The organism is Neobacillus sp. NPDC093127 (genome assembly GCF_044754175.1).
Lineage (GTDB): Bacteria > Bacillota > Bacilli > Bacillales > Cytobacillaceae > Neobacillus.
The window spans coordinates 286,702-661,939 of record NZ_JBIVOP010000001.1 but is presented as its reverse complement, the minus strand read 5'-3'; the positions used below and the strand labels follow the sequence as shown (position 1 = coordinate 661,939).

Annotated in this window: 366 protein-coding genes, 1 pseudogene, 2 riboswitches and 1 other annotated feature (1 of these 370 cut by a window edge); of the genes and pseudogenes, 322 read left to right on the top strand and 45 right to left on the bottom strand. The window is 40.1% G+C overall.

What is annotated here, in order from left to right:
* The first annotated feature begins 673 nt into the window (after window positions 1-673).
* From ppc to ACIQCO_RS03255, 6 genes are all read left to right on the top strand, one after another.
* Window positions 674-3,436 (top strand): phosphoenolpyruvate carboxylase, encoded by a 2,763-nt coding sequence (ppc, locus tag ACIQCO_RS03280; protein WP_400425874.1) that lies wholly within the window; start codon window positions 674-676, stop codon window positions 3,434-3,436.
* 242 nt (window positions 3,437-3,678) lie between these two features.
* Window positions 3,679-6,282, top strand: a complete 2,604-nt coding sequence (adhE, locus tag ACIQCO_RS03275; protein WP_400425872.1) for a bifunctional acetaldehyde-CoA/alcohol dehydrogenase — start codon at window positions 3,679-3,681, stop codon at window positions 6,280-6,282.
* 86 nt (window positions 6,283-6,368) lie between these two features.
* Entirely contained in the window at window positions 6,369-8,000 is a 1,632-nt protein-coding gene (locus ACIQCO_RS03270; RefSeq protein ID WP_400425870.1) for a long-chain-fatty-acid--CoA ligase, read from the top strand.
* A gap of 142 nt (window positions 8,001-8,142) precedes the next feature.
* Window positions 8,143-8,760: a hypothetical protein gene (locus ACIQCO_RS03265; RefSeq protein ID WP_400425868.1), complete on the top strand. Its 618-nt coding sequence runs from the start codon at window positions 8,143-8,145 to the stop codon at window positions 8,758-8,760.
* A 20-nt stretch (window positions 8,761-8,780) separates the two neighbouring features.
* Window positions 8,781-9,443, top strand: coding sequence for a polyhydroxyalkanoate biosynthesis repressor PhaR (locus tag ACIQCO_RS03260; RefSeq protein WP_400425866.1), 663 nt, complete (start codon window positions 8,781-8,783; stop codon window positions 9,441-9,443).
* Window positions 9,444-9,457: 14 nt separating this feature from the next.
* Window positions 9,458-10,519: an alpha/beta fold hydrolase gene (locus tag ACIQCO_RS03255; protein WP_400425864.1), complete on the top strand. Its 1,062-nt coding sequence runs from the start codon at window positions 9,458-9,460 to the stop codon at window positions 10,517-10,519.
* Between the two features lie 76 nt (window positions 10,520-10,595).
* Here ACIQCO_RS03255 and ACIQCO_RS03250 read toward each other — a convergent pair whose 3' ends face one another.
* Window positions 10,596-11,378 carry an alpha/beta fold hydrolase gene (locus ACIQCO_RS03250; RefSeq protein ID WP_400425862.1) on the bottom strand — a complete coding sequence of 261 codons (783 nt, stop codon included), beginning with the start codon at window positions 11,376-11,378 and terminating at the stop codon, window positions 10,596-10,598.
* A gap of 146 nt (window positions 11,379-11,524) precedes the next feature.
* Between ACIQCO_RS03250 and phaQ the strand changes: the two genes are divergently transcribed.
* From phaQ to ACIQCO_RS03235, 3 genes are all read left to right on the top strand, one after another.
* Entirely contained in the window at window positions 11,525-11,980 is a 456-nt protein-coding gene (phaQ, locus tag ACIQCO_RS03245) for a poly-beta-hydroxybutyrate-responsive repressor (protein WP_400425860.1), read from the top strand.
* The gene (locus ACIQCO_RS03240) at window positions 11,943-12,542 is read left to right on the top strand and encodes a hypothetical protein (RefSeq protein ID WP_400425858.1); all 600 of its coding nucleotides are present in this window, start codon (window positions 11,943-11,945) and stop codon (window positions 12,540-12,542) included. Before phaQ ends, ACIQCO_RS03240 begins: the two co-directional genes overlap by 38 nt.
* 337 nt (window positions 12,543-12,879) lie before the next feature.
* Window positions 12,880-14,073: a coiled-coil domain-containing protein gene (locus ACIQCO_RS03235; RefSeq protein ID WP_400425856.1), complete on the top strand. Its 1,194-nt coding sequence runs from the start codon at window positions 12,880-12,882 to the stop codon at window positions 14,071-14,073.
* A gap of 77 nt (window positions 14,074-14,150) precedes the next feature.
* Here ACIQCO_RS03235 and ACIQCO_RS03230 read toward each other — a convergent pair whose 3' ends face one another.
* The 3 genes from ACIQCO_RS03230 to ACIQCO_RS03220 are packed head-to-tail and all read right to left on the bottom strand — an operon-like array spanning window position 14,151 to window position 15,832.
* Window positions 14,151-14,723, bottom strand: coding sequence for a hypothetical protein (locus tag ACIQCO_RS03230; RefSeq protein ID WP_400425854.1), 573 nt, complete (start codon window positions 14,721-14,723; stop codon window positions 14,151-14,153).
* 27 nt (window positions 14,724-14,750) lie between these two features.
* Window positions 14,751-15,191 carry a DUF6114 domain-containing protein gene (locus ACIQCO_RS03225; RefSeq protein WP_400425852.1) on the bottom strand — a complete coding sequence of 147 codons (441 nt, stop codon included), beginning with the start codon at window positions 15,189-15,191 and terminating at the stop codon, window positions 14,751-14,753.
* Window positions 15,192-15,241: 50 nt separating this feature from the next.
* Window positions 15,242-15,832, bottom strand: a complete 591-nt coding sequence (locus ACIQCO_RS03220; RefSeq protein ID WP_400425850.1) for a DUF6230 family protein — start codon at window positions 15,830-15,832, stop codon at window positions 15,242-15,244.
* Window positions 15,833-16,116: 284 nt separating this feature from the next.
* Here ACIQCO_RS03220 and ACIQCO_RS03215 point away from each other — a divergent pair, with 284 nt between their 5' ends.
* The 3 genes from ACIQCO_RS03215 to ACIQCO_RS03205 all read left to right on the top strand — a co-directional run bounded on the left by ACIQCO_RS03215 (window position 16,117) and on the right by ACIQCO_RS03205 (window position 17,754).
* The gene (locus ACIQCO_RS03215; protein ID WP_400425848.1) at window positions 16,117-17,304 is read left to right on the top strand and encodes a response regulator transcription factor; all 1,188 of its coding nucleotides are present in this window, start codon (window positions 16,117-16,119) and stop codon (window positions 17,302-17,304) included.
* Window positions 17,305-17,483: 179 nt separating this feature from the next.
* Complete coding sequence (locus tag ACIQCO_RS03210) at window positions 17,484-17,579, top strand: YjcZ family sporulation protein (RefSeq protein ID WP_082804835.1); 96 nt, start codon at window positions 17,484-17,486, stop codon at window positions 17,577-17,579.
* 31 nt (window positions 17,580-17,610) lie between these two features.
* Entirely contained in the window at window positions 17,611-17,754 is a 144-nt protein-coding gene (locus tag ACIQCO_RS03205) for a YjcZ family sporulation protein (protein ID WP_082804834.1), read from the top strand.
* A gap of 39 nt (window positions 17,755-17,793) precedes the next feature.
* Here ACIQCO_RS03205 and ACIQCO_RS03200 read toward each other — a convergent pair whose 3' ends face one another.
* From ACIQCO_RS03200 to ACIQCO_RS03190, 3 genes are all read right to left on the bottom strand, one after another.
* Entirely contained in the window at window positions 17,794-18,195 is a 402-nt protein-coding gene (locus ACIQCO_RS03200) for a YkvA family protein (protein ID WP_400425845.1), read from the bottom strand.
* A gap of 108 nt (window positions 18,196-18,303) precedes the next feature.
* Window positions 18,304-20,043, bottom strand: a complete 1,740-nt coding sequence (locus tag ACIQCO_RS03195) for an AAA family ATPase (protein WP_400425843.1) — start codon at window positions 20,041-20,043, stop codon at window positions 18,304-18,306.
* A 326-nt stretch (window positions 20,044-20,369) separates the two neighbouring features.
* Window positions 20,370-20,630 carry a hypothetical protein gene (locus ACIQCO_RS03190; protein WP_400425841.1) on the bottom strand — a complete coding sequence of 87 codons (261 nt, stop codon included), beginning with the start codon at window positions 20,628-20,630 and terminating at the stop codon, window positions 20,370-20,372.
* A gap of 171 nt (window positions 20,631-20,801) precedes the next feature.
* On the opposite strand from ACIQCO_RS03190, the gene ACIQCO_RS03185 reads away from it, so the two are divergent.
* The 4 genes from ACIQCO_RS03185 (at window position 20,802) to ACIQCO_RS03170 (ending at window position 25,034) form a co-directional block, all read left to right on the top strand.
* Complete coding sequence (locus ACIQCO_RS03185; protein ID WP_400425839.1) at window positions 20,802-22,382, top strand: peptide chain release factor 3; 1,581 nt, start codon at window positions 20,802-20,804, stop codon at window positions 22,380-22,382.
* Window positions 22,383-22,535: 153 nt separating this feature from the next.
* Entirely contained in the window at window positions 22,536-23,003 is a 468-nt protein-coding gene (locus tag ACIQCO_RS03180; RefSeq protein WP_400425837.1) for a hypothetical protein, read from the top strand.
* Window positions 23,004-23,181: 178 nt separating this feature from the next.
* Window positions 23,182-23,928 carry an RNA polymerase sigma factor SigI gene (gene sigI / locus ACIQCO_RS03175; protein ID WP_400425835.1) on the top strand — a complete coding sequence of 249 codons (747 nt, stop codon included), beginning with the start codon at window positions 23,182-23,184 and terminating at the stop codon, window positions 23,926-23,928.
* Window positions 23,925-25,034, top strand: coding sequence for an anti-sigma factor domain-containing protein (locus ACIQCO_RS03170; protein WP_400425833.1), 1,110 nt, complete (start codon window positions 23,925-23,927; stop codon window positions 25,032-25,034). Before sigI ends, ACIQCO_RS03170 begins: the two co-directional genes overlap by 4 nt.
* Window positions 25,035-25,075: 41 nt before the next feature.
* Here ACIQCO_RS03170 and ACIQCO_RS03165 read toward each other — a convergent pair whose 3' ends face one another.
* Together ACIQCO_RS03165 and ACIQCO_RS03160 are read right to left on the bottom strand one after the other, a co-directional pair.
* A complete protein-coding gene (locus tag ACIQCO_RS03165) occupies window positions 25,076-25,279 on the bottom strand; it encodes an alpha/beta-type small acid-soluble spore protein (RefSeq protein WP_024030518.1) in 204 nt (67 codons plus the stop codon).
* 113 nt (window positions 25,280-25,392) lie between these two features.
* Window positions 25,393-25,746 carry a DUF3905 domain-containing protein gene (locus ACIQCO_RS03160; protein WP_400425831.1) on the bottom strand — a complete coding sequence of 118 codons (354 nt, stop codon included), beginning with the start codon at window positions 25,744-25,746 and terminating at the stop codon, window positions 25,393-25,395.
* Window positions 25,747-25,878: 132 nt separating this feature from the next.
* On the opposite strand from ACIQCO_RS03160, the gene ACIQCO_RS03155 reads away from it, so the two are divergent.
* On the top strand, window positions 25,879-26,043 hold the full coding sequence (locus ACIQCO_RS03155; protein ID WP_400425829.1) for a hypothetical protein: 165 nt from the start codon (window positions 25,879-25,881) through the stop codon (window positions 26,041-26,043).
* Window positions 26,044-26,067: 24 nt separating this feature from the next.
* On the opposite strand, the gene ACIQCO_RS03150 is transcribed toward ACIQCO_RS03155, so the two are convergent.
* Window positions 26,068-27,816 carry a B12-binding domain-containing radical SAM protein gene (locus tag ACIQCO_RS03150; protein ID WP_400425827.1) on the bottom strand — a complete coding sequence of 583 codons (1,749 nt, stop codon included), beginning with the start codon at window positions 27,814-27,816 and terminating at the stop codon, window positions 26,068-26,070.
* A 127-nt stretch (window positions 27,817-27,943) separates the two neighbouring features.
* On the opposite strand from ACIQCO_RS03150, the gene ACIQCO_RS03145 reads away from it, so the two are divergent.
* From ACIQCO_RS03145 to ACIQCO_RS03120, 6 genes are all read left to right on the top strand, one after another.
* Entirely contained in the window at window positions 27,944-28,660 is a 717-nt protein-coding gene (locus ACIQCO_RS03145; protein WP_400425825.1) for a (Fe-S)-binding protein, read from the top strand.
* Window positions 28,661-28,726: 66 nt separating this feature from the next.
* On the top strand, window positions 28,727-30,154 hold the full coding sequence (locus ACIQCO_RS03140; RefSeq protein WP_400425821.1) for a LutB/LldF family L-lactate oxidation iron-sulfur protein: 1,428 nt from the start codon (window positions 28,727-28,729) through the stop codon (window positions 30,152-30,154).
* Complete coding sequence (locus ACIQCO_RS03135; RefSeq protein WP_400425817.1) at window positions 30,154-30,873, top strand: LutC/YkgG family protein; 720 nt, start codon at window positions 30,154-30,156, stop codon at window positions 30,871-30,873. Before ACIQCO_RS03140 ends, ACIQCO_RS03135 begins: the two co-directional genes overlap by 1 nt.
* 288 nt (window positions 30,874-31,161) lie before the next feature.
* Window positions 31,162-32,175, top strand: coding sequence for a 2-oxoacid:acceptor oxidoreductase family protein (locus ACIQCO_RS03130; protein WP_400425815.1), 1,014 nt, complete (start codon window positions 31,162-31,164; stop codon window positions 32,173-32,175).
* Window positions 32,175-34,469: a thiamine pyrophosphate-dependent enzyme gene (locus ACIQCO_RS03125; protein ID WP_400425813.1), complete on the top strand. Its 2,295-nt coding sequence runs from the start codon at window positions 32,175-32,177 to the stop codon at window positions 34,467-34,469. Before ACIQCO_RS03130 ends, ACIQCO_RS03125 begins: the two co-directional genes overlap by 1 nt.
* 164 nt (window positions 34,470-34,633) lie before the next feature.
* On the top strand, window positions 34,634-35,761 hold the full coding sequence (locus ACIQCO_RS03120) for an ATP-binding protein (RefSeq protein ID WP_400425811.1): 1,128 nt from the start codon (window positions 34,634-34,636) through the stop codon (window positions 35,759-35,761).
* A gap of 36 nt (window positions 35,762-35,797) precedes the next feature.
* On the opposite strand, the gene mtnK is transcribed toward ACIQCO_RS03120, so the two are convergent.
* The gene (mtnK, locus tag ACIQCO_RS03115; protein ID WP_400425809.1) at window positions 35,798-36,982 is read right to left on the bottom strand and encodes an S-methyl-5-thioribose kinase; all 1,185 of its coding nucleotides are present in this window, start codon (window positions 36,980-36,982) and stop codon (window positions 35,798-35,800) included.
* A 105-nt stretch (window positions 36,983-37,087) separates the two neighbouring features.
* Window positions 37,088-37,243, bottom strand: a riboswitch (SAM riboswitch).
* A 240-nt stretch (window positions 37,244-37,483) separates the two neighbouring features.
* Between mtnK and ACIQCO_RS03110 the strand changes: the two genes are divergently transcribed.
* The 11 genes from ACIQCO_RS03110 (at window position 37,484) to ACIQCO_RS03060 (ending at window position 46,710) form a co-directional block, all read left to right on the top strand.
* Window positions 37,484-38,662, top strand: a complete 1,179-nt coding sequence (locus ACIQCO_RS03110; protein WP_400425807.1) for a pyridoxal phosphate-dependent aminotransferase — start codon at window positions 37,484-37,486, stop codon at window positions 38,660-38,662.
* Window positions 38,663-38,741: 79 nt separating this feature from the next.
* Window positions 38,742-38,852, top strand: a riboswitch (SAM riboswitch).
* Window positions 38,853-38,927: 75 nt separating this feature from the next.
* A complete protein-coding gene (mtnW, locus tag ACIQCO_RS03105; RefSeq protein ID WP_400425805.1) occupies window positions 38,928-40,139 on the top strand; it encodes a 2,3-diketo-5-methylthiopentyl-1-phosphate enolase in 1,212 nt (403 codons plus the stop codon).
* Window positions 40,140-40,814, top strand: coding sequence for a 2-hydroxy-3-keto-5-methylthiopentenyl-1-phosphate phosphatase (locus ACIQCO_RS03100; RefSeq protein ID WP_400425803.1), 675 nt, complete (start codon window positions 40,140-40,142; stop codon window positions 40,812-40,814).
* The gene (locus ACIQCO_RS03095) at window positions 40,808-41,437 is read left to right on the top strand and encodes a methylthioribulose 1-phosphate dehydratase (RefSeq protein ID WP_400425801.1); all 630 of its coding nucleotides are present in this window, start codon (window positions 40,808-40,810) and stop codon (window positions 41,435-41,437) included. The genes ACIQCO_RS03100 and ACIQCO_RS03095 overlap by 7 nt, the downstream gene beginning before the upstream one ends.
* 22 nt (window positions 41,438-41,459) lie before the next feature.
* Window positions 41,460-41,990 carry a 1,2-dihydroxy-3-keto-5-methylthiopentene dioxygenase gene (locus ACIQCO_RS03090; protein ID WP_400425799.1) on the top strand — a complete coding sequence of 177 codons (531 nt, stop codon included), beginning with the start codon at window positions 41,460-41,462 and terminating at the stop codon, window positions 41,988-41,990.
* A gap of 435 nt (window positions 41,991-42,425) precedes the next feature.
* Window positions 42,426-42,668, top strand: coding sequence for an aspartyl-phosphate phosphatase Spo0E family protein (locus ACIQCO_RS03085; RefSeq protein ID WP_400425797.1), 243 nt, complete (start codon window positions 42,426-42,428; stop codon window positions 42,666-42,668).
* 51 nt (window positions 42,669-42,719) lie between these two features.
* Window positions 42,720-42,923: a hypothetical protein gene (locus ACIQCO_RS03080; RefSeq protein ID WP_400425795.1), complete on the top strand. Its 204-nt coding sequence runs from the start codon at window positions 42,720-42,722 to the stop codon at window positions 42,921-42,923.
* A gap of 323 nt (window positions 42,924-43,246) precedes the next feature.
* Window positions 43,247-44,071, top strand: a complete 825-nt coding sequence (locus ACIQCO_RS03075; RefSeq protein WP_400425793.1) for an electron transfer flavoprotein subunit beta/FixA family protein — start codon at window positions 43,247-43,249, stop codon at window positions 44,069-44,071.
* A 35-nt stretch (window positions 44,072-44,106) separates the two neighbouring features.
* Window positions 44,107-45,138, top strand: coding sequence for an electron transfer flavoprotein subunit alpha/FixB family protein (locus ACIQCO_RS03070; RefSeq protein ID WP_400425791.1), 1,032 nt, complete (start codon window positions 44,107-44,109; stop codon window positions 45,136-45,138).
* Entirely contained in the window at window positions 45,131-46,426 is a 1,296-nt protein-coding gene (locus ACIQCO_RS03065; protein WP_400425789.1) for an FAD-dependent oxidoreductase, read from the top strand. The genes ACIQCO_RS03070 and ACIQCO_RS03065 overlap by 8 nt, the downstream gene beginning before the upstream one ends.
* Entirely contained in the window at window positions 46,426-46,710 is a 285-nt protein-coding gene (locus ACIQCO_RS03060) for a ferredoxin family protein (RefSeq protein ID WP_040204690.1), read from the top strand. The genes ACIQCO_RS03065 and ACIQCO_RS03060 overlap by 1 nt, the downstream gene beginning before the upstream one ends.
* Before the next feature lie 123 nt (window positions 46,711-46,833).
* Here ACIQCO_RS03060 and ACIQCO_RS03055 read toward each other — a convergent pair whose 3' ends face one another.
* The gene (locus ACIQCO_RS03055) at window positions 46,834-47,181 is read right to left on the bottom strand and encodes a hypothetical protein (RefSeq protein WP_400425786.1); all 348 of its coding nucleotides are present in this window, start codon (window positions 47,179-47,181) and stop codon (window positions 46,834-46,836) included.
* A 225-nt stretch (window positions 47,182-47,406) separates the two neighbouring features.
* Between ACIQCO_RS03055 and ACIQCO_RS03050 the strand changes: the two genes are divergently transcribed.
* Window positions 47,407-47,919, top strand: a complete 513-nt coding sequence (locus tag ACIQCO_RS03050) for a hemerythrin domain-containing protein (protein WP_400425784.1) — start codon at window positions 47,407-47,409, stop codon at window positions 47,917-47,919.
* 22 nt (window positions 47,920-47,941) lie between these two features.
* Here the strand turns inward: ACIQCO_RS03050 and ACIQCO_RS03045 are convergent, their stop codons facing one another.
* Window positions 47,942-49,180, bottom strand: a complete 1,239-nt coding sequence (locus tag ACIQCO_RS03045; RefSeq protein ID WP_400425782.1) for an MFS transporter — start codon at window positions 49,178-49,180, stop codon at window positions 47,942-47,944.
* A 261-nt stretch (window positions 49,181-49,441) separates the two neighbouring features.
* Here ACIQCO_RS03045 and ACIQCO_RS03040 point away from each other — a divergent pair, with 261 nt between their 5' ends.
* Both ACIQCO_RS03040 and ACIQCO_RS03035 read left to right on the top strand, forming a co-directional pair.
* A complete protein-coding gene (locus ACIQCO_RS03040; RefSeq protein WP_400425780.1) occupies window positions 49,442-49,882 on the top strand; it encodes a MarR family winged helix-turn-helix transcriptional regulator in 441 nt (146 codons plus the stop codon).
* A 103-nt stretch (window positions 49,883-49,985) separates the two neighbouring features.
* On the top strand, window positions 49,986-51,680 hold the full coding sequence (locus tag ACIQCO_RS03035) for a M3 family oligoendopeptidase (protein WP_400425778.1): 1,695 nt from the start codon (window positions 49,986-49,988) through the stop codon (window positions 51,678-51,680).
* 240 nt (window positions 51,681-51,920) lie between these two features.
* Here the strand turns inward: ACIQCO_RS03035 and ACIQCO_RS03030 are convergent, their stop codons facing one another.
* Complete coding sequence (locus tag ACIQCO_RS03030; protein ID WP_400425924.1) at window positions 51,921-54,080, bottom strand: ATP-dependent Clp protease ATP-binding subunit; 2,160 nt, start codon at window positions 54,078-54,080, stop codon at window positions 51,921-51,923.
* A 184-nt stretch (window positions 54,081-54,264) separates the two neighbouring features.
* On the opposite strand from ACIQCO_RS03030, the gene ACIQCO_RS03025 reads away from it, so the two are divergent.
* Window positions 54,265-55,314 (top strand): YkvI family membrane protein, encoded by a 1,050-nt coding sequence (locus ACIQCO_RS03025; protein WP_400425776.1) that lies wholly within the window; start codon window positions 54,265-54,267, stop codon window positions 55,312-55,314.
* 33 nt (window positions 55,315-55,347) lie between these two features.
* Here ACIQCO_RS03025 and ACIQCO_RS03020 read toward each other — a convergent pair whose 3' ends face one another.
* Entirely contained in the window at window positions 55,348-55,959 is a 612-nt protein-coding gene (locus ACIQCO_RS03020) for a CPBP family intramembrane glutamic endopeptidase (protein WP_400425774.1), read from the bottom strand.
* 145 nt (window positions 55,960-56,104) lie between these two features.
* Here ACIQCO_RS03020 and ACIQCO_RS03015 point away from each other — a divergent pair, with 145 nt between their 5' ends.
* Window positions 56,105-56,224, top strand: coding sequence for a DUF6254 family protein (locus ACIQCO_RS03015; RefSeq protein ID WP_235845458.1), 120 nt, complete (start codon window positions 56,105-56,107; stop codon window positions 56,222-56,224).
* A gap of 45 nt (window positions 56,225-56,269) precedes the next feature.
* Here the strand turns inward: ACIQCO_RS03015 and ACIQCO_RS03010 are convergent, their stop codons facing one another.
* The gene (locus ACIQCO_RS03010) at window positions 56,270-56,458 is read right to left on the bottom strand and encodes a YkvS family protein (RefSeq protein WP_066084800.1); all 189 of its coding nucleotides are present in this window, start codon (window positions 56,456-56,458) and stop codon (window positions 56,270-56,272) included.
* A 245-nt stretch (window positions 56,459-56,703) separates the two neighbouring features.
* Between ACIQCO_RS03010 and ACIQCO_RS03005 the strand changes: the two genes are divergently transcribed.
* From ACIQCO_RS03005 to ACIQCO_RS02960, 10 genes are all read left to right on the top strand, one after another.
* Window positions 56,704-56,895 carry a hypothetical protein gene (locus ACIQCO_RS03005; protein ID WP_024029035.1) on the top strand — a complete coding sequence of 64 codons (192 nt, stop codon included), beginning with the start codon at window positions 56,704-56,706 and terminating at the stop codon, window positions 56,893-56,895.
* Window positions 56,896-57,033: 138 nt separating this feature from the next.
* Window positions 57,034-57,984 carry an AAA family ATPase gene (locus tag ACIQCO_RS03000; RefSeq protein WP_400425771.1) on the top strand — a complete coding sequence of 317 codons (951 nt, stop codon included), beginning with the start codon at window positions 57,034-57,036 and terminating at the stop codon, window positions 57,982-57,984.
* Window positions 57,981-59,180 carry a DUF58 domain-containing protein gene (locus ACIQCO_RS02995; RefSeq protein WP_400425769.1) on the top strand — a complete coding sequence of 400 codons (1,200 nt, stop codon included), beginning with the start codon at window positions 57,981-57,983 and terminating at the stop codon, window positions 59,178-59,180. Before ACIQCO_RS03000 ends, ACIQCO_RS02995 begins: the two co-directional genes overlap by 4 nt.
* Entirely contained in the window at window positions 59,177-60,397 is a 1,221-nt protein-coding gene (locus tag ACIQCO_RS02990; protein ID WP_400425767.1) for a hypothetical protein, read from the top strand. The genes ACIQCO_RS02995 and ACIQCO_RS02990 overlap by 4 nt, the downstream gene beginning before the upstream one ends.
* A 233-nt stretch (window positions 60,398-60,630) precedes the next feature.
* Window positions 60,631-62,325, top strand: a complete 1,695-nt coding sequence (locus ACIQCO_RS02985) for a glycerol-3-phosphate dehydrogenase/oxidase (protein ID WP_400425765.1) — start codon at window positions 60,631-60,633, stop codon at window positions 62,323-62,325.
* A gap of 315 nt (window positions 62,326-62,640) precedes the next feature.
* The gene (locus ACIQCO_RS02980) at window positions 62,641-62,907 is read left to right on the top strand and encodes a phosphocarrier protein HPr (RefSeq protein ID WP_066084815.1); all 267 of its coding nucleotides are present in this window, start codon (window positions 62,641-62,643) and stop codon (window positions 62,905-62,907) included.
* Window positions 62,907-64,622 (top strand): phosphoenolpyruvate--protein phosphotransferase, encoded by a 1,716-nt coding sequence (ptsP, locus tag ACIQCO_RS02975; protein WP_400425763.1) that lies wholly within the window; start codon window positions 62,907-62,909, stop codon window positions 64,620-64,622. The genes ACIQCO_RS02980 and ptsP overlap by 1 nt, the downstream gene beginning before the upstream one ends.
* Window positions 64,623-64,824: 202 nt before the next feature.
* Window positions 64,825-65,298 carry a hypothetical protein gene (locus ACIQCO_RS02970; protein ID WP_400425761.1) on the top strand — a complete coding sequence of 158 codons (474 nt, stop codon included), beginning with the start codon at window positions 64,825-64,827 and terminating at the stop codon, window positions 65,296-65,298.
* A 164-nt stretch (window positions 65,299-65,462) separates the two neighbouring features.
* Window positions 65,463-66,341 carry an NAD(P)-dependent oxidoreductase gene (locus ACIQCO_RS02965; protein WP_400425759.1) on the top strand — a complete coding sequence of 293 codons (879 nt, stop codon included), beginning with the start codon at window positions 65,463-65,465 and terminating at the stop codon, window positions 66,339-66,341.
* 71 nt (window positions 66,342-66,412) lie between these two features.
* On the top strand, window positions 66,413-66,592 hold the full coding sequence (locus tag ACIQCO_RS02960) for a hypothetical protein (protein WP_400425757.1): 180 nt from the start codon (window positions 66,413-66,415) through the stop codon (window positions 66,590-66,592).
* Between the two features lie 16 nt (window positions 66,593-66,608).
* Here the strand turns inward: ACIQCO_RS02960 and ACIQCO_RS02955 are convergent, their stop codons facing one another.
* A complete protein-coding gene (locus tag ACIQCO_RS02955) occupies window positions 66,609-67,778 on the bottom strand; it encodes an aminotransferase A (protein ID WP_400425755.1) in 1,170 nt (389 codons plus the stop codon).
* Window positions 67,779-67,983: 205 nt separating this feature from the next.
* On the opposite strand from ACIQCO_RS02955, the gene ACIQCO_RS02950 reads away from it, so the two are divergent.
* Window positions 67,984-68,496, top strand: coding sequence for an RDD family protein (locus ACIQCO_RS02950; RefSeq protein ID WP_400425753.1), 513 nt, complete (start codon window positions 67,984-67,986; stop codon window positions 68,494-68,496).
* A 196-nt stretch (window positions 68,497-68,692) separates the two neighbouring features.
* Here the strand turns inward: ACIQCO_RS02950 and ACIQCO_RS02945 are convergent, their stop codons facing one another.
* A complete protein-coding gene (locus tag ACIQCO_RS02945; protein ID WP_400425751.1) occupies window positions 68,693-69,172 on the bottom strand; it encodes a YkyB family protein in 480 nt (159 codons plus the stop codon).
* A gap of 307 nt (window positions 69,173-69,479) precedes the next feature.
* On the opposite strand from ACIQCO_RS02945, the gene ACIQCO_RS02940 reads away from it, so the two are divergent.
* The gene (locus ACIQCO_RS02940) at window positions 69,480-71,588 is read left to right on the top strand and encodes a sensor domain-containing protein (protein WP_400425749.1); all 2,109 of its coding nucleotides are present in this window, start codon (window positions 69,480-69,482) and stop codon (window positions 71,586-71,588) included.
* 57 nt (window positions 71,589-71,645) lie between these two features.
* On the opposite strand, the gene ACIQCO_RS02935 is transcribed toward ACIQCO_RS02940, so the two are convergent.
* The gene (locus ACIQCO_RS02935; protein WP_400425747.1) at window positions 71,646-72,515 is read right to left on the bottom strand and encodes a metallophosphoesterase; all 870 of its coding nucleotides are present in this window, start codon (window positions 72,513-72,515) and stop codon (window positions 71,646-71,648) included.
* Window positions 72,516-72,781: 266 nt separating this feature from the next.
* Here ACIQCO_RS02935 and ACIQCO_RS02930 point away from each other — a divergent pair, with 266 nt between their 5' ends.
* The 12 genes from ACIQCO_RS02930 (at window position 72,782) to ACIQCO_RS02875 (ending at window position 85,056) form a co-directional block, all read left to right on the top strand.
* Window positions 72,782-73,993: an EAL domain-containing protein gene (locus ACIQCO_RS02930; RefSeq protein ID WP_400425745.1), complete on the top strand. Its 1,212-nt coding sequence runs from the start codon at window positions 72,782-72,784 to the stop codon at window positions 73,991-73,993.
* Between the two features lie 261 nt (window positions 73,994-74,254).
* Entirely contained in the window at window positions 74,255-74,491 is a 237-nt protein-coding gene (locus ACIQCO_RS02925) for a YkuJ family protein (RefSeq protein WP_024029051.1), read from the top strand.
* Between the two features lie 116 nt (window positions 74,492-74,607).
* A complete protein-coding gene (gene cbpB, locus ACIQCO_RS02920; protein ID WP_400425742.1) occupies window positions 74,608-75,051 on the top strand; it encodes a cyclic-di-AMP-binding protein CbpB in 444 nt (147 codons plus the stop codon).
* Window positions 75,052-75,322: 271 nt separating this feature from the next.
* Complete coding sequence (locus ACIQCO_RS02915) at window positions 75,323-76,210, top strand: transcriptional regulator CcpC (protein ID WP_400425740.1); 888 nt, start codon at window positions 75,323-75,325, stop codon at window positions 76,208-76,210.
* A 75-nt stretch (window positions 76,211-76,285) separates the two neighbouring features.
* Entirely contained in the window at window positions 76,286-76,996 is a 711-nt protein-coding gene (dapD, locus tag ACIQCO_RS02910) for a 2,3,4,5-tetrahydropyridine-2,6-dicarboxylate N-acetyltransferase (protein ID WP_400425738.1), read from the top strand.
* Window positions 76,997-77,055: 59 nt separating this feature from the next.
* Complete coding sequence (locus ACIQCO_RS02905; RefSeq protein ID WP_400425736.1) at window positions 77,056-78,177, top strand: N-acetyldiaminopimelate deacetylase; 1,122 nt, start codon at window positions 77,056-77,058, stop codon at window positions 78,175-78,177.
* Between the two features lie 278 nt (window positions 78,178-78,455).
* Window positions 78,456-79,004: a peroxiredoxin gene (locus ACIQCO_RS02900; RefSeq protein ID WP_066084862.1), complete on the top strand. Its 549-nt coding sequence runs from the start codon at window positions 78,456-78,458 to the stop codon at window positions 79,002-79,004.
* 71 nt (window positions 79,005-79,075) lie between these two features.
* On the top strand, window positions 79,076-79,531 hold the full coding sequence (locus ACIQCO_RS02895; protein ID WP_400425734.1) for a TlpA family protein disulfide reductase: 456 nt from the start codon (window positions 79,076-79,078) through the stop codon (window positions 79,529-79,531).
* Between the two features lie 154 nt (window positions 79,532-79,685).
* Window positions 79,686-81,440, top strand: coding sequence for an ABC transporter ATP-binding protein (locus ACIQCO_RS02890; RefSeq protein ID WP_400425732.1), 1,755 nt, complete (start codon window positions 79,686-79,688; stop codon window positions 81,438-81,440).
* A gap of 12 nt (window positions 81,441-81,452) precedes the next feature.
* Complete coding sequence (locus ACIQCO_RS02885; protein WP_400425730.1) at window positions 81,453-83,273, top strand: ABC transporter ATP-binding protein; 1,821 nt, start codon at window positions 81,453-81,455, stop codon at window positions 83,271-83,273.
* Window positions 83,274-83,402: 129 nt separating this feature from the next.
* Window positions 83,403-84,311 carry a DUF4349 domain-containing protein gene (locus ACIQCO_RS02880; RefSeq protein ID WP_400425728.1) on the top strand — a complete coding sequence of 303 codons (909 nt, stop codon included), beginning with the start codon at window positions 83,403-83,405 and terminating at the stop codon, window positions 84,309-84,311.
* Window positions 84,312-84,396: 85 nt separating this feature from the next.
* Complete coding sequence (locus tag ACIQCO_RS02875; protein ID WP_400425726.1) at window positions 84,397-85,056, top strand: potassium channel family protein; 660 nt, start codon at window positions 84,397-84,399, stop codon at window positions 85,054-85,056.
* Window positions 85,057-85,221: 165 nt separating this feature from the next.
* On the opposite strand, the gene rnjA is transcribed toward ACIQCO_RS02875, so the two are convergent.
* Both rnjA and ACIQCO_RS02865 read right to left on the bottom strand, forming a co-directional pair.
* Window positions 85,222-86,889 (bottom strand): ribonuclease J1, encoded by a 1,668-nt coding sequence (gene rnjA, locus ACIQCO_RS02870; protein WP_400425724.1) that lies wholly within the window; start codon window positions 86,887-86,889, stop codon window positions 85,222-85,224.
* Window positions 86,890-86,895: 6 nt separating this feature from the next.
* The gene (locus ACIQCO_RS02865) at window positions 86,896-87,105 is read right to left on the bottom strand and encodes a DNA-dependent RNA polymerase subunit epsilon (protein WP_400425722.1); all 210 of its coding nucleotides are present in this window, start codon (window positions 87,103-87,105) and stop codon (window positions 86,896-86,898) included.
* 498 nt (window positions 87,106-87,603) lie between these two features.
* Between ACIQCO_RS02865 and ACIQCO_RS02860 the strand changes: the two genes are divergently transcribed.
* Window positions 87,604-88,374, top strand: a complete 771-nt coding sequence (locus ACIQCO_RS02860) for a Cof-type HAD-IIB family hydrolase (RefSeq protein WP_400425720.1) — start codon at window positions 87,604-87,606, stop codon at window positions 88,372-88,374.
* Between the two features lie 31 nt (window positions 88,375-88,405).
* Here the strand turns inward: ACIQCO_RS02860 and def (ACIQCO_RS02855) are convergent, their stop codons facing one another.
* Window positions 88,406-88,960: a peptide deformylase gene (gene def, locus ACIQCO_RS02855; protein WP_400425717.1), complete on the bottom strand. Its 555-nt coding sequence runs from the start codon at window positions 88,958-88,960 to the stop codon at window positions 88,406-88,408.
* Between the two features lie 174 nt (window positions 88,961-89,134).
* On the opposite strand from def (ACIQCO_RS02855), the gene ACIQCO_RS02850 reads away from it, so the two are divergent.
* The 6 genes from ACIQCO_RS02850 to ACIQCO_RS02825 all read left to right on the top strand — a co-directional run bounded on the left by ACIQCO_RS02850 (window position 89,135) and on the right by ACIQCO_RS02825 (window position 95,550).
* Window positions 89,135-89,797 (top strand): YkyA family protein, encoded by a 663-nt coding sequence (locus ACIQCO_RS02850; protein WP_400425714.1) that lies wholly within the window; start codon window positions 89,135-89,137, stop codon window positions 89,795-89,797.
* Window positions 89,798-90,235: 438 nt separating this feature from the next.
* A complete protein-coding gene (gene pdhA, locus ACIQCO_RS02845) occupies window positions 90,236-91,351 on the top strand; it encodes a pyruvate dehydrogenase (acetyl-transferring) E1 component subunit alpha (RefSeq protein WP_400425711.1) in 1,116 nt (371 codons plus the stop codon).
* 3 nt (window positions 91,352-91,354) lie between these two features.
* Window positions 91,355-92,332 carry an alpha-ketoacid dehydrogenase subunit beta gene (locus ACIQCO_RS02840; RefSeq protein ID WP_400425708.1) on the top strand — a complete coding sequence of 326 codons (978 nt, stop codon included), beginning with the start codon at window positions 91,355-91,357 and terminating at the stop codon, window positions 92,330-92,332.
* Window positions 92,333-92,373: 41 nt separating this feature from the next.
* Window positions 92,374-93,717 carry a dihydrolipoamide acetyltransferase family protein gene (locus tag ACIQCO_RS02835; protein WP_400425706.1) on the top strand — a complete coding sequence of 448 codons (1,344 nt, stop codon included), beginning with the start codon at window positions 92,374-92,376 and terminating at the stop codon, window positions 93,715-93,717.
* A gap of 3 nt (window positions 93,718-93,720) precedes the next feature.
* Window positions 93,721-95,136, top strand: coding sequence for a dihydrolipoyl dehydrogenase (gene lpdA, locus ACIQCO_RS02830; protein WP_400425703.1), 1,416 nt, complete (start codon window positions 93,721-93,723; stop codon window positions 95,134-95,136).
* A 171-nt stretch (window positions 95,137-95,307) separates the two neighbouring features.
* Window positions 95,308-95,550 (top strand): hypothetical protein, encoded by a 243-nt coding sequence (locus ACIQCO_RS02825; RefSeq protein WP_400425700.1) that lies wholly within the window; start codon window positions 95,308-95,310, stop codon window positions 95,548-95,550.
* A gap of 22 nt (window positions 95,551-95,572) precedes the next feature.
* Here ACIQCO_RS02825 and ACIQCO_RS02820 read toward each other — a convergent pair whose 3' ends face one another.
* Complete coding sequence (locus ACIQCO_RS02820; protein WP_400425697.1) at window positions 95,573-96,007, bottom strand: DUF1885 family protein; 435 nt, start codon at window positions 96,005-96,007, stop codon at window positions 95,573-95,575.
* A 161-nt stretch (window positions 96,008-96,168) separates the two neighbouring features.
* On the opposite strand from ACIQCO_RS02820, the gene ACIQCO_RS02815 reads away from it, so the two are divergent.
* Window positions 96,169-96,468: a DUF3055 domain-containing protein gene (locus ACIQCO_RS02815; protein ID WP_400425694.1), complete on the top strand. Its 300-nt coding sequence runs from the start codon at window positions 96,169-96,171 to the stop codon at window positions 96,466-96,468.
* A 165-nt stretch (window positions 96,469-96,633) separates the two neighbouring features.
* Window positions 96,634-96,756 carry a GapA-binding peptide SR1P gene (locus tag ACIQCO_RS02810; RefSeq protein WP_400425691.1) on the top strand — a complete coding sequence of 41 codons (123 nt, stop codon included), beginning with the start codon at window positions 96,634-96,636 and terminating at the stop codon, window positions 96,754-96,756.
* Window positions 96,757-97,004: 248 nt separating this feature from the next.
* Here ACIQCO_RS02810 and ACIQCO_RS02805 read toward each other — a convergent pair whose 3' ends face one another.
* Window positions 97,005-98,477, bottom strand: coding sequence for an aminotransferase class I/II-fold pyridoxal phosphate-dependent enzyme (locus ACIQCO_RS02805; protein ID WP_400425688.1), 1,473 nt, complete (start codon window positions 98,475-98,477; stop codon window positions 97,005-97,007).
* A gap of 196 nt (window positions 98,478-98,673) precedes the next feature.
* On the opposite strand from ACIQCO_RS02805, the gene ACIQCO_RS02800 reads away from it, so the two are divergent.
* Both ACIQCO_RS02800 and ACIQCO_RS02795 read left to right on the top strand, forming a co-directional pair.
* Window positions 98,674-99,633, top strand: a complete 960-nt coding sequence (locus tag ACIQCO_RS02800) for an NAD(P)H-dependent flavin oxidoreductase (RefSeq protein WP_400425685.1) — start codon at window positions 98,674-98,676, stop codon at window positions 99,631-99,633.
* A gap of 36 nt (window positions 99,634-99,669) precedes the next feature.
* Complete coding sequence (locus tag ACIQCO_RS02795; RefSeq protein WP_400425683.1) at window positions 99,670-99,942, top strand: UPF0223 family protein; 273 nt, start codon at window positions 99,670-99,672, stop codon at window positions 99,940-99,942.
* A 39-nt stretch (window positions 99,943-99,981) separates the two neighbouring features.
* Here ACIQCO_RS02795 and ACIQCO_RS02790 read toward each other — a convergent pair whose 3' ends face one another.
* Window positions 99,982-100,635 (bottom strand): YktB family protein, encoded by a 654-nt coding sequence (locus tag ACIQCO_RS02790; protein WP_400425680.1) that lies wholly within the window; start codon window positions 100,633-100,635, stop codon window positions 99,982-99,984.
* A gap of 162 nt (window positions 100,636-100,797) precedes the next feature.
* Between ACIQCO_RS02790 and ACIQCO_RS02785 the strand changes: the two genes are divergently transcribed.
* A complete protein-coding gene (locus tag ACIQCO_RS02785; protein WP_400425678.1) occupies window positions 100,798-100,992 on the top strand; it encodes a hypothetical protein in 195 nt (64 codons plus the stop codon).
* A gap of 246 nt (window positions 100,993-101,238) precedes the next feature.
* Window positions 101,239-102,036: an inositol monophosphatase family protein gene (locus tag ACIQCO_RS02780; RefSeq protein ID WP_400425675.1), complete on the top strand. Its 798-nt coding sequence runs from the start codon at window positions 101,239-101,241 to the stop codon at window positions 102,034-102,036.
* Between the two features lie 26 nt (window positions 102,037-102,062).
* On the opposite strand, the gene ACIQCO_RS02775 is transcribed toward ACIQCO_RS02780, so the two are convergent.
* Window positions 102,063-102,248, bottom strand: a complete 186-nt coding sequence (locus tag ACIQCO_RS02775; RefSeq protein WP_400425672.1) for a YlaF family protein — start codon at window positions 102,246-102,248, stop codon at window positions 102,063-102,065.
* A gap of 146 nt (window positions 102,249-102,394) precedes the next feature.
* Between ACIQCO_RS02775 and typA the strand changes: the two genes are divergently transcribed.
* From typA to ACIQCO_RS02760, 3 genes are read left to right on the top strand one after another with little or no spacing between them, the layout of a single operon-like run.
* On the top strand, window positions 102,395-104,233 hold the full coding sequence (typA, locus tag ACIQCO_RS02770; RefSeq protein WP_400425670.1) for a translational GTPase TypA: 1,839 nt from the start codon (window positions 102,395-102,397) through the stop codon (window positions 104,231-104,233).
* A 23-nt stretch (window positions 104,234-104,256) separates the two neighbouring features.
* Entirely contained in the window at window positions 104,257-104,562 is a 306-nt protein-coding gene (locus tag ACIQCO_RS02765) for a YlaH-like family protein (RefSeq protein ID WP_400425667.1), read from the top strand.
* A 14-nt stretch (window positions 104,563-104,576) separates the two neighbouring features.
* Window positions 104,577-104,867 (top strand): hypothetical protein, encoded by a 291-nt coding sequence (locus ACIQCO_RS02760; RefSeq protein ID WP_400425664.1) that lies wholly within the window; start codon window positions 104,577-104,579, stop codon window positions 104,865-104,867.
* A 207-nt stretch (window positions 104,868-105,074) separates the two neighbouring features.
* On the opposite strand, the gene ACIQCO_RS02755 is transcribed toward ACIQCO_RS02760, so the two are convergent.
* Window positions 105,075-105,275 carry a YlaI family protein gene (locus ACIQCO_RS02755; protein WP_400425662.1) on the bottom strand — a complete coding sequence of 67 codons (201 nt, stop codon included), beginning with the start codon at window positions 105,273-105,275 and terminating at the stop codon, window positions 105,075-105,077.
* 165 nt (window positions 105,276-105,440) lie between these two features.
* On the opposite strand from ACIQCO_RS02755, the gene ACIQCO_RS02750 reads away from it, so the two are divergent.
* A complete protein-coding gene (locus tag ACIQCO_RS02750) occupies window positions 105,441-105,896 on the top strand; it encodes a pyridoxamine 5'-phosphate oxidase family protein (RefSeq protein WP_400425659.1) in 456 nt (151 codons plus the stop codon).
* A gap of 24 nt (window positions 105,897-105,920) precedes the next feature.
* Here the strand turns inward: ACIQCO_RS02750 and ACIQCO_RS02745 are convergent, their stop codons facing one another.
* A complete protein-coding gene (locus tag ACIQCO_RS02745) occupies window positions 105,921-106,511 on the bottom strand; it encodes a YhcN/YlaJ family sporulation lipoprotein (RefSeq protein ID WP_400425656.1) in 591 nt (196 codons plus the stop codon).
* A 209-nt stretch (window positions 106,512-106,720) separates the two neighbouring features.
* On the opposite strand from ACIQCO_RS02745, the gene ACIQCO_RS02740 reads away from it, so the two are divergent.
* Window positions 106,721-108,049: a PhoH family protein gene (locus tag ACIQCO_RS02740; protein WP_400425653.1), complete on the top strand. Its 1,329-nt coding sequence runs from the start codon at window positions 106,721-106,723 to the stop codon at window positions 108,047-108,049.
* 29 nt (window positions 108,050-108,078) lie between these two features.
* On the opposite strand, the gene ACIQCO_RS02735 is transcribed toward ACIQCO_RS02740, so the two are convergent.
* Window positions 108,079-108,576, bottom strand: a complete 498-nt coding sequence (locus tag ACIQCO_RS02735; RefSeq protein WP_400425650.1) for a molybdopterin-binding protein — start codon at window positions 108,574-108,576, stop codon at window positions 108,079-108,081.
* A gap of 169 nt (window positions 108,577-108,745) precedes the next feature.
* Between ACIQCO_RS02735 and ACIQCO_RS02730 the strand changes: the two genes are divergently transcribed.
* A complete protein-coding gene (locus ACIQCO_RS02730; protein ID WP_400425647.1) occupies window positions 108,746-109,027 on the top strand; it encodes an Fpa/YlaN family protein in 282 nt (93 codons plus the stop codon).
* Between the two features lie 175 nt (window positions 109,028-109,202).
* Window positions 109,203-110,411, top strand: a complete 1,209-nt coding sequence (locus ACIQCO_RS02725) for an FtsW/RodA/SpoVE family cell cycle protein (protein WP_400425644.1) — start codon at window positions 109,203-109,205, stop codon at window positions 110,409-110,411.
* Between the two features lie 46 nt (window positions 110,412-110,457).
* Here ACIQCO_RS02725 and ACIQCO_RS02720 read toward each other — a convergent pair whose 3' ends face one another.
* Window positions 110,458-111,366: a COX15/CtaA family protein gene (locus ACIQCO_RS02720; RefSeq protein WP_400425641.1), complete on the bottom strand. Its 909-nt coding sequence runs from the start codon at window positions 111,364-111,366 to the stop codon at window positions 110,458-110,460.
* 508 nt (window positions 111,367-111,874) lie between these two features.
* On the opposite strand from ACIQCO_RS02720, the gene cyoE reads away from it, so the two are divergent.
* The 7 genes from cyoE to ACIQCO_RS02685 all read left to right on the top strand — a co-directional run bounded on the left by cyoE (window position 111,875) and on the right by ACIQCO_RS02685 (window position 118,467).
* Window positions 111,875-112,813 (top strand): heme o synthase, encoded by a 939-nt coding sequence (cyoE, locus tag ACIQCO_RS02715; protein ID WP_400425637.1) that lies wholly within the window; start codon window positions 111,875-111,877, stop codon window positions 112,811-112,813.
* 108 nt (window positions 112,814-112,921) lie between these two features.
* Entirely contained in the window at window positions 112,922-113,992 is a 1,071-nt protein-coding gene (gene coxB / locus ACIQCO_RS02710; RefSeq protein WP_400425625.1) for a cytochrome c oxidase subunit II, read from the top strand.
* A gap of 31 nt (window positions 113,993-114,023) precedes the next feature.
* Complete coding sequence (ctaD, locus tag ACIQCO_RS02705; RefSeq protein ID WP_400425622.1) at window positions 114,024-115,892, top strand: cytochrome c oxidase subunit I; 1,869 nt, start codon at window positions 114,024-114,026, stop codon at window positions 115,890-115,892.
* Entirely contained in the window at window positions 115,892-116,521 is a 630-nt protein-coding gene (locus ACIQCO_RS02700) for a cytochrome (ubi)quinol oxidase subunit III (RefSeq protein WP_400425619.1), read from the top strand. The genes ctaD and ACIQCO_RS02700 overlap by 1 nt, the downstream gene beginning before the upstream one ends.
* Window positions 116,522-116,525: 4 nt before the next feature.
* Window positions 116,526-116,861 carry a cytochrome c oxidase subunit IVB gene (gene ctaF / locus ACIQCO_RS02695; RefSeq protein WP_066084992.1) on the top strand — a complete coding sequence of 112 codons (336 nt, stop codon included), beginning with the start codon at window positions 116,526-116,528 and terminating at the stop codon, window positions 116,859-116,861.
* Between the two features lie 129 nt (window positions 116,862-116,990).
* A complete protein-coding gene (ctaG, locus tag ACIQCO_RS02690; protein ID WP_400425615.1) occupies window positions 116,991-117,896 on the top strand; it encodes a cytochrome c oxidase assembly factor CtaG in 906 nt (301 codons plus the stop codon).
* A 106-nt stretch (window positions 117,897-118,002) separates the two neighbouring features.
* Window positions 118,003-118,467: a DUF420 domain-containing protein gene (locus ACIQCO_RS02685; RefSeq protein WP_400425612.1), complete on the top strand. Its 465-nt coding sequence runs from the start codon at window positions 118,003-118,005 to the stop codon at window positions 118,465-118,467.
* A 40-nt stretch (window positions 118,468-118,507) separates the two neighbouring features.
* Here the strand turns inward: ACIQCO_RS02685 and ACIQCO_RS02680 are convergent, their stop codons facing one another.
* Window positions 118,508-118,867, bottom strand: a complete 360-nt coding sequence (locus ACIQCO_RS02680; RefSeq protein WP_400425609.1) for a YugN family protein — start codon at window positions 118,865-118,867, stop codon at window positions 118,508-118,510.
* A gap of 188 nt (window positions 118,868-119,055) precedes the next feature.
* On the opposite strand from ACIQCO_RS02680, the gene ACIQCO_RS02675 reads away from it, so the two are divergent.
* Together ACIQCO_RS02675 and ACIQCO_RS02670 are read left to right on the top strand one after the other, a co-directional pair.
* Window positions 119,056-119,490, top strand: coding sequence for a CBS domain-containing protein (locus ACIQCO_RS02675; RefSeq protein ID WP_400425606.1), 435 nt, complete (start codon window positions 119,056-119,058; stop codon window positions 119,488-119,490).
* 468 nt (window positions 119,491-119,958) lie between these two features.
* Window positions 119,959-120,909, top strand: coding sequence for a CAP domain-containing protein (locus ACIQCO_RS02670; protein ID WP_400425603.1), 951 nt, complete (start codon window positions 119,959-119,961; stop codon window positions 120,907-120,909).
* 17 nt (window positions 120,910-120,926) lie between these two features.
* On the opposite strand, the gene ACIQCO_RS02665 is transcribed toward ACIQCO_RS02670, so the two are convergent.
* Both ACIQCO_RS02665 and ACIQCO_RS02660 read right to left on the bottom strand, forming a co-directional pair.
* Window positions 120,927-121,286, bottom strand: a complete 360-nt coding sequence (locus tag ACIQCO_RS02665) for a hypothetical protein (protein ID WP_400425600.1) — start codon at window positions 121,284-121,286, stop codon at window positions 120,927-120,929.
* A gap of 20 nt (window positions 121,287-121,306) precedes the next feature.
* Window positions 121,307-121,867 carry a PaaI family thioesterase gene (locus tag ACIQCO_RS02660; RefSeq protein ID WP_400425597.1) on the bottom strand — a complete coding sequence of 187 codons (561 nt, stop codon included), beginning with the start codon at window positions 121,865-121,867 and terminating at the stop codon, window positions 121,307-121,309.
* A gap of 71 nt (window positions 121,868-121,938) precedes the next feature.
* Between ACIQCO_RS02660 and ACIQCO_RS02655 the strand changes: the two genes are divergently transcribed.
* From ACIQCO_RS02655 to coaD, 7 genes are all read left to right on the top strand, one after another.
* Window positions 121,939-122,343: a YlbD family protein gene (locus ACIQCO_RS02655; RefSeq protein WP_400425594.1), complete on the top strand. Its 405-nt coding sequence runs from the start codon at window positions 121,939-121,941 to the stop codon at window positions 122,341-122,343.
* 19 nt (window positions 122,344-122,362) lie between these two features.
* Window positions 122,363-122,602, top strand: a complete 240-nt coding sequence (locus tag ACIQCO_RS02650; protein WP_400425591.1) for a YlbE-like family protein — start codon at window positions 122,363-122,365, stop codon at window positions 122,600-122,602.
* A 101-nt stretch (window positions 122,603-122,703) separates the two neighbouring features.
* Window positions 122,704-123,150, top strand: a complete 447-nt coding sequence (locus ACIQCO_RS02645; protein ID WP_400425588.1) for a hypothetical protein — start codon at window positions 122,704-122,706, stop codon at window positions 123,148-123,150.
* Window positions 123,151-123,209: 59 nt separating this feature from the next.
* Window positions 123,210-123,653, top strand: a complete 444-nt coding sequence (locus tag ACIQCO_RS02640; RefSeq protein ID WP_400425586.1) for a YlbF/YmcA family competence regulator — start codon at window positions 123,210-123,212, stop codon at window positions 123,651-123,653.
* 281 nt (window positions 123,654-123,934) lie between these two features.
* Window positions 123,935-124,210 (top strand): YlbG family protein, encoded by a 276-nt coding sequence (locus ACIQCO_RS02635; RefSeq protein ID WP_400425583.1) that lies wholly within the window; start codon window positions 123,935-123,937, stop codon window positions 124,208-124,210.
* A 345-nt stretch (window positions 124,211-124,555) separates the two neighbouring features.
* Window positions 124,556-125,116, top strand: a complete 561-nt coding sequence (gene rsmD, locus ACIQCO_RS02630) for a 16S rRNA (guanine(966)-N(2))-methyltransferase RsmD (protein WP_400425922.1) — start codon at window positions 124,556-124,558, stop codon at window positions 125,114-125,116.
* Between the two features lie 12 nt (window positions 125,117-125,128).
* Window positions 125,129-125,614, top strand: a complete 486-nt coding sequence (coaD, locus tag ACIQCO_RS02625; protein WP_400425580.1) for a pantetheine-phosphate adenylyltransferase — start codon at window positions 125,129-125,131, stop codon at window positions 125,612-125,614.
* A 27-nt stretch (window positions 125,615-125,641) separates the two neighbouring features.
* Here the strand turns inward: coaD and ylbJ are convergent, their stop codons facing one another.
* On the bottom strand, window positions 125,642-126,856 hold the full coding sequence (ylbJ, locus tag ACIQCO_RS02620) for a sporulation integral membrane protein YlbJ (RefSeq protein ID WP_400425578.1): 1,215 nt from the start codon (window positions 126,854-126,856) through the stop codon (window positions 125,642-125,644).
* A gap of 244 nt (window positions 126,857-127,100) precedes the next feature.
* Between ylbJ and ACIQCO_RS02615 the strand changes: the two genes are divergently transcribed.
* Window positions 127,101-127,880, top strand: a complete 780-nt coding sequence (locus ACIQCO_RS02615) for a patatin-like phospholipase family protein (protein ID WP_400425575.1) — start codon at window positions 127,101-127,103, stop codon at window positions 127,878-127,880.
* Window positions 127,881-127,887: 7 nt separating this feature from the next.
* The gene (locus tag ACIQCO_RS02610) at window positions 127,888-128,907 is read left to right on the top strand and encodes a SepM family pheromone-processing serine protease (RefSeq protein ID WP_400425572.1); all 1,020 of its coding nucleotides are present in this window, start codon (window positions 127,888-127,890) and stop codon (window positions 128,905-128,907) included.
* Between the two features lie 29 nt (window positions 128,908-128,936).
* On the opposite strand, the gene ACIQCO_RS02605 is transcribed toward ACIQCO_RS02610, so the two are convergent.
* Window positions 128,937-130,151 carry a nucleotidyltransferase gene (locus tag ACIQCO_RS02605; RefSeq protein WP_400425570.1) on the bottom strand — a complete coding sequence of 405 codons (1,215 nt, stop codon included), beginning with the start codon at window positions 130,149-130,151 and terminating at the stop codon, window positions 128,937-128,939.
* 236 nt (window positions 130,152-130,387) lie between these two features.
* Between ACIQCO_RS02605 and ACIQCO_RS02600 the strand changes: the two genes are divergently transcribed.
* The 4 genes from ACIQCO_RS02600 to ACIQCO_RS28195 all read left to right on the top strand — a co-directional run bounded on the left by ACIQCO_RS02600 (window position 130,388) and on the right by ACIQCO_RS28195 (window position 132,753).
* Entirely contained in the window at window positions 130,388-130,909 is a 522-nt protein-coding gene (locus ACIQCO_RS02600) for a YceD family protein (protein WP_400425567.1), read from the top strand.
* A 90-nt stretch (window positions 130,910-130,999) separates the two neighbouring features.
* The gene (rpmF, locus tag ACIQCO_RS02595) at window positions 131,000-131,173 is read left to right on the top strand and encodes a 50S ribosomal protein L32 (RefSeq protein ID WP_024029176.1); all 174 of its coding nucleotides are present in this window, start codon (window positions 131,000-131,002) and stop codon (window positions 131,171-131,173) included.
* 118 nt (window positions 131,174-131,291) lie between these two features.
* Window positions 131,292-132,047, top strand: coding sequence for an enoyl-CoA hydratase/isomerase family protein (locus ACIQCO_RS02590; RefSeq protein WP_400425564.1), 756 nt, complete (start codon window positions 131,292-131,294; stop codon window positions 132,045-132,047).
* Between the two features lie 76 nt (window positions 132,048-132,123).
* Window positions 132,124-132,753: an RsfA family transcriptional regulator gene (locus ACIQCO_RS28195; RefSeq protein ID WP_483873592.1), complete on the top strand. Its 630-nt coding sequence runs from the start codon at window positions 132,124-132,126 to the stop codon at window positions 132,751-132,753.
* A gap of 45 nt (window positions 132,754-132,798) precedes the next feature.
* Here ACIQCO_RS28195 and ACIQCO_RS02575 read toward each other — a convergent pair whose 3' ends face one another.
* Window positions 132,799-133,272 (bottom strand): N-acetyltransferase, encoded by a 474-nt coding sequence (locus ACIQCO_RS02575; RefSeq protein WP_400425561.1) that lies wholly within the window; start codon window positions 133,270-133,272, stop codon window positions 132,799-132,801.
* Window positions 133,273-133,507: 235 nt separating this feature from the next.
* Between ACIQCO_RS02575 and ACIQCO_RS02570 the strand changes: the two genes are divergently transcribed.
* From ACIQCO_RS02570 to pyrE, 48 genes are all read left to right on the top strand, one after another.
* On the top strand, window positions 133,508-134,845 hold the full coding sequence (locus ACIQCO_RS02570) for an acetyl-CoA carboxylase biotin carboxylase subunit (protein WP_400425559.1): 1,338 nt from the start codon (window positions 133,508-133,510) through the stop codon (window positions 134,843-134,845).
* A 14-nt stretch (window positions 134,846-134,859) separates the two neighbouring features.
* A complete protein-coding gene (locus tag ACIQCO_RS02565) occupies window positions 134,860-135,072 on the top strand; it encodes a biotin/lipoyl-containing protein (protein ID WP_400425556.1) in 213 nt (70 codons plus the stop codon).
* 22 nt (window positions 135,073-135,094) lie between these two features.
* Window positions 135,095-136,636 carry an acyl-CoA carboxylase subunit beta gene (locus tag ACIQCO_RS02560; RefSeq protein WP_400425553.1) on the top strand — a complete coding sequence of 514 codons (1,542 nt, stop codon included), beginning with the start codon at window positions 135,095-135,097 and terminating at the stop codon, window positions 136,634-136,636.
* A 117-nt stretch (window positions 136,637-136,753) separates the two neighbouring features.
* On the top strand, window positions 136,754-137,656 hold the full coding sequence (locus ACIQCO_RS02555) for a 2-dehydropantoate 2-reductase (protein WP_400425550.1): 903 nt from the start codon (window positions 136,754-136,756) through the stop codon (window positions 137,654-137,656).
* Window positions 137,656-138,048, top strand: coding sequence for a DUF3397 domain-containing protein (locus ACIQCO_RS02550; protein ID WP_400425920.1), 393 nt, complete (start codon window positions 137,656-137,658; stop codon window positions 138,046-138,048). The genes ACIQCO_RS02555 and ACIQCO_RS02550 overlap by 1 nt, the downstream gene beginning before the upstream one ends.
* Window positions 138,049-138,128: 80 nt before the next feature.
* Window positions 138,129-139,763: a bacillithiol biosynthesis cysteine-adding enzyme BshC gene (bshC, locus tag ACIQCO_RS02545; RefSeq protein WP_400425548.1), complete on the top strand. Its 1,635-nt coding sequence runs from the start codon at window positions 138,129-138,131 to the stop codon at window positions 139,761-139,763.
* 135 nt (window positions 139,764-139,898) lie between these two features.
* The gene (gene mraZ / locus ACIQCO_RS02540) at window positions 139,899-140,330 is read left to right on the top strand and encodes a division/cell wall cluster transcriptional repressor MraZ (RefSeq protein ID WP_400425918.1); all 432 of its coding nucleotides are present in this window, start codon (window positions 139,899-139,901) and stop codon (window positions 140,328-140,330) included.
* Window positions 140,331-140,394: 64 nt separating this feature from the next.
* Window positions 140,395-141,327 carry a 16S rRNA (cytosine(1402)-N(4))-methyltransferase RsmH gene (gene rsmH, locus ACIQCO_RS02535; RefSeq protein WP_400425545.1) on the top strand — a complete coding sequence of 311 codons (933 nt, stop codon included), beginning with the start codon at window positions 140,395-140,397 and terminating at the stop codon, window positions 141,325-141,327.
* A gap of 24 nt (window positions 141,328-141,351) precedes the next feature.
* Window positions 141,352-141,711, top strand: coding sequence for a cell division protein FtsL (ftsL, locus tag ACIQCO_RS02530; RefSeq protein ID WP_400425542.1), 360 nt, complete (start codon window positions 141,352-141,354; stop codon window positions 141,709-141,711).
* On the top strand, window positions 141,708-143,951 hold the full coding sequence (locus tag ACIQCO_RS02525; RefSeq protein ID WP_400425539.1) for a penicillin-binding protein: 2,244 nt from the start codon (window positions 141,708-141,710) through the stop codon (window positions 143,949-143,951). Before ftsL ends, ACIQCO_RS02525 begins: the two co-directional genes overlap by 4 nt.
* A gap of 908 nt (window positions 143,952-144,859) precedes the next feature.
* Window positions 144,860-146,779 (top strand): stage V sporulation protein D, encoded by a 1,920-nt coding sequence (locus ACIQCO_RS02520; RefSeq protein WP_400425536.1) that lies wholly within the window; start codon window positions 144,860-144,862, stop codon window positions 146,777-146,779.
* Window positions 146,780-146,972: 193 nt separating this feature from the next.
* Window positions 146,973-148,433, top strand: a complete 1,461-nt coding sequence (locus tag ACIQCO_RS02515; protein ID WP_400425533.1) for a UDP-N-acetylmuramoyl-L-alanyl-D-glutamate--2,6-diaminopimelate ligase — start codon at window positions 146,973-146,975, stop codon at window positions 148,431-148,433.
* A 2-nt stretch (window positions 148,434-148,435) separates the two neighbouring features.
* A complete protein-coding gene (locus tag ACIQCO_RS02510; RefSeq protein ID WP_400425530.1) occupies window positions 148,436-148,885 on the top strand; it encodes a hypothetical protein in 450 nt (149 codons plus the stop codon).
* Window position 148,886: 1 nt separating this feature from the next.
* Window positions 148,887-149,864 carry a phospho-N-acetylmuramoyl-pentapeptide-transferase gene (gene mraY, locus ACIQCO_RS02505; RefSeq protein ID WP_400425528.1) on the top strand — a complete coding sequence of 326 codons (978 nt, stop codon included), beginning with the start codon at window positions 148,887-148,889 and terminating at the stop codon, window positions 149,862-149,864.
* Complete coding sequence (gene murD, locus ACIQCO_RS02500) at window positions 149,865-151,217, top strand: UDP-N-acetylmuramoyl-L-alanine--D-glutamate ligase (RefSeq protein ID WP_400425525.1); 1,353 nt, start codon at window positions 149,865-149,867, stop codon at window positions 151,215-151,217.
* Between the two features lie 72 nt (window positions 151,218-151,289).
* Window positions 151,290-152,390 (top strand): stage V sporulation protein E, encoded by a 1,101-nt coding sequence (gene spoVE, locus ACIQCO_RS02495; RefSeq protein WP_400425522.1) that lies wholly within the window; start codon window positions 151,290-151,292, stop codon window positions 152,388-152,390.
* Between the two features lie 138 nt (window positions 152,391-152,528).
* The gene (gene murG, locus ACIQCO_RS02490; protein ID WP_400425519.1) at window positions 152,529-153,632 is read left to right on the top strand and encodes an undecaprenyldiphospho-muramoylpentapeptide beta-N-acetylglucosaminyltransferase; all 1,104 of its coding nucleotides are present in this window, start codon (window positions 152,529-152,531) and stop codon (window positions 153,630-153,632) included.
* A gap of 62 nt (window positions 153,633-153,694) precedes the next feature.
* Complete coding sequence (gene murB / locus ACIQCO_RS02485) at window positions 153,695-154,603, top strand: UDP-N-acetylmuramate dehydrogenase (RefSeq protein ID WP_400425516.1); 909 nt, start codon at window positions 153,695-153,697, stop codon at window positions 154,601-154,603.
* Window positions 154,604-154,812: 209 nt separating this feature from the next.
* On the top strand, window positions 154,813-155,604 hold the full coding sequence (locus tag ACIQCO_RS02480; RefSeq protein WP_400425513.1) for a cell division protein FtsQ/DivIB: 792 nt from the start codon (window positions 154,813-154,815) through the stop codon (window positions 155,602-155,604).
* Window positions 155,579-156,289, top strand: coding sequence for a DUF881 domain-containing protein (locus tag ACIQCO_RS02475; RefSeq protein WP_400425511.1), 711 nt, complete (start codon window positions 155,579-155,581; stop codon window positions 156,287-156,289). Before ACIQCO_RS02480 ends, ACIQCO_RS02475 begins: the two co-directional genes overlap by 26 nt.
* 44 nt (window positions 156,290-156,333) lie before the next feature.
* Entirely contained in the window at window positions 156,334-157,065 is a 732-nt protein-coding gene (locus ACIQCO_RS02470; protein ID WP_400425509.1) for a DUF881 domain-containing protein, read from the top strand.
* Entirely contained in the window at window positions 157,065-157,427 is a 363-nt protein-coding gene (locus tag ACIQCO_RS02465; protein ID WP_400425506.1) for a small basic family protein, read from the top strand. The genes ACIQCO_RS02470 and ACIQCO_RS02465 overlap by 1 nt, the downstream gene beginning before the upstream one ends.
* Window positions 157,428-157,551: 124 nt before the next feature.
* Window positions 157,552-158,847, top strand: coding sequence for a cell division protein FtsA (gene ftsA, locus ACIQCO_RS02460; protein WP_400425503.1), 1,296 nt, complete (start codon window positions 157,552-157,554; stop codon window positions 158,845-158,847).
* 40 nt (window positions 158,848-158,887) lie between these two features.
* Window positions 158,888-160,021 carry a cell division protein FtsZ gene (gene ftsZ, locus ACIQCO_RS02455; RefSeq protein WP_066085121.1) on the top strand — a complete coding sequence of 378 codons (1,134 nt, stop codon included), beginning with the start codon at window positions 158,888-158,890 and terminating at the stop codon, window positions 160,019-160,021.
* Between the two features lie 177 nt (window positions 160,022-160,198).
* Window positions 160,199-161,125 carry a sigma-E processing peptidase SpoIIGA gene (spoIIGA, locus tag ACIQCO_RS02450; RefSeq protein ID WP_400425500.1) on the top strand — a complete coding sequence of 309 codons (927 nt, stop codon included), beginning with the start codon at window positions 160,199-160,201 and terminating at the stop codon, window positions 161,123-161,125.
* 45 nt (window positions 161,126-161,170) lie between these two features.
* Window positions 161,171-161,890, top strand: a complete 720-nt coding sequence (sigE, locus tag ACIQCO_RS02445; protein WP_400425497.1) for an RNA polymerase sporulation sigma factor SigE — start codon at window positions 161,171-161,173, stop codon at window positions 161,888-161,890.
* Between the two features lie 172 nt (window positions 161,891-162,062).
* Window positions 162,063-162,842, top strand: a complete 780-nt coding sequence (sigG, locus tag ACIQCO_RS02440; RefSeq protein ID WP_400425494.1) for an RNA polymerase sporulation sigma factor SigG — start codon at window positions 162,063-162,065, stop codon at window positions 162,840-162,842.
* A gap of 281 nt (window positions 162,843-163,123) precedes the next feature.
* Window positions 163,124-163,393: a YlmC/YmxH family sporulation protein gene (locus ACIQCO_RS02435; protein ID WP_024026908.1), complete on the top strand. Its 270-nt coding sequence runs from the start codon at window positions 163,124-163,126 to the stop codon at window positions 163,391-163,393.
* 68 nt (window positions 163,394-163,461) lie between these two features.
* Window positions 163,462-164,292, top strand: coding sequence for a peptidoglycan editing factor PgeF (pgeF, locus tag ACIQCO_RS02430; RefSeq protein WP_400425490.1), 831 nt, complete (start codon window positions 163,462-163,464; stop codon window positions 164,290-164,292).
* Window positions 164,289-164,966, top strand: coding sequence for a YggS family pyridoxal phosphate-dependent enzyme (locus ACIQCO_RS02425; RefSeq protein WP_400425487.1), 678 nt, complete (start codon window positions 164,289-164,291; stop codon window positions 164,964-164,966). Before pgeF ends, ACIQCO_RS02425 begins: the two co-directional genes overlap by 4 nt.
* A gap of 11 nt (window positions 164,967-164,977) precedes the next feature.
* A complete protein-coding gene (locus ACIQCO_RS02420; protein ID WP_400425484.1) occupies window positions 164,978-165,451 on the top strand; it encodes a cell division protein SepF in 474 nt (157 codons plus the stop codon).
* Window positions 165,452-165,456: 5 nt separating this feature from the next.
* The gene (locus ACIQCO_RS02415; protein ID WP_400425482.1) at window positions 165,457-165,720 is read left to right on the top strand and encodes a YggT family protein; all 264 of its coding nucleotides are present in this window, start codon (window positions 165,457-165,459) and stop codon (window positions 165,718-165,720) included.
* A gap of 29 nt (window positions 165,721-165,749) precedes the next feature.
* Complete coding sequence (locus ACIQCO_RS02410) at window positions 165,750-166,523, top strand: YlmH family RNA-binding protein (protein ID WP_400425480.1); 774 nt, start codon at window positions 165,750-165,752, stop codon at window positions 166,521-166,523.
* 85 nt (window positions 166,524-166,608) lie between these two features.
* Window positions 166,609-167,124: a DivIVA domain-containing protein gene (locus tag ACIQCO_RS02405; protein WP_400425476.1), complete on the top strand. Its 516-nt coding sequence runs from the start codon at window positions 166,609-166,611 to the stop codon at window positions 167,122-167,124.
* Between the two features lie 42 nt (window positions 167,125-167,166).
* Window positions 167,167-167,409: a binding site (T-box leader), on the top strand.
* Between the two features lie 74 nt (window positions 167,410-167,483).
* Complete coding sequence (gene ileS, locus ACIQCO_RS02400) at window positions 167,484-170,255, top strand: isoleucine--tRNA ligase (RefSeq protein ID WP_400425473.1); 2,772 nt, start codon at window positions 167,484-167,486, stop codon at window positions 170,253-170,255.
* A 146-nt stretch (window positions 170,256-170,401) separates the two neighbouring features.
* A complete protein-coding gene (locus tag ACIQCO_RS02395) occupies window positions 170,402-170,686 on the top strand; it encodes a hypothetical protein (RefSeq protein WP_400425470.1) in 285 nt (94 codons plus the stop codon).
* A 72-nt stretch (window positions 170,687-170,758) separates the two neighbouring features.
* Window positions 170,759-171,271 carry a signal peptidase II gene (gene lspA / locus ACIQCO_RS02390; RefSeq protein ID WP_400425917.1) on the top strand — a complete coding sequence of 171 codons (513 nt, stop codon included), beginning with the start codon at window positions 170,759-170,761 and terminating at the stop codon, window positions 171,269-171,271.
* Window positions 171,243-172,154 (top strand): RluA family pseudouridine synthase, encoded by a 912-nt coding sequence (locus ACIQCO_RS02385; protein ID WP_400425468.1) that lies wholly within the window; start codon window positions 171,243-171,245, stop codon window positions 172,152-172,154. Before lspA ends, ACIQCO_RS02385 begins: the two co-directional genes overlap by 29 nt.
* 378 nt (window positions 172,155-172,532) lie before the next feature.
* Entirely contained in the window at window positions 172,533-173,072 is a 540-nt protein-coding gene (gene pyrR, locus ACIQCO_RS02380) for a bifunctional pyr operon transcriptional regulator/uracil phosphoribosyltransferase PyrR (protein ID WP_400425465.1), read from the top strand.
* A 158-nt stretch (window positions 173,073-173,230) separates the two neighbouring features.
* Window positions 173,231-174,541 (top strand): solute carrier family 23 protein, encoded by a 1,311-nt coding sequence (locus tag ACIQCO_RS02375; protein ID WP_400425462.1) that lies wholly within the window; start codon window positions 173,231-173,233, stop codon window positions 174,539-174,541.
* Window positions 174,542-174,681: 140 nt separating this feature from the next.
* A complete protein-coding gene (locus ACIQCO_RS02370; protein WP_400425916.1) occupies window positions 174,682-175,623 on the top strand; it encodes an aspartate carbamoyltransferase catalytic subunit in 942 nt (313 codons plus the stop codon).
* On the top strand, window positions 175,583-176,869 hold the full coding sequence (locus ACIQCO_RS02365; protein WP_400425459.1) for a dihydroorotase: 1,287 nt from the start codon (window positions 175,583-175,585) through the stop codon (window positions 176,867-176,869). The genes ACIQCO_RS02370 and ACIQCO_RS02365 overlap by 41 nt, the downstream gene beginning before the upstream one ends.
* Window positions 176,866-177,972, top strand: a complete 1,107-nt coding sequence (locus ACIQCO_RS02360) for a carbamoyl phosphate synthase small subunit (protein ID WP_400425456.1) — start codon at window positions 176,866-176,868, stop codon at window positions 177,970-177,972. The genes ACIQCO_RS02365 and ACIQCO_RS02360 overlap by 4 nt, the downstream gene beginning before the upstream one ends.
* Window positions 177,951-181,157, top strand: a complete 3,207-nt coding sequence (gene carB / locus ACIQCO_RS02355; protein ID WP_400425454.1) for a carbamoyl-phosphate synthase large subunit — start codon at window positions 177,951-177,953, stop codon at window positions 181,155-181,157. The genes ACIQCO_RS02360 and carB overlap by 22 nt, the downstream gene beginning before the upstream one ends.
* On the top strand, window positions 181,157-181,927 hold the full coding sequence (locus tag ACIQCO_RS02350; protein ID WP_400425914.1) for a dihydroorotate dehydrogenase electron transfer subunit: 771 nt from the start codon (window positions 181,157-181,159) through the stop codon (window positions 181,925-181,927). Before carB ends, ACIQCO_RS02350 begins: the two co-directional genes overlap by 1 nt.
* Window positions 181,924-182,865, top strand: a complete 942-nt coding sequence (locus ACIQCO_RS02345) for a dihydroorotate dehydrogenase (protein WP_400425451.1) — start codon at window positions 181,924-181,926, stop codon at window positions 182,863-182,865. Before ACIQCO_RS02350 ends, ACIQCO_RS02345 begins: the two co-directional genes overlap by 4 nt.
* Entirely contained in the window at window positions 182,837-183,553 is a 717-nt protein-coding gene (gene pyrF, locus ACIQCO_RS02340) for an orotidine-5'-phosphate decarboxylase (RefSeq protein ID WP_400425449.1), read from the top strand. The genes ACIQCO_RS02345 and pyrF overlap by 29 nt, the downstream gene beginning before the upstream one ends.
* Window positions 183,550-184,170, top strand: coding sequence for an orotate phosphoribosyltransferase (gene pyrE / locus ACIQCO_RS02335; RefSeq protein WP_400425446.1), 621 nt, complete (start codon window positions 183,550-183,552; stop codon window positions 184,168-184,170). The genes pyrF and pyrE overlap by 4 nt, the downstream gene beginning before the upstream one ends.
* A 281-nt stretch (window positions 184,171-184,451) precedes the next feature.
* Here pyrE and ACIQCO_RS02330 read toward each other — a convergent pair whose 3' ends face one another.
* Entirely contained in the window at window positions 184,452-185,435 is a 984-nt protein-coding gene (locus ACIQCO_RS02330) for a nuclease-related domain-containing protein (protein ID WP_400425443.1), read from the bottom strand.
* Window positions 185,436-185,548: 113 nt separating this feature from the next.
* On the bottom strand, window positions 185,549-187,261 hold the full coding sequence (locus ACIQCO_RS02325) for an Rqc2 family fibronectin-binding protein (protein WP_400425440.1): 1,713 nt from the start codon (window positions 187,259-187,261) through the stop codon (window positions 185,549-185,551).
* Window positions 187,262-187,430: 169 nt separating this feature from the next.
* On the opposite strand from ACIQCO_RS02325, the gene ACIQCO_RS02320 reads away from it, so the two are divergent.
* From ACIQCO_RS02320 to spoVM, 17 genes are all read left to right on the top strand, one after another.
* Window positions 187,431-190,109: a calcium-translocating P-type ATPase, SERCA-type gene (locus ACIQCO_RS02320; protein WP_400425437.1), complete on the top strand. Its 2,679-nt coding sequence runs from the start codon at window positions 187,431-187,433 to the stop codon at window positions 190,107-190,109.
* 104 nt (window positions 190,110-190,213) lie between these two features.
* The gene (locus ACIQCO_RS02315; RefSeq protein WP_400425435.1) at window positions 190,214-191,089 is read left to right on the top strand and encodes a YicC/YloC family endoribonuclease; all 876 of its coding nucleotides are present in this window, start codon (window positions 190,214-190,216) and stop codon (window positions 191,087-191,089) included.
* A gap of 59 nt (window positions 191,090-191,148) precedes the next feature.
* Entirely contained in the window at window positions 191,149-191,412 is a 264-nt protein-coding gene (remA, locus tag ACIQCO_RS02310; protein ID WP_024030186.1) for an extracellular matrix/biofilm regulator RemA, read from the top strand.
* Window positions 191,413-191,423: 11 nt separating this feature from the next.
* Window positions 191,424-192,038: a guanylate kinase gene (gene gmk / locus ACIQCO_RS02305; RefSeq protein ID WP_400425431.1), complete on the top strand. Its 615-nt coding sequence runs from the start codon at window positions 191,424-191,426 to the stop codon at window positions 192,036-192,038.
* A gap of 1 nt (window position 192,039) precedes the next feature.
* On the top strand, window positions 192,040-192,258 hold the full coding sequence (rpoZ, locus tag ACIQCO_RS02300; protein ID WP_066085206.1) for a DNA-directed RNA polymerase subunit omega: 219 nt from the start codon (window positions 192,040-192,042) through the stop codon (window positions 192,256-192,258).
* Between the two features lie 186 nt (window positions 192,259-192,444).
* Window positions 192,445-193,668, top strand: a complete 1,224-nt coding sequence (coaBC, locus tag ACIQCO_RS02295) for a bifunctional phosphopantothenoylcysteine decarboxylase/phosphopantothenate--cysteine ligase CoaBC (RefSeq protein WP_400425427.1) — start codon at window positions 192,445-192,447, stop codon at window positions 193,666-193,668.
* The gene (priA, locus tag ACIQCO_RS02290; RefSeq protein ID WP_400425424.1) at window positions 193,655-196,066 is read left to right on the top strand and encodes a primosomal protein N'; all 2,412 of its coding nucleotides are present in this window, start codon (window positions 193,655-193,657) and stop codon (window positions 196,064-196,066) included. Before coaBC ends, priA begins: the two co-directional genes overlap by 14 nt.
* Before the next feature lie 74 nt (window positions 196,067-196,140).
* Entirely contained in the window at window positions 196,141-196,626 is a 486-nt protein-coding gene (gene def, locus ACIQCO_RS02285) for a peptide deformylase (protein ID WP_400425421.1), read from the top strand.
* Complete coding sequence (fmt, locus tag ACIQCO_RS02280; RefSeq protein ID WP_400425417.1) at window positions 196,623-197,567, top strand: methionyl-tRNA formyltransferase; 945 nt, start codon at window positions 196,623-196,625, stop codon at window positions 197,565-197,567. The genes def (ACIQCO_RS02285) and fmt overlap by 4 nt, the downstream gene beginning before the upstream one ends.
* A 1-nt stretch (window position 197,568) precedes the next feature.
* The gene (gene rsmB, locus ACIQCO_RS02275; protein WP_400425414.1) at window positions 197,569-198,915 is read left to right on the top strand and encodes a 16S rRNA (cytosine(967)-C(5))-methyltransferase RsmB; all 1,347 of its coding nucleotides are present in this window, start codon (window positions 197,569-197,571) and stop codon (window positions 198,913-198,915) included.
* 130 nt (window positions 198,916-199,045) lie between these two features.
* Window positions 199,046-200,137, top strand: a complete 1,092-nt coding sequence (gene rlmN, locus ACIQCO_RS02270) for a dual-specificity RNA methyltransferase RlmN (RefSeq protein WP_400425411.1) — start codon at window positions 199,046-199,048, stop codon at window positions 200,135-200,137.
* Window positions 200,138-200,143: 6 nt separating this feature from the next.
* Window positions 200,144-200,893: a Stp1/IreP family PP2C-type Ser/Thr phosphatase gene (locus tag ACIQCO_RS02265; protein ID WP_400425408.1), complete on the top strand. Its 750-nt coding sequence runs from the start codon at window positions 200,144-200,146 to the stop codon at window positions 200,891-200,893.
* 6 nt (window positions 200,894-200,899) lie between these two features.
* Window positions 200,900-202,873: a Stk1 family PASTA domain-containing Ser/Thr kinase gene (gene pknB / locus ACIQCO_RS02260; RefSeq protein WP_400425405.1), complete on the top strand. Its 1,974-nt coding sequence runs from the start codon at window positions 200,900-200,902 to the stop codon at window positions 202,871-202,873.
* A gap of 83 nt (window positions 202,874-202,956) precedes the next feature.
* Window positions 202,957-203,838, top strand: coding sequence for a ribosome small subunit-dependent GTPase A (gene rsgA, locus ACIQCO_RS02255; RefSeq protein ID WP_400425402.1), 882 nt, complete (start codon window positions 202,957-202,959; stop codon window positions 203,836-203,838).
* A gap of 3 nt (window positions 203,839-203,841) precedes the next feature.
* The gene (gene rpe, locus ACIQCO_RS02250) at window positions 203,842-204,486 is read left to right on the top strand and encodes a ribulose-phosphate 3-epimerase (protein WP_400425399.1); all 645 of its coding nucleotides are present in this window, start codon (window positions 203,842-203,844) and stop codon (window positions 204,484-204,486) included.
* A 48-nt stretch (window positions 204,487-204,534) separates the two neighbouring features.
* The gene (locus ACIQCO_RS02245; RefSeq protein WP_400425396.1) at window positions 204,535-205,182 is read left to right on the top strand and encodes a thiamine diphosphokinase; all 648 of its coding nucleotides are present in this window, start codon (window positions 204,535-204,537) and stop codon (window positions 205,180-205,182) included.
* Between the two features lie 92 nt (window positions 205,183-205,274).
* Entirely contained in the window at window positions 205,275-205,358 is an 84-nt protein-coding gene (spoVM, locus tag ACIQCO_RS02240) for a stage V sporulation protein SpoVM (protein ID WP_024030200.1), read from the top strand.
* A 106-nt stretch (window positions 205,359-205,464) separates the two neighbouring features.
* On the opposite strand, the gene rpmB is transcribed toward spoVM, so the two are convergent.
* Window positions 205,465-205,653, bottom strand: coding sequence for a 50S ribosomal protein L28 (rpmB, locus tag ACIQCO_RS02235; RefSeq protein WP_066068532.1), 189 nt, complete (start codon window positions 205,651-205,653; stop codon window positions 205,465-205,467).
* A gap of 289 nt (window positions 205,654-205,942) precedes the next feature.
* Here rpmB and ACIQCO_RS02230 point away from each other — a divergent pair, with 289 nt between their 5' ends.
* The 94 genes and pseudogenes from ACIQCO_RS02230 (at window position 205,943) to recD2 (ending at window position 311,443) form a co-directional block, all read left to right on the top strand.
* Complete coding sequence (locus tag ACIQCO_RS02230; RefSeq protein ID WP_400425392.1) at window positions 205,943-206,305, top strand: Asp23/Gls24 family envelope stress response protein; 363 nt, start codon at window positions 205,943-205,945, stop codon at window positions 206,303-206,305.
* 18 nt (window positions 206,306-206,323) lie between these two features.
* Complete coding sequence (locus ACIQCO_RS02225) at window positions 206,324-208,003, top strand: DAK2 domain-containing protein (RefSeq protein ID WP_400425389.1); 1,680 nt, start codon at window positions 206,324-206,326, stop codon at window positions 208,001-208,003.
* Window positions 208,004-208,082: 79 nt separating this feature from the next.
* The gene (gene recG / locus ACIQCO_RS02220; protein ID WP_400425387.1) at window positions 208,083-210,131 is read left to right on the top strand and encodes an ATP-dependent DNA helicase RecG; all 2,049 of its coding nucleotides are present in this window, start codon (window positions 208,083-208,085) and stop codon (window positions 210,129-210,131) included.
* 106 nt (window positions 210,132-210,237) lie between these two features.
* The gene (gene fapR / locus ACIQCO_RS02215) at window positions 210,238-210,804 is read left to right on the top strand and encodes a transcription factor FapR (protein WP_400425384.1); all 567 of its coding nucleotides are present in this window, start codon (window positions 210,238-210,240) and stop codon (window positions 210,802-210,804) included.
* Window positions 210,805-210,817: 13 nt separating this feature from the next.
* A complete protein-coding gene (gene plsX / locus ACIQCO_RS02210; protein ID WP_400425381.1) occupies window positions 210,818-211,813 on the top strand; it encodes a phosphate acyltransferase PlsX in 996 nt (331 codons plus the stop codon).
* Window positions 211,814-211,832: 19 nt separating this feature from the next.
* Window positions 211,833-212,780, top strand: a complete 948-nt coding sequence (fabD, locus tag ACIQCO_RS02205; protein ID WP_400425378.1) for an ACP S-malonyltransferase — start codon at window positions 211,833-211,835, stop codon at window positions 212,778-212,780.
* Entirely contained in the window at window positions 212,777-213,520 is a 744-nt protein-coding gene (gene fabG, locus ACIQCO_RS02200) for a 3-oxoacyl-[acyl-carrier-protein] reductase (protein WP_400425375.1), read from the top strand. Before fabD ends, fabG begins: the two co-directional genes overlap by 4 nt.
* A 59-nt stretch (window positions 213,521-213,579) precedes the next feature.
* Window positions 213,580-213,813 carry an acyl carrier protein gene (acpP, locus tag ACIQCO_RS02195; protein WP_024030209.1) on the top strand — a complete coding sequence of 78 codons (234 nt, stop codon included), beginning with the start codon at window positions 213,580-213,582 and terminating at the stop codon, window positions 213,811-213,813.
* A gap of 352 nt (window positions 213,814-214,165) precedes the next feature.
* Entirely contained in the window at window positions 214,166-214,906 is a 741-nt protein-coding gene (gene rnc, locus ACIQCO_RS02190; protein ID WP_400425371.1) for a ribonuclease III, read from the top strand.
* A gap of 55 nt (window positions 214,907-214,961) precedes the next feature.
* Window positions 214,962-218,528: a chromosome segregation protein SMC gene (smc, locus tag ACIQCO_RS02185; RefSeq protein WP_400425368.1), complete on the top strand. Its 3,567-nt coding sequence runs from the start codon at window positions 214,962-214,964 to the stop codon at window positions 218,526-218,528.
* A gap of 17 nt (window positions 218,529-218,545) precedes the next feature.
* Window positions 218,546-219,532, top strand: a complete 987-nt coding sequence (ftsY, locus tag ACIQCO_RS02180; RefSeq protein WP_400425365.1) for a signal recognition particle-docking protein FtsY — start codon at window positions 218,546-218,548, stop codon at window positions 219,530-219,532.
* A gap of 204 nt (window positions 219,533-219,736) precedes the next feature.
* Entirely contained in the window at window positions 219,737-222,106 is a 2,370-nt protein-coding gene (locus ACIQCO_RS02175) for a hypothetical protein (protein ID WP_400425362.1), read from the top strand.
* Window positions 222,103-223,038 (top strand): ABC transporter ATP-binding protein, encoded by a 936-nt coding sequence (locus ACIQCO_RS02170; protein ID WP_400425359.1) that lies wholly within the window; start codon window positions 222,103-222,105, stop codon window positions 223,036-223,038. Before ACIQCO_RS02175 ends, ACIQCO_RS02170 begins: the two co-directional genes overlap by 4 nt.
* Complete coding sequence (locus ACIQCO_RS02165) at window positions 223,035-223,883, top strand: ABC transporter permease (RefSeq protein WP_400425356.1); 849 nt, start codon at window positions 223,035-223,037, stop codon at window positions 223,881-223,883. Before ACIQCO_RS02170 ends, ACIQCO_RS02165 begins: the two co-directional genes overlap by 4 nt.
* 11 nt (window positions 223,884-223,894) lie before the next feature.
* Window positions 223,895-225,466 carry a hypothetical protein gene (locus ACIQCO_RS02160; RefSeq protein ID WP_400425353.1) on the top strand — a complete coding sequence of 524 codons (1,572 nt, stop codon included), beginning with the start codon at window positions 223,895-223,897 and terminating at the stop codon, window positions 225,464-225,466.
* Between the two features lie 5 nt (window positions 225,467-225,471).
* Window positions 225,472-226,479: an AAA family ATPase gene (locus ACIQCO_RS02155; protein ID WP_400425351.1), complete on the top strand. Its 1,008-nt coding sequence runs from the start codon at window positions 225,472-225,474 to the stop codon at window positions 226,477-226,479.
* A complete protein-coding gene (locus ACIQCO_RS02150) occupies window positions 226,476-227,345 on the top strand; it encodes a DUF58 domain-containing protein (RefSeq protein ID WP_400425349.1) in 870 nt (289 codons plus the stop codon). The genes ACIQCO_RS02155 and ACIQCO_RS02150 overlap by 4 nt, the downstream gene beginning before the upstream one ends.
* Window positions 227,346-227,354: 9 nt before the next feature.
* Window positions 227,355-229,136 (top strand): vWA domain-containing protein, encoded by a 1,782-nt coding sequence (locus ACIQCO_RS02145; protein WP_400425346.1) that lies wholly within the window; start codon window positions 227,355-227,357, stop codon window positions 229,134-229,136.
* Window positions 229,127-231,922 carry a VWA domain-containing protein gene (locus ACIQCO_RS02140; protein WP_400425343.1) on the top strand — a complete coding sequence of 932 codons (2,796 nt, stop codon included), beginning with the start codon at window positions 229,127-229,129 and terminating at the stop codon, window positions 231,920-231,922. Before ACIQCO_RS02145 ends, ACIQCO_RS02140 begins: the two co-directional genes overlap by 10 nt.
* Before the next feature lie 143 nt (window positions 231,923-232,065).
* Entirely contained in the window at window positions 232,066-232,398 is a 333-nt protein-coding gene (locus tag ACIQCO_RS02135; protein ID WP_400425912.1) for a putative DNA-binding protein, read from the top strand.
* Between the two features lie 12 nt (window positions 232,399-232,410).
* Entirely contained in the window at window positions 232,411-233,763 is a 1,353-nt protein-coding gene (ffh, locus tag ACIQCO_RS02130) for a signal recognition particle protein (RefSeq protein WP_400425341.1), read from the top strand.
* A gap of 120 nt (window positions 233,764-233,883) precedes the next feature.
* Window positions 233,884-234,156, top strand: coding sequence for a 30S ribosomal protein S16 (gene rpsP, locus ACIQCO_RS02125; protein WP_024030223.1), 273 nt, complete (start codon window positions 233,884-233,886; stop codon window positions 234,154-234,156).
* Window positions 234,157-234,163: 7 nt separating this feature from the next.
* Window positions 234,164-234,394 carry a KH domain-containing protein gene (locus ACIQCO_RS02120; protein WP_400425338.1) on the top strand — a complete coding sequence of 77 codons (231 nt, stop codon included), beginning with the start codon at window positions 234,164-234,166 and terminating at the stop codon, window positions 234,392-234,394.
* A gap of 77 nt (window positions 234,395-234,471) precedes the next feature.
* Window positions 234,472-234,858 (top strand): YlqD family protein, encoded by a 387-nt coding sequence (locus tag ACIQCO_RS02115; protein WP_400425335.1) that lies wholly within the window; start codon window positions 234,472-234,474, stop codon window positions 234,856-234,858.
* Window positions 234,859-234,871: 13 nt separating this feature from the next.
* Complete coding sequence (gene rimM, locus ACIQCO_RS02110; RefSeq protein WP_400425332.1) at window positions 234,872-235,390, top strand: ribosome maturation factor RimM; 519 nt, start codon at window positions 234,872-234,874, stop codon at window positions 235,388-235,390.
* Window positions 235,390-236,130 (top strand): tRNA (guanosine(37)-N1)-methyltransferase TrmD, encoded by a 741-nt coding sequence (trmD, locus tag ACIQCO_RS02105; RefSeq protein ID WP_400425910.1) that lies wholly within the window; start codon window positions 235,390-235,392, stop codon window positions 236,128-236,130. Before rimM ends, trmD begins: the two co-directional genes overlap by 1 nt.
* 143 nt (window positions 236,131-236,273) lie before the next feature.
* Window positions 236,274-236,618, top strand: coding sequence for a 50S ribosomal protein L19 (gene rplS / locus ACIQCO_RS02100; RefSeq protein WP_066085305.1), 345 nt, complete (start codon window positions 236,274-236,276; stop codon window positions 236,616-236,618).
* 221 nt (window positions 236,619-236,839) lie between these two features.
* Window positions 236,840-237,400 carry a signal peptidase I gene (lepB, locus tag ACIQCO_RS02095; RefSeq protein ID WP_400425329.1) on the top strand — a complete coding sequence of 187 codons (561 nt, stop codon included), beginning with the start codon at window positions 236,840-236,842 and terminating at the stop codon, window positions 237,398-237,400.
* 144 nt (window positions 237,401-237,544) lie between these two features.
* Window positions 237,545-238,405, top strand: a complete 861-nt coding sequence (gene ylqF / locus ACIQCO_RS02090) for a ribosome biogenesis GTPase YlqF (protein ID WP_400425326.1) — start codon at window positions 237,545-237,547, stop codon at window positions 238,403-238,405.
* Window positions 238,406-238,594: 189 nt separating this feature from the next.
* Window positions 238,595-239,257, top strand: a complete 663-nt coding sequence (gene sdaAB, locus ACIQCO_RS02085; protein ID WP_400425324.1) for an L-serine ammonia-lyase, iron-sulfur-dependent subunit beta — start codon at window positions 238,595-238,597, stop codon at window positions 239,255-239,257.
* A gap of 26 nt (window positions 239,258-239,283) precedes the next feature.
* The gene (gene sdaAA / locus ACIQCO_RS02080; RefSeq protein WP_400425321.1) at window positions 239,284-240,189 is read left to right on the top strand and encodes an L-serine ammonia-lyase, iron-sulfur-dependent, subunit alpha; all 906 of its coding nucleotides are present in this window, start codon (window positions 239,284-239,286) and stop codon (window positions 240,187-240,189) included.
* 12 nt (window positions 240,190-240,201) lie between these two features.
* Window positions 240,202-240,975, top strand: a complete 774-nt coding sequence (locus tag ACIQCO_RS02075; RefSeq protein WP_400425318.1) for a ribonuclease HII — start codon at window positions 240,202-240,204, stop codon at window positions 240,973-240,975.
* Between the two features lie 92 nt (window positions 240,976-241,067).
* Window positions 241,068-242,228 carry an ADP-forming succinate--CoA ligase subunit beta gene (sucC, locus tag ACIQCO_RS02070; RefSeq protein ID WP_400425315.1) on the top strand — a complete coding sequence of 387 codons (1,161 nt, stop codon included), beginning with the start codon at window positions 241,068-241,070 and terminating at the stop codon, window positions 242,226-242,228.
* Between the two features lie 24 nt (window positions 242,229-242,252).
* Window positions 242,253-243,155: a succinate--CoA ligase subunit alpha gene (gene sucD, locus ACIQCO_RS02065; RefSeq protein ID WP_400425313.1), complete on the top strand. Its 903-nt coding sequence runs from the start codon at window positions 242,253-242,255 to the stop codon at window positions 243,153-243,155.
* A gap of 122 nt (window positions 243,156-243,277) precedes the next feature.
* Window positions 243,278-244,165: a DNA-processing protein DprA gene (dprA, locus tag ACIQCO_RS02060; protein WP_400425310.1), complete on the top strand. Its 888-nt coding sequence runs from the start codon at window positions 243,278-243,280 to the stop codon at window positions 244,163-244,165.
* A 338-nt stretch (window positions 244,166-244,503) separates the two neighbouring features.
* Window positions 244,504-246,582, top strand: a complete 2,079-nt coding sequence (gene topA / locus ACIQCO_RS02055; RefSeq protein ID WP_400425307.1) for a type I DNA topoisomerase — start codon at window positions 244,504-244,506, stop codon at window positions 246,580-246,582.
* Between the two features lie 174 nt (window positions 246,583-246,756).
* Complete coding sequence (gene trmFO / locus ACIQCO_RS02050; protein WP_400425304.1) at window positions 246,757-248,064, top strand: FADH(2)-oxidizing methylenetetrahydrofolate--tRNA-(uracil(54)-C(5))-methyltransferase TrmFO; 1,308 nt, start codon at window positions 246,757-246,759, stop codon at window positions 248,062-248,064.
* Between the two features lie 339 nt (window positions 248,065-248,403).
* Complete coding sequence (hslV, locus tag ACIQCO_RS02045) at window positions 248,404-248,946, top strand: ATP-dependent protease subunit HslV (RefSeq protein WP_387318856.1); 543 nt, start codon at window positions 248,404-248,406, stop codon at window positions 248,944-248,946.
* A gap of 20 nt (window positions 248,947-248,966) precedes the next feature.
* The gene (gene hslU / locus ACIQCO_RS02040) at window positions 248,967-250,370 is read left to right on the top strand and encodes an ATP-dependent protease ATPase subunit HslU (protein WP_400425300.1); all 1,404 of its coding nucleotides are present in this window, start codon (window positions 248,967-248,969) and stop codon (window positions 250,368-250,370) included.
* 122 nt (window positions 250,371-250,492) lie between these two features.
* The gene (gene codY, locus ACIQCO_RS02035; RefSeq protein ID WP_400425297.1) at window positions 250,493-251,272 is read left to right on the top strand and encodes a GTP-sensing pleiotropic transcriptional regulator CodY; all 780 of its coding nucleotides are present in this window, start codon (window positions 250,493-250,495) and stop codon (window positions 251,270-251,272) included.
* A 188-nt stretch (window positions 251,273-251,460) separates the two neighbouring features.
* Window positions 251,461-252,159, top strand: coding sequence for a 30S ribosomal protein S2 (rpsB, locus tag ACIQCO_RS02030; RefSeq protein ID WP_024026817.1), 699 nt, complete (start codon window positions 251,461-251,463; stop codon window positions 252,157-252,159).
* A 264-nt stretch (window positions 252,160-252,423) separates the two neighbouring features.
* A complete protein-coding gene (tsf, locus tag ACIQCO_RS02025; RefSeq protein ID WP_400425292.1) occupies window positions 252,424-253,308 on the top strand; it encodes a translation elongation factor Ts in 885 nt (294 codons plus the stop codon).
* 177 nt (window positions 253,309-253,485) lie between these two features.
* Entirely contained in the window at window positions 253,486-254,211 is a 726-nt protein-coding gene (gene pyrH / locus ACIQCO_RS02020; RefSeq protein WP_400425289.1) for a UMP kinase, read from the top strand.
* Complete coding sequence (gene frr / locus ACIQCO_RS02015) at window positions 254,211-254,768, top strand: ribosome recycling factor (protein ID WP_400425286.1); 558 nt, start codon at window positions 254,211-254,213, stop codon at window positions 254,766-254,768. The genes pyrH and frr overlap by 1 nt, the downstream gene beginning before the upstream one ends.
* A gap of 284 nt (window positions 254,769-255,052) precedes the next feature.
* Complete coding sequence (locus tag ACIQCO_RS02010) at window positions 255,053-255,829, top strand: undecaprenyl pyrophosphate synthase (protein WP_400425283.1); 777 nt, start codon at window positions 255,053-255,055, stop codon at window positions 255,827-255,829.
* 26 nt (window positions 255,830-255,855) lie between these two features.
* Complete coding sequence (locus tag ACIQCO_RS02005) at window positions 255,856-256,638, top strand: phosphatidate cytidylyltransferase (protein WP_400425280.1); 783 nt, start codon at window positions 255,856-255,858, stop codon at window positions 256,636-256,638.
* Window positions 256,639-256,675: 37 nt separating this feature from the next.
* Complete coding sequence (gene dxr, locus ACIQCO_RS02000; protein WP_400425277.1) at window positions 256,676-257,818, top strand: 1-deoxy-D-xylulose-5-phosphate reductoisomerase; 1,143 nt, start codon at window positions 256,676-256,678, stop codon at window positions 257,816-257,818.
* A 17-nt stretch (window positions 257,819-257,835) separates the two neighbouring features.
* Window positions 257,836-259,095, top strand: coding sequence for an RIP metalloprotease RseP (gene rseP, locus ACIQCO_RS01995; protein ID WP_400425274.1), 1,260 nt, complete (start codon window positions 257,836-257,838; stop codon window positions 259,093-259,095).
* A 165-nt stretch (window positions 259,096-259,260) separates the two neighbouring features.
* Window positions 259,261-263,586, top strand: a complete 4,326-nt coding sequence (locus ACIQCO_RS01990; RefSeq protein ID WP_400425272.1) for a PolC-type DNA polymerase III — start codon at window positions 259,261-259,263, stop codon at window positions 263,584-263,586.
* Window positions 263,587-263,818: 232 nt separating this feature from the next.
* On the top strand, window positions 263,819-264,289 hold the full coding sequence (gene rimP / locus ACIQCO_RS01985; protein WP_400425269.1) for a ribosome maturation factor RimP: 471 nt from the start codon (window positions 263,819-263,821) through the stop codon (window positions 264,287-264,289).
* Window positions 264,290-264,518: 229 nt separating this feature from the next.
* Window positions 264,519-265,640, top strand: coding sequence for a transcription termination factor NusA (nusA, locus tag ACIQCO_RS01980; RefSeq protein ID WP_400425266.1), 1,122 nt, complete (start codon window positions 264,519-264,521; stop codon window positions 265,638-265,640).
* 16 nt (window positions 265,641-265,656) lie between these two features.
* On the top strand, window positions 265,657-265,929 hold the full coding sequence (gene rnpM, locus ACIQCO_RS01975; protein WP_024026806.1) for an RNase P modulator RnpM: 273 nt from the start codon (window positions 265,657-265,659) through the stop codon (window positions 265,927-265,929).
* Between the two features lie 8 nt (window positions 265,930-265,937).
* Window positions 265,938-266,240, top strand: a complete 303-nt coding sequence (locus ACIQCO_RS01970; protein WP_400425261.1) for a YlxQ family RNA-binding protein — start codon at window positions 265,938-265,940, stop codon at window positions 266,238-266,240.
* Window positions 266,241-266,259: 19 nt separating this feature from the next.
* Entirely contained in the window at window positions 266,260-268,614 is a 2,355-nt protein-coding gene (gene infB, locus ACIQCO_RS01965) for a translation initiation factor IF-2 (RefSeq protein WP_400425258.1), read from the top strand.
* Window positions 268,611-268,892, top strand: coding sequence for a DUF503 domain-containing protein (locus tag ACIQCO_RS01960; protein WP_024026803.1), 282 nt, complete (start codon window positions 268,611-268,613; stop codon window positions 268,890-268,892). Before infB ends, ACIQCO_RS01960 begins: the two co-directional genes overlap by 4 nt.
* 17 nt (window positions 268,893-268,909) lie before the next feature.
* A complete protein-coding gene (gene rbfA / locus ACIQCO_RS01955) occupies window positions 268,910-269,281 on the top strand; it encodes a 30S ribosome-binding factor RbfA (RefSeq protein WP_400425254.1) in 372 nt (123 codons plus the stop codon).
* 70 nt (window positions 269,282-269,351) lie between these two features.
* Window positions 269,352-270,272: a tRNA pseudouridine(55) synthase TruB gene (gene truB, locus ACIQCO_RS01950; protein WP_400425251.1), complete on the top strand. Its 921-nt coding sequence runs from the start codon at window positions 269,352-269,354 to the stop codon at window positions 270,270-270,272.
* A gap of 32 nt (window positions 270,273-270,304) precedes the next feature.
* Window positions 270,305-271,255, top strand: a complete 951-nt coding sequence (gene ribF / locus ACIQCO_RS01945) for a bifunctional riboflavin kinase/FAD synthetase (RefSeq protein ID WP_400425248.1) — start codon at window positions 270,305-270,307, stop codon at window positions 271,253-271,255.
* Window positions 271,256-271,425: 170 nt separating this feature from the next.
* Window positions 271,426-271,695: a 30S ribosomal protein S15 gene (rpsO, locus tag ACIQCO_RS01940; RefSeq protein ID WP_024026799.1), complete on the top strand. Its 270-nt coding sequence runs from the start codon at window positions 271,426-271,428 to the stop codon at window positions 271,693-271,695.
* A 219-nt stretch (window positions 271,696-271,914) separates the two neighbouring features.
* Window positions 271,915-274,032 (top strand): polyribonucleotide nucleotidyltransferase, encoded by a 2,118-nt coding sequence (gene pnp / locus ACIQCO_RS01935; protein ID WP_400425245.1) that lies wholly within the window; start codon window positions 271,915-271,917, stop codon window positions 274,030-274,032.
* A gap of 144 nt (window positions 274,033-274,176) precedes the next feature.
* Entirely contained in the window at window positions 274,177-275,124 is a 948-nt protein-coding gene (locus ACIQCO_RS01930; protein WP_400425242.1) for a polysaccharide deacetylase family protein, read from the top strand.
* A gap of 100 nt (window positions 275,125-275,224) precedes the next feature.
* Complete coding sequence (locus ACIQCO_RS01925) at window positions 275,225-276,463, top strand: M16 family metallopeptidase (protein WP_400425239.1); 1,239 nt, start codon at window positions 275,225-275,227, stop codon at window positions 276,461-276,463.
* A 98-nt stretch (window positions 276,464-276,561) separates the two neighbouring features.
* Window positions 276,562-276,804, top strand: coding sequence for a YlmC/YmxH family sporulation protein (locus ACIQCO_RS01920; RefSeq protein WP_400425236.1), 243 nt, complete (start codon window positions 276,562-276,564; stop codon window positions 276,802-276,804).
* A 184-nt stretch (window positions 276,805-276,988) separates the two neighbouring features.
* Window positions 276,989-277,891 carry a dipicolinic acid synthetase subunit A gene (gene dpaA, locus ACIQCO_RS01915; RefSeq protein WP_400425233.1) on the top strand — a complete coding sequence of 301 codons (903 nt, stop codon included), beginning with the start codon at window positions 276,989-276,991 and terminating at the stop codon, window positions 277,889-277,891.
* Window positions 277,888-278,487 (top strand): dipicolinate synthase subunit B, encoded by a 600-nt coding sequence (gene dpaB / locus ACIQCO_RS01910; protein WP_066085387.1) that lies wholly within the window; start codon window positions 277,888-277,890, stop codon window positions 278,485-278,487. The genes dpaA and dpaB overlap by 4 nt, the downstream gene beginning before the upstream one ends.
* 156 nt (window positions 278,488-278,643) lie before the next feature.
* Entirely contained in the window at window positions 278,644-279,693 is a 1,050-nt protein-coding gene (gene asd, locus ACIQCO_RS01905) for an aspartate-semialdehyde dehydrogenase (protein ID WP_400425908.1), read from the top strand.
* A 34-nt stretch (window positions 279,694-279,727) separates the two neighbouring features.
* Window positions 279,728-280,972 (top strand): aspartate kinase, encoded by a 1,245-nt coding sequence (gene dapG / locus ACIQCO_RS01900; RefSeq protein ID WP_400425229.1) that lies wholly within the window; start codon window positions 279,728-279,730, stop codon window positions 280,970-280,972.
* Between the two features lie 94 nt (window positions 280,973-281,066).
* Window positions 281,067-281,939 carry a 4-hydroxy-tetrahydrodipicolinate synthase gene (gene dapA, locus ACIQCO_RS01895; protein WP_400425227.1) on the top strand — a complete coding sequence of 291 codons (873 nt, stop codon included), beginning with the start codon at window positions 281,067-281,069 and terminating at the stop codon, window positions 281,937-281,939.
* 135 nt (window positions 281,940-282,074) lie between these two features.
* Entirely contained in the window at window positions 282,075-283,742 is a 1,668-nt protein-coding gene (locus tag ACIQCO_RS01890) for a ribonuclease J (protein ID WP_400425224.1), read from the top strand.
* A 343-nt stretch (window positions 283,743-284,085) separates the two neighbouring features.
* The gene (locus ACIQCO_RS01885) at window positions 284,086-284,757 is read left to right on the top strand and encodes a ClpP family protease (RefSeq protein WP_400425906.1); all 672 of its coding nucleotides are present in this window, start codon (window positions 284,086-284,088) and stop codon (window positions 284,755-284,757) included.
* Complete coding sequence (locus ACIQCO_RS01880) at window positions 284,754-284,987, top strand: YlzJ-like family protein (protein WP_400425221.1); 234 nt, start codon at window positions 284,754-284,756, stop codon at window positions 284,985-284,987. Before ACIQCO_RS01885 ends, ACIQCO_RS01880 begins: the two co-directional genes overlap by 4 nt.
* Window positions 284,988-285,099: 112 nt before the next feature.
* A complete protein-coding gene (locus ACIQCO_RS01875) occupies window positions 285,100-287,448 on the top strand; it encodes a DNA translocase FtsK (protein ID WP_400425219.1) in 2,349 nt (782 codons plus the stop codon).
* Window positions 287,449-287,835: 387 nt separating this feature from the next.
* A complete protein-coding gene (locus ACIQCO_RS01870) occupies window positions 287,836-288,561 on the top strand; it encodes a GntR family transcriptional regulator (protein ID WP_400425216.1) in 726 nt (241 codons plus the stop codon).
* A gap of 85 nt (window positions 288,562-288,646) precedes the next feature.
* Window positions 288,647-289,732, top strand: a complete 1,086-nt coding sequence (locus ACIQCO_RS01865; protein WP_400425213.1) for a BMP family lipoprotein — start codon at window positions 288,647-288,649, stop codon at window positions 289,730-289,732.
* Between the two features lie 208 nt (window positions 289,733-289,940).
* Complete coding sequence (locus ACIQCO_RS01860; RefSeq protein WP_400425210.1) at window positions 289,941-291,476, top strand: ABC transporter ATP-binding protein; 1,536 nt, start codon at window positions 289,941-289,943, stop codon at window positions 291,474-291,476.
* Window positions 291,469-292,512 carry an ABC transporter permease gene (locus ACIQCO_RS01855; RefSeq protein WP_400425207.1) on the top strand — a complete coding sequence of 348 codons (1,044 nt, stop codon included), beginning with the start codon at window positions 291,469-291,471 and terminating at the stop codon, window positions 292,510-292,512. Before ACIQCO_RS01860 ends, ACIQCO_RS01855 begins: the two co-directional genes overlap by 8 nt.
* A gap of 76 nt (window positions 292,513-292,588) precedes the next feature.
* Window positions 292,589-293,539 carry an ABC transporter permease gene (locus ACIQCO_RS01850; RefSeq protein ID WP_400425904.1) on the top strand — a complete coding sequence of 317 codons (951 nt, stop codon included), beginning with the start codon at window positions 292,589-292,591 and terminating at the stop codon, window positions 293,537-293,539.
* Between the two features lie 178 nt (window positions 293,540-293,717).
* Complete coding sequence (gene yfmF / locus ACIQCO_RS01845; protein WP_400425205.1) at window positions 293,718-294,998, top strand: EF-P 5-aminopentanol modification-associated protein YfmF; 1,281 nt, start codon at window positions 293,718-293,720, stop codon at window positions 294,996-294,998.
* Window positions 294,998-296,287, top strand: coding sequence for an EF-P 5-aminopentanol modification-associated protein YfmH (gene yfmH / locus ACIQCO_RS01840; RefSeq protein WP_400425202.1), 1,290 nt, complete (start codon window positions 294,998-295,000; stop codon window positions 296,285-296,287). The genes yfmF and yfmH overlap by 1 nt, the downstream gene beginning before the upstream one ends.
* 70 nt (window positions 296,288-296,357) lie before the next feature.
* Window positions 296,358-297,080, top strand: a complete 723-nt coding sequence (ymfI, locus tag ACIQCO_RS01835) for an elongation factor P 5-aminopentanone reductase (protein ID WP_400425200.1) — start codon at window positions 296,358-296,360, stop codon at window positions 297,078-297,080.
* Window positions 297,081-297,159: 79 nt separating this feature from the next.
* Window positions 297,160-297,405, top strand: a complete 246-nt coding sequence (locus ACIQCO_RS01830) for a DUF3243 domain-containing protein (RefSeq protein ID WP_400425197.1) — start codon at window positions 297,160-297,162, stop codon at window positions 297,403-297,405.
* A gap of 132 nt (window positions 297,406-297,537) precedes the next feature.
* The gene (locus tag ACIQCO_RS01825; RefSeq protein WP_034723958.1) at window positions 297,538-298,329 is read left to right on the top strand and encodes a DUF3388 domain-containing protein; all 792 of its coding nucleotides are present in this window, start codon (window positions 297,538-297,540) and stop codon (window positions 298,327-298,329) included.
* 21 nt (window positions 298,330-298,350) lie between these two features.
* Complete coding sequence (locus ACIQCO_RS01820) at window positions 298,351-299,277, top strand: helix-turn-helix domain-containing protein (RefSeq protein ID WP_400425194.1); 927 nt, start codon at window positions 298,351-298,353, stop codon at window positions 299,275-299,277.
* Window positions 299,278-299,328: 51 nt separating this feature from the next.
* Complete coding sequence (gene pgsA / locus ACIQCO_RS01815; protein WP_400425191.1) at window positions 299,329-299,913, top strand: CDP-diacylglycerol--glycerol-3-phosphate 3-phosphatidyltransferase; 585 nt, start codon at window positions 299,329-299,331, stop codon at window positions 299,911-299,913.
* Between the two features lie 24 nt (window positions 299,914-299,937).
* A complete protein-coding gene (locus tag ACIQCO_RS01810; RefSeq protein WP_400425189.1) occupies window positions 299,938-301,191 on the top strand; it encodes a competence/damage-inducible protein A in 1,254 nt (417 codons plus the stop codon).
* Between the two features lie 278 nt (window positions 301,192-301,469).
* A pseudogene (locus ACIQCO_RS01805) lies at window positions 301,470-301,661 on the top strand (recombinase RecA); the annotation flags it as partial.
* A gap of 206 nt (window positions 301,662-301,867) precedes the next feature.
* Complete coding sequence (locus tag ACIQCO_RS01800; RefSeq protein WP_400425186.1) at window positions 301,868-302,473, top strand: GIY-YIG nuclease family protein; 606 nt, start codon at window positions 301,868-301,870, stop codon at window positions 302,471-302,473.
* Window positions 302,474-302,663: 190 nt separating this feature from the next.
* Window positions 302,664-303,533 carry a recombinase RecA gene (recA, locus tag ACIQCO_RS01795; protein ID WP_400425184.1) on the top strand — a complete coding sequence of 290 codons (870 nt, stop codon included), beginning with the start codon at window positions 302,664-302,666 and terminating at the stop codon, window positions 303,531-303,533.
* Between the two features lie 319 nt (window positions 303,534-303,852).
* Window positions 303,853-305,412 carry a ribonuclease Y gene (rny, locus tag ACIQCO_RS01790; RefSeq protein WP_400425182.1) on the top strand — a complete coding sequence of 520 codons (1,560 nt, stop codon included), beginning with the start codon at window positions 303,853-303,855 and terminating at the stop codon, window positions 305,410-305,412.
* Between the two features lie 168 nt (window positions 305,413-305,580).
* Window positions 305,581-306,729 carry a tyrosine-type recombinase/integrase gene (locus tag ACIQCO_RS01785; protein WP_400425179.1) on the top strand — a complete coding sequence of 383 codons (1,149 nt, stop codon included), beginning with the start codon at window positions 305,581-305,583 and terminating at the stop codon, window positions 306,727-306,729.
* A 162-nt stretch (window positions 306,730-306,891) separates the two neighbouring features.
* Window positions 306,892-308,544 (top strand): tyrosine-type recombinase/integrase, encoded by a 1,653-nt coding sequence (locus ACIQCO_RS01780; protein WP_400425176.1) that lies wholly within the window; start codon window positions 306,892-306,894, stop codon window positions 308,542-308,544.
* A 17-nt stretch (window positions 308,545-308,561) separates the two neighbouring features.
* A complete protein-coding gene (locus tag ACIQCO_RS01775; protein ID WP_400425173.1) occupies window positions 308,562-308,945 on the top strand; it encodes a DUF6262 family protein in 384 nt (127 codons plus the stop codon).
* A 12-nt stretch (window positions 308,946-308,957) separates the two neighbouring features.
* The gene (locus ACIQCO_RS01770) at window positions 308,958-309,353 is read left to right on the top strand and encodes a hypothetical protein (RefSeq protein WP_400425171.1); all 396 of its coding nucleotides are present in this window, start codon (window positions 308,958-308,960) and stop codon (window positions 309,351-309,353) included.
* Entirely contained in the window at window positions 309,350-311,443 is a 2,094-nt protein-coding gene (recD2, locus tag ACIQCO_RS01765; protein ID WP_400425168.1) for an SF1B family DNA helicase RecD2, read from the top strand. The genes ACIQCO_RS01770 and recD2 overlap by 4 nt, the downstream gene beginning before the upstream one ends.
* A gap of 174 nt (window positions 311,444-311,617) precedes the next feature.
* Here the strand turns inward: recD2 and ACIQCO_RS01760 are convergent, their stop codons facing one another.
* Window positions 311,618-311,974: a hypothetical protein gene (locus ACIQCO_RS01760; protein WP_400425165.1), complete on the bottom strand. Its 357-nt coding sequence runs from the start codon at window positions 311,972-311,974 to the stop codon at window positions 311,618-311,620.
* Window positions 311,975-312,024: 50 nt separating this feature from the next.
* Complete coding sequence (locus ACIQCO_RS01755) at window positions 312,025-312,624, bottom strand: hypothetical protein (RefSeq protein WP_400425162.1); 600 nt, start codon at window positions 312,622-312,624, stop codon at window positions 312,025-312,027.
* Window positions 312,625-313,055: 431 nt separating this feature from the next.
* On the opposite strand from ACIQCO_RS01755, the gene ACIQCO_RS01750 reads away from it, so the two are divergent.
* The 8 genes from ACIQCO_RS01750 (at window position 313,056) to ACIQCO_RS01715 (ending at window position 320,649) form a co-directional block, all read left to right on the top strand.
* Window positions 313,056-313,853 (top strand): TIGR00282 family metallophosphoesterase, encoded by a 798-nt coding sequence (locus ACIQCO_RS01750; protein ID WP_400425159.1) that lies wholly within the window; start codon window positions 313,056-313,058, stop codon window positions 313,851-313,853.
* A gap of 195 nt (window positions 313,854-314,048) precedes the next feature.
* A complete protein-coding gene (spoVS, locus tag ACIQCO_RS01745; protein ID WP_003211281.1) occupies window positions 314,049-314,309 on the top strand; it encodes a stage V sporulation protein SpoVS in 261 nt (86 codons plus the stop codon).
* 443 nt (window positions 314,310-314,752) lie between these two features.
* A complete protein-coding gene (locus ACIQCO_RS01740) occupies window positions 314,753-316,489 on the top strand; it encodes a 2-oxoacid:acceptor oxidoreductase subunit alpha (protein WP_400425141.1) in 1,737 nt (578 codons plus the stop codon).
* Window positions 316,490-317,356, top strand: coding sequence for a 2-oxoacid:ferredoxin oxidoreductase subunit beta (locus tag ACIQCO_RS01735; protein WP_400425138.1), 867 nt, complete (start codon window positions 316,490-316,492; stop codon window positions 317,354-317,356).
* Between the two features lie 193 nt (window positions 317,357-317,549).
* Window positions 317,550-319,094: a tRNA (N6-isopentenyl adenosine(37)-C2)-methylthiotransferase MiaB gene (miaB, locus tag ACIQCO_RS01730; RefSeq protein ID WP_400425135.1), complete on the top strand. Its 1,545-nt coding sequence runs from the start codon at window positions 317,550-317,552 to the stop codon at window positions 319,092-319,094.
* A gap of 1 nt (window position 319,095) precedes the next feature.
* The gene (locus ACIQCO_RS01725) at window positions 319,096-319,551 is read left to right on the top strand and encodes a YlbF/YmcA family competence regulator (RefSeq protein WP_400425132.1); all 456 of its coding nucleotides are present in this window, start codon (window positions 319,096-319,098) and stop codon (window positions 319,549-319,551) included.
* Between the two features lie 254 nt (window positions 319,552-319,805).
* Complete coding sequence (locus ACIQCO_RS01720; RefSeq protein WP_400425130.1) at window positions 319,806-320,351, top strand: outer spore coat protein CotE; 546 nt, start codon at window positions 319,806-319,808, stop codon at window positions 320,349-320,351.
* A gap of 97 nt (window positions 320,352-320,448) precedes the next feature.
* On the top strand, window positions 320,449-320,649 hold the full coding sequence (locus ACIQCO_RS01715) for a hypothetical protein (RefSeq protein WP_400425127.1): 201 nt from the start codon (window positions 320,449-320,451) through the stop codon (window positions 320,647-320,649).
* 279 nt (window positions 320,650-320,928) lie between these two features.
* Here ACIQCO_RS01715 and ACIQCO_RS01710 read toward each other — a convergent pair whose 3' ends face one another.
* Together ACIQCO_RS01710 and ACIQCO_RS01705 are read right to left on the bottom strand one after the other, a co-directional pair.
* Complete coding sequence (locus ACIQCO_RS01710) at window positions 320,929-321,483, bottom strand: GNAT family N-acetyltransferase (protein WP_400425124.1); 555 nt, start codon at window positions 321,481-321,483, stop codon at window positions 320,929-320,931.
* A gap of 204 nt (window positions 321,484-321,687) precedes the next feature.
* Complete coding sequence (locus ACIQCO_RS01705) at window positions 321,688-322,557, bottom strand: LysR family transcriptional regulator (protein WP_400425121.1); 870 nt, start codon at window positions 322,555-322,557, stop codon at window positions 321,688-321,690.
* 186 nt (window positions 322,558-322,743) lie between these two features.
* Between ACIQCO_RS01705 and hpaB (ACIQCO_RS01700) the strand changes: the two genes are divergently transcribed.
* The 45 genes from hpaB (ACIQCO_RS01700) to ACIQCO_RS01480 all read left to right on the top strand — a co-directional run bounded on the left by hpaB (ACIQCO_RS01700) (window position 322,744) and on the right by ACIQCO_RS01480 (window position 367,999).
* Window positions 322,744-324,225, top strand: coding sequence for a 4-hydroxyphenylacetate 3-monooxygenase, oxygenase component (gene hpaB, locus ACIQCO_RS01700; RefSeq protein WP_400425118.1), 1,482 nt, complete (start codon window positions 322,744-322,746; stop codon window positions 324,223-324,225).
* Between the two features lie 18 nt (window positions 324,226-324,243).
* On the top strand, window positions 324,244-324,705 hold the full coding sequence (locus ACIQCO_RS01695; protein ID WP_400425115.1) for a flavin reductase family protein: 462 nt from the start codon (window positions 324,244-324,246) through the stop codon (window positions 324,703-324,705).
* Between the two features lie 28 nt (window positions 324,706-324,733).
* On the top strand, window positions 324,734-325,630 hold the full coding sequence (gene ribF / locus ACIQCO_RS01690) for a riboflavin biosynthesis protein RibF (RefSeq protein WP_400425112.1): 897 nt from the start codon (window positions 324,734-324,736) through the stop codon (window positions 325,628-325,630).
* A gap of 305 nt (window positions 325,631-325,935) precedes the next feature.
* On the top strand, window positions 325,936-326,856 hold the full coding sequence (gene hpaI / locus ACIQCO_RS01685) for a 2,4-dihydroxyhept-2-ene-1,7-dioic acid aldolase (protein ID WP_400425110.1): 921 nt from the start codon (window positions 325,936-325,938) through the stop codon (window positions 326,854-326,856).
* An 80-nt stretch (window positions 326,857-326,936) separates the two neighbouring features.
* Complete coding sequence (hpaE, locus tag ACIQCO_RS01680; RefSeq protein WP_400425107.1) at window positions 326,937-328,463, top strand: 5-carboxymethyl-2-hydroxymuconate semialdehyde dehydrogenase; 1,527 nt, start codon at window positions 326,937-326,939, stop codon at window positions 328,461-328,463.
* Window positions 328,464-328,515: 52 nt separating this feature from the next.
* Window positions 328,516-329,499, top strand: coding sequence for a 3,4-dihydroxyphenylacetate 2,3-dioxygenase (hpaD, locus tag ACIQCO_RS01675; RefSeq protein WP_400425104.1), 984 nt, complete (start codon window positions 328,516-328,518; stop codon window positions 329,497-329,499).
* A gap of 108 nt (window positions 329,500-329,607) precedes the next feature.
* On the top strand, window positions 329,608-331,044 hold the full coding sequence (locus ACIQCO_RS01670) for an aldehyde dehydrogenase family protein (protein ID WP_400425101.1): 1,437 nt from the start codon (window positions 329,608-329,610) through the stop codon (window positions 331,042-331,044).
* Window positions 331,045-331,076: 32 nt separating this feature from the next.
* Window positions 331,077-331,868: a fumarylacetoacetate hydrolase family protein gene (locus ACIQCO_RS01665; RefSeq protein WP_400425098.1), complete on the top strand. Its 792-nt coding sequence runs from the start codon at window positions 331,077-331,079 to the stop codon at window positions 331,866-331,868.
* Window positions 331,868-332,656, top strand: coding sequence for a fumarylacetoacetate hydrolase family protein (locus tag ACIQCO_RS01660; RefSeq protein ID WP_400425095.1), 789 nt, complete (start codon window positions 331,868-331,870; stop codon window positions 332,654-332,656). The genes ACIQCO_RS01665 and ACIQCO_RS01660 overlap by 1 nt, the downstream gene beginning before the upstream one ends.
* Window positions 332,657-332,758: 102 nt before the next feature.
* Window positions 332,759-333,145 carry a 5-carboxymethyl-2-hydroxymuconate Delta-isomerase gene (locus tag ACIQCO_RS01655; protein WP_400425092.1) on the top strand — a complete coding sequence of 129 codons (387 nt, stop codon included), beginning with the start codon at window positions 332,759-332,761 and terminating at the stop codon, window positions 333,143-333,145.
* Between the two features lie 173 nt (window positions 333,146-333,318).
* Window positions 333,319-334,002, top strand: coding sequence for a GntR family transcriptional regulator (locus ACIQCO_RS01650; RefSeq protein ID WP_400425089.1), 684 nt, complete (start codon window positions 333,319-333,321; stop codon window positions 334,000-334,002).
* Window positions 334,003-334,188: 186 nt separating this feature from the next.
* Window positions 334,189-335,376 carry a cytochrome P450 gene (locus ACIQCO_RS01645; RefSeq protein WP_400425087.1) on the top strand — a complete coding sequence of 396 codons (1,188 nt, stop codon included), beginning with the start codon at window positions 334,189-334,191 and terminating at the stop codon, window positions 335,374-335,376.
* Window positions 335,377-335,420: 44 nt separating this feature from the next.
* Window positions 335,421-336,608 (top strand): ABC transporter substrate-binding protein, encoded by a 1,188-nt coding sequence (locus tag ACIQCO_RS01640; RefSeq protein WP_400425084.1) that lies wholly within the window; start codon window positions 335,421-335,423, stop codon window positions 336,606-336,608.
* Between the two features lie 41 nt (window positions 336,609-336,649).
* Entirely contained in the window at window positions 336,650-337,531 is an 882-nt protein-coding gene (locus ACIQCO_RS01635) for a branched-chain amino acid ABC transporter permease (protein ID WP_400425081.1), read from the top strand.
* Between the two features lie 18 nt (window positions 337,532-337,549).
* Window positions 337,550-338,608: a branched-chain amino acid ABC transporter permease gene (locus tag ACIQCO_RS01630; protein ID WP_400425078.1), complete on the top strand. Its 1,059-nt coding sequence runs from the start codon at window positions 337,550-337,552 to the stop codon at window positions 338,606-338,608.
* Window positions 338,605-339,396 carry an ABC transporter ATP-binding protein gene (locus tag ACIQCO_RS01625; protein WP_400425075.1) on the top strand — a complete coding sequence of 264 codons (792 nt, stop codon included), beginning with the start codon at window positions 338,605-338,607 and terminating at the stop codon, window positions 339,394-339,396. The genes ACIQCO_RS01630 and ACIQCO_RS01625 overlap by 4 nt, the downstream gene beginning before the upstream one ends.
* The gene (locus ACIQCO_RS01620) at window positions 339,389-340,135 is read left to right on the top strand and encodes an ABC transporter ATP-binding protein (protein ID WP_400425072.1); all 747 of its coding nucleotides are present in this window, start codon (window positions 339,389-339,391) and stop codon (window positions 340,133-340,135) included. Before ACIQCO_RS01625 ends, ACIQCO_RS01620 begins: the two co-directional genes overlap by 8 nt.
* 37 nt (window positions 340,136-340,172) lie before the next feature.
* A complete protein-coding gene (locus tag ACIQCO_RS01615) occupies window positions 340,173-340,481 on the top strand; it encodes a Rieske (2Fe-2S) protein (protein ID WP_400425069.1) in 309 nt (102 codons plus the stop codon).
* Window positions 340,482-340,573: 92 nt separating this feature from the next.
* Window positions 340,574-341,902, top strand: coding sequence for an aromatic ring-hydroxylating oxygenase subunit alpha (locus ACIQCO_RS01610; RefSeq protein ID WP_400425066.1), 1,329 nt, complete (start codon window positions 340,574-340,576; stop codon window positions 341,900-341,902).
* Window positions 341,902-342,402: a 3-phenylpropionate/cinnamic acid dioxygenase subunit beta gene (locus ACIQCO_RS01605; RefSeq protein ID WP_400425064.1), complete on the top strand. Its 501-nt coding sequence runs from the start codon at window positions 341,902-341,904 to the stop codon at window positions 342,400-342,402. The genes ACIQCO_RS01610 and ACIQCO_RS01605 overlap by 1 nt, the downstream gene beginning before the upstream one ends.
* Window positions 342,403-342,582: 180 nt before the next feature.
* On the top strand, window positions 342,583-343,326 hold the full coding sequence (locus ACIQCO_RS01600; RefSeq protein ID WP_400425061.1) for a prolipoprotein diacylglyceryl transferase: 744 nt from the start codon (window positions 342,583-342,585) through the stop codon (window positions 343,324-343,326).
* Complete coding sequence (locus ACIQCO_RS01595; protein ID WP_400425058.1) at window positions 343,319-344,740, top strand: radical SAM protein; 1,422 nt, start codon at window positions 343,319-343,321, stop codon at window positions 344,738-344,740. The genes ACIQCO_RS01600 and ACIQCO_RS01595 overlap by 8 nt, the downstream gene beginning before the upstream one ends.
* A gap of 84 nt (window positions 344,741-344,824) precedes the next feature.
* Complete coding sequence (locus tag ACIQCO_RS01590) at window positions 344,825-345,112, top strand: hypothetical protein (RefSeq protein ID WP_400425055.1); 288 nt, start codon at window positions 344,825-344,827, stop codon at window positions 345,110-345,112.
* Window positions 345,113-345,128: 16 nt separating this feature from the next.
* Window positions 345,129-345,596 carry a flavin reductase family protein gene (locus ACIQCO_RS01585; RefSeq protein WP_400425052.1) on the top strand — a complete coding sequence of 156 codons (468 nt, stop codon included), beginning with the start codon at window positions 345,129-345,131 and terminating at the stop codon, window positions 345,594-345,596.
* Between the two features lie 457 nt (window positions 345,597-346,053).
* On the top strand, window positions 346,054-347,262 hold the full coding sequence (locus tag ACIQCO_RS01580) for an MFS transporter (RefSeq protein WP_400425050.1): 1,209 nt from the start codon (window positions 346,054-346,056) through the stop codon (window positions 347,260-347,262).
* 158 nt (window positions 347,263-347,420) lie between these two features.
* Window positions 347,421-348,266 (top strand): alpha/beta fold hydrolase, encoded by an 846-nt coding sequence (locus ACIQCO_RS01575; protein WP_400425047.1) that lies wholly within the window; start codon window positions 347,421-347,423, stop codon window positions 348,264-348,266.
* Between the two features lie 155 nt (window positions 348,267-348,421).
* Complete coding sequence (locus ACIQCO_RS01570) at window positions 348,422-349,075, top strand: GntR family transcriptional regulator (RefSeq protein ID WP_400425044.1); 654 nt, start codon at window positions 348,422-348,424, stop codon at window positions 349,073-349,075.
* Between the two features lie 54 nt (window positions 349,076-349,129).
* On the top strand, window positions 349,130-350,323 hold the full coding sequence (locus tag ACIQCO_RS01565; protein WP_400425042.1) for an acyl-CoA dehydrogenase family protein: 1,194 nt from the start codon (window positions 349,130-349,132) through the stop codon (window positions 350,321-350,323).
* A gap of 67 nt (window positions 350,324-350,390) precedes the next feature.
* The gene (locus tag ACIQCO_RS01560) at window positions 350,391-351,344 is read left to right on the top strand and encodes a VOC family protein (RefSeq protein ID WP_400425039.1); all 954 of its coding nucleotides are present in this window, start codon (window positions 350,391-350,393) and stop codon (window positions 351,342-351,344) included.
* Between the two features lie 59 nt (window positions 351,345-351,403).
* Entirely contained in the window at window positions 351,404-351,883 is a 480-nt protein-coding gene (locus ACIQCO_RS01555) for a flavin reductase family protein (RefSeq protein ID WP_400425034.1), read from the top strand.
* Between the two features lie 30 nt (window positions 351,884-351,913).
* Complete coding sequence (locus ACIQCO_RS01550; protein ID WP_400425031.1) at window positions 351,914-352,696, top strand: 2-keto-4-pentenoate hydratase; 783 nt, start codon at window positions 351,914-351,916, stop codon at window positions 352,694-352,696.
* Between the two features lie 60 nt (window positions 352,697-352,756).
* Window positions 352,757-354,616 (top strand): V4R domain-containing protein, encoded by a 1,860-nt coding sequence (locus ACIQCO_RS01545; protein ID WP_400425028.1) that lies wholly within the window; start codon window positions 352,757-352,759, stop codon window positions 354,614-354,616.
* A gap of 208 nt (window positions 354,617-354,824) precedes the next feature.
* On the top strand, window positions 354,825-355,664 hold the full coding sequence (locus ACIQCO_RS01540) for an alpha/beta fold hydrolase (RefSeq protein ID WP_400425025.1): 840 nt from the start codon (window positions 354,825-354,827) through the stop codon (window positions 355,662-355,664).
* Between the two features lie 12 nt (window positions 355,665-355,676).
* On the top strand, window positions 355,677-356,630 hold the full coding sequence (locus ACIQCO_RS01535; RefSeq protein ID WP_400425022.1) for a VOC family protein: 954 nt from the start codon (window positions 355,677-355,679) through the stop codon (window positions 356,628-356,630).
* A gap of 64 nt (window positions 356,631-356,694) precedes the next feature.
* A complete protein-coding gene (tcuA, locus tag ACIQCO_RS01530) occupies window positions 356,695-358,200 on the top strand; it encodes an FAD-dependent tricarballylate dehydrogenase TcuA (RefSeq protein ID WP_400425019.1) in 1,506 nt (501 codons plus the stop codon).
* Window positions 358,201-358,214: 14 nt separating this feature from the next.
* Complete coding sequence (locus ACIQCO_RS01525) at window positions 358,215-359,387, top strand: acyl-CoA dehydrogenase family protein (RefSeq protein ID WP_400425017.1); 1,173 nt, start codon at window positions 358,215-358,217, stop codon at window positions 359,385-359,387.
* Window positions 359,388-359,449: 62 nt separating this feature from the next.
* Window positions 359,450-360,319, top strand: a complete 870-nt coding sequence (locus ACIQCO_RS01520) for a bifunctional riboflavin kinase/FMN adenylyltransferase (RefSeq protein ID WP_400425014.1) — start codon at window positions 359,450-359,452, stop codon at window positions 360,317-360,319.
* A 47-nt stretch (window positions 360,320-360,366) separates the two neighbouring features.
* Window positions 360,367-361,254, top strand: coding sequence for an isocitrate lyase/PEP mutase family protein (locus ACIQCO_RS01515; RefSeq protein WP_400425012.1), 888 nt, complete (start codon window positions 360,367-360,369; stop codon window positions 361,252-361,254).
* Window positions 361,255-361,278: 24 nt separating this feature from the next.
* Window positions 361,279-362,700, top strand: coding sequence for an FAD-binding protein (locus tag ACIQCO_RS01510; RefSeq protein ID WP_400425009.1), 1,422 nt, complete (start codon window positions 361,279-361,281; stop codon window positions 362,698-362,700).
* Between the two features lie 28 nt (window positions 362,701-362,728).
* Window positions 362,729-363,466, top strand: a complete 738-nt coding sequence (locus ACIQCO_RS01505) for an SDR family NAD(P)-dependent oxidoreductase (protein WP_400425902.1) — start codon at window positions 362,729-362,731, stop codon at window positions 363,464-363,466.
* 23 nt (window positions 363,467-363,489) lie between these two features.
* Window positions 363,490-363,927: a GlcG/HbpS family heme-binding protein gene (locus tag ACIQCO_RS01500; RefSeq protein ID WP_024028305.1), complete on the top strand. Its 438-nt coding sequence runs from the start codon at window positions 363,490-363,492 to the stop codon at window positions 363,925-363,927.
* A gap of 15 nt (window positions 363,928-363,942) precedes the next feature.
* Window positions 363,943-365,316, top strand: a complete 1,374-nt coding sequence (locus ACIQCO_RS01495; RefSeq protein ID WP_400425006.1) for an FAD-dependent oxidoreductase — start codon at window positions 363,943-363,945, stop codon at window positions 365,314-365,316.
* Between the two features lie 36 nt (window positions 365,317-365,352).
* Window positions 365,353-366,177, top strand: coding sequence for an aspartate/glutamate racemase family protein (locus ACIQCO_RS01490; protein ID WP_400425004.1), 825 nt, complete (start codon window positions 365,353-365,355; stop codon window positions 366,175-366,177).
* 34 nt (window positions 366,178-366,211) lie between these two features.
* Window positions 366,212-367,006 (top strand): electron transfer flavoprotein subunit beta/FixA family protein, encoded by a 795-nt coding sequence (locus tag ACIQCO_RS01485; RefSeq protein WP_400425002.1) that lies wholly within the window; start codon window positions 366,212-366,214, stop codon window positions 367,004-367,006.
* 12 nt (window positions 367,007-367,018) lie between these two features.
* Window positions 367,019-367,999, top strand: coding sequence for an electron transfer flavoprotein subunit alpha/FixB family protein (locus ACIQCO_RS01480; protein ID WP_400424999.1), 981 nt, complete (start codon window positions 367,019-367,021; stop codon window positions 367,997-367,999).
* 142 nt (window positions 368,000-368,141) lie between these two features.
* On the opposite strand, the gene hpaB (ACIQCO_RS01475) is transcribed toward ACIQCO_RS01480, so the two are convergent.
* Window positions 368,142-369,590, bottom strand: coding sequence for a 4-hydroxyphenylacetate 3-monooxygenase, oxygenase component (hpaB, locus tag ACIQCO_RS01475; RefSeq protein WP_400424996.1), 1,449 nt, complete (start codon window positions 369,588-369,590; stop codon window positions 368,142-368,144).
* Window positions 369,591-369,895: 305 nt separating this feature from the next.
* On the opposite strand from hpaB (ACIQCO_RS01475), the gene ACIQCO_RS01470 reads away from it, so the two are divergent.
* The 3 genes from ACIQCO_RS01470 (at window position 369,896) to ACIQCO_RS01460 (ending at window position 372,062) form a co-directional block, all read left to right on the top strand.
* Window positions 369,896-370,753: an SCO family protein gene (locus ACIQCO_RS01470; RefSeq protein WP_400424993.1), complete on the top strand. Its 858-nt coding sequence runs from the start codon at window positions 369,896-369,898 to the stop codon at window positions 370,751-370,753.
* Window positions 370,754-370,962: 209 nt separating this feature from the next.
* A complete protein-coding gene (locus tag ACIQCO_RS01465) occupies window positions 370,963-371,556 on the top strand; it encodes a YdeI/OmpD-associated family protein (RefSeq protein WP_400424991.1) in 594 nt (197 codons plus the stop codon).
* A 125-nt stretch (window positions 371,557-371,681) separates the two neighbouring features.
* On the top strand, window positions 371,682-372,062 hold the full coding sequence (locus tag ACIQCO_RS01460) for a VOC family protein (RefSeq protein WP_400424988.1): 381 nt from the start codon (window positions 371,682-371,684) through the stop codon (window positions 372,060-372,062).
* A gap of 72 nt (window positions 372,063-372,134) precedes the next feature.
* Here the strand turns inward: ACIQCO_RS01460 and ACIQCO_RS01455 are convergent, their stop codons facing one another.
* On the bottom strand, window positions 372,135-373,121 hold the full coding sequence (locus tag ACIQCO_RS01455) for an NADPH:quinone reductase (RefSeq protein WP_400424985.1): 987 nt from the start codon (window positions 373,119-373,121) through the stop codon (window positions 372,135-372,137).
* 358 nt (window positions 373,122-373,479) lie between these two features.
* Between ACIQCO_RS01455 and ACIQCO_RS01450 the strand changes: the two genes are divergently transcribed.
* Window positions 373,480-374,838: an amino acid permease gene (locus tag ACIQCO_RS01450; RefSeq protein ID WP_400424982.1), complete on the top strand. Its 1,359-nt coding sequence runs from the start codon at window positions 373,480-373,482 to the stop codon at window positions 374,836-374,838.
* A gap of 241 nt (window positions 374,839-375,079) precedes the next feature.
* Window positions 375,080-375,238, top strand: the start of a protein-coding gene (locus ACIQCO_RS01445) for a LysE family transporter (protein ID WP_400424979.1). The gene runs 477 nt beyond the window's last position; 159 of the gene's 636 nt are visible here — the first part of the coding sequence; its start codon is at window positions 375,080-375,082; its stop codon lies beyond the right edge, outside the window.

Below are 375,238 nucleotides of genomic sequence, written 5' to 3'. Positions count from 1 at the left end.
AAGCCCTTTTATCGTTTCAAAAAATGCGAGAATCGGGTAAAGGCCCCCGTCTGTCCAAATTAGGGAAATCAGGACAAATAGAAGGCCTTAGGAAGGGAAAATACATAAAAAACAATGAAGGTTTGTGAAAAAATCCAATAAAATTCACAAAGTATGTGAAATATGGCTTAGGAATGGAATAAACTCCAACTTAATCGACAGTCTCGGTTTTCCGATTAAGCAAAGAAAAATTACCCGTTTTCACGTTTTTAGAGTCAATAGTCGGAATCTCTCCGTCTATTTAAGCAATTTTCAGTGCCATTTCTTAATTAAGAGAAATTTCTCCGCTTATATATCAAACCATGTTGATTCCTCATTTGTGTCCGCTCTTTTATGGTTGGCGTGAGAAAAAATGGATATTAAATTGACTTAGTATCAATGAACTGAGCCATTTTATTTTTAAATGCAAAAACATATACAAAAGGCAGTACAAATTGGGATACATTTTCGATTGCATTTTCGGGTTTTGCGACAGTAAACGGAACCCGATACCGAATGCGCAGGTTTTTCCTTTTCTTTTTCTTTTTTGCATTAAAATGATAAAGTAAGTTAACTATTGAACATGTTTCAAAAGATATGTTATATTAATAGTTAAAAATTAAGCGAATCTTTTGATAAAGAGAAGGTGTAAGATATGGCAGCAGAATTGAAATTGAATGACAGCAGTCTTCCATTGCGTCGCGATGTAAAATTACTTGGAAAAATGCTCGGCGAAATACTTGTCAATCATGGAGGTCCTGAACTTTTTGATAAGGTCGAGAAAATACGACTGATGTGTAAAACACTAAGGACTGAATTTGATCAAGAAATTTATGATGCCTTAAAAGAAGAAATTTCTAACATAAGCTCTCCTATGAGGAAACAAGTCATTCGAGCGTTTTCAATGTATTTCCATTTAATTAATGCGGCAGAGCAGAACCACCGAATTCGGAGACGGAGACACTACCATCTACAAGACGATTCTATTGTGCAGCCAGCATCAATTGAGAGTGCGGTAGTTGCACTGAAGGAAAACGATATTAAAGAAGATAGGATTCAAAATATCCTTCATACATTATCTCTTGAATTAGTCATTACAGCTCATCCTACCGAGGCAACAAAGCGTTCCATTCTTGAAATACAGCAGCGAATTGCTGTTATTTTAAAAAATCTAGACCATCCGTTACTTACGAACAGAGAACAAAAAAAGCTAGAAGAGAGCTTGTTTAATGAAGTGACTATTCTTTGGCAGACGGATGAATTACGGCACCATAAGCCGACCGTTTTGGACGAGGTCCGTAACGGACTTTATTATTTTGACCAAACCCTTTTTGATGTTCTACCGGAAATTCATCAAGAAGTAGCCAATTGTCTTGAAAAAAATTATTCGCACTCTTCGTGGGATGTTCCTAATTTCCTTCGTTTTGGTTCATGGATTGGCGGCGATCGTGATGGGAATCCAAATGTAACCCATAATGTGACATGGGAAACATTAGAACGGCAAAGAAGGCTCGTTCTTAAAAAATATAAAAATGTTTTAGTTGATTTAATGAAACGATATAGCCATTCAACAACAAGGGTTGAGGTTAGTGAGGAGCTTCTTTTCTATCTTAATAGCCAAGAGGATTTATTTTTACCAGAAGAGAAAAAATGGCCAGTAAAAACAGAAGTTTATCGCCGTGCTTTTGCCATAATGATTGAGCGGGTAAAACAAGTAGGAAAATCAGACTTAGGCTATCAATCTGCTGAAGAATTATTAGAAGATTTATCCATCATTAATAGAAGCTTAAATCAACATCACCCAGCTGCCCATGAACTAAAAACGATTCAAAAGCTGATTCGTCAAGTCCAGCTATTTGGATTTCACTTAGCCACACTGGATATCCGCAACCATAGCGGTGAGCATGAGGCAGCAATCACAGAAATACTGCGTAAAGTCCGTATTTCTGAAAATTATGCCCTGCTTTCTGAAGAGGAAAAAATGGAGATTTTGCAAAAAATCCTCTTGGACCCTCGTCCTCTCCTATTGTTAGATGAGGATTACTCGGAAGAAACACAGGAAATGATTAAAGTGTTCCAAATGATAAAGAAGGCGCATGATGAATTCGGAAAACGGTCGATTTCTGTGTATCTTGTCAGTATGACAAAATCGCCAAGCGACCTGTTAGAGGTGCTCGTTTTAGCAAAAGAAGCCGGCCTCTATCGGCTCCATGCAAATGGAATATTGGAAAGTCATTTACATGTTGCGCCATTACTGGAAACAATTGATGATTTAAGCGCGGGTCCAAAAATCATGGAAACACTTTTCGAGATGCCGGTTTACCGCAATCATTTACAAATACTGGGCGACCAGCAGGAAATTATGCTTGGTTATTCGGACGGAAGTAAAGACGGCGGGACGTTAACTGCTAACTGGAAGTTGTACAAAGCGCAAATTGAAATTCACGAAATGGCGAATAGGTATCAGATTGGTCTGAAGTTCTTCCATGGCCGGGGCGGTTCATTGGGACGGGGCGGCGGTCCATTAAATAAAAGTATCTTATCCCAACCAGCGGAAACAATTGGAGATGGAGTCAAAATTACCGAACAGGGTGAAGTGTTATCCTCCCGTTACTTGCTTGAGGATATCGCTTATCGCAGCTTGGAGCAGGCGACATCAACCTTGCTCCTGGCGGCAGCACATGTCTCTAAAGAACCAGCACATGGGCAGCTGCGTGAACCGGATTGGGAAGAGGCAATTGAGGAAATTTCTAGTGCTGCGTTGGCTAAATACCAATCGCTTGTGTTTGGAGACCCGGATTTCCTTACCTACTTTACGGAAGCAACACCCTTAAGGGAATTAGGTGACTTAAACATTGGCTCACGACCGATGAGCCGGAAAAATCGCGGCCGATTTGAAGACTTAAGAGCAATTCCATGGGTATTTGCTTGGACACAAAGCCGCCAGCTGCTTCCAGCTTGGTATGCTGCTGGTACAGGCCTAGCAAGTTTTGCTTCGAAAGGGGAACAACATTTGCAGCTCCTGCAGCAAATGTATGTGAAGTGGCCGTTCTTTCAATCGACAATTGATAATCTTCAGATGGCATTAATGAAGGCAGATATAACAACGGCAAAAGAATATTTAACACTTGTTGAGGATGCCGCAATCGCTGAAAGGATATTTAATAATATTCTCGAAGAGTATGAAAAAACAAAAGCTATTTTACTTATGATTACAGGCGATAATGAATTACTTGATCATACCCCAAATATCCAAGAATCCGTGTATCGCCGAAATCCGTATGTTGACCCGTTAAATTTTTTGCAGGTAGAGCTAATTAAAGAATTGCGCAAACAAGATGTGCCAAATGATGAACTTCTTACCGAAGTATTGCTTACAATTAGCGGCATATCCGCGGGATTACGCAATACCGGCTGATAAAGCTTTTTAAACCCACAAACTCTTAATCAATAGAGGTTGTGGGTTTTTGTTGTTAATAAAAAGTATGAACATTCAATGAACTTTTCATAAATGAATGGTTATTCATTCATTTATGCGCAGAATTCGACAATTTCTGGAATAGTTTACATGATATATTTTACCCAGAATTAGAAAAGGAGTGAAGGAAAAAAGTGTAGTGGGCTTTTAATAAAAGATTGATGGTCCTGGAGGGATGTTCGATGGCAGTAAAGGAAAGAGTCTTACAAGAGAACCTAAATATCGCTGCAATGATTGATGTTTTAGCGAAAAACGGAGCAATGGCTTTAGGGGAATTCCGTTGCTACAACCAAGAAATGGTAGACGAAATTGTTAAGCAAGTCGCATTATCTGCTCTTGAAAATCATAGGGAGCTAGCAAAGCTTGCAGTTGAAGAAACCAAAAGAGGCGTATATGAGGATAAAGTTTTCAAAAATATGTTTGCTACAGAGTGTATTTATAACAACATCAGGGATATGAAAACGGTTGGAGTAATAAGTGAAAATGAGAGTGAGGGTATGGTTGAAATGGCCGAGCCAGTAGGTGTCATTGCCGGAGTCATCCCAATTACCAACCCGACTTCCACCGTCATCTTTAAATCTTTGATTTCACTTAAAACGAGAAATCCAATCATCTTTGCCTTTCCTAAATATGCTCAAAAATGCTGCGTGATTACTGCCAAGCTGCTTAGAGAAACTGCTGTAAAGGCTGGTGCTCCTGAGAACTGCATCCAATGGATTGAAATTCCATCCCATGAAGCATTTCAAGCCTTAATGAAACATCCGAAGATTTCGCTCATACTTGCAACTGGCGGGCCGAGCCTAGTAACGGCCGCTTACAGTTCCGGGAAACCTGCACTTGGCGTAGGCGCCGGAAACGTGCCTTGTTATTTTGAAAAAACGGCCGATATTAAACGCGCGGTCAACGACCTTATATTATCGAAAACATTTGATAACGGTATGATTTGTGCTTCGGAACAAGCTCTTATTATTGATAACGAAATTTATCAAGAAGTAAGAAATGAATTAGTAATGAACAACTGTTATTTCCTTAACGAAGAAGAGCGGAAAATGCTAGAGGGAATTGCGATAGACCCAAAAACGTCTTCCCTTAATCCTATGATTGTCGGCTTACCGGCGTTTGTAATTGCAAAAATGGCTGGGATAAATGTGCCTGTTAATACGAAGATTTTAATCGCAGAAATAGAAGGAGTAGGGCCGAAATACCCGTTATCGTGTGAAAAGTTAAGCCCAATTTTAGCGTGTTACAAGGTTAATAGTTTTGCTGAAGGTCTCCTCATTGCTGAAGGAACGTTGGAATATGGAGGTCTTGGTCATTCAGCCGCCATCCATACGACTGACCAGGATGTGATTGAAAGTTTCGCTGCACGGATGAAAGCGGGAAGAATTATTGTCAATACACCATCCACCCATGGAGCAATTGGGGATATATACAACACATCTTTACCGTCCTTAACAATTGGGTGCGGCACTTATGGAGGGAACTCAGTGTCACAGAATGTTGGAGCAGTAAATTTAATTAATATCAAAAAAGTAGCAAAACGCAGAACGATAACTCAGTGGTTTAAAGTCCCTTCACAAGTATTCTTTGAGAAAAACTCGATTCAGACTCTTGCTGCAATTCCTGAAATTTCAAGGGCGTTTATTGTTACAAGCGGAAGCTCGATGAAAAACGGCTACGTCGATAAAGTCCAATATTATTTAAAAAAGAATCCAAACCACATCCATTCGGAGGTTTTCTTTGATATTGAACCTGAACCTTGCATCGAAACCGTTATGAATGGGGCGGAACGGATGAGAAAGTTTCAGCCTGACTTTATCATTGCCCTTGGCGGGGGTTCGGTCATAGATGCCGCAAAAGCGATGTGGCTGTTTTACGAACACCCTGATACCGACTTTAAAAGCTTAACGCAAAAATTCTTTGACCCTAGTAAGAGAGTAGTAAAATTTCCTGCCCTGCGTAATAAGGCAAATTTCATTGCCATTCCGACGACTTCAGGAACAGGATCAGAGGTTACAGCCTTCTCGGTTATATCGGATAAAAAGGCAAGTAGGAAGTATCCGCTTGCTGACTTTCAACTGACACCAGATGTAGCAATCGTCGATCCGCAGTTTGTGATGACAGTCCCAAAATCTGTTACTGCTGACACTGGGATGGATGTTTTAACCCATGCAATTGAAGCGTACGTTTCCGTGTTGGCGAATGACTATACCGATGGTCTGGCTTTAAAAGCGATTCAGCTTGTATTTGAATTTTTGCCAAGGGCTTATCAGGATGGCAGCGATGAGCTTGCGCGTGAAAAGATGCACAACGCATCGACGATTGCGGGGATGGCATTTGCTAATTCCTTCTTAGGGATAAACCATAGCCTTGCCCATGTTCTAGGTGCTGAGTTTAATATTCCGCACGGACGTGCAAATGCAATCCTGCTGCCGCATGTTATTCGCTTTAACTCAATGAAACCAAATAAATTTATGACTTTCCCTAAATATGAGCACTTCATTGCTGACAAACGCTATGCAGAAATCGCCAAAATGCTTGGTTTGCCCGCAAGTACGACAGAGGAAGGAATAAATAGCCTAATAGATAAGATTATTGAACTTGCAAAGGAGCTAAATATTTCAATGAGCATCAAAGCGAATGGTGTCGATGAAATAGAATTCGAAAGCATGGTCGACACCCTTGCGGAACATGCCTTTGACGACCAAGATACGATTGCCAATCCGAAAATGCCGCTGGTAACTGAACTTGTGGAAATTTTCCGCCAAGCTTATAAAGGGGTTTAGAAAAAAATCTTTTTTAAATTTCCAACATAAAAAAGGTGACGCTTTCATTGTTTGGAATTTGAAGGAAAAATAAGGAGGGGAAAAATGTGGAATATCAGAAAAAACCATGGTTAAAATTTTATGATCCCAGAATTAGTAAAGAAGTTTCAATTGAGTATGATTCGTTATTTGATCTATTGAACCAGGCGGCCAATATTCATAATGAAAAGCCGGCACTGACCTTTTTCGGGAGGTCATGGAGCTATAAAGAAACCAGAATGATAGCTGAATGGCTCGCTGCTTCATTATATCGGGTTGGATTTAAAAAGGGTGACAGGATGGCGCTTATGCTGCCTAACTGTCCGCATTATATATTTAGTTTATTCGCCTCATTTCGCTTAGGCGGAATTGCTGTGCAAGTAAATCCAATGTATGTCGAACGAGAAATTGAATATGTCTTAAATGATTCTGAGGCTGAATACATGGTTGTTTTTGAAGCACTTTATCCTAGAGTGAAGCAAGTTCAACCTAGAACGTCATTGAAGAAGGTTATCGTCGTCGGTTTTGGCGGTAAAAGAGTTGAACTTGCCGATGGAGACCTGTATTTTGAAGATTTTCTAACACATGACAATTGTTTTCCTGAAATCCCGATAGATATTCATGAAGATGTAGCAATTTTACAATACACCGGCGGCACAACGGGGGTTTCAAAAGGAGTCATGCTGACACATCATAACCTTTTGGCCAATATTATTCAGGTATGTGACTTCACCTATAATGCTGTCGAAGAAAAACCGGAAAACTTTAAAATTGTCAGTGTCCTGCCAATGTTTCATGTGTACGGACTCTCTTGTAATGCTCTATCTGGAATAAGAATTGGCTGTAACCAGCTTATCTTGCCTCGCTTTGATGTTAATGAAGTACTAGAACTTATCAAACGGGAAAAGCCATTCCAAATGACGGCTGTTCCAACGATGATATTCGCTTTGAATAGCCACCCTGATTTAGAAGAGAGCAATATTGGTGATATTTATTATTTGAGCAGCGGTGGTGCACCACTTCCAGTCGAGCAGGTTAAATTCTTTGAGAAGCGAGTAGGGAAACGATTAGCAGACGGCTACGGACTTTCAGAGACGGCTCCATCCGCTATCTCCACACCTCCATTTCTACCGCGCAAATTAGGAAGTGTAGGGATTCCTTTACCTGGAACAGAAGCGAGAATTGTAACAGAAACGGCTGAAGGCTTTGTCGATGTTCCTGTCGGGGAAGCAGGTGAGTTAATCTTACGCGGACCTCAGGTTATGAAGGGGTATTGGAAACGCCCTGGGGATACCGAGATGGTGTTAAAAGATGGCTGGCTCTTTACCGGTGATATCGCCAAAATGGATGAAGATGGATATTTTTATATTTTGGATCGCAAGAAAGCTATGATCATTGCCAGCGGCTATAACGTTTACCCTCGCGAGATTGAAGAAGTATTGTACCAGCATGAAGGGGTTGAAGAGGCAATCGTTGTTGGCATTCCTGACACTTACCGCGGAGAAACCGTAAAAGCATTTGTGAAGATTAAGGCAGGTATCTCGATTGCACCAGACAAACTAATCGCTTTTGCGAAAATTAATCTTGCTCCATATAAAGTACCGAGAGAAATCGAAATTCTGGATGATCTCCCTAAATCCTCAGTTGGTAAATTGTTAAGGAGAATGCTCAGGAAAGAGGAAGAAAAAATTAAAGCTTAAATTCAGAATCTATTCCAACCACACACTAGAAGCAGCTCGAGAAGTTGTTTACACCCTCTACAGAAAAAACTTCATAGAAAATCACTAGATACCATCGAAGCGCACAATGAGACAATATTACCTTTGAAGGGATGCAAATAATATGGAAGACAAAAATGAAAAAGAAGTAGTTGAAAACATAGTAGTTGAAAATGAAGGGGAAGAACAGCTTACCAGCTTAGATATTCTATGGGGGCATGTTTTCGGCGAGTTAGACCAATGGGCAAAACACTCTGATTACCGCGATGAGATTTTTCTGAACGAAGCTAAGTACTTTGCTGAAAGTGTAAAGAGAAATCAGGGAAATATGAAAGAAATCGCTGAGCAATTTAATAAAGAATTTGCTGAATGGGAAAGAACAGCCAGAGAAGAATTTTTAATGTCAACTACCAGCCTTCAGCATTTCTTCCCGATTAAATCCTATGAGGAAATAAATGCCCAGATTGATCACTTCCAAAAGAAAACAATGTCGATTCTTACTGCACCATGTCAAACCATATCAAAAAACCTGACAATGGATAAGTACCTTGAAATCATCGATCAATATATTGCGCTTCGGAAAAAAAGCAGGTTGCAATATATTAAAACCGTTAAGCAGGCTGGAAATTTAGTCTATGAAAATCAAAAAGGATTCGTCAATCTGTTTGCAAGACAAATCAAAACCTTGATGTTCCCGCTTAATAAATATTTAGAAAAAGCTGAAGAACTTACAAAATCATAAAACCAAGGGGGGCTTACATCATGTCTACTGGAAAAACATTTGATCCATTCGAAGGCTTACAGCTTGTTAGTGAGATGTGGGAGAAACAATTAAATGGTCTATTATACAAGTTGACTGATAATAAGGAATTTGTTCAAACCGCCAATATCGGACTTGATGTCTATTCCCGTTATCTGGAGAGATTTAGGAAAAACCAAGAGATTATTGCGGCTTTAATGAATATTCCTACCAAAAAAGATATTTCAAATGCAGCAAAAATGTCGATACAGGCAGAAGAAAAAATCGACAATCTAGAAGAGCAAATTTGGAGTTTACAAGATGGTCTTAACTTGGCGAATAAAGGGAATTTAGAAATGTTTCAAGAAATGGTGCGAATTGTCAAGCAGCTGCAGACTGAATTTCAAACTATCGCACAAGAAGTTTCGGAAACCAAAATAATGAAAGCTGACCTTCAGGAAATACGCCAGGGTCTTGTCGATATGAAGATCATTCAAGTAAACCTCAAGGAATTACGCAAGGAAATAGACGGACTTAAAAGCCTTAAGGCAGATAGTCAGACAGAGCCTGCTGCCGCTATGAAGACCGTTATCGAAAAAGAGAAACCAAAACAGAAGAAAGAACAGGAAAAAAAGCAGAAGAAAGAACTAGTGCTCACCGGAGCTGACCCATCTAAAAAACATTGAAAGGAGTAAAGTAAATGAGCACTAATGCATTAGGAATTAACCTGAGTCCACAGTTAAAAAGAGAAGCTAAACGGTGGAATCAGCTTTATAAAATTATGACTGAACCAAAGCCCGATATCGTGCCCACACCAAGAGAGTGCGTTTGGAAAAGGAATAAAACAACCTTGTGGTTTCACCCTGCGAAAGAGAAAAGATATGAAACTCCAATATTTTTAGTCTATTCGCTATTGAATAAAGTCTACATTCTAGACGTAGGTGAAGGGAGTAGTGTGGTTGGGGGTCTTACAGAACTTGGCTACGATGTCTATCTTTTAGATTGGGGTTCACCTGGGCTTGAAGATAGGGAACTTACACTAGATAATTATATAGTTGATTATTTAGAAAATGCGGTTAAACGGGCATTAAGGCATTCCAAGGCACACGATATAACAATGGCCGGATATTGCTTAGGAGGTACGACTGCGGCCATTTTAACTTCAATTACTAAACTGCCTATAAAGAATTTAGTTCTTGCGGCTGTTCCAATCGATTTTAGTATCGGTATCGTGCCTGATAAGTGGCTGGAAGGAATTCAAAAGGGCCAGCTTAGTTTTGATCGGTTTGCTGACGCACATGAAACGATTCCATCAGAATTTCTGTATTTGATGTTTAGGATGCTCTCACCCGTTTACGGAAGCCCGAAAATCAATCTGTTTACCCGGGTACATGATGAAAAATATGTAGAAAAGTGGCGCAGGATGGACAAGTGGACAAAGGATACGGCCACGTTTGCAGGAGCTGCCTTTAAACAATTGTTTAATGACTTTTATAAAGATAACAAACTTCTAAAGGGAGAATTATTGATTGGCGGCAGGAAAGTAGAATTGAAAAATATTAAGTGTCCGCTTTTCGTCTTTTCTTGTTCGCGCGACAATCTTATTTTAGAGCAGCAAAGTCTTCCTGTCATGGAGCTGGTTTCAAGTGAAGATAAGACATATAAGGTTTTTGAAGGGGGCCATGTATCGCTGGCATTGACAGGAGCTTTCGCTGGAATTATGGACCCATGGCTATCCGCCCATTCAGAAGAAATTCTATGAAGTAGACTGATAAATGGAGTGTTTTTAGATAAAATTTTTAACGGGAAGGACCGCCATCCTTCCCATTAAAAATAAATTATGAAGCGAGTGTTTGCTGATTGAGGAATTTCCGCAGCAGCTGGTTAAACCGGTCTTTTGCTTCTAGTTTGGCAATATGGCCGGTATTCCTCAAAATTATAAATTCTGAGTGTGGAATCAGCTTGTGCATACGAGCTTGAATCCAGACAGGTAATACGGAGTCATACTGTGAACCGATAATTAGGGTTGGGATATTTACCATTGGTAATAATGTTAAATTATTGACCTCTAAACATGCTTCAAAGGATTTAATAAAAATTTGCTGCTTAGGTTTAAAAATGTCAGCAAACTTTTCAACGGTGTCTTTCTTCCAAGAAAATAGTGCCATCCTTGAAAGATAATCAATTTGTTTTCCTTTTACTGAAAGAGCTTCAAACTTTGCTTTATGTTTTTTTAATAATAATGCCTTAATAATATTTGGCAAATAGTGAAAAGAGCTGATCAACATAAGAGAACGGCATAAATCGGGAGCTTGTCGATAGATTTCCTGGGCAACGGCACCGCCCATTGAAAGACCAAGTATGTGAACGCTTCTAATTTCTAGCTCTTTCAACAAGCTAATCACATCAGCAGCAAAATTTTGAATAGAAATACCATCTGTTTTCGTACATGCACCATGACCCCGTAAATCAGGAATAATCAACTCATACTGATCAGCCAATTCATATTGATTTTGCCAACCTTCTTTTACCTCGCCCAAACCATGAATCAATACCACTGGTTCACCGGAACCAAAATGCAAATATGGGACTCCAGCCTTACTTATTTTAGCCTTTTCCATTTTACACCACCTTCTTATTTTTAATAGTTTATTACCAAGTTTCCTAAATTGTAAACTCTAAAGTCTTGTTAAAATGATATTTATTGAATATCTTGACAAAATATTACTTATAGATGTAAAATACATATAGGTGAGGTGATAAAGATATGGTAAACCAAGATAATCAATCAGTCAATCCATCCAAAAATTTTGTTCTGCCATTTATTTTATTGCTTCTTAGCAAAGTTTCTCTTCATGGGTACGAACTCAGCCAAAGATTAGAGGCATTCGGGTTTAAGACACTGGATCAGGGTAATTTGTACAGATTATTAAGACAGTTGGAAAAGGACGAACTGCTTTCATCAGAATGGGATACAACTGGAAGTGGTCCTGCGAAAAGAAGATATTCCATAACAAAAGCTGGTATTACATACTTAAAAGGCTATGCCAATCAACTAGAAACCTATCAATCACTATTAGATCAATTCTTCAAGATGTATACCAGTTTCTTTGAGCTCTATATTCCTTCATTTCAGAAGAAGGATCCAATAGAGAAAGTAAATAATAGTAGGAGGAGGAAAGACGATGGCACAGAAGAAAATGGAAACAGCTCCAGCCGCTGATGAAAAAGTGATTCCAGCAGCGGTGGATCCAATTGCTGCCGGTTCATTTGTCAACACATTTTGGGATCAGTTTGAGCAATCGCGTGAACGTGCACTCAAGCTTCGAGAGAATCGGGAGGAAGCCTATCTTAATGCATTAAGGGAGGTCATCAAGTTCAATAAGCAATACCGAAAGTCGATTGGTAAGTTATATGAGCAGGCCAAAAAGACAAATAAGGATATGGTTGCAGAACTGATGAATCAATTTAATGGCGGCAAAGAAGATTTGAAAGAAGAAGACGTTCCAGTTAATGACCGAGAGGAACTTAAACAACAATTGATAGAGGTTTCTGGTCAATTGGAAAAGTTAGCACTTACACCAATAAGATCTATTTTCCATATCGTCGATCAGTTAGAGGATAATGTGGAAAGAAATGCAGAATCTAGTGCAGCCTATGCGCGTGAACGAAGAAACGCATGGTTTCTGGTTAGAAAAAAATATGTTAAATTAGCGAGAAACACTCATTTAAATCTTGTTGACCGCGGTCGAAATAGTTTTAAAGAACTAGTAAAAATACAATAACGTTAATCTGAATAATAAGGAGAATTAACAACATTGATTGACAAAATAATCCTTGAAAAAAGTTAGAACCACAATTTTCTTTTAAATAAAAGAGATTGTGGTTTTTCTATTTTCTAGAATGAATGAAATCCAGCCGAAAAAACCTTTTGAAATGTAACTGTAATAAAAAAATAACTTATTTGACAAATTCAGATGATATACTTCTAATTGAGATAAAAGAGGATGATATTGGTAATTATTTGTGAAATTCATCATACATAGAATAAATGTATGGCTGACCAAAGGGCCATGATAAATAGAATATTGTCATTTTCTGTGAAGAAAGCAGGGGACTAGAATGAAAAAGAAGCTTACCGCACTTAGTATGACTATTATCCTGGGAATTGAAGGCGTATTCACATTTCCCGCTGTAAAGGCAGAGGCTACAAGCATCAAAAGCGTTCAGGAGCAGCGATTAGGTATTCAAACAGATATTTCAAAAGCGAATCAGGAAATTTCTGAGGTTCAAGATGAATTAGCTAAATTAACGGAACAGATTAATAGAGTTGAACAGGCTATTCATGACAATAATAACATGATTGTCCAGACAGAAGAAAAAGTAAAAGCTTCTCAGGCAGAAGTGGCAGGGCTTCAGCAGGAAGTGAATAAGATTCAAGATAGAATCGATAAACGGAATGAAATACTAAAAAAACGTGCTTTGTCTCTCCAAGAAAGTGGAGGAAAGGTGAACTATATAGATGTTCTCCTCGGAGCTTCAAGCTTTAGTGATTTTGTTGATAGATTCGGTGCGGTTGTAACAATGGTAGAAGCGGATCAAGATTTAGTGAAACAGCATCAAGAAGATCAGAGAGCAGTCGTAAAGAAACAAACTGCAGTTGAAAAAAAGCTTGATAATTTAAAAGACATGAAGACGGAGCTTGAAGGGATGCAGGCTCAGATTTTAGAACAAAAAGAGCAAAATGATGCCTTAAAAGAAGAACTTAAGTTAAAAGAACAAGCAAAACTTGCTGATATGGCTGAGTTACAAGAGAAAGATAGTACACTCGCAATAAAGGAAGTGGAGCTTAATACCGCGGCTCAAACTTCTGTTGACACGTATACAGCTGATCTGAATGTTTCGATACCAACAACAGCAAATGAAGCGATAAACATTGTAATCCATGCAGGAGAAAGGTATATTGGGAACTCCGTTTATGTTTTTGGCGGCGGCAGAAATGCCTACGATGTTGCCCATGGAAGATTTGACTGTTCTGGATTTGTTGCATGGGCATTCGCGCAGGCAGGCATTAATGTCGGTGCTCACACGGATATCTTGAAGAATACCGGAACGAGGGTGCCGATGAGCGAAGCACGTCCAGGGGACCTAGTATTCTTTGATACTTATAAAATCGACGGCCATGTGGGGATTTACCTTGGCGGCGGAAAATTCATTGGTTCACAAAGTTCAACTGGAATTGCCATTGCCGATATGACATCACGGTACTATGCAGAACATTTTAACGGTCGTGTCATGAGGATTATCAATAACTAGGAAAAGCGGAAGCGCCTTTGTCAGATGGTACTGTAGTAAGCATGAAAGAAGCGATGCTTCATTGGCATCGCTTCTTTTTATTGCTGTTGAATGCTATTAATTAACTTTTCTAAGACTGCTTTCATATAAAGGAGTTCTTCCTCGCTTTTCGGTTCCATTTCGACCTTACCGCCATCATTGAAACTTAAATTGAATTGAGGGAGACTTAAGTTATCAGCTGTTACTTGGTGGGCCAATAGTTTAACATTTTTCAAGCCGATATTACCAGCCGATGGTAAATAGTGTTCACTGAATTCAGCGTTGGTAATATGTAAGCTTAAATGATTAAAAAGAGCAGAATCCTTATGGGTGATTTCAATCGTAATAAGTCCCTTTGGAGTTTCGACTAATTTCTTAATAATCAAGTTCTTAGCTGAAAGATTATCAAACTTTAATTCCAGCATCGGCCGATCTTTTTGTTCTGATGTATCACCTGTAATCATAACAGGATTTCTCATCGTACCTTCCATTTGTTTAGCCTCAATAATAAATCCAATGATTGTCGGATTACTAGCAAAACTATCCTTGGTAAGTAAGAACAGCCCGCTAAAGGTAAGAACCAATACAATAATTATCTTAATAGTATTATTTCTGCGTATCAATACGATCACCATTTCTATGAATGCTATAGGTACTGATTATTCCGGTAAAACTTCCTTCCCCGAAGCAATTTCCTTTTCAGCAATACGATCGCTATTCGACTGTTTCTCCAAATCAAGAGCGGCAAGCTCCGGTTTCCAGGCAATTAGCATTGAACCTCCAACAATTCCAAGAAGTGTGCCGATTAGGAAACCGCCTAATGCCCCCATAATCGATAAAACAGATGAAAAAATTCCTAGAACTCCAAACAGGGTAGAAAGCTTAGGCATGATATATGCTAGGACGCCCATTATTAATGTAAGACCTCCTAAAAGGAAGCCAACAACAATAATGCTCCCGGGAGCAGCTGCAATTTCATATAGCTGTGCAGGAACCATTAAAATGATTAATCCTGATAAAATAGACAAGGTCGCCCCCCAAAAAGGGCGCCTTGCTCTCCAATTCTTAAACCTTTTACGTTTTGAATCATTAGAGCTCATTTTTATCATCCTTACTTGTTAGTCCTTTGATGTTCTAGATTATTTTAGTGTTATTGTTTTTCAAAAGAAACTTTCATGCCATTCAGAGATACTGTTTTTTGGAAAAGATACACTGTTTCAAGTATTCCATTCTTGATGGTAATGTTATTTGCCGTTTGTGTAAAATGTTCAGCTGCTGCCCCGGCAAGTACCTTAGGGTCGCTAAGGTCTCGATCCCCAACATATTTCTCTGCCATGGTTAGTTCGTTAAACGTAGCATCACCTGTTACTAAGGTTGCTTTTTGTTGTAGCCCAGTAATTGTAACTGGTTTTTCAGCAGTAATTACAGCATTAATCCCTAAAAACGGAATAGGTTTTGAGATTTTCAAATTTTTAATTGTCGCACTATCAATTTCGTTAACCGCAACGGGATTATTCTGTTTCATAGCACTATCAGCAAGGCTGCCATAAAGTTTAAATCCTGTACCTGTCATCTCATCGAAGCTGACGGTAAACCCGCCCACCAATGGTATTGCTGCGGCCATACCGGTTAGCCCAAAGGTACCTAGAAGTGCCCCTAAAAATAAAAACCCTCCTACTAATGCAATGATGAGTTTCTTCTTGATTGTTTGCCCTCCGATAATAATTGTTTCGGCTGTCATACACTCTTTCCTCCCTTTTTGTTTTAAAAAGTGAAAGCGCTTAAACAATAATTAATTGCTTACACCATTCGTCACAATTTTATGACAAGTAAATAAATTAAGAAATCCCTACATTTGTAGGAAGTTTTTCCTATACTTGAACAAGAAAGGACAAGCTACTACAAAATAACCAAAATGATTGATAAAAAGAAGGAATTTTGACAGTCTTAGCTGAATTATCTATAGAAATAAACGAATTAATAAATAAGATAAACAACAGCTTAGATTTTCCGGGAAGGAGAATGATGAAATTGTCGAAGTCATTAAATCACCATTTGGATCATCTTTTAAATGATGCTGTTAAAATGTTATCTTCTTATCAAGAGGACCTATTACAGGAATGGGGATTCATGCTCCAATCTCTTAAAAATACGAATAAGAAATCAGTGGTGGTTTTTGAATTTATAAGCGAATTTCTAGAAAGGTTTTTACGGTCAGTAAATGAAGGTACCGTTGATATATATCGGATGTTGAATGAACTTCAGGAGGGTTGGTTCACCTATTTCCAAAGGTGTCCGGAACCAGAGGCACTTATCTTTCATATCAATCTGTTGGAAAATGCTGCACATAAGGTTCTGAAATCGAGAAATGCTTATTCCTCGAAATTACATCCTTCAGTCCATTACTTATTTTCGAAAATTAGTGAAGTCATGCTTTTTCAATCGGAAAAAGAGAATCATAGTATTTGGAAGGATGCTGTTATCTTATTTAATGAATGGATTATCCGCTCGCAAAATTTTCAGGAGTCAATCGAAAATATTTGCTATGGATTTGGCTACTTTCTTCCCTTTGAACGATGTGCCCTTTTTAAGTTTGCCAATAAGGAAAGTGTAGGGGTTGGCTTATTTGGACATCATTTAAACAATGCAGAGGTCCAAGCAATTGCCGTAAAAATCGCCAATATCCCAGTGCTCAATCAAAGTCTCGTGAAGTTAAAATCACAGGGTCACGAGATGAAAAATTTTCAGCCAATTTACATTCCTTCGGCAGCAATCGACCTTCCAGAAAAGTATGTAGAAAAATTCGAACTTACTTCCTTAGTTATTGTACCGATTTATGTTCCAGAGGAGGGGAAAATAATAGGTGGGGTTGTTTTGGATCAAGGCCCGGGCAAGCAGTTTACTGTCGATACTAGTCTTTTTCCCGCATTGATGAAATTTGGCCAAAGTTCTGGAGAATTGCTATCAAAGTACATTGAAGCAGATATTAAAAAGGACAACCTGCCTAAAAAGGATTCCATCTCCTTATCACCAAGAGAAACAGAAATTATTAAGCTGTTGGCGGACGGTGCTTCAACAGCAGAGGCAGCATTAAAGCTCTATTTAAGTGAATTTACGGTTAGAGATTACATTTCAAATATTATGAAAAGACTGAACGCACAAAACAGGACAGAAGTTGCAGTAAAAGCCATACGAATGGGAATAATTGACTGAAATAAAGGAGAACAGAAATAAATGTGGCTGGGTTATTAGGCCGCATTTTTTTAATTTGTACATGATAAGAAATGGGCTTAGTCTTTTTTTGTAACCTACCCAATATGGATATGTGTCTATCGCACATTTTTATCTAGGTGAATAGGATATAAAGAAATCAAAAAAAGGAGGTAATGTAAATGTCAGGTGTAGCAGCTGGCTACGGCGGCGGATTTGCCCTACTAGTCGTTTTGTTCATTTTGTTAATCATTATCGGGGCAGCTTGGGTTTACTGAGTTTAATATAGAGAAAAAGGAGGTAAAAAATATGTATGGATATGGTGGCTTTGGCGGCTGCGGTTATGGCGGCTGTGGGTACGGGGGCGGAGTTGGCTTTGGCGGCGGCTTTGCTTTAATCGTGGTGTTGTTTATTCTTCTAATTATTGTAGGTGCAGCTTGCTTTAGATTTTAATCCATGAACCCGCTTGAAAACTCAAGCGGGTTTTTTGGATTAATGCCTCCCGGACATTTTCCAATCACTAAATGCGTCAATTTCCGTTGATATCTTTTTAAGAGCATAGGCAATTACGGCGGCATCATCGATGAAACCCATGCCGATGATAAAGTCGGGGATTAAATCAAGTGGTGAAACGAAATACAAAAGGGCCCCGATGACGGTAATAATGGTCTTGGTGGAGACATTTCGATATTCACCTTTTGAATATGCTTTTACTAAATCAATAAATAATTGCAGTTTATTCCAAGCATCCCCTAAGTTTCCCTTTTTTCGCTGTGCTTTTTTTCTTGCTTTATTTAACAGTTGTTGCGTTTTTTGCTGATTGGCAAGATAATCCTTCGCTTCGTCAGCATATTTATGCTGCTCTCTTTCAAGGATAACATTTTTCCTAAACAAACTGCTCACTTCCTTTTTATTAGTTTACCACGAAGGCGAAAATCCATTAGATTTTTGAATAATTTATACGAAAAATCCAGATGCCAATTACGACACCTGGATTTCATTTTACACGAGGACGAGATCATCGACATTCAGATTGGATTTTTCCGAGACAATTTCTTCAATTTCAGATCCTTCTAAGGTTTCGTTTTTTAATAAAGCCTTGACTAATTGTTGATACTGAGGTTGATGGCCTTTTATTAGAATTTCCGCTTTCTCTATCCCTTTTGCAAAGAGTTCTTGCATTTTCGTTTCTTGATCCTGCTTGTTAAAAGTAAGTGTAAAACCATCCTGAAGCATTCCTGTATCCACCATTTGCTCGATGATATGCTTTGCCTGCTGTACGTCGCCGCTAACCCCGATACTGTGTTCACCAAGAAACATTCTTTCTGCTACACCACCGGCAAGCACCATAGCGACACGATCTAGGAGGTCACTGGTAGTCGACAAATGGAGTTCTTTTGGGATTGGGGCTACATAGCCGAGTGCTTCTCCCCGTGGGATAATGGTTGCTTTTCGAACTGAACCAGGCTTGGTTAGCGATGCGACAATCGCATGACCGGCTTCATGAATAGCAACTCTGCGTTTTGTATCATAATCCTGCAAAGTCCGTGAAGTGCTCCCAAGGATTGTCCGATCAAGGGCATAATCAAGGTCATGTTTTTGAATCATGTCCTGTCCGCTTTGAACGGCGCGCCTGCTTGCTGTCTCAAAAAGGGATTGAAGTTCGGCGCCTGAAAATCCTGATGTGCTTTCCGCAAGCTCATCTAATGAAGCATAGACATCTTTAGCAAGTGATTTTCCTTTTGAATGAATATCAATGATTTCTCTTCTTCCTTTCGTATCAGGAAGTGGTACTTGGAAGGAGAAGTCGATTCTTCCTGGACGGAGGAAGGCTTCATCAAGCATGTCTTTTCTATTTGTTGCGGCGATAAATAAAATTCCGTCATTAGAATGACCGCCATCAAGCTGAACAAGCAGTTCAGTAAGGGTTTTTTCTGCTTCCTCGCCGCCATGTGCTTTCCGCTTTCCAGCTAATGCATCAACTTCATCGATGAAAATTACGGCAGGCCCTTGTTTTCTAGCAGCTTGGAATAAAGACCGGACACGACTTGCACCAACTCCAACAAAAAGTTCATTGAAAGCGGAACCGCTCGCAGAGAAGAATTCGGCATTTAATTCCCGCGCGATTGCCTGGGCTAACAAGGTTTTGCCTGTTCCAGGAGGTCCGAATAATAGAATTCCTTTGGGCGGTTTTATTCCTAATTTTGCTGCGCGTTCCGGTTCTTTTAAGGTTGAGAGTGTTTGTAGAATTTCTTCTTTCATTTCTTCCCCAAGTCCGCCTACATCCCTTAAGGTGATAGAAGGCAGCGGGCGCGGCTTGGCAACGCTGTTTTTCATTGAATTATGAAGGCCGAATCCGCCTTTCTTTTTTTGCAGGAGAAATCCAGCAGTTAAGAGGAGGAGAATAACTCCTGCCATAATCCATTTACCGTAACGGCTGTTGGTGGAATAGGAATAGTTGATATTGTACTTTTCTACCAGTTTGTCAATCATTTGACTGTTTGGTGGAACATGAGAAATGAATTCTGATTTTCCGGCTTTCAGATAAAGGCTGCCGTCAGATTCTTCCATAAGTGTGACTGTTTTCCCATTTTGCTCTTGAATGGTTTTTTCGACAGAAGAAAAGGGGATAACGATTTGATTATTGGTAGTTTGGATAAACCAAATGATTCCGGCAATCACTATTATAAATGCTGCGAACAGCGGAATAAATTTAGAAACTATTTTTTTACTTTGATTCATTCTATTCATCTCCTTAAAAAAGGTCATAATCTATTATACTGGAATTTCCAGAAAAATGGGCATGGGAATCGGTGGAAGAAAGAAATGCTGCAATGTATTCGGACACACCAGCCTTTACTAGGCAGGTGTGTCTTTTGAATAATAACAGAATTTATATCATTGTACTTTGAGAATTGTCCAGCGCAAGCGCCCTAGCGGCTAATGTCCTTCGCTCTCCGCCCTACGATAAGTCAACATCGGATCGCTCCGCTCTCCGTGTTTCCTTTATCTCAGTTGGAGAGCTCCAGGCCATACGCCGCTGACCAGGGCGCTTGCGCTTTTCTTATTTATGATAATAATCGAAGGTGCGGGATGATGGGCATTAACACACTTTGCGCTAGAACACCAAAACTTACTCCGACACTGGATGCTTTACTCCATTTGAAAACATGAATTTTTTCGTCACGATCTTCATACAAAAATAATAGCTGTTCTCCTTCTTCCGCAATCCCAATTTTATTAATAGTAACGTTGTTTTGCTTTAGGACAATTTCGAACGCTTTATGCAATAATGCAAGGGTTTGTTGATCAAAATGCTTAATTTCCATATTTCCTCCTAGGGGAATCATAATGTATATTATCATTATATTATTTTACCATAAGGGATAAAAGATAAATTATTGTCCATCTATTGAAATATTGCAAAGTTATCGTTCGCTCTGATATGATTGAAGGTATGATTAAAAATTTATTCATTCTCACAAAGAGAGGAAGACATGATGGGTAAGAACTTTAAAGAAGAAGTATTAACACGCCGAACATTCGCGATTATTTCCCATCCGGATGCCGGGAAAACAACGCTCACAGAAAAATTACTATTATTTGGCGGAGCTATTCGCGATGCTGGTACGGTAAAAGCGAAAAAAACAGGGAAATTTGCTACGAGTGACTGGATGGAAATTGAAAAGCAGCGGGGAATCTCCGTAACCTCCAGTGTGATGCAATTTGATTATGATGGATTCCGGGTCAATATTTTGGATACTCCTGGACACCAGGATTTCAGTGAAGATACGTACAGAACCTTAATGGCTGTAGATAGTGCGGTAATGATTATTGATTCGGCAAAAGGGATTGAGGAACAAACACTTAAACTTTTTAAAGTGTGCCGGATGCGCGGTATCCCGATTTTTACGTTTATAAATAAGCTGGACCGCCAAGGAAAATCACCGCTTGAGCTTTTGGCTGAATTAGAAGAAGTTCTCGGAATTGAATCTTATCCGATGAACTGGCCGATTGGGATGGGGAAAGAATTTCTTGGCATCTATGACCGTTTTAATAACCGGGTCGAGCAATTTCGTGTAAGTGATGCAGATCGATTTATTCCGGTAAACGATAATGGCGAAATTGCCGGTGATCATCCGTTAAAATTATCTGGTCTTTATGATCAAACACTGGATGAAATTTTGCTTCTAAATGAAGCAGGGAATGAGTTTTCTGCAGAAAAAGTGGCAGCAGGTTCCTTGACGCCTGTTTTCTTTGGTAGTGCATTAACAAATTTTGGAGTTCAGACATTTCTTGAGTCTTATCTGAAATTTGCACCTGCACCAATGGCCCGTAATTCATCGATTGGAGAAATTGACCCATTAGGGGATCAATTTTCAGGTTTTGTCTTTAAAATTCAAGCCAATATGAACCCAGCACACCGTGACCGGATTGCCTTTGTACGGATCTGTTCGGGGAAATTTGAACGTGGAATGACGGTTAATGTTCCTCGGTTGGCTAAACAAATCAAGCTTTCACAATCGACCTCGTTTATGGCTGAAGAACGGAATACGGTGGATGAGGCCGTCAGTGGGGACATAATTGGACTTTATGACACGGGCACCTATCAAATAGGGGATACTCTGACAACTGGTAAAGATAATTTTCAATATGAAAAATTGCCGCAGTTTACACCAGAATTATATGTCAGGGTATCCGCGAAAAACGTTATGAAACAAAAGTCCTTTTATAAAGGAATCCAGCAGCTTGTTCAAGAAGGAGCAATCCAGCTTTACAAAACGATTAAAACTGATGATTATTTATTGGGTGCAGTTGGGCAGCTGCAGTTTGAAGTATTTGAGCATCGAATGAGAAATGAGTATAATTCAGAGGTTATAATGGAGCGGATGGGTTCGAAGATAGCACGCTGGATTGAAGGAGATACGGTTGACGAGAATCTTTCTAGTTCCCGGAGCCTGCTTGTAAAGGACCGTTATGGCCATTATGTGTTTTTATTTGAGAACGACTTTGCCCTTAGATGGTTCCAAGAGAAAAATCCAAACGTTAAACTGTATAATCCAATGGATCAGCATGAATAACAATAAAGCAGCGGGGAAGAATCCCGCTGCTTTTATGTATTTTAAGCAAATTAGGTTGGGAAAATAATTGGTAAAGTGCTCGTTAATTTGGTAAAAATCTGGATAAACTAAAGCGAAAGAAATTAAATTGCCATATAGAAACGGGATAGTATTATGAAAAAGATGAGCAGATTGGAAGCGGTGTTATGGAATATTGCCTTTCCTGGTTTCAGTCAATTGTTAACAGGCCACTATCTCAAAGGTGTATTGTTAGTAGCCTTAGAGTTCCTTATGAATGTTAATAGCCATTTTAACCAAGCGATCATGTATAGTTTCCTAGGCGAAATTGAAAAAGCTGAAGCGGTTTTAAACTATCAGTGGCTCATGTTTTATCCATGTGTTTATTTGTTTTCCTTGTGGGATGGTTATCGAATGGCGATGCCAAAAGAAGAAAAATACTCCTTTTTGCCGTTTGTGTTTAGTGCATATTTTGTCACAGTGGGTTTAATGGTATCCCCGAAAGTTACCATTTTCCATATTCATCCTGGTCCGGTATTTTTGCCAATGATGTTTTTAATTCCTGGGTTACTAATTGGTTTTTTAATCAAATATACATTGTCACGAAAATTCCACAATGAATAATTCTCCAAAAATCTTCAATCTTTGTTCTCGGATTGAAGATTTTTTGTTGGGAAAATATTTTTTCTTAACCCCCACAAATTGTTTCAGGGTAAACGTAACTATGTAGTGAAAAAGTAACACCCTCTTAAAGTCCAAAATATCAATCATATGGTATAATTGGTCGAATAGAGGTGAGCAAATGCTGAGTTTATTGTTTATGGCTAAGAGGAAAAAAAGAACTTTGGAAGAAACGGTCCTGTTAATTCAGGAAGGGGACCGCAATTTACTTGATGAACTAATTGACGCCTATAAACCTTTTATTGCAAAAACTGTGTCATCCGTATGCAAACGGTACATTTATGAAACTGATGATGAATTTAGCATTGGTCTCATCGCGTTTAATGAAGCGATTGAAAAATATTCTCCAGAGCGGGGAAGTTCATTGTTGAGCTTTTCTGAAATCATTATTAAGCGAAGAGTGATCGACTATATCCGTAAACAGACTAAAAATCAACATATTAGTATTGATTTGACCGATGCATCGTCTGAGGAAGAATCAGCGGGGACGGTCATCGTAAATGAACTATCCCTTGATGATTATCATAAAAAAAGGGACGAACAATTAAGGAAAGATGAAATTCATCACTTTCAAGCATTATTAACAACCTTTGATTTATCCTTTAGCGACTTAGTTGAGAATTCGCCAAAGCATGCTGATGCACGGAAAAATGCCATTATAGCCGCGAAAATGTTAGTAGAAGACCAAGAATTGAAAAAAATATTATTTGAGAAAAAACGCCTTCCCATTAAGCAATTAGAAAAAATGGTAAATGTAAGTAGAAAGACAATTGAACGGAACCGAAAATATATTATTGCAATTGCACTTATTTTATCAAGCGATTATGTATTTATGAAAGATTATATAAAGGGGGTGCTAGACACATGAAAAAGGGAGTTATAATGGGAATTGATGATGCATTTTTAACACTTTTAACCCCCGAGGGTGAATTTTTGCGGGCAAACAAGCAAGACCAACCCTATACTATCGGTGAAGAAATCCACTTTTTTCCGATTGAAAGCATACATCATTATCAATCAAATCGTTTTTTAACAATTTTTAAACGTAAAACCGTTTGGGCTGTTATGGCTGCACTGATGATTTTTCTTGGCTCCTATATTCCGATGTATCAAAATAATAAAGCATACGCCTATATGTCGATTGATGTAAACCCAAGTATTGAGCTTGGTGTAAATAAAAAAATGCAGGTTGTCGAGTTAAATGGGTACAACCAAACCGGTAAGAAAATCATTTCTCAATTAAGTGATTGGAGAAAAATGGATGTATCGGAATTAACAGCGCTTATTTTTACTGAAATGAAAAAAGCCGGTTTGATTATCGATAATCAACAAGTGATTATTTCTACTGTCAGGACCAAACAACCAGAAGAAAGTGTAGAAAAAGAGTTCCAAAAGAATATGGATAAGATTAAAGCGACAGTAAACAATCAGCATTTAGCACTGACAGTGGTAACAGCTACAGAAAAAGACTTGAATAAAGCACATGAACTGGGAATTACTGCAGGAAAGTATCAAGAAAACAAAATTGAACCAGCTAATAGCGGGAAAAACAATGAGAAAGAAAAAACCATTGAAAAAAGGCAGGAAAAAAATGCTGTTTCATCCGAGCCTGGGAAAACAGTTCCACCGGGGCAATTGAAAAAACAGGTAGAAACCGAAAAAGGCTTCAATCAAAGCGAAAGAAATAAATCGCAGGGAGAACCTAATCGTTGGGGCGGAAAGTCAATTCCCCCTGGGCAGTTGAAGAAAATGGAAGAAGAGCAACTGAAACAAAACAATGGGCAGACAAAAAAACAATCTTTCCAAAAGGAAAAATCAAACGAGAATCAAAAATTCAAAAATAATGGAAAAGATAACGGCAGACACAACGGAAGAAATAACGAAAAACATAACGAAAAAAATAAAGAAAAACACAACGGAAGTAATAACGAAAAACACAACGGAAATAATCACGAAAAACATAGAAATAAGTAAAAGTCCGGTAAAATACCGGACTTTTTTCCATGTATATTAAATTATTGTTTGTTAAATTGTCCAGACATTTGGGCTTGAGCTTGCTGTACAAGTCTTTTGGTAATTTCGCCGCCTACAGATCCGTTGGCTCTAGAAACTGTATCTGAACCTAAGTGAACACCAAATTCTTGGGCAATTTCGTATTTTACTTGATCTAAATATTGTTCAATTCCTGGCACTAGTAATTTGTTGCTGCTATTAGCCATTAAGTTCCACTCCTTAAAATCATTACAGCGGTTTTAAACCCCTGTATAAATATTATTTAGCTGCAAACCTTTTTTCATAAGTGGTAATGTTTTTCGGAATTGGATATTTCATATCAATCCGTCCCTTTACCTGCATCTATTGTTGGGTGCATAAAGGGAGATGCTTGTGGTTTGCGCTTACTTTCAAGAAGCTCCCGGTTCTCGGTTGTGTTCCAGCCAATATCATTAGTAGGATGAACCCATTCATCACCTGCCATAATCTCAGGGTCAGTATCCTCAGTCCAGTTTTCTAAAGGGGAATTGTCAGAGGCATATAGACTGTCCCCGATAGTCACGCCATGTTTATTGACAAATGGATCGTTCATTTTAATGTTGGTACCCTTAAAGCTTGGAGCATTTATTTGATGTGGCATTGTTTCGTCGATGGTTACCTGCTCGCTAGTCTCTTTCTTAGTTTTCTTAGTCATACTGCTCACTCCTGTTTTTTCATTATTTTCCGCTTTTAGTGTAATTTTATTTATGAAAAATAAGGAAAGGAATGATTGCAGTCAATATGATTAAAACTATATATGTACGATTACATTTTAGGAGGATACTTTATGGCGAAGCGAAAAGCAGAATTTGATGCAGTGGAAAAATATACAAAAACACCTCACAAAAATATTCAGGAAAGTGAATTCTCAGCAGAATTTACCGATAATAACAATGCGATTAGGTTTGCAAACCGCAATTCAAAATTAGGGAAAAAAGGAAGAAGCGAATAAAAAAAATAAGCCGGAATATCCGGCTTATTTCAATTCCTTAAATGGAAAAATAAGAGTCTGATCGTTGGTCGGGTCAAAATAAGCTAATAAATAGCCAGGCTGCTGATCAATTTCTCCTGTTGCTAAAAACTTTGTTAAATCAAAGGAAAGTTCTTCAAGCATGGTATGCTTATATAAATCCTTTTCTTCTAGTTTAAGCTCTACGAATTCTTGACCGAGAAATTGTCGATTTTCAAGGATTTGTTTATAAAGCTGTGAACGCTCAGTTTTATCAAGTGTTGGACCCCACCAAGGCTTTCTCGGTTTGTATTTATGATTTTTTAAATAATCATACTTCATGAGTCCAAGGATGACTTCAAGATTACCTGCCGATTTCTGTTCAAGGAAGGAATATAAGCGCCGGAATAAGTCCTCAAGCTGATGACCGATTCGTGACCAGCCTTGCATGTCCCAATAAGAACCAAATTCCTGAAAGAAATCAAATGGGGAGCGGAAAATACTCGTTACCAAGTACTCTATTGCAGTATCCATTCTATGATCATTCCAATATTTTTCTAACACGTCTTCCACTTGTTTAATCCGAACAATATCATCGAAAGACAGAACATTGTTAGACAAGATTTCATATGGGGAATGATCCATATAGACATATTGTTGCTGCTCAGCCCGGAGTCGTAACCCTGTTCCCCGGAGCATTTTCAAAAATCCTAATTGCAATTCTTCAGGCCGCATTTCAAAAACATCATTGAATGTTTTGCGAAAAGAAGAATAATCTTCTTCCGGAAGTCCCGCAATCAAATCAAGGTGCTGATCAATTTTCCTGCCTTCTTTAACCATTGTGACAGTTCTAGTTAACTTTGAGAAATTTTGCTTACGCATCACGAGCTCATTCGTATAATCATTGGTTGATTGAACGCCTATTTCAAAACGGAAGAGCCCTTTTGGAGCCTCTTGATTAAGAAATTCAATAACCTCTGGGCGCATGATATCTGCGGTAATTTCAAATTGAAATACGCTCCCCGGAAGATGTTCATCTATCAGAAAGCGGAACATTTCCATCGCATAGCTTCGGCTGATATTAAATGTCCGGTCGACGAACTTAATTGTCTTTGCACCATTAGCCATTAAATAGCGAATATCTTCCTTAATTTTTTCCCGATCAAAATAACGAACCCCAACTTCTATCGAAGAGAGGCAGAATTGACAGCTAAACGGACAGCCTCTGCTTGTTTCAATATATGTGACTCGTTTTCCAAGACCCGCCATATCCTCAAGGAATCGATACGGTGATGGAAGTTCTTTAAGGTCAAGCTTATTCATTTGTAATGTTATCTTGATTTGACCTTCTTCACGATAGGCAATCCCATGGACATTCTGATAATTTTTGGCCGTTTCTATTTCGGTGAGCAGTTGTTTAAACGTTTGTTCACCCTCTCCGATGACAATAAAATCTACTTCAGGATGTGTTTCCATCCACTCAGTCGTATCGTAGGTTACTTCAGGACCACCTAAGACAATCAAGATGGACGGATCGATTTTCTTAAGCATATTTACAACTTTAAGGGTTTCTTCGATATTCCAGATATAGCAGCTAAATCCAATCACCGTTGGTTTCGCTTGATAAAGGTCGGAAACGATGTTCATGATTGGATCTTTAATCGTGTACTCTCTCATTTGTATATTATATTCGGGAGCGGCATATGCCTTTAAATAACGAATCGCAAGGTTTGTGTGGATATATTTGGCGTTCAAGGTAGAACAGATAACATTCATAAAAAAACTCCTTTTTAAAAATGAAACAATGAATAATTATAACTTATTCTAGTCTAAAAAGATAGAAGCCGTACAGTGTATAATTAGGATATGATCTTTAGCAATGGTTTAGGAGAGGAAGAGAAAAATGAAGGTTACGCTTTTTGCCACTTGTTTAGTAGATATGTTTCAAAGTAATGTAGGAAAATCTTCGGTTGAATTGCTTGAGAGGCTCGGTTGTGAAATTGAGTTTCCTGAATCACAAGTATGCTGCGGTCAGCCCGCCTACAATAGCGGTTATGTTAAAGATTCAAAAGAGGCAATGAAACGGATGATTAATACTTTTAGTGATGCAGAATATGTTGTTTCACCGTCGGGGTCATGTGCTTATATGTTTCAGGAATATCCACATATTTTTAAGGGAGATCCAATTTGGGAGCCGAAAGCTAAACAATTGGCTGAGAAAACATTTGAACTAACTCAATTTATTGTCGATGTTTTAAAAGTCGAGGATGTGGGTGCCAGGTTTGAGGGAAGTGTTACCTATCATACATCCTGCCATATGACAAGATTACTAGGGGTTAAAGAGGCTCCAATGATTCTCTTGAAAAATGTAAAGGGTCTTATATTCTCTGAATTACCAGGAAAGGAACAATGCTGTGGTTTTGGAGGAACCTTTTCCGTGAAAATGGCCCAAATTTCAGAGCAAATGGTGGACGAAAAAGTTCAGCACGTGGAAGAAACAGAAGCAGAATACCTTCTTGGAGCAGATGCAGCCTGCCTTATGAATATCGGCGGCCGGATTGAGAGAAAGGGTAAGCCAATTAAAGTTTTGCATATTGCTGAGGTTTTAAATAGCCTGTAATGAATTTAATGCATACAAGGAATTTCAATTCGTGAGACATATTTTTTTAGGGTGGGAGGAAGACGAATGGCAATGAAGATTGGTGCGGATCAATTTAAAGAACGTGTTGACAAAGGGATTCATGATTCCTTTATGCGCGGCGCAGTTGCCGGGGCGCAGGACGGAATGAGCACAAAAAGACGCATTGCTACTGAGGAGCTTGGCAACTGGGAGGATTGGCGTTCACATGGTGAAGAAATCCGCCAGCATGTCCTCGAAAACTTGGATTATTATTTGGAACAATTAAGTGATAATGTCGCGAAACGGGGCGGCCATGTCTTTTTCGCCCAAACGAAGGAAGAAGCAAATGAGTATATCAGGGGTATTGTTCAAAAGAAAAATGCTAAAAAAATTGTTAAATCAAAATCAATGGTTACTGAGGAAATCAGCCTAAATACTGTGTTAGAACAGGAAGGCTGTGAGGTCATTGAAACAGACCTTGGCGAGTATATTCTTCAAATTGATGATCATGACCCTCCATCACATATCGTTGTGCCTGCGTTACATAAAAATAAAGAGCAAATCCGTGACGTCTTTGCTGAAAAGCTTGGCTATGAAAAGACGTCCAAGCCCGAAGAATTGGCCTGGCATGCACGTGAGATGCTCCGTAAGGAATACCTGTCTGCGGACATCGGCATCACGGGCTGCAATTTTGCTGTTGCTGAAACGGGCTCATTCAGTTTAGTCACAAATGAAGGGAACGCAGACTTAGTAACGGCACTTCCAAAAACACAAATCACTGTCATGGGAATGGAACGTCTTGTACCTACATTTGAAGAAATGGAAGTCCTCGTCAGCCTGCTGACAAGAAGTGCCGTTGGGCAAAAATTAACAAGCTATATTACGATTCTAACAGGTCCAAAGGAAGAACTAGATGTTGATGGTCCGGAGGAATTTCATCTCGTTATTATTGATAATGGCCGCTCGAACATCCTGGGAGGGGAATTTCAATCGGTCTTGCAGTGTATCCGCTGCGCAGCCTGTATAAATGTCTGCCCTGTATATCGCCATGTCGGCGGTCATTCCTATGGATCAATTTATTCCGGTCCAATTGGAGCAGTCCTTTCTCCACTGCTTGGCGGTTATGACGAATACAAAGAACTTCCTTATGCATCCACACTTTGCGGGGCTTGTACAGAGGTTTGTCCAGTAAAAATCCCGTTACACAATCTCCTGCATAAACATCGCGAAATCATTGTTGAAAAAGAAGGAAAAGCACCTATTTCTGAAAAATTAGCCATGAAGGCATTTGGATTGGGAGCGGCTTCTCCGATCTTATATAAGATTGGTTCTAAAATTGCTCCAGCGGCAATGAATCCCTTCACGGTGGGAGATAAAATTTCTAAAGGACCGGGTCCGTTAAAAGCCTGGACGGATATTCGCGAGTTTCCGGCACCGAATAAAGAGAGATTTAGAGATTGGTTTAAAAACCGTGAAAAAGGAGACAAAAAATGATGACAGGAACCATACAAAATCGCGATAAGTTTCTAAATCAACTAGCTAACCGTCTTGACCGTCCCCGAAAATCCACATCGATTGTAAGACCAAAGTGGAAATTTCAGCCTCAATTAGAGGTATTGAAGGGGGCATCACAAGATGAATTGTTAGATGTTTTGCTCGAGCAATGTAAGGTCATCCATACAAGTATTACGGTTACAGACAGCCAGGATTTAAGCTCTAAGATTAATGAAGTGGTGTCTGGATATGGCGGCGGCCCTGTGGTTACCTGGAAGGATGAACGATTCTCACAGTGGGGACTCGATTCTTTGTTTAAACATGAGTGGCCGAAACAAAATATCGATTTGTTTGAATGGGACCCTGGCAAAGGGGAAGAAAATATCACAAAGGCCGAACAGGCGAATGTTGCAATCACCATTAGTGAAATAACACTTGCTGAATCAGGAACGGTGGTTTTATTCAGCGATAAAAACAAAGGGAGAACGGTTAGCTTTTTACCGGCTGCCTATATTGCTCTTGTACCGAAAAGCACGTTAGTTCCGAGAATCACACAAGCCGCACAGAAAATGCGGGAAATTCATCAAAAAACAGGACACGTTGCCTCGTGTATTAATTTTATCACCGGGCCAAGTAATTCAGCAGACATAGAGCTGAATCTTGTTGTTGGTGTCCACGGTCCCGTTAAAGCTTCCTATATTGTCATAAACGATCTTTAATTCAATAAAAAACAAAGACCTGGCACAGCGCATCATTTGTGGCAGGTTTTTGTTTTTTTGAATCTGTTATACTACAGGATAATTGTTGTTATATAATTGAATGGGTGCTCTAAAACCATATAAATTGGTGTATTTTTCACTCGAAAATATTGTGTTATAGAATTTTTTTTGCATTGTTTAACATTTGTCACAGCATAAACAGATTTAAAGTCCTACAATTACTTTGGGGAAGTTAATATTTTTGTTTGTTTTGCGTGAACTTTTGAACGAAAAAGTGGGAGGGACATTATGTCTATTTTACCGAAAAAAAATGAATTGGGTTTCTTTGAAATCCGTTTAGAATCAATCGGAGGGCTGGGAGCAAACCTAGCTGGAAAAATGTTGGCTGAAGCAGGTGTTTTCAGCCTTGGTTTAAAGGGGTCAAACTTTTCATCCTATGGATCCGAGAAAAAAGGATCTCCTGTAAAAAGCTTCGTCCGCTTTTGTGACCCAGATGTGGAAATTAGGGATCATAGCCCAATTGAACAGCCGCATATTGTCGGTGTTTTCCATGAAGCACTGTATAAGACAGTTAATGTTGTCAGCGGCCTTAATGCTGATGGGATTGTCTTGGTAAATACAGCAAGAGATTTTGATGATGTTAGACATGATTTACAGTTAGAATATGGCACACTTGCGATTGTCGATGCCTTAACCATTGCTGTTGAGGAAAAAACAAAAGTAAATACCGCGATGCTTGGTGCCTTATATCGTATTTGTGACTTCTTAGATCCGGAATCAATGAGAGATGTGATTCGAAAGACATTCACAAAGAAATATCCTCATTTGGTTGAACCGAATATTCGCACCTTTGACCGCGGATATAATGAAGTTCAATTTAAAACATATGACGTTCCAGAAGGTGCTGAAGGGAAAAAATTCACCAGGGGACTTCCACAGCTTGGCTATATGACGCAAGAAATTGGCGGGGTTATTGTTGCCCAGGCAAATAGTATTTTTAAAGATTTAGGCGGTTCCCGCCAAGGATTCCTGCCAGAGTTTCAACAAGATAAATGTATTCATTGTGCAGCATGTGATAATGTTTGTCCGGATTTTTGTTTTGTTTGGGAAGAGGGAGAAGATAAACGCGGCCGAAAACAAATGTTCCTCCAAGGAATTGATTACCAATATTGCAAAGGCTGTCTCAAATGTGTAGAAGCATGTCCAACCGATGCACTTGGCAATCTTCGTGAACTAATCGGTTATGCAGATGAACATCGCGTGAAGCAAAACTTTCCATATGTGTTAGGAGGCAGTTACTAATGGCAATGTTAGAAGATAAATTAACAACTCAGGGTATCGCTGAACAAGTATCTACCTTTGAGTCCGGAAATGAAATGGCTGCAATGGCAGCTGCGCAAATCAATTATCATATTATGGGCTATTTCCCAATTACACCATCAACAGAAGTAGCGCAATTTCTAGATCAAATGAAAACACGCGGGGAACACGATATTAAACTGATTCCGGCTGATGGTGAACATGGATCAGCAGGAATTTGTTATGGTGCAGCCGCGACTGGTGCACGGGTGATCAATGCTACAAGTGCCAATGGGTTCTTATATATGATTGAACAGATGCCAGTACAATCGGGAACTCGTTTTCCAATGGTCATGAACCTTGTAACTCGTTCAGTCAGCGGACCGCTTGATATTAGGGGAGATCACTCTGATCTTTATTATGCCTTGAACACGGGATGGGTTATTTTAACTGCGAAGACGCCGCAAGCTGTTTATGATATGAATATTATGGCATTGAAAATTGCCGAGCATTCCAAAGTAAGACTGCCAGTTATTGTTGCCTATGACGGTTTCTTTACCTCTCACCAAAAAAGGCGGGTGGAATACTTTAATGACCGCAGGGTGGTACAGCAATTTGTTGGCGAGTGCCCAACTGATTACAATTTTATCAGGGATCCGCAAAAACCAGTAACGATTGGTGCCCATATGAGCGGTGATGATTTCATCAACAATCATTTCCAACAGTCAGAAGCAATCTACAATGCCGGTGAGGTATTTAGAGAAGTTGCTGCCGAATATGCAAAGCTTTCCGGCCGAGAATATCCTGTTCTTGATTTATATAAAATGGAAGATGCTGATGTCGCTTTATTCTTATTAAACTCTGCCGCCGAATCGGCTAAGGATGTTGTGGATCAGCTTCGTGCAAAAGGGATAAAAGCAGGTGTTATCAGCCCGAATATCATCCGTCCATTCCCGTCGAAGAAAATTCGCGAGGCCCTGAAAAATGTGAAATCATTATTGGTGGGAGAACGTGCTGATTCTTACGGTGCCAATGGTCCTAACTTAACCCATGAAGTAAAATCAGCACTTCAAGATGATAAAGAAAACCAAACCATTGTTTTAAGCCGTGTCTTTGGCCTCGGCGGTAAGGATTTTTATGCAACCGATGCGCAAGCTTTCTTTGATATGGCCATTGACGCAATGGATAAAGGAAGAGCTGATAAGCCGTTTGATTACTATGGTCATGTTCAAGGTGATCCGGAGAAAATTCTGAAGCCAGTCATTATGCCGCAGCATGGAGATGCATTTAAAACAGGCTTAATTGATGTGAAAATGGATGAGGAAACAAATAAATTAAAAGTGAAAATCCCGCCGCTTCGGGCACTTACAGGCAAACCGAAACGGATTTCCTCCGGTCACGGGGCATGTCCTGGATGCGGCATATTCGCTGGTTTGGAATTATTCTTTAAAGGCATCGAAGGCGATGTCGTTACCCTATTCCAAACAGGCTGTGCCTATGTTACAACAACTGGTTATCCAAACACATCACATAAGCAAACGATGATTCACAATCTCTTCCAAAACGGTGCAGCCACATTATCCGGTACGCTTGAAGCATTTATGGAACTGAAGCGCCGCGGTGAAATCGAGGTAGCTGACGATGCTACGTTTGTTATGATTACTGGGGATGGCGGAATGGATATCGGGATGGGTTCGGCCATTGGTACGGCTCTTCGCGGACATAAATTAATTATGCTTGAATATGATAACGAAGGCTATATGAATACAGGTTCACAAATGTCTTATTCGACACCAATGGGGCATATGACAAGTACTTCTGGTGTGGGAAATACACAGCGAGGTAAAGCCTTCCACCATAAGGATACAGCGCAAATCATGGCTGCAACCAATATACCGTATGTATTTACAGGTTCAGAAGCCTTCCCGCAAGACTTGGTGAAAAAGGGTGCTAAAGCACAGTGGTATGCCCAAAATGTAGGGACTGTGTACGGGAAACTCTTAATCGCTTGTCCTTTAAACTGGAAATCGGACGACCGATTCGGTACAACAATTGTTGAAGCTGCGGTAAATTCCTGCTTCTTTCCGCTTTATGAAGTAGAACAAGGTGAAACAACGATTACCTACAATCCAGAGGAAAAGAACAAACGGATTCCACTTTCTGATTGGTTAAAATATATGGGTAAAACAAAACATCTTTTAAAAGATGAAAACAAACCTATTTTAGAAGAGTTTGAAGCAGAAGTAGAAAAAAGATGGCAGCGTCTAAAAGCGAAGCATGAAAATCCTATGTTATAGGTAATGCAAAAACGTAAAGCACACAAGTGCTTTGCGTTTTTTTACGGTCATGGTCATTAAAAATTTGCTTAACGTGCGAAAAGGATTTTTCTTGTTCGATGTAGAATATATGACTTATAATCCTATTTATTGGACGATTATTTATGTTCGCGGGGTGGCTATAAGTGGAGAAGCAGATCAAACAGGAAAACGCTTTACCTCTTAAAATTAGTGAAATGCGGAAGATGGAAACTGATTTGCAGAAGAGCGAACAAAGGTACAGACGGATTTTTGAAGATTCCATCGATGGCCTTATTTTATGGGATAATCAGCATCATATCGTTGATATTAATTTGGCTGGTGAAAAAATGCTTAGCCTCCCAAAGGAAAGATTAATCGGACTGCGGTTATACGACTTATATACCCATCATGAAAGCAATATACAGGAAATAATAAAACATTTTGAACAGGTTCTCAATGATGGGCATAGTACCTCTATAATCATGGTAGAAAAAGAAGGTGGAAAAAAAAGGTACTTTGAATATTCCTCAAAAGCGGAAATCGTTGAGGGGTTGAATTTTACCGTTTTTAAGGATATATCGGAAAAGATGGAAATGCAGGAGCATCTGCGAAAATCAGATACCTTAAATGTGATTGGCGAACTAGCGGCAGGAATTGCCCATGAAATTCGCAATCCGATGACAGCCTTAAAAGGTTTCATCCAATTACTTGAAGGCAGTATCATGAAAGAGCATTCGATGTATTATCAGGTTATTACCTCGGAGCTTCAGCGAATTGATTCGATTATCAATGAATTTTTGATTCTTGCTAAACCGCAAGCAACTAGGTATGAAGAGAAGGAAATAACTCAAATCATGAAGGAGACTGTCGACTTGCTCACTGCACAAGCGGTCCTTCACAATGTTCAATTTGTTACGAACTATAATGAACAGCTTCCACCTATTTTTTGCGAACCAAATCAGTTGAAAAAAGTCTTTATTAATTTAATTAAAAATGCCATTGAGGTTATGCCAGAAGGCGGGAATATAACCATTACTATTAAGAAACTTGCGGATCGAATGAGTATCTCGATTGAGGATGAAGGATGCGGAATACCGAAAGAAATCATAAATAAGCTTGGTGAACCATTTTATACAACTAAGGACTCAGGTACTGGCCTTGGATTAATGGTAAGCTTTCGCATTATTGCAGAACATAAAGGAACCATAATCGTTGAAAGTGAAGAAGGAAAAGGGACGATTTTTCGGATCACCCTTCCAATTGACGATAACAATGTTGCAATACCAAAGTAAAAAAGCAATCCGAATAACATCGGATTGCTTTTTCGATTAAAGGAATCCTTTAACCGTACCAATAAAAGCTCCAAAATTCTTGATTTCTTTCCTTTGTTTGATAAGGATTCCTCCAAGCTCCAACGTTTTACGTTTGGCAGCTAATCTGGTTTGCTCCTCATTAATACTATCTAAATCGGCAACATGTGCGAGTCCAATGGTTCTCCGAATTAGCTCACAGCCAGCAAAACCAAGAGCATCCTCGAAAAACTTAGCTAAATTGTAGTGTAAGAATACGGATGATAGTGCTAAATGTTCCTTATTTTCAGTGTTCCAAAGGCGTGTGAATTGTTCTTCAAATACATTCCACACTGTTTCAAGATGATTGATAAAGAGAGCTTGTTTTTGCTCGTTCACTAGGACTTGGAAAAGGAGATTCGCAAATATCTGGCCAATATCAAATCCGGCGGGACCATAAAACGCAAATTCGGGGTCAATAACTTTTGTTTCCGAATCATTGGCAAAAACACTTCCTGTATGCAAATCTCCGTGAAGGAGAACTTCTGCTTCTGTTAAAAAACTTTTCTTCAATACGTTCACATGAAATTTCAGTTCCTCATCTTTCCAAAGTGCCTCAACTGTACTACGCAAGCCAGCCTCGAAATCGTTGGTCTCTGCATCAAAGAATGGATCGGTGAAAATTAAATCCTCGGTGATTTTGCAAAGCTCAGGATTGATAAACTGCTGAACCTGTTCTTTTTTTACAGATGGACTTAATCCATAATCGGATGTGAAAAAGAGTGTTCTCGCCAGATATTCACCCAGATGCTGGGAAAGAAGCGGGTAGGTTTCCCCTTTAATAAATCCCTTTCTCGCAATCAAAAGATGGGAGAGGTCTTCCATGACAGTCACGGCCAGTACATCATTAGTATAGTAAACCTCTGGAACATAATTTGGAGCAATAGAACCGAATATTTTCAAGGCATCTGCTTCAATCTTTGCCCTTTTAAGTGTCAATGGCCAGCTTTCGCCTACAACTTTGGCATATGGAAGAGCTTGTTTGATGATTACGCCTTTTCCGTTCTTTTCGTCGACAATATGAAAAACTAAATTAAGATTCCCATCACCAATCTCCTTACAGGAAAGTTTAGTGTTATCAGAAAAAAGGTTTAATGCTAAGGCTATCTCTGTGGCGGTAGTTTCGGTTAATGGCTGATAAGTTGTTTGCTTTAATAGACTCATTTCTATAAATCCTCCTAATTAGTGGAGGCTTATCTGTGCTAATTTCTGCACTAAAAAAGCCTCTTTCTCATCTGAAAGAGGCTAGAAGACGGTTACTCTTCGCACCTCTTATCTCTCAGAAAGACAATCCTTCTGTTGGAATTAGCACCGTGCCTGTTAGGGGGTTTTCCCCGGCGCGAATAGGCGCCCCATTTCATAATGGTTTTCCGGTCGGTTGCTGGGCTTCAAAGGGCCAATCCCTCAGCCAGCTCATGATAAGAGTAAATAAAGTTTTCAGTTTTTTTCAATCTGATAAAAACTATACCAAGATTATGCAATTGGTGTCAATATTTTTTATTATAGCCACAAGCCAATCCGTCCAAAAGATAAGAACAGGGAATCTTTAATTTCATGAATCTTCACCTCTTTTGAAATTTTCTCTTTACAAGCTAGTATAAAAGTTATAACATTTGTCACTAGAAATTCAACAATAATTTGAAAATAAAAAAGCAGGTGAGAACGATGAAGCAATTTCAGTCATCGGAACTATTGAAAAGTCTACCAAAACAATTTTTTGCAGGTCTTGTTAAAAAAGTGGGAGAATATATAGCCGCGGGCCATGATGTGATTAACTTAGGACAAGGCAATCCAGATCAGCCAACACCGCCGCATATTGTCGCAAAGCTTCAGGAAGCCGCGGCCAATCCGCTCAACCATAAATATTCGCCCTTTCAAGGATTTGGTTACTTAAAACAAGCTGCTGCAGATTTTTATTTAAGAGAATATGGTGTGACCATTGATGCAAACAAAGAAGTGGCGATTTTATTTGGCGGTAAAGCGGGGCTGGTCGAGATTCCTCAGTGTTTATTAAACCCAGGCGATACCATCCTCGTTCCCGACCCGGGTTATCCTGATTATTGGTCAGGCATTGCCCTTGCACAGGCGGAAATGGTTACGATGCCTTTAAGAGCGGAAAATGGTTTCTTACCGAATTATCAAGAACTGGATTCGGCTGCTTTATCAAAAGCAAAATTAATGTTTCTCAATTACCCGAATAATCCTACCGGAGCAACCGCGAGTATGGAGTTTTTTACGGAGACTGTCAAATTGGCCAATGAAAATGATATTTGCGTCGTCCATGATTTTGCTTACGGTGCGATTGGCTTTGACGGTGTAAAACCGGTTAGCTTTTTACAAGCAGATGGAGCGAAGGAAGTGGGAATTGAAATCTACACGCTGTCGAAAACCTATAATATGGCGGGCTGGCGAGTTGGATTTGCAGTGGGGAATGAAACTGTCATTTCCGCAATTGAACTTTTGCAGGACCATCTATACGTCAGTTTATTTGGAGCGGTACAGGAGGCGGCTGCCGTTGCATTAACGGGTCCCCAGGATTGTGTAAACGAACTTAATGAACTGTATGAACGGAGGCGAAATGTGTTAATTACTGGCCTTCAATCGCTCGGTTGGAATGTCACCGCCCCAAAAGGCTCATTTTTTGCCTGGCTTAAGGTTCCGGATGGATATACATCTGAGGAATTTTCAACCATGCTTCTTGAACAAGCACATATCATGGTGGCACCGGGGATTGGCTTTGGAAACTTTGGCGAGGGCTATGTCCGTGTTGGTTTATTATCATCAGAAGAGCGATTAGCAGAGGCTGTCAGAAGAATAAGTGGATTAGAAATATTTAAAAAATAGGGTTGACATTTTATTCTTTTCTTGGGATAATCCAAAATAAAGTTAAACAACGTGAAAAAGTGAATAAATACGAATCGTTTTCTTATCAAGAGCAGGCGGAGGGAAAAGCCCGATGAAGCCCGGCAACCGACTTAATCTTTGTGGTTAAGCACGGTGCTAAATCTTGCAGCTTAATGCTGAAAGATGAGAAGATGGTTAGTTTATGATGCTAACCTCTTCTTTTTTGAAGGGGTTTTTTATGTTTTATCAAAGAGGAGTTTGAAAAATGTCTGAATTAATTGCTACTTATCTTTTACATGATGAAAAAAATCCCGAAAAAAAGGCCGAGGAAATTGCTCTTGGTTTAACGGTTGGTTCATGGACCAATCTGCCAGAATTAGAGCAAAGTCAATTGCGTAAGCATAAAGGCAGAGTAGTTTCGATTGAGGGATTACCTTCTGACAATGCGGATCAATCGCTTATTCGAATCGCCTATCCAACGATAAATTTTTCCAACGATCTTCCTGCTATCTTAACAACGGTATTCGGAAAGCTTTCTTTGGATGGAAAAATCAAATTGCTAGATTTGCAGTTTGATGATGGGTTAAAGAGGTTGTTCCCGGGGCCAAGGTTTGGTATGGAAGGCCTTCGTGAAAAAATAAACGTGTTTGATCGACCACTGTTAATGAGCATTTTTAAAGGAGTGCTCGGTAAAGACCTTACCTTTTTGGCTATGCAGCTCAAACAGCAAGCCCTTGGAGGAGTTGACTTAGTAAAGGATGATGAAATCCTTTTTGAAAATAAGCTGACGCCGTTTGTAAAAAGAATTACTGCCGGGAAACAAGTGTTGCGAGAAGTTCAAGAACAAACAGGACATCGTACCCTGTACGCGGTAAACCTATCCGGAAGAACATCACAGCTAAGAGATAAAGCAAGAAAGGCTGCAGAACTTGGAGCCGACCTCTTATTGTTTAATGTATTTGCCTATGGTCTCGATGTCCTGCAGGAATTACGAGAGGACAATGAAATAGCCTTACCTCTGATGGCACATCCTGCAGTAAGTGGTGCACTTACTTCCTCTCGTGAATATGGATTGTCACACTCCCTGCTTCTTGGCAAGCTGCTCCGTTACGCAGGTGCAGATTTATCATTGTTCCCATCACCTTATGGAACAGTAGCCTTGGAACAAACTTCGGCACTCTCAATCGCGAGTGAGTTGACGAAGGAAGACGTGTTTAAAAAGGCATTTCCTGTTCCTTCAGCGGGCATTCATCCGGGATTAGTACCGTTGTTAATCCGTGATTTCGGAATCGATTCTGTGATAAACGCAGGTGGAGGAGTCCATGGCCATCCAGACGGTGCCCGCGGCGGCGGCCTTGCATTCCGGCAGGCGATTAAAACCAATCTCCAAGGCAAGCTTCTAGTTGAGGGGGCTGAACAGTGCCCAGAGTTAAAAAAGGCGCTCCAGCTATGGGGAAATGCCGAGGTGACTGCTTAAATGACAAAGCCGGTAATTTATTGTGACTTTGACGGAACCGTAACCGAAAGTGATAACATCATTGCCATTATGAAAAATTTTGCCCCTTCAGAATGGGTGTCAATCAAAGATCAAATCCTCTCCCGTCAGATTTCGATTAATGAGGGCGTAGGAAAATTATTTTCGCTTTTGCCTAGTCACTTAAAGGAAGAAATTACTGCGTTTGCGATTGAGAATGCCAGGATTCGACCAGGCTTCAAAGAGTTTGTTGAATTTGCACGCCAGGAAGGAATCCCATTTTATATTGTTAGTGGCGGTATCGACTTTTTTGTGCAACCAATTTTAGCAGATTATTCACCGTTTGCTGGAATTTACTGTAATGAATCTGATTTTTCAGGTGAGACCATTAAGATTCTTTGGCCTTATGAATGCGATTCATTGTGTAAAAATGATTGCGGCTGCTGTAAACCGAGTATCATTCGTAAACTGAACCACAGTGAAGACAGCTTCAAAATTGTCATTGGCGATTCTGTTACCGATCTCGAGGCTGCTAAGCATGCTGACTTTGTGCTGGCCCGCGATTTTCTGCTGGAAAAATGCGGGGAATGGGGGATTAACCATAAAGGGTTTACTACATTCTTTGATTGTATCGATGAAATCAAAAAAAGAATTGGGGCGGGTGAGCTGACATGCTAAGGGAAAGATGGACTGAACTGGCTGATGTAAAGGATGAGCTGGCAAAGCGCGACTGGTTTATGGGAACAAGCGGAAACCTTGCGATTAAAGTAAGTGATCATCCGCTGCGATTTTTGGTGACGGCAAGTGGGAAGGACAAACGCAAGCGCACAACCGAGGATTTTCTCCTTGTGGACGAATTCGGTCGTGCAGTTGAAGAAACGCATCTTAAGCCATCAGCAGAAACGCTTCTTCATGTTGAGATTTACCGCAAGACGAATGCAGGCTGCAGTCTCCATGTCCATACGATTGATAATAACGTCATTTCGGAAGTTTATGGTGACAATGGTGAAGTAACATTTAAGGGTCAAGAGCTGATTAAGGCCTTTGATAAGTGGGAAGAAGAGGCTGTCTTGAAAATTCCAATCATTCGCAACTATGCTCATATTCCGACACTCGCGAATGCTTTTTCTGAACATGTTTCAGGAGATACTGGTGCCGTTTTGATTCGAAACCATGGAATTACCGTTTGGGGAAGAAACGCATTCGAAGCAAAAAAAATTCTTGAAGCATCGGAATTTTTATTTCGCTACCAATTACGTTTGCTAGAGCATAAACCATATCAATTATTTAAGGTTGTATAATTAAAAGGGAGAGTTGATAAACATGGCATATATTACATTTCGAAGTAATGGAGAGCAAATCCACGGACAAGAGGAAGTCGCAAGCTTCCTAGAATCACAGGAAGTTATTTATGAAAATTGGGATATTAGCAAACTTCCGGCATCGCTCGTTGAAAAGTATCTTCTGAGTGATGTAGAAAAGGAAGAAATTCTTAGTACCTTTGCGGAAGAAATTGCTGATGTTTCCGCTAGAAGAGGCTATAAGGCTCAAGACGTCATCTCGTTATCTGATAGTACGCCTAATTTAGACGTCCTGCTTACCAACTTTAAAAATGAGCATCATCACACAGATGATGAAGTTCGCTTTATTGTGAGCGGGCACGGTGTATTCGTCATCCAGGGGAAAGATAGTGAGTTTTTTGAAGTCCATCTAAATCCGGGAGATTTGATTTCGGTTCCAGAAAATACAAGGCATTACTTCACGCTTGAAGAGGACAGGAAAGTGGTTGCCGTTAGAATTTTTGTCACGACTGAAGGCTGGGTGCCGATTTACGAACAGGAAGAAGTATATTAATAAGAAAAAACTGGCTGCAGCTTCTGCGGCCAGTTTTTTAATTTTTGGCTGTGTTAAAGAATATTGTTGATTATGACCACAATGTTGATTGGAGTGGAAGGCGCGAGACTCCTGCGGGAGCAGCGGGACAGGTGAGACCCCGCAGGCGCTTTAGCGCCGAGGAGGCTCACCGCCCGTCCCGCGGAAAGCGAAGCGCCTGGAACGGAAATCAACATTCCCATTTAACACAGCTTAATTTTTAGTAAATAAACCGAATGGAATTTGTCGTAAATACAAGAAAAAACTAAAGGAATTTGTCGAAAAACGAAAGAAATAGAATGTTTTGTCTACTTTTGCGAAAGTGTTTACATTTGCCTAAATTCTTGGCATAATTCTTCAAGTAGTCTACTTTTCTATATGGTAGATAGTAAGAGTGTAATGGCTAGGAGGATCACATTGTATAAGTATAGTAAAAGTCAATCTGAAATGATTGAGGAAATAAAGGTCAAAAGGGAATTAATGATTAATAGCGCAACAACATTTGGCTATACGAGTGAAGAAACGATAAAATTCAGCCAAGAATTAGACGAATTAATCAATAAGTACCAAAGGTTTATGGGACAAGCTTCAAGACCCAATGAAGAAGTAAAAATTGCCTTTAAACAAATGATAATGGTGTGGCCTAAAGTATTAGTTTAAAGTTAAAGAAAAGGTTATAACAATGCACCTGTCCCTATTAAAGTTATGATCATGAAGGCCTTCAATTTTTCCGTTACTGAATTAAAATTAAACTATTATGAAGGCCTTCCGGCATCTTTAGAAAACAAATTATATTCGATTATGAAATATTCATTCTCAATCTCCTCAGAGGCAAGCAAACGCCATCAAATTATCCCGCAGCTAATCATGTATTTCTACAATATTAGTCAAACTGTGATTTTTATCATTGTTTAAATCTCAAGATTTCTTATATTTATATTAGTACTATTTTCCTGAAATTTAACATTGCGATGAACTTTATATTTTTTCACTTCAACGAATCATTGCATCCATTTCTTTTTATTTAATTAAATAGCTACATAGAAACGACACCATGTTTATTGAGCTTGTTTAACTTTTCTTAGTTAAAAGTTTTACGAGAAAAAAAGAAAACGATCACTGTTTGGTACTATGCTTATGTGACGATTCATATATCGTTAATAAAAGCATTTTTTATAACCAAAGCAAGCAAACGCTTTCAACAATCTAGAGAATAAATGGAGGAGGGAAAGTCCTACATGCACATTGTCGTATGTGTCAAACAAGTACCCGATACAAAAATCATTAAAATTAATCCTAAAACCAACACACTCGACCGCCGAAGTGCGCCAGCCATCTTGAACCCTTACGATGCCCATGCCGTTCAAGAGGCCGTGAAAATCAAGGAAAAGACAGGCGGCACGATTTCGGTTTTGTCAATGGGACCGCCGCAAGCAACTGCTGTTATTAAAAAGAGCATTGAAATAGGTGCGGACTTAGGCTATTTAATTTCTGACCGTGCTTTTGCTGGTGCGGATACACTAGCAACAAGTTATGCCCTATCTAAAGCACTGGAAAGAATCAGCAAAGATCTTCCTGTCGATATGGTTATTTGCGGGAAACATGCCATTGATGGAGATACAGGACAAGTTGGACCAGGTATCGCAAGGAGGATGGATATCCCCCCTGTTACCAATGTAATCGAAGTTTCGGAAGTTAATCAGCAGGAAAAAACCGTTTTAATTAAACGGAAATTAACCAGCGGCTATGAATTAATTCAGTCTGAACTGCCTTGTTTATTAACGGTTGAAAAAGAAATTAATGATATCGAATATTCACCAATGCCAAACATGATTAAAGCAGCAAGATATGAGCCGGTAATATGGGCAGTAAGCGATCTTGAAAATGTAGAACGCACGCAGCTTGGACTAAAGGGTTCACCAACCATCGTTGGTAAAATGTTTACACCTCCACGGCCAGAAGGCGGCATACGACTTGAGGGTTCTACTGATGAGCAAGTTAGCCAGCTTATGGAAGTCTTGATGGAGAAAAAGGACCTGTTAACAATCCAGTCATCTAAATAATAAAGATTAATCTTGTCTCGCAGGGAGGGGTTTACATGAATCTAGACGATTATCGTGGAGTCTGGATATTCATCGAACAAAACGATGGGAAAATCGAAGGTGTTTCCCTAGAATTGCTTGGAGCTGGCAGGAAGCTGGCCGATAAATTACAGGTTCCGCTATCGGGATTTTTATTAGGCAGTGAAATTAAATCGTTAGAAAATCAAGTGATTGCTTATGGTGCTGATCAAGTATACATGGTCGACCATCCAGTTTTAAAGAATTATCGGACAGAGTCCTATATGAAAGGCGTTATGCTCCTAGCGGAAAAATATAAACCAGAAATTATCCTTTACGGGGCGACACCAAACGGGAAAGACCTAGCAAGTGCGGTTGCAACCGATTTAAATACAGGTTTAACAGCAGATACAACGATGTTGGACGTGGATGTAGATAATCGATTACTAGAGGCAAGCCGTCCTGCTTTCGGCGGTAATATTATGGCAACTATTCTTTGTAAGAAGCACCGTCCGCAAATGGCCACTGTCAGACCAAAGGTCATGAAGGCATTAGAACCGGATACCTCAAGACTTGGCAAAATCATTGAAGAGAAAATATCACTGCAAGAAGAAGATATGCGCACAAAAGTGCTCCGAATTGTGAATGATGTAACAAAAAAGGCAAATTTGGCTGATGCCCATGTGATTGTCTGTGGCGGTAAGGGAATGGGGGACTTGCAAAACTTCCAGCTCATTCATGAATTAGCAGATACGATTGGAGCGAGTGTCGGCGGTACACGTGACGTTGTCGAAGCAGGCTGGCTGCCGCATGAGCAGCAAGTAGGTCAAACCGGTGAAACGGTAACACCAAAAATCTACTTTGCAATTGGAATATCAGGTGCAATCCAGCATGTCGTCGGCATGAAAAACTCTGAGTTTATTATCGCCATCAATAAAGATCCGAACGCACCCATCTTTGATGTCGCCACATATGGAATTGTAGGAGACGCAATGGAAATCATCCCTAAACTAATCGAGCAGTTTAAGCAGCTAATGACAGAAAAAGGCGGTGAAATGAGCTATGCCTGAAAAATTTGATGTGATTGTTGTTGGGGCGGGTCCAGCAGGTACGTCTTGTGCCTTAACTTGTGCAAAGAGCGGCCTAAACGTTTTGCTTATTGAAAGAGGAGAATATCCAGGGGCTAAAAACGTAATGGGCGGAGTATTATACCGTAAGCAAATGGAAGAATTAGTTCCTGAATTTTGGAAGGAAGCACCGCTTGAGAGACCGGTCATTGAGCAGCGCTTTTGGATGATGGACAAAGAATCTGTCGTTCAATTCGGTTACAAAGGTCTTGAATGGGCAACTGAACCATATAATAACTTTACCGTGCTGCGGGCGCAGTTTGACCAATGGTTTGCGAAAAAGGCAGTCGATGCTGGAGCCCTTTTGATTAACGAAACCGTTGTCACTGAATGTATTGTTGAAAACGGTAAGGTAGTGGGTGTTCGCACCGACCGCCCGGACGGAGAGGTTTATGCCGATGTTGTGGTCCTTGCTGACGGAGTTAACTCACTCCTCTCGAAACAATTAGGCTTTCATAAAGAATTCCGTCCAGATGAAGTAGCCTTAACGGTTATGGAAGTTATTAATCTGCCAAAAGAAAAAATTAATGACCGCTTTAACGTAGAAGATAATCAAGGTTGTACGATTGAGATTTTTGGTGATTCAACAAAAGGAAATCTTGGTACCGCCTTCCTGTACACGAATAAGGAAAGCTTGAATATCGGGGTAGGAACAACCCTTTCAAGTATGATTAAAGCGAAATTAAAGCCATATGAGCTCCTTGATTACTTGAAAAATCACCCAATGGTCAAACCGTTGATTGCGGGCGGGGAATCAGCAGAGTATCTTGCCCACTTGATTCCAGAAGGCGGTTACCGTTCGGTTCCGAAGGTGGCTGGCAATGGTGTTATTATTATTGGCGATGCTGCCCAGCTTGTTAACGCCATCCATCGTGAAGGTTCGAACATGGCGATGTACTCTGGCCTTTTAGCTGCCGAATCAATCCTTGAGGCTAAACATCGGGAAGACTTTAGCGAATCAAGTTTAAATATCTATCGTGAGAAGCTTTTTGATAGCTTTATAATGAAAGACTTAGAGAAGTATAAAGATGCAGCCCATACGTTTGAGAAGTATCCACAATACTTTAACGACTACGTGCCGATGATGAATAAAGCAATGAGTAAATTCTTTACCGTTGATGGAACGCCAAAACGCGAAAAGCAAAAACAAATCATGAAGAGTGTAACAGCAGAAAAAGGAACGCTTCGAGTATTGCAAGATTTATATCGTGCTTGGAAGGCGGTGAAATAATGTCAACGAAGAATATCGAGGAAAAACAGTATCTTCTCAGGTTTAAGTGTGATACAAAGTCCCATTTGACCGTGCTTGATCATGATGTTTGCATGACACAATGTCCCGATAAAATTTGTACAGTATTTTGCCCTGCCGAGGTTTATAAGTGGGAAGGAACACGGATGCAGGTAGGCTACGAAGGCTGCCACGAATGCGGCAGCTGCCGGATTGGCTGCCCGTATCAGAATATTAAATGGGAATATCCTAAAGGCGGACATGGGATTGTCTTCCGGTTAGCTTAATTAAAAAAGTGCTGCTTACCATGCGAGCAGCACTTTTTTTAAAAGAATAATACCACTATATGTAGGTTTTTTCACAAGTGAGGGTAAAAAGAAGGTGAAGCAGTGGGTAAGTATTTTAGGAGTTTAGCTTATTTTTTCTAATAGGGCTGCTGAGGTAAGTTCATCTTTTATGCTTGATGCTGCTAATGACGAAGCAAGTGTAATTGCATGATCGATTAATTTCATAGGTGCTGAACAATAATATGGCTTTTGCCAATTAAAATCGCCTTCACTGTTAGCGGGATAAACACTTACTTTCCAGTGATAATAAATTTTTGGCTGTGGGAGCTGCACCCCTTCAACAGCAATGAGCCAATGGGTAGAAGGTGAATATGGATTGTAAGTATCGGATTCTTTTAGTGTTATTAAATCATCTGCACCAATTGCAATTAATTCCTTCGGATAAAAGTCATGATAATTTGGGGTTTTCATGTTTTTGCCCTCCCTTAAATGGTTTATCTATATTATATGAAACTTTTAAACATTTTTGAGTGATAAATGTTAAAACTTTTCAAAAAAGTTTAAGCGCTTTCATAATTTGGACAAATTAGTAGCACACATTCGATGGATGTGACCTATGTCACTACATTAAATGATGGTTCCTTTTATACTTGAGGCATTAAATGATGTATGAGGTGAATGATGATGAGTGGCTGCATGAGTGGTTTTGGGGGTATGCCTCAAGCTGAATTAAGTGAAGGGCTAAAACAATTAAAAAGTGAACATCCTCCATTATTAGGACAATTAGAAGAATTATATGGCCTAACACAACAAATTGATCAAGAAATCGATGTGAAAAATAACTTTAAAGAATTAATTACCAAGGTCAAAGCATTTAAGGCAGCTCTTGACCCGCATTCCGAAAGAGAAGAGGGTGTTCTTTTCCCAATGATGGGTGTATATATCGGTACCACTTCTGGACCGATTGCGGTTATGGAATATGAACATGATCAAGCGAAAGCAAATATTGGAGCTTTCTTAGCAACAGCGGAAGTTGCCCAAGGGGCGGTTGATGAAAAAAAGAAATCAGCCGAATTAATACAAAATGCCTACTTTATCTTAACCGAGCATTTCTCCAAAGAGGAAAATGTGTTATTCCCTATGGCAGAAAGAATGCTAACAGATGAAGAAAAGGCGGAATTATTACGTAAAATCCAAGAAATAAAATAAGGATGGCCCCCGGGGGTCATCCTTATTTTATTTGATTCCACTCCCAAACCTTTTGATCAGAAGGAAGGAGGAAGGCGATTAGACCGAGCAGCGGCAGCACCCCGAGCCAGGTGATCATCGACTGTAAACCAATCCAGTCAGCAATATACCCGAGACCGACTGAGCCTATTGCTCCCATGCCAAACGCAAGCCCGACAGTCAACCCGGACATTGTTCCAATTTTCCCTGGCACTAATTCCTGGGCATACACAACCGTAACTGAAAAACTGGTCATTAAAATAAATCCAGTAAGGATAAGGAAGATAAAGGCCACGGTTGGTGAAACATAAGGGATTAGAATCGAAAAAGGGAGGGTCGCTAACATCGAAAAGGATATGATCTTTTTCTTTCCAAATCGGTCTGAAAGTGGACCGCCAAAGAATGTGCCAATTGCCCCAGAGACTAAAAATGCGAATAAGAAGGCCTGAGATTCTTTAATTGTAAGTGAATATTCTTTTATAGCAAAAAATGTATAAAAATTGGTCATTCCAGATGTGTACCAAGTTCTTGCAAAAATAAGTAAAAGAATTAAACCTAAGGTACTTTTTACCTCTCTGGACAAACCTTTTTTCTGTTCTAAGCTAGCATTCTTTTTCCTCGCTGGTTTTGGAAAAGCGATCAATCTCTGTTTATACCAATTAGCAATATAAATTAATAAAATGACCGCGAGTCCAGCAACTAACGTAAACCAGGATGCGCCAATTTGTCCTAGTGGGACCAATACGAGTGCGGTAATTACTGGGGCTAATGCCTGGCCGGTATTGCCTCCCACTTGATAAATGGATTGTGCAAGTCCCCTGCGGTTTCCAGCAGCCATGTAAGCCACCCTAGAACCTTCCGGATGAAATACCGCAGAACCGAGCCCAATGAAAAGGACTGACAAGACAATCATTCCGAAACTCGAAGCAAACCCTAATCCAAGGATCCCGAATAAAGTAAAAGTGAGCCCGATTGGCAGGGCATAGGGCATTGGTTTTTTGTCTGTTAACATCCCAACCATTGGCTGCATGACGGATGAAACCATATTTAAGGAAAAGGCAATGATTCCAAGCTGAGTGAAGCTTAAACCCATTGACTTTTCTAAAATTGGAAACATGGCGGGTATAACAGCTTGAATGGCATCATTCAATAAATGGCACAGTCCAATGATAAAAAGTATTTTAAACATAGTTGATTCAGAAGCTTTTGGGACTTTCGCAGGTATTACGGCTTGTTGAGTCATAAATAATCCCTTCTTTATTAAAATAGCTAAATATTTTTCTATCCATATCTTACTACTGAATGACTAAAATATGAAATATTTGTTTCTAATTTCGAAATATTTAAATTTCAACTGATTAGAATAAAACGTTAAAATAAAATATTCCTGTTTTTTTAAGATAAATTGACAATAATCCATATTTTTTTTATAATAAGTTTGAAATCGAGATAATTTAGCGTAAACTAGATTATGATTATTTAAACCTAAAAGGATGAGTTTTGTATGGAAAATGATGCAATTGCTAAATCATTGAAGCTATATATTGTCCTTTCAAGAGCTTATAAAGCCATTAATGAACACGTAAATAAGGTTATTCAGGGAAGTGGGTTAAATCCTACTGAATTTGCTGTTTTAGAACTGCTTTATCATAAAGGTGATCAGCCGATGCAGCAAATTGGCGGAAAAATATTGCTTGCGAGCGGAAGCATTACTTACGTGGTCGATAAGCTCGAACAAAAGGGATTGTTGAAAAGAGTCGCCTGTCCAAGCGACCGAAGGGTAACGTACGCTCAAATTACGGACGAGGGAAAAAAGTTTATTCAGGATATTTTTCCGGAGCATGCAGCGCAAATCGATAGGTTAATGTCGAGCCTCTCAGATTCGGAGAAAACGGAAGCAATTGACCTATTGAAAAAACTAGGTCTGCCTGCGGGGAAATTTTAATACGGCCAATGGTCGTATTTTTTTTTGTAATGAATAGTAGTCGATAGTGTATAATAAAAGGGGTTGGAATATTAAAAAAATTTTTACTATAGGAGAGAGATAAATGAAATTTGAAAATTATACATATGAACGGCCAAATCTTACTGACATCACAACAAAGTTTAACGCGGCAATTGAAGAATTCAAGAATTCTGCCACCGTTGAGGAACAAAGTAAGGCAATGAATTTGGTAAATGAGTTTAGAAATGACCTTGGCACTATGTTTAACCTTTGCTATATCCGTCATTCGATTGATACGAACGACGAGTTTTATAAAGCAGAACAAGATTATATGGATGAACTCCAGCCTGAGGTTGAAGGGTTAGTGACCAACTATTATCAAGCATTGGTTGATTCAAAATTCCGCAATGAGTTAGAAAAAAAGTGGGGAAAGCAGCTTTTCGCACTAGCCGAAGGACAGCTTAAGACGTTTAAACCGGAAATCGTTCCGTTATTGCAAAAGGAAAATCGGTTATCAACAGAATATACGAAGCTGATTGCTGCAGCGAAAATAGACTTTGAAGGAGAAGAACGAACACTTGCACAAATCGATCCGTTCATCGAATCGACTGACAGAGAAATGCGCAAGCGGGCAAGTGAGGCGAAATTTGGTTTCTTCGCTGAGCATGAAGCAGAGCTTGATCGAATTTATGATGAGCTTGTCAAAGTAAGAACGGAAATAGCCGAAAAATTAGGGTTTGAAAATTTTGTTGAACTTGGTTATTACCGAATGATGCGAACCGATTATAACGCAGAAATGGTCGCTAATTTCCGCCAGCAGGTGAAGGATTTTATTGTCCCAATTGCGACAAAACTTAAAACTCGTCAACGCGAACGATTAGGCCTTGACCAATTAAATTATTATGATGAAGGCTTCGTTTTTCAGACTGGTAATGCGACCCCAAAGGGAAGTCCAGAATGGATTATTGAAAACGGACAAAAAATGTATGAAGATCTTTCAAAGGAAACGGGAGACTTTTTCCGGTTTATGCAGGAAAATAACCTTATGGATCTCGTTGCCAAGAAAGGGAAAGCCGGCGGTGGATATTGTTCGTATATTGAGAACTATAAAGCGCCGTTTATCTTTTCCAACTTCAATGGAACTTCAGGGGATATCGATGTATTGACACATGAAGCGGGCCATGCCTTCCAGGTTTATTCCAGCCGTCATTTTGAAATTCCGGAATATTATTGGCCAACCTACGAAGCATGTGAAATCCATTCCATGAGTATGGAGTTTTTTACGTGGCCATGGATGGAGCTTTTCTTTCAAGAGGATACAGATAAATATAAGTTTTCACACTTAAGTGATGCGCTTCTTTTCTTGCCATATGGGGTTTCAGCTGATGAATTCCAGCACTGGGTTTATGAAAATCCAACAGCTTCTCCGGAAGAGCGCAAGCTTCAATGGCGTGAAATTGAGAAAAAATATATGCCGCATAAAGATTATGATGGCAATGAATATTTAGAAAATGGCGGCTTCTGGCAACGCCAGGGACATATATATAATTCGCCGTTTTATTATATTGATTACACGCTTGCGCAAATTTGCGCCTTCCAATTCTGGAAGCGTTCAAGAGAGAATCAAGAAGAAGCTTGGGCAGATTACGTCAAGCTGTGTAAGCTTGGCGGCAGCATGTCGTTTACCAAACTTGCTGCGGCTGCCAATTTAATTTCGCCATTTGAAGATGGCTGTGTCGAATCAGTGGTGGGTGAAATTGAGAATTGGCTAAATTCTGTGGATGATAAAAGGCTCTAATAAAAAATGGCTGTGTTAAAGAATATTGTTGATTTTGATCACAATGTTGATTGGAGTGGAAGGCGCGAGACTCCTGCGGGAGCAGCGGGACAGGCGAGACCCCGCAGGCGCTTTAGCGCCGAGGAGGCTCACCGCCCGCCCCGCGGAAAGCGAAGCGCCTGGAACGGAAATCAACATTCACTTTTAACACAGCCTTAAAAATAAAAGCGAAGCCGCTTCATTAGTGGCTTCGCTTTATTATCACTTAACAGTTACTGCAATTTCTGAAACAACTTTTAATTCCCCGTCTTCAACTATAGCGGCTAGTTTTTTTGTATCTGGCTGGTCTAAAATGAAGTCAGCAATTTTATCTTCAAGCTGTTCTTGGATTACTCTGCGAAGAGGACGTGCGCCAAAGGCAGGGTGGTAACCAAGCTCAGCTAGTTTTTCTTTTGCATCCGCTGTGATTGTTAATTCAATGTTTTGTTCTGCTAATGTTTCATATAAATCAGCTAACATTAAATCAACAATATATAAAATATGATCTTTAGCGAGTGAGTTAAATTCAATAATACTATCAAAACGATTTAAAAATTCTGGCTTAAAGAAGCTGCCGAGCGAATCGAGAATACTTGCTTCCTCAACTGCTTCGCTTATTCCAAAGCCAACGTGAACTGGTTTGTGGGCAATGCCGGCATTGCTGGTCATAATGATGACCGTATCCTTAAAGCTTACAATTCTTCCCTGACTATCCGTGAGACGACCGTCTTCGAGGATTTGCAGGAACATATGCTGGACGTCAGGATGAGCCTTTTCAATTTCGTCCAGTAAAATAATGCTATAAGGGTTCCGACGAACTTTTTCAGTAAGTTGACCTGCCTCATCATGTCCAATATAGCCGGGAGGAGAACCAATTAATTTAGCGACACTGTGCTTTTCCATGTATTCGCTCATATCAAGGCGAATCATCGAATCCTTTGTCCCAAATAATTCTTCCGCTAGTGTTTTCGATAACTCGGTTTTTCCGACACCTGTCGGGCCGACAAATAAGAATGAGCCGATTGGACGATTCTTTGCTTTTAAGCCGGCACGGCTGCGGCGGATCGCTTTTGAAATTTTTTGGACAGCTTTTTCTTGCCCGATGACCTTTTTGTTTAAGTTTTCTTCTAAATATTTCATTCTAAGCTGTTCGTCTTGCTGTAGTTTACCAACCGGAATTCCGGTTTTTTGTTCAATGATTTCTTGAATATGGTTAATCGTTACAATTGGTCTCTCCGAACTTGGAACATGATTTAAAGACTTCTCAAGTTTTGCTTCTTCATCACGCAGCTTTGCTGCCTTTTCATACTCTTCATTTTTTAGTACTTCTTCCTTAGCAGCTGCAATTTCTTTTAGGCGAGCTTCAATCTGCTCATTACTTTTGTTATCAGCAGTAAGATTCAATTTTGAACCTGCTTCATCAAGTAAGTCAATCGCTTTGTCCGGCAGGAAACGGTCTTGAATATAGCGCTGTGATAGGTTTACACAAGCCAGGATTGCTTCATCTGTATAAATGACATCGTGATAATCCTCGTATTTCTTCTGAATGCCTTTTAAGATTTCAATCGCAGCGCCAGCAGTTGGTTCTTGGACGTGTACTGGCTGGAAGCGGCGTTCTAAGGCGGCATCCTTTTCAATTTGCCTGTATTCCTTTAAGGTTGTGGCACCGACTAACTGCAATTCACCGCGGGCAAGTGCAGGCTTTAAGATGTTGCCGGCATCCATGGAACCTTCTGCGGAACCAGCTCCAACAAGCAGATGAATTTCATCAATGAACAGGATCACATTCTTACGCTCCTGTACCTCAGTAATTAATTGTTTCATGCGTTCCTCAAATTGCCCACGAATGCCGGTATTGGCAACAAGTGATGCAACATCTAATAAATAAACTTCTTTATTCCGCAGTTTGCCAGGGACATCTCCTTCAGCAATTTTTTGGGCAAGCCCTTCGGCAATAGCTGTTTTTCCGACACCTGGTTCACCGATTAGTACGGGATTATTTTTGTTTCGTCGATTTAGGATTTCAATGACGCGATTGACTTCCTCGTCACGTCCAATTACCGGGTCAATTAAGCCTGCATTAGCTAATTGAGTTAAGTTCCGGCCGAATTGGTCAATAAAACCTCCGTGTGCCGTTTTACGCTGATTTTGCGGAGCGAATTGATTAGCCAGGTTTTGACCCTCTGAATAGTTTTTATTCATTAAGAAATCTTCAAGTGGGAATCCTTGAAATGGGTTCAGTTTCATGCCAAAGCCTGCGCCTAATGCTTGCTTTTCTTTTGTATAACACTCATGGCAGAGTTTCATATCATTTCGCTTCCCGTTCACGTTCACGGTTAATTGAACATGAGCTTGATTTTGATTGCATCGTTGACAAAGCATCATAAAATAACCTCCTAGTTATTGATATTTGACTTTGACTATATTTGACCTTATGAACCATAGTATACTCTGACCTTTTTTGACTTTCAAGTTTTTTGACTATGGGAATGCTTACTAATTAAGGAAAAAAAGCTCGTCTTTGTTTGTCCCCATGGTCATATATTGATGATAAGGGGGAGATGGTGTGAACAGGAATTGGAATCAAGCCTTTCAAATTGCGGCAGTTTATGTAGGAACTGTTGTGGGAGCAGGATTCGCCACAGGAAAAGAAATCGTTGAATTTTTTTCGCGATTCGGTTTCTTTGGCTTTATTAGTATATTAATGAGCGGTTATCTCTTTGTAATGATTGGATCGAAAATGATGAGAATGGCGGCTCAAATCGAGGCAAAATCCTATCAAGACTTTAATGAGTACCTGTTTGGAAAATGGGCAGGCAGTGTCATTAATATATTTATGCTGTTAATGCTTCTTGGGGTTAGCGCAGTAATGCTTGCCGGAGCGGGAGCGGTGTTTGAGGAACAGTTAGGGCTGCCAAGAAATATTGGCGTTTTTCTAACGATTTTTCTTTCTTATCTTGTGATGCTTGTCGGAACAAAAGGTCTGTTTGCTGTTAATACATTTGTTGTTCCATTGATGATTACCTTCAGTTTAATCTTGATGTTTTTATCCGTGCAAATGCCGAACTTTTTAGAACAATTTTTGTATATTCCCCATGCTCCGGATGGCTGGAAGAGTGTGATTGCTCCTTTTTCTTATGCAGCATTGAATCTTGGCTTAGCCCAGGCAGTATTAGTACCGGTTGCCACAGAGGTTAAGGATGACTGGACAATCAAATGGGGGGGAATCCTTGGCGGACTGGCATTAACACTGATTTTAATCGGTAGTCATTTTACGTTAATAATGCTTCCGAATTTAGAATTGTATGATATTCCAATGGCCATTATTATGAAAAACCTGGCTCCATTCTTTTATTGGATTTTTGTTCTTGTTATTTATGGGGAGATTTTTACTTCTGTGATTGGAAATGTCTTTGGCCTTGATAGGCAGCTGCAGCAGCTTATTCCGGTTTCGACAATGGTATCGGTTACTGCTATTTTTGCCGTCTCTTACCTGATAAGCCTTGTGAATTATAGTACGCTCCTTTCCTACCTATATCCATTGTTCGGCTATATTTGTATGTCGTTTTTTATTTTATTGTGGATGAAACCATTTTCACCAAGTAAGAGAAATTAAGAAAGCAGCTGAAGAGTTATCAGCTGCTTTTTTCTATTTTAACGGTAAGAAGATAAAAATCATAATATCAAAGACGATATGTGAAACAATGACGAGCGGCATACTCTTTTTCCAATAATAAAGTAAACCCCAGAAAAAACCTGAAATTAAGGCAGCAGCGACTAGTAAAAATGAGCCTGAATAGATATGGACTGAGGCGAATAATAACGCGGCTATTCCAATGCTGACAATCGGTTTAAAGTGAGCTAATAGACTTTTTTGGATAAACCCCCGCCAAAAAAGTTCTTCTCCAGGCGCAGCAACCAAAACTAGTGCAATATACTGCCAAAACAGTTTTGGTTCATACCAGCGGTACAGTTTTTTTATGTCTTTTTCAAACGGAAGATGAAGATTGTGGATGGCTTGAAATCCCAGCCAAAAGACAAAATATATCAAGAGTCCGCTGATTGCTCCCAGGAAAATATATTGGAAAAAGGGTGCCTCATCATCAACATCACCTTGAAACATCGCAAATGCTATTAGTACGAGCAATGATCCAGTAAAGATATACCAAAAGATTGCTTTATCATGAAAGGAAAAGAATATCAGTGCATGTGCAATAATCAATCCGGCAATAAAGCGGATGTTTAGGAAGTGTTTTTTCATTTTAGCGAACCCCTTTAAGAATCAATAAAGTATACTTTAACAAAAAAAATGCCGGAAAGGAAATGATTACATTAAACATTTTAACCAAATACATTGATAAGATTATCAAAAGAAGAAAAAAATAATCGGGAAAGGAGTGAATGTGATGAGTAAATCGCAGAGTCAGCATGAAAGGGAATGGACTGTCAGGAAACAGGATCAAAATCCCCATGGTAAGGTAAAATCATTAAAGCAAATAGCAAAAGAAACTGGGCAAGGAAAGTAAGACATAAGGGAAAAGGCAGCCTGGGCTGCCTTTTCTACGATTCTATTAATAAGCGCTTTCTTTTACCACCTTATAGTTTTTATGGTTGACAACTGTACGCTGATCCAATTCTAAATCACGGTAATTATCCATAAATGTTAGGTCGACTATGACAGAATTTTCATTTACCTTTTCTACAATCCCCTGCAAGCCGCCGCGGAATTCGATGATATTACCTACTTCTGCTTTTTTCATTAGTCTCTCTCCTCTACATTACAAAACTATAAAATCCATTTAAATAACAGTTTGCACTACTTTTTAGCATTCGTAAAGGCTTTTATTTGACAATTTTGTTAATTTCTCTTGATTAATTGATTATATGTAACAAATCATGCAAAAAGAATAGAAAACGCTTACAAAGATAGAGTGTGATCTTTAATGAAAGTTGACTTTATGAAAGGTCAATAAGGTAAAATAAAGATGGTAAAGGTGGTGCAACAATGAAGGAAGAAATAACGGAAATTTTGGATCGACTGATGACAGGGGAGCTCTCAGAATATTACGTCAAGAATGAAGATTTTATGGAATTTCGCGAGGTTCTTGTAAAAAGAAACGATTTTAAGCATTTCCGCGGCATCGGTCAGCGGGGCGGAGATGTTTTGTATCAATATTTAAAAGAACCTAGAAGTTAATAGCTTTTTAAGAGGAGAACTCAGTAATTTGAGTTCTCTTCTTTTTCTTTATATTAGTTAAAGGTTTGGAAAAGTATAAAAATTTGCTAAAATATAAAAGGAAATAAACATGCAATTAGCGTCTAAGGGGATGAAACAATGGGATTTACAGAGAAAATCGATCAATTAAAGCAGGAGATCGGCAAGGTTATCGTAGGAAAGGATTTGGAAGTTGAGTTAATGGCCATTTCCGTTTTATTTAATGGACATATTCTATTAGAAAGTGTCCCAGGAACAGGAAAAACAATGCTCGCCAAAAGCTTTGCAGCCGCAGTCGGCGGAAAGTTTTCGAGAATCCAGTTTACCCCGGATGTTCTTCCTAGCGATGTAACCGGGATTCAGTTTTTTAATCCAAAGGTGCAGGAGTTTGTGCTTCGGCCGGGCCCAATTATGGCAAACATCGTTTTGGCGGATGAAATTAACCGGGCAACACCTAGAACCCAGTCCAGTCTATTGGAGGTAATGGAAGAAAGGCAAGTAACCATCGATGGCATAACTGTACCGTTAGAAGAGCCCTTTATGGTGATTGCTACCCAAAATCCAGTGGAATCCCAGCAAGGGACCTTTTCATTGCCTGTTGCGCAAATGGATCGATTTTTTATCAAAATAAAAGTGGGTTATCCAGATTACGAGGATGAAAAAAGAATTATGCAAATTCATCGCGGCAATCAAAAAATTGACCCTATTGTCCAAGTATTTTCGATTCAAGAAATAGAGCAATTAAAAACAGCAATAAATAGCACGCAAATTTCAGCGGATATCGAAGAATACCTTTTATCGATTGTAAGAAAGACACGCGAACACAATAGCATCGAGCTAGGTGTCAGCCCTCGAGGAACATTGGCGCTTATGAAAGCTGCACAAGGAAAAGCTTTTTTAAATGGACGTACATATGTTACACCAGATGATGTGAAAACAGTCGCCCCATTTGTGCTGGGACACCGAATTTTTCTTTCGATTGAAGGGTCACTGACGAAAACAGCAGAAACAATTATCGAAGAAATTCTTGATTCGATACCTGTCCCGGTAGAAGCAGGTACAAATGGATGAATTGGAAAAAATATTCGGTAGAAGATCGGAAAATTCCGGGTATTAGCAGCTTTGCCATCATCCTCATTATTGTAAGTCTTTATATTCAATCAAAATTAGTGCTGTTCCTTGCCGTTTTTTTCCTAATTGTCGCTTTCTGTAATCAGCTTTATTTAAAAAGGGCGGGAGAAAAGCTCTATTTTGATAATCTGTCTGAAAAAAATCATTTTTTTATTGGCGATAAAGGCGAATGGTTCTTAACGTTTCGGAACGAGGGGTTTCCGATTTTAAAAGCTGAGTTGAAGATTTATTTTGATTATTTTGTGTCGCCAGATGAAGAGCAGCAGGAAACAAGTCATTCTTCCATGTATGAGATGTCGATTCCTTTTTCGTTATTTACCAATCAAGCAAAACAGGTAAAAATTCCCTTTACAGCGGCACGGCGGGGAATTGCCAGGATTCGCTCCATCGAGTTTCGTGTTCCCAGTCTGTTAGGTTTTGGGGAAACCATTCTAGAATCCAAATATTTCGTGAAACAACAAGCAGTAGTCTATCCGCTGCCTATTCCTGTAAAAGGTTTAAAGGAACAAATCTCTGTCCTTCAAGGAATCCATGTTGTCCCGACTTCTGTTTATGAGGAATTGCTTGGTCCCGTTGGAACAAGGGACTATGTGCCCTCCGACAGCTTTAATCGAATTCATTGGAAAGCCAGTGCCAGAAAACAGGAGCTCCAAACAAAAGTATATGAACGAATCGCGGAAAAAGGCTGGAATATCGCGCTTAATGTTTCCGATGGACATTCGATTACAGGAAATCTTGAAAAATTACTTAGCAGCATCACGGAGTTTGCCTACTATGCTTTCCATAAGCAAATTCCCTACTCGCTTTGCATTAACGTTCGTACGGCTGGGAGCACTCCATTTCTTTATCTTCCATTAGGAGAAGGGAAAGAGCATTTACAAAAGGTATTAGAGACACTCGCTTCAGTTAGTACACAAAATACAAGTCTGCCGTATGATTATATGCTTTCCTTTTATAGCAGGCATTTAACCGCCCAGCCCTATTTCATCCATGCTGGGATTAAGACAGTCGACACCAAGAGGATGCTGCTTGGGATATCGAAAAAAGGAGCAAAATTATTTGAATTGAAAATTGAACAGGAGTTTGGCTTATTAAGTGAAATGGTCATTCACCAGGAAAGAAGGATGCTGCTATGATGAACCGTGTGGCGGCTGTTACCTATCAATTTATTTTAGAATTCATCTTAGGGATGCTTTTTCTATTTTTAATTTATATCAATAAAAACGAGTATCCACCTGTCCTGATATTGGCAGTATTGTGTATCAGCAGTATCATTCTTTTTTCGCTGCTGCTTGCAAAATTTCACAATAACGGAAAATGGCTTTATTTTGTAACCATTTTACCATTAATGTTATTGATCGGGTTTCAAACAGGACTGCCACTTTATGGCGGATTAGGACTCGGATTGCTTATTTATTGGCGGGGGCTTTCCTTGTTTGATGATGTTTCAGAACGTTCTGAAGCCCTTTTGCTTCTGCTTTCATTCATAATTGGTTTGGCTGCGATCATTTATTCAGCCATGAGTAAGTATCCTTTCCAAAGTGAAATCATTATATTGCTTATCACACAGCTAGTAATAGTGCTTCTTGGCGGATTTTTTAGAAAATGGAATTCGATTCAAACAGATAAAGCCAAGTTTGCCGTTTACTTTTTAAAAGTGATTGCAGCGGTTATGGCGATTGGGGTAATCCCGGCTGTTTTACTTAAATACATTCAAATGATTTTATTTGGAGTTTTACATTTCATTGTCATCCTTTTATCGGCAGTTTCGGAACCTCTTTTTGGGGTTCTGGACTATCTGTTACGTATAAACAGGAATGAAGGACGAAAAGCGAATATAAAAACCGGCACCGGTTTGCCTGATGAATACCAACCGCCATCCTACGAAAAGACAGAATATACTTTGTATATTCTACTAATCCTGGCGGCCGTTGCATTTATCATCTTTCTGTATAGAAAGAAATTCACGAAGAAGGATTTTTCCGTCGCTCATTCAGCTGTTGTTTCTGTTTCAGAAGGTACGTATGGGTCAATTCAATCAAACCTTTTCCGCCGTCGGACCAAGCCGCCGGAGGATAATATTAGACGAGAAATATTTGAATTAGAAAAATACGCTGTCAAGCTAAAGTTAGGCCGGCTTCCGTTTGAAACACTTGATGAATGGTGGCAGCGGGTCGGTTTATCAGCCTCGTCTAAAGCGATCGCCATCTATGAAAAGGTCCGTTACGGGGAGGGAACATCCTCAATTGAGGAACAAACCATGATGAAAACGGAAATTCACCAATTAAAACAGCAATTAAAAGAAATCTATAAAAGTTTAAATGATAAGAAGAAAAAATCCAAACCTAATTAAGTACTGATTAGAGATCAGGCACGAATCGTATATTGCTTTTTTAAATAAAAATTATTTGCAAATCGGTTTCCATATAGTAAAATAGGTTTTAAGTTAATAAATTGGCTGGAGATATGGAGAGACCACGAAAACGTTACCGATTGTAGGTAATGTCTTTGTGGTCTTTTTTTATTTCCGATTCTTTTATCTACGCATATTAAATATAAGGGCTTCATAATCGGGAGGAAAACACATTGAATTTTTCAAATTTAAATCGCAAAGAAATTGTTAATAAATTGAAAAGTGACACATATGACGTACTGGTTATTGGCGGTGGAATTACTGGGGCTGGCATTGCCCTGGATGCCCAGTCCAGAGGAATGAACACAGCACTTGTTGAGATGCAGGATTTTGCCGCTGGAACGTCCAGCAGATCAACGAAACTTGTCCATGGCGGGCTTCGTTATTTAAAACAATTGGAAGTAAAAATGGTTGCGGAGGTTGGGAAGGAAAGAGCAATCGTCTACGAAAACGGTCCGCACGTGACAACACCCGAATGGATGCTGCTTCCATTGCACCAGGGAGGGACCTTCGGTAAATTCAGTACTTCAATTGGCTTGCTCGTTTATGATTTCTTAGCCGGAGTAAAAAGGTCTGAACGGCGGAAGATGTTATCCATTGAGGAAACTTTGGCGAAGGAGCCGCTTGTAAAAAGGGCTGGTCTAAAGGGCGGAGGCTATTATGTTGAATACCGCACAGATGATGCCAGGCTGACGATGGAAGTAATCAAGGCTGCGGCTGCAAGAGGGACAATTGCCTGTAATTATACAAAGGTATTGAGGCTCATCTACGAAAATACAAAAGTGGCCGGTGTCCTTATCGAAGATCAGTTAACCGGTGAAAGATATGAGATACATGCGAAAAAGGTTGTCAATGCCGCTGGACCTTGGGTTGATTCCATTCGTGAACTGGATCAATCCAAGAAAGGAAAAACAATCCAATTATCTAAAGGTGTCCATCTTGTCATTGACCAGTCCCGTTTTCCCTTAAAACAAGCCATTTATTTTGATACACCAGATGGCAGAATGGTCTTTGCCATTCCTAGAGATGGAAAGGCGTATGTAGGTACAACTGACACATTTTATAATGAAGATGCGCTAAATCCTGGCATGACGATTAGTGACCGCAGCTATATCATCAATGCCATCAATTACATGTTCCCTGAAGTGAAAATCAGCGAAAAAGATATTGAATCAGGCTGGGCTGGAGTGCGTCCGCTTATTTATGAGGAAGGGAAAAAGGCATCTGAGATTTCGCGGAAGGATGAAATTTGGGAGTCCAATTCCGGGTTAATAACCATTGCAGGCGGTAAATTAACGGGTTATCGCAAAATGGCTGAAACGATCGTAAATTTAATAGCTGCCAAATTTCAGGCAGAGGAAGCAAGAAGCTTCTCATCATGCCAAACAAAGCATTTGTCGATTTCAGGCGGCAATGTCGGTGGATCAGCAAATTTTCATACCTATGTTGCCCAACAAATCAGTAGCGGTACAGAAGCCGGGTTAACTAAAGCGGAGGCTGAACGGTTAGCAGCCATCTACGGCTCAAATGTTGAGATTGTTTATGACCTAATTAAGCAGAATAAAGATGCCGCCGCTAAATCCCAGCTACCGCTCGATTTATTTGCACAGTTAGTTTATGGAATAGAGCACGAGATGATTGCCACACCAATTGACTTCTTCAATCGCCGGACCGGTGCAATTTTGTTCAATATTGATTTAGTTGAAAAGTGGAAGAAACAAGTGACGGCTTACATGGCGGAAAGACTGGATTGGACCGAACAGGAAATGAAAAGATATAGTATATCTTTAGAAGAAGCCCTACTCGCTACAATTATCCCTGTTGACCAAGAAAACGAATATCCTCATGTTCTGGACGGAAATGAATAAAGAAAGCTGTCGACTGCGACGGCTTTCTTTTCTTCTAAAGGGGAATAGCAGGAATGAAAATGAATGTTCTTGACGTTTTTGTGAACATTGGCGAATCCTGAGTATTTAAGTTGTTTGAAAATGATGAAAATGCTATTCTAGCATTTGGGTGAAAAATCGATACATGATTGTTTTCCTTTAGGTAAAAATACGAAATGGATTAACCTTTTACATCATTAACCTAGTATTGATTTAGTTGACTAAATGAGAAGAAATGTTTATTTTTAAATGAAGCAAGTAAAATTTTAGATAACTATTAAAGGAGTTTGATTTAACATGGCAGAAAAGCAATTTAAAGTAATCGCAGATACTGGAATTCACGCAAGACCGGCAACTTTATTGGTACAAACAGCAAGCAAATTCGATTCCGAAATTACTTTAGAATATAAAGGGAAAAAAGTGAATTTAAAATCGATTATGGGTGTTATGTCACTTGGGATTGGCCAGGGAGCGGACATTAAGATTGCTGCGGAAGGCAGTGATGCAGACCTTGCACTAAGCAGCCTTGAAGAAACATTGAAAAAAGAAGGTTTGGCTGAATAATGACTTTTTTATCAGGAATAGCCGCTTCAAATGGGATTGCGATTGCCAAAGCATACCGTTTAGTTGAACCGGACCTCTCTTTTGAACAAATAAAAATCGATGATGCTGCCGAAGAGGTTGAACGCTTCCGTCAAGCAATGAACAAATCCAAAGCAGAACTAGAAGCGATTCGTGACCGGGCCAAGATCGACCTCGGCGAGGACAAGGCTGCGATATTTGAAGCACATCTTCTTGTACTTAGTGATCCGGAATTAAACACACCGATTGAAGATAAGATCACATCTGAACATGTGAATGCAGAATCAGCCCTTAAAGAAACGGCTGACATGTTTGTCATGATGTTTGAACAAATGGATAATGAATATATGAAAGAACGGGCAGCGGATATCCGTGATGTGACCAAACGGATTCTTTCTCATTTATTAGGAGTTCAAGTAGTGAATCCAAGCATGATTGCCGAAGAAGTGATTATTGTCGCAGAAGATTTAACCCCTTCTGATACCGCTCAATTGAACCGGCAATTTGTTAAAGGCTTTACGACGAACATCGGCGGACGGACATCCCATTCAGCGATTATGGCGCGTTCTTTGGAAATTCCTGCTGTTGTCGGCACCAAGACGGCGACTGAAGCCATTAATAATGGGGATTTAGTGATTGTTGATGGTTTAAAAGGTGAAGTCCATATTAACCCTACACCTGAACTTGTTGAACAATATCGAAATATTCACGAAGAATACGAAGCTCAAAAAGCGGAATGGGCGAAACTCGTCAATGAACCTACTGTCTCAGCTGATAACCACCATGTTGAATTGGTCGCCAATATCGGTACACCGAATGACTTAAAAGGGGTTACCGCAAACGGCGGGGAAGGTGTCGGACTGTATAGAACTGAATTCCTTTACATGGGTCGAGACCAGCTTCCAACCGAGGAAGAACAGTTTGAAGCCTATAAAGCAGTCTTAGAAGGAATGGCAGGCAAACCAGTTGTGGTTCGGACCTTGGATATTGGCGGGGATAAAGAGCTGCCATACCTGGAATTACCAAAGGAAATGAATCCATTCCTAGGCTTCCGCGCGATTCGCTTGTGTTTAGAAGAGCAAGGGATTTTCCGTACCCAGCTTCGTGCCTTATTACGGGCAAGCTCTTATGGCAATCTAAAAATCATGTTCCCGATGATTGCAACGTTGGATGAATTCCGAGCAGCTAAAGCGATTCTTGAGGAAGAAAAGCAAAAGCTTCTTACTGAAGGGCAGAAGGTGGCCGACAAGATTGAACTAGGGATCATGGTGGAAATTCCATCAACCGCGGTTTTGGCTGACCAATTTGCAAAAGAGGTTGACTTCTTTAGTATCGGAACAAATGATTTAATCCAATATACAATGGCTGCAGACCGGATGAACCAGCGTGTCTCTTATCTATACCAGCCATATAGCCCATCAATTTTACGCTTAGTGAAAATGGTCATTGACGCATCACATGCGGAAGGAAAATGGACAGGTATGTGCGGGGAAATGGCCGGTGATGAAACAGCGATTCCGATTCTTCTTGGCCTTGGCCTTGACGAATTTTCGATGAGCGCCACTTCGATTCTAAAGGCTCGCTCCTTAATCCGGAACTTGAAAAAGTCTGACATGGAAAAACTTGCACAAGAAGTGCTAAATATGCAAACAACTTCACAGGTTATCGAAGCAGTTAATTTAGCAACGAAAAAATAAATTGTTAAAGGATCAACATTATGTAATGTTGGTCCTTTTTCTTTACCTATTTCCAAGTGTTTCCTTTCATAATCTTGTATAATATAGGTATGGACTAAAATGGAGGAATAGAAACTTGAATATTTTTTTCCTTCATCAACCTTTCTTTACGTTTATCACCAATATATTTTGGCTATGGTAAAATTATAAGGGAGTGTTATCAATGCGAATTAATATTCGAATCGTGAAGTTTTTAGTCTTAGGTATTTTTTGTTTCTCGTTTCTGAGCGGATGTGGAATGCTATTTTCTAATGAATTGATTGTTAATCGTTATGCAGATGCGCTGCTCACAAAAAATAATGAGCTACAATTCCGCTTTCGCATTAACAATGAAATCCTTGATGGGGATCAATTATATAAAGTGAAAGTCAGCATCCACGATGAAAGGCTTGCTGCGGCGATTGGTAAACGGGAAATTGTTTATGGCGAGGACCAAGTATTGAACGGTGAATATTTAGAAGTAAAAGGAAAAAGTGAGAAATATATTTTTATGGACCCCATTCCCTTAAAGAAAGATTTACATATTGATGAGCTCAAAAGCATGATTGAGCAAGATCAGGCCGTTTCTATCGAAGTGTTTAATAATGAGGAAGTATTTGGCCGTGTCTTTTTAACAAACTTTTCTTCCGAACTATAATAACGGTTTATCTTTGATTTTTTTGGGTAACATTAATATGTGCATAAATTTGGAGATGGAGCACGAAGACTTGGACGACTGGGACGTCCCGGTCTTTTTTTATTCTCAAAAAAAAATGATAGTGCTAAAATAAAAGAAAATATCCAATGAGGGGATGGATTCATTTGTTTACTCCAGAAACTACGGTAATTGGCTTTATTGGAATTGGTGTGATGGGGAAAAGTATGGCGGAGCATTTGCTAAATGCCGGCTATCCTTTGGTTGTTTATTCACGAACAAAAGAAAAAGCAGCAGAATTGTTGGAGAAAGGTGCCGAATGGGTAGAAACGACAAAGGAAGTGGCGGAAAAGGCTTCCGTTATTTTTACGATGGTCGGTTACCCGAAGGATGTTGAAGAAATCTATTTAGGTGAAAACGGGTTAATTCAAAATGGGAGAGAGGGGAGTTATTTAATTGATATGACCACCTCCGCACCATCACTCGCTGTAAAAATCTACGAACAGGCGAAGAAGAGAGGAATCGAGGCTATTGATGCGCCGGTTTCTGGGGGAGACGTGGGGGCGAGAGAAGCAAAGCTCTCCATCATGGCAGGCGGTGAAGAAGCTGCCTTTACAGCGGTTCACCGTCTACTTGAGTTGCTAGGAACAAATATCGTTTATCAAGGAGCGCCGGGAGCAGGGCAGCATACGAAAATGTCTAATCAAATCGCGATTGCCTCCAACATGATTGGTGTCTGTGAAGCCATCATTTATGCCGAAAAAGCAGGCCTAAATCCGGAAAATGTCTTGAAAAGTATTACAACGGGAGCAGCCGGAAGCTGGTCATTAAACAATCTCGCCCCAAGGATGCTCCATGGAAATTTTGAACCGGGCTTCTATATAAAGCATTTTATTAAGGATATGAAAATAGCCTTAGATGAGGCTGAACAAATGGATATGGAGGTTCCCGGGTTAGCATTGGCAAAGTCGCTTTATGATCAATTAGTTGAACGAGGGGAAGAAAATAGCGGTACCCAAGCCCTCTATAAATATTGGAAATACTAAATTGAGAATGAATAATTTCCTCCTGCCTTCAAGAAACTATGATGGAATCTTGAAAATAGGAGGAATGGTTAATGGCAAAACGGACAAAGAAGAATGATGCAAAACAAAAGAATAAAAAGGGTTTTGATTCTGCTGTTTTAAATGAAGAGTTTGCCCATGAAATGGGTTCGGCAGCGGCCAATCAACTTCATAAGGAAAAGGCTAAAAAGGAAAAGGCATCAAAGAATGATGGGGAATATAAAGGTCAATAAAGCTAACCCTCACTTTTTAAGTGAGGGTTAGCTTTTTCTCATCTTTTAAAAACTGCTCAATCCGATCTAGGCCAAGCTTTAACGTTTCCATGGAACAGGCAAAGGATAACCGGAAATAGCCTTCGCCATAATCGGAAAATGCACTGCCTGGAACAACCGCTACCTTTGATTTCTTCACAAGCAGAAGGGCAAAGTCAAAACTGTTTAATGGAATGAAATCTGGAATTTTAATAAAGAAATAAAACGCCCCATCAGGTTTGACGACTGTTAATCCCATTGAAATTAACCGTTGATAAACATATTCCCTTCTCGCCAGATATTCCTTTTTCATGGTAATAGCGTCATCCATTCCTGTCGTTAACGCCTCATATGCTGCCTTTTGAGCAATGGAATTGGCACAGGACACATTGTATTGGTGAACCTTTAAAATGTGCCTAGTAATGTTTTCCGGCGCAAATAAAAAACCAATTCTCCAGCCGGTCATGGAATGGGACTTGGATAACCCGTTAATTACAATCGTCTTTTCTTTAATAAAGCTCGCAATTGATTTGTGAGGCTGATCAAAGGTAAGCTCGCTGTAGATTTCGTCGGCTAAAATAAAAATATCCTTTTCCCTAAAAAACGCGGCCATTTCTCTCAGTTCTTCTTCAGAGAGACTTACTCCAGTCGGATTCGATGGGTATGGAAGGACAATACACCGAGTTTTATCTGTGATAAATGGTTTAATCAACTCTAAAGTAAAGCGAAAATGATTTTCGCTTGTATCAACATGGACTGGGATAGCGCCCATCATCCGGATAATCGGTTCATATCCAGGATAAATCGGTCCGGGCAGGATGACTTCTGCCCCCTCTGATAAAATCGTACGAAAGGCAATATCAATTGCTTCGCTTGCCCCCATGGTCACAATCACTTCTGATTCAGGTTTATAGTGTAAATTATATTTTTTTTCAACAAAATCACAGGCTGCCTTCCTTAATTCAATTGTACCGGCATTATGAGTATAGGAGGTAAAGTCCTCCTTAATTGCCTCAATTCCCGCCATTTTTACATGCTCCGGGGTTGGGAAATCAGGCTGCCCTATGGTAAAAGAAATCAAGTCATCCATATGGGAAACCAGATTAAAAAATTTCCGAATTCCTGAGATTTCGATATTTTTTACTCGCTGATTAATCAAGTGCTCCAATAGTGTTCATCCTTCCGTATCAGGAATAATCTAGATGTAGAATATATTGATTATAGACTATTTTTCACTAAAGGTTCTACATTTCTAGCAAAGGATTAACAAAAATTATCACATCATTTATAAAATATTTTAAAAAAAGAATAATTGAACCGCTTCTAATGATATACTTATATTCGAATTTTCAATATTATCTTGGAGGAATTCGATGGAACCCTATTCTTTAGAAAAACAGTCAGTAAAGCAAGTGAAGTACGGAGGATTTTGGATTCGTTTTGCCGCCTATTTGCTAGACTCTGTCATTATCTCAATCCCACTAACTATCCTTATGATTGTAATTATGGTTTTTGGGTTCGGCACAATGGATGTATTTACGGATCCGGCAGCGTTCGAAACCGGAGATATTACCGATCAGCAAGCAATCTCGTTACTATTATTGACCCTGCTGATGGTCCTGATAGGAGTGATTGCCAGCACCGCCTATTATGCGGGCATGCACGCATCAAAATGGCAGGCAACTGTTGGGAAAAAACTATTAAAGCTGAAAGTAACAGACCTGCAAGGGAACCGAATTTCTTTTTGGCGCGCATTTGGGCGGTTAATGGCAATGAGTTTTTTATCGGGAATATTTTATATTGGCTATATCATGGCCGCTTTTACCGAAAAGAAACAATCATTACATGATTTAATTGCCGGAACGGTTGTTGTAGAAGATAATTAAAATAGAAAAGCGCAAGCGCCCTGTTCAGCGGTGTATGGCCTGGAGCACTCCAACTGAGATAAAGGAAACACGGTGAGCGCTAGCGAACCGATGTTGACTTATCGTAGGGCGGAGTGCGAAGGACATTAGCCGCTAGGGCGCTGGAGCTGGACAATTCTAAACAAAAAGCCAGGTGCATCCTGGCTTTTTGCGATTATTAGGAATATCTTTCGCCTAATTTTTTGAAAATCGGTTTTTGGTAGGGTCGCTGGTTTTTTCGCGGATTTGAAGGCGGCTGATCGAAATCTGAGATACCAGTATAGGTTTGTAATAATGCTTTCGCTGTATTTAGTGAAAGGGTTGCTTTTGGGTTTCTTACATGGCCATCCAATTTACCAAGATGGGGGAGCTCATGAAAGTCCGTTTTAGTTGGAGGAATATGAAAGGTATATTTTCCACATTCAACGAGTACATCTGATTGCTGTTGACTATTTCTCGGATTTTCAGAAAAATGGAGACCTACCTTTTTTGCTTTACCTTCTTCAATCAATTTTTTTAATGATTCTTGTTTTAATTTGTACAAAAATTTGGGGTTCGGTGCTGTTTTTGCATGGCGATTCACAATAAAAACTGCTTGAGCGAGGTTTTCGATGGTTAGGTTTACACTTTTAAGGGGGTATTTCTGATCGGGATTCAAAATATGTTCTCCTTTCTATCTTTTAAAACAATTATATTATACCTTTATTTCAGGGAAATAGAAATACAACAAAGGATTTTATTTTCTGATAAGACTAGTTGATTTTTTTGGTATTGAAATATAATCAGGGCAGTATTAGGATTACTAAATCCATTCCATACTATGAAAGAATATAAAACTTTAGTGAAATAATCCTTATTTTCAATAAATTACTTTCTTTCAGTTAATTTCATTGTAAAATAGAAATACTAGAATGTAAAAACATTATTGTGAAAACAGGGAACTTTTTCTTTTGAAGGATGATGATATGGATTATTTAAATAGATTATTAGCCAACGAATTAGAATTAGAAAATACAAGTAATCTTATTCAGAAAATTATGTTTGATATTATTTTTCAACATGTTCAAGACATGGTTTTTGTTATGAAGGTGGAAAAGGGACCAAAATTTCGTTATTTGTTTGTCAATGAATCAGGGATGCAGAAAGCAAAACTCTCAATTGATGCACTGGGAAAAACTCTGCAAGAGGTTCTTTCGATGGAAATTGCCAAATCTCTACAGAAGAACTATGAGAAATTATTAAGGAAAAAAGAAATTTTCATGTTTGAAGATCAATTCTTTTTTGATGGAGGAAGGAAAATCCACGGGGAAACCATTTTAACCCCAGTTTATAACGATGAAAAATCGATTAGTTACATCGTTGCTGTTACGAGGGATATTACCCAATGGTCAATTGAAAAAAATAAAATCATAGAAAGCGAACAAAAATATCGTTCTATTGTTAATAACAACTTAGACGCGATATTTAGGATTAGCCCCGAAGGAAAAATTCTCGAAGCTAATCCTGCAGCTGCATTAATGACTGGATATTCGGAAAAACAAATGACCAATCGAAACATTTATGATTGGATTATTGACCAAGATTTGGAGAAATTTAAAACCTTATTAGAAAAGACTTGTTTCGGATATGCACTTGAGTCGCTGGATTGCAAAATCATGCATCGCAAGGGATCACAGCTAATCGTCCATATAAAGACTGTTCCCATCGTGGTCCATGAAGAAATTAACGGACTTTATGTCATATTAAAGGATTTATCGGACCAGGCTAAAAATATGGAAATGATTAAATTTATGGCTTTTCATGACCAGCTTACCGGGTTGCTTAATAGAAGAGCGCTGCATGAACATTTAAATGAATATATTTTTTCTCCATTTTCCAAAACAAACGAGTTTGCTTTAATTACCATCGATTTGGATCGGTTTAAATATTTAAATGATACACTGGGGCATTTAGCAGGCGACCAAATATTAAAACGGGTTGCAGAACGATTATTGCGGTTTCAAAATGATCAGTGCTTTGTTTATCGCGTTGGTGGAGACGAGTTCAATATTTTACTATTACATAGCGGACGCAAGAAGGCTGATTTATTTGTACGAAAGGTATTTTCTTCCTTCTCACAATCCTTTTATTTAAATTCTCAAGAATATTTTATTTCGCCAAGTATTGGGATTAGTATGTATCCAAACGATGGAAAGGATGCTGAAATGCTAATCAAGAATGCAGATGAGGCGCTTTATCGTGTAAAGGAAAGAGGGAAGGCGCATTATCAATTTTACCGGACAGAGATGAATTCTGTCATTACCAATGTTGTTACATTAGAGACACATTTACGAAAAGCAATTGATAAAGCTGAACTTAGCCTATATTATCAGCCCCAAGTAAACACCACAACCGGAGAGGTGAAGAACTTTGAAGTCCTCCTCCGCTGGAAAGATAGGGAGTTTGGCGATATTTCCCCAAGTACTTTCATTCCATTGGCTGAAGATACAGGACTGATCATTTCAATTGGGTATTGGGTTATTGAAAATGCCTGCAAGCAAATAAAATCCTGGAATGCCAAGGGGTATAATGATATTCATGTTGCTATTAATATTTCACCTAAGCAATTCCAGCATCCAAATCTTGTTCAGTTTATCCAGTCCATGATTAAAAAATATAATATCCAGGCATCTTCTATAGGAATTGAAATAACAGAAGGTGCCATGAATGATACGAAGGAAACGATTCCAATCCTAAAGAAAGTGAAAGAATTGGGGATTTCAATTTCTGTAGACGATTTTGGGACGGGATACTCATCATTAAATTATATTAAGCAGTTTCCAATAGACGTCTTAAAGATTGATCAGTCCTTTATTAGGGATATCCTTGTTGATGAAAAGGATGCGGCGATTACATCGACAATCATCCACTTGGGAAAAAGCCTTGGGCTTGAAGTAGTTGCTGAAGGCGTAGAGAATCTGAAACAAGTAGAGTTCCTTTCCAAGGCCAAGTGTCATAAAATACAGGGGTTTTATTATTCTAAACCGCTTCCGGCCGATGAAATTGAATTACAATTTTTAGCTAAAAAAAGCTAAAGCAATAATCTTTATCAAAAAGCAAAAAATCCTTATCAAATGCAGATAAGGGTTTTTTTAATCGGAATTTAAGGTGAAGATGGTTAACTCTGGTACTGCCATAAAGCGAAACGGAAGCCGTGTGGTCCCTATTCCCCTGTTTACATAGAGGTTTAACGGATTGTCCACCCCAATCGTATAAAGCCCTTCTGGATAATTTCTTGCAAATGGCGGCTTGACAAGTGCTCCGATAAATGGGATTTTTACCTGTCCGCCGTGACTATGTCCACTGATTTGCCAGTGAATTGGATAATTGGCAGCATCATCTGCAAGGTCAGGTGCATGTGACAATAATATGGTAAATCGATTATCAGGCACATTTTTCAGAGCCAAAGGCAAATCAGGTTTCCCTAACATCGCATCATCAATTCCAAGCAGATAGATGCTGCCGCCGTCCTTCCGTTTTATGGCTGTCGATTCATTCAGAAGAACGGTGAAATTTGTGGTTTCCATAATATTTCGGTAGATTTCGGAACCATAGCCTCCGTGGTCATGGTTGCCAAAAATGCAGAATTTCCCGAGTGGGGCATGTAATTGTTCTAACAATGGAACAAGTTGATTCATTTCCCTATATTTATTCGGCTCGTCCATTAAGTCACCGGTAAATAAAATAACATCAGGTTGAAGCTTATTAATTTTATTAATTAACTTTTTGAATTGGGTAAGATTGTATTGAAACCCTAGATGGGTATCGCTAAATTGAACTATTTTCATTCCATCAAAGCTTTTAGGGATTAATGGATGGTTGATTTGCTGCTGCTTGATATCAAGTAGTGTGGGCTCAATTCGATTGGCATAAAGGTAGCCCCCCGAACCCAATCCGAGAACAGTAAGAAAGGATCCAAATGTTCGTTTCAGAAACGTTCTTCTCGTCAGTTTATTTGCCATTATTTTCCCCAGCCTTATCTTTTTTCTATCTATAAAATAAAAGAGTCCATAAGTATTTTCGTTAAAAATAGACTATATTGCAAGAGAAAAGTTCACTAGTAGTTTATTATTCGAAAAAATTAAAAACATGCTAAAAAACAGCCCAATAATATTTGGGCTAGGATGTGATTGTATCCTTCAAGTAATAATGGTATCCTTTTGGAAAAGAACGAGAATCATCAGTGAAGCGTATTATATAGTGAGAAAAAATTTTTGGAGGTACTTGGATGGATGCATTGGAAATCCTATCGGATCTTGAAAATTGTTTTCCGTATTTTCAACCGATTTTTAGTGCCGATGAACAACGTGTAATTGCCTATGAGGTACTGGGAAGGTATCAATCAGAGGGCAATATTACAAGCTTAGGTCCCTTTTTTCAGGATGACCAAATTCCTGATGAATACAAGTTCGAAGTGGATTTACTGTTAGTTAATAAGGCTCTGAATAAAGCCCTTGAGCTCGATGAGGATGTTAATATATTTTTAAATCGAAATGCCGAGTTATTAATGTATCGGAACGGCGAACCATTTTTACAGGAGCTTTTAGCATTTGAAACAAAAGGATTAAATTTAAAGCGGATAGTACTCGAAATTTCCGACCGGAACTACCATGGGGATCTAGATCAATTTGATCATCTGCTGCAATATTACCGGACGTATGGTATTAAAATTGCCATAGCAGGTATTGATAACGAAAGTCTCTATTTTGAACGAATCGGACAGCTCGAACCTGATATTTTAAAAATTAATCTTCAGGCATTGAAATCTACGGCAACGGGGATGAATTTTAATGATGTCCTATTTTCTTTGTCACTTTTGGCAAGGAAAATCGGGGCAGCGCTATTGTTTGAAAATATTGAAATGAGTTATCAGCTTCAGTTTGCATGGAAAAACGGCGGCCGCTATTATCAGGGCTACTACTTACATCCTCCTTCAAGTGAGTTCGTTGATCGGGATCTATTAAGACATCGCTTAAAAGAAAAATTTCATGACTTTATTTCCTATGAAAAGAGAAAATTAGAAGCTGTCTTTACTACATCAGAATATTTTCATGCAAAGGTTCAGGAAATGGTCTTCAAAAATAAAAAGGGCGGCTACGAAGAATTATTTCTCGTGTTAATAAAGGAAATGGATCAAATTGCTTTTCGCATGTATATTTGCGACGGAGATGGATTTCAAAAGTCAGCCAATATTTTTAACGGAAAGAATGGCTGGATAACACAGTCCGAATATTTGAATAAAAATTGGAGCTGGCGTCCTTACTTTTTGGAAAATATCATCAAAATGCGTCACGAACAAAAGGGAATCCTGTCTGATTTGTATTGTGATATTGAAACGGGTGAGACAATCCGAACTTTTTCATTTCCAATGAACGGTAATGAATATTTATTTATCGATTTAAGCTATCAGTATTTATTCGAACATGACCAATTACTTTAAGTATGAACCAGTATAGAAATATTCACTTTATTATTTTAGGTCTCAAGCTGATGAGACCTATTTTTTATATACAAAATAGAAAAAAATAGCTAATTTTTTTATTTTTACTTGGACAAATGGGGAGCGTTATTTTATTCTTTTAATATTGGCATAAAAAATTCTAATGTAAAATTCTAAAAAAGAATCCATTAGGATAGAAACATGCCAAATGAGAAACATAAATGTAGATAGTTTGTTTGTGTTTAAAAGGAGGAAAAGTCTATGTCACAGCTTCAAGGCATATTAACAAGATTAAAAAACCTGCAGGAACAATCAAATAGTGGTGAGCCGGCACAGCGCTATTTCGAGGTAAATGGAGAAAGAAAGTGTCAAGTAACATTTCATCCAAAAACAGAAACATTTGAATTAGAAATATACAACGAGAAGGAAAAGCCTAAAAAATATCAATTTGATAATATTGATATGATTACCATCGAAATTTTTGACTTGATTCAATAGGAACCTTTATGGGTTCCTTTCTTTTTTATCAACTGTAATATGAAATTTAAACCAGAGCCCCGAATACTATGTTAGAATATGTCTGAAGGAAAACAAATATTAGGGAGTTTTCGGCGATGATCAGTCTTCCCAGTGGAGAATTTTTGGAATTAACGATAACAGATTTAATGATACCATCAGAGCGGGTTGCACATGTGCAAATCGGAAACAGTCTTGAGCATGCCTTATTGGTGCTGACGAAAAGCGGATATACAGCAATTCCCGTCTTAGATCCACAATACAAGCTGCATGGGTTAATTAGTACGCCTATTATTATGGATTCTATACTAGGTCTTGAAAGAATTGAATTTGAACAGCTTGAAAACAAGCGAGTGGAAGAGGTCATGAAAGGGTCGATTTCACGAATAAAAATTTCTGCGTCAATTACTACTTGTCTAGAATTACTTGTAAGCCAACCGTTCCTTTGTGTTGAAACTGAAGATGGATTTTTTGCAGGAATTTTGCCGAGGAGCACAGTATTAAATCAATTAAATAAAATTGTAAAAAGGTTTAAAAAATAGAAACATGACTTTAGCTCCCAAAAAGGGAGCTGTATTTATTTAAAAAGAGGGCTGTGTTAAAAGTGAATGTTGATTTCCGTTCCAGGCGCGAGCGGTTCGCGGGGCGGGCGGTGAGCCTCCTCGGCGCTAAAGCGCCTGCGGGGTCTCACCTGTCCCGCTGCTCCCGCAGGAGTCTCGCGCCTTCCACTCCAATCAACATTGTGGTCAAAATCACCAATATCCTTTAACACAGCCAAAAAGATAAGAAACGGCTTTTTGAAGGAGGGTCCCCTTGTCTTCGTTATCAGAATTTCAATTATTATCCGTTTTAGCCCAAGAAATGAATATGCGCAAAGCCTCAGAACGGCTGTTTGTCTCACAGCCAGCCCTGTCTCAGCGCTTACAGACTATCGAAAAAGAATGGGGTACAAAGCTATTTATCCGCTCGCAAAAAGGTCTGGCACTTACCCCTGCAGGTGAACAAGTAATTGATTTTGTAAACGACGTCCTAAAAAAACAGGAGAAGGTTCGTGAAACCATTTATTCCCTGCAATCCGGGGTGTCAGGCACCTTAAAAATTGCGGTAGCTTCTATTGTTGGTCAGAATTGGCTTCCACAGGTTCTCAAGAAGTTTATTGATAAATATCCACAGGCGAAAATTTCTCTTGTGACGGGGTGGAGCAGCGAAATCCTTAAATGCTTATACGATGACCAGGTCCATATCGGAATTATTCGTGGAACCCCTGACTGGAAAGGCGTAAAGGTTCATCTCTTTAATGACCCGCTTTATTTAGTTGACCGGGAAATCACCAAACCTGAAGAGGTATTGAATACTGACCGCCCCTTTATTCAATTTAAAAGTGATTCGACATATTACCAGGAGATTCAAGATTGGTGGATGCGGAACTTTAAAACATCACCGAAGAGAACTGTTGTAGTTGATCAAATTGAGACGTGTAAACAGATGGCCTTTAATGGAATTGGGTACGCTATTTTACCTGCGATTACTTTAACCAAAACGGAAAGGGATATTTTTAAAATACCGCTTTTGGATGAGAATAACGAACCGCTTAAACGTGATACATGGCTGCTGGGATATGAATCTGCCTTTCAATTAAAGCAGGTTCAGGCATTTGTGGAATTAATCAAGGAACATATCGCCGAATCTTCAGATAGCTAGTGCTGTTTTTCTTGTTTTCAGCTCTTTTGTTTGTTAAAGTATTTTCTAGTACATATTTATAGGGGGACAAATCTAATGAAAATGATGGATGCAAATGAAATTATTTCTTTTATTCAAAATAGTAAAAAGTCTACACCAGTGAAGGTTTATTTAAAAGGCGAGCTAGAAGGTATTGACTTTGGAAGCAGTGCCAAAGCCTTTATTAATGGAAATACGGGTGTTGTCTTTGGCGAATGGTCTGAAATTAATTCGGCGTTAGAAGCTAATAAGTCAAAGATTGAAGATTTGGTTGTTGAAAATGACCGCCGGAATTCAGCTATTCCATTATTAGATACAAAACATATTAATGCCAGGATTGAGCCAGGTGTGACTATCCGTGATCAAGTAGAAATCGGTGACAATGCTGTCATTATGATGGGTGCTGTGATTAATATTGGTGCAGTAATCGGTGAGAAAACAATGATTGATATGGGCGCTGTCCTTGGCGGCAGAGCAACAGTCGGTAAGAACTGCCATATCGGTGCAGGAACCGTTTTAGCAGGTGTAATTGAACCGCCATCAGCACAGCCAGTAATCATTGAAGATGACGTGCTAATTGGTGCCAACGCGGTTGTTCTTGAAGGAGTAAGGGTCGGAACCGGTTCTGTTGTTGCTGCAGGGGCAGTTGTAACAAAAGACGTAGAACCATATACTGTCGTTGCGGGAACTCCTGCTAGAAAAATTAAAGATATCGACGAAAAGACAAAGTCAAAAACAGAAATCATGCAAGAACTTAGACAATTATAAGCTAGTGAGCAAAGCGTGGAGGTATTTCCACGCTTCTTTTATAGAAAGGGAGGGTAAAGATGAACCCTTTGATCAAAATTCGCCGTGACCTTCACCAAATTCCCGAAATCGGATTTCAAGAATTTAAGACACAGGCCTACTTATTATCTTACCTAGAGTCATTACCTCAAGAGCGGGTTACCATTAAAAAATGGCAGACTGGCTTGCTTGTTAAGGTTCATGGTTTAAATCCAAGAAAAACAATTGGCTACAGGACAGATATAGATGGACTTCCAATTAGTGAACAAACAGGTTTGCCTTTTTCGTCTGTACATGAGGCTAGGATGCATGCCTGCGGCCATGATTTTCACATGAGCATTGCTCTTGGGGTTTTAACCTTTTTTGTAGAAAATCCTATCGTTGACGACGTTGTCTTTGTTTTCCAGCCTGCTGAGGAAGGACCAGGCGGGGCGGAAGCTATGTTGAAATCGGCTGAAATGCAGGAATGGATGCCGGATATGATTTTCGCCCTCCATATTGCCCCGGAGTATCCGGTGGGAACAATAGCTGTAAAAGAAGGTTTATTATTTGCTAACACCTCTGAATTGTTTATTGATTTGAAAGGTAAGGGAGGGCATGCAGCTTACCCGCACCAAACGAATGATATGGTGATTGCTGCCTGTTCGCTCGTTAATCAGCTCCAAACCGTTATTTCAAGGAATGTCGACCCATTAGATAGCGCGGTGATTACCATCGGGAAAATAACCGGGGGCACAGTCCAAAATATTATCGCTGAAAAAGCCAGGCTGGAAGGAACAATTCGGACATTATCACCCGAATCAATGGGTAAGGTTAAGCACCGGATTGAAGCGTTAGTGAAAGGGATAGAGACTGGCTATGAATGTGAAGCTTTCATCGATTATGGTTCGATGTACCACCAAGTATATAACACAGAGTCGATTACAAAAGAATTTATCAATTTTTTACATCGGGGAACGGATGTAGAGGTAATCGAATGCAGGGAAGCTATGACGGGAGAAGATTTTGGTTATATGCTCAAGGAAATTCCAGGATTGATGTTTTGGCTTGGTGTTGAATCACCATTCGGGCTGCATCATGCTAAATTAACTCCAAATGAAGCTGCAATCGATGTTGCTGTAAAAGTAATGACAAGCTATATTTCATTTAAAGGGAATCAATAGTAAGTAAGGCGTTTTATTTTGTTCTGTTGGTTAATTATGCTAAAATGATAGAGAATTAACCGAAGATTGTTACATATTGTCGTTTATTCTTAAGGAAAATAGGCAAAACTTATGAAGGGACAATGTAGGTTATAATTAATAATAAGTATTTATTTAAAATAATTATAATTTAACATTGATTATTAATAAGTATTGTCCTATAATAAGTATTGTGAAAACCTTAGTAAATAAGAATTGCTATCAAAACTCATTTAATTAATTATCTGGAGGGATTCGTAATGCCTGAACGTATGGTAGGTAAACAAGCACCGCGATTTGAAATGGATGCCGTTATGCCGAACAAAGAATTTAAAAAGGTTAGTCTTGAAGAAAATATGAAAAACGATAAATGGACAGTATTGTTCTTCTATCCAATGGACTTTACGTTTGTATGTCCAACTGAAATTACTGCCATGTCTGACCGTTTTGAAGAATTTGACGATTTAGATGCAGTTGTAATTGGTGCATCAACTGACACAATTCACACACATCTTGCTTGGATCAAAACAGACCGCAAAGAAAATGGACTTGGTGATTTAAACTACCCATTAGCAGCTGATACAAACCATGTTGTCGCTCGTGACTATGGCGTGCTAATTGAAGAAGAAGGCATTGCCCTGCGCGGTTTATTCATCATCAACCCAGAAGGTGAAATGATGTATTCTGTTGTTAACCACAATAATATTGGCCGTGACGTTGATGAAACTTTACGTGTGCTTCAAGCATTACAAACTGGCGGTCTATGCCCTGCAAACTGGAAGCCTGGACAAGCAACATTGAACGTATAATTTTTCATTAACAAGGAGATAGACCTAACCATAATAAGCGTTAGGTCTTTTTTAAAATAGGGGGTTAAATAATGAAATTACGTGAACCAATGCCCGAGTTAACTGGTGCAGTGGAATGGCTGAACGGCGAAGTGGCTAGAGAGGAGTTAATCGGCGACAAACCAACCCTGATTCATTTTTGGTCGATTAGCTGTCACTTATGTAAAGAGGCGATGCCTCAGGTCAATCAATTCCGTGATGATTTCAAGGATAAATTAAATGTTATTGCCGTTCATATGCCGCGCTCTGAAAATGATTTGAACTTGGAAGAAATTAAGCAATCAGCTGCTGAACATGGAATCAGTCAACCGATTTTTGTCGACAGCGATCATAAATTAACGGAAGCCTTTGAAAATCAATATGTGCCTGCCTACTATGTATTTGATCGTGAAGGCAAGCTCCGCCATTTCCAAGCCGGCGGAAGCGGGATGAAAATGCTCGAGAAACGGGTTAATCGAGTTTTAGATGAGGTAGAAAAAACAGAATAAGCATGACAAAAGATAGACTGCTCGTTGCTGCCAACGGGCAGTTTTTTTTTAATAAATAATGGAAAAAGGGTAGAAAAATATTTCGAAAACCGATATATTTAGTATTACGTGTTAATTCTAAAAATTTAAAATAGTAAGGAAAGGGGAGCGGGAAGTGGAGATATTCAAAAAGCTAAAGCCTTACTACTGGCCTTTTAAGAAATATTTTATTTGCTCGATGATGTTTTTATTATTGGTAACGGCGATAACGGTTGTCTACCCAATGATCCTGCAGCTCACCATTGATGAAGTGGTGCTGAAGGGAAAATATAATTGGATTCCATATTTGACATTCGGATTCATTGCGTTGATGGCTGTTAAGGGGGCGGCCACCTATATTAACCAGTATACTGGAGATCTATTTGGGATTACCTCTGTTTATAAAATGCGGAACTCTTTATATGAAAAACTGCAGTATTTACCCTTCAAATATTATGATAATGCGAAAACGGGCGACTTAATGTCGCGATTAACAGCGGATGTGGAAGGGTTTCGCTTTTTTCTATCCTTTGGTTTTTCGGAATTATTAAGGTTTTTGCTGCTAATTGCAATAAGTATTACTGTGATGGTTTATTATTCGGCACCATTAACAATTGTAACCCTCCTGACACTGCCATTCTTAGCGATTGTCGTTTACAAATTTGACCGTGCCGTCCATCCCGCCTTTAGAGGCATCCGTCAATCGTTTGGGCGCTTAAATACGAAGGTACAGGAGAGCATCAGCGGTATTAACACAGTGAAATCATTATCAAGGGAAAGCCATGAAATTGGTAAATTTAATTATTCAAATGGAGACTACAAGGAGCAAAATATTTTTACTTCCACTATATGGGCCAAGTACTTTCCTTTAATGGAGCTGTTAGGGAATATCAGTGTCGTGTTACTGTTGGCCTATGGCGGCAATCTGGTTATGAACGGTTCATTAAAGCCCGGGGAGCTTGTCGCCTTTTATAGCTTGGTTTGGTATATCATTTGGCCAATCGTAAACCTAGGCTTCGTCATTAACTTATTCTCACAGGCAAAGGCATCAGGTGAACGATTATTAGAGGTATTGGAAGCCGATAATGAAATCGAGGATTTACAGGCTTCTATTAAAACGGAGCGTCTTAACGGTGAAGTGGAATTTAAACAGGTTACGCTAAGATATGAAAAGGATTTACATGAGGCGCTCTTTGACATATCCTTTAAAGCCTTACCTGGGAAAGTCATCGGCTTAATCGGCTCTACTGGTTCAGGTAAAACAAGTATCACCCAATTAATGACGCGCTTCTATGAACCAAGTAATGGTGAAATCTTTATTGATGGGAAAGCGGTGAACCATTATTCACTCCGTTCTTTACGGAGCAGCATTGGCTTTGTGTTGCAAGAGTCTTTCTTATTTTCAACGACAATTAAAGAAAACATCTCATACGGACGGCCGGAGGCGACAATGGAACAAATCATAGCCGCTGCGAAACGTGCACAGGCACACGATTTTATCATGGAATTGCCGAAGGGATATGAAACGGTTCTTGGTGAACGGGGCATGGGCTTATCCGGTGGTCAGAAGCAAAGAATTGCTATTGCCAGGGCTATTTGCGTCGATCCCAGCATTTTAATATTGGATGATGCCACTAGTGCTGTTGATATGGAAACCGAATTAAACATCCAGAGGGCGTTAAAGGAGGTAATGAAAGGACGGACCACCTTTATTATCGCTCACCGTATTTCCTCACTAAAGCATGCGGATGAAATTCTGGTTCTTGAGGATGGCAGGATTGTCGAACGGGGAACCCACGATAAATTAATCAGAAACAGCGGTCCTTATCAACGAATCTATTCAATTCAATATCAAGACCAACAAGCAATTCTATCATCCCAGACTGGTTAAGGGGGGCTGTACATGAATGGAAAAAAGGCTCAAGCTAATGCGTTAAAACGATTCCACTATTCAACAGATCAAGTCATTGATAAGCCCTTTAACTGGGTACAAATGTCGAGACTGTTCAGTTATTTAAAACCTTATCAGAAAAGGTTGTTGCCGCTGTCCATCTTAATGGTTATCATCACAACCGCGGTAAGGCTGGTTATCCCGATTTTAATCGGGGTCTATACCCTTGATAAGGCAATCGTTAACAAGGATCAAAAGATGCTGATCATGCTGGTAACGATTATTGGCTTATTATATTTCATCTCCTATCTAGCAAATATTTATAGAATCCGCTGGATGAATGAACTTGGTCAAGGTGTGATTTACGATATCAGAAAGCACTTGTTCACCCATGTGCAAAATCTTTCTCATCGCTTTTTCGATCAACGTTCAGCTGGTTCAATCTTGGTAAGGATCATGAATGACATTAATTCGTTACAGGAATTATTCACGAATGGTGTTATCAATTCATTGATGGATTCTTTATTGCTTATTGGAGTTATGGCGGTATTATTCTCGTTAAGTCCATCGCTTACCGTAGCGATTATGATTATGCTCCCACTAATGTTCTTTATTTCAACTAGTTTAAGGCGCAATATTCGGCGCTCTTGGCAAATGGTGCGCTTAAAGCAATCAAAATTAAATTCGCATTTAAACGAAAGTATTCAAGGAATTCGCATCACACAATCCTTCACCCAAGAGCAAGAAAATATGGCCTACTTTGAAGGGGTTAACCACGAAAACTTTGAAAGCTGGAGAGTGGCGTCAAAAAAGAATGCTATGTTTAGACCGCTTGTAGAAATAACGAATGCAGTTGGTACCGCCGTGCTCATCTGGTATGGTGCCCATCTCATTCAAACAGACTCGATTACCATTGGGGTATTCGTCTCCTTCGCCTTTTATCTTGGGATGTTTTGGGAACCGATTTCAAGGCTGGGGCAGGTTTATAATCAACTTTTAATGGGCATGGCCTCCTCGGAACGAATATTTGAATTTTTAGATGAAAAACCGATTGTTTCTGAAAAGGAATCGGCAATTGATATCGGCGAGGTCAAGGGGCATATTCAGTTTGAAAAAGTGGTTTTCTCCTATGATGACAGTCGTGTCGCCTTAACAGGTATTGACCTTGAAATAAAAGCGGGGCAGACAGCGGCCCTTGTCGGTCATACAGGCTCAGGAAAAACGACGATTGCCAATCTTATTTCACGATTTTATGACCCGACTGCTGGAACGATAAAGGTTGATGGCTGCGATTTGCGGGATATTTCTTTAAAAAGCTTACGAGAGCAAATTAGTGTGGTCTTGCAGGAAACTTTTATTTTTTCGGGAACGATTATCGAAAATATTCGCTTTGGCAGACCAGATGCGACCGATGAGGAAGTGGTGCTGGCAGCAAAATCAGTGGGGGCACACCACTTTATCGAAGGATTACCGAATGGGTATCATACGGAAGTGGAAGAGCGCGGGAATATTTTATCTGTCGGTGAGAGACAGCTCCTTTCTTTTGCAAGGGCAATGCTTTCAAACCCAAGGATTTTGATTTTGGATGAAGCAACCGCAAGTATTGATACTGAAACAGAAATGCAAATCCAAACAGCGTTAAAAACATTATTAAAAGATCGGACGGCCATCATCATAGCCCATCGTCTTTCAACGATACGAGAGGCTAAACAAATCATCGTCCTAAAGTCTGGAGCCATCATGGAAAAAGGAAACCATCAAGAGTTAATGGATAGTAAAGGTGAATACTTCCAATTAGTGAAAACACAATTTCAAATGTTAAACGCCGAGTAAAAACAGCCTTCTGGCTGTTTTTTTTTTTCGGTGCTTTGTTTTCTTGTAACCTTGTGTCCGTTTAATCGTCGGTATTAGTAAAGATGAATGCTAGCACGGTTTACAATAGAGAAAAAGGGGTGTCGTGAGTTGAAAAAACTAAATAAATGGGTACCAATTTATCTTATTGCCTTGTTGTTTTTTTTGGCTGGGTGCAGTGCGAGTAGTGAAGATAAGAGCGGAAATATGAATGAAGCTGCTATGGATTCTGCCAAGTCCAGTTCAAGCGAGTATGACTCTGTTTCCGGAGGAGAGAAAGCCACAGAAAATAAAACCACAACGGAAACGGGAAAAATAACAGTATCGAACAAGATGGTGATCTATCAAGCAGATTTACAGCTGAGAGTGAAGAAATTTAATCAAACTGTTCGAAATTTGGAAGATAGTGCACTAAAATATGGCGGTTATATTGCCGAATCGAATGTTACAAAAGAAGGCAAAGAGCAGGTTAGCGGCAGCATCAAAATTAGAATACCGCAAAAGCACTTTCAGGACTTTTTGCATGAAGCAGAAGGGAAGGCTGCAGAGGTTCTCCAAAGGACCATTACTGGGCAGGATGTAACTGAGGAATATGTTGACCTTGAATCACGTTTAAAATCAAAGAGGGTTGTCGAGGAACGGCTTCTGACCTTTATGAAGGGGGCTGCCAAAACAGAGGACTTATTAAAAATTTCCGCGGATTTAGCTGCTGTTCAAGAGGAAATTGAGACCATCGAAGGAAAAATGAAATTTTTAGAGAATCAAACATCGCTTTCGACGGTAAATATTACCCTTTATGAGAATAAGGTTGTGGTTCCGAATATTGAGAAGGATAAATTAAATACATGGGAAAAAACGAAAAAACAATTTATGAAAAGTACAAACATGTTATTGGCCGGACTTTCTGGTTTAGTTGTTTTTCTTCTAGGAAATCTGCCTATTTTATTAATTATGGCAATTATTTGCTTCCTCGTCATTCTTTTGTATAAAAAAAGGAAAAACCAAAATAGGCGGGAGTAACTGTGATATCTCACTATATAAAAAATAGAACAAGGATGCTAAAATAATACCATATTAGATAATTATCTTCCTGGGGGAGTTATTTGTGAAAAAAAGTTTTGCTGTCATTGGGCTTGGCCGATTTGGCGGGAGTATCTGCCGTACGCTGACCGATGAAGGGATGGAAGTTCTTGGGATTGATGTGAATGAAGAACGTGTCAATGAATTTGCGATGATAGCTTCCCATGCTGTTGTAGGTGATACAACGGATGAGAATGTCCTAAAGAGTCTTGGAATTCGAAATTTTGACCATGTGATTGTAGCGATTGGCGATGATATTCAATCAAGTATCTTAACTACTCTCATTCTCAAAGAATTAGGGGTGAAACGTATTACGGCAAAGGCACAAAATGATTATCATGAAAAAGTGCTTCGTAAAATTGGTGCGGACCATGTCGTGCACCCGGAACGAGATATGGGTAAACGAATTGCCCATAACATGGCGTCGGGTAATGTGGTTGACTATTTAGAACTTTCTGATGAACATAGTATCGTAGAAATAGTTGCAAATGGAAAACTTAGCGGCCATACCATTATGGGGATGGATATTCGCAAAAAATATGGTTTAAATATTGTTGCGATTAAAAGGGGAGAAGAAATCATTGTTTCCCCGCAAGCAAAAGAAACGATTTACGTGAACGATGTATTAATAGTAATCGGAAACGATAATGATATAGCCCGATTCGAAAGAAAAGTCTTAGAATAAGAAAAGCGAAAGCGCCTTGGTCAGGGGCGACAAGCATAAGACGAGCCGGTGAGAAGGTTGCTTTTTAACCTTCTTGCCGGATTGGCTTATGACTCGAGCCCCTAGGCGCTGGAGCTAGACAATAGAAAAGCGGAAGCTCCTGGTTAGGCGCTTCCGCTTTATTTTTTACACTTCCATAATGATTGGTAAAATCATCGGTCTGCGTTTTGTTTTTTCGTAAAGGAATGGAGCCAATGTATCTGTAATTTCATTTTTAATTTCAGACCATTGACTTGTCTTACGCTCCATCACCTTATTTAAGTGTTTTGTAATCAGATTTTGGGCGTCATTGATTAAATCGCCTGATTCTCTCATATAGACAAATCCGCGGGAAATAAGGTCTGGACCTGAAGCAATTTTAAATTCCTTCATATTGATGCTGACAACCACAACGACTAAGCCCTCTTCAGAAAGGATTCTCCGGTCGCGTAAGACAATATTTCCAATGTCTCCTACACCGCTTCCATCGATATATACAGAACCGGATGGAATCTTTCCAGCCACTTGTGCCTTATCTTCCGAAAGTGCAAGCACTTCACCATTATCCATAATAAAGCAATTTTCGTTTTCGACACCGCAATCGACAGCAAGTTTAGCATGCATAATTTGCATCCTGTATTCACCGTGGATCGGCATAAAGAATTTCGGTTTAATTAACCGGAGCATTAGTTTTTGTTCTTCTTGTCCGCCGTGCCCGGATGTATGAACATTACTTAATTTCCCGTGAATAACTTCTGCACCAGCACGATAGAGCAAATTAATCGTTCTGCTGACACTTATTGTGTTCCCCGGAATAGGTGAAGATGAAAATACAACCGTATCTCCAGGGATGATTTGAATTTGTCTGTGTGTTCCGTTGGCAATTCTTGAAAGTGCCGCCATCGGTTCACCCTGGCTTCCTGTACAAAGAATAGTCACTTTATCGGCAGGAAGGCGATTAATTTGATTTGCTTCAATAAACGTTTCTTTTGGTGCATTAATATACCCTAAGTCCAGGCCAATATTAATAGCTGCTTCCATGCTTCTCCCAAAAACGGCTACTTTTCTTCCGTTGACCACGGCTGCCTCTACGACCTGCTGTAATCTGTGAATATTCGAAGCGAAAGTAGCAAAGATGATTCGGCCATCTACTTTACGGAATATATCGTGGATACTATCTCCAACTCGGCGTTCTGACATTGTAAAATCCGGAATTTCACTATTTGTACTATCAGAAAGTAAACACAATACACCTTCTTTTCCAATCTCTGCCATTTTTGTGATATTGGCAGGTTCACCTACAGGGGTAAAATCAAATTTAAAATCACCTGTATGAACGATTTGTCCGGGAGGGGTTTTCACAACAATTCCATATGAATCTGGAATGCTGTGGGTTGTTCGGAAGAACGTAACCGATGTCTTGCGGAATTTAATTACATCATCTTCTTTAATTTCAATTAGTTTTGTATTCCGTAATAGACCATGTTCTTCCAGTTTATTCTTAATTAGTCCAAGGGCAAGCTTTCCACCATAAATAGGAATATTGACTTCACGCAATAAATAAGGAATACCGCCAATGTGATCTTCATGTCCGTGGGTCACAAACAACCCTTTAATCTTATCTTCATTTTTAACAAGGTAGGTATAATCGGGTATTACATAATCAATGCCTAAAAGTTCATCTTCCGGAAACTTTATTCCGGCATCGATTAAAATGATTTCATCCTGGAACTGAACTGCATAAGTGTTCTTGCCGATTTCACCTAAACCGCCAAGCGCAAAAACTGCAGTTTGATCATTTTTTACAAATTTCATAAATTATCAAATCTCCAATACTTTATAGTCTTCATTTTGTTGTTCATATTCTAAATATGCTCCTTTAACTTCTTGTACAAATTCAACATTAAAGCCGCGGTCGGCAATTTTTGAGCGGACATCTCTTACCGATTCTCCTTCAATAAATAGAGATTTGGTGTTCTCTCTAACTGGAACTTCTTTAATGCTTTTTTGAAAATATACTTTAAATATCATGACAATTCGCTCCTAACTTTGGTCATAACTTTTTCTATTATATAAAACATTTTCATCTTTTTCATTTATTTTCTATAAAAGTCTTGGACTTAATATGAAAAGTATGTAAAAAGTGCCGCTGTTTTACAACAATAACGAAGGAGCCCTTCTTCATTTTGAAGGGCCCTTAAAAAATTAGGCAATGGATTTCTTTCTCAGTAAATCATTCCACTGTTTTAAGAGCTTCTTCCTTAGCTTCTTTAACATAGTGGATCATCTCCTTACTTCCTATTTTATACGATCCTTGTCCAATGTAAAGCAAGCAATGGCAGATAATTGAATTATTTTATAAAAGAACGTTTTTTTACTATTATTATATGATGAAATAGCTGATTATTTCGTGGATAATTATGGAATATCGATGACGGTTTTAGAAATTGACATTTACAATTCGAAGGTTTAGTCTTTTTAAAGAGAATGGAAAGGCAGCTGGTTTTGCGGAAAGGAGATTAATAAAGATTGAAAAAAATAGTGTTTTTTGATATAGACGGTACCCTGCTTGATCATGAAAAGAGTCTTCCGGCAAGCACGAAAAAGGCAATCGAATTATTAAAGGAGAACGGAACCTTTGTAGCTATTGCCACCGGCAGAGCTCCATTTATGTTTGAAAGCTTGCGTGAAGAACTTGGAATTGATTCCTATGTAAGCTTTAATGGCCAATTCGTTGTTTTTGAAAATGAAGTGGTATACGAAAATCCTTTGAATGAAGTTGAACTAAAAAGGCTTGTTCAATACGCTGAGATAAAAAATCATCCAATTGTTTTTATGAACGAAAAAACAATGAAGGCAAGCGTACAGATTCACCCTTTCATCGAAAAAAGCTTGGGAAGCCTCAATTTTTCACATCCAGAGAAAGATAATTCTTTTTATGTAAATCGAAAAATATATCAGTCCTTACTTTTCTGTGAAGAGAGTGAAGACGAAAAATATCTTGCTGACTTCCCGGATTTAAACTTCATTAGATGGCATTCTTATTCTGTTGATGTGCTGCCAAAAGGCGGCTCGAAAGCGGAAGGTATCAAAAAAATGATTGAACGGTTAGGTTTCGACTTAAAGGATGTCTATGCCTTTGGGGATGGCCTAAATGATTTAGAAATGCTGAAGGCTGTCGGAACTGGTGTTTCGATGGGAAATGGTGTCCCTGAGGCTAAGCAGCTTGCTGATTTGATTACAACTGATGTAGGTAACGATGGTATTTGGAACGGCTTAAAGGAATTACAACTAATATAAAGTAACACCGGCCAATTAATGGCCGGTGTTACTACCTTTCAATCGCTATTGCATCTTCTACTTGTTTAAATGGATTATGTTTATCAATGTAATCATAAAACATAATACCGTTTAAATGGTCAATTTCATGTTGAAAGCAGATAGCGGGCAGTCCTTTTAAGCGGAGCTTTACTTCCTCGCCCTCAAGATTATTCCCCTTGATAGTAACCCTAGCATGTCTATGAACATAACCCGGAAAGGGTTCATCAACCGAAAGACAGCCCTCACCTGATTGTAAATATGACTTTTCAACGGAATGACTGATAATTTTAGGGTTAAATAAAGCATAGCTATAAAGTTCTCCCTTATCGTCAGTGACATGAACGGCAATCATCCGTTTGGAAACATTAATTTGCGGGGCTGCAAGCCCGATTCCTGGACGCAATCCATATTTGGCAGCAATTTCGCTATTTTGGCTATTTATTACGTATTCTAAAAGGCTGGATAGTATTTGCTTATCCACATCTGATGGCGGCATGGCGACCTCTGCAGCCACTTTTCTTAGTGTGGGATGGCCATCTCTAATGATATCCTCCATCGTTATCATGAACCTTCACTCCTGTGTTCAAAAAAGTTATTAGCAACCATTAGTCTATCAAACAATGGGCAAAATGTTAATAATGAATGATGAATACCTCAAATATTTTGCACGTTTTTTCTTGAGGATATTGTCAAATAATCCAAGTATCGATATAGTTGGTATTAGTTAGGGGGTAGCAAATTGTATTTTAAAAATATAGGCGGATATTTATATTTTATGATAGCTATTTGTTTAATTTTATCAGGATGTATTAATAAAACGACACCAGTCGAAAAGATGTATGATGTTTTAGAGAAGGTTGTTTCCAAAGAAAAGGTATTTGAAGAGCAGCAAGATCCGCTGGTAACTTTGGAAAAGGAAGAAAAGGAAAAATATGACAAGATTATCGGGCTTGGAATGAAAGAATATGATCTGATAGTCAAGCTATCCGACGAAGCAATTGCTTTGACTGATAAAAGAAAAGAACATATGGATAAAGAAACAGATAGTCTAAAGGAATCCGAGCAGGAATTTAAGAAAGTTGCTGACATAAAGGATGATCTGGATAATCCAGAACTGAAGAAATTAACAACTGAATTATATGATATCATGATGCAAAGATACCGCGCGCATGAAGAATTGTATAGAGAGTATTCAGAAGTTTTAAAAAGCGATAAAGAATTGTATGGGATGTTTAAGGATAAAAGCCTCGCTATGGAGGACCTTGAGGCACAAGTATCTAAACTAAATGAAACGTATAAAAAGGTTCTTGAGGTAAATGAAAATTTTAATAAGCTTACTGAACAATACAATGATAAGAAACTGTTATTTTATAAGAAAGCGGGACTAAAATTGAATAAATAATTTTCTCACTATCGAAATCGGCTGAAAACGGCCGATTTTTGCTATATTATAACAAATGGCGAAATTGTGAAATTCTATATAACAGATTTAGAAGTAAAGTAATACAGATAGTAAGCTGATTTAAATTATTATTAATATGTTCATGTTGAAAAATTATGATACATAGTATTTGACGGGTAAAAATGAATGGTGTACACTCATTATGGAGTTAAAAAGTTGTATCAATGATGTTACATAAAATAGTAATACAGAATAAGATGTTAATAGAATGAAGCGAATCATAGTCCTATGTAATATCAGAAGCTTTTCCGAAAAGCAGTGGAAAAAATAAAAGGCTGCTTTCTAGATGCTTTTATTCAACTGTTTTTTGGGTAATCTAACATGGTGTATTTATATTTTTAAAATTATGCTCCGAATAGAAAGGAAGAGGTGACCAAAATGGCTTCTAAAACTCAAAACGCCCAGCTTGATGCGAAAAAAGTACTCCAAGCTGTAGAAGATCAATTTCAAACACTTCAAATTCTTAATGAAGAAGGCGAAGTTGTAAACGAGTCAGCAATGCCTGACCTAACAGATGAGCAACTGCAGGAATTAATGCGCCGCATGGTGTATACAAGAATTCTGGATCAACGCTCTATTTCATTAAACCGTCAAGGAAGATTAGGTTTCTATGCTCCGACTGCAGGTCAAGAAGCGTCTCAATTAGCTTCACAGTTTGCCCTTGAAAAAGAAGATTTCATATTACCGGGTTACCGTGATGTACCACAAATTATTTGGCATGGATTGCCTTTATACCAAGCGTTTTTATGGTCAAGAGGACATCTTCAAGGTGGCCAGATTCCTGAGGGGGTCAATATTGCTATCCCTCAAATCATTATTGGCGCTCAGTACGTTCAAACTGCTGGTGTGGCGCTTGGAATGAAGAAACGTGGAGCAAAAGCAGTTGCGATTACCTATACGGGAGACGGTGGAACATCACAAGGGGATTTCTATGAAGGAATCAACTTTGCAGGTGCATTTAATGCTCCAGCTATCTTTATTGTTCAAAACAACCGTTTTGCGATATCAACTCCTGTTGACAAACAATCTGCTGCCAAGACACTTGCGCAAAAAGCAGTTGCAGCGGGTATCCCTGGTATCCAAGTGGATGGTATGGATCCATTAGCAGTTTATGCAGCGACTCGCGAAGCACGCGTTCGTGCAATTAACGGTGAGGGACCAACATTGATTGAAACATTAACTTACCGTTATGGCCCGCATACAATGGCTGGTGATGACCCGACTCGTTATCGTACAGCTGACCTTGACAATGAGTGGGAAAAGAAAGATCCACTCGTTCGTTTCCGTAAATTCCTTGAAAACAAAGGGATTTGGAGCGAGGAAAAAGAAAATGAAGTAATTGAAAAAGCAAAAGAAGACATTAAAGAAGCGATTAAAAAAGCCGACGCGGCACCAAAACAAAAGGTAACTGATCTCATTTCCATCATGCATGAGGAAATGCCTTTTAACTTAAAAGAACAATATGAAATTTATAAAGAAAAGGAGTCGAAGTAAGCCATGGCTCAAATGACAATGATTCAAGCAATTACTGATGCATTGCGGACGGAATTACGTAATGACCCGAATGTATTGGTTTTCGGTGAAGACGTAGGCGTAAACGGCGGTGTATTCCGGGCAACAGAAGGATTGCAAAAAGAATTTGGCGAAGATCGTGTATTCGACACTCCATTAGCGGAATCAGGAATCGGCGGATTAGCGGTTGGTCTTAGTTTACAAGGCTTCCGTCCAGTCCCGGAAATCCAATTCTTTGGCTTTGTTTATGAAGTAATGGACTCTATTTCCGGTCAGGCTGCTCGGCTTCGTTATCGAACAGGAGGCAAATTTAATGCACCGGTAACCTTCCGTTCGCCATTTGGCGGCGGTGTTCATACTCCTGATATGCACGCTGACAGCTTAGAAGGTCTAATGGCACAGCAGCCTGGGGTAAAGGTGGTTATTCCATCAACGCCATATGATGCTAAAGGTCTTCTTATCTCATCCATCCGTGATAATGACCCGGTTATCTTCCTTGAGCATATGAAGTTATACCGTTCTTTCCGTCAAGAAGTTCCTGAGGGCGAATATACAATTCCACTAGGGAAAGCGGAAGTGAAACGTGAAGGAACAGATGTATCAATCATTACTTATGGTGCAATGGTTCACGAGTCATTAAAAGCTGCAGAAGAACTAGAGAAAGAGGGTCATTCAGCTGAAGTGATTGACCTGCGAACTGTAAGTCCGATTGATATTGAAACTATTATTGCATCTGTTGAAAAAACAGGTCGTGCCATTGTGGTTCAAGAAGCACAAAAACAAGCAGGTATCGCTGCCAATGTTGTCGCTGAAATTAACGATAGAGCGATTTTAAGTTTAGAAGCACCTGTATTGCGTGTTGCAGCACCAGACACTATTTTTGCATTCCCACAGGCAGAATCTGTTTGGCTGCCGAATTATAAAGATGTAATTGAAACAGCGAAAAAGGTATTATCGTTTTAATAAATATACTCAAATACACTTGTTATAGGAGATGAATCTCAGTGTCATTTCAATTTAAAATGCCTGACATCGGTGAAGGTATTCACGAAGGGGAAATTGTCAAATGGTTCATCAAGCCAGGCGATAAAGTCCAAGAAGATGATGTACTTTGTGAAATACAAAATGATAAAGCAGTCGTTGAAATTCCTTCCCCTGTTGAAGGAACTGTTATTGAAGTATTAATCGGAGAAGGAACGGTTGCAACAGTCGGACAGGTTCTTGTAACATTTGATGCGCCTGGGTATGAAGACTTGCAATTTAAGGGTGACCATGGTGATGAAGAGCCGAAACAAGAAGAAAAAGCAGCGGCACCAACACCATCACCAGCAGTTCAAGAGTCTAAGCCAGCAGCAGAGCCAGCAGCAGCTACACAGCAGGCAGCAGCTGTACAGCCGCAAGCAGAAGTTGATCCTAATCGCCGCGTCATTGCAATGCCATCTGTTCGTAAATATGCCCGTGATAAAGGGGTAGAAATTGCTTTAGTTGCCGGTTCAGGCAAAAACGGACGGATTATGAAAGCGGACATTGATACATTCTTAACTGGGGGAGCGCAATCAACAGCAGCACCACAGGCAGCAACAGAACCAGCTCCTGAAGCTGTTAACATTGCAGAACCTAAGGCAGCGCCAATTCCACAAGGCGAATATCCTGAAACACGTGAGAAAATGAGCGGTATTCGCAAAGCAATAGCAAAAGCGATGGTGAATTCGAAACATACAGCGCCACACGTAACACTCATGGATGAAATCGATGTAACCAAACTTGTTACCCATCGAAAAAAATTCAAAGAAGTGGCAGCAGCAAAAGGCATTAAGCTTACTTTCTTACCATATATCGTAAAAGCCTTAACAAGTGCATTGCGTGAATTCCCTGCACTTAATACATCGCTTGATGACGCAACGAGTGAGATTATCCATAAACATTACTATAATATTGGAATTGCAGCTGATACGGAAAAGGGCTTATTGGTTCCAGTCGTTAAAGATGCTGACCGTAAATCTGTTTTCTCGATTTCTAATGAAATTAATGAATTAGCAGGTAAAGCACGTGAAGGCAAACTTGCTCCTAACGAAATGAAGGGTGCATCATGCACGATTTCAAATATTGGTTCAGCAGGCGGGCAATGGTTTACTCCTGTAATTAACCACCCCGAAGTAGCTATTTTGGGTGTAGGCAGAATTGCCGAAAAACCAATTGTTAGAGATGGTGAGATTGTCGCTGCTCCTGTTTTAGCTCTTTCATTAAGCTTTGATCACCGCATGATTGACGGGGCGACAGCACAAAACGCATTGAATCACATCAAACGATTATTAAACGATCCAGAACTTTTGTTAATGGAGGCGTAAAAAATGGTAGTAGGAGATTTCCCTATTGAAACAGATACAATCGTCATCGGTGCAGGTCCTGGGGGTTATGTAGCGGCTATACGGGCTGCGCAGCTTGGGCAAAAAGTAACGATTGTTGAAAAGGAATATGTTGGCGGCGTATGTTTAAATGTTGGCTGTATTCCTTCAAAAGCATTAATTGCTGCTGGTCATCGTTACGAAACAGCGATGCATTCCGAGGCATTCGGGATTACAGCTGAAAATGTAAAGGTTGACTTTTCCAAGGTTCAAGAATTTAAAGCGAGTATCGTGAACAAATTAACCGGCGGTGTCGAAGGATTATTAAAAGGAAATAAGGTTAATATTGCCCGCGGTGAAGCATATTTTGTTGATGAAAATACACTTCGTGTAATGGATGAAAATTCAGCACAAACGTATACCTTTAAAAATGCCATCATTGCAACCGGGTCTCGTCCGATTGAACTTCCAGCCTTTAAATATTCAAAACGTGTGCTTAACTCTACTGGTGCACTTGACTTAGCGGAAATTCCAGAAAAAATCGTTGTTATCGGCGGCGGGGTAATCGGGATTGAACTAGGCGGCGCCTATGCAAACTTTGGTTCCCAAGTAACCGTCTTGGAGGGCGCTGATGAAATTTTAGGTCTTGGCGTTTTTGATAAGCAAATGGCAGCTCTTGTTAAGCGCAACATGAAGAAAAAAGGTGCGGAATTCTATACAAAAGCATTAGCAAAAGGTGTAGAAGAAACTGAAAACGGTGTGGTTGTAACCTTCGAATCAAAAGGCGAAGAGAAGAAAATCGAAGCCGATTACGTATTTGTTATGGTTGGACGCCGTCCTAACACTGATGAAATGGGACTTGAACAAGTTGGTGTGAAATTGAGTGACCGCGGTCTGATTGAAATCGACAAACAATGCCGTACCAATATTAAAAATATTTATGCCATTGGTGATGTTGTTAAAGGTCCTCAACTAGCACATAAGGCGTCATATGAAGCCAAAATTGCAGCCGAGGCTATTGCTGGTCATCCGTCTGTTATTGATTACTTAGGAATTCCAGCAGTTGTCTTCTCTGAACCTGAATTAGCTTCAGTTGGATATACTGAAACACAAGCGAAAGAAGAAGGTATCGCCGTGAATGCTGCTAAATTCCCATTTGCAGCAAATGGCCGTGCATTATCACTGGACAGCAGTGATGGCTTCTTAAAATTAATCACGCGTAAAGAAGACGGTCTTGTGATTGGAGCGCAGATTGCCGGCACTAGTGCATCGGATATGATTGCAGAATTGGGTCTTGCAATTGAAGCTGGAATGACAGCCGAAGATCTTGCGATGACGATTCATGCTCATCCAACACTTGGTGAAATAACAATGGAAGCCGCCGAAGTAGCCCTTGGCAGTCCGATTCATATTATGAAATAAAGAAAAAATAAAGTCCTTTTCGTAAAAACGGAAAGGACTTTATTTTTTTTCAGCGAATTGTATTAATTGATGGATTATAAAAAGAAACCTAATTATCCGGTATAATGCATATACTTACAACACGAAATGTCTTTGTTTTTTTAGAACAATGTATTTTGAGTGGTGAAAAATATGAGGATTTATATTGTTATAATAGTACAATTTATTATTTGGAGCGGCTATACCTTAATAGAATGGCTATCAAATCACGATCAACTCATTTATAAAGTCATCATGTTTTTTGTGTTTTTTTATTTAGCATTGTTAATCGGAAATCAAGCGACAAAATCAGTGCGGAAAACACTCTTTATCACGACATTAAGCCTTGTTATTTATACGTCGATACACTATACCTTAGCGTCTCTTATTCATTAAAAAAGCTCCCTTAAAGGAGCAATTACTTTCTTGGATAGTAATACATGATACGTTCGTTAAAAAGGTGAAGCTCCCCTTGCAGCTTTTTAGCAAGGAATTTACAAAATTCATTTGCCTTCCCTTTGTCACCAAAGGTGGACTGTTCAGGTAATGTGACCTGTATGTATGTTTGCTCGCTCGGAGTGCCATCTTCACTTCTGACCGTTTCCGTATCAACCCCTATTAATATCGCATTGTAGCGTTCGTGTTCAGATTGTAGGTAAAACCATTTTCCTTTTCCGTCTTCGGTTTCTTTTATTTCATATGGAAAAGCGGTTTCCCCGTATTGCCAATTCAATTGGTTTCCTGTTTTTGTGGTAATGTTTTTATAATAATGAAATAAATCCTTTACCTCTTCAATTGATACTGTTTGCTTTGCGGATGAAGGCACAAGTTTAATAAATGCGTTTTCAGCCATCATCATTTCCCCCCTATGGCTTATGATATATGCCCTTCTATTCTAGCATTGAATAAAAAGCAATGACAACTCTAATAGAAATAAAATCCCAAGTTTCTTGTTATTCAGCTAAAAATAAATTATAATAATATTCAAAATATTAAAGGAACTGGAGGAGCAATATGGAACTTTTCGATAAGCTCTATGATGAGCATGAAAACACAAAAGTGAGGTTTATTGGATTTACCACCGAAGATACCCGTTATGACTTTGGCATTGTTTATACCAATATGTTTTTCGGTAAACCGCTTGTAATCTGTATGCAAACTGGGCGTTCAACTCTCCTCGATCCAAATGAAATCGAAGACATAGATTACCTTCAAACTGTATTCCGTATCCCTGATAAACAACAAGCAGCCGATTTAGCTGAGTTTTTCCGCGAAACACTTCCGTCCATCCCTTTTGTCACGCAATATGAATAAAAGTTACCAGAAGGGCCAGAAAATGGCCTTTTTTTAACGGATTTTTTTAATTGTGACATACAATTTAGGCTTGATATTTCTAATGTGATATATTATTATTGCATTAAGGATATTTAAACGCTTTCAAAAATCATGATCATTCAATAAGAAAAGGGGATTGAACAGATGGGTACACTTGTATGCCAAACATGTAATTCTACTATTGATCATTTTGAAGATGAAAAAGTAACAGTACTTTACTCGAAATGTAACTGTTGTGATGACCATCATACTGCTGAAGAATTATAAAAAAGCTAATTAATAAATAAAAACAGGATTCCGCAGCCCGGAATCCTGTATTTTTTGTTTAGGCTTTGTTAAAAGTGAATGTTGATTTCCGTTCCAGGCGCTTCGCTTTCCGCGGGGCGGGCGGTGAGCCTCCTCGGCGCTAAAGCGCCTGCGGGGTCTCACCTGTCCCGCTGCTCCCGCAGGAGTCTCGCGCCTTCCACTCCAATCAACATTGTGAACAAAATCAACAATATTCTATAACGCAGCCTTTATTTAATAGCTTTATACTCTTTAATGACATGGATTGTTTTGATTTCATCGTCTTCTGGACCTTGGACAGGCAAGCCGGCTTCAAGGTTTTTGCGTATATAATGAAGATTTTCCTGTGTAATGATCTCACCAGGAATAAAAATTGGAATTCCAGGCGGGTAAACCATAATAAATTCAGCAATGATTCTACCTTCAGATTCTTCAAAAGGAATGACTTCTGTTTCGGCATAAAAAGCATCTCTAGGTGTTAAGGCAAGTATAGGAATCTCTGGAAGGAGAACTTCTACTGGTTCAAACTTTCCTGGACGATGTTGACATTCGTCTGCCAGTTCTTTTAAGGCAGTTACTAAAAGGTCTGCCTCTACTTCTGTGTCACCTAATGTGATAATACAAAGGATGTTATATAGGTCGGATAATTCCACTTCGATGTTATGTCTTTCTCTAAGCCATTTCTCTACATCATACCCGGTTAGGCCTAATTCTTTGACCGAAATAATTAGCTTAGTCGGGTCGTAATCAAAGGTTGCTTTAGACCCTAAAATTTCTTCGCCTATACAATGGAGTTGATCAATCTCATTGACTCTTTTGCGAATAGACTGGGCTAGTTGAATCGTCTTTTCAATTAAATCCTTGCCTTTTGTCGCAAGCTGCTTGCGGGCAACATCAAGAGAAGCGAGCAATAAATAGGAGGTCGAAGTTGTAGTCAGCATGCTTAATATCGATTGGACATGCTTAGCTGAAACAAGACCCTCTTTTACATTTAGAATGGAACTTTGGGTCATGGAACCGCCAAGTTTATGAACACTTGTTGCCGCCATATCTGCTCCGGCTTGCATCGCTGAAAGTGGCAGCTGATCATGAAAATGAATATGGACTCCGTGTGCTTCGTCGACAAGCACGGGAACATTATAGGAATGAGCGATTTCGACAATTTTCTTTAAATCGGCAGAAATACCAAAATAAGTGGGATTAATAACTAATACACCTTTGGCATCAGGGTGCTGCTGAAGAGCTCTTTCCACTGATTCAGTTGTAATCCCATGAGAAATTCCTAAATCGATGTCGATTTCCGGATGAATGAATACGGGTATCGAACCGGAAAAAACAATTGCCGACATAACCGATTTATGAACATTTCTTGGTACAATGATTTTCTCGCCTGGTCCACAAACGGCCATCACCATTGCAATAATGGCACCGCTTGTTCCTTGTACGGAAAAGAATGTTCGGTCGGCTCCAAAAGCTTCAGCGGCTAAATCCTGCGCTTGTTTTATGATTCCCTTCGGCTGGTGAAGGTCGTCAAGGGGCCCAATATTAATTAAGTCGATAGATAGGGCGTTATCACCTATAAATTCGCGGAATTCCGGGTCCATCCCAGCTCCTTTTTTGTGTCCGGGAATATGGAATTGAATCGGATTTCGTTTTGCATGCGCTAATAAGCCGCTAAATAACGGTGTTTGATTTTGTGACAAAGATAATTACACCTCTTTATAAAAAATACTCTAATTTAATCTGAAAAAAATAAAACAAATCGAATTATAGCACTATTCCTTTGGCTTGCAAAGAGTTAACAGAAAAAATGCAGCAGTTTGTAACTTCAAGTTAGTTTCTCAATAATAAAGGAAAAATAACCTTTTAAGCAGAATATAAAAAATAGGAGGGATTGCATTGAATTGGGAAACACGAGTTACTGAGATTCTTAATATCCAATATCCAATTATTCAGGGGGGCCTAGCATACCTAGCCTATTCTGACTTGGCAGCAGCTGTTTCTAACGCGGGTGGACTTGGTCAAATTACGGCCATGTCCTTAGCAGATCCGGATGAGCTTAGAGAAGAAATACGGAAAGTGAAACAACTGACAAATAAGCCGTTTGGCGTTAATTTTGCCATTGGGCAGCATGGTCGGCCATTTGCAGACTTTTTACAAGTTGCAATTGACGAAAGAGTTCCGGTTGTCTCGATGACCGGAGGGAATCCGGCACCGATTTTTGAGCAATTACAAGGAACTGGGATCAAAACACTTGTCCTTGTTGCGGCGAGAAGACAGGCTGTTAAGGCAGAAGAGCTCGGTGCTGATGCGGTAATGGTTGTCGGGCAGGAGGGCGGCGGACATCTCGGCAGGGATGATATTGGGACGATGGTGTTAATTCCACAAGTTGTTGATGCCGTTTCGATACCAGTGATTGCTTCCGGGGGTATCGGCGATGGCAGAGGCCTAATGGCAGCACTTAGTTTGGGTGCTGAAGGGATAGAAATGGGAACGAGATTTATTGCAACAAAGGAATGTGTTCATGCAAATGAACGATACAAAAAGCGGTTAGTGGAAGGAACGGAAACAGACACTGTTGTCATAAAGAGGACTTTGGGAACACCAGCTAGGGCACTCGCGAACAGTTGGACAGAAAAAATCCTGGAGATAGAGAAGAATAACGGGGATTACGAACAATTAAAAGATTTAATTAGCGGTATGGCGAACAAACGATACATATATGATGGTTCTGCAAGTGAAGGCTTTGCCTGGGCAGGTCAGGTGATGGGACTAATTAAAGATGTACCTACAGTTGCTGAACTGTTTGAAAGGATGATTAAAGAGGCAGGACATATTCGTGCAAAATGGGGGAAATAACGTTATCATTAGGTGAAAAAGTAAGAAGGTGAAATAATGGAGTATCAATATCCGATTGATTATAATTGGTCTACCGACGAAATTGTCGATGTGATTAAATTCTTTGAAGCGGTTGAAAAGGCATATGAAAAAGGAATTGACCGCGATGAAGTCATGAACGTTTATCGGCGTTTTAAAGAAATTGTTCCCAGTAAAGCGGAAGAAAAGACTATTTGCGGTGAATTTGAAGAAATGAGCGGCTATTCGTCTTACCGGACTGTCAAAAAAGCAAAAGAAGCTTCATCCGGGGACAAAATAAAAATGAAATAAACAAAAGCTCCCGAACAAATTTGTTTTGGGAGCTTTTGTCTATTTTATTTTCTGTGCGATTTTATAAAGCGGCGCTACTTTTTTAAAGACATCATCAATATGTTGTAATAACCCTTCAGCCCCTAATTGGACGGCTTTTTCCTTATCGATTGTATAGCCGCATAATAATTCTGCTTTTTTAACATTTTGCAAGCGTTCAAAATAGGTTCGTAAGTCGTCCTTAGAGAGTTGTCCATGTGCAATCGTTTCGGGCTTTGTATGATCTAGAGACCAAACGAAATCCTTGGGAATTTCCTTATATATTTTGGCTGTCTTTTTTAAAAATCTTGCTCCGATTTCCGCTTTTTGCGGCGCTTCATAAATCACAGCAAACCAAATAAATAAATGAGTGTTCCACAAGCCGATCTGAAAATGAGGCATCATTTTATAGCCACGGGAATTACCCGCAAATGCGACCCAGGTATCCTTTGGCGGATTTATCGTTCGCCTGGCATGCTTGGCTACATGGACAAATAATTCGTCCCCCGTAATAGCAGATAATGTTGGAGCAAAATATTGTCCGAGTCCTTCTAATTTTGGCCGAATTGTTTCTTTAAGGGCCTCCATTCTTGGCTCTAAACCATCAACTAAAAACACATCGAAATCTTCTTTTGTAAATCCAGTGAAATTCACATTAAAACCCCCAGCAAACATCTATTTTGCAATGATTGTAGCATATTGCCGAGTATACAAGAAGTATGTTGCATTTCTGGGTTAAAGCACATATTTGTTCCCACATCCTAAAATGCCTCATATTATACAGTAAAAAAACTTATCTGAAAAATTAGTATAATTCAAAGGAAGGGGAGGAAAAAAGTGAAACAATTAATGAATACATCACTAAAAAAAGCTGGAGAAAAGGAAAGAACAGCTGTATTAAGATTAGAAATGGACTATGAATTAGCGGTATTATTTGAGGCGATTGAGGAAAAGAACGAAAAAAAGACGAAAGAATGTAAACAAAAGTTAGAAAAAATCCGCCAAGAATTGTTACGATTAAAAGCACTTTGACTGCTAGTTTTGATTTTTATTAGCTAAGGGGAAGCCAAATAGAATGAATCGAAAAGGAATAATTCACGGACTTATCTAAAAACGAACTCCAAAATAGTGAGGGGAGTTCGTTTATTATTGTGTACAAGGCTAAAAGTTGATGTGTTCGGTTAATTTGTTTAAGCTATAGGTACATCAAAATATTTGTCATGCTTCATACTACATACATTGGAATTGAATTTTAAATATGTTGGCTGGAGGAGAAAAATGAATTGGGAAGACATTTATGCCCATGCACAGGAATGGGTAAAAGAAGCAGGAAATAGAATCCGTTCATCCTTTGATCAGACGCTAAATATTCAAACGAAATCAGACCCTAATGATCTTGTAACGAATATTGACAAAGAAATTGAACAATTTTTTATAAAAAAAATTAGAGGAGTTTATCCAAATCATCAAATAATGGGCGAAGAAGGTTTTGGTGACGAACTAAAGAGCCTTGAGGGAATTGTCTGGCTGATTGATCCCATTGATGGGACAATGAATTTTATTCATCAACAAAGGAACTTTGCGATCTCTCTAGCTGTTTATGAAGATGGAATAGGCAAAATCGGACTCATTTATGATGTCGTTCATGATGAATTGTACCACGCAATCCGTGGCAGTGGTGCCTATCTTAATCAAAAGGAAATTCCTGTTCTTAAAGACACAATTGTTAAGGAATCGATCATTGCCCTGAATGCAACATGGGTTATGGAGAATCATCGTATCGATCACAATTTAATGATTCCGCTTGTAAAGGACGCTAGGGGCACAAGGTCGTACGGAACAGCAGCACTAGAGCTGGTGTTCGTTGCCACTGGAAGGGTGGACGCTTATCTGTCGATGCGGCTATCGCCATGGGACTTTGGAGCAGGGGCTGTCATTATTGAAGAACTAGGTGGAGTGGTAACAAATTTACGGGGAGAAAAGCTGGATTTTCTTTCCCAAGATTCCTTATTTGCCGCAAATTCCGGCTTACATCATTCGATTCTAAAAGAATATTTAAAAGATGGAAAGTGGTAAAGAAAAGAAGCCCATTAGGCTTCTTTTTAAATTTCCCCATTCTCGCGCATTTTTCTTTTTGTCTTAAATCCCATTCCCATAACAATGACAACTGCCAGGATGGAGACAATTGCGCCGAAGATGCTCTTTGCACTTATGGCAATGCCTATCCCAATAATACTTGCTGCAGCTAAAATCGCATAAATGAGTAATGGCCATTTTACTTGATTCATTTATAAATCCCCTTAAATTTTTCTTTTATTTTAATAATACATTAAAATGCTTAGTGGTTTCCACTTTAAGTATGGTATAATATTTTAGTTGTATTTGGGAAACTAAAAATAGCTGTTATTTTTATAAAATAGGTAGGAGTGGAATTTTGAAACTAAGAGAAGATGTACGAAATATAGCGATCATTGCCCACGTAGATCACGGAAAAACAACTTTGGTGGACCAATTGTTAAAACAATCTGGAACATTTCGTTCTAATGAGCACGTGGAAGAACGTGCGATGGACTCAGGTGATATAGAAAGAGAACGCGGAATAACTATCCTTGCGAAGAATACCGCGATTCAATATAAAGATACAAGAATCAATATTTTAGATACACCAGGACACGCAGACTTTGGCGGTGAAGTAGAACGAATCATGAAAATGGTTGATGGTGTTCTGCTTGTGGTCGACGCTTATGAAGGCTGTATGCCGCAAACTCGTTTTGTGCTTAAGAAGGCTTTGGAGCAAAAAATCACTCCGATTGTCGTTGTCAATAAAATTGACCGTGATTTTGCCAGACCTGCCGAAGTAGTGGATGAAGTCATTGATTTATTTATTGAACTTGATGCATCGGAAGATCAGCTTGAATTTCCCGTAATCTACGCTTCAGGTATAAACGGTACAGCAAGTACAGATCCTGAAAAGCAAGATGAAAACATGCAGTGTTTATATGATGCAATCGTTGAATATATTCCTGCTCCTATTGATAATCACGAAGAACCATTGCAATTTCAAGTAGCTCTTCTTGATTATAATGATTATGTTGGCAGAATCGGGATTGGACGCGTTTTCCGCGGAACGATGCATGTTGGTCAACAAGTCGCATTAATGAAATTGGATGGCAGTGTAAAACAATTCCGTGTCACCAAAATCTTTGGTTTCTTTGGTCTAAAGCGGCAGGAAGTTCAAGAAGCAAAAGCAGGCGACCTAATTGCTGTTTCCGGTATGGAAGATATCAATGTCGGCGAAACAGTATGTCCGATAGAACATCAAGAAGCATTACCAGTTTTACGAATCGACGAACCAACATTACAAATGACTTTTGTCGTAAATAATAGTCCTTTTGCTGGCAGAGAGGGTAAATATTTAACTTCAAGAAAGATTGAAGAAAGACTGCGTTCCCAATTGCAAACCGATGTAAGCTTACGAGTCGATAACACTGATTCACCGGATGCCTGGATTGTTTCCGGCCGTGGCGAACTTCATTTATCGATTCTGATTGAAAATATGCGCCGTGAAGGCTATGAGCTTCAAGTTTCAAAACCTGAAGTAATTGTTAAAGTTATTGATGGCGTCCGTCACGAACCAGTTGAACGAGTACAAATTGATGTTCCAGAAGAACATACTGGTTCTGTAATGGAATCAATAGGCTCACGTAAAGGCGAAATGCTTGATATGATTAATAATGGAACTGGTCAAGTCCGCTTAATCTTTAATGTACCGGCACGCGGCTTAATTGGTTACACGACCGAATTTCTTACGATGACACGCGGTTATGGTATTATTAATCACACCTTTGACAGCTATCAGCCAATGCTGCCAGGTCAAGTTGGCGGAAGACACCAAGGTGTACTTGTCTCAATGGAATCAGGCAAAGCCTCCACTTATGGTATAATGCAGGTAGAAGATCGTGGAACGATTTTCGTTGAGCCGGGTACGGAAATTTACGAGGGGATGATTGTTGGCGAAAACACTCGTGAAAATGACATCACTGTTAATATTACCAAAATGAAGCAGGCAACGAATGTTCGGTCAGCCAACAAAGACCAAACATCGGTTATTAAAAAGCCGCGCATTATGACATTGGAAGAGTCATTAGAATATTTAAATGAAGACGAATATTGTGAGGTTACGCCGGAATCGATTCGTTTACGTAAGAAAATTCTTGATAAAAATGAACGTGAAAAATCAGCTAAAAAGAAAAAATATGCTGAATTGAGTTAAGTATAAAGGAGTGCACGAAGGATATGGAAGGATTTTCCCCTAGTCTTAGATTTTTCATTGAACTAACCGATGTAAAAACGGCTGTATGGTTACAGTATTTATATATTGTAATTTTATCGGCAATTGTATATAAGTTAGGCTTTGCAAAAAAACTGCCTCTTTTGAAAAACATAGTAATTTATTTCTGCCTCTTAATTGGCTGCTTTGTAATGCTGATTTTTTCTTATGCACTGCCAATTGCGGAAGGACTAGCGGGTGCTGCGCTTTTATTAATTATTTATAAAATCCGCTTACACCAAACGAAAAAGCAGCAGACAGAAGCAAAATAACGGGGGATACCTATATGAAATCCTTACAAGATGCACTTTATAATTGGCTTACGATAAAGGTTGTTTGTGATGCTCGTCCTGAGGATACAGCAGCAAAAGAAACACTTGAATTTTTTGATGATATGTTAACAAATCAACACCATGTTTCGAATCTCGAAACGACTACAGATGAATTGATGTATTATCTTTCATACCAGCAAGGCGAAGAAATTAAAAAAGCGCGCTATCCGCGTGAATTAATTGAAATCATGCTCGACCAAATTAATAATGAGCCTGAAAAGTATGAGAACTATCCAACAGAATAAGAAAAAAACCCGCTTGCAAATCCGTTAAGATTATTGCAAGCGGGTTTTCTTTACTTGTGTCCAGCTCCAGCGCCCTAGCGGCTATTGTCCTTCGCACTCCGCCCTACGATAAGTCAACATCGGTAAACGAAGTTCACCGTGTTTCCTTTATCTCAGTTGGAGTGCTCCAGGCCATACGCCGCTGAACAGGGCGCTTGCGCTTTTCTATTACCAATCATCTTTATCAGACTTAGCACGATATAACTTGAAATTACCTGTATCGATTCGAGCGTTTGTTTTTTCGGTTATTCTCGAGCTGCATTCATTGCACATATATGTATGGATTGGACGATTCCGCAGGCGCTTGGCTGCTAACGATTCATCTTCTATCGCTTCAATTTTATCGCAGATCACACACTTTACTCTCATTAAGGCACCTCTTTTAATTCTTTCTAAATCAGAATATTTATATTATAACATGGCAGCACATTGGCAAGTAAATCAATTGCGTTTATATTGATGAAAAAATGGGATAGTAGTAATATGAGAATATCTGTTTAAACAGAATGAAGCAAAATTAAAGGGGTTGTAAAGATGGCAAATCAAGTAGAGCCAAAGCTCATCAGTCCATTATATGAAGGGCTGCAAAAAGAACGGTTCGTAACCTTAGCAACAATTGACCATGAAACAGGAGGGCCAAACGTCAGTGCTATTTCATGGATATTAGCAAAAGATGACGGTACAATTTATTTTGCTGTCGATAATCGTTCCAGAATACTGGAAAATATTAATAAAAATGATAAAGTGGTTATCAATTTAATTGCTAACGAATCTACATATTCAATTCAAGGGGATGCCCTTGTTAAAGAAGAAAGACTACAAGATGTACCACTAAAGCTTGCCTTGGTTGAAGTTACAATTAGAGAAGTACGGGACGTTATGTTTTACGGTTCGAAAATTATCACAGAAGTTCAGTATGATAAAACATATGATAAAACTGCGGCAGAAAAGTTAGATAGACAAGTTATGGATGCAATGAAAAAAGCTTAGGATTCCTAAGCTTTTTCCATGCCCTTATTTATGATTATTTGATTGGTCTTTTTGTTCCTTTTTTAGCTTATCTTCTTCATTTGCTGGGAGCCTTTTGTCTGGTTTTTCAGTTGCATTTTTCGGGCTTGGGGTAATTAAATCCCCTGGTATTTCCGGCATTAATCGACCTGCAACATCTGCAAGCTCCTCCATAATACCTCTAATTGGCTTGCCTTTTTTAATATCCGCTTGGATTTCCTTTAACCGCTCAGTTGTGTCAGCATCTGCTACGACAACAGCATTGGCGCCATGAGGGTCTTTTTTTAAGCTTTCTGCCACAGAATACTTAATTGACCCGACTTGGGAACGGTCAAGTTTAGCATTTACGTCGATGCCGACAATCGCATATCTCCCTAATACCACTGCAGTTGCATCATTCACATCGGGAATGCTTGTTGCAAGATGAACCAGGCGCTTGGATATTTGTTGACCCGACTTGCGGTCAGCACTTTCAATATAACTGTTTTTTACATTCACTAACGAATGGTTTTCGCTTTTAGCAATTTCCTTATTTCTATTGGTATTGCATCCGCCTAAAAGCAAACATAGTGCAGCCATCATAAAGATCATCTTCATTTAAAACCCTCCAAGATGCATGATTAAAAGGTTAAATAATTACTAACGCTAGAATTTAACCATCCTTGAGTGCTTACTTACATTTATTGTGCGGAAATCCTTCTATCTTTATTCTGATTCACATATATTTTACCAAAGTCCTATAAGCGCAAATTGGTTGTTGAAACATTTTTACAATCTAGACAACAAGTGAAGCGGGAGGCGTCGCTTTGAGTAAAATATACGTGTTAGATACAAATGTCTTACTGCAGGACCCGTATTCCCTTTTTTCCTTTGAAGATAATGAAGTGGTTATTCCAGCAGTAGTTCTCGAAGAAGTGGATTCAAAGAAAAGATACATGGATGAAATCGGGAGAAATGCACGGCACGTATCGAGATTAATTGATGGTCTTAGAGCTTCAGGAAAGCTTCATGAAAAAATCCCTCTTGAGAACGGGGGAACCATTAGAATTGAATTAAATCATCGGGCTTTTCATGAGCTGCAGGAAATATTTGTTGAGAAAACAAACGATAATCGCATACTTGCGGTGGCTAAAAATTTATACTTAGAAGAACAAGCGAAGGAAAATGGCAAACCAGTAATTATAGTAAGTAAGGATGCCCTCGTGAGAGTAAAAGCAGATGCTATTGGTTTAACAGCCGAAGATTTTTTAAATGACCGAGTGGTTGAAATAGATCATATATATACAGGTTTTTTCGAGGTCCTCTTGCCAATTGAATTATTAGGCCGCTTCTATGAAAAGGGGGAATTATTCCTTTCTGAGTTTGCCAGCCATCCGTTTTATCCCAATCAATTTCTTCTGATGAAGGATGCCCTTGGCAGTTCTACATCAGCGATTGGGATGGTGGACAAAACAAGTAAGAAGGTAAAAAAATTAGCCTTAAATCAAGAGCATGTTTGGGGAATCCACTCCAGGAATGTGCAGCAGACGATGGCGATTGAATTATTGCTGCGAAAGGATATCCCGCTCGTTACCTTAACAGGAAAAGCTGGGACTGGGAAAACACTACTTGCGCTTGCTTCTGGATTAATGCAAACGGAGGATTTCAGAGAATATAAAAAGCTATTAGTGGCCAGGCCGATTGTACCCGTCGGAAAAGACTTAGGGTTCCTGCCAGGTGAAAAACAAGAAAAGCTTAGACCGTGGATGCAGCCAATTTTTGATAACCTAGAATATCTCTTTAATACAAAAAAGCCAGGCGAGCTGGATGCTATTTTAGCCGGCATGGGTTCGATTGAGGTGGAGGCATTAACATATATTCGCGGCAGAAGCTTACCTAAACAATTTATTATCATTGATGAAGCACAAAACTTAACGAAGCATGAAGTAAAAACAATCTTAACCAGGGTGGGAGAGGGCAGTAAGATTGTGTTGATGGGAGATCCGGAACAGATTGATCATCCATATCTCGATGCCTATAATAATGGTCTTACCTTTGTTGTTGAAAGGTTCAAGGACCAAGATATTTCAGGACATGTTAAACTATTAAAAGGAGAACGGTCAGGCTTGGCAAGGCTGGCGGCTGACTTGTTATAAAAAAGGCGGGTGCCGTAATGGCACCCGTCTTATTTTACTGTAAAGCCTCTTACATTTTTAATCGGATTCTGCTGATTGGTGCCATCACCGAAGTAGACATGAACCGGTCCATCAGCATTTAACGGTTTGCCTGTATCTGAGAAAGCCAAGATTAAATCACATGCACTTTCAAAAGGTACTTCGTATTCCCCATCTGTACTATGAATGACCAATGTATTTGCCTCATCAGCAGGCTCGGAATTTACTAAAAAAGGTTTGAAAGGAATTCCGAATGTCCCAGTTAATACTTTTTCCTTTTCAAATTTTTTTTCTGTTTTTAACGTCGGAGGATAAATGGCTCCCTCCATAATTTCGCGGTCCCAGTGTTTTGAAACAGTCTTCGTATAATCTTCCAATGAATCAGAGTTTCCTTTTTTTGTTGAAAAATAAGTAGTTAAATCGATGCGCCGGTCATCAAAAATCCAAACGCTTGGTTCAAGCGTAATCGTATACTTTACTTTCCCGGATATGATCAAAATAGTTTCCATCTTTCCTACCTCCTAAAGGCTAACATGAATAAGTATAACTTTTTTTAGAGTGAATGTCATAAAAGTAACTCCTGTATAGTAATATCTTCATTGTTCTTGCAATTTTCGCTTGTAAACGGTAAAATTTATAGATAAGTTGAATTATCGCTCTGAATTGGGGGGATTAATGTTGGCGTCTGAAATAATCGTGAATCACCAGGAAAAAGCCTATGCCTTATTGCAGGCTGACGCTGAAAAGATATTAAAGCTTATCAAAGTACAAATGGACAATCTCACGATGCCTCAATGCCCTCTTTATGAAGAGGTGTTGGATACACAAATGTTTGGCCTGTCGAGAGAAATAGATTTTGCTGTCCGTTTAGGCTTAATAGATGGTAAGGATGGAAAAGCGATTTTAGATCAATTAGAGAGTGAATTATCTGCGCTTCATGATGCATCCTTAAGAAAATAAGAAAAATGAACTCAAACAATAACGATGAATTGTTTGAGTTTTTTATTTTCTAACTTAGATATCAGAATATTCTTTATTAAATTTTTATAACAAATAAACTTTCCTCAAGTCATATCATTCGTTTTCTATTATAATAGAGTAGAGTTTATCAATTTTGAAAATGAGGACAACCTAAATGATTAAAAAAATAGTGAAGTCATATGATTATACGTTAATTATAGCTATTATCCTTTTATGTGCTTTTGGTTTAGTTATGATTTACAGTGCCAGCATGGCATGGACTGTTCAATATTATAAAAAGCCAAGTGATTTCTATTATCAAAGGCAAAAATTGTTTTTATTAGCTTCTTCTTTTGTCTTTATTTTTTGTGCAATTGTTCCATATAAAATGATGCAATTTACAAAATGGTTTCTCGCCCCAATGGTTTGTATATCTATTTTTGGTCTTTTAGGCTTGGATGTTTTTGGACATGTCGCCGGCGGTGCACAAAGCTGGTATCAAATTGGTCCGTTTAAAATCCAGCCATCTGAGTTTGTAAAGCTTATTGTCATCATCTATTTGGCTGCTGTTTACGCAAAAAAGCAGGCATATATTAATCAATTTAATAAAGGAGTCCTGCCTCCATTAGTATTTCTGTTTATCGTTTGCGGTTTAATTATATTACAGCCTGATTACGGTACTGCCTTTATTATCGCCGTAATTGCGGTCACCATTATTTTTGCATCCGGAATGAATTTTAAAAGTATTTCGAAATTAATCATCATGGCTCTTATTGTCCTCCTGCCGATTGTTTTTGTTGCTAAAGATAAAATACTTTCTGAGAAGCGTGCAAACCGATTTGCTGTCTTAGATAATCCTTTTGCTCCGGAACTCGTAAATGATGCAGGCTTTCACTTAGCCAACTCCTACATCGCTATTGGTTCAGGTGGTGTCAATGGTCTTGGTTTAGGAAAAAGCATCCAAAAGCTCGGTTATTTGCCTGAAGCACATACAGATTTCATTATGGCAATCATTGCCGAAGAATTAGGTATTTGGGGAGTAAGCTTCGTTATTATTCTTTTGGCTTATATCGTCTTAAGAGGAATTTATATTGGTTTACAATGTAAGGATCCTTTTGGGAGCCTGCTTGCGATAGGGATTTCTAGTATGCTTGGTATTCAATCATTTATCAATTTGGGGGGGATATCAGGAGTTATTCCGCTTACAGGTGTACCGCTGCCATTTATCAGCTACGGCGGTTCCTCGGTGTTAATGCTTGCTGCCGCGGCTGGAATTCTCGTAAATGTTTCGATGTTTACGAAATATGAAAAAACATACAAAACTAAACAGGTACAAGAGAACAAAAAGAAACAACAGCGAGACGGAAAGGTTTTCTATATTTAATGTTAAATGAAAAAAATTAGCTGCCGGGTGTAACCCGGCAGCCTTTTTATCGATGATTTCTTTTTGACCTTGAGTATAACAAGAGAAAATAACTTAATACACCAAACAAGCAAGTAATAAAGAAGGCGTGCATTAGTGCGATGTACAAATTTAATCTGCTGAAAATAATGAAAGCACCTGCAATAACCTGTAATGAAACGAGAATGAAAGAGATAATCCATCCCCAATATAAAACCTTTTGCTCTTTGTAACGGCGAATGGTCAAAATAAAAATGTAAGTTATCCAGATAAAGATTAAACCCGCTGCGGCCCGATGTCCCATTTGCACCCATTCATACATGTTAGCAGGTAAGGAGGGGGCGTCATTTAAGCATAAAGGCCAATCACGGCAAACGAGGCTTGCCTTTGTGTGACGGACCAATGCCCCCGTGTAAATGACCAGATAACTATAGATGGAAACACCGATAATATGAAAGCCCATTCTCTTATCAATATAAACTTTTTCTGCATCAAACTTCTTATCAATTTCAAATATAAGCAATGTCAGCAAAAATACTGATGCAAATGAAATCAGCGAAATGCCAAAATGCAGGGCAAGGACAAACCCTGATTGTCCCCATTTTACTGCTGCCGCCCCAATTAAACCTTGTAAAAGTAAAAAGAAAAACGAGAGAAAGGAAAGGAATTTGGTTTCTCTAATATGTCCAATCGCCTTCCAGGACCATATCGAAAGGATGAGAACCAAGACTCCTACTACCCCTGAAACTAGTCTGTGTGCAAGCTCAATGACTAACTCCGGGGATATTTCTAATGGAAGAAATTTACCATGGCATAAAGGCCAGGATCTCCCACAGCCCATCCCTGATCCAGTTTTTGTAACTAATGCCCCGCCAAGTAAAACTATTATCATTCCGATGGTGGTCGCAATCGCCAGCCACTTCAAAGAACGTCGCAAAAAACTCACCTCTTATAAAAGTTCGATAATTTGTCAAAAAAAAATCTTGACAGTATAATGGAGAAAAAAGTAGAAGGATAAAAAGTACCTACTCATCATAACGAATTCCCAAGGAAAAGAACAGAAATTCAGCTTAAATTTTGCAAGGTAAATTAAAGCCGAAGATAGACTACTCGATAACGTTTATTTTCCACTATTATTATAGTGGAAAACGTTGAAACTTCCATCATAGTCTGTTAGTAATATTAATAGAAGGATTATTATTTGTAGGATTGCTTATATTTTTCCAAATTAGCCGGTCTAAAATCCGATAATGAAAGATAAGAAATTTTCAGACACAATTTAGTCAAAAATTATTCAAAAAAAGTTCACAAAAATATCGGAAAGTGTGATTTAATATACAGAGAAAGTGTTTTATAAATCACTATATTTTTTTAAAACGGACAATTAAGTATCGATAACCCTCAAATGGTGAATATTTGTTAATAAGGATTAGGAGGAGAAATAAATGTCCAACTCTAAGGCTTATGGAGAAGCAGCCATAGAAAATGGTGCTGGAAGCCTGAACTCTACAATAGAAAAAACCTCTTTATTGAAAGACTTTACGGCCTTAATCAAAATTGGGATTGTTAATTCAAATCTAATAACCACTTTTACTGGATTATGGCTTGCACTTCATTTTACTGGTCAAAGCTTCCTAAATAATTTAGATATCGTGTTTTTTACGGTTGCAGGTTCTTCCCTAATCATTGCAGGGTCATGTGCTATAAATAATTATGTTGATCGAGATATTGATCATTTAATGGAAAGAACGAAAGCAAGACCAACAGTTACTGGAAAAGTGCTTCCTGTGAAAGTTCTCCTCTTAGGTATTATCTTGATTGGACTGGGAACACTGTTTTTATTCTTTACAACGATGACTGCAACAGTAATTGGACTGCTTGGAGTTTTTAGTTATGTTTTCTTGTACACGTTATGGTCTAAGCGGCAGTTGGTTTCTAACACCATTATTGGAAGCATCTCAGGCGCAGTGCCGCCGCTAATCGGCTGGGCTGCTGTAGATGCAAACCTTGATATCATGGCATGGGCATTGTTTGTCCTTATGTTTGTTTGGCAGCCTCCGCATTTTTACGCTCTCGCCATGAGGAGAGTAAAAGAATACAGAGCAGCTGGAGTGCCAATGCTGCCTGTAGTGAAGGGTTTTAAAACAACTAAAATCCACATCGTAGTTTGGGTTGCGGCACTATTGCCAATCCCATTTTTTCTAACCAACTTAGGAATCCCATTTCTAATTCTTGCAACCGTATTAAATATCGGCTGGCTTGCATTAGGGATTTATGGATATAAGATCAAAGATGACATTAAGTGGGCAAAACTAATGTTTGTTTATTCATTGCAATATTTAACTATTATTTTTGTGGCGATGGTCATTGTTACATTAATTTAGTTTTGTTTCACGATTCTTTTCTGTACTGGAAAAGAATAATCTACATACTTCTTTGATCAACCAGAAAAAATTTACAATTTAAAAGTGAAAGAGGGGTTTGATTTAGCTATGAAAAGGCTTGCAAAATGGCGCCTATTATCGTTATTTGCGGTTTTAGCGCTTGTGCTTTCCGGATGCCGCGGTGAAAATTTTGTTTCGGCGTTAAGGCCTGCCGGTGAAGTTGCAGATATGCAATTTGATTTAATGAAGCTAAGTACGTATGTTATGGTCGGGGTAATCCTTGTCGTAATGATTATTTTTGTGATCATCTTTTTCCGCTTTAGACGAAAAGATGATAACGATGAAACAATTCCTAAACAGGTGGAAGGAAGTCATAAACTAGAAATTCTATGGACCTCTATTCCGATTCTTTTACTCTTAATCCTGGCTGTTCCAACTGTTTCTGCTACATTTAACCTTGCAGATGTTTCACCAATGGAGAAGAAAAATTCAAAAGCTCTTGTTATTAATGTTCGTTCCCATTTATATTGGTGGGATTTTGAATATCCAGGTCAGAAGCTGGTAACAAGCCAGGAACTGGTTGTTCCAACGAATGAAAGAGTTTATTTTAACCTTAAATCATTAGATGTAAAACATTCTTTCTGGATTCCAGCCGCTGGTGGTAAATTAGATACCAATACGGATAATATCAATAAATTTTGGTTAGAGTTTGATGACAAGCGTTCAAATGAAGCTGGAAACCTTTTCTATGGAAAATGTGCTGAGCTTTGCGGTCCATCACACGCATTGATGGACTTTAAAGTAAAAGCAATCAGCCGTGATAAGTTCGATGCGTGGGTTACGGCAATGCAGGATATAAAAGAACCGCAAAAAGCACAAAGTGATTTGGCTGTTCAAGGTCAAGATATTTTTAATAAAAGCTGTATCGGCTGTCATGCTGTGACACCTGAAAACAAAATGCCTGATACTGCGCGACAAGCGCCAAACTTAACCAACTTTGGTGACCGCTCTCGGATTGCCGGTATTTTAAAACATGATAAAGAAAAATTAAAACAGTGGATCAGTAATCCTGAACCCTATAAACCAGGCAACTTGATGACTGGAAAATATGGTGAGATGTCTCCTCAAGAGCTCGACGCATTAGCAGAGTATTTAATGGGCTTGAAGGTTCAGGAATAATAGGGGAATTGGTTGAAAGGGAGGTAAAATTGTGAGTACCATTGCTCAAAAAAAGGGATTTGGCGGAACGTTATGGGACTTTTTAACAACAGTTGACCATAAAAAAATTGCCATCCTATATCTTATTGCAGGTGGATTTTTCTTCGTTGTCGGCGGACTTGAGGCTGTATTCATCCGAATTCAACTTGCAGTGCCAAACAATGATTTTGTAAGTGCTGGAGCATTTAATCAAATTATTACGATGCACGGAACAACGATGATTTTCTTAGCAGCCATGCCGCTTTTATTTGCCTTTATGAATGCGGTTATGCCGCTTCAGATTGGTGCTCGTGACGTAGCATTTCCGTTTGTAAATGCACTTGGATTTTGGTTATTCTTTTTCGGTGGAATATTCCTTAACCTTTCATGGTTTCTAGGCGGAGCACCAGATGCAGGCTGGACATCATATGCTTCCCTTGCGATTCATTCTAAAGGTCATGGCGTTGACTTCTATGTCCTCGGGTTGCAGATAGCCGGTCTTGGAACGCTGATAGGTGGAATAAACTTCCTGGTAACGATTATTAATATGCGTGCACCTGGTATGACGTATATGAGGATGCCGTTATTTACCTGGTCTACCTTTGTTGCTTCAGCGATGATTTTATTTGCTTTCCCGCCATTAACTGTCGGCTTGACATTAATGATGTTTGATCGTTTATTCGGCGCTAATTTCTTCGAAGTGGCAATGGGTGGTAACACTGTAATTTGGGAACATCTTTTCTGGATCTTCGGTCACCCTGAAGTTTACATTTTGATACTGCCGGCTTTCGGTATTTTCTCGGAAATTTTCGCTATCTTCTCCAGAAAACGTCTATTTGGTTATTCATCCATGGTCTTTGCAACCGTGTTAATTGGTTTCTTAGGGTTCATGGTATGGGCTCACCATATGTTCACAACTGGTTTAGGGCCGGTTGCTAATGCTATATTCGCAGTTGCTACAATGGCGATTGGTGTACCAACTGGTATTAAAATATTTAACTGGCTGTTTACGATGTGGGGCGGCAGTGTTAAGTTTACGACGCCAATGTATTATGCCTTCGGCTTTATCCCATCCTTTGTATGCGGCGGGGTAACAGGGGTTATGGTTGCGACGGCAGCTGCCGACTACCAGTATCATGATACGTATTTTGTTGTTGCTCACTTCCACTATGTTATTGTTGGTGGTGTTGTATTGGCGATTCTTGCAGCTACCCATCTATGGTGGCCGAAAATGTTTGGTACGATGTTAAATGAAACATTAGGAAAGATTACCTTCTGGTTCTTCTTTATTGGTTTCCATTTAACATTCTTTATCCAGCATTTCTTAGGTCTTTGGGGAATGCCGCGCCGAGTGTTTACTTACCTTCCTGGGCAGGGATTCAATGCCTCTAACATGGTAAGTTCAATTGGTGCCGCCTTTATGTCAATCGGTGTTCTTGTACTGCTCTATAACATCATAATGACACAAGTGAAAAATGTTAAAGTGGGTAACGATCCATGGGGAGATGGAAGAACACTTGAATGGGCAATTCCATCACCACCGCCATTTTACAACTTCAAGCAGCTGCCGCTTGTTCGCGGGTTAGATGCTTTATGGTTAGAGAAAATGGCTGGTAAAAAAGGCATGACACCGGCTGAACCGCTAGGCGATATTCATATGCCGAATGCGTCATTCATTCCGTTTATGATTTCGTTTGGATTATTTATTGCCGCTTTCGGAGCGATGTATCATAAAGATTATTCATGGGGACTCCCAGTCATCATTTTGGGCTTACTCGTGACCTTTGGATCAATGTTCTTACGTTCTATTAAAGATGATCATGGCTTCCATATCCACAAGGAAGACTTAGTAGAAGATACTGAGAAGGGGGTTAAGGCATAATGCACGCTGAAGAAAAAATGACGCATGAAAAATGGCCTGCTGCGCCGGAGAAAACAACCCTTGAGGCAAAAAATAAATTCATAGGATTTTGGTTATTCTTAGGGGGAGAGACAACCCTGTTTGCCTCTCTCTTCGCTACCTACCTTGCATTAAAGGATAAGGTTCCAAGCACCGAAGCGGCTTTAGCAAAGGATTTATTTGATTTACCATTAACATTTGTCGCGACAATGCTTCTTTTAACAAGTTCGTTAACAAGTGTTTATGCAATGTATCACATGAAAAACTTTGCGTTTAAAAAGATGATGGTTTGGCTAGGGCTAACGGTATTATTAGGTTTCGGTTTCCTTGGGACTGAGGTTTATGAGTTTAGCCATTATGTGCACACATATAAGCATACCTTTACAAGCAGTGCATTCGGGTCTGCCTTCTATACATTAGTTGGTTTTCACGGTGCACACGTAGCCTTTGGTTTATGCTGGATTTTATCATTAATGATCCGCAACTCTAAACGTGGCTTAAGTCTTTACAATGCACCAAAGTTTTATGTCGCAAGTCTTTACTGGCACTTTATCGACGTAGTCTGGGTGTTTATCTTTACAGTAGTTTATTTAATGGGAATGGTGGGATGAACTGATGACAAATCAACAGTTAAATTCAGGTAACCCAAGTGTTGACATTGAATATCGCCGCCGCAAGAATGCGGAGGAAATGAGATATCAAGTTGTTTCGTTTTCGTTAATGATTTTCCTAACCTTAATTGCGTTTGCTTCAGTGGCAATGAAGGGTTTTACCTCATGGTTTACCGTGCCGTTTATCTTGCTTTTAGCGGTCGTACAGGTAGTGTTTCAGTTGTTTTATTTCATGCATATGAGCCATAAAGGTCATGAAGCTCCACAATTGTTTTTGTTTTCTGGAGTGTTAGTTGCAATGCTTACTGTATTGACATTTGTTACCATCATTTGGTGGTAAGTCCAAAAGAAAATCGGCGTTTTGCCGATTTTCTTTGTTAAGAAGGTAAATACCATATCTTTGCTTACTGTTTTTTTAATGGGTATAATGAAGACAGGATTCTTTTACTATATTTCGAGGTGAGATTTGGTGCTTACATTAAATATTTTTGGTTTTAAAGCCCTTTGGAGCCCGTATTTTTTATTATTTATACTTGCAGTTATAGCTGCCTATTTTTTCATTACCGTTAAATTAAGAACAAGATTTCATGGTAGTGAGCCGTTAACTGTAAAACAAGCCTCATTGTTTTTAACTTCGATGGCTATTCTTTATGCTATTAAAGGCTCTCCGCTGGATTTAATGGGACATTTAATGTTTTGGGTCCATGGAATAACCATGGTTGTCCTAGTATTATTGCTGCCGCCATTGTTCATTAAAGGGATTCCAGCATGGCTTTGGAGAAGCATATTAAAAATTAACGTTCTTAATGCTTTATTCAACTTATTTACCAAGCCAGTTATCGCAGTTCTGTTATTTAATGGTCTTTTTTCTTTCTACCATATACCGCTAATTTTTGATCATATCATGCAAAATCGCTTTTACCATGGAGGCTATTCTTTCCTTTTATTCGTGGCGGCAATTTGTATGTGGTGGTCATTAATCAGCCCTCTTCCGGAATATAAGCCATTAAGCGGAATTAAAAAAGTAGCTTTTTTATTCGCAAACAGTATGTTAATCACACCCGCTTGTGCACTGATTATTTTTTCAGATTCTTCATTATATGCAACCTATCATGACCCGGAAGTTTGGGGTCAGGTTATGAGTTTATGTGTTGGACCTTCCACATTTTCAAATTTGAATCTAAGTGGACCAGAGTTGTTTAGCTCGATGTCATTGGTCGATGACCAAAGGCTAGGCGGTGTAGTGATGAAAATTATTCAGGAAATCATTTATGCTGTTGTGTTAGCCCAAGTATTTTTTGAATGGTATCGTAAAGATCAGGAAGACTCAGAACGAGAAATGAACAATTTCTTAAATCCAACACCTGCAGAATAACCTCCATTTGTATGGAGGTTTTTTTAACGGATTATCGGAATTAATTGATAAAGATAGGGAACTGGATTAATATTAAGGGAGAATATATTAAAGTGAGGAAATTTGAATGAATTCTTTACCCATTTTACCAACGATAAGTACTACTTTCATTGTTTTAAGTGCCATAACGGTAGCCATTGGCTGGTGGCAAATAAAACAAAGGAAAATTGAAGCCCACAAAAAGACGATGTTTTTTGCCGCTGTTTTTGCTCTTATCTTTTTTATTATTTATGCATCACGGACTATTTTTATCGGGAATACTGCTTTTGGCGGTCCGGACAATATCAAAATCTATTACACCATCTTTTTAGTTTTTCATATCACGTTAGCTACCATTGGAGCGGTATTCGGGGTTGTTTCGTTACTGACAGGATATAAAAATAAACTGTCCATCCACCGCAAGCTTGGCCCGATAACGAGTTTCATTTGGTTCTTTACTGCAATTACTGGGGTGGTTGTTTATTTATTATTATATGTGTTCTACAAAGGCGGAGAGACCACATCAATGATAAAAGCGATTCTCGGACTATAATTGAAAGACGCATGAAAATATTCATGCGTCTTTTCTGTGTTTATAGTGCAAATTGGCTAACTTCTTCTTTCACTGTCTCGAGAATCTTTTTACAAGAGTTTACAAGAGAAGTCGGGAAGTTTTCACCTTCACCATATTCGACGCCATGCGGATAATAATGCTTTCCTAGGAATGGTGTCATTAATTGAATCGTTGCCTTGAAAGTATCAACGTCTCCTTCAAGCGCATAACCTTGAACCCGGAGGTAAAATACACCTTCTTTTAATTCAAACTTGCGATCATATGTAACACGTTCGTAGTCCCATTGACCTGCACGTACTAAACCGTGTTTTTCCATTACTTCATCTAAACGGTTTAAATCTGCCTTTAACTTTTCAATACCCGTATTCTCGAATTTCATCAAAAATCCCTCCTAAAACGATTGCCATTATCACTATGTTACCCATTTTTGATAGTACAGCAAGTATAATTCATTTTAATAATAGTTGAAAATGTTACAACTTGCAATGGATTCATGAAGCGAATAAAACAATCATCCTTGGAAACCCTATAAATTGTTAATAGCGATTAAAAAAAAGGGGCGATACAATGGGAACAATTCGTGATATTATGACTGATGAGATTGAGTGCTGTACATTATTAGATAATGTTTTTGAAGTTGCCGTGAAAATGAAGGAACTAAATGTGGGTGCCATACCAATTGTTGATCAAGATAAACTAGTTGGAATGATTACAGACCGAGATATTGTGATAAGAGGCGTTGCAGAAAAACACCCCGGTTCAACAAAAGTAGAAGCGATCATGAGTAACGACCTGATAACTGTTACGCCAGATACCTCTAGTAAAGAAGCGGCAAAGGTAATGGCGGAGCATCAAATCCGAAGATTACCAATTGTTGACGATGGTAAGTTAATTGGAATCGTTTCACTTGGTGATTTTGCCATTAATGAATTAACCGACGACCAGGCAAAGGAAGCACTGTCGGAAATATCCGAACAAAATTATAATGGTGTTCAACATTAAAAAACAGATTCACTAAAATAGTTTTTTTAATAGGCTGTGTTAAAGAATATTGTTGATCTTGATCACAATGTTGATTGGAGTGGAAGGCGCGAGACTCCTGCGGGAGCAGCGGGACAGGTGAGACCCCGCAGGCGCGCAATTCGCCGAGGAGGCTCACCGCCCGCCCCGCGGAAAGCGAAGCGCCTGGAACGGAAATCAACATTCCCTTTTAACACAGCCTTTCCATAAACAAGGTACACACTGTACCTGTTTTATTTCGTTAATGACTATTACTAATCATGATATAGATGATATAATTATTTTATCATCTATTAAATGATAGAAAAGTAATAGAGAGGGTGTAGACCTCTGCGAACACTTAGTCGAATTCTGATACTTTCGGTAATTTTCTTAACAATTGGTTTTTATGTTAACATAAATGAAAAAAATGAAAATAATGTTTTGATAAGGGAAGATCATACTTCGGAAATGAAGCCATCTTTACCTGCGTCCGATAATAAGCCAACCAAAAAAACTGTTTCTGAAAAACCAAAAGAGGGATTAGCATTATTAATCGGACAAGATATCACAGCTTTAGAAAAACAACTTGGCACACCAGCACGGATTGATGAATCGATGTATGGTTTTCAATGGTATATTTATAATCAGGACTACAGCCATTATGTTCAGGTAGGTGTTGAAAATAAGCTGGTTGTAACGATTTATGCTGTTGGAGAAAGTCTGGATGTTGCTCCATTTGAAATCGGACAGCCTGTGGAGGAAATATTTAATACCCAATATATCGATACAAATATAAATCTTGATATAAACGGAAATTCCTATCGTTTTGAACTGAACGATAACGATCTAAACCTTCGTCCAATGGTTCAATTAGGTGATATTTATGTTCAGCTCTATATTGATAAGTTTACTGGGAACCTTTCAAGTGTGCGTTTTTTGAACACACAAACATTGATTAAACAACGACCATATGAGCTTGTCTACAGCGGTGAATTAATTGAGCCTCCTGCACCAAGTGAGGATACGTGGAAAATTATTGAATACGGTACGGCAAAGGAAATTTTTGATATTACCAATGTTTTACGAATGAGGCATAACCTAAAACCACTGATATGGGACGAGATTACGGCTGAAGTCGCATTTGGACATAGCAAGGATATGTTTGAAAACAATGATTTTTCCCATACATCCAAGAAATTCGGCGACCTCGACACTCGATTAAAGGCAGCGCAAGTCGACTTCGTGGCTGCTGGTGAAAATATTGCAGCAAAATATACGGATGGGCCGGCTGTTGTGGAAGGCTGGCTGAATAGTAAAGGTCACCGGGAAACATTATTAAATAAGGATTATTCGCATCTTGGAGTAGGGGTATTTCAAAAGTACTACACACAAAACTTTATTCAAAAAGTGGAGCCATAAAAAAGGTGACAATCCTGTCACCTTTTTTCCATTTCATAATGATTAAATATAAATTTGTTTCCTTCCCAGCTGCCATAAACAAGGATTACTTTCCCGACAGAAAACGACTCGATTTTTATATCTTTAACAATCGGCGTTACCTTTTTGGCGGTAATTAATTTTGTGTCTGTTTGGAGGTTAATTGTCTGTACAAATATGTAACGATGGTAATAAAACCGTTGCTTATCCTCCACAATACTTTTAATTTTCCCTGTTAAAACGGCTTCTTCCCTTACATTACCAACAGCAAGCCATTTCTCATCCTGTTCCTTCATTTCTTTTCTAGTCAGCCAAAAAAAGTATAAACAAATGATTGGGATAACAATCGCGGTGACCATTATCGATCAGACCCCTCGATTTATTTTTTAATGATAAAAAAAGTCCCTGTTGCATAGGCGATTTTTTTCCCATCACTACGAAAAGCTTCCCCGGATATAACATATGTTTTACTTCCTTTATGAATAATTTCAGCTTTACAGCGGAGTGATTCGCCTATTCCCGGTGCGATGTAATGGATATTTAGCTGATTCGTTACAGCTCCAAAGCCCTCGGGAAGCAGGTAATTTACTAAGCTTCCCATCGCAGTATCCAGAACCGTCGCGGTAATCCCGCCATGAATAATGTTTAGATTATTATTAATAATCGGATTAATCGGAATCGTAATCTCACAAGATTCTTGGTCCATCGTTCTTTCCATTTGGAGGATCCCATCAATAAACGTGCTCTGCTTTCGATTAATTTTCTTTTGGACTGCTCCTAATAGGCAGGAGAGAGCATTTAAATCTATCTCAGAGCCATTTTCGATACATGATTCTAATAATTGACGTAATTCGTCTTTCATTCCCTTTACCTCTTTCATTTCGTTTTCTTTTGCTATCTTACCATTCACAAGGATAATTATAAATATTTTCGTATCCATTTGAGTTTTCACCTTTCTCCATTTCCTACATATTGTATTATTGGCGATGAATATGGGCAGAGGTGAAAAGTATGACGCAAAAAAAATTGCACCCTTCCGTGCTAAAGTTCAAAGAATTCGTAAAGAATAATCCGAAAGTCATCCAAGAGGTTCGGAAAGGGAAGGCGACCTGGCAAGAATTATATGAAGATTGGTACCTATTAGGCGAGGAAGATAAGCGCTGGGAATCAATTGGAACAGAAACTGAATCAGAACCTGAAACCAACACCGAGGCCAAGGGTGATTGGATGTCCAATATCATGGGAATGGTCAAGAAAATGGATCCAAATCAAATGCAAAATCATATTACTAACTTAAGTCAGGCGTTAGGAGCTATTCAGGGTGTTATCGCACAATTTCAAGGGGGTAATCCAACGGCAGGTGCCGTAAAGCCGCCAGAAGGGCCAAAGAATCCCTTTGTATTTAGAAAAGATTAATGGAGGGGAATCTTAACCGATGCGAAGAGAAGTACTAGAGTATATAGGACAACAGAAGGACCTAAAGCAATTTTTACGGGAACAGCCTCACTGGTATCGGAAGCTGTCAAGAAATCCATATGATATACAGTCTCTTGAAGTTGCATCATTACATTATTACAAAAAAACGATTCCTGATCAGGTCGAGAAATTCTCAAGCGGCGTCCAAATGGCGAATATGATGTATCAAATGTTTCAGGTAATGAAGACTCAAAATTAACAAAGGACCACATTCAAGCAGATGTGGCCTTTTTTTAATGACGTAACAAGACTAAAAAATATAAAGGAGGCGAACAATACTGGAAAGAAGGAGTGATTGGTGTGAAAGGGGTAATTCCTAAAGCTCTAATTTTACTGTTAATGGGAATCGCAATAGGATGTCAAAAGGATTTGCCAAAGCCTGAAACGAAACCAAAAGTCGTGATAATTGAACAAACAAATAAGAACCAGTTCGAAATTTTACCGGTTTATAACCAAAATTCTAAAGAAATACCGTCTTTAATCGTGAGCCATAAAACAAGAGGAAGTCAAGTGATGGTCGAGTGTATCGTTACCGGAATTAGCTTCCGTGAATCTGACCGCACTAAGGAAAAGGTTGGCAAAATGGTTGTTTGGATCGATGGGAAAAGAACATCTGAAGCCTCCGCAGCAGCCTTTATTATTAAAGGACTATCACCGGGAAGCCACAAATTAAAGCTCGAAGTTGTTAAATTAAATAATGAACCATACGGATTAGCAAAAGAATTTATGGTAAATATCCCTAAGTAAAAGGTAATTTTCGCTTTCTCCAATTATTAATGTTAAAATGTTTTTGGAGGTGGGCGTACATGCTTGCTACGTTAGAGAGAATCGAACTATTGGAAAATGCTGAATACTTAGCCAGGATGGTCTTAGAATCCGATATAGCAGAACAATACCAAATTTGTTTATATAAAATGAGAAAAAACAAGGAAACACAGCGGAAGATAAAGCAATTCGTCAACCTAAAGGAACTTTATGAAGAGGTTCAGCGCTTTGGCAAATACCACCCTGATTATAAACGGGTCATGATGCAAATTCGCGAATTTAAACGGGAAATGGATTTAGATCCCCTTGTTGCCGAGTTTAAGATAGCTGAAAATGATTTGCAAGGCCTCTTGGATGAAATCAGTATGTTGGTTGGCGGCGCAGTTTCCAGCCATATTAAGGTACCAACAGGCAACCCATTTTTCGATACGAAGTCTAGTCATGGCAGCGGCTGCGGCGGCGGAGGAAGCTGCGGTTGCGGGTGATAAGAAAAGCGCAAGCGCCCTGTTCAGCGGCGTATGGCCTGGAGCGCTCCAACTGAGATAAAGGAAACACGAAGAGCGTAAGCGATTCGATGTTGACTTATCGTAGGGCGGAGAGCGAAGGACACTAGCCGCTAGGGCGCTGGAGCTGGACAATTCTCAAAGTCAAAAATTTATCCTTTCTTATCTTTCAAGAAAAGCAGCAAAAAAGTTTGAATTGATAAAGTTTGTTTTAATATGCTAAACTTATGTAAAATGATGGTTTTGCTGAAGGGGAAAAAAGTATGTTTGTTCAAAGGCAAGGATTAGTTGTTTGGCTTTATTCATTAAAACAAGCTAAAATGCTAAGGCGCTTCGGAAATGTACATTACGTGTCAAAAAAGCTGAAATACGTCGTCTTATATTGCAATCAAGAAGAGCTAGAGGGAATTATGGAAAAGTTAAATTCCTTTTCATTTGTAAAAAAGGTAGAACCCTCCTATAAACCATTCTTAAGAATGGAATATGAGAATTCAGCACCAGATAAAGCGAAGGAATATGATTATAAAATGGGTATTTAAAAGGTGGGGCTCCCCTGAGCCTCACCTTTTTGCTGTGATGAAATATTTATTTGAGCGGGAAAATTTATTAAAAGTACGTATAAGCTTTTTGGTTGTGGAAATAATGTTAGTAACAACATCAATTCGAGGATGTTGTTGCCAACCGCGGAGAAGACTTACGTTTCCCCATAAGTTCTTCCTCCGGTTTCTCCTCTCCCTTTGCCTTCTATCCTTTATGAGGATGTGGAAGGACCCTGCAGAATTTTTCTGCAGGGTTTTTTTTTCAACTGATTTGTGTACTTTTTGTAAATTATGATAGGATGGATAAAGAAATGGGATTTAATAAAAAAATGTGGTGATATGTTAGTGAGAGTGGTGTCAGGAGTTTGTAAAGGAAGACCCCTTAAGGCGGTACCTGGAAATTCAACCAGGCCGACTACGGATAAAGTAAAGGAAGCATTATTTAATATGATTGGACCTTATTTTGACGGGGGAATAGGCTTAGATTTATTTGCCGGCAGCGGGGGATTAGGTCTGGAGGCATTAAGCCGTGGATTGGACAAGGTTATTTTTGTTGATCGTGATGCAAAAGCGATTCAAGTGATCCATGAAAATATTCAGGCCTGTAGATTTGAAGAACAAACAGAGGTCTATCGTAACGACGCAAGACTAGCATTGAAGGCGCTTATTAAACGAGAAATGAGCTTTGATTACATATTTTTGGACCCGCCCTATAAATTACAACAGCTGGTCAGTTTGATGGAGAAAATCGATAACCATGATTTAGTAAAACCTAACGGAATTATTGTCTGTGAGCATAGTTTTGACGTCGGATTACCGCAAATGGCTGGTCGATTTAAGCAAATGAAACACGAAAGGTATGGAGTTATTGCTGTGACGATTTATATGCGAAACAATGGAGATTAAGGGGGAGACATTTTGTCAAGCATTGCTGTTTGTCCAGGGAGTTTTGATCCAATTACCTATGGCCATGTAGATATCATTCGCAGAGGGGCACAGGTTTTTGATAAGGTATATGTTGTTGTTCTGAATAATTCAGCAAAAAATCCGCTGTTTACTGTTGAGGAAAGAATTAGTTTAATTAAAGAAGTGACCAAGGATATTCCAAACGTAATGGTGGATGAATTTTCAGGCTTGCTAGTCGAATATGCAAAAAGTGTCAAAGCAAATGCCATTCTTCGGGGCTTGCGGGCAGTTTCCGACTTTGAGTACGAAATGCAAATTACATCGATGAATAGGGTACTCAATGAGGAAATTGAAACTTTTTTCATCATGACGAATAACCAGTATTCCTTTTTAAGCTCCAGTATAGTGAAAGAGGTTGCGAAGTACAACGGGAACATATCAACCCTCGTCCCGCCGATTGTTGAAAAGGAATTACAGAAAAAATTTGTGCATAAATAATTTTAAAAGAGCTAGCAATCCGATTGCTTAGCTCTTTTTTAATCGATGAAACAAAATAAACACATAGACTAACAAAGAAAAGATGGTAATAAGGGGACCCAGCTCTAACATCTTGTGGTAGAAATGATTCGCCCATGACCCATCCTCAAAAAAAACAACTGGAATGGCATTGGAGGGCTGCTCATAGCTGCTAAAGCGCAAGTATATTGGTTTCCAGAGGATGAGAGCTAACAAGCTTGCAAAAATACCATGCATAATTCTCGCGATAAAAAAGGGCTGAAACCTGATATCTGTTTGTGCGAGGATGCTGGCAACCTGTGCTTGGACACTAAAACCACTAAAGGCCAGGATGAAACTTGTAATCATTGCCTGTTGCAGAAGTGTCGCAGCTTCTACACGACTTGTCAGGTCGCTTCCTAAGGTAATTTCAAATAATCCCGAAATAAATGGAATGCTTAACATTTCCGGAAATGATAAAAAGGAGAGACCCATTTCAACCGATTTTCCAAGAGCAGCAGTAATATGTAAATGATAAAGAAGTTTGTTCACAACCGAGAAAAGAATAATAAATCCACCGACCATTAACAAGGTTTGAATGGAAGAATTGACAGCATCACCCAGAAGTTTACCGATAGGCCGATTGTCTGTTAATCTAGTTTGATGCAGTGCGGAAACAGCCGCTCTTAGTTTAAATTTTTTTCTTCCTTCCCTGGTTTCGACTTGTGACTCATTCCCATAAAAACGCATGATGATGCCAACGCATATATTCCCTAAATAATGGGCTAATCCGAGGAGAAGACCTAAACGGGGATTATGGAAGAATCCTACTGAAACAGCTCCGAAGATAAATAAGGGATTTGAAGAATTTGTGAAAGAAACGAGCCTTTCAGCCTCAATTTGTGTTAATTGGCCTTCCTGGCGTAATCTAGCTGTAAATTTGGCGCCGGCTGGGAACCCTGAGGCCATCCCCATTGCCCATACAAATCCCCCCACACCAGGCACCTTAAAAAGCGGTCTCATGAGGGGTTCCAGCAAAACGCCAATGAACCTAACAACCCCAAAGCCGATTAACATTTCAGAAACAATAAAAAAAGGTAACAAAGAAGGGAAGACGATTTCCCACCACATATCGAGACCGCGGACAGAGGCCTTTAATGACTCTTGCGGGAACAAAATAAGTGAAACTGCCAAAATAGTGACGGATGTGGATAAAAGAACAGTTTTTAGTTTTGAGCGAAACAATGAAGGGGACCTCCTTCCAAGGGGATAGACTAGTTCAAATTGTGCAAATCCAATAATTGAATGGTAAAATAGGAAATATTCTTTTAGCGGTCTCGGAAAACACTATCTAGCTGAAACGTATTGGCACTTCCGAATTTCACCTTGTCCCATATAACACAAATATACTCATAGAAGGTTATTTTAGACCATAAGATTGAATGAGTAAGCAAAGATTCTATGGATGAATAAATTGGAGGTAGCGAATATGGAGCACCCTAGAATAGGTTTAGCACTTGGTTCGGGTGGTGCACGAGGGTTTGCTCATTTAGGAGTCATTATCGCCTTGAAAGATGCGGGAATTCCGATTCATCTAATTGCTGGCAGCAGCATGGGGGCACTTGTTGCCAGTTTTTATGGGGCGGGCATCGACTTGGACCGGCTATATAAATTTTCAACCGCCTTTAAAAGGAAATACTTTTTGGATTTTACCGTTCCGAAAATGGGCTTTATCTCAGGAAAGAAAGTGAAGGAATTTATCAAGGTTTTTACACATGGAAAAAACATTGAAAACTTATCGATACCAGTTGGCATTGTTGCAACCGATTTATTAACAGGGGAAAAGGTTGTTTTCAAAGAGGGGCCAGTCGCTGAAGCTGTAAGAGCAAGCATCTCTATCCCTGGTATATTTGTGCCGGAAAAATATAAGGGGAGGCTCTTGGTGGACGGTGGTGTTGCTGACCGTGTTCCTATTTCTGTCGCGAAAGAAATGGGTGCAGATATTGTTATTGCCGTAGATGTTTCAATGGTAAAACGTAACGCCGAAATTACCTCAATTTACGATGTCATCATTCAGAGTATTGACATTATGCAAACGGAAATCGTCAACAGCAGAGAGAATACTGCCGAAGTGATGATCCGTCCCCCTGTCGATGTTTATAGCTCGCGAGCCTTCACCAATATTGAGGAAATTATCAACCTTGGACAGGAAGAAACTAAAAAAAAACTAAAGCAAATAGAAACCGTCATTGAACAGTGGAAGGGGTAAACGTGCAATGCGCAAAAAAATATATATAGGATCCTTCGTATTGCTTGCCATCATCTTAATAGGGGCGATGAATTATTCATTGCCCTATTATGTATCAAAACCGGGAATGGCAAAAGAGCTTGGACCGATTATAACGGTGGAAAATGGCTATAAGGATGAAGGAAGCTTTATGCTTACAACTGTAAGAATGGGCAGGGCTAATATTTACTCCTATTTAGAAGCAAAGATGCAAAAATATGAGGAAATTTATCCATTGGATTTGGTGTTAAATAAAAAAGAGACTGAAGAAGAGTACAATGTCAGGCAGCTCCATCTGATGGCCGCCTCGAAGTTGAATGCGATAGAGGTCGCCTACCGGAAAGCCGGTGTACCTGTAGACTATAATTATAAAGGAATTTACGTCATGCAGGTGATTTCCGATATGCCCGCCGCAGGGAAGCTTCAAGCAGGTGATCGGATTTTCAAAGTTGATGGGCATCAACTCCCTTCCTCAGAAGAATTCATTAACTATGTGGGCAAAAAACAAGCCGGAGATAAGATTGAATTAACCTTTACTCGAAATAAGGCAACAAAAAATGTTACCTTGAGTCTTCAGCCGTTTAAAGAGGACCCTAAAAGGGTTGGAATTGGCATTTCATTAGTAGATGATAAGGAAATTGTTGTCGATCCAAAGGTTACGGTAAAGACAGATACAATTGGCGGCCCATCTGCAGGACTGATGTTTACTTTGGAAATCTATAACCAGTTAACGAAAGATGATTTAACGAAAGGCTACCAAATTGCTGGAACAGGCACGATTGATGTTGACGGGACTGTGGGACCTATTGGCGGGATTGAACAAAAAATTGTCGCCGCTGACAAGGCAGGAGCGGAATTCTTTTTAGCTCCGAATGAAAAAGGGGTCAAGAATTCTAACTACCAGGCTGCCGTAAAGACCGCTCGTGATATTAAGACAAAAATGAAGATTGTTCCAATAGATAGTTTCGATGAAGCAGTTCATTATTTAGAAAAGCTGCCTAAGAAGTAAAAAAGATGGTGCCTATCGCACCATCTTTTTTACTCAACCAATATTGGCGGCTGCTTGTATTCCTGCTTAATCATTTCATTTTTTAACTGATTCGGGATGACTTGGGAATAAACTCGTGCTGCTTTTACATCCAGTAGTATTTCTTTTTCCTTAAAGGACGATAGTTTAGAAACGAGGGGAAGGCTGAACTCCTTTTTTCTCTTATTCAAGTATGCTTTTCCTATTGATGTCATTCCTAATAGTCTTAAATAGGAGGCTTTTTCTATATTTCCAGCCATTTCTACCTTTTTTGTATTTGTCAATATATGAACACATAATCTTTGAAGCCTTGTCCATGTATAACGTTTCGTTTTTATTTTTTGCATAAATTCTTGAAAGCTATTGGACACTAGAGCTGCGGCTAGTAATCTGTGCTCAAGCCCTTCCTCCACTTCATAAATTTGTCTCAGCTCATCAGGACTGCTATGAATGAGCCGGAATTGAAGGAAGCTCCAATAATTTTCCCATTGATGAAACGTTTGATTTTCGTGTAAATATTGTTGTAACAATTGTTTGCTTGGCTCAGGTACATATTGGTCAATTTCCGTTTTACCATCTTCATTTGAAAAAATCGCTTTACGGATACTTGTTGCGCTTGCTATCGTTTCCGAAGCAAAATCTTGATCATGATAGTCTGCGTTTTTGCGAGCGACCGTCAAGGGTCTTATTGGGCTTTTTTGCTGGTTGATAGCTTTTATGTATTGAAAGCCCAGGATATTATTTGGTTTTGCTAAATCCAAATATCGTTCCCAATCTGGTAACTGCCGAAATGAAAGTGATACGGCTTTGGGGTAACTGACACCTGTATCCATAAATTGTTTGATATGATTGTCTAATGGTTTTTGCTGTTCACTTAAAAAATCAATTGTTTGATAAAAGGCAGAAATATCTCCGCTTTCGCTCCCAAAGCATATCGATTCGCAGCCGGCTGCATCAAGTATCGAGACGGCCCCATTTGCAAAGGTTTCTGCCTTTTGTACTGCGAAGCGGTAGGGAAGTTCAAAAACAATATCTACACCATTTAATAGCGCCATTCTTGTGCGACACCATTTGGAAACAAGTGCGGGTTCCCCGCGCTGCAAAAAATCCCCACTCATGACCGCAATCACAACATCGGCCTTTGCTGCATCCTTCGAAGCCTCTAAATGGTAGGCGTGTCCGTTATGAAAGGGGTTATATTCGACAATTAGGCCAACAGCTCTCATACTAATCTCCTTCATTAAAAATTATTACCATTATAGCAAAATTTTAAAGAAACCAATCAATTTTTATGATAAGATGTTGTAGATGTTTGTAAAAAGTGGTTCTGGATAAACTAGTATTAGGATAACGTTTGTTCAAATTGCCTTTTTAAAAATCACCTGACGAGGTGTAAAGAAAAAACATTGACAAAAATTTTAACGAAGGCTATAATTACTTTTGTTGCCTTGGGGTGATTCAATTGAAATGGACATTAAGTCAATTACAAAAATATCGAAACAAGGATTTTTTGCTTGATGAAACGATTCGGGTAGATGAGATTATCGAAATCGATCCATCCATTCGGGAAGTCTCTCCGATTCACATTAGGGGTCGTGGAGATATTGATTCAACGAAAGTGACATTCCATTTAAAAATCGAAGGTCATTTAATTCTTCCTTGTTCTCGTACTTTAGTGGATGTTAAACTTCCAATTAATGTCGAAACAACTGAAACGTTCCTCTTACAAGGTTCAGTTTATGAAACTGAAGAGGAAGCGCATCAAGTAAAAGGTGACGTGATTGATGTAATGCCAATCATTCGTGAAATTCTTTTACTTGAGGTTCCGATGCAAGTGTTTTGCGAAGACGTCGATTCTGAAGGGGCTGCACCGCAATCCGGTAAGGATTGGGAAGTTGTCCATGAAGAAGATCAAGTGAAAAAGGTTGATCCGAGACTAGCAGGCCTTGCTAAGTTTTTTGACGAAAACAATTCTTCTTCGTAAATCTAATCGGCAAAAACTAAGAAGCAAAGTGAAGAACCAGTATCCCTGGCCTTCATTCCTTTCTTAATACTCTTTAAGGAGGTGGGAAGAATGGCTGTACCTTTTAGAAGAACTTCTAAAACTGCAAAGAGAAAACGTCGTACTCATTTTAAATTAAACGTACCTGGTATGGTAAGCTGCCCAAACTGTGGTGAAATGAAACTTGCTCACCGCGTATGTAAAGCTTGCGGAACATACAAAGGAAAAGACGTTGTAAACGACTAATTTCTGTTAGGATAGAAAGCACAAGGAGCTGATAATAGCCCTTGTGCTTTTGTCGTTTCCGTACATACTTTCAACACTTGAACTTTGAAATTATTCCCTAATGAAAGGACGAATAAAATTGTCATTTACCATTGAAAAACGGGATAAGGGTTATGTGTTATTTACAATTACAAGAAGTGAAAAAAGAAATGCTATTAATTATGAAGTGATGAACGGTTTAGAAGAGGCGATAAAAAGAGCTTCTGAAGCTGATAGTAAGGCGCTGATAATTACTGGAGAAGAGGAGCATGCTTTTTGTTCTGGAGGAGATTTATCCATTTTTCATCGACTGCACACTAAAGAGGAAGCCTACTCTATGCTTTCAAAGATGGCTGCCATTCTTTATTCGCTCCTTACGTTACCGATTCCGACCATAGCACTCATGAATGGGACCTCTGTTGGGGGCGGTTGTGAACTTGCTGCAGCCTGCGATTTTCGTCTTGCGCGAAATGGAATTAAAGCAGGTTTTGTCCAAGGAAAGCAGGCGATAACCACTGGATGGGGCGGTGGGGCTATCCTTGCAGAAAAGCTCCCGGCAGCAAACGCAATGAAAATGCTAATGGATGCTGAACTGCAAACAGCAGAAGAATTAAAAGCATCCGGCTTTATTGATGATCTATTCGAAAAAGATGCGCTAAAGTCGTGTGAAGCATATCTTGAAAAGATCTTAGCTAAGGATTTAAGAGTCCTGCAGTCCTATAAAAGAATATGGACTCGAAAGTGGGAGGAAACGAAGCTGCGCGAAAGAATAGAGGAAGAGGTAAGAAATTGTGCATTACTTTGGGAAAGTGATGCCCATCATGATTATGTCAAACGATTTATGAATAAAGATTAAAAAGACAACCCTTGTTTGAGTCTATCTTTTCTAGTAGATGCATATGTATTATAAAAACACTAGGAGGGATGAACTGATGTCACCAACCCGACAAGATGCATGGTCACAAGATGAAGATTTGCTGCTTGCTGAAGTGGTGCTCCGCTATATCCGCGAAGGCGGAACGCAGCTGCAAGCTTTTGAGGAAGTAGGCAAACAGCTATCAAGAACCTCGGCAGCCTGCGGTTTCCGTTGGAACTCATATGTAAGAAAGCAATATAAATCAGGAATTGAGCTTGCAAAGAAACAGCGTAAAGAGTTGAAGAAGCAAGCAAGCCCAGTGGAAGCAGAGCCTATTCAAGTAGAAGATCAAGTGGAAATGATATCGTCGCCGCCTGGATGTGAGCAGGGCAGTACAATCACCTTCCCCGCAGTCGTTCATTTTTTAGAAGGACTTCAAAAACGAGCGGAAAACTCATCTAGCATTGAAGAGGATAGGAAGAAATCTTCGGAAAAAATCAAAGAGCTGGAGAAGAAAACTTTTTATTTGGCTGCGGAAAATGAAAGACTTGCAAAAAATTTAAAGGCAATCGAAGAGGATTACCGCTCTTTAATTGAAATTATGGAAAGAGCTCGGAAGATGGTTGTCCTCCAAGATGAGGACAGACAACAAAAGGTAAAATTTCAAATGGACAAAAACGGCAATCTTGAAAGAGTGGAAAAATAGTAAAAAGCGGACCCTTCTTTGTCCGCTTTTTACTTTGTTCCTCTATTAATGATGCTGTGCTTCGACACCATCTGGATACCAGACAAGTGGATTTTCTCCACGGTCACGCTCCATGTCATATTCTACATTATTGAAATCCATTTTTTCCCAAAAACCGCTTGATTTCACTCTTGGGTTTGTTTTGATTGGCAAGCCGAAGCTTTTCGCAAACTCAACAAGCTGTTTGCCATATCCCTTACCTTGATAATCAGGTAACACTTCAAGCTTCCATAGTTCTAAATAATTTTGCGGCGGATAGAAATAGCGGTCAAATTTAGCGTTAATTTGATATAAACTCATGCGAGCTACTAGTTTGTCCCCGAAATAAACTCCGTAAAACGGTGATTCACTATCATTGTCCACCATATTTGCTTCAAGATCCTCAAGCATTGATAACTCTTGAATCCCATATTCTTTAAACTTTTTAAACTCTTCGAGTGTTTTAAAATTTACTTTTAGTTTTTCCACTTTTACTCCCATAGCCATCCTCCTAAAATAATTACCTCATATTTTTGTCTATATGCGATTGTTTCTGAATAACATGAAGTGAATAATTTTTGCATTTTTCAAAACGAATTAATATCATTATATAACAAAAATAGAAAAAATTCTTCCTATAAACTCTGATAGCGTTTTCAAATTTTGCAGGAAATTCGGGGAATGATGTAGAAACATATTAATGATGGAACAAAAGGGGTATGAAAGGGGAAAAAGTGTGCAAAAAATTTTAATTGCCAATCGAGGGGAAATTGCGCTGCGGATCATTAAGACTTGTCAGGAGATGGGAATTGAAACGATTGCGATTTATTCCGAAGCTGACAAGGAAATGCCGTTTGTGAAAGCGGCTTCTAAGGCGGTTTGTGTGGGGGAGCCGCCTGTTAATAAATCCTATTTGCAGGCAGAAAAAATTATAGAAATTGCAAGAAGCGAAAACGTGGATGCCATCCATCCAGGATATGGCTTTTTATCTGAAAATGCCGCATTTGCAAAACAAGCACTCAAAGATGGAATTATGTTTATCGGACCAAATCCCGAAACCATCGAATTAATGGGAGATAAAATCGTCTCGCGCCAAACAATGGAACTGGCGGGAGTACCAGTAGTGCCCGGAAGCGGCTCCGGGTTAAAGACTATTGCGGAGGCTTGCGGCCTTGCAGCATCAATCGGTTACCCGGTCATGCTGAAGGCAAGTGGCGGCGGCGGCGGGATTGGAATGGTGCTTTGTGAAAATGAGCAAGCGCTCGTTAAGTCTTATGATTCGACAAAGTCGCGAGCAATGACCTATTTCGGTTCAGATGAGGTTTTTATAGAGAAATATATTGCTGATGCCAGGCATGTTGAAGTTCAGGTATTTGGTGACAACCATGGGAATATCGTTCATCTGTTTGAGCGGGATTGTTCGATTCAAAGAAGACATCAAAAAGTTGTCGAGGAATCACCATCGCCATTTCTTTCGGAAACTGTAAGACAAAAAATGTTCGAAACGGCTGTAAAGGCAGCGCGTGCCGTTAATTATACGAATGCAGGAACGATTGAATTCATTGTCGATGAGGAAGAAAATTTTTATTTTTTAGAAATGAACACAAGACTGCAGGTGGAACATCCAGTAACGGAAATGATTACGAATCTTGATTTAGTCAAATGGCAAATTCTTACGGCTAGGGGTGAGAAATTACCTTTGCCACAATCAGCGATTGTTTCATCAGGAAATGCGATTGAGTTTCGTCTTTATGCGGAAGACCCTGTCCGCTTTTTACCATCACCAGGGAAAATCACTACGCTAAACTGGAATCAAAGTGGCGAAGTAAGGATTGATGCGGGTTACGAGGAGGGGGGAACTGTTACCCCGTTTTATGATCCGATGATTGCCAAATGTATATTTCATGGTCAAACACGGAAAGAAGCATTAACAGCAGCAGCAAGTTTCTTTAACGGTGTGAAAATTGAAGGAATAAAAACAAATGCACCACTTTTTTTAAAGATTCTAGCCAATGAAGACTTCCAAAATGGATCGTATACGACAAGCTTTTTAACAAAAAAATTAGTGAAATAAGAGGAGAGAGAAACATGAAAGAAATCACAGCATCGATGGCAGGAACGGTATTGAATGTTTTTACTGCAAAAGGTAATCAAGTGAGTGCAGGTCAAGAAGTGTTAATGCTTGAATCGATGAAAATGGAAATTCCGATTGAAAGCGCGACAGAAGGCGTTGTATTAGAAGTGAAGGTTACGATCGGTGATTTTGTCAATGAAGGCGACGTTCTCATTGTCTTAGAATAGCATTTTTCGAGGGGGAGCATTAATGGCAGCAACAAACACATTAACCGAGCAATTAAATGAAAACCGAAAAAAAATTGAGACTGGCGGTCATCCAAAATATCATGAGAAAGCCAAGGAACAAAAAAAACTTTTTGTTCGTGATCGGCTTGCCTTATTGTTTGATGAAGGTAAATACGAAGAAGACGGTAAATTTGCCAATTTTAAGGCGGGAGATCTGCCGGCAGATGGTGTCGTAACGGCCATTGGTAAAATTAATGGCCAGACAGTCTGTGTCATGGCTAATGACTCGACCATCAAAGCTGGTTCTTGGGGAGCTCGGACAGTTGAAAAGATAATCAGGATTCAGGAAACAGCAGAAAAATTGCAGGTTCCTTTATTCTATCTGGTCGATTCAGCCGGAGCAAGAATTACTGACCAATTGGAGATGTTTCCAAACCGCCGTGGTGCCGGGAAAATATTTCATAACCAGGTAAAGCTTTCTGGGATGATTCCGCAGGTTTGTATTTTATTTGGTCCTTCCGCGGCAGGAGGGGCATACATTCCAGCGTTTTGCGATATCGTCATCATGGTTGACCAAAATGCCTCGATGTATCTTGGCTCACCACGGATGGCTGAAAAGGTCATTGGTGAAAAGGTTACATTAGAGGAAATGGGCGGCGCCCGGATGCACTGTTCTGTCAGCGGCTGCGGTGATGTCCTTGCCTTTAGTGAGGAAGAAGCGATTGAATCGGCGAAACAGTATATCAGCTATTTTCCTGCCAGCTTTAAAGAAAGAACAAAAATAACTGATCGTGTGGCTGCGAAAGAAGGCCGCAATTTAGAAACGATTATCCCTGAAAACCAAAACGCTCCATTTGATATGTATGAATGTATCGATAGACTGGTTGACAATGGTAGTTTTTATGAAGTGAAAAGATTGTTTGCACCGGAATTAATTACCGGATTAGCTAGAATTGATGGAAGGGCTGTTGGTATCATTGCTAATCAACCTAAAGTAAAAGGCGGCGTATTATTTGTTGATTCAGCTGATAAAGCGGCAAAATTCATCCAGCTCTGCGACGCCTTTCATATTCCATTATTATTCCTTGCCGATGTACCTGGTTTTATGATTGGGACAAAGGTAGAGCGAGCCGGAATTATCCGACATGGGGCAAAATTAATTGCGGCAATGAGCTCGGCGACGGTACCTAAAATTTCAGTCATTGTAAGAAAGGCTTATGGTGCCGGTCTTTATGCGATGGCTGGCCCGGCGTTTGAACCTGATTGCTGTATCGCGCTGCCAACTGCACAAATTGCCGTTATGGGCCCTGAAGCGGCTGTCAATGCTGTCTATTCCAACAAGATTAATGAAATTGAGGATCCTAAAGAAAGAATTGCCTTCGTTCAAGCAAAGCAGAAAGAGTATAAAGAACATATCGATATTTATAAGTTAGCTTCTGACCTCATTGTTGACGAAATTGTTGCACCAGCTGAATTGAGAGATGTGCTCATTCAGCGCTTTGCTTACTATGAAACGAAAGAATTAACCTTTGGTGTTCGCAAACACCCGGTTTATCCGGTATAGCCCAAAAATCCCTTGTCGTTTAATTGACGATAAGGGGTTTTTTTCATTAATCTCATTCACAAGAAACCGCTATTATCTGATAAAATAGGAGGAAAGACTACCAAATGAGGGATTACCATGAAGGTTGGAATAATCGGGGCTGGGTCAATGGGTTTATTATTTGCTGCGTATATTAGCAGAGTTTTTGAGGTAACGATTTATACAAGAACAGAGGAGCAAGCAGCCCAGATAAATAAAAATGGAATCTTATTGCAAAAAGAATCAGAACAAACGATATCCATGGTTAGTGCGTTACCAATTACCGAATGGCAGGGAACAGAAGCTTTAACAATTATTGCTGTTAAGCAATACCAGCTTCAAACAATTATTGAAAAAATAAATCATTTACCCGTGATGCCTGAAAATCTATTATTTCTACAGAATGGGATGGGCCATTTAAAGCTTCTTAAGAACATTCGGGCTAAGAATATCTTTGTAGGTTCAGTCGAACATGGCGCATTAAAGGAAAATTCGTTTCGAGTAAACCATAATGGTGAAGGGAAAACTAACGCTGCGGTTTTCAGTGGAAATGGCTTATTGCTGCATGAATTTTCTGCCTCCCTTCCAGAGGAATTCCCAATTGTATTCCGGGAAGACTACTACAAGATGCTGGAAAATAAATTAATTATCAATGCGGTTATTAATCCCTTGACTGCCATCCTTCATGTGCAAAATGGGGAATTGGTAAACAATCAGTTTTATTATCACGTATTAAAAAATCTTTTTTGTGAAATCTCTTTCATTTTGAATTTAGAAAAACAGGAAGAGCATCTACAACAAATTATTACTATTTGTAAAAACACTGCCGAAAATCGCTCTTCGATGCTAAAAGATATTGAAGCAAACAGATTGACGGAAATAGACGCCATATTGGGGTTTTTATTAGAAGAAGCTGTTAGACAGGAAAAGAAAGTACCACAAGTAGAAACCCTTTATTATTTGATTAAAGGAAAAGAAGCGAAGAGGGGGCGGCTTTCGTGATGACCATCTTCTCCTCTATATTAACTGTAGTTTTTACACTGCCGTTTATCGGGTCTATTTTGGTGTATTTACTGATAAAATTAATGACAAAAAATACGCGAAAATCAATCCATAAAGCGTTAGACTATACAACCATTTTATATATCATTTCTGTTCACTTTTTAATTGTCACCATATCGGGGAAATCGTTATCCTGGCTAATCATTTTATTGATGATTTTAATTGCGATGATGTTTGTTGTCGTTCATTGGAAGGTGAAGCAGGAAATTATCTTAAAAAAGGTGGTCAAGGGTTTTTGGCGCTTTAATTTTATTATTTTTTTCCTTGCCTATATTTCCTTAACCCTATATGGCTTGATTTATCGTGCCATAACCTTTACTTTTGTATCTTAAGCAAAAATTTTTTTAAAATGGGCGGGTAGTGGTATACTCGTAAAAGAATGAATTTGGGTGATCAGAAAGGAAGTACATGAATGGAGATTTCAAATCTCTCTTTACCAGCAGCCAATCGGTTTGCGTCAAGTTATTTGGAACAATCTGCTGATATTCAGCCTTTTTTTCATTATCGGTTTAATGATCGAAACGAAGATATGAAAAGAATAGCTGAATTAGCTGACAGACCGTTTCCCCGCATGGAGGTTGCTGCCCATATTGAGACTTTTATGAAGCGTTTTCCATCTTCAGAAGCTGTTGAGAGGTCTATAGATAAATTAAAACAAAGTAATAGCGTCGTTGTGATAGGCGGACAGCAAGCTGGAATCCTTACTGGACCGCTTTACTCGATACATAAAGTCATTTCAATCATTAAATTAGCAAAACAAAAAGAAAGTCAGCTTGGGATTCCCGTTATTCCTGTTTTTTGGATAGCAGGAGAAGATCATGATTTCCAAGAAGTTAATCATCTGTTTGTGCCGGTTGAGCAAAAAACAAACAAATGGACTTATCCGGAAAAAGTGTACCAAAAGAAAATGGTATCAGATATTCATTTAAACAAAGACATTTGTTATACATGGGTAAAAAATTTAATTGAAAACTTTGGAGAGACGGAACACACGAAAGATTTATTAGCATTTGCTGAAGGTCAGCTTGCAAAATCGTCAACCTTCGTCGATTTTTTTGCTAATATTATCATGGAATTGTTTAAGGATTATGGGCTTTTAATCGTTGATTCCGGGAACAAGGAATTCCGCCAGTTACAGAAGGAATTCTTAACTGCGCAAATTACTCATCATGATTCGATAACCTACTCATTGTTAGAGCAGCAAAAGCAAATAGGTAAAAAGGGTTTCCCCATTACAATTGATGCGGGCGAGCAAGCGGCTAACCTGTTCTACTATGACGAAAAAAGAAATGAGCGAATTTTACTTGAATATGATCGCAAAATAGATTGTTTTGTGGGGAAAAATGGTGCTATCTCCTATTCAAAGGATGAGTTAGTGGGGATGGCTGCTGAAAATCCAGAGAAGCTAAGCAATAATGTGGTGACGAGGCCGCTAATGCAGGAATGGCTTTTTCCAACCATCGCCTTTATTGCCGGCCCCGGGGAAATTTCATATTGGGCGGAGCTGAAACTTGTTTTTGAGCATTTTAAGATAAGTATGCCGCCAATAGTCCCGCGTTTGAATATTACCTTCCTAGATCGTTCAGTTGAAACTGATATTTCGGAGCTGAATTTAAACTTAGCGGATGTTTTAAGCAGGGGAACGGAAAGAGAAAGAGCAAAATTTTTAGATGTAATCAAAGATAAAGAAATAGAAGAATTATTTTCAAGGACAAAAGACCTGTTATTAAAGCAGTATCAGCTGATTGAAGCCAAAACAGAGGAGCTAAACCAAGCGCTGTTGCCGATATTAAAGAAGAACGAAAATTACCTGTTAAAGGAAATCGGTTTCATGGAAGCTAAGCTTGAAGGCGCCGTTAAACTGAAACACGATACCCAATTAAGGAAATTTGCAAGGGTCGATCTCGCATTAAGACCAGATGGCTTTCCGCAAGAAAGAGTTTGGAATATCTTTTACTATTTAAATCAATATGGCCTTAACTTTATTAATGATATAATGGCGCTTTCTTTTGATTTTGATGGCCGCCATAAGGTAATCGTCATTTAAAAAACTTCACTTAACTAGTGAAGTTTTTTTATTTTTATAAAGGATTTTAAAGAAATGAAGGCGAATAGTTTAAAAATAGGTGGTGGAAAGTGGGGGAATGTGGTACATTTTTAATAGAAAGTGGGGGTAATGGGTATGTTCATGGGTGAATACCATCACAGCATTGATAATAAAGGCAGGCTTATCGTGCCCTCCAAATTCCGCGAAGAGCTTGGCGAGATGTTTATCATCACACGCGGATTGGATCAATGTTTATTTGGTTACCCAGTTTCAGAGTGGGGGCTTATTGAAGAGAAGTTAAAAGGCCTTCCGCTGACAAAAAAAGATGCCCGTGCTTTTACTAGATTCTTCTTTTCTGGAGCAACAGAGAGTGAACTTGATAAACAAGGAAGAATAAATATCCCAGCAACACTATTGCAATATGCAAAATTGGATAAAGAATGTGTCATTTTGGGTGTTTCCAATCGAATTGAAATTTGGAGTAAACAGATTTGGGAAGACTATTTTACACAGTCGGAAGAATCTTTTACGGAAATTGCAGAAAATATGATTGGCTTTGATATATAATGGGAAAGTTATATTAATATATTTTCTCATTATGATCGTTCGATTGGAAAAGGAAGGTACGTAAATGTTTGAACATACAACTGTTTTATTAAAGGAAGCTGTTGACGGATTAAATATTAAGTCAGATGGTATTTACGTTGATTGTACGCTGGGAGGAGCCGGACATAGTGCTCTCATCCTTTCAAAGCTTGGTACGGACGGAAAATTGTTTGCATTTGACCAGGACGAAACAGCTATAGCCCATGCTAAAGAGAGATTATCCGAATACGGAGATCGTTTAATTATTATTAAAAGCAATTTCCTATATTTACAAGAAGAACTTGCGAATCGCGGGATTGAAAAAGTAGATGGTGTTCTATATGACTTAGGCGTGTCCTCACCGCAATTGGATACACCGGAAAGAGGCTTTAGCTACCATCACGATGCACCACTCGATATGAGAATGGACAATGAAGCAGAGATTTCTGCTTATGATGTCATTAATCATTGGTCATATGAGGATTTAGTACGAATCTTTTTCCGCTATGGCGAGGAGAAGTTCTCTAAGCAAATTACCCGCAAGATAGAAGCTGCCAGAGAGAAAAAACCGATTCAAACAACAGCTGAATTAGTTGAAATTATTAAGGATGCAATCCCTGCACCTGCGAGGAGAAAGGGCGGACATCCTGCCAAACGAATTTTTCAAGCGGTCAGAATTGCAGTGAATGATGAATTAGCTGTGTTTGAAAAGTCTCTAAATCAAGCGATTGATATGTTAAACCATGAGGGTAGAATAAGTGTCATTACTTTTCATTCTCTTGAGGATAGGATTTGTAAGGCTGCTTTTAAAAAGGCGAGTGAAACCCCTAATTTGCTTCGTGGTTTACCAACGATTCCAGATGAGTATAAACCGCTTTTAAAGCTTATATCGCGAAAACCAATTTTACCCTCAGAAGAAGAGTTAGAAGCAAATAATCGTGCGCGGTCTGCTAAACTGAGGATTGCAGAAAAACTATAAATAAAATATCCGGAGGGGAAAAGTTTGAGTAATCTTGCCAGGAATTTAGAACGACAGCAGCAAGTCGAACAAAAAGTCGAAAAACAGAGTCAAATAAAGATTAAAAAATCCTGGCTCACTCCAGGAGAAAAAATTATTGGGATCGCATTTGCCGGTTTGGTTTGTTTTGGCTCCGTCCAGCTTATTTCAAATCAAGCGAATATTTACAAAATTAACACTGAAATACAAACGATCGAAGCACAGGTAAATGAACAGCAGAAGGTAAACAGTGATTTGCAGGTTCAGGTACGCGAAATGAGCACATATGAACGGATCCGCGATAAGGCTAAAAAAATGGGTCTAGAGCTAAATAATGATAATGTTAAGGTCGTGCAGGAAAAATGAACAAGAAACAGCCATATATGAATGCAGGAGCAGCGATATTGTTTGTAATATTCGGCCTGCTCTTTTTTGTATTACTCTACAGATTCTACTCGATTCAAATCACTGGAGAAGTGGGCGGCCAACCGCTTACTGCTAAAGCGCAGCAGAAATACAGCAAGGAAGGAATTATTCAAGCTGCCAGGGGGGACATCCTTGACAGAAATGGTGAGGTTGTCGCAGAGGACGCGGCCGCTTATACCCTAATTGCCATTCTCGATAAGAAAATGACGACGAATTCCAAAAAACCAAAACACGTGAAAGATCCAAGCAAGACATCGAAACAACTCTCACAAATCATTGATATGGATGAATCGGAGATTTATAGAGTTTTATCAGAAGGGATTAAAAAAAAGAGATTCCAGGTTGAGTTTGGAAAAGCGGGGAAGGATATCAGTCATCAAACAAAGAAAAAAATTGAAGCCTTAGGGATTCCCGGGATCACGTTTATCCGAGATTCAAAACGTTTCTATCCAAATGGAATTTTTGCTTCCCATTTAGTGGGGTATAAAGAAAGTATAGTGCAGGAAGATGGTACAAATAAAATAGTAAGCATGGGAATCGAAAAACAGATGGATGATGAACTAACAGGGAAAAATGGCAAAATCAATTATGAGAGTGATTTGTGGGGCTTTTTACTTCCAGATGGAGAAGAAAAGATTACTCCTGCCCAAAATGGAAATGATATTTATTTAACACTCGATAAGAAGATTCAAACCTTTTTGGAAGATGCCATGGATCAAGCGGTAAAGCAATATAAACCGAAAAAAATTATTGCGATTGTGGCGGATCCGAAAACAGGGCAAATATTAGCGATGGGACAGCGGCCGACGTTTCATCCGAAGACAAAAGAAGGTATTGATAAAAGCTGGCATAATGAAGCGATTGAAACCTCGTTTGAACCAGGGTCAACAATGAAAATCTTCACGCTTGCAGCTGCCATCCAGGAAAACAAGTTTGATCCAAATGAAAAGTATCCATCCGGTTCCTATCGGGTGACACCAAAAGACCAAGCCATTCATGACCATAATGGTTCAGGCTGGGGACCAATCACCTATCTCGAAGGTGTTCAGCGTTCTTCCAATGTCGCATTTGCCAAAATTGCGAAAGAAAAGTTAGGATTTGATAAATTTAGAGAGTATTTATCCAAATTCGGCTTTGATAAACCGACAGGGATTGAACTTCCAGAAGAGACATCAGGAAAAATTCAATACACCTATCCGATTGAAAAAATCACCACTGCCTATGGACAGGGGACGGCCATTACGGCGATTCAGCAAATCCAAGCGGCAACAGCGATTGCGAATGATGGAAAAATGTTAAAGCCGCATGTAGTCGAAAAAATTGTTAATCATGATACTGGTAAAACAATTAAGGAAGTAACACCGGAAATCGTTGCGACACCTATTTCTGCTGCAACTGCCCGCAAGGTTCGGGATATTCTTGAAACGGTTGTGACGTCTCCTAAAGGCACAGGCGGCCGTTATAAAATTGATGGTTATAGTGTAGCAGGTAAAACGGGGACTGCTAATATTCCTGGACCAGGTGGAAGATACTTACAAGGTCCGAATAGTTATATGTTTTCCTTTTTAGGAATGGCCCCGAAGGATAACCCTAAGTTAATTGTTTATGTTGCGGTTCAAGAACCACAGCTGAAAGGGGAGGAAACGGGTCAAGGAGCGATTCCTGTTTCGGCGATTTTTAATCCCGTTATGCAAAACAGCCTCCATTATTTAAATATCCAGCCATCCACAGTAGTAAAAGCAGCCGTTAATAAATTACCAAAACTAAAGGGGCAGTCAGTGGATGATACGGTCAAAAGTCTTAATGCAAGCGGCTATGATACCGTTGTGCTTGGCAGCGGCACAAAAATAACCGGGCAGCTTCCAGAGGCTGGGACAGCTGTTTTAGAGGGTGAAAAGGTCATCATTCAAACCGATGGTGATTTAATAGCACCTGATATGACAGGATGGTCACTCCGTGATGTGATGAAAATAGCTAATCTCGCCGGGCTTAAGCTCAATTCCAAAGGGAAAGGCTATGTTGTCCAGCAAAATCTAAAACCAAAAGCAGTTTTACGCAACGGGGATATCCTGATTGTGGATTTAAAAACTCCTGAAGAACTGTGGGACGAAGCAAAAAAAGCAACCAAAGATGAACAAGGAAAGACAGAGGAAAACTCAGAAGATAAGGTCCAAGATTAACCGTAGATAGGGGTGTCCCAAAAGTATAACTTTTTGGGGCACCCCCTTTTTTCGTTCATCGTTCTTTGAAACTTGTCTGTTGATTTCCGCTCCAGGCGGCTTCGCTTTCCGCGGGTGTGCCGGTGAGCCTCCTCGGCGCTAGCGCCTGCGGGGTCTCACCTGCCCCGTACTCCCGCAGGAGTCTTCGCCGCCTTCCGCTTCAATCAACAGTGCGTATTAATAAAGACTTTCGACTCAACCAAAAAATTATAAAAATAGGTCGTTTTAGTAAAGAATATTGTTATAAATCGTGTTTTTCCCGAAAAAAAGGCACTACTTTGGTGTAAAATTATACATATTTGCAAGTTAAACTAATTTATCGGCGTTTTTTTTTAGTTTATCGGCGAATCTACGATTTTATCGGCGAATCCTAAATAGCAACAAAATTTTAGAAAAAGGTCCTCCATTTTATAGTGAGGATAATGGGCGCCCATCTGATTCCTTTCTTTTAAATATTCAAAACACTTAGCAAGGTTATAAAAGGTGTGTTCGAATACTTTAAGTTGATTGCCTCCCTGTTGATTGGAGCGGAGGGCACTCGACTCCTGCGGGATATAGAGGTCACTGGAGACCCCGCAGGCGCCAAAGGCGCCGAGGAGGCTTCAGGACCTCCCCGCGGAAAGCGAGTGCCAGGAGCGGAAATCAACAGGCCCCATTGCAGGAACAATCAATAAAATTGGTATTTAGATTCTGACAAAACAGAAAATTGCAGAGAAAAATACCCTTTCTCGACAATCTGAGATCCCACTAATAAGGCGGGATTTTTGCAGGTCTTTGACCTTGAGGCTCCGTTCTAATTAAAAAAGTACAAGCATATAAATGAACGATAATGTTTTGTTAATGCTGGAAAGAGGAGGATCATTCATTCTATGCGTGTATCTAATGTAACTGTCCGTAAACGGCTAATGATTGCACTATTCATTGGTATTTTAACCTTCTTGGTTATTGATGTCCGGCTTGGCTATGTACAATTTGTCCTTGGTGATATGTTAACGGATCGGGCCAAGGGTTCTTGGAGCCGGAACATCCCCTTTGAACCTGAGCGCGGCGAAATTGTCGACCGTAACGGTGTAGCATTGGCAACCAATGTTAGTGCTCCGACTGTTTATGTTATTCCAAGGCAGGTAAAAGACCCGGCAGCCACTGCTGAGAAGCTGGCAGATGTGTTAAATATGCCAAAAGACAAAGCATATCGAGAAATAACGAAAAAAGCATCATCGGTCCGGATAAAGGAAGGTAGAAAAATTTCTCATGAAAAAGCAAAAGAAATCAGAGCACTAGGTCTTGAAGGGGTCTATATTGGTGAAGACTCCAAGCGGCATTATCCAATGGGGAGTTATCTTTCTCATGTCCTTGGATTTGCAGGTGTCGACAACCAAGGTTTAATGGGACTCGAGAAGTACTATGATAAAGAGTTAAGTGGTGAACGCGGGGCTGTTAAATTTTACGCCAATGCAAAAGGTGAAAGAATGAATGATATGGCTGACGATTATGAACATCCAATTAACGGCCTTAATTTAAAACTGACGATTGATTCCAAGATTCAGACCGTTATTGAAAGAGAACTGGACATAGCCCAGGCAAAATATAATCCAGATGGAATTGTCGCAATTGCAATGAACCCAAACAACGGTGAAATATTAGGGATGTCAAGCAGACCGACATTTGATCCAGCCAATTTTCGCAATGTTCCCCAAGAGGTTTATAATCGAAACCTGCCTGTCTGGTCCACCTATGAGCCAGGGTCGACCTTTAAAATCATTACCCTTGCGGCCGCGCTTAATGAAGGAAAAGTGGACCTAGAAAAGGAGCATTTTCATGACTCTGGTTCCGTTCAGATAGCCGGAGCAAGGTTAAAATGCTGGAAAAGGGGCGGTCATGGCAGTCAAACCTTTTTGGAAGTAGTCCAAAACTCCTGTAACCCGGGGTTCGTTGAATTAGGTGAGCGTTTAGGAAAAGACAAGCTATTTAAATATATTAAGGATTTTGGATTTGGACAGAAGACTGGAATTGATTTGCAAGGGGAAGGAACCGGGATTTTATTTAATTTAAACCGGGTTGGTCCTGTTGAACAAGCAACCACAGCGTTTGGACAAGGTGTTTCTGTCACGCCGATTCAGCAAGTAACGGCAGTAGCTGCAGCCGTAAATGGCGGAATATTATACAAACCGTTTATTGCCAAAGAATTAATCGATCCGCTGACAAAAGAAGTTGTTATGCGAAATTCTCCCATTGAAAAAAGAAGAGTCATTACGGAGGAAACGTCCAAAGAAATCAGACATGCCCTCGAAAGTGTTGTTGCCCAAGGAACAGGTGGAAGGGCGTTTGTTGACGGCTACCGGGTGGGCGGAAAGACAGGAACAGCACAAAAAGCACAGGGCGGGCGATATTTAGAAAATAACTTCATCGTTTCTTTTATTGGATTTGCCCCTGCCGATGACCCGCAAATTGTTGTCTATGTAGCCGTTGACAATCCTAAGGGAGTTACTGCCTTCGGGGGGACGATTAGTGCGCCAATCGTTGGAAATATTATGAAAGATAGTCTAACTGCGATGGGGATAGAACCGAGAAAAGAGCAAATTGAAAAGAAAATAAAATGGCCGGATACTCCTTTAATAAAGCTGCCTGATTTCCAAGGATTATCGAAAGATGAGCTCCAAGAACAAATTATTAATCTAAGAATTGATGCCAGCGGCGAAGGGGATATTGTTGTGCGGCAATCGCCTGAAGCTGGTACTAAAGTAAAAGAAGGTTCTAAGATTTGGCTTTATTTCGGTAAAGGCGATTAACCTAAAATTGGATGGAATGGCATTGAGAGGGCGGCAGGATTCGATTCCGCCGCCGATTTTTTTATTTATCCTGCATAACTAAATAGCAAAATAAAAAGATTTAATGTAAAATAAGATGGAACTTTTGCAAGAAGTTCTTTTAGGTAATACTTAGCAAGAATGAATGTAAGGTCATGAGAGGATTTGAGTTAAAATGAAGCTGCAAGAGCTGCTAAAGTCTTTGCATCCAATCGTCCCTTTTAAGGGCGAAAACCCAGTTATTACATCGATTGAAAACGATAACCGGAAGGTACAAAAAGGGAGCTTATTTATTTGTATTAAAGGGTACACAGTGGACGGCCACGATTTTGCGGAATCTGCTGTTGAAAAAGGGGCTGCCGCGATACTTGCAGAGCGCCCATTATCTTTAGGAGTGCCCGTTGTTGTTGTTAAGGATACAACAAGAGCAATGGCAGTGCTCGCGGATACCTTTTACGAGCAGCCAACGAGAAAATTGCAGTTAATCGGCATCACCGGTACCAATGGAAAAACAACTACCAGTCATTTAATTGAAAAAATATTTGCTGATGCAGGAGAAAAAACAGGCCTGATTGGCACGATGTATACGAAAATTGCTGACAAGACATTGGAGACCAAAAACACAACACCAGAGAGCCTGACACTGCAAAAGACGTTTCGGCAAATGGTGAATGCGGGCGTCAGTTTAGCAGTCATGGAGGTTTCCTCGCACGCTCTCGACCAAGGCAGAGTCCATAGATGTGATTATGATGTGGCGGTATTTACCAACCTAACGCAGGATCATCTTGATTACCATAAAACAATGGCAGAATATCAGCGGGCCAAGAGCTTATTATTTGCCCAACTTGGCAATACCTTTGATAATGCTAAACCTAAATATGCTATCTTAAATGCTGATGACCCTGCTTCAGATATGTTAACAAGGTCAACGGCGGCAAATGTTATTACATATGGAATTGATGAAAAAGCGGATATTCAAGCAAAAAATATTCAAATGACTCCTAAAGGGACTAATTTTGAAATTTTGATTGAAGATGCCAGCTATCCAATCAACATACAGTTTCTTGGGAAATTCAGTGTTTATAATGTTTTAGCCAGTTTTGCTGCCGCATTAGTATCCGGGATTGGAATCGATGACATTATCGCCTCCATTGAGAGTATGGAAGGGGTAGCTGGAAGGTTTGAGCTTGTGAACGCCGGCCAAGAATATACGGTAATTGTTGATTATGCCCATACACCAGATAGCCTGGAAAATGTGTTAAACACAATTCAGCATTTTGCGAAGAAAAGGATTTTCGTAATCGTAGGCTGCGGCGGCGACAGAGATAAAACGAAACGGCCTTTGATGGCGCAGATTGCCTGTGGGCTTTCAACAGATCCAATTTTCACCTCGGATAACCCAAGAAGTGAAGAGCCGCTGGCAATCCTTAAGGATATGGAGGCAGGAGTAGAAGGTGAAGCCTACCAAGTCATTCCTGACCGTAAAGAGGCAATCAAAACGGCTGTCAGTCAGGCATCAGCGGGAGACGTAATTTTAATTGCTGGAAAAGGTCATGAAACCTATCAAATAATTGGAAATGTTGTTCAAGACTTTGATGATCGGCTGGTGGCTAGGGAAGCAATCGAGGTGAGATAGGGATGTATTTAGCTAGTAAAGACATGGCAGTCTTGTTCCATGGCCAACGAGGAATTAACGACGACTTTTCGTTTTATACGGTTACAGACAAAGCAAGTTTTTCGCAGCCCAAGGGTTTATTTGTCCGAGTAAACGAAGAATCAGGGGACCTTTCAGAAGCTATTGCCAATGGAGCCATCGCAGCCGTTTGGGATGATGAAGAAAAGCTGCCGCAATATACACCAAACCATTTTCCCGTTTTTTTTACCAATGATTCAGCGGAAGCAATAAAAGAGCTAATAAAAATATATAATGAAAAATTAGATGGAGAAACGAACAGTACTATGGAGATAACTAACTTTAAATTTTCAAATAAAAAACTTCTTAATAAAAATAAACAAACATATGATATAGCTGTGATATTAGAAAAACTAACAAATAAAATAGTGCTTGATAAGGAGAGGAGGGGATAAAATGAAGGAACAAGTTATTTTTTTCACAATTATTATGGGCTTTCTTATATCGGTCTTACTTTCTCCGATTTTTATTCCCTTCTTAAGAAGATTGAAATTTGGACAAAGCATTCGCGAAGAAGGACCTAAATCACATCAAAAAAAATCTGGAACCCCAACAATGGGCGGGGTAATGATTTTATTTTCAATCATTATTACGACACTTGTCATGATTGGAAAATATTCAGACCAAATACCAGTTACCGTGTTTTTACTGCTGTTTGTTACTTTTGGTTTTGGTTTGCTTGGTTTCTTGGATGATTTTATCAAAGTAGTCTTAAAACGAAATTTAGGGTTAACATCAAGGCAAAAGCTTTTAGGTCAAATTATAATCTCAGTTATTTTTTATCTAATCTATAAACATACCGGACAATCAACCGAAATCAAACTTCCGTTTGGTGATTACTCATTTGATCTTGGCTGGTCCTATGTATTTTTAATCATTTTCTGGCTGGTTGGTTTTTCAAATGCAGTCAATCTGACAGATGGTCTTGATGGCCTGGTGTCAGGCACCTCAGCCATCGCATTCGGTGCATTTGCTGTACTAGCTTGGAATCAAAACAACTTTGAAATTGCTATTTTCTCGGTTGCTGTTGTTGGGGCAGTCTTGGGTTTCTTGGTATTTAACGCCCATCCTGCTAAGGTGTTCATGGGTGATACAGGGTCACTTGCCCTTGGCGGTGCCATCGCAGGTATCGCGATACTAACCAAACTTGAACTTTTGCTAATTATTATTGGCGGAGTATTTGTTATCGAAACGTTATCGGTTATCCTCCAGGTCGCATCTTTTAAGACGACGGGTAAGCGAATTTTCCGAATGAGTCCTTTGCATCATCACTACGAATTGGTCGGCTGGTCTGAATGGCGAGTTGTTGTTACCTTCTGGAGCGTAGGAATCATCTTGGCAGTACTAGGAATCTATATTGAGGTGTGGTTGTAAGTGAAGCAGATTGATGTGTATCGTCATAAGAAAATCCTTGTTCTTGGGCTGGCAAAAAGCGGGGTAACCGCTGCTGCTCTTTTACATAAGCTTGGGGCATTTGTTACCGTTAATGATAAAAAACCTTTCTCGGAAAATCCTGAGGCACAGGGATTATTAGAGCAAGGAATTAAAGTGATTTGTGGAGATCATCCGATTGAGCTATTGGATGAGGGCTTTGAGCTGATTGTAAAAAATCCCGGGATTCCTTATAATAACCCAATGATTGCCGGTGCCATTGAAAAGGGAATTCCTGTTATTACGGAAGTAGAGCTTGCGTATCAAATTTCAGAAGCACCTTTCATCGCAATTACAGGGACAAATGGAAAAACAACAACGACAACACTCATTTTTGAAATGTTGAACCAAGGAAGCAAACAGCCGTTAATTGCTGGAAACATTGGAACAGTGGCATCAGGTGTAGCGCAAAAGGCGGCGAAGGAAAATACGATTGTGATTGAATTATCGTCGTTTCAGCTAATGGGAATTGACACCTTTAAACCTAGAATTGCCATTATCACAAACCTTTATGATGCACATTTGGATTACCATGGAACTAGAAGAGAATACATGGCGGCAAAGGCGAATATTACGAAAACGCAAACGGAACTAGAATATTTAATCATAAATGCCGATCAGGAAGAAACACTTGAAATTGCCCGCCATTCTAAAGCGAAGATAATTCCCTTTTCTACAAAGAAACAGCTGTCTGAAGGTGCGTTCATTAGCAATGGCTGGATTTGTTTTAATGATGAGCAAATAATGGAGATTGAAAAAATAGCTTTGCCGGGCGTACATAATCTCGAAAACATTTTATCCGCAATGGCAGCAGCCAAGCTTTCCGGTGTAGAAAATAGTGCGATTCAAGAAGTGCTGCAAACCTTTACGGGTGTTAAACATCGTTTGCAATATGTTACTGCAGTGAATGGCAGAAAATTTTATAACGACTCAAAGGCCACTAATATTTTAGCAGCCATCAATGCTCTTGCCGCTTTTGAGGCGCCAATTATTTTACTCGCAGGCGGCCTTGACCGCGGCAATGAATTTGATGAACTGCTTCCTTATTTAAAAAATGTTAAAGCCTTGATTACATTTGGGGAGACGGCTCCAAAGATTGAGCGGATTGGAAGCAAGGCTGGAATAAAAACAATCAAGCGTGTCGATAATGTTGACAAGGCGGTGCCCGAGGCTTATCGTCACTCTGAACCAGGGGACATCGTTTTGTTATCTCCTGCCTGTGCAAGCTGGGATCAATATAAAACTTTTGAAGTCAGGGGAGACATTTTTATAGAAGCGGTGCATAAGCTTAAGTAAGGGCTTGTCTCACCTAGTATCCACATCTGTGGTCCTGCTAAGCCCCCAATACTCGCAGTTGAGGTGGATAGTGTGCCGACAAAGAGAACTACTCCTGATTTTATTTTAATGATCGTAACCTTCACGCTGCTCGCGATAGGGTTAATCATGGTTTACAGTGCAAGTGCAATTTGGGCTGAATATAAATTTCATGATTCCTTTTTCTTTGCAAAAAGGCAGACCCTGTTTGCCGGGGTCGGAATTGCTGCCATGTTTTTTATTATGAATATTAACTACTGGACATGGAGAAGCTGGTCAAAAACAATCATTATTGTTTGTTTTGTGCTGTTAATCCTCGTCTTAATTCCTGGAATAGGAAATGAGAGGAATGGATCAAGGAGCTGGATTGGGGTTGGAGCCTTTTCGATTCAGCCTTCAGAATTTATGAAGCTGGCGATGATTGCCTTTTTGGCAAAATTTCTCTCTGAACGGCAAAAGCTGATTACCTCGTTTAAAAAAGGTCTCATCCCTTCTTTAGGGCTTGCATTTTTAGCCTTTGCTATGATCATGCTTCAGCCGGATTTAGGCACAGGAACCGTTATGATGGGTACATGTGTGGTCATGATTTTCATCGCAGGCGCACGGATTAGTCATTTTGCTTTCTTAGGGCTTCTGGGTGTTGCTGGCTTTATCGGCTTAATAGCTTCCGCTCCATATCGAATTAAGCGGATTACCTCATTTTTAGATCCTTGGTCAGACCCACTCGTGAGCGGATTTCAAATCATTCAATCGCTTTACGCCATCGGCCCTGGCGGATTATTTGGACTAGGCCTTGGTCAAAGCAGACAAAAGTTTTTTTATCTGCCAGAACCACAAACAGATTTTATCTTCGCGATTCTGTCTGAAGAATTAGGATTTATTGGTGGTTCGTTCATTTTACTCTTATTTGCGCTATTATTGTGGCGCGGTATCCGGATTGCTCTTGGCGCTCCAGATTTGTATGGAAGCTTTCTTGCGGTTGGAATTATCGCCATGGTGGCCATTCAGGTTATGATTAATATCGGTGTCGTAACAGGGCTAATGCCGGTAACCGGCATAACACTGCCATTTTTAAGCTATGGGGGTTCATCATTGACCTTAATGCTAATGGCTATCGGTGTCCTCCTTAATATTAGCCGGTATTCAAGATATTAAAAATGATACCCTGTTCTCTGGCAGGGTTCTTTTTTCGTTACATTTAGATAACAATCTTTTTTCATTTGCGTTTTTTAATCTGTTTTTATAGTAAGATAGGTATGCAATCAGGTGTTAAATAGTTAATGAGGTGGAAAAATGAAAATAGTCGTAAGCGGCGGCGGGACTGGCGGGCATATTTATCCGGCACTCGCACTAATCAGGGAAATTCAAAAAGAGAACAAAGATGCAGAATTTCTATACATAGGTACAATAAATGGCTTAGAAAGTAAACTCGTTCCCAGGGAGAATATTGCTTTTAAATCGATTCATATTACTGGATTCAAGCGGAAGCTGTCCTTTGAAAATGTTAAAACGATTATTCGATTTCTGAAAGGTGTAACAGATAGCAAAAGAATATTAAAAGAATTTAAGCCTGACATTGTGATTGGAACAGGCGGATATGTGTGCGGACCTGTGGTATATGCGGCCGCTAAACTGCGGATTCCAACCATTATTCATGAACAAAATAGTGTACCCGGCCTCACGAATAAATTCCTGAGCCGATATGTGAATAAAATTGCGATATGCTTCGAAGAGGCTAAAAATTATTTTCCAGGAGATAAGGTAGTATTTACGGGGAATCCCCGGGCATCTGAGGTAATTGGCAAAGATGGGATAAAAGGGCGGCTGTCAGCAGGACTTAGTACAACCATGCCTGCTGTCCTAATCTTTGGAGGCAGCCGTGGTGCCAGGCCAATCAATGAAGCAGTAGTTAAGGCCTTATCAGAATTGGCTGAAAAGCCTTATCAAGTTCTCTATATTACTGGCGATGTTCATTATGAAGCCGTCAAGAAGGAAGCAGAGTTAATTGGAAGTCCGAGAAATGTCGTGATAAAACCGTTTATTCATAATATGCCCGAGGTTCTTGCCGGTATTGATTTGGTTGTCTCAAGAGCGGGTGCAACAACACTGGCAGAAATAACTTCACTTGGCATTCCAAGCGTTCTTGTCCCGAGTCCGTATGTTACCAATAATCATCAAGAGAAGAACGCTCGATCCTTAAGTAACCATGGTGCGGCAGAATTACTTTTAGAAAAAGATTTAAATAGTAAAAGTCTCGTCAACTCCATTGATCAAATTCTTTTAAATAATGAAATTGTAAAAGAAATGAAAGTAAAGGCGAAAAAAATCGGAGTCCCAGATTCCGCAGAGAGGCTTTACTCATTAATGAGACAGCTTGTTAAAGAAAAACAAAAGTAGCCCAAATCGATTTTGGTGCATAAACTAAAGTTAAGTGTATATTGGAAAGTTAGGTGGTAAATATGGACGGAATTGTAACAGAATTACAGGCTTTAAATATTGGGAAGGTAAAGAAAAATGAATCTCTTGCCCAACATACGACAATTAAAATTGGCGGTCCAGCCGACCTGCTTATTGAACCTTCGTCAGTAGAAAACTTAAATCATGTAATGGGTGTAATTAGAAAACACCGCTTAAAGTGGCGGGCAATTGGCAGAGGGTCTAATCTTTTAGTCTCTGATAAAGGGATTGAAGGGGCAGTGATTAAGCTCGGTTCCGGTTTGGACCATCTTGAAATTAATGACACCGAAATTACAGTCGGCGGCGGACATTCGCTCGTCAGCTTATCGACATTAATTAGCAAAAAGGGGCTGACGGGACTTGAGTTTGCCAGCGGTATCCCAGGGTCTGTCGGCGGGGCTGTTTATATGAACGCCGGTGCACATGGTTCAGATATAAGCAAAATTCTAACTAGGGCACGTATTCTTTTTGATGATGGAACGATGGAGTGGCTTTCGTCTGCAGAAATGGAATTTTCCTATCGTACCTCTGTCCTCCAGAAGAAACGTCCAGGAATTGTCGTCGAAGCTGTTTTTCAGCTTGCACAAGGTGATCGAGCAGCAATTGTTTCACAAATGCTAAAGAACAAGGATTATCGAAAAGAAACACAGCCGTGGAATTTCCCTTGCGCCGGCAGTATTTTTCGAAATCCCCTGCCTAATTACGCCGGTAAATTAATTGAGGTCGCCGGATTAAAGGGCTTCAGTATTGGCGGTGCAAAGATTTCAGAAATGCATGGAAATTTTATTGTCAATGCCGGTAACGCTACTGCTGGAGATGTACTTGCCTTAATTGAGCATGTAAAGGATACCATTTACAGTTTATATGAAATAAAAATGGAGACCGAGGTAGAAATAATCGGAAGAAATTAAACTTACTTTTCTTGTAAGAAATCCCTTACGAATGACAAAAATTGTGTTATAATAACTGATAATATAATAGGTGGAAAGCCTGAAGATGATGAATGACGGCATGATTTCTCGTGCCGTTGTTTCTCATTTCATGGTAGCCACATCGATTTTTTTTTAGGACAAGCTGATGTTGTAATTTAGGGCAGCCGCTTTATGTGGAGGAATCACGAATGGAAAAAGGTAAAATTGTTGCTCTTGAGGATCGTATTCCTAAGCTTAAGGAGCAAAGAAGGCGGAAAGCAAACAGACGTCTAGTGCTCTTGTTAATTTTGTTTTTTACATTGATTGTCGTCATTGCCTATACACAATCACCTTTTAGTCACGTTAAAACCATTACAATAAAGGGGAATGAAGTCTATTCTCGTGGAGAAATAATCAAGAAGAGCGGCCTTTCGAAAGACACGAATATTTGGAAAGTTAGGAATAGCACTATTGCTTCCAAATTACAGCAATTATCCGAAATAAAGAAAGCCGATGTTAACATTCAATGGCCAAACACGGTTCTAATTCAAGTAAAAGAGTATAAAAGAATAGCCTATCTTAAGCAAGATACAAACTACTTTCCAGTAATGGAAAATGGTAAAATCCTGAAGGATAGACAAGCGGAAAAAATTCCTGTTAATTCTCCGATTCTTTTGGAATTTAAAGAAGGGGCTGCCCTTAACGAAATGATGAAAGAGTTAGAAAATCTTCCAAGTGAAATTTTAAACTCCATTTCCGAAATTTATTATTCTCCGAAAAAAACCGATCAATATCATATTTCCTTATTTATGAATGATGGCTTTGAGGTAAGTGCGACATTAAGAAGTTTTTCAGAAAAGATGGTTCATTATCCCTCAATCATCAGCCAATTAGATCCTAACAAAAAGGGACTCATCGATTTGGAAGTAGGTTCATATTTTAAGGCTTTTGAACCGGAAGTGGAGGGAAAAGAAGTTGAAAAAGATCAAGGTGAAGGGTAAACATTTTATCTTGTCCCTTGTCTGTCTTGTACTTGGGTTTATGATTGCCTTCTCCTATCATCTGACTCAAATTGAGAACCAAAATGAACATCTCAATAGGTCAGGTAAACAATATGAAAAGACGCTTGTTTTAAGAAATCAATTGATTGCCCAAGAAGAGACGAATCGTAAGCTTCAAAAAGAATTACATCAAAAGCAAGACAAGGTACTTAAAAATGAAAAAGACCTGGCAAAGGAAGCCCAAGTTTTTCTTAATCAGGCTGAAGATACAGAAAAATATCGGATGTTTCTAGGGAAAGTAATGGTAAAAGGGAAGGGAGTAAAAATTACTCTTTCCGATGGTGACTATGACCCAAAAGAAGTGAATATTAATAATTATCTTGTCCATGAACACCATGTATTTAAAGTGGTAAACGAACTATATATTTCTGGTGCAGCAGCGGTTGCGATAAATGGCCAAAGGCTGACGAGCCATTCTTATATTGTATGTAATGGGCCAGTCATTACCGTTGATGGTGTTCAGTATCCAGCTCCGTTTGTCATTACAGCAATCGGGGATTCTGATGTACTTGCCTCCTCTATAAACTTGACTGGAGGAGTAAGGGACCAGCTAGTTAATGATAACCTAGTTTTTACACTTGAAAAAGTAAATGAAATGATCATGAATCCAATTTTAGGAAGTTGATTAAAAGTCCACTTTAAGATTAATTTAAAGGTTAGGTAAAAATAATGGACAAGCCCAAAATGAATGTTAGTTTTACCTTAATTGCTGCAGTTGTCGGTTTTATGATTGCGATTCAATTCCAAACAGTGAAGAAACCGAATGAGCGGGATACCCGCGATGTTTGGCAGCTACGCGCGGCCTTACTGAAAGAAAAAGAACTTCAGTCCAATTTATTGGGTGAGATTCGTTCTAATGAAGAAAAAATATCAGCCTATGAATCTGAAAGAAAACAGAGTAAGGAACAGGCATTACGGGATACATTGCAGGAATTAAAAATGGAAGCGGGGCTGACGGAAATTTCAGGTCCAGGTATTACACTGCAAATTGAACCTGTAATTGAGGATATCAAGCTAGGCGCTCCTGTTACAAAGGTCGTTTCACCCGAACTCCTAAAAAGGCTGCTGAACGAATTGAATATGTATGAAGCAAAATATCTGGCGATTGATGGTCAAAGAATTATTAATACCACTGTAATAAGAGACATTAATCGGGAAACTAAAATTGACGGGCATACACTCAAGAGTTTGCCGATAGAAATTAAAGTCGGCGTTGATACGATTAATACTGCTGAAAAATTGTCTAACCGGATGAAAGTATCAAATGCCAGGGATGAATTCTTTACTGAAAGCTTGAGACTTACCGTTTCAGAAGCAAATCCAGTCGTGACGATCCCTGCCTATGATAACCCAATTCGGATTAAATACATGGAGCCGATTAAAGAAGGGGGCGGTTCCTAATGTGGCTTCCGTTTGTGGGACTAATTATTGGAATCATTCTCGGTTTATTAACGGAAATTCGAATTCCTGAAGAATATTCCAATTATTTATCAATTGCAGTCTTAGCAGCCCTTGATACGCTTTTCGGGGGAATCAGGGCCTACTTGCAAAATATTTATGATGATAAGGTATTTGTTTCTGGATTCTTTTTTAATATAATACTAGCAGCAAGTTTAGCTTTTCTCGGTGTTCATCTTGGTGTAGACTTGTATTTAGCAGCAGTTTTTGCGTTTGGAGTCAGGTTGTTCCAAAATATTGCTGTCATTAGACGAATATTATTGACAAAATGGTCACCAAACAAAGAAAAAGTAGAAAAAAATTGATATTTTTTAAAGGGAAATATTTTAGTTGTGACGAATAATTTTATATGATATTACTATGAAAACATTTAATTGAACAAAAGAAATTGTTGTTCGACCTATGGAAATTAAAAGGAGGTGCCAAAGAATGAACAGCAATGAAATATATGTTAGCCTTGACATCGGTACATCCAGTGTAAAAGTAATCATTGGGGAAATGGTCAATGACTCGGGCAAAGACTCGTTGAATATAATTGGTGTTGGCAATGTGAAATCTGAAGGCTTACGAAAAGGGTCGATCGTCGACATGGACGATACCGTTCATTCTATTAAGCGGGCGATTGAGCAGGCGGAAAGGATGATTGGAGCGGAGATTAGGGAAGTAGTGGTCGGGATTTCCGGGAACAACGTCATACTCCAGCAATGTCACGGTATTGTAGCTGTTTCCAGCCAAAATCGGGAAATTACCAATGAAGATGTCATTCGGGTTATTGAGGCTTCCCATGTCGGATCGATTCCACCAGAACGAGAAAACATTGGCGTCATCCGAAAACAATTTATCTTAGATGGTAAGGATGAAATTAATGACCCAAGAGGTATGATTGGTGTTCGTTTGGAAATGGAAGGATCGCTTATTACCGGCTCTAAATCGATAATCATTAATACCTTACGTTGTGTTGAAAGAGCTGGACTTGAAATTTTAGATATTATCTTGCAGCCTCTGGCAGCAGGTGATTATGCTTTATCCAAAGATGAAAAAAATCTCGGTGTAGCCTTAATCGATATCGGCGGCGGGTCTACTTCAATCGCACTATTTGAGGAAGGATTTTTGAAATCGACAAGTGTGATTCCCGTTGGCGGGGATTTGCTTACAAATGACCTTTCAAAGGTTCTGCACACGTCTACCGAGGATGCCGAGAAAATCAAAGTGAAATATGGACATGCCTTCTATGACAATGCTTCAGAGGATGAATTCTTCAGCGTTCCAATTATCGGAAGCGATCAGCATCAGCAATTTAATCAGCTCTATGTTTCTGAAATTATTGAAGCAAGAATGGAAGAAGTCTTTGAATTGATAGCGCATGAATTGAAACGGTTAGGCGTGACAGATTTACCAGGTGGTTTTGTTTTAACAGGCGGCACAGCAAAGATGCAGGGAATATTGGAGCTTGCACAGGATATCTTTCAAACTCCAGTCCGTATTGCCTCGCCTGATTACATTGGTGTAAGAGAACCTCAATATACAACAGCGGTTGGCTTAATAAAATATGCTTACAAGAATACTAGATTGCCTGGAGGAACCAACGGCGGTACTTCAGCGGTGTCAGAGCCAGCCGAAAAAAGAATGCCAAAGCAACAGCAGCCTAAAGTAAAAGTAGAAAAACATCCGGAAGATAAGATGTCATCAAAAGTAAAAAAATTCCTTGGTTACTTTTTCGAATAATTTAAGCGAAAAGGAAATCGACGAATTAGGAGGATTTGTCATGTTAGAATTTGATACAAATTTAGATTCTCTCGCAACAATAAAAGTAATCGGTGTTGGCGGCGGTGGAAATAACGCGGTAAACCGAATGATTGAACATGGCGTTCAGGGTGTGGAATTTATTGCGGTTAATACGGATGCGCAAGCCTTAAATCTTTCAAAAGCAGAAGTAAAAATGCAGATTGGTTCAAAACTGACTCGCGGCCTTGGAGCTGGAGCTAATCCTGAGGTTGGGAAGAAAGCAGCAGAAGAAAGCAAAGAGCAAATTGAAGAAGCGCTTAGGGGCGCTGACATGGTGTTCGTTACGGCAGGTATGGGCGGAGGAACTGGTACGGGTGCAGCGCCGGTTATCGCGCAAATAGCCCGTAACCTCGGTGCATTGACGGTTGGTGTTGTTACCCGTCCATTCACATTTGAAGGCAAAAAGCGGTCGAATCAAGCATCAGGCGGTATCGGGTCTATGAAAGAAGCCGTTGATACACTAATTGTTATTCCAAATGACCGCCTTCTTGAAATCGTTGATAAAAGTACGCCAATGCTCGAGGCGTTCCGCGAAGCGGATAATGTCCTGCGCCAAGGGGTTTCAGGTATATCCGATTTAATTGCTGTACCTGGACTTATAAACTTGGACTTTGCAGATGTGAAAACAATTATGTCTAACAAAGGCTCTGCCTTAATGGGAATTGGCGTTTCCTCAGGAGAAAATCGCGCCGCTGAGGCAGCGAAGAAAGCGATTAGCTCTCCGCTATTAGAAACGTCCATTGATGGAGCGCAGGGTGTGTTAATGAATATCACAGGCGGTACAAATTTAAGTCTGTATGAAGTTCAGGAAGCAGCTGATATTGTTGCAAGTGCATCGGATCAAGAAGTGAATATGATTTTCGGTTCCGTTATCAATGAAAATCTTAAAGATGAAATCGTGGTAACGGTTATTGCAACAGGATTTAATGAAGAAGGTTCACAGCCAAAGGTAACGCGCCCGTCTTTTGGACAAGCTAAACCGACTACCGGACCTGTCAAGCGAGAGCACAAACGTGAAGAAACTCCGCAAGAACCAGTCCGGAATACAAATGTATCACAAGAAGAGACGTTGGATATTCCAACCTTCTTGCGCAACAGAAATCGCAGAAGATAATTTCAATAATAGTTAAGGCATGGTCCCACGGGGCTATGCCTTTTTTGTTTATTCTTTATTTGACAAAATCCGTTTGGAATAGTGAAAATTTCTGTTTTTTTGATTACAGAAAGTGACACACTTCAGCCGTATAAGTACGTTATACTTTTTCGTAAACAGAAGTAAGGAGGAAGCTGATTGGTTGTTTATTTAGATATTATCTGGGCTCTGAATTTATTATTTGACAGCCTACTCCTTTATTTAACAGCCATATTTCTTAAAAGAAACATTCGCCTATGGAGAATACTCGCCGGTGGATTTACCGGTTCATTAATTATTTTATTGTCGTTTACACCATTAAGTCACTATACAAGCCATCCGATTTCAAAGCTTATCTGTTCAATGATGATGATATTGATTGCCTTTGGATATAAGCGGTTGACCTTCTTTATGAGGGCATTAATGACGTTTTATGCCGCTACCTTTTTTATTGGCGGTGCCATCATGGGTGCTCATTACTTTATTCAATATGATTATGAGTGGTCGACAAAGGTTTTAAAAGGGTTTGGCGATCCAATTAGCTGGCTGTTCGTCCTGATTGGTTTCCCGGTTGCCTGGCACTTCTCAAGAAAAAATGGAGAAAGTATCGAGATGACCAAAATTCAATTCGAACAAATTGTTAATGTGAGGTTGAATATTGAGGGTGAAAGCTTAGTTTTTAAAGGATTAGTGGATAGTGGCAATCAACTATATGATCCGTTGTCGAAGCTGCCAGTCATGTTTGTTTCTATCAAAAATCAAATCGAGACGATTTCCGAAACAATAAAAAGATTGGCCGCCTACCCGGAACCACTAATCATGGGTAATGAGAAATTTCCTGACGAATGGCAAAATAGGCTCAGAATCGTCCCATGCCGTGTGATAGGACAAGAGCATCAGCTTATTATTGCCGTCAAACCCGATTTTATTTTAATCGAACAAAGTGGTTCACAGTACTTATGTGAAAAAGGTCTTGTCTCCTTTACGATAAAGGAACTTTCTGCTGATGATGCGTTTCAATGTATTGTTCATCCAAAGATGTTAACCGGGATGAAACAGCAAGAGGAGGCTGTGAAGGTAAGTTAATAATACTATACTCAGAAATAACATAATTTAGAAGGAGGAACTTACATGAATAAATGGAGACTTCGCTTATCCTACTACTGGTACAAAATACTAATAAAATTGGGCTTAAAATCGGATGAAGTTTATTATATTGGCGGAAGCGAAGCCTTGCCGCCTCCTTTGAGTAAAGATGAGGAGGAGTTGTTATTAAAAAAACTGCCTGGTGGTGATAAGGCAGCGAGGTCGATCTTAATTGAACGGAACCTAAGGCTGGTTGTTTATATTGCCAGAAAGTTTGAAAATACGGGGATTAATATTGAGGATTTAATTAGTATTGGCACGATTGGTTTAATTAAAGCGGTTAATACCTTTAACCCTGAGAAAAAAATAAAACTTGCTACATACGCATCAAGATGTATCGAAAATGAAATTCTTATGTACTTACGGCGAAACAATAAAATTAGATCAGAAGTTTCCTTTGACGAACCGCTCAATATTGACTGGGATGGGAATGAGCTGTTATTATCCGATGTCTTAGGAACGGATGATGATATTATTACAAAGGACCTGGAAGCAAATGTTGATAGGAAACTTTTAACAAAGGCATTGCATCAGCTTACCGATCGTGAAAAACAAATTATGGAGCTTCGGTTCGGCTTAACAAACGGGGAAGAAAAGACACAAAAGGATGTAGCAGACATGCTGGGGATATCGCAATCTTATATTTCAAGATTGGAAAAAAGAATTATTAAACGGTTACGGAAGGAATTTAATAAGATGGTATAAACGGAAGCGGGAAAAAGAAAAAAGTTTCCATTAAAAAAACCCTTTTATTTCACGATTTAATTGCATTTTTCGACATTTATGCACCTGTCCCGTGTTGTGGGCAGGTGCATATTTTTCCTTCTCAAGGAAATACTGTTTTTTGTACAGCAGCTCCTGTGAGGAGGGAAAAGGATTGACTCGAAATAAAGTTGAAATTTGCGGTGTGGACACATCAAAACTTCCTGTTTTAAAAAACGAAGAAATGAGAATACTCTTCAAGCAAATGCAAGAGGGCGATATATCCGCCCGGGAAAAGCTCGTCAATGGTAACTTACGCCTCGTACTAAGTGTGATTCAGCGCTTTAACAACCGGGGAGAGTTTGTTGATGACCTGTTTCAGGTTGGCTGTATTGGCCTGATGAAATCGATTGATAACTTTGATTTAGGTCAAAATGTAAAGTTTTCCACTTACGCCGTACCGATGATAATTGGAGAAATTCGCAGGTACTTGCGTGATAATAACCCAATTCGCGTTTCACGTTCTTTAAGGGATATTGCTTATAAGGCCCTTCAGGTAAGGGAGCGGTTAATGAGCGAAACCTCACGTGAACCGACTGCACAAGAGATCGCCAAGGTCCTGGAAGTACCGCATGAAGAGATTGTATTTGCCCTGGATGCCATTCAAGATCCAGTGTCCCTATTTGAGCCGATTTATAATGATGGCGGCGATCCCATTTATGTTGTTGACCAATTAAGCGATGAGAAAAGTAAAGATATCCATTGGATTGAAGAAATTGCTTTAAAAGAAGGCATGCGCAGATTAAATGAACGTGAAAAATTAATATTACGGAAACGGTTTTTTCAAGGAAAAACACAAATGGAAGTCGCGGATGAAATCGGGATATCCCAAGCACAGGTTTCACGTCTAGAAAAAGCGGCCATAAAACAAATGAATAAAAATATTCAAAGTTAAAGCTGTCCAAACCGGACAGCTTTATTTTTATATCAGAATTTATATCATTGGACTTTGAGAAATGTCCAGCTCCAGCACCCTAGCGGCTATTGTCCTTCGCGCTCCGCCCTACGATAAGTCAACATCGGGCAGCGAAGCTCACCGTGTTTCCTTTATCTCAGTTGGAGCGCTCCAGGCCATACGCCGCTGACCAGGGCGCTTACGCTTTTCTTTTTTTCTTTTACTAATTTGCCAAGTGCTGTCATATATTTTTTATAGTAATGTAATTGGGAGTGGTGGATATGGTGAAGATTTCCGAATTCCAGATAAAAGATGTGGTCAATGTATCAGATGGCAAAAGGCTTGGTAATATTGGTGATATAGAAATTAATTTAACGACTGGGAAAATAGAAGCGGTCGTCATCTCCGGCAGCGGCAGAGTATTAGGCTTTTTTGGTAAGGATGAAGACATCGTTATTCCCTGGAAAAATATTATTAAAATTGGTCAAGATGTAATCTTGGTCAGGTATCGGGGAAGTGTCGAGAAAATATCTGAAGAGGCTGAAGTTTGACAAATACCTTTTACAGTGACCATTCTCTCTTTTCATGGTAAACTAAAGAAAAAAATAGAGGTATTGACATGGAGCCCTTTGTCTTAAAAAATCAATCCTATTTAACCATTGAAAGCTGGACCAAGCAATTCCCGGGATTGGCCGCCGGTATCACAACTAAATGCGGAGGTCTGAGCAAAGGGAGTTTCGAGACCCTGAATCTCGGCTTTCATGTCGGCGATGCCAAAAGCTGCGTTTGCTCAAATCGAGAAATAGTCGCAGAGCTGCTGGAATTTCCGCTAAACTGTTGGGTGGGTGCCGAACAAACCCATGACATTGCCGTTAAAAAGATAACAAAAGCAGACCGCGGAAAAGGGTCCGATTCCTATGAACATTCATTTAAAGGCACTGATGGTTTTTATACGAATGAAGAGGGCATCCTGCTAACGCTTTGTTTTGCCGACTGTGTCCCTCTTTTTTTTATTGCTCCTGAAAAAAAGATGATTGGGGCGGCACATGCAGGCTGGAAAGGGACAGTTGGAAAGATTGCAAACGAAATGATCCAAGCATGGGGCAGGGAAGGGATTAAGCCTGAAGAGATTTTTGTCGCAATTGGACCGTCTATTTGTGAAGAATGTTATCTTGTTGATGAACGGATTATTAACTTAGTTGAAAATACACTAGAAGATAAAGACAGATTACCATATAATTTAATTGAAGATGGTCAATATTCATTAGATTTGCGAGAATTAAACAGGCAAATACTCTTAGAAGCGGATGTACCGGTTCAAAATATCCTTTCGACCGGATTTTGTTCCAGCTGCAACCAAGAGGAATTTTTCTCGCACCGCCGTGACCAAGGCGGGACTGGAAGAATGTTAAGTTTTATCGGCTGGAAGGAGACTGCGGATCGTTTATGAGAGTAGCAGCAAAGTTTGAACAAATTAAACAACAAATAAATGAAGCGTGTCTTAAAGTAAATCGAAACCCGGATGAAGTGAAATTGATTGCTGTCACAAAATATGTAAGTATTGAACGCGCTTCTGAAGCGTTCGAGGCAGGGATAACAAATCTAGGTGAGAACCGTGATGACGGCCTGCTTGCAAAGTGGACGGTATTAAGGGACAAGCCTGATTGGCATTTTATTGGCTCCCTCCAGACCCGTAAGGTGAAAAATATTATTGACAAGGTTGAATATATCCATTCGCTGGATAGGCTTTCACTTGCCGAAGAAATAAATAAACGTGCAGACCATAAAATTAAATGTCTCGTGCAGGTAAATGTTTCACAGGAAGAATCCAAACATGGATTATCAGCTGGAGAGACAATTGAATTTATTGAATCACTTTGGCCTTTTGATAATATAAGTGTTGAAGGATTAATGACCATGGCTCCGCTCACGAAGGATGAACAAATTGTTCGTGACTGTTTTCGCAAATTAAGGGAACTTCGCACACAAGTACAAGACCGGAATTTAGATTTTGCTCCTTGCACGGAATTGTCGATGGGAATGTCGGGTGATTTTCCAATTGCGATTGAAGAAGGGGCAACAATGGTAAGAATAGGTACTGCACTTGTCGGTGAAGATGGTTAGGAGAGAAAAAAATGACGATTAAATCAAAATTAAAAACATTTTTCTTTTTAGATGATGAATATGATGATAATAATGATGAATATGTAGAACCGAGTGAACCTGTCAAACAAAGACAGCAGCAGCAGCAGCAGCCTGTTAAAAACAAAAATGTTATCAGCCTGCAAAGCGTCCCAAAGTCGTCAAATTCTATAAATCCGTCAAATGGTTCAAAGGTCATTTTAGTGGAACCGCGTTCGTATTCGGAGTCAACGGATATTGCTGACCATTTAAAAAGTCGCCGCGCTGTTGTCATAAACCTCCAGCGCATTGATAATGATCAAGGCAGGCAAATTATTGACTTTATCAGCGGTGTTGTATATGCCATTGGCGGCGACATCCAAAAAATTGGCTTAAGTATTTTTTTATGTGCGCCTGATAACGTAGAGGTTTCTGGGAATATTTCGGACCTTATTCCTGACCATGATAATCAAAATACGAGGTGGTAATGTAAATGGCATTTGTTTTTAGTCTATTGCAACAGGTAATTCAAATTTATTCGTGGGCATTGATTGTCTATATTTTAATGTCATGGTTCCCGAATGCAAGGGAATCCGCAATTGGCCAATTTTTGGCGAGAATTTGCGAACCCTATTTAGAACCATTCCGAAAGATTATTCCACCAATTGGGATGATGGATATTTCGCCAATTGTTGCCTTCCTTGTGTTAAACTTTGCAAACAGCGGGCTCTCTAGAGTTTACCAATGGCTCGTTTAAGAATTTAATCATAGGTTGTGTGTTAATTAATGAACATTTATCAGCATTTCCGTCCAGAAGAACGGGAATTTATTGACCAAGTAGCCCAGTGGAAAAGTTATGTCGAGACCCACTATACGCCAAAGCTGACTGATTTTCTTGACCCAAGGGAACAGCATATTCTCAAAATGCTCATTGGCGAAAATGGCGATGTGAGCTATCAGCTTTTTGGCGGCAGTCATGATTTAGAACGAAAAAGAGCCTTCATCTACCCAGATTATTTGACTGCAAATGGTGATGATTTTCAAATTAGCCTTTTCGAAATTCACTATCCAACGAAGTTCGTGACAATTGAGCATCGTCAGGTTTTGGGAACGCTGATGTCCTTAGGGTTAAAACGGGGGAAATTTGGCGACATCCTTATAAAGGATGATAGAATACAATTTTTCGCTGCTAAGGAAGTTAATGAGTATATTAAAAGCAATCTTGAATCAATTGGCAGGGCAGGTGTCAAGTTAATTGAAACACCGATTGAAGAAGCGATTTCTGCAAAAGAATTATGGGCAGAGAATGATTTAACAGTATCTTCTTTACGGCTGGATACTGTTATTTCTGGTATATATCATCTATCTCGGCAAAAATCACAAACCCTTATTCAGCAGGGGCTTGTTAAAGTAAACTGGACCTTAACCGAAAACCCGTCGTTTTCTTGTGAAATCGGTGACATGATTTCCATTCGTGGTCATGGAAGAGCAAAAATTATTGCGATTGAGGGAAAAACTAAAAAAGAAAAATGGCGAATAATCAGTGGAAAGCAAAAATAATTTCATTTTTAGTGCAGGATTATTGAAAAACGTGTCGAATATTTTCTTATACATATAAAAGTACAGTTCTTATGGAGGTGGCATCATGCCGTTAACGCCGTTAGATATTCATAATAAAGAGTTTAATAAAGGGTTTCGCGGGTACGATGAAGATGAAGTCAATGAATTTCTTGACCAGGTAATTAAGGATTATGAATTAGTCCTCAGAGAGAAAAAGGAAATGGAAGAACGCTTGAATGAAATGAAAGATCGTCTTGGCCATTTTGTGAATATTGAAGAAACGCTCAACAAATCAATTATTATTGCCCAAGAAGCGGGCGAAGATGTAAAGCGTAATGCGCAAAAGGAAGCCAAGCTGATTATTAAGGAAGCGGAGAAAAACGCGGACCGGATTGTCAATGAATCCTTATCTAAAGCCCGAAAAATTGCCCTTGAAATAGAAGATTTAAAGAAGCAGTCAAAAGTGTTCCGAACTCGTTTTAAAATGCTGATTGAAGCACAGCTGGATATGCTGAGCACAGATGATTGGGATCATTTATTAGAGTATGAAGTGGATGCAACCGAGTTAAAAATTCATCAAGAAGAAGATTCCTTAGCTTGACGAATTGGCATTATCTCGCATATAATTTTTTAATAAACGATAGACATGACTATGACAGGGACAGTACAATTTTTCTATATACTTTCTTAAGCGAACCGGGGAGGGTGAAAGCCCGGTAAAGCAGAAGAATTGGAAGATCACCCTCGAGTTCCGGACCGAATTCCATAATGGTTAGTAGGCTCAGGCGTGTTATTCACGTTACGAATGGTAAAGAGGATAGTGTGTTTTCATTTCATACTATTTATCAGGGTGGTACCGCGGGAATTAAACCTTCTCGTCCCTATTTTGGGATGAGAGGGTTTTTTTATTGTTCTTAATGGCTATTCTGTTAGATGATAGGATTACAGGAGGAAGAAAAAATGGAATACAAAGATACGTTATTAATGCCGAAAACTGAATTCCCGATGCGAGGCAATTTGCCGCAAAGAGAACCTGAGGTCCAGGCGAAATGGGAAGAAATGAATATTTATCAAAAGGTGCAAGAACGGACGAAAGGACGTCCGATGTTTGTCCTCCATGATGGACCTCCTTACGCAAATGGAGATATCCATATGGGCCATGCGCTTAACAAAATTTTAAAAGATATGATTGTCCGCTATAAATCAATGAGCGGCTTCCATGCTCCATATGTACCAGGCTGGGATACACACGGGCTGCCGATTGAACAGGCTCTAACGAATAAAGGTGTTAAACGGAAAGAAATGACGGTGGCTGAATTCCGGGAGCTTTGTACGAAATATGCACTCGAGCAAATTGATAATCAGCGCTCACAATTTAAACGTCTCGGTGTTCGCGGGGACTGGGAAAATCCTTATATTACGCTTAAACCGGAATACGAAGCGCAACAAATTAAAGTCTTCGGTGAAATGGCGAAAAAGGGTTATATTTATAAAGGCCTTAAGCCGGTATATTGGTCGCCTTCAAGTGAATCTGCTCTTGCTGAGGCAGAAATTGAATACCAAGATAAGCGTTCAGCATCCATCTATGTTGGATTTAAGGTGAAAGACGGAAAAGGTGTCCTTGATACGGATACGCAAATTGTGATTTGGACAACAACACCTTGGACGATTCCAGCAAACTTAGGGATTTCTGTTCATCCTGACTTAACCTATGTGGTCGTTACTGCAAATGGTAACAAATTCTTAGTGGCTGAAGCCCTTCTTGAAGCCGTAACGAAGGAAATTGGCTGGGAGGATGCTGCGGTTGTCCAAAAGGTCAAAGGGGCGGAATTAGAACAGATTGTTGCGGCACATCCGTTATATGACCGTGATTCTTTAGTTATGTTAGGTGAACACGTTACTACAGACGCTGGAACAGGCTGTGTTCATACTGCTCCCGGTCACGGGGAGGATGACTTCTACGTTGGTCAAAAATACGGCCTGGAAGTGCTTTGCCCTGTAGATGACAAAGGCGTAATGACAAGCGAAGCACCGGGCTTCGAAGGATTATTCTACGATACGGCAAACAAACCGATTGTGCAAGCGTTAGAAGAGGCGGATGCATTGTTAAAGCTTTCGTTTATTACTCACTCTTATCCGCACGATTGGCGAACGAAGAAGCCGGTTATTTTCCGTGCGACAGCACAGTGGTTCGCTTCGATTAAGGATTTCCGTAACGAACTTTTGGAAGCCGTAAAGGAAACGAAATGGGTGCCGGCATGGGGTGAAACACGGTTATTCAATATGGTTCGCGACCGTGGCGACTGGTGTATTTCCCGTCAACGGGTATGGGGTGTTCCTATCCCTGTTTTCTATGATGAAAATGGCAAAGAAATTATTACCGATGAAACAATCGAACATGTGTCAAATTTATTCCGTGAACATGGTTCAAATATTTGGTTTGAGCGTGAAGCCAAGGATTTACTTCCTGAAGGATTTACCCATCCTGGAAGTCCTAATGGAACATTTACAAAAGAAACTGATATTATGGATGTTTGGTTTGACTCAGGCTCTTCCCATCAAGCTGTGTTACTAGAGAGAGAGGATTTGGTCCGTCCTGCAGATCTTTATCTTGAAGGTTCCGACCAATACCGCGGCTGGTTTAACTCGTCATTATCCACTGCTGTTGCCGTAACCGGTGAGGCACCGTATAAAGGAGTACTAAGCCACGGGTTTGCCCTTGATGGTGAAGGCAGAAAAATGAGCAAATCAGTTGGAAATGTCGTTGTACCAGCGAAGGTCATGAACCAATTGGGCGCCGATATTTTACGCCTTTGGGTAGCATCCGTTGATTATCAATCAGATGTTCGTGTCTCTGACCCTATCCTAAAGCAGGTTGCCGAGGTTTATCGTAAAATCCGTAATACTTTCCGTTTCTTACTTGGAAATCTAGCTGACTTTGATCCGGCAGTGAATCGGGTTGCTTATGAAGATTTACGTGAAGTGGATCAGTTTATGCTTGTGAAATTGAATAAGTTGATTAAAAATGTTCGGAATGCTTATGAAAACTATGAGTTTGCCGGTATTTATCACGCGGTCAATAATTTCTGTACACTTGACCTAAGTGCATTTTATCTTGATTTTGCCAAAGACGTTTTATACATTGAAGCGGTTAACCACCACGAGCGCCGTGCGATTCAAACTGTTTTATATGAATCATTACTTGCATTAACAAAATTGGTTTCGCCAATTCTTTCTCATACAGCTGATGAAGTGTGGAAATTCATTCCTGCTGTAACGGAAGAAAGTGTCCAATTAACCGACCTTCCAGAATATCAGGAGCTTGCAGGTGCAAAAGCTCTTGAAGAAAAATGGACGGCGTTCATGAATCTTCGTGATGATGTGTTAAAGGCACTCGAAGAAGCTCGGAACGAAAAAGTAATTGGAAAATCGCTAACAGCAAAAGTTTCACTTTATGTTAACGAGAAATCGAAGGCACTATTAGATTCGATTGAAGAAAACCTGAAACAGCTGTTTATCGTCTCAGCCTTTGAAGTGGTCGGATCATACGAAGAAGCTCCCGCAAAGGCAGTGAAATTAGAGACTGCAGCCATTGTTATTACAAAGGCTGAAGGTGAAACATGCGACCGCTGCTGGATTGTTTCAACTGAAGTTGGTCAGGATTCAGCGCATCCGACACTTTGCCCGCGTTGTGCTGAAGTCGTAAAAGAGAATTATTCACACTTAGCATAAGAAGTGGTCCCAAGCTAATTGCTTGGGACTTTTTCATTTATTATCCTCTTCCGTTAATTGTTGTTGATGATGTCAAATGTTTTCCCGTGTCAGTAATTCTTGACCGGATATAATAAGACAAATGACAATACGGAGGTAATAGCACTATGAATGCCATGCAGGAAGAGCTGTTTTTGGAACTCCGTCAAACCCAAATAGAAATCGAAAATTCATTAAAAAACAAACAAAAGCCCGATTGGCTGACATCTATTTTGAATGAAGAACTTGCCGACATCGATGCAGCTTTACAAAAAATCAAAAAAGGAAATTTTGGGCAATGTGAAATTTCCGGAGAGTTTTTGCCAGATGATTTATTAAAAATAATTCCAACTTTAAAATCAATAAAGGATTCCGATGATTTAGAAATATATTACAAAAAATCACTTCACTAGTCTTTTTTAGCATGTTTCATTGTCGTTTCGCGAAAAAGTATGCTAAAATGCTTAAGAAGTAAGTATTGGCTGATGTGGAGGTATTTCTTAGTGTTTTATTACTACTTAATCGCTCTTTTTGTTATTTTATTAGATCAGAGTACGAAATGGTTAATTGTTAACAACATGCATCAAGGAGAAAGCATTTCGATTATTGATAATGTTTTGTACATTACTTCTCATCGCAATCAAGGAGCTGCATGGGGGATCTTACAAGGTCAAATGTGGCTTTTTTATGTTATTACAATCGTTGTTATTGCCGCAATTATGTATTATATCTATAAAGCAGCGAAAGGCAAATGGCTCCTAGGGGTATCTCTTGCTTTTATGCTAGGCGGTGCAATCGGAAATTTCATTGACCGTGTGATTCACAAAGAAGTCGTCGACTTTATTCACACCTATATTTTTGGCTATAATTTTCCTGTTTTTAATATTGCGGATTCGGCTTTAGTGATTGGTGTAATTATGTTGATGATTCAAATGCTGCTGGATGAAAGAGAATCAAAGGAGAAATTAAATGGAGACAATGGAACACATCATTCTTGAGGAGCAAAAGGGAGATCGTATCGATAAGGTACTCTCAGGGCTTGATGAAGAATGGTCACGAACACAAGTTCAGCAATGGATTAAAGATGGGCATATCCTTGTTAATGGACAAACGGTTAAAACTAATTATAAATGCAGTTTAAATGATCAAATCGAAATTTCAATTCCAGATCCAGAAGAGTTAGATGTGATTCCAGAAGAATTGAATTTGGAAATTTTTTATGAAGACAAAGATGTCTTGGTTGTCAATAAACCAAGGGGGATGGTCGTTCATCCCGCTCCTGGACATTTGACAGGGACACTTGTTAACGGCTTAATGGCCCATTGTAAGGACTTATCTGGGATCAATGGGGTGTTAAGACCCGGGATTGTTCATCGAATTGACAAGGACACAACTGGCCTGTTAATGGTTGCTAAAAACGATATGGCCCATGAAAGCCTAGTTAATCAGTTAGTCGAGAAAACTGTTACTCGTAAGTATATGGCGATTGTTCACGGTGTTATTCCACATGACTTTGGAACCATTGATGCCCCGCTGGGCAGGGATACAAAGGATAGGCAAAGTATGACAGTCGTTGATAATGGAAAACATGCTGTGACGCATTTCCATGTTATCGAACGCTTTAAAGACTTTACATTTGTAGAATGTCAACTAGAGACTGGCAGAACCCATCAAATCCGGGTTCATATGAAATATATCGGCTACCCGCTTGCCGGGGATCCAAAGTATGGACCGAAAAAAACATTGGATATTGACGGACAGGCCCTGCATGCTGGTGTACTTGGATTTATTCACCCAAGAACTGGTGAATATTTAGAATTCGAGGCCCCGCTTCCAGATGATATTGAACGTTTGCTTGCGCAATTGCGAAAAAGTAATTGACGATTGTCGAAAATTACAGTAAGATAACGATAGTTGAATATGCCTTTAATTCGGTCCCGTGAGGCTGAGAAGGAAACGGTTAAAGAATGTAGGCGAGTTATGCCTAATTCTTAAAATTAACTTATCTGCCTCTCGCCAAAACCGGTGAGAGGTTTTTTATTTTAGGCTGTGTTAAAGAATATTGTTGATTTTGATCACAATGTTGATTGGAGTGGAAGGCGCGAGACTCCTGCGGGAGCAGCGGGACAGGTGAGACCCCGCAGGCGCTTTAGCGCCGAGGAGGCTCACCGCCCGCCCCGCGGAAAGCGAAGCGCCTGGAACGGAAATCAACATTCCCTTTTAACACAGCCATATTTTTAAAAAAGTAGGTGTTGCGATTTGCAAAAAGCACTTGTTCTTGATGAGCAGGCAATTGGCAGGGCGTTAACTCGGATTGCCCATCAAATTATTGAGAAAAATAAAGGTATTGAAGAGTGTGTTCTTGTTGGAATACGTACAAGAGGAATTTATCTGGCCGATCGCCTTGCAGCAAAAATTGCTGATATTGAGGGAAAATCGGTTCCTGTTGGTGAATTAGATATTACTCTTTATCGGGATGATTTAACGAAGAAAACCGAGAATCAGGAACCGCTTGTTAAAGGGTCTGATATTCCGGTTGAAATCGGAAACAAAAAAGTCATTCTCGTTGACGATGTATTGTATACGGGCAGAACGGTAAGGGCCGGACTTGATGCCCTTATGGACCTTGGACGGCCGTCAGCAATCCAGCTAGCCGTTTTAGTGGATCGCGGCCATCGTGAACTGCCAATCCGAGCTGATTATGTAGGAAAAAATATCCCAACATCAAGTGACGAAAAAATCGTGGTTGAGTTGTCAGAAGTAGATAAAGTGGATCAAGTAAGTATTTTTGACAAATAAATAGCAGCCCTTTTAAATGCAGTCCCGTGAGGCTGACAAAGGGGAAAGTGTCGCTCGTTTTATTTAGGTGCGGCAATTTCTAAACCCTCTTTGTGCCTCCAGTGGACAAAGAGGGTTTTTTTATTAAATAAATAAACCAGAAAACAGGGGAGATTAGAATGAACAACAAACCCATCCTAGACGTAAACGAGATTCCCAAACCAGATCAATGGCTGACATTAAGCATCCAGCATTTGTTCTCCATGTTCGGGGCAACAATCCTTGTGCCATACCTTGTCGGCTTAAGCCCAGCAATTGCCCTTATCTCAAGCGGACTTGGCACATTGGCATTTTTACTGATTACAAAATGGCAAGTACCCGCGTATCTCGGATCTTCATTTGCATATATTATCCCAATAAAACTCCTCAATGAAGCAGGCGGACCCGGTGCAGCGATGGCAGGGACCTTCCTTGCAGGACTCGTCTACGGGATGATTGCCCTAATCATCAGGAAGGGCGGGTATCGTTGGATTATGAACCTGCTTCCGCCAATTGTAGTCGGGCCGATTATCATTGTGATTGGCTTGTCCGTAGCCCCGACAGCACTGAGTATGGCGATGAATAATCCTGCAGGAAAGTACAGTATGCTTCATTTCTCTGCAGCGCTGGTAACACTTACGGCAACCATCATTTTCTCGATTTTTGCAAAAAAAATATTAAACATTATTCCGATATTAGCGGGAATTATCGTTGGTTATCTTTACGCATTAATGGTGGGAATCGTTGATTTTGGACCGGTAATGAAAGCCGGCTGGTTGGAAATGCCGGAATTTATCATCCCATTTGTCAGCTATAAGGTGAAATTCACTTGGGACATTTTCTGGTTAATGGTACCTGTCGCGGTGGTAACGATTTCCGAACATATCGGCCACCAGTTAATCCTTAGTAAGGTAGTAGGACGTGATTACATTAAGGAACCAGGGTTACATCGTTCGATCCTCGGTGACGGGACCGCAACGATTATTTCAGCTTTAGTAGGCGGTCCGCCAAAAACAACCTACGGTGAAAATATTGGCGTCTTGGCAATTACCCGTGTCTATAGTGTATACGTACTGGCAGGCGCAGCAGTATTAGCGGTCATCTTCGGTTTTATTGGAAAAATAACAGCATTAATCCAGACGATTCCAACACCTGTTATGGGTGGTGTCTCCATCCTATTGTTTGGAATTATCGCCTCATCAGGGCTAAGGATGTTAGTCGATAGTAAAATTGATTTTGATGATAAACGAAACCTGGTCATTTCATCAGTTATTCTTGTCATTGGACTTGGCGGAGCTATTCTCAAGCTGCCATTTAAAGATATTCAAATTCAAGGGATGGCGTTAGCCGCTATTTTGGGTGTTGTTTTAAACCTTATCCTTCCGGGCAGACAGCCAGTAAGTGGCAGTATGTTTGATGCTGAAGCAGATAAAAACAAGAAACCAGCATAATATAGTTACCTTTTAACGAAGTCCAGAGAGGCTTAGAAGGGTGTTTAGCTTGAACCAATTGGTTCCAGCTTTGATTCAATGCGCCCTGAAGGAGATTTCAGGGTGCATTTTTAATGCTAAGAAAGGATGTGGAAGCGATGCTGCACCATTTATTAACCACGAATGAATTAAAGGTTGAGGAAATTTATCAACTACTTGAGGATGCGAAACGGTTTTCGGAAGGAATGGTCTGGAGACCGGTACAGCAAATGTTTACGGCTAACCTATTTTTTGAAGCAAGTACAAGAACAAAATGCAGTTTTGAGGTGGCGGAAAGAAGGTTAGGCATTGGGGTCATTCCATTTGAGGTGGAAACCTCAAGTGTTCAAAAAGGAGAAACGCTTTACGATACCGTCAAAACACTGGAAGCAATCGGTGTCAATGCAATCGTAATTCGTCACGGGCAGGATCGTTATTTTGATGATTTGGTCGGAAAAATTAATATCCCGATTTTAAACGGCGGTGATGGCTGTGGCCACCATCCAACACAGTCACTCCTTGATCTTATGACAATTCAGCAGGAATTTGGCGGGTTTGAACGCTTAAGAATTGCGATAATTGGCGATATCAGTCACAGCCGGGTGGCACATTCAAATGCCGATGCCTTAACAAGACTTGGTGCGGAGGTTATATTCTCTGGACCGGAGGAATGGTTTGACTACCATAGTTTAAGTTCTGCAAGATTTAAACCGATTGATGAAGCCGTCAGATCCTCAGATGTGGTCATGCTGCTAAGGGTCCAGCATGAACGGCATCAAAAGAAGGGAAGCTTTACAGCTTCAGAGTATCATCGCCAATATGGATTGACGCTTGAGAGGGAACAGCAAATGAAGCCTAGCAGTATTATTATGCATCCGGCTCCAATAAACCGGAATGTAGAAATTGCTGATAGCTTAGTAGAATGCAAACGTTCAAGAATCTTTAAGCAAATGGAAAACGGTGTGTATGTCAGAATGGCGGCCTTAAAACGGTCAATTGAGAGTTTAATGGGAGGGAATCAATATGAAACTGCTTATTCAGAACGCAAAATACATAGCATTTAATGGAGAAATAAATCCAACTGATATTTTAATAGAAAATGGGATTGTTACGAAAATAGAAAAGAAGATTGAAGCGGAAGTTGACCGAAAAGTGGATGCAACAGGGATGGTGGTTTCACCGGGATTTATTGATTTACACGTCCACCTTCGCGAGCCTGGCGGTGAAAAGAAAGAAACGATTGCGACCGGAACACTAGCTGCAGCCAGGGGGGGATTTACAACCGTGGCGGCCATGCCGAATACAAGACCGGTGCCTGACACCAAAAACCATCTGGACAACTTACAAATGCGGATTAAGGAGACTGCTCATGTGCGCGTTTTACCTTATGCTTCTATTACGACGAGACTGCTTGGTGAGGAATTGACTGACTTTGCAGCGTTGAAAAGTGCCGGGGCGTTTGCCTTCACCGATGACGGGGTAGGCGTGCAGTCGGCCGGGATGATGCTTAAAGCGATGAAAAAAGCGGCAGCTCTTAATATGGCGGTGGTAGCTCATTGTGAAGATAACAGCCTGATTAATAATGGCTGCGTCCATCAAGGGGCATTTGCGAAGCGTAATAATTTACATGGAATTCCATCGATTTGTGAAGCTGTTCAGATTGCCAGAGATGTCCTGCTCGCTGAATCCGCGGATTGTCATTATCACGTCTGCCATGTCAGCACGAAGGAATCTGTCAGGGTAATCAGGGATGCGAAACGTGCAGGCATTAAGGTAACAGCGGAAGTCACGCCGCACCATCTGATCTTAACAGAAGATGATATTCCAGGACTTGACGCTAACTATAAAATGAATCCGCCGCTAAGAGATGCTGCTGATCGTGCTGCCTTAATCGAAGGCCTGCTGGATGGCACAATTGATTTCATCGCCACTGATCATGCTCCGCACACACGTGAAGAGAAAAGTGAAGGAATGGAATTGGCACCATTCGGGATTGTCGGTTTAGAAACGGCCTTCCCACTCCTATATACACATTTAGTAGTAAACAATATGATCTCACTTGAAGAATTAATCGGCTTTTTAACGACGAAACCGGCAGAAAGCTTTGCTCTTCCATATGGGAAAATCGAAGTAGGGGGGCCAGCAGATCTCGTTCTCTTAAATCTCAATGAAGAAAGGGCGATTGACCCGAACGAGTTTTTATCAAAAGGAAACAACACTCCATTTACGGGCTGGAATTGTAAAGGCTGGCCGGAGATGACAATCGTAAATGGGGAGATCGTTTGGGAAAAAGGATGTGTGACAGCATGAAGGCTCAGCTTATTTTAGAAGATGGCACGGTATTTATCGGAGACGGTTTTGGCAGTCATATGGATACAATGGGCGAAGTCGTTTTTAATACAGGAATGACTGGCTACCAGGAGATCCTTTCTGATCCATCTTATTGCGGGCAAATTGTCATGCTTACCTACCCGTTAGTTGGAAACTATGGAATTAACCGCGATGATTTTGAATCCATACATCCTGCCGTGAAAGGATTTATTGTTAAGGAAGTCACGGAATACCCATCGAACTGGCGCAGCGAATTTACCCTTGATCAATATTTTAAATTGAAAAAAATCCCCGGAATAGCCGGGATTGACACGAGAAAATTAACGAGGCTTATCCGCCAATATGGAACATTAAAAGGGGCGATTTGCAGTATTGACCGCGATCCATATGAGGTGGTCAGCAGGCTGCGGCAAACAAGACTCCCGATTGATCAGGTCAGAACAGTATCCACAAAAAATTCATATCCAAGCCCTGGCCGCGGGAAACGCATTGTTCTCGTTGATTTGGGGATGAAGCATGGTATCTTAAGAGAATTAAACAAGCGCGGCTGTGATGTTGTAGTTGTTCCGTATCATACCACTGCCGAAGAAATTCTCCAACTTCGTCCAGACGGTATCATGCTGTCAAATGGACCTGGCGATCCGAAGGATGTTCCCGAAGCCATTCATATGATTAAACAAGTGCTAGGGGTCATTCCGATATTTGGCATTTGCCTTGGACATCAAATATTTGCCTTGGCCTGCGGAGCGAACACGGTAAAAATGAAATTTGGCCACCGTGGTTCTAACCATCCTGTCAAGGAGCTTGCGACAGGGAAAATTGCGATTACTTCACAAAATCATGGATACACAGTAGAAACAGAATCCTTGCATCAAACGAGATTAACAATCACACATACAGCATTGAACGATGGGACAATCGAAGGGCTAAAACATTTAGACTATCCTGCTTTTACCGTTCAATATCATCCTGAGGCATCGCCGGGACCGGAGGATGCAAACGGCTTATTTGAACAATTTCTTGCCATGATGGAAGCAGAAAAACAGGAGGTTACCACAATATGCCAAAACGTACAGATATAAACTCCATTTTAGTAATAGGGTCCGGACCCATTGTCATCGGTCAAGCAGCTGAATTTGATTACGCCGGTACGCAGGCGTGTATCGCGTTAAAGGAAGAAGGCTACCGTGTCATCCTTGTAAACTCAAATCCAGCAACAATCATGACCGATACAGAAATCGCTGACGCTGTATATATAGAACCGTTAACTGTCGAGTTTGTCAGCAGAATCATTCGGAAAGAACGCCCAGATGCAATACTAGCCACTCTTGGGGGCCAAACAGGGCTAAACCTTGCGGTAGAACTGGCAAATTCAGGCGTATTAATAGAATGCGAAGTCGAAATTTTAGGCACAAAGCTTGCGGCCATAAATCAAGCGGAGGACCGCGAATTATTTCGCACTTTAATGGGGGAGCTAAATGAACCTGTTCCTGATAGTGAAATTATTCATGAAATTGCGGAAGCTATAGCTTTCGTTGAAAAAATTGGCTTTCCGGTCATTGTCCGCCCAGCCTTTACACTTGGCGGAACCGGCGGCGGGATATGCCGAAATCATGAAGATCTAGAGGAAATTGTCTCAAGTGGATTGAAAAATAGTCCCGTCCACCAATGCCTCCTTGAAAAAAGCATCGCTGGCTTTAAGGAAATTGAATATGAAGTCATGCGAGATGCCAATGATAATGCGATTGTCGTCTGTAACATGGAAAACATCGACCCGGTTGGTGTACATACCGGAGACTCCATCGTTGTCGCTCCAAGTCAAACCTTAAGCGACCGTGAATACCAAGTGCTAAGAAATGTTTCGCTAAAAATCATTCGCGCTCTCGGCATTGAAGGAGGTTGTAATGTTCAGCTGGCCTTAGACCCGTATAGCTTTAATTACTATATTATCGAGGTAAATCCTAGGGTTAGCCGCTCATCTGCTCTCGCCTCGAAAGCAACCGGCTATCCAATTGCCCAGCTTGCCGCCAAAATCGCAGTCGGGTTAACCCTCGATGAAATGTTAAATCCAGTCACGGGAAAAACATTTGCTTGTTTTGAACCAGCACTTGATTATATCGTGACAAAGATTCCTCGCTGGCCATTTGATAAATTTGAATCGGGTAACAGGTCGCTTGGAACGCAAATGAAAGCAACGGGTGAAGTCATGGCAATCGGCCGTACCTTTGAAGAGTCACTGTTAAAGGCAATTCGTTCTCTTGAGGCCGGGGTCTATCATTTTGAATTAAATGATGCGGCTGAAATTGATGAAGAGCTCCTTGAAAAACGCATCCAAAAAGCCGGGGATGAGCGCCTCTTTTATATAGCGGAGGCTTTAAAGCGGGGAACTTCGATTGAAACCATCCATCAATGGAGTAAAATTGATCTATTTTTCCTAAAGAAAATGGCCGGAATCATTGAACTTGAAGCGATGCTTGCTGCCCGCCCATTTGACCGCGAACTACTGAAAGAAGCAAAACAAAAGGGTTTTTCTGATAAACAAATTGCCGAGCTTTGGAATCGTTCTGAATCTCAGGTTTATGAATTACGCAAGGACTTAGGTCTAATCCCGGTCTACAAAATGGTCGATACATGTGCGGCGGAATTTGAGAGTGAAACTCCGTATTACTATGGGACATATGAAGAGGAAAATGAATCAGTTGTATCTGACAAGAAGAGTGTGATTGTGCTTGGTTCTGGTCCCATTCGAATCGGCCAAGGGATCGAGTTTGATTATGCTACCGTCCATTCAGTAAAAGCCATTAAAGAAGCAGGCTATGAGGCTATTATTATTAACAACAATCCAGAAACCGTCTCAACTGATTTCAGTATCTCCGATAAGCTCTATTTTGAACCGCTGACACTTGAGGATGTCATGCATATCATTGACCTTGAACAGCCAATTGGGGTCGTAGTCCAGTTTGGAGGCCAGACCGCGATCAATTTGGCAGCAGGGCTTCACGCTAATGGAGTGAAAATTTTAGGAACAAGCTTAGAGGATTTAGACCGGGCAGAGAATCGCGATAAGTTTGAACAAGCGCTGGAACTGTTACATATTCCGCAGCCGCTTGGTAAGACCACTTTATCAGTTGAAGAAGCACTTGGAATTGCCGAGGAGATTGGCTATCCGGTACTTGTTCGCCCTTCTTACGTCCTTGGCGGCCGGGCCATGGAAATTGTCTACCAAAAGGAAGAACTGCTTCATTATATGGAGAATGCAGTAAAAATCAATCCGGACCATCCCGTTTTGATTGACCGCTACTTAACGGGAAAGGAAATTGAGGTGGATGCTATTTGTGACGGGGAACAGGTCTTAATTCCGGGAATCATGGAGCATATTGAACGGGCTGGAGTCCACTCCGGGGATTCGATTGCCGTCTATCCGCCGCAGACACTTTCAGAGAATGTGAAACAAGCACTTGCCCGCTATACGGAAAAATTGGCGAGGGGCTTAAACATTATCGGACTGTTAAACATTCAATATGTCTTATCTGGTGATCAAGTTTATGTACTAGAAGTCAACCCCCGGTCAAGCAGGACGGTGCCATTTTTAAGTAAAATCACCAATGTGCCCATGGCAAAGATTGCAACTAAGGCAATTTTAGGAATTTCGCTTGAACAACAAGGATACCAGCCGGGGCTGATTGCAGAAAAAAGCGGCGTTTATGTCAAGGTTCCCGTCTTCTCGTTTGCTAAGCTGAAAAGTGTCGATATTACTTTAGGACCGGAGATGAAATCAACCGGTGAAGTAATGGGCAAGGATCATACTCTCGAAAAGGCTCTATATAAAGGGCTGATTGCCTCAGGAATGAATATTAAAAGGTTTGGTACTGTGTTGTTCACCGTTGCGGATAAAGATAAAGAAGAAGCATTAAAACTCGCTGAAAGATTTGCTGTGAATGGGTACCGGTTAATGGCAACAAGCGGAACGGCCTCAGTCTTGGAAACTGCCGGTTTGAAGGTAAAGGTTGTCGGAAAAATTGGCTCGGAAGGCCAGACCTTATTAGATGTGATTCAGCATGGTGAGGTTCAATTCATTATTAATACGCTGACAAAAGGGAAACAGCCGGAAAGAGATGGTTTTAGAATCCGCCGAGAAGCTGTTGAAAACGGAGTTCCATGTTTAACTTCCTTAGACACGGCAGATGCGATTTTAAAAGTAATCGAATCGATGAATTTTTCTGCGGATGCGATGGGCGCAGCTGAAAAGGAGGCCATCCTCATATGATTCAAAAAGAGTTTTGCCGGATCATCAGCCAAACGGAAATTGCTGAGGACATTTTTGAACTGTCAGTAAAGGCAGAATTGGTTAGTCAAATCAATGCTCCGGGACAGTTTGTCCATATTCGGGTCTCAAACAAATGGGGCCCCCTTTTACGAAGGCCGATTAGTATTTCTTCCTTTGATAAATCGACTAAGCAATTGACGATGATTTTTCGGAAGGAAGGGCAGGGGACCGCACTACTTGCTAAAATGGCCCCAGGTATGGAGCTTGATATCCTTGGCCCGCTCGGAAACGGCTTTCCTGTTGAGGAGGTAAGCAGCGGGGAAACCGCGCTGCTTGTCGGCGGAGGAATCGGTGTCCCGCCGCTTTATGAACTATCGAAGCAGTTGGCAGCAAAAGGCGTTCATGTTATTCATGTCCTCGGTTTTCAAACCAAAGCAGCGGTATTTTACGAACAGGAATTTTTGAAAAATGGCGATACCTACGTTGCAACGGTTGATGGTACTTACGGGACAAAAGGCTTTGTAACGGATGTAGTGGATAGATTAAGGTTTGATTGTATTTTTGCATGCGGCCCAACCCCAATGTTAAAAGCACTTGAACATCACTATTCAGATAAAAAGATGTTTTTATCATTAGAAGAACGAATGGGCTGCGGAATCGGGGCGTGCTTTGCCTGCGTATGTAAAAAGGCAGATGACCCAATAGGAGTTTCCTATAAAAAAGTCTGCAGTGACGGACCTGTTTTCCGTGCCGGGGAGGTGTTGATATGAGCCGTTTGAATGTAGAGTTACCGGGTTTAAGCTTAAAAAACCCAATAATGCCTGCTTCGGGCTGCTTTGGGTTTGGGCGCGAGTACAGCCAATTCTATGATATAAGTGTCCTTGGAGCGATTATGATTAAAGCAACGACAGTTGAACCGAGATTCGGCAATCCCACGCCGCGGGTTGCTGAAACAGATGCCGGCATGCTCAATGCTATTGGTTTGCAAAATCCTGGTTTAGAAAAAGTAATTTCCAAGGAGTTACCGTGGTTATCACAATTTGATGTTCCCATTATTGCGAACGTTGCCGGCTCACTTGAAGAAGATTATGTGGCGGTTGCAAGCGAAATTTCGAAGGCAGCGAATGTTCACGCATTGGAATTAAATATTTCTTGTCCAAACGTCAAGACAGGAGGCATCGCTTTTGGAACGATTCCTGAAGTGGCGAAGCAATTGACGCGGAAGGTGAAAGAGGTATCTGAGGTTCCTGTTTATGTGAAGCTGTCACCGAATGTCACGAATATTGTCGAGATGGCCAAAGCTGTTGAGGAAGGCGGTGCTGATGGTTTAACGATGATTAATACACTTGTCGGCATGAGACTTGATTTAAAAACTGGCAGGCCGATTTTAGCTAACAGGACCGGTGGACTATCCGGTCCGGCGATTAAGCCGGTGGCGATTCGGATGATTTACGAGGTAAGCCAGGCCGTTTCTCTGCCGATTATCGGCATGGGCGGTGTGCAATCTGCCGAGGATGTCATCGAGTATTTTTATGCAGGTGCAAGTGCCGTGGCAGTTGGTACAGCGAATTTCGTTGATCCGTTTGTCTGCCCGACCATCATCGAGGAACTGCCGCTGCTTTTAGAAAAATTAGGGTTCGAACACATCGATGAATGCAAGGGAAGGAGCTGGAAACAGCATGGACAACTCGTTAATCATCGCGCTTGATTATGCTAACAAAAGCGAAGTCGAACGTTTTTTGACACCATTTGAAGAAAGAAAACTTTTTGTGAAAGTAGGCATGGAGCTATTTTACCAAGAAGGTCCTGCGATTGTTCATCTATTAAAAGAAAAGGGGCATCAGCTTTTTCTTGATTTAAAGCTTCATGATATTCCTAACACGGTGAAAAGTGCGATGAAGGGGCTGGCACGACTGGAATGTGACCTGGTCAATGTTCATGCAGCAGGGGGGAAAGAAATGATGCATGCAGCATTAGAAGGATTAGAGGCAGGAACAGCTGCTGGTCGAAAGCGCCTTAGGTGTATCGCTGTTACGCAATTGACAAGCACTTCTCAAGAACAGATGAATAAAGAACAGCTGATTCCCGGCGCATTGGACGAATCTGTGCTGCATTATGCTTCATTAGCAAAAGATGCCGGGCTAGATGGAGTAGTATGTTCGGCGTGGGAAGCTGCTGCTATTCAGAAAAAGGTTGGGCAGTCATTTTTAACCGTTTGCCCCGGAATCAGGATGGGGTCTGATCATGTTGATGATCAAAAGCGCATAGCTACCCCAGATTTTGCAAGAGATGCAGGGGTAAGTGCAATTGTCGTCGGACGCTCGATTACCCGATCAACTGACCCAGTGAAAAGCTATGAACAATGGATGAGAGCATGGAAAGGGGAACAACAATGAAACAGAAGATTGCAGCAAAACTATTAGAAATCAATGCGGTAGCCTTGAGACCACAGGAGCCGTTTATCTGGACATCAGGATTAAAATCACCGATCTATTGTGATAATCGCCTGACTCTTTCCTTCCCCGAAGTGAGGCGGGAAATAGCAAAGGGATTACAAACACTCATCCTTGAATACTTTCCGGAAGCTGAAGTGATTGCCGGAACCGCAACAGCAGGAATTCCGCATGCGGCCTGGGTCAGTGAGCTGTTGAACTTGCCAATGTGTTATGTACGTTCGAAAGCGAAAGGGCATGGAAATGGGAATCAGATTGAAGGCAGAGTGGCAGCGAGGCAGAAGGTTGTCGTTGTCGAAGATTTAATTTCAACCGGCGGCAGTGTGATTACAGCGGTGCAAGCCCTTAGAGAAGCGGGCTGCAATGTGCTTGGTGTTGTGTCTATTTTTACATATGGGCTAGAAAAAGGAAAACAGCTTCTTCAAGAAGCAGAAATCGAGAGTTTTTCACTTACCGATTTTCCAGCGTTAATCGAGGCAGCGATTTCAGCTGGAGATGTCAGCCCTGGTGATCAAGAAAGCCTGCTTTTGTGGAGAAAAGACCCTGCAAATTGGAAATAAGACGGCGATCACAAAAGTCCCAAGTGAAAACTCATCACTTAGGACGTGATTTAAGTATCGGCTATGCGATTTGTGAGAAAAAATATCTTATTTTGGGGATTTCTAATTAATTTTACCAAATTTCAGGGGAAGTTCGGCGTCTTTTTGACCTCATTTAAAATTATCTGCGATGAAATACGATTTATCTGCGATAGATGGCATTATATCTGCGATGAAGTGCCTTTTATCTGCGGTGAAGTGCATTATATCTGCGATGAAATACAATATATCTGCGATGAACCTTATTTAAGAAGTTCAACTGGGAAAGTATCACTCCAATAAACTCTCCCCTTATTAATACCTGAACTTTTTAGGTTAACCATACGTAGCAGCCTGCCGGACACATCAGGCGATTCTATTTGTGCGAAATTACGAAACTGTTTATTGGTAATTTTTATATCAATCAGTAAAAAATAATCCTGTAATAAAAGCACATGTGCATCTCTTGAAAAAGTTCCGCAAGATCGACAAAACCATTGTTTATTTTTACGTATCATTTGTAAACATTGGCAAGTTGGGCAATTAACACCGGGTAAAAATTCGGATTTCTCAATTCCATGTTTTCTAAGAATAGAGTTTGTTGGGGAGGTGTTATATTTCAATAGTAGTTTGCATAATTTCTTAATGTCTTTTGCAGAGAGGAGTTCATTAGTGTATATTTTTTCTATTTGTCCAATTTTATGTAAAAGACTTTGAGATTTGCAGACTCGCTGTCTAACAGCTTTGTTATATCTTCTGAATTCAAGGACCATATAAGAGTTGGTCATGATAATTAGATAATCAACTGGAACTGGCGGTAAGTTATGCTGTAATAAAAATTTCTGAATGAATTTTTGAAGTCTTTCTAATTGTGGAATTGGATAAGGGTATCCTTTTTCTTTTTCATCCAATATTTGAATCATTTGTTCAGTTTCGGTATCAATAATGATTTTTGCTGCCAAATATTTGGAATCGATAATTAAGGCTAGTTTTGGGGAGACCATCAGGGTGTCAATTTGGTAATTGTATTCACCATCTGAAAAATTTAAATCGTGGAATATCATCCAATTTTTTTCAGGGAGAGCATTTAAATAGAAGTCTAACGATTCTTCTCCGTGGTAACCTGCCAATCTTCTTGCAAGTTCCTCGGCAATTTGCTTGCGTTTAGGATGATTCTGCTTGAGACGGCGCAATAAAGCCATTAATATTAAAATTCTTAAGGGGATTCCCCTTTTTTTAATAATCAATATTCTCACTCCTTTTTACCTATAAATTCTAATAAAGGGAATAGAAATCCTGCAAATTTTAAAAGAATTTATCGGATTTTCCCGAAAAAAGTAAAGAAAGGATGCCAATTGGCTCATCCTTTCTTCAATTTCAACACCAATTCCTCATCCGGCGTAATATAAACCGTCTGTTGATTATCATAAATCACAAATCCCGGCTTGGCCCCGTTTGGTTTTTTCACATGTCTAACCTTCGTGAAGTCAACAGGTACCGAGCTTGAACTACGTGCCTTGCTAAAATATGCCGCTAAAACAGCTGCTTCACGGATTGTTTCATCAGAAGGTTCCTTACTGCGAATGACTACATGGGAACCAGGAATATCTTTCGTATGCAGCCAAATTTCATCCCGTGCCGCCAGCTTATTGGTCAAATAATCATTTTGTTTATTATTTTTCCCGACGATGATATCGGTGCCATCTGAGGCAATAAAATGATCCAAGACAGGCTTAACATTCTGCACTTTCTTCCCGTTTCGTTTCCGTCGTTCGCGGATATAGCCGCCTTCAACAAGCTCTTCACGAATCTCTTGGATATCCTTCGGTGAAGCGGCCAGTACCTGTTGCTGTAAATTGTCAAAGTAAGCTACTTCAGAAAGGGCTAGTTCAATTTGCTCTTCGACAACAGAAACAGCATTTTTTGCTTTTTGGTATTTAGAAAAATACTTTTGCGCATTTTCAGAAGGCGTCTTCCTCGGATCCAACTGGATTATAATTGTTCCACCCAATTCATCATAATAATCGAGAACTTCGATTTCCTTCATACCCTTTTTAGCAGCGTAAAGATTGGCGGTTAATAGTTCTCCAAAGCGCTGATATTCCTCCGCTCTCTCTGCCGCTTTTAACGTACCCTTTAGTTTTTCAATTTTCTTTTCATTCTTTTCTTTTTCATTACTAATAAAGCGCTCGACATCATTTCCTTGCTGCTTTACGCGGTCGCGTTCTGCTTTGCCAAAATAAAAGCGGTCAAGCATTTCACTTAAGGTTGGAAAACTTTTCGCCTCACCGTTTAAATGCTCAAGCGGAAAGAGATAGAACGATTCCTTTCCATTTGCAGACATAATCGATGGCGAAAGCTCACCGGCAGCAATTTTTTCAATCAACCGGACAAATGTCCCCGGCACGGTCGTACGATTAGCCAGGCCGCTTTGAAAAATCACTTCCTTCGCAAATAACGGTGACGTACCGGCAAAATGCTCGACCAGCTGACGGTCAAGTTTGCCTCCCATAAAATCGACTGCCTTCAATACATCCTCCTGGGTAGCCTCAAACGGATTTAATTTGTTTTGTTCGGGTGGGAAGATGTAAGGCTGTCCCGGCAAAATCGCCCGGTGGCTGTTCACGGCAAAGGAGACATGCTTGATGCTGTCAAGAATGACATTCCGCGTTTTATCGACCAGAACAATATTGCTGTGCCGCCCCATAATTTCAACAATTAATTGTTTATAGCTAATATCACCGATTTCATTTCGGCCCTTGATTTCAAAAATAATCATCCGGTCATTATTAACTTGATATAAATCCTCTAAGATATAGCCCTCAATATGCTTTCTAAGCAGCATACAGAACATTGGCGGTTCACTCGGATTATCATACGGTTCGTTAGTGAACTGGACCCGTGCATAGCTTGGGTGTGCCGATAAAAGCAGCTTTTGATTCACTCCGTTTGCCCGAATGGTAAGAATCACTTCATTTTTATAAGGCTGTTGAACTTTGTTTATCCGCCCGCCCTTTAGGGAACGAACAAGCTCATCGACCATTGCTTTAGTAAATAAACCATCAAATGACATCGAAAACATCCTTTTCTTCAAACATATGATTATATTATATCCTACTTGGCGAAAATCTGTCTTATTTTCCCCCAGCAATAACGTTAATCATAGCATTTTTTGGGACGACCCTGAATAAGCTTTCTTTAGAGCTAGTCTGAATGAATAAAGGGGGAAGTGAGATGGTCGGATGAAATTCCATGAAATGAAGATAGAACAAGTAGAAAAGGCCTTAGAAACCGACTTTTCTTCTGGATTAACACAGGAAGAAGTAAAGAAGCGGATAAATGAGCACGGACTAAATGAATTGGACGAAGGAGAAAAGCAATCGGCTTTACTCTTATTTTTTAGTCAATTTAAGGATTTTATGGTGTTGGTCCTCCTGGCAGCTACCTTGATTTCCGGCTTGCTCGGCGAATATATTGATGCCATTGCCATTATTGCCATCGTCATTATTAACGGCTGCCTTGGGTTTTACCAAGAACGAAGAGCGGAGAAATCACTCCAAGCCCTAAAGGAATTATCGGCACCGCATGTATCTGTATTGCGGGATGGAAAATGGCTGAAGATTCCATCAAAAGAAATTGTCATAGGCGATATTTTGAAGTTTGCTAGCGGCGACCGGATTGGCGCTGATGTCCGTGTTGTTGAATCTAAAAGCTTAGAAATTGAGGAATCAGCACTTACAGGTGAGTCTGTTCCCGTTTCAAAACACATCGATTGCTTAACAAACCCTAACCCGGGAATTGGCGATATGGAAAATATCGCTTTTATGGGCACGATGATTACGAGGGGAAACGGTGTCGGGGTTGTAATCGCGACCGGAATGAAAACAGCAATGGGACAAATTGCTGATTTATTGCAAAATGCAGAGTCACAGGATACACCATTGCAGCGACGCTTAGAGCAGCTGGGGAAAATATTAATCACAGTCGCCTTGCTGTTAACCGTACTTGTTGTCGTGGTCGGTGTATTACGCGGACACGAAATTTACGAGATGTTTTTAGCAGGTGTTTCGCTTGCAGTGGCAGCGATACCTGAAGGGCTGCCGGCCATTGTGACCGTGGCATTATCGTTAGGTGTCCAAAAGATGATTAAGAAAAATGCCATCGTCAGGAAGCTTCCGGCCGTCGAAACGCTTGGCTGTGCATCAGTTATTTGTTCTGACAAAACTGGAACAATGACGCAAAATAAAATGACCGTAACCCATCTCTGGAGTGGGGGACAGACGTGGACAGTCGACGGAGTAGGCTACCAGCCGCAGGGAAATTTTTATCGAAATAAGCAAACAATTCAACCCAAGGATGAAAAAGCCTTACAGCAAATGCTGATTTTTGGAATGTTATGCAACCATTCGGATTTGATCATGAAGGATGAGGATTTCATTCTTGACGGGGATCCAACGGAGGGTGCTTTGCTTGTCAGTGCGATGAAAGCAGGTTTTGATCGAAAAACATTATTAAATGAGTTTACGATCATAAATGAATTTCCATTTGACTCGGCTAGAAAAATGATGAGTATCCACGTAAAAGACAAACAAGGCCGGCATTTCATTGTTACAAAAGGAGCACCAGATGTCATTTTAGGGATTAGTGAATCGATTCTATGGGATGAACGGACGCAATTTTTAAATAAGCAAACAAAAATGAAGGTTCAGGATGCAATCGATGGCCTTGCATCAAAAGCACTGCGAACGATTGCGGTTGCCTTTAAGCCAATCGCTGCTAATACGATTATCTTAAGTGAACAGGAAGCAGAGAAAAAATTAACCCTAATTGGTGTACAGGGAATGATTGACCCGCCGCGGCCTGAGGTAAAAGATGCCGTCAAAGAATGCAAGGATGCAGGAATTAAAACCGTGATGATTACTGGTGATCACGTCATCACTGCCAAGGCGATTGCCGCCCAGCTGGGGATTTTAACAAGCAAAAGCAAGGTGCTTGATGGTAAGGCTTTAGCTAACATGTCGGTTGAAGAGCTTGAAGATGTGGTCGATGATGTGTCAGTGTTTGCCAGGGTTTCACCGGAACATAAGTTGAAAATTGTTAAAGCATTACAAAATCGCGGACATATTGTCGCAATGACCGGTGATGGTGTCAATGATGCCCCAGCAATCAAAGCGGCAGATATTGGGGTAGCGATGGGAATTACCGGAACAGATGTCGCTAAAGAAGCATCGGCGCTCATCTTGTTAGATGATAATTTTGCAACGATAAAGGCGGCAATTACAGAAGGCAGAAACATCTATGAAAATATTCGAAAATTTGTCCGCTACTTACTAGCATCAAATGTTGGTGAAATACTGGTGATGTTGTTTGCGATGTTATTAGCACTGCCGCTGCCACTTGTACCCATTCAAATCCTTTGGGTAAACCTGGTAACAGACGGACTGCCGGCCATGGCTCTTGGGCTTGATCGTCCGGAAGAAGACGTGATGAAACGGAGGCCAAGAAGCCCGAATGAAGGTGTATTTTCTCGTGGACTTGGCTGGAAAGTTGTCTCCCGAGGATTCCTAATTGGGATTGTTACCTTATTAGCATTTATCATTGTTTATCATAACGATACGAGCCAGCTGGCATATGCTCAAACTGTTGCCTTCGCTACTCTTGTTATGGCTCAGCTCATCCATGTGTTTGATTGTCGCAGCGAAAAGTCGGTGTTGTCGAGAAACCCATTTGGAAACCAATACCTTGTCTGGGCCGTCCTGTCTTCCCTTGCCTTAATGTTTGTCGTCATTTATTATCCGCCGCTGCAGCCGGTTTTCCATACCTTGCCTATAGCCTTAAAAGACTGGTTGTTGATTGTCGGGCTATCATCGATTCCAACTTTTTTACTAGCCGGATCATTTTTGTTAAGAAAAACAAAATAAAGTATGTTATAATCCAAAAGGTAATAGAGTCCATTCTATTACCTTTTGTCTTTAAAAAAATAAAGAATGCCGATTATTTTTTTTATAGATTGGATGTGCACGTGATGGTTATTAGTATGACAGGCTTTGGCAGGGGAAAGGCAGAATCAGATTCCTTCTCAGTTAATGTGGAAGTTAAAACAGTCAACCACCGATTTTGTGAAATGAATATCCGCTTGCCAAGACAGCTATTAAAAATAGAAGATAAAATAAAAAAGAAATTAAACCAGCATATTCGCCGCGGCAGGGTTGAGGTCTATGTAAGTGTGGAAGGGGAAGGGGTCGTCACCCGGAAAGTCCATGTAGATTGGAAGTTGGTTGAAGAATACTACCAATTCATCAAGCAGGCACATGAAAAATTTGGCATTGAAGGAACAATTACACTCCAGGATTTACTTAATCGATCAGATCTTTTACATATTGAAGAAAGTGAAGCTGGCAATGAAGAACTTGAGAAATTAGTTTTAACCGCAACGGAAGAAGCGGTTGTTTTACTAAAGGAAATGCGAAGCGCCGAAGGGGAAGAATTGAAAAAGGATTTGCTGGCAATGCTCACGCAATTAGAAGCAAATGTCTTTGAACTTCAAAAGTTTACGCCGTTCGTGGTGCAATCATTCAAAGACCGTCTGACGAAAAGAATGCAGGAATTTGTCAATGGGCAGATAGATGACACACGAATTTTAACGGAAGTGGCTGTTTTTGCTGACAAAGCTGATATAAATGAGGAAATTACAAGATTAAAAAGCCACATTCAACAATTCATGCAAACGATAAATGAACAGGAACCCATTGGCAGAAAGCTAGATTTTCTCATACAGGAAATGAATCGAGAAGCGAACACCATCGGATCAAAAGCAAATGATTCCAACATAGCGAAAAAAGTAGTCGAAATAAAAAGCTTGCTAGAGAAGTTGAAGGAACAAGTACAGAATATCGAATAGAACTTGTTTAGAAACTGATTTTGACGGTCAAAATATATTATTGATGATTGGATGGTACCATGTCGATTAAATTGATTAATATTGGATTTGGAAATATCGTTTCTGCCAATCGAATTATTTCCATTGTCAGCCCTGAATCTGCCCCAATAAAAAGAATTATTCAAGATGCCCGTGACCGGGGATCACTGATTGACGCTACATATGGAAGACGGACACGCGCAGTGATTGTCATGGATAGCGACCATGTCATCCTCTCAGCTGTCCAGCCTGAAACGGTTGCCCATCGCTTAACAGACCGTGATGATACTATTGATGAAGGGTAGGATTTTTGAACATGCAGGAAAAAGGATTGCTGATTGTACTTTCTGGGCCATCAGGGGTTGGAAAAGGAACGGTTCGAAAAGAGATTTTTTCTCATCCAGATACAGCGTTTGAATACTCCATCTCGATGACAACCCGCTTACCCCGCGCGGGGGAGAAAGATGGTGTTGATTATTTTTTCAAGTCAAGAGCAGAGTTTGAAGAATTAATTGGACAGGGCAAGCTGTTAGAATACGCCGAGTTTGTTGGCAACTATTATGGAACCCCAGTTGATTATGTGCGCGAAACCTTGGATTCAGGAAAAGATGTGTTTTTAGAAATTGAAGTAAAGGGTGCCCGCCAAGTTCGGGAGAAGTTTCCTGAGGGGTTATTTATCTTCCTGATGCCGCCAAGCCTTACCGAATTGAAAAACCGGATTGTGACAAGAGGGACGGAGACAGATGATATCATCCACAATCGGATGCTGTCTGCCCGTGAAGAAATTGAAATGATGGAATTATATGATTATGTTGTTGAAAATGACCAAGTCGAACTCGCTTGTGAACGTGTAAGAGCTATCGTAACAGCTGAACATTGCCGCAGGGTACGAGTCGAACATCGTTATAAAAAATTGCTGGAGGTTGAATAAAATGTTGTATCCTTCTATTGATTCCTTGCTTGAAAAAATTGATTCGAAATATTCACTTGTCTCTGTTGCTGCGAAGCGTGCCCGGGTGATGTCGCAAATTAGAGATGAAAGACTGCCGAAATATGTCTCCTATAAATATGTAGGGAAAGCCTTAGAGGAAATTTACAGTGGTGAGCTGACATACCGGATTTCCAAAAAAGCAGAAGCATCTGCTGAGTAGTCGAAAAATAGCATTAATCAGCTAGTAAATTACGAAAGAAGGTCTGACGACAAAGGAAAACTCCTAACGTGTCAGCCTTTTTTATTTTTAAAAGAAAATGTCGAATTTTGAAACGAAAAAAGATGAAAAGTTGATTATGTTCCATCATAATAAAGAATGAATGTACTAGAAGTGGGGGATTCGTTTATGATAAAGGACAAGAAAATATTATTATGTGTGACAGGCGGAATAGCCGTGTATAAAGCAGCCGCCCTGACGAGTAAGCTAGCTCAAGCTGGGGCACATGTAAAAGTTATATTAAGCGAATCTGCAGCTAAATTTGTAACCCCGTTAACCTTTCAAGCATTATCCCGCAATGAAGTGTATACAGATACCTTTGCTGAAAATAATCCACAGGTCATCGCCCATATTGACCTTGCTGATTGGGCTGATTTGATTCTAGTTGCACCGGCAACAGCCAACACAATTGCCAAATTAGCGGGCGGCATAGCTGATAATATGATTACCACCACGCTGCTTGCGGCCGACGCACCTGTTTGGGTTGCCCCTGCAATGAATGTTCATATGTACGACCATCCAGCGGTAAAAAAGAATCTTTCGATATTAGCTGAATATGGCTATCAATTCATCGAGCCAAGTGAAGGCTGGCTTGCCTGTGGTTACGTTGGTAAAGGGCGCTTTGAGGAACCGGAGAAAATAGTAGCGTTAATCCAAAAGTTCTTTGGGAATAATCAAGCAAATCGACTAAAGGGGAAAAAGATAATAATTACCGCAGGTCCGACGCGGGAAAAAATTGACCCAGTCCGTTTCATTTCCAACCATTCAAGCGGCAAAATGGGATATGCCTTAGCGGCAGAGGCGAAAAGGCAGGGTGCCGATGTTGTCTTAGTATCCGGTCCTGTTCAATTACAGGTCCCTTCTGGGATTGAGATAGTCAAGGTCGAGAGTGCTGAAGAAATGTACAAGGCTGTATTGAGCCATTATGATGGCGCAGATGTCGTAATTAAAACGGCGGCTGTTGCCGATTATCGCCCAAAAATCACCCATGATTATAAGGTGAAAAAGCAGGCAGGGGACACGACGATAGACTTTGAACGAACGAAAGATATCTTGTTTGAGCTTGGGCAGCGGAAAAAGAAACAAATACTTGTTGGCTTTGCAGCAGAAACAAATAATGTCGAAGAATATGCAAGAAAAAAGTTATTAAAGAAAAATGCTGATATGATTGTCGCGAATAATGTAAAGGCTGACGGTGCAGGGTTCGGGACCGATACTAACATCGTGACCCTCTTTAAACGGGACGGTACGATGACCGAATTACCGCTAATGTCTAAAACAGCAGTAGCAGAAAAAATAATTGAAGAAATTACTGCTCTTCTGAAGGAAATGAACAAAGATGGAAATCGCTAGTGTCATTGTTGATGTACCGGCAAAACAAACGGACAGGGTCTTTGATTATTTAATCCCGGGTGAGTGGAGGGATACCATTCAGCCGGGCATGAGGGTAGTTGTTCCATTTGGTCCAAGAAATATTCAAGGATTTGTCATTGAGCTGAAAAAAGAATCTGAGGTACAGCAGTTAAGAGAAATCATTGAGCCGATGGATCTTGAACCGGTTTTAAATCATGAATTACTGGCGCTTGGGAACTGGCTGACGGAAAATACCCTTTGTTTTAAAATATTTGCCTATCAGGTCATGCTGCCGGCAGCTTTAAAAGCGAAATATGAAAAAATCGTAAAACTGGCTCCAGGAATAGAAATAAGTGTACTCCCGTTATCACTGCATCCATTTTTCGCAAAGAATGGAAAACTGGATTGGCAGGATGCTTTGAAGAATGGAATTGTCTCCTTATTACAAAAGGAAACGGCAAAAGGTCATCTTGAAGTCCATTATATCGTGAAGGAAAAAGTCAGGAAAAAACTACGCAAATATATCCATCCACTCGTTTCCCAAGCAGTCTTAACAGAAGAATTGGCGAAATTACCAGTAAATGCAGAAAAGCAAAAACAAGTCATAAGCTTTTTTATCGAACGTTTTGCTCCCATTGAAATGAGACAGCTACTAGCTGAGCTGAATACCACAGCTTCGACTGTTAAAGCTTTAGTTGGTAAAGGGATTCTTGGTGAGGAGGAAGTAGAGGTATATCGCGACCCGTATGAGCATCGAAGATTCGAAAGAACGAAACCATTGCCCTTAACTAAGGACCAGCAAACCGCGATTGTACCGATATTAAATGCAGTAGAGCAAAATCAACATGAGGTATTTTTGCTTTATGGGGTAACGGGGAGCGGCAAGACAGAAATCTACCTGCAATCGATTCAAGAAGTGATTGAAAAAGGGCAGGAAGCGATTGTACTTGTACCGGAAATCGCCCTTACTCCGCAGATGGTGAATCGGTTTAAGGGCAGGTTCGGTGACTTAGTCGCTGTATTACACAGCGGGTTGTCTGCCGGTGAAAAATATGATGAGTGGCGAAAGATTCAACGGAAGGAAGTAAAGGTCGTAGTTGGAGCCAGATCTGCTATTTTTGCTCCATTTGAAAACCTTGGCATCATTATTATCGATGAAGAGCACGAAACGAGTTATAAACAGGAAGAAATGCCGCGATACCACGCGCGGGATGTGGCGATTGAAAGGGCGAAAACCTATAGCTGCCCTGTAGTCCTTGGAAGTGCAACCCCTTCACTTGAGACCTTTGCCAGAGCACAAAAGAAGGTATACCATCTGTTAACACTGCCAATCCGGATGAATAACCAATCACTTCCGGCTGTCGAAATCATTGACATGCGCGAAGAACTTCGCGCAGGCAACCGTTCGATGTTTTCACGGAAGCTGTTTGAAATGCTCAAGGATAGAATCGAGAAAAAGCAGCAAACTGTCTTGTTTTTAAATAAGCGCGGCCACTCCTCCTTTGTGATGTGCCGAGACTGTGGTTATGTCATGAATTGCCCGAATTGCGACATTTCGCTTACTTATCACCGCGTTAATGAGCAGATGAAATGTCATTATTGCGGCTATGAAAGTTTTGTCCCAAAGGTATGTCCTGAGTGTTCAAGTGAACATATCCGCTATTTTGGAACGGGTACACAAAAGGTAGAGGATGAGCTGGGGAAAATTCTTCCGGAGGCAAGAGTCATCCGCATGGATGTTGATACAACGGGACGTAAAGGTTCACATGAACGATTGTTAAAGGATTTTCAGGATGGAAAAGCTGATATTCTTCTAGGAACGCAAATGATTGCCAAAGGGCTGGATTTTCCCAACATCACTCTTGTCGGGGTCCTTTCCGCCGATACGATGCTTCATTTACCGGATTTCCGTTCATCAGAAAAAACCTTTCAACTGTTAACGCAAGTCAGCGGGCGGGCAGGACGCCATCAATTGCCTGGAGAGGTCATCATTCAAACCTATACGCCGGAACATTACAGTGTCGAGCTTGCAGGAACACAGGACTATGATCTCTTTTATCAGCAGGAAATGTTGAACCGAAAAATGCATCATTATCCACCGTTTTATTTTCTATCACTTATTACCGTCAGTCATGAACAGTTGCTGGCTGTTGTAACAGCAACTGAAAAAATCGTTACCTATGTCCAGTCGCGGTTATCTCCTGAGGCAGTAGTGTTAGGACCTGCAGCATCGCCGATAACTAGGATTAAAAATAGATATCGCTATCAATGTCTGATAAAATACAAACGGGAACCGAACTTGACAACTACTTTAAAAACAATCCTCGATCAATACCAAAAAGATGCGAAAAGCGGACTGCAGGTATCAATCGACGTAAACCCGTTTATCTTAATGTAAAAACGGTGAAAATAAAGATAAAATAATAAAAAACACTTTAAAATCTAAAAACCAGATAATATGGAGGAACAGCTTTGTCAATACGAAAAATTGTCATGCATCCTGCCGAGATTCTTGAGCAGATATGCAGGCCTGTGGAAAAATTTGATAGAAAACTCGCGAAAATACTTGATGATATGTACGACACGATGATTGAAAATGATGGGGTTGGTCTTGCGGCTCCGCAAATCGGACTAAACTTGCGCGTCGCAATTGTTGATATCGATGATGAATCGGGAACAATCGAAATGATTAACCCTCGGATTATTAAAACAGCTGGCGAACAAACAGGACCAGAGGGGTGTTTAAGTTTTCCTGACCTTTTTGGCGAAGTAACAAGACCTGATTTTGTAAAGATTGAAGCCTTTGATCGAAAAGGCAGGAGCTGCTCACTTGAAGCAGAAGGCTTCCTCGCCAGGGCGATTCAACATGAAATTGATCACCTTGACGGAATATTATTCACGACCAAGGTAACTCGATACCTCAAGGAAGATGAGTTAAAAGGAGTAGAAAGTGAATGACGAAAATTGTATTTATGGGGACCCCCGATTTTTCTGTGCCGGTCTTGCAGCAAATCATCAAGGATGGTTATGAGGTCATTGGCGTTGTCACCCAGCCAGACCGGCCAGTTGGGAGAAAAAAGCTGTTAACACCGCCTCTGGTCAAGGTGGAGGCATTAAAACAAGGGATCCCCGTCTACCAGCCAGAAAAAATCCGTCAAGAAGAGGAACTTGCCAAAATTCTGTCCTTAAACCCAGATTTAATTGTAACTGCGGCCTTTGGGCAAATTTTGCCGAATAAGCTGTTAGAGGCTCCTAAATACGGCTGCATAAATGTTCATGCCTCGCTGCTGCCAGAACTTCGCGGCGGAGCTCCGATCCATTACGCAATTATTCAAGGCAAAAAGAAAACTGGTGTTACCATCATGTACATGGTTGAGAAATTAGATGCCGGTGATATTTTAACAAGTGTAGAGGTGCCAATTACAGAAGAGGACAATGTTGGTACACTTCATGAGAAGTTAAGTGCCGCAGGGTCTAAATTGTTATCTGAAACATTGCCGCTTCTAATAGAAGGGCGTCTCACGCCAAAGCCGCAAAACAATGCGGAAGCAACGTTTGCTGCCAACATTAAGCGGGAGCAGGAAAAGATTATCTGGTCGAATTCGGGTGAAGAAATCTATAACCATATTCGCGGTCTGAATCCTTGGCCAGTTGCCTTTACATCAATGGATGGCCAAGTCTTAAAAATATGGCGCGCAGAAAAAGTAACAGATTTGATGAAACAAGAGCCTGGAACGATCTTAAAAATAGAGTCAGATGGGTTTACAGTTAGTACGGGTAATGAAACCGCCATTAAAATTATTGAACTTCAGCCTTCAGGAAAAACAAAAATGATGAGTGAACAATTTTTACGCGGTGCAGGTTCAAAAATTTTAATAGGCAGCAAGCTGGGAGAATAACATGACTTCAACGAAAAAAAATGTACGTGCAATTGCCATGGACCTATTAGTGACTATCGAGAAAAACCAATCGTATAGTAATTTGCTTCTTAACAGCACGATTGAAAAAAACGAATTGTCGCCTGTAGATGTCGGATTACTGACAGAATTGACCTATGGAACATTGCAAAGACGAATGGCACTGGACTTCTTTTTAAATCCTTTCGTCAAAGACAATAAGAAATTAGCAAATTGGATTCATCATTTACTCAGGCTAACGCTTTATCAAATGGTTTATCTTGACCGAATTCCCGACAGAGCAGCTATTTACGAAGCGGTTGAAATTGCCAAGGAACGCGGGCATAAAGGAATCGCCAGTCTGGTAAATGGCGTGCTAAGGAGCATTCAGAGGGAAGGACTTCCATCTTTGAATGAGGTAACTGATCGCAATGAAAGACTAGCACTTGAGACGAGTCATCCGGAATGGCTTGTTACTAGATGGGTTAACCAATTTGGCTATGATAAAACGAAGGAAATGTGCGAGATTAACTTAACGGCACCAATGCAGACAGCGAGAGTTAATCTTACAAAAATTTCGCGGGATGAATGTATTGCCCTATTAGAAGAGGACGGTTTTCAAATTGAAAAGAGTCCAGTCATTCCTGAGGCAATTAGGTCGTTAAAGGGAAATTTAGCTTCCACCATCGCCTTTAACTATGGAATGTTTACAATTCAAGATGAAAGTTCGATGCTTGCTGCCTATGCATTGGGTGCCAAGCAAGACGAATTTGTCCTAGATGCCTGTGCTGCACCTGGCGGTAAAAGTACGCATATTGCTGAAAAAATGAATAATACCGGCGAAGTGATATCGGTTGATCTTCATCAGCACAAGGTAAGATTAATCAATGACAATGCGAAACGTTTAGGGTTAGGAAATATAAAAACAAGTGTTTCTGATTCTAGACATTTACAGGAAAAGTTTAAGGTTGAATCCTTCGATCGCATTCTTCTCGATGCTCCGTGCTCAGGCCTTGGTGTAATGAGGAGAAAGCCTGATATGAAGTATACGAAAACAGAAACGGATATAGAGCGCTTGAGCAGGGTTCAGCAAGATCTTTTAACGTCTGTAACCCCATTATTGAAAAAGGGCGGCATCCTCGTCTATAGTACATGTACTGTAGATAAACAGGAAAATCAAAATACGGTCGAAACGTTTTTGCAGAATAATCCGGAATTCGAAGCAGATTTATCTTTTAAGGATAGGATGCCAGAAGCGATTCAACCATTCATTACTGGCTTTGACCTGCAAATATTCCCGCAGGACTTTGGCTCAGATGGCTTCTATATAGCAGTTTTAAGAAAAGCGTAAGCGCCTTGCTCAGGGGCGACAAGCATAAGACGAGCCGGCCGAAAGGTTGTTCTTTAACCTTTTGGACGGATTGGCTTATGACTCGAGCCCCTAGGCGCTGAAGCTAGACAATAGAAAGAGGGTGTAACAGTTGGAACAATTGAATACAACTGGGACGAATACAACATTGGATATGAATAAGAAATCGATCTACTCTTTGCAGCTTGACGAACTAAAAAGTTGGCTTACTGAAAATGATGAAAAACCATTTAGGGCTGAGCAAATCTTTGATTGGCTTTATAAAAAGCGGATTACCGCATTTGAAGATATGAGCAATGTCGCAAAGGGCCTGCGTGATAAACTTTCGGAGCATTTTCAGCTGACAACCCTTAATACCGCCATTCAACAAACATCTGCTGATGGAACAATAAAGTTTCTCTTTGAATTGCATGACGGGTATTCAATCGAAACCGTGCTAATGCGCCATGATTATGGGAACTCTGTTTGTGTAACGACACAGGTTGGCTGCCGGATTGGCTGTACTTTCTGCGCCTCCACACTTGGCGGCCTAAAAAGACACTTGGAAGCAGGCGAAATTGTCGCTCAAGTTGTCAAAGTACAACAAACACTTGATGAAACAAATGAACGGGTAGACTCGGTCGTAATTATGGGGATTGGTGAGCCATTCGATAACTACGATAATATGCTGTCATTTTTAAAAATCATTAACCATGAAAAAGCATTAAATATTGGTGCACGCCATATTACGGTTTCGACAAGTGGAATTGTTCCAAAAATTTATCAGTTTGCCGATGAACAAACGCAAATAAATTTTGCGATTTCTCTGCATGCACCTAATACGGAATTACGTTCAAGATTAATGCCGATTAACAAAGCGTATAAACTTGATGACTTAATGAAAGCAGTACGGTATTATATCGATAAGACAGGTCGCAGGATAAGCTTTGAATATGGTCTTTTTGGCGGTGTGAACGACTCGGTCGAACATGCTGAAGAATTAGCTGGCCTATTAAAAGGAATCAAGTGCCATGTGAATCTAATTCCCGTAAACTATGTTCCTGAAAGGGATTATGTACGGACCCCAAGAGAAAAGATTTTTGCCTTTGAAAAAACATTGAAAAATCTAGGAATTAATGTAACCATTCGCCGGGAGCAGGGGTCAGATATCGATGCAGCATGTGGACAGCTTCGTGCAAAGGAGCGAAAAGAGGAGACGAGGTGACAAAAAGTGAAAGCTGTATATAGAACGGACCGAGGCAGAATCCGCCAGAATAACGAGGACAGTGTTGGAACTTTTGTAAACCGGGACGGACACCGCCTAGCCATTGTAGCTGATGGAATGGGCGGTCACCGTGCCGGTGATGTTGCGAGTAATATGACCTTGACACATTTACAGAAAATGTGGGAGGACTCTGAAGGAATTCAAACAGCGGATCAGGCGGAAGCGTGGCTGAAAACGCATATTCTCCAAGTGAATAAATTGTTGTTTGAACATGCTAATAACAACTTGGAATGTGAGGGAATGGGTACGACTATCGAAGCGGTGATTGCTACCCAGCTCTTTTCAACCCTTGCTCATATTGGCGACAGTCGTTGTTATATTTTAAATGATATTGGATTTCAGCAGTTAACCGAAGACCATACACTCGTAAATGAATTAGTCCGTACAGGGCAAATATCAAAAGAGGATGCAGAGCATCACCCAAGGAAAAATGTTATTCTTCGCGCATTAGGAACAGAACCGGATGTGAAAATTGATATTAAAACGATTATGTTTGAAGAAGGCGATTTTCTTCTTTTATGTTCCGATGGATTATCGAATAAGGTTAATGAAGCCGAAATGGTTACTATCCTTCAAAATGAAGATTCCCTTGAACAAAAAGCTTCAACACTCATTAACATGGCAAATGAAAATGGTGGAGAAGATAACATCACCCTAATCATCCTAGAGTTTGACGACGAAATTGAAAGAGGGTGAAGATAAATGCTAATTGGGAAAAGAATAAGCGGCCGCTATAAAATATTGGAAATGATTGGCGGAGGCGGTATGGCCAATGTGTACTTGGCTCATGATATGATTCTTGACCGCGATGTGGCAGTAAAGATGCTTCGCCTCGATTTTGCTAATGATGAAGAATTTATCCGCAGGTTTCGCAGGGAGGCACAATCTGCGACAAGCCTTGCCCATCCAAATATCGTTAATATTTTTGATGTTGGCGAGGAAAATGATCTTTATTATATTGTGATGGAATTTGTCGATGGAAAGACACTTAAACAATACATACAACAAAATTCTCCTCTAAGAGTGGAAGATGCCATTGGGATTATGAGTCAGCTAACTTCAGCGATTTCTCATGCCCATCAAAACCATATTATCCATCGCGATATCAAGCCGCATAATATTTTGGTAGACCATGATGGCAATGTAAAAGTCACCGATTTCGGAATCGCCATGGCGCTAAGTGCCACAAGCATAACCCAAACTAATTCCGTACTTGGGTCTGTCCATTATTTATCACCGGAACAAGCCCGTGGCGGCATGGCGAACAGAAAGTCTGATATTTATTCGCTTGGGATTGTAATGTTTGAGTTATTAACTGGAAGGCTTCCTTTTTCCGGTGAATCAGCCGTATCAATCGCGCTTAAGCATCTTCAATCAGAAACCCCTTCTGTTAGAAGATGGAATCCGAATATCCCGCAAAGTGTAGAAAACATTGTCTTAAAGGCAACTGCTAAAGATCCATTCCATCGTTATAATAGTGTTGAAGAGATGGAGGAAGATTTAAGAACCGCACTCGATCCTGAAAGGATGAATGAATCAAAATTTGTCATTCCGATTGATAATGAGGCAACGAAAGCCATCCCGGTAATAACAAATGACCATCTAAAAAATCTTGATGAAACATTAGTCCACAGCGGCGATAAACCAGCTAATAATAGCAAAGATGCTGTGAAAAATGAAAAGAAAGGCAAGAAACGAAAAAAGTGGCCGCTTATATTAATATCTACCTTCCTTACACTTGCCATACTTGGATTATTAGCTTTTACCGTTTTACCTGGATTATTGTCTGCAAAGGACGTCAAAATTCCTGATGTCAGCGGGATGAATTTGGATGATGCCATTTCAAAGCTTAAACTTAAAGGACTTGAGGTTGGAGACAAGATCGAAATCACTGACGATGTAGTGAAAAAAGGAAACGTGATTAAGACAAACCCTGAAATCGGGTCCACAGTAAAGGAAAATTCGAAAGTAAGCATCTACATTAGTTCCGGAAAAGAAAAATATGAACTGTCAAGTTATCTGGGGCGCCGCTATGAGGATGTCTTCAGTTTATTAAAAAATAGAAATTTTAAAGACATTAAAAAAATAGAGAAAAATGATGAAAGTGAACCTGGAACGATTATTAGTCAGAACTATCCCGAGGGTAAAAAAGTGGTTCCTGACGAGACGGTTCTGGAGTTTGAGGTTAGTAAAGGTCCAGAAAAAATTATCTTAAAGGACTTAACTCAATACAATGTCAATGGTGCTCAGGATTACGCTTCTTTAGTAGGGCTGACTTTAGATGCATCTCAAGAAAAATATGATGACAAAATCCCGGCTGGTATGGTTATTTCGCAATCACCCGAGAAGGGAACAACGATGACAAAAGGTGACAAGGTTACCGTCATCATTTCAAAAGGGAAAGAAGAAAAACCGCCAAAAGAGGTAATTATAGAACTGCCAATACCTTTTGAACCAGCTGTACCAGGGGAGCCAGGACAGAGACAATTAGTTACCATTTTCATTCAGGATGCATATCACAGTATGACAGAAACGGCAGATTCCTTTTATATTACCGAAGATATAAAGAAAGAAATTAAATTATATATTCCATTTAACGGAAAAGCAGGTTATAAGGTCATTCGTGATGACAAAGTTATCATCGATGAAAATAAAAGCTATTCAGAAACAGAATAATTTTTCTGCTGAAGAAAATTATTGGACGGTATATTACACTAGAAAATAGACACTTGGAAAGATAAAATGCAAGGAGTGTGGCTATGCCTGAAGGGAAAATTGTCAAAGCATTAAGCGGTTTTTATTATGTGCTTCATAACGAGGAACTGACCCAATGCCGCGGAAGAGGTGTTTTTCGCAAGAACAAAATTACTCCGCTTGTAGGTGACGAAGTGGTTTTTCAAGCTGAAAATGACCTTGAGGGCTACATTCTCGAAGTAAAAGAGCGGAAGAATGAATTGGTCCGCCCGCCGATTGCAAATGTGGATCAGGCCATTCTTGTTTTTTCAGCTGTAGAACCAGATTTCAGCACCGTTTTATTGGATCGGTTTCTTGTGTTGGTAGAATTTAATCACATTGAACCATTAATCTGTATTACTAAAATGGACCTGGCTACAGCAAATCAAAAGCAAAAGATAGCGGAGTATGCTGAACAATATAAAACAGCCGGTTATGAAGTAATCCTGACATCTTCAGAAACGGAAGCAGGGATTGAACAATTAAATCCCCATGTGGAAAATAAAATATCGGTATTTGCGGGGCAATCGGGTGTAGGGAAGTCTTCATTGCTGAATGTACTTAGACCAGGCCTTGAATTAAAAACCAATCATATATCCTCGCATCTTGGCCGTGGAAAGCATACGACCAGACATGTAGAACTTATTAAAATTGGAAATGGACTCATTGCAGATACACCAGGCTTTAGTTCGCTAGAATTTAACAACATCGATGCAGAGGACCTGACTGCCTGCTTTCCTGAATTACAAAATGCGAGTAAGAATTGTAAATTTAGGGGCTGTTTACATGTCACTGAGCCGAAATGTGGTGTAAAACAGGAAGTAGAGTCAGGTGGAATTCCTGCTTATCGTTATGAGCATTATTTAGATTTTCTCCAGGAAATTAAAGATAGAAAGCCGAGGTATTAACGCATGGTGAAAATAGCACCTTCGATTCTTTCAGCCGATTTTTCAAAATTGGGGGAAGAGATTACAGCTGTTGAAAAGGCGGGCGCCGATTATATTCATATTGATGTTATGGACGGTCACTTTGTACCCAATATTACGATTGGTCCACTTATCGTGGAAGCGATTCGACCGATTACAAAGCTGCCGCTTGATGTCCACTTGATGATTGAGAACCCTGATCAATATATCGAGGCATTTGCTAAGGCTGGGGCTGATTATATTACGGTTCACGTCGAGGCATGCCGACATCTTCACCGCACGATTCAAAATATAAAATCATTTGGAATTAAAGCAGGGGTGGTATTAAATCCGGCTACACCTGTTGAATCCATTCAACACATTATCGGGGATATTGATATGGTGTTATTAATGTCAGTTAATCCTGGATTCGGCGGTCAAAAATTTATACCTGAGGTCCTTCCAAAAATTAAAACGGTTAAAAGGATGGCTGAAGAAAAAGGGTTAGCTCTTGAAATTGAAATTGATGGCGGCGTCAATCCAGAAACAGGAAAGCTATGCATGGAAGCCGGTGCAAATGTACTCGTTGCAGGCTCGGCCATTTATAATCAACCTGATTATGCGAAGGCAATTTCGCTAATTAGAGGGTAAAGCCGGCTAAACAGCTGGCTTTTTCTATATGGAAAAGGAGATTGCCTGATGATAATAAATATACTTGCCGGAGGTCCCGAAGAATTGCTGCCGGATTTTACAGACTATACAGAGGAAAACGCCATTTGGGTTGGTGTTGACCGCGGCGTATTTCATCTTTTAAATAGAAATATAATACCTGAAATTGCGTTTGGTGATTTCGATTCGGTTTCACCGGAAGAATTAGTATTCATTGAAAGGCAAGTATCAAAAATGAAGCGGTACAAGCCAGAGAAGGATGAAACGGATATGGAGCTTGCCCTCAATTGGGCGCTGGCACAGAAACCATCAATTATTCGTTTGTTCGGGGCGACAGGGGGCAGGCTTGATCATTTATTTGCAAATGTGCATCTGTTGCTAAATCCACTTAAAGAAAAAAATCCAGCCAGTGTCTATTTAATTGATCGACATAACATCGCTTTTTTGAAGGAACCAGGCAGTTATTCAATTGAAAAAATGAAAACAAAAAAATATATATCCTTTGTACCTTTAACGCTTGAAGTTAGTGGCATTACGCTTGAAGGCTTTAAATTTCCTTTGAAAAATAAGCATATTTCACTCGGATCTACATTATGTATTAGTAATGAACTTATTAGTGATTATGGTACTTTTTCATTTTCCGAAGGCATATTAATAGTGATAAGAAGTCACGATTAATAGGTACTGATTTCGTTCGTGAGAATAAAATGTAGAGCGTACGAAAAAAGTTGAAATGAATAAGCTGTGGAAGATTTGTGAGGAGGGACAGTATGAAATTCTATACAATTAAACTGCCGAAATTTTTAGGTGGAATTGTCCGAGCGATGATTGGAGCGTTTAAGAAAAACGAATAGAACTATAAATCTTATGGCACCCGTTATTTTGGGTGCTTTTTATTTTACCTTGTTTGGGGGATAATATAAAGAAAGAGCACCCTGTTAAAGGATGCCCTGGCTCTTATTAAACGCGTTCAACTTTACCGGATTTTAACGCTCTTGCAGAAACCCAAACACGCTTAGGCTTTCCGTCAACAAGAATACGTACTTTTTGTAGGTTAGCACCCCATGTACGCTTATTCGCGTTCATTGCGTGAGAACGATTGTTACCAGTTGTAGTTTTCTTACCAGTTATTACACATTGACGTGGCATAGACTATCCCTCCTTAACTACCAAAAGCTTTATACAGCAATCTTAAGATATTTCATCTGGATATAGAAAAATGGCCGTGCCAAATTTTCTAGTCTTGAGATACCTTAATAATTTATCATACAACTTATTTGAATGCAATAGTTGAGTACAAACCTTTCAAGAAAAAAACCTTGACATAGGGAAAAATAAAGTCCGCTAAGTAAAAAGAAAGGTATGACTTTCAATATTAGGATGACTATAGTAAAATGACTGTAGTCAAAGAGCAATTATTCAGGAGGGGGAACGATTCATGTCCATTGAATTAAAAACAAAGTACGGACAAATTGATATATCAAACGAAGTAATCGCTACCATTGCTGGCGGTGCGGCTATCGAATGCTACGGAATCGTCGGTATGGCCTCTAAGAATCAGATTAAAGATGGGATTACGGAAATACTTCGAAGAGAAAATTTCACCCGCGGCGTGATTGTCCGTCAAGAAAATGAGGAATTACATATTGATATGTACATTATTGTCAGTTATGGAACGAAAATTTCCGAAATTGCCCACAACGTGCAATCAAAGGTTAAATACACCCTGGATAAGACTGTTGGACTTGCCGCCAGTACGGTAAATATTTACGTTCAGGGAGTTCGTGTGACGAACCCGTAGTAGTGAGGAGGAAAGTTTGTGTCAATTACAGCATTAGATGGAAAACGTTTTGCCGAAATGGTCATTCAAGGTGCCAATCATTTGGCTGCAAATGCTAAAATGGTCGATGCATTAAACGTTTTTCCTGTGCCCGACGGTGATACTGGAACAAATATGAATTTATCAATGAGTTCCGGTGCAAAGGAAGTAAAGAATAATGTTCAGGAACATATTGGTAAAGTAGGGGTTGCCCTTTCCAAAGGTTTGCTGATGGGAGCACGCGGCAATTCAGGTGTCATCCTTTCCCAGTTATTTCGTGGATTTTCTAAGGCAGTTGAAACTAAAGCGATAATTTCCGCAAAAGATTTTGCGCTAGCCTTAGAAGCAGGGGTTGAAACAGCATACAAAGCTGTCATGAAGCCTGTCGAAGGAACGATTTTAACTGTAGCGAAGGATTCTGCCAAAAAGGGCGTTCAGGCAGCCCAAAATTCAACTGATATTATCGCCATTATGGAAGAAGTACTAAAAGAAGCAAAGGCATCTCTGAAGCGCACACCAGACCTGCTGCCTGTTTTAAAGGAAGTCGGCGTTGTAGACAGCGGCGGTCAAGGGCTTGTGTTCGTTTACGAGGGTTTTCTTGCTGTCCTTAGAGGAGAAGAACTGCCAGAATCACCGATTGCGTTTTCAATGGATGAAATGGTGAGTGCTGAACACCATAGAAGTGTTCAAAGCCATATGAATACAGAGGATATTGAATTTGGTTATTGCACGGAATTTATGGTTCGATTTGAACAGGATAAGACAGCCAATCATCCATTCGATGAAGGGGTATTCCGTAATGACCTTAGCAAATTAGGTGATTCTTTATTGGTTATTGCGGATGAAGATGTGGTCAAAGTCCATATTCATTCCGAGCAGCCTGGTGAGGTTTTATCCTACGGCCAACGATACGGTAACTTAATTAATATGAAAATCGAAAATATGCGCCAGCAGCACTCCAATATTGTTGGTGAGTCCCATCCTGCTTTAGTTTCCGAACGTCCAGTACCTTCTAAAGAACTTCAAGAATACGGAATTGTTACAGTTTCGATGGGTGCAGGGATTGCTGATTTATTTAAAAGTATTGGAGCACACGCAGTTATTGAAGGTGGACAGACCATGAATCCGAGTACGGAGGATATTGTCAAAGCCGTAAAACAAGTAAATGCTAAAAAGGTATTTATTTTACCCAATAACAAAAACATCATTATGGCTGCAGAGCAGGCAGCGGATGTTACTGAAGAAGAAATTTATGTGATACCGTCTAAAACGGTTCCCCAAGGGCTTTCCGCGCTGCTTGCGTTTAACCCTTCCACTGATGTGGCAGCAAACGAAACAGCGATGAAGGATGCGATGCAGCACGTTAAGACCGGTCAAATTACTTTTGCTGTACGTGATACACAAATCGATGGCTTAGAAATCGAAAAAGATGATTTCATGGGGATTGCCGAAGGGAAAATTATTGTCAAAAACAAAGATAAAGCGAAAGTGGCAGAAGATCTGTTAACAAAGATGATCGATGAAGATTCGGAAATCTTAACCATCATTTATGGTGAAGACGTGACCGAGGAAGAAGTAAAGAATCTTGCACAATTTGTCGAAGAACATTACGAAGACGTGGAAATCGAAATCCATAATGGCCAGCAGCCATTGTATTCATTTATCTTTTCAATTGAATAAGGAACGGCTAAAATAGAAGGGAGACTAAAAGGGTCAGACCCTTCTTTTTTATTGTAACTTCGCAAAGGGAGAGAGTATTGTGTTCGAGAATCTAAACCAATCAGTAACAGCTATAAGGGGAATTGGGGAAGAAACAGCAGAAGCCCTTGCGGAAATGAAAATCTATACGATTTATGATCTATTAGAATATTTCCCTTACCGATTTGAAGACTATTCGCTAAAGGATTTAGCTGAAGTTCAGCATGATGAGAAAGTGACAGTCGAAGGGAAGGTGCATAGTGAGCCTTCCCTTGCCTACTATGGAAAAAAGAAATCAAAGCTGACGATCCGGCTTTTCGTTGGGGCATACCTAATTAAAGTCGTTTTCTTTAATCAGCCCTATTTAAAAAATAAAATCATCATGAATGAAACGATTACGGTTACAGGAAAATGGGATGCACACCGGCAAACGATTACCGCAAATGAAATGCAGGCCGGCGCAAACGCAAAAGCAAAAGATTTTGAACCTGTTTACTCGTTACGAGGCAAAATAACTACAAAAGGAATGCGAAAGTTTATTAACCTTGCCTTTAATCAATATGGACATTTCATCGAAGAGACACTGCCCGAAGCCTTTTTAACAAAATATCGGCTTTTGAACAGACAGGATGCGTGTAGAAAGATGCATTTTCCTGACAATCCAGAGGATGTGAAGCAGGCGCGGCGGCGTTTTGTCTATGAGGAATTTTTGGTGTTTCAATTAAAAATGCAGGCGTTAAGGAAATTTGAACGGGAGCATTCCCCAGGAATCACACAAAACTATGATTTGACAAAAGTGAAGGAATTTATCAATAGTCTGCCCTTTCCATTAACAAATGCGCAAAAACGGGTCGTCAATGAAGTGTTAGCTGAACTAAAGTCGCCCTTCCGGATGAATCGTCTTTTGCAAGGGGATGTTGGTTCCGGGAAAACTGTGGTGGCGGCAATTGGTTTATTTTCCAGTGTGACAGCAGGCTTTCAAGGGGCCTTAATGGTACCAACAGAAATCTTAGCTGAGCAGCATGCTGTATCACTGAAAGACCTTCTAGGACCTTTTGGGGTCAAGTGCGAGCTTTTGACAAGTTCTGTCAAAGGAAAACGCAGGCGCGAGATCCTCGAAGAATTAGCAGAAGGGAAGGTTGATATCTTAATTGGTACACATGCCTTAATTCAGGATGAGGTAATTTTTAAAAGACTCGGTTTTGTTATTACCGACGAGCAGCACAGGTTTGGTGTTGAACAGCGAAGAGTGTTACGGGAAAAGGGAGAAAATCCAGATGTACTGTTTATGACCGCGACGCCTATTCCCAGAACTTTGGCGATTACCGTATTTGGTGAAATGGACGTTTCGGTTATTGACGAGATGCCTGCCGGCAGAAAGTCCATCGAGACCTATTGGGCGAAGCCGGAAATGCTTGAGCGCGTCCTTGCTTTTGTCGAAAAAGAATTAGTAAAAGGTCATCAAGCCTATGTCATTTGCCCGCTCATTGAAGAATCGGACAAGCTTGATGTGCAAAATGCGATTGATGTCCATACGACTTTAACTCATTATTTCCAAAATCGTTATAAGATTGGTCTAATGCATGGCCGCTTAAGTGCGGACGAAAAGGATTCGGTCATGAAGCAGTTTAGCACAAATGAGGTGCAGGTGCTCGTCTCAACAACCGTTGTGGAGGTTGGGGTGAATGTACCGAATGCGACGATGATGGTCATTTATGATGCGGAGAGATTTGGTTTGTCACAGCTGCATCAGCTGCGTGGACGTGTCGGCCGCGGCAGTGACCAATCCTTTTGCATCCTACTTGCCAGTCCCAAGTCTGAAGTTGGTCAGGAACGTATGAGAATCATGACAGAAACGAATGACGGCTTTGTTTTAAGTGAAAAGGATTTAGAGCTGCGCGGACCGGGCGACTTTTTTGGGAAAAAACAAAGCGGGGTGCCAGAATTTAAGGTTGCAGACATGGTTCATGATTACCGGGCGTTGGAAACGGCAAGAAATGATGCGGCAATGCTGATCCAGTCGGAAACCTTTTGGACCTCTCCTGACTATAAATACTTAAGAGAACAGTTAGAGGAGTCGGGCGTTTTAGAAGGAGAGAAACTTGATTAAAATGGAAAGGCAGATAATGGGAAATAATTTTATTCTTGCAATCTGCTTTTTTAAATTTTATACTACTCTTAGTACCTAGTCATAATATCTCGGACGGTGTGTAATGATGAAAAGAAGTAAAAAAGAACGGCAGCGTTTATTAACTTCAACAATTAAAGAGAACCCATTTATTACAGATGAAGAACTAGCTGAAAAATTTCAAGTGAGTGTGCAAACGATTCGATTGGACAGGTTAGAACTATCGATTCCGGAACTCCGTGAACGGATAAAAACGGTGGCTGAGAAACGATTCGAAGACGAAGTCCGCTCCTTGCCATTAGAAGAAGTTATTGGCGAAATCATTGATATTGAATTAGATCAAAGTGCTATTTCCATTTTCGATGTGAAAGAAGAGCATGTCTTCATAAGGAATAATATTGCCCGCGGTCATCATGTGTTTGCTCAAGCTAATTCCCTGGCTGTTGCGGTGATTAATGACGAATTAGCGTTAACAGCCAAAGCAAATATCCAATTTAAGCGGTTGGTGAAATTGAATGAGCGGGTAATTGCCAAAGCTCGAGTAACGAAAATCGATGAGAACGTAGATAGAACGTTTGTCGAAGTGACAAGCTTTGTGAATAATGAGCTTGTTTTTACCGGAGACTTTGAAATGTACCGTTCGAAAAATCGTTAAAGGATGAAGCAAAATGAAACTAGCAATCGACGCAATGGGCGGCGACAATGCACCGAAGGAAATCGTCTTAGGTGCAATGAAGGCTGTTCAAGCATTTTCAGATATACATATCACCCTTGTCGGGGATGAAAACAAAATTAATGAAACGTTATCGGCTCACGACCGAATTACTGTTTTACATACAACCGATGTCATTCTTGGAACAGATGAACCGGTAAAAGCAGTTCGCCGCAAGAAAAATGCTTCAATGGTGCTTGCTGCCCAGCAAGTAGCTGATGGCTTGGCTGATGCCTGTATCTCTGCAGGTAATACGGGGGCTTTAGTTGCAGCAGGGCTGTTCGTTGTTGGCAGAATTGACGGGATACACCGACCTGCATTAGCGCCAACACTGCCGACTATAGGCGGCGAGGGCTTTCTGCTTCTCGATGTTGGCGCCAATGCTGATGGAAAGCCTGAGCATTTACTGCAAAATGCGATAATGGGATCCATCTACAGTGAAAAAGTAAGAGGTATTACTAAACCTCGTGTCGGCCTTTTAAATATTGGCACGGAAGAGAAAAAAGGAAACGATCTTACTAAACAAACATTTGAACTTTTAAAAAACGCGAATGTGAATTTCGTCGGCAATGTCGAGGCACGTGATTTGCTGGATGGTGTTGCAGATGTTGTCGTTACCGATGGATTTACGGGCAACATGGTGTTGAAAACGATTGAGGGAACCGCACTTTCGATGTTTAAGATGTTGAAAACAGCTTTAATGAGCAGTTTTAAAAGTAAATTGGCTGCCGCTGTTTTGAAACCAAATCTTATGACGTTAAAAAACACGATGGATTATTCTGAATATGGCGGCGCAGCTCTTTTTGGCTTAAAGGCTCCGGTCATTAAGGCACACGGCTCGTCCAACGGACAATCCATCTATAGTGCCATCAGGCAAACTAGGGAAATGGTTAGTAATGATGTCGGCGGATTAATTAAACAAACGATTGAAAATGATACATCAGAAAAATAGATGATAAAGGAGTGTTGAAATGAGTAAAATAGCATTTGTATTTCCAGGACAAGGGTCACAAGCGGTTGGAATGGGAAAAGAGTTGGCAGAAAAACACTCTGAGATTATGGATTATTTTCTAAAAGCTGATAAGACGCTAAATACTCAGTTAAGTAAACTGATCTTCGAAGGACCGAAGGAAGAATTAACACTGACCGTTAATACCCAGCCTGCATTATTGACCACAAGCATTGCTATTTTAGATTTTTTCCGCAAGTCTGGTATAAAGGCTGATTATGTAGCCGGTCATAGTCTAGGAGAATATACTGCCCTTGTTGCTGCAGGCGTCCTTTCATTCGAGGAAGGCGTTTATGCCGTCAGGAAACGGGGCGAGTTTATGGAAAATGCGGTGCCAAATGGGGAAGGTTCCATGGCGGCTGTATTGGGTCTTGATCGTGAACGGCTTTCAGCGGTAACGAAGGAAGTGAGTGAATCCGGTTTCCCAGCAGCTTTAGCTAATTTAAATTGTCCAGGGCAGATTGTCATTTCAGGTTCGAGAAAAGGCGTTGAACTCGCAGGTGGAAAAGCAAAGGAAGCAGGGGCGAAAAGAGTTTTGCCATTAGAGGTAAGTGGTCCCTTTCATTCTCCATTAATGAGGCCAGCTGCTGACAAGCTGCGTGAAGTGTTAGACAGGACTGAAATGCAGGATGCGAAAATACCGGTTATTGCTAATGTAACAGCAGAGCCGATTAGCAGCTCATCTGAAATTAAAGATAAATTAATTGAACAACTTTATTCCCCTGTTTTATGGGAAGATTCTGTCCAGAAAATGATTGCATTGGGTGTCGACACCTTTATTGAAATTGGACCTGGAAAAGTTCTTTCCGGCTTAATCAAGAAAATTGATAAAACAGTGAAAACGTATTCCGTATCGGATGAGGAAAGTGCTCTAGCCGCAGCGGATGCGCTAAAGGAGGAGAAGTTATGATTTTAGCGGGAAAAGCAGCCCTAGTTACTGGTGCATCAAGAGGCATTGGCAGGGAAATTGCCTTGGAACTGGCAAGACAAGGAGCCAATGTAGCCGTTAACTTTGCCGGCAGCGAAGCAAAGGCTAATGAAGTAGTCGACGAAATCAAAGCCCTTGGCAGAGAAGCATTTGCGATAAAATGTGATGTATCAAATGTTGCAGAAGTGACCGAGATGGTTAAAACGACGATTGATGGTTTCGGTAAACTAGACATTCTTGTTAATAACGCCGGGATTACAAAGGATAATTTATTAATGAGAATGAAAGAAGAAGAATGGGATGATGTGATTAACATCAATCTTAAAGGCGTCTTCTTAGTCACTAAAGCAGTTACAAGACAAATGATGAAGCAGCGGGTTGGCCGGATTATTAATATTGCCTCCATCGTCGGGGTTAGTGGAAATCCTGGACAAGCGAACTATGTGGCCGCAAAAGCAGGTGTCATTGGTTTAACGAAAACGACAGCAAAAGAGCTTGCTTCCCGGAATATTACCGTAAATGCAATCGCACCGGGCTTTATCACCACCGATATGACCGATAAATTATCCGATGAAGTAAAAGCAGAAATGTTAAAACAGATTCCTTTAGCAAGATTAGGGGAGCCTAAAGATATCGCTAAACTTACAACATTTATCGCATCAGATGATTCATCTTATATTACAGGTCAAACCTTCCATGTAGATGGCGGAATGGTTATGTAACTTTTCATTTATTATTTGAATGAAATACTCTATAATAGCTTGAGGGGAGGTGAGCAAGCATGGCAGATGTATTAGAACGTGTTACAAAAATCATCGTTGACCGTTTAGGTGTAGACGAGTCTCAAGTTAAGCTTGAAGCTTCGTTTAAAGATGATCTTGGCGCTGATTCCCTTGATGTAGTTGAACTAGTAATGGAATTAGAAGATGAGTTCGATATGGAGATTTCTGACGAGGATGCTGAAAAAATCGGCACAGTTGGTGATGCTGTTAATTACATAAATAGCACGAAATAATCGTTGGATTTATCCATAAAGCTCCGTTTTCAAACGGAGCTTTATTCTGTATGATAGAACTTGGTAGAGTAACCTATCTGCCAAGTTTCTTTGCGTTTTGATTAAAACTTTCTTAAACTAAAGCTGTGATAAAAAATATTGTTAATTTTGAACACAATGTTGATTGAAGTGGAAGGCGCGAGACTCCTGCGGGAGCAGCGGGACAGGTGAGACCCCGCAGGCGCTTTAGCGCCGAGGAGGCTCACCGCCCGCCCCGCGGAAAGCGAAGCGCCTGGAACGGAAATCAACATTCCCTTTTAACACAGCCTAAACTATGGGTAGAGTATAAATAATATGCAAGGTGGAGACTTTAATGCGCAAAAATGGCAAGGAAAAAGACATGAATATTCGCGCAAAAGAAAATCAATTTCTGGATTTTCAAAACAAAATCGGAATTAAGATGGGAAACGAGAAATTATTAAAACAAGCTTTTACTCATTCATCCTATGTGAATGAGCATCGCAGAAAGCCTTTCGAAGATAATGAAAGACTTGAATTTTTAGGAGATGCCGTACTGGAGCTTACTGTTTCGCAATTCCTCTTCAAAAAATATGCAACGATGACCGAAGGAGAATTGACGAAGCTTCGAGCTGCGATTGTATGTGAGCCATCGCTTGTCGCTTTTGCCAACGAGCTTAATTTTGGAAAGCTCATTTTGCTTGGCAAAGGAGAAGAGATGACAGGAGGCAGAGAGCGTCCAGCCTTGCTTGCAGACGTATTTGAGGCATTTATTGGGGCTCTTTATTTAGACCAAGGAATTGAAGCAGTCATTACCTTCCTTGAGCAGACCGTCTTTCCTAAAATTAATGCTGGTGCTTTTTCTCATGTGATGGATTTTAAAAGTCAATTACAGGAACTTATTCAAAGGGATGCAGCCGGTACAATTGAATATCGCGTCCTTCAAGAAAAGGGACCTGCCCATAGTAAAGAGTTTGTTTCCAAGGTATCATTGAATGGAAAAGAATTAGGTGTGGGGACCGGGAAGTCAAAGAAAGAAGCGGAGCAGCATGCCGCGCAAATGGCACTGAATGTATTAAAAACAAAAACAACCTAGAAAAAACTTAAGTGTTTGCAGGAGAAATCCCTGAAAAGCATAGGGAGGATTAAAGATGTTTTTAAAACGGTTGGACATTATTGGCTTTAAATCTTTTGCGGACCGCATTAGTGTTGATTTTGTCCCTGGAGTAACAGCTGTAGTGGGCCCGAATGGCAGCGGAAAAAGTAATATTACCGACGCAATCCGCTGGGTTTTGGGGGAACAGTCCGCAAAATCGCTTAGAGGCAGTAAAATGGAAGATATTATTTTTGCTGGCAGTGATACAAGGAAAGCCCTAAATATTGCTGAAGTGACACTCACATTGGACAATCAAGACCAAGGATTAGCGATTGATTACAATGAAGTAAGTGTGACAAGGAGGGTGTCACGTTCGGGTGATAGTGAATTTTCAATCAATAATCAGTCATGCAGGCTAAAGGATATCATTGATTTATTTATGGATTCCGGACTAGGCAGGGAAGCGTTTTCGATTATCAGCCAGGGAAAAGTAGAAGAAATTTTAAATAGTAAAGCAGAAGACCGCAGGACGATTTTTGAAGAAGCGGCAGGGGTGCTAAAATATAAAAATCGTAAGAAAAAAGCAGAGATTAAATTGTTTGAAACGCAGGACAATTTAAACCGAGTCAATGATATTTTACATGAGCTGGAAAGCCAAGTTGAGCCTTTGCAAATTCAAGCGTCAATGGCCAAAGATTTTTTAGAGAAAAAAGCGGAGCTTGAAAAAATTGAGGTTGCCCTAACCGTTTATGAAGTAGAAGACCTCCATAAGAAATGGGAAAACCTCTCCAATCAACTGGAAGAACATCAGCAAGAGGAATTGAAGCTGTCCACACTTCTTCAAGTAAAAGAAGCAAAAATAGTCGAAACACGAGACCAAATAGCGGCATTAGATGAGTCAGTTACTGATTTGCAAAATGTTCTTCTTTATGCAAGTGAGGAACTTGAAAAGCTGGAAGGCCGTAAAGAGGTTTTAAAGGAAAGAAAGAAAAATGCAGCCCAAAATAAAGAGCAGCTTAAAACGAATATTTCCGAACTAACCGAGCGAATCAGCCAGCTTAAGAAAAGCCAGGAAATGCAAGCTGAGTCAGTAAAGTTACTTGGTGGGCAGGTAAAATTATTACAAGCCAGCCTAAAAGAAAAACAAGAAAAACTACTATTATTTTCTGAAAATATCGATGAAAAAATCGAAGGCTTAAAAAGTGAATACATTGAACTGTTGAATGACCAAGCTGGCGCCAAAAATGAAGTAAAATACATTGAACAACAGCTTGAGCAACAGGAGAGAAAAAATGCTCGGCTTGATGCAGAAAATGAAAAATACCTTCAGGAACGTCAAATCGCGCAAACGAAAAAGTTTGAAATTCAATCAAAATTAGAAGCCATTCAAGAAAAATTAGCGAATCAGGTTGGCACCTTCCGTGACCAGCAGCGGAAGCTTGAAACGATAAAAGGTAATTATCAAAAACAAGAAAAGACGTTGTATCAAGCCTATCAGCTCCTTCAGCAGGCTAAATCTCGAAAAGAAATGCTTGAAGAGTTGGAAGAAGACTATTCAGGTTTTTTCCAAGGTGTTAAAGAAGTTCTAAAAGCACGCGGAAATAAGCTGAAAGGAATCGAAGGGGCTGTTGCTGAGCTAGTCACGGTTCCTAAAAAGTTTGAAGCCGCACTTGAAACAGCCTTTGGCGGTGCTTTGCAGCATATTGTTGTAGATACCGAACAAAATGCACGTACTGCTATCCAATTCTTAAAACAGAATTCATTTGGCCGTGCCACCTTTTTACCGCTTAATGTCATGAAAGGAAGACCATTGTCGTCGGCACAGCTAGCTTCCATTCAAAATCATCCAGCGTTAATTGGACCGGCCGTAAGTCTTGTGAAATTTGACGAAAAGTATACCGAGGTTATTAATAACCTTCTGGGCAATGTCGTCATAACGAATGATCTGAAGGGTGCCAATGAACTGGCGAAAATCCTCCAATACCGAGTTCGTTTGGTAACACTAGATGGTGATATCGTCAATCCCGGCGGTTCGATGACAGGCGGTGCAGTAAAACAAAAAACCTCTTCTTTATTATCACGAAAAGGTGAGCTTGAGGATTTAAAGGCTAAGCTTGTCATAATGGAGGAAAAAACAGCCGGCTTAGAGCAGGTTGTTAAAACCTTGAAACAGGATGTTCACCTTGCGGAAGCACATCTTGAAGAAATCCGTATGAATGGTGAAGAGCTGAGGTTAAACGAACAGTCAATAAAGGGCGACCTTCGCGAAGCGGAACTTGGAGAAAAGAATATTAACGACCGTTTAGCTATTTATGATTTAGAAAAAGGGCAATTGAGTGATGAACAGGCAGCACTATTGAAAAGAAAAACGGAATTAACGATTTCCCTGGAGACCTATACGGTAACCATTACAGAACTTGATGGTCATATCATGAAACTCACGGAACAAAAGACAAATGACATGACATCGAAAGAAACGCTGACAAATGAAATAAATGACCTCAAAGTCGAATTTGCTTCCAAAAATGAGCAATTTCTTCATACAAAGGAGCGTTTTACGCTCATTAAAAATGATTTATCTGAAAGTGAACAAAAACTGGCTGTTTTTAGCGAGGATCTTAACCTGTTAACATCGGAAATGACAAACAGCTCTTCTGGAGAAGAACAGCTAGAAGCAGCTGCGATAACGAAACAGCAGGACAAAGAAGCGACCTTACAGTTAATTACCGCGAGAAGACAAGAACGTTTACAGCTTCAGGGAGCACTTGAAGATATAGAATTAGCGGCAAAAGAATTAAAGAGACTCCATAAAGGGATGATTGTCGTTTTAAAGGACGAGGAAGTGAAAATCAACCGCTTGGATGTGGAGTTAGAAAATCGACTTGCCCATTTACGGGAAGAATACCTGTTATCGTTTGAAGGGGCAAAGGAGAAATATCCATTAACCATTCCCTCTGAAGAGGCGAAGAAAAAAGTCAAGCTTATCAAGCTAACCATTGATGAGCTAGGGTCTGTCAATCTTGGGGCAATTGAAGAATATGATCGTGTCTCTGAGCGCTATCAGTTCCTAAATGAACAAAAGACAGACCTTCAAGAAGCAAAAGACACCCTTTACCAAGTCATTGAAGAAATGGATACAGAAATGAAAAAACGCTTTGAACAAACCTTTACCGGGATTCGCGAGCATTTCGAACCGACATTCCGGGCCCTTTTCGGCGGCGGGAAAGCAGATCTTGTTCTTACCGTACCCGAAGATTTATTAAATACGGGTGTGGAAATTGTTGCTCAGCCACCTGGTAAAAAGCTTCAGAATTTAGGCTTGCTATCGGGTGGAGAACGGGCCTTAACAGCTATTGCGCTATTATTTTCGATTTTAAAGGTCCGTCCCGTGCCGTTCTGTATTCTTGATGAGGTAGAAGCAGCCCTTGATGAAGCCAATGTCCACCGCTTCAGTCAATATTTAAAGCGCTATAGCGAGGAAACACAGTTTATCGTGATTACCCACCGCAAAGGGACGATGGAGGAAGCAGATGTACTTTATGGAGTAACCATGAAGGAGTCCGGCGTTTCAAAGCTTGTGTCTGTCCGTCTTGAGGATACAAAGGAACTTGTTGAAACATAAATGAAGGAAGTGAGATCATGAGCTTTTTTAAAAAGTTAAAGGAAAAAATTACGAAATCAACGGATACCGTAACAGAAAAGTTTAAAGAGGGTTTGACGAAAACAAGGGATAGCTTCTCTGGAAAGGTCAATGACCTTGTCGCCAGATATCGGAAAGTCGATGAAGATTTCTTTGAAGAATTAGAGGAAATCTTAATTCAGGCTGATGTCGGTTTTGACACGGTTATGCAGCTGATCGATGAACTTAAGTTGGAGGTCAAACGCCGCAACATTCAAGACCCGAAGGAAGTTCAAAGTGTTATTTCCGAGAAGCTTGTTGATATTTACAATGCTGGGGAGGAACAATCCTCGCAATTAAATATCCAGAAGGACGGGCTGACAGTAATATTATTTGTCGGAGTCAATGGTGTTGGGAAAACAACGACGATTGGCAAGCTCGGGTTTAAGTTCAAGAGTGAAGGAAAAAAAGTTTTGTTGGCGGCGGGTGATACCTTTCGTGCCGGCGCAATTGAACAGCTTGAAGTATGGGGTGAAAGGGTTGGCGTCGAGGTGATAAAACAGGCTGAAGGCTCTGACCCGGCAGCAGTTATGTACGATGCTATTTCTGCGGCCAAATCCCGCCAAGCAGATATTTTGCTCTGTGACACGGCTGGCCGATTGCAAAATAAAGTGAATTTAATGAAAGAACTTGAAAAGGTAAAGCGTGTGATTGAGAGAGAAATTCCTGGTGCACCACATGAAGTCATTCTTGTTCTTGATGCTACAACCGGGCAAAATGCGCTTATCCAAGCGAAAACCTTTAAGGAAGTAACCGATGTTACAGGGATTGTCCTTTCGAAATTGGACGGAACAGCGAAAGGCGGTATCGTTCTTGCAATTCGCAATGAATTAAAAATACCGGTAAAATTTGTCGGTCTAGGCGAAAAAATGGATGATCTTCAAGAATTTGATGCAGAAAAATATGTTTATGGCTTATTTGCTGATCAAGTTGAAGAAACAGAATAATTTGAAGAGCATTGATGAAAACAGCAGCTTAAACCTGCTGTTTTTTTTTGCTTAAAATTCTAATTGCATTTTCTTGGTAAAGGTGTAAAAATACACTAAAGGGCATTTTTGTGGATGTGATAAAAAAAGTTTTATTAAAATTGTAGTGTGATAGAGAGAATTAATCGTCAATTTATTAGACAGGCTTTTAGAGGGGGAATTTTTTTGCTTAAGAAAAAGCTATTATTTATTTTATTGTTTTGTCTCTTTTTTGTCGGCCAGGGTGTTGAGCCAACAAAGGCTGAAAGTAATTTTATCAGAATAGCAGTTAAGGAAGGATTTGATGGAAAGGTAAAAAGCGGGCGCGGCTTTCCTGTTCAAGTGACAGTGGAAAACAGCGGTGCTGATTTTAGCGGCGATATCCTTTTCAACTTTGCTACGAACTATAATTCTAGTGGAGCTAAAGTATTATCTATCGATGTACCAAAGGGGAGTAAAAAAACCTATTCCCTTTCAATCCCAGCCTATTCAGAAGACTATTCCAATAATGGTCAGATAAAACAGTCGATTTTCTTATTTAAAGGCAGCTGGAAGGATGATCACGAACAAGACTTTATTGGCGATAAAATGTTAAAGCCTAAATATATCGACCAAGACAAAAAGACAATTGGCTTCCTTAGTGAGGATTCCGATCGGCTTAAAGAGCTGAAGGTTATGGCCTTAGCTAATCAAATCGAGCCAATCGTGCTTACTGAGGAGATGATGCCAGAAGATGAGATGGGTCTAGATTCACTGGATTACATACTGATTGATGAGTTTGCAATTTCCAAACTAAAGAAGCCTCAGCAGCAAGCAATCCTGAACTGGATTCAAAACGGTGGGAATTTAATAGCTGGTGCGGCTCCGAATGCGGCAAGTTCCTATGGAAGCCTATACCAAGTACTGCCGATGAAACCTGATAAAGAGGTGGCTGCCGAAACGAAGTTCTTCCAGTTAACCCCGGCATTACTTTCTTTTCAACACATCCCAGTCTTTGTTGGACAAGTGGAGGTGGGAGCTAATATTGCTGTGAAAAGCGGTGATTTACCGATGGTCGTTCATAAAGGCTACGGTGCAGGGGAGATTTGGCAAACGGCATTTTCACTCGGTGATGAACCGCTTTCTTCCTGGAAGGAATATGGACAATGGTTTGCCGCCAGCCCGATGCTTAGCAGTACGTCTAAGTCTCAATTTCAAAAAAGCGGTCAAAACCCATTTGATATGTTATTCAGTGAGTTCGCAGAGATAAATGAATATTTCTCATCCACGCAGTTTTCTGTGGGGCAGATTAGTCTGTTTCTGTTTATTTATCTCCTGATGCTTGCTCCGTTTCTCTATTTCTTGTTAAAAAGGCTGGATAAACGCGAGTATGCCTGGTGGATTATTATTGGTGCTGCTGTCATTTCATCCGTTGGCATCTTTGCCATCGGGGCAAAGGACCGGATTGCGAAACCGCAAATGAACCAAACGGGAATTTATAAAGCAGAAAATGACCAGTTAACTGGTCTTGAGGCTGTTACCTTCCTGTCTAACACTGGCGGTGATTATCAGGTAGGTTTCTCGAAAGGGAGCTTCTATGGTGTACCCGGTTCATCGAATATGGCTGTAAGTGATGGGAAACGTTATGCTGTTCTCGAGAATGGCCGGAAATCCAGCAGTGTTACCTTTCCGAATGTGGAATTTTGGGCAACTAGAACTTATTTTGGGCATGCCTCTAAGCAAAATACCGGTCAATTTGATATTAAGCTATCTTATGAAAATAAAAAGTTAACTGGAACAATCGTCAACCAATTTCCATACGATTTTGAAGAACTATACATTTGGTCTGGAAGTCAAAAGATTAAACTTGGGTCGCTGAAGCGGGGAGAAAGTTTAACGGTAAACGAAACATTCCAGCAGGATTATCTGGCTGGACCATACAGTCAAGGTAATTCCTTCCAAGTTCCAAGTTCTCAGCAGGAAGTGGATAAATTTAAAAGGGAAAGAATGGAATATGTTGCAATTGAAAATCTGTACAACAATTCCCAATCGGAAAATCAACCAATTCTATATGGCTACACAAAGGACTCAGTTATTGAAGCAGATATTAAAGGAAAAAACGAGTCTAAAAAAGGATTAAGCTTAATTTATCAAACATTACCATTAGAAACGAAGTTTTCAGGTTCATTTATTATCAAGGATGACATGCTGCGGACCCAAATTAATACAATCCGTGGCGGAATCTTTAATGATAAGACGGAAAACCGTAACGAAATGGCGATTGATGATGGGGAATATGATTATATCTTAGAACTTCCGAACCAATTGACGAAAGTGAAACATGAGCTCAAAGAATTAGAAATTACGTGGCAAGGTGCAAATATCACTTACTCGCTGCTAAATCATTCGAACGGCACATTCTTGCCGTTAACTAATTCTCCAACTACCATCAAGGAACATCTTGATGAGTTTATTTCGAAGGATGGAGTTATCACCATTAAATTAATAAAAACAGGACAAGGTGACCCTCTCGTTAGGATGCCTGCGCTTTCAATAAAGGGGGAAATCAGCCAATGATTGAAATTATCGATTTAACCAAAAGGTACGGAAAATTTACCGCCCTTGATTCATTAAATCTAACCATTGAAAAGGGTTCCGTTTTTGGCTTTGTCGGACAAAATGGTGCCGGCAAATCTACTACGTTTTCGATTCTAGCGACATTGTTATCTCCTACTTCAGGGACGGCGTATATTAATGGCTATAATATTTCTAAGGAACCAAAAGCGGTCCGCAGCCAGATAGGATATATGCCTGATTTCTTTGGCGTCTATGACCAGTTAAAGGCGATTGAATATTTAGATTTCTATGGTGCGAGCTATGGAATCAGCCAGAAAGAACGAAGCAAATTGATTCCTCAGCTTCTAGAATTAGTAAATTTAACGCAGAAAAAGGATTCATATGTTGATGTGCTGTCAAGGGGGATGAAGCAGCGGCTCTGCCTTGCAAGGTCATTGATCCATGACCCGGAGGTACTGATTCTCGATGAGCCTGCTTCCGGTCTTGACCCGAGAGCGCGTGTTGAAATGCGTGAAATTTTAAAAGAATTAAAGAATATGGGGAAAACCATTTTAATCTCTTCACATATTCTTCCTGAACTTGCAGAAATGTGTGATTCCATCGGGATTATTGATCAGGGACGATTAGTAGCGGAAGGGTCAGTTAATGAAATCCAGCAGCGTCTTCGGGGAGAAAAGCTAATCGTTGCCAAGTTGTACCGTGAATTGGAACTAGCGGTAAATTTTTTCGAGGACCAGCCGCTTGTCAGCCAATTGGCGAAACGGGATGATGGGGAATCGCTTCAGTTCATGTTTAAGGGCAGCATGGAAGAACAGGTTCAATTGTTAAAAAATGCTCTTTTCCATGATATCCCGATTGTCAGCTTTTCGGAAATTGAAACAAATCTCGAAGATGTCTTTATGGAAATAACGAAAGGGGTGGAACTTTCATGAGAAATCTTCTTCTTAATCCCGTTTTAAATAAGGAATTTAAGTTAAGGTTCCGCTCATTTAAAGGTTTTCTCGGTCTAGCTTTTTATTTACTTGCACTTTCCATCTTGATTATTGGCTTTATTTATTTCGAAACCAAAAACTCACCGATGGGGCTGTTTCGACCAGATCAAAGCAGAAGTATGTTTATGATGCTGTCGTTTATTCAAATGGGGTTAATTCTGTTTATTACTCCGGGGTTAACGGCAGGAGTCATTAGCGGTGAACGGGAAAAGCAAACATTAAATATTTTATTAACAACGAATCAGAGCTCGACGAGCATCATTTTAGGAAAACTGATTTCGTCTGTTTCGTTTTTATTATTGATGATAGTGGCGAGTATGCCTATTTACAGTATTGTCTTCCTGTTTGGCGGAATTTCTCCCGGACAGGTAGTCACCATTCTAGGGTATTACATCTTTACGATTCTTGCATTTGGAAGTATTGGCATCTTCTTCTCGACACTTATCCGAAGAACCATCATTGCGATGATTAGTACCTACGGGGTAACCCTTTTCCTAACAGCGGGTTCAGCCTTTCTATATGCCATATCAATGTCGGTCAATCAAATGGGGATGGCCGCGAATAATCCCGTTCCCTATTTCTTTGCGATGCTCAACCCAATGATGATTCTCCTCGGTTTTCTTGAACCGAATGCATTCAGAGAATTATCAAGTCAATCTGGGGTGGGAACCGATTTTCCATTATGGGCAGCCTATTTGATTTCCTATACGATTATTTTTCTCATTATGATGATGATCAGTGTCCGGAAGCTGCGTCCAAATATGAAAGTAAAGTCGAAAGGATAGGGATGAGGAAAATGGAGGATAAAAGCCAGTTTTATCAGTTGCTGAAGTCTGTTCGCAGGCAGCTCCTAATCAAAAGGACGGCGGTGGAAATCCACTATTGGCTGCTAGCTGCCTCAGTCTTCTCAGTGCTGCTCCTATTGGCGGCGCGGGTTTTGGTCATTCCTTTCTACCATGAAATGCTTTGGATTGGCTGCCTCCTCCTTCTACCGATATTTGTTTTTCGAATTTGGCGGAATCGGCCGGGGTGGAGGGAAGCTGCACAGCTATTTAACGCGTATATTCCTGAAGACCGCGTCATAACAGCCCTATCGTTTATAGCTGAAGACGGGATGCTTCAGAAATTGCAGCTTGCTGAAGCACTCACCTTGATGAAAAAGGAACAGCACCGTGTCTTGGCACGGAAAAAAGGCTATTTATTACCAAAGTGGCTCTTGATTGCAGCGGTTTTCATTTGTCTCTCAGCACTACTTAATTTTTTGCCCAATCAAAATCAGCAATTAGCGGCAAAAAAGGAAACGGAAATGGCGATCATGAAGAAGGTCGAAAAGAAACTGGAAGAAAAGGCAAAAAAGGAACAAAGCAAGGAAATGAAAAAAGCGCTGGAAAAAGCACGGGAACTAATGACAAAAACCTCCAACCCTAAAGAAGCATTATCGGCGTTAGCTAAACAAAAAAAAGAGCTGGAACTAAAAGCCTTAAAGGAACAGGAAAAACAAGAAAACTTCCAAGCATGGCAGCAGGAATTGAAAAATACTAATCTAAATAAATTGGCGGCTGCCCTGGAAGCGAAGGATGATAAAAATATCCAAAAAGAACTGGAACAGTTAAATAAAAAATATGGTTCATTAAATGAAAGTCAAAAGAGGGCACTCAGCAGGATGAGTGGTTCAGATAAAAAGCTTTCGGAAAAAGAATTAGCAGAACTCACGAAGAAGATTTCCGAAGCACTAAACTCAGAAAATAAACTGACGGAACTAGCTGAAGCAAAAGCTGCACTTGGTGAGGCAGCTAAAAGCCTGCAAAGCGAAATGCTAGCCAACGGAATTCAGTCCGAACAACTCGCCGTTAGTCCATCCAGTCAGCCTGAGGGAGGAAAGTCAAACGGCCAAAACAACAAAAATGACAAGCCCTCAAGCGCTTCAAATGGAAGCGGCCAAGGACATCAGCCCTCAGGAAATGGATCACCAGGAAATGGTTCGCAAGGGAATGGAAATGGCTCTGGAAACGGAAATGGGGCAGGTACTGGCCAAGGCTCAGGAAATGGAGCGGGAGCCGGTACCGGCAATGGCGGTGGCAGTGGTGCCGGGCTGGGACAGGGTTCCCGGCAACTGCTTACAATTCCAGAGAAATTAGCCGGTAAAAACAATCTTGAGACAGATTCCGGAATGATTGGAAAGGGCAGCCCGACAGAACAGTTTGCAGGCAATGGCCCGATTTTAAAAGGGCAGCTTCGTTCCTACCAGGAGGTATATGGGAATTATGCAGATGCCTATCGAAAAAGTACTGATCGGGTAAAACTCCCTGCTGATTTAGAAGAAATCGTCAAAAACTATTTTTTATTGCTTGATCCCAATAAGGAGTGACAATATTGACTGAATTAAAAGCGAAAGAGAATCAATTTATCACAGGAGCCGAACAGCTTAAGTCGGTAAAGCAAGAGCTGATGAATTTTATTGTCGGTCAGGAGGAAGTGATTGACCAGGTACTGTGGAGCATTTTCTCTGGTGGCCATGCATTATTGGAGGGTCTCCCGGGTCTCGGGAAAACGATGCTTGTCAGGTCGATTGCGGCATGCCTGGATTTATCGTTTAATCGAATCCAATTCACCCCTGATTTAATGCCATCCGATATTACTGGTACGATGATTCTGCAGCCCGGAACAGATGGCAGGCAGGAGTTTGCCTTTCATGAAGGGCCATTGTTTGGCCATATCATTTTAGCTGATGAAATAAACCGGGCCACTCCTAAGACACAAAGCTCTCTTTTAGAGGCGATGGCCGAACAAACGGTAACGGTTATGGGCAGTACAAAACAGCTTTCCAAGCCCTTCTTTGTGCTGGCAACACAGAATCCGATTGATATGGAAGGCACCTACCCGCTTCCAGAGGCACAAATGGACCGGTTTATTTGTAAAGTTCATGTCGACTATCCGACCAAAGCTGAACTAAAAGAGATTGCCTTAAGAACGACAGGTGTGAAGGTTCCTCAATTAAATAAAATTTTAGGGTCATCAGACGTTTTAGCCTTGCAGCAGCTCTCGAAGGAAATTTTAGTATCAGATGATTTATTAAATGCAGCTGTGTCGATGATTGATGCTACCCATCCGGCTTCAGCGGATGCACCTGAAAGGATAAAACAATATGTTCAATTTGGGAGCGGCCCCCGGGGATTACAAAGTCTTATCCAAATGGCAAAAACGAGAGCACTATTTGCGGGCAGATACCATATTTCAATCGGCGATTTAAAGAGGACGGCCATCCCTGTCTTAAGGCACCGTCTTTTATTGAATTTTGAAGGAGAGGCAAACGGTGTGACACCGGATGACCTGATTGCTGATGTATTGGAGCAGGCTGGAAAGGATGTTAGTCAGCGATGACAGCCCAAATGCATTCCATGCTTTCACGACTGCAAAAACGGAGATTGATGGTGAAAACCCGGAGGCGCGGCGCTCATAAAGGTGGGAGGACGGCGAATAAATTTGGTGCTTCCCTGGAATTTTCTGATTTTCGTCTTTATCAGCCCGGCGATGATGTCCGCCAAATAGACTGGAATATTTACGGTCGAACGCAAAAGCATTATATTAAACGGTTTTTAGATGAACAAGAATTAGCAGTTACCGTTTTTTTGGACGCTTCGAGTTCGATGCATGCGATCCCTTCAAAATGGAAAAGAGCAAAGGAGCTCGCTGCCGCCTTTAGTTATATTGCTCTAAGCGGTGAAGATCGCTTGTCGTTCATTCCTGTTTCGTCGTTGTCGTACGCAAAGGCATACAGAAAAGGGTCTGTATATGGTAAAACTGTATTTTTTGAAATCCTCCAGTTACCAGAACAGCAAGCAGCAGGAACATTTACGGACAACTTTCAAAAAAACAGCTTGAAGAATAATCAGCTGGTGATTCTTATCACGGACGGTCTTGAGCCGCTTGCATCGTTTGAAGCGCTTTTTCGATTGATTGCTGCCGCTAAACAGGAGGTTAAACTAATCCAACTATTGAGCAGGGAGGAACTCGACCCGAGTTATTCGGGCGATGTAAAATTAATTGATAGTGAGTCCAATGAAAGTGTGAATGTCACGATGAGTGATTCGATTCTCGTAAACTATCGAAAGCAGGTAACAGAGCATAATCGCAGGCTTGAAGCGTTATGCCGCCGATTTGGGTTCAGTTATTTATTAACGGCAGATGATGCTGACCTAAATGATTTTTTGTTTCATGAGTGTTCTCTGAAAAGAATCCTTTATTAACCAGAGGTGATGAAGATGTACTTTGCTAACGGATTGTTTTTGATACTTGTCATTTTTATCGCCTTGGTTGTGTTATTATACTTTTTCCGCAAACAATACAACGCGGTCATCAACCCAGCTAATCTCCTTTGGCAGCAGGCTATGAATGAGTGGAATGCCTCGCCCTGGATTCAAAAATTACAGCAAAATCTCTTGTTTTGGCTGCAAATCGCTGCCCTTACATTATTAATGCTGGCGCTGGCAAAACCGATATGGTTCTCGGAGGGGATAAAGGGAGAACAAATCATTTGGATTGTAGATACATCGGCAACAATGTCAGCGCTGAAGGCGGACAAGCCGCTCATCGAACAATCTAAACAACAGATGAAGCAAATGGCCGAGCGCTTAACTGGTCAGGAAGTAACCGTGATTATTGCCGGTGCAAAGCCGAAAATCCTATTGAGCAGGGAAACCGATGCAGCCGTGATTCAACGGGAGATAGCCAGGCTTACTGTTACATACGAACATGAAAATATCGAAAAGGCCGTAAAGCTTGCAGAATCACTAGTACACAATAAAGATACGGTGATTCATTTGTTTTCTGATACTGTGAAAAAGGCAGACCTGAAAGCAGACCTTACTAATATCCCCTATGAGATTCACAATGCTGCCGGCATCCAAGATAACGTCGCCATCCTTTCATTTGGAGTTGCGGCTAAAGAAAAACGAATTTCCGGACTTGCCGTTTTGGAAAACCAAGGGAAGAAGTCGGTAACATTTCCCTTTGTCATTACCAGTGAGGAGTCGGTTGTTTTTCAACAAGACGTAACGATTCCAGCCGCTCAACAAGTGGTGGTGAATATCCCCAATTTGCCGGAGCACCGCTTTTATCAAGCGTCGATAAAAGCCGGGGATCATTACGCGGCCGATAATGAATTAACAGCTGTTTACTCAGACTTGAATCCAACCATCGATGCACTTGGCGACGTGAATCCCTTTTTTATTAAGGGACTGGAAACCTTGGGCATCAAGACAGTCCAGCTTGATGCAAAAAACTCTCTAGGATCAATGGAAGGTGGAATCATACTTACAGAAGGTCTGCCCGTCAATGAATTGCCGAAAAGGCCGGTTATTTACATTAATAAATCCAAAAATCAGGATGAACTTATTGAACTAAAGGAACCAATCATGAGCAAGGACTCGCCGCTCATCGAATATGTTGATATCGGCAAAACCTACATAAAATACGCGTCAAAACCGATAAAGGGAGATTGGGAAAACATTGTAACCAGCGGCGAACATCCGCTGATTCAAACGGGAACAATGAATGGACAGCCGGTTATCCTGATGAATTTTTCGCTTGAGAATACCGATTGGCCTTTGCACCCAGGGTTTCCGATTTTTCTCTATAACAGCTATCAGTGGCTGTCAAAGCAAACCGGCTTTCTTGGCTATTTTCAGCCTGGTGAGGAGAAGTGGCTTCAGCTTGATCAGAAGAAATCTGTGTTGGAAATCTTTAATTCCGCGGGAGAAAGCTTAACATCTATCAAGTTAAATACGGAGAATTTTAAAGCTCCCTATAAACCGGGAATCTATCAAGCCGTAGCTGACGAGCAAGTGTATTATTTCTCTGTTCTGCTCGATGATCGCGAAAAAAAACCGGAGACAGCCAAGTCGTTTAAATTGAATCATTCAACGGCAAAGGATACTGAACTGGCCTTGAAGCCAAATGAATCATTATGGTTTTGGCTGACGCTTATCGTGCTAGCACTGCTTATGGTGGAATGGGAGGTATATCGAAAATGGCTATAGAGCTTAAATATCCCATCCTTCTACTATTAATAATACCGGCTTCTTTTCTGATTTATCGATATTTTAAACAAATAAGTGCTTCAATTAGTCCAGAAAAAGTGGTGATTGGCTGTCTAAGAGCGTTTCTGTTTTTCTTGATTATTTTTGCGCTGACGATACCGCAAATTTTGCTGCCAATCAAAGAGGAAATGATTATTTTTCTTGTAGATCGCTCTGCAAGTTTTGAAGATGCAGAAACTGGGGTAATCGAGTGGCTTGACGAAAGCAGCCAATCAAAGAAAGCTAATCAATCATTTGCGGTAGCATCGTTTGCTGATGGTGCGCTTGTCGAACAATCGCTGTCAAACAAAAAAACAGTGTTAGATCAATTTAACGGGAAAGTGAAAAATGGTGAAACCAATCTCGAAGAGGGAATTGGCTTCGCTGCTTCACTGCTGAAACAAGAGCAAAGCGGCCGGATTGTCCTTTTATCCGATGGAAATGAAACGGCTGGTAATAGTAAAGAGGCTGCCAAACTGTTAAAAAATCAGAGGCTTGAGTTAGATTATGTCCGATTCAAGCAAAAGTTTCGTGAGGATATGGCCATCACGAGACTGGATGTGCCTCCCACTCTCTATGAGGGAGAAAAGGCAAATATAGCAGTTTCAATTGCGAGTAACGTCGAAAAGACAGCTGATTTAAGAATCTCCTTAAACAACAAAGATATTCTCCATGAGAAGGTTACTGTAAAAGAGGGGCAAAATGAGTTTTCCTTTTCAGATAATGCCGCCGAGCCAGGAATGTCGATTTATAAGGCTGAGATTGCCGCAGAAAAGGATACCTTTAGCGAAAATAATACCCTTTATGCGGTCACAAATGTCAAGGGAACACCAAGAGTACTCGTCGTTCAAGGGAATCAAGACGACCCATTAGCGCAAATTCTACAAGCCTCAGGGTTAATCGCCGATAAGCTGATTCCCGAGAAGCTTCCTACAACCTTAGCGGGATTTTTGCAATACCAATCGATTATTTTTAACAATGTTCCCGGAACAAAGGTCAGCGAACAGCAAATGAATTTAATTGAAAAAGCAGTTAAAGAATTTGGTACAGGCTTTGTGATGCTCGGTGGAGAGGACAGCTTTGGCCTCGGGGGCTATTTTAAAACACCAATTGAGAAATTGTTACCTGTCGACATGGACATTAAAGGAAAAAAAGAGATGCCCTCACTTGGATTGGTAATTGTTATTGACCGGTCTGGAAGTATGAGCGGCAATAAACTGACATTAGCGAAGGAAGCGGCAGCACGATCGGTAGAGTTATTGCGGGAAAAAGATACGCTCGGCTTTATTGCCTTTGACGACCGCCCGTGGGTGATTGTGGAAACCGCACCGCTTGAAAACAAGAAAAAAGTTATTGAAAAAATCCGCTCTGTTTCAGTAGGCGGCGGGACGAACATTTACCCCTCACTTGAAAAGGCTTATCAAGAGCTAAAGGATTTAAAGCTGCAAAGAAAACACATTATTTTGTTAACGGATGGACAGTCAGCCACTGGCGGTGATTATCAAACGCTTATTTCAGAGGGTAAAAAAAATAATATAACATTGTCAACGGTTGCTTTAGGATCGGATGCCGATCGAAACCTGTTAGAAGATCTTGCCGGTCAGGGGAGTGGACGATTTTACGATGTAACCGATGCGTCTGTTATTCCGAGCATTCTTTCAAGGGAAACCGTTATGACAACAAGAACCTATATTGAAGACCATCCTTTTTATCCTGTTGTACAGCCTTATCCAGAATGGACAGCCATTTTTGATCAGGGAATTCCAAAAATGAATGCCTATATCGCGGTAACCGCGAAAAATAGGGCGCAGGTGCCGCTTATAAGTGAAAAAAAGGATCCGGTTCTTGCCGAATGGCATTATGGCTTAGGAACCACCTTAGCGTTTACGTCTGATATGACGGGAAAATGGTCTGGTGACTGGGCTAAATGGGCAAATTGGCCGCAATTTTTGAATACACTTGTGGTCAAGTCGCTGCCGCAATATGACAGCGAGCCGTTCCGTTTTACAATCGAAAAGGAAAATGGCAATACGGTGATCCATTTAAAAACGGCGGATGGCCAATTTCTTCCACTTGATGTATCTGTTGTTTCACAAAATGGTACGGTCATTGACACCAATTCTAAGCCGACAGCTCCAGGTGAATTTGAAGTGAGTTTTCCAAATAAGCCCGGTATGTATTTTTTACGGGTGAAACAGACGACTGGGGACTCTCAGGATAAATTATTTCAAACAGGCTTTTCGGTTCCCTATTCGGATGAATATTTGTTAAAAGCGACCAATAGTGATTTATTAAAAGAACTGGCGGCTCTTACTGGCGGAAAAGAACTGCAGGCGGCAAAGGAAGCGTTTCGCCCGTTACAACAAAAACCAAAACGCAAAGAACCAATTAGTGAACAGCTTTTACTAGCTGCCTTCTTTCTTCTAGTGTTCGAGATTCTAATTAGGAGATTAGGCTTCCAGCCATTTCTATCTTTGCTGCACCTGCTAAAGAAAACCTCGAAAAAAGGTGAACAGGAAGGCACAGAAGTACTAATGCAGCTTTCAAGGGCGAAGGCAAAGGTGAAGACGAGGGTTGAAAGTAAACGAGAGGTAACAGAATCTAAGCAAGAAAAAATGAAGGAAAAGCTGCGGGAACTTTCGCTGCCAACACCAGCGAAGAAGCAGAACAACGTACCGCCTCTGTCCCCTGAAGAAAAGGAAGAACGAATGAAACGTTTGCTTGAAGCAAAGAAAAGAAAGAAGTAATATATAGAGGGAAAGTGAAGTAATGTCTTTTCTAATAGTCCCTCAATGTAAAGGTATTTTCTTGACAGAAATAATATGACTGTGTAAACTACTCTTGTAAAGGCTTTTCACTTAACATAGGTATTGGAGGGAACCCGTGCATGATGCTTGAAAAGACAACACGAATGAACTATCTTTATGATTTTTACTATTCGTTGTTAACACCAAAGCAGCAAAGCTACATGTCTCTCTATTATTTAGATGATTACTCCCTTGGAGAAATTGCCGAAGAGTATGACGTAAGCCGTCAGGCCGTGTATGATAATATTAGACGGACGGAAGCAATGCTCGAGGAGTACGAGGAAAAGCTGCAGCTATTCCAGAAATTTCAAGAGCGCGCAAAACTAATTACGCACATAAGAGAATTGCTTAATGAGGAGAACCCTTCAAAGCAGGCACTGTTAGAAACTGTTGCCGAGCTTGAGAAATTAGATTAGGAGGCGGCATGAATGGCATTTGAAGGATTAGCCGACCGACTGCAAAATACCATCCAAAAAATCCGTGGAAAAGGAAAGGTCTCGGAAGCGGATGTAAAAGAAATGATGCGCGAAGTCCGCCTTGCGCTGCTTGAAGCTGACGTAAATTTCAAAGTTGTGAAAGACTTTGTGAAGAAAGTCAGCGAACGTGCAGTAGGGGTGGAAGTACTAAAGAGCTTATCTCCAGGTCAGCAAATCATTAAAATTGTTAATGAGGAATTGACCGCATTAATGGGAGGCGAGCAAAGTAAGATTGCAGCATCAAACCGTCCGCCAACTGTCATCATGATGGTCGGGCTCCAGGGTGCTGGTAAAACAACGACAACTGGTAAGCTTTCGCTCCTGCTTCGAAAGAAGTATAATCGCAAACCATTGCTAGTTGCCGCGGACATTTACCGTCCGGCTGCAATTAAGCAGCTGCAAACTCTCGGCAAACAATTAGACATGCCGGTTTTTTCTCTCGGCGATCAAGTGAGCCCTGTTGAAATTGCTAAGCAGGCAATTGCAAAGGCAAAAGAGGAGCATCATGATTATGTCCTGATTGATACCGCTGGCCGTCTACATGTCGATGAAGCGTTAATGGGCGAGTTGAAGGACATTAAAGAATTAACCAAACCAGATGAAATCTTCCTTGTTGTTGATGCCATGACGGGGCAGGATGCTGTCAATGTGGCCCAAAGCTTTAATGAACAACTTGGTTTAACCGGCGTTGTCTTGACGAAGCTAGACGGTGATACTCGAGGCGGGGCGGCACTCTCCATTCGCGCCGTTACCCAAACGCCGATTAAATTTGTCGGTCTAGGCGAGAAAATGGATGCCTTGGAACCGTTTCACCCGGAACGAATGGCCTCAAGAATTCTCGGCATGGGCGATGTGCTGACCCTGATTGAAAAGGCACAAGCAAATGTTGACGAAGAAAAGGCGAAAGAGCTAGAGCAGAAAATGCGGACAGCAACATTTACGCTGGAGGATTTTTTGGAACAGCTCGGCCAGGTCCGTAACCTCGGTCCGCTTGATGAATTATTAAAGATGATGCCTGGTGCGAACAAAATCAAAGGTTTAAATAACATGCAAATCGATGAGAAGCAAATTGCCCATGTGGAAGCCATCATTAGGTCGATGACCAAGGCAGAAAAAAATAATCCTGAAATCTTGAACTCCAAACGCAAAAACCGGATTGCCAAAGGCAGCGGCCGAACTGTCACTGAGGTGAACCGTCTGCTCAAGCAGTTCGAAGACATGAAAAAAATGATGAAGCAAATGACAGGTATGCAGCAAAAAGGCAAGAAAAAAGGCGGGTTTAAATTTCCATTTAAACCATTTTAGCTTGTTTTATTTTGCGAAATTATTGGAAATAATGACTGTAAAGAAAAAACACTTTACAAACTAATAAAGAATTGATATTATACTATCTTGTGTGAAACTATTCGGAGGTGCTTATTTAAAATGGCAGTTAAAATTCGTTTAAAACGTATGGGAGCTAAAAAAACTCCTTTCTATCGTATCGTAGTAGCAGATTCTCGTTCTCCTCGTGACGGACGTTACATTGAAATCGTTGGAACTTACAACCCTGTAACGCAGCCGGCTAAAGTAGAAATTAACGAAGAATTAGTTCTTAAATGGCTAAAAGATGGTGCAAAACCATCTGATACTGTTCGGAACCTGTTCTCAAACCAAGGCATCATGGAAAAATTCCATAATGCAAAATTAAGCAAGTAATCGCAGGATGAAGGAACTAATCGAAACGATTGTTAAGCCTCTTGTTGATTTTCCGGAAGATGTTCATATAAATGTCACGGAAGACGATTCACGAATTACCTATCTGCTTTCTGTTAACAAGACAGACATGGGAAAAGTGATTGGCAAACAGGGGCGTGTTGCAAAGGCCATTAGAACTGTTGTATATGCAGCGGGATCATCACAACAAAAGAAAATTTTTCTAGAAATTGGTGAATAGCTTTTTGCATCTAGATAAAAGGGAGGAATAAATATCCTCCCTTTTTTGCTATAAAAAATGCAAAAGGGGGCCAAATTATGCAAATAATCCAAACCGTTATCGTTAAGCAATTATTAACAGAAAATAGCAAACAACAGCTTTTCAATGGTTACCATTCAAAGAAGCTGCAGCTCCAGAAAGAGTGCGATCAGCTTCAATTTGAATTAAAACGGTTAGAAAAGTCCAAAAACCTTTCACCGGGGACATTGAGAAAACAGTTTGAAAAAGAAATTCAAATGCGTAAAGAAAAAATAAGGCTTCTTGAGTTTCAAGTGGAACAATTACATATCCTACCGTTAGGCAGTGAAATAAAGGAAAAGGAAGTTCAATCCCTTGTAGAAATAAACGTTGGTGATAAATGGGATGAACAGCTTGGACAATCCGAAATTATCGTAAGCGACGGTATAATAGTTGAAATACGCTAAAGGTGTGAAAAATATGGAAAAATGGTTCAATGTTGGGAAAATCGTCAATACACAGGGAATAAAAGGTGAAGTGCGAGTCATTTCAAAAACGGACTTCCCTGAGAAACGCTATAAAGCTGGAAATGTTTTATTTTTATTTATGCCTAATTCAAATACGCCAATTGAACTAACAGTCAAAAGCCACAGGACCCATAAAAATTTCGAATTACTTACATTTGAAGGGTATAATAATATCAATGAAGTTGAAAAGTTTAGGGACGGGATATTGAAAGTGCCGGAATCACAGCTTGGCACATTAGCAGAAGATGAATTTTATTACCACGAAATTATCGGCTGCCTTGTTTCAACAACTGAAGGAGAGGAAATCGGAAAAATAGCTGAAATTCTCTCCCCTGGTGCCAATGATGTTTGGGTGGTTAAAGGAAAAGGCGGTAAGGAAGTCCTAATTCCGTATATCCATGAGGTAGTCAAAAAAGTAGATGTACAAGAAAAAATCGTTATCATTGAGCCAATGGAAGGGTTACTTTCATGATGCAGATTGATATTCTTACCTTATTTCCAGAAATGTTTTCCGGGGTACTGGGACAATCGATTTTGCAAAAAGCAGCTGAGAAAGCAGCGGTCAACTATAATGTCGTTAATTTCCGTGAATATGCCGATAACAAACATTCTACGGTTGATGACTATCCATATGGCGGCGGGGCTGGCATGGTATTAAAACCACAGCCAATCTTTGATGCTGTCGCCGCTCTGAAGGAAAAGGCCAAAAGCAGCAAACCAAGGGTGATTTTGCTTTGCCCGCAAGGCGAACGCTATGAGCAGCGAAAAGCGGAGGAACTGGCAAATGAAGAGCATTTACTATTTATTTGCGGCCATTATGAGGGCTATGATGAACGTATCCGTGAGCATGTGGTGACGGATGAAATCTCGATTGGTGATTATGTCCTGACTGGCGGCGAGCTTGGAGCAATGGTCGTGATCGACAGTGTGGTCCGCCTTTTACCGGAAGTATTAGGAAATCAGGAATCACATATGAAGGATTCGTTTAGTACGGGGCTCTTAGAACATCCACACTACACTAGACCCGCAGATTTTCGCGGTATGAAGGTCCCTGATACATTGTTGTCGGGAAATCATAAATTAATTGAAGAATGGCGGAATAAAGAGGCATTACGACGTACCCTTTTAAGACGTCCTGATTTATTGGATAAAATAGAACTCACAGCGGAACAAGAAAAATGTCTGGCAGAAGTAAAAAAAGATTGCGAGTAATATTGCGAGCCTGCAATAATTATGGTATGATACTACTTGTGACTTGAGCTGATATGTTTCAGTGATAGTCTTATAACGATGTTCCGCTGCAGGGTATAAGGTAATTAATGTGCATGAGCATCTGTTGGAAGGAGTTGAAAACGATGCAAAAATTGATTGAAGAAATCACAAAAGAACAACTTCGTACTGATCTTCCTACGTTCCGTCCTGGTGACACTGTACGTGTACACGTTAAGGTTGTCGAGGGTACTCGTGAGCGTATTCAGTTATTTGAAGGTGTTGTGATTAAGCGTCGTGGTGGTGGAATTAGCGAAACTTTTACAGTTCGTAAAATTTCTTACGGAGTAGGCGTTGAGCGTACTTTCCCAGTACACACACCAAAAATTGCGAAGCTAGAAGTACTTCGTCGCGGTAAAGTTCGCCGTGCTAAGCTTTACTACTTGCGTAAACTTCGCGGTAAAAAAGCAAGAATTAAAGAGATCCGCTAATATGAAAAGGAAAGAGCTTGCTTTAGGAGCAGGCTCTTTTTTTTAATACATATCTTCTTCTCTGATAGAAAGAATAATCATATCGGACTCCCCGAATTGTTACTGTTTTTTTAACTATTTATTAAAGTTTGATTAAAAAAGATAATCCCATCGTGTTAAATTTGTTTAAGTTATGTAAAATAGGCTGTATATGAGTTTTAATAATGATTGGTGGGGAAAGTATGACAAAAAAGAAAAATGAACTATGGGAATGGACAAAGGCCCTGTTGATTGCTGTAGCCTTGGCAGCGGTTATTCGCTACTTTCTTTTTGCTCCAATTGTAGTCGATGGGCTATCGATGATGCCGACATTGAAAGACCAAGATCGAATGATTGTTAATAAATTCAGTTATGATATTGGTGAGCCGAAGCGGTTTGATATCATTGTCTTTCATGCACCTGAGAAAAAGGATTACATTAAGCGTGTGATTGGTCTTCCTGGTGACACGGTTGAGTATAAGGATGATACGTTATATGTTAATGGTAAAGCATATAAAGAGCCTTATTTGGATCAATATAAGAAAGAGGTAGAGGATGGACCGCTTACCGCTTCCTTTACGTTAGAAGAAACCATGGTCGGCCGTAAAACGGTTCCGAAAGGTGAATTGTTTGTCATGGGAGATAATCGCCGCTGGAGTAAAGATTCTAGACACATCGGAACGATTCCAATGAGTAAGGTTATCGGCAAAACAAGTGTCGTCTATTGGCCGATTAAAGATGCACATTTTGTTACAGCGAAATAGAACTTACTATCCAGCTTCAGCGCCTAGCCCCTCGAGGTCATAAGCTAATCCGTCATGAAGGTTAAAAAGCAACCTTCCTGCCGGCTTATCTTATGCTTGTCGGGGCTGGTCAAGGCGCTTACGCTTTTAGAGGAGGTGGCAGCTTTGACGATCCAATGGTTTCCTGGCCATATGGCCAAGGCTCGCAGAGAGGTCACGGAAAAGTTAAAACTGGTTGATATTATTTTCGAATTGGTTGATGCAAGAATTCCGTATTCCTCGAGAAACCCGATGATTGATGAAATTATCCAGCATAAACCAAGATTAGTCTTGTTAAATAAAGCGGACATGGCAGATAAAGACGTGACAAGGGAATGGATTGCCCACTTTGCGGATAAAGGGATAAAAGCCCTGGCAATAAATTCTCAGGCTGGAGAAGGAATGAAAACGATTGTCCAAGCCTCACATGAAATTCTAAAAGAAAAATTTGATCGAATGAGAGCAAAAGGCGTTAACCCAAGGGCGATTCGTGCGATGATTGTTGGCATTCCTAATGCAGGCAAATCGACACTTATCAATCGCCTCGCCAAAAAAAATATCGCAAAGACAGGCAATACACCGGGGGTAACGAAATCGCAGCAATGGATTAAAGTTGGCAAGGAAATGGAATTGCTTGATACTCCAGGGATATTATGGCCAAAGTTTGAAGACCAAGAGGTTGGGATGAAACTGGCTATCACAGGAGCGATTAAAGATACATTATTAAACCTCCAGGACCTGACCGTTTACTCACTTAGATTTCTAGAACGTGCCTATCCAAAGCGTTTAAAAGAACGTTACAATCTGGAGATTCTACCAGATAACGTTGTCGAAATGTTTGACCATATAGGTGAGCTCCGCGGCTGTCTTATGGCTGGGGGCATCGTCGATTATGATAAGGTATCGGAATTGGTGATAAGAGAGATTAGGTCGGAGAAATTTGGCCGGCTTACGTTTGAACGACCTGCCGATGTAATGAAGGAATAATGAAACTGCATGAAGCTCTCCTGAATGGGGAGCTTATTTTTGAGCCAATCGGAGTGGAAAACGTTCTCATTAACTATTTCTTTCATTTTTTTTACTTTTACCAGCATTTATCTCTGGTTACATTGGAGCTATTTTCGTAAAATTAGTTTAACGACTAAGATTTATTACTTGATAAAGGAGCGTACTTAAATGAAATATCGTTCAGCATTTGATATTATCGGTCCGGTTATGATTGGACCGTCAAGCTCTCATACAGCAGGTGCAGCGCGCATTGGCAGGGTTGCTAGGACTTTGTTTGGCAAACTACCGAAAAAGGCGATTATCTCATTATACGGTTCATTTGCGAAAACATATAAGGGTCACGGAACAGACTTTGCGATTGTTGCAGGCCTCTTAGATCTGGATACATTTGATGAAAGAATGCCTAAATCATTGGCAATAGCAAAGGACCTTGGTTTAGAGGTTGTGTTTCAGACGGAAGAAGCCGTAACCGATCATCCAAATACCGTTAAAATAAACCTATATGGCGGGGACGAAGAACTTGAGTTAGTCGGGATTTCAATTGGCGGCGGAACCATTGAAATTACTGAATTAAACTCCTTCCCGTTAAAGCTGTCCGGCGAGCATCCCGCTATCTTGGTTGTCCACCAAGATCGCTTTGGAATCATTTCAGCAGTAACTAGTGTATTATCAAAATATCAAATTAACATCGGCCATATGGAGGTTTCAAGATTGGACAAAGGGGAAATGGCCTTAATGGTCATTGAAGTCGACCAGAAAATTGAGGATATGGTGATAGAGGAATTAAGTAATCTTGCAAATGTATCGAAAATTATTCGGATGGCTGAATAGATTAATCAACATCAGGAGGTATGATCATGTTTCGAAATGTAGCGGAGCTTGTCCAACTTGCAGAAACGAATCAAGTAAAAATCGCGGAAATCATGATCCGTCAAGAAGTAGAAGTATCGGGTCTTACGAGAGAAGAAGTAATCGCGAAAATGGATAAGAATTTAACGGTAATGGAACAGGCGGTGGAAAGAGGTCTTAAGGGTGTACATTCCCATACAGGCCTTACCGGAGGTGACGCCGTGCTCATCCAGAACTATATTAAAAGCGGGAAGGCACTTGGGGGTACAGTTCTATTAGATGCGGTCAGTAAAGCAGTGGCAACCAATGAAGTGAATGCCGCAATGGGCGTAATCTGTGCGACACCAACAGCAGGTTCAGCGGGTGTAGTACCAGGGACTTTATTTGCCGTAAAAGAAAAATTGCAGCCAACCAGAGAAGAAATGATTGAATTTTTGTTTACAGCAGCAGCCTTCGGTTTCGTAGTCGCAAATAACGCCTCCATTTCTGGTGCCGCAGGGGGATGCCAAGCAGAAGTAGGCTCTGCCAGCGGAATGGCAGCGGCGGCGATTGTAGAATTGGCTGGCGGCTCTGCACGGCAGGCTGCAGAGGCGATGGCTATCACGTTAAAGAATATGCTTGGTTTAGTGTGTGACCCAGTAGCAGGGTTAGTGGAAGTCCCTTGTGTAAAACGGAATGCAATGGGCGCATCCAATGCCATTACGGCTGCGGATATGGCACTTGCCGGTGTAACAAGCAGAATTCCTTGTGATGAGGTCATTCACGCCATGTTCTTGATCGGCCAATCGATGCCTTCTTCGTTAAGGGAAACTGCTGAGGGCGGACTTGCTGCGACACCGACAGGCAGAAGACTTGAACAAGAAATATTCGGCAGCGGAAACACCGTTAAACTTAAAAATCTGATTATATCCTAAACGGGTGAAAAAATGAAGGTACTAACAATTGCAGAAGCAGCAAGACAATTAGAAAATAGTAAGGATGAAAATGACCCGTTTTTGAAACAAATCCTTCAAGATGAGCGCAAGGGTGTTCAACAGTTGATAGAGAAATGGCGCAAGAAGATCGCGGAGGAACAACGGTTAAAAGAAAGATTCCTTGAAATGAGCACCTATGAAAATAAATGGCGTTCCAGTGGCTTTGAATTGATTGCAGGTATCGATGAAGTCGGCAGAGGTCCGCTTGCAGGTCCGGTTACTGCGGCCGCTGTCATTTTGCCTGCTGACTTTTTCTTGGCTGGGATTGATGATTCTAAAAAACTAACTGAAAAGAAACGCCTGGAATACGATGCCATCATTCGCAGAGAAGCACTGGCATTTAGTGTATCTATGATTGATGCAAACGAAATTGATGAAATCAATATTTATGAAGCGGCAAAAAAAGCAATGAAAGCAGCAATCGTATCGTTACAGCCTAAACCGGATTTTTTGCTGATTGATGCAATGAAGCTAGAAATTCCCTACCCATCAGAATCGATTATTAAAGGGGATGCAAAAAGTATTTCCATCGCAGCTGCTTCTATTATTGCAAAAGTGGCAAGAGACAAGCTGATGAAGGAAATTTCGCTAGAATACCCGAGCTATCATTTTCAACAAAATATGGGGTATGGGACAAAGGAACATATAAATGCGATTCAGCAGCATGGAATAACTCCCTATCATCGAAAAAGCTTTGCACCAATCAAGGATATTATCAAAATATAATTTTTTTGCATATTGGTGGACAAGGTATCTGTCATTATATAAAATGAAAACGGAGTCAATTTTTAGAAGAGTAAGATTTAGGAGGATGGGAAATGAATATCCATGAGTATCAAGGGAAAGAGATCCTCAAGCAATTCGGGGTAGCAGTTCCAAACGGCAAAGTGGCATTCACTGTTGAAGAGGCAGTGGAAGCGGCAAAAGAATTAGGCACTAAAGTGTGTGTCGTAAAAGCGCAAATTCACGCAGGCGGACGGGGGAAAGCCGGTGGTGTTAAAGTTGCGAAAAACCTTGATGAGGTTCGTACATATGCGAATGAAATCCTTGGAAAAACCTTGGTAACACACCAAACGGGACCTGAGGGTAAAGAAGTAAAACGTTTGCTTATTGAAGAAGGCTGTGACATCAAAAAAGAGTATTATGTTGGTTTAGTATTAGACCGTGCCACTTCACGTGTTGTTTTAATGGCTTCGGAAGAAGGCGGAACGGAAATTGAAGAGGTTGCTGAAAAGACTCCGGAGAAGATCTTTAAAGAAGAAATCGACCCAGTGATTGGCCTGCAGCCATTCCAGGCACGCCGAATCGCCTTTAATATCAATATTCCAAAAGAGTTAGTCAATCAAGCGGTAAAGTTCATGACAGCTTTATACAATGCCTACATTGAAAAAGACTGCTCGATTGCCGAAATTAATCCACTTGTTGTAACAGGTGATGGAAAAGTTATCGCGTTAGATGCCAAATTAAACTTTGATTCCAATGCGTTATATCGTCAAAAAGATGTACTAGCGTATCGTGACCTTGAAGAAGAGGATGCCAAAGAAATCGAAGCATCTAAATATGATTTAAGCTATATTTCCTTAGATGGAAATATCGGCTGTATGGTTAATGGTGCCGGTCTTGCGATGGCAACAATGGACATCGTTAAGCATTACGGCGGCGACCCCGCTAACTTCCTTGATGTTGGGGGCGGTGCTACAGCTGAAAAGGTTACTGAAGCATTCAAAATTATCCTTTCTGATCCAAACGTAAAAGGTATTTTCGTAAATATCTTCGGCGGAATCATGAAGTGCGATGTTATCGCAGAGGGTGTAGTAGAAGCGGCTAAGCAGGTTGGTCTAAGTGTTCCACTTGTTGTTCGTTTAGAGGGAACAAATGTTGACTTAGGGAAGAAAATCCTTGCTGAGTCAAGCATTGACATAATTGCTGCTGAATCCATGGCTGACGGCGCACAAAAAATCGTTGCATTAGTGAAATAGGATCGATAAGAAAGGGGAATTAACGTGAGCGTTTTTATTAATAAAGATACAAAAGTTATTGTTCAAGGGATAACTGGTTCTACAGCCCTTTTTCATACAAAACAAATGCTTGAATACGGTACACAAATAGTTGGCGGTACCACTCCAGGAAAAGGCGGCATGGAAGTTGAAGGTGTGCCTGTATTTAATACAGTGAAGGAAGCAGTGGAAACTACTGGCGCTACAGCATCCGTCATTTACGTTCCGGCTCAGTTTGCAGCAGATGCCATTATCGAAGCCGTTGATGCAGAATTGGATTTAGCTATTTGTATTACTGAACATATCCCAGTATTAGATATGGTCAAAGTAAAGCGTTATATGGAAGGCAAGAAGACTCGTTTAGTTGGTCCGAACTGCCCAGGTGTAATCACTCCTGATGAATGTAAGATTGGCATCATGCCTGGATACATCCATACTAAAGGCCATGTTGGCGTTGTTTCCCGCTCTGGAACTTTAACATACGAAGCGGTTCATCAATTAACACAAGCTGGTCTTGGGCAGACAACAGCAGTTGGTATTGGCGGCGATCCTGTTAACGGGACAAACTTTATCGATGTGCTAAAAGCATTTAATGAAGACCCTGAAACATATGCTGTTATCATGATCGGTGAAATTGGCGGAACGGCTGAAGAAGAGGCGGCAGAATGGGTAAAAGCAAACATGACAAAACCTGTTGTCGGCTTCATTGGCGGACGAACTGCGCCTCCAGGAAAGCGCATGGGCCATGCCGGTGCCATTATTTCTGGCGGTAAAGGTACTGCAGATGAAAAAATCCGCGTCATGAACGAATGTGGCATTAAGGTAGCTGATACACCATCTGTAATGGGTGAAACCTTAATTGAAGTATTAAAAGAACAAGGTTTATATGAAAAGTGTAAAACACACTGAAAATCGGAAGGCTTCTTAAGCCAGACACACTAATATTTTACATCAAGTTAATACTGATAGTCCCTCATAATTGAGGGGCTATTTCTGCATGTATAATAAATATTAAGGAGGATTAGTTTAAGATGGATGACTTTAAAGAAAAACTGATTCATTTGCTTCATTACCCAAATATCTCATGGAGTACTGTTTTTCAAATGTTAAAAAAAGACCCGACGCTCCAGTCCTTGTACAGGCTCCAAACCCAATTGCCACAGCAGATTTCCTTGTTTTCACCCATTAACCGCGATAGCTCCTTAGCCAAATCTTCTATTATATCTCTTCATCCTGAAATGATTCACGAACAAATTCGCCAATACGAGACCAATGATATTAACGTCATTACGATTATAGATAAGGAATATCCTCGGTATTTAAAAGAAATTTACCAGCCGCCCTGGGCCTTATTTGCGAAAGGAGATCTTTCACTGCTTGATAGAGAACCAAAACTTGCCGTGGTAGGATCTCGCCAGGCGACACCATATGGAAAAAATGCTATCAGGTTAATCTTCCCAGAGTTAATTGACAATGGCGTCCTCATTGTCAGTGGTTTGGCCAAGGGGATTGATGCGCTAGCGCATGAATATGCAATAAAAAATGGCGGGAAAACAATTGCTGTTATTGCGGGTGGTTTATATCATATTTACCCAAAAGAAAATATGGGAATTGCATTAGAAATGATGAAAACACAGCTAATAGTCTCTGAATATCCTCCGGACACAAAGCCGCTCAGATGGCATTTCCCGGCACGGAATCGTATCATTAGCGGTCTATCAAATGGGACATTTATTATAGAAGCAAAACGAAAGAGCGGTTCGTTGATTACGGCAAATTATGCGGTTAACGAGGGGCGAGAAGTGTTTTCATTACCAGGAAGCATCTTTAATCCTTATTCCATTGGAGCAAACGAATTGATTCAACATGGGGCAAAACTAGTGACTAGTGCTAAAGATATTCTAGAAGAAATAAGGTAAAACCGAGAATTAGCTAATAATCTTTAAAATAAATTAGCAGATTTAGCAGGTTTTTTCTGAATATGTGGAGAAATTAGCTTAAAAAGGTTGCAATAATTTCTATTATGTTATACATTTTCCAACAGATGTTCGAAAAATAGAATATAAATATAAAGAATAAATAAACTTGTAATTAACATATATTATGAAATTTTGGGATAGGCAGTTTTGTAAAGTATTTTCTCCGCTCCAAGTTGTTATACTGGGATTTAGGAAAACTTATCAAATCATAAGCATCTTAGAAACGGGATTCACCGAATTCAAGGGCTTTCACACTTTCCCTCTTAAGGAGGATTTAAATGGCAGATTTTCTTGTAATCGTCGAATCGCCAGCAAAAGCGAAAACGATTGAGCGATATTTAGGGAATAAATATAAAGTTAAAGCATCGATGGGCCATGTTCGCGATTTGCCGCGGAGCCAAATGGGTGTCAATGTTGAAAATAGCTTTGAACCAAAATATATTACCATTCGCGGTAAGGGCCCGGTATTAAAAGAATTGAAAACTGCAGCAAAAAAGGCAAAGAAAATTTATCTCGCAGCTGACCCGGATCGTGAGGGGGAAGCAATTGCCTGGCATTTAGCACATAGTTTAGATGTTGATGTTACATCTGACTGCCGTGTTGTTTTTAATGAAATTACGAAAGATGCGATTAAAGAATCGTTTAAGCATCCTCGTCCAATTAATATGGATCTTGTTAATGCGCAGCAGGCACGGAGGATTCTAGACCGGCTTGTCGGCTATAACATTAGTCCATTACTATGGAAAAAGGTAAAAAAAGGGCTTAGTGCAGGCCGGGTTCAATCCGTTGCGGTCCGCCTGATCATTGATAGGGAAAAAGAAATAAATGCGTTTATTCCTGAAGAGTATTGGACAATAGATGGTGAATTTTTAAAAGGCAAAGATCATTTTAGCGGACAGTATTTTTCTTTAGCTAATAAAGAAAAATTTGATCTGAAATCTGAACAGGATGTCCAAACGATTCTACAGCAAATGGACGATAATAAATTCAAAGTCATTTCTGTTACAAAAAAGGAACGAAAAAGAAACCCGGCGCCGCCGTTTATTACGTCCTCCTTACAACAGGAAGCAGCTAGAAAGCTGAATTACCGTGCAAAGAAAACGATGATGCTGGCACAGCAGCTGTATGAAGGGATTGAGCTTGGTAAAGAAGGAACGGTTGGTCTCATTACCTATATGAGAACGGACTCGACCAGAATCTCCGAAGTCGCGCAAACAGAAGCCGCTGAGTACATACGGACTGAATATGGTGAAAATTATTTAAAAGAAGAACAAAGAAAAGAAAAAAAGCAAGCGAAGGCCCAGGATGCCCATGAAGGGATTCGTCCGACAAGTACTTTAAGAGATCCAAATAGTTTGAAGGGGTTTCTGTCAAGGGATCAATTCCGCCTATATAAATTAATTTGGGATCGGTTTTTAGCCAGCCAAATGGCGCAGGCGGTCATGGACACGATGAGTGTTGATTTGCAGAATGGAAATATCCTGTTCCGCGCCAATGGCTCAAAAATAAAGTTTCCCGGCTTCATGAAGCTTTATGTTGAGGGCTCCGATGACCAAGTGGATGGACCAGATAAAATGCTTCCCGACCTTAAAGAGGGGGATGAAGTAATCAAGAAGGATATTGAGCCTAAGCAGCACTTCACGCAGCCGCCGCCAAGGTACACGGAGGCAAGACTTGTAAAAACGTTAGAAGAACTTGGGATTGGCCGGCCATCAACGTACGCGCCAACATTGGACACCATTCAAAAGCGCGGCTATGTAGCACTTGATAATAAACGCTTCGTCCCTACTGAGCTTGGGGAAATTGTTCATGAGGTGATGGTGGAATTCTTCCCGGATATCATAGATGTGGAATTTACAGCGTGGCTGGAAAAAGGATTAGACCATATTGAAGATGTAAAAATGCCTTGGATCGAACTGATTGATGCCTTTTACAAAGAATTTGAGACACATTTAAAAATAGCAGAACAGGAAATGGAAAAAATAGAAATAAAGGATGAACCTGCTGGTGAAAACTGTGAAAACTGTGGCAGTCCAATGGTGTTTAAAATGGGTCGCTATGGGAAATTTATGGCTTGCAGCAACTTCCCGGATTGCCGGAACACAAAACCAATCGTGAAAGAAATCGGTGTTACCTGTCCTAATTGTAAAGAAGGACAGATTATTGAGCGGAAGAGCAAGAAAAAAAGGCTGTTTTACGGCTGTACTAAATATCCGGAATGTGAATTCATCTCTTGGGATAAGCCTCTGTCGCGGCCTTGCCCTAAATGTGAAGGTCTGTTGGTAGAAAAGAAGTTAAAAAAAGGTGTTCAAGTCCAATGCGTTAATTGCGACTACAAGGAAGAACCGCAAAGCTAAGAGTAGAAGAGTGGACAACGTCCACTCTTTTACATTTGTAAAAACATAAAACTTTTTTCTTTTTGTTTCGTATAGTACAATGCAAGATGGACTTAAAATAAGGGGAAAGTAATAATAGTTACTTCGTTCTCGGTGATATACATAAATAATTAGCTTGATTCAGGAGGTTTCTACATGAAAGACGTAACAATAAACGTGGTTGGCGCTGGTCTGGCTGGCAGTGAAGCTGCATGGCAAATCGCTAAGCGGGGGGTAAAGGTGCGCCTTTATGAGATGCGGCCAGTAAAGCAGACACCAGCACACCATACCGATAAATTTGCAGAATTGGTTTGCAGTAATTCACTCAGGGCGAATACGTTGACAAATGCTGTTGGGGTGTTAAAAGAAGAAATGAGAAAGCTTGATTCCGTGATTATTGCTGCGGCTGACGTCTGTTCTGTTCCGGCAGGCGGGGCATTGGCGGTTGACCGTCATGAATTCGCTGCAAAAGTTACTGAACTGGTCAAAAACCATGAGAACGTTACAGTCGTTAACGAGGAGGTAGTCGAAATTCCCGAAGGTCCTACCGTCATTGCGACAGGGCCACTAACAAGTCCGGACCTTTCGGAACAGCTGAAAAGCTTAACGGGTGAGGATTACCTGTATTTTTATGATGCAGCGGCACCGATTCTGGAAAAAGAAAGTATAAACATGGATAAGGTTTATTTGAAATCCCGCTATGATAAGGGGGATGCAGCCTATTTAAACTGCCCAATGACGGAAGAGGAGTTTAATCGTTTTTATGATGCTCTAACCCTTGCAGAGACGGTTCCCTTAAAGGAATTTGAAAAGGAAATCTTTTTCGAAGGCTGTATGCCAATTGAGGTAATGGCAGCAAGAGGGAGAAAGACGATGTTATTTGGACCATTAAAACCAGTTGGTTTAGAGGATCCGAAAACTGGAAAAAGGCCCTTTGCCGTTATCCAGCTGCGTCAAGATGATGCCGCTGGAACTTTATTTAATATTGTCGGATTTCAGACACATTTAAAGTGGGGGGCACAAAAAGAAGTTATTCAGTTAATTCCCGGTCTTGAAAATGCAGAAATTATTCGCTATGGTGTTATGCACCGCAATACCTTTATTAATTCACCAAAGGTGCTGAAAGCAACTTATCAATTCAAAAACCGTGAAGATTTATTCTTTGCCGGTCAAATGACCGGTGTTGAGGGGTATGTCGAATCGGCCGCAAGCGGCTTAATTGCCGGCCTCAATGCTTCCAGATTGGTTCAGGGAATGGACCCAGTTGTGTTTCCTGCTGAAACCGCCATTGGAAGCATGGCTCGTTATATTACAACGGCCAATCCTGGTAATTTCCAGCCGATGAATGCAAATTTCGGATTATTTCCGGAATTGCCTGAAAGGATTAAAGGGAAGCAGGAAAGAAACCTAAAGCATGCAAATCGTGCGTTAGAAACAATTCAGAACTTTGTGAAAGTTTTGTAAAGTTTATTGCAAGGCCTAGCGAAGTATGTTACTATTTAGTAGGCCTTGCGAAGTAAATAGTAAGACAAATGTGAATGTTTTTTTAACTTTACTTATTACGTATTTACAAATGGAGAGAAATTAAGCAGAATATAAAATTGAACATTCCCAACTTGCTATCAGTAATTTCTTTCTTTTCATGAATGAACAAGCGAATAAACAGTTGAAATTACGTATATTGCCCATCGTCGGAGGGTATAAATGAATACAGTTTTCATCACTTTATGTCCTAGATTTATTCTTTTGTTACATATCATACAATACGTAAAAGAAAAATACTCCAAAAGGAGGATTAGCTAAATGGGCCAATTTCATGCAACAACCATATTTGCAATCCATCATAATGGTGAATGCTCGATGTCAGGTGATGGTCAAGTCACATTTGGCAATGCTGTAGTGATGAAGCACACAGCAAAAAAGGTTAGAAAGATATTTAATGGTAAGGTGCTGGCCGGCTTTGCTGGTTCTGTGGCCGATGCTTTCACCCTTTTTGAACTTTTTGAAGGAAAATTAGAGGAGTTTAATGGTAACCTTCAACGTGCAGCTGTCGAGCTTGCGAAGGAGTGGAGAAGCGATAAAATCCTTAGAAAGTTAGAAGCAATGTTAATTGTCATGAATAAGGACTATTTGCTGCTTGTATCCGGCACAGGTGAAGTAATCGAACCTGACGATGGAATTCTCGCAATTGGCTCTGGGGGGAACTACGCATTAGCTGCAGGGCGTTCACTGAAAAAATATTCAGGGGAACATTTATCAGCGAAAGAAATAGCAAAAGCTTCTTTAGAAATAGCTGCGGAAATATGTGTATATACGAACCACAACATTATCGTGGAAGAGCTATAACGGGAAGGAGATTAATAACTATGGGAAGAACAACTAATTTAACCCCCCGCCAAATTGTGGAAAGACTTGACCAATATATTATTGGACAGAAGGATGCGAAGAAGGCGGTTGCGGTGGCACTTAGGAACCGATATCGAAGGGGTTTATTGAATGATAAGCTTCAGGAAGAAATCATCCCCAAAAATATTTTGATGATTGGACCTACTGGAGTTGGGAAAACAGAAATAGCCAGAAGAATTGCCAAGCTTGTCGGTGCCCCGTTTATTAAAGTGGAAGCCACTAAATTTACAGAAGTGGGTTATGTTGGCCGGGATGTTGAATCCATGGTTAGGGATCTTGCGGAAACCTCCGTTCGTTTGGTAAAAGAGGATCGGATGCAAAGCGTAAAAGAACGAGCCGAGGAAAATGCCAATAGCAGGCTTGTTGATTTACTCGTTCCAACAGCTAAAAAAGCAACAAACTATAAAAATCCGCTGGAGATGTTGTTTGGAGGCGGAAATTCCTCTCCCGAGCAAGAGACACATCAGGAAGATTACTCAGTTCAGGAAAAACGAAAGATTGTAAAAGAGAAATTGGCTCTAGGTGATTTAGAGGATGAAATTGTTACCGTAGAAGTCGAGGAGCAGGCTCCGTCCATGTTTGATATGCTTCAAGGCTCAGGAATTGAGCAAATGGGCATGAATATGCAGGATGCGCTCAGCAGTTTTATGCCAAAAAAACGCAAAAAGAGAAAATTAACGGTTCGGGAAGCAAGAAAGGTACTAACAAGCGAAGAGGCTGCAAAGCTAATTGATATGGATGAAGTAACGTCAGAAGCGGTTTATCGTGCCGAACAAACGGGTATTATTTTTATTGATGAAATTGATAAAATCGCCAGTAAAAATTCCGGTGGTTCTTCCGCGGATGTTTCAAGAGAAGGGGTTCAAAGGGATATCTTACCGATAGTGGAAGGTTCGACAGTGGTAACTAAATATGGTTCAGTAAAAACCGATCATATATTATTTATTGCTGCAGGAGCTTTTCATATGGCGAAGCCATCCGATTTAATTCCGGAGCTTCAAGGGCGTTTCCCAATCCGTGTGGAACTAACAAAGCTGACTGTTGAGGACTTCTACAGGATCTTGATTGAACCGGATAATGCTCTTATTAAGCAATATCAAGCATTATTGGAAACAGAAGGTATACAAATTGAATTTTCTGACGATGCTATTCGTAGAATTGCTGAAGTAGCCTTCGAGGTGAATCAAAATACAGATAATATTGGGGCAAGACGTCTTCATACGATATTAGAAAAGCTTTTAGAAGACTTATCTTTTGAAGCGCCGGATATTTCATTGGAGAAAGTCGCGATTACACCACAGTATGTAGATGATAAGCTTGGAGCTATCTCTAAAAATAAAGATTTAAGTCAATTTATCCTTTAGGAACAGGGCCTCTTCAACTTGATTTTTATGGTAGGACTTAGAGGCACATATATACCTATTGCATCAAAAAATGAACAATAAAATTTAATAATGGTTATAGTCAATTAGGAGGAAGAAACACGATGGATTTACTTTCAAAAACAAGAAAAATTAATGTTTTATTACAAAAAGCCGCAGGAAAGCCAGTTAACTTCAAGGAAATGTCAGAGACCTTAAGTGAAACGATTGAAGCGAATGTTTACATTGTCAGCCGCCGTGGGAAGCTTTTAGGCTTTTCTATCTATCAGCAAATTGAAAACGAGCGCATGAAAAAAATGTTCGAGGACCGTCAATTTCCTGAAGAGTATACAAATGGGTTATTTAGTATTCAAGAAACTTCATCAAATCTTGATTTCGAAAGTCAATATACTGCTTTTCCTGTGGAGAACAGAGAGCTATTCCGTGAAGGTTGGACAACAATTGTTCCGATAATTGGCGGCGGGGAGCGTCTTGGTACGTTAATCCTTGCTAGGCTGCAGGAAAAATTCCAAGATGATGACCTTATTCTTGGTGAATATGGTGCAACTGTTGTAGGGATGGAAATTTTACGAGAAAAATCAGAAGAAATTGAAGAAGAAGCTAGGAGCAAAGCGGTTGTTCAAATGGCAATCAGTTCATTATCCTATAGTGAGCTAGAAGCAATTGAACATATTTTTGAAGAACTCAATGGCAGTGAAGGCTTATTAGTTGCTTCAAAAATCGCCGACCGCGTTGGTATTACCCGTTCGGTCATTGTTAATGCTTTAAGAAAGCTTGAGAGCGCAGGCGTAATTGAATCTCGTTCCCTTGGCATGAAGGGAACATATATCAAAGTCTTAAATGACAAGTTTTTAGTAGAACTTGATAAACTAAGATCTAAATAATAATGAATCCTCAGGCATGCCTGGGGATTTTTTTATAAGTTCAGCTTGATTGTTTATAGTACATGTGCTATATTATTTCATGGTGTTAATACACACGCTCTTTGATTTAAGCAGATGGTGCTGTTCACGACAGTTTCTGTTTAAAAATGAAAGGAGCGGAGGAAATCAAACCATTAGGAGGAAATAACATGTCAGTCATTTCAATGAAGCAATTGCTTGAAGCTGGTGTACACTTCGGACACCAAACTCGCCGTTGGAACCCTAAGATGAAGAAATATATCTTCACAGAGCGTAACGGTATCTACATCATCGACCTTCAAAAAACAGTTAAAAAGGTTGAAGAAGCATATAACTGGGTAAAGGAACTTGCTGGTAACGGCGGAACAGTTCTATTTGTTGGTACAAAAAAACAGGCTCAAGATTCTGTTAAAGAAGAAGCAGGCCGTTCTGGCATGTACTATGTTAACCAACGTTGGTTAGGTGGTACATTAACAAACTTCGAAACAATCCAAAAGCGTATTGCCCGCTTAAAAGATATCGAAAGAATGTCTGAAGACGGAACTTTCGAAGTATTACCGAAAAAAGAAGTTGTTCAATTAAAGAAACAACAAGAACGCCTTGAAAAATTCTTAGGCGGTATCAAAGATATGAAACAGCTTCCTGATGCACTTTTCATCATCGACCCTCGTAAAGAGCGTATCGCAGTTGCAGAAGCGAAGAAATTAAACATTCCTATCGTAGGTATTGTTGATACAAACTGTGATCCAGATGAAATCGATGTAGTGATTCCAGCGAATGACGATGCGATTCGTGCGGTTAAGCTTTTAACAGGTAAAATGGCAGATGCCATCCTTGAAGCTAAACAAGGCGAAGAGGTACAAGCGTAAATAGAAAAGCGGAATCGCCTTGTTCAGCCCCGACAAGCATAAGACGAGCGCTTAGGAAGGCCGTTTTTAGCCTTCCTAAGTGATTGGCTTATGACCTCGAGGGGCTAGGCGATGGAGCTAGACATTTCTAGTGATTTCATGAAAAGGTGATAAGAGGGAACCCCTTTATCACCTTTTTTTAAAGAAACTATTTAAAGAAAAGTTTTATCTTAAGAGTCATTGGCAAAGATAGGGGTACATAGATAAATAAGGAGGAAATAAACTATGGCAGTTACTGCTCAAATGGTAAAAGAACTTCGTGAAAAAACAGGCGCAGGTATGATGGATTGTAAAAAAGCTCTTACAGAAACAAATGGTGATATGGAAAAAGCGATTGATTTCTTACGTGAAAAAGGAATCGCAAAAGCTGCTAATAAAGCGGACCGTATTGCGGCTGAAGGGTTAACTTCTATTTTAACAGACGGTAACGATGCAGTTATTCTTGAAGTAAACTCTGAAACAGACTTTGTTGCGAAAAACGAAGGTTTCCAAACACTTGTGAAAGAACTTGCTGAACATCTTATTAAAAACAAACCTGCAACTGTTGAAGAAGCGACAGCGCAAACAATGGAAAACGGTGAACTTGTTGCCGACCATATCAACGCTGCAATTGCGAAAATCGGAGAAAAACTTTCCCTTCGTCGTTTTGAAGTCGTTTCAAAAACAGATAATGATGCATTTGGCGCTTACCTTCATATGGGTGGACGCATTAGCGTGCTTACAGTTCTTGAAGGGACTACAGATGCCGATGCTGCTAAAGATGTATCGATGCACATCGCTGCGCTAAGACCAAAATATGTTTCTCGTGATCAAGTTTCACAAGAAGAAGTTGAGCGTGAGCGTCAAGTATTAACTACTCAAGCTCTAAACGAAGGAAAACCAGAAAACATCGTTGCTAAAATGGTAGAAGGACGTCTTGGAAAATACTTTGAAGATGTATGTGTCCTTGACCAAACTTTCGTTAAAAACCCTGATCAAAAAGTGCGTCAATTTGTTGAATCTAAAGGTGCAACTTTACGCGAATTCGTACGTTACGAAGTAGGCGAAGGCATCGAGAAGCGTGAAGATAACTTTGCAGAAGAAGTTATGAACCAAGTAAACAAACAATAGTCAAATATTCTCTAGCGTAAAACAAACAAGTTTTAAGGGAATGTTACTGTAATAGCTTTTGAATAGGGGACACGGTGTGTTCCCTATTTTTAAAGGAAATGGTGAAAAAATTTAGTATCTAGCTCCAGCGCCTGACAAAGGCGCTTACGCTTTAAAAATATACATACGGAGGTTTATATGAGCGGTCCTAAGTACAAACGCGTGGTTTTGAAATTGAGCGGAGAAGCACTTGCAGGTGAATCGAGCTTTGGAATTAAACCTTCTGTTATCAAATCGATTGCGATTCAAGTAAAGGAAATAGCAGAGCTCGGAGTTGAAGTTGCAGTCGTTGTTGGCGGCGGCAACATTTGGCGCGGGAAAATCGGCAGTGAAATGGGCATGGATAGAGCGACAGCCGATTATATGGGAATGCTTGCTACGGTCATGAATTCTTTAGCACTTCAAGATAGCTTGGAGCATTTAGGGATTGAATCCCGTGTGCAAACGTCCATTGAAATGCGCCAGGTAGCTGAGCCTTACATTAGACGACGTGCCATTAGGCATCTTGAAAAAAAGCGAGTTGTCATTTTTGCTGCGGGTACAGGTAATCCTTATTTTTCTACAGATACAACGGCGGCATTAAGAGCAGCGGAAATTGATGCGGAAGTCATTTTAATGGCGAAAAACAATGTGGATGGGGTTTATTCTGCTGACCCGCGAGTTGATGCAAATGCTACGAAATACGAAGACCTATCATTCCTGGATGTTCTTAAGGAAGGATTAGCTGTCATGGATTCCACTGCTTCTTCCTTATGTATGGATAATGATATCCCACTTATTGTTTTCTCGATTATGGAACAAGGAAATATTAAAAAGGCCGTTATGGGTGAAAAAATTGGAACTATCGTTAGGGGGAAACATTAATGCCAAAACAAGTCATCTCTACAACAAAGGATCGAATGTCAAAAGCGATTCAGTCTTATTCACGCGAGCTTGCCAGCATTCGTGCCGGAAGAGCAAGTGCTTCATTGCTTGACAGAATTACGGTTGATTATTATGGTGCACCAACTCCTGTTAACCAAATGGCGGGGATTTCTACACCAGAAGCTAGACTGCTTGTTATTCAACCATATGATAAATCCATACTAGGTGACATTGAAAAAGCAATCCTTAAGTCTGATTTAGGATTAAATCCAACAAATGACGGGATGGTCATTCGTCTTGCGATTCCACAATTGACAGAAGAGCGCCGCAAGGAACTTGTGAAATTAGTTAAAAAAGAATCAGAAGAAGCTAAAGTTGCCGTCCGTAACATTCGCCGTGATGCCAATGATGATTTGAAGAAATTGGAGAAAAATGGCGACATTACCGAAGATGCTCTTCGCGGCTATTCTGATGATATTCAAAAGCTAACAGACGAAAATATTACTAAAATTGATCAAATTACCAAAGATAAAGAAAAAGAAATTTTAGAAGTGTAAATTGCTTCCGGATTTCCGGATTTCTAGTAAGAACCCTCTTCTTAGGGGGTTTTTTTCACTATATTTAAACCTTTTTCAATTTGTATATATTGCATTGGACTTTCTCTGATTTATTATTCTTCATTTCTTTAAATTTACATAAGTTATTTAGTAGAGATATCTTCTAGCTTTTTTGGTATGATAAGAGCATGCTACCCTGACATTCCTTTACATAACAATAGACCGGGTTCGATGGAAATGATTTATTATCGGAGGAAATGATTAACTAATTGAGGAGCAATGTTATGTTTAATAAATTTTGGCTAAGGAAGAACCGAAAAGATTCTTCCACACTCCGAGATAAGATAGAAGAAATAAAAAAAATGCCTGTTCCTAATCATGTGGCGATTATTATGGATGGCAACGGACGGTGGGCAAAGAAACGGGCGTTACCACGGATTGCCGGCCATCACGAAGGCATGAAAGTTGTTCGAAAAACGACGATGCTGGCAAATAAGCTTGGAATCAAAACGCTGACATTATATGCTTTTTCGACTGAAAACTGGAAACGTCCAAAAAATGAAGTGGAATATATCATGAGGCTGCCTGAAGAATTTTTAGGTACATTTCTTCCTGAATTAGTTGAGAATAATGTTCAAGTGAAAATGATGGGATATAAAAATCAGCTTCCCGTACATACACTGCATGCAATTGAAAAAGCTATAGAAGAAACAAAACATAATAATGGACTAGTCTTAAACTTTGCCTTGAATTATGGAAGCAGATCAGAAATTGTCGATGCCGTTAAGCAAGTCTTAAATGATTGTAATAATGGTATACTGAAGGAAACAGAACTAGACGAGAAAACCTTCTCATCCTACATGATGACGGCAAATTTTGCTGATCCGGACTTATTAATCCGGACTAGCGGCGAAATACGTTTGAGCAACTTTATGCTCTGGCAATTGGCATACTCCGAACTTTGGTTTACAGATGTATTATGGCCAGATTTTAGTGAGGAGCATTTGCTGGAAGCAATAGAAACCTTCCAAAATCGCCAGCGTCGGTTTGGCGGTTTATAGAACAAAAAAAGGTGTTGAACTAGTAGATGAAGCAAAGAATCATAACAGCAGTCGTTGCCGCGGCATTATTTTTGCCGATTGTATATTATGGTGGAATTCCACTTGTACTTTTAACGTATTTTTTAGCGACAATAGGTTTGTATGAGTTATATAAAATGAAAAACCTAAACATCTTTTCAGGTCATGGATTATTATCAGTCTTGTTTCTTTGGTCTATCCTTTTCCCTGAGAAATATAAGCATGTCCTAGATACTTTCTATTATTCAAAGACAGAGCTGTGTATTGTGTTCATTCTTTTATTATTAGCATTTACAGTCATAACAAAGAATCGTTTTACATTTGAAGACGTTTCATTCTCCATCCTATCTGCCCTTTATGTAGGTATTGGCTTTTACTTTTTCTTTGAAACAAGGGTGGATGGTGGACTTGTCTATATTTTATATTCCTTATTTATGATTTGGGCGACGGATTCAGGGGCTTACTTTATCGGGAAAGCATTAGGAAAGAGAAAGCTTTGGCCGGAAATCAGTCCTAACAAGACGGTTGAAGGATCTATCGGCGGTGTCGTATGTGCAGTCATTGTAGGGGGGTTATTTGTATTATTCACTGATATTAAAGGCTCGATAATCGGAATAACAATCGTGCTTTCTGTTTTCGGACAAATTGGTGATTTAGTCGAATCGGCATTTAAGCGACACTTTAACGTAAAAGATTCCGGAAACATATTACCGGGACATGGCGGCATCCTCGATCGCTTTGACAGTTTATTATTTGTCTGGCCATTATTACACTTTTTCCATCTATGGTGATTTTAGCATGTGCTTTACTTTTTAGGAGATGAAATCTGTGAAAATTATTAGTTTAATGGGAGCAACAGGGTCGATTGGTACCCAGACATTGGATGTAATTCGCGAGCATCCAACAGAATTTAAATTGGCTGCCATTTCGGTAGGTAAAAATATAGACTTGGCTCGAAAAATGATTGTAGAATTTCAGCCCGAGCTTGTTTCTGTACAAGATTATCATGACTGTAATACATTAAAAGCAGAATTCCCACATATAAAATTAACATATGGTAATGAAGGACTAATTGAAATTGCGGTTTATGAAAAGGCAGATATTCTTGTAAATGCCGTTCTTGGCAGTGTTGGTTTAAATCCTACATTACAGGCAATTGAATGCGGAAAAACAATTGCAATAGCAAATAAAGAAACACTTGTTACCGCTGGCCATTTGGTTATGGATGCTGCCAAAAGGAATAATGTTTCGCTGATTCCAGTTGATAGTGAGCATTCCGCTATTTTTCAGGCCTTGCAGGGAGAAAAAGAGAAAAATATTGAGAGATTAATTTTAACTGCTTCAGGGGGCAGCTTTCGGGATCGCTCCCGGAAAGAATTAGAACATGTAACAGTCCAAGAAGCCTTAAACCATCCGAATTGGTCAATGGGGGCGAAAATCACGATAGATTCCGCAACCATGATGAATAAAGGGTTGGAAGTAATTGAGGCACACTGGCTGTTTCAAATACCTTATGAAAAAATTGATGTACTGCTCCATAAAGAGAGTATCATTCATTCAATGGTTGAATTCCATGACAGCAGTATTATTGCTCAACTAGGAACACCTGATATGAGAGTGCCAATTCAATATGCACTTACATACCCGGATCGACTACCTCGTTTATCCGCCAATCGATTGGATTTGGCGCAGATTGGCAAACTGCATTTTCAAGAAATGGATGTTGAGAGGTTCCGCTGCCTTCATTTTGCTTATATCGCTGGTAAAGAGGGTGGAACGCTGCCAACTGTTTTGAACGCTGCTAACGAAGCGGCAGTCGCAGCGTTTTTAGAAGGGAAGATTCGTTTCTTACAGATTGAAGATTTGATTGAGAAGGCATTAAGCTTTCATCAAACCATAGCGCACCCAAGTTTAGCTGTAATCCAAGAGGTAGATAAGGAAACGAGGCAGTATGTTACTTCACTTCTATAAAAAAGGTGGTTTTATATTTGAGTACAGTTATAGCCTTTATTATCATTTTTGGCGCACTCGTCTTCTTTCATGAATTAGGTCATTTTATTTTCGCGAAACGGGCAGGAATCCTTTGCCGCGAATTTGCAATCGGTATGGGTCCGAAAGTGTTCACACATAAAAAAGGAGAAACAACCTATACGATTCGATTATTGCCAATTGGCGGATTTGTCCGTATGGCAGGCGAAGATCCAGAAATGGTAGAAATTAAACCGGGATACCGGATTGGTCTTTTGTTTGACAAGGAAGAAAAAGTAGAAAAAATTATCCTTAATAATAAAGAAAAGTTTCCTAATTGCCGGATTGTTGAAGTGGAGTATGCGGATATTGAACGGGAATTAGTCATTAAGGGTTTTCCGGAAGATGAAAATGAAAGCTTACGAACATTTTCCATTCATCCACAGGCGGTTATTGTTGAAAATGGGGTGGAATCACAAATTGCCCCAATTGATCGGCAATTTGGTTCAAAAACGTTATGGCAAAGATTCTTAGCGATTTTTGCTGGTCCAATGATGAACTTTGTCCTTGCCTTCTTTGTGTTTATTATCATCGCTTTACTACAGGGAGTGCCTTCGAATGAACCAAAATTGGGCGAAGTCACCCCTGATGGAGCTGCCAAAACTGCAGGTCTTAAACAAGGGGATGTCGTCCAGAGTATTAATGGCTCAGAAATTTCAAGCTGGGAAGATGTCGTCCATATGATCCGAAAAAATCCAAATAAAAAACTTGATTTCACAGTCACTCGTGATAGTAAAGAAATGGAGATTCCCGTCACACCGCTCGAAAAGACAGTTGAAGGCAAGAAACTGGGAATCATCGGTGTTTACAGCCCCGTCGAAAAATCTCCGGTCCAAGCTGTAAAATCCGGGTTCACTGAAACCTATTTCTGGACAACACAAATTTTTGTGATGGTTGGAAAGCTAGTTACTGGTCAGTTTTCAATCGATGCGCTATCTGGTCCTGTTGGGATTTACAATTCAACTGCTGAGGTAGCCAAATCAGGAATTTATTATTTAATGAAGTGGGCAGGAATTTTAAGCATTAACCTAGGGATAATGAACCTCTTACCAATTCCCGCGCTCGACGGCGGCAGATTGATGTTCTTTGCTGTTGAAGCTGTAAGAGGGAAACCAATTGACCGTCAAAAGGAAGGGATGGTTCACTTTATTGGATTTGCCCTCCTTATGCTGCTAATGCTTGTTGTTACCTGGAATGATATACAAAGATTTTTCTTGTAATATGGTAAGGGGCCGTGAAAACGGTCCCTTATTTTTTTTTCATGAAAGAAGAAATATGGATGAAGTTTTCTGTCGAATAAACCCGAATCATCATGTATCATATGATATAATAATGCTTTGACATAGAGAAAATAAGTTATTTTTTAAAAGATGGGAGAGAGACGCTTGAGCGATCATGCCTTAGGGAATAAAGAGCGATTTCAACTCTTGCTCCAGCAGCTGCAATTGGTTGAGGATACGTTTGTAGTCCATTTCAACAACGCGCAAATAGAAAGACTATTAGTTGAAAAGAAAGCAAGGAAATGGCATTTTGAATTTTTATTTGAAAAAATCCTTCCCTACAATGTTTATCTTCGGTTTTCGACTCAGTTAGAGAGAACATTTTCGAATATCGCAACAATTTCATATAGTATTCAAGTATCCAATCAAACAATATCACCAGAATTAATTCAAGAATATTGGAGTAATTGTATTCAGCAAATTGATGGTATTGCTCCGCCGCTATTAAAGCTGCTTAATGAACAACACCCCGATGTGAACGGAAATAAGCTTACTGTCACTGTCCGAAATGATACAGAGGGGCAAACGATAAAGCGGAAATATGGCGGGACAATCACTGCTATTTATCAATCATTCGGATTTCCTAATTTATCGATAGAGACGGAAATAAACAATGCTGAAAAAAATGAAGAATATCAACAATTTTTACTTGCCAAGCAAAAGGAAGACCAAGAACGAGGACTTCAAGCATTGGTTGAATTACAGAAGAAAGAGGCAGATAAGGATCAGGCTTCTGGGGCGGGTCCCCAAGGTCCGCTTACGATTGGACTCACCATTAAGGATAATAGTGAATTCCGCAGTCTAATAGATATTGTGGATGAGGAAAGAAGAGTAGCAGTTGAAGGCTATATCTTTGATGCCGAGATTCGTGAGCTCCGAAGCGGCCGGTCGCTGCTTACCTTCAAAATTACCGACTACACAAGCTCGATCATGGTAAAAATGTTTTCGAGAGATAAAGAAGATGCAGCCCTTTTTCAGCTTGTTAAAAAGGGAATGTGGGTGAAAGTTAGGGGAAGCATTCAGAACGATACCTTCGTTCGTGACCTCGTGATGATCGGAAATGATATTAATGAAATTAAACCTGCCCAGCGGAAAGATACAGCACCAGATGATGAAAAGCGTGTGGAACTCCATCTGCATACACCGATGAGTCAAATGGATGCTGTAACACCTGTAGGCGCACTAATTGCCCAAGCAAAAAAATGGGGTCATAAAGCGGTTGCGGTAACTGACCATGCTGGTGCGCAATCCTTTCCTGAAGCATATGGTGCCGGTAAGAAAAATGATATAAAAATTCTTTACGGTGTTGAAGTGAATTTAGTTGATGATGGTGTGCCAATTGCCTATAATGACGCAAACCGTTTATTAGCTGAAGATACATTTGTTGTCTTTGACGTTGAAACAACAGGACTTTCAGCCGTATACGATACGATTATCGAGCTTGCGGCTGTGAAGATTCATGACGGTGAGATCATTGACCGTTTTGAATCATTTGCGAACCCGCATCACCGTTTATCTGCAACAACAATCAACCTTACAGGGATTACCGATGATATGGTACAGTCTGCACCAGAGATAGAAGAGGTTCTTCGTAATTTTAGTGAATGGACTTCTGATGCCGTCCTAGTTGCCCATAATGCTTCTTTTGACATGGGCTTCCTCAATGTTGGTTATAAAAAAATTGGCTTTGAAAAAGCAAAAAATCCGGTCATTGATACACTTGAGTTAGGTCGATTTCTCTACCCGGAAATGAAGAACCATCGTTTAAATACACTGACAAAGAAGTTTGATATCGATTTAACCCAGCATCACCGTGCCATTTATGATGCAGAAGCAACGGGGTATTTACTTCTGAAGATGCTGAAAGATGCCCTTGAAAAAGGGATTGAATATCATGATCAATTTAACAATAACATGGGGAAAGGGAATGCCTATCAACGTGCCCGTCCCTATCATTGCACACTTTTAGCGCAAACTGAGGTTGGCTTAAAAAACTTATTTAAACTCGTTTCGATTTCTCATATTGAGTATTTTTACAGAGTACCAAGAATTCCAAGATCGGTTCTCCAAAAATACAGAGAAGGCATCCTTGTAGGCTCAGGCTGTAGTAAAGGCGAAGTGTTTGAGGGAATGATGCAAAAATCCCCAGATGAAGTAGAGGCAGCAGCACGTTTTTATGATTATATCGAGGTTATGCCGAAAGAAGTAAATGCTCCGTTGATTGAAATGGAATTGGTGCGCAATGAAAAGGCCATGGAAGATATCATTACTAAGATTGTAAACCTTGGTGATAAATTAGGCATTCCAGTCGCCGCAACGGGGAATGTCCATTATCTAAATGAAAATGATAAAATCTACCGAAAAATATTAGTTAATTCACAAGGCGGCGCCAACCCGCTAAACCGCCATCAGCTTCCCGATGTCCACTTCAGGACAACCAATGAGATGATGGATGCCTTTTCGTTTTTGGGGAGAGAAAAGGCGAAAGAGATTGTCGTCACCAACACGAATAAAATTGCCGATATGATTGATGACATTAAACCAATTAAGGATGATTTATATACACCGCGAATTGAAGGTGCCGATGAAGAAATGCGCGAAATGAGTTACGCAATGGCACGGAAAATTTATGGTGATCCACTTCCAGAAATTGTTGAGGCACGCCTGGAGAAAGAACTGAAGAGTATTATTGGACATGGTTTTGCCGTTATTTATTTGATTTCACACAAGCTTGTAAAAAAATCCTTGGATGATGGCTACCTAGTAGGTTCAAGGGGATCTGTCGGTTCATCCCTTGTTGCCACCATGACAGAAATAACGGAAGTTAATCCATTGCCGCCGCATTATGTTTGCCCTAAATGTAAGCACTCTGAGTTCTTTAATGATGGGTCTGTAGGATCTGGATTTGACTTGCCAGATAAAAACTGCCCCGAATGCGGCTCTAAATACACGAAAGACGGGCATGATATTCCCTTTGAAACATTCCTTGGCTTTAAAGGGGATAAAGTCCCGGATATCGATTTAAATTTCTCTGGTGAGTATCAGCCTCGTGCCCATAACTATACAAAGGTCCTGTTTGGTGAGGATAATGTGTTCCGTGCCGGTACGATTGGAACGGTGGCCGATAAAACAGCTTTTGGATATGTAAAGGCCTATCAGCAGGATAATAATCTTACATTAAGGGGCGCTGAAGTGGACCGGCTTGCTTCCGGCTGTACAGGGGTGAAGAGAACGACGGGGCAGCACCCTGGCGGCATCATCGTTATTCCTGATTATATGGATGTTTTTGATTTTTCACCGATTCAATTCCCGGCAGATGATCGGACATCTGAATGGAAAACAACCCATTTTGATTTCCATTCCATCCATGATAACGTGTTAAAGCTTGATATCCTTGGTCACGACGATCCAACGGTTATCAGGATGCTCCAGGACCTTAGCGGAATGGACCCGAAAACAATTCCAACCGATGACCCTGAAGTTATGAAGATTTTTAGCGGCACTGAATCGCTGGGTGTGACAGAACAGCAAATTATGTGTAAAACGGGTACGCTGGGAATACCGGAATTTGGAACTCGATTCGTTAGGCAAATGCTTGAAGATACAAAACCAACAACATTTTCGGAACTCGTTCAAATTTCCGGGCTCTCACACGGTACAGATGTATGGCTGGGAAATGCTCAAGAATTAATCCATAATCAAACATGTAACTTGAGCGAAGTAATTGGCTGTCGGGACGATATCATGGTCTATTTGATTTATCAAGGACTGGATCCTTCGTTTGCCTTTAAAATTATGGAATCAGTTCGAAAAGGAAAAGGCTTAAGTGAAGAGATGGAAGCGGAAATGCGAAAAAATGAAGTTCCGGAATGGTATATTGATTCTTGTAAAAAGATTAAATATATGTTCCCTAAGGCGCATGCGGCTGCCTATGTGTTAATGGCGGTTCGAATTGCTTATTTTAAGGTTCATCTGCCGCTTCTTTATTATGCCGCCTATTTCACTGTCCGTGCCGAGGATTTTGACATTGAGGCGATGTCGCGCGGGTCAGAAGCCATCCGCGCAAAAATCGAAGAAATAAATGCAAAGGGCTTAGAAGCCTCGAATAAAGAGAAAAACTTATTAACAGTTTTAGAATTGGCCCTTGAAATGACCGAAAGAGGGTTTGTTTTCCAAAATTACGATTTGTACAAATCGGATGCGTCAGATTTCATTATTGAAGGCAATACATTAATTCCCCCCTTTAATTCCATTCCAGGTCTGGGAACAAATGCTGCTTTTAACATTGTGAAGGCAAGGGGCGAAGGAGAATTTTTATCAAAAGAAGACCTTCAGCAGAGAGGGAAGGTATCCAAGACCATTCTAGAATATTTGGACAAACAAGGCTGCCTAAAATCCCTTCCGGAGCAAAACCAGCTTTCACTTTTCTAAACAAATCGCCCTCTACCGCCCTGTACGAGGCGCTCGGCTTTGGTTTAGGTTTGCATAAAAATATTGGTTATGGTATAGTTTTATTGGAAATACTAAGAAATACTCTCGTGTCTAAGAGTGGGGAAACCCACTCTTTCGTCTTGTTGTCGAATATTTTTTTAGTAGAACTTAATAAAACTTTCCGTGAACTACATAAAATATGGGTGAAAAACATCGAAAAGGGGGGGTTAGTATGAGCAAAGTAACGGAAGTAGTGGAAGAGCTTGCGGCACCGCTTATTCAAGAGCTGGGCTTGGAATTGGTTGAAATTGAATATGTAAAAGAAGGGAAAAGCTGGTTTCTTCGTGTATATATTGATAAAGATAACGGTGTGGATATTGAGGATTGCGGACTTGTCAGTGAGCGGCTCAGCGAAAAACTCGATGAAATCGATCCAATTCCCCATAATTATTTTCTTGAAGTGTCCTCACCTGGTGCAGAGCGACCATTAAAAAAAGATAAAGATTTTCAAATGGCTATTGGCAAAAATGTCTTTATCAAAACGTATGAGCCAATTGATGGTGAAAAAAGCTTCGAAGGAACATTGCTGGAATTTAATGGTCAAGTATTGAAAATTGAGGTCAAAATCAAGACCCGTAAGAAGTCTATTGAAATTCCATATGAAAAAGTAGCAAATGCACGACTAGCCGTTATTTTTTCATAAAGAAAAGTTGTGTTAAAGCACTTGGTTGATTTTGATCACAATGTTGATCTTCGTTACAGGCGCGAGACTCCTGCGGGAGCAGTGGGACAGGTGAGACCCCGCAGGCGCTATAGCGCCGAGGAGGCTCACCGCCCGCCCCGCGGAAAGCGAAGCGCCTGGAACGGAAATCAACATTCACCTTTAACATAGCCAAATGAAAAATTGAAAAGGATTAGGGGGATACAAGCAAATGAGCAGCGAATTATTAGATGCTCTTACAATACTGGAAAGAGAAAAAGGTATTTCCAGAGCGATTTTAATTGAAGCGATTGAGGCAGCACTCGTATCGGCATATCGCCGTAATTTCAATCAGGCTCAGAATGTGCGGATTGACATAAACTTACAGACAGGGACGATGCGCGTTTTTGCGCGAAAAGAGGTTGTTGATCAGGTTTTCGATCCGCGTCTGGAAATCTCTTTAGAGGATGCAAGACAAATCAATCCAAACTACCAGGTTGAAGATGTTGTTGAAATGGAGGTAACTCCGAAGGATTTCGGCAGAATCGCAGCTCAAACTGCTAAACAGGTGGTCACACAGCGAGTAAGAGAAGCAGAAAGAGGAATCATTTATTCAGAATTTATCGACCGTGAAGAAGATATTATGACTGGTATTGTTCAACGGCTTGATTCTAAATTTATTTATGTCAGCCTTGGTAAAATTGAGGCGTTACTTCCTGCAAATGAACAAATGCCAAATGAACGTTACAAGCCGCATGACCGAATCAAGGTATTTATTACCAAAGTTGAAAAAACAACCAAGGGTCCGCAAATATTCGTATCTCGGACACATCCGGGACTTTTGAAACGCTTGTTCGAAATTGAGGTCCCAGAGATTTACGACGGAACAGTGGAAATTAAATCTGTTGCCCGTGAAGCAGGGGATCGCTCTAAGATTTCTGTGCACTCGGATAATCATGAAGTAGATCCGGTTGGTTCTTGTGTCGGTCCTAAGGGGACAAGAGTTCAAGCAGTCGTGAATGAGTTAAAGGGTGAAAAAATCGATATCGTTAAGTGGTCTGATGATCCTGTCGTCTTTGTCGCTAATTCACTGAGTCCTTCGAAGGTTTTGGATGTTATGGTGAGTGAAAACGAAAAAGCAACGACAGTTGTTGTCCCAGATTATCAGCTTTCCCTGGCAATTGGTAAACGTGGCCAAAATGCCCGGCTGGCGGCAAAATTAACAGGCTGGAAAATTGATATCAAATCAGAAACAGAAGCGCGTGAAATGGGGATTTATCCGCGTGAAGAACCAATCAGGCTTTTTGATGAACAAGTTGATACTGATTTCGATTTCGAAGAAGATATAGATTAATGTTGAGGTGAGACGTGTGAACTCTAGAAAAAAAGTTCCAATGCGCAAATGTGTGGCTACCGGTGAAATGAAACCGAAAAAAGAACTCGTTCGCATCGTTCGCTCCAAAGAAGGAGACGTATCCATCGATTTGACCGGAAAAAAATCCGGCAGAGGTGCATACCTTTCAAAGGACAAAGAAGCTGTCTTACTAGCCAAGAAAAAAAACACCTTGTCTAATCATTTAGAGGTTTCTATTAATGATTCAATATATGAAGAGCTCCTAGAGCTAATAGAGAAGGAGAACTGACCATCCACATGAACCAAAAACAATGGATGTCATTGCTTGGCTTGGCCAATCGAGCGCGTAAAATCACAACGGGTGAGGAATTAACCGTCAAGGAAATCCGAAACGGCAAAGCAAAACTCGTACTATTATCCGCAGATGCGTCTGCAAATACGACTAAAAAAATTACGGATAAATGTAATTCCTATGAAGTTCCATATAAAATGGTTGAGGACCGTCACCTTCTTGGTCAAGCAATTGGCAAGGAAGCCCGCGTTGTTGTAGCTGTTATGGATGATGGATTTGCAAAAAAATTGATAACGTTGCTCGATTAAATCTAGCGGGGGTGAAAATATGAGTAAAATCCGTGTTTATGAATACGCAAAAAAACACAATATTTCAAGTAAAGATATCATTACAAAATTAAAAGAAATGAATATAGAGGTTTCCAATCATATGGCAACAATAGAAGATGCAGACATCAAAAAACTTGATGCTGCCTACAGTAAAAAAGCAACCAATTCACCGCAGCAAAAGCCGGTAAATAATACCCAGCAAAAGCCTGTAAATAATACGCAGCAAAAGCAGGAAGGCGGACAGCAAAAACGCCCAAGCAATCGCCCTGCCCAGCAGCAAAATCGTCAAAATCAAAGACCGGCACAATCGGGGCAGAAGCCGCAAGTGCAGTCGAAAACACCTAAAGCATTTGAGGAAGCTGCAGATAAAAATTCTGCTCCTAGCAAGGTGAAAGTAGCCTCTCCTCCAAAAACGGCGGAAGGCAAGAAGCAAAACCAAGAATCTCAATCAAAAGAAAATAAAGTCTTCAATTCTGGAAAAGCAAAGAGTAAACCATATAATAACAATTACAACCAGAATCGTAATAATCACAATAATAAAAAGAAAAACCATACACCAGTACAGCAAGCAGCACCGCAAAAGAGAAAAGAGAGAGAACTTCCAGCTAAAATTACCTTTAGTGAATCGCTAACGGTAGCAGAGCTAGCGAAAAAAATCTATCGCGAACCATCAGAAATCATCAAAAAACTCTTCTTGCTTGGTGTAATGGCAACAATTAACCAGGTGTTAGATAAAGATGCAATTGAATTAATCGCCGGGGAATATGGGGTCGAGGTCGAGGAAGAAATTAAAATCGATACAACCGACCTTGAAGTGTATTTTACCGAAGACAGTGCGGAAAACTTAGTAGAAAGACCTTCTGTCGTTACCATTATGGGGCATGTTGACCACGGTAAAACAACATTACTTGATTCGATTCGAAACACAAAGGTAACTGAAGGAGAAGCTGGTGGAATAACCCAGCATATCGGTGCCTACCAAGTGGTTGAAAACGGTAAGAAAATAACATTCCTTGATACACCAGGACACGCTGCATTCACAACCATGCGTCAACGTGGTGCAAAAATTACCGATATAACCATTCTTGTTGTAGCTGCAGATGACGGTGTAATGCCGCAAACTGTAGAAGCCATTAACCATGCAAAAGCAGCTGAGGTTCCAATTATTGTAGCGGTTAATAAAATGGATAAAGAGGCCGCGAATGCTGATCGTGTGATGCAGGAACTTACTGAACATGGATTAGTATCTGAAGCATGGGGTGGGGATACTATTTTTGTCCCACTATCTGCAAAAACCGGCGAAGGTATAGATAATCTTTTAGAAATGATTCTTCTTGTCGGTGAAGTAGAAGAATATAAAGCAAATCCAAATAGAAAAGCCGTTGGAACCGTGATTGAAGCCCAATTGGATAAGGGCCGTGGTTCGGTTGCCACCTTACTAGTGCAAAACGGAACGCTAAAAATTGGTGATCCGATTGTTGTTGGTCATACACATGGCCGTGTTCGTGCGATGGTGAATGATAAAGGCCGCCGTGTTAAAGAAGCAGGCCCATCAACACCAGTTGAAATAACAGGACTAAGTGATGTTCCGCAGGCTGGGGACCGCTTCGTTGTGTTTGATGACGAAAAGACAGCACGTCAAGTTGGGGAAGCACGCTCCCAGCAGGCATTGGTTGCACATCGAGGAGAAAAATCGATTGTAAGCTTAGAAACGCTGTTTGAACAATTGAAACAAGGCGAAATGAAGGACTTAAACATCATCCTTAAAGCTGATGTTCAAGGTTCTGCAGAAGCGGTTGCTGCTTCATTGCAGAAAATCGACGTTCAAGGTGTCAATATTAAAATTATCCATAGCGGTGCAGGTGCGATTAATGAGTCGGATATTAGTCTTGCGGCAGCATCAAATGCGATCGTTATCGGATTCAATGTTCGCCCAGATGTAAACGCGAAACGTGCTGCAGATGCTGAGAAAGTGGATGTCCGTCTGCACAGAATCATTTATAAAGTTATCGAAGAGATTGAAGCGGCTATGAAAGGGATGCTTGACCCCGAATTCCAAGAAAAAATCATCGGTCAAGCTGAGGTTCGTCAAACATTCAAAGTATCGAAGGTGGGTACGATTGCTGGTTCGTATGTAACGGATGGTAAAATTACCCGTGACAGCGGCATTCGCTTAATTCGTAACGGAGTTGTCATCTTTGAAGGACAAATCGATGCCCTAAAACGTTTCAAAGACGATGCAAAAGAAGTCGCACAAGGCTATGAATGTGGTATCACCATTAAAAACTTTAATGATGTAAAAGAAGGAGACATCATTGAAGCATACGTAATGGAAGAAATTGAACGTAAATGATCATCGGCGCTGCCGTTTGTGAATGTATCATTTACGATGCCCATTCCTTAAAAGAGAAACGAGCCGTTTTGCAGCGAATCCTTACACGATTAAAACAAAAGTTTAACGTATCCGTGTCAGAAGTTGACTATCAGGATGTATGGCAGCGAACAAAGATTGCCATCGCAGCAGTTACTTCCTCAAGAGTATCAACAGAGCAGGAGCTGCAAAATGCGTTAAAATTTATCGACTCGTTTCCAGAAATAGAAAGAACGATCACCGAGATGGATTGGCTTTAAGTTAAGAGGTGAATGTGATGAGCCACAGAGCAAATCGTGTTGGAGAACAAATGAAAAAAGAACTAGGTGACATCATCAGTCGCAAAATCAAGGATCCACGGATTGGATTTGTGACGGTTACCGATGTTGAAGTAACTGGAGATTTACAACAAGCTAAGGTTTATATTTCTGTATTAGGTGATGAAGAGCAACGGGAAAATACTTTAAAAGGTCTGGCCAAGGCAAAAGGTTTTATCCGGACAGAAATTGGTCAGCGTATTCGCCTTCGCAAAACACCTGAAATCATCTTTGAATGGGATGAATCAATCGATTATGGAAATCGGATTGAAACACTGCTTCATCAATTGCATACAGATGATAAACCAATGGATAAGAATGAAGAAGAGTAACAATTTAACGGAAAATGGATAGACATAGGTCTATCCATTTTTTTAAATATTTTAGTGAGGAGAGTTAATCTTGGAAGGGATTTTACCTTTATTTAAGCCTGCTGGGTTAACATCACATGATTGTGTCTTTAAGTTAAGAAAGATTTTAAAAACAAAAAAAGTAGGTCATACAGGCACACTTGATCCTGATGTGACCGGTGTTCTTCCTATTTGTATTGGGAAAGCAACCAAGGTTGCTGAGTACATAACCGATGCTGGCAAGGCATATGAAGGGGAAGTGACAATCGGTTTTTCGACAACAACAGAGGATGCCTCTGGTGAAACGGTTGAGAAGAAAATGGTGAATCGTACGATTCCACATGAAGAAATTCAGCAGGTTCTGAATTCATTAACGGGTGAAATTGAACAAACACCCCCTATGTTTTCAGCTGTTAAAGTCGGAGGAGTCCGACTTTATGAATATGCACGGAAAGGGATTGAAGTGGAACGCCCTTCGAGAAAGGTGAAGATTTTTTCGATAGAATTACTTGACGAGAGAACTGAATATTCTGGTGAAACGATTAGTTTTCGATTTAGAGTCAGCTGCAGTAAGGGGACCTATATCCGAACCTTAGCGGTCATGATTGGCGAGCGTCTTGGGTATCCAGCACATATGTCGCACCTGACAAGAATTCAATCCGCATCCTATTCGTTGAAGGATTGTCTCACATTTGAAGAGGTTGAAAAATTGATGGCTGATGGGACTATTTCAACCGTTTTAAGACCTTTGGAAACAGCACTTTCTCATTTGCCGAAATTACTGATTAATGATAAAGTAGCAGAGAAAGTGAAAAATGGTGCTCTATTACCAATGCCAGAACATTTAAAGACAAGTAACGGACCTATTATTGCAGAAACTAAAGATGGAATGGCTCTGGCGATTTATGCAAAACATCCCAACAAGCCGGATTTGCTTAAACCAGTTAAGGTATTAAGAAACGAGCTAGAATAAAAGGTTACGGTAAAAGAAAAGGTGAGTTTCATTTGGAAATAATAAGACTTAGTTTTCCATATAACATAAATAACGAATTTCCGCCATTAGCTATGGCTCTTGGCTATTTTGATGGAGTTCATCGCGGTCATCGAGAGGTAATCCTTGAGGCTAAACGGCAGGCGGAGAGTAAGGGGTATCACAGTGCTGTCATGACATTTGACCCGCATCCATCGGTCGTGTTAGGAAAAGGCAGAAAACATGTACAGTATATAACTCCCTTGAAGGAAAAAATTAGCATTATTGACAGTTTAGGTATTGATTATCTATTTATTGTTCATTTCACCGCAGAATTTGCCAATCTGCTTCCTCAAGAATTTGTTGATCGATATGTAATTGCGCTTAATGTACACCATGTTGTCGCCGGATTTGATTTTACATATGGACGAATGGGTAAAGGAACAATGGAAACCTTGCCATTTCATTCAAGAGATCAGTTTTCTCATACAATAGTAGCCAAATTTGCGCAAGATAACGAAAAGGTTAGTTCAACAAGAATTCGTAATCTCCTGAAAGAAGGAAAAACAGCGCAGCTTCCACCGCTTCTTGGTAAGTTCTATACGACTACAGGAACGGTTATACATGGGGATAAACGGGGCCGGACAATTGGCTTTCCAACGGCAAACATCGACTTAAATGAGGCATATATTGTACCACCTACAGGTGTTTATGCAGTACGAATGAAAGTAGATAATGATTGGCATGATGGTGTTTGTAATGTTGGATACAAACCAACATTTAATAAGGAAGCAGTAAAGCTATCAGTTGAGGTTCATCTGTTTGACTTTAACCGGGAGATTTATGGATATGAAGTTGTTATTGAATGGCATCTATATTTACGGAAAGAACAAAAATTTTCAGGGATTGAAGAACTAGTAACTCAAATAGAGAAGGATAAGCAAAATGCCTTACATTACTTTGAAAAGAATCGACAATCTTCCTGACATTGCTTTCATTATGAAGTTTTTCTTACAAGATAATGAGGTTTTTACTTGCTTTTTGGCGTAAAACAATGTATTCTTAACTACGTATTAAAAACAACCTTTGCTTGGCAAGTCGAGTCACCGACGCTTGCTCGGTAACTGGGGATAGAAAAACTAGGAGGTGAATCCGGATGGCAATCACTCAAGAACGTAAAAATGAACTTATCAATGAGTATAAAACTCATGAGAGCGACACTGGATCTGCTGAAGTTCAAATCGCTGTCCTTACTGAATCAATTAACAATTTGAACGAGCACTTACGTACACACAAGAAAGATCACCACTCACGCCGTGGCCTTTTGAAAATGGTTGGTAAACGTCGTAATCTTTTGACTTTCCTACGTAATAAAGACGTTCAACGTTACCGTGTGTTAATTAATAAGCTTGGTCTACGTCGTTAGTCTACAGAAGCGGGAATTTTCCCGCTTTTTTATTAGGTTAAAATTTTTTATACATATTTTAAGTCAGAGCAATTATGTGCATACTATAAGTAATTTGAATTGATACAATGAGCCTTCAAGGCTTTTTTAATATAAGCTATCTTTAGTAAGATGAGTACAGCGGGATAGTCATATTTCGCATCATCCTCCTAAGTGATTTAGATGGAGAGGGGTAAAATTATGGAACAAACGAAACATGAATATTCGATGGATTGGGCGGGGCGCAAGTTAACCGTCGAACTTGGTCAATTGGCAAAGCAGGCAAACGGGGCAGTAATGGTTCGCTATGGTGATACGGCCGTATTAAGTACCGCAACGGCTTCCAAAGAACCGAAAAACTTGGATTTCTTCCCATTAACAGTTAACTATGAAGAACGGTTGTATGCTGTTGGTAAGATTCCTGGAGGTTTTATTAAACGGGAAGGTCGTCCAAGTGAAAAGGCTATTTTAGCTAGCCGCCTTATTGATCGTCCGATCCGCCCGCTTTTTGCGGATGGATTCCGTAATGATGTTCAAGTAATTAGCATTGTGATGAGTGTGGATCAGGATTGTTCGACTGAAATGGCTGCAATGTTCGGGTCTTCTTTGGCGCTAAGCACTTCAGATATACCGTTTGAGGGTCCAATTGCCGGTGTTATTGTTGGGCGTATCAATGGAGAATTTGTCGTTAACCCTACAGTTGAACAGGCAGAACAGAGTGACATTCACTTAACAGTTGCTGGAACAAAAGATGCGATTAATATGGTTGAAGCAGGAGCTTTAGAGGTTCCCGAGGAAATCATGCTTGAAGCTATTATGTTTGGCCACAATGAGATTAAACAATTAATTGAATTTCAAGAAAAAATCGTCGCTGAAGTTGGCAAAGAAAAAAGACAAATTTCCTTGTATGAATTAGATGCAGGGCTTGAAGCTGAAGTAAGAGAAATGTGCGAATCAGAAATGATTAGTGCTATCCAGGTTCAAGAAAAGCATGCTCGTGAAGATGCCATCAAAGAAGTTAAAAACCAAGTTTTGGCTAAATACGAAGAACAAGAAGCAACAGCTGAAGATTTGAAGCAAGTCAAACAAATTTTGGATAAGATGGTTAAAGGTGAAGTCCGCCGTCTAATAACAGTGGAAAAAATCCGTCCAGATGGCCGTAAAATTGATGAAATCCGACCATTATCGTCCCAAGTAAGTATTTTACCTCGTACCCATGGGTCAGGATTATTTACGCGTGGACAAACACAGGCTTTAAGTATTTGTACGCTTGGAGCAATGGGTGATGTACAGATTCTTGATGGTTTAGGAATTGAAGAAGAGAAACGCTTCATGCATCATTACAACTTCCCACAATTCAGTGTAGGGGAAACTGGCCCAATCCGCGGACCGGGCCGTCGTGAAATCGGCCATGGTGCCTTGGGTGAACGTGCCCTGGAACCGATTATTCCATCTGAAAAGGATTTTCCATATACCATCCGCCTTGTTTCTGAGGTTCTCGAATCCAATGGTTCCACTTCTCAGGCAAGTATTTGTGCAAGTACGTTGGCGATGATGGATGCAGGTGTGCCGATTAAAGCGCCTGTCGCTGGTATTGCTATGGGTCTTGTTAAATCAGGAGAGCACTATACTGTATTATCTGATATTCAAGGGATGGAAGACCATCTAGGAGACATGGATTTTAAAGTCGCAGGAACAGCAAAAGGTGTTACAGCGCTGCAAATGGATATAAAAATCGAAGGTCTTTCCCGCGATATTTTAGAAGAAGCCTTACAGCAAGCAAAAGTGGGAAGAATGCATATTTTAGATTCTATGCTTGCTACCATTACTGAACCAAGAACCGAGCTTTCCCAATTCGCACCGAAAATCTTAACGATGACAATCAACCCAGATAAAATCCGTGATGTCATTGGACCGAGCGGTAAACAAATCAATAAGATTATTGAAGAAACAGGTGTTAAGATTGATATCGAGCAAGATGGTACTGTTTTTATTGCCTCGACTAACCAAGAGATGAATCAAAAAGCGAAGAAAATCATTGAAGATATTGTTCGTGAGGTTCAAGTCGGAGAAATGTATCTTGGCAAGGTAAAGCGGATTGAAAAATTTGGTGCCTTCGTTGAAATTTTTGCTGGAAAAGACGGACTCGTCCATATTTCTGAACTTGCTGAAGAGCGGGTAGGAAAAGTGGAGGATGTTGTTAAAATTGGTGATCAATTCTTAGTTAAGGTAACCGAAATTGATAAACAAGGCCGTGTGAACCTTTCACGTAAAGCGGTCTTGAAGGAACAGCGCGAAAAGGCAGAAGAAAACCAGTAAGAATGATTACAGGCTTTTGAATGCAGATAAGTCGGGGCAAACACCCTGACTTTTTTCATTATTAAAGCCATTCTCTTCTGCAAAGGCTTTTCTGTTCTACCTTGTCCCTTCTATACATAAAGTGTATGGAAGGGGGAAAGGTAGATGAAAAAGGCTTGGATTTTTTTAAGTTTAGGTTTGGCTGCATGGATCTTAGTTAACAATCCAATTGTGAACAAGTATGTTTCTTCAATAAAGCAATCAGCACTTCCTGCTGCAAAGGAGTCAGATCCTCTTTATCAAAGTATCATAAAACATGCTTCTACATATGAAATCCCACCTTCCGATGCGAAAATAGATAGGGTTTGGAAGGCTATTCCCGGCTATAACGGACTTGAAGTGGATCTTGAAGCTTCTTATAAAAATATGAAAAAAAAGCAAGTTTTTGACGAAAAGAAACTGGTGTTTATCCAAACAAAACCAAAGGTGCATCTTGACCAATTACCTCCCTCGCCGATATATAAAGGCCATCCTGAAAAACCAATGGTATCCTTCATTATTAATGTTGCATGGGGAAATGAATATCTCTCAGAAATGCTTGCGACCTTGAAAAGGCATCATGTAACAGCTAGTTTTTTTCTAGAAGGAAATTGGGTAAAAGAAAATCCAGACCTCGCAAAAATGATAGTGAGTGCTGGACATGAGGTAGGAAATCATTCTTATTCACATCCGGATATGAAGCGGCTGACAGCTCCTATGGCTAGGGAACAAATAAAGAAAACGAATGAGATCATTGAAGCAGCAACTGGTGCGAAATGTGTCTGGTTCGCTCCGCCTAGCGGCAGTTATCGGGATGAGACCATAAAAGTCGCTCATGAATTTAATATGAAAACCGTAATGTGGACAGTCGATACAGTGGACTGGAAAAAGCCCTCTCCTGAAGCTCTGATTAATCGGGTCATGTCAAAAATTGATAACGGTTCCATGGTGCTGATGCATCCGACTGCATCAACAGCAAACTCACTCGAACAATTAATTACCTTAATCAAGCAAAGGAATTTAAAAATCGGTACGGTCTCAGATTTAATGAATGAGGAAAGAATCATTAAATAATTAAGGAAGATATCTCTTAAAATTGGAGAAAATAACTTCTAGAAAGTATAATAAATTATTGGAGTAGTAGCATCTGCGGTGTATAGACAGGAGGAAGTCGATGATTAATAAATATACTTGCCAAAATGGAGTAAGAATTGTATTAGAAAATATTCCTACCGTACGATCCGTTGCCATTGGTGTATGGATTGGAACTGGTTCTAGAGATGAGAATCCACAAAACAATGGTATTTCCCATTTCCTAGAGCATATGTTTTTTAAAGGTACTGCCACGCGTTCTGCAAAGGACATTGCTGAATCCTTTGATAGCATTGGCGGTCAGGTTAATGCCTTTACCTCTAAGGAATATACATGCTATTATGCCAAGGTTCTTGATACGCATTCTCAATTTGCCTTAGATGTACTAGCAGATATGTTTTTTAATTCTACTTTTGTTGAAGAGGAATTAAAAAAGGAGAAAAACGTTGTTTTAGAGGAAATAAAAATGTATGAAGATACACCGGATGATATCGTCCATGATTTACTTAGCAGGGCTGTTTTTGAAAATCATCCACTTGGATACCCGATTCTTGGGACAGAAGAAACATTAAATACATTTACTGGTGACACACTCAGAGAATATATCCATGAAAGATACACTCCTGAAAATGTGGTTATTTCAATCGCAGGTAATATATCAGAGGCTTTTATTCAGGAAGTTGAAAAATATTTTGGAAGCTACCAGGGCGGCTCAAAGGAAACCCCCGAAAATGTTCCTGTTTTTCATTCTAATCGAATATCAAGGAAAAAGGAGACGGAGCAGGCCCATTTATGTATTGGTTTTGAAGGACTTAAGGTTGGTCATGAGGATATCTATAGTTTAATTACGCTAAATAATATTTTGGGCGGCAGCATGAGCTCGAGACTGTTCCAAGAGGTCCGAGAACAAAGAGGCTTAGCTTACTCCGTATTCTCTTACCATTCTGCCTATCAGGATAGTGGAATCGTCACAGTTTATGGCGGAACGGGTGCAAAACAGCTGGATGTTTTATTTGAAACTATCCAAGAGACACTTGAGAAATTAAAGCAAAATGGTATTACCGAGAAAGAATTAACAAATAGTAAAGAACAGCTAAAAGGCAGTTTGATGTTAAGTTTAGAAAGCACAAATAGCCGAATGAGCCGCAATGGCAAAAATGAACTCCTATTAAGACGTCATCGCTCCCTCGATGAAATTATCGAGCAGATTGATGTAGTTACTAAGAAAAGTGTGGACGACATGGCAAGAGCCGTTTTTACGGACAAATATTCTGTCACCTTGATTAGTCCAGATGGAGAATTTCCTAATAAATTATCGTAAACAGAAAAACAGTTCGATCACCGAACTGTTTTTCTTTATTCTATTTTTGGACTTCCCCCTATAAACTAGTAGAAAAGGGTTGAAGAGGGGGCTTTCGGATGAGGCTTAGTGAATTAAGCGGTAAAGAAATTGTCGATGTAAAAAGGGCTGAGCGATTAGGGGTGCTAGGGTCTACCGATTTAGAAATTAATGAAGGAACTGGTCAAATACAGGCCCTGCTAATTCCTTCATTAAAATGGTTTGGCTTTCGGAAGCAAGGCGAGGAAGTCAGAGTACCATGGCAGCATATAAAGAAAATAGGTGCTGACATGATCATTATTGACGTGCCTGAAGAGGATTAAAGATACGAATAAAGGCTCAAGCAAAACTTCATTTGCTTGGGCTTTTTTTAGTTTACTAAAGGTGGAAAACTCACCGATTGAAGCGAACTTACATAAGATGGTGAAGTGATAAGAAGAAAAGCAGGTGCTAGACAATTAAAAAGAATTCCTAGTTGGATTTTTAAAAAAGAAGGTGAATGTTTTCATGCTGACAGGGATGCAAATAGCCGTGATTGGCGGGGATGCCAGACAGCTGGAAATTATCCGCAAGTTAACCGAATTAGATGCGAGGATATCGCTGATTGGTTTTGAACAGCTTGACCATGCCTTCACCGGTGCAGTCAAGGAAAAGTTAGAAGAAGTCAATTTTTCAAATATGGATGCTCTTATTTTACCTGTACCAGGTACAGATCTTGATGGCCAAGTGGAAACAATTTTCTCAAATGAAAAGGTGATTATAACAAGCGATATGCTGGAAAAAACTCCTGAACATTGTACGATTTATTCAGGGATTAGTAATTCTTATTTAAATGGAATTACAACCAAGAGTAAACGACCTTTAATCCAGTTATTCGAGCGGGATGATGTTGCCATCTATAATTCAATCCCAACCGTAGAAGGAACGATTATGATGGCCATACAGCATACCGATTTCACCATCCATGGCTCAAATATTGCCATATTAGGCTTAGGAAGAGTGGGGATGAGTGTGGCGAGAACCTTTGCCGCACTTGGGGCAAAGGTGAAGGTAGGAGCTAGAAAAAGTGAACATTTAGCAAGAATCACGGAAATGGGTTTAACCCCCTTTCATTTAAATGATTTAGTGAATGAAGTGAAAGAAATCGATATTTTAATTAACACGGCTCCACATTTAATTGTTACGGCTACGGTAATATCGAAATTGCCTGCCCATTCACTTATTATTGACCTTGCCTCAAAACCTGGCGGGACTGATTTTAGATATGCGGAAAAACGGGGAATAAAGGCATTACTTGCCCCTGGACTTCCAGGAATTGTGGCTCCAAAAACAGCCGGTCAAATCCTGGCAAATGTTCTAGCCCAGCTGCTTCAAGATGATGTAAGAAAGCGAAAGGGGAAAGTGAAATGAGTTTAAAGGGTAAAAGGATTGGCTTTGGCCTAACAGGCTCACATTGTACGTATGATGCTGTATTTCCGGAAATTGAAAAATTAGTTCAGGCCGGCGCAGAGGTAATGCCAGTTGTAACTTTTACAGTTAAAAATACAGAAACCCGCTTTGGTAAAGGGGAAGATTGGATTGAGAGGATTGAAGATTTAACAGGACATAAGGTCATTGATTCGATCGTCAAGGCAGAGCCTTTAGGACCGAAAATCCCGCTTGATTGTATGGTAATTGCTCCTTTAACAGGTGTCTCAATGAGTAAATTTGCCAATGCAATGAACGACAGTCCCGTCTTAATGGCTGCCAAAGCCACTCTTAGAAATTTAAAGCCAGTCGTACTTGGTATTTCAACGAATGATGCACTTGGTTTAAATGGTGTAAATTTAATGAGGTTAATGGCAACGAAAAATATCTATTTTATTCCCTATGGGCAGGATGATCCGGTGAAAAAACCAAATTCAATGGTTGCGAGGATGACGCTGCTCTCTGAAACAGTGGAAGCAGCAATTGAAGGCAGACAGATTCAGCCCGTACTAGTCGAAAGGTATAAAGACAGTGACTAATTCTCCCCAATATTTCAAAAAAGGTTATTTCTTAAAAGGAATATGTTAAAATAAATTTACCATTCATCAGTGGGGGGTGTCTCTCCCGCTGATGAAATATTTAAAAACGAAATGACCAGTCATTATACAGGTGAAAGATTGAAGGGAGAACATGTAATGAGCGAGCACAATGGATTTCATGTTGCGGTTGTAGGGGCAACAGGAGCAGTCGGACAACAAATGATTCAAACCCTAATTAAAGAGAATTTCCCAATTAAAGAACTTACCCTCTTATCCTCAGCCCGGTCGGCAGGGAAAAGAGTGAATGTTAATGGTCAAGAATATACGATTCACGAAGCGAAGCCTGAGAGCTTTGAAGGTGTCGAGATTGCTTTATTCAGTGCGGGCGGCAGTGTATCAAAGGAACTTGCTCATGAAGCAGTAAAACGTGGTGCCATCGTCGTGGACAACACTAGCGCCTTTAGAATGGATGAGGATAAACCTTTGGTTGTTCCGGAGGTAAACGAAGCGGACTTGCTTCATCATAATGGAATTATTGCAAATCCAAACTGCTCAACAATTCAAATGGTAGTCGCCTTAGAACCAGTTCGACAGAAATATGGGTTAAAAAAGGTTATCGTCTCAACCTATCAAGCCGTTTCAGGTGCCGGGTCTGCTGCAGTGGAAGAATTACTGGAACAGACAAAGTCTATTCTTAATAAAGAAACATTTGAACCGAAGCTTTTACCGGTGAAATCAGATAAAAATCATTACCAAATTGCTTTTAATGCAATTCCGCAAATTGATATGTTCCAGGAAAACGGCTATACATTTGAAGAAATGAAAATGATTAATGAAACAAAGAAAATTATGAATATGCCGGAATTACAGGTTTCGGCAACGTGCGTCCGTCTTCCAGTTGCTGTTGGACATTCAGAATCTGTTTATTTTGAAATTGAAGCGGAGGACGTAAGTGCGAATGATATCAAAGCATTATTAAAGGATGCACCAGGTATTATTTTACAGGATGATCCGGAAAATCAAGTATATCCAATGCCGGCAAATTGCGTTGGAAAAAACGATGTCTTCGTTGGACGGATTAGAAAAGACATCGATGAAGACCGCGGGTTCCACATGTGGGTAGTATCCGACAACCTGCTTAAAGGGGCGGCATGGAATTCAGTTCAAATAGCCCAAAGTTTGGTAAAATTAGGTTTGGTAAAATAAAGTTACAACCAAAAAGGTAGGTTTTGGTGTCACCATGAAAATTATTGTCCAAAAATTTGGCGGTACATCTGTCAAAGATGAGAAGAGCAGGAAACATGCAGAAGGTCATATTAAAAGGGCCTTAGCAGAAGGTTATAAGGTAGTAGTTGTTGTTTCCGCAATGGGGAGAAAGGGTGACCCCTACGCAACCGACACCTTATTATCATTAATCGGCGGTAATTTAAGTAAAATCTCAAAACGAGAACATGATTTATTATTGTCTTGTGGTGAGGTTATTTCTAGTGTCGTTTTTGCAAATATGCTAGTGGAGAGCGGCATAAAGGCCGTGGCTTTAACTGGAGCGCAAGCAGGGTTTAGGACCAATAACGACCATACAAATGCAAAAATCAATGAAATGAAATGTGACAGGCTTCTAAGGGAATTAGAGAATTATGATGTAGTTATTGTTGCTGGATTCCAAGGGGCTGCCAAAAATGGTGACATTACGACCATAGGCCGCGGCGGCAGTGATACCTCAGCAGCAGCCTTAGGTGCGGCCCTTAATGCCGAATGGATAGATATTTTTACCGATGTGGAAGGAATTATGACCGCAGATCCACGCATTGCTGAAAATGCCCGTCCGCTTCCAGTTGTTACTTATACAGAAGTTTGTAATATGGCCTATCAAGGTGCAAAGGTCATTCACCCAAGAGCGGTAGAAATTGCGATGCAGGCAAAAGTGCCGATTCGCATTCGCTCCACTTATTCTGAAGCCCTCGGTACATTGGTAACGACATTAAATAGGAATAATCGCGGCAGTGATGTCAGGGAACGAATGGTAACAGGGATTGCCCATGTTTCAAATGTCACCCAAATAAAGGTTTTTGCCAAAAAAGATCAATACTATCTGCAGTCAGAAGTGTTTAAGGCAATGGCTATTGAAAAAATCAGTGTAGATTTTATCAATATTTCGCCAAACGGTGTTATTTATACGGTTTCAGAAGAAATGACAGACAGGGCTATCCAAGTCTTAAATGAATTGGGTCATGACCCCGTTATTGAACGCCATTGTGCAAAGGTTTCTGTTGTTGGTGCAGGGATATCAGGTGTACCAGGGGTAACCTCGAAAATCGTTACGGCCCTTTCTGACCATGGAATTCGTATTTTACAATCTGCGGACAGCCATACAACCATTTGGGTGCTGGTCAAGCAGGATGACTTAGTTAAATCCGTCAATGCCCTGCATGATGCCTTTCAATTAGAAGAGGAAAAATTTGAATACAATCTTGCAGATCTATAAGGGGAATATTAATAAAAAACCTATATTGAATGGAAATTTAAAGGATACATTGGCTGATGGAGCTAGCTGTCTGTATCGAAAGGAGTAGGAAAAAATGGTTCATTTCGGGCGTGTATCTACGGCAATGGTCACCCCTTTTGATAGAAAAGGGCATATTGACTTTGCGAAGACCACTCAATTAGTCAATTATTTAATTGAAAATGGAACAGATTCTCTCGTTGTTGCCGGGACGACTGGAGAATCCCCAACATTATCTAAGGAAGAAAAGCTGGCATTATTTGATCATATTGTAAAAGTTGTAAATAAGAGAATTCCAGTGATTGCTGGTACGGGAAGTAATAATACTTATGCCTCGATTGAATTGACAAAAAAAGCAGAGCAGCTTGGTGTGGATGCGATTATGGCGGTAGCTCCCTATTATAATAAACCAAATCAAGAAGGTCTATTTCAGCATTTCAAAGCAGTCGCCGAAGCCACTACACTTCCGCTAATGGTTTATAATATTCCAGGAAGGGCAGCAGTAAATATCCTTCCAGAGACCGTAATCCGCCTTTCAAAGATAGCAAATATTGTTGCTGTAAAGGAAGCGAGTGGGGATTTAAATGCAATGACGCATATTATTGCTAATACAGACGACGATTTTGTTTTATATAGTGGTGATGATGGCTTAACAATCCCCGTTCTGTCCATTGGCGGAGTGGGGATTGTCTCGGTTGCTTCACATGTGATTGGCAATGAAATGCAGGAAATGGTTAAAGCGTTTTTTGATGGCGAGAATCGGAAGGCTGCGTTATTACATCAGCATTTGCTTCCGATTATGCAGGGCTTATTTGCTGCTCCAAGTCCGGCTCCTGTTAAGACTGCGCTGCAGGTAGTGGGATTGGATGTTGGCTCGGTAAGACTACCGCTTGTTGGCTTAACCGAACAAGAGCGTGCAACCTTAATTTCGATTTTAAATAAGAAATAAATAAAAAAACAAAAAGTCATCCGATTAGGGATATCGGATGGCTTTTTGTTTATTGTTGTAAAGGTTTTCTAATTTCAAGTATAATAATTATAACTGATTTCGATCGGAAAACATCAACGTAGGAGGATACGGAAATTGATAAAGAAAAAAAATAATTCCATTAAGGTTATTACCCTTGGTGGTATAGGAGAAATCGGAAAGAATATGTACCTTGTAGAAGTGGACAAGGACATATTTATCCTTGATGCGGGCTTAATGTTCCCCGAGGAAGAAATGCTTGGCATCGATATGGTTATTCCTGATATAACTTATTTAAAAGACAATAAGGAACGGATAAAGGCCATTTTTTTATCACACGGACATGAAGACCATATTGGTGCACTTTCCTTTGTTCTTAGTCATGTCGATGCGCCCGTCTATGGGACGAAATTAACCCTTGCGCTTGCAAATGCAAAGCTAAAGGAGCAGGCTTTTAACAGGAAGGCAAATTTCATTGAAGTTGATTCGGATTCACTTGTAGAATTTGATTCTGCAAATGTAAGCTTTTTTCGAACAAATCATAGTATTCCTGATTCAGTCGGAATCTGTCTACATACATCTGAAGGAATTATCGTTTATACCGGCGACTTTAAATTTGATCAGGCGGCCACCAAGCTTTATAAACCGGAAATTGGTAAAATGGCAGCTATTGGTGACCAAGGGGTTTTATGTTTATTGTCTGATAGTACCGAAGCTGAAAAACCGGGCTATACAACATCTGAAGCAATTATTGAACGAGAAATGTCCAATGCCTTTTATAATGCTCCTGGCAGGATCATTGCAGCTTGTTTTGCATCAGATATAAACCGTATCCAGCATATTTTTAATGCTGCTAGGGAGAATGGCCGGAAAGTTGCAGTTGTAGGGAAAAGTCTTGAACGAATTTATCATATTGCCCTTGATTTAGGGTACTTAGAAGTTCCGGAAGATTTAATTATTTCGATTAGTGAGTTAAAGGAATATCAGGACCGTGAAATTGTCATCTTAATGACTGGCAGTCAAGGGGAGCCTATTGAGGCCTTGCAGAAAATGGCAAAGCAAACACATAAACTTTTAAATATCCAAACAGGGGATACCGTTTTAATCGCCGCTTCGCCACTAAGGGGGAGTGAGGTATTTTTATTCAAAACAGTTGATATGCTGTTTAGAGCCGGAGCTAATGTGATATCCGGTAAACGGACGGTTCATGTTTCGAGCCATGGCAGTCAGGAAGAGTTAAAATTTATGATCAATTTAATGAAACCGAAATTTTTCATTCCTGTACATGGAGAATACCGAATGCTAATGGCTCATCGAAAAGTGGCCCTTGAGTGTGGTCTGACAGATGAACAGATTTTTATTCCTGACCGTGGTGATGTCTTGGAATGGAAGGAAGGAACAATATCTATTACTGGAAAAGTTCCCTCCGGTAATGTCCTCATCGACGGGATTGGTGTAGGTGATGTTGGTAATATCGTATTACGGGACCGAAAGCTGTTATCTCAAGACGGGATTCTCATTGTGGTTGTAACCTTAACGAAACGAGAAAAGAAAATTGCTGCAGGACCTGAAATCATTTCAAGAGGGTTTGTCTATGTTCGCGAATCAGAAAAATTGATGGAGGATTCTACAAAATTAGTGCGGGATATCGTCGAGAAAGTTAGTGCGAAGGGTTCATTTGAATGGGCAAGCTTAAAGCAAGAAATAAGAGATGACCTATACCGGTACTTATATGAAAAAACAAAAAGAAGACCAATGATCCTTCCGATTATTATGGAAGTATGATTAGAAAAGCGCAAGCGCCCTGGTCAGCGGCGTATGGCCTGGAGCGCTCCAACTGAGATAAAGGAAACACGAAGAGCGGAGCGCATTCGTGCTTGACTTATCGTAGGGCGGAGCGCGGAAGGACACTAGCCGCTAGGGCGCTTGCGCTGGACACAAAATAAGGTACTGAGGCGCTGCTTCAGTACCTTTTATTCTTTCAAGCATGAAATCATTTCATAGGTAAATACTAAAATATATCATGCTTGAAGGGAGTAATAGGATGAATAATGATTTACAAAAAAATAATTCTGACAACCAAGAAGGTGGAGAGCCGCAGAAAGAAGAAAAGGCTCCTTCTGCCTTAATGGAAAAAATTCAGCAGCTTGGACAAACAAATGTGCCACAGCTTTCACAGGATTCTAAAATTCATTGTTTGACGATTATTGGGCAAATTGAAGGACATTTAGCACTTCCGCCGCAAAATAAAACTACAAAATATGAACATATAATCCCTCAGCTTGTAGCGATTGAACAAAACCCTAAGATTGAGGGAGTTTTGATTATTTTAAATACCGTGGGCGGCGATGTCGAAGCGGGTCTAGCGATTTCGGAAATGCTCGCGACGCTCTCAAAGCCGACTGTCTCGATTGTATTAGGCGGCGGGCATTCAATTGGTGTACCAATTGCAGTATCCTGTGATTATTCCTTTATTGCTGAAACAGCCACAATGACCATTCATCCCATTCGATTAACAGGTCTTGTGATTGGAGTCCCGGCAACATTTGAATATTTGGATAAAATGCAGGAGCGGGTAGTCAATTTTGTCACGAAGCATTCAAAAGTAACCGAAGAGACTTTTAAAGATTTGATGTTCGCAAAAGGGAATTTAACAAGAGATATTGGTACGAATGTCATTGGCGCGGATGCTGTAAAATATGGATTAATCGATGATATCGGCGGTCTTGGACAGGCGATGAAGAAGTTAAATGAAATGATTGATCTGCAAAAAGAAAAAAATGAGGGGCTGATTCAGTGATTTTATATACGATGATGCCGAATGAACTAATATTTCCATATGAAGCTGAAGTGATAAATAAACAACAATTGATTACCTTTCAGGGGATACCGCTATTGGTAGATGCTACTGACCAGCAAAATGTTCAGGTTGTCCGCATTCTTAGCAGTAATCCACAGCATTTTATGGATGAACGGATTTGCCCCGGTGCAAAAATTTCCGTTAGCCAGGAAGGATTGTCCGCATTGTAGTAGTAGATTATGGTATAATCAGGATATGTAGATAAGAGCAGCCAATCCGGCTGCTCTCCTTTTTCTTCAAAAAACACAACTACCATAAATAATACATACAAGGTGATTTAGAATGGCTAAGAAAAAGAGAAGAAAATCAAAAAAGAGAGATATCCATTTAAAACGGACCGTCCAATATGAACTATCCGCACTTGCTATATTAGCGCTCGCAATTATATCAATAGCAAAGCTAGGGGCGGTAGGAAAAGCAACAGTTCTCTTTTTCCGTTTCTGGATGGGTGAATGGTATATGCTAGGATTAATCGGGCTGGTGATATTAAGCGTGTATTTGATGTGGAAACGGGAAATACCCTTTTTCTTCCACATCAAGTTAGTTGGCAGCTACTTTTTTGTTTCGGCGATATTGCTGCTTAGTCATGTAACGCTTTTTCATAACTTGACAAACAATGGAAAGTTTATGAACCCAAGTGTAATCGCAAATACATGGGAATTATTTCGGATGGAAATAAAAGGAGAAGCAAGCACGCAAGATTTAGGCGGCGGAATTCTCGGAGCAATATTATATGCACTATTTCATTACTTATTTGCAGAAACAGGCACGAAAATTATTGCATTTATCTTTATCATTATCGGTATTATTCTACTTACCGGAAAATCGTTTGGAGACTTTATCGGAAAAATGATCATTACCGTGATCGATTTTTCTAAAAATCAATGGCAGGCCTTTAAAACGGATATGTCTGATTGGAAACAAAAACAACAGGAACGTAAAACGGAGTTGAAAGTTCAGAAACAACAAGCACAGGAAAAACGGCAAGGTGCAACCGTGCCCGTAATAAATGGAAGACAGCAGCTTAAGCCTGAAGAAACCAAAATTCCTGAGCCGATTATTTCTAGTTTTGCAGACAGGGCCTATTTAGATGAGGTACCAAAGGATAAAGATCTAAAGGAGCAAGCGAATGAAAGGAAAAATGCCCCTAAAGAAAAAGAGGATGATGATACCCCGCCAATCACGTTTACAGAAGTGGAAAATGTCGCTTATGAATTGCCGCCGCTCAGGCTGTTAAAGTTACCGAAGAAAACAGACCAAAGTGGGGAATACGAGCTCATCCACGCAAATGCAGCCAAGCTTGAACGGACGTTTCAAAGCTTTGGGGTGAAAGCCCGTGTTACCCAAGTACATTTAGGTCCAGCTGTTACAAAATATGAGGTCCATCCAGACGTTGGTGTGAAGGTAAGCAAAATTGTCAGTCTAAGTGATGATCTGGCATTAGCCCTTGCTGCTAAAGATATTCGGATTGAAGCTCCGATCCCGGGAAAATCAGCCATTGGCATTGAGGTTCCGAATTCAGAGGTGGCAATGGTTTCCCTAAGGGAAGTTCTAGAGGCTACGCAAAATGACAAACCGGATGCTAAACTTTTTATCGGTCTTGGCAGGGATATTACCGGTGAAGCGGTTCTGGCAGAATTAAATAAGATGCCCCATTTACTCGTAGCGGGGGCAACAGGGAGCGGGAAAAGTGTCTGCATTAATGGGATTATTACCAGTATATTAATGAGGGCAAAACCCCATGAAGTTAAATTAATGATGATTGATCCGAAGATGGTAGAACTCAATGTCTATAACGGAATCCCCCATTTGTTAGCACCAGTTGTTACCGATGCTAAGAAAGCGTCTCAGGCATTAAAAAAGGTAGTCAGCGAAATGGAAAGACGTTATGAATTGTTTTCACATACAGGGACACGTAATATTGAGGGCTATAATGACCATGTAAGAAGGCATAATCTTGAAGAAAATGACAAGCAGCCATTGTTACCGTATATTGTTGTCATTGTTGATGAATTGGCCGACTTAATGATGGTCGCATCATCAGATGTGGAAGACTCAATTACCCGGCTTGCACAAATGGCTCGTGCAGCAGGTATTCACTTAATCATTGCAACTCAAAGACCATCCGTGGATGTCATTACAGGAGTGATTAAAGCAAATATTCCCTCACGAATTGCTTTCGCCGTTTCAAGTGCCACCGATTCAAGAACAATATTGGATATGGGGGGAGCCGAAAAGCTGCTGGGCAGGGGGGATATGTTATTCCTGCCAGTAGGTGCGTCAAAACCTGTCCGGGTTCAAGGAGCTTTCCTTTCAGACCAGGAAGTTGAAAATACAGTTGAATTTGTTATTTCACAGCAAAAGGCACAATATCAAGAAGAAATGATTCCTGATGACATACCCGAGGTAACTGGTGCTGTCGATGATAATCTATATGATGAAGCCGTTGAGTTAATCATAGAAATGCAAACCGCATCCGTTTCCATGCTCCAGCGCCGCTTCCGAATTGGTTATACAAGAGCCGCACGGCTGATCGATGAAATGGAAGCACGCGGTGTAGTAGGTCCATATGAAGGAAGTAAACCGCGCGCAGTGCTGCAAACAAAACCAAAAGATGAACAGTCTTCATAAGAAATGCGCAAGCGCGCTGGAGCTGGACAATTCTCGAAGTCAAAAATTAATACTTCTAATCTTTAAAAAAAAGAGCCGTTTGGCTCTTTTTTTATACTAATTTTCAGAAAAATTGATACTATAGTATTAGGAGGTGAATGACCGAAAAATAGAAAAATTCCTACTTTTATCCTAAAATATCATTTTCGTTCATTTTTAATATTATATTATAGCAGATTTTCTTACAAAAATATCAGCAACTTTATGACATTTCGTTAATTCAGACTTTTTCCGACGAAATTTTTAATTTCTATTTATTTATCTCGAAAAAAATGTTACTATAAATCTCGATTAGTAGGAATGATATCAGATGTCTGATGTCTTAGGAAAAGGCCTGGAGGAAACAGCATGTCTATTAAGTCAGATAACCGGCATTTATATTTACAAGTGATCGATCACTTAAAGCAAGATATTGAACATGGAGTATACAAAGAAAAAGAAAAATTACCTTCAGAATTCGATCTTGCTAAACAGCTTGGTGTAAGCAGGGCAACTCTTCGGGAAGCTTTACGTATTCTCGAGGAAGAAAACGTTATCATTAGGCGACATGGTGTCGGAACGTTTGTTAATGCGAAGCCGCTGTTTACTTCTGGGATTGAACAACTTAATAGTGTCACTGACATGATTAAACAAGTTGGTATGAAACCTGGCACCATTTTCTTAAGCTCATCAACACATGGTCCTACCGATGAGGATATTCGTCGTTTCTCATGTTCTGCTGATGAGGAAATTTTCGTGATGGAAAGGGTTAGAACCGCAAATGGGGAACCGGTCGTCTATTGTGTTGACAAGGTACCTGAACGAATTTTGCCGAAAACATTTTCCTATGAGGAAGAATCCATCTTCCATATTTTGGACGAGGAGGCAAACCGAAGAATTACATACGCGGTTGCCCAAATCGAGCCAATTGGCTATCATGAAAAAATTTCCCCCATCTTAGAATGTGATCCTGAAACAGCATTGTTGGTATTAAAACAAATGCATTTCAACGAAACCGATGAACCAATTCTATTTTCGGTAAACTATTTTAAGGCGGATAAATTTAGTTTTCACGTATTAAGGAAACGAACATAATTTTTTTTCCTTTTTGAAAACGCAACCAGTCCTGCTTTAAAAACTTCCTACAATATCAAACATAATTCATAGGGGGTACAATACCTTGAAAAAGCGTAAAATTGGAATGGCGCTATCATTAGTTCTTGCTGCTGGAACACTTTTAGGTGCTTGTGGAAAAAGTGATACGAACAAAGACACTGATACATCTAAAGGCGGAGAAAAAGAAAAAGCTTTCTCTGTAGCGATGGTTACTGACGTTGGTGGTGTTGATGACAAGTCATTTAACCAATCTGCTTGGGAAGGTCTACAAAAGTTTGGTGCAGACAACGGCTTGAAAAAAGGTCAAGGCGGATTTGATTACCTTCAATCCACTTCCGATGCTGATTACACAACAAACTTGAATTCTCTTGCACGTAAAGGCTTTGATTTAGTATATGGTATCGGCTTCTTAATGCATGATGCGGTAGATGGCATCGCAAAACAACAGCCAAAAACAAACTTTGCCATCATCGATGATGAAGTAAAACAGCCTAACGTTGCCAGTGTTCTTTTCAAAGAGCAAGAAGCAGCTTTCCTTGCTGGTGTAGCGGCAGCTCTTACAACAAAAACGAACCATATCGGATTCATTGGCGGTATGGAAATCCCAGTTATTGAACGTTTTGAAGCTGGTTTCTTAGCAGGCGTTCAAGCTGCAAAACCAGAAGTAAAAGTTGATGTTAAATATTCTGGTGCATTTGACAAAGCCGAGCTTGGTCAAACCATCGCTTCAACAATGTACGCTTCAGGTGCAGACGTCGTCTTCCACGCTGCTGGTGCAACTGGAAACGGTTTATTCAAAGAAGCTGGTGACTTAAAGAAAAAAGATTCAGCACGTGAAATTTGGGCAATTGGTGTAGACCGTGACCAAAACGACATGGGTCCTGATGTAGTTCTAACATCTGCGATTAAGCGCGTTGACGTTGCAGTTGTTGACATAGCTAAAAAAGCGAAAGATGGGAAATTCCCAGGCGGCGAATTAGCTATTTATGGTTTGCAAGAAGATGGTGTTGGTTTAGCTCCTATCAATGCTAAAGCACCAAATAAAGATGCAATTGATAAGGCAGTAAAAGAATGGATTGAAAAAATTAAATCTGGCGCTGTAAAAGTTCCTGGAACTCGTGATGAATTAAAAACATTTAGCGCAAAATAATACAACTGAGGAATAAGCGGGAATGTTACCTGCCCGCTTATTCCTTCTTAATGAAAATCCTAACTGAAGCGTAGAAACCTACTTTCTACGTTTCATTTAAGATTTTAGTGGGGAGAAAATCCCTGTTTTTTTAAAACTTGGAAAGGTCTGACCTCTTACTACTATTGGTCATTATTTCCTTTTATCTTATCACAGGGAGTGAGAAAAGATGGAATTTGTAATTGAAATGCTCAACATTCGTAAGGAATTTGGCAATTTCGTCGCGAATGATAACATTACCCTCCAATTAAAAAAGGGAGAAATTCATGCTTTACTCGGTGAAAATGGTGCCGGAAAATCAACATTAATGAATGTTCTTTTCGGGTTATATCAACCAGAACAAGGTGAGATTCGTGTAAAGGGAAAGCCCGTACACATATCCAACCCGAATATTGCCAACGAGCTTGGAATTGGGATGGTTCACCAGCATTTTATGCTTGTTGATAAGTTCACGGTTACAGAGAACATTATTCTTGGTAAAGAAATTACCAGTGCCGGACAAATAAACCTTAAACAGGCTGAGAAAGAAGTCCGCGACATTTCTGAACGGTATGGATTGGCCGTTGACCCCCAAGCGAAAATTTCAGATATTACTGTTGGAATGCAGCAACGGGTAGAAATATTAAAAACACTTTATCGTGGAGCTGAGATTTTAATTTTTGACGAACCAACAGCTGTACTAACTCCACAAGAAATAAAAGAACTTATTCAAATTATGAAGACGCTCATTAAAGAAGGTAAATCGATTATCCTTATTACTCATAAATTGAAAGAAATTATGGAAGTTGCCGATCGTTGTACGGTCATTCGAAAAGGAAAAGGGATTGGGACAGTTAATGTTAGTGAAACGAATCCCAATGAGCTGGCCAGCCTAATGGTCGGCCGTGAGGTTGATTTTAAAACAGAAAAATCACCGGCCGCTCCAAAACAAGATGTTTTGGATATTAAAGATTTAGTAGTAAAGGATTCTCGTGGAGTAACGGTTGTCAATGGACTGAACTTATCTGTTCGTGCCGGTGAAATTGTTGGGATTGCCGGTATTGATGGTAATGGGCAATCTGAATTTATCGAAGCGATTACCGGATTAAGAAAGGCAGAAAAAGGCAGCGTCAAGTTGAATGGAAAAGAGTTGTTTGGACTTACTCCAAGGAAAATCACCGAATCGGGAATTGGCCATATTCCTCAAGATCGCCACAAGCATGGGTTAGTTTTGAATTACCCAATCGGCGAGAACATGGTTTTGCAAACCTATTATAAACGGCCATTTTCGAAAAATGGGATCTTGAACTTTAAGGAAATTTACAATAAAGCGAGAGCACTAATCAAAGAGTTTGATGTACGGACACCAAGTGAATTCGTTTTAGCCAGGGCTCTTTCCGGCGGGAATCAACAAAAAGCAATCATTGGCCGTGAAGTGGATAGAAACCCGGATTTATTAATCGCTGCACAACCGACACGTGGACTGGATGTGGGTGCGATTGAATTTATTCATAAACGGTTAATTGAACAGCGTGATAATGGAAAAGCTGTTTTACTAGTGTCATTCGAGTTGGATGAAATTATCAATGTCAGTGATCGGATTGCTGTTATTTATGAAGGTCAAATTGTTGCCGTTGTCGATCCAAAAGAAACGACAGAGCAAGAGCTCGGATTGTTAATGGCAGGCTCGAATCGAAAAGAAGCGGGGGAAGGAACACATGTCTAAACGCTTAGTTAATATTTTGACACCTATTTTTGCGGTGGTTTTAGGGATCGTTTTTGGAACGATCATCATGCTTGTGAGTGGATACAATCCAGTAGATGCATTTATTGCCTTAGGCCAAGGGGCTTTCGGGGATGTGTATCAAATTGGTGAGGTCGTTAGACAGGTAACACCATATATTTTAGCAGGTCTTGCCGTGGCTTTTGCCTTTCGGGTCGGCTTATTTAATATTGGGGTTGAAGGTCAATTTATCGTTGGCTGGCTTGCTGCTGTTTGGGTTGGAGTAACCTTCGACCTCCCTGCAATTATTCATTTACCGCTAGCCATTTTGGCCGCAATGATCGCCGGTGGTCTTTGGGCCTTCATTCCAGGATTGTTAAAAGCACGCTTCCGCGTCCATGAGGTTATTGTTACGATCATGATGAACTATATTGCCTTACACACCGTTAACTACATTGTTAATACGAAAATGAACCAAGGTTCATCTAAAACCGGGAAGATTCATGAATCTGCATCATTACGTTCGGACTGGCTGTCAGACCTTACTACCGGATCTTCTATTCACTGGGGTATTATCGTTGCCATTATTTGCTGTTTTATCATGTGGTTCCTATTAGAGAAAACAACCAGGGGCTATGAATTGCGTGCTGTTGGTTTCAATCAGGATGCCGCTCATTATGCCGGGATGAATGTAAATAAAAATATTATTCTATCCATGGTTATTTCCGGCTGTTTTGCCGGAATTGCCGGTGCAATGGAAGGGTTAGGAACTTTCGGTTATATGGCTGTTCAAGGCGGCTTTACCGGTGTCGGGTTTAACGGTATCGCCGTTGCCTTATTAGGCGGCAATACGGCACTAGGGGTATTCTTCGCAGCTTTATTATTTGGTATTTTAAAAATTGGTGCCTTATCGATGCCGCTTGCAGGGGTGCCAAAAGAATTAGTTGATATCATCATTGCCTTGATTGTATTCTTCGTCGCATCAAGCTACATCATAAGGATTGTTCTTGAACGATTCAGCAAAAAGGAGGTGAAGTAAGATGAGTGGATTATTATTTTCTCTATCAAACACTGTTCTTGCCACCGCTTCTAATACACATAGCGGCTTAAGTTTAATGCAAATATTAATGATTGTTGTTCCTTCAACATTATTATGGGCAGCCCCACTAGTCTTCACTTCATTAGGAGGAGTTTTCTCCGAGCGTTCTGGGGTTGTAAATATCGGTCTAGAAGGTTTAATGGTTATTGGCGCATTCTCATCAATTGTCTTTAACTTAACGTTTTCTGATACCTTTGGAAGTGCGACACCTTGGATTGCTTTATTGGTTGCGATGGCAGCCGGTGCTATTTTCTCCATTCTGCATGCGGTCGCAGCGATTACCTTCCGTGCGGACCATACGGTTTCCGGGGTAGCGATTAACTTGCTGGCAGTGGGTTTAACCATGTTCCTAGTCAAGTTAATTTATGATAAAGGGGAAACAGATATCATTAAGCATAGTTTTGGTAAAGTAGATATTCCTTATCTGAGTAAAATACCATATATTGGAGAAATCTTTTTCCAAAACACGTATTGGACGTCTTTTGTAGCGATTTTAGTTGCTGTTATTGCCTGGTTCTTTATTTATAAAACTCCATTCGGCTTACGACTTCGCTCTGTTGGTGAACATCCAATGGCGGCTGATACAATGGGAATTAATGTAACGAAAATGCGTTATTATGGCGTTATTATCTCTGGAGCTCTTGGTGGAATTGGCGGTGGAGTGTATGCACAATCGATCTCTCAAAACTTTAACCACGCCACCATCAGCGGTCAAGGTTTCATGGCATTGGCCGCAATGATTTTCGGTAAATGGCATCCACTTGGTGCGATGGGTGCAGCCTTATTCTTTGGTTTTGCCCAAAGTATCAGTATTATTGGATCAAGCTTACCTTTCTTAAGCAACATTCCAAACGTCTATCTGTTTATTGCACCATATGTCTTGACGATTTTGGCTCTAACCGGCTTTATCGGCCGTGCAGAAGCACCAAAAGCAGATGGAGTGCATTATATTAAAGGTAGCAGGTAATGTTACTTTTAGAACCCTCGATAAATCGAGGGTTCTTTTTGCTCTTTAAAGGGTAAATACTTGTATTGAACATGCTTGGCAAATTATAGTAGAAGTATATGTTTTATTTCTGAGGAAAAACTATAAAAATGTTTACATATTGTTAAGTATGACCTTTATCAGATAAGGAGGAATGTAAATGGATGCTGTAAAGGAAAAAATCACAGAATTGCAGGGGTTTAAACTCCATGTAATCGAAACGGAAAAATACAAAACGAATACATTTGTTTGGAAAATGAAAGCACCATTGACTCATGATGACGTAACGAAAAGGGCTCTCCTTCCACAAGTGCTCCAAAGCAGTTCAGCTAAATATACTTCAACACCTGCACTTCGGTCCTACCTCGATGAATTATATGGTGCGACATTATTTGTTGATTTGTCTAAAAAAGGTGAATACCATATCATGAGCTTCTCATTAGAAATCGCTAATGAGAAATTTTTAAGCGATTCAACTCCCTTATTAAAAAAAGGCTTTGAATTGCTGGCGGAAATTTTGACCAATCCCAACCTTTCCGGGAATGGCTTTGACCAGGAAACAGTCGAAAAAGAAAAACGTACACTTAAAGCCAGAATTCACTCTGTATTTGATGATAAAATGCGCTATTCTAATGTTCGTCTTTTAGAAGAAATGTGTAAGGATGAACCCTATGCCCTGCAGGTGAATGGAGAGGCAGCAGATGTCGATGAAATTACGCCGGAGAATTTATACGACTATTATAAAAGTGCTTTTCTAGAGGATGAAATGGATCTTTATGTGATTGGCGATGTCAACGAGGAAGAAGTAAAAAAACTAGCGGGAGAGCTCTTGCAGTTTAAAAACCGGACACCGAAAAAGGTTGATACACAGCGAATTAACAAACGTGCCGAAGTAAACGAGATTAAAGAAGAACAGGATGTAAAACAAGGTAAATTAAATATTGGTTATCGCACAAACATTGTTTATGGTGACCCTGATTATTTTGATCTTCAGGTTTTCAATGGGATTTTCGGCGGCTTTTCACATTCTAAGTTATTCATCAACGTCCGTGAAAAAGCCAGCCTTGCCTATTATGCTGCCAGTCGCTTAGAAAGCCACAAAGGGTTAATGATGGTGATGTCAGGCATTGATTTAAAGAACTATGACCAGGCAGTCAGCATCATCCATGAACAAATGGAAGCAATGAGAAACGGGGACTTTACCGATGAGGAAATAGCCCAGACAAAAGCTGTCATTCAAAATCAAATGCTCGAAACACTTGATACACCAAGAGGTCTGCAAGAAGTACTTTATCATAATGTAATAGCAAAAACAGCTATCCATCTTGAAGCGTGGCTGACTGAGATGCAAAAGACATCGAAAGAAGCCATAATGGCTGTAGCCAAAAAGATTGATCTTGATACAATCTATTTCCTAACAGGAACGGAGGCGGGAGATTGATGGAGAAAATAACCTTTGACCAGGTTCAGGAAGAGCTTTATCATGAAAAAATGTCAAATGGGCTCAATGTCTATATTTTGCCAAAGAAAGGCTTCAATAAAACGTACGCCACCTTTACCACCAAGTATGGTTCGGTAGATAATACCTTCGTTCCATTAGGAAAAGAGGAGTATGTCAAGGTACCTGATGGGATTGCCCATTTCCTAGAGCATAAGCTTTTTGAAAAGGAAGATGGTGACGTGTTTCAGCAGTTTAGCCGTCAAGGGGCTTCCGCAAACGCATTTACATCGTTTACAAGAACGGCCTATTTGTTTTCGAGTACGTCCGATGTTGAAAAAAACTTAGAAACATTGATTGATTTTGTCCAAGAACCTTACTTTTCCGAAAAAACTGTGGAAAAAGAAAAAGGAATTATCGGGCAGGAAATTACCATGTATGATGATAATCCTGATTGGCGCTTATATTTTGGCCTGATACAAAATCTATATCAAAATCATCCTGTAAAAATCGATATTGCAGGCACCATCGAATCTATTTCACATATCACAAAAGATTGGCTGTACGAGTGTTACAATACCTTCTACCATCCGAGCAATATGCTATTGTTTATTGTTGGCCCTGTAGACCCAGAACTCTTCATGAATCAAGTAAGAGAAAACCAGGCAAAAAAAGAATATAAGGAAATGCCTGAAATCAAGCGTCAATTTGCTGACGAGCCACAAGGTGCGGCAGAAAAAAAACAAGTGCTCCAAATGAATGTTCAAACACCCAAATGTTTAGTTGGCATCAAAGCACTCCATGTAGACCAAAAAGGCAATGAAATGTTAAAAAACGAGTTAACGATGAATGTATTTCTTGATTTATTGTTTGGGAAAAGTTCAGAACACTATAACCAGCTCTATAATGAAGGATTAATAGATGAAACCTTTGCCTATGACTATACACAGGAACAAGGCTTTGGATTCGCCATGATAGGCGGAGACACGAGCGAACCGGATCAGCTGGCAGAAAAACTTAAAAAAATGCTCATGGATGCCACGAAAAGCAATACATTTTCTGAAGAGCAGTTAGAAAGGGCAAAAAGGAAAAAGATTGGCGCATTTTTGCGGGCCATTAATTCACCTGAATATATCGCGAATCAATTTACTCGCTATGCGTTTAATGAGATGAACTTATTCGATGTTGTGCCAACACTTGAAAAGATTACCCTTGGTGATGTTCAATCATTGGCCGCAGAAGTTATTTCCGAGGAGCGCTTCTCTGTATGTCAGGTAATTCCAAAGAAATAATTAAAGATAAGAAAGCGCCGCTTATCCGGCGCTTTTCCCTCGTTTAATTTTTAGAAAGAGTGTGGTTTTTATGAAAAAATTCGTGCTAATCACGGGAGCAAGCGGTGGAATCGGACAAGCGGTTGCATGTAACTTGGCAGCAAAAGGATATCATTTATATTTACATTATCATAAAAATGAACAAGCAATTAAAGACTTAATGGACAAGCTTCAGCCCTATGGCGGAGAGTATATACCGATCCATGCTGATTTGGGGGACGTAAATGGATATAAGACGGTATGTTCGCAAATTTTTTCCTTAGATGCAATTATTCACTGTGGAGGACACAGTCAATATGGACTTCTTATGGATTTAATCCAGGAAGAAGCAGAAGCTTTACTGAATGTTCATGTATTAAACCCGCTAATGATGACAAAAGAGTTACTCCCGAAATTATTAAATAAAGGAACAGGAAATATCATTGTGATTACCTCTGTTTGGGGTCAAACTGGGGCTGCATGTGAGGTGGCCTATTCGGCAGCAAAGGGTGCACAGATCGCGTTTGTAAAGGCCCTAAGTAAAGAAGTAGCTTTAAACGGAATTCGGGTAAACGCAATCGCTCCTGGAGCAGTTGAAACAAAGATGATGGAGGGATTTACAAAGGAGGAGCTCGAACGGATTTCTTTTGAGATCCCAATGGGAAGACTGGGGCAGCCTGAAGAAATAGCGAGAAGTGTTGCCTTCCTGCTTTCAGACGAGTCTTCCTATATTACTGGGCAGGTGCTTGCTATTAACGGTGGCTGGTACACATAAAGATCATAAATATTTTATGAATAGTTTAAGCCTCTTATTCGCAAAATAACGATGTACTATTTTAAAAGGAGGTATGATGATGTCTGTCTTAGATAATTGGAAGCAGTGGCAAGATTTCCTTGGTGATCGTCTTGAACACGCACAAAATGAAGGTATGAGTGAAGGCGCAATCAACAATCTTGCTTTTCAAATTGGGGATTACTTAGCAAATCAGGTTGATCCGAAAAATGAGCAGGAAAGAATTCTTTCCGACATGTGGTCAGTTGCTGATAAGGCGGAACAACAGGCAATTGCCAACATTATGGTTAAACTTGTTAGAGAATAATCGGAAAGAGAGGGGGCTTCTCCTCTCTTTTTTATATGTTTTTCCTTTCATCTTTAATCAAAATCATTTATGATAAGGTTTAGATGAGGATTTGTGAAAAAATTGTCGAAACTTCTTTTTAGGAGGTTTTAAATTTTGAAAAAAGAATGGTATTTAGAATATGAGATCCAAAAGAACCGCCCAGGGCTATTAGGAGACATTTCATCCTTATTGGGTATGCTTTCAATTAATATTGTAACCATCAATGGTGTGGATGAAGGAAGACGAGGTCTGCTTATTTTAGCAAAAGATGATGATCAAATTAAACGACTTGAGTCAATTTTACATACAATGGACACAATAAAATTAATCAAACTTAGAGAACCGAAGCTCCGTGACATATTAGCGGTCAGACACGGACGCTATATTCAAAGGGACGCCGATGATAAAAAAACTTTCCGTTTTGTAAGGGATGAGCTTGGATTATTAGTAGATTTTATGGCAGAATTATTTAAGCAGGATGGACATAAGCTCATCGGTATCCGCGGAATGCCCCGAGTTGGGAAAACAGAATCACTTGTAGCAGCAAGTGTTTGTGCAAATAAGCGCTGGTTGTTTGTATCATCCACACTTTTGAAACAAACGATTCGCAATCAACTAATTGAAGATGAGTACAATGAAAACAACCTGTTCATTCTGGATGGGATTGTTTCGACAAGGCGTGCAAATGAGCGTCACTGGCAGCTTGTTCGTGAAATTATGCGTTTACCGGCTGTTAAGGTAGTAGAGCATCCTGATATTTTCGTACAAAACTCGGAATATACGCTTGAGGATTTTGATTATATTATCGAACTAAGGAATGACTCTGAAGAAGAGATTACATACGATATTGTTGACCAGCATAATATGTTCTCCGGATCTGATTTTGGAGATTTTGATTTTTAATAAATTGGAAGGTGTTAACAGGTGACTGAATTAGGGAATCGACTAAAAGAAGCCCGATTAGCCAAAGGATTAAGCTTGGACGATTTGCAATCCATGACAAAGATTCAAAAGCGTTATTTAATTGGTATTGAAGAGGGTAACTATTCAAGCATGCCAGGGAATTTTTATGTGCGTGCCTTTATTAAGCAGTATTCTGAGGCACTCAGCCTCAATCCTGATGAAATTTTTGAAACTTATAAAAATGAGATTCCTGCTTCTTTAAATGAGGAATTGCCGCAGCAATTATCAAGAGTGAAAACACAAAAACCGGTGACAGACGGAAATTCAAAAATCTTTGATCTTCTTCCAAAAATCTTAATCGGTGTGTTTGTTATTGGTGTCATAAGTGCTGTCTATTATTTTTTTTCTCACTATTCCGGCACAGATACAAAGAGTTTGAAGAATAAAGAGAATGACCCAGTTCAACTTTCTACTAACGAAAAGCTAGAAAAAGCAAAGGTGAATGAAAAAGATAACAATAAGGAAAAAGAAAGTGGAAAAGACAGCGGAAAAGAAAAGGAAACGACAAAACCAGAAGAAGAGAAGCCACCTGTAGTAGAAACACCTAAACAAGAAGTAACGGTCGTACAAAGCAGTGGCAAGAATTCAACGTATGATTTAAAAAACGCGGACAAATTTGTTGTCAAATTGGTGTCAAAAGGTCAAACCTGGGTTAGTATTAAAAATGGGAAAGGGAAATCCTTTTATCAAGGGACATTAAAAACGCTTGAAAATGGTGGACCCGAGAGCCAAACCGTAGATTTATCGGCAGAAAGCAGTGCTGTAATTAGAGTTGGAAACGCGGCCGATACTGAAATCTATGTAAATGACCAATTGCTTGTGTATGCTGTTGCACCGACTAAAGATGTTCAGAACATTACGATTCAATATGTTCCGAAGAGCGAATAGTCATCTGTTGATGGCTATTTTTCGCTTTCAATAAACTTGTGGAGGAAAATTATGAATATTCCAAACAAAATAACTGTATCAAGAATCCTATTAATCCCATTATTCTTGATCATTATGCTGGCTCCTTTTGATTGGGGAAAAATGAATCTGCTTGGGGCGAATCTGCCAGTTACCCATTTTGTCGGGGCGTTGATTTTTATTATCGCTTCATCAACCGACTGGATTGATGGTCATTATGCCCGAAAGTATAATCTCGTGACCAATATGGGGAAATTTCTCGACCCGCTAGCCGACAAACTGTTAGTGTCGGCTGCACTTATTGTCCTAGTGGAACTTAATGACGTATATGCACCCTCTTGGATTGTCATCATTATTATCAGCAGGGAATTTGCTGTTACTGGTCTGCGCCTGCTTCTTGCCGGTGAGGGTGAAGTGGTGGCTGCTAATATGCTGGGGAAAATTAAGACGTGGACACAAATAGTCGCAATCTCGTCAATCTTGTTACATAATTTTATTTTTGTGATGATTCCATTTCGATTTGATATAGTGTCATTGTGGGTGGCATTGTTTTTTACGGTATGGTCTGGCTGGGATTATTTTGCGAAAAATAGTCATGTGCTAAAAAACTCAAAGTAGGCTTTGACTGAAGGAGAGATGATTGTGAACGCTGAGATTATCGCAGTTGGATCGGAATTGTTACTCGGTCAAATTGTTAATACGAATGCAAGGTTTTTGTCTCAGCAATTAGCTGGGCTGGGAATTGATGTTTATTATCATACGGTCGTAGGTGATAATCCTGGTAGATTAAAAGCAGCGATAGAGCATGCAGAAATGCGCTCCGAAATCATCATTTTTACTGGCGGACTTGGGCCAACGAAGGATGATCTAACAAAGGAAACCATTGCTAAACATCTTGGAAAAGGGCTCGTCATGGACGAATCAGCATTGACTTCGATTGAGCTTTTTTTCAAGCGGACAAACCGGGTCATGACGGAAAACAACCGAAAGCAAGCTCTTGTTCTAGAGGGATCTCAGATTCTTGCGAATGATCATGGCATGGCACCTGGAATGGTGTTAGAAACGGGGGGGCATATTTATATGCTCCTGCCTGGCCCGCCAAAAGAAATGGAACCAATGTTTCTTAATTACGGTGGTCAAGCACTTTCTGCAAAGACTGGTTCCAATGAGAAGATCGTCTCAAGAGTGCTGCGGTTTTTCGGTATTGGGGAAGCGGCACTGGAAACGGAAATCATGGATATTATTGAAGCACAAAGCAATCCTACTGTGGCACCACTCGCAGGTGATGGCGAGGTAAACTTAAGGCTGACCGCAAAACATCTGAATGAAAATAATGCGCACATGATGCTTGATGATGTGGAAAAACGGATTAATCAGCGTGTGGGTGAATTCCTTTATGGCTATGACAATACTTCGCTATTGCAAGAGCTGATGAACGCTTTAAAGGAAAGAAAATTAACTGTTACGGCTGCTGAAAGTTTAACAGGCGGGCTGTTCCAGCAGGAGTTAACAACGATTTCAGGTGCGAGTTCAGTGTTTAAGGGCGGAGTTGTTTGCTATTCAAATGAAATTAAGCAGCAAATTTTGCAGGTGACCCAAGATACGCTAGAAAAGCACGGCGCCGTGAGTGAGCAATGCGCGAAAGAGCTTGCGGAAAATGCGGCAAGGATTTTTGCTGCTGATATTGGAATTAGCTTTACCGGTGTGGCTGGTCCGGAAGAACTGGAGGGTAAGCCAGTAGGTACTGTTTATATTGGGATGGCTATTAAGGGAAGCTCGACAATGGTTGAAAAGATTACCCTTAGTGGTACAAGAAATGCAATTCGAAATCGATCCGTAAAATACGGATGCTATTTTTTATTAAAGAATTTGAAAGAATCACAGAATGCGAAATAAGCTTTCTGTGGTTTTTTTTGAGTTATTTCCAGGATATTTAAGGGATCTTCTGATAATTTGAGAAGATCTGCTTATCGAGTTTCTAACTATGCAATAAGAGGCGTTTGAAGGGCAAAATTGTCAATTTCTCCAGTATAAATAGTTTGGAATGAGGTAGAATAAATGTTCGTGTTTTTGCTCGACAAATAGTATGAAAGAGGTTATATTATTAATAGGGTTTATTTTGCTAGATTGCAGTAAATTTTTAAAAATTTTTAATATAAAAGGAGGAACTATTTGTGAGTGACCGTAAGGCCGCCTTAGAAATGGCGTTAAAACAAATAGAAAAACAATTTGGTAAAGGTTCCGTCATGAAGATGGGAGAGAAAACAGATACAAGGATTTTAACATCCCCCAGCGGCTCCTTAGCACTTGATGCAGCACTAGGGGTTGGCGGGTATCCGCGCGGAAGAATAATCGAAATTTATGGTGAATGATTTTCGTGTAACTATATAAGTTAAGCGAAAAATCGCCCGCTTATTGGGAAACTGATAAGACGAAAGGGGCAAAATCGGAAAACATCTCAGTGAATGAGAAAATTCCGAGGTAACTGGATGAATTAAAAAACATCAAGTACCGTAACGCGTAGGGGTTGAAACTTACAAGGAAAAATATTTCTGTAAATAAGGTGGTTAACTTGAATGGCTGTATCTATATAATACGTAACAAAATAAATAACAAAGTTTATATAGGTCAGACGATTCAAAATCCCTCTGAGAGGTTCAAACAACATAAAAAGCTGGCTAAATCAGGTAGTGATCAATATCTTCATAGGGCAATGAGAAGATATGGCATTAATAATTTTTTTATTGAAATTTTAGAAGACTTGGTGGAGGACAAACAGTTAAATCAAAAAGAGGAACAATATATTAGTCAATTTAATTCATACGGGTCTGGATATAATATGAATCCAGGTGGTCAGAAGTGGAAAAGAAAACCTATAGACATTAACATAGAGCTGTTGAAAAATATGTATTATAACAAAAATATGTCTGCTAGGGAAATTGCTACTGTATTAGGAACAAATAATACCACAGTCTTAAACCATATGAAGATAAATTCATTAATAAGAAGAAAGAGAAATTGCTCTTTGCCTGATAAAACATCTAAAGTTTCGAGAGAGCTACTTGAAGAATTATATGTTAATAAAAGGATTACTAGAAAAGAATTAGCCAAAGTATTTAATGTTAGTGAGAAAACTATACAGAGAGCTATTAAAAGATATGCCCTTGTAAGAATATAATACCTTGAGAATGCTAAAACATTCTCTTCATTATCTTTAATAGATAATGCCCAAGAGTGTCCCTTCCCTAACAGATAAAGCTGAGGGAGAATATGTACGCTGAGCTGAGTTGGAATTGACCAACTGTAGTTACACGTTTGCCAGAGCGTGTAATGATGAGGGTGACCTCCAGAAGCAAGGATAAAAAGCCTTGTGTATAACAATCCTGCCCGAATCATCTGGTAAAACCACAGTTGCCTTGCATGCAATTGCTGAAGTACAAGCAAATGGTGGACAAGCAGCGTTTATCGACGCCGAGCATGCCCTCGATCCAACCTATGCGCAAAAGTTGGGTGTTAACATTGATGAGTTATTGTTATCGCAGCCTGATACCGGTGAACAAGCTCTTGAAATCGCAGAGGCACTTGTCCGAAGCGGTGCAATTGATATTATTGTTGTCGACTCAGTAGCCGCATTGGTTCCAAAAGCGGAGATTGAAGGGGAAATGGGAGATTCACACGTTGGATTACAAGCACGCTTGATGTCTCAAGCACTTCGTAAACTATCCGGATCCATTAACAAATCGAAGACAATTGCAGTCTTTATTAACCAAATTCGCGAAAAAATTGGAATTATGTTTGGGAACCCCGAGACCACTCCTGGCGGGCGCGCGCTCAAATTCTATTCGACAGTACGTCTAGAGGTACGCCGTGCCGAATCACTGAAACAAGGAACAGATATAGTAGGAAACAAAACCAAAATTAAAGTAGTGAAAAACAAGGTTGCACCTCCATTCCGTACAGCTGAAGTAGATATTATGTATGGTGAAGGAATTTCTAAAGAAGGCGAAATCATTGATTTAGGCTCTGAATTAGATATCGTTCAAAAGAGTGGTTCTTGGTATTCCTATAATGATGAAAGACTTGGCCAGGGGCGTGAAAACGCAAAGTTATTCTTGAAAGAAAACCCTACTCTCCGTCAAGAAATTCATCAAAAAATCCGTGATCATTACGGTTTAGACAGTGAAAAGGTTGTAACAGAAACAGATGATGATGATGATCAATTTGAGCTAATTGATTAATCAACTTAAGCAAAGCCCGAAAATTGGGTTTTGCTTTTTTAATAAAGTGAATAATTATATATATTAATCGATAATTATTCAGAAAAAACTTATCGAACCAATGAATAAATAAGGTAATTCCTAAAAATTTGAAAAAGCCAATGGGACTAAGCCTTGACAATGAATATTCCCACCTTTACAATTAACATGTATATTTTACATTTTTGGAAATATTACAATTCGAAAAAGCCTTGGTGCTTGCTGTATGTTGAGTCTAAACAATGTACATGCCGACACTTAAAAAATTTAACACAAGTTCATAGCAAGAGGAGGTGTAACGATGGACACAATTACTATCATCTCCATTTTGCTTGGCCTATTCGTCGGTGCCGTTGTTGGCTATTTTATTCGTAAATCCATTGCTGAAGCAAAGATAGCAGGAGCAAAGAATGCTGCAGAGCAGATTCTAGAAGATGCGAAACGTGATGCTGATGCATTAAAAAAGGAAGCCCTGTTAGAGGCAAAGGATGAAATTCACAAGCTTCGAACAGAAGCTGAACGTGAGGTTCGGGAACGAAGAAATGAACTGCAAAAACAAGAAAACCGTTTACTGCAAAGAGAAGAGAATTTAGATCGAAAAGAAGAAACGCTCAATAAGCGTGAAAATCTTTTAGAAAAGAAGGATGATTCTCTAAACCAAAGACAACAGCATATTGAAGAGATGGAAAGCAAAGTGGACGAGTTGGTAAGAAGACAACAAACTGAACTCGAACGAATATCGAGCTTAACGCGCGAGGAAGCGAAAACAATCATTATTGACAAAATGGAGCAGGAACTTACCCATGACACCGCGATAATGATTAAGGAAAGCGAAAATCGTGCGAAAGAGGAAGCCGACAAGAAAGCAAAGGAAATTCTTTCGCTGGCTATCCAGCGTTGCGCTGCTGATCATGTAGCGGAAACGACTGTTTCTGTCGTCAACCTGCCAAATGATGAAATGAAAGGCCGGATCATTGGCCGTGAAGGACGAAATATCCGTACACTTGAAACGTTAACAGGAATTGATTTGATTATTGATGATACTCCAGAAGCTGTTATTCTTTCAGGCTTTGACCCTATTCGTCGTGAAACGGCCCGCTTAGCACTTGAGAAATTAGTCCAAGATGGGCGTATCCATCCGGCACGAATCGAGGAAATGGTAGAAAAATCGAGGCGCGAAGTGGATGAGTATATCCGTGAAGTGGGTGAGCAAACCACCTTTGAAGTGGGTGTACATGGACTTCATCCAGATCTGATTAAAATTCTTGGCCGCTTGAAATTCCGTACGAGCTACGGGCAAAACGTCTTAAAGCATTCAATGGAAGTGGCACAGCTTTCGGGCTTGCTTGCTGCTGAACTTGGTCAAGATGAAACGTTAGCTCGCCGTGCAGGCTTACTTCACGATATTGGGAAAGCAATTGACCATGAAGTGGAAGGAAGCCATGTGGAAATCGGGGTTGAACTTGCAACGAAATACAAGGAACACCCAGTGGTAATCAATAGTATTGCCTCACACCATGGGGATACAGAACCAACATCGATTATTGCGGTGCTTGTCGCTGCAGCAGATGCCTTATCAGCTGCAAGACCAGGTGCAAGAAGTGAGACTCTTGAGAATTATATCCGCCGACTTGAGAAGCTGGAAGAGATTTCTGAATCCTATGAAGGTGTTGAGAAATCCTTTGCGATTCAAGCTGGACGTGAAGTGCGTATTATTGTAAGACCAGATGCGGTAGATGACCTGGCAGCACATCGATTAGCACGCGATATCCGTAAGCGTATCGAAGAAGAGCTGGATTACCCTGGACATATTAAAGTGACAGTCATTCGCGAGACACGGGCTGTTGAATACGCGAAATAAAGCGGTGCGAAAGATAACTAGAGTATAATTTAAGATGTCCGCAAAGTACAGGAAGAGGTGAAAACCTCTTCTTTTTTTACGTTCTGAATACAATCACTAAAAATTATTATTTAACTACGTATAGTATTTTAAGAATCTGACAATAATCGTAATTAAGGAGATGAATACATGAAAGTTGAACCAATAAAGACAGCAAATGGAGAAAGATATGTTTTAGTTGATGACAGTGGTGAATTGGTTAGACCAGTAATGAAATACCTTAAATATCGAGATAATACAGGTTCAGCAAGAAATACATTAAGAAGACATTGTTACAATTTAAAATTGCTTTTCGAGTTCTTATCTCAAAAGAAAATTGATTTTGATCAAGATTTTAGCTCAATCACAATTGATACTATCGCAGAATTTGTAGCTTGGTTAAAAAAACCAATGGGCGAAGAACACGTAAAAGTAACTTCTATTCAATTTTCTGATGAAGAAGATGATAAGAATTATCGTTGTGCCAGAACCATTAATTTTATCATCGGAACTGTTGTTCAGTTATTCGAATACCTTGGTCGTTTTGATGAGTATGCAAATAATATGAATAAAAAGTTAACACGCGAACTTACTTTCAAAGGCAATAATTTTAAACCATTTTTACACCATCTATCTTCGAAGCATACAAAAAAATATACGACTAACATTTTAAAACAGAAAGTGCCAAAAGATACAATCAAAACATTGACAAAAGAAGAAGTTAAGATCCTATTGGATTCATGTAAAAATACACGTGACCAACTGCTTTTGTATATTCTATATGAAACCGGAATTCGTATTAGCGAAGCTTTGGCTTTACAAATTTCTGATATAGAAATAGGAAGGAAGTTATTACATGTTGTAGATCGTGGTGAATTAGAAAACAAAGCTGAGATTAAAACTATTGGAAGCGAACGTTCCATCAATATAAGCCAAGACATTATCAACCTATTTAGTAAATACCTGATTGAAATTATAGATCAAAACGATGTTGATACCGACTTTTTGTTTATCAAATTAAAAGGTCCAAACGTTTTTCAACCTATGGAATATCATACTGCCGATGGGATGTTTGAGTCATTAGAAAAGAGAACTGGGATAAAAGTCCATGCCCATATGTATAGGCACACTCACATTACTGAAATGGTTCGTTTGGGGATGAGACAAGAAGTAATTCAAAAAAGAGCAGGTCATAAGAATTTTCAAACTACTTCTAAATATGTGGGACTAACCGAAGAAGATTTGCGAGAGGAATATAATCGGATCAAAAATAAAAGTGAGGATGATCATACTGGTTAAAAATAGATCATATAAAAAACAGCAGGTTACTAAATCATACATTGAAGAAAAACAAGCGGAATTGAGAAAATATTTAGTTGATAAATCTTTTACCAAAGATTTAGTAGTATTTCAAAAACCAGTTACGTAGTAGCTTTTAAGAATATCTCGCTTTTTCTAAATATGTATTTTCCCAAGATCAAAAGTTTCGCGGAAATCCCATTAGAAAAAGGAGAACTATTATGGAGAACTTTTATAGAGACAGATCTAAAACACAAAGTATCAACTTCTAAATTGAGTGGTTTTAGACAGCTGATTAAATTTATTTCCGATTTTTATGACGATCGAGAAGAGACTGAAAAAGATGTATGGAATATCAAAAAAATCAAAGGCGCTTATTATAGTAAATCAAACACGAGGTTTCTTTTAAATTTTTCAGAAATTCCGGAGATATACCGAGACGAGGTAAAACAATTTATTAAATCTTTAGTAACAAAACTATCATTAGATAATTTAAGTTTGAAAATTTTAAATTTGAGGTTCTTCTTGCAATGGTATATTAAAAATTACCCTAAGCAAACTTCGTTTGTTGAATTAAACCGCGAAATGACAGAAAAATATATTACTTATCTGTATGGCGAAAAAAGCGATAGTGTTGCAAAAAAGTTCAATGAATATATAAATTCAATCATTGAATTTATCGATTTTTTACAAATTCGGGAACATCCGAAAGCTCCGAAAAAGGATACTAAATATTTATTTTATCGCGAAGATTTCCGCAAACGTAATGAAAAAGCTGAAGACACAATTAAGTATATCCCTGAATCAGTATTAAAGCAGTTACAAGATTTACTAAATATGAATCCTAATGATTTGTCAAACTTCATGACAGAAACTGATAAGAAAATCATTCCAATAGTAATCTTATTGATGGCGTCAGGTTTTCGAGGACAAGATATCCTTGAATTAAAGTATAATACTTGTTTGATTAAACACAATGATGCTTACTATCTTCAAGCAGATATCAATAAAACGGCTGTTAAAAATCATCGAATCCCGGTTGATGAAGAAGTGGCAAAATTAATTCTTTCAATGATTGAATATGCCAAATCGAACCTTAATAATAAAGAAAAATGGTTGTTTCCGGCTTGGACAGCAAAAAGAAGAGGGCTGCCTATCGCTTCTCACGCTTTAAGAAATACTTTAAATCGTTGGGCGGTCAACTTTAATATTAGAGATGAAAATGGACAATTATTTAAATTTGGAAATCATCAATTTCGTCACACTAAAGCTGTTGAATTAATTAACTCGGGTATGAATCTTGTACACATTCAAAAATGGATGGCTCACGCATCTCCTGAGATGACTCTAGCTTACGCAAGGATTTTAGATAATACACTGCGCGAAGAATGGTTACAAGCGAAAGAAAAGTCTGTGGTTGAAGGAAATGTTGTAAAAGTAGATCTAAAGGACGGCTCAGTAAATTATATGTCCGACGAAGATCTGCTTGAATGGGAGTATGTAAGACATAATCTTGAAGCAGCAAAAGTTCCTATGGGGTATTGTATGGCATCCAAAAGAATGCAGTGTCCATTTGTGGAAACACCATGTCTTACTTGTAGTAATTTTTGTACAACGCCAGAAATGTTACCTGAATTTGAAATAGAATTAGAACGGGTAGAAGCTTTAGTTGAAAAAACGAAAGATATGCCAATTTGGAACGAAAAGAATGTACGTTATCGCCAGAATATAGCTCATATTTTCGATACGTTAAAAGAAGGAAAAATTCATCATCAGCTCGGCAAGTCTGCTAGAGAACTTCCGAAAAGCAGTTAAGAAAGGAGAAAATATTGATGTCAAATCATCAACGTAATGTAGAAGGAATCCGCAATTTCGCAAAACAAAAAACAGGAATTGCCAGAGATAAAGTAGATAAAGCGATCAAAACCTTAATCAAGAAAAAAGAACCAATAAATTTTAATTCAGTATCAGAATTCGCTAATGTTTCTAAGACGTTCCTTTATCAACAGGAAGATATTAAAGAACGAATTCAAAAACTACGGAAGCAACAATACGAGGTTGTTTCCCCTAGAGCTATAAAACGAAATATGCGCGATGAAAGTAAAGATCGAATTATTGAAGTCCAGCGCGAAACCATTAAAGGTTTAAAAGAAGAAATAAAAGCGTTAAAAGTAAAACTTCAACTAAACTATAGCCATGAATATGAAAATCTATAGGAGTGATGTTTATTGGCAAAAGGAAAAATGTCACCAGAAGAAATTTTATCTGCTGTAAAACAGTTAATTGAAGAAGCTAAAAACTCAGGTGATAAATTAAACGGAACCGCTATTGCACGGCGTGTAGGATGTGGTCGGACAACACTTTATACAAATCAAGAAGTTCGCGAATTGTTAATACAAGAAAAAATTATTGATGATACACCGTCAGACAAAACTACACAAGAAAAACCGAAGAAAAATGATCATACTATATTGGAACGTCGCCTACAAAAAAGTGAAGAACGGGCAAATCGATTGGAGCTCCTTTTAGCCGAGTCTAAGGAATCTATCAAACAATTTGAGGAAGAAAACAGGAGACTTCGTCTGGAAAAACGACTCCTTATGGAAGGAAAGTCCATTATATGACAGCTGTTCAAATAAGAGGAATAGTGGATGAGATTTTATATGAAGATGCTGATGGTCGTGCAGTCTTTCGGTTGATGTCTAATTCAAAATATTTACGAGCACTTGGCAAAGTTGGAAAAGTCCATTTGGGTGAAACTTGGATTATAAACGGTGATTGGGAAGAACATTTTCAACATGGTCGCCAATTTAAAGTTTATTCCGGATATCCAGTACCTCCTGATACACAAAACGAACTAATTGCATTGTTTTCCGGTGATAAGTTTGAAGGTGTGGGGATTGCAACTGCTTCCCGTTTAGTAAAACATTATGGTGATAATTTGTGGGGAATCTTAGAAAAACACCCCACAACCCTTTTTACCGATGGAATTGTTACAAGAAATAAGTCTGAGCTTATCATAAAATCCTTTGTAGGATTGAAACACCAATGGAAAGTAATTCGATTTTTAGTTGAAAATAAACTTCCCTTTCGTCTTGCAGAACCTTTAGTCACACTTTATGGCAAGGGTGTTTTAGTGAAAATAAGTGAAAATCCATATCGTCTTTTATCATTTCTTGATTGGAAAAACGTAGATCAATTAGCTATAAATTTAGGTGTAAAAACCGATGATGATAATCGCCTGAAAGCTGCAATTGTTCACATTCTCCAAGTACAGCTTTCAAAGGGGAATACTGCTGTTAACCGGGATTTTTTAACGGAACAAGTGGAAAGGCTTTTAAAAGTTCCAAAAGAAACATTTGAAAGGCATTTAGAAGAGCCTTTAGTTTATTTTGTTGGAGAAAATTTTGTTCAATTGCCTGGTATCGCTAGCCAAGAGAAAATGATTGCAAAAGTGTTTAAAAGTCTTGCAACCTCTTCAATTCCTTTAGCTAACGATCAATGGGTAGAATCCTGGTTAGACAACTATGAAAATAACAATAACTTTAAATTGGATTCACTGCAAAGAGAGGCAGTAAAAAGCGTTGTTAATAATCGCATTACGGTATTAACGGGTGGACCGGGAAGTGGTAAAACTTCAGTTGTCGACGCCATACGATTAATCTTACAAGATTTAGACCAGCCTGTTATTTTGTCAGCTCCGACAGGTCGTGCAGCTAAACGCTTGCAAGAATCAACTGGACTTGAGACGAAAACATTGCATCGCTTGTTTAAATATTCAATTTGGGATTTTTCATTTAAAAATAATAATGAAATCGCAAACTTAATTGTAGATGAATGTTCAATGGTTGATTTACGGATGTGGAGTATGATTGTTAGAGGTGTCGGTGAAAATACACGATTAATTCTTGTAGGAGATCCTAATCAATTACCGCCTATTGGAGCCGGACAAGTATTTTATGACATTGTAAATAATTCTTCCATTCCTGTTGTACAATTAACAAAGATTCACCGGCAAGCATCAGATAACCCAATTCCTTATGTTTCACGAGATATTAAAGATGGAAAGTTACCTTTGTTGCCTTCTTGGAATTTTGAAACAAAGGGTGTTTTTTTAATTGAGGAAATTGATGAAGAAAAAGGATTAGATTTAACAATAAATCTCGCGGTTGAGGAATTAAAAAAGGCAAAAATCCCTATCGAAGATATTCAAATTCTATCTCCAAGGAAAAATAATAAAACAGGAACAAAATCGATTAACGAACAAATCCGTCAAAATTTAGGATTAAAAGATATATCCGAAATAATTCCATTCGCACTAGGCGATCGTGTAATTCAAACAGTTAATAATTACGACCTTGGCGAAAATGGTGTGATGAATGGGTCTGTTGGGGTAGTTGTCGATCATAACGGAAAATCAATTACAATTGATTTTGACGGTGAAGAAATTAATATTCCTCACCATGCAACAAGTGATATTGACCATGCATATAGTATATCGGTTCATAAATCGCAAGGCTCACAGTACCGTGTAGTTCTTTTACCGTTATACGGAAGCTTAAATAACTTGCTAACGCGTCAATTAGTCTATACAGCCATTACAAGAGCTACAGACCTTATAATAATCGTAGGAAGCAAAAATACGTTGACCCAGACAATAATGAATAGTTCCACCTCTAAACGAGTTACCGGATTGCCCATTTATTTAAAATAACAAAAGTGATAACTGAACGAGTTCGGTTGAAGTGTGGAAAAATGCTAAAATGGATTAGAATATAAACAGCAAAAAAAACGTTCAGAAAAAAATCTGAGCGTTTTTTACGTAATATATTTCCAACAAAATTGAACTAAAGTACCCAATTGTTAAAGCAGCCTTTGTAACTGCTATCTACTTTACTTTGATAATGTCTAACCATTTGGTAGAAGAAAGCAAATCAATCGTGTGATTTCCTTTTGTGTATAAAACGGAAGCCCCTTCTCTTTCACCTTTTTTCCAACCATTTGCTTTAAGAGCAATTTCGTAATCAAATGGTATTCCATTTACTTCAGAAGCCCTTGACCAATCATAACTTTTTGATTTGTTACTTTCTTGAACTAATTCAGCTTTTTTAGGAATTGGGAAACCGTATAAATCTTCTGACGGCTCATAAAGTGACAATGCAGTGAAATAGTAACCAATGCCAACTCCTATTAAAAGTACCATTATTGCAATTATCCATCCAACTTTTTTCTTTATTTTAATCACCTCATGATTTTAAATAACCTGTTACGTTTTCGAATATCATTTCACAACCTTCATTCACCCTTAACATCCATAACTAATGTATCAAATAATTTACCATCAATATATACCAAAAGCGCCCATCTTCCTGCCTCTGGGAAAGTAACATGTGATGGCATACTTGAATCAGCACCTTCAATCTTGCCACCTCCTATCCCATTCTTCCTCGACCAACCATCGCCTAAAACCGGAGTTATCTTTAAAGTATCTGCATTATAACCCACAATTGTTAGATCTCCTTTATTAACTCCCCAAAAATGCCATAACCATTTTTGAGTTTCGTTGGCTTTAAAATCTGGCTCTCCATTAGAATTTAAATCAGGACCGATAAATCCAATTTTATTTTTATTGCCTACCATATCATTTCTCGTACCCGTATCAAAAACAGTAACCGATTTATTAAAATCTATATTTTCGAAGTCCTTCTCCTTTACAAAACTTGGAATGTCTTTAGGCAAAGTAATTTTAAACGTATCATGAGTTTTTCGAACCTTTGATGATTCTTCAGGCGGAGTTTTAAATGTATCTTGAGTTTTTTGAACATTTGATGATTGACAACCGCTTATAACAAATAGACATAGTATAAATACTGCAAAAGTCGTTTTTATTTTCACAATGCTTCCCCCTTCTTTTTAAAAAAATAATTACTGAGTTCTACTTCCAATATTAACATAAAAAACCATCAGTCCTTATAAAACACTTCTTTTTCATTGAAAAATATAAGGCGAGGCTTTATGCCGGGAAAACTTTTTGCGGGTGGGAGTCCCCCGGGTAGACTAGCGAAGGGGTCCCCAAGGAGGGCGAAGAACTCCGTGGGGGATGCCTTTGGGGGTTTGGGGGACGCCTACCACCCTAGCAAAAAGGAAACTGGAATAAATCGAGCCATAAATTTCCGTAAAATCCCTTGTGAACAGTACAAATGAACACATTTATCTATAGATATCATTCGCACCGCTTTATTTATTGGTCATTGGCTCCGGTTAAACGATGGGAATTTGTGATACAATTTAAATAAATAAATATTTTTTAGATGGAAGGAAATCAAATGAATCTACTTTTTATCGGCGATGTTGTCGGCTCACCAGGCCGTGACATGGTGAAGGATTATCTGCCAAAATTAAAAGAAAAATATCGGCCCCATTTTACCGTTATTAATGGTGAAAATGCTGCTGGAGGCAAGGGGATTACCGAGAAAATTTACCGAGAATTTTTAGGGTATGGAGCGCAGGCTGTAACCCTTGGAAACCATTCCTGGGATAACCGCGAGATTTTTGAATTTATCAATTCGGCGAAAAATATGGTCAGACCGGCGAATTTTCCAGAAGGAACTCCTGGTAAAGGGCTGGCATTCTTTAAAGTAAATGAGCTGGAAGTGGCGGTTATTAATCTTCAGGGGCGAACATTTATGGCACCATTGGATTGCCCGTTTAGAAAAGCTGACGAATTAGTTGAAATAGCAAAAGAAAGAACGCCATTCATTTTTGTCGACTTTCATGCGGAAGTGACGAGCGAAAAGCAAGCGATGGGTTGGTATCTCGATGGGAGAGTATCTGCGGTTGTAGGAACACACACACATGTACAAACCGCCGATAGCCGGATCTTACCTGGAGGAACAGGTTATTTAACTGATGTGGGCATGACCGGTCCTTATGATGGCATTCTTGGTGTTGAAAGGGAAGCAGTATTGACCAAATTTCTTACAAGCCTCCCTGTCCGCTTTGAGGTCGCGAAATCGGGCCGTAACCAGCTAAGTGCGGTATATATGGAACTTGATAGGAAAAGTGGACAGTGCAAAAAAATGGAGCGCATATTAATCAACGACGATCATCCGTTATATAGTTAAGCGAGAACCTTCCGAGGGGAAGGTTTTTTTTGTTGGCTAATAGGAAAGTCAATCGGCGAGTTTTCTTTAGCTTTTTTTGTCCAAGCCGGAATATGTCATTTGACAATTGAATATAGTAGCAGTGGAATGTTATAACCTGATTTGTGTTCATGAACTGCTCATGCGGGATCGGGATTTTCTAAGGGGGAGCTAGGAATGGAAATATTAAAAGTTTCAGCAAAATCTAATCCTAATTCTGTAGCTGGTGCACTTGCCGGAGTTCTGCGTGAAAGAGGTGCGGCAGAAATACAGGCAATTGGTGCGGGTGCATTGAATCAAGCCGTAAAGGCAGTAGCAATTGCACGAGGATTTGTAGCACCTAGCGGAGTTGATTTAATCTGTATCCCTGCGTTTACCGATATTTTAATTGATGGGGAGGAACGAACAGCAATTAAGCTAATTGTAGAGCCGCGGTGAAAGAGATAGATTATTTATAAGTGATTACAAAGTGAAAAAATATCCTGCTTGTGAGTATTTACAAGCGGGTTTTTTCTAGTTATTTAATTATAAATATACTATTCTGATATATAAATGAAAATTATAAAAAAGTAAAATTCGATTTCGGTAAATGAGGTAAAACAGCTTTAGACCGTAAGTTCAAACCCTTAAACTGTCTTGTTTTTTTTGAAAGAAAAATAGCAGATTTTAAATAATAAAAAAATATTCATATTTTAGACAATATTTCGCTCCAAAGGGTTGCAATTTTAAGTGCATAGGTCTAGAATTGTAAGCGTTTAGTACATATCTGAGGAATCGCTTTCAGTCTTTAAAGCGTAAAAAATAGTGATTTACTCGGAAAAGTGCTACACTTAAAAAGATTCATACTACTTATTTTTTACATATCCAAAGGGGTGTAAGTCATGATCAATCAACTTTCATGGAAAGTTGGCGGACAACAAGGGGAAGGCATTGAAAGTACTGGGGAAATCTTTGCAATCGCACTGAATCGCATGGGATATTACTTGTATGGTTATCGTCACTTTTCGTCTCGAATTAAAGGCGGTCATACAAACAATAAGATCAGAGTGAGTACGACAGAGGTTCGTTCGATTTCTGATGATCTTGATATCCTTGTAGCGTTTGACCAAGAAACCATCGATGTAAATTACCAAGAGCTTCATAGCAAAGGTGTAATCCTTGCTGACTCAAAATTCAATCCAAAAAAACCTGAAGATACTGAAGCTTCGTTGTATGCGGTTCCATTCACTGAGATTGCCACGCAGCTAGGAACATCTTTAATGAAGAACATGGTAGCAATCGGGGCGACTTCTGCAGTATTAGACCTAGATATTCATGTATTTGAAGTAGTAGTCCGCGAGATTTTTGGCAAAAAAGGCGACAAAGTTGTTGCGAAAAATATGGAAGCCATCCAAGCTGGCTTTGATTATATGAAAGAGCAAATGGATGCAAATGTCCCAACAATGGTTCTTGAAAAAGCCGATGGCAAACGCCGTATGTATATGATTGGTAATGATGCCATTGCATTGGGCGCTCTTGCGGCTGGCTGCCGTTTCATGGCTGCTTATCCAATCACACCTGCTTCTGATATAATGGAGTATTTGATTAAGAAGTTACCTGCACTTGGCGGGACTGTTATTCAAACAGAAGATGAAATTGCAGCATGTACCATGACAATTGGCGCAAGCTACGGCGGTGTTCGTGCGATTACTGCTTCTTCAGGCCCTGGATTATCTTTAAAGATGGAAGCAATCGGCTTGGCTGGTATTACAGAAACTCCGCTTGTTATTGTTGATACACAACGTGGCGGTCCATCGACAGGATTACCTACAAAACAAGAACAGTCAGATTTAATGGCGATGATTTATGGTACACATGGAGAAATTCCGAAAATTGTTTTGGCTCCAAGTACTGTCCAAGAAGCTTTCTATGATACAGCTGAAGCGTTCAACCTAGCTGAAGAATATCAATGTCCAGTTATTGTATTGTCGGACCTTCAATTATCACTAGGAAAACAAACAGTAGAGCCGCTTGATGCTTCTAAAGTGGAAATTAGACGCGGTAAGCTCGTAACTGAAGAGCTTCCAGAGATTGAAAACAAAGGTTACTTCAAGCGGTATGAAGTGACGGAAGATGGTGTTTCACCACGTACGATTCCAGGGATGAAAAATGGGATCCACCATGTTACTGGCGTTGAGCATGCTGAAACGGGTAAACCATCTGAATCGGCACCAAATCGGATTGCCCAAATGGATAAACGTTTCCGTAAAGTTGAAAATATTCGTTTTAATACACCTGTATATAAGAATGCACCACACGAGGAAGCCGATTTGTTAATCGTTGGTTTTAACTCTACTCGTGGAGCGATTGAAGAAGCAATGACTCGCTTAGAAAAAGACGGCTTGAAAGTAAATCATGCACAAATTCGCTTAATTCATCCTTTCCCAGCTGACGAGGTTCTTCCGCTTGTGCGTTCAGCGAAAAAAGTAATTGTTGTGGAAAACAATGCGACTGGTCAATTGGCTAATATTATGAAAATGAATGTTGGACATGCTGAAAAAATCACTAAATACCTTAAATATGATGGAAATCCGTTTCTTCCACACGAAGTTCATTCAAAATGTAAGGAGTTGTTCTAAATGGCCACTTTTAAAGACTTTCGAAATGATGTGAAACCGAACTGGTGCCCTGGCTGTGGCGACTTCTCCGTACAAGCGGCAATGCAGCGTGCGGCAGCAAATGTTGGTTTAGTACCGGAAAATTTAGCAGTAGTTTCAGGGATTGGCTGTTCAGGCCGTATCTCAGGTTATATTAATTCATACGGCTTCCATGGAATTCATGGCCGCTCACTTCCGATTGCACAGGGTGTTAAAATGGCTAATCGTGATTTAACGGTTATTGCTTCTGGCGGTGACGGTGATGGTTATGCAATTGGGATGGGACATACGATTCATGCTATTCGTCGTAATATTGATATTACTTACATTGTCATGGATAACCAAATTTATGGGTTAACAAAGGGACAAACATCTCCACGTTCGGCAGTAGGATTTAAAACAAAATCAACGCCGATGGGATCAATCGAACAATCGATTTCCCCGATGGAGATGGCTTTAACAGTAGGAGCAACCTTTGTTGCACAAAGTTTCTCTACCGACTTAAAAGACCTAACAGCATTAATTGAAGCAGGTATCAACCACAAAGGTTTCGCTTTAATCAATGTGTTCAGTCCATGTGTAACCTATAATAAGGTCAACACTTATGATTGGTTTAAGGAAAATCTAACGAAGCTTAGTGATGTGGAAGGATATGACGCATCAAACCGTGAAATGGCGATGCAGACCTTAATGAAGCATAACGGCTTAGTTACTGGACTTATTTACCAAAATACTGAGCGTCCATCTTATCAAGAATTATTGACTGGATACTCCGAAGAACCGTTGGTAGATTCAGACTTAAACCTTGACCAAGCACACTTCGATAAATTAGTTGCTGAATTTATGTAATCATGAAAAGCTAAACATCCCGGGGAGTCAATTCCCCGGGATTTTCTATTGTTTTCACCCGCTGAAACCTTTATACTATTATAATGTGCAGATAGGGCACATACTCCTTTATTTTTTATAGTAAAGGTAATAAATTACATTATTTATTTTAATAGACGCAAAAGTTAATTTGGTTGAAAGGAGATTTATCCCAATGAATGAAAAACAACGTTTAGATAGCAAACAAGTTGAAGCTGCCAATTCTTCGGACAAAAAATCCGCCAAGGATTACAGCAAATACTTTGAGCAGGTTATTACAGCACCTTCTTTAATAGAAGCAAAAAAACGTGGAAAAGAAGAAGTAAAATATCATAATGATTTTGCGATTCCTGAAGAATTCCGCGGCATGGGTGAGGGCCGGAAGTTTTATATTCGGACGTATGGTTGTCAAATGAATGAACATGATACAGAGGTTATGGCAGGGATCTTTTTGGCATTAGGGTATGAACCTACCGATACCGTGGTGGATGCTAACGTTATTCTATTAAATACATGTGCCATCCGTGAGAATGCAGAAAACAAAGTGTTCGGTGAACTGGGCCATTTAAAATCCTTGAAATTGGAGAGACCTGACCTGCTTATTGGTGTTTGCGGCTGTATGTCTCAAGAGGAATCTGTTGTAAATAAAATCTTGAAAACCTATCATCAGGTTGACATGATTTTTGGTACTCACAATATTCACCGCTTACCAAACATTTTACAAGAAGCATATATGTCGAAAGAAATGGTTGTCGAAGTATGGTCAAAGGAAGGCGATGTTATTGAAAACCTTCCAAAAGTCCGCCGTGGTAAGATTAAGGCCTGGGTTAATATTATGTATGGCTGTGATAAATTCTGTACGTACTGTATCGTCCCATTCACGCGTGGGAAGGAGCGAAGCCGTCGTCCTGAAGAAATTATCCAAGAGGTCCGTCAATTAGCAGCACAAGGCTACCAGGAAGTCACTCTCCTTGGTCAAAATGTTAATGCCTATGGTAAAGACCTAGAAATTGAAAACTACGGTCTTGGTGAGTTGATGGATGATTTACGTAAAATCGATATCCCGCGGATTCGGTTCACCACCAGTCATCCCCGTGACTTTGATGACCGTCTGATTGAAGTACTTGCCAAAGGCGGTAACTTAATGGATCATATCCATTTACCTGTTCAATCGGGTTCAACTGACGTATTAAAAATTATGGCTCGTAAATATACAAGAGAACAATATTTAGAGCTTGTGAGAAAAATTAAAGCAGCGATTCCGAATGTCGCCTTAACAACTGATATTATCGTTGGCTACCCGAACGAGACGGACGAACAGTTTGAAGAAACGATGTCCCTCTATCGTGAGGTTGGTTATGAATTGGCGTATACTTTCATTTACTCGCCGCGGGAAGGTACTCCAGCAGCAAAAATGGAAGATAATGTCCCAATGGAAGTGAAGAAAGCACGCTTGCAGCGTTTAAACGCGCTTGTGAATGAACTTTCTTTAGAGGCAATGAAAAAACATGAAGGCCAAATCCTTGACGTCCTTGTTGAAGGGGAAAGCAAGAACAACCCTGAAGTCCTTGCCGGGTACACAACTAGAAGCAAGCTGGTAAACTTTGCTGCTCCAAAGTCAGCAATTGGAAAAATTGTCAAAGTGAAAATTACCCAAGCAAAAACATGGTCATTAAACGGAGAAATGGTCGAAGAATTACAACCAGCAGAGGTGAAATAAAGTGGCGAAGTATACAAAAGACGATATCGTCGCTCGTGCTGCGGATTTAGCACGGATGATTGCAGAAACTGAGGAAGTGGACTTCTTCAAACGGGCAGAAGCTCATATTCATGATAATCAAAAGGTGAAGACTTTAATTGCAGATATTAAAGGATTGCAAAAACAAGCGGTAAATTTACAGCATTACGGAAAACCGGAAGCATTAAAAAAGGTAGAAGACAAAATTGCGACCATTGAGCAGGAGTTAGATGAAATACCTGTTGTTCAGGATTTCAAGCAATCTCAATTAGAAGTAAATGAGCTGCTGCAGCTGATTGCTTCAACCATTTCTAATACGGTTACCGATGAAATTATTGTTTCAACAGGCGGAGGCGTATTAATGGGTGAAACAGGTTCTAGCATGAAGAATGGCGGCGGGGCATGCGATGGCCACGACGCTTGCGATCACGAACATTAAAATGTTGAGCCGGGCTTTTAACAAAGCCTGGCTTTTTCTATATAAAATTTTCCTTTCTACGCAATCCCCTAAAGAGTACCTCTAATCATGGTTCCCCCAGTTTTAAGTACAGGCAAACAAGGCACACACCATTAAATCCCGCATAAAATGAACTATGACTAAACATTTAACCAGTATTCACAAAAATATATTTCACACTAGTCTACAAATTAGCATAGGATGAAATGAAACTGAATGAGGAGGGTTCGCGCGAAATGGGAGAATATAGAGAGATATTAGCAAAGGCGGTAGTAGCGAAGGGACAAAAATTCACCCAGTCCAATCATACGATAAGCCCGGCACATAGTCCAACAAGTATTCTTGGCTGTTGGATCATCAACCATAAATATAACGCGAAAAAAGTCGGCAAGACTGTAGAGATACATGGCTCGTATGACATCAACGTTTGGTACTCATTTAATGATAATACCAAAACAGAAGTGGTAACTGAACGTGTTCAATATACAGATGTCATTAAGTTAAAGTATCGTGATCCTGACTGTATCGATGACAATGAAATTGTTGCCCGGGTTCTGCAGCAGCCAAATTGTTGCGAAGCAGTCATCTCCCCAAATGGCAATCGAATCATCGTCCATGTCGAAAGAGAATTCCTTGTTGAAGTAATCGGTGAGACAAAGATTTGTGTTCGGGTCAATCCTGAAGGATGCAAAGACGATGACGATGAGTGGGGAATGGACGTAGACGACGAAGAATTCGAAGAACTAAATCCCGATTTCTTAGTCGGCTCAGAGGAGGAATAACATGAACTAGGAGGTTTTTACTTCCTAGTTTTTTTCTTTTATGCGGTGCATTTTTTTATGCAAAACAAGCATCTTAACTTTAGGAGGTGTTTAAATAATGGAGCCTAGACAGCCTGGAAGTAATAAGATGCCTGATTTTGACAAATTAAACGATCGAATGATTGCGGACAGTTCAACTTCCCCAATGTTAGTAATTAAAACGAATCTTGACCCAAAAGATATTGTAGAAAATAACCCGTACTATCATGATAAGGAACCGAAAGATCCAAAAGAGTTTAAAGCGTATTTTGAAGAGTAATAAGCCAGGATATCATTCTGAGGGCACTGAAAAATTCCATTTAATTTAAGGTTGTGTGTCTAAACTGGCTGTTGATTTCCGCTCCAGGCGGCTTCGCTTTCCGCGGGCGTGCCGGTGAGCCTCCTCGGCGCTAGCGCCTGCGGGGTCTCACCAGCCCCGTACTCCCGCAGGAGTCTTCGCCGCCTTCCGCTCCAATCAACAGAGTTCTTTTAATCAGATAGAAACCTCATGAATAAAAAGACGCCTCAAAATTCACAAGATTTTCAGTGCCCTCGATTATTATTCTTCCTGGCTTTTTTTCCACTCAGGCCGCAATAAAGACAATACATGGGTATCATGAAATTGTTCATTTTGCTGGATATAACTGCGAAGTAAACCTTCATTTGTAAACCCCAGCTTCATAAGTAAATGGATGGAGGCTTGATTTTCCGGGTAAACCACGGCGCCGATTCGAAACAATTCCAATTGCTGAAAGCTAAAGCGGAGCACTTCTTTAATTGCCTCTGAAGCATACCCCTTTCTCCAATAAGATGGGTGGAGTTCATAGCCAATCTCAGCGCGTTTATTTTTTAACTGCAAGCCATTGAGACCAACAGTTCCAATGATTCTTTGATTTTCTTTTAGCTTGATTCCCCAGCGTATCCCTCGTTTATCAAGGAAGTTCTTGTGAAACATGTCAATTAATCTGGAAGCCTCAACCTGTAATGTGAATCGATCGGTACCATAAAACCGCGTCACCTCTTCTAAAGAGAAAATCTCGTAAAGGCTATTAGCATGTTGATCTGTTAATTCAATTAATTTAAGTCTTTTTGTCTCTAAAACAGGAAAATTCACGGTATCAGCTCTCTTTGAAAGATAATGTTTGTTATTAACTTAAATTTCCTCATAGAATGGAATCTAAGTCAATAGCAAATTATTATTTAGGGAATGAATTATTTTTACTCTCACCACGTAAAAAAACCATCGGTCCTTGCAGGATTGATGGTTTTTTTTAATCTTTTTAAAGCCATGATAGTACAAACGTTTTAGCTATTTCTATTAAGTTTTAAATGTTTCGATAAATCGTACAGCACTTTTTGATAGATTTCGGTCTTTAAGCCAGATCACTGCTGATTCTGATTGTATTGAACTGTCTTCAATAGCGATGATTTTTAAACCTATTGTTGGGAATGAGAGCAGAGTTGATTTTGGAAGCAATGTAGCACCTACTCCCGCCCTGACAAGAGACAATAGCATTGCTGCATCAGCGCATTGACAAACAATGGTTGGTTCAAGTTCTTGTTTTTTGAATTCATCCATTACCAGTTCATACAAGCCCACCCCGCTAATTCGATGCAATAACATTAATGGCATATCTGCTATTTCTCTTAATTTAACAGGTTTTTGACTAATCCAATTTTCTGGTATTACCAAAACAAATCGGTCATTAGGGAGTGGCAATGATGAAAAGTCATTCAGATTTAAGGGAAGTCGGACAATCGCAAGCTCGATATCCCAGTTTCTTATCGCTGTAGCTAGACGAAAGGAATCACCTTCGTGCAAACGGAATGTGACCATTGGGTAATGTTCACGGAAAAAGCTGAGTCTCTCCGGTATGTAAGAAAAGCAGGTTTTTACAGAACCAATGGACAAAAGTCCCTTTAACCCTTCCCCGACTTCCTTAACCTCAGTAACGGTTTCGTCAAATCTTCGTAAAAGCTCTTGTGCTCTTGTATATAAGACTTTTCCCGCTTCTGTTAATTCCATATTTCTTCCGTTTCTGTCCATTAAAGGAACACCGAGCTCTTCTTCAAGCAATTTAAGCTGCTGGCTTAATGGTGGTTGTGCCATATGGAGTTTTTTTGCTGCCCGTGTAACTTGACCCTCCTCAGCAATAACCGAAAAATACCTAAGCTGTTTTACATCCAAATAAGTATTCCTCCTTAACCAGGTATATTTTTTTCGTATCGAAAACCAATTTTATAAGTATTTTTCATATATCATATCACATGTTAAATTAATGTTGTAAGTAAATTCAGATAATTCTATATTTAAACGGTTTCATTTAGTTAATTGGCAGTACATAAAATAGGGAAATTGAAAGGAGAAATGGACATGCCGGCTAAAACAGGAAAGCAATATATTGAAAGAGTGGATCAAGCACAAGCAAACGTGTGGATTAATGGGGAACAAGTCAAAGGGAAGATATCTGAGCATCCTGCATTTAAGGGGGTTATGAAATCCCAAGCCGAGTTGTACGATATGCAGCATGACCCAGCAAAAAAAGACTATATGACCTATGTATCGCCAACATCCAGGGAACGTGTAGGGACTTCATATATTCAGCCAAGAACGAAAGAAGATCTAGAAATGCGCCGTAAAATGATGCAGGAATGGGCGAAATTTAATGGCGGTATGATGGGGCGCTCTCCTGATTATATTAATGTCGGTATTATGGCGTATGGAAATGCATCGGAAATGTTCGGAAAACAGGATCCATTTTATGCGAAAAATATGCAAGAATACTATGAATACTGCCGGGAAAACGATCTTTCTTTAACCCATACGTTAATTCAGCCGGCAGTAAACCGGGCAGTCAATTCAGCTCAACTACCAGATCCATATATCGCGGCTCGAATTGTTGAAAAGACTTCTGAAGGCGTTGTCATTCGCGGAGCACGCCTCTTAGCAACACAAGGTGGAATTACGGATGAAATCATGGTATTTCCTTCTACACTTTTAAAGCAAGCAGAAGAGGAAAACCCTTACGCGTATGCCTTTTCCATTCCAAACAATACGCCAGGATTAAAATTTATTTGCCGAGAGTCATTTGATTATGGAAAATCGAACTTTGATCATCCACTAGGATCTCGCTTTGAGGAAATGGATACAATTGTTGTTTTTGATGATGTAGTCGTGCCATGGAATCGCATATTTGCGCTTGGCGATGTTGGTGTGTGCAACCAAGCTTATAACGAAAGTAATGCAGTTGTTCATATGACCCATCAGGTTGTATCAAAAAACATCATAAAATCTGAATTTGTCCTAGGAATTCTTCAGTTAATGGTAGAAACAATCAATATTGGACAATTCCAACACGTACAAGAAAAAATGTCCGAAGTGGTTATCGCGTTAGAGACAATGAGGGCGTATGTGACAGCTGCAGAGGCCAATGCAAAAATTGATAAATGGGGAATCATGACACCTGACTTTACGCCGTTAAATATTGCTAGACACTATTTCCCGAAAATTTATCCAAGGTTCAGCGAAATCATGCAATTATTAGGGGCCAGCGGCTTAATGGCAATCCCTAACGAGGCAGACTTTAATTCAGAAATTCGTCCTGATTTAGATAAATATTTACAAGCGGCCAACGGGGATGCCTATAACCGTGTCAAACTTTACCGCTTGGCTTGGGATGTTTGCATGAGTGCATTTGGCTCAAGACAAACACTTTATGAGCGCTACTTCTTCGGTGACCCAATCAGAATGGCCAGCAATTTATACAACGGCTATGATAAACAAAAACATGTAGACCATGTTAAAGAATTTTTAAACCGTTCCGAACAGTTAATAAATAAGGGAGTAACCCTTTAAATGGAGGCTGCCTTCAAAATGGATGATCGTACATTTAGAAACGCCATGGGTAAATTTGCAACTGGCGTAACTGTAATTACAACAGAATTAGACGGCGAAGTACACGGTATGACCGCCAATGCGTTTATGTCTGTCTCTCTTAATCCGAGATTGGTCCTAATCTCAATCGGGGAAAGGGCTAAGATGCTTAATAAAATCAAAGAATCCGGAACATTTGCTGTAAATATTTTATCAGAGGAACAAAGAGAGGTTTCCATGCTGTTTGCTGGACAAATTCAGGAAAAACGGGAAATCGAATTTGATCGTTTGGCAGAGCTGCCAGTCATCAAAGACTCGTTAGCCAATATTTGCTGTAAGGTCTATAGGCAACATGTAGAAGGGGATCACACATTATTTATCGGAGAAGTAACGGATATTGTTCTTCGTGATGGTGCTCCATTAGCGTTTTATGAAGGAAAATATCGTGAAATTGTAGGGTGATTTAACATTTTCTGGGGGAGGTGTTAGGATGGAAACAATTTATATTCAGCATCCCATTTCTGATTCGGTAAAAAGGAGGATGGAATCGTGTGTGATTGCGCTTGGTTTTTTTGACGGTGTTCATAAAGGACATCAAGGTATAATGCAGACAGCCAAAGAAATTGCAAAACGGAAACAGCTGACCTTTGCGGTTATGACATTTTATCCACATCCACGTGATGTCGTCAATCCAAATCAAGCACCGATGAAATATTTAACTCCATTGCCGATCAAAGAAGAGCGCTTCGAACAAATGGGTGTTGAAAAGTTGTTTGTTGTCAAATTCGATTCTCACTTTGCATCTCTTTCCCCTGAAGATTTTGTCAATCAATATATTATCGGGCTTCAAGGTAAACATGTTGTTGCTGGGTTTGATTATCATTATGGACATAAAGGCAAAGGAAATATGGAGATATTGGCGGGAGAGGGAATGGGGAAGTTTACGGTAACAACTGTAAAAAAAATTGAGCATTCTCAAAAGAAAATTAGTTCTAGCGTCATCCGCCAATTACTTTCTAACGGAAAGGTCAACGCTATTCCTGCTTATCTTGGTGATTTTTTTGAGGTAAGAGGTGAAGTAATACAAACCTCTCTTTATTATAAAAATAACCAGTTCTTGAAAATAGCAATTGATCAAGACTTTATGACTCCGAAATCGGGCGTCTATAAGGTTCTTATTGAAATAGAAAATAAAATCTATCAGGGAGTTTGTCATCAAATTACCTTAAAAGATAACCAACGCTCACTCTTAGTGCATTTACCAAATTGTTTCATCGATACCAGCCATAAACAAGTGAAAGTAAAGTGGCAGCAGTATATTTTTGGAAAACAAAAAGAAGTGTATGATATGAGTCAGTATTTTATATGTGATGAACTTGTCATTTAGTTAACCTTCAAGGGAAAGTAGGTGGAGGACATTTACTCTGGTCAATTACTTCCGATTGAATCGATAAAAAAATTTGAAAATATTTGACCAACTAATGTAAGGGAGCCACTTTTGATGGCTTCCTTTTATTTTAGAGCCTATAAATTTCAGTAACAGATATGATAATGATATGGAAAGTAAATAAAAATCATATACAATTTTTCATCAAGATGGGTTGAAATCATATATGATTTGATATATGATTTAAATAAAGAAAGTGAATAATTAGAAAATAAATAAAATTTAAAAAAGGCAGGGATAGCAAAATGTATGAAGATGTAAAAAGACGTTTAAGAGGCTCAATTGCACCAGTAATTACACCGTTTAATGAAGATGAATCAATTGATTTTGCAACGATGAGTAATCTTATTAATTGGCAGATTGAGAGCGGCACCCATGCGATCTCAGTAACCGGTACTTCTGGAGAACCTAGTTCCTTAACCGTGAAAGAACGCGAATTAGTGATGGAAAATGCTATTAAAGCGATTAATGGAAGGGTTCCTTTCGCGCCGGGAACCGGCTCGGTTAATCATCAGGAAGCCCTTCATTTAACGAAGGCAGCACAAGAAATGGGTGCAGATGCTGCCATGGTCATTGTGCCTTACTACAACAAGCCATCACAGCATGCCCTTTATAAACATTATAAAGCAATTGCAGATGCGGTCGATATTCCGATTATTGTTTATAATATTCCAGGTCGAACTGGGGTCAATCTTGAAGTGAAAACACTAGCAAGATTAGTAGAGGATTGCCCGAATATTATTGGTGCGAAGGAATCGAATAAAGACTTTGAACATGTAAATCGCGTTTTACTGAATTGCGGAAGAGATTTCCTATTATTCTCAGGAATTGAACTGCTTTGCTACCCAATGCTTACAATCGGTGGCAGCGGTTCAATCAGTGCTACCGCTAATGTGGCACCAGGACCAGTTGCCGAAATGCACAATGCGTGGGATGCTGGAAACGTTGAAAGAGCATTGGAGCTCCATTATGAATTAATGCCTTTAAATGATGTTTTATTCAAAGATACAAATCCTGCTCCAGTGAAGGCTGCGATGGGCATGATGGGGAAAATTAAACCAGTCCTGCGCCTGCCGATGGATCTGCCAACTCAAGCGCTCCAAGATGAAATTCGTGAGGTCTTAAAACAATATGTAAAACTACCTGATAGTTTACCGTTAAGATAATAGTTTAAAAACAGGTCAGCTAAACCTCCCTAGACTAATAGAGAGGTTTAGCTAGGCACTCGAAAAAGGAAGTGAAAACGATGCAAACAAAGGCAGCAGATCAAAAAGGTCAAGCAGTTCACAAGCGGGTCGAAGATGTCTTGCTATACATTAATGGTAAGTTTGTGGATGCCGAGAACAGAATCACCTTTGAAAATATAAATCCATTTACAAATCAAGTGAATAATCTCGTTGCAGAAGGTCGCAGAGATGACATGGATAAGGCCGTTGCAGCTGCGAATAAGGCTTTCAAACAGGGTCCATGGGGCACGATGAAAGTGGCCCAGCGGATGAAGTATATTAATCGTATTGCTGACTTAATTGATGAAGAAGTAGAAGAAATCGCCATCTTAGAATCATTGGATACCGGTCTTCCCATTAGTCAAACAAGAAATATGGTTGCTCGTGCAGCGGAAAATTTCCGTTTTTATGCGAAAATGGTTGAAATAAAATTACATGGTGAATCCTATCCAGTCGATGGTGAGTTTATTAACTATACTCTATATAAACCATTAGGGGTGGTTGGACTGATCACTCCATGGAATGCCCCATTTATGCTTGAAACCTGGAAGGTAGCGCCCGCATTAGCTACTGGAAATACAGTTATCTTAAAACCAGGGGAATTATCTCCATTAACCGCAAATAAATTGGCCGAGATTATTGATAAAGCTGGGTTGCCAAATGGTGTTTTCAACGTTGTTCATGGCTTGGGTGAAACGGCAGGAGCAAGACTTGTGGAGCACCCTGACGTTCGAGCGATTTCTTTCACAGGAGAAACGACAACGGGATCGACCATCATAAAAAACTCAGCAGATTCATTAAAGAAAACTTCAATGGAGCTTGGAGGCAAGTCACCGCTAATTGTCTTTGATGATGCAGATTTACACCGTGCACTTGATGCTGCTATTTGGGGAATCTTCTCCTTTAATGGCGAACGCTGTACATCGAACGCTCGTGTTTTTGTTCATAAAAACATTAAAGACCAATTTGTTAGTGCGCTTAAAGAACGAGTGGCCAATATTAAAATTGGCGATCCGATGGACACTTCAACTGAACTTGGCCCATTAATCGGCAAGGAACACTTTGACAAAGTGAAAGGGTATATTGAACTTGCCAAAGAAGAGGGCTGTGAAGTGGTTCAGGGAGTAGTTCCTGAAGAGGTGAAGGCAGGAAACTTTGTTCCGCCAACTCTTCTTTTAAATGCCAGAAACGATATGAAAGTGTGTCAGGAAGAAATTTTCGGTCCTGTCATGGCCGTCATTGAGTTTGAAACAGAAGATGAAGTCATTGCAGCGGCAAATGATGTGAAATATGGGCTGGCAGGATTCGTCTGGACAAATGATATGAAACGCGGTCACCGGGTCGCACATGCAGTGGAGGCAGGAATGTTATGGATTAATGCTCAGAATGTTAGGGATCTTCGTATTCCATTTGGGGGAACGAAAGCGAGCGGTATTGGAAGGGAAGGCGGCCATTATGCAATATTTGAATTTTACACTGAACCGAAAGTGATTCATGTTGCGATTGGCGAACATCATATCCCGCAGTTTGGAAAAGTAAATAAATAATTCCTGCCTGTGTGTTTGGGATTATCATTCTAGTAAAGTTGGAGGTCACCCAATGGACTTTAATATTATTCGAATTGCCAGAACCATCATTAACGTTAAAGATTTAAACCGGTCTCGGGAGTTTTATGTAAACGCTTTAGGTTTTATTGAAACAGAAAGTGACGATGAACATATTTATCTGCGCGGGCTTGAGGAGCATACTCACCACAGTTTAGTTCTAAAGAAATCAGATAAACCTGGGGTCCATGCCCTCGGATATAAAGTAGCAAAAGAAGAGGATTTAGATAAACTAGCAGCCTTTTTTGAGTCAAAAGGTTTGAAAACAAAATGGTTAGAGGAGGGCAGCCAACACGCAGTTGGCAGGGCCTTACATGTGCAAGATGTGTCCGGAATGCCGTTAGAGTTTTTCTGCAAAATGGACGGCGCGGAACGGATGCTGCAGCGATACGATCAATATCGTGGTGCAAGAATTCAACGGATTGACCATGTAAACTGTTCTGTTCCTGATGTAGAGAAAGCGTATGATTTCTTCATCAATGAATTAGGTTTTGCTTGCTCGGAATATACAGCGACAGGGGATGATAGAATTTGGGCTGCATGGCTGCATCGTAAACAAGGTGTTCATGACCAAGCCTTTATGAATGGTGTGGGGCCTCGTCTCCATCATATTGGCTTTTGGCTTCCGGATCCATTAGCGCTTATCCACTGTTGTGACGTTCTGGCTTCACTGGGATATGGAGACAATATTGAAAGAGGTCCAGGGCGCCACGGACTTTCAAATGCTTTCTTTCTGTATTTAAGGGATCCAGACGGATATCGAATTGAGCTTTACAATGGAGACTATTTAACAAGTGATCCAGATTTTAAACCTATTAAATGGGATTTGGATGATCCAAGACGTCAAACCTTCTGGGGACATAAAGCTCCAGATAGCTGGTTTAATGAAACATCCCCATTTTTAGATATTGAAACAGGGGAGCAGATTGAGGTTACGGAAGCAAAATTAGCAAAAGTGAAGCCTGAATTTGTTTTATAGCCTGAAAGATGAGGAGTATGGAGATTATGAAGAAGTTTTCTACATAACCTGCTCCTCCTTTTTATTCTAGGATGATAATAGAATTAGATTTTTAAAAAGGGAGTGAGGATGGCAATGACCAATAGAAAAAAAGCCTTATTTATCAATGGTGAATGGGTAGAGGCTCAAGTTTACAGCAAGCTTTTCTCTCCTTACTCAGAAGAAGTGATTGGAGAAATTCCTTCTGCTACACCTGAAGAGGTAAATAAAGCGATTGAAGCGGCCTCCAGTGCAAGAGAAGTTATGGCGAAGATGCCCGCTCATCAGCGTGCAGCAATACTTGAAAGATTAGTAGACTTAATGGAAAAGCGCTCAGATGAAGCGGCAAGGATTATTGCCCTGGAAGCAGCAAAGCCGATTTCTACGGCAAAGGATGAAGTTGCCCGAACGATACAGACTTATAAATTTGCGGCTGAGGAAGCAAAGAGGATCCATGGAGAAACCCTTCCGATAGATGCTGCCCCCGGTGGAGAAAATCGAGTAGCCTACACTGTTCGCGAACCACTTGGGGTAATAGGTGCTATCACTCCTTTTAATTTTCCAATGAATTTAGTGGCCCATAAGGTGGGACCTGCCATCGCTGCAGGAAATACGATTGTCTTAAAGCCGGCATCGCAAACACCGCTGTCTTCATATTTTTTAGCAGAGCTGCTCCAAGAAGCGGGATTGCCAGCGGGTGCCCTTAATGTGATTACTGGGAGTGGGACAGTAGTAGGGGATAAATTAGTTTCGGATAATCGAATTAAGGCAATCACCTTTACGGGAAGTCCTGCCGTGGGAATCGGCATACGGAATAAAGCGGGTTTAAAACGAGTCACCCTCGAACTTGGCTCAAACGCGGCGTTAATTGTTGATAAAGGGGTGGATATCGATAAAATTATCTCCCGCTGTGTAAAGGGAGCTTTTTCATTTCAAGGGCAAGTTTGTATTTCCTTACAGCGTGTCTACGTTCACGATAGTTTATATGAAAGCTTTGTAGAGAAATTTGTTGAAGCAACCAAAAACCTGCAAATAGGTGATCCGTTAGATCCAAAAACAGATGTGTCAGCACTAATTTCCAAAGATGATGTAGAGCGGTCGCTTGACTGGATTGAAGAAGCCAAAGCCCGCGGAGCTGAGGTAGCCTTTGGCGGAACAGCCGAGGGAAATATCCTTGTTCCTACCGTTTTATTACATGCAGATGCAAACTTAAAGGTTTCCTGCCAAGAAGTATTTGCCCCAATTGTCCTAATAAATAAAGTTCACACTGTAGAGGAGGCCTTTGATCTTGTTAATGACTCCCGCTACGGACTCCAGGCAGGGATTTATACAGAAAATGTACATACTGCCTTGCTTGCAGCTGAGAAATTGCATGTCGGCGGGGTAATGATTAATGACATTCCGACTTTCCGGGTTGACAATATGCCGTATGGCGGTGTGAAAGAGAGCGGTACTGGCAGGGAAGGGATTAAATACGCCGTTGAGGAAATGACAGAACTTAAATTAGTTGTTTTTAACCGAAATTAGCAAATTATTTAAGCGGTAGGGGAGTGATGATGTTGACCAAAGCAACAATTAAATTTTCCGGGAAGTTACAGGAAGAGGAAGTTACGATAGATGTGGTAAATGGAAAACTTGTGCATAACGGTAAATCATGCAAGCTAGAAAAGCTAAAATTAAGTGCCCCTGTATCAGGGACTATTTACGGTACACTTTTGAATTATAAGGGGACACTTTCCGCCTTAGAAAATGCCATCCACGAACCTCCTTACAATCAGCCGCCAAAGGCCCCGGTTCTTTACATTAAACCGGTCAATACTTTAAATGGTTATAACATGCCAATTCCATTGCCTTTAGATATTGAGGAATTAGAGGTTGGAGCAGCACTAGGTGTAGTAATTGGCAATAAGGCGACACGAGTTAGTGAGGAACGGGCACTGGAATATGTTGCAGGCTATACCGTTGTTAATGATGTGAGCGTACCCCACAGCAGTGTGTACCGCCCGGCAATAAGCCAGAAAGCCAGGGATGGATTTTGTCCGGTTGGCCCGTGGGTGATTGAACGGAATGCTATAACCGACCCAAACTCATTAACGATAAGGGTATACATTAATGGTGAACTTAGGCAGGAAAATACTACGGCTAACTTAATCCGTCCTGTTCAAAAGCTGATTGCCGAAATTTCGGATTTTATGACTTTGGAAGCTGGCGATATACTGCTAATAGGGGTTCCAGAAGGGGCACCATTGGTTAAGAGAGACGATCACATCCGAATTGAAATTTCTGGTGTGGGCAGCCTGGAAAATAGGGTCGTTTGCGAACAGGCACTTATTGCTGGAGGTGTAAAATAATGAAACGAGCAAGAGTAGCGTATGCCGGGGCAATTCATGCGGCAGTGGCAGCGGGTAATCAGCTTAAGCTTGATGATGGCCGCATCGTGGATGAAACTGAGGTAATCTGGCTGCCTCCCGTTAAGCCGCAAACCGTCTTTGCACTGGGTTTAAACTACGCTGATCACGCGGAAGAATTGGCATTTAAGGCACCAACAGAGCCGCTTGTTTTCTTAAAAGGGCCAAATACGTTCGTTGGACACCGAGCGCAGACACGCCGGCCTGCTGACGCTGCCTTTATGCACTATGAGTGTGAGCTCGCTGTTGTGATGGGCCGTCAAGCACGTAAAGTAACACGTGAAGATGCTTACGATTATGTTGCGGGATATACGGTGGCGAATGACTATGCCATCCGTGATTATTTGGAAAACTATTATCGGCCAAATTTAAGGGTCAAGAACCGTGATACCTGTACACCGATTGGACCGTGGTTCGTAGATAAAGAGGACGTTGCCGATCCAATGAATCTAACTTTAAGAACTTTTGTTAACGGGAAATTGACACAGCAAGGTTCAACAAAGGATATGATTTTTGATATTTCATCATTAATTGAGTACCTAAGCAGCTTTATGACACTGAATAAGGGTGACATTATCTTAACAGGTACCCCTAAAGGGTCAGTTGATACGGCTGTGGGGGATGAAGTGGTTACTGAAATTGAGGGTATTGGCAGGTTAGTCAATACAATTGTTGGGGATGAAACATTTAATATCGCTGAATCTAAACAGCAGGCAGAAAATTCAATTTAATCTCCTATTAAATAATGGTATTGCCACTTTACCAAATCGTCCAGCGGGAAGTTTTAAAGACATTCTCGCTTTTTTTCTATTAACCTATAAAGGAGTAGAATTATGCCTCATATTCTAGTTGAATATACAGACAATATTAAAACAGAAGCCAATATTCCCAGCCTTTTGAAAAAATTAAATATGGTGCTAGTCTCAAGAAGCGATATATTTCCGACAGGAGGGATTCGTTCACGCGCCTACCTGCTTCATGATTATTGTGTTGCTGATGGAACGGAGGATGATGCGTTTGTCCACGTCATGTTAAAAATTGGTGCAGGTCGATCTTCAGAGGATAAAAAGGCAACCTGTGATGTACTATTTGCCGTCATTAAGGAACATTTTTCTGAATTATATAGGGACCGATATTTAGCCTTGTCGATGGAATTAGTTGAGTTTAGTGAGGCAGGTACTTACAAATTTAATAATATACACAAACGCTATAAGAGGTAGTTTACTAATTCGCCAGTGTCAGTATCAATTATCTGGAAGAAAGCCATCACAGGCATTTTTTTGGCGTTCTACTATACTACTGTAAAACAATTGAAAAGAATATTTTGAAAAATAATATATGATTTAACCAAAAAAACCTTGAAATCATATATGATGTAGTATATGATTCTTGTATGAGACAAAATAACCAGAACCAATCCATTAGTAAAACTCAATTAGCTTATGAATTTATCCGTACACAGATTTTGGAGGGAGTTTATGGACCTGGCCAGCGCATTGTCATTGACCAAGTTGCTAAAGAAATGGGGGCTAGTACCATTCCGGTTCGCGAGGCTATTCGCCAACTAGAAGTAGATGGTTTCATTCAATATAAACCCTATAGCGGGGCAATTGTCAGTGTAATCAATGATACAGAGTATATAGAAACACTCTCTGTCGTGGCGGTTTTAGACGGATACGCGACTGCTTTAAGTTCTCGAAATATGACTGATGCTCACATTCATAGACTTCAAGAGCTAAACAAACAAATGGAAGAAGCTCTTTATCAGTTTGAATTCGAACAATTCGGGATATTAAATCGTCAATTCCATTCCATAATCTATCAAGAGTGCGGAAACTCGTTTTTACAAGAAGAAATTAATCAATCCCAGCTGAGATTAGACAGAGTTCGCCGTTCTATTTTCACCTTTGTTCCGCAGCGGGCCCGTCAATCTATTGAGGAGCATGCGAGCATTATTCGCCTTATTCAAGAAAAAGCGCCTGCCGATGAGATTGAGAAAATGGTTCGTCAGCACAGGATCAATACAATAATTGCTTTTAAAAACCGGATGAATTCGGAACAGGACAAAAAGGAATAACCACTAATTAAGAAAGGAGGACAATTTTTTTTAACTCGATTAGTCTGAAAATAGATTATATTCAAACAATATTTTTGTAGAAAGAACTAGTGATGAAACGATCTTTTATAAAATAAATGAGAGCGTTTCCAACTGGAAAATCGTCAGCAGGATCCTTTATCAACAAAAATAAAGGGGGAAATGGTTATGAGTATTATGACAAATTCTGAAATTTCGCTACAGCAATTAAACGAAGACCCTTATCCAATCTATGAGAAATTAAGAAAGGAGGCACCGGTTTGTTACATAAGCAGCATGGGACGCTGGTTGGTTACACGTTGGGATGATTGTAAGTATGTAGAAGAAAATTCAGGCATTTTTTCGGCAGCAGAAGACCCATCGATGATGACAAAAGCAATGGGTTTAACGATGCTGCGGCAGGATGGCGGGAATCACAAGCGGCTCAGAATGGCAGTTGAACAGCCGCTGCGGCCGAAAGCTGTCCGAGACAAGTGGACAAATACGTTTCGTGAGGATGCAAATGAGTTAATTAATCGATTTATTAATATCGGTGAAACAGACTTAGTGAAACACTTTGCAGGTCCATTTGCGGGGAGAACACTTAAAAGGATGCTTGCACTTGAAAATGTTTCCGATCAAGAAATCCAGGATTGGTCCATTGCCTTTATGGAGGGTATGGGAAATTATAACAATGATCCAGCGGTATGGAAGAGAATGGAAGGTGTAAATCGAAGAATTAATGACGCCATCGATGAAGTGATTCCATTTTTAATGAAGAAACCTAATGACACCATTTTATCCAGTATGGTTCACAGCTACGAAGACCCAGAGGAAAAGCTCACAATTGAAGAAATTAGAGCAAATGTAAAGCTGATTATTTCTGGGGGATTAAATGAACCACGTGATGGGATTGCTTCAGCAGTCTGGGCATTATTAACCTATCCAGATCAGCGGCAATTAGTAACTGAGAACCCGCAATTATATTCCAGCCTTGGGGAAGAGGCCATTCGTTACATCGCACCTGTTGGGATGTATCCAAGACAAGTAGCAGTTGATACAACATTAAATGGGGTGGAATTAAAAAAGGGTGAACGGATAATGGTTTGCCTTTCATCCGCGAATCGTGATGAGCATATTTGGAAAAATCCTAATCAATTTGATATCACCCGTGAAAAGGTAAAAGGACATATGGCCTTTTCAATGGGATCGCATTTTTGCGTGGGGGCATGGATGGCCCGATTACAATTAGCAATCTCCTTGCCATTAATCATGGGGAGATTAACAAATTTAAGGTTAAATCCAAATGAAGAATCCAAATTTTGGGGTTTTGGATTCAGAGGATTATTAAATCTTCATGTTCAGTGGGATATCTAAGTTACTAATCTATTATCAATATCATTTTAATAAGGGGTGTAATAATGAAAAAATTAATGGCAGCAGTCTTTTTCCTAATCAGTATTTTAACACTTAGCGCATGTAATTCCAGTTCGGAAACTGCTTCAAAGGACAAGGGTAACTCTGAAACAATCAAAATCGCAGGAATCTTTTCTTCTTCAGGCGGTGCTGCACCCCTCGGGGAACCAGGGTTAGAAACGTTAAAAATGGTAGTTGAAAATCAAAATAAAGAGGGCGGAATCAACGGTAAGAAGATTGAATTAATAACTTATGACGATAAGTCCGACCAAAATGAAGCCGTATTGGCAATGAAAAAGGCTATCACTCAGGATAAGGTTTCCGTAGTTATTGGCGGAACAATCAGCGGGAATGCTTTAGCGATGCTTCCACTTGCAGAGCAAAATAAAGTACCATTTATCGCAACATCGTCAAGCTATCAAATTTATCAAAAGGAAGATGGTTCTTCACGCGAATGGATATTTAAAATGCCGCCTAATGATAGCCATGCGGTAGAGAAAGACTTGCAATACTTAAAGTCTAAAGGAATCAAAAAGGTTGCTTGGTTAAACGTTTCCAACTCATTCGGGACTGGTGCACATACAGAATTTAAAAAGATGGCTTCTAAGTATGGAGTAGAGGCGGTCATTGAGGATGAATTTGAGGTAACAGTAAAAGACGCTAAGCCGATGCTGACTCGTGTCAAAAAAGAGAATCCAGAAGCCATCATTGTTTGGGGCACGGTTCAAGAGTCATCAGTTGTAATTAAAAACATTCATGAACTAGGATTTTATTTACCGGTTATTGGAAGTCATGCGATTGGTTCAGAACAGTTGATTAAATTGGCAGGCGATGCTACTAATGATGTTGTCTTCCCATCTGGTAAACTGATTGTCGCCGGCCAATTGGAGGATAAAGACCCGCAAAAAGAAGTGCTCTTAAAATATAAGAAGATGTATGAAGACAAATACAGTAAGGGCGTCAGCTTATTTGGTGCACATCCTTGGGATGCCTTTTATATGCTCAAAGAAGCGGTTGAAAAGAAAGGAGCCAATCCAAAAGATATTAGAGATTACCTTGAAAATAACCTTGGTGAGTTTATTGGGCTCAATGGAATCTTTGAAATTACACCAAAAAATCATAATGGATTAACGACGGATAACGCCCTAGTGATGGTAAGAATTAAAGATGGCAAGTGGATTGCAGAGGAATAAGATAAATTTGCGTTTTTCTTTTAAAAAAACGGAGGGATACAATGGAACTATCTAGCCAGATCATCCAGCTGCTATTTTCCGGTTTAACAATCGGAGCCATTTACGCCTTAATCGCAATTGGCTTTGTCATTATCTACAATGTCACAGGCGTCTTAAATTTAGCTCAAGGTGAATTCGCCATGTTTGGGGCGTTAATCAGTATATCGTTAGTTAAGATGGGGCTGCCTTTATGGGCAGCTGTCATCTTAAGTATTATGATGGTAATCCTAATTGGTGGATTGTTTGAACGGGTAGCGATTTACCCGGCCCGAAAAGCCTCAGTACCGACACTTATTATCATAACAATCGGTGTTTCAATCGCATTCCGTGGTATTGCCATCTTAATTTGGGGTACACAGCCTCAGTCGTTGCAGCCGTTTACGGATAATACCCCAATCAAATTTTTGAATGCGGTATTATTGCCGCAAAATATTTGGGCCATTGGTCTATCGCTTGTTAGTTTAGTCGCCATGTTTTATCTATTTAACAAAACATTTATTGGCAAAGCGTTAACTGCCTGTGTAGTCAATCAATTTGCTGCAAGGTTAATGGGAATTAAGCCAGAAAAAATGTCACTCTTAGCGATTTCTGCAAGCGCTGGTCTTGGTGCACTTGCTGGTATCGTGATGGCACCAATTTCGGGTGCAACTTACGACATGGGAATGATGATTGGATTAAAGGCATTCGTTGCCGCAGTGGTTGGAGGATTAACGAACGTCCCAGCAGCAATCGGCGGTGCCTTTCTAATAGGAATTTTAGAATCCTTCGCTGAGGGATTATGGTCTTCAGGGTTGAAGGATGTTGTTAGCTTCTCGTTATTGTTACTGATTTTATTTCTTAAACCAGAAGGATTGTTTGCGAAAGCTTCAGGCAAACGGGTATAAAGGAGGGAGGAATTTCAAGTGGGAAAAAGAAATCTCAAAAAGATATATAATAACAGCCTCATAGGTCTCATTATTCTTCCTATCCTAATAGGGTTGCTGCCAGTTGTAATCCAATCAAGCTATATCCTAACGGTCTTTATCATGATTGGTATTTATGCAATTGTGTGTAATGGAATGACGATGCTCATCGGATATGCAGGGCAAATTTCTTTAGGTCATGCTGCATTTTATGGGATAGGGGCTTACTCCTCTGCAATTGTAACAACTACTTATGGCTTATCACCCTGGCTCGGGATGATTGTCGGAATGACCATAGCCGCAGTCATTGCCTTAATCGTGGGAATCCCAACCTTTAAATTAAAAGGACATTACCTTGCTTTAGCCACATTAGGCTTTGGCATTATCGTATTCACCTTATTTAAAGAGTTTCGGGAATTAACAGGCGGGTCTAATGGTTTTTTCGGAATCCCATCCATTAGCCTTTTTGGCTTTGAATTTAATAGTGACCTCCGCTATTTTTATTTAGTCTGGGTGTTTGTCTTTATCGGAATTGTATTCTCACGTAATATCATTCATTCGAGAATTGGCCGGGCTTTACGTTCGATTGAGGGAAGCGAAATTGCCTCAGATGCAGTCGGAGTAAACATCATGAATTATAAGCTTCAAGTGTTTGTTTTAAGTGCGATGTTTGCATCATTAGCGGGATCATTTATAGCTCATTATATATCCTTCATCAATCCTGATTTATTTGGTGCGATGACCTCCATTTATTTCTTAATCATGGTTATTATTGGCGGTTCTAAGAGTATTTGGGGATCGGTAATTGGTGCAGCATCCTATGTATTATTAGGGGAATTACTGAAACATTTTATGCCGATGCTATTACCGAACAAAGGCGGGGAATTTGAAATTGTTTTCTTTGGTATTTTATTAGTGGTAACGCTTATTTACATGCCTAATGGATTATCCCCTCAGTTAGAAAAGATATTTTCAAAGGTTCAAAAGAAAAAGGTAACCATGGAAACTCCGTTGCAGGTTAGTAAGGAACAAATTGCTTCGGGAGGGGAAAATCAATGAGCGGCACGGAAGTAATTTTAAAGGTTGAAAATTTAACGAAGCGATTTGGCGGTGTTGTTGCTGTCAATGATGTTTCCTTCGAAGTAAATAAAGGTGAAATCTTTGCGGTTATTGGACCGAATGGTGCAGGAAAAACGACATTGTTTAATATGATCACGGGCGTATTGCCGGCTTCCTCAGGGAATGTCCTTTTTGAAAATAAAAACCTAACTAGGAAGAAACCCTATCAAATTGCGCAAGCTGGATTGACACGTACATTCCAGAATTTAGAGGTATTTAGTAATATGTCTGTCATTGAAAACGTCATGACTGGCGCCCATTTAACGATGAAAACGAATATGCTTACGGCAGGGTTACGATTACCAAGGGTTGCAAAAGAAGAAGTTAAAATCATGGAAACAGCAATGGCATGCTTAAACCGGGTCGGTATTGCCCAATATGCCCATGATTTGTCAGTTACATTGCCATATGGAAATCAAAGATTATTAGAAATCGCCCGTGCCGCTGCCTCAAATCCCAAAGTAATTCTTTTAGATGAGCCAATGGCCGGCTTAAATCCAGAAGAATCAAGGCAGCTTGTCGATGTTATTTTGAAAATGAGGGAAGACGGGATGACCTTTATTTTTGTTGAGCATGATATGGAAACGGTTATGACCATTTCAGACCGGATTGTCGTCCTTGACAATGGCGTGAAAATTGGTGAGGGGACGCCAGAACAAATCTATCAAAACCCTAAGGTAGTTGCTGCGTACTTAGGCGATGAGGAAGAGGAGGATGTTTATGCTTAAGGTTGAAAATCTCCATACCTATCATGGCTTTCTCCACGTCTTACAGGGAATTGATTTTGAATTAACTGAGGGTGAATTACTAGCCATTGTCGGCTCCAATGGTGCAGGGAAAAGTACACTGCTTGGAACCCTTGCCGGTGTATACGCACCTAAAGATGGCTCAATCACATATAAAGATGAAGAGATTACTAAATATAGTGTTCAAAAGGTTGTATCGAAAGGCATATGTCTTGTACCCGAACGCCGGCAAATTTTTTCCTCGCTCAGCGTTAAAGATAACTTGTTATTAGGTGCCTATCATCGCTATCACAAAGACAAGAAAAGTATTCATAAAGATTATGATGATGTAGTGGAAATGTTTCCTCGCTTAAAGCAAATGTTAGACCGTCCCGGCGGTTTACTATCTGGCGGGGAGCAGCAAATGCTGGCCATCGGACGCGGGCTAATGGCCAAACCGAAGGTACTTATGCTGGATGAGCCCTCATTAGGATTGGCACCGTTAATTGTCAAAGACATTATGAATATCTTAAAAAGATTATGCCGCGAAATGGGGACAACGATTATCCTTGTTGAACAAAATGTAAAAGCGGCACTGAAGGTTGCTGATCGGGGCTGCGTTTTAGCTCATGGAAAAATCGCAATCTCTGGGACCTCACAAGAGTTATTGAAAAATCCGAAAGTCCAGGAAGCTTATTTTGGTAAATCAAGTAACAAAAGTGATGTACCGATTACGATGTAGTACCTCCACTTAAAATAAGATTAAAAGGGGGATTTAAATGAGTGAAAAAGTGAAATTGTGTAGTGTAGCTGATTTATTAGAAGGTGAAATGGTATCTTATACTGTAAATAATTTTCCAATTGCTGCTACAAAAATAGGTAATAATGTCTTTGCCGTAGAGGATATGTGCAGTCATGCAAAGTGCTCCTTGTCAGAAGGGTTAATCGAAAATGAGTCAATTGTTTGTCCATGTCACGGTGCTGCTTTTGACTTGAATACAGGAGAGCCTTTAAATCCTCCTGCTAAGAAACCGATTAAAACCTATGGTGTATTGGTAGATGGAGAAAGTCTTTATATTAAACTATAATGATGCAAAATAATTAACAAGCTAAAACTTATTAGAAGGATGAGCCCGTAGCAACCAAATCGATTTTAATAAAAGGAGGTTGAAACCAACATATGAAATTAGAAGAGCTTCAGCAAATGAAAGAAAAAATGGAAGACGGATATTTGCCGCAGTGGGTTGTAACGGATCCGGAAATATATAATTTGGAACAAGAAAGGATATTTTCTAAGACCTGGTTATTTCTAGGACACGAATCGGAATTGAAAGAGCCTGGACAATTCATAACTAGAATGATGGCCGATGACCCGATTCTCTTAATGAAAAATAAGAATGGTGAAATTAAGGCCTTTCTTAATTCATGCTCTCATCGAGGTACACGATTATGTACAGAAGATTTCGGAAAAAAGAAAACGCATACATGTCCGTATCACGGATGGAGTTATAATCTTGATGGCGAATTAATTGGGATTGTGGCCGGCAATAAAGTGTATGGAGAAAAGATGGACAAAAGTGAGTGGGGGCTCCGTCCTGTTCCACGTGTTGAAAGTTATCAAGGTATGATCTTTGGCAACCTCAATTTTAATGCAGTTCCGTTAGAAGAATATTTAGGTGAGATGAAATGGTATTTTGATATTATGCTAGGACGTAGTGATGGAGGTATGGAAGTAAGAGGACTTCCACAGCGTTGGGTGGCAAAAGCTAATTGGAAAATGACAAGTGAAAACTTCGCAGCTGACCCTTACCACGTTCAGACAACACACAGATCAGCGGTAGAAATGAAGCTTACACCTACAGATCCCTTATATGCCTCGTATGGACATCAAGTCGTGCTCTCTAATGGACATGGAATCAATGTCATCACATCTGCAACTGGAGAATCGGCAAACAAATACCAGGGGATGCCAGAATCTATGTGGCCGATGTTCGAAAAAAATTTAAATAAAGAACAATTGGAAGTATTCTCAAAAGTAACGAACTTTGTAGGTGGAGTATTTCCAAACCTTTCATTTTTAAGCTCATGCAGCGGCTCTGAAGGAACAAAGCATAATCATCTTAATTTTCGGGTATGGAGGCCAATAGCCCCGGATAAAGTGGAAATTTGGGTGTGGTATATGATTGATAAGGAACTTCCAGAAGATTACAAGGAAAAATCATATAAAGGTTTTCTTGCTACCTTTGGAGCAGCAGGCACGCTCGAACAGGATGATACAGAAAATTGGGCGCGCATTATTGAGGCAAGTCAAGGAAGGATGGCAAGAGACAGAAAATTAAGTTACAACAATGTTGCTAACTATCTAATGGGCTTTGATAATGTAGAGCCAGATGAGAATTTTCCAGGTCCGGGCATAGCATACCCAACATGTTACACTGACCACGCTGCCAGAAGTATGCACAAATATTGGCTTGAGCTCTTAATGAAGGAATCGGAGGGGGAAGGCTGATGGAAAATGATTTACATTATGAAATTTCGCAATTTCTCTATAAGGAAGCATATTTACTCGATCATCGACAATACCGGGATTGGCTGAGTCTGCTTGCAGATGACATTACATATATCATGCCTTTAAGGGTAACCGTTGACAATAAAGTGGAAACAAATTTAATAAATGAAATGACTTATATTACAGATACAAAAAATGATATTTCAGTAAGAGTGGAAAGGCTTTATACAAAATCAGCCTGGGTTGATAATCCTGCCCCAAGACAAAGGCATTTTATTAGCAATATAATGATAGAACCTACTAACATTGCGGATGAATATAAAGTAAGAAGTTATTTTTTATTTAAACGGAGCAGAGCTTCAGAAATAAATACAGAAGAACTATTTGGAGAGCGGGAAGATATAATCCGGAGAGTAAATGGGGAGTGGAAAATTGCCCAGCGCACGGTTTATTCAGATCAGGCTGTATTAACTGTCATGAATTTAAGTATGTTTTTATAATTTATTATTTTTAACGAACATCATCTAATATTAAAGATGATGTTCGTTTTTTCAATTTGTAAGCAGACAAATAGAGAAAAAATGGTATTAAACAAGCAAAAATTAACAGAAAGTCATTATTTATTATTAATATTCTGATAATATAGAAACAAAGCTTGATTTTAGAAAGGAGAGAAAAAGGTGAATTTTCCTTTCTATATATTTGGAATTCATCCGCATTTGTTATTTGAAGCGCTAGCTTACTTTATCGGCTTCCGAGTATATTTATTTACGAGAAATAAGGAACGAATTCCGATGGATAAAGCACTATGGGTGGTAGTTGGGGCCACATTAGGCGCCGCCTTAGGTTCGAAGTTTCTTTATTTGTTTGAAGACCCCGAAAAGACACTAGAAAATTGGAATAATCTTATTTATCTAATCGAAGGGAAAACGATTGTCGGCGGATTATTAGGCGGATTAATTGGTGTAGAAACAGCCAAAAAATTAATTGGCTGGACGCGTTCGACCGGAGATGATTTTGTTCTGCCCTTAGCAGTGGGGATGATGATTGGGAGAATCGGCTGCTTTTTAACAGGGTTAGATGATCATACATACGGTGTGGCAACCACTTGGTTTACAGGTGTTGACTTTGGGGACGGAATTAAGCGGCATCCTACCCAGTTATATGAAATATGCTTTTTGCTAGTTCTAATTATTGTACTCTATCAAATAAAAAGGAAACAAGTTGGATGGGAGGGATTATTGTTCCAGTTATTCATGCTTAGTTATTTATCATTCCGCTTGATGATTGATTTCATTAAACCAACACCCCACCCATACTGGATCCTTAATAATATTCAGCTTGCAAGTTTACTCGGAATCGCGTATTACCTCTGGTTAATAAATAAAAAACAAACAGAAAGAAGGAGAGAAGTCCATGCCTAACCGTCCGTATTTATTTTATGAATTAACGAACAGTATTTGTTCAACCTGCCTGCGTAAAGTCGAAGCAAAGGTCATTATCGAAAATGAAAAAGTATATTTGGTGAAGAATTGTATGCAGCATGGGCGGGAGAAAGTATTGATTTCCACAGATGTTGCCTACTATAAATGGTGCCGCGAGTTTATTAAGCCCTCGGAAATGCCTTATCGGTGGAATACACCGATTAAGTATGGCTGTCCGTATGATTGTGGACTATGTCCCGACCATGAACAGCATAGCTGCTTGACGCTGTTAGAAATAACCGAGAGATGCAATTTGAAATGTCCGATTTGTTATGCAGAATCTTCCCCGCAAAAAGGGAGCTTCCGCAGCCTGGAAAAAATTGAATTTATGCTCGATAATATTATAAAAAATGAGCGGCATGCAGATATCGTTCAAATCAGCGGCGGAGAGCCAACCATCCATCCGCAGTTTTTTGACATTCTCGATCTGGCAAAATCTAGACCAATCCGGCATATAATGGTGAATACGAATGGGCTGCGAATTGCCAATGATAAGGAATTTGTAAAGCGGCTTGCCGCTTACTCTCCCGGCTTTGAAATTTACCTTCAATTCGATAGCTTTGAAAAAGAAGCCCTTGAAGAATTAAGAGGGATAGATTTACGAGACATCCGCCAAAAAGCGATCGAGAATTTAAATGAGTATAATATTTCCACGACCCTCGTTGTGACACTGAAAAAAGGACTAAACGACCATGAGGTTGGAAAAATCATTCAGTATGGCTTGCAGCAGACATGTGTGCGAGGGGTAACCTTCCAGCCCATCCAAGCAGCCGGGAGATTGGAAGACTACGATCCATCGACGAATCGTTTAACGCTTAGTGAAGTCCGGCAGGTGATTATCGACCAATCGAATGTATTTGGACCAAAGGACATCATCCCTGTTCCCTGCCACCCAGATTGCTTGGCAATGGGGTACGCCTTAAAACAAGAGGGTGACGTCACACCGTTAACAGGTTTAATTGATCCGAAAATATTATTGGAGGGGGAACGGAATACGATTGTATTTGAGCAGGATGATAATATTAAAAATATGATCTTCAAACTGTTTTCGCTAAATCACTCACCAGATTCGTCGGCCTTATCTTTACAGGATTTATTATGCTGTCTTCCGAAAGTTTCGATGCCTGGACAAATTGGCTATGACAATGTATTCCGTGTGATTATCATGCAGTTTTTAGACGCATATAATTTTGATGTCCGTTCTGTGAAAAAATCATGTGTTCATATTGCCCATCCAGATGGCCGCATCATTCCGTTTGACACGTATAATTTATTTTATCGCGATGAGAAAGAGCAAGAGCTGAAGAAAATTCAGGCAGAGCTTGAAGGGCGAACTTTTGTTAGTGCGGAATAGTCGTATATTGTGCCCGCAAACCCGAAAAAAGAGGCAAGACGGTCACAAAAAAGTTCTATTCTACAGAAATAGGGGTGTTTTGAGGTGAGTCCAAATCAAGGGAATAAAAAAGATGGGTCATTAAAAGACTTTTGGATTGGAATGGGAATCTCTCTTGGAATTTACTTACTAGGTTTATTCGTTTTATTTATGTTTGCCTCTATCTTTTTTGCCTATTTGTGTATTGCAATCATTGGCTTAGTTCTGTTTCCAATCATAAGTTTCGCAATGAAAAGGAACCGGTTAGGGCAGGGGGCATTAATTGGTCTGGGATTAAATATATTATTATTTACCGCCTGCTTTGGAATCTTAATATCCAATTTTGGTGGATGAAAAGGAGTGGAGCATGATGGATGATCGTCAATTTCGCGATGCGATGGGCAAATTTGCGACAGGGGTAACAGTCGTGGCAACAGAGGTTGACGGAGATGTTCATGGGATGACCGCCAATGCCTTCATGTCCGTTTCACTGAATCCGAAACTTGTTGTAGTCTCTATTGCAGAAAAGGCACAAATGCTGAAAAAAATAAAGCAGAGCGGGAAATTCTCCGTTAATATCCTTGCTGCTGACCAGCAAAAGCTGTCAATGGTTTTTGCCGGACAGGTGAAAAATCAACAAGAAGTGGTGTTCGAACATCTAAATGGCGTTCCTGTATTACCAAACTCATTGGCGCAAATTTCCTGTGAAGTCTCGGGTGCACATGTCGAGGGGGACCACACGTTGATTATTGGAAAGGTTACAGACATTCGGATTGAAGATTCCGAACCACTTATTTATTATAGTGGAAAATATCGAAGGTTGGCAGAGGAATATTGAAGAATCATGTCAGTTAGATAGTTTTTTATGGTTTTTTAATTGCGATTAAACAAAAGATATCCTTTTTTTAAGATTAGTAGTAAAATTTTACTTGAATTAGGATTACAGAAAAATGCGCTGAATTTTTCAGCGCATTTTTCTGTGTTTTCGTAAAATAATACTTAATTTTTAAAAATAAAAAATATTCAGAATACGTTGACAAGGAATATTTACCTATGTAAAATTACAGTTAGTAAAAGAAAGCGCTTTTTTTACAGTAAAGGCTATTATTAGTAACGAGAGAAGAAAAACTAAAATTTTAGTAGGGTTTCAACTTGAATTTTAGTCTATTGTTTTCGATGGCCAACAAAAGCGATAGACACGGTCAGAAATTTAATTTTTTATGAAAGCGGATTCATTAGTTATTTTCCACTTTCACCGTTTTGATTCAATTATTGAATAAAGGGAGGTTTATTCATTGGCAGTAAAAACAATCAGCAGAAATTTCCTCAAGTTTTTGGTTGTCATTCTTGCATTCCAGGATGTAGCTGCAGGGGTAGCTGGATCAATTATGGCGGACATTATTGAGGCGTTTCCACAATATGACCCGACAATCGTTATGTTAGTTGCGACCTTTCCAGGATTAATTCAAATTTTTCCGGCACTCTTTTACGGTAAACTCACCAAAATTTTCAAGAAGCGGACACTTTTGTTTATCGGCTTAAGCCTTTTTATTATCGGTGGAGTACTCCCTACATTTATTGATAGTTTACCACTAATTATTGTAATGAGAGGTATTTTAGGGCTTGGTGTTGGGATCACTATGCCATTATCGGTAGATGTGATTACCGATTTCTTTGATGGCAGAGAAAGGGATTTCTTAATCGGTTTTGGAACTTCAACTATCGCATGTATTGGAGCGATATTCTTTCAATTAGTTGGTGGCATTTTAGCAGATTCTTTTGGCTGGCACTATGGTTTCTTAACCTACCTATTCCCAATCTGGATACTAGCCGTTACAATCCTTTATCTTCCAGAGCCTGAAAAGAAACAGCATGATAAAACAGAAGGATCAGCGCCTAGCCAAAAGGTTAAATTACCGAAATCAATCTATTGGGTTTGCTTAGGACAGGTATTATATTCCGGTTTGATTTTTGGCTATGTAACGAATATTTCCGTTGTCATTCAAGCCGATAAATTGGGTAATGCAACCGAGGCTGGTCTGGCAATCTCAGTTTTTACTTTTGGAACACTGCTTGCAGGGTTTTTATTTGGAAAAATAAAACACAGGCTGCCAAACTATTACTTACCGGTGGCTGTTTTAGTAACGGGACTAGGCATGGCCGTTTGTTACTTTTCCCAAAATTTATCGATGATTTTTGTTGGAAGTCTTGTAGGAGGCTTTGCAATGGGAATCGGTCTCCCAGGTGTTTTTACTAAAGTTTCTGAACTTTCCCCTGCTGGTGCATCGGCCGTGGGATTAGTCGTTGTAGGTCAAGGTCTCGGAGGAATCATGGGTCCTTTTGGATTTCAGCTTATCCAAACCTTATTTACACAGGATATTGGTAGATTTCCCTTAGCTGTAAGTGCGATTGGATTAATAGTGCTGGCATTGATTTGGGCGATTTCAGTGCGGGTTCCAAAAAGGGATTTGGAAGTACCAGTAAAAATATTTAGAATTTATTGACAAAGCGAAATATACAGATGTAGAATTATAGTCAAGGCAAGAAAGCGCTTTATTTTGGTTATTTACCACTATTATCACATTATTAACACCTAACTAAAATTTTAGTTGGGGTAACCTGGGAGTTCTAAATTATTTTTGAAAAGTGGGGTTATAAAAGAATGGCGGAAATTTTATCTAGAAAAGCCCAAACAGGAGACTATCAAACATTTTTCTATGAAGGCGGTGTGCCATCCGCGGAAACGATTATTTTTCTACATGGCAGCGGCCCTGGAGTAAGTGCAAAGTCAAATTGGCAGCACATATTACCACATTTCAAAGAAAATTTTCATGTATTGGCGCCAGACATATTCGGATTTGCCAACACTGACCATCCTGAAATCTACCCGAAAAATGGGGCAGAATGGATGAATGAAAGGATCAAACAGGTTCTAGCATTAATGGACGAATTAGGGGTTGAAAAAACACATTTAGTCGGTAACTCCCTTGGAGGTGTCATTGCCCTGCATCTTCTCATGTATGCTCCGGAACGGTTTGACCGTGTTGTATTAATGGGGGCAGGCGGAGGCTTAACTGAACCAACTCCAGAACTTGCAAAATTAGCAAACTTCCATAAGGATCCAAATCCTATTGCATTTAAAAATCTATTAAGCTGGTTTTTATATGATCAAAGCGTTCTGGAAGATGAGCTTGAGGCAATTGTTGCAGAGCGATTGGAGTTATTTTTGAAGCCAGAGGTCCGCAGATCCTATGAAGAAAATTTTTCGAAATCACAGTTAACCGATATGCTTGTTCCACCATCCGCACTAAAACAAATGGATCATTCTATTTTACTAATTCATGGCCATGGAGACCGATTTGTACCGCTTCAAAGCAGTCTATATGTAATGGATCATTTGCCAAATGCCCAGCTTCATATCTTTAAGCGTTGTGGACATTGGGCGCAAGTAGAGCAAAAAGAAAGATTTATCAAACTAACATCAGATTTTTTCAACGGTGAACTATAGAAAGACTATGAAAAGGAAGCATTAAGTTCTTGCTAAATACACCGTTGATTTCCAATAAATATGGCAGCATATTGTTTAGTTGGTAGACTTCCACTAACGAATTGCCATAATATGGAGATAAGACAAGAATACGAGAGAATCGAAGGTGTATGAACATGAAAATAGATAAGGCTTATCGTTATATTAAAAGACAAATTATTGAGGGCAATTGGGAACCGGAAGCAACTATCAATGTGAATGAACTATCTGAAATATTAAATATTAGCAGAACGCCAATCCACAAGGCATTATCGAAGCTTGAGCAAGAAGGGTTTCTTACCATTATTCCTCAAGTAGGGGTATATGTTAAAAGACCAGATCCAAATGAAGTTATCGAGCGCTTATTGGTTTGTGCAAATCTTGATGCATTGATGACGGAGCAAGCAGCCTTACATTTGACAGATGAAGACTTTCATTATATGGAAGCAACCTTAAAGAAAATGGATAATCCAAAGCTGTCAGTCGATGACTATTCCAGCCTTAATATTGATTTTCACCGGACTATTTATCGAGCTTCCAAGTTAACCTACACTTTTAATTTAGCCAATCAGCTTTGGGATTACTTGAATTTTGTTGGGAATCCAGATGACATATTTACCGTTGAACGGAGAAAACAATCTCAAACAGAGCATTGGGTTATATATTATAGTCTGAAAGAAAAAGACAGTAAGATGGCAAAAAGATTGATGGAAAAGCATATGCGCCGGGTGTCTCAGTTAGTAGGAGAAAAATATCAGAACATCGAAATAAAACAGCGGGTGTTTAACTAGTCAAGACCATACAGATGAAAAAGCAAAAAGTCTAATTTGCGGGAGGTAATTTTTATGGAACAGGGTGTTCTGGAAACAAAAAGAGAATTGGTGGATAAGGCCCGATCTTTAATCCCGAAATTACGGGAATATAGTGAAGAAATAGAAAAAACGAATACATTACCTAAGACCATTATTGAGGATCTGCAAAAAGAAGGTACTTTAAAAGTTTTACGCCCCTATCTTTTTGGCGGTTATCAGACAAATATGCGCACTTATACAGAGGTTGTAACCGAAATTGCCCGAGGCAATGGGTCTGCAGGCTGGTTTGTTGCACTAAGTAATATTAGAGATTATATGATTTCGTATACTTTTGGTGAGAAAGCATTAAATGAAATTTATAAACCGGGTGAAGATGTCGTTTTAGCTGGAAACTTTAAACCTATTAAGTGTGATATCAAGAAAGTTGACGGTGGATATTATATTGAGGAAGCACAGTGGCCGTTTGTTTCAGGAAGCCCGCATGCTGATTGGTGTTACTTTGGTTTTCCGATCGTAGATGATAATGGCGGCGTGGAAATGGCGATTATGGTAATTCCACGTGACGAATTAGAAGTTCTTGACGACTGGTATGTAATGGGGTTAAAGGGTTCAGGCAGTAATAGCTGCAAAATTAAAAATGTTTTTGTCCCTGATCACCATGTGTCTTTGGACCGCTTAGCTAGCAAAGGTCACTATCTAATTGAGCCGTTAAAAGAAGTTGCATTGTATCGTTCTTCCTTTGTACCGTCGCTTACATTGTCAATTGTTGCACCTGCATTAGGACTCGCTCAGGCGGCAATGGATTTATATATGGAAAGACTCCCTAAGGCAGGTATAGGAAATACCTTCTATAGAAAACAAAGCGAAGCAGCTGTAACACACCACCAGGTAGCACAAGCACAACTTAAAATTGACTCCGCAGAGCTTCATCTATATCGAGCTGTCGACAAAATCGATGCATTTGCTGAACGAGGAGAGGTAATGGATACGGCCGAAATTATTAAAGTGAAAGCTGATTTTGGCTATGTTAATCAATTATGTAAAGAAGCAATTGATCTCTTAGTAGCTGGCGTCGGCTCGATGTTCACCTACGATACAAACCCACTTCAAAGAGTCTATCGAGATTTCTTAACCATGCATTTACACGGTTTCATCACACCTTCTAGTTTGATTGAAACGTATGGAAGAGTTCTTTGTGGACAGGAACCGAATACTTATTTTGTTTAATTGATTAAAATTAACTAAGCATGTCAATAGTTTTCAAATTATTCAAAAATAAAGGGAGGCAATTTGGATGAGTTTACCGGAAATCGCAAAGTTAGGACACGTGGCGTTAGTTACGACAGATCTTGAAAAGTCACTTTGGTTTTATAAAGAAGTGATTGGTTTAGAGGAAACAGAAGTAGTAGACGGTATCCATTATTTACGCGCTTGGGGAGATTTCGAACACCATACCCTTTCCGTAAAAGCTGGTGAAAAACCACAGCTTGATCATATTGCCTGGCGGGCAAAACGCCCTGAAGATGTAGAAGGTTTTGCTAAACTCTTGCAGGAAGCCGGTACCGAAGTAGCATGGGTTGAAGCTGGGGAGGAAGCAGGGCAGGGAAGAGCGATTCGTTTTCAATTGCCCAGCGAACATCGCTTTGAAATTTATTATGACATGGAAAAAACATTAGCTGATCCATCTAGACGTTCTGTTTTAAAAAATCAGACCTATAAATCCTGGGCACGCGGTGTTTCACCAAGACGAATTGATCATGTCAACCTCTTAACATCATTGAAAGCAAATGTCATTTCAGATTATCTTCAAGAAAAGTTAGGATTTAAAATGCGTGAATACGTAAAAGCACCTGATGATTCTTTAGTCGGCGCCTGGTTAAGTGTTACACCTTTAGTACACGATATCGCTGTCAGCCATGACCCATTCGCGCCAACTACCCATCAAATTCACCACATATCTTATTGGCTGGATAATGCCCAAGACCTTCTTAGAGCTGCAGATATTTTAAAAGAACATGGTATTTTCTTCAAAGGACCTGGTAAACACGGTATATCTCAAGCAATGTATATTTATGCGATTGATCCAGGAAGCGGACTGCGCGTGGAATTATTCACAAATGGATATTTAATCTTTGAACCTGATTGGGAACCAATTGAGTGGACCGTAGATGAAATGGATATCGGTTTCACCTTCTGGGGGGATCAAATGGATACGCTTCCAGAGAACAATCCAACAATTGAGGCATAATAGATTTAATAGAATAGTAGAATTTTGACATAGTATTAAAACAGAAAGGGGATAAGAAAATGGATGATCGTCTATTTCGCACAGCGATGGGGAAGTTTGCAACCGGTGTAACCGTTATTGTCACAGATGTGGAAGGAGATGTGCATGGAATGACAGCTAATGCCTTCATGTCTGTTTCACTTAGTCCAAAGCTAGTTGTTATTTCTATAGGTGAAAATGCTCGCATTCTTGAAAAAATTAAACAAAGTAACACATTTTCAGTAAATATTCTTGCTGCGGACCAACAAGAACTGTCGATGATTTTTGCGGGGCAGATAAAAGAACCTCGTGAAGTGGCATTTGATCGTCTTGATGGAAAGCCAGTTTTGGCTGGTGCTGTCGCACAAATTGCCTGTGAAGTTTCAGCGGAACATGTAGAAGGCGACCATACGCTTTTTATCGGCAAAGTTACCGATATTCACCTAGAAGAGGCAGAACCACTGATTTTTTACAGTGGACGATACCGGTCATTAACGGAAGAAAAGGCTTGTACGATATAAAAATAGTGTTATTGGAAGGGGGGCCATACTATGGATATTCAAAAAGCGGCATCTGCCCTGCTGGAAGCTGAATATGAGAAAAAACAAATCGCCCCATTTACATCATCAATAGAAGAAATTTCTATTGATGATGCTTACCAAATCCAGCTTCAGCAAATACGCAGAAAAGTGGATAATGGTGCAGTCATTGTGGGAAAAAAGGTTGGTCTTACTAGTAAAGCGATGCAGGAAATGTTGAATGTGAATCAGCCAGATTACGGACATATCCTTAATAATATGGTTTTTGAAGAAGGTAAAACAATTCCCTTAGAAAGATTTATTCAACCAAAGGTAGAATTTGAAATTGCCTTTGTTTTAAAAAAGGATATACAGGGACCTGGAGTAACCATGAATGATGTAATCGATGCAACCGATTATGTTGTTCCTGCACTTGAAATTATTGATAGCCGCATAAAAGATTGGGAAATAAAATTCGAAGATACGGTAGCGGACAATGGGTCATCAGCTGGTGCTGTAATCGGCCAGAAAAAGACAAGACTAACGGAACTTGATCTTGCCAGTATTGGTATGACTGTTTATCGAAATGGTGAATTTTTGGACTCTGCACTTGGTGCGGCTGTAATGGGGCATCCTGCCAAAGCTGTGGCCTGGTTAGCCAACGCACTTGGGGGATACGGGATTGCTCTTAATGCCGGAGAAGTCATCCTTGCTGGCGCACTTTCCAAGGCGGTTCCAATTGAAGATGGAGATACATTCTCAGCAGAGTTTGAACAAATAGGCAAGGTTTCGGCAACCTTCAAAAAAAGCAGGTGAAAATATGACAAAGTGTAAAATTGGAATTAAGTAAATCATTTGACGGAAATGGGTGAGAGTATGAAAGGTCATCAAGCTAATATACTGGAACCTAGCGGCGGCATTGAAAATAGGAATAAAAAAATTCTTACAACAGCCAGTGCATTTGGACATTTACGAAAAGGGATTATTGAGAATTTAGGAACAAAAAGGGCGAAGGGATTTCTTCTCCGTTACGGCTGGAGCTTAGGAGCAACTGATGCGCAAGAAGCTATGAAACACACTTCCTCCATTGATGACCTTTTGGCGCAGGCATCTATACTCCATTTAAGTACTGGCCATATTAAGGATATTCAGTCTGAAAGAATCCTTGAAATGAGTGATTCGGAAACGATTAAATCAATTCTTGGGAAGGGGAAATGGATTGACTCGTTTGAAGCAAATGAGCATCTAAAGCATCATGGGAAATCGGATATTCCTGTTTGTCATACCCTGACCGGATATGCAAGCGGTTATATGTCAACCGTTTGTAAAAAAAGTGTCATTGTTAAGGAAATAAGCTGTATTGCCACAGGAGACGAGGAATGCTGCTTTGAGGCAAGGCTACAGAAGGATTGGGGAAGTGAAATTAGCGGTGAGCTGGCATTTTATCAAGAAACCAATATTATTGAAGAGCTTGAGTATACGTACGAGCAGTTGTTAGAGCAGCGGAATTATATCGATAAAGTCTCAACCTTTCATAAGAAATTAACAGAAAGTGTTTCTAATGGAAGCAATCTGCAGGATATTGCGGATACTACTTTTAAATTATTGCGGATTCCCATTTCGATTGAGGATTTAAGTTTCCAGAAAATCGTTTACGCTGGAATCAGCACAGAAGACTATTCAAAACTGAACAAAGAACTAAAAGTGAGCCTTATTCGAAGAAATAGAAAAAACAATAGTAACCTTCCACTATTTAATGAAACTACTAGACTAAAAACAGAAAATCAAGAACGTCTTGTAACTCCAATCATTGTGCATAAAAAGATTATTGGGTATTGCACATTCATCTATTCAAAGGATATCGCAAAAATGGCCGATAATAATATCATGTTTATTGAGCGATTAGCCAATGCCGCTTCTTTGTACCTTTTGAATGAAAAAACTAGTTTCGAAGCATTAGAAAAAATGAAGGGATATTTCTTAGAGCAAATTTTTAAAGGCCAGTACTCTACTAAAGAAGAAATCATTAACCGAGGGCGGTATATGGGGGTGGATCTTAAAAAGCCATTTTATATCGTCGCAATAGCCTATAAAGAGAAAGGCAGTGCAGCAAAAAATCAACTTGATCATCATGACCAAGTTTTAGAGACCATCGCCAAATATCTCGATATCCAGGGTTATAAAGTATTGATAGGCCAGTTTGAAGGTCAAATCATTATGCTGATTCCCGAAATAAATAACGTACCATCTAAAATGGAAAAGATTTTGAAACACCTGGGAGCTGCCTATTCTTCCTTCCAATATAAAATGGGAATCAGTGATAAAGCGGAAGATATAGGCAGTGTACTCGATTGTTATGAAGAATCCTTAATTGCTTTGAGGATGGCTACGGAAAAGAAAATCATTTGTTTTAAAGATTTAGGAATTGTGGGCGTGTTGATTAGTTCAAAAAATATCAGCGGAATTAAGAAAATTGCCAAGCAGGAATTAGGTCCGCTTTACAAGCAGGAAGATGCGAAGCAAAAGGAATTAATCAAGACCCTTTATGTCTTTTTAGCAAATGGGGGGAAACTGCAGCAAACAATGGATGATCTTGCCTTATCTATGAGTGGGCTAATGTATCGGATCAATAAAATAGAAACATTGATTAATAAAAACTTACGGGATTCCATCCAAAGCTATCAGCTTTTGCTCATCCTTGATTCATTACAGGCTCTGGGGGAATTGGAACTATAGATAACAAAGCAGTCCTCAAGTGTAGGATTGCTTTTTCTTTTCTCTGTTTATTGGTAAAAAACCAATAAAAATTACCGGAAAAATAGTTGGAATCAGATAGTTTTTTATCTAGAAAGAAAATAGTTAATTTTCTAAAATTCAGATAAAGATATTTTTCGAAAGAAATGCAAAGGCTTACAGAGTCCATATGAAGGAGGAATAAATCCAAATGTCTAATATTACGCAACAATTAATTAAAACGAATAACTATGAAACATATTTAAATCGATCTGGTGAAGGAAATTCTGAAGTCATTTTATTTTTACATGGTTCTGGACCTGGAGTGTTCGCATGGGCCAATTGGCGATATGCTTTGGCTGCCTGCAGTGAGGAATATGATTGTCTTGCACCGGATCTGCTCGGCTTTGGTAATAGCAGCCACCCCAATCCACTTCCAAAGAACAGACAGGGGTGGATGGATCATTGGGTTAATCAACTGATCGAAATGCTTGATGAACTTGAGATTCAAAAAGCCCATGTGGTCGGAAACTCATTAGGCTGTTCTGTGGCACTTGAGCTGCTTCTGGAATATCCAGAACGATTTGGGAAAGTTGTTCTAATGGGACCAGGAGGAACGCCAAATACCAAACTTAGTACAGAGCTTGCCCGTGCCAAAGGCTTTTATGACAATCCATCCGAAAAGAAAATGCGTCAAATTATGAGCTGGTTTGTCTACGATGCCGAAAAGCTAGCGCCTGAAATAGACGCACTGGCAGAAACTCGTTATGTGACAGCCGTGCGTCCGGAAATCCATCTTTCCAATGAATCTATTTTTGCAACCACTCCTGTCCCAGTGCCTGTAACCGCCCTAAAGCGAATCCAGCACCCAGTGTTACTCGTACATGGCCGCGATGATATGGTTTGCTCTGTTGAGTCCAGCTACTACCTGTTAACCTACCTGCCAAATGTTCAGCTGCATGTTTATGGACAAACCGGTCATTGGACGCAAATTGAGCAGCAGGAAAGCTTTAATCATTTAATTCAAAGTTATTTCTCAAGTAAACTCTAGGAGGTCAAAAGAATGTCGTTGCCAGAGATTGCAAAACTTGGACACGTAGCACTTGTCACACCAGATCTTGAAAAATCACTTTGGTTTTTCAGGGATGTAATTGGATTGGAAGTAACAGAAGAAGTAAATGGAACCTATTATCTGCGGGCATGGGGAGACTTTGAACATCACACCCTTTCGTTAACGGCAGGAGACCGCGGCTATGTTGATCATATTGCATGGAGAACCAAGCGGCCTGAAGATGTGGAAGGTTTTGCCCGGCTGCTCGAAAAAGCAGGGACAGAAGTAAGATGGATTGAAGCAGGAGAAGAAACGGGCCAAGGAAGGGCAATCCGTTTTAAACTGCCTAGCCAGCATTCCTTTGAAATCTACTATGATGTCGAAAAACCGAAAGTGGATGAAAAAAGACGATCTGTTTTGAAAAACCAAACCTACAAAGCATGGGCACGCGGCTGCTCCCCAAGGAGATTTGACCATGTAAATATTGCCACTTCTATGGAGGTTGGGGAAATTCTTGATTACTTAGGAAAGCAATTAGGCTTTAAACTGCGTGAGTATGTGAAATATCAAAATGAAAACATTGTTGCCGGCTGGATGAGCGTGACTCCTCTAGTTCATGATATTGCAGTCATTACACGTCCACAGGCAAAAACACCAAACCAGCTCCACCATATTTCCTACTGGCTGGACAATGCTCAAGATATTCTTAGGGCTGCAGATATATTGAAAGAAAACGGAATCCATTTTATCGGCCCGGGAAAGCATGGAGTTTCCCAAGCATTTTATCTTTATGTAATCGATCCGGGAAGCGGCTGCCGTGTAGAACTGTTCAGCGGATCCTATTTAATCTTAGAACCAGACTGGGAGCCTGTTGAATGGTCCGAGGAAGATCACTCGATCGGCAACACCTATTGGGGCGATTCTGTGATGGATAAGGAAATGAATAAACCAACCATTGAAGCTTAAAATAATGTGCTGACTCAACACCACCAAATTGAGTCAGCTTTTTTAAAAAGAAAGGAAGAGGTCTGTGACTGAAATTAGAAAGTATGAAACAGACATTGTGGTCGTTGGAGCAGGAAATGCTGCGATGTGCGCTGCTATTTCCGCACGTGAAAATGGCGCATCAGTCATGGTATTAGAAAAGGCACCAGAAGCAGAAAAAGGTGGAAACAGCACTTACACACATGGTTCAATCCGGTTTGCCTATGACGGCAATAATGATTTAAAACAAATCATGCCTGACTTAACAGCGGAAGATTTTGCAATCACAGACTTCGGATCCTACACGGAAGAGGAATTCTTTCATGATATGTGCCGTATGACAGAATACCGTACCGATCCAGAGCTAGCGTCACTCCTAACCGGTAATAGTTTTGAAACGATGAAATGGCTTGTGTCCCATAAGGTGAGATTTGTGCCTATTTATGGGCGCCAAGCCTTTAAAGTGGATGGTAAATTCAAATTTTGGGGCGGAATGATTGCCGAATCGGCCGGTGGCGGTCCAGGTTTAGTCGACTCACTGCATGAGGAAGCAGCGAGACTAGGTGTGCACGTATTATTCGATGCCATGGCAACCGAACTGATTCATGATGACGATGGGGTTCATGGAGTTATGTTTAAACATAAAAGAAGAACGACAGAAGTCCGTGCTAAAGCAGTGATCTTAGCTTCTGGGGGTTTTCATGCCAATCCAGAAATGCGGACCCGTTATTTAGGTCCGAAATGGGACCTGGCCCATGCGAGAGGCAGCCGTTATAACACCGGAGAGGGAATTAGTATGGCACTAAAAATCGGAGCTCTTGCCTCGGGAAATTGGTCTGGCTGTCATGCAGTTGGCGGAGACCGATATTTGCCAGATTTTACTGAAGGTTTTCAAAGGCTAAGTTATCCATTTGGCATTATCGTAAATGCTGAAGGAAAGCGCTTTTTGGATGAAGGGGCGGACTTTCGAAACTATACTTATGCCAAATATGGAAAGCAGATTCTAGAACAGCCCGGCCAATTTGCCTGGCAGATATTTGATCAAAAGGTGACGGGTCTATTACGTGATGAATATCAAGGCAGACAAGTCACAAAGGTGAAAGCCAAGACATTAGAAGAATTGGCAGAGAAACTTGAAGGTGTTGATAAAGAGGGATTTTTAAAAACAGTTAAAGAATACAATCAGGCTGTATGTAAAGAAATCCCGTTCAATCCTAATGAAAAAGATGGAAAGTGTACAGAAGGTTTAGAGATTGGAAAATCCAACTGGGCTAATACCTTAGATGAAGGCCCATTTGAAGCATATGCCGTTACATGTGGGATTACCTTTACCTTTGGAGGCTTAAAAACGAATACAAAGGCTGAAGTACAAGACGTACTGTATCAGCCCATTCCAGGATTGTACGCTGCAGGAGAACTCGTTGGCGGATTATTCTATTTTAACTATCCTGGCGGGGCCGGCTTAATGGCAGGCTCTGTTTTTGGAAAAATTGCTGGTGAAAATGCTTCACGATATTGCCATCAAGTAAAAGAAAAAGAGGAGATTCTATAAAAGGGGTGCTAAAAATGGTAAGCAATTTATTGGATGAAAACAAAGCCGAGTTGAGCTTGTTATTAAAAGGAGCAGAAAAGGTAGGGAAAATTGCAGAATCTGAAGCACTTGAAGCAGATAAAAACAAAACAGTTTCAAAAAATGTCATTGATGCGATTAAAGAGGCCCGCTTATCTAAATTGTTACTGCCAAAAAAATATGGGGAGCCACAAGTAGATTTAAGGGATTATTCTAAGATTATCCGCACGGTTGGAAAATATAATATTTCTGCTGCTTGGTTAACCTTTCTTTATTCCATTCATAATAGTTTAGTAGCTTATATGACGAAAGAAGGGGCAGAAGAAGTTATTAATCAGGGAGGATTAATAGCAGATATTTTTGCTCCAATCGGAAAAGTAGAAAAGGATGGGGAAGGTTATCGGATAACCGGAAAGTATAGTTTTGTAAGCGGTATCTTATATAGTGACTGGGTGGCTCTTGCAGTGAAAATGAAGTTGGACCACAGTGAGGAACCTGAATTATGCATGCTGACATTACCGATATCTGATGTTCAAATTATTGAAAATTGGGATACGTTAGGACTGAGAGGTACTGGAAGCAACGAAGTATTTGTCGATAATGTCTATGTGCCAAAGCACCATCTAATACGGCTTACTGCTGCAGATCGTACAGGCAGACCACCTGAAGGTTATGATGAAGACTATCCTCTTTATGATGTTCCATTTTTCTCATCTTTTTGTATCGGATTCCCGATGGTAGCGCTTGGTGGTGCAGAGCGTTTACTGGAAGAATTTAAGAACAGAACGGAAAAGAGGGTTCGATTAGGAGGAAAATCCGCTAAGGAGTCCCGTCATCAGGGAGTATTAGCTGAATTAACGATTAAATATTACGAAGCGGAAGGTCTATTAGACAAATATATTTCTTTATTAGAAAACTATGAAATGGGAAAAGAAGATAAACGTGGTGAATTCGCCGCGATAAGGGCAAAAATCACGAAGAACGTATCGGACATTGCGGTGAAAGTTTTATTGACACTTGGCGGATTTTCCGTATTTAAAGGAGATCCAATTGAAATGTTCGTTCGCGACATTTTGGTAGTATGCACACATCGGTCCAATCTTTACGAAGACGCAGTGGAAGCGTTTGGAAAGACACAATTTGGCTTTGATGTATCGATTAATGGGTAATGAGGACCCAGCAGCAAAATAATATTACGATTGAGGCATAAATGGATTAAAGGAGGAGCTGTATGGAAACGATTTATTTGAATCCTGAAAATCTGCCGTACCGGAAGCTAAAGGCAAAACAAAGTGTAATGGCGCTTGGATTTTTCGACGGCATTCATAACGGACATCGTAAAGTAATTCAGACAGCTCTTGAGATAGCCAAAAAAAAAAATCTCCCCTTAACGGTTATGAGTTTCTTTCCCCATCCGAAAACAGTGTTATCGAATGGAAAAACAAAGGTAGATTATTTAATGCCGCTTTCTGATAAAGCGAAATTGTTTTGCGAACTTGGTGTTGATATTTTTTATATTGTTGAATTCGATCGGGAGTTCGCATCGCTGCTGCCAGAAAAGTTTGTTGCTAAATATTTACTGGATCTCGGTGTCGTCCATGTAGTTGCAGGTTTTGATTATACTTATGGCTTTCGCGGCGAGGGGAATATGGATCGATTGAAACGTGATTCAGGGGAAATCCTCGAAATTACGAAAGTCAACAAAGTAGAATGCGGCGGGGTAAAAATTAGTTCCACTTGCATTCGGAAAAAATTGTCTAAAGGAAATGTGGAAGACTTGCCGGCCTTCTTAGGACGCTCTTATGAAGTGGGGTGCGAATGGAATGGCAGTGCGTTAAGAATTAGGCCTTACTATACTCTGCCAGCTCCCGGCAGGTATGCTGTCACCTTAAGCGGAGGATGTCATTCACAAGAGATGGATGTAGTGGTCACTAGTGAAAATGAACTGATTCCGCTTCTAAGTATTTCGGAATTAGTTTTGAACAGTGATACTACCGTATTAGTCACATGGCATCAGCGAATCATCGAGGCAGGAAAGGATTCTAAAACTGAACATAATTGGGTGCACCCTTCGAAATTTAGTTTCGTCTGGAGTGGATGAAAAGAGAGATTTACAAAACATTTTTTCATAAAAGGGGACAGGATGAAGTGAGTAAAACAAATGAGTTCCAAAAGCTAATTAGAGAACCAGGTTCCTTTATCTCGCCTGGGGCTTATGATGCCATGTCTGCTAGATTAATAGAAGAAATTGGCTTTAAAGCGATTTACGCCACGGGTGCTGGAATATCTAATGCTCAATTAGGGTGGGCAGATGTAGGCTTAACTTCCTTAAAAGAAGTTGCCGATATCGTTGCCCGGATGACAGATGTCACGACCATTCCGATTGTAGTGGATGGTGATACAGGATTTGGCAATGCCATAAATGTAATGCGCACCGTCCGTGAATTTGAACGGGCTGGAGTGGCAGCGATTCAAATGGAAGACCAAGTTTCACCAAAGAAATGTGGTCATTTCAATGGAAAAGATGTGGTTTCCAAAGGTGAAATGGTGGGGAAAATCAAAGCTGCGGTGGACACGAGACATGACGAAAATCTAGCCATCATTGCCCGCACAGATGCGTTAGCCGTTAATGGCATGGAAGATGCTTTAGACCGAGCACATGCTTATAAAGAGGCTGGAGCCGATATTATCTTTGTAGAAGCGCCTACAACTATTGAACAATTGAAGCAAATTACTAGTTCATTAAAAGGGATTCCTCAAGTTATTAACCTTGTAGAAGGCGGCAAAACCCCGCTCATTTCTTTAATCGAAGCTGAAGAAATCGGTTTTAAAATCATGCTTTGTGCGAATACCGTTCTCCGTTCAGCAATCAAAGGAATCACGGAATCATTAAAAATTTTAAAAGCAGAGGGTTCACAAGAAAATGTCTACAATTTGATCTGTACGTGGGAAGAAAGACAATCACTCTTTAAACTCAATCAGATCACTGCGTGGGAGGAAAAGTACTCAGAAAATAAAGCGCTGCCAAATAGGTAAATAACTTTAGAGGAGGATACTGATATGGGTAGAGAAGTAGATTATGACATTGTTGTAATTGGCTGCGGGGTAGCTGGAACCTCAGCTGCACTATCTGCGGCGGAATCAGCCAAAAAAGCAAATAAAAGCGTTAAAATCGCTATCTTAGAACGGGCTGATTATGACCATAGAGGCGGAAATTCAAGATGGACCGCCTCCTATATGCGGATGAAGAATCTCGATGAGGTTGCTGACAATTTTGTAGAAGATATGCTGGCTTTTTCAGACAACTATTCTGATAGAGAGTACATAGAAACTCTCGCCAAGGACGCTGGCAGCACCTTAAGGTGGGTAGAGGAAAAAGGGGTTGAATTCGACTACCTGCCAACGATGTTTTTAACGGCATCACGGCCGCGGTTACTGCCAGTAGGCGGAGGGCGTGCGATTGTTGACACTTTATCCCGACGGGCAAGCGGACTTGGTGTAGAAATAATTTACGAAGCTACTGCATGGAAATTGCTTCTTGACGAAGAAGGGGCAGTAAATGGGCTTAATGTGCGTGTTAAAGGTGGAACATCACTTCAATTAAAGGTAGGAGCTGTTGTTCTAGCTGCCGGCGGCTTCCAAGGAAACCAGGAAATGATGGCACAATATATTGGCAGAGATGCCCATAAAATCCGGACCGTTGCGGAGGGCGGCTTATACAACAAGGGTGAAGCGATTCGGATGGCAATGGAGATTGGTGCCAAAACGGCTGGCCAGTTTGATTCCTTCCATGCCGAGCCGGTTGATCCAAGAAGTAAACGGGAAGAGGCTGCTGTTATGACATTCCCTTATTTTATTTTGGTCGATCAAAATGGCAGTCGCTTTGTGGATGAGGGGAAAACGACGATTGATGAGCAATATGAAGAGGTTGCCCGAAAGATTTTCTACGATCTTCCTGGTCATGTGGCCTATATGATCGGCGATCAAAAAATGTATGAAATACCAAATTATGAACGGGCATTGGAGACTGATAAACCAGCTATTGTAGCGGAAACACTTGAAGAACTGGCAGAAAAAATTGGGGTGCCTGCTGAACAGTTGGCTGCCACTGTTAAAGAATATAATGCCGCTGTTCAGCCGGGTGAATTCTATTGGGATAAAAAGGATGGAAAACAAGCAGTCGGAATTACACCCCCAAAATCAAATTGGGCGATTCCAATTGACAAGGCACCATATATTGCCTATCCAATTGTCTGCTCCAATGTATTCACAAATGGCGGGTTAGCTACTGATACAAACGGGAGGGTCCTGTCACAAGACGATGATCCCATTCCGGGATTATATGCAATAGGAGAAACAGCTGGTCTCTATTACGGAAAATATCCCGGCGGAACGTCTGTGCTTAGAGGATTGGTATTTGGCCGTCGTGCCGGCACACATGCCGTATCATATGTAACGGATTCAGCGAAGCTTGAGGTTTAAACGATAAGCAATGCTTTCAAGGAAAGGGGTGTACTTTTTGGAATTAAAAGATAAGGTAGCCTTTGTTACGGGGGGCGGTAGAGGAATTGGCAGGGAAACCTGTATTCTATTGGCAAAACAAGGCGCTAAAGTCGCTGTTTTTTCTAATAATCAATCTGAAAGTGAAGAAACAGCCAGATATATTTCCACAGAACTTGGCGGGGAAGCCCTCTCCCTTGTTGGAGATGTTCGCAAAGAAGAGGATGTAAATAAGGCAGTCCAAGAAACACAAGAAGAATTGGGTTCGATCGATATCTTAATTAATAATGCCGGTGTGATGCTTCTGAAACCGTTCCATGAAACAACGGTGGAAGAATGGGATTTTGTTCAAGAGGTTAATATTCGCGGGGTGTATTTATGTGCCCGGGCAGTAGTCCCGCAAATGAGAGAAAAAAGAGATGGTGTGATTATCAATCTATCATCCATCTGGGGAACAAAAGGCGGCCCTGACAGAAGCGCTTATATTGCATCAAAATATGCTGTAATTGGATTTTCAAAAGCCTTAGGTGAAGAATTGAAGCCCGACAAAATTCGAGTAAATGCAGTTTGCCCAGGTCCAGTAGATACGAAAATGATGGAAGGGCTTACACCGGATGTGAATAAAGAAAATTGGCTGCAGCCAATTGATCTTGCGAATGTAATTGTTGATTTATGTCTGCCGAAGATGAAAGCCGTCACGGGCGCGGCAATTGAAGCATTTGGAAATGGACGACCAGTGAATCTATAACAAAATGAAAAGGAGATAAAAAAATGGAAAAGTTAAAAGCAGCAATTGAATCTAAAAATATTAGTCTTTCATTAGCGCAAAAAATGTTGGAAGCAGCCTTGGTAAAGGGAGAAGAACTAGGAATGCCATTCAGCATTGCCATTGTCGACCGGGTGGGCAATATTAAAGCATTTGCTGCAATGGATGGTGCACCCGTGCTAAGTTTAGAGATTGCTCAAAACAAAGCATTTTCAGCAGCTACCTATAATAGAGCGACACATGAATGGTACGACAGACTCAAAGATGATCCGCCATTATTACATGGTATTGTCCACACACCTAGATTAGTCATTTTTGGTGGTGGTTACCCAATTAAAATCGATAACGAACTCATTGGCGGTGTAGGAGTAAGCGGTGGACACTATACTCATGATATGCAGGTATGCGAGGCGGCTTTAGAAGTGCTAAAGACATTAGAGTAAGAGGTGTGAAAACCGATGGAAACATATGATTTAGTTATTTTGGGCGGCGGATTGGCTGGGATGTGTGCGGCAGTTGAAGCTGGTGAGCTAGGTGCACATGTTCTCCTGCTTGAGAAACAGGATGAACTTGGCGGCAGCACGGTGCTTAGTTCAGGATATATGGCCTTTGCTGGAACGGATATGCAGGAAGCGGCAGGGATCATTGATTCCACTGAGTCCCTTTTGGATGACATGATTGAAGTCGGTGGAGGCGTGAATGATCTTTCATTGGTCAATACCTATGGACGTTATCAGCTTGAGACCTATTCATGGCTTGTGGAACACGGCATTGAATTCCGTGCACTGGAGGCAGTAAGCGGCCACAGTGTTCCAAGGGGGCACATCATTGATCCGCACCAAGCCATTCAGTCACTTTATCGAAGGTTGAAGAATCTTCCAAACGTATCTATTCGTTTTAGTGCACCGGCCAAACGTTTATTGAAGAACAAAGGTGGAAGAATTAATCGGATTTTATATGATTTTAATGGTGCAGAACAGACTGTTCTAGCCTCAAAAGGAGTAATTCTAGCTTCTGGCGGTTTTGCAAAAAATGAGGATCTGCTGCATCAATTTGCCCCCCAGTTGAAAGGAGCACTTCGGATTGCCGGTGCTGGCAACCAAGGGGACGGTCTAATGATGGCCTGGGAGCATGGTGCCTGGATGCAAGACCTGCCATACTTGAATGGTACATACGGTTTCCATCCAACGGCAACAGGTGTGGTTAAATCCCAAGGGCTTGCTTTTTACAAGGGTGGAATTATCGTGAATCAGTTTGGAAAACGCTTTGTTAACGAATCGATTTCCTATAAGTTATTGGGTAAAGCTGCATTCGAGCAGCCAGAGCAAATCAGCTATCAAGTTTGGGATCAAACGGTAATGGACAAGAGCGTGTTTGACGACCCGCTTTATGATTTTGAATTACTGCGCCGCCGCCGCCTTTTATATGTGGTTGATACATTAGAAGAATTGGCAGATTGCATAGATGTTCCTCTGGAAGTTCTAGAAGATACCATTTCAAGATACAACCAAGGGATTCAAAACGGGGAGGAACCAGACTTTGGCCGGAAGACATTAACACATAATTATGGTAAGCCGACTCCGATTGAAAAAGCACCTTTTTATGCTTTTGAATCGACAGTTGCCATGCTGGCAACCTACGCCGGTATAGCTGTAAATGCTGCGGGGCAGGTTATCAATCCTTATGGCGAGACAATCCCTGGTTTGTATGCGGCTGGCGAAATAACAGGCGGATTCCATGGTGCCGGATATATGACTGGAAGCTCGCTGGGGAAAGCTGCTGTCTTTGGGCGGATTGCCGTTCAATCCGCTTTAGTGGAGGTAACTATTTAACTGACCCTGGAAAAAACTAAAAGGAGGGTACATGAGATGAAAATCTGGCATCAAAGTCTTACCACGATTGATCGGGTGCCGCAATATCGTGATGCCATTATGAACCATGTAAACAGGATTGCCCGTCCTGACGTTGAGGTAGTATTACACGGAATGTCAGAAGAGACATATCCAACACATTATCCCGGCATTTATATTACTCATGCTTACTTACAAAACCTGCACCGCGAACAGTTTGTCCGGGCGGCTCTTACGGCTGAAGCGGCAGGCTATGATGCGATGTTCATCGCTACAATTCCCGATGTAGGTCTCTTAGAAGCACGAACTCTGGTGGATATTCCTGTAGTAGGGTATGGGCAGGCATCTTTTCATATGGCTTCCATGCTAGGTGACTGTATTGGCGTTGTTAATTTCTTAGCACCGCTCGCAGACGAACTTCAGCAAAATGCTGCCCGTTATGGCCTTGGCGGCAAACTAGGACCAATTGTTCAAACGGAAGCCGGGTTTGATGCAGTATTAGCCGGATTTAATAAACCAGAGCCTGTCATTGCCTCATTTAAAAAGGCTGCCGAAAAGGCAATCTCAGAAGGGGCTGATGTCATTGTACCTGGAGAAGGCCCAATGAACGTTTTCCTCGCTGCACATGGAGTTTCAAGAATTGGGGATGTGCCGATTGTCGATTCCTTCGGCGCGGGAATTAAGATGTGCGAGTCGCTGGCAGATTTGCGGAGAGTGTCCGGGGTATATATGACCCGACGAGGCTATTTCAATGCAAAACCGCCAGCTGAGGCAGTAGCGAGACTAAGAGAAATGTATGGACTAGAGCCGAATCCAGATCCAAAAAATGATCGAGGTTTATAGATTAAGTTAAACTTGGGAACGAGGTGACCCAGAAATGCATATCGTTGTATGTCTAAAACATGTTCTTGACCCGGAAATCACACCACGAAATTTTGAGATAAATCCCGTAACAAATCGACCTGATGCCAGCGATTCCGACATGGAGCTGGATTCCTTCGCAGAAAATGCGCTTGAACTCGCCATTCAACTGCGGGATAAAACACCGGGTGCTACGGTAACAGCTCTTTGTCTGGGAAATGAGGACTCAGAGGAAATACTGCGCCGGGCTCTTGCGTTTACAGCCAATGCTGCTGTTCGAGTTTGGGAAGAAGAATGGGAGGATCTCGATGGTCAGGCAGTTGGTCATATCCTGGCTCGAACTATCGAGAAACTTGGCGGAGCTGAGCTAGTTTTGACCGGATATCAAGCGAGTGATATCGAGGAGGGCTTAGTTGGTCCTATAATGGCAGAAGAGCTTGAGATCCCTTGTGTAACTCTTGTCTCCGAGCTTGAATTAGATGGGGATCGTGTAAAGGCTTCGTGTGAGGCGGAAGGCGGGTATACCGTGGTAAGCGTTCCTTCCCCGGCTGTCTTTACTATTATCAGCGCTGAGGCAAATGTCCCGCGACTACCGAAGGTCAAGGATATTAGACTTGCTAGAAGTAAACCGATTACAGTTTTAGAAAGTGAAGATCTTGATTTAGATAGTGAACGAAGTCAACCAGGAGCCAGACTGGTTAAAGCTTACGTGTTGAATACAGAAGTGAACTGTGAGCTATTGCCTGGCAATGATGGTGATGAACTTGCAGGCAGGCTGGCTGACAAACTCGTTGCACTGAAGATTTTATAGGGGGGTGCCGACATGGCCAATATTCTTGTTTTTGCACATCGACAGGGAGATTCCTTAACACCGGGCGGCAGAGAGGCGCTTGTCTTTGGCTCCCGCGTAGCTAGTTCCATAGGTGGAGAGGTCCGTGCTGTCTTATTAGGTACTACTTCTGAACAAAGTGCCAAAGAGGCCATTGCTTGTGGGGCGAGTATTGCATACAATGTGCAAAATCCGCTGCTCGCTGAATACGATGTAGAATTATACGTAAATTGTCTTTACAATGTATTCCAACAAACGAATGCCGATATGATGGTTGTTTCGTTTGATAGGATGGGGAAGGATTTGGTTGGCCGGCTGGCCGCCCGTCTAAATGTATCGGCCATTACGGAGGTAGTCGATTTCAAAACCGATGACGACAAATTGATTTGGATTCGCCCGATTTATGGTGAGAAAGCCTTTGGTGAATACGAAACAACCCGGCCTAAAGCGGTAGTGGGCATTCGCCAAAAGAGTCAGGATATAACTGAATTTACTGAGAATCACATCGGGGAAATCATTCCTTTTGAATATACTGCATCAGAAGAGGAAATTGTGACCAAACTTGTTGTGAAAATCCAGGCTTCCTTGTCAGATATCCGGCTTGAGGATGCCCGGATTATCGTTTCTGGCGGAAGAGGCCTTGGCGGTCCTGAGGGATTTAGTGAACTGCATACCCTTGCCATCTTGCTTGGAGGTACTGTGGGTGCATCCCGTGCTGCATGTGACGCCGGATGGGTTCCCTCTAACCTGCAGGTAGGGCAAACTGGAGCTATTGTCGCTCCAGACCTCTATATTGCCGTTGGTATTTCCGGGGCAAGTCAGCATCTGGCAGGCATCACATGTGCAAAAACCGTTGTGGCAATTAACACTGATGCAGAGGCACCAATTTTTAAGCGTGCTAACATTGGCGTGATTGCTGATTACAAGTCAGTGATCCCAGCCCTAACGGAAAAACTGAAAAAAGTGCTTGTTTAAAAATACTATCCAAAGTATATTGTCAAAATGCAAAATGAAGAAACCCTAGAGATAATGGGTTTCTTTATTTATTGCAGATTTGTCAAAATTACTATATGTTAAAAGTAATTACAAAGGAAAGGGCCCCGATTATCACCCTTTCTTATCGATTCCCCTTATGATTCAAGAAATCCACTATCCGCTTTACATACTGATCTTTTGTGTAACTTTTGTATAATTGGCTTGATAGCCGGATTGGATCCCCAAAGAAGTATCTTTCATATTGGGTTTGTCTTGTGCCAAATGAACTCATCGTTAAATCCCATGCTAAGCGAAATAGTTTTACACGGTCCACTGCGGAGGCATTCGCTCCCTGAAGATACTGGTCCAAATCCGTTCTTAAATCCGAATCAAAGTCATTTTCAGTCGGCAACGATACCATCCCGCTTGCCCCGATAATTTGAATAATTTCACTGAATCTCGGATAAATTTTAGGAAAAATATTACTAGCTGCCTGAAGCGGGATTATACAAGGCCGCATGTTGCCAAACTCATCCAATTTTGCGTCTGCTTCGGCTTTAGCTAATAGTGCCTTCATCGTTTCAAGACCTATGATGATTTCTGAAATCTTTTCCTGAACATGCTGATATTCACTAATATTAATCGTCTCGACAAGAAGCTCAGCAATACCTAAAAGAAACTCTGTTTTTACAATTTGTCTGGTTATTACTTGGTGGAAAGCGAAGGAATAAAAGGGACTTTGGAGTATGAACTGGTTGGCAGCTTCAATATTGTTGTGAAAAAACACTCGATCCCAAGGAACTAACACATTGTCAAAGACAAGAATGGTATCCATTTCTTCGTACCGTGAACTTAACGGATAATTAAAAGAAGATTCCCCGCCGACAAAAGATTCCCGGCAAATAAATTTTAAGCCTTCGGTATCAGTTGGGATTGAAAAAGCGTATGCTTCCGCTTCACTAAAAACTCCCCCTGCTGAGTACACTAGCACTTCATCGGTTAAACCGCCTTGTGTAGCCAGCAAACGCGCACCCTTAATAATGATTCCTTTTTCATTTTGACCAATCACTTTGGCGGCAATCGGATTCATCGAAGATTCAAAATGGTATTGTGAACGGTTCACCTGGGGCGTGATAAAGGTATGGGTAAATGAAAGGTCCATTTTTTTAGCTCTTTCATATAGGGACTGAATATTCTCAGGGAAGCAATTTTCTTTCCCTTCTAAAAGGGCTGTGGAGGAGGCAAAGGCCATAACCACAGTGTTCATATAATCGGGGCTTCTCCCCATCATCCCGTTCGTATGTTTTGCCCAAAGTTCGATCATCGTCCTTCTTTTCTTTAAATCTCTTTTTGTTTTTGGCTGCAGATAGGACATTCCGATTGATTCTCCTGTATCGGGCGTTTGATAAGTCAACTTGGACTTTAAGTTTGGTTCATTCTGCAAATCATATAGCGATGCTTTGCTCCGAATGAGTCCTTTGAAAGCGGGATGAACAGATAGTTTTTCTTCAATCTTTTCTCCGTCTAACCAAATATCAGAATTGAGCCGATTGATCCGGTCAATGAACTCTTTACCTGTAATAATACCCATATGACCACTCCTTAATTACATGGGTCATTGCTTAGAATAATAATTAGCTAGTTTTATTTTATTGGATAAGGTTCCAATCTGTTCTTTATTTTGGCGTCTATAAATAAATAGGGCTCAAGTGAAGGCTGAAGAAAGCGGTAAATTTTTTCAACATTTTTCGAAGATAGCCAGTTAATAAGTGAAGTACTTCATAGTTTAAAAAATGCTGAGAGACTATACTAAACAAGCAGATGAAAATTAACCGAAAAATGATCAATCATTTTTCTGAAAGGTCGAGCGAATTGAGTAGAATGGCAATTTTCATAATGAGCATTTTTCTTATAGTTATGGCTGGGTGCAGTAATACAAATACCTATAGCGTGAAGCTTTCGACACCCAAAACATTTACCCCAGGAAAAACGATGGCGATCCAGTTTAAGGTGGTCGACAAACAAGGAAAACCCGTAAATGGTGCCAATGTAACTGCGGATTTGAATATGAAAAATATGGACCACGGAACACTCCCCATTCATGCTGAAGAAATTGGGGATGGCAAGTATATCGGTTCAGTCAATTTGCCGATGCAGGGTGACTGGGTGGCAACTATCAGCGTAGTGCATAATGGGGAAAAAATGGAGGTTGAAAAACAGTTTACAATCGAGGTAAAGACGGCAGAGAACGCTCATAAGGTCACAAGTCAGCTGGCCTTACCTGACTTTAAGCTACTAGACGAAAACGGGAATACAGTGACGAAACAAAATCTCTTAGGGAAAAAAGTTGTCATGACGTTCACCTATTTAAACTGCATAGATCCAAATGCCTGCCCAATTTTATTGGGAAATTTCAGCAGCCTGCAGCAGGATATTAAAACGAATGCGATAAATCCACATCAACTTTTACTTGTGTCAGTTTCGCTAGATCCCGAGAATGATACACCCGAAGCAATGAAGCTCCATGCAGAAAAAATGAACTTCGATAGGTCCTACCTTAAAATGCTGACAGGGAATATGGGTGAAATACAAAAATTAACGAATACACTAGGTGTTCATTTTGAAAAAAAGGATACAGAGGTCTTGCATGATAACAAAACGTTTATTTTTAATGAGAATGGAAAGTTAACTCATGAATTCACTGGGAGTTTTATTGACAGGGGAGAAATGTTGCAGGTGGTAACGTCAGAATGATGAAAGATCCCCATTGAAAAATAATGATAGCGGCTTCGTTTTAAAAAACTAATGAAATAAGTTAAAATGGAATTATGACAAAGAGTAGATGAATCCCAAGGTTGATGAATATTCAAGTAAAGCCAAAAAGTGACAGAAAGAATTTTAGAAATCGTGAATGATCATCCTTGACTGTCAGGAATCGAAAAATTGAAGAGGGGTGTTCCCTGATGACAAAGAGTGGATTGAATCCTAAGGTTGACGAATTTTTAAGTAAAGCTAAAAAGTGGAAGGAAGAATATGAGAAGCTGAGAAATGTCGTTCTTGACTGTGAGCTGACCGAAGAATTTAAGTGGATGCATCCTTGTTACACGTTTGAGAAAAAAAACATCATTTTAATCCATGGATTTAAAGAATATTGTGCACTTCTGTTTAACAAAGGTGCCTTATTAAAGGATACCCATGGGATTCTAATCCAACAAACGGAGAATGTACAGGCAGCGCGCCAGATTCGGTTTACCAATCTTCAAGAAATAATTGAAATGGAAACCATTTTGAAAGCCTATATTTATGAAGCCATTGAAGTTGAAAAAGCCGGCTTGGAAGTGAATTTTAAGAAGACGACAGAATACATAATTCCTGAAGAATTACAAAATAAATTCGATGAACTCCCTGCCTTGAAAACTGCCTTTGAAGCATTAACGCCGGGACGGCAAAGAGCATACATTCTTTATTTTTCTGCACCCAAACAATCCAAAACTCGGGAGTCAAGGGTTGAAAAATATAGGCAGCAAATTCTCAATGGAAAGGGATTAAATGATTAATAAGATGAGAAAAAATTAATCAAACCTTAAGATGTTACCTCACTAAAAACGAACTAGCAAGAATCATTAAACAAATCGAATTATAAAGAATCAAAAAATTTGAGTTCTCATGGAGTGAAAAAGAGATGAGAATTGAACATGTAGCTATTTGGGTCAATGATTTGGAAGTCATGAAAGAGTTTTATGAAACGTATTTTTATGGTAAGTCAAACAATAAGTATCATAATACAGAGAAGAAATTCGAATCATATTTTCTCACTTTTGATTCTGGAACACGATTAGAGATTATGCGTAAATCAGGGATTGATGAGAAAAAACAGAGTGATATGATAGGCTGGGCTCATATTGCCATTTCTTTAGGAAGCAGGGAGTCCGTTAATCAAATGACAGCCCGATTAAAAAATGATGGTTATCGCCATATTAACGGTCCTCGTGTCACTGGAGATGGTTATTATGAGAGTGTTATTGAGGACCCAGAAGGAAATCTTATTGAATTGACTGTATAATATAATGGCGGCTTTTTAAAAAATAAAAAACAAAAAAATCCCTAGACATAAGGGATTCAACGATTTTTTTCTTTAGTCTTTTCCGATTTCCAATACCATTTTACCTTTTGTTCTGCTGCTTAAAATCTGGATATGTGCATTGGCTGCTTCTTCAAGCGGCAGGATTGTTCCTACGAATGGCTGAAGACCTCCATTATTCAGTGCTGCTTCAACTGCAATCAAACTTTCATTAAATTCATCTATTGGTGCATTCCAAACGGCCATTCCAAGGACATCGGCTTCTTTGGCCATTATCAAGCGGGGATTGAAGTCCAATGCTCCGCGGTTGCCTACTACGACCACCCGGCCGAACTTGTTGACCAGCTTTAAATCCTCTTCTAGATTGACATTGGCAAGCATTTCAATGACAACATCAACGCCAGCACCGTTTGTAAGGGAGGGGATTTCTTCCAAATACCCCGTCTGATTGTGGTTAAGGACGGCGTCAGCACCAGATTTTCTTACTACATCCATGCCTTCTTCTGTGCCGGCAGTTCCGATTACTTGTGCACCTGCATATTTAGCAAGTTGTACAGCTAAAGTACCTACACCGCCGGAAGCCCCATGGACTAATACCGTTTCTCCCGGTTTTAAATGTGCCCGGTGAAAAAGTGCGCGATAGGCAGCCGTGACAGGAATGCCAAGTGCTGCTCCCTGCTCAAAGCTTACTGTTTCAGGCAATTTATGTACAGCTTCCACATCACAAACTACTTTTTCCGCATATGTTCCCGTTTTTCTTTTTGACATTGTGGAGGCGACAAATACCCGATCGCCGGTCTTGAGCCTAGTGACACCCGGGCCAACCTCATCCACCACACCTGCACCATCAAATCCAGGGGTATAAGGCATGTCAGGATTGAAAAAGGCATAACCTCCCGCACGTATATAAGCTTCTGCTGGATTGACGCCGGCATAATAAAGCCTTACCCGTACTTCGTTTTCTGCCGGTACCGGTTCTTTAACTTCTACTAGTTTTAACACTTCAGGTTCCCCAAAGGACGACATTTGAATAGCTTTCATTCGGCTTCCCCCTGTTTAAAGTAAAATCACATCTACTTCATGATAGACTATCTTCTTGGTCAAAAAAACCTTTTTGGGAAAAATTAAGACCAATTCTTATATTGTTTGTAACTTACTTGACGTTTTGTAAGTTTTAAAAAAGGCTGATTCAGACTAGAATTTACCTTTTTCCACACTGCCATTCTTTTTTTATCTACTACCAAGTAAACGTATTGGTTTACAAGAATCGCAGCCTAATGTTTGGTTTATTTTTCAAGGCATTATCCCGTTTCTATTAGACAATACTAATTCGAGTGAAACTGCTTAAAGTGAAATTTATAGTGTATTCATAGGATATTTGTGTATAAGGAGGCATCACATGGATTTTTTCATCCCTAGTGGTAAGAGTAAAGGCGGTGAAGAAGGAAATTTAAGTTGGTGGCAATTGTCTTTAATCGGAGTGGGCTGCACGATTGGAACTGGATTTTTTCTTGGCTCCACAATTGGGATTAAAGTAACTGGCCCGTCTATTGTCTTTTCATTTATTTTAGCAGCCTTAGGGACTTACGTTGTTTACAATCTATTAGCCAAAATGACAGCAGAGGACCCGCAAGATGGATCGTTTTGCTACTACGCAAACAAAGCCTACGGACGATGGGCAGGTTTTAGCTGCGGATGGAATTACTGGTGCTCAAACATCCTGATTATGGGCAGCCAACTAACCGCACTCTCGATTCTTTCAAGATTTTGGTTTCCCAATGTCCCACTATGGCTCTTTGCGACGGGGTATGCGATTCTTTCCATTGTGGTTGTTTTAACAGGCAATAAGGGGTTTGATAAAGTAGAAAATGTATTAGCGATTATTAAAACAGCTGCTATTGTTATGTTTATTATTATCGCAGCTGCAGCCGTTTTTGGCTGGCTGCATGGGAATGTGAAACATCCTGGTTTTCCGCATTCAGCAAAAGAACTATTTCCTGAAGGGTACAAAGGTTTTTGGTCCTCCTTAATTTATGCCTTTTATGCCTATGGAGGGATTGAAGTCATTGGACTAATGGCCATGAGACTTAAAAAGAAGGAAGATGCACCCAAAGCGGGAATTATCATGTTGATTGTATTGGTGATTATTTATGTTATATCAATTGGTCTTGCAGTCTTTATGGCTGCACACGGGGCATTTACTGAAAAAGAGAGTCCTTTTGTTACGGCATTAGATAAATATCATTTTGCCTTTTTCCCCCATGTATTTAATGCAGCGATTATATTGGCAGGATTTTCAACCATGACCGCTTCATTATTTGGGGTAACCACACTTTTAGTAACACTCGCTGAAGGTGGTGATGCACCATCGTGGTTTTCTAAAAAGCTAAAAAACTTTAAAGAACTGCCACTTCCCTCATTAGCCCTGGCAACGATTGGATTAATTGCATCAATTGTCACAGCATTGCTGTTGCCTGGGAAAATCTATGAATACATCACAACAGCTGCAGGGATTTTAATTCTTTTCAACTGGTCCTTTATCATTATTTCTGCCTTTCATATTTTGGACATAAAGTTTGGTGGAAAGATGTTGGCAATTTTAGGTTTAGTTCTTATTCTTGCTGCAGTAAGTGGAACCCTCATGGAGAAGAGCATACGAATGGGCTTCTTTGTTAGTTTATTAGTAGCAGCGATCATTGGTGTAATTGCCTTTATCATGGAAAAAATGGTTTGGAAGAAGAAAAGCCAAAAAGGATAGGATTACGGTAAGGAAATTTTTATTTTTCGTTAGTGTTGGATAATCTATTGATATGCTCTAAGAAAGGGCGCACGGATAAAAGAGGAAGGGGGTTGTCTATTTTTAGATAGCCCCTTTTCATGTTTTTTTAACGAGCAAATTCCCAAATAACTGTGGAGTATTACAAATTATATGGACATGAATCACCGTTTCATTCATAAAATGTACAAGTTGACCCTAATGTGATGCGAGGTGATTTTTTTTGAGTATAAGTATTTTGGCTGGTTATATAATCCTCGGATTTACTTTAGCTGCCCCTATTGGCCCGGTCAATTCCGCTCGCTTGGATAAAGGAATCAAGAATGGGTTCTGGCATGCTTGGATTGTGGGGGTAGGTTCGATGATTGCTGATGGGATTTTT

Bases quoted from the DNA above. Each gene is read 5' to 3' on its own strand.
- ACIQCO_RS02935 (WP_400425747.1), bottom strand. From the start codon at position 72,515: ATGGCAAATAAACTGACGAGAAGAACGTTTCTGAAACGAACATTTGGA.
- rsmB (WP_400425414.1), top strand. From the start codon at position 197,569: ATGACTTCAACGAAAAAAAATGTACGTGCAATTGCCATGGACCTATTA.
- ACIQCO_RS02140 (WP_400425343.1), top strand. From the start codon at position 229,127: ATGGCTATAGAGCTTAAATATCCCATCCTTCTACTATTAATAATACCG.
- codY (WP_400425297.1), top strand. From the start codon at position 250,493: ATGGATTTACTTTCAAAAACAAGAAAAATTAATGTTTTATTACAAAAA.
- ACIQCO_RS02565 (WP_400425556.1), top strand. From the start codon at position 134,860: ATGAAAGAAATCACAGCATCGATGGCAGGAACGGTATTGAATGTTTTT.
- ctaF (WP_066084992.1), top strand. From the start codon at position 116,526: ATGACAAATCAACAGTTAAATTCAGGTAACCCAAGTGTTGACATTGAA.
- rsgA (WP_400425402.1), top strand. From the start codon at position 202,957: ATGCCTGAAGGGAAAATTGTCAAAGCATTAAGCGGTTTTTATTATGTG.
- ribF (WP_400425112.1), top strand. From the start codon at position 324,734: ATGGAAACAATTTATATTCAGCATCCCATTTCTGATTCGGTAAAAAGG.
- ACIQCO_RS02420 (WP_400425484.1), top strand. From the start codon at position 164,978: ATGACGATTAAATCAAAATTAAAAACATTTTTCTTTTTAGATGATGAA.
- ACIQCO_RS01850 (WP_400425904.1), top strand. From the start codon at position 292,589: ATGCAAATATTAATGATTGTTGTTCCTTCAACATTATTATGGGCAGCC.
- frr (WP_400425286.1), top strand. From the start codon at position 254,211: ATGCCAAAACAAGTCATCTCTACAACAAAGGATCGAATGTCAAAAGCG.
- hpaD (WP_400425104.1), top strand. From the start codon at position 328,516: ATGGACTTTAATATTATTCGAATTGCCAGAACCATCATTAACGTTAAA.
- ACIQCO_RS02520 (WP_400425536.1), top strand. From the start codon at position 144,860: ATGCGTGTATCTAATGTAACTGTCCGTAAACGGCTAATGATTGCACTA.
- rsmH (WP_400425545.1), top strand. From the start codon at position 140,395: ATGTTTGAACATACAACTGTTTTATTAAAGGAAGCTGTTGACGGATTA.
- ACIQCO_RS02685 (WP_400425612.1), top strand. From the start codon at position 118,003: ATGAATTCTTTACCCATTTTACCAACGATAAGTACTACTTTCATTGTT.
- ACIQCO_RS02405 (WP_400425476.1), top strand. From the start codon at position 166,609: ATGCCGTTAACGCCGTTAGATATTCATAATAAAGAGTTTAATAAAGGG.
- ACIQCO_RS02950 (WP_400425753.1), top strand. From the start codon at position 67,984: ATGGAACCCTATTCTTTAGAAAAACAGTCAGTAAAGCAAGTGAAGTAC.
- ACIQCO_RS02560 (WP_400425553.1), top strand. From the start codon at position 135,095: ATGGCAGCAACAAACACATTAACCGAGCAATTAAATGAAAACCGAAAA.
- ACIQCO_RS01655 (WP_400425092.1), top strand. From the start codon at position 332,759: ATGCCTCATATTCTAGTTGAATATACAGACAATATTAAAACAGAAGCC.
- hslV (WP_387318856.1), top strand. From the start codon at position 248,404: ATGGGCCAATTTCATGCAACAACCATATTTGCAATCCATCATAATGGT.
- hpaI (WP_400425110.1), top strand. From the start codon at position 325,936: ATGTATGAAGATGTAAAAAGACGTTTAAGAGGCTCAATTGCACCAGTA.
- ACIQCO_RS01830 (WP_400425197.1), top strand. From the start codon at position 297,160: ATGTCTGTCTTAGATAATTGGAAGCAGTGGCAAGATTTCCTTGGTGAT.
- phaQ (WP_400425860.1), top strand. From the start codon at position 11,525: ATGGTAAACCAAGATAATCAATCAGTCAATCCATCCAAAAATTTTGTT.
- ACIQCO_RS02735 (WP_400425650.1), bottom strand. From the start codon at position 108,576: ATGGAAACTATTTTGATCATATCCGGGAAAGTAAAGTATACGATTACG.
- ACIQCO_RS01450 (WP_400424982.1), top strand. From the start codon at position 373,480: ATGGATTTTTTCATCCCTAGTGGTAAGAGTAAAGGCGGTGAAGAAGGA.
- ACIQCO_RS01695 (WP_400425115.1), top strand. From the start codon at position 324,244: ATGGATGATCGTACATTTAGAAACGCCATGGGTAAATTTGCAACTGGC.
- rpsO (WP_024026799.1), top strand. From the start codon at position 271,426: ATGGCAATCACTCAAGAACGTAAAAATGAACTTATCAATGAGTATAAA.
- adhE (WP_400425872.1), top strand. From the start codon at position 3,679: ATGGCAGTAAAGGAAAGAGTCTTACAAGAGAACCTAAATATCGCTGCA.
- fabD (WP_400425378.1), top strand. From the start codon at position 211,833: ATGAGTAAAATAGCATTTGTATTTCCAGGACAAGGGTCACAAGCGGTT.
- rplS (WP_066085305.1), top strand. From the start codon at position 236,274: ATGCAAAAATTGATTGAAGAAATCACAAAAGAACAACTTCGTACTGAT.
- pknB (WP_400425405.1), top strand. From the start codon at position 200,900: ATGCTAATTGGGAAAAGAATAAGCGGCCGCTATAAAATATTGGAAATG.
- ACIQCO_RS03035 (WP_400425778.1), top strand. From the start codon at position 49,986: ATGAAATTTGAAAATTATACATATGAACGGCCAAATCTTACTGACATC.
- ACIQCO_RS01610 (WP_400425066.1), top strand. From the start codon at position 340,574: ATGAAATTAGAAGAGCTTCAGCAAATGAAAGAAAAAATGGAAGACGGA.
- ACIQCO_RS02980 (WP_066084815.1), top strand. From the start codon at position 62,641: ATGGCAGAAAAGCAATTTAAAGTAATCGCAGATACTGGAATTCACGCA.
- ACIQCO_RS02555 (WP_400425550.1), top strand. From the start codon at position 136,754: ATGAAGGTTGGAATAATCGGGGCTGGGTCAATGGGTTTATTATTTGCT.
- ACIQCO_RS01875 (WP_400425219.1), top strand. From the start codon at position 285,100: ATGGCTAAGAAAAAGAGAAGAAAATCAAAAAAGAGAGATATCCATTTA.
- ACIQCO_RS02375 (WP_400425462.1), top strand. From the start codon at position 173,231: ATGAACAACAAACCCATCCTAGACGTAAACGAGATTCCCAAACCAGAT.
- ACIQCO_RS03140 (WP_400425821.1), top strand. From the start codon at position 28,727: ATGGCAATGAAGATTGGTGCGGATCAATTTAAAGAACGTGTTGACAAA.
- ACIQCO_RS03095 (WP_400425801.1), top strand. From the start codon at position 40,808: ATGCTAAGGGAAAGATGGACTGAACTGGCTGATGTAAAGGATGAGCTG.
- dapG (WP_400425229.1), top strand. From the start codon at position 279,728: ATGAAAATTATTGTCCAAAAATTTGGCGGTACATCTGTCAAAGATGAG.
- ACIQCO_RS01885 (WP_400425906.1), top strand. From the start codon at position 284,086: ATGGAAAAAATTCAGCAGCTTGGACAAACAAATGTGCCACAGCTTTCA.
- smc (WP_400425368.1), top strand. From the start codon at position 214,962: ATGTTTTTAAAACGGTTGGACATTATTGGCTTTAAATCTTTTGCGGAC.
- tsf (WP_400425292.1), top strand. From the start codon at position 252,424: ATGGCAGTTACTGCTCAAATGGTAAAAGAACTTCGTGAAAAAACAGGC.
- murB (WP_400425516.1), top strand. From the start codon at position 153,695: ATGGACGGAATTGTAACAGAATTACAGGCTTTAAATATTGGGAAGGTA.
- ACIQCO_RS03050 (WP_400425784.1), top strand. From the start codon at position 47,407: ATGAGTGGTTTTGGGGGTATGCCTCAAGCTGAATTAAGTGAAGGGCTA.
- ACIQCO_RS02745 (WP_400425656.1), bottom strand. From the start codon at position 106,511: ATGAAGATGATCTTTATGATGGCTGCACTATGTTTGCTTTTAGGCGGA.
- ACIQCO_RS02995 (WP_400425769.1), top strand. From the start codon at position 57,981: ATGAATTGGAAAAAATATTCGGTAGAAGATCGGAAAATTCCGGGTATT.
- ACIQCO_RS03220 (WP_400425850.1), bottom strand. From the start codon at position 15,832: ATGACAGCCGAAACAATTATTATCGGAGGGCAAACAATCAAGAAGAAA.
- ACIQCO_RS03255 (WP_400425864.1), top strand. From the start codon at position 9,458: ATGAGCACTAATGCATTAGGAATTAACCTGAGTCCACAGTTAAAAAGA.
- ACIQCO_RS01870 (WP_400425216.1), top strand. From the start codon at position 287,836: ATGTCTATTAAGTCAGATAACCGGCATTTATATTTACAAGTGATCGAT.
- ACIQCO_RS02810 (WP_400425691.1), top strand. From the start codon at position 96,634: ATGGGTACACTTGTATGCCAAACATGTAATTCTACTATTGATCATTTT.
- ACIQCO_RS02515 (WP_400425533.1), top strand. From the start codon at position 146,973: ATGAAGCTGCAAGAGCTGCTAAAGTCTTTGCATCCAATCGTCCCTTTT.
- ACIQCO_RS02465 (WP_400425506.1), top strand. From the start codon at position 157,065: ATGTGGCTTCCGTTTGTGGGACTAATTATTGGAATCATTCTCGGTTTA.
- ACIQCO_RS02325 (WP_400425440.1), bottom strand. From the start codon at position 187,261: ATGTCATTTGATGGTTTATTTACTAAAGCAATGGTCGATGAGCTTGTT.
- ACIQCO_RS03065 (WP_400425789.1), top strand. From the start codon at position 45,131: ATGCCTGAAAAATTTGATGTGATTGTTGTTGGGGCGGGTCCAGCAGGT.
- ACIQCO_RS01570 (WP_400425044.1), top strand. From the start codon at position 348,422: ATGAAAATAGATAAGGCTTATCGTTATATTAAAAGACAAATTATTGAG.
- pgeF (WP_400425490.1), top strand. From the start codon at position 163,462: ATGGAGCCCTTTGTCTTAAAAAATCAATCCTATTTAACCATTGAAAGC.
- hpaE (WP_400425107.1), top strand. From the start codon at position 326,937: ATGCAAACAAAGGCAGCAGATCAAAAAGGTCAAGCAGTTCACAAGCGG.
- ACIQCO_RS01510 (WP_400425009.1), top strand. From the start codon at position 361,279: ATGGGTAGAGAAGTAGATTATGACATTGTTGTAATTGGCTGCGGGGTA.
- ACIQCO_RS02865 (WP_400425722.1), bottom strand. From the start codon at position 87,105: ATGATATTTAAAGTATATTTTCAAAAAAGCATTAAAGAAGTTCCAGTT.
- trmD (WP_400425910.1), top strand. From the start codon at position 235,390: ATGCAGATTGATATTCTTACCTTATTTCCAGAAATGTTTTCCGGGGTA.
- lepB (WP_400425329.1), top strand. From the start codon at position 236,840: ATGACAAAAAAGAAAAATGAACTATGGGAATGGACAAAGGCCCTGTTG.
- ACIQCO_RS01490 (WP_400425004.1), top strand. From the start codon at position 365,353: ATGAAAATCTGGCATCAAAGTCTTACCACGATTGATCGGGTGCCGCAA.
- ACIQCO_RS01855 (WP_400425207.1), top strand. From the start codon at position 291,469: ATGTCTAAACGCTTAGTTAATATTTTGACACCTATTTTTGCGGTGGTT.
- ACIQCO_RS02700 (WP_400425619.1), top strand. From the start codon at position 115,892: ATGCACGCTGAAGAAAAAATGACGCATGAAAAATGGCCTGCTGCGCCG.
- ppc (WP_400425874.1), top strand. From the start codon at position 674: ATGGCAGCAGAATTGAAATTGAATGACAGCAGTCTTCCATTGCGTCGC.
- ACIQCO_RS02755 (WP_400425662.1), bottom strand. From the start codon at position 105,275: ATGAGAGTAAAGTGTGTGATCTGCGATAAAATTGAAGCGATAGAAGAT.
- ACIQCO_RS02940 (WP_400425749.1), top strand. From the start codon at position 69,480: ATGGATTATTTAAATAGATTATTAGCCAACGAATTAGAATTAGAAAAT.
- rnjA (WP_400425724.1), bottom strand. From the start codon at position 86,889: ATGAAATTTGTAAAAAATGATCAAACTGCAGTTTTTGCGCTTGGCGGT.
- ACIQCO_RS03225 (WP_400425852.1), bottom strand. From the start codon at position 15,191: ATGAGCTCTAATGATTCAAAACGTAAAAGGTTTAAGAATTGGAGAGCA.
- ACIQCO_RS03165 (WP_024030518.1), bottom strand. From the start codon at position 25,279: ATGGCTAATAGCAGCAACAAATTACTAGTGCCAGGAATTGAACAATAT.
- ACIQCO_RS01500 (WP_024028305.1), top strand. From the start codon at position 363,490: ATGGAAAAGTTAAAAGCAGCAATTGAATCTAAAAATATTAGTCTTTCA.
- hslU (WP_400425300.1), top strand. From the start codon at position 248,967: ATGGGAAGAACAACTAATTTAACCCCCCGCCAAATTGTGGAAAGACTT.
- ACIQCO_RS03240 (WP_400425858.1), top strand. From the start codon at position 11,943: ATGGCACAGAAGAAAATGGAAACAGCTCCAGCCGCTGATGAAAAAGTG.
- ACIQCO_RS02075 (WP_400425318.1), top strand. From the start codon at position 240,202: ATGAAGGTACTAACAATTGCAGAAGCAGCAAGACAATTAGAAAATAGT.
- ACIQCO_RS02385 (WP_400425468.1), top strand. From the start codon at position 171,243: ATGGAGACAATGGAACACATCATTCTTGAGGAGCAAAAGGGAGATCGT.
- ACIQCO_RS02665 (WP_400425600.1), bottom strand. From the start codon at position 121,286: ATGGTCACCGCGATTGTTATCCCAATCATTTGTTTATACTTTTTTTGG.
- fapR (WP_400425384.1), top strand. From the start codon at position 210,238: ATGAAAAGAAGTAAAAAAGAACGGCAGCGTTTATTAACTTCAACAATT.
- dapD (WP_400425738.1), top strand. From the start codon at position 76,286: ATGAAAATGATGGATGCAAATGAAATTATTTCTTTTATTCAAAATAGT.
- ACIQCO_RS03260 (WP_400425866.1), top strand. From the start codon at position 8,781: ATGTCTACTGGAAAAACATTTGATCCATTCGAAGGCTTACAGCTTGTT.
- lpdA (WP_400425703.1), top strand. From the start codon at position 93,721: ATGGTAGTAGGAGATTTCCCTATTGAAACAGATACAATCGTCATCGGT.
- ACIQCO_RS03195 (WP_400425843.1), bottom strand. From the start codon at position 20,043: ATGAATCAAAGTAAAAAAATAGTTTCTAAATTTATTCCGCTGTTCGCA.
- ACIQCO_RS02905 (WP_400425736.1), top strand. From the start codon at position 77,056: ATGAACCCTTTGATCAAAATTCGCCGTGACCTTCACCAAATTCCCGAA.
- ACIQCO_RS01525 (WP_400425017.1), top strand. From the start codon at position 358,215: ATGGTAAGCAATTTATTGGATGAAAACAAAGCCGAGTTGAGCTTGTTA.
- ACIQCO_RS03235 (WP_400425856.1), top strand. From the start codon at position 12,880: ATGAAAAAGAAGCTTACCGCACTTAGTATGACTATTATCCTGGGAATT.
- ACIQCO_RS02960 (WP_400425757.1), top strand. From the start codon at position 66,413: ATGGCAAAACGGACAAAGAAGAATGATGCAAAACAAAAGAATAAAAAG.
- ACIQCO_RS02395 (WP_400425470.1), top strand. From the start codon at position 170,402: ATGAATGCCATGCAGGAAGAGCTGTTTTTGGAACTCCGTCAAACCCAA.
- ACIQCO_RS02610 (WP_400425572.1), top strand. From the start codon at position 127,888: ATGCGCAAAAAAATATATATAGGATCCTTCGTATTGCTTGCCATCATC.
- ACIQCO_RS03100 (WP_400425803.1), top strand. From the start codon at position 40,140: ATGACAAAGCCGGTAATTTATTGTGACTTTGACGGAACCGTAACCGAA.
- ftsA (WP_400425503.1), top strand. From the start codon at position 157,552: ATGAACAGCAATGAAATATATGTTAGCCTTGACATCGGTACATCCAGT.
- murG (WP_400425519.1), top strand. From the start codon at position 152,529: ATGAAAATAGTCGTAAGCGGCGGCGGGACTGGCGGGCATATTTATCCG.
- ACIQCO_RS03160 (WP_400425831.1), bottom strand. From the start codon at position 25,746: ATGACTAAGAAAACTAAGAAAGAGACTAGCGAGCAGGTAACCATCGAC.
- ACIQCO_RS03205 (WP_082804834.1), top strand. From the start codon at position 17,611: ATGTATGGATATGGTGGCTTTGGCGGCTGCGGTTATGGCGGCTGTGGG.
- sdaAA (WP_400425321.1), top strand. From the start codon at position 239,284: ATGTTTCGAAATGTAGCGGAGCTTGTCCAACTTGCAGAAACGAATCAA.
- ACIQCO_RS02170 (WP_400425359.1), top strand. From the start codon at position 222,103: ATGATTGAAATTATCGATTTAACCAAAAGGTACGGAAAATTTACCGCC.
- coaBC (WP_400425427.1), top strand. From the start codon at position 192,445: ATGATAAAGGACAAGAAAATATTATTATGTGTGACAGGCGGAATAGCC.
- miaB (WP_400425135.1), top strand. From the start codon at position 317,550: ATGAATGAAAAACAACGTTTAGATAGCAAACAAGTTGAAGCTGCCAAT.
- fmt (WP_400425417.1), top strand. From the start codon at position 196,623: ATGACGAAAATTGTATTTATGGGGACCCCCGATTTTTCTGTGCCGGTC.
- ACIQCO_RS03010 (WP_066084800.1), bottom strand. From the start codon at position 56,458: ATGAAAAAAGCAGAAGTAGGTAATATCATCGAATTCCGCGGCGGCTTG.
- spoVS (WP_003211281.1), top strand. From the start codon at position 314,049: ATGGAAATATTAAAAGTTTCAGCAAAATCTAATCCTAATTCTGTAGCT.
- ACIQCO_RS02470 (WP_400425509.1), top strand. From the start codon at position 156,334: ATGGACAAGCCCAAAATGAATGTTAGTTTTACCTTAATTGCTGCAGTT.
- ACIQCO_RS02675 (WP_400425606.1), top strand. From the start codon at position 119,056: ATGGGAACAATTCGTGATATTATGACTGATGAGATTGAGTGCTGTACA.
- ACIQCO_RS03090 (WP_400425799.1), top strand. From the start codon at position 41,460: ATGGCATATATTACATTTCGAAGTAATGGAGAGCAAATCCACGGACAA.
- def (WP_400425717.1), bottom strand. From the start codon at position 88,960: ATGATAACGATGGAGGATATCATTAGAGATGGCCATCCCACACTAAGA.
- ACIQCO_RS01970 (WP_400425261.1), top strand. From the start codon at position 265,938: ATGAACCAAAAACAATGGATGTCATTGCTTGGCTTGGCCAATCGAGCG.
- ACIQCO_RS01780 (WP_400425176.1), top strand. From the start codon at position 306,892: ATGTATTTTCCCAAGATCAAAAGTTTCGCGGAAATCCCATTAGAAAAA.
- ACIQCO_RS02680 (WP_400425609.1), bottom strand. From the start codon at position 118,867: ATGAAATTCGAGAATACGGGTATTGAAAAGTTAAAGGCAGATTTAAAC.
- ACIQCO_RS01720 (WP_400425130.1), top strand. From the start codon at position 319,806: ATGGGAGAATATAGAGAGATATTAGCAAAGGCGGTAGTAGCGAAGGGA.
- pyrF (WP_400425449.1), top strand. From the start codon at position 182,837: ATGGACAACTCGTTAATCATCGCGCTTGATTATGCTAACAAAAGCGAA.
- ACIQCO_RS01455 (WP_400424985.1), bottom strand. From the start codon at position 373,121: ATGAAAGCTATTCAAATGTCGTCCTTTGGGGAACCTGAAGTGTTAAAA.
- dprA (WP_400425310.1), top strand. From the start codon at position 243,278: ATGGATGACTTTAAAGAAAAACTGATTCATTTGCTTCATTACCCAAAT.
- recD2 (WP_400425168.1), top strand. From the start codon at position 309,350: ATGACAGCTGTTCAAATAAGAGGAATAGTGGATGAGATTTTATATGAA.
- ACIQCO_RS01595 (WP_400425058.1), top strand. From the start codon at position 343,319: ATGCCTAACCGTCCGTATTTATTTTATGAATTAACGAACAGTATTTGT.
- ACIQCO_RS01740 (WP_400425141.1), top strand. From the start codon at position 314,753: ATGATCAATCAACTTTCATGGAAAGTTGGCGGACAACAAGGGGAAGGC.
- ACIQCO_RS02410 (WP_400425480.1), top strand. From the start codon at position 165,750: ATGAACATTTATCAGCATTTCCGTCCAGAAGAACGGGAATTTATTGAC.
- ACIQCO_RS02145 (WP_400425346.1), top strand. From the start codon at position 227,355: ATGAAGATGTACTTTGCTAACGGATTGTTTTTGATACTTGTCATTTTT.
- asd (WP_400425908.1), top strand. From the start codon at position 278,644: ATGAGCGAGCACAATGGATTTCATGTTGCGGTTGTAGGGGCAACAGGA.
- sdaAB (WP_400425324.1), top strand. From the start codon at position 238,595: ATGAAATATCGTTCAGCATTTGATATTATCGGTCCGGTTATGATTGGA.
- rbfA (WP_400425254.1), top strand. From the start codon at position 268,910: ATGAGCCACAGAGCAAATCGTGTTGGAGAACAAATGAAAAAAGAACTA.
- ACIQCO_RS02165 (WP_400425356.1), top strand. From the start codon at position 223,035: ATGAGAAATCTTCTTCTTAATCCCGTTTTAAATAAGGAATTTAAGTTA.
- ACIQCO_RS01460 (WP_400424988.1), top strand. From the start codon at position 371,682: ATGAGAATTGAACATGTAGCTATTTGGGTCAATGATTTGGAAGTCATG.
- ACIQCO_RS02575 (WP_400425561.1), bottom strand. From the start codon at position 133,272: ATGGGAGTAAAAGTGGAAAAACTAAAAGTAAATTTTAAAACACTCGAA.
- rpmF (WP_024029176.1), top strand. From the start codon at position 131,000: ATGGCTGTACCTTTTAGAAGAACTTCTAAAACTGCAAAGAGAAAACGT.
- rimP (WP_400425269.1), top strand. From the start codon at position 263,819: ATGAGCAAAGTAACGGAAGTAGTGGAAGAGCTTGCGGCACCGCTTATT.
- carB (WP_400425454.1), top strand. From the start codon at position 177,951: ATGCCAAAACGTACAGATATAAACTCCATTTTAGTAATAGGGTCCGGA.
- ACIQCO_RS01520 (WP_400425014.1), top strand. From the start codon at position 359,450: ATGGAAACGATTTATTTGAATCCTGAAAATCTGCCGTACCGGAAGCTA.
- ACIQCO_RS02120 (WP_400425338.1), top strand. From the start codon at position 234,164: ATGAAGGAACTAATCGAAACGATTGTTAAGCCTCTTGTTGATTTTCCG.
- ptsP (WP_400425763.1), top strand. From the start codon at position 62,907: ATGACTTTTTTATCAGGAATAGCCGCTTCAAATGGGATTGCGATTGCC.
- ACIQCO_RS01635 (WP_400425081.1), top strand. From the start codon at position 336,650: ATGGAACTATCTAGCCAGATCATCCAGCTGCTATTTTCCGGTTTAACA.
- ACIQCO_RS01775 (WP_400425173.1), top strand. From the start codon at position 308,562: ATGTCAAATCATCAACGTAATGTAGAAGGAATCCGCAATTTCGCAAAA.
- ACIQCO_RS03180 (WP_400425837.1), top strand. From the start codon at position 22,536: ATGAAAAAGATGAGCAGATTGGAAGCGGTGTTATGGAATATTGCCTTT.
- bshC (WP_400425548.1), top strand. From the start codon at position 138,129: ATGGAGATTTCAAATCTCTCTTTACCAGCAGCCAATCGGTTTGCGTCA.
- ACIQCO_RS03190 (WP_400425841.1), bottom strand. From the start codon at position 20,630: ATGGAAATTAAGCATTTTGATCAACAAACCCTTGCATTATTGCATAAA.
- ACIQCO_RS02990 (WP_400425767.1), top strand. From the start codon at position 59,177: ATGATGAACCGTGTGGCGGCTGTTACCTATCAATTTATTTTAGAATTC.
- sigE (WP_400425497.1), top strand. From the start codon at position 161,171: ATGAATAAATGGAGACTTCGCTTATCCTACTACTGGTACAAAATACTA.
- ACIQCO_RS03040 (WP_400425780.1), top strand. From the start codon at position 49,442: ATGGAAAATGATGCAATTGCTAAATCATTGAAGCTATATATTGTCCTT.
- ACIQCO_RS01565 (WP_400425042.1), top strand. From the start codon at position 349,130: ATGGAACAGGGTGTTCTGGAAACAAAAAGAGAATTGGTGGATAAGGCC.
- rpmB (WP_066068532.1), bottom strand. From the start codon at position 205,653: ATGCCACGTCAATGTGTAATAACTGGTAAGAAAACTACAACTGGTAAC.
- ACIQCO_RS02775 (WP_400425672.1), bottom strand. From the start codon at position 102,248: ATGAATCAAGTAAAATGGCCATTACTCATTTATGCGATTTTAGCTGCA.
- rnc (WP_400425371.1), top strand. From the start codon at position 214,166: ATGCGCAAAAATGGCAAGGAAAAAGACATGAATATTCGCGCAAAAGAA.
- ACIQCO_RS02365 (WP_400425459.1), top strand. From the start codon at position 175,583: ATGAAACTGCTTATTCAGAACGCAAAATACATAGCATTTAATGGAGAA.
- ACIQCO_RS01605 (WP_400425064.1), top strand. From the start codon at position 341,902: ATGGAAAATGATTTACATTATGAAATTTCGCAATTTCTCTATAAGGAA.
- ACIQCO_RS02010 (WP_400425283.1), top strand. From the start codon at position 255,053: ATGTTTAATAAATTTTGGCTAAGGAAGAACCGAAAAGATTCTTCCACA.
- spoVM (WP_024030200.1), top strand. From the start codon at position 205,275: ATGAAATTCTATACAATTAAACTGCCGAAATTTTTAGGTGGAATTGTC.
- ACIQCO_RS02895 (WP_400425734.1), top strand. From the start codon at position 79,076: ATGAAATTACGTGAACCAATGCCCGAGTTAACTGGTGCAGTGGAATGG.
- ACIQCO_RS02230 (WP_400425392.1), top strand. From the start codon at position 205,943: ATGTCCATTGAATTAAAAACAAAGTACGGACAAATTGATATATCAAAC.
- ACIQCO_RS02825 (WP_400425700.1), top strand. From the start codon at position 95,308: ATGAGGATTTATATTGTTATAATAGTACAATTTATTATTTGGAGCGGC.
- pyrE (WP_400425446.1), top strand. From the start codon at position 183,550: ATGAAACAGAAGATTGCAGCAAAACTATTAGAAATCAATGCGGTAGCC.
- ACIQCO_RS03020 (WP_400425774.1), bottom strand. From the start codon at position 55,959: ATGAAAAAACACTTCCTAAACATCCGCTTTATTGCCGGATTGATTATT.
- ACIQCO_RS02005 (WP_400425280.1), top strand. From the start codon at position 255,856: ATGAAGCAAAGAATCATAACAGCAGTCGTTGCCGCGGCATTATTTTTG.
- ACIQCO_RS03070 (WP_400425791.1), top strand. From the start codon at position 44,107: ATGAATCTAGACGATTATCGTGGAGTCTGGATATTCATCGAACAAAAC.
- trmFO (WP_400425304.1), top strand. From the start codon at position 246,757: ATGAAAGACGTAACAATAAACGTGGTTGGCGCTGGTCTGGCTGGCAGT.
- ACIQCO_RS02750 (WP_400425659.1), top strand. From the start codon at position 105,441: ATGGCAAATCAAGTAGAGCCAAAGCTCATCAGTCCATTATATGAAGGG.
- mtnW (WP_400425805.1), top strand. From the start codon at position 38,928: ATGTCTGAATTAATTGCTACTTATCTTTTACATGATGAAAAAAATCCC.
- ACIQCO_RS01625 (WP_400425075.1), top strand. From the start codon at position 338,605: ATGAGCGGCACGGAAGTAATTTTAAAGGTTGAAAATTTAACGAAGCGA.
- ACIQCO_RS02480 (WP_400425513.1), top strand. From the start codon at position 154,813: ATGGAAAAAGGTAAAATTGTTGCTCTTGAGGATCGTATTCCTAAGCTT.
- ACIQCO_RS02360 (WP_400425456.1), top strand. From the start codon at position 176,866: ATGAAGGCTCAGCTTATTTTAGAAGATGGCACGGTATTTATCGGAGAC.
- ACIQCO_RS01735 (WP_400425138.1), top strand. From the start codon at position 316,490: ATGGCCACTTTTAAAGACTTTCGAAATGATGTGAAACCGAACTGGTGC.
- ACIQCO_RS02885 (WP_400425730.1), top strand. From the start codon at position 81,453: ATGAATGGAAAAAAGGCTCAAGCTAATGCGTTAAAACGATTCCACTAT.
- ACIQCO_RS01465 (WP_400424991.1), top strand. From the start codon at position 370,963: ATGACAAAGAGTGGATTGAATCCTAAGGTTGACGAATTTTTAAGTAAA.
- ymfI (WP_400425200.1), top strand. From the start codon at position 296,358: ATGAAAAAATTCGTGCTAATCACGGGAGCAAGCGGTGGAATCGGACAA.
- ACIQCO_RS02160 (WP_400425353.1), top strand. From the start codon at position 223,895: ATGGAGGATAAAAGCCAGTTTTATCAGTTGCTGAAGTCTGTTCGCAGG.
- ACIQCO_RS01485 (WP_400425002.1), top strand. From the start codon at position 366,212: ATGCATATCGTTGTATGTCTAAAACATGTTCTTGACCCGGAAATCACA.
- ACIQCO_RS01540 (WP_400425025.1), top strand. From the start codon at position 354,825: ATGTCTAATATTACGCAACAATTAATTAAAACGAATAACTATGAAACA.
- mraY (WP_400425528.1), top strand. From the start codon at position 148,887: ATGAAGGAACAAGTTATTTTTTTCACAATTATTATGGGCTTTCTTATA.
- ACIQCO_RS02655 (WP_400425594.1), top strand. From the start codon at position 121,939: ATGACGCAAAAAAAATTGCACCCTTCCGTGCTAAAGTTCAAAGAATTC.
- ACIQCO_RS03045 (WP_400425782.1), bottom strand. From the start codon at position 49,180: ATGACTCAACAAGCCGTAATACCTGCGAAAGTCCCAAAAGCTTCTGAA.
- ACIQCO_RS03150 (WP_400425827.1), bottom strand. From the start codon at position 27,816: ATGAATGTTATCTGTTCTACCTTGAACGCCAAATATATCCACACAAAC.
- coxB (WP_400425625.1), top strand. From the start codon at position 112,922: ATGAAAAGGCTTGCAAAATGGCGCCTATTATCGTTATTTGCGGTTTTA.
- ACIQCO_RS01560 (WP_400425039.1), top strand. From the start codon at position 350,391: ATGAGTTTACCGGAAATCGCAAAGTTAGGACACGTGGCGTTAGTTACG.
- ACIQCO_RS03060 (WP_040204690.1), top strand. From the start codon at position 46,426: ATGTCAACGAAGAATATCGAGGAAAAACAGTATCTTCTCAGGTTTAAG.
- ACIQCO_RS02765 (WP_400425667.1), top strand. From the start codon at position 104,257: ATGGAAGGATTTTCCCCTAGTCTTAGATTTTTCATTGAACTAACCGAT.
- acpP (WP_024030209.1), top strand. From the start codon at position 213,580: ATGGCAGATGTATTAGAACGTGTTACAAAAATCATCGTTGACCGTTTA.
- ffh (WP_400425341.1), top strand. From the start codon at position 232,411: ATGGCATTTGAAGGATTAGCCGACCGACTGCAAAATACCATCCAAAAA.
- ACIQCO_RS01620 (WP_400425072.1), top strand. From the start codon at position 339,389: ATGCTTAAGGTTGAAAATCTCCATACCTATCATGGCTTTCTCCACGTC.
- ACIQCO_RS01920 (WP_400425236.1), top strand. From the start codon at position 276,562: ATGAGGCTTAGTGAATTAAGCGGTAAAGAAATTGTCGATGTAAAAAGG.
- ACIQCO_RS03155 (WP_400425829.1), top strand. From the start codon at position 25,879: ATGGCGAAGCGAAAAGCAGAATTTGATGCAGTGGAAAAATATACAAAA.
- ACIQCO_RS01925 (WP_400425239.1), top strand. From the start codon at position 275,225: ATGATTAATAAATATACTTGCCAAAATGGAGTAAGAATTGTATTAGAA.
- ACIQCO_RS02345 (WP_400425451.1), top strand. From the start codon at position 181,924: ATGAGCCGTTTGAATGTAGAGTTACCGGGTTTAAGCTTAAAAAACCCA.
- ACIQCO_RS03210 (WP_082804835.1), top strand. From the start codon at position 17,484: ATGTCAGGTGTAGCAGCTGGCTACGGCGGCGGATTTGCCCTACTAGTC.
- dpaA (WP_400425233.1), top strand. From the start codon at position 276,989: ATGCTGACAGGGATGCAAATAGCCGTGATTGGCGGGGATGCCAGACAG.
- ACIQCO_RS01545 (WP_400425028.1), top strand. From the start codon at position 352,757: ATGAAAGGTCATCAAGCTAATATACTGGAACCTAGCGGCGGCATTGAA.
- ACIQCO_RS02820 (WP_400425697.1), bottom strand. From the start codon at position 96,007: ATGGCTGAAAACGCATTTATTAAACTTGTGCCTTCATCCGCAAAGCAA.
- ACIQCO_RS02760 (WP_400425664.1), top strand. From the start codon at position 104,577: ATGAAATCCTTACAAGATGCACTTTATAATTGGCTTACGATAAAGGTT.
- ileS (WP_400425473.1), top strand. From the start codon at position 167,484: ATGGAATACAAAGATACGTTATTAATGCCGAAAACTGAATTCCCGATG.
- priA (WP_400425424.1), top strand. From the start codon at position 193,655: ATGGAAATCGCTAGTGTCATTGTTGATGTACCGGCAAAACAAACGGAC.
- ACIQCO_RS02925 (WP_024029051.1), top strand. From the start codon at position 74,255: ATGTCACAGCTTCAAGGCATATTAACAAGATTAAAAAACCTGCAGGAA.
- dapA (WP_400425227.1), top strand. From the start codon at position 281,067: ATGGTTCATTTCGGGCGTGTATCTACGGCAATGGTCACCCCTTTTGAT.
- cbpB (WP_400425742.1), top strand. From the start codon at position 74,608: ATGATCAGTCTTCCCAGTGGAGAATTTTTGGAATTAACGATAACAGAT.
- ACIQCO_RS02670 (WP_400425603.1), top strand. From the start codon at position 119,959: ATGAAGCCATCTTTACCTGCGTCCGATAATAAGCCAACCAAAAAAACT.
- ACIQCO_RS02550 (WP_400425920.1), top strand. From the start codon at position 137,656: ATGACCATCTTCTCCTCTATATTAACTGTAGTTTTTACACTGCCGTTT.
- ACIQCO_RS01715 (WP_400425127.1), top strand. From the start codon at position 320,449: ATGGAGCCTAGACAGCCTGGAAGTAATAAGATGCCTGATTTTGACAAA.
- ACIQCO_RS02780 (WP_400425675.1), top strand. From the start codon at position 101,239: ATGAATTGGGAAGACATTTATGCCCATGCACAGGAATGGGTAAAAGAA.
- rpsP (WP_024030223.1), top strand. From the start codon at position 233,884: ATGGCAGTTAAAATTCGTTTAAAACGTATGGGAGCTAAAAAAACTCCT.
- cyoE (WP_400425637.1), top strand. From the start codon at position 111,875: ATGTCCAACTCTAAGGCTTATGGAGAAGCAGCCATAGAAAATGGTGCT.
- ACIQCO_RS03265 (WP_400425868.1), top strand. From the start codon at position 8,143: ATGGAAGACAAAAATGAAAAAGAAGTAGTTGAAAACATAGTAGTTGAA.
- mraZ (WP_400425918.1), top strand. From the start codon at position 139,899: ATGTTCATGGGTGAATACCATCACAGCATTGATAATAAAGGCAGGCTT.
- infB (WP_400425258.1), top strand. From the start codon at position 266,260: ATGAGTAAAATCCGTGTTTATGAATACGCAAAAAAACACAATATTTCA.
- fabG (WP_400425375.1), top strand. From the start codon at position 212,777: ATGATTTTAGCGGGAAAAGCAGCCCTAGTTACTGGTGCATCAAGAGGC.
- ACIQCO_RS01575 (WP_400425047.1), top strand. From the start codon at position 347,421: ATGGCGGAAATTTTATCTAGAAAAGCCCAAACAGGAGACTATCAAACA.
- rpsB (WP_024026817.1), top strand. From the start codon at position 251,461: ATGTCAGTCATTTCAATGAAGCAATTGCTTGAAGCTGGTGTACACTTC.
- ACIQCO_RS02150 (WP_400425349.1), top strand. From the start codon at position 226,476: ATGACAGCCCAAATGCATTCCATGCTTTCACGACTGCAAAAACGGAGA.
- remA (WP_024030186.1), top strand. From the start codon at position 191,149: ATGTCGATTAAATTGATTAATATTGGATTTGGAAATATCGTTTCTGCC.
- ACIQCO_RS02425 (WP_400425487.1), top strand. From the start codon at position 164,289: ATGAGAGTAGCAGCAAAGTTTGAACAAATTAAACAACAAATAAATGAA.
- ACIQCO_RS02510 (WP_400425530.1), top strand. From the start codon at position 148,436: ATGTATTTAGCTAGTAAAGACATGGCAGTCTTGTTCCATGGCCAACGA.
- hpaB (WP_400425118.1), top strand. From the start codon at position 322,744: ATGCCGGCTAAAACAGGAAAGCAATATATTGAAAGAGTGGATCAAGCA.
- ACIQCO_RS03000 (WP_400425771.1), top strand. From the start codon at position 57,034: ATGGGATTTACAGAGAAAATCGATCAATTAAAGCAGGAGATCGGCAAG.
- ACIQCO_RS02970 (WP_400425761.1), top strand. From the start codon at position 64,825: ATGCGAATTAATATTCGAATCGTGAAGTTTTTAGTCTTAGGTATTTTT.
- ACIQCO_RS03185 (WP_400425839.1), top strand. From the start codon at position 20,802: ATGGGTAAGAACTTTAAAGAAGAAGTATTAACACGCCGAACATTCGCG.
- hpaB (WP_400424996.1), bottom strand. From the start codon at position 369,590: ATGGGTATTATTACAGGTAAAGAGTTCATTGACCGGATCAATCGGCTC.
- dpaB (WP_066085387.1), top strand. From the start codon at position 277,888: ATGAGTTTAAAGGGTAAAAGGATTGGCTTTGGCCTAACAGGCTCACAT.
- sucC (WP_400425315.1), top strand. From the start codon at position 241,068: ATGAATATCCATGAGTATCAAGGGAAAGAGATCCTCAAGCAATTCGGG.
- ACIQCO_RS01495 (WP_400425006.1), top strand. From the start codon at position 363,943: ATGGAAACATATGATTTAGTTATTTTGGGCGGCGGATTGGCTGGGATG.
- ACIQCO_RS02635 (WP_400425583.1), top strand. From the start codon at position 123,935: ATGTTTGTTCAAAGGCAAGGATTAGTTGTTTGGCTTTATTCATTAAAA.
- ACIQCO_RS01615 (WP_400425069.1), top strand. From the start codon at position 340,173: ATGAGTGAAAAAGTGAAATTGTGTAGTGTAGCTGATTTATTAGAAGGT.
- ACIQCO_RS02135 (WP_400425912.1), top strand. From the start codon at position 232,066: ATGCTTGAAAAGACAACACGAATGAACTATCTTTATGATTTTTACTAT.
- ACIQCO_RS03215 (WP_400425848.1), top strand. From the start codon at position 16,117: ATGAAATTGTCGAAGTCATTAAATCACCATTTGGATCATCTTTTAAAT.
- ACIQCO_RS01480 (WP_400424999.1), top strand. From the start codon at position 367,019: ATGGCCAATATTCTTGTTTTTGCACATCGACAGGGAGATTCCTTAACA.
- ACIQCO_RS02660 (WP_400425597.1), bottom strand. From the start codon at position 121,867: ATGGATACGAAAATATTTATAATTATCCTTGTGAATGGTAAGATAGCA.
- ACIQCO_RS03055 (WP_400425786.1), bottom strand. From the start codon at position 47,181: ATGAAAACCCCAAATTATCATGACTTTTATCCGAAGGAATTAATTGCA.
- topA (WP_400425307.1), top strand. From the start codon at position 244,504: ATGGCAGATTTTCTTGTAATCGTCGAATCGCCAGCAAAAGCGAAAACG.
- pnp (WP_400425245.1), top strand. From the start codon at position 271,915: ATGGAACAAACGAAACATGAATATTCGATGGATTGGGCGGGGCGCAAG.
- ACIQCO_RS01585 (WP_400425052.1), top strand. From the start codon at position 345,129: ATGGATGATCGTCAATTTCGCGATGCGATGGGCAAATTTGCGACAGGG.
- ACIQCO_RS02615 (WP_400425575.1), top strand. From the start codon at position 127,101: ATGGAGCACCCTAGAATAGGTTTAGCACTTGGTTCGGGTGGTGCACGA.
- ACIQCO_RS02115 (WP_400425335.1), top strand. From the start codon at position 234,472: ATGCAAATAATCCAAACCGTTATCGTTAAGCAATTATTAACAGAAAAT.
- plsX (WP_400425381.1), top strand. From the start codon at position 210,818: ATGAAACTAGCAATCGACGCAATGGGCGGCGACAATGCACCGAAGGAA.
- ACIQCO_RS01640 (WP_400425084.1), top strand. From the start codon at position 335,421: ATGAAAAAATTAATGGCAGCAGTCTTTTTCCTAATCAGTATTTTAACA.
- ACIQCO_RS02790 (WP_400425680.1), bottom strand. From the start codon at position 100,635: ATGTTTGCTGGGGGTTTTAATGTGAATTTCACTGGATTTACAAAAGAA.
- ACIQCO_RS03015 (WP_235845458.1), top strand. From the start codon at position 56,105: ATGAGTAAATCGCAGAGTCAGCATGAAAGGGAATGGACTGTCAGGAAA.
- rpe (WP_400425399.1), top strand. From the start codon at position 203,842: ATGGTGAAAATAGCACCTTCGATTCTTTCAGCCGATTTTTCAAAATTG.
- ACIQCO_RS02315 (WP_400425435.1), top strand. From the start codon at position 190,214: ATGGTTATTAGTATGACAGGCTTTGGCAGGGGAAAGGCAGAATCAGAT.
- ACIQCO_RS02900 (WP_066084862.1), top strand. From the start codon at position 78,456: ATGCCTGAACGTATGGTAGGTAAACAAGCACCGCGATTTGAAATGGAT.
- ACIQCO_RS03170 (WP_400425833.1), top strand. From the start codon at position 23,925: ATGAAAAAGGGAGTTATAATGGGAATTGATGATGCATTTTTAACACTT.
- ACIQCO_RS03005 (WP_024029035.1), top strand. From the start codon at position 56,704: ATGAAGGAAGAAATAACGGAAATTTTGGATCGACTGATGACAGGGGAG.
- ACIQCO_RS28195 (WP_483873592.1), top strand. From the start codon at position 132,124: ATGTCACCAACCCGACAAGATGCATGGTCACAAGATGAAGATTTGCTG.
- ACIQCO_RS02815 (WP_400425694.1), top strand. From the start codon at position 96,169: ATGGAACTTTTCGATAAGCTCTATGATGAGCATGAAAACACAAAAGTG.
- ACIQCO_RS02650 (WP_400425591.1), top strand. From the start codon at position 122,363: ATGCGAAGAGAAGTACTAGAGTATATAGGACAACAGAAGGACCTAAAG.
- ACIQCO_RS01650 (WP_400425089.1), top strand. From the start codon at position 333,319: ATGAGACAAAATAACCAGAACCAATCCATTAGTAAAACTCAATTAGCT.
- sigI (WP_400425835.1), top strand. From the start codon at position 23,182: ATGCTGAGTTTATTGTTTATGGCTAAGAGGAAAAAAAGAACTTTGGAA.
- nusA (WP_400425266.1), top strand. From the start codon at position 264,519: ATGAGCAGCGAATTATTAGATGCTCTTACAATACTGGAAAGAGAAAAA.
- ACIQCO_RS03135 (WP_400425817.1), top strand. From the start codon at position 30,154: ATGACAGGAACCATACAAAATCGCGATAAGTTTCTAAATCAACTAGCT.
- ACIQCO_RS01645 (WP_400425087.1), top strand. From the start codon at position 334,189: ATGAGTATTATGACAAATTCTGAAATTTCGCTACAGCAATTAAACGAA.
- ACIQCO_RS03125 (WP_400425813.1), top strand. From the start codon at position 32,175: ATGGCAATGTTAGAAGATAAATTAACAACTCAGGGTATCGCTGAACAA.
- ACIQCO_RS02930 (WP_400425745.1), top strand. From the start codon at position 72,782: ATGGATGCATTGGAAATCCTATCGGATCTTGAAAATTGTTTTCCGTAT.
- ACIQCO_RS01470 (WP_400424993.1), top strand. From the start codon at position 369,896: ATGAGCATTTTTCTTATAGTTATGGCTGGGTGCAGTAATACAAATACC.
- ACIQCO_RS02245 (WP_400425396.1), top strand. From the start codon at position 204,535: ATGATAATAAATATACTTGCCGGAGGTCCCGAAGAATTGCTGCCGGAT.
- ACIQCO_RS01660 (WP_400425095.1), top strand. From the start codon at position 331,868: ATGAAACGAGCAAGAGTAGCGTATGCCGGGGCAATTCATGCGGCAGTG.
- ACIQCO_RS02435 (WP_024026908.1), top strand. From the start codon at position 163,124: ATGGTGAAGATTTCCGAATTCCAGATAAAAGATGTGGTCAATGTATCA.
- rimM (WP_400425332.1), top strand. From the start codon at position 234,872: ATGGAAAAATGGTTCAATGTTGGGAAAATCGTCAATACACAGGGAATA.
- ACIQCO_RS02605 (WP_400425570.1), bottom strand. From the start codon at position 130,151: ATGAGAGCTGTTGGCCTAATTGTCGAATATAACCCCTTTCATAACGGA.
- ACIQCO_RS03145 (WP_400425825.1), top strand. From the start codon at position 27,944: ATGAAGGTTACGCTTTTTGCCACTTGTTTAGTAGATATGTTTCAAAGT.
- ACIQCO_RS01860 (WP_400425210.1), top strand. From the start codon at position 289,941: ATGGAATTTGTAATTGAAATGCTCAACATTCGTAAGGAATTTGGCAAT.
- ACIQCO_RS01550 (WP_400425031.1), top strand. From the start codon at position 351,914: ATGGATATTCAAAAAGCGGCATCTGCCCTGCTGGAAGCTGAATATGAG.
- ACIQCO_RS01555 (WP_400425034.1), top strand. From the start codon at position 351,404: ATGGATGATCGTCTATTTCGCACAGCGATGGGGAAGTTTGCAACCGGT.
- ACIQCO_RS01960 (WP_024026803.1), top strand. From the start codon at position 268,611: ATGATCATCGGCGCTGCCGTTTGTGAATGTATCATTTACGATGCCCAT.
- ACIQCO_RS01535 (WP_400425022.1), top strand. From the start codon at position 355,677: ATGTCGTTGCCAGAGATTGCAAAACTTGGACACGTAGCACTTGTCACA.
- ACIQCO_RS03250 (WP_400425862.1), bottom strand. From the start codon at position 11,378: ATGGAAAAGGCTAAAATAAGTAAGGCTGGAGTCCCATATTTGCATTTT.
- gmk (WP_400425431.1), top strand. From the start codon at position 191,424: ATGCAGGAAAAAGGATTGCTGATTGTACTTTCTGGGCCATCAGGGGTT.
- pdhA (WP_400425711.1), top strand. From the start codon at position 90,236: ATGGCTTCTAAAACTCAAAACGCCCAGCTTGATGCGAAAAAAGTACTC.
- ACIQCO_RS02320 (WP_400425437.1), top strand. From the start codon at position 187,431: ATGAAATTCCATGAAATGAAGATAGAACAAGTAGAAAAGGCCTTAGAA.
- ACIQCO_RS01750 (WP_400425159.1), top strand. From the start codon at position 313,056: ATGAATCTACTTTTTATCGGCGATGTTGTCGGCTCACCAGGCCGTGAC.
- ACIQCO_RS03075 (WP_400425793.1), top strand. From the start codon at position 43,247: ATGCACATTGTCGTATGTGTCAAACAAGTACCCGATACAAAAATCATT.
- ACIQCO_RS02415 (WP_400425482.1), top strand. From the start codon at position 165,457: ATGGCATTTGTTTTTAGTCTATTGCAACAGGTAATTCAAATTTATTCG.
- rpoZ (WP_066085206.1), top strand. From the start codon at position 192,040: ATGTTGTATCCTTCTATTGATTCCTTGCTTGAAAAAATTGATTCGAAA.
- ACIQCO_RS03030 (WP_400425924.1), bottom strand. From the start codon at position 54,080: ATGCTTTGTCAACGATGCAATCAAAATCAAGCTCATGTTCAATTAACC.
- ftsY (WP_400425365.1), top strand. From the start codon at position 218,546: ATGAGCTTTTTTAAAAAGTTAAAGGAAAAAATTACGAAATCAACGGAT.
- ACIQCO_RS02840 (WP_400425708.1), top strand. From the start codon at position 91,355: ATGGCTCAAATGACAATGATTCAAGCAATTACTGATGCATTGCGGACG.
- lspA (WP_400425917.1), top strand. From the start codon at position 170,759: ATGTGGAGGTATTTCTTAGTGTTTTATTACTACTTAATCGCTCTTTTT.
- ftsZ (WP_066085121.1), top strand. From the start codon at position 158,888: ATGTTAGAATTTGATACAAATTTAGATTCTCTCGCAACAATAAAAGTA.
- ACIQCO_RS02795 (WP_400425683.1), top strand. From the start codon at position 99,670: ATGGAGTATCAATATCCGATTGATTATAATTGGTCTACCGACGAAATT.
- ACIQCO_RS03080 (WP_400425795.1), top strand. From the start codon at position 42,720: ATGAAGGCCTTCAATTTTTCCGTTACTGAATTAAAATTAAACTATTAT.
- pgsA (WP_400425191.1), top strand. From the start codon at position 299,329: ATGAATATTCCAAACAAAATAACTGTATCAAGAATCCTATTAATCCCA.
- ACIQCO_RS03130 (WP_400425815.1), top strand. From the start codon at position 31,162: ATGTCTATTTTACCGAAAAAAAATGAATTGGGTTTCTTTGAAATCCGT.
- ACIQCO_RS02525 (WP_400425539.1), top strand. From the start codon at position 141,708: ATGAACAAGAAACAGCCATATATGAATGCAGGAGCAGCGATATTGTTT.
- ACIQCO_RS03110 (WP_400425807.1), top strand. From the start codon at position 37,484: ATGAAGCAATTTCAGTCATCGGAACTATTGAAAAGTCTACCAAAACAA.
- mtnK (WP_400425809.1), bottom strand. From the start codon at position 36,982: ATGAGTCTATTAAAGCAAACAACTTATCAGCCATTAACCGAAACTACC.
- rny (WP_400425182.1), top strand. From the start codon at position 303,853: ATGGACACAATTACTATCATCTCCATTTTGCTTGGCCTATTCGTCGGT.
- ACIQCO_RS01670 (WP_400425101.1), top strand. From the start codon at position 329,608: ATGGCAATGACCAATAGAAAAAAAGCCTTATTTATCAATGGTGAATGG.
- pyrH (WP_400425289.1), top strand. From the start codon at position 253,486: ATGAGCGGTCCTAAGTACAAACGCGTGGTTTTGAAATTGAGCGGAGAA.
- yfmH (WP_400425202.1), top strand. From the start codon at position 294,998: ATGGAGAAAATAACCTTTGACCAGGTTCAGGAAGAGCTTTATCATGAA.
- ACIQCO_RS01930 (WP_400425242.1), top strand. From the start codon at position 274,177: ATGAAAAAGGCTTGGATTTTTTTAAGTTTAGGTTTGGCTGCATGGATC.
- ACIQCO_RS02725 (WP_400425644.1), top strand. From the start codon at position 109,203: ATGATTAAAAAAATAGTGAAGTCATATGATTATACGTTAATTATAGCT.
- ACIQCO_RS02640 (WP_400425586.1), top strand. From the start codon at position 123,210: ATGCTTGCTACGTTAGAGAGAATCGAACTATTGGAAAATGCTGAATAC.
- ACIQCO_RS01785 (WP_400425179.1), top strand. From the start codon at position 305,581: ATGAAAGTTGAACCAATAAAGACAGCAAATGGAGAAAGATATGTTTTA.
- yfmF (WP_400425205.1), top strand. From the start codon at position 293,718: ATGGATGCTGTAAAGGAAAAAATCACAGAATTGCAGGGGTTTAAACTC.